Genomic DNA, 446,648 nt, shown 5'->3' on the forward strand with positions numbered 1-446,648 from the left:
TGCTCACCCGCTCCACCCTACTCGCGGCGCGATGAGGCGCGCGCAGCGCTGGGCGTGACGTTCGCGGGGCCGTGGGCGGCGATTCGGCCCGCAAACGTCACGCCCAGCGCTTCGTCGGCGCCCCACGCGCGCGACGGGCGAGGTCGGCCGTGAGAAGGTGGCGCCATGAGAGCAGGGCTGGACAAGGATCCTCGCGACGTCGCGCGCATGTTCGACACGGTGGCGGCGCGGTACGACCTCACGAACGACGTCCTCTCCCTCGGCCAGGACCGTCGCTGGCGCAAGAAGGTCGTCGCCACCGTCGATCCCCAGCGCGGCGAGCGCATCCTCGACCTCGCCGCCGGCACCGGCACCTCCAGCGCCCCGTTCGCCGAGGCGGGCGCTCACGTCGTGCCGTGCGACTTCTCGATCGGCATGCTCGAGGTCGGCAAGCAGCAGTTCCCGGGCCTCGACTTCACCGCGGGCGACGGCATGGCGCTGCCCTTCGCCGACGGTGTGTTCGACGCCGTGACGATCTCCTTCGGCCTGCGCAACATCCACGACCCGCTCCAGGGCCTGCGTGAGCTGCTCCGCGTCACGCGCCCCGGCGGCCGCATCGTCGTGTGCGAGTTCTCCACCCCCACGTGGAAGCCCTTCGAGGCGCTCTACTCCAACTACCTCATGCGGGCGCTGCCGCCGATCGCGCGACGCGTCTCCTCGAACCCGGAGTCCTACGTCTATCTCGCCGAGTCGATCCGCTCGTGGCCCGACCAGCGCGGCCTCGCGGTGCGGATGACCGAGGCCGGATGGGGCCCCGTCACGTGGGAGAACCTCTCGGGCGGCATCGTCGCGGTGCACCGCGCCGAGCGCCCCGCCTGATCCCTCTCCGTGTCCGCGTGACGGACGCCACGCCGCCTAAGTGTTACCTAACTCACATCGTGCCCCCCGGTGTTACTAGAGTGAGGACCACGGAGCCTGTGAAGATCTTCACAAGGTTCGTCCGAGGGTGACTGGAGGTGCCGTGAACGAGTACATCCCGATCTTGGTGCTGGGTGGCATCGCGTTCGCGTTCGCGCTGTTCAGCGTCGGCATCGCGCCGTTCACCGGCCCGGCCCGGTACAACCGGGCCAAGATGGATCGCTACGAGTCCGGCATCGAGCCGAGCCCGCTGCCCGAGGGCGGCGGCAAGGTCTCCATCAAGTACTTCTTCACGGCGATGATGTTCATCGTCTTCGACATCGAGATCGTGTTCCTCTACCCGTTCGCCGTCGCCTTCGACGAGCTGAGCTGGTTCGCGTTCTTCGCCGTCATGCTCTTCCTGCTCAACATCACGATCGCGTACGTCTATGAGTGGCGTCGCGGGGGAATGGACTGGACCTGATGGGCCTCGAGGAAAAACTCCCCAGTGGCGTGCTGCTCTCGACCGTCGAGGGCCTCGCCGGCTACTTCCGCAAGGCGTCGTTCTGGCCGGCCACGTTCGGCCTGGCCTGCTGCGCCATCGAGATGATGACGTTCGGCGCGCCGCGCTACGACTCCGGCCGCTTCGGCATGGAGGTCTTCCGGCCGTCGCCGCGCCAGGCCGACCTCATGATCGTCGCGGGTCGCGTGAGCCAGAAGATGGCTCCCGTCCTGCGCCAGATCTACGACCAGATGCCCGGCCCCAAGTGGGTGCTCGCGATGGGCGTCTGCGCCAGCTCGGGCGGCATGTTCAACAACTACGCGATCGTCCAGGGCGTCGACCACGTCGTCCCGGTCGACATGTACCTGCCCGGCTGCCCGCCGCGTCCCGAGATGCTCATCGACGCGATCTTCAAGCTGCGCGACTCGATCCAGCACACGCAGCTGGGCGCCGACCGCAACGCCGAGATCCGCGAGCAGGAGGCCGCCGCACTGGCCGCCCTGCCCACCTCCGCACAGGCGGGACTCCTCCGATGAGCGATGAGACGCAGGACGCCTCGCACGAGATCAGGGCCGAGCTGCAGAAGAGCGACGCCACCGAGCTCGAGGTCATCGAGGTCCGTGAGGGCGCCTTCGGCGTCCACGGCACCGGCGACACCAGCGGCTTCGGCGGACTGCGCCGGCCCGTGGTCATGCCCGGCGCCTCGCAGCCGCCCTACGGCGGCTGGTTCGACGAGGTCGCCGAGCGGCTCGCCTCGGGCGAGGGCCTGCACGACGCGATCGAGAAGGTCGTCGTCCACCGCGGCGAGATCACGTTCTTCATCCGTCGCGAGTCGCTGCTCCAGGCCGCCTGGCACCTGCGCGACGACGCGGGCCTGCGCTTCGAGCTGTTCAGCGGCGTCAGCGGCGTGCACTACCCGGGCGACACCGGGCGCGAGCTGCACGCGGTCTACCACCTGCTCTCGATGACCCACAACCGCCGGATCCGGCTCGAGGTCACCGCGCCCGAGGAGGACCCCACGGTCCCCAGCGTCGTCGCGGTCTACCCCACGGCCGACTGGCACGAGCGCGAGGTGTGGGACATGTTCGGGATCGTCTTCGACGGTCACCCGCACCTGACCCGGATCCTCATGCCGGACGACTGGCCCGGCCACCCCCAGCGGAAGGACTACCCGCTGGGCGGCATCGACGTCGAGTTCAAGGGCGGGTTCATCCCCGCCCCGGACAACAGGAGGTCGTACAGCTGATGACCGAGACCACCACCGACCCGTACGCGGGCACGTCCGAGTCCACCTCCGGCCCCGTCTTCAACGTCACCGGCGGCGACTGGGACACGATCGAGGCCGACGCCCTGGAGGGCGACCGCCTCGTCATCAACATGGGTCCGCAGCACCCGTCCACGCACGGCGTGCTGCGCCTCATCCTCGAGATCGACGGCGAGCAGGTCCGCGACGCCCGCGCCGGCATCGGCTACCTGCACACCGGCATCGAGAAGAACATGGAGTTCCGCACCTGGACCCAGGGCGTGACCTTCTGCACCCGCATGGACTACGTCGCGCCGTTCTCCACCGAGGCCGCGTACGTCGGCGCGGTCGAGCGGCTGCTCGACATCGAGGACCAGATCCCCGAGCGCGCCACCGTCATCCGGGTGCTCATGCTCGAGCTCAACCGCATCTCCAGCCACCTCGTCGCGATCGCCACGGGCGGCATGGAGATCGGCGCCCTCACCGTCATGACGTGCGGCTTCCGCGACCGCGAGGAGATCCTCAAGGCGTTCGAGCTGATCACGGGCCTGCGCATGAATCACGCGTACTTCCGCCCCGGCGGCGTGGCCCAGGACCTGCCCGACGGCTCGATCCAGCACCTGCGCGACCTCGTCGCCCTGCTGAAGAAGCGCCTGCCCGAGTACGCGGCGCTGTGCAACGCCAACCCGATCTTCAAGGGCCGCCTCCAGAAGGTCGGCCGCCTCGACCTCGCGGGCGTGCTCGCGCTCGGCATCACCGGCCCGATCCTGCGCTCCACCGGCATGGACTGGGACCTGCGCCGCACGCAGCCCTACTGGGGCTACGACACCTACGAGTTCGACGTCGTCACCCGCGACGAGCCCGACGCCTACGGCCGGTTCATGATCCGCCAGCAGGAGATGTGGGAGTCGCTGCGGATCGTCGAGCAGTGCATCGACCGCCTCGCCGGCACCGAGGGCCAGCCCGTCATGGTCGCCGACCGCAAGATCGCGTGGCCGTCTCAGCTGTCGGTGGGCGCCGACGGCCAGGGCAACTCGCCTCAGCACATCCAGCACATCATGGGCGAGTCCATGGAGGCGCTGATCCACCACTTCAAGCTCGTCACCGAGGGCTTCCGGGTGCCGGCCGGGCAGGCCTACTTCCCGATCGAGTCCCCGAAGGGCGAGATCGCGTGCCACGCGGTGTCCGACGGAGGCACCCGGCCGTTCCGGGTCCACTTCCGCGAGCCGTCGTTCGTGAACCTGCAGGGCGTCTCGGCGATGAGCGAGGGCGGCATGCTCTCCGACGTCATCGTCGCGGTCGCCTCGATCGACCCCGTGATGGGAGGCGTTGACCGGTGACCGAGCAGATCTCCGAGACGCTGAGCGAGACCACGCTGGCCGAGCTCCGCGAGCTGGCGGCGCGCTACCCGCAGTCACGCAGCGCGCTGCTGCCGATGCTGCACATCGTGCAGTCGGTGCAGGGCCGCGTGACCGCCGAGGGCATCGAGGCGTGCGGGCAGATCCTGGGCCTCACCGAGGCCGAGGTCAGCGCCGTCGCGACCTTCTACACGATGTACAAGCGCCGCCCGATGGGCACGCACCACGTCGGCGTCTGCACGAACACGCTGTGCGCCGTCATGGGCGGCGACGAGATCTTCGAGCGCCTGTGCGGCCACCTCGACGTCGGCAACGACGAGACCACCGAGGACGGACAGGTCACGCTCGAGCGCGTCGAGTGCAACGCGGCCTGCGACTTCGCCCCGGTGATGATGGTCAATTGGGAGTTCTTCGACAACCAGACCCCCGACTCCGCGATCGACGTCGTCGACCGGCTCCGCGCCGGCGAGACCGTGCAGTCCACGCGCGGTGCCACGATCACGTCCTGGCGCGAGGCCGAGCGGGTCATCGGCGGCTTCGAGGACGGGCTGGTCGACGAGGGTCCCGCCGCGGCGGGGGCGTCGCTCGCGGGCCTTGAGATCGCCGAGCAGCGCGGCTGGGCCGCCCCGCCGCTGGACGCGTCCGGCTCCGAGGCCGCGCCCGAGTCGCCCACCGAGGCGGTCGCCGAGGCCGACACGAGCCGCGCCGAGTCCGAGACCGTGGCCGACCAGACGGACACCGACGTCGAGGGTGGCGCCGACCTGCAGGAGAGCGAGGACACCGAATGACCGACGTGCTGACCCCGGTCCTCACCGCCAACTGGGCCGACGACCGCGCCTGGACGCTCGACGCCTACACGCAGCGCGGCGGCTACCGCGGCCTCGAGAAGGCCCTCACGATGGACCCCGACGCCATCATCGAGGAGGTCAAGGACGCCGGTCTGCGCGGTCGCGGCGGCGCCGGCTTCCCCACCGGCATGAAGTGGGGCTTCATCCCGCAGGACAACCCCAACCCGAAGTACCTCGTGGTCAACGCCGACGAGTCCGAGCCGGGCACCTGCAAGGACATCCCGCTCATGATGGCCAACCCCCACGTGCTCGTGGAGGGCGTCATCATCGCCTCGCGCGCGATCCGCGCCCACACCGCGTTCATCTACGTGCGCGGCGAGGTGCTGCACGTGATCCGCCGCCTGCGCGCCGCGGTGCGCGAGGCCTACGAGGCCGGCCACCTGGGCCGCGACATCCACGGCAGCGGCTACGACCTCGACCTCATCGTCCACGCCGGCGCCGGCGCCTACATCTGCGGCGAGGAGACGGCGCTGCTCGACTCGCTCGAGGGACGCCGCGGCCAGCCCCGCCTGCGCCCGCCGTTCCCCGCGGTGGCGGGCCTCTACGCCTCGCCCACCGTGGTCAACAACGTCGAGTCCGTCGCCTCGGTGCCGGGCATCATCGCCGGCGGCGCCGACTGGTTCGCCTCGATGGGCACCGAGAAGTCCAAGGGTCACGGCATCTTCAGCCTCTCGGGGCACGTCGCGAAGCCGGGCCAGTACGAGGCCCCGCTGGGCATCACGCTGCGCGAGCTGCTCGAGCTCGGCGGCGGCATGCGCCCGGGCTCGGAGCTGAAGTTCTGGACCCCCGGCGGATCGTCCACGCCGCTGCTGACCGCCGAGCACCTCGACGTGCCGCTCGACTTCGAGGGCGTCGGTGCGGCCGGCTCGATGCTGGGCACCCGCGCGCTGCAGATCTTCGACCAGACCACGTCCGTCGTGCGCTGCGTCCTGCGCTGGACCGAGTTCTACAAGCACGAGTCGTGCGGCAAGTGCACCCCGTGCCGCGAGGGCACGTGGTGGCTCGTACAGACCCTGCGCCGCATCGACGAGGGCAAGGGCCAGTCGGGCGACATCGAGCTGCTGCTCGACCTGTGCGACAACATCCTGGGCCGCGCCTTCTGCGCCCTCGGCGACGGCGCCACGAGCCCGATCACCTCGGCGATCCAGTACTTCCGCGAGGAGTTCGAGGCCGGCATGACCACGCCGAGCCGCGAGCTGTTCCCGCCCGCCGCCTCGACCCTGTTCGCGAAGGAGGCCGTCCGATGACCGTCACCGAGCCGAACCCGACCGACACGACGCCCGTCGACCTGGTCACGCTGTCGATCGACGACGTCGAGGTCAGCGTGCCGAAGGGCACGCTGGTGATCCGCGCGGCCGAGCTCATCGGCACCGAGATCCCGCGGTTCTGCGACCACCCGCTGCTCGCGCCCGTCGGCGCCTGCCGCCAGTGCCTCGTCGAGGTGCCCGACGCCGGCAACGGCCGCCCGATGCCGAAGCCGCAGGCCTCGTGCACGCTCGAGGTCGCGCCCGGCATGGTCGTGCGCACGCAGGTCACCTCGCCGGTCGCCGAGAAGGCCCAGGAGGGCATCCTCGAGTTCCTGCTGGCGAACCACCCGCTCGACTGCCCCGTCTGCGACAAGGGCGGCGAGTGCCCCCTGCAGAACCAGTCGCTGTCGCACGGCGCCTCGGAGTCGCGGTTCATCGAGACCAAGCGCCTGTTCCCGAAGCCCCTGCCGCTGTCGAGCAACGTCCTGCTCGACCGTGAGCGCTGCGTGCTCTGCCAGCGCTGCACGCGCTTCCAGTCCGAGATCGCCGGTGACCCGTTCATCGCCTTGCTCGAGCGTGGCGCCCAGCAGCAGATCGGCATCGCCGAGGACGTGCCGTTCGGCTCGTACTTCAGCGGCAACACGATCCAGATCTGCCCCGTGGGCGCGCTCACGAGCGCCGACTACCGCTTCCGCTCGCGCCCGTTCGACCTCATCAGCGTCCCGTCGGTCGCCGAGCACGACGCGTGCGGCTCGGCCATCCGCGTCGACCACCGCCGTGGCAAGGTCATGCGCCGCCTCGCCGGCGACGACCCCGAGGTCAACGAGGAGTGGATCACCGACAAGGACCGCTTCGCGTTCACCTGGTCGCGCCAGGCCGACCGGCTCACCACGCCGCTGGTGCGCAACCCCGAGACCGGCGAGCTCGAGCCCACGTCGTGGCCCGGCGCCCTCGCCGTGGCGGCGCGCGGTCTGGCCGCCGCGGCCGGCAAGGCCGTCCTGACGGGTGGCCGCCTCACGGTTGAGGACGCGTACGCGTACGCCAAGTTCGCGCGCGTCGCGCTCGGCACGAACAACATCGACTTCCGCACGCGGGCGACCGCCAAGGAGGAGACCGAGTTCCTCGCCGCCAAGGTCGCCGGCACGCCGGCGAGCGTGCGCTTCGCCGACCTCGAGAAGGCGTCCACGGTCGTGCTGGTGGGCCTCGAGCCCGAGGACGAGGCCGGCGCGCTGTTCCTGCGCCTGCGCAAGGCCAGCCGCAAGGGCGTGAAGGTCGTCGCCCTCGGCACGCACACCACGCGCGGCCTGTCGAAGATGAGCGGCACGCTCGTCCCGACGATCCCCGGCCAGGAGCCCGCGGCGCTGGCCGAGCTGGCCCTCGAGCCGGGCGCCGTCATCCTCGCGGGCGAGCGCCTCGCCACGGTCCCCGGCGGCCTCTCCGCCGTCGCCGCGAAGGCCACCGAGACCGGCGCCCGCTGGGCCTGGGTCCCGCGTCGCGCGGGCGACCGCTCGGCGCTCGACGCCGGCTGCCTGCCCACTCTGCTGCCCGGCGGTCGTCCCGTCGCCTCGGCCGAGGCGCGTGCCGACGTCGCCGCCGACTGGGGCGTCCCGAGCCTGCCCGACGAGGCCGGCCTCGACACCGACGCGATCATCGCGGCCGCGGCCGCCGGTGAGCTCGGCGCGCTCGTCGTGGGTGGCGTCGACCTCGACGACCTCGCCGATCCCGGAGCGGCCCGCGAGGCGCTGCGGGTCGTCGACTTCGTCGTCAGCCTCGAGGTCCGCGAGTCCGCGGTCACGGCGCTGGCCGACGTGGTCCTGCCCGTCGCGCCGCCGGTCGAGAAGGCCGGCACGTTCGTGAACTGGGAGGGTCGTCCGCGGCCCTTCGCGAAGGTCCTGTTCGAGTCGCCGGCCCTGCCCGACGTGCGCGTGCTCGCCGGCATCGCCGAGGAGCTGGGTCGCCCGATCGGCATCCGCACGGTCGAGGAGGCCGCCGCCGAGTGGCACGAGCTCGGGCCGTGGGACGGCAAGCGCGCCGCCTTCCGCGCCCGCAAGCAGGCCGCCGCCAAGTCCACGGCGCAGAAGGTCGTGCTCGACACCTGGAAGCAGCTCGTCGACGACGGCCGCCTCCAGGACGGCGCCGACCACTATCGCCAGACCGCACGCGTCCCCGTGCTGCGGGCCAGCGAGGCCACGCTGCTCGCGGCCGGCGTCGCCCCGGGCACCGAGGCCACGCTCACCGGGCCCTCCGGCTCGGCCTCGTTCGTCGCGGAGGCCGCGTTCATGCCCGACGGCGTCGTCTGGGCGCCCACGAACTCCGGCGTCCACCTCGGCGCCGCCCTCGGAGCCGGGCACGGCGCCCGCGTCGTCCTCTCGGGAGGCACCGCATGAGCGAGCGCCAGCGAGCGAGCATGGGACACCTCATGCCGTCGCCGACCTATCGTCGTTTCTCTTGGGAGGTGGCGGCATGAGCGAGCTGTTCGGCAACGATCCCTGGTGGGTGGTGGCCCTCAAGGCCCTGCTGATCTTCGTGTTCCTGGTGCTCTACACGCTGTTCAACATCTGGTTCGAGCGCCGCGTCGTGGCCCGCATGCAGCACCGCATCGGCCCCAACGTGAACGGCCCCTTCGGCCTGCTCCAGAGCCTCGCCGACGGCGTGAAGCTGGGCCTCAAGGAGGAGATCTTCCCCAAGGCCGCCGACAAGGTCGTCTACTACGTCGCCCCGATCATCGCGGTGGTGCCGTCGTTCCTGGCGTGGGCGGTCATCCCGTTCGGCCCGGTCGTGAACTTCTTCGGCGAGGAGACGCCGCTCCAGTTGACCGACCTGCCCGTGGCGGTGCTCTACATCCTGGCCGTCACGTCGGTCGGCGTGTACGGCATCGTGCTGGCCGGCTGGTCCTCCGGCTCGATCTACGCCCTGCTGGGCGGCCTGCGCTCGAGCGCCCAGGTGATCAGCTATGAGGTCGCGATGGGCCTGTCGCTCGTCGCCGTGTTCATCTACGCCGGCTCGATGTCCACGTCGGAGATCGTGGCGGCGCAGGAGGACATCTGGTTCTTCATCCCGCTGCTGCCGTCGTTCATCATCTACGTCATCGCGATGGTCGGCGAGACCAACCGCGCCCCCTTCGACCTCCCCGAGGCCGAGGGCGAGCTGGTCGGCGGCTTCCACACCGAGTACTCGTCGTTCAAGTTCGCGATGTTCTTCCTGGCCGAGTACATCAACATGGTCACCGTCGCGGCGCTGGCCACCACGATGTTCCTCGGCGGCTGGCGCGCCCCGTTCGGCATCGCCCAGATCTGGGAGGGTGCGAACGAGGGCTACTGGCCCGTCCTGTGGTTCTTCCTCAAGACGCTCGGCTTCATCTTCATGTACATCTGGCTGCGCGGCACCCTGCCCCGCATGCGCTACGACCAGTTCATGCACTTCGGCTGGAAGTGGCTCATCCCGATCGCGCTGGGCTGGATCGTCGCGCTGGCGTTCATCCGCAAGCTCCAGGTCGAGGACATGCTCGACCAGAACGCCATGCTGATCGCCGCGGCGGTGGCCGGCGCGCTGCTCATCGTCACCTTCTTCCTGCCCTCGCGGGACGACGAGGACGAGGAGCTCGAGCCGGAGCCCGCCGAGTTCGACGCCTTCGCCGGCGGCTACCCGGTGCCGCCGCTGCCCTCGCAGCGCGCCACCGCTTCCTCCGCACCGACCACCTCGCAACCCACCGATGGGGGAGTGTGACCATGACGACGCTCAAGGAGACGCTCTGGGACCCGATCGCCGGCTTCGGCGTGACGTTCCGGACGATGTTCAAGAAGCCCGTCACCGAGCAGTACCCGTTCGAGAAGGTGCCCACGGCGCCGCGCTTCCACGGACGTCACCAGCTCAACCGCTGGCCCGACGGCCTGGAGAAGTGCGTCGGCTGCGAGCTGTGCGCCTGGGCGTGCCCGGCCGACGCGATCTACGTCGAGGGCGCGAGCAACACCGAGGACGAGCGCTTCAGCCCCGGTGAGCGGTACGGCCGCGTCTACCAGATCAACTACCTGCGCTGCATCCTGTGCGGCCTGTGCATCGAGGCCTGCCCCACGCGCGCGCTGACGATGACGAACGAGTACGAGCTGGCCGACGACAACCGCGCCGACCTCATCTACGAGAAGTCCGACCTGCTGGCGCCGCTGCTGCCCGGCATGGTCGAGCCGCCGCACGAGATGCTGATCAGCGACGACCACACGGACTACTACCGCGGGAAGTCGCTGCCGATCGTCGAGACCACGAGCGGCACGGAGGCGACCTCGTGACGGCGTTCTGGATCCTCGCCCCGGTGATGGTGCTGGCGGCGATGGGCCTGATCTTCGCGCGCAAGGCCGTGCACGCGGCGCTGTGCCTCGCGGTCGTCATGATCAGCCTGGCGATGCTCTACGCGGCGCAGGGCGCCCCGTTCCTGTTCGCGGTGCAGATCATCGTCTACACCGGCGCGATCATGATGCTGTTCCTGTTCGTGCTGATGCTCGTGGGCGTCGAGACGGCCGACTCGGTCGTCGAGACGATCAAGGGCCAGCGCGCGGCCGCCGTGGTCGTCGGCATCCTGTTCGCGCTCGTGCTGGCCCTCGCGGTCGCCCAGTCGGTCTCCTCGGCCGTCGTCGGCATCGGCGAGGCCAACGCGAACGGCAACGTGCACGGACTCGCCTCGCTGCTGTTCAGCAAGTACGTCATCGCGTTCGAGTTCACCGCGGCCCTGATGATCGTCGCGGTCCTCGGCGCCATGGTGCTGGCGCACCGCGAGCGCCTCGTCGACCCGCCCACGCAGGCCGAGCTGCAGGAGCGGCGCATGCGCGACTACGCCGAGTCCGGCAAGCACCCCGGCAACGCGCCCACGCCCGGTGTCTTCGCCCGCCACAACGCGGTCGACACCCCGGCCCTGCTGCCCGACGGCACGCCGCTGCCCGAGTCGGTGCCCGGCACGCTCGTGTCGCGCCACCAGTTCGAGGTGCACGGCGCCGAGGACGTCACCCACGTGGTCGGCGAGATCTCGGCCAGCGACATCGATCCCGACGAGCGTCCGCTGACCACCGAGAAGCCCGACACCCGAAAGCCCGACACTGACGACGATGAGGGGGTCACGCCATGACCGAGTACCTCACCCTGTCGATGCTGCTGTTCTCGATCGGCGCGATCGGCGTGCTCGTACGCCGCAACGCGATCGTCGTGTTCATGTGCGTCGAGCTCATGCTGAACGCCACGAACCTCGCGTTCGTCACCTTCGCGCGCCAGCACGGCAACCTCGACGGCCAGGTCGCGGCGTTCTTCGTCATGGTCGTCGCCGCCGCCGAGGTCACCATCGGCCTGGCCATCATCGTGTCCATCTACCGCACGCGTCGGACGACTTCGGTCGACGAGGCGAACCTGCTGAAGGCCTGAGGGAGACGCCGTGCTGGAACTTTCCTGGCTGCTCATCGCCATCCCCCTGGCGGGCGCAGCGCTGCTGCTGACGTGGGGCAAGGAGTCCGACCGCTTCGGTCACCTCATCGCCACCGCGTGCTCGGCCGCGTCGTTCGTGCTGGGCCTCGTGATGTTCATCGAGCTCGCCGGACGCGACTCCGGCGACCGCTCGGTCACCACCACCCTCGGCACGTGGATCGACGCGGGCCGCTTCCACGTGGACTTCTCGTTCACGTTCGACACGCTCTCGAGCCTGTTCGTCCTGCTGATCACCGGCGTCGGCACGCTCATCCACGTGTACTCGATCGGGTACATGGCGCACGACCCGCGCCGCCGCCGCTTCTTCGCCTTCCTGAACCTGTTCATCGCGGCGATGCTGACGCTCGTCCTGGCAGCGGACTACCTCGTGCTGTTCCTCGGCTGGGAGGGCGTCGGCCTGGCGTCCTACCTGCTCATCGGGTTCTGGCAGCACAAGCCGTCGGCCGCAGCCGCCGCGAAGAAGGCCTTCGTGCTCAATCGCGTCGGCGACCTCGGCATGGCCCTGGCGATCATGACGATGTTCGCCTGGTTCGGCACCAGCTCGATCGCCGCGGTGAACGCGCAGGTCCACTCGGTCTCGGGCAACGTCGCCACCGCGCTCGGCCTTCTCCTGCTGCTGGGCGCGTGCGGCAAGTCGGCGCAGTTCCCGCTGCAGGCCTGGCTGCTCGACGCGATGGAGGGCCCCACCCCGGTCTCGGCGCTCATCCACGCCGCCACCATGGTCACCGCCGGCGTCTACCTGGTGGTCCGCTCGCACGACGTCTTCGACGCCTCGGAGACCGCGCGCAGCTTCGTCATCGCGGTCGGCTTCATCACGCTGCTGGCCGGCGCCTGGATCGGCTGTACGAAGGACGACATCAAGAAGGCGCTCGCCGGCTCCACGATGAGCCAGATCGGCTACATGATGCTCGCCGCCGGCCTCGGCCCCGCGGGCTACGCCTTCGCGATCTTCCACCTGCTGACGCACGGCTTCTTCAAGGCCAACATGTTCCTCGGCGCCGGCTCGGTCATGCACGGCATGAACGACGACGTCGACATGCGCCACTACGGCGGCCTGCGCCAGGCCATGCCGATCACGTTCTACACGTTCGGCATCGGCTACCTGGCGATCCTGGGCTTCCCGGGCACCTCGGGCTTCTTCTCCAAGGACAAGATCATCGAGGCGGCCCTGGGCGAGAACATCTGGGTGGGCCTCGCCGCCCTGATCGGCGCCGGCATCACCGCGTTCTACATGACGCGCCTCATGCTGATGACCTTCTTCGGCGAGAAGCGCTGGCGCGAGGACGTGCACCCGCACGAGTCGCCCGCCGTGATGACCGTGCCGCTGATCGTGCTGGCGGCGCTATCGCTGCTGGCCGGCGTGATGGCGTTCGGCGACTGGATCGAGAAGTGGCTCGAGCCGGCCACCGGCCACACCGAGCACCACGAGTTCGGGGTGCCGATCTTCGTCATCACGCTCATCGTGCTGGCGGTCGTGGCGGCCGGCGTGGCGCTCGCGTGGGTCCTCTACGGACGCCGCGAGATCGCCGACACGGCGCCCGCCGACTCCGAGGTCTCGATCTTCACGCGGGCCGGTCGCGCCGAGCTGTACGGCAACAACGTGAACGATGCGCTGGTGGGCCGCCCCGCGACCCACCTCACCCGAGCCCTCGTCTGGGCCGACGCGAAGGTCATCGACGGCCTCGTGTCGGGGTCGGCCGACCGCATCGGTGAAGTCTCCGGCGAGCTGCGCAAGCCGCAGACCGGCTATGTCCGTTCCTATGCACTGATGGTGCTCGGAGGTGCTCTCGTGGTCCTGCTGGGCCTGCTGGCGGTGACGCTCGCATGATGCTGTCCCTGCTGATCGCCGTCCCGCTGCTCGGCGCGCTCGTCGTGGCGCTGCTGCCGCGCACGGTCGACGCCGTCCTGCCGCGGTACGTCGCGGTCGCCGTGTCGCTGCTGACCCTCGTGATGTCGCTCGCGCTGCTCGCGCGGTTCGACATCGAGAGCGGCGGCTACCAGCTGACCGAGGAGTACGAGTGGATCGGCGCGATCGGCGCCCACTGGGCGCTCGGCGTCAACGGCATCGGCCTGACGATGATCTTCCTGGTCACCGTGCTCGTGCCGATCGTGCTGCTGGCCTCGTGGCGCGACAAGGAGGACGACCCGGCCGGGACGAACTCGTACTTCGCGCTGATGCTGGTGCTGGAGGCCCTCGCGATCGGCGTGTTCGCCGCCACCGACGTCTTCACGTTCTACGTCCTGTTCGAGGCCACCCTGATCCCGATCTACTTCCTGATCGGCGGTCACGGCACGGGCCAGCGCAGCTACGCCGCGGTCAAGTTCCTCGTCTACAACCTCGTCGGCGGTCTGCTCATGCTGGCGTCGGTCGTGGGACTGTACGTGCTCTCCACGCAGCAGGGCGGCCCGAGCTTCCTGCACGCCGACCTGATGAGCTTGGAGATGTCGCAGTCCACCGAGCGCCTGCTGTTCCTGGGCTTCTTCATCGCCTTCGCGATCAAGGCGCCGCTGTGGCCGCTGCACACGTGGCTGCCCGACGCGGCCGCCTCGGCGACGCCCGGCACCTCGGTGCTGATGGTCAGCGTGATCGACAAGATCGGCACGTTCGGCATGATCCGCTGGTGCCTCGAGCTGTTCCCGGGCGCCTCGGAGTGGGCCAGCCCGGTCGTGCTCGTCCTCGCGGTCATCAGCATCCTCTACGGCGCGCTGCTCGCGATCGGCCAGGACGACCTGCGCCGCCTCATCGCGCTGACGTCGGTGTCGCACTTCGGCTTCATCATCCTGGGCATCTTCGCCTTCACGTCGGTGTCGATGACCGGCTCGGTGCTCTACATGTTCAACCACGGCCTCTCCACCGCGGTGCTGTTCCTCGTCGCGGGCATGATGATCGCCCGCCGCGGCTCGGCCCGCATCAGCGACTACGGCGGCGTCCAGAAGGTCGCGCCGGTGCTGTCCGGCGTGCTGCTCGTGGGCGGCCTGTCGAGCCTCTCGCTGCCCGGCCTGGCGCCGTTCGTGTCGGAGTTCCTCGTGCTCGTCGGCACCTTCAGCCGCTCGATCCCGATCGCCACGGTGGCGACCCTGGGCATCGTGCTCGCCGCGGTCTACATCCTGCTGATGTACCAGCGCACGATGACCGGCCCGCTCAACGAGGGCACCGCCGGGTTCACCGACCTGTCGCGCCGGGAGGTGGGGGCGCTCGCGCCCGCGCTCGTGCTCATCATCGGCCTGGGCTTCGTGCCCCAGCCGCTGCTCGAGGTGATCGACCCGGCCGTCGAGCCGGTCGTGGCCACCGTGGGGGTCGGCGATCCGCCGCAGCGCGCGCCCATCGACCTCGCAGACCAGACGGAAGGAGCCCACGAATGATCGGCACGCTCGCGTCCGTCCTGCCCGGGTCCCTGGCCGCCGATGGCCCCGACATCCCGGCGGCCGACCTCGACTACGGCCAGCTGTCGCCGCTGATCGCGATCGCCGCGGTCGCCATGATCGGCCTCGTGGTGGAGGTCGTCGCGCCCCGCCGGGTGCGCTTCGTCGCCCAGACCGTCGTCGCGGTGCTCGGCTCGATCATCACGCTCGGCCTCACCGTGTGGGTCTACCTCGGCCTCGAGGAGGTCCCCGAGGGCCGCTGGGCCGCCCTGGGCTCCGTCGGGGGCGAGGGCGCCGTCGCGGTCGACGGTCCCGGCGTCCTCACCTGGGCGATGCTGCTGGTCTTCGGCATCCTGTCGTTCCTGATGTTCGCCGAGCGCAGCCACGAGGGCGGCCTCAGCGACTTCACCGGCCGCGCGGCCGACGCCCCGGGCTCGCCCGGCGAGACCGAGGCCACCACGGCCCGCCTCGAGCACACCGAGGTCTTCCCGCTCGCGGTGTTCGCCCTCGGCGGCATGATGCTGTTCGCGGTCTCGAACGACCTCATCACGATGTTCGTCGCGCTCGAGGTGCTGTCGCTTCCGCTGTACGTGCTGTGCGGCGTGGCGCGCCGTCGTCGCCTGCTCAGCCAGGAAGCGGCGATGAAGTACTTCCTGCTGGGCGCGTTCTCGTCGGCGTTCTTCCTCTACGGCGCGGCGCTGGCCTACGGCTACTCCGGCAGCCTCAACCTGACCGAGATCAACACGGCCGTCTCCGCGCGCGGCGACGAGACCGCGATCTTGCTCGCGGCCATCGGCCTGCTGCTGGTGGGCCTGCTGTTCAAGGTCGGCGCGGTGCCGTTCCACAGCTGGACCCCCGACGTCTACCAGGGCGCGCCGACCCCGGTCACGGCCTTCATGGCCGCGGCCACCAAGGCCGCCGCGTTCATCGCGATGATGCGCGTGCTGTTCGTGGCCTTCGGCGGGGCGTCGTGGGACTGGCGGCCCGTGCTGTGGGTCGTCGCGGTCCTGACGATGATCGTCGGCTCGGTCGTCGCGATCAGCCAGACTGACGTCAAGCGCATGCTGGCGTACTCGTCGATCGCGCACGCCGGCTTCCTCACGGTGGGCCTCTCGGGCGCCTACCTGGGCGACCAGGAGGGCCTGTCCATCACGTCGGTCTCCTCGGTGCTGTTCTACCTGCTGGCGTACGGCGTGGCCACGATCGGCGCGTTCGCGATCGTCACGGTCGTGCGCGACTCCGCGGGCGAGACCACGCACCTGTCGAAGTGGGCCGGACTGGGCAAGGAGTCGCCGTTCCTGGCGGGCTCGTTCGCCGTGTTCATGCTGTCGTTCGCGGGCATCCCGCTCACCGCCGGCTTCATCGGCAAGTGGGCGGTCTTCAGCGCGGCGTGGGGCGGCGGAGCGTGGCTGCTGGTCGTCATCGGCGTGCTGTGCAGCGCCGTCGCGGCCTACTTCTACGTCCGCGTGATCGTCCTGATGTTCTTCACCGACCCCGTCGGTGATGGGCCGACCGTGGCCGTCGCGGGCGTGACGACTACCGTGGTGATTGCCTTGGCCGTGATCACGACGGTCGTGCTCGGCCTCCTGCCGGGTCCGATGCTCGATCTGGCCCAGAACGCCGGCGCCTTCGTGCGCTAGCGGGCATGTCGTCGGCGGTCGTGGGAAGGAAGTGGGACGTGGCCAGCGTCGGGTCGTTCGCGGATGACGCCTTGGAGCAGCGGGTCTCGGCCGGTGTGCAGCAGGTCGAGGACCTGCTCGTCACCTCGGCCCACAGCCCCGAGCCCCTCGTCGCCGAGGCCTCCTCGCACCTGCTGCAGGCCGGGGGCAAGCGCTTCCGTCCCCTGCTCACAGTGCTGTGCGCCGAGTTCGGCGACCCCACCGCCGCGGACATCGTGCCGGCGGCCGTGGTGGTCGAGCTGACGCATCTCGCCACGCTGTACCACGACGACGTCATGGACGAGGCGTCCATGCGCCGCGGTGCTCCCAGCGCGAACGCGCGCTGGAACAACTCGGTCGCGATCCTCGTCGGCGACTTCCTGTTCGCGCGCGCCTCGTCGCTCGTGGCCGACCTCGGCCCCGAGGCCGTCCGCATCCAGGCCGAGACGTTCGCCCGCCTGGTGCACGGCCAGCTGCGCGAGACCCTCGGCCCCGGACCCGAGGACGACCCGCTCGAGCACTACCTCTCGGTGGTGGCCGACAAGACCGGCTCGCTGATCGCCACGGCCGCGCGCTTCGGCGCGATGATGTCCGGCGCCGGCGAGGACGTCGAGGCCACGCTGCTGGAGTTCGGCGAGCGCATCGGCGTCGCCTTCCAGCTGGCCGACGACATCATCGACATCGCCAGCGACGCCGACGACTCGGGCAAGGTGCCCGGCACCGACCTGCGCGAGGGCGTGCCGACGCTGCCCACCCTGCTGGTGCAGTCCGCGCCGGTGGAGGGCGACGAGCGACTGCGCGAGCTGCTCTCGGGCCCGATCGCCGACGAGGACGACGTGCAGTGGGTCATCCGCGCGCTGCGCGAGCACCCCGCGATGGACCGGGCTCGCGCCTACGTCCGGGCCGAGGCCGACGCGGCCCGCGCCCTGCTCGAGAAGCTCCCGGCCGGCCCGGCCCGCGACGCCCTCGACGACATCTGCACCCGCGCCACCGACCGCCTCGGCTGACCCGCCGCAACCGCCCGGAACCGCCGCCGCTCCCGCCCGGAACCGCGAGTGGCGCAAAACTGCCCGCCACTCGCCGAGTGGCGGGCGTTTCTGCGCCACTCGTGACCCCGGTCTGCGCCACTCGCCGTGGCCAGGGGCGTCAGATCGCGGTCGACTCCGCGGCGCACTCGTCGGCGGTGCGCTTCGCGCGCCGCCGCGTGCGCATCGCGTCGTAGGTGAAGATCACGAGCGCCGACCACACCATCACGAAGCCGATCCAGCGTGCCGTGCCCATGTGCTCGCCGAAGATCGTCAGGCCGAAGATGAACTGCAGGATCGGTCCGAGGTATTGCAGGATGCCGATCGTCGTGAGCGAGAGCCGGATCGCGGCGGCGCCGAACATCAGCAGCGGGATCGCGGTGACGATGCCGGTGCCCATCAGCAGCACCGTGTTGAGCGCGCCCTCGTGCCCGAACGTCAGCGTGCCGCGGATGCCGAGGAACACCAGGAACGCGACGGCGAACGGCGTGAGGATCGTCGTCTCCACCGAGAGCGCCTCGATCGTGCCGAGGTTGGCGCGCTTCTTGAGGAAGCCGTACGTCGCGAACGTCGTGGCCAGGACGAGCGCGACCCACGGCGGCCGGCCGTAGTCCACGGTCAGCACGACGACGGCGAGGATGCCCAGCCCGACCGCGACCCACTGCAGGCGGCGCAGGCTCTCGCCCAGCACGAAGACGCCCAGCAGGACGGTCATGAGCGGGTTGATGAAGTAGCCCAGGCTCGTCTCGATGACGTGGCCGTTGGTGACGCCCCAGATGAAGGCGCCCCAGTTGAGCGTGATGACGACCGACGCGAGGGCCAGCGGCACCATGAGGCGGCGCTGGCCGATGATCGCGCGGAACGCGCCCCACTTGCGGGCGATGGTCAGCAGGCCGAGGCAGAAGACGAACGTCCAGACGATGCGGTGCGCGAGCACCTCGTAGGCCGACGCGGGCTCGAGCAGGGGCCAGTAGAGGGGGAAGAATCCCCAGCACAGGTAGGCGGCCGTTCCGTAGATCAGCCCCGCCTTGGAGTCGGTATTGGTCGTCGCCACGTGCTGAGTCAACACCCTTTCCTGCCGCCGTCTTCCCCGTGGGTGGTCCTAGAGTCGGGGCATGGGGGTGAGAGGCCGGTTCCTGCTGCTGCTCGGGCTGCGCTGGCTGGCCACCGGACTGCTCATGCCGGTCTCCCTGCTGCTGCCCCTGGAGCGGGGTCTGACGATCGCCGAGGTGGGCCTCGCGATGGCCGCCCAGGGCGTCGTCGTGCTGGTCATGGAGATCCCCAGTGGGGCGCTCGCGGACTCGTGGGGGCGCCGCCCGGTGTTCATCGCGTCGGGCGTCGCGGCGATCGCGGCCTACGGCCTCACGCTCGTGGCGCAGTCGGTGCTGGCGTTCGCGCTGGCCTGGGCCGTCAGCGGCCTGTTCCGGGCGCTCGACAGCGGAGCGCTCGAGTCGTGGTTCGTCGACGCCGAGAACGCCCGGGGCGCCTCGGACGAGGTGCCCTCCGCGCTGGCCCTGGCCGGTGGTGTCATCAGCGGCGCCATCGCGGTCGGCTCGGTGCTCACCGCGGGGCTGCTCTACGTCGCCCCCTGGTCCGACGGGGTCTCGCTGGCCGTGCCCTACGCCCTGTCGATCGCCATCGTCGTCGTGCAGATCGTGTGCGCGCGGCTGCTGATGGAGTCGGTCCAGCACACCGAGGAGGCGGCGCCGGGCTGGCGCGCGACGCTCGTCTCAGGGGTGCGCGTGGCGTTCGGCCGCCGGCTGCGCCTGCTCACCGCCGCGATGCTGCTGTGCGGCGTCGCCGTGGCGGGACTCGAGCTGCTGATGCCCGTGCGGCTCGCGGAGTTCTCCTCCGACACCTCCAGTGCGGGCACCGTGCTGGGCATCGTGTCGTCGATCGCGTGGGGACTCGCGGCGCTCGGCGCCACGGTGGCCTCGCGGGTGCTGCGCGAGGTCGGGCCCGGGGTCCTGGCGCCGATCCTGGGCGCGGCTGAGGCGCTCGGCCTCGCGGTCATGGCGATCGCCGGTGGGCCGGTCGCGCTGATCGCGGGCTTCTGGCTCTGCTACCTCGTGCACACGTCGTTCGGCGCCGCCTACAACGCGCTCGTGCACGACCGCGTCACCGAGGCGAACCGCGCGACCGCGCTCTCGGTCACCTCGATGGCGTTCCTGGGCTCGGCGTCGGCCGGGGGAGTGGCGCTCGGATTCGTCGCCGACGAGCTCAGCGCCGCCCGGGCCCTCGTCGCCGCTGCTGCGGTCATGCTGCTCGCCGCGGTCCTCGTGGCCGGAGCCGCCCGTCAGCGCGGCGTCACGGCTCAGCGGTAGTTGGTGAACCGGCCCCGCGGGGTCGGCAGTGGTTGGCAATTCGCGGGTATGGCCTCTGACCTGCGGAAACGCGTTGGTGGGTACCGGAGGCCGTCGGAGGTCTTGCGGACTTTCTGCGGACTCTGGAGGATCCCCGAATCGGGCGTAGGGTCGGGGCATGTCGCTGAGCGCATCGGAGTTCTACGAAGCGGGTCTGAACCTGCCGCCTTCCGTGCGCAAGGACGTCGCCCTCCGACTCCTGGAGTCGGTCGAGGTTGACGACGAGTCGATCGCGCAGGCGTGGACGGCGGAGATCTCCGCGCGGGTGGACGAGGTCGGCGGTGGCACCGTCCAGACCGTCCCGCGCGAGCGGGTCTTCGCCGACATCGCCGCTCGGCGAACTGCTCGCGACGCATGACCCTCGCCTTCGCCTTCCACCCGGAGACCTAAGCCGAGGGCGACTGGCCACGACCTCGACCCAGTTGATGCTTTGGCCCTTGCCCGGTGCGATCCTCCTAACGTCCTCCAACTTAGGATGATCAGTTAGGAGGATCGCACATCCTTAAGGGCCTCGATGTCATCCTCGAAAACTCGGCTATCCTCCTAGGTGTTCGTTACCTAGGAGGAGCAATGCCGGCAGGTGTCGACGTCCTTGTCGCCGAACTACGCAAGTTTGGGGCCGAGGCAACCGCAGTCGAGGTCAAGCGCGCGACCGGTGGATTGCCGAAGAGCGCGCGCGAATCGCTCTCCAGCTTTTCGAACACCCCGGGTGGGGGCACATTGGCGCTCGGGCTGGACGAAGCCGCGGGTTTCGCCGCGGTCGGTCTTGAGGACCCTGCGAAGATGATGGCCGACCTGGCGTCAATGTGCCGAGAGGACATGGTTCCTCCCTTGAAGCCCGAGATTGAGATTGCCGAGGTCGACGGCCGTCCGATCCTCGTTGCCAACGTCCCGGAGCTAGCGAGAGAGCAGAAGCCCTGCTACGTCCGGTCCCTGGGCAAGGAACGTGGCAGCTATATCCGCGTTGGGGAGAGCGACAGGCGCCTTACCTCCGAAGAAGTGCAACAAGTCGTCGCCGATCGGGGTCAGCCTCAGTTCGACAGCGAGGTGGTCTCGGAGGCGACCCCCGATGACCTAGATCGCGTCGCGGTCGACGCCTTTGTCGCTCGAATGCGCGAAAACAACCCTCGCATTTTCGCGGAGGAACCGGCAGGGGTGGTTCTGCGTATGACAAAGGTGATTGTGCGCGACGCCAAGGGTGGTGAGCACCCAACGATGGCCGGAGTTCTCGCCCTCGGTCGTTACCCCCAGCAGTTCTTTCCGCAGTTGAACGTCACCTTCGTGCACTATCCGACCGCCACTGGAGAGAGCACACACGCTGGCGTCCGATTCCTGGACAATGTGAGCATCGACGGGCCAATCCCGGCAATGGTGGCCGAGGCGATGAGTGTCATCCGACGGAACATGAGCCGCCGCGCCCTCATTACCGGCGAAGGGCGCCGCGACATGTGGGAGTACCCACCCGAGGCACTTCGCGAGGCTCTCGTCAACGCATTGGTGCACCGAGATTTGAGCCCTGGTTCGCGCGGGAACCAAGTGCAGATCGAGATGTACCCTGATCGACTGCGCCTCATGAATCCGGGCGGACTCTTCGGGGCCGTCGACCTTGAACGGTTGGGCGAGGAAGGGCGATCCTCTGCGCGTAACAGTCTCCTCATGAAGTTGTTGGAGGACGTGCAGGTTCCAGACGAGGACCGGACGGTTTGCGAGAACCGTGGCTCCGGCATTCGCGCGATGATCTCAGCTCTGCGGCATGCGGGAATGAGTCCACCCCGGTTCAAAGACTCCACGACAGCATTCGAGGTGTTGCTGCCGAACCACACTCTGTTGGACGACGAAACGGTCGCGTGGCTGCAACTGCTGGGACGTGAAGGTCTTCGGGATTCCCAATGCACGGGCCTAGCGCTGATGCGTCGGGGCGAGGTCATGGACAACGCAAAGTACCGTGCTGCCACGGGTATCACTGATAGCCGCGCGGCCACGTTCGAGTTGCAAGACTTGGTTGCGCGCGAGTTGGTGACCCAAACCGGAACGCGCGGCGGTGCGCGCTACACGCTTTCTGAGTACGCCGCGACAGTCCACATGCGCGGCAGGCGGCCACGGCCTAACCGGCGCCGACAGGTCCTCGACTTGCTGGGGCTTCGCGGCGAGTTGTCCAAGACCGAGATAAGTGAACTCCTTGGTCTCAACCCGAAGACCGCCGAGCACTGGCTACGAACTCTGAAGGCGGAGGGCAGCGTCGAACCGACCCAACCCGGTCGCGGCAGCAAACACACGAGGTATCGGCTCAGCGCCAAGGCAAGGCAGGAGCCCCTTTTCCCGGGCATGGACCTCTGACTAGCGACTGGGCGCGCGCACCAGCAGGTGCCCGGGCTACTGGAGAACCTGGGCCCCGGCTGACCGGCGCGCGGCCGTCCCGCGCCGGAGGCCCCGCCGTCAAAGGCGGCTCTGAGGACGGTTGGTCTGTTCGGTGAGCCACTGGACGAGATCGGCGCGCCAGTAGCGGACGTGGCGGCCGAGCTTGAAGCTGCGGGGGCCGCAGCCGAGGTGGCGCCAGTAGCGGAGGGTGCCTTCGGGGACCCGGAGTAGTCGGCAGGCTTCTTGGAGGCTGAGCATTTCGTCCCCGAGGTTGTTCCTGGGCCCGTCTTCGGGGTTCATGAGTGCGGTCATGGCTGTCGTCCTTGCTGGTCGTTGAGGCCAAGCGATTCTCGACCTCACCCAGTGGGTGTGTAACCACTTCCTATCGATGTTCAGCGATAAAGTGTGGTGATGCTGACGGACGTGACGGTGATTGAGCAGGCTCGCAGGGCGGCGGGGATCTCCCAGCAGCAAATGGCGCGCTGGTCGGGGACTCAGCAGTCGTCGGTCTCGGAGTATGAGTCGCGCAAGAAGTCCCCGACGTTGGAGGTGGTCGAGCGGCTGTTGGAAGCTGCCGATGCCGAACTCGCGGTGAAGCCGGTCATCGATTTCGACGAACGCCAGGATTCCGAAGGCGGCACGTTTCTCGTGCCGGACCGGCTGTGGTCGGTGCCGATGCCCGACTGCTTCAGCAAGATCCAGGTCGCCGGCATCATGTTCGGGTCGCCTCGCACCCGGGTCTGGGACTTGTCGGTGGAGGCCGAACGGATCGACTACTACGAGTGGGCGATCGTCGGCCTCAGCTCCGATCTGATGCTCGACTCCATCGACGGGATCCTGCTGATGCAGGTGTGGGAACGCCTGAACATTCCCGACGTGGTCCAGGCGGCTTGGCAGCCGGTCATCGATGCCGCGACCGTCTCTCAGGACAGGTCACCGCGCGACCCGGCGGGGTTCAGTGCCTGGATCACCAAGCAGGTCGGTGTCGAGTGGCGCCCGATCCGCAAACGCAAGCCCCGGCCTCAGAAGCCGATCCCGCCGCGGGACCCGAACTCGACGTACAACGTCTGGCGTCGACTCTCCTCATCCAGTGACTGACGTCGCTTCTGACTGCCGTAACGGTCGACGGCGTCGAGGGCCTGCTGCTTCGCGTGCGCTGGCCAAGGTCGGCGCGGTCGCGGCTGAACACGTCGATCCATTGCCGCCGCGCGAGCTCGACCGAGTCGGCGACGAGGTGTGCGGTGTTCGAGGAACGACCTCGCGTCATGGCGACGTAGGCGGCTGCTGCTCCGGTGGTGTCGTCGATGGCGACGTGCGCGGAGTCGACGGTCTCGCCCTGGGCGCCGTGCACGGTGCGGGCGTAGGCGAGTTCGACGAACCGCGCCGCGTAGTCGGCCGGGATCGCGCGATCGCGTCCGCGGCCACGTAGGAGCAGGCTGCCGTCGTTCTCGACCCCGATCACGGTCCAGGTCTGACGGTTCGCGACCTGGAGACTCGGATCGTTGCGGCGAGTGGCGACCCGGTCGCCGAGCCCGATCTGCTCCCCGTGGGCGGTCGTGACACCGGCTGCCGGCGGGGCGGTGTTCCTGCAGTCCCGAATGGCGGCGTTGAGCTGGGCGACCTGCTCGCGGGTGTCGGCGATGACCAGGTCGCCGCAAACCCCAGCTCCGGCGAGGGAAGCGGTCCGTTCCGGTTCAGAGACGTGGACTACGACCTGCCCTCGGCGGTGGAGTGCATCGAAGATCGCGCCCGGGTCCTCTCCGGTGCGCATCCGCAGGCTCAACGCGGCGTAGTCGGGATCGGCGAATCGGTGCACCTTCTCGAGCCTCGTGACGGCTGTCGGGTGCGCCAACGCGACGGCGTGGTCGAGGACGCCGCCGCGACCGACGGCGGGCAGCTGATGGCGGTCACCGACGAAGGCCACCCGAGCCCCGGTCTCGTCGGCGAGGGTGAGGAGCGCGCGAGCCGTGTCCTGGTCGAGCATCCCGGCCTCGTCGATGAGCAGGAGATCACCGGTGCCGAGCCTGGCCGCGCTGCTCGGGGTGGGGTTCGGTTGGCGGGTCCAGACACCGTCCGCCGTCCAGCGCCACCCGTGTTGGTGGATCAGCCAGGCGGCGGAGTGGCCTTCGGCTCCGGTTTCGGTGGCGGCGACCTCGGCGGCCTTCAGCGTCGGCGTCACCACCACCAGTCGGTGGCCTTGCCGCGCCAGCGCGTCCTGGACTGAGCGCAGGGCGGTGGTCTTCCCGGCGCCGGCCGCACCTTCGACCACGACCAGTGGCCCGTCGCCGCCCAGGACGCCGACCACGGCGGCTTGGGTCGGGTCAATCCGCACCAGGCCACGCCCGGCGATGCGAGCCTTGCGGGCTGGCAGAGTCCCACGCCGCGCGATCCGGTCGACGATGTCGTCCTCGATGTCGAGCACTGTCCGCGAGCACAGCGATCGGACGTGTTCGGGCGTCTCCGTGCCGCCGAGCAGCTGCACACACAGGTCGACGGCTCGAGCCGTGATGTCCCCGGCGAGTTCGGCCCTCGCGGCTGGGTCGGAGATGAGTGCGGTATGTGTGAGCAGGACCTCGGTCTTGCCGCGGATGTCGGCGGAGTTCCATGCCGATCGTTTGGCGCCGAGCATCGTGATCACGAGCTCGGCGGCGGCATCGCGGTCGATCCATCCCGGGTGGGTCCCAGTGAGCGGGACAGAGCCGGTCGGGTCCTCGTAGCCGAGGTCGCGCAGTTCGGCGTTCCAGCTCGCCACGAGTTCTCTGCCGTCCTTGGGCACGATCTTGTCGGGGCGGGCTGTTGCCCAAGCGCGCCTGTCCCAGGCCTCGCGCAGTCGAGGACCGGGTTTTTCCCCGTGGTGATCGCTGCGCCAGGCGGCTTCGTACCGGTCGACGTTGCGGCGGATCTGCGCGGTCCGCGCGCTGAACGCGCCGACGTAGGGGAGAAGTTCGCGGATCTCGCTGGTCTTGGCGTCGAGCACGAACCCGTGCGCGGCGAGGACCGACCGGAAGTGCGCGTCGGTGGCGACCGCAGCGTGTCCGATCCCGTTGATGGCTTCGATGCTGTCGCGGATCCCGACCGAGTGGATGCCTCGCCATGCGCCCGCCGCCCGGACCCGGGCATTGATCTGCAGATGGAGATGACGGTGCGGATCACCGGCCCGCGAGGTGTAGTGCCGGATGACGGCTGCTTCGATCGACCCGACGGGTACCTGCACCTGCCGTCCGCGCGGGCCCACTCGTGTGGTCGCGTGTTCGGCGACCCAGCCGACGATCTGGTTGGCCGCCCGATCCTGCGCGGCATCCAGAGCCGCCGAGATGTCCGGGTGGAGTGCAGCGGCCAGTGACCAGGTCTTGGGCCCATTGACGGTGACCTCGACGAAACGGAGCGCGTTCGCGTCGTCGCGGAGCCGGCCCTTCTTGGCGCCTGTGTCGACATCGATACCAGCGACCCACTGCTCGTAAGTCGCACCGTCCATCGGACCGGCCTGGCCGACGCCGTCGCGGGTGGCGCTGAGTCGTTCAGCGACTCCGGTGCCCTCGGCGAGGTAGTAGTCGTCGGCGCGGGAGCGATCACGTTCCACGTAGGCGCGCGCGGCCTTCGCGTCGCCCCGGTAGAACTTCGCGCCGCCATGCACTCGAATCACCGTCCCGACGACGTCCGTCGACAACCAACGGACCCCTATAAATGGCTGAAGGGCCGCCCTTTTCAGGACAACCCCATCTACGTCCTTCGTAGCATGCGTGCCGACACATTGAAAGGCTCTGACAGCAACGCGCAGGCGACAAAGAACGAAAAACCGAGCAGCCAACGACAGTCAACGAGGACACGAGAAGCGGCCTCTGAAGGCGACGACACGGTGACTCCGGGCAGGAAGCGTTGCGAAGTGACAGGAGCCGGTCGTCGGCGCGACGCAGGATCGGGGTGACGGCGTCCATGGGCCTGAGATGCGGCTGACCAGGGCCGCGCGCACGACTTCTTGGTGCGGCGCGTAGGGCGGGTTGCTGAGCAATAGGCTTAAGCCGTGAAAGCGACGGATCTTGCCCAGGTGCGGACCACCCTATGGACGGCGGCGGACAAGCGGCGAGCGAACTCGTCCCTGTCGGTGGGGCAGTTCCGGGCGGCGATTCTTGGGCTCGTGTTCTTGGCGTATGCCGAGAACCGCTTCGACGAGGTCAGCCCCGAGGTCGAGTCGAAGGCAAGCGCCCGCAACCCATCGACTCCCGCCGACTACAAGGCCAGGTCGGTGCTCTACCTGCCCGAGGCCTCGCGGCTGTCATATCTCGTCGACCTGCCTGAAGCCGAAGACCTCGGCAAGGCCGTCGATGAGGCCATCAAGGGAGTCGAGGCGAAGAACCCCGAGCTGAAGGACGTCCTTCCGCGCGGCTACTCCCGTCTCGACCGGGCCACGCTGATCGAGCTGCTGCGGCTCTTCGCGCCCCTGCCTGAGCAGCTCGGCGGCGATGCCTTCGGACTGATCTACGAGGACTTCCTGTCCAATTTCGCAGCGCAGGAAGGTAAGGGCGGTGGCGAGTTCTTCACGCCCTACTCGATCGTCCGGCTAATCGTGGAGATCCTCGAACCGTTCCACGGCCGTGTCCTCGACCCGGCCTGCGGCTCGGGAGGCATGTTCGTCCAATGTGCCAAGTTCGTCGAACGCCATGCGGCGTCCGACGAGAAGGGGGCCGCAACCAAGCAGCTCAGCATCTTCGGCACCGAGAAGACCGAGGAAACGGTGCCGTTGGCCAAGATGAACCTCGCCCTCCACGGGCTCTCCGGGGACATCCGGTTGGCGAACACCTACTACGAGGACCCGCACGACGTGGTCGGAGCATTCGACTTCGTGATGGCCAACCCGCCCTTCAACGTCGACGAGGTCCGCAAGGAGCAGCTCGCCGGCGACAAACGGTTCCCCTTCGGCATCCCCAAGCCCGACAACGCGAACTACCTGTGGATTCAGGAGTTCTACTCCGCGCTCGCACCAAAGGGCCGGGCCGGATTCGTCATGGCCAACAGCGCCGGCGATGCCGGGCATTCCGAGAAGCAGATTCGCAAGCAAATCGTCGAGTCCGGCGCGGTCGACGTCATGGTCGCCATCGGCTCCAACTTCTTCTACACCGTCACCCTGCCGGTGACGTTGTGGTTCTTCGATAAGGCCAAGATCGGCACGACCCGCGAAGACCAGGTCCTCTTCCTCGACGCCCGCCACGTCTACAACCAGATCGACCGCGCCCACCGCGACTTCAATCCCGAGCAGATCGAGTTCCTCGCGAACGTCGTCCGCCTCTACCGAGGCGAGGACGTCGAGTCGAGCGAGGGCAGCGACGTGCTGCTCAAGGAGCACTTCCCCGACGGGAAATACGCCGACGTCGCCGGCCTCTGCAAGATCGCCACCCGCGCCGAGATCGAAGCCCAGGGCTGGAGCCTCAACCCCGGCCGCTACACCGGTTCGGCCGCCGTGGCCGAGGACGACGAGGACTTCGCCGTCAAGATCGAGGAGCTGTATGAGGAGTTCACCCTCCTGAGTAACGAAGCCGACGGGCTGCGCGCCAAAGTGGATGCCGCCATCCAGGGGATTCTCGACGTATGAGCGACTGGCGCGACACCACCCTCGGCGACTTCCTCACGCTCCAACGCGGGTTCGACCTCACGCAGAAGGGCTCGACTCCTGGCGATTTCCCCGTCATCTCCTCCGGTGGCTCCAACTACACCACCGACATTGCGAAGGTCGACGGCCCGGGTGTTGTCACCGGACGAAAGGGTGTCTTGGGGAAGGTTCATTGGAGCGAAGGGCCGTACTGGCCGCATGACACAACACTCTGGGTGAAGGACTTCAAAGGATCGAACCCGCGCTTCGTCTACTACCTGCTTCAGACACTCCGCCTCGCCGATCTCGACGCGGGCGCTGCCAACCCTACGCTGAATCGAAACCATGCCCACCTGTTGCCGATCCGGGTCCCAGGCCCAATCAACCAGGCGGCGATTGCCTCTTCGCTGCGGGCTCTTGACGACCTGATCGAGAACAACCGGAGGCGAGTGGCGGTGCTGGAGGAGATGGCGCGGGCCATCTACCGCGAGTGGTTCGTGAAGTTCTGCTACCCCGGCCACGAGGACGTCCCCCTCGTCGACTCCGCCCTCGGCCCGATCCCGGAGGGGTGGGAGGTCTCGACGTGTGGCGCAGAGTTGAACTTCACCGGCGGTGGCACGCCATCGAAGTCGGACCCCGCGTACTGGGACGGCGGGACCGTTGCTTGGTACACGCCAACCGATCTCACCAAGACGGGCTGGCGATATTCGGCGCCTTCGGAGTTGGCCATTACCGAGCAAGGGCTGGCTAAGAGCTCGGCGAAAATGTTTCCCGCAGGGTCGGTGCTGATGACGAGCCGGGCGACACTCGGAGTCCTCGCCATTGCCACCACCGAGGCGACGACCAACCAAGGGTTCATAGTCATCCTTCCTGATGAGCGGTGGAGCCCGAGCTTCATCTACGAGTGGCTGGAGTCGAAGGCCGGTGAACTCGCGGCACTCGGCACTGGCGCCACCTTCAAGGAGATCACGAAAGGCTCCTTCAAGCGTTTCCCGTTCGTGGTGCCCGACCGGTCGGTGCTTAACGACTACCGAGCGGCGACTGAGCCAGTGGAAGGCCAAGTCCACGTTCTCGAGCAGCAGATTCGCAACCTGTCCTCGCTCCGCGACTTGCTCCTGCCGAAGCTGGTGACCGGCCAGATCGACGTCTCGTCGCTCGACCTGGATGCGTTGGTCGAGGGTCAGGTGGCGTGATGGCGCCGACGGGTCCGGAGTTCGCCTATGTTGAGAGGCCCAGCATGGAGTTGCTGGGGCAGCTCGGCTGGACGCAGGTGGATGCTTTCCACGAGACTCTCGGACCTGCAGGCACGCTGGGCCGCGACTCCCAGCACGACGTGGTGTTGACTCATCGGCTGCGGTTCGCGATGCGCAAACTCAACGCCCCCGAGGTCCCGGACGTCTCGATCAACGAGGCGATCGAGATGCTCACCAAGGACCGCTCGGTCATGGACCGGGTACGGGCCAACCGGGAGGTCTACGACCTGCTGCGCGATGGTCACCGCGCCGAGTGGACCGACGAGAACGGGGAAAAGAGGATCGAGACCTTGCGGTTCCTTGACCTTAGTGACCCGGCCAACAACGACCTGTTGGCCGTGCAGCAGATGTGGGTCAAGGGCAACCTGCACTCGCGTCGCCTCGATGTCGCCCTGTTCGTCAACGGTGTGCCGCTGGTGCTGATGGAGTTCAAGGAGCCGAACGAGGCGATCAAGTCGGCGTACGGCCGGAACCTGACCGACTACCGCGACACCATTCCGCAGCTCTTCATCCCCAACTGCTTCGTGCTGCTGTCCAACGGCAGCCAGGCAAAGGTCGGCGCGACGTACGCGCCGTGGGAGTTTTTCGGCGACTGGAAGGTCATCGACGCGGCGGGCACTCGTGGCGCGATCGCGCTGGAGACCGCGCTGCGCGGTACCTGTGATCCGGAGATCCTGCTGGACCTGTTCGAGAACTTCGTCACCTATCTGGAGCGCCCGGGCGGACTCATCAAGACCGTCGCCCGCTCCCATCAGTACCTCGGCGTCAACGCCGCGATCGACAACCTGCGCCGCGCCCGAGCTGAGCAGGACAAGCGTCTCGGGGTGTTCTGGCACACCCAGGGCTCGGGCAAGAGCCTGTCGATGCTGTGGTTCACCCAGAAGGTGCTGCGCCAGGTCGCCGGCAAGTGGACGTTCGTGATGGTCACCGACCGCACCGAGCTCGACACCCAGCTCCACGGCGAGTTCGCCGATGCCGGGGCGATCCCGCCCGAGGCGAAGGTGCATGCGGAGTCGATCGCCCACCTGCGCGACCTGCTGGCGGCCGACCACCGTTACGTGTTCACGCTGATCCAGAAGTTCCAGCCGTCCAAGGCCGCCGGCGAGCGGGAGATGCCGGTGCTGTCGGACCGCTCTGACGTCATCGTCATCACCGACGAGGCACACCGCAGCCAATACGACACCCTCGCGCTCAACATGCGCCGTGCCCTGCCCAACGCCTCGATGATGGGCTTCACCGGCACGCCGCTGATTGCTGGCGAGGAGCAGGCGACCCGGGAGCAGTTCGGCAAATACGTCAGCATCTACAACTTCCGCGACGCCATCGAGGACGGCGCGACGGTGCCGCTCTACTACGAGAACCGCATCCCCGAGGTGCAGCTGGTCAACGAGAACTTCTCGGACGAGCTCGACGCTCTGTTGGAGGCGGCCGAACTCGACGAGGATGCCGAGGGCGCGCTGGCCCGCGAGTTCGGCACGCAGTACACGCTGCTGACCCGACCCGAGCGTCTGAGGACCATCGCCGCAGACTTGGTGCGGCACTTCGTCGGGCGCGGGTTCTCCGGCAAGGCCATGTATGTCGGCCTCGACAAGGCGGCCGCCGTTCGCATGCACGACCTGGTCAAGGAGGCGTGGGCCGAGCACCTCGCCGAGTTGCGCGAGAAGCACGATGCGCTGCCTGAGTTGGAGCGCCCGTGGTTGGCGTCGCGGATCGAGCTGATGGAGACGACCGACATGGCGGTCGTGGTCTCCCAGAGCCAGAACGAGCTGAAGATGCTCGATGAGCGGGGACTCGACATTCGACCTCACCGCGAGCGCATGAACCGCGAAGACCTCGCCGAGAACTTCAAGGACGCCTCCGATCCGCTGCGGCTCGTCTTCGTCTGTGCGATGTGGATGACCGGTTTCGATGCCCCGAGCGTCTCGACGGTCTACCTCGACCGGCCGATGAAGAACCACACCCTGATGCAGACCATCGCCCGGGCCAACCGCGTCTTCCCCGAGAAGGACAACGGTCTCATCGTCGACTACGTCGGCGTCTTCCGGAATCTGGAGAAGGCCCTGGCCGTTTACGGCGCTACGAGTGCGGGTGAGTCGCCCATCGAGATCATCGACGCGCTCGCCGGCGAGTTGGACGAGGCCCTCGCCGACCTGATCTCGTTCTGCGCAGGCGTCGGCGTCGATCTCGTGGCGATGCGCGACGCTGAAGGGTTCGACCACATCGCCAAACGCGACGCCGCCGTCGAGGCGCTGCTGGTCGACGAGGAGACCCGCAACGACTTCACCGTCAAGGCCCGCCAGGTCCGCAAACTCTTCAAGGCACTACTGCCTAACCCGAAGGCAGCCGCTCAACAGCGCAACGTCGCCGCGATCCGAGTGCTGCACGAGCGCATCGCGGAAGTCACACGTCCTCCCGAGGCTGACATCTCTGCGGTGGCCGACGCGGTCGATGCTCTGCTCGACAGGTCGGTCGGCGCCGAGGAGTACGTGATCCGCGCCGCGACCGAGGGCACCAAACCCGATCCCCTGATCGACCTGTCGCTCATCGACTTCGACGGCCTCACCGCCAAGTTCGCCGGCCGCAAACGGGCGGAGACCGACCGGCTCGCCCAACTGCTCCGACAGCAGGCCATCAGCGCCGCGGTGCGCAACCCGACCCGGTACGAGCTGGTCGAACGGATCGAGCAACTCATCGAGGACTACAACGCGGGCAGCGTCAACATCGACGAGTACCTGCGCCGACTCATCGAGCTCTCTAAAACCCTGACGGTCGAGGAGGGTCGGGCGGTCCGAGAGGGCATGTCCGAGGAAGAGCTGGCGATCTTCGACCTTCTGACCCAACCTGACCCGGTCCTCACCGACGAGGAGCACGAGACGGTCAAGAGCAGCGCGAAGCAACTGCTGGAACACCTGCACGAGAAGCTCGTGCAGGACTGGCGGCGCAAGGTCGCCACCACCAACGACGTCAACAGCACCATTCGCCGGGTCCTGGACCAGAGCCTGCCCGAGACGCCCTACACCGTCGACATCTTCCACACCAAGGTCCAGCTCATCTTCGACCACGTCCTCACCGCCTACGGCGACAACGGCGAGAGCGCCTACGACTCGCGTCCTGACCTTCAGTTCACGCGAAGCGTCGGGGTTGAGTACTCCGGCCCCATGGACGTCAACAAGATCGCCGACGACGTAGTCACCCGTATCCACTCTGACCCCGAGTTCGCGGCACGAGTTGCGCAGGAACTTGGCGCTCCGAGAGCTCGCGATAGCGAGGAGTAAGTCCGCTCCGTTGCGGCAAGAAGTCCGGCGTCTGTTCAGGATCACCGGACCTACATTTCGGTTCGCCGATTCGACGGGTGCACACGCGCGTCACTGATGCGCTCAAGCTCTTCGGCTGACAGGTAGTAGGCCAGTCGATCGAACCGGTCCTCCCGGTTGCGGCTGTCCATGATGCGGCGGTACTCGTTCAACATTCGCGTGTACGTGTCGAGCACCGGGAAGTGCGAGTTGCCTCGGTCGTGGCTCTCGATCTGAGGCCTCAACTCGGACCAGCGGTCATCGTCGCGCATCTGGAACTTGACGTAGTCGGCCATGTGGCCTTCCAAGGAATCGTTGTAGTCAAACCCTTGGAACTCGAGTGCACGGGCCAGTTCGCCGTCGACCGGGGAGCCGCCCTCCTCAAGGTGTCGAATGCTGTAGGTGAGCATCCGAAACATCTGCAAGATGTCAGTGACGCGTCGACAGTCGCGCGGGGATAGCTCTGTGCGGAACCCGGCCACCTCGTAGGAGTACTCCGCCGTGAAACCTTCCTCGAGAATGCGCGCCCGCATCAGTTGGTATTCATAGTCGCCGTCGACGTCATTGGCGTCCTCGGGCAGTACTCGCGCCAGAATCCTGTGGAGCAACGAGAGAATCTGCCGGTCGGCCAGTTTCATGGTCTCGGGTGGCCGTTCCTCGCTGCTACGACGTAGCGATTGGCCCTCGGGGTCTTGCACCGGAACCACCGCCTCCATGAGCAGGTCCCGTACGTACTCGCTGAGCGTGACGCCCTCGTCGTCCGCCATCTCCCTGAGTTCATCTCGGACTCGGTCGTCGACCCTGACGTTCAAGACAGCCATTTTCACCTCCTGTAATACTGTATGACGCTTAGCGTATCACTGTCATACGCACGAGACAACCTCGCCTATCGATTAGGGCCGGCTCGGTACGGCGCGTTTCTCGTACGGGCGCAGGGCGCCGCCGGCATTCATTTCGCAATAACCGAGATCACTCGGTGACTGTCAGCCATTGCCATCCAGAGGCAATGGATGGATGCCCGAGTTGTCGGTCTCCCGGCGCATGCTGGGGTATGGCCAGCATTTCGAAGCGCACGTCCGAACGGGTCGTCGTAGACGACAGGACCGGTATCGAGAAGACCATCACTGTCGAGCGATACCGCGCCCGCTACCGCGATGAGTCCGGTAAGGAGCACGCTCGTCACTTCGTGAAGAAGGCCCAGGCGCAGCGATGGCTCGACGAGGTCACGGCGTCAGTCGTCCGGGGCGATTACGTCGACCCCGCGGCAGGCAAGACGACGTTCCGGCAGTGGTTCACACGGTGGTCCGACGTTCAGGACTGGGTCGACGGAACCGCGGAGACCGCCGCGATGACCCTCGCCTCCGTCACCTTCGCGGACGTCCCGATGAATCGGATCACCGAGCTGCACGTCGAAGCGTGGCTGAAGTCCATGACGAAACCTGGGGCCAAGCGCAACACCGGACTCGCCGCATCGACCAGACGGACGCGCTACAACTACGTCCGCATGGCCTTCCTCGCCGCGGTCAAGGCGCGCGTCATCCGACAGGACCCAACCTCCGGGATCACACCCCCACGGCAGGCGAAGTCGGAGGGGAGGATCAAGATCCCGTCGCCCGAGCAGGTCAATGCGGCGCTGGTCGAATCACCGCCACACTTCCGCGCGTTCGTCGCGGTGTGCGCCTTCGCCGGCCTCCGTCTCGGCGAGGCCGCTGGGCTCCAGTTGGGCGATGTCGACTTCCTTCGACGAACCCTGTCCGTCAGGCGGCAGATCCAAGGCCAGGTGAATGCGAAGACCGTGGAGACCTCGCCGAAGTACGAGTCCGCCAGGACGGTGTACCTGCCCGAAGACCTCGTCAAGGTGATCGCCGCCCACGTCGAGCTCCACCCACCGCTGGGGGATGAGCGCTGGCTCTTCTCGCTCAACGCCTACGTCTACAACCGCAACAGCGCCGGCAACCAGTGGCGACGCCTGCGCGCGAAGGTTGGGATGGAGGAGTTCACGCTCCACGGCCTGCGGCACTTCTTCGCGTCCGGGCTCATCTCAGAAGGATGCGACGTCGTGACCGTGCAGCACGCGCTCGGACACTCGTCGGCATCGATCACACTAAACGTCTACAGCCACCTCTGGCCGAAGGCAGAAGACCGAACGCGAGCCGCCGCAGCCAGCCTGATGGCGAATACGGCCAATCTTGCGGACTCTGTGCGGACTCTCGGCCGTTTTTGAGCGTGACTCAGCGGTAGTTGGTGAACTGCACCGCGAAGTCGAGGTCGGCGCCCTTGACCAGCGCGATGACCTCCTGAAGGTCGTCACGCGACTTGCTCGTGACGCGCAGCTCGTCGCCCTGGATCTGCACCTTGACGCCCTTGGGGCCCTCGTCGCGGATCAGCTTGCTGACCTTCTTGGCCTGCTCGGTGCTGATGCCCTCGCCGAAGGTGCCGTTGATCTTGACGTCCTTGCCGGACTGGCGCGGCTCGTCGGCCTCGAAGGCCTTGAGGCTGATGTTCCGCTTGACCAGCTTGGTCTGGAAGACGTCGAGGATGGCGCGGGCACGCTCCTCGGCGTTCGCGGTGATCTCCACGCCCCACTCGCCCTTCCACTCGATGGAGGCGTTGGTGTTCTTGAAGTCGTAGCGCGTCGAGATCTCCTTGACCGCCTGGTTGAGGGCGTTGTCGGCCTCTTGGCGGTCGATCTTGCTGACGATGTCGAAGGAGGAGTCGGCCATGGGCCCACCCTACGGCCTGCCGCGCCGCACGGGAGCGGTGCTCCGAGGCGGCCCTGATTTCGGGCCCGGCGGGACGCTGGGGTAATCTTGCAGACTGTCGCGGCAGGTTGCCCGAGCGGCCAAAGGGAGCTGACTGTAAATCAGCCGGCATTGCCTTCAGAGGTTCGAATCCTCTACCTGCCACGTGACGCGAGCCCCCGACCGGACACGGTCGGGGGCTCGCCCCTTTCCCGCCCTCCACATCCGTCGGTGCCGGCCCCTATCGTCGATGCCATGAGCGCCACCGACGACCGCCCGGGCGAGGACTGGACGCTGCACGCCCTCTACGACCTCGTGCCCGACGCGTACGAGCTCGACCTGCTCGAGGAGGCTCGTCGTCCCGCCGGGGGCCACACCCGCGCCGAGGTCGCAGCGGGTCTCGAGCGCGCCCGGCGCGAGGCGATCGCCGCGCTCGGGTACGACGCGGAGCCTGCCCCCGAGGACGACGCGCCCGTGCCGTCGCCGGCCCAGGCGCGCTTCACGGTCGAGCGGCTCCTCGGCGGCGTGGTCGTCGACGGCGACCCCCGCTGACCTCACGAGTACGGTGAACGCGTGGCAGACACGTGGTTCGACCGGCGCACGTACCGGCGTCCGTGGGACCTCGACGAGCTGCTCGAGGCCAAGCGCGCGACCGGCACCCGCGTCAGCCTCGTGATCCCCGCGGTCGACGAGGCCGCCACGGTCGGCGACGTCGTCGGCCGGATCCATGCGGCGTTCGTCCGCGACTCCGACCTGGTCGACGAGCTCGTCGTCATCGACGGCGGCTCCGGCGACGACACGGCCCGCATCGCGGCGGAGGCCGGCGCCCGGGTCCACGCCCTCGCCGACATCCGCCCCGACCTCGGCACGCGCGCCGGCAAGGGCGAGTCCATCTGGAAGTCCCAGCTCGTCACCACGGGCGACGTCCTCGCGTTCGTCGACGCCGACCTCACCGAGTGGGACACGCACTTCGTCACCGGCCTCCTCGGCCCGCTGCTGACCGACCCCGGCGTCGCGCTCGTCAAGGGCTTCTACGAGCGGCCGTTCCGCGCCGGTGCCGCCGACGACCCGCAGGGCGGCGGCCGCGCCACCGAGCTCGTCGCACGGCCGCTGCTCGCGCTCGCGCGTCCGCACCTCGGTCGCGTGGTGCAGCCGCTCGCGGGGGAGTGGGCGGTGCGCCGCTCGGTCTACGAGACCCTGCACGTCCCGGTCGGGTACGGCGTCGACCTCGCGGCCCTCATCGACGTCTCCGACCGCCTGGGCCTCGACGCGATCGCGCAGGTCGACCTCGGCCGCCGCGCCCACTCGCACCAGACGCTCCAGGACCTCGGTCCCATGGCGGTGCAGCTCACCGCGGCCGTGATGTCGCGCTCGGACGCCCGGGTGGGGGAGGATCGCGTCGTGCTCCACCAGTTCCGCGGCCTCGAGGAGATCTCGCGCGAAGTCGACCTCTCCGAGCGTCCGCCGGTCGCGGAGGTCGCACGATGACCCTGCGCCTCGGCCGCCACGCCTTCGCCGACGACGCCACGCTGATGATGGCCATCGTCAACCGCACCCCCGACTCGTTCTTCGACAAGGGCGCCACGTGGGCCGAGGACTCCGCCTTCGAGCGCGTGCAGCAGGTCGTCGAGGAGGGCGCCGAGATCGTCGACATCGGCGGCATCAAGGCCGCGCCCGGCGTGGAGATCGACGCCGACGAGGAGAAGCGCCGCGTCGTCGGTTTCGTGGAGCGGGTCCGCTCGGCGTTCCCCGGCGTCGTGATCAGCGTCGACACGTGGCGCGCCGAGGTCGGCCGCGCCGTCTGCGAGGCCGGCGCCGACCTGCTCAACGACGCCTGGGGCGGCGCCGACCCCGGCCTGGCCGAGGTCGCCGCCGAGTTCGACGTCGCGATGGTCTGCACGCACACCGGCGGGGTCACGCCTCGCACGCGACCGCACCGCCTGGAGTACGAGGACGTGGTCGCCGATGCGATCGCCTCGACGGTCGCGCAGGCCGAGCGCGCGGTCGCGCTCGGCGTCTCCCGCGAGAGCCTCCTGATCGACCCCGCGCACGATTTCGGCAAGAACACGTTCCAATCGCTCGAGGTCACCCGCCGGCTCGACGAGATGGTCGACACCGGGTGGCCCGTGCTCGTCTCCCTGTCGAACAAGGACTTCGTCGGCGAGACCCTCGGCGCGCCGGTCGGCGAGCGCCTGCTGGGCACGCTCGCGGCCACCGCCGTCGCCGCCACGGCCGGGGCGCGCGTCTACCGCGTGCACCAGGTGCCCGAGACGCGTCAGGTGGTCGACATGGCGTGGACGATCGCCGGCCGACGCCCGCCCGCACGGGCGATCCGGGGGCTCGCGTGATCCGCCGCCTCGTCGTGGTGCCGCCCGTCCCGGCGCTGCTGCCGCGCTACGCGAGCCTCGAGGACCCGGTGGCCGAGCTTCGTGTCTCGGCGGTCGCGGCGGTGCAGGCGGTCACGCGCGGCGCCGAGGCCGTCTCGGTGGTCGGCGACGATCCCTTCGCCCCCGAGGTGGCGCGGGCGCTGCTCGACGCCGCCGGCTTCGCGGGTCGGGTCGAGGACGGCGCCGACGTCCTCCTCGTCATGGCCAACGGCAGCGCCAAGCGCGGCGAGAAGGCCCCCGGCCACTTCGACGAGCGCGCGCTCGACTTCGACGACACGGTCGACCTCGCGCTGCGCGCCGGCGACGGCTCCCGCCTCGCCGGGCTGGACCCGAAGCTCGGCGCGCAGCTGTGGGCGTCGGGGATCGAGCCTCTGTCGGACCTCGGCGAGCGGCTGGGCGACGGCTGGCAGGTCTCCGTCCCCTACGCCGACGCCCCCTACGGCGTGCTCTGGTGGGTCGCCGCCTGGCTCCGCGGCTGACGCGAGTCCACCAGCGCCACGCCGGCCCACCGGAACGACGGCCCGCGGTGCGTGGGATCGCGGACGATGAGCACCGCCGAGACCACCGCCCACGCGCCGGCCACGAAGGGCGGCACGCCGGCGAGTTCGGACGTCGCCACCGGGGGCAGGGTGCCCACGAGGGTGATGAGCGCCCAGCCGCCGGCTCCCGCGAGCAGGCGCACGACGCGCCGACCCGGGCGCGCGTCCGGATACTCGGGCCGCAGCCACGTGGCGCGCTGGCCCGGCGTCGGCTCACCCAGGAGGACGGGGAGCGCCAGCACGAGGACGAACGCCAGCGTCTCCCACGGCAGCTGGGCCGTCCAGTCGCCCTCGTCCGGCAGGGGGCGCTCGAGCCCGTACAGGACGATCGCCCGGTACACGATCGTGATGACCACGCCCAGGATCGTGACGGTGGCGACGTCGATCAGCGCCGACGCGAGGCGTCGCGAGGTGGTCAGGGGACGCGGCTCGCCGCGGCGGCGGGTGTCGACGTCGGCACGCGGCACCCACGAGAGCAGCAGGGGAGCCAGTGCCGCGCCGAGGAGGGCACCGGTCGTGTTCGTCAGGAGGTCGTCGACGTCGGCCACGCGGTAGGCGCAGTCGTAGAGGCCCCACAGCCCGGTGCCCTGGGTCGACTCGATCAGCAGCGAGACGATGAACCCGCTCAGCACCGTCCGGCCCACGCCCCACCCGGCGTAACGGCGCCAGAACGCGCCCCACGGCACGAAGAGCGCCACGTTGAACACGACCTGCAGCACCGCGAACGCGGTCGCGCTCCCGGCGTTCGCGATGTCGTCGAGCGAGTGGAGCGGGCGCCACTGGACCGGCGGCGAGGGGTGCAGCGAGCACCAGTCCTGCTCCGGCAGGGGCAGCAGCGTGTAGGCGACCAGCGCGACCCCGTACACGGAGAACAGGCCGACGGCGATCGTGCGCGAGAGCGTCAGCCGGCCGAAGCGGCGCGACTGCAGGGCCAGCAGCGGCGCGAACAGGACGGCGAAGAGGACGCCGCCCAGCAGGATCGCCACGTAGGCCGGCCAGGTCCACTCCGAGATCACGAGTCCAGTGTCCCCGGCCCGTGGCCTAGGGTGGCGCCGTGGCCTACGACGCGCTCTTCGACACCGTCTTCGCCCGCATGGATCCCGAGCGGATCCACGAGCGCGCCTTCGCCGCGATCCGCGCCGGGCGCCCGCTGACCTCGCTGGCCTACCGGGTCGAGCCGCGCCCCGTCACCGTGATGGGCGTCGAGTTCCCGCATCGCTTCGGCCTCGCCGCCGGCTTCGACAAGAACGCGCGCGGTGTCCTGGGCCTCCTGGCGCTCGGCTTCGGCCACGTCGAGATCGGCACGGTCACCGCCCGCCCGCAGCCCGGCAACGAGCGCCCGCGCCTGTTCCGCCTCGTCGACGACCACGCGATCGTCAACCGGATGGGCTTCAACAACGACGGCGCCGCCCAGGTCGCCGCACGCCTGCACCGCCTGCGCGTCACCGCCGCCGGGCAGCGCGCCGTCATCGGCGTCAACATCGGCAAGACGAAGGTCGTCCCGGCCGAGCGCGCGGCGCAGGACTACGTCGAGAGCGCGCGGCTGCTGTCCCCCTACGCGGACTACCTCGTCGTCAACGTCTCGAGCCCGAACACGCCCGGCCTGCGCGACCTCCAGGCCGTCGAGTCGCTCGAGCCGATCCTGGCGGCGGTCAAGGCCGTCGCGGACGGCAACCACGGCCGCCGGGTGCCGCTCGTGGTGAAGATCGCGCCCGACCTCGCCGACGAGGACATCGACCAGGTCACCGACCTCGTGCTCGAGCTCGGCCTCGACGGCATCAGCGCCACCAACACGACGATCGCCCGGCCCGACGCACTCCGCACGTCGCGCGAGGTCGTCGACGCCGCGGGAGCCGGCGGACTGTCCGGCCCGATCCTGGCCGAGCGCGCCACCGAGGTGCTGCGCCGGATCCGCGCGCGGGCCGGCGAGGGGCTGACCCTGATCGGGGTCGGCGGCGTCACCGACGAGGCCGACGTGAGGGCTCGGATCGAGGCCGGCGCCGACCTCGTCCAGGCGTACACGGGCTTCATCTACGGGGGCCCGTCGTGGCCCTCCCGACTCGCCCGGGCCGCCCGATAATCCCTGCGATGCCGGGGCCGCGCGAGGACGTGCCCACCCCGATTTGGGAACCCGGCACCTGACCCGGTATCTTTACTTGTCGGCTTGCCCCTTTAGCTCAGTCGGCAGAGCGTTTCCATGGTAAGGAAAAGGTCTACGGTTCGATTCCGTAAAGGGGCTCTGAGGAGCGAGGCGACTCGCAACTCCGTGGCTGGGTAGCTCAGTTGGTCAGAGCGCACGACTCATAATCGTGAGGTCGCGGGTTCGAGCCCCGCCCCAGCTACCAAACCGGCAAGTCAGCATCACATCACCCGCCCGGGAACGGGTGGGGCACCGACCAGAAGAGGCACACCGTGGCCAGCAAGAGCTCCGACGTTCGTCCCAAGATCACCTTGGCCTGCACCGAGTGCAAGGAACGCAACTACATCACGAAGAAGAACCGTCGCAACGATCCCGACCGCCTCGAGGTCAAGAAGTACTGCCCGCGCTGCGACGCCCACCAGGCGCACCGCGAGACGCGCTGAACCCGTCTTCCGACGACCCCCGTGCCCTTGGGCGCGGGGGTCGTCGACGTTTGTCGGGCGTCCCGCAGCCGCCTGCTAGCGTCACCGCCATGCACTTGTCCGAGGTCACCACGCTGCGCCTGGGAGGCCCGGCCCGCTCGGTCGTGGAGGCCACCACCGAGGACGAGCTGATCGCCGCCGTCCGCTCGGCCGACGAGGCCGGCGAGCCCGTCCTGCTGGTCGGCGGCGGCAGCAACCTCGTCGTCGCGGACGACGGCTTCGAGGGCACCGTCGTGCTGATCCGCACGCGCGGGATCGAGGTCTCGGCCGACGCGTGCAGCGGCGCCATGGTCACCGTGGCGGCCGGCGAGAGCTGGGACGAGTTCGTCGCCCATGCCGTCGCGCAGGACTGGGAGGGCGTCGAGGCCCTCGCCGGCATCCCCGGGTCGGTGGGCGCCACCCCGATCCAGAACGTGGGCGCCTACGGCCAGGAGGTCGCCGACACGATCGTCAGCGTTCGCACGTGGGACCGCGTCGAGCAGCGCGTCCGCACGCTCATGTTCACCGACCTCGGCTTCGCCTACCGGCACAGCCGCTTCAAGGACGAGCCCGGCCGCTTCGTCGTGCTGACCGTCGCCTTCCAGCTGCGCTTCGCCGGCGCGCTCAGCGCCCCCGTGCGCTACGCCGAGCTCGCCCGCCACCTCGGCGTCGAGGTCGGCGCGAGGGCGCGTCTGGCGCAGGTCCGCGAGACGGTGCTCGCGCTGCGGCGCGGCAAGGGCATGGTGCTCGACGCCGACGACCACGACACGTGGAGCGCGGGGTCGTTCTTCACCAACCCGATCCTCTCGGCCCAGGAGGCCGCTGCTCTGCCCGAGGGCGCTCCGCGCTTCGAGCAGCCCGACGGCTCGGTCAAGACCAGCGCCGCGTGGCTCATCGACCACGCGGGCTTCGAGAAGGGCTTCGGCCGGGGCCCCGTGGGCCTCTCCGGCAAGCACGTGCTGGCGCTGACCAACCGCGGGGGCGCCACCACGGCCGAGCTGCTCGACCTGGCGCGCGAGGTGCGCGACGGGGTGCAGCGGGAGTTCGGGATCCGGCTCGTGAACGAGCCGGTGCTCGTCGGCGCCGACCTGTAGCCGGCGCCGACGGCACTCAGGAGAACAGCGAGATCAGCGAGAGGTCGGAGTAGTCCGACGTGCTGGTCGAGGACGACGCGATGCCGATCATGAGCAGGACGATCGCGAAGACGAACACGACGATGCCGATGATCAGCAGCACGGTGCCGATGATGCCCAGGATGCGGCCGGCCTGGGCCTCGCCGCGGCCGTCGTAGACGCCCGGGTTCGCGTCGATCTCGGCGACGGCGCGGTTGCCCATGACCCAGGCGAAGGGCGCGAGGACGCCGCACACGATGAGGCCGAGGATGCCCAGGATGAGCACGAGCGTGGCCTTGGGGTGCTTCGGCGGGGGAGCGCCCCACTGCTGCTGGCCGGGCGCGCCCCACTGCTGCTGCCCGGGGTACGGCTGGCCGGGCTGGGCGCCGTAGGGCTGCTGGCCGGGGTACGCGGGCTGGCCGGACTGGCCCGGCTGCTCGGGGCCCGGGGTGGGGTCGTGCGGCTGCTGACCCGAGGAATCGCCGGGGTACGGCGGCTGGTTGTCGCTCATGGCGCCATCGTTCCACGTTCGTCGGTCAGCCAGGCCTCGACACCCGCGAGGGCGGAGGCGCGCAGGTCGTCCGGGGCGTGCGAGGCGCGCAGCGACCTCCGGGCCAGCTCGGCGAGCTCCTCGTCGCTGAAGTCCTGCGCGGCGCGCAGCAGCGCGTACTGGCCCGCGAGACGCGTGCCGAACAGGAGCGGGTCGTCGGCGCCGAGGGCGACCTCGACCCCGGCCGCGAGCAGGTCGCGCACCGGGACCTCGTCGATCGTGGCGTAGACGCCGAGTGCCACGTTGGAGGCCGGACACACCTCCAGGCCGATCCCGGCGTTGGCGATGGTCTCCAGCAGCCGCGGGTCCTCGGCCGCGCGCACGCCGTGGCCCAGCCGGTGGGGCGCGAGGTGGGTGAGGCACTGGCGCACGTGGTCGGGCCCGCGCAGCTCGCCGCCGTGGGGCGCCAGCACCAGGCCGGCGCGGTCGGCGATGCGGAATGCTGGGCCGAACGCGGCCGTGTCGCCGCGTCGCTCGTCGTTGGAGAGCCCGAAGCCGTGCACGCCGCGACCCGCGTACTGCGCCGCGAGGCGGGCCAGGGTGCGCGCATCCATTGGGTGCCGGGTGCGGTTGGCCGCGACGATCACGCTCATGCCCAGGCCGGTCGAGGCCGACGCGTCGCGCACGGCGTCCAGCACGAGGTCGGTGAACGCGGTGATGCCGCCGAAGCGCGCGGCGAAGCCCGACGGGTCGACCTGGATCTCGGTCCACACGCAGCCGTCGGCGAGGTCGTCCTCGGCGGCCTCGCGCACGAGGCGGCGCACGTCGTCCTCCGTGCGCAGGACCGAGCGCGCCACGTCGTAGAGTCGCTGGAAGCGGAACCAGCCCTTCTCGTCGGCGGCGGAGAGCTGCGGTGGCCACTCCTCGACGAGCGCCGAGGGCAGGTGCACGCCGTCGCGCTCGGCCAGCTCGATGAGCGTGCCGTGACGCATCGACCCGGTGAAGTGCAGGTGCAGGTGAGCCTTGGGAAGAGTCGTCAGGGGCCGCACGCGGCCATCGTGTCACGGCCGCGGGAGAGGGGCTCGGGGGACACCGGGGACGCCCGGTTTCGCATTCGCGGCCCGGCCGCGTACACTTGACGAAACCGGCGAAACTCACCCTGTTTCGTCATGCCCGGATCCGGGCGAAAGGGCACTGGCGCAACTGGCAGCGCATCGGTCTCCAAAACCGAAGGTTGGGGGTTCAAGTCCCTCGTGCCCTGCAAGGTCGGCCATGAGCCGACACCGTTCGACGAAGGAGCACCGTGAGCGAGAATCACGAACTGGCCGGGACGCGCACCAAGCGCACGTCCCCGCTCACGTTCTACCGCCAGGTGGTCGCCGAGCTGCGCAAGGTGGTGTGGCCGACCCGTCCGCAGGTCGTCAACTACTTCTTCGTCGTGCTCGTCTTCGTGCTGATCATGATGGCGTTCGTCTCCGCGCTGGACTACGGCTTCGGCAAGGCCGCGTTCGCCATCTTCGCCTAGACCAAGGACTGACATCTTGACCTCCGAATTCGACGAGACCGACGCGCCCGTGGACGAGACGTCCGCGCAGGAGCCGTCGTCCGACGAGACCCCCGACGCCGAGGGCACGGACGAGGCCGACGTCGACACCGACGTCGCGACCGAGACCTCCGAGGCCGATGCGGCCGACGAGGAGTCCGTCGACCCGCTGCAGGAGTTCCGCGACCGCCTCTGGAGCCAGCCCGGCGACTGGTACGTGATCCACACGTACGCCGGCATGGAGAAGCGCGTCCAGCAGAACCTCGAGAACCGCAAGGTCGCGCTCAACGCCGAGGACTACATCCACGAGATCGTCGTGCCGACCGAGGAGGTCGCCGAGATCAAGAACGGCCAGCGCAAGCTCGTCAAGCGCACCGTGCTCCCCGGCTACGTGCTCGTCCGCATGGACCTCACCGACGACTCGTGGGGCGTCGTGCGCCACACGCCGTCGGTCACCGGATTCGTCGGCAACGCGCACCAGCCGGTGCCGCTGAGCCTGTCCGAGGTCGAGAAGATGCTCGCCCCGGCCGTCGAGGCCGAGGTCGCCGCGGAGGCCACCGCCACCGCCGAGCCGCAGCAGACCGCGCCCGCCAAGGTCGAGTTCAGCGACTTCGCCGCCGGCGACTCGGTCCTCGTCATCGACGGGCCGTTCGCCACGCTGCACGCGACGATCACCGAGATCAACCTCGAGGGCCAGAAGGTCAAGGGCCTCGTCGAGATCTTCGGTCGCGAGACCTCGGTCGAGCTGCCGTTCGACTACATCCAGAAGGTTTGATCGCCCCGCGATCAAAGGTCGGTCGCCGAGCCGTTCGAGCGGTGACGGACACAGAACGCACAACCAGTTAGAAGGACCCGAAATGCCTCCCAAGAAGAAGGTCGCAGCTGTCGTCAAGGTGCAGCTGCAGGCCGGCCAGGCCAACCCGGCGCCGCCCGTCGGCACCGCGCTCGGCCCGCACGGCGTCAACATCATGGACTTCTGCAAGGCGTACAACGCCCAGACCGAGTCCATGCGCGGCAACGTCGTCCCCGTCGAGATCACGATCTACGAGGACCGCTCGTTCACCTTCATCACGAAGACGCCGCCGGCCGCCGAGCTGATCAAGAAGGCCGCCGGCCTGTCGAAGGGCTCGTCCGTCCCGAACAAGGACAAGGTCGGCAAGCTCACCAAGGATCAGGTGCGCGAGATCGCCCAGACGAAGATGCCCGACATCAACGCCAACGACATCGACGGCGCGATGAAGATCGTCGAGGGAACCGCCCGCTCCATGGGCGTCACCATCGACGGCTGAACCACCCCGAACATCCCCCGTGGGAGGGCCAGCTGGGCCCGCACCACACCTGGTACAGAAAGAGAAACCAGTCATGACACAGCGCAGCAAGGCGTACCGCGCCGTCGCCGAGAAGATCGACCGCGACGCGCTCTACACGCCGCTCCAGGCCACCACCCTGGCCAAGGAGTCCGGCTCCACCAAGTACGACTCGACCGTCGACGCTGTCGTGCGTCTCGGCGTCGATCCCCGCAAGGCGGACCAGATGGTGCGTGGCACCGTCAACCTGCCGCACGGGACCGGCAAGACCGCCCGGGTCCTGGTCTTCGCCACCGGCGCCAACGCCGATGCCGCTCGTGAGGCCGGTGCCGACTTCGTCGGTGCCGACGAGCTCGTCGACAAGATCAACGAGGGCTGGCTCGACTTCGACGCCGTCGTCGCCACGCCCGACATGATGGGCAAGGTCGGCCGCCTCGGTCGTGTCCTCGGTCCGCGCAACCTGATGCCGAACCCCAAGACCGGCACCGTCACCACCGACGTGGCCAAGGCCGTCGGTGACATCAAGGGCGGCAAGATCGAGTTCCGCGTGGACCGTCACGCCAACGTCCACTTCATCGTGGGCAAGGCGTCCTTCTCGGCCGAGCAGCTCGCCGAGAACTACGGCACCGCGATCGAGGAGATCCTGCGTCTCAAGCCGGCCAGCTCGAAGGGCCGCTACATCAAGCGCGCCACGATCTCCACCACGAACGGCCCCGGCATCCCGGTCGACCCCTCGCGCTCGCGCAACTGGGCGGTCGATGAGGAGGCCTGAGCCTTCACGATCACCCGACGACGCCGTCCTCCTTCGGGAGGGCGGCGTCGTCGCGTTCGCGGGGCCCCGCGGTGGGACTGCCGGGTAGGGTCGTCCGCATGAGGAAGACTCTCGGGATCTCGCTCGCCGCCGGCCTGCTGGCACTCACGTCCGCCTGTGGCGGCTCCGGGGACGGCGACGCCGCCCCGGCCGCGGCCGACGGCTCCAGCGCCTCGGCGGCCGCGAAGGAGCCCGCCGCGGCTCCCGCCGAGGGCGAGCTCACGCAGGACAACTTCGTCGAGCGCCTCAGCGCGGCCCAGCTCGAGGCCGGCAGCGCGCACATGGAGATGACCTCGGGCATGGGCGGCCAGTCCATCACCATGAACGGCGACGTCCAGATGGCCGAGTCGGTCACCGACTCCGCCTCGCACCTCACGATGGACATGGACGCGATGACGATGGACCTGCGCCTCGTCGAGGGCGTCATGTACCTCAAGATGGGCGAGATGACCGGCGGCAAGTACGCCAAGATCGACCTCACCGATCCCGACAGCCCGCTGGCGAAGCAGTACGGCTCGATGGCCGACCAGGCCGACCCCACGGCGCAGCTGGAGACGTTCAAGTCCGCCCTGGTCGAGTTCGACAACCAGGGCGACGGCGGCCAGGTCGACGGCGTCGACACGACGAGGATCGAGGTCGCCGTCGACACCGCCAAGGTGCTCGAGGAGCAGGGCCAGCAGCTGCCGAAGTCGATGCCCAAGGAGCTGCGCTACGTCATGCACGTCGGCGCCGACGACCTCCTGCGGAAGATGACGATGGACCTGGCGGGTACCGAGAGCACGATCACCTGGACCAAGTGGGGCGAGCCCGTCGAGGTCAAGGCCCCGCCGAAGGACGAGATCTCCGACATGAAGGGACTGGGCGCCTTTCCCACCGCGGAGACCCCGCGCGAGGGCTGAGCGACCCCGATTTGGAGGAACCACCGGCGGCCGCCTAGACTGGACGAGCCGAAGACCGCCGGTGGTGTCTCCCACGAGTCACCCGAAGTGCCCGAGAGGGCGACCTGCGCAGGTGCAGATCAGGGTTCGTCCCTGCGTTCACACGAGCGTCCTGTGCCAGTGGCACGGGACGCTCTTCTCGTGCAGGTGGTCTTCGCATGACAGTGAAGGAGACCCATGGCACGCCCGGACAAGGCAGCAGCCGTCGCCGAGCTCGCGGACAGCTTCCGCGAGTCCAACGGCGCGGTGCTCACCGAGTACCGCGGCCTCAACGTCAAGCAGCTGCAGGATCTGCGGCGCGCGCTTGGCGATGCCGCGAGCTATGCCGTCGCCAAGAACACGCTGACCAAGATCGCCGCGAGGGATGCCGGCCTCGAGCTCGACGAGTCGTTGCTCACCGGTCCCACCGCGATCGCCTTCATCACGGGCGATCCGGTCGATGCGGCGAAGGGTCTGCGCGACTTCGCGAAGGCTAACCCCGCTCTCGTCCTGAAGGGTGGCTTCCTCGAGGGGAAGACGCTCTCCGCCGACGAGATCAACAAGCTGGCCGACCTCGAGTCGCGCGAGGTCCTCCTCGCGAAGCTCGCTGGTGGCCTCAAGGCCAACCTGGCCAAGGCCGCGGGGCTGTTCAACGCCCCGCTGTCGCAGGCGGCCCGCACCATCGCGGCGCTGCAGGCGAAGGCCGAAGCCGATCCGTCGGTCCTGGCTGCGGGTGCTCCCGCCGCCGAGACCGCCGAGCAGGCACCCGCCGACGAGGCCCCCGCGGCCGAGTCGGACACCGAGAACGTCGAGACCGACGTCACCGAGGGCTGAACCGCCCGATTCCCATCGGGACCCCCTCGGGGTCTCATTGCAGAAAGGACGCCAATCATGGCGAAGCTGAGCACCGACGAGCTGTTGGATGCCTTCAAGGAGATGACGCTGATCGAGCTCTCGGAGTTCGTGAAGCAGTTCGAGGAGACCTTCGAGGTCACCGCCGCCGCTCCGGTGGCCGTGGCTGCCGCGGGCGCTCCCGCCGCTGGTGGCGGCGACGCCGCCGCCGCTGAGGAGAAGGACGAGTTCGACGTCGTCCTCGAGTCGGCCGGCGACAAGAAGATCCAGGTCATCAAGGAGGTCCGTGGCCTCACGAGCCTGGGCCTGAAGGAGGCCAAGGACCTCGTCGAGGGCGCCCCCAAGGCCGTCCTCGAGGGTGTCAACAAGGAGACCGCCGACAAGGCCAAGGAGGCCCTCGAGGCCGCCGGCGCCACGATCACCCTCAAGTGATCTTCGGCTGACTGCTCACGCGAAGGCGCTCGTTTCCCTCGGGGAACGGGCGTCTTCGCCGTTTCCGGGGGAGTGTCGAATTCGCCGGGAGCAAAGGGGAAACGAATGATCGTTCCCGATCATCGCGCCGATGTCAAGACCCGGGGTTGATATCGGAGTGTCGGCGCGATAGGCTTGAGGTTCGCGCCCACTTTGTCATGCCCCGGTTTCGTTCTGCTCGCTGTGTGCAGGACTTGACGGGGCTCCCGAAGCGTGCGCGCACACGGCACCAGCCGTGTGGTGGAGCGGCACGAGCCGCTCGACGACAACTGAAGAGTACAGAACCGCCACGTTCACCGCATGCGAGTTCCTTCGGAAGGACTTCTCTTGGCCGCCTCGCGTACCGCCGCACCCACGAACACCACCTCGCGCATCTCGTTCGCGAAGATCGCCGAACCGCTCGAGGTTCCTGAGCTTCTCTCCCTGCAGACCGACAGCTTCGACTGGCTGATCGGCAGCGATGCCTGGCGCGAGCGCGTCGAGGCCGATCTGGCCGCCGGGCGCAACGACGTCTCCGGCAAGTCCGGTCTGGAGGAGATCTTCGAGGAGATCAGCCCCATCGAGGACTTCTCCGAGACGATGAGCCTGTCCTTCCGCGACCACCGCTTCGAGCCCGCGAAGTACTCGGTCGAGGACTGCAAGGACCGCGACGTCACGTACGCCGCCCCCCTGTTCGTCACCGCCGAGTTCATGAACAACGAGACCGGCGAGATCAAGAGCCAGACCGTCTTCATGGGCGAGTTCCCGCTCATGACCGACAAGGGCACCTTCATCATCAACGGCACCGAGCGTGTCGTCGTCTCCCAGCTCGTCCGCTCGCCGGGCGTCTACTTCGAGCGCACCCCCGACAAGACGTCCGATAAGGACATCTTCACGGCGCGCGTCATCCCGTCGCGCGGTGCGTGGCTGGAGTTCGAGATCGACAAGCGCGACATCGTCGGCGTCCGTCTCGACCGCAAGCGCAAGCAGTCCGTCACGATGCTGCTCAAGGCCCTGGGCTTCACCGAGGAGCGCATCCTCGAGGAGTTCGGCCAGTACGAGTCGGTCCGCATCACGATGGAGAAGGACTCCGTCCGCAGCGAGATCGTGCGCGAGGAGCTCGAGAAGAAGGCCCGCGACACCGCCGTCACCAACGAGATGGTCGACGCCGAGGTCACGCGCCGCTCGCTCATCGACATCTACCGCAAGCTGCGTCCGGGCGAGCCGCCGAGCGTCGAGGCCGCGCAGACCCTGCTGGAGAACTACTACTTCAACCCGAAGCGGTACGACACGGCCAAGGTCGGTCGCCACAAGATCAACAAGAAGCTCGGCACCGACGCCGCGTTCGACCAGCAGACGCTGATGCTCGACGACATCGTCGCGACGATCCGCTACGTCGTGGCCCTGCACGACGGCGCCACCGAGCTCGAGACCCCGGCCGGCACCGTCCCGGTCGAGGCCGACGACATCGACCACTTCGGCAACCGTCGCATGCGCACGGTCGGCGAGCTGATCCAGAACCAGCTCCGCACCGGCCTGGCCCGCATGGAGCGCGTCGTGCGCGAGCGGATGACGACCCAGGACGTCGAGGCGATCACGCCGCAGACCCTGATCAACATCCGTCCGATCACGGCGGCGCTGAAGGAGTTCTTCGGCACCAGCCAGCTGTCGCAGTTCATGGACCAGAACAACCCGCTCGCGGGCCTGACGCACAAGCGTCGTCTGTCGGCCCTCGGCCCGGGTGGTCTGTCGCGTGAGCGCGCCGGCTACGAGGTCCGCGACGTCCACCCGTCGCACTACGGCCGCATGTGCCCGATCGAGACGCCTGAGGGCCCGAACATCGGCCTGATCGGCTCGCTCGCGTCGTTCGGACGGATCAACCCGTTCGGCTTCGTCGAGACGCCGTACCGCCGGGTCGTCGACGGCAAGGTCAGCGACCAGATCGACTACCTGACCGCCACCGACGAGGACCGCTACATCGTCGCCCAGGCGAACTCGGTCCTCAACGAGGACGGCACGTTCGCCGAGGACGCCGTGCTGGTGCGCCAGCGTGGCGGCGAGGCCGAGCTCCGCCCGGCCGGCGAGGTCGACTACATGGACGTCTCGCCGCGCCAGATGGTGTCGGTCGCGACCGCGCTGATCCCGTTCCTCGAGCACGACGACGCGAACCGCGCGCTCATGGGCGCCAACATGCAGCGTCAGGCCGTGCCGCTGATCCGCAACGACGCGCCCCTGGTCGGCACCGGCATGGAGTTCCGTGCCGCCGTCGACGCCGGCGACGTCACCGTCGCCAAGAAGGCCGGCGTCGTCAAGGAGGTCTCCGCCGATCTCGTCGAGATCATGGAGGACGAGGGCACGTACACCACGTACCGCCTGGCGAAGTTCCGTCGCTCGAACCAGGGCACCTGCACGAACCAGCGTCCGCTGGTGCGCGAGGGCCAGCGGGTCGAGGTCGGCACGCCGCTGGCCGACGGCCCCTGCACCGACGAGGGCGAGATGGCGCTGGGCACCAACCTGCTCGTCGCCTTCATGCCCTGGCAGGGTCACAACTACGAGGACGCGATCATCCTGTCCCAGCGCGTCGTCCAGGACGACCTGCTGACCTCGATCCACATCGAGGAGCACGAGGTCGACGCCCGCGACACCAAGCTGGGCCCCGAGGAGATCACGCGCGACGTCCCGAACGTCAGCGAGGAGACCCTCGCGAACCTCGACGAGCGCGGCATCATCCGCATCGGCGCCGAGGTCGGCAACGGCGACATCCTCGTCGGCAAGGTCACGCCCAAGGGCGAGACCGAGCTGACCCCCGAGGAGCGCCTGCTCCGCGCGATCTTCGGCGAGAAGGCGCGCGAGGTGCGCGACACGTCGCTCAAGGTCCCGCACGGCGAGTCCGGCACCGTCATCGGCGTCCGCGTCTTCGACGCGTCCGAGGGTGACGAGCTGAGCCCCGGCGTGAACCAGCTGGTTCGCGTCTACGTGGCCCAGAAGCGCAAGATCAGCCACGGCGACAAGCTCGCCGGCCGCCACGGCAACAAGGGCGTCATCGCCAAGATCCTGCCCGTCGAGGACATGCCGTTCCTCGAGGACGGATCGCCGGTCGACATCGTCCTGAACCCGCTCGGCGTGCCCGGCCGCATGAACGTCGGCCAGGTCCTGGAGACCCACCTCGGGTGGATCGCCAAGGCCGGCTGGGAGGTCCCCGACTCCACCAAGGAGGAGTGGGCCGACCGCCTGCGCAAGATCGGCGCCGACTCGGCCGACCCGAACACGAACATCGCCACCCCGGTGTTCGACGGTGCTCGCGAGGACGAGATCTCCGGACTGCTGCAGAACACGCGCCCGAACCGCGACGGCGACCGCATGGTCGGCCCCGACGGCAAGGCCCGCCTGTTCGACGGCCGCACCGGCGAGCAGTTCCCCGACCCGATCAGCGTCGGCTACATGTACATGCTGAAGCTGCACCACCTGGTCGACGACAAGATCCACGCGCGCTCGACCGGCCCGTACTCGATGATCACCCAGCAGCCGCTCGGCGGTAAGGCCCAGTTCGGTGGCCAGCGCTTCGGTGAGATGGAGGTCTGGGCCCTCGAGGCCTACGGTGCCGCCTACGCGCTGCAGGAGCTGCTGACGATCAAGTCCGACGACATCGTCGGCCGCGTCAAGGTGTACGAAGCCATCGTGAAGGGCGAGAACGTTCCCGAGCCGGGCATCCCGGAGTCGTTCAAGGTTCTCGTCAAGGAGATGCAGTCGCTGTGTCTCAACGTCGAAGTGCTCTCGGCCGACGGCACCGCCGTCGAGATGAAGGACTCCGAGGAGGAGTTCTTCCGCGCCGCCGAGGAGCTCGGTATCGACCTGTCCCGCCGTGAGCCGTCGTCCGTCGACGAGCTCTGAGTCCGGACTCCACACACCTTTCGAAAGGGAAAGAAGACACCGTGCTCGACGTGAACTTCTTCGATCAGCTCAAGATCGGTCTCGCGACCGCCGACGACATCCGCAACTGGTCGTTCGGCGAGGTCAAGAAGCCGGAGACGATCAACTACCGCACGCTCAAGCCCGAGCGTGACGGACTCTTCTGCGAGAAGATCTTCGGTCCCACCCGGGACTGGGAGTGCTACTGCGGCAAGTACAAGCGCGTGCGCTTCAAGGGCATCATCTGTGAGCGCTGCGGCGTCGAGGTGACCCGCTCCAAGGTGCGCCGCGAGCGGATGGGCCACATCGAGCTCGCCGCCCCGGTCACGCACATCTGGTACTTCAAGGGCGTGCCGAGCCGGCTGGGCTACCTGCTGGACCTCGCCCCGAAGGACCTGGAGAAGGTCATCTACTTCGCGGCCTACATGATCACCTCGGTCGACGAGGACGCTCGTCACCGCGACCTCGACAGCCTCGAGAGTCGGATCCGTCAGGAGATCGACCAGATCGAGAACCGCAAGAACGACGCGATCAACACCCGGGCCGTCAAGCTCGAGGAGGACGTCGCGGCGCTCGAGGCCGAGGACGCCAAGGCGGCCGAGCTGCGCAAGGTCCGCGATGCGGCCGAGCGCGAGATGGGCCAGCTGCGCGACCGTCACGACCGTGAGATCGCGCGCATCCAGGAGGTCTGGGACCGGTTCAAGAACCTCAAGGTCCAGGACCTCGAGGGCGACGAGCTGCTGTTCCGCGAGATGCAGTACCGCTTCGGCAAGTACTTCGAGGGCTTCATGGGCGCCGCGGCGATCCAGAAGCGTCTCCAGGACTTCGACCTCCAGGCCGAGGCCGAGTCGCTGCGCGAGATCATCGCCACCGGCAAGGGTCAGCGCAAGACGCGTGCCCTCAAGCGCCTCAAGGTCGTCTCGGCCTTCATGGGCAGCGAGAACAACCCGGCGGGCATGGTCCTGGACGCCGTCCCGGTGATCCCGCCGGAGCTGCGCCCGATGGTCCAGCTCGACGGTGGCCGCTTCGCGACCTCCGACCTGAACGACCTGTACCGCCGCGTCATCAACCGCAACAACCGCCTCAAGCGACTGCTCGACCTCGGCGCGCCCGAGATCATCGTCAACAACGAGAAGCGGATGCTGCAGGAGGCCGTCGACTCGCTGTTCGACAACGGCCGTCGTGGTCGTCCCGTCACGGGTCCGGGCAATCGCCCGCTGAAGTCGATCTCCGACATGCTCAAGGGCAAGCAGGGTCGCTTCCGTCAGAACCTGCTCGGCAAGCGCGTCGACTACTCGGGCCGTTCGGTCATCGTCGTCGGCCCGCAGCTCAAGCTGCACCAGTGCGGTCTGCCCAAGCAGATGGCGCTCGAGCTGTTCAAGCCGTTCGTGATGAAGCGTCTGGTCGACCTGAACCACGCGCAGAACATCAAGAGCGCCAAGCGCATGGTCGAGCGCGCCCGCCCGGTCGTGTGGGACGTCCTCGAAGAGGTCATCACCGAGCACCCCGTGCTGCTGAACCGCGCGCCCACCCTGCACCGTCTGGGCATCCAGGCGTTCGAGCCGCAGCTCATCGAGGGCAAGGCCATCCAGATCCACCCGCTCGTCTGCTCGGCCTTCAACGCCGACTTCGACGGTGACCAGATGGCCGTGCACCTGCCGCTGAGCGCCGAGGCGCAGGCCGAGGCCCGCGTCCTCATGCTCTCGACGAACAACATCCTCAAGCCGTCGGACGGCCGTCCGGTGACCATGCCCACCCAGGACATGATCATCGGCCTGTACTTCCTGACCCTGGACCGTGACGGTCACGTGGGCGAGGGTCGTGCGTTCAGCTCGCCGGCCGAGGCGACGATGGCGTTCGAGCGTGGCGAGATCACGCTGCAGAGCAAGGTGAAGATCCGCATCGACGGCGAGATCCGCGAGACCACGCTCGGCCGCGCGATCTTCAACGACGCCCTGCCGCAGGACTACCCGTTCGTCAACTTCCAGGTCGGCAAGAAGGAGCTCGGCGTCATCGTCAACGACCTCGCCGAGCGCTACAGCAAGGTCGACGTGGCCGTCGCTCTGGACAACCTGAAGGACGCCGGCTTCCACTGGGCGACCCGCTCGGGCGTGACGATCTCGATGGACGACGTCGTCAGCCCGCAGGAGAAGGGCAAGATCCTCGAGAAGTACGAGGGTCAGGCCGCCAAGGTGCAGCAGCAGTTCGACCGCGGTCTCATCACCGAGGACGAGCGTCGCCAGGAGCTCATCGAGATCTGGACCCAGGCCACGGCCGAGGTCGCGGGCACGATGGAGGAGATGTTCAAGGCCAGCGGGGACAACCCGATCTGGATGATGGTCAACTCCGGTGCTCGAGGCAACATGATGCAGCTGCGTCAGATCGCCGCCATGCGAGGCCTGGTCGCCAACCCGAAGGGCGAGATCATCCCGCGCCCGATCAAGGCGAACTACCGCGAGGGCCTGTCGGTCGTCGAGTACTTCATCGCGACCCACGGCGCCCGCAAGGGCCTGGCCGACACCGCGCTGCGCACGGCCGACTCGGGCTACCTGACCCGTCGTCTGGTCGACGTCAGCCAGGACGTCATCATCCGCGAGGAGGACTGCGGCACCGAGCGCGGTCTGCCCAAGGTGATCGCGACGCGTCTCGACGACGGCACCCTCGTCGCCGCCGAGAACGTCGAGACGTCGGCCTACGCCCGCAACGCGGCGGTCGACATCGTCCACCCGGAGACGGGCGAGGTGCTGGTCGGCGCCGGCGAGGACCTCGGCGACGTCGAGATCAACCACCTCATCGCGTCCGGCGTGGAGTCGATCAAGGTGCGCACGGTCCTGACCTGCGACGCCAAGACCGGCACCTGCGCCAAGTGCTACGGCCGTTCGCTGGCCACCGGCAAGCTCGTCGACATCGGCGAGGCCGTCGGCACCATCGCGGCCCAGTCGATCGGTGAGCCCGGCACCCAGCTGACGATGCGTACCTTCCACACCGGTGGTGTGGCCGGTGACGACATCACGCACGGTCTGCCGCGCGTCGTGGAGCTCTTCGAGGCCCGTCAGCCCAAGGGCAAGGCCCCGATCACCGAGGCCGCGGGTCGCATCACGATCGACGACACCGACAAGGGTCGCAAGATCGTGGTCACGCCCGACGACGGCGCCGAGCCGATGGAGTACCCGGTCACCAAGCGTGCGCGCCTGCTGGTCCAGGACAACGACTCCGTCGAGGTCGGTCAGCAGCTCACGCACGGTACGCCCGATCCGCAGGAGGTCCTGCGCATCCTGGGTGTCCGCAAGGCGCAGGAGCACCTCGTGGACGAGGTCCAGGAGGTCTACCGCAGCCAGGGCGTGGCGATCCACGACAAGCACATCGAGATCATCGTGCGCCAGATGCTCCGTCGCGTGACGGTCATCGAGCAGGGTGACGCCAAGCTCATCCCCGGCGATCTCGCGGACCGCGCGATCTTCGAGGAGGAGAACCGTCGCGTCGTGGCCGAGGGCGGCACCCCCGCCTCGGGCCGTCCGGTCCTGATGGGCATCACGAAGGCCTCGCTGGCCGTCGAGTCCTGGCTGTCGGCCGCCTCCTTCCAGGAGACGACCCGCGTCCTCACCGAGGCCGCGATCCAGGGCAAGTCGGACTCGCTGCGCGGTCTGAAGGAGAACATCATCATCGGCAAGCTGATCCCGGCCGGCACCGGCCTGGAGCGGTACCGCAACATCCGGGTCGAGCCCACCGAGGAGGCGCGTCAGAACGCCTACGCGGTCACGGGCTACGACAGCTTCGACTACCAGTTCGGATCCTCGGACGCGGCGCCGGTGGCGTTGGACGACTACGACTTCAGCTTCGACAACTGAGTCAACGCGAAGGGGCCCTGCCGATCGGCAGGGCCCCTTCGTCATGCCCGGGCGGTGACGCCGGGCTCAGCGGAGGTGGTGGTGACTCGGCGGCCGGTGCGGGCGCCGGGGCAGGGTGCGCTCGACGCCGCGGTCCCACACGTCGGGGTGGTCGCCCGGGAGGTGCTGGGTGTCCTCGCTGGGGTCGCGGAACATCCAGGTCAGGCGCGGCTCGAAGATCGGGCGGAACACCGTGGCGACCGGCTTGGTCATGAGCAGGTTGGCCACGATCGTCGCGGTGACGATGCAGCCCAGCACCGCGGTGGCGCCGTAGGGCTCGATGCGCTGCCAGAGGTCGAAGTGGCGGTCGAGCCACAGGATGACGAAGCCGTGCAGCAGGTAGCAGTAGAAGGTGCGCCCGCCCATCGTCGTGGTCCACGAGCGGCCCCGCGGCACGAGGGAGAGGGCGGCCAGCGTGAGCACGAAGGCGATCACGAGCAGCAGGGCCCGGATCGCGATGCCCTCGAGCGGGCCGGCGCCGAGCTCGTCGTAGCGGGCCTTCCACAGCAGCCACGTCGTGAGGGGCCAGCGGTCGGCCCACGACTGCGCGAACGCCAGGCACACGACGAACGAGCTGCCCAGCAGCACCGCCGCGACGATGCGGTTGCGCGCGTGGCCGAGCCACAGGAAGATCTCGCGGTCGAAGTGCAGGCCGATGACGTAGAACGGCAGGAGGCCGAGCACCTTCGGCAGCGCCAGCACGTTGGGGATCTCGATGAGGCCGGCGAGCAGGGAGATCAGCACGGCGGTGGTGATCGGGTACTTCAGCGCTCGCCAGATCGGGGTGGTCAGGCGCCAGATGAACAGGGCGGCCAAGAACCAGCCGAGCCACTGCGGCGACAGGATCATGAAGTGCTCGGGCTCGCCGTCGTAGTGGCGGGTGATCAGCTGCAGCCCGGTCTCGACGATGAGGTACGGCACGATCAGGGTCGACACGATGCGCCGGATCTGGCGGAAGTCGCCCACGTAGTGCCGTGCCGTGTAGCCCGAGATCAGCACGAAGAACGGCATGTGGAACAGGTAGATCCACGTGTAGACGCCGCGGGCGGAGTCCATCACCACGAGCTCGGTCAGGGAGTGGCCGATGACGACCAGGAGCATGACCCAGTACCGCGCGTTGTCAAGGTAGGCGACGCGCTCCTTGGGTGCGGACGTGCTGACCGGCAGCGGATCGAGACGACTCATCGAGACAACCCTAGAGGCTCAGCCGTCCCTCGACAGCCCGAGCGGACGGGCCTCAGGACGCGGGGTTGAGGAACAGCGAGAGGTAGTTGCCGCGTGCCGAGAGCGTGTGCACGGTGCGCACCTCGCGGCCGTCGGCCCCGGTGCCCCACGTGGAGATGACGACCTCGTTGAGGTCGGCCATCACGTCGCGCTGGACGGGGCCCTCGATGCGCTCGCTGGTGAACCTCTCGGCGACCTCGGTGGCGATGGACGCCCGCAGCGTGGTCATCGTGGCGAAGGGCGGGCGCTGGCCCGACAGCAGGACGGTGGCGCTGGACGGCGGCGAGAAGCCGTCGATGACGGGCTCGTCGGCCGAGGCGTCCTCGTCCATCTTGGGCCAGATCCAGTCGGTCTTCTCGGTCGTGTCCTCGATCTGCGGCGGGTTGTCGAGGTCCTCGGGCGTGCGGTCCTCCTGGCCGGCGCGCGGGTCGCCGACGTAGGCGACGTCGAGTCGCATGACGGGCCGCTCGAGCGAGGCGAAGTTGCCGGTGCGGGTGGACACGTCGCCGGGATCGACGCTCATCCGGACGCGCAGGTCGCGGCCGCCCGGCGTGGTGCCGGAGACGTCGAGGGCGCAGCCGGTGACGCGACGGTCGCGGGCCTTGCAGTAGGCCGAGAGGTCGTCGGTGACGATGCCGGACTCGGGCAGCAGCACCGACAGCTCGGCCAGCAGGCGGCGGACCACGAGCGTGGGGTTGCCGTCGATCCGCATGAGCGAGACGAAGGTGTCGGGCTTCGGCGGGTCCTCGAGATCCTCGAAGAAGTCGCCCTCGGGCCGGTTGTTGATCGTGGGGGTGGGGGTCGGCGTCTCGGTGGCCTCGGTGCCCTGCTCCTCGGCCTCCTCCGCCTCCTCGAGCGCCTGCTCGGCGCGCACGGCGTCGAGCTCGGGCTTGTACGCCGCGATGAGGCGCTCGCTGCGGTAGCGGACGAGCGGGCCGAGCTGGGTCGCGCCCGCGGGCACGCTGAGGCCGTAGGCGATCGGGCTGGCCGGACCGGACTCGTGCGAGTCGATCTCCGGAGGCACCGTCGTTCGGTCGGCGCTGGGCACGCCGGCATCCGTGGTGCAGCTCGACAGCGTCAGGATCGCCGCCGTCGCGGCGATGGCGGCGGTCAGACGGCGCATCGATCCCCTTGCCAGGTAGTAGGAGAAGTCAAGGGTAGCCGGTGCCGTCGTATGGTTCTGTCCATGCTCGACCCCACCCCGGCGCAGCGGGCCCGGGTGTGACCGTGGACACCCGCACCACCGCCACCGACCGCGTGTTCGCCCTGCTGCGCGAGCGGATCGTCGGGGGCGAGCTGGCGGCGGGCTCGCAGCACTCGATCTACCGGCTGTCCGAGCAGCTCGACGTCTCGCGCACCCCGGTCCGCGAGGCGGTGCTGCGGCTGGCCGACCTCGGCCTCGTCGAGATCGAGCGCAACCGCGGGGTCCGCATCCGGGGCGTCACCGTCGCCGACGTGCGCGAGGTCTTCGAGCTGCGCCTGCTGCTGGAGGTCCCGGCCGCGGCGGCCGCCGCGCGGCTGGCCGACCGCGACCTGCGTGACCGGCTCGCCGCCAACGTGGCCGCCACCCGCGACCACGCCGTTGCGGGGCGCGAGTCGGACTTCAGCCGCGTCGACCGCGACTTCCACGCGCTCGTCGCCTCCGCGGCACGCAACCCGCGTCTCGAGGCCGAGGTCACCCGCCTGCGCGACTCGATCCAGGCGCGGGGCGTCTCCACGTTCGGCCGCTCGCGCCCGCTCGCCGAGGTGGCGGCCGAGCACGCGCCCGTCGCGCTCGCGATCGGCGACGGCGATGCGGAGGCGGCCGGACGCGCCATGGCCGCGCACCTCGAGCACACCGGCACCCTGCTCATGCACCAGGTGGCGCGGGTGGGGGACGAGGTCGACGACGGCTGGGCCGGGGACGTCCGCGCCGCCGTCGGGGCGGCGGGCAGTAGCATGCTACTGACGGAACCCGCGGACGAAGGACAGTCATGACCACGCCTCCCCTCGAGCGGCTCGAGACCGGTCGAGACGTGCTGGCCCGGCTCGAGCGGTCCGGCGTGCGCGACGTCGACGCCTCGTCGCTGGCCCGCGCGCTCTACAGCTCCGACGCCTCGCTCTACCGCGTCGAGCCCCAGGTGGTCGTCCGGCCGCACGACCTCGACGAGGTCCACGCGGTCGTCGAGGCCTGCCGCACGTCGGGCACGCCGCTGACCTCACGCGGCGCGGGCACCTCGATCGCGGGCAACGCCATCGGCACCGGCGTCGTGCTCGACTTCTCGCGCCACATGAACCGGATCCTCGCGATCGACGAGGCCACCCGCACCGCCGAGGTCGAGCCGGGCGTCGTCCACGCGACGCTCCAGCGGGCGGCGGCCCCCGCGGGACTGCGCTACGGCCCCGACCCGTCCACCCACACGCGCTGCACCGTCGGCGGCATGATCGGCAACAACGCCTGCGGCAACCGCGCGCTCGGCTACGGCCGCAGCGCCGACAACGTCGCCGCGCTCGACCTGCTGACGATGTCGGGGGAGCGGTTCCAGGTGGGTCGCGACGTCGCCGTCACGTCCGAGCGGCTCGAGGGCCTGCGCTCGCTCGTCGGCGCGAACCTCTCGACCATCCGCACCGAGTTCGGGCGCTTCGGCCGCCAGGTCTCGGGCTACAGCCTCGAGCACCTCCTGCCCGAGAAGGGCTTCGACGTCGCCTCCTTCATGGCCGGCACCGAGGGCACGCTCGCGGTGATGCTGGGCGCCACCGTCGACCTCGTCGCCGACGCGCCGGTGCGTCACCTCGTCGTCCTGTCCTTCCCCTCGATGGCCGAGGCCGCCGACCACGTGCCGGCGATCCTGCCGTTCGAGCCGATCGCGTGCGAGGGACTCGGCGGGCGCATCGTCGAGGTCTACCGCGCCGCCCACGGCGCCTCCGCCGTCCCGGACCTGCCGCCGGGCGACGGCTACCTCTACGTCGAGCTGGCCGGCGACGACGCGGCCGAGCTGCGGGCGCGCGCCGATCGCGTGGTCCGCGAGTCCGGCGCGATCGGTCACCGCCACGTCACCTCGCCGATCGAGCAGTCGGTGCTGTGGCGGATCCGCGAGGAGGGCGCCGGCCTGGCGTCCCGCGCCTGGGACCGACCCGCCCTCGCCGGCTGGGAGGACGCGGCCGTCCCGCCCGATCGGCTGGGGGAGTACCTCCGCGGCTTCGAGGCGCTGCTCGACCAGCACGGGCTGCACGGCACGCTGTTCGGACACTTCGGCGACGGCTGCGTCCACGTCCGCATCGACTTCCCGCTGGACGCGCCCGACGGCCGGCGCGGATTCCGCTCGTTCCTCACCGACGCCGCCACCCTGGCGGCATCGCACGGCGGCTCGTTCTCCGGCGAGCACGGCGACGGCCGGGCGCGGTCCGAGCTGCTGCCGCTCATGTACTCGCCCGAGGCGGTCGGCCTGTTCGAGCAGGTCAAGCAGGTCTTCGACCCCGACGACCTCATGAACCCCGGCGTCCTCGTGCGCCCGCGTCCCCTGGACGAGGACCTGCGGGGGATGGGCGCCGGCTGGCCGGCGGGCCTGCCCGGTCGCCGCCGCAGCCTGCGCCTGCTGCACGACGACGGCGACTTCGGCGCCGCGGTCCACCGCTGCACCGGTGTCGGCAAGTGCCTCGCCGCGCCCGGCGCCGGCGTCATGTGCCCCTCCTTCCAGGCCACCCGCCAGGAGAAGGACTCCACGCGTGGGCGCGCGCGGGTGCTGCAGGAGATGGTGGACGGCCGGCTCGTCGACGGCGGCTGGAGCAGCCCCGAGGTCCACGAGGCTCTCGACCTGTGCCTGTCGTGCAAGGGCTGCGCCGGCGACTGCCCCACGGGCGTCGACATGGCGACCTACAAGGCCGAGGTCCTGCACCAGACGTACAAGGGCAGGATCCGGCCCCGGAGCCACTACGTCCTCGGGCGCCTGCCGATGTGGGCCCGGCTCACCGCGCCCGTCGCCCGACTGGCCAACCTCGCCCTGCGGGTTCCGGGACTGGCCCACGTCGCCCGCTGGGTCGCGGGCATCGACCAGCGCCGCAGCATCCCCACGTTCGCGACCCGCACGCTCTCGAAGGTGCTGTCCCGCCAGGAGCGGGCCACCGGCGGCGACCCCGTGCTGCTGTGGGCGGACTCCTTCACCGAGTACTTCTCCACCGACGCGGGCCGCGACGCCGTGCGGCTGCTGGAGTCGGCGGGCTACGAGATCCGCCTGCTCGAGCGCCAGCAGTGCTGCGGCCTGACGTGGATCTCCACCGGCCAGCTGGACAAGGCGGCCGAGCTGGCGGCGGCCGCCGTCGAGCAGCTGCACCCCTACGTCGAGGCCGGCATCCCGGTCGTGGGCCTCGAGCCCTCGTGCCTGGCCGCGCTGCGCACCGACGCCCCCGAGCTCGTGGACGATCCTCGGGCGGCCGAGGTCGCGAAGGGCGTGTTCACCCTGGCCGAGCTGCTGGCCGACCGCGAGGAGCTCGAGGTGCCCGACCTGTCGGGCCGCACCCTCGTCGTCCAGCCGCACTGCCACCAGGCCTCGGTGATCGGGTTCGACGCCGACCTGCGCCTGCTGTCCCGCACGGGTGCCCACGTGGTGCGCGTCGGTGGCTGCTGCGGCCTCGCCGGCAACTTCGGTGTCGAGAAGGGTCACTACGAGGTCTCGGTGGCGGTCGCGGAGCAGCAGCTCATGCCGGCCGTCCGCGAGGCCGGACCCGACGCGATCGTGGTCGCGGACGGCTTCAGCTGCCGCACCCAGCTCGACGACCTCGCCGACGTGCAGGCAGTCCATCTCGCCCAGCTGCTCCTCGGCGACCGGTAGGAAGGGCACCATGGACGATCCGCTGATCCTGCTCGGCCGCGAGATGGCCGGCGTCGCCTCGCTCGTCGGGCGCATCGAGGGCGACGAGCCCGTGCCCGCCTGCCCGGGCTGGACCACGGCCGACCTCGTGCGGCACCTCGGGTCGATCCACCGCTGGGCCGCGGCCATCGTGCTCTCGGGCCAGCGGATCGTCGACGAGCCCGACGCGCGCGCCACCGAGCCGCTCGACGAGTGGTATGCCGGGACGGCCACGGCGCTGATCGCCGCGCTCCAGGCGGTCGACCCCGACGAGCCCGTCCCCAACTTCGCGCGCATCGACGAGGTCGCCGGCTTCTGGCCGCGCCGCCAGCTGCACGAGACCTGCGTGCACCGCGTCGACCTCGCGCAGGCCCTCGGCCTCCCCGACGTCGCGTGGGACGTCGATCCGCAGGTCGCGGGCGACGGGATCTCCGAGGTCGTGCGCGTCTTCGGCCGCCGGATGACCGAGCGGGGGAGGCGGCCGCGCGTCGACGCGCCCGTCCGCCTCGTCGCCACCGATCTCGACCGCAGCTGGATCGTCGCCCCCGACGAGGACGACCCCGACGGACCCCCGCGACTGGTCCAGCGCGAGATCGACGTGGAGGGCGAGGCCGTGGGCACGGCGACGGAGCTGTACCTCGCGCTGTGGGGCCGGATCCCGGCCGCCGCGGTCGCTCCGACGGGTGCCGCGGTGGCGTGGCTCGACGGTCCTCGCGTCCCCTGACTCCCGGCCGGTGCCGGCGGCCCGAGGCGATTTGTTTCGACGTGGCGGGCTCGGGTAAGATGGGGAGCCGTGCCCGACGTGAGTCGGCGCGACGTTCGAACGGACAAGGGCCCCTGGCCCGATGATCCGTGATCACGGTGGCCGGATGCCGTCGTGGTGGAGATCGAGGAAGACCCGCGAGGCCGCATGCGCGCCCGCGATCGAACGGGAGAATTCCCAGGAAGAGGCATAGTGCCCACCATCAACCAGCTTGTCCGCAAGGGCCGCCAGAGCAAGGTCGTCAAGACCAACACCCCGGCCCTCAAGGGTTCGCCCCAGCGGCGTGGCGTGTGCACCCGCGTGTACACCACGACCCCCAAGAAGCCGAACTCCGCGCTGCGGAAGGTCGCTCGTGTGCGTCTGTCCAGCGGCACCGAGGTGACCGCCTACATCCCCGGCGAGGGCCACAACCTCCAGGAGCACTCGATCGTGCTCGTCCGTGGTGGTCGTGTGAAGGACCTCCCCGGCGTTCGTTACAAGATCATCCGTGGCTCGCTCGACACCCAGGGTGTCAAGGGCCGCAAGCAGGCTCGCAGCCGTTACGGCGCGAAGAAGGAGAAGAGCTGATGCCTCGCAAGGGTCCCGCTCCGAAGCGTGCCATCGAGACCGATCCGGTCTACGGCAGCCAGCTGGTCACCCAGCTGATCAACAAGGTGCTGTTCGACGGCAAGAAGCAGGTCGCACAGCGCATCGTCTACACGGCCCTCGAGGGCACGCGTGAGAAGTCCGGCACCGATCCGGTCATCACCCTCAAGCGCGCGCTCGACAACGTCAAGCCCGCCCTCGAGGTCAAGAGCCGCCGCGTCGGCGGTGCGACCTACCAGGTCCCGGTCGACGTCCGTCCCGGCCGCCAGACCACCCTCGCGCTCCGCTGGCTCGTCAAGTACAGCTCCGAGCGTCGCGAGAAGACCATGGCCGAGCGCCTCATGAACGAGCTGCTCGACGCCAGCAACGGCCTCGGTGCCAGCGTGAAGAAGCGCGAGGACACCCACAAGATGGCCGAAGCCAACAAGGCGTTCGCCCACTACCGCTGGTGATCGTGAGCGCGACGACCTCGCGCTCCCACACCGACCCACACCTCCGTAAAGGCTGATCCTCACGTGGCAACCGACATCACCACCGACCTGACCAAGGTCCGCAACATCGGCATCATGGCGCACATCGATGCCGGCAAGACCACCACCACCGAGCGCATCCTCTTCTACACGGGCATCACCTACAAGATCGGTGAAGTCCACGAGGGCGGCGCCACGATGGACTGGATGGAGCAGGAGCAGGAGCGCGGCATCACGATCACGTCGGCCGCGACGACCTGCTGGTGGAAGAACCACCAGATCAACATCATCGACACCCCCGGTCACGTCGACTTCACCGTCGAGGTCGAGCGCTCGCTGCGCGTCCTCGACGGCGCGGTCGCGGTGTTCGACGGCGTCGCCGGTGTCGAGCCCCAGTCCGAGACGGTGTGGCGTCAGGCCGACAAGTACGGCGTGCCGCGCATGTGCTTCGTCAACAAGCTCGACCGCACGGGCGCGTCGTTCGACTTCTGCGTCAAGACGATCCGCGAGCGCCTCGGCGCGACCGCGCTCGTCCTGCAGCTGCCGATCGGCGCCGAGTCCGACTTCCTGGGCGTCGTCGACCTCATCGGCATGCGTGCCCTGACGTGGCGCGGTGAGACCACGATCGGCGAGGACTACACGGTCGAGGAGATCCCGGCCGACCTGGCCGACGCCGCCGCCGAGGGTCGCGAGAACCTGCTCGAGACCCTGGCCGACGTCGACGACGAGATCGCCATGGCGTACCTCGAGGGCGAGGAGATCTCGGTCGAGGACCTCAAGGCCGCGATCCGTCGCGCCACCCTGGCCGCGAAGCTCAACCCGGTCCTGTGCGGCACGGCGTTCAAGAACAAGGGCGTCCAGCCCCTGCTCGACGCGGTCGTCGACTTCCTCCCCAGCCCGATCGACGTCGGTGACATCGTCGGCCTGGACCCGAAGGACGAGTCCAAGAACGACACGCGTCCCCCGTCGGACGACGCGCCGTTCGCCGGCCTGGCGTTCAAGATCGCCACGGACCCGCACCTGGGCAAGCTGACCTTCGTGCGCGTCTACTCCGGTCGTCTCGAGGCGGGCACCCAGGTGCTCAACGTCACGAAGGGCCGCAAGGAGCGGATCGGCAAGGTCTACCAGATGCACGCCAACAAGCGTGAGGAGATCGCGTCGGTCGGCGCCGGCCAGATCGTGGCGGTCATGGGCCTGAAGGACACCACCACGGGCGAGACGCTGGCCGATGCGGCCAACCCGATCGTCCTGGAGTCGATGACCTTCCCGGATCCGGTGATCCAGGTCGCCATCGAGCCCAAGACGAAGAGCGACCAGGAGAAGCTGGGCGTCGCGATCCAGAAGCTCGCCGAGGAGGACCCGACGTTCCAGGTCCACACGGACGAGGAGACGGGTCAGACGATCATCGCCGGCATGGGCGAGCTCCACCTCGACATCCTCGTCGACCGCATGAAGCGCGAGTTCAAGGTCGAGGCCAACGTGGGCAAGCCCCAGGTCGCGTACCGCGAAACCATCCGCGGCACCATCACCGGTCACAGCTACACGCACAAGAAGCAGACCGGTGGCTCGGGTCAGTTCGCCAAGGTCGTCATCGGCCTGGCTCCCAACAGCCCCGAGGCCGGTGGCGAGGGTGGCTACGAGTTCGTCAACGAGGTCACGGGTGGTCGCGTCCCGCGCGAGTACATCCCCTCGGTCGACGCGGGCGCCCAGAGCGCCATGGAGTTCGGCGTCCTCGCCGGCTACCCCATGGTCGATGTCAAGTTCACCCTCGAGGACGGCGCCTACCACGACGTCGACTCCAGCGAGCTCGCCTTCAAGCTGGCCGGCAACCAGGCCTTCAAGGAGGCCGCTCGCAAGGCCAACCCGGTCCTCCTCGAGCCGATGTTCGCCGTCGAGGTCACGACGCCCGAGGACTACATGGGCGACGTGATCGGCGACCTCAACTCCCGCCGTGGACAGGTTCAGTCCATGGAGGAGGGCTACGGCGGCGCCAAGATGATCAAGGCGCTCGTGCCGTTGTCCGAGATGTTCGGGTACGTGGGCGACCTGCGGTCGAAGACCTCGGGACGCGCGTCGTACTCGATGCAGTTCGACTCCTACGCCGAGGTCCCCAAGGCCGTGGCCGAAGAGATCATCAAGAAGGCCCGGGGCGAGTGAGCTTCGGCCCCATCGCATAGGGTGGCCTGAGGTTCGCTCCACCGCGTTCCACACGGCGTTTCAGTCAACACAAGCTAGAGAAACCAAACCAGGAGGGCCCCAGTGGCTAAGGCGAAGTTCGAGCGGACCAAGCCGCACATGAACATCGGCACCATCGGTCACATCGACCACGGTAAGACGACGCTGACCGCGGCGATCACCAAGGTGCTGCACGACAAGTACCCCGATCTGAACGAGGCCTCGGCCTTCGACATGATCGACAAGGCTCCCGAGGAGCGCCAGCGCGGTATCACGATCTCGATCTCGCACGTCGAGTACCAGACCGAGAACCGTCACTACGCGCACGTCGACTGCCCCGGCCACGCCGACTACGTCAAGAACATGATCACCGGCGCGGCTCAGATGGACGGCGCGATCCTCGTGGTCGCCGCCACCGACGGCCCGATGCCGCAGACGCGTGAGCACGTGCTGCTCGCCCGCCAGGTCGGCGTGCCGGCCATGGTCGTGGCGCTCAACAAGTGCGACATGGTCGACGACGAGGAGATCCTGGAGCTCGTCGAGCTCGAGGTTCGCGAGCTGCTCAACGAGCAGGACTTCGACGGCGACAACGTCCCCGTCGTCAAGGTTGCGGCCCACCCGGCCCTGACCGGCGACGCCAAGTGGGGCGAGTCGATCCTCGAGCTCATGGCCGCGGTCGACGAGTACATCCCGCTGCCCCCGCGTGAGACGGACAAGCCGTTCCTCATGCCGGTCGAGGACGTCTTCACGATCACCGGTCGTGGCACCGTCATCACCGGTCGTATCGAGCGCGGCATCGTGAAGGTCAACGACACGGTCGACATCGTCGGCATCCGTGACGACAAGCAGACCACGACCGTCACCGGCATCGAGATGTTCCGCAAGCTGCTCGACGAGGGCCAGGCTGGCGAGAACGTCGGCCTCCTGCTCCGTGGCACGAAGCGCGAGGACGTCGAGCGCGGCATGGTCGTGATCGCGCCCGGTTCCACGACTCCCCACACGGAGTTCGAGGGCCAGGTCTACATCCTGTCCAAGGAGGAGGGTGGCCGTCACACGCCGTTCTTCAACAACTACCGCCCGCAGTTCTACTTCCGCACCACGGACGTCACCGGCGTCGTCACGCTGCCCGAGGGCACCGAGATGGTCATGCCCGGCGACAACACCGAGATGTCGGTCGTGCTGATCCAGCCGATCGCCATGGAGGAGGGCCTGCGCTTCGCCATCCGCGAGGGCGGCCGCACCGTCGGCGCCGGCCGTGTCACCAAGATCAACAAGTGAGCTGATCTGCTGACACGCACTGCGTGAGGAACCCCCGGGGCTTCGGCCCCGGGGGTTCTGTCATGTCCGAGGGCGTGACGGCCGGGTGGGCGGTGAGTCCTCAACCTCACCTCGCGGGTCGCGGTGGCTCACCAACCGAATCGACCCCCGTTTCGGTTGACCATCCACCGCCAGCCTGGGGAAGAGGTTGACAGCTCACCGCCCTCGGAGTCGTGACGGGTAGCCTCGCGGTGTGGGACACGATCATGCGCACGGCGCCGGGGTGAGGCACCGGGGACGGCTCGTCCTCGTGCTCGTACTGACCCTGTCGGTGCTCGTGGTCCAGGTCGTGGTCGGCTGGCTGACCGGCTCGCTGGCGCTGCTGGCCGACGCCGGCCACATGCTCAGCGACTCGTTCGGCCTCGTGCTCGCGCTGGCCGCGATCGCCGTCGCGCAGCGACCCGGGGGAGCGCGCAGCACCTACGGCTGGCACCGCACCGAGGTGCTCGCGGCGGGAGCCAACGGGCTCATCCTGCTGGTGATCTGCGGGATCATCGTGGTCAGCGCCGTGGGACGGCTGTCCGAGCCGCCCGAGATCGCCGGGCTGCCCGTGCTCGTCGCCGGCGCGATCGGACTGGCCGTGAACGTGGTCGGCCTGCTGGTGCTGCGGGGCGGGGCCGAGGAGAGCCTCAACGTCCGCGGTGCCTACCTCGAGGTGCTCGGCGATGCCCTGGGCTCGGTCGCCGTCATCGCCTCCGCGGTCGTCATCCTGGCGACCGGCTGGGCTCAGGCGGACCCCGTCGCCTCCCTCGTGATCGCGGCACTCGTCGTCCCCCGCGCGATCTCCCTGCTGCGCGACGTGGGGGAGGTGCTGCTGGAGAACAGCCCCCGCGACGTCGACCTGGACCAGGTCCGCGACCACATCCTCGGAGTCCAGGGCGTCGTCGACGTGCACGACCTGCACGTCTGGACGATCACCAGCGGCATGCCCGTGATGAGCGCCCACGTCGTGGTCGACGAGTCGATCGTCGACATGGACGACGCGCACCACGTGCTGGACCATTTGTGCACGTGCCTGAGCCACCACTTCGACGTGGCCCACTCCACCTTCCAGCTGGAGCCCGCGGGACACCTGCAGTCGGAGCGTCACGGCCACCACTAGCGGCCGTGTCCGAGCCCACACGAACGTCGCGAGGACCCGATTTGTGTTCGTCGGGCGGAGTCTGTCAGAATGGTCAGGTTGCCCCGGCATGTTCGCGGTGGCGCCAGCGGTTGGGAACTCACGCCCAGCTCAACGCTCGCGCCGATCCCGAGACCATGTTGTCCGGCCAGTCGCACCGCAGCAGCGGGGCGGAGCCGGTCCAACCACCTAACTCGAGAAGTGTGCGTTTCCTTGTGCGCGTCAGCGCCCGCGACACGCCCGACCTCGGGGTACGGAGACGGGGGGCATGCCTACCCCGAACCCGGGGGCTGGCGAAGACGAACGTAAAGGACGAGCGAGAGCATGGCGGGACAGAAGATCCGTATCCGGCTCAAGGCCTACGACCACGAGGTCATTGACTCCTCGGCGAAGAAGATCGTCGACACCGTGACCCGCACCGGCGCCAAGGTTGCCGGCCCCGTGCCGCTGCCGACGGAGAAGAACGTGTACTGCGTCATCCGTTCGCCGCACAAGTACAAGGACAGCCGCGAGCACTTCGAGATGCGCACCCACAAGCGGCTCATCGACATCATCGACCCGACGCCCAAGACCGTCGACTCGCTCATGCGACTCGACCTGCCGGCCGGCGTCGACATCGAGATCAAGCTCTAAGGGAGGGACGCACACCATGAGCAGCACACTCACCGCGCGCGGCCTCCTCGGTCGCAAGCTCGGGATGACGCAGGTCTGGGACGAGAACAACCGGGTCATCCCGGTGACCGTCCTCGAGGCCTCCACCAACATCGTCACCCAGATCCGCACCCGCGAGAACGACGGCTACAGCGCCGTCCAGCTCGGCTTCGGCGAGACCGACGGCCGCAAGCTGAACAAGCCGCAGGCCGGTCACTTCGCGAAGGCCGGCGTCACGCCGCGCCGCCACGTCGTGGAGATCCGCACCGAGGCCGTCGCCGACTACACCCTCGGCCAGGAGATCTCGCCCGAGATCTTCGCCGCCGGTGACAAGGTCGACGTGACAGCCACCAGCAAGGGCAAGGGCTTCGCCGGCGTCATGAAGCGTCACGGCTTCGCCGGCGTCTCCGCCTCGCACGGCGCGCACCGCAACCACCGCAAGCCCGGGTCCATCGGCGGCTGCGCCACCCCCGGTCGCGTGTTCAAGGGCCTGCGCATGGCCGGCCACATGGGTACCGACACCGTCACCACCCAGAACCTCACCGTCCACGCGATCGACACCGAGCGCGGCCTGATCCTGGTCAAGGGCGCCGTGCCCGGGGCCAAGGGCGCCCTCGTCGTCATCCGCTCCGCCGCGAAGGGAGCCTGACCGACATGGCACAGACCATCGACGTCGACCTGCCCGTCGACATCTTCGACGCCCGCGTCAGCATTCCGCTGATGCACCAGGTCGTCACCGCACAGCTCGCCGCCGCCCGCCAGGGCACGCACGACGTCAAGTCGCGCGGCGAGGTCCGCGGCGGCGGCAAGAAGCCGTACCGCCAGAAGGGCACCGGCCGCGCCCGTCAGGGCTCGATCCGCGCCCCCCAGTACGCCGGTGGTGGCATCGTGCACGGCCCCACGCCGCGCTCGTACGACCAGCGCACGCCCAAGAAGATGAAGGCCGCCGCCCTGCGCGGTGCCCTCACCGACCGGGCCCGCAGCGGTCGCCTGCACGTCATCGAGTCGTTCGTCTCCGGTGACGCGCCGTCCACCAAGGTCGCGTTGGCCGCCGTCCGCGAGCTCACGGGCCGCGCCCGCGTCCTCGTGGTCGTCGATCGCGACGACGCGCTGACGGTCAAGAGCCTGCGCAACGCCGCGTTCATCGCGACGCTGTCCTTCGACCAGCTCAACACGTACGACGTGCTGCTGGCCGACGACGTGATCTTCACGAAGGCCGCGTTCGACGCCTTCGTGGCGGCGCGCTCGGCCGAGGGCACCGACACGGTCAAGCTGAGCCAGGCGGTCGTCGAGGCCGACGCCCCCGCCGCGAAGCCGGCCAAGAAGGCCGCGCCGAAGACCGAGGCCAAGGCCGAGGCTGCCGACGAGGACGTCAAGGCGAACGCCACGAAGACCCAGCCGTACGGCCCGGGCTCGAAGGCTCCGCTCGCCAGCGGCAACGCGCCCAAGGGCCACGAGGTCAAGGCCGTCGAGGCCGACAAGACCTTCGTCGCTCCCGGTGCCGCCGCGTACGACGACACGGAGGCCACGGTCTGGTTCGACAGCGCCGAGAGCGCCGAGGCCGCCGGGTTCACCGCCCAGGAGGAGAACTGATGTCCAACCACGGAACCTTCGCACGGGACGTCCTGATCGCCCCCGTGGTCAGCGAGAAGAGCTACGGCCTGCTCGACGACAACAAGTACACGTTCCTGGTCCACCCGGACGCCAACAAGACCCAGATCAAGATCGCCGTCGAGGAGATCTTCGGGGTCAAGGTCACCGGCGTGAACACGATCAACCGCAAGGGCAAGGCCCGTCGCACCCGCACCGGCACCGGCAAGCGCAAGGACACCAAGCGCGCCGTCGTCAGTGTGGCCGCGGGTCAGAGCATCGACATCTTCTCGAGCCCGAGCTGAAGGACTGACTGAGACATGGCTATTCGCAAGTACAAGCCCACCACGCCGGGCCGTCGCGGCTCGAGCGTGGCGGACTTCGCCGAGATCACGCGTACGACGCCCGAGAAGTCGCTGGTCGAGCCGCTGCCCAAGAAGGGCGGCCGCAACAACCAGGGCCGGATCACCACCCGTCACCAGGGTGGCGGCCACAAGCGCGCCTACCGCGTGATCGACTTCAAGCGCTACGACAAGGACGGCGTGCCGGCCAAGGTCGCTCACATCGAGTACGACCCCAACCGCACCGCCCGCATCGCGCTGCTGCACTACGCCGACGGCGAGAAGCGCTACATCATCGCGCCCGAGGGCCTGAAGCAGGGCATGGCGGTCGAGGCCGGAACCGGCGCCGACATCAAGCCCGGCAACAACCTGCCGCTGCGCAACATCCCGGTCGGCACCACGATCCACGCGATCGAGCTCCGTCCCGGTGGCGGCGCGAAGATGGGCCGCTCGGCCGGCGCCAAGGTGCAGCTCGTCGCCAAGGAGGGCTCGAAGGCGCAGCTGCGTCTGCCCTCCGGCGAGATGCGCTACGTCGACGTCCGCTGCCGCGCCACGATCGGCGAGGTCGGCAACGCCGAGCAGTCGAACATCAACTGGGGCAAGGCCGGCCGCAACCGCTGGAAGGGCAAGCGCCCGACCGTCCGCGGTGTTGCCATGAACCCGATCGACCACCCGCACGGTGGCGGTGAGGGCAAGACCTCCGGTGGCCGTCACCCGGTCAGCCCGTGGGGCAAGCCCGAGGGCCGTACGCGCAAGCGCAAGGCCAGCGACCAGATGATCGTCCGCCGTCGCAAGAGCGGCCGCTGAGAGAGGACCTGGAGAAAAAGATGCCTCGTAGTTTGAAGAAGGGTCCCTTCGTCGACGGCCACCTCGAGAAGAAGGTGGACGCCCAGAACGCAGCCGAGACCCACAACGTGATCAAGACGTGGTCGCGTCGCTCGATGATCCTGCCGTCCTTCATCGGACACACGATCGCCGTGCACGACGGCCGCAAGCACGTTCCCGTGTTCATCACCGACTCGATGGTCGGCCACAAGCTGGGTGAGTTCGCTCCCACCCGCACGTTCAAGGGCCACGAGAAGGACGACCGGAAGGCGAAGCGCCGATGAGTGCCACCACCCGTGACAACACGAGCGAGCGCCGCGAGCGGCTCCTGGGCGATCGCCCCGGTGCCTTCGCCGTCGCCCGCTACGTCCGCGTCACCGCGCAGAAGTCGCGCCGTGTCGCCGACCTGATCCGCGGCGCGCGCGTCGAGGACGCGCTGACCATGCTGAAGTTCCAGCCGCAGGCCGTGGCCGAGAACTTCTACAAGCTGGTCGACTCCGCCGCCGCGAACGCCGAGACCACCGAGGGCCTCGACCGCTCGACCCTGGTCATCACGACCGTCATGGTCGACGAGGGCCCGACGATGAAGCGCTGGCGCCCGCGCGCCAAGGGTGCGGCCAACCGCATCCTCAAGCGCACCAGCCACCTGACGGTGGTCGTCGAACCCGCAACCGACCAGAAGAAGGGTGGCAACTGACATGGGTCAGAAGATCAACCCGCACGGTTTCCGCCTGGGCATCTCCACGGATCACAAGAGCCGTTGGTACGCCGACAAGCTGTACTCCAGCTACGTCGGTGAGGACGTCAAGATCCGCCGCCTGCTCACCAAGGGCATGGACCGCGCCGGCATCAGCCGCGTCGAGATCGAGCGCACCCGCGACCGTGTCCGCGTGGACATCCACACGGCGCGTCCGGGCATCGTCATCGGTCGCCGTGGCGCCGAGGCCGACCGCATCCGCGGCGACCTGGAGAAGCTGACCGGCAAGCAGGTCCAGCTGAACATCCTCGAGGTCAAGCAGCCCGAGATGGACGCGCAGCTCGTCGCGCAGGGCGTGGCCGAGCAGCTGTCCGGCCGTGTCCAGTTCCGACGCGCCATGCGCAAGGCGATGCAGAGCACGATGCGCTCCGGTGCCAAGGGCATCCGGATCCAGTGCTCGGGCCGTCTCGGCGGCGCGGAGATGAGCCGCTCGGAGTTCTACCGCGAGGGTCGCGTCCCGCTGCACACGCTGCGCGCCGACGTCGACTACGGCTTCTACGAGGCCAAGACGACCTTCGGCCGCATCGGCGTGAAGGTCTGGATCTACAAGGGCGAGGTCGCCGGCACCCGGGCCGAGCGCGAGGCCGAGCAGGCCCGTCGCGCGGCCGCTCCGGGCAGCCGTCGTCCCGGCCGTGGTGAGCGTGGCGGTCGCCGCCCCGCTCGTGACGCCGCTCCCGCCGCTGCGCCGGCTGCCGCCGAGGCGGCTCCCGCAGCCGCTCCCGCGGCCACCGAAGGAGTTGAGTCCTGATGTTGATGCCTCGTCGCGTCAAGTACCGCAAGCAGCACCACCCCAAGCGGCGTGGCGTTGCCAAGGGTGGCACCGAGCTGGCCTTCGGCGAGTTCGGCATCCAGGCGGTCGAGGGTCACTACGTGACCAACCGTCAGATCGAGTCCGCCCGTATCGCCATGACCCGTCACATCAAGCGTGGCGGCAAGGTCTGGATCAACATCTACCCGGACCGCCCGCTGACCAAGAAGCCCGCCGAGACCCGCATGGGCTCCGGCAAGGGCTCGCCCGAGTGGTGGGTGGCGAACGTCAAGCCCGGCCGCGTCATGTTCGAGCTCTCCGGTGTGTCCGAAGAGGTCGCCCGTGAGGCGATGCGCCGTGCGATCCACAAGCTGCCGATGAAGGCACGCTTCATCACCCGTGAGACAGGAGACCTGTGATGGCAAGCAACACCGCAGAGCTCCGCGACCTCAACGCCGATGACCTGGCCGCGAAGCTGAAGGAGGCCAAGGAGGAGCTGTTCAACCTGCGCTTCCAGAACGCCACCGGTCAGCTCGACAACACCGCGCGTCTGCGCACGGTCCGCAAGGACATCGCGCGCATCTACACGGTCATCCGTGAGCGCGAGCTCGGCATCATCGAGGAGGTTCAGGCATGAGCACGAAGGACACCACTGTGCCGAATGAAGGTGGGAGCAACTCCCGCTCGTCGCGCAAGACCCGTGAGGGTCTGGTCGTCAGCGACAAGATGGACAAGACCGTCGTCGTCAGCATCGAGGAGCGCTTCAAGCACCCGCTGTACGGCAAGGTGCTCCGCCGCAACATCAAGCTGAAGGCTCACGACGAGGCCAACGAGGCTGGCATCGGCGACCGCGTTCTCCTGTCGGAGACGCGTCCGCTGTCCGCCACCAAGCGCTGGCGCGTCGTCGAGGTCCTCGAGAAGGCGAAGTGAGAGACAGATGATTCAGCAGGAGTCGCGACTCAAGGTCGCCGACAACACGGGTGCCAAGGAGATCCTCTGCATCCGCGTGCTCGGTGGCTCCGGTCGTCGCTACGCCGGTATCGGCGACACGATCGTCGCCACCGTCAAGGACGCGATCCCCGGAGGCAACGTCAAGAAGGGCGATGTCGTCAAGGCGGTCGTCGTGCGCACCACCAAGGAGCGCCGTCGTCCGGACGGCTCGTACATCAAGTTCGACGAGAACGCCGCCGTCATCCTCAAGACCGACGGCGATCCGCGCGGAACCCGCATCTTCGGCCCCGTGGGCCGCGAGCTGCGCGACAAGAAGTTCATGCGCATCATCTCGCTCGCTCCGGAGGTGCTCTGAGATGGCTCGAATTCGCAAGGGTGACCAGGTCAAGGTCATCGCCGGCAAGGACAAGGGCGTCGAGGGCAAGATCATCGGTGTCCTCGAGAACGACCGCGTCCTCGTCGAGGGCGTGAACCGCGTCCAGAAGCACACCCGCGCCGGACAGACCGGGACCGAGGGCGGCATCATCACCGCCGAGGCCCCGATCCACGTCTCGAACGTCATGCTCGTGGTCGACGCCGATGGCGGCAAGACCACGACCAAGGTCGGCTCGGGCGTCGTCGACGGCAAGAAGACCCGTATCAGCCGCAAGACCGGAAAGGAGATCTGAGATGGCCACCACCACCGCGCCCCGCCTCAAGGCGAAGTACCGCGAGGAGATCGTGACCGCGCTGCGCGAGCAGTTCGAGTACGACAACGTCATGCAGGTCCCCGGCCTCACCAAGATCGTCGTCAACATGGGCGTCGGCGAGGCTGCCCGCGACGGCAAGCTCATCGAGGGTGCCATCGCGGACCTCACGGCCATCACCGGCCAGAAGCCGCAGGTCACCAAGGCCCGCAAGTCCATCGCGCAGTTCAAGCTGCGTGAGGGCATGCCGATCGGCGCGCACGTCACGCTGCGCGGCGACCGCATGTGGGAGTTCCTCGATCGTCTGCTGACGCTCGCGCTGCCGCGCATCCGCGACTTCCGCGGACTGTCGGCCAAGCAGTTCGACGGCCGGGGCAACTACACGTTCGGCCTGACCGAGCAGGTCATGTTCCACGAGATCGACCAGGACAAGATCGATCGCAGCCGGGGCATGGACATCACGGTCGTCACCACGGCCACCAACGACGATGAGGGCCGCGCTCTGCTCAAGCTGCTCGGCTTCCCGTACAAGGAGAACTGACATGGCGAAGACCGGTCTGAAGGTCAAGCAGTCCCGCACGCCGAAGTTCGGCGTCCGTGGCTACACGCGCTGCCAGCGCTGCGGCCGTCCCCGCTCCGTCTACCGCAAGTTCGGCCTGTGCCGCATCTGCCTGCGGGAGATGGCGCACCGCGGCGAGCTGCCCGGCGTGACCAAGAGCTCCTGGTAATCACCACCACCAACCCGCAGCAGGTCCCCTCCCACGGCGTCACGCCGGACGAGACGGAAACCGCGGCGAGAAACGGAACACACTGAAATGACGATGACCGATCCGATCGCGGACATGCTCACGCGTGTCCGCAACGGCAACCAGGCGTACCACGACGCCGTCACGATGCCGCACTCCAAGCTGAAGGAGGGCGTCGCCGCCATCCTGAAGCAGGAGGGCTACATCACCGACTACTCCGTGGCCGAGCCGTCCGAGGGTGAGGTCGGCAAGTCGCTGACGATCACGCTCAAGTACGGACCGCACCGTGAGCGCTCGATCGCCGGCATCCGCCGCATCAGCAAGCCGGGCCTGCGCGTGTACGCCAAGTCCAACAACCTTCCGAAGGTCCTCGGCGGCCTGGGCGTGGCGATCATCTCCACGAGCCAGGGTCTGCAGACCGACCGTCAGGCCAACAACAACGGAGTGGGTGGGGAAGTCCTCGCCTACGTCTGGTGACGAGAGGAGACTGAACATGTCGCGCATCGGCAAGCTCCCCGTCGCCGTCCCCTCCGGCGTCGAGGTCAACATCGACGGCCAGACCGTCACCGTCAAGGGCCCCAAGGGCCAGCTCTCGCACACCGTTGCCGAGCCCATCACCGTCCGCAAGGACGATGACGGCGCGCTGGCGGTCGAGCGCCCCAACGACGAGCGTCGCAGCAAGGCCCTCCACGGCCTCTCGCGCACGCTGGTCAACAACATGGTCATCGGTGTCACCGACGGCTACGAGAAGAAGCTCGAGATCGTCGGCGTCGGCTACCGCGTGCTCTCCAAGGGCCCGTCGGAGATCGAGCTGAACCTCGGCTTCAGCCACCCGGTGCCGTTCCTGGCGCCCGAGGGCATCACGTTCACCGTCGAGGGTCCGACCAAGCTGACCGTCTCGGGCATCGACAAGCAGGTCGTGGGCGAGGTCGCCGCCAACATCCGCAAGATCCGCAAGCCGGAGCCCTACAAGGGCAAGGGCGTGCGTTACGCGGGCGAGCGCATCCTGCGCAAGGCCGGAAAGGCTGGTAAGTAAGCCATGGCAATCTCGATCAAGCACGCCAAGCACACCGCGGGCCGGGTCGCGTCGCGTCAGCGCCGCCAGATCCGTGGCCGCAAGAAGATCCAGGGTTCGGCCGAGCGTCCTCGCCTCGTCGTCACCCGTTCGAGCAAGCACATCGTCGCCCAGGTCGTCAACGACCTCGACGGCCACACGCTGGCGTCGGCCTCCACCATGGAGGCGGACCTGCGCTCGTTCGACGGCGACAAGACGGCCAAGGCGAAGAAGGTCGGCGAGCTGCTCGCCGATCGCGCCAAGGCGGCCGGCATCGGCGCCGTGGTCTTCGACCGCGCCGGCAACAAGTACGCCGGTCGCGTCGCGGCTCTGGCCGACGGCGCCCGCGAGGGCGGACTGGAGTTCTGATGACCATCACGACGAACAAGGGGAGTGCCGCATGAGCACGCGCCGACAGGGTGGCGAGCGTCGCGGAGGCCGCGGCGACCGCAACGCCGACAAGTCCAACTACATCGAGAAGGTCGTCACGATCAACCGTGTGGCCAAGGTCGTCAAGGGCGGCCGCCGCTTCTCCTTCACCGCGCTGGTGATCGTCGGTGACGGCGACGGCCAGGTCGGTGTCGGCTACGGCAAGGCCAAGGAAGTTCCCACGGCCATCGCCAAGGGTGTCGAGGAGGCGAAGAAGAGCTTCTTCCGCGTCCCCCGCATCCAGGGCACCATCCCGCACCCGGTGCAGGGTGAGAAGGCGGCCGGTGTCGTCTTCCTGCGCCCCGCGTCCCCCGGTACCGGCGTCATCGCCGGTGGCCCGGTCCGCGCCGTGCTGGAGGCTGCCGGCATCCACGACGTCCTGAGCAAGTCCCTCGGCTCCTCGAACGCGATCAACATCGTCCACGCGACGGTCGAGGCCCTGCGTTCGCTCGAGTCCCCCGAGGACGTGGCCGGCCGTCGTGGCCTGGCCGTCGAGGACGTCGCCCCCGCCGCCCTGCTGAAGGCCGGCAAGGAGAAGGCGCCCAGCGCCGCGGAGGTGACCGTCTGATGGCGAAGCTCGAAGTCACCCAGGTCCGTTCGGGCATCGGTCGTGAGCAGAACCAGCGCAACACGCTGCGTTCGCTCGGGCTCAAGCGCATCGGCGACGTCAAGGTCGTCGAGGATCGTCCCGAAATCCGCGGCATGGTCAACACCATCCCGCACCTCGTCACCGTGAAGGAGGTCGACTGATCATGGCGATCAAGTTGCACCACCTGCGTCCCGCCCCGGGCGCCAAGACCGCCAAGACCCGCGTGGGTCGCGGTGAGGGCTCCAAGGGCAAGACCGCCGGTCGCGGCACCAAGGGCACCAAGGCCCGCTACCAGGTGTCGGCCGGCTTCGAGGGCGGCCAGATCCCGCTCCACATGCGCCTGCCGAAGCTCAAGGGCTTCACGAACCCGTTCCGGGTCGAGTACCAGGTCGTCAACGTGGGCCGGATCGCCGAGCTCTTCGCCGAGGGCGGCACGGTCGACGTGCCCTCGCTCGTCGAGAAGGGCGCGGTCCGCAAGGGCCAGCCCGTCAAGGTGCTCGGCGGCGGCGACATCGACGTGGCGGTCCAGGTGACCGTCGACAAGGTGTCCGCCTCGGCCCAGGCCAAGATCGAGGCCGCCGGCGGGTCCGTCTCCGCGTCCTGACGCGGTCGTTCGGAGTCGTTCAGCGAACATCGGGCGGGTTCTCCCCATCGGGAGGACCCGCCCGTTTCGCTCACTGTTAAAGTCAGACGGCATCGTGCCGTGAAGCTGGAGGAAGTTCGTGCTCAAAGTCTTCGTGAACGCGTTCAGGACACCTGAACTGCGTCGCAAGATCCTCTTCGTGCTGGGGATCGTCGTGCTCTTCCGGCTCGGCTCGATGCTGCCTGCACCCGGCGTCAACGTCGCCAACGTGCGCGAGTGCGTCGACCTGGCGGCGGGCGGCGAGAACGCCGGCCTGTTCGCCCTCATCAACGTCTTCTCCGGCGGTGCGCTGCTGCAGCTGACCGTGTTCGCGCTGGGCATCATGCCCTACATCACCGCGAGCATCATCCTGCAGCTGCTCGTCGTGGTGATCCCGCGTCTGGAGGCCCTCAAGAAGGAGGGCCAGTCCGGTCAGGCGAAGATCACGCAGTACACCCGCTACCTCACGGTCGGCCTCGCGATCCTGCAGGCCGCCGGCATCGTGGCCCTCGCGCGCAGCGGCGACCTCTTCCAGGGCGCCTGCAACCTGCCGCTGCTCTACAGCCCCGACAGCATGCTGTCGTACCTGCTCATCGTCACCGTCATGGTCGCCGGCACCACCGTCATCATGTGGTTCGGCGAGCTCATCACCGACCGCGGCGTCGGCAACGGCATGTCGATCCTGATCTTCACGCAGGTCGTCGCCACGTTCCCCGGCGCGATGTGGAACATCCGCCAGACGAACGGCTGGGCCACCTTCTCGGTCGTCGTGGCCGTCGGCCTCGCGGTCGTCGCGCTGGTCATCTTCATCGAGCAGGCCCAGCGCCGCATCCCGGTCCAGTACGCCAAGCGCATGGTCGGACGCCGCATGTTCGGCGGCTCCTCCACCTACATCCCGCTCAAGGTGAACCAGGCCGGCATCATCCCGGTCATCTTCGCGTCGTCGCTGATGTACCTGCCCGTCCTGTGGGTCAACTTCAACTCCGACTCCGGAGCCGCGAGCTGGATCCAGGACCACTTCGTCCAGGGCGATCACCCGTACTACATGATCACCTTCTTCGCGCTGATCGTGTTCTTCACGTACTTCTACGTGTCGATCACGTTCAACCCCGAGGAGGTCGCCGACAACATGAAGAAGTACGGCGGCTTCATCCCCGGCATCCGCGCCGGCAAGCCCACCCAGGACTACCTGGGCTACGTCCTGTCGCGCATCACCGCGCCGGGCGCCCTGTACCTGGGCCTGATCTCGCTCATCCCGATGCTCGCGATCGCGTTGGTCGGGGCCAACCAGAACTTCCCGTTCGGCGGCACGACGATCCTCATCATCGTGGGCGTCGGCCTGGACACCGTGAAGCAGATCGAAAGCCAGTTGCAGCAGCGCAACTACGAAGGGTTCCTCAAGTGACGCGACTCCTCATCATGGGTCCTCCCGGTGCGGGCAAGGGCACGCAGGCCGTGGCGCTCGCCGAGCGCATCAACGGTGCGCACATCTCCACCGGCGACATCTTCCGCGCCAACGTGGCGCAGCAGACCGAGCTCGGCAAGACGGCGCAGCGCTACATGGACGCCGGCGAGTACGTGCCCGACGAGGTCACCAACGCGATGGTCGCCGACCGTCTCGCGCAGGACGACGCGCGTGAGGCGTTCCTGCTCGACGGCTACCCGCGCACGCTCGACCAGGTCGCGAAGCTCGACCAGATCCTGGCCGACCTCGGCTCCGAGCTCGACGGCGTCGTGGCGCTCACGGTGGTCGAGGACGAGCTGATCGGTCGCCTGCTCGAGCGGGCGAAGGTCAGCGGCCGGTCCGACGACACCGAAGAGGTCATCCGGCACCGCCAGGACGTCTACCGCAACGAGACCGAGCCCCTGCTCGCGGTCTACCGCGACCGTGGCCTGCTCATCGAGGTCGACGGCATGGGCACCCCGGACGAGGTCGGCTCCCGCATCGCCGACGCGCTGTCCACGCTCGCCTGACGGACGGACCCACCATGTTCGGTGAGTCGATCGAGCTGAAGACGCCCGAGCAGCTCGCCTCCATGCGCCAGGCCGGCCTGGTCGTGGGGCGCACCCTGGAGGTGCTGCGCGCGGCCGTCGCCCCCGGCGTCACCACCGACGACCTCGACGCGCTGGCCCGCGAGCGGCTGGCCGCCGAGGGCGCCACCTCGAACTTCTTGGGCTACCACGGGTTCACGGGCGTCATCTGCGCCTCGGTCAACGACGAGATCGTGCACGGCATCCCGGGCGACCGGGTGCTGGCCGACGGCGACCTCATCTCGATCGACTTCGGCGCGGTCGTCGACGGCTGGCACGGCGACGCCGCCATCAGCGTGCCGGTCGGCGAGGTCGCCCCCGAGGTCGCCGAGCTGAACCGGGTCACCGAGGAGTCGCTGTGGCGGGGGATCGCCGCGGCGCGCATCGGCGGCAAGGTCGGTGACATCTCGCACGCGATCGAGTCGTACGTCCGCAGCCAGGGTCGCTACGGGATCACCGAGGGCTTCACCGGGCACGGCATCGGCTCGGAGATGCACATGGCCCCCGACGTGCCCAACAGCGGCCGTCGCGGCAAGGGCCCGAAGCTCCAGCTGGGCATGGCGCTGGCGATCGAGCCGATGATCACGCTCGGCACGTCGCGCGCCGCGATCCTCGAGGACGACTGGACCGCCGTGACCACCGACGGCACCTGGGCCGCGCACCACGAGCACTCGATCACCGTGACCACCGAGGGCGTGTGGGTGCTGACGGCCCTCGACGGCGGCGCGGCGCGCCTCGCCGAGCTCGGCGTGCCCTGCGCCGAGCCCACCGCCTGACGCGTTCGTCGCATCCACGGCCGGGTTGGTCGCCGGGGCAGACTGGGGGCATGCGCACCTCGTGGGTCGTCCCGTTCCTGCTGGTGGCCGCCTTGCTGGGCGGCTGCGGCGCGAGCTCGAACGACACCGGGGACGGCGACGGCTCATCGCCGAGCGAGACCGCGGGACAGGACGCCGAGCGCGTCCTGCGCCAGTACCTGATGGCCGCCGACGAGGGCGACTGCGAGGCCGTGAAGGAGACCGTGCTGGTCCCCGAGGACCTCGAGTGCGGTGATGTCCGCGACCAGGAGGGTCAGTGGACCGCCGACGGCGCCGACCTCGAGGACGTGCCGATGTCCGCCGAGGTCGTCGACGACAGCGCGACCGTCACGGTGCAGTGGCCCGACGGCCTCGAGGACAACTGGGACCTCCAGCGCGAGGGCGACACCTGGTACGTCCTCACCGCCGACACCGCCGACGGCGTCTGACCGCGCCTCCGGCGCGCGAGATGTGTAGCGCTGTCCACCTCTTTCGCGGCGGATCCACCGAAAAAGCGTGGATACCGCTACAGATCTCGCTGACCGGAGGTCAGACGCGGGGCTCGGCGGCGAACTCGCCGGGGGTCAGGCCGGTGACGGTGCGGAAGTCGCGGCCGAAGTGGGCCTGGTCGGCGTAGCCGAGGTCGGCCGCCACGCGGGCGAGGTCGGGGCGTGGCTCGTCGCGCAGCCGCTCGGCGGCCTCGTGCAGCCGGCGCCGCTGGATCAGCCACTTCGGCGAGAGGCCGATCCGGCGTGCGGTGAGCCGCTGCAGCGAGCGCTCCGTGATCGCGAACTTCTCGCACACCTGTGTCACGCGCTGGACCTCGGGATCGCCCTCGACGTACTCCACGATCGCGTTCACCAACAGGCCCTCCTCGTCGACCGGCAGCAGGCCGGCCAGCGACTCCTCCATGAGTGCCACGGCAGCCCGTTGCCGCTCGGGATCGTCAGGAGCGCCGCCGACCGCGGCGCGGATGCGGGCGACGAGGTCCCCCACGGGGAACGACGCCGTCGCGAGCGGTACCGCACGGTCGGTCAGCCCGTCGACCGGTCCGCCAAGCAGCGCGACGCCGGCGGCCGGCTGCAGGATCGTGCCGAGGGCCCAGCCGGTCCCGCCCAGCTCGGTGGTGGACAGACCGCTGCTCGGGCCGACCAGCCGCGCGTACTCGTGCGAGACGACGACCAGGCAGACCGGGTACTGCAGCACGCGCTGGACCGAGACCCGCCCGTCGGGCAGCGACCAGACCGGCATCCAGTAGCGGCGCACCACCGACGCGAGCGCGGGGGAGGGGGCGAAGCGGTGGATGGGCGGCGTGTAGCCCGAGGCGTCGAGCAGGTGGGCCCGCTCGGTCGGGTCGATGCGCCGGACGTCGTCTCCACCGGTCATGTGTCGGATTCTTTCAAGAGTCGAGGCCGTCGGGCGACCACGCTGGAGTCATGAGCATCTACCTCGACGCGGCCGACCGCTTCAGCGACGTCGTCGCCGCCACCACCGACTGGTCCGCGGAGTCCCCCTGCGAGGGCTGGACCGCCGCCGACGTCGTCGACCACGTGATCGACACCGAGCGCGACTTCCTGGCCCGGCACGAGATCGACGCGGGCCCGCGGCCCTCCGGCGATCCCGCGCAGGCGTGGGCCGCGCACCTCGCGGCCGTCCGGCCGCTCGCGACCGACGACGCGATCGCCGCGCGCGAGTTCGACGGCGTCTTCGGCCGCACCACGATCGGTGCGACCCTCGACGCCTTCTACGGCTTCGACCTCGTCGTGCACGGCTGGGACCTCGGCACGTCGAACGGCCGGCCCACGACGTTCACCGAGGCCGACATGGACGCGATGGAGGCCGCCTTCGAGGGCTTCGGCGATCACGCGTACGACGACGGGGTCTTCCGGGGCCCGGTCGAGGTGCCGCCGGACGCCGACCGCCAGACGCGCCTGCTCGCGCGGATGGGCCGCCGCGCGCCCGTCACCGCCTGAGCGTCAGCGGTGCAGCTCGGCGGTGCAGCACTTCACGCTGCCGCCGCCCTTGACGAACTCCGAGAGCTCGACGGGCACCGGCTCGTAGCCACGGTCGCGCAGCGCTGCCGCGAGTCCGGTGGCCTCTGCCGGCAGCACGACGTTCCGGCCGTCGCTGACGAAGTTCAGGCCGAAGGCGAGCGCGTCGGTCTCTGAGCACTCGAGCGCACCCGGGAACAGGCGCCGCAGCGTGCGGCGAGCGGCGGGGCTGAAGGCGGCGGGGAACCAGGCGATGTCGGCCGGGCCGTGGCCGTGTCCGTCGTCGAGCACGCCGAGCGCGACGTCGAGGTGGTAGAACCGCGGGTCCACCAGCTCGAGCGAGACGACCGGGCGCCCCAGGGCGGCCTCGGCCTCGCGGTGCGCGTCGGTGGTGGTGCGGAAGCCGTGGCCGGCGAGCACCACGTCGCGCAGGACGAGGAAGTCGCCCTCGCCCTCGTTCGTGTGGGCCGGGCGCTGGACCTCGCGGCCGGCGGCGCGCAGGAAGTCGACGTGCGCATGCGCCTCGGCCTGACGCTGCGGGAACGCGAACGCGGCCCCGTACGTGCGGTCGGCCACCGAGACGGCGCCGTTGGCCGCGAACACCATGTCGGGCAGTCCGGCCACGGGCTCGAGGAGGTCGATCCGGTGCCCGAGCCCCGCGTACACGTCCTGGAGCGCCTGCCACTGGGCCCGTGCGAGCTCGCGATCGACCGCCGCGGTGGGGTCCATCCACGGGTTGATCGAGTAGACCACGTCGAACTCGGTGGGCGGGCACATCACGTAGTGGCGCGTGCGCGCACTGCGGACGGGGGCGACCAGCGGCGTGGTCAGGATCTGCGTCATGGGGCTCCTCGGGGGACGATGACACGAGCCTAGGGAGCGCGGGACGCCACAACCAGTGGTTTTTCGCGCGCGTTGCAGGCGCTTTCTTGCGCATTCGCGACCCTCGCGTTTGATACGTTGCGCGCATGAGCCTGGACCAGATCGACCGCTCCCTGCTGGACGCCCTGACCGAGGACGGCCGGGCCAGCTATGCCGCCCTCGGCTCGCGCGTGGGCCTGTCCGCACCCGCCGTGAAGCGGCGCGTCGACCGCCTCGTCGAGTCCGGCGTCATCAGCGGCTTCACCGTGGTGGTCGACCCGCACCACCGCGGCTGGACCACCGAGGCCTACGTCGAGGTGCACTGCCAGGGGACGATCTCGCCCCACGTCCTGCGCGAAGCCTTCCTCCAGGTGCCGCAGGTCCACGCGGCGGCCACGGTCTCCGGCGCCGCCGACGCGATCCTGCACCTCGTCGCCGAGGACGTGCGCGACCTCGAGCAGGCGCTCGAGCAGATCCGGATCGGCGCCGCGAGCGTCAGCCAGACCGAGACCTCGATCGTGCTGTCGCGGCTCATCCACGACCGCCACGGCGTCGAGGGCCTGAGCGACCCGCGGGACCACCACCGGCACTGACAGCCCGGCCACAGGCCGGTCACGACCTCCGCCGAGGTCGGGGCGACAGCCTCGTGCCATGACGAGGCGGGTCCGATGGGTGCTGGCGGCGGCGACGACGATGGTGGTCGGTGGCGTCGCGATGTCAACCTCGACGGGCACGGCGGACGCGGACCCGTCCTCGTCGTCCACCGAGGTCGCCGTGGCCGCGGCGCACTCCGCCTCCGCGGCGGCGGACGCCACCACGACCGAGGCGGCGCCCGTCGAGGTGACGGACCTGGACCTCCCCGACGGGGTCGCGGTCGCGGTGCTCGACCTCGACGACGGCGACTCCGTCACGGTGGGTGAGGACGAGCAGTACGACACGGCGAGCATCGTCAAGGTCGACATCATCGCGGCACTGCTGTGGCAGAACGGCGGCGACCTGAACGCGACCCAGCAGCGGTGGGCGGCGGCCGCGATCGAGTACAGCGACAACGCGTCGACGAACAGCCTCTACCGCGAGATCGGCGGCCAGGAGGGTCTCGACGCGTTCAACGCCGAGATCGGGCTGACCGACACCGAGGCCGGAGCGGACGGGAGCTGGGGACTGACGCAGACCACCGTCACGGACCAGCTCCGCCTCCTCGAGGTGGTGTTCGGTGACGACTCCGTGCTCGACGACGCGGCCAGGGACTGGCTGGCGGGTCTGATGGAACAGGTCGTCGACTCGCAGAGCTTCGGCGTCAGCGCTGCCGCCGACGATCCCTCCGCCGCCGAGCTCAAGGTCGGCTACCTCCAGCGGTCGGCGACGGCGCTGTGGGACGTCACGAGCATCGGCCGGATCGAGGCCGACGGCCACACGCTGCTCGTCGCCGTGCTCGCCGAGGACCAGGCCACCTTCGAGTCGGGCCGGACGGCCATCGACACGGCCGCGCAAACCGCCGTCGCCGCCATCGGCTGACTCCTGGGGCACTAGCGTGAGCGCATGACCCGATCCCGCGCGGCCTCGGTCGGAGCCGGACTCGTCGGCGCTCTCGTCTTCGTCGAGTTCGTCAGCGGGTTCCTGCAGGGGTACTACACGCCGCTGGCCAGCGACATCGCGCGCCACCTCGACATCAACGACGCCGACGTCAACTGGTTCGAGGCGGCCCAGCTGCTGCTCTCGGCGCTGTGCGTCCCACCGCTGTCGAAGCTCGGTGACCTGATCGGGCACCAGAAGGTGCTGGTGTGGTCGGCCGTGCTGACCGCGATCGCCACGTGCGGCATCGCCTTCGCGACCACCTTCGAGGCCTACCTCGTGTTCTGGGCGCTGCAGGGCGTGTTCACCGTCTGGCTGCCCCTCGAGGTCGCCCTGATCTACCGCCGCAGCGCCGGGATGGAACAACGGGCCGCGGCCACTCGTCGCGCGACGGGCGTCATCGTCGCCGCCCTCCAGGCCGGGGCCATCGCCGGCGCGCTGTCGGCCGGTGCGACCTCCGCCGCGTTCGACGAGCTGTGGATGGTGCTGGCGGTGCCGGCGCTGCTCACGGTGGGCGTCGTCTTCGTCATCATCGGCTTCGTCCCCGACGTCCACGAGCGCCAGTCCGGATCGCTCGACGGCGTCGGGCTGGTCCTGCTGAGCTCGAGCCTGCTGCTGGTGACCGGAGGCCTGTCGCTCGTGCGGGTGCTCGGCGTCGGCTCGCCGTGGCCCTGGATCGCGATCGCCCTCGGCGCGCTGGTCCTGGTGCCGTTCGTCGCGTACGAGCTCCAGGCCGGTGATCCGATCATCGACCTGCGGGTGATGCGCCGCGCCTCGATGTGGCCCGTGCAGTTCACCGCCCTGCTGTTCGGCGTGAGCGTGCTCGGTGCGCAGATCCCGCTGTCGACCTTCGCCCAGACCGACCCGGACGTGCACGGCTACGGTCTCGGCCTCAACTCCTCGACCGTGGCCCCGATCATCGGCGGCTACGTGCTCTCGATGCTGATCGGCGCCCTCGTCTTCGCCCGGGTGAGCCAGCGGTTCACGCCGCGGGCCTGCCTCATCGGCGCGGCGACCCTCGTGGGCATCGGGTACGCCTCGCTCGTGCCGCTGCACCACTCCGTCGCCCAGATGGCGGCGTGCATGGTGGTGGCGGGCCTCGGCTCCGGTGCTTTGGTCGCCGCGCTGCCCGCCGCCGCGGCCGCCGCGGCACCCGAGGGACGGACCGCCGTCGCGACCGGGCTGACCAACACCACCAAGACCATCGGCGGGTCGTTCGCGTCCTGCGTCTTCGGCGTCGCCCTCGCGACGGGCGCCACGCACGCGACCGCCGCGTCCATGTCCGGCTACTACACCGTCTGGATCGTCTGCTCGGTCACGGCGTTCGTGGCCGCGATCGGACTGACGTTCGTGCCGCGGCTGGCGTTCGCCGACCCGGCCATCATCGAGGAGGAGATCGGACGATGAACGCCGCCGCACGCCTGTCCGAGCTGGTCGCGTGCCGCACCGTGTCGGCGCCCGACGAGCGGGACGAGGCCGAGTTCGTCGCGTTCCGCGAGACGTTCGCCCGGCTCTACCCGAGCCTGCACGCGTCCCTCGAGCTCACGCAGTTCGAGGGAGGCACGCTGCTGTTCCGCTGGCCCGGACGCTCCACCGAGCGGCCGCTCGTGCTGATGGCGCACTACGACGTGGTGCCGGCCCCCGCCGAGCAGTGGGAGCGCGACCCGTTCGCGGGCGTCATCGAGGACGGCTTCGTCCACGGCCGCGGCGCGCTCGACGACAAGGGCCCGCTGGTCTGCATCGCCGAGGCGGTCGAGTCGCTCCTGGCCGAGGGCTTCGAGCCCGCCCGCGACGTCTACCTCTCCTTCGGCTCCGACGAGGAGGTCTTCGGGCACGGCGCGGCCGAGGTCGTCGAGCACCTCGACTCGATGGGCGTGCGCCCGTGGCTCGTCTCCGACGAGGGCGGCGCGATCGTCGACGACGGCCTGCCCGGCGTCTCGGCGACCACCGCGATGGTCGCCATCGTCGAGAAGGGCACCGTCGACGTCGGCCTGCTGGCGCGCGGTGGGGGAGGGCACGCGTCCACCCCGTCGAAGAACGGCGCCACGGCGCGCCTGGCCCGGGCCATCGTGCGGATCGACCGGCACCCGGCGACGCCGCACCTGTCCGAGCCGGTGCTGCAGATGCTCGAGGCCCTCGCCGGCCTGGTGCCGAAGCCCGTCGCGCCCGTGCTCGCTCATGCCCGCCGCGCGAACCGGCCCGTGGCCGAGCTGCTGGCCCGGCTGGGCAAGGAGACCGGCGCGATGGTGCGCACGACGATGGCTGTCACCCAGCTCAGCGGCAGCCCCGCGCGCAACGTGCTCGCCACCGAGGTGCGCGCCAACGTCAACGTGCGGCTCGCCGTGGGGGACACCCGCGAGCAGCTCCGCGCGCGGCTCGAGAGGCTGTTCCGCGGCCTCGACGTCGAGGTCGAGCGGATGGACGGCGAGGACCCGCCGCCGGTGTCGCGCACCGACAACGACGCCTGGCGGGCGCTGGGGGAGGCCGTGAAGGCCCTCGGCCCCGACATCGCCGTCGTCCCGTACGTGCAGACCGGCGGCACCGACTCGCGCCACTTCACCCGGATCAGCGACTCGGTCTACCGGTTCGCGCCGCTGCACATGACCCGGGCGCAGCGCGACTCGATCCACGCGCCGAACGAGAAGGTCGCGATCGACACGCTCGAGCGGGGTGCGGCCTTCCACCGCGCGCTCATCACCGGGATGGACTGAAGCCGCTAGGGTCGCCGCATGGCCGTCGATCCCACCGGTGCCGACCTCAAGCGGTTCCTCGGCGAGGACCCCGGAGGTCCGGTCGTGATGCTCAACCTCCTGCAGTTCCGCGAGGACGGTGTCGCCTCCTATCGCGAGTACACGACGCGCATCGCGCCCTTCCTGGAGAGGGTCGGCGGCGAGGTCGTGTACGTCGGCGACCTGTCCACGGCGCTGGTCGCGCCCGACGGCTGGGCATGGGACGCGGTGCTCCTCGTGCGCTACCCGTCGCGCGCCGCGTTCAGCCAGATGGTGGCCGACCCGGAGTACCAGCAGATCACCGGACTGCGCACCGCGGCGCTCGACGAGGCCGTGCTGCAGGCCGGCCTCCCGTGGCCGATTTGAGTCCGGCACCCCTTTCGACGTAGACTTGTGTGTCGGCCTTGTCGGGCCGTATCCCCATGCCCTCCGGCAGCCCTTGAACGGGTGGGGAGACGTGCGTGCCAGGCCGATCAGTCGATACGAAGAAGTTGAGGTGTATGGCGAAAAAAGAAGGCGTCATCGAGATGGAGGGTGCGGTCGTCGAGGCCCTGCCCAACGCGATGTTCCGAGTCGAGCTGGCCAACGGCCACAAGGTCCTCGCGCACATCAGCGGCAAGATGCGCCAGCACTACATCCGGATCCTCCCCGAGGACCGTGTCGTGGTGGAACTCTCGCCGTACGACCTCAGCCGCGGACGCATCGTCTACCGCTACAAGTGACAACTACACATCCCCCACGTTCAGTTCGTACCGAAGAGAGAGCTTCTCGATGAAGGTCAACCCGAGCGTGAAGAAGATCTGTGACAAGTGCAAGGTGATCCGTCGCCACGGCCGCGTCATGGTGATCTGCGAGAACCCGCGCCACAAGCAGCGCCAGGGCTGAGCAGCAACCTTCTTCAACGCAGCACCCTGAACATCTGACGGCTCACCCGGGCCCCGCCACCAGGCGGAGTCCCGGGTGTCACCTCCGGCGCAGAGGCCGGAGCTCGATCGAGGCGATCGAGATGCCCCAGGTGACGACACCTCTGCTTAACCGAAAGGAACTGCCAGCACATGGCACGCCTCGTCGGAGTGGATCTGCCGCGCGAAAAGCGCGTGGTGATCGGACTCACGTACATCTTCGGGATCGGCCGCACCCGTGCGGTCGAGGCCCTCGCCGCCACCGGCATCGACCCCAACACCCGCGTTCACGAGCTGAACGACGACCAGCTCGTCGCGCTCCGTGACCACATCGAGGCGAACTACCAGGTCGAGGGTGACCTGCGCCGCGAGGTCACCGCGGACATCCGCCGCAAGATGGAGATCGGCTCCTACCAGGGCCGCCGTCACCGTGCGCACCTGCCCGTTCGCGGCCAGCGCACCAAGACCAACGCGCGCACCCGCAAGGGCCCCAAGCGCACCGTCGCCGGAAAGAAGAAGTGAGGTAGCCGATGCCCCCCAAGAACTCCGGTGCCAAGAAGGTGCGCCGCAAGGAGAAGAAGAACGTCGTTCAGGGCGAGGCCCACATCAAGAGCACGTTCAACAACACGCACGTGACGATCACCGACCCCAGCGGTGCGGTGATCGCGTGGGCCTCCGGCGGAACCGTCGGCTTCAAGGGCTCGCGCAAGTCGACTCCGTACGCCGCCGGCATGGCCGCCGAGGCCGCCGGACGTCAGGCGATGGACCACGGCATGAAGAAGGTCGACGTCTTCGTCAAGGGCCCCGGCTCGGGACGCGAGACGGCGATCCGGTCGCTCAGCGGCGTCGGCCTCGAGGTCGGCACCATCTCTGACGTGACCCCCAGCCCGCACAACGGCTGCCGTCCGCCCAAGCACCGTCGTCTCTGACGCGTCGTCGACTTTTTCCTCAAGGAGTAATCAACCATGGCCCGTTACACCGGACCTCTCACCAAGAAGTCGCGCCGCTACGGCGTCGACCTCGTCGGTGGGGACAAGGCCTTCGAGCGCCGTCCGTACGCGCCCGGCCAGCACGGCCGCACCCGCGTCAAGGAGTCGGAGTACCGCACCCAGCTGCAGGAGAAGCAGAAGGCGCGCTACACCTACGGCGTCCTCGAGAAGCAGTTCCGCAAGTACTACGAGCTGGCCTCGCGCCGTCCCGGCAAGACCGGTGACAACCTGCTGAGCCTGCTCGAGAGCCGTCTCGACAACGTCGTCTACCGTGCCGGCCTGGCCCGCACGCGCCGTCACGCCCGCCAGCTGGTGACTCACGGTCACTTCCTGGTCAACGGCGTGAAGACGAACATCCCGTCCTTCCAGGTCAGCAAGCACGACATCATCGATGTCAAGGCCAAGAGCCTGGAGACGACGCCGTTCATCGTGGCGCGCGAGACGCACGACTCCGACACCGTGCCCGGCTGGCTCGACGTGTCGCCCGAGCGTGGCCGCATCCTGGTTCACCAGAACCCGGTCCGCGAGCAGATCACCGTTCCGATCCAGGAGCAGCTGATCGTCGAGTTCTACTCGAAGATCTGATCCTCCACCTCTGTCCACCAACCCGGCCCTCATATAGCGGTGGGTCCGGAAAGGAAGAAACACCATGCTGATCGCCCAGCGCCCCGTCCTGTCCGAAGAGGTCGTCGACGAGTTCCGTTCGCGGTTCGTCATCGAGCCCCTCGAGCCCGGCTTCGGCTACACCCTCGGCAACTCGCTGCGTCGCACGCTGCTGTCGTCGATCCCGGGTGCGGCCGTCACCTCGATCAAGATCGACGGTGTCCTCCACGAGTTCTCGACCATCGAGGGCGTCACCGAGGACGTCACCGAGATCATCCTCAACCTGAAGAACCTCGTGGTCTCCTCGACCATCGACGAGCCCGTCGTGATGTACCTGCGCGCCGATGAGGCCGGTGACGTCACCGCCGCCGCCATCACGCCGCCGGCCGGTGTGGAGGTCCACAACCCGGACCTGCACGTCGCCACCCTGAACGACAAGGGTCGCCTCGAGATCGAGCTGGTCGTCGAGCGTGGCCGCGGCTACGTGTCGGCCGTCCAGAACAAGACCGGCGACGAGGAGATCGGCCGCATGCCGGTCGACTCGATCTACAGCCCGGTCCTGAAGGTCACCTACAAGGTCGAGGCCACCCGAGTCGAGCAGCGCACCGACTTCGACAAGCTGATCATCGACGTCGAGACCAAGGCCTCGATCCTGCCGCGCGACGCGATCGCGTCGGCCGGGTCCACCCTGGTCGAGCTGTTCGGTCTGGCTCGCGAGCTCAACGTCGAGGCCGAGGGCATCGACATCGGCCCGTCGCCGGTCGACGAGCAGCTGGCCGCCGACCTGGCGCTGGCGATCGAGGACCTGGACTTCACGGTTCGCTCGTACAACTGCCTCAAGCGCGAGGGCATCCACACCGTGGGTGAGCTCATCACGCGCAGCGAGCAGGACCTGCTGGACATCCGCAACTTCGGTTCGAAGTCGATCGACGAGGTCAAGGCCAAGCTCGCCGAGCTCGGTCTGTCGCTCAAGGACAGCCCGTCGGGCTTCGATCCCTCCGCCGTCATCGACAACTTCGACGAGGACGCCGGTTTCGCCGAGGACGAGCAGTACTGAGCTGCTCTGACACCACTGATTCAGGAGTAACGACATGCCCACCCCCACCAAGGGTCCTCGCCTCGGCGGCAGCCCCTCGCACCAGCGGCTGATCCTGGCCAACCTGGCCCAGAGCCTGTTCGAGCACGGCCGCATCACGACGACCGAGGCCAAGGCCAAGCGTCTGCGTCCGTACGCCGAGCACCTCATCACGAAGGCCAAGACCGACACGGTGGCCAACCGCCGCCAGGTCGTCAAGGTCATCCGTGACAAGGGCGTCCTGCACACGCTCTTCACGGAGATCGGCCCGGCCATGGCCACCCGCCCGGGCGGCTACACGCGCATCACGAAGATCGGTCCGCGCAAGGGCGACAACGCCCCCATGGCCGTCATCGAGATCGTGGAGACCAAGGAGTTCGACGCCAGCGCGCCGAAGGCCCCGCGTGCCGAGGCCGCCCCGGCGGTCGAGGAGGCTCCCGTCGAGGAGACCGCGACCGACGAGGCAGTGACCGACGAGGCCACCGAGGCTCCGGCCGAGGAGACGACCGAGGCTCCCGCTGACGAGGCCGTCGCCGAGGAGGCCCCCGAGGCCTCCGAGGACGAGACCAAGTAACACCTCCGCACGAAGCGCCCACCCCGCACGGGGTGGGCGCTTCGTCGTTCCCGGGCACCTACGGGGGCGGTGAGCTGTCAACCGAACCTCCGCGGACCCGGTGAGTGGTCAACCGCACCGAGGGTCCATGCGGTTGACAGCTCACCGCCCCCGCGCGGGAAGGGCTGACCACTCACCGCTCTGCCAGCCCCGCCGATGCCGGGAACGCGGGGGTTTCGGGATATGCTCGCGCGTGGCCCCTCGCGCACGAGGTGGCTCTGCTTTCGGGGAAGGTCCATCCATGACGCTGCGTCTGCGCCGTCCACTCTCTCTCGTCGTCCCGGTCGTGACGTCGCTCGCCCTCGCCGGCGGCGCGATGGCCGCGGTCGCCCAGACCGAGCCCGCGCCCGCCGCGCCGCTCAACACCACCGACGCGCCGCAGCCGGCACGCGGCATCATCGTGAAGCTCGCCGACGACGCGGACACCGAGGTCGGTGACCTCACCGACGAGGTCGCTGCCGAGCTGCCCGACGGCGTCGGCGTGGCCAACTCGACCGAGGGCGCGAGCGACCTCGGCGTGCTCGACCTGTCGACCCAGGTGGACGCCACCGACCTCGACGACGCGATCGAGCAGCTGGAGGACAACCCGGACGTCGAGTGGGCCGTCCCCAACGGCGTGCGCCTGCCGTCGGCCACGGCCTCGGACCCTTACTACGTAAATGGGCGCCTGTGGAACCTCAACGGCACGTGGGGCGTCCACGCCAACCGCGCGTGGGACATCACCACCGGCTCCCCGAGCGTGCGCGTCGGCGTGCTGGACACCGGTGTGCTCATGGGGCACCCCGACCTGTCCGGGCAGTTCGTTGCCGGGTACGACTTCGTCGACGACGAGTACGACTGCATGAACTCCTCCTGCTCGCGGTACGCGTACCGCCGCACCTACATCAGCGCCAATGACCGCAGCAGCTGGGACTCGAACCCGTCTGATCCGGGCGACGGCCGCACGAGCAGCGCGCAGTGCGAGTACATGGGTCCCGGTCGAAGCTCGTGGCACGGCACGCACGTCGCCGGCACGATCGCGGCGAAGCGCAACAACGGCGGCGTTGTCGGTGTCGCCCCGACCGTGAAGATCCAGCCCATCCGCGTCCTGGGCCGCTGCGGTGGCACCGACTGGGACATCGCCATGGGCATCCTCTGGGCCTCGGGCGCCAACGTGAACGCCTACGACGGTCGCCGTCATGCGACCGTGCCCGTGAACCGCACCCCGTCGAAGGTCATCAACCTCTCGCTCGGCGGCTACGTTCCCAACACGACGCAGGTCCGTCAGCTCTGCCAGTTCTACGGCCAGATCGCGTCGATCGCCCGCAAGCGTGGCTCGACGATCGTCGCCGCGGCCGGCAACAACGGCGGCAATCACGCCTACAACGTCCCGTCGGTCTGCCCCGGCTTCATCGCCGTTGCGGCCACCACGAAGACCGGAACGCGCGCCGGCTACTCCAACTACGGCGCCGGAATCGATCTGGCGGGTCCCGGTGGTTCGGGAGCGGCTGTCGATGGAGAGAACATCATCTCCACGTACAACAACGGTGATCAGGCGCCCGGCGGCTACACGTACGAGGAGCTTCAAGGCACCAGCATGGCCACGCCCGCCGTGGCCGCGACCGCCGCGCTGGCGTACTCGGTGGGCATCACGAACCCCGACGTCGTGGAGCGGGTCCTCAAGGCCACGGCTCGCCGTTCCGGCAGCTGCACGGCCGCGCAGTGCGGCTCGGGAGTCGTCAGCGCCTACAACGTGCTGATGGCCAAGGCCCCGACGAGCGCCCCGCGCATCAGCGGCGCGGCCCGCCCGGGTCGCACCCTCCGCGCGACCACCGGCTCGTGGCGCAACGGTGCGACCGTGCGCCTGACCTGGTACCGCGGATCGAAGGTGGTCCGCTACGGCACGACCTACCGCGTGACGAAGGCCGACCTCGGCAAGAAGGTCACCGTGCGGGCCACGGCTACCAACGGCTCGCGCGCGATCTTCCACCAGCGCTCGGTCGTGGTGAAGTCGAAGCCGAAGATGGCGTTCTCGATGCCGTCGAAGTTCAGCAAGTCCAAGAAGGTCAAGCTGCGGGTCAAGATCAAGGCTCCGTACGTGCGCGCCACGGGCACGATCCGGGTCTACGACGGCAACAAGCGCATCGCCGTCAAGAAGATCTACTCCAAGAACAAGGGCAAGGTCACGATCACGCTGCCCAAGATCAAGAAGAAGGGCAAGCACCGCATCCGGGTGATCTACTCCGGCAGCGCGAAGGTGAGCGCGACGAAGAAGAGCAAGGTCGTCCGCGTCCGCTGATCCTCGCGTGATGCGAGGGGATGGTGTGACGCGCGGGACCTGCCCTATCCTGCTGAGGTCGTTCCCGTCGGGGGGAACCACCTCGAGACAGGACCTCCTGTGCGTCGCACCCTCGCCCTCACCGCCCTGCCCGTGCTCCTGGTCGCCTCGGCGCTGGTGAGCACGGGCGCTTCTGCCCAGCAGCCCGATCCGGTTGCAGCCGCCGACCCGGCAGCACGACCGACGCCGCAGATCGCGCGCGGCCTGATCGTCAAGGCGTCGACCGCCACGACGGCGCGGCGGTCGTCGCTCGCGCGCTCGGCGGAGTCCGAGCTGCCCGGTGCCGACATCGGCTCGACGCGCGCCGCTCCCGCCGGCCTGTCGGTGCTGGAGCTCGAGCGTCCCGTGGCCGTGGAGGATCTCGAGCCCGCCATCGCCGAGCTGTCGGCCCGGCCGGACGTCGAATGGGTCGTGCCCGACACGCTGCGCACGGTCTCCAGCGCCCCGCCGGTCGCCGTGAACGACCCAGGCTTCCTCACGCAGGGCAACCTCTGGGACGCCACGCGGGACGACGGCGGCTACACGACCAAGGCACCGTCCCTCTGGCGCTCGACCCGCGGCAGCGGCTCGGTGGTCGTCGCGGTCGTCGACACGGGCATCACGGATCACCCCGACCTGGCCGGCCAGACGGTCGCCGGCTACGACTTCGTCGACGACGAGTGCACGCCCGACGAGGCCACGGGCGACTGCGTCCGCGACGGCACGTACGTCAACGCCGGTGACGAGGACGGCTGGGACCCTGACCCGTCCGATCCGGGCGACTGGGTGGACGAGGATCTGGCGGTGAAGTGCTTCGACCTGGGCGAGAACGACGATCCCGCGGACTACGTCACCGACAGCTCGTGGCACGGCACGCACGTCGCCGGCACCGTCGCGGCGACGGCGGACAACGGCATCGGCGTCGCCGGGGTCGCTCCCGCGGTGAAGGTGCAGCCGGTGCGCGTGATCGGGCACTGCGGTGGCTGGGACTCCGACATCGCGGTCGGCATCCTGTGGGCCGCGGGGCTCGACCTGCGCGCGTACGGGGTGCCCCTCAACCGCACGCCGGCCCAGGTGGTCAACCTTTCGCTGGGCTCGGACTACGCCAGCGCCGACGGAGCCCGTGCCGCCTGCCTGCTGTACGACGTGGTCGGCGGACTCGCGCGCTCGCAGGGCGCGACGCTGGTCGCCGGGGCAGGCAACTCGTCGGTCCCGGACATCTTCCCGGTCGCCCAGAGCGTGCCCGCCTCGTGCGACGGCTACGTGAGCGTCGTCGCGACGAGCGAGACCGGTCACCGCGCCTGGTACTCGACGGCGGGCCCCGGATCGGACATCGCGGCTCCCGGTGGCGACATGAACGTCCTGCGGCCCGAGGACCCCACGACCCCCGGCTCGCCGACCTCGTACCCCGAGCGCGGCATCCTCTCGACGGTCAACCTGGGTGTCGAAGGTCCGACGGAGCCCGGCTACGGCCGGTCGCAGGGCACCAGCATGGCGGCCCCGGCGGTCTCCGCGGGCGCGGCGCTGCTGTACTCGCTCGGCGTCACGGACCCGACCGCCGTGGAGGCGCAGCTCAAGGCCGCGACGCAGGGCTTCTCCCCGGACATCAAGGGGGCGCAGGTGATCGGTGGCGGTGCTCTGACGACCGACACGATCGACTGCACGACCTCGGGACGCACGTCCTGCGGCGCGGGCATCCTCGACCTGTCGAAGGTGACGGCCCCGCTCGGCGCGCCGTTGCTCTCGGGCACGCGGGCGCCCGGGGGAGTGCTCCGCGCGACGTCGCGCGGTCTGACGAACTCCGGCGGCACCTCCGCCATCTCGTGGTGGCGTGGGTCCACCCGCGTGGGCACGGGCGCGACCTACCGGATCACGGCGGCGGACCTCGGTCGCACGCTCACGGCGCGCGACACGGTCGCGTCGGGCAGCTTCGCCGGGATCTTCCGGTCGGCCACCGTCTCGGTGCCGGCGACGAAGGCCCGCTCGCGGGTGGCGATGTCGGTGGCGTCGAGCCTCAAGCGCACGAAGCGCGCGCGCCTCGTCGTGCGGGTGTCCGCGCCGCTGGTGCGTCCCACCGGCACGATCCGGGTCTACGACGGCCGCAAGCGGATCGCCACGAAGCGCCTGTACGCCTCGAGCGGCGGCAAGGTCGCGATCCTGCTGCCGCAGATCACGAAGAAGGGCAAGCACCGGATCCGCGTGGTCTACTCCGGCGACGCCCAGGTGAGGTCGGGACAGGTCAGCAAGGTCGTGCGGGTCCGCTGACCCTCAGGCGAAGCGGTCGCCCCGTCCGATGCGGACGGGGCCCTTCGCGGTCGTCGCGGTCACCGGCTCGCCGCGCTGGGTGACCACGACGACGCCGTCCTCGGCGAGGGCATCGGCGAGTCGACGAACCGCGTCCATGCGGTCGCGCCACTGCTCGCCGCCGACCACGCGGGCGACGTCGCTGGGACAGGTCGTCGAGCCGTCGCGCTTGCGCAGCAGGGCGCGCATCGCCGCGGTCGAGCGGGTGGCGATCGAGTGGTCGGTGGGCTCCTCCCACCACGGTCGGCCTCGTTCGCCGAGGGCCACCTTGGCGTCGCCGACCCGGTCGCGGGCGTCGGGCTCGCCGGCCTTGACCGCGCGGCGCGCGCTCATCAGCTCGTCGACGAGCTCCTGACGCAGCCCGTCGGGGACCTGCGGATCGGTGGCGCGCCACTTCCGCCCGCCGATGACCAGGAAGCGGCCGTCGGGGGTGCGCTCCGGCTCGGTGTCCCTCGGCATCGGCGTCCTCCCGTCGCCTCGACGCTAGCCGAGGAGGTGCGGTGCCGCAGGGCGTCGGTCAGCGGACGCCGAGAGGACCGGCGAGGGGGAGCGACCACGGCAGCGCCGCGTGCTCGTCGCGCAGGAACTCCAGCGGCTTGACCATGTCGTCGGGCATGGGCGTGGTGCGACGCGTGCCGAGGTCGACGTGCAGCTCGAGGAACTCGAGCGTGTTGGCCACCGTGCCGCGGGAGCGGTTCGCCAGGATCGTCTGGCCGTGCACCGTCTTGGGGCCGACGCCGAGGATCCGCAGGTGCACCGAGAGCTCGTCGCCGACGAGGGACTCGTCGAGGAACCGAACGTGGTGCTCGACGCTGAAGACGCTGTGCCCGGTGCGGACGCGGTAGTCGTCGTCGAACCCGAGCTCGCGGAACGCCAGGTCCGAGCCCTCCATGTGGAGCCGGTAGTAGTGGCAGACGTTCACGTGCCCGTTGCCGTCCTCGAACTCCGGCGGCGCGACGAGGCGCATCGCGGTGCCGAGGGCGTCGAGGTCGTCCACGGTGGGTCGTGCGGGGGTGGTCATGGCGGTCACTCTAACCAGAGCCGGATTCCAGATCGGACGCTCGCCCCGTGGAACGGGGGTGGCCCGGACGAGGGCCGCCGGGTTATCGTGTTAAATCTGAAACCAAGTTCACCTTGTGATGCAGGACCATGAACCGCGTCACAGCCGAGGCAATCGAAGGACGACGCATGGTCAACATCGTTTCGCGGATCTGGGCCCACGCCGACGCCGAGCCGGACCGGGTCGCGATCCGCTCACCGCGCACCGTGACGTACGCCGAGCTGCGCGAGACGAACCGCCGCGTCGCCGGCGCCGTGCGCGCCGCCGGCCTCTCGCCGCTGGACCGCGTGCTGTTCATCGCGCCGACGATCCCCGAGTTCCCCGAGGTCTACTACGGCCTGCACGCCGCCGGCGTGACGGTGACGACGATGAACGTCATGTCGACGTCGCCCGAGATCGGCTACGTCCTCGACGACTCGGAGGCCTCACTGGTCATCGCGTGGCACGAGTGCGCCGACGCGGCCCGCGAGGCCGCGGCCGACCGGGGCGTGGAGTTCTGGCAGCTCGAGCCCGGCCTGTCGTTCGACGCCGAGCCGCTGCAGGACGCACACGACCACGCGCCCGACGACACCGCGATCATCCTCTACACGTCGGGCACGACCGGCCGTCCGAAGGGCGCCGAGCTGACCGCGCTCAACCTCGACGCCACGGTCGACTCCTTCCTGCCCGTGCTGGAGCTGACCGCCGACGACCGCTTCGGCACGGCACTCCCGCTCTTCCACGTCTTCGGCCAGGCCGTCTGCATGAACACGGCGCTCGCGATCGGCGCCTCGTTCTCGCTGCTGTCGCCGTTCAGCGCCGAGAGGATGCTCGACATGGTCAAGAGCGACCAGCTGACCACCGTCTCGGGCGTCCCGACGATGTGGAACGCGATGCTGCACGCGCAGGGCGACTACACGCCCGAGGACTTCGCGTCGCTGCGGATGGCCTCCTCGGGCGGCGCGTCGCTGCCGGTGGAGATCATCCGCGCGTTCACCGAGCGCTTCGGCTGCACGATCCTCGAGGGCTACGGCCTCACCGAGACCACCGGCGCGGCGACCTTCAACGACATCCACCGCGAGCAGCGCACGGGCACCACCGGCCCGACCCTGCCCGGCACGCAGGTCGAGATCCGCGACTCGGAGGGCTGCGTGCTGTCCCCGGGCGAGGTCGGCGAGGTCTTCATCAAGGGCCCGACGGTCATGAAGGGCTACTGGAACCGCCCCGACGTCAACGCGCAGGAGCTCGTCGACGGCTGGCTGAAGTCCGGCGACCTCGGCTCGGTCGACGCCGACGGCTACCTGACGATCGTCGACCGCGTGAAGGACCTCGTGATCCGTGGCGGCTACAACGTCTACCCGCGCGAGGTCGAGGAGGTGCTGTACGAGCACCCCGGCATCGTCGAGGTGGCCGTGGTCGGCATCCCCGACGACCACTACGGCGAGGAGATCGCCGCCGTGATCGCGTCGGCCCCCGGCCACGAGCTGACCGGCGACGAGATCCGCACGTGGGCCAAGCAGCGCCTCTCGGCGTACAAGGTGCCGCGCATCTACTCCTTCGTCGACGCGCTGCCCAAGGGTGCGACCGGCAAGATCCTCAAGCGCTCGATCGACAAGAGCGCGCTGCGCGAGCTCGCCGAGTCGGCGGCTCGCGCGCGATGAGCGACGTCGAGGTCGTCGCGTCCGCCGAGACGCCGCGCGCCGTGCTGTTCGACTTCGGGGGAGTGCTCACCGCGAGCGTCTTCGCCTCGTTCGAGCGATTCAGCCGTGAGGTGTGCGGCGGCGACCCGAAGGCCGTCGTGAACGCGTTGTCGCACGACGAGGCGGCGAAGGCCGCGCTGGTCGACCACGAGTGCGGCCGCGTCGAGGACGAGGTCTTCGAGGAGGCGCTCGCGCTGGCGCTGGCGGCCCAGGGCCACACGGTCGAGGCCGTAGGTCTGATCGCGCGGATGCAGGAGGACCTGCACCCCGACCACGCGATGACCGGGCTCGTCCGCCGGCTCAAGGAGCAGGGCGTCGCGGTGGCGCTGGTGTCGAACTCGCTCGGTCGCGACTGCTACACCGGCCACGGCCTGGACGAGCTGTTCGAGGTCCAGGCGATCTCGGGCCGCGAGGGTGTGCGCAAGCCGTCGCGCCGGCTCTACGAGGTCGCCTGCGAGCGGCTGGGCGTGCGTCCGGCCGAGGCGATCATGATCGACGACCTGGCCATGAACATTCGTGCGGCCCACGCGCTGGGCATGGGCGGCATCGTCCACAGCGACGCCGAGCGCACGATCCCGGCGCTGGCCGCACTGCTCGGACTGGACCCGGAGACGCTGGGCGCGGAGCCTGCGACGACCGGGACTTGAACTTGAGTCCGAATTCAGATTAGGGTGTGAAGCACGTCACGGTCCCCCTCGCGGACCCGCACCGCGGGCCCCGGACCGTCCCCACTCGGAGGAGCACCATGGACATCCACGGCAAGGTCGCCGTCGTCACCGGAGCCGGTGGCGGCATCGGAGCCGCCCTCGCGGACGCGCTGGTCGCGAACGGCGCGAAGGTCGTCGTCGCGGACCTCAAGTCCGACGGCGTCGAGGCCGTCGCGGCCCGCCTGAACGAGGCCACGCCCGGCTCGGCCGTCGCGGTCGCCGGCGACGTCTCGCAGACCGCTCAGATCGAGCGGCTGATCGCCGCCGCCGAGGAGTCCTTCGGCCCGGTCGACCTCTACTTCGCCAACGCCGGCGTCGGCGGGGGAGTGACCCTCGAGGCCTCCGAGGAGGACTGGGACGTCGCCCACCAGGTCAACGTCATGGCGCACGTGCGCGCCGCCAAGCTGCTGGTGCCCGGCTGGATCGAGCGCGGCCAGGGCTACTTCGTGTCCACCGCCTCGGCCGCCGGCCTGCTGACGCAGATCGGCTCGGCCACCTACTCGGTGAGCAAGCACGGCGCCGTCGCGTTCGCCGAGTGGCTCGCGATCACGTACGGCGACCAGGGCGTGGCCGTCAGCTGCCTGTGCCCCATGGGCGTCAACACCGACATGCTCACCGGCGGCGCCCCGATCACCAACGAGACGCAGCGTCGCGCCGCCCAGGCCGTCACCGACGCCGGTGGCGTGCTCGAGGCCGACGAGGTCGCCGCGATCGTGCTCAAGGCGATGGAGTCCGAGGAGTTCCTGATCCTGCCGCACCCCGAGGTCAAGGTCTTCCAGTCCCGCAAGGCCGGCGACATCGACCGCTGGATCGCCGGCATGCGCCGCTACCAGGCCTCGCTGGCCTGACCCCCGACCCCACCCACAGCCAGCAAGGAGCTGACATGCATTTCGAACTCTCGGAGACCGCCAAGGAGTACCAGGCGAAGCTGCTCGCCTTCATGGACGAGCACGTCTACCCGGCCGAGGCCGTGTACCACCAGCAGATGGCGGAGTCCGGCAACCCGAACTTCCACCCGCCGGTCCTCGAGGAGCTCAAGGCCGAGGCGAAGAGCCGCGGTCTGTGGAACCTGTTCCACCCCCACAAGGACGAGGCCTGGGGATCGCCCGGCCTGAGCAACCTCGACTACGCGCCGCTGGCCGAGATCACGGGCCGCAGCCCGTACATCGCGCCCGAGGCCATCAACTGCAACGCTCCCGACACCGGCAACATGGAGGTCCTCCAGCTGTTCGGCACCGAGGAGCACAAGGAGAAGTACCTCAAGCCGCTGCTCGCGGGTGAGATGGCGTCGGCCTTCTGCATGACCGAGCCCGCGGTCGCCAGCTCGGACGCCACCAATGTCGAGCTCAGCATGACCCCCGACGGCGACGAGTACGTCCTCAACGGCCGCAAGTGGTTCGCCTCGAACGCCCTGCACGCCAACTGCAAGGTGCTCATCGTCATGGGCAAGACCAACTTCGAGGCCGAGACGCACCGCCAGCAGTCGATGATGGTCGTCCCCGTCGACACCCCCGGCGTGACGATCGTCCGCGGCCTGCCGGTCTTCGGCTACATGGACCGCGAGGGTCACGCCGAGATCCTGTTCGAGGACGTCCGCGTCCCCAAGACGGCGCTGCTCGCCGGCGAGGGCGACGGCTTCATGATCAGCCAGGCCCGCCTCGGGCCCGGTCGCATCCACCACTGCATGCGCTCGATCGGCATGGCCGAGCGCGCGCTCGACCTGATGATCGCGCGGGCCCAGAGCCGCACGACGTTCGGCGAGCCCGTCGCGAACCGCTCGAACATCCAGGACTGGATCGCCGAGGCCCGCATCGAGATCGAGATGATCCGCCTGCTGGTGTTCAAGACGGCGTACCTGATGGACACCGTGGGCAACCAGAAGGCCCGCACCGAGATCGCGGCCATCAAGGTGGCGGCCCCGGAGATCGCGCTGAAGATCATCGACCGCGCGATCCAGGTGCACGGTGGCGGCGGCGTCACCGACGACTTCCCGCTCGCGAGCTTCTACGCCCACCAGCGCACGCTGCGCATCGCCGACGGCCCCGACGAGGTGCACAAGCGCACCATCGCGCGGGTCGAGCTGCGCCGCATGGAGCGAGAGCTCTCGCGCGCCTGACGCCGGACCGCACGGGCGGCGGGATACTCCTCTGTCCCGCCGCCCGTGTCCACGGACCGGACCCCGACCTGAACTTGAGTTCGACTATGACTTAGGCTGTGACGAGCAACACAAGCAGCCGCGCGAGCCGCACTCGGCGGTCCGAGAAACCCCCCGAATCCCAGGAAAGATCCGACCTATGCTGATGGAGACGATGTGACATGAAATGGCGTCGGTTCCTGGTGTCCCGGCTCGTCCGGCTCGCCTTCGTGCTGGTGGCGATCACCACCCTCACGTTCCTCATGATGCACCTGGCCCCGGGCGATCCCGCCCGGCTCGTGGCCGGCATGGACGCGGACGAGCAGGCCGTGCAGGTCGCCCGCGAGCGCCTCGGCCTCGACCAGCCCATGTACAAGCAGTTCCTCGACTACATCGGCGGTCTCTTCCGCGGTGACATGGGCACGTCGTTCGCGACGAGCCAGCCCGTCACCGACGAGATCGCCCAGAAGATCGGCCCCACGGCCCAGCTCGCCGTCTTCGGCATGCTGATCATCCTGCTCGTCGGCCTCCCGATGGGCATCATCGGCGCGGTGCTGACCCGCAACGGCCACCGCGCGTTCGAGATCATGTTCAGCAGCTCCACCGGCGCGATGGCCTCGATCCCGCAGTACCTGATCGCGACCTTCCTGGCCTTCTTCTTCGCCGTGACGTGGCAGATCTTCCCCGTGGCCGGCTCCGGCTCGCTCAACGCGGCCGTGCTGCCCGCGATCGCCATCGCGATCCGCCCGGCGGCCTCGATCGCGCGCCTCGTGCGCGTCCGCACCCTCGAGGTGCTCGAGTCGCCCTACGTGCGCACCGCGCGCAGCAAGCGGCTGCCGACGCGCAAGCTCTACCTGGCGCACGTGTTCCCGAACTCGATCACCACCATGCTCGCGATGGGCGGCGTGACCTTCGCCAGCCTCATCGGCGGCGCCGTCATCGTCGAGCAGGTCTTCGCCCGGCTCGGCCTGGGCACCACCCTCGTCCACAGCGTCCTCGTCGGCGACTACCCGGTCGTGCAGGGCATCGTGCTGCTGCTCGGCTTCTCGGTCGTGCTGGTGAACGCCCTCGTGGACATCATCCTCGGGATCGTCGATCCCCGGACCATGGAGGCCGGCCGATGAAGAAGCACGAGCGCCGCAGCAGCGCGCGCCAGATGTTCGGCGCGTTCCTGTCCACGCCCACGGGCATCGTCTCGGGTCTGATCCTGCTGGGCCTGACCGTCCTGGTGATCCTGGGCCCGAACGGCTTCGGCGACCAGGCCGTCGTCAGCGACATGTCCCGCTCGAGCGAGGGCCCGTCCGCCGACTACCGCTTCGGCACCGACGCCCTGGGTCGCGACATCCTCACCCGCACACTCGCCGCGACCCGGCTCTCGATCCTCTACGCGTCGGCCGCCGTGCTGTTCGCGATGGTGGTCGGCGGCCTGATCGGCGGCCTCATCGCCGCCGGCGGTCCCCGCGTCCGCAAGGTCGGCGGCGCCGTCATCGACTCGATGATGGGCTTCGGCGACATCCTGCTCGCCGTCGTGGTCGTCGCGATCGTCGGCGTCGGCGCGAAGGGCGCGGTGCTGGCCATCGGCGTCGCCTTCACGCCGCACTTCGCCCGCTTCACCTACAGCCTCGTGGACTCGGTGATGGTGCGGGACTACATGGCGGCCGCGCGCGTCGTGGGCATCAACAAGTCCGGCATCGGCACGCGGTACGTCGGACGCAACGTCGCCGACAGCCTCGTGATCGTCACGTTCACGACCGTCGCCGAGGGGATCATGGCGATGTCCTCGCTCAGCTTCCTGGGCCTGGGCATCCAGTCGCCGCAGTTCGACTGGGGCCAGATGCTCACCGACGGCGTCAAGAACTTCTACCTCAACCCGTACGCGGCGCTCGTGCCCGCGACGCTCATCCTCATCACCGGTCTCGCGGTCAACCTCTTCGGCGACGCCGTGGCCCGCGCGGTCAACCCGGTGCTGTGGAACGAGCGACCGAGCCTGTTCCGCTCGAGGCTCCGCCGGAACGGCGCCAAGGCGCAGGCGGCCCAGCCCGAGATCACCCTCGACCCCGGCATGGAGACCGAGACCAGGAAGGGACGGCCATGAACGACGACACCCTGCTCGACGTGCGCAACCTCTCGATCAGCATCGAGGGCCGGGACGACGTCCCGCCGCTGGTGCGCGACGTCTCCTTCTCGCTCAAGCGCGGTGAGATCGTCGGCATCGTCGGCGAGTCCGGCAGCGGCAAGACGCTGACCTCGCTGGCCGTGTCGCGACTGCTGCCCAAGGGCCTGTCGATGACCGCCGACCGGATCGACTTCGACGGGCACGACCTGGCGAACGGCTCGGACCGCGAGCTGCGCACCGTGCTCGGCACGAACCTGGCGATGGTGTTCCAGGACCCGATGTCGTCGCTGAACCCCGCGCGCAAGATCGGGGCGCAGATGATCGAGACGGTCCGCGAGCACAAGGGCCTGTCCAAGAAGGAGGCGCGCGACCTCGCGATCCGCAGCCTCGAGGACGTGCACATCACGGAGCCCGCCAAGCGGCTCAAGCAGTACCCGCACGAGCTCTCCGGCGGCATGCGCCAGCGCACGATGATCGCGATGGGCCTCATGGGCGAGCCGAGCCTGATCCTGGCCGACGAGCCCACCACGGCGCTCGACGTCACGGTGCAGGCGCAGGTCATGCAGCTGCTGTGCGACCTCAACGACCGCAAGGGCAGCGCCGTGCTGCTGATCTCGCACAATATCTCGCTGCTGTCGGAGGTCTGCGACCGCGTGATCGTGATGTTCCGCGGTGAGATCGTCGAGGACCTCACCACGGCGAAGCTGCTCTCCGGGCCGGACCACCCGTACACGCGGGGCCTGATCCGCGCGGTCCCGGATCTCAACACGGATCGGAACGAGGACCTCGTGACGATCGAGGACGGACAGTTCGACGTCGAACGGGAGATGAACCATGCTTGAGCTGGAGAACGTCGAGGTCACCTACCCCGGCCCGCCCCCGTTCACGGCGGTCAAGGGGATCAACCTCTCGGTGCCCAAGGGCTCGACCGTCGGCCTCGTCGGCGAATCGGGATCGGGCAAGTCGTCCATCGCGCGCGCGGCCATCGGCCTGACGCCCGTGACGAGCGGGCGGATCACCCTCGAGGGCGTCGACATCACCAACCCCAAGGGCAAGGCGCTGCGCCACCTGCGCAGCCAGGCGCAGCTGGTGTTCCAGGACCCGCACGCGTCGCTGAACCCGCGCATGGAGATCGCCATGGCGGTGCAGGAGGCCGTCAGCGTCGCCACGGGCAAGCGCGTCACGTCGCAGTCGTGCGCCGCGACCGCGCTCGACCTGCTCGACAAGGTGGGCGTGCCGAAGGCGGCCATGCGCCGCTACCCGCACCAGCTGTCGGGTGGTCAGCTCCAGCGCGTCTCGATCGCGCGGGCGCTGGCGCTCTCGCCGTCGCTGATGATCCTCGACGAGGTCACCGCCTCGCTCGACGTCTCGGTGCAGGCGCGCATCCTCAACCTGCTGCGCCAGCTGCAGCGCGAGCTCGACGTCTCGATGCTCTACATCTCGCACGACCTGTCGGTGATCCGCTACCTGGCCGATCACGTGTACGTCATGCGCCACGGCGAGATGGTCGAGGCCGGCACGGCCGACGCCGTCTTCGACGCGCCGCAGCAGGAGTACACGAAGGCGCTGCTCTCCGCGGTGCCGACGCTCGGTGGCAGCCGCTGGCGCTCGCGCCGCGAGCCCGTCACCGTCAGCTGACCCGCATCCCGTCCCGACCCGCTCCGCCCGGAGCGAGAGGAGTCCCGTCATGAACGCCGTCGACCGCCTGTGGGAGCACGCCCGGAACGCCCCCGACAGCATCGCCCTGCGGGTGGGGGAGCAGTCCTGGACCTACGGCCAGGTGCGCGACCTCGTCGCCGCCTGGGCGCAGCGCCTGACCGACGCCGGCATCGAGCCCGGCGACCGCGTCCTGCTCCTCGCCCCGACCTCGCAGGAGTTCGCCGTCGTGCACCAGGCGATCCTCGCCGTGGGCGCGATCGGCGTGACCGTGAACTCGGCCTCGACCGCCGTCGAGCTGGAGTACTTCCTCACGGACGCCGAGTGCTCGCTGGCGATCGCCTGGCACGAGTCGGTCGACGTCGCGCAGCAGGCCGCCATCGCCACCGGCATCGACCTGTGGACCCTCGAGGCCGGCGACATCGAGACCGGTCCCGGTGCCGACCTCGATCTGCCGCGCTCGATGCAGCCCGACGACACCGGCGTGCTGCTCTACACCTCGGGCACCACCGGCAAGCCGAAGGGCGCCGAGCTGACGCACGGCAACATCGTGGCCTGCGCCGAGATCGTGTCCGGGACGCTCGAGAGCGACAGCACCGACCGCGTGGGGACGGCGCTGCCGCTGTTCCACGTGTTCGGCCAGATCTGCGTCATGGTCGCCACCTTCCAGGTGGGCGCGAGCCTGTCGCTGCTGCGCCCGTTCACCGGCGAGGGCCTGCTGCGGATGGCCGCGGCGCACCGGCTCACCGTGCTGGCGGGCGTCCCGACGATGTGGAACGCGATGCTGCACGCCGACGTCGAGGACTCGCGCGACGACCTCGCCGGCCTGACCCACGCCCTGTCCGGCGGCGCGGCCCTGCCGCTGGCCGTGGCGGACGCCTTCCGCGAGCGCTTCGGCTGCCGCGTCCTCGACGGCTACGGCCTCAGCGAGACCACCGGCGCCGGCACCTCGGCGAAGCTGAGCCCGCGTCGCAAGGAGGGCTCGGTCGGCCCCGCGCTGCACCGTCTCGAGGCGAGCGTCGTGGACTCCGAGGGCAACCCCGTGCCGTTCGGCGAGCGCGGCGAGGTCGCCCTGGCCGGCCCGGTCATCATGAAGGGCTACTGGCGCCGTCCCGAGGCCACGGCCGAGGTCATGCGCGGCAAGTGGTTCCTCACCGGCGACATCGGCAAGCAGGACGAGGACGGCGACATCTGGATCCTCGACCGCAAGAAGGACCTGGTCATCCGGGGCGGCTACAACGTCTACCCGCGCGAGATCGAGGAGGTGCTCTACACGCACCCCGACCTGCGCGAGGTCGCCGTGATCGGCGTCCCCGACGACCGCCTCGGCGAGGAGGTCGCCGCCGTGTACGCCCCGCACCCGGGCCGCGTCGTCGAGAGCTCGGCGCTGCGCGCCTGGCTGGAGGAGCGGCTCGCCCAGTACAAGGTGCCGCGGATCTACCACGAGGTCGCCGAGCTGCCCAAGGGCTCGACCGGCAAGATCCTCAAGCGCCAGCTGGACCGCGGCAGCGTGCTCGAGCACGGCACGAAGGTGACGCGGGACAGGAGCGCCTCGTGACGCAGCTGATCGAGACCGGTCCGATCGCGGCCTGGATCGAGTCCCTCGGCATCGACGCCGTGGGCCCGATCGAGTTCACGCGCGTCGGGGCCGGCCAGTCGAACCTCACGTTCCTGGTCACCGACGCCGCCGACCACCGCTGGATCCTGCGCCGCCCGCCGCTGGGCACGCTGCTGGCCTCGGCGCACGACGTCGAGCGCGAGCACCGCATCATGTCCGGCCTCCAGGGCACGGGCGTTCCGGTGCCGACGATCCACGGGTTCACGAAGGACCCCGCCGTCACCGACGCGCCGATCATGCTCATGGACTTCGTCGACGGCCGCGTCCTCGACACGATCGAGGCCGTCGAGTCGGTGCCCGAGGAGACGCGCCGGGAGATCGGCCTCTCGCTGGCCTCGACGCTCGGCGAGGTGCACGCCGTGGACCTCGAGAAGGCGGGTCTGGTCGACCTGGCCAGCCGCAAGCCCTACGCCGAGCGCCAGCTCAAGCGCTGGCACCGTCAGTGGGAGCAGTCGCGCACGCGCGACCTGCCGATCGTGGACGACCTCGCGGCGCGACTGTCCGCGAACGTCCCGCAGCACCAGGACCTGGCCCTCGTGCACGGCGACTTCCACCTCATGAACGTCATCTCCGATCCCTCGGCCGGCCGCGTCACCGCGGTGCTGGACTGGGAGCTGTCGACCCTCGGCGACCCGCTGGCCGACCTGGGCGGGCTGCTGGCGTACTGGCCCCAGGCGGACGACGAGATCATCACGGGATTCCGCGGGCCGACGATGCCCGGGTTCCCGACCCGCGCCGAGCTCGTGGAGGAGTACGCCCGCGCGACCGGACGCGACGTCTCGGCGATCGGCTTCTGGTACGTGCTGGGCCTGTGGAAGATCGCGATCATCGCCGAAGGCGTGCTGCGCCGCTCGATCGACGATCCGCGCAACACCGCCGTGACCGGAGCGATCTCCAGCGAGCTCATCGACGAGCTGATGCAGCGGGCCGATCTCGAGGCACGTGACGCAGGTCTGTGACCCAGGGCACCCCCTGTAGGTAAAGTTGAAATCAAGTTCATATAGAATCGTGGCGAGTGCCGCGACCCCCGCCGGCACGTAGCGAGTCTGTGAGAGGTCGAGCATGAAGTTGAACTACCGAGGAGGCTCCGGTCGTCCGTCCGCGCTGCGTCGTGGACTGGGATCGGCGGCCGTCGTGGCCCTGGCCGCGTCGCTCCTGGCGGCGTGCGGCGGAGGCTCGGACTCGTCCGCCGGCACGTCCGGCGAGGCGCCCGACCAGGCCACGCTGGTGCTCCGCAACGACGTGGACACCTTCGATCCGATGCTGACGGCCGCCGAGCAGGGCGCCGTGCAGATGTACGAGGCGCTGTACGACACGCTCGTGCGCCGCAACTGGAAGACGGGCGAGTACGAGCCCGCGATGGCCACGAAGTGGGAGGCCACGCCCACCAAGATCGACTTCGAGCTCAAGACGGGCCTGAAGTGCAGCGACGGCTCGGACCTCAAGCCGACCGACATCGCCAACTCCCTCAAGCGCCTCGCCGATCCCAAGACGGGCTCGATCTACACGGGTCGCTTCTTCGGCGCCGGTGGCGTGAAGGAGATCGTCGGCGACGACGCCGCGAACACCGTCTCGGTCGAGGTCAACGAGCCGCACTCGGACCTCATCGACAGCATGGCCACCGCCTTCATCGTGTGCCCGAAGGGCCTCGAGGACACCGAGAAGCTGGCCACCGAGCCGCAGGGCTCCGGCCCGTACCGCCTCACCTCGATGAAGCGCGGCGACACGTACGAGCTCGAGGCCTGGGACTCGCCGGCGCTGGAGGATCCCGACAGCGTCCCGGCAAAGCTGACCTACCGCGTCGTGACGTCGGACTCGACCCGCGCGAACCTCGTCGACACGGGCGACGCCGACATCGTCAGCGTCGTGGGCCGTGACTCCAAGCGCCTCGAGTCGGTCGTCGAGCCGATCCAGGGCAAGGCGTTCCAGTCCGACTCGGTCGTGTTCAACCAGCGCGACGGCGCCCCGTTCGCCGACGAGGCGCTGCGCCGCGTGGTGGCCCAGGCCCTCGACGCCGAGAGCTACACGAAGGCCGCGTCCTTCGACGTCGGCGAGGCGATCGACACCCTCGCGACGCCGAACATGGACTGCTACGTCGAGAGCAACGGCGACCTCAAGCCGAAGTTCGACAAGGACCAGGCCAAGGCCGACCTCGAGGCCGCCGGCTACGGCGAGGGCGGCAAGGAGCTGACCGTGCGTCTGCTGGGCTACGACCTGCAGAACTCGGGCCCGGAGTACGTCGCCGACGCCCTGCGCGAGCTGGGCATCAAGGTCGAGATCACCAACGGCACGCTGGCCCAGGCGGCCGGCATCGTCTACGGCGACTCCGGCGAGTGGGACCTGCTGGTCTTCCCGATGAACGCGCCCGCGCCGCACCTGTACCCGGCCGTGACGAAGATGAGCTCGAACCTCGGTGAGGGCGGCTCGTACAACTTCGGTCGCGTGACGAACCCCGAGTTCGACAAGTTCGCCAAGCTGGCGCCCGCGTCGACCGGTGACGAGCGGTGCGAGAACTGGAGCAAGGCCGAGGCGGCCCTCCTCGAGCGCGTCGACGTGGTGCCGATGATGTGGCCGATCGCCAACTACTTCTCGAAGGACCTGACCTTCGAGACGGGCTACCGCACCACGGACCTGCGCACCATCCGCGTCAAGGGCTGAGCCGGCGCGGAGCCGTGCTCCGTGCGTCCGGACGGGCCGGTTCTCCTCGGGTTCCCTCAACCCGACGGGGGACCGGCCCTTCGGTCTAAATGAAACTGAATTCAGTATTGATCTTTGGGGTGACCTCGGTCACACTCTTTGCAGAAACTGAATTCGGTTTCAGAGTTCCCGACGAAGGATTGACCCCCATGACCTCTTCCCGAACCCGTCCCTGGCGGCGCACCGTCGGCCTGGCCGGCGCCCTCGCGCTGTCGACCTCGATCCTCGCGGCGTGCGGCGGCTCGTCCGAGGAGGGCGACCGCGTCGCCGGCGAGGCCCCCGACAGCGTCGTGATGGACCTGCGCAACGACCCGGACACGTTCGACCCGTTCCTCACCGCCGCCGACCAGGGCGCGGTGCAGATGTACGAGGCCATCTACGACACCCCGGTCCGCCGCGACATGAAGACGGGGGAGTACGTGCCGGCGATGGCGACGGACTGGGAGGTCACGACGACGAAGATCGACATGACCTTCAAGGAGGGGCTGACCTGCGCCGACGGCACGAAGCTGACCGCCACCGACATCGCGAACTCGATGAAACGCCTGGCCGACCCGAAGACGGGCTCGATCTACACCGGCCGCCTCTTCGGCGCCGGCGGCGTGAAGGAGATCGTCGCGGACGACGCGGCCAACACCGTCTCGATCGAGGTCAACGACCCGCACTCGGACCTGCTCGACAGCATGTCCACCGCCTTCGTCATCTGCCCCAAGGGCCTGCAGGACACCGAGAAGCTGGCCACCGAGCCGCAGGGCTCGGGTCCCTACAAGATCACCTCGCTCAAGCGCGGCGACACGTACGAGCTCGAGGCCTGGGACTCCCCGGCGCTGGAGGATCCCGACAGCGTCCCGGACAAGATCACGTTCCGCGTCATCACGAACGACGCCACCCGCGCGAACCTGTTCGAGACGGGTGAGACCGACATCGCCGGCATCCTGGGCCGCGACTCCGAGCGCCTCGAGGGCAGCCACGAGTTCATCCAGGGCAAGGCCTTCGAGGCCGACTCCCTGACGTTCAACCAGCGTCCCGAGGCGCCCATGTCCGACGAGCGACTGCGTCGGGTCGTCGCCCAGGCGATCGACGCGGCGGCGTACACGAAGGCCGCGTCCTTCGGCGTCGGCGAGCCGGCGAACACGGTCGTCACGCCGAACATGGACTGCTACACCGAGTCCAACGGCGAGCTGGGCCTCAAGTACGACCCCGACCAGGCCAAGGCCGACCTCGCGGCCGCGGGCTACGGCCCGGACGGCAAGAAGCTGACCGTGCGCCTGCTCGGCTACGACGTGCAGAACTCCGGCCCCGACTACGTGGCCGACGCGCTGCGCAAGATCGGCATCGACGTGAAGGTCACCAACGGCACGCAGGCCCAGGCCGGCGCGATCGTCTACGGCGACGAGGGCGACTGGGACGTCATCGTGTTCCCGTACCTCAGCGCCGCGCCGCACCCGTACCCGCTCGTGACGAAGATGAGCTCGAACCTCGGCGAGGGCGGGTCGTACAACTTCGGCCGCACCCGCAACGACGACTTCGACACGTTCTCGGCCGTCGCGACCAGCTCGCTGGGTGAGGAGCGCTGCGAGAACTGGGGCAAGGCCGAGGCCGCGCTGCTCGAGCAGACGAACCTCGTCCCGCTGCTGTGGCCCATCGCCAACTACTACGCGGACGGACTCACGTTCAACGCCACCTATCGCACGGTCGACCTGCGGACCATCCGCGGGACCGAGTGAGACCCGGTGGGCGCCCCGCACGGCCGGGGCGCCCACCGGCCCCACGCCCCGAACCAGCCCGCCACCGGCGGAACCAGCAAAGGAGAGTCATGTCAGTCGTACTCACGGAGAAGGTCCTGGACGACCGGGCCCTGCTGATCACCCTGAACCGTCCCGACGCCCGCAACGCCGTCAACGGCCAGGTGGCGCGCGAGATGGCCGCGATCCTCGACGAGCTCGACGCCGACCCCTCGCTGGTCGTCGGCATCATCCGTGGCGAGGGCCGCGGCTTCAGTGCCGGCATGGACCTCAAGGCCTTCCTCGAGGGTGACGTCCCGATGTTCGAGGACCGCGGCTTCGGCGGCTTCGCCCAGCGCGGCCCCAAGACCCCGCTGATCGCCGCGATCGAGGGCTTCGCCGTCGCCGGCGGCCTCGAGATGGCGCTGGCCTGCGACCTCATCGTCGCCGCGTCCGACGCCAAGCTCGGCCTGCCCGAGGTCAAGCGCTCGCTCATCGCCGCGGGCGGCGGACTTCTCCGCCTCGCCCAGCGCATCCCGTACCACGTGGCCGCCGAGATCGCCCTGACCGGCGACCACGTCCCCGTCGAGCGGCTGTTCCAGGTCGGCCTGGTCAACCGCGTCGCCGAGCCCGGCCGTGCGCTCGAGGTCGCCCTCGAGCTGGCCGGTCAGCTGGTCGACAACGCCCCGTTGGCCCTCGAGGGCTCCAAGTACGTCCTCGAGAACGCCGCCGACTGGGGCATGGAGGAGGGCTGGAAGCAGCAGGACCCGGTCATGCTGCGCGTCAACCAGTCCGAGGACGCCCGCGAGGGCGCCACCGCGTTCGCCGAGCGTCGCGCGCCCGTGTGGCGCGGACGCTGACCCCGAGATTTCCCACCCACCCACGAAGGACAGAACCTTGACCGACACCACCCAGCTGCCCGTCCGCCCCCAGAACGTCGCCGACCTCGAAGCCCTCGTCGGGAAGGTCATCGGTCCCACCGAGTGGCACGAGGTTACCCAGGAGAAGGTGAACGCGTTCGCCGATGCGACCGGCGACCACCAGTGGATCCACGTCGACCCCGAGCGGGCCGCCGAGAGCCCGCTCGGCACGACGATCGCCCACGGCCTCTACAGCCTCTCGCTGGGCCCGGCGTTCTCGTACTCGCTCATCTCGTTCGAGGCGTTCGCGCACAGCCTGAACTACGGCTACGAGAAGGTGCGCTTCCCCGCGCCGCTGCCGATCGGCTCGCGCGTGCGCATGACGACCGAGGTCATCTCGATCGACCACGTGCCCGGTGGCGTGCAGCTGCGCGCCCGCCAGGTCTTCGAGCGCGAGGGCTCCGAGAAGCCCGTCGCGGTCGCGGAGTCCCTGGGCCGGCTTGTAGAAGCCGGGTAACAACGCGTGCTGCCACGCCGTGCAGAGCCGAACCTGACGTCACCTTCCCTCTAGGATGACGGCATGAGCAGCTCCCCAGAGAACGCGACGCGCCACCGTCGCTCGGCCGGATTCGCCGGCCCGGCGACGGAGCGCGAGCTGCCCACGACGCCTCGTGGGCTGCGCACGCGCGCCAACCTGATCGACGCGGCGCGCGTCGTGTTCGAGCGCGACGGCTTTCTCGATGCCCGCCTCGTGGACATCACCACCGAGGCGGGCATCTCGGCCGGCTCCTTCTACACGTACTTCGACAGCAAAGAGGAGATCTTCTCCGCCGTGCAGGCCGAGGTCGAGGAGGAGATGCTCCACCCAGACGTCCGTGCGGTCGACGCCGTCGGTGACGACCCCATCGCGCAGGTCCGCGCGGCCAACCGGGCCTACCTGGAGTCCTACGAGCGCTACGCGCCGTTCATGCGCCTGCTCGAGCAGGTCGCCAGCATCGACGAGGACTTCCGCGAGCAGCGCCGCAAGCGCGGCGAGGCGTTCGTGCAGCGCAACGCGCGCAGCATCAAGCAGCTCCAGGACCGCGGCGTCGCCGGCGCCGACATCGACCCGCAGCTGGCGTCCTACTTCCTCTCGGGCATGGTCGCCCGCGCCGCCTACTCCCGCTTCGTGCTGGGCGAGGACTGGACGATCGACCAGATGGTCGACTCCCTGACCCAGCTGTGGGTCAACGCGCTGCAGATCTCGCCTTCCGGCGACTGACCCGGTCTCGATACACCCGCTCGTTCCTCGCGGGGCACTCGACCGCCGGGTGCTGACCCGCTCAGCGGTTCGACGGCTCCCGGCTGGGGGCCGGCTCCGCCGCGGCGCTCGCCGAGCGGCGCGGGATGCCGACGAGCGTGATGACGATGCTGAGGGCCATGCTCGCGGCGCCGATCGCGAAGGCGATCGTGAACACCGACTCGCGCGGGTGCTGGTCGGCCATGAGGTGACTCGCGATGAGGGCCACCATCAGGGCGCTGCCGAGCGCGCTGCCCGCCGACCGGGTGATCGAGGCCATGGCGTTCGCGAGAGCGGTCTCCTGCGGTCGAACCACCGAGGTCACCACGGCGGGCACGGCGGCGAAGCCCATGCTGAACGCGCCGTTTGTGATGACGCCGCCGAGGACGACCAGCCACGCGTGCTGGTGGAACGCGAGCAGCTGGAGGTAGCCCAGCAGGCCGATCGCGGAGGCCACGAGCAGCGTGGCGCGGCCGCCGAAGCGACCCACCCACATGCCGCCCAGGGGAGAGGCGACGATGCCGATGCTCGCGGCGGGCAGGAGGTAGACAAGGCTCGTCTCCAGGACGGACGCGGAGAAGCCGTGACCGTGGCTGGACGGCACCTGCACGAGGGCGGTGATGCCCAGGAACACCAGGAACATCCCGAAGCCGATGAAGAAGCCGAGGGCGTTCGCCGAGGCGAGGGTGCGGTCGCGCAGCATCGCGATCGGGACGAGCGGCTCGGTGACCCGCCTCTCCACCGCGAGCCAGATCGCGAACGTGACGATCGACCCGGCGAACGAGGCCGTGGTGGCGACGCTCGTCCAGCCCCACGCGTTGCCCTGCGTCATCGCGAGCAGCAGCAGCACGAGGGCCAGGCCGAGCAGGAAGCCGCCGAGCCAGTCCACGCGGCCCGCGCTGTGGGGCCGGTCCTTGGGGATGACGACCACCGACAGGACGAGCAGGACCAGGGCCACGCAGAGGGTGAACCAGAAGATGTTCCGGTAGTCGCGGTCACCGTGGGTCAGGACGCCGGTCAGGACCAGGCCGGCACCGGCGCCGACGCTGATCGCGCCGGTGAGGAAGGACAGGCCGAGCGGTAGCCGCTTCAGGTCGAGGTGGTCGCGCAGGATGCCGACCGACAGGGGGAAGAGGCAGAACGACGCGCCCTGGATCGTGCGGGCGACGAGCAGCATCCAGTACGACGAGGTGGCGGCCGCGAGCAGCGAGCCCGCGGCGACGGCACCGATGACGATGAGCACCACGCGGCGTCGCCCGTGCAGGTCGCCGGACTTGCTGAAGATCGGGGTCAGGACGGCCGCGGCGAGCAGGTTGATCGTGACGACCCAGCCGATCGCGGCCGTGGAGACGTCGAGGTCGCGGCTCATCTTGCCCAGCACGGGCACGGCCATGGTCTGCAGCAGGGCCGTGACGGTGGACAGCAGCGAGAGGACGATCACGAGGGCGGCACCGGAGGTCTGCCGCGGTCGGGCGCGGCGCCCGGTGCTCCCTGTCATGCGTGTGGATCCTTCCCTGCGTCCGGCGCCTGTTGACATCAGGGGGCGGAGCGGCCAGAGTTGAAACTGAAGTAAGATTCATGTTAGCCGTTCTTCGCCGTCGGCGTAAGGACTTGGAACCCACGACTTTCGAAGGAACGCCCATGAGAGAGGCCGTTGTCGTCTCGACCGCCCGCACCCCGATCGGCAAGGCCTACCGCGGTGCGTTCAACAACACCCAGGCCCAGCAGCTCGCCGGCCACGCCATCTCCGAGGCCGTGAAGCGCGCCGGCATCGAGGGCGCGGAGGTCGACGACGTCGTCTTCGGCGCCGCGATGCAGCAGGGCAGCACGGGCTTCAACGTGGCTCGCCAGGCCGCGCTGCGTGCCGGACTGCCGACCTCGGTGGCCGGCATGTCGGTCGACCGCCAGTGCGCCTCGGGCCTCATGGCCATCGCCACCGCCGCGAAGCAGATCGTCGCCGACGGCATGGACATCACGATCGGCGGCGGCGTCGAGTCCATCTCGCTCGTGCAGAACGAGCACATGAACGGCCACCGCGCCAACGACCCGTGGCTCGAGGAGCACCGCCCCGACCTCTACATGCCGATGCTGCAGACGGCCGAGATCGTCGCGGAGCGCTACAAGGTCCGCCGCGACGCCCAGGACGAGTTCGCCCTGCTCTCGCAGCAGCGCACCGCCGCGGCGCAGGAGGCCGGCCTCTTCGACGACGAGATCGTCCCCTTCGAGTCGGTCCAGCTGGTCCAGGACCGCGAGACCAAGCAGATCAGCGAGCAGCGCGTGACGCTGAGCAAGGACGAGGGCAACCGTCCCTCGACCACGCTCGAGTCGCTCTCGGGCCTGTCGCCCGTGCTGCCCGACGGCCAGGTCGTGACCTCCTCGAGCGTCACCGCCGGCAACGCCTCGCAGCTCTCCGACGGCGCCTCCGCCTCGGTCCTCATGGAGCGCTCGGTCGCCGAGCAGCGCGGCGCGAACGTGCTGGGCGTCTACCGCGGCATGGCCGTCGCGGGCTGCGACCCGGACGAGATGGGCATCGGCCCGGTCTTCGCCATCCCGAAGCTGCTCAAGCAGCACGGCCTCAGCGTCGACGACATCGGCCTGTGGGAGCTCAACGAGGCCTTCGCCTCGCAGGCGCTCTACTGCCGTGAGCGCCTCGAGATCGACCCCGAGCGCTACAACGTCAACGGCGGCGCGATCTCGGTCGGCCACCCGTACGGCATGACCGGCGCCCGCCTCGTCGGCCACTCCCTCATCGAGGGCAAGCGTCGCGGCGTGCAGTACGTCGTGATCTCCATGTGCATCGGCGGCGGCATGGGTGCCGCCGGCCTGTTCGAAGTCGCCTGAGGAGAGTCATGCTGATCAACGGCACGAGCACCGAGGACGACGTCTACGGCGACGTCGAGGACGGCATCGGCACGATCACCCTCAACCGTCCGGATCGCCGCAACGCGCTGTCCGACGCGATGGTCGCGGGCATCGAGTCGCTGGTGGACGCGATGCAGGAGTCCGACGAGGTCGGCGTCATCGTCATCACGGGCGCCGGCAAGGCGTTCTGCTCCGGCGGCGACGTCCAGGACTTCGACGCCAAGGGCGGTGAGGGCGCCGGCGCCGACGAGGTCGACGCCGACGCGGTCGAGGCGCAGCGCAAGGCGCAGCGCGCCACGGTCGGCAAGCTCTACCGCAGCCGCAAGCCCGTGATCGCCGCGATCCCGGGCGCCGCGGCCGGCGCCGGCCTGGGCCTGGCCCTGGCCGCCGACTTCCGCATCGGCAGCGAGCGCGCGGTCTTCGCGACGGCGTTCGGCGCCATCGGCCTGTCGGGCGACTTCGGCGTCGCGTGGCTGCTCAACGACATCGTCGGCCCGGTCAAGGCCCGCGAGCTCATGCTGCTGAACCCGCGCGTCCGCGCGGAGGAGGCGCGCGAGCTGGGCCTGCTCAACGAGGTCGTCCCCGAGGAGCAGTTCGAGGCGCGCGTCCGCGAGCTGGCCGAGCAGCTGGCGAACGGTCCGGCGCAGGCCTACGCGAGCATGCTCGACAACCTCGACCGCGCTCCGCGTGAGAGCCTCGAGGAGAGCATGGACGCCGAGGTTCCGCTGCACAAGGCGACGGGCCTGACCGATGACCACATCGGTGCCGTGCGCGCGTTCGTCGAGAAGCGGACGCCCGTCTTCGGCCGTCGTCGCATCGCCGAGACCGGAGGAGACCGATGATCAACGTGACCGCCGCCGTCACGGTCCGCGAGGACCGCACCGCCGAGTTCGAGGAGGCCGTCGCGGCCGCCCGTCCCGGCATGCTCGCCGACGAGGGCTGCACCCGCTGGGACCTCCAGCGCGTCAGCGGCAGCCAGGTCGACTACGTGCTGCTCGAGACGTACGCCGACGGCGACGCCCTGCGTCGCCACGGCGCATCGCCCGAGTTCGAGGCGTTCGGCGGGGTCCTCAAGGACCTGGTCGCGGGTGCCCCCGTCATCTCGGTCCTCAGGCCCGTCGGTGACCAAGCCCAGTAGTCCCCAGGGTGACGCGGTCCCCGGGTCCCTCATCGACGAGAGCCACCTGCGCTCCCTTCCGGTGACGGCCCGGGGTCTGCGCACCCGCCAGTCCCTCGTCCGCGCCGCCCGCCGGGTCTTCGAGCGCGACGGGTTCATCAACTCCCGGCTGACCGACATCGCCCGCGAGGCGAACACGTCGATCGGCACCTTCTACACGTACTTCGACAGCAAGGACGAGATCTTCACGGCCGTCCTTCAGGTCGCGCAGGACGACATGCTGCACCCGGGCCTGCCGCACGTGGCGGAGGACCCCGAGAACATCGCCGCGGTGCTGGAGGCCAGCAACCGCGCGTACTTCGAGGCGTACGGCCGCAACGCCAAGCTCATGGTGCTGCTCGAGCAGGTCGCCACGATCAACCCCGAGTTCCGCGAGCTGCGCGTGCGCCGCTCGCAGCTGTTCACCGACCGCGTGGCGCGCTGGATCGAGTCGGCGCAGGAGTCCGGCCTGGCCGACCCGACGCTCGACCCGCTGATGACGGCGCGCGCCCTGGCCAGCATGGTGAGCCGGCTGGCGTACTACTCCATCGCGCTGGGGGAGAGCTGGGACGTCGACGCGATGGTGGAGACGTCGACGAAGCTGTGGTTCAACGCGCTGGGCATGACGCTGCCGCAGCCCGCCCGCGCCTGACGGCCCCCGGAGACCATTGCCAGAGCGACCCCTCACGCGCTACTCTGAGTTGAATCTGAATTCAAGTTTGGAGAAATGCCGTGGAATTCGCGTACGACTCGACCACCCAAGACCTCATCGATCGCCTCAACGCGTTCATGGAGGAGTTCGTGTACCCCGCCGAGGCGACGTTCTGGGAGCAGCTCGAGTCCGCTCCGGACGTGTGGTCGCCGCCGCCGGTCATCGAGCCGCTCAAGGCCGAGGCGAGGAAGCGCGGCCTGTGGAACCTCTTCCACCCCGGCGCCGAGGGCGCGGGCCTGACGAACCTCCAGTACGCCCCGCTGTGCGAGATCATGGGCCGCAGCCTCCACATCGCCCCCACGGTGACGAACTGCGCCGCGCCCGACACGGGCAACATGGAGGTGCTGAGCATGTTCGGCACCGAGCAGCAGAAGAAGGAGTGGCTTGAGCCGCTCCTCGAGGGCGAGATCCGCTCCGCCTTCGCGATGACCGAGCCGGCCGTCGCCAGCTCGGACGCCACCAACATCGAGACCCGCATCGAGCGCGACGGTGACGAGTACGTCATCAACGGCCGCAAGTGGTTCATCTCGGGCGCCATGAACCCGAACGCCAAGATCATGATCGTGATGGGCAAGACCGACCCCAACGCGTCGCGTCACCGCCAGCAGTCGCAGATCCTCGTCCCCCGTGACACCCCCGGCATCGAAATCAAGCGCGGCATGCGCGTCTTCGGCTACGACGACCGCGACCACGGCGGCCACGCGGAGGTCATCTTCACCGACGTGCGCGTCCCGGCCTCGAACCTCATCGCCGGCGAGGGCGAGGGCTTCGCCATCGCGCAGGCCCGCCTCGGGCCCGGCCGCATCCACCACTGCATGCGCCTCATCGGCATCGCCGAGCGCAGCCTCGAGCTGATGATCGCCCGCGCCAACGAGCGTGTCGCCTTCGGCAAGCCGCTGAGCGAGCAGGGCGTCGTCCGCGACTGGATCGCCGAGTCGCGCGTGAAGATCGAGCAGATCCGCCTGCTGACCCTCAAGGCCGCCTGGCTGATGGACACCGTCGGCAACAAGGGCGCGCACACGGAGATCCAGGCCATCAAGATCGCCGCTCCCCGCACGGTGGAGTGGATCGTCGACAAGGCCATCCAGGTCCACGGCGGTGGCGGCCTGAGCCAGGACTTCCCGATCGCCGAGTGGTTCGCCCAGGTGCGCACGCTGCGCTTCGCCGACGGCCCGGACGAGGTGCACAAGAACGCCCTCGCGCGTCACGAGCTCCGCAAGCAGGCCCAGCGTGACTGATGTCCGCGCCGCGGTCGCCGAGCTGGTCGGCCGCTTCGACCTCGCCACGGTCGACCCCGTCGAGTTCCTCGGCGCCCGGTTCGACGCCGGCCTGGCCTGGGTGCACTTCCCGGTCGGGCGCGGCGGACTGGACCGTCCGCGCGAGGAGCAGCAGGTCGTCGAGCAGCTGCTGGCCGAGGCGGGCGCCCCGGCGCCCGACCTCGGGCTCAACAGCATCGGTCTGGGCATGGCGGCACCGACGCTCATCGCGTTCGGCACCCCCGAGCAGCAGGACCGCTACCTACGCCCGCTGTTCACGTGCGAGGAGGTCTGGTGCCAGCTCTTCAGTGAGCCCGGCGCCGGCTCCGACCTCGCGGGCGTGACCACCAAGGCCGTCCTTGACGGTGACACCTGGACCGTCAACGGCCAGAAGGTGTGGACCTCGGGCGCGCAGAACGCGCAGCGCGCGATCCTCGTCGCCCGCACCGACCCGACGGTCGTGAAGCACGCGGGCCTGTCGTACTTCGTGGTCGACATGAGCGACCCCGGCGTCGACGTGCGCCCGCTGCGCCAGATCACCGGCGAGGCCGAGTTCAACGAGGTCTTCCTGACCGACGTCCGCGTCCCCGACACCGACCGTGTCGGCGAGGTGGGCCAGGGCTGGCGCGTCGCGACGACCACGCTCAACAACGAGCGCGTCGCGATCGGCAGCGGTGCCGACCGCGAGGCCGGCCAGATCGGCATCGTCACCGAGCGGTGGCGCAGCGATCCGTCGGTCCGCTCGGCCGCCGAGCACGACCGCCTCATGTCGTGGTGGGTCGAGACCGAGGTGACCCGCCTCGCGGGCGAGCGCCTCCGCCAGCAGCTGGCCGTCGGTCAGCCCGGCCCCGAGAGCTCCGCCATGAAGCTGGCCTTCGCCCAGCAGGCACAAAAGATCTCGGGCTTCGCGCTCGAGCTCGATCCCGACGCCGGCCTGCAGTACGACGACTGGACGATGGTGCGCACCGCGTCGGCGAGCTTCCTGGGCCGCGGCCCGGGCTTCCGCTACCTGCGCGCCAAGGGCAACTCGATCGAGGGCGGCACGTCCGAGATCATGCGCAACGTCGTGTCCGAGCGCGTGCTGGGCCTGCCCGCCGACCACCGCCCCGACAAGGGCGTGCCCTTCAACGAGGTGCCCCGATGAGTGACTTGCTGTACTCCGATGTCGAGGAGTCGCTGCGGTCGAGCGTGCGTGGCGCGCTGGGTCGCACGACGGACTCCGATCGCGTGGCGGCGCTCTACGACGCGCCCGACACCGACGTGTCCGGCGTGTGGTCGGCGCTCGCGGGCGACCTCGGCCTGGCCGGCCTGCTGGTCCCCGAGGCGTGGGGTGGCGTCGGCGCGGGTGCGCGCGAGGCCGCCGTGGTCCTGGAGGAGCTGGGGCGCACCGTCGCCCCGGTCCCGTTCCTCGAGAGCGCCGTCGTGGCCACCACCGCGCTGGTCGCCCTCGGAGCCGAGGACGTCCTGCCGCAGCTGGCCGCCGGCGAGCACCGCGCGGTGCTGGTGCTGCCGTGGTCGGCGCGGTCCGGATCCTGGTCGGCGCCCGAGCGTGGTGCGGTCGCCCCTGTGGCGGGGGCGCTGGGCGCCGACCTGTTCCTGGTGCCGACGCTCGTCGACGGCACCGTGCGGCTCGCGCTGCACGAGTCGGCCGAGGTCGAGCCGCTCACGTCGCTCGACATGAGCCGCCCGCTCGCGTCGGTCACGCCGACGGGGGAGGGCCGCGTGCTGGCCGAGGGCGATACTGCCGTGGCGGCGATCGACGCCGCGCTCGCGGCCGGTGCCGCCCTGCTCGCCTCCGAGCAGGTGGGCCTGGCGCAGTGGTGCCTGGAGACGACCGTCGAGTACGCCAAGACGCGGGTCCAGTTCGCCCGGCCGATCGGCTCGTTCCAGGCGATCAAGCACCGGCTCGCCGACCTCTACCTCGAGGTCGCGCAGGCGCAGGCCGCCGCACGCTACGCCGCCGACACGCTCGCGACGGACGACGCCGACGCCCCCGTGGCACAGGCCGTGGCCCAGTCGTACTGCTCCGACGTCGCGGTGCACGCGGCCGAGGAGGCGCTCCAGCTGCACGGCGGCATCGGCATGACGTGGGAGCATGCGATCCACCTGTACCTGAAGCGCGCCAAGTCCGACCAGCTCGCGCTCGGCACGCCCGCGGCGCACCGGACCGACCTGGCCGCACTCGTCGACCTTCCGCAGCACTGACCAACCGTCCAACCACACGGAGGTTTCATCCATGGACACCACCCAGCTGTTCAGCCTCGAGGGCCGCACGGCCCTCGTCACCGGCGGCTCGCGCGGCATCGGCCGCATGATCGCCGAGGGCTTCCTCAAGCAGGGCGCCCGCGTCTACATCTCGGCTCGCAAGGCCGAGGCGTGCGACGCCACCGCGAAGGAGCTCTCGGAGTTCGGCACGTGCGTGTCGCTGCCGGCCGACGTCTCGACGCTCGACGGCATCAACGACCTCGTCGCCCGCTACCGCGAGCACGAGTCGAGCCTGGACATCCTGGTCAACAACGCCGGTGCCGCCTGGGGCGCCCCGTTCGACGAGTTCCCCGAGTCGGGCTGGGACAAGGTCATGGACCTCAACGTGAAGTCCCTGTTCTTCCTGACGCAGGCGCTCAAGTCCGACCTCGTGGCGGCCACGGGCGACCACCTCGCGAAGGTCATCAACATCGCCTCGATCGACGGCATCAGCCTGAACCCGCAGGAGACGTACTCGTACCACGCGAGCAAGGCCGGGGTCATCCAGCTGACGCGTCGCATGGCGATCCGCCTGATCGAGGACGACATCGCGGTCAGCGGCATCGCGCCGGGCGCGTTCGCCTCGAACATGAACAAGGACGCGCGCGATCGTGGCGACGAGATCAAGGCCTCGATCCCGTCGGGCCGCATCGGCACGTCCGAGGACATGGCTGCCGCGGCGATCTACCTGGCCGCTCGTTCGGGCGACTACGTGGTGGGCTCGACCATCACGGTCGACGGAGGCGTGACGCACGCTCGCTGACGGGCGCCGACCGCGGCTGCGACGTGGGCCAAATGTCTCATCTTTGTCTTGGAATGACAGGGAAAAAGGCTGGACATTCGAACAGGTGACCCAATAGGATGGGTGCATGAGTTCGGGGGCCGACGAGGTGCTGACGGTGCTGCGCGACGCCCTGCGCACGCTGCAGTCCGTCACCACCTCGGTGCACGACGAGGCACGCGCCCTCGCCGTGCTGCGGGATGCGGCCGAGGCCGCGTTGGCCGAGCGCCTGGAGGAGATCGACGTCACGCAGGCCTACGTCGCCGAGGACGCCTCGAGTGCGGCCACTTGGGCGCGGCGCGAGCTGCGACAGGACTCCGGCCGGACCAAGCGACTGATCCGGTCGGCCGCCACGATGCGCGACCTGCCCGAGGTGGGCGCGGCCGCGCGGGCGGGGCGGATCTCCGGCGACCACGTCGCACGTTTCGCCTTCGCGCTCCGTCACGTCGACCCGGACGAGGTGCGCCGCATCGAGACGCACCTCGTCTCGGTCGCGGAGCAGCACACCCCGTCGCGGCTGAAGTCACTCGTCGACCGGATGCGCGCCGTGCTGTACCCCGAGCAGCTGGACGCGGCGTGGATCGAGGGCCAGGACAAGGCCCACGTGAGCCTGCGCGCGCTTCCCGACGGGTGGCACCTGACCGGCTTCCTGCCGACCGACGTGGGAGCCAGGCTCGCGGCCGTGCTCGACGCGGTGTCCGTCCCGCGGGAGGCCGGCGACGACCGCACCGGGGCGCAGCGCCGCCTCGACGGCCTCGACCTCCTGCTCACGCGCGTGCTCACGGACGGCCTCCCGTCTGACGGAACCGTGCGGCCGCAGGTCCACGTGGTCGTGGACGCCGGCACCCTGCAGGCCGCCCTGGCGCCGGCCACCGAGTCCGCGTTCGCTCCGGTCGAGCCCGCCGAGCTGGTCGGGTTCGGCCACATCGGCCCGAACCTGCTGGCCCACCTGACCTGCGGTGCCGACCTCGTGCCGGTCCTGGTGGACCGGATCGGCCCCCGCGCCCAAGTCCTCGACGTCGGCCGTCGCCATCGGGACGCGACGCCGAAGCAGCGTCACGCGACGTGGTTCGCGCAGCGCGGACGATGTGCCACCGAGCACTGCACGCACGCCATCGACCACGTGCATCACCGACGGCGATGGTCCGATGGGGGGCCGACGGATCTGGAGAATCTCGTGGGCCTGTGTGCGGCCTGCCACCGGCATGCCCACCGCCACGATGCCGTGACGGTGAAACGCTAACTAAACCTGAATTCAACATTGACTTCGGTCTCCGAGGCCAGCAGGATGGCGGGAACGTGTGAGGACGATCACACGCTCATCGGAGGGAAGGCTGTTCATGTCGAGACGAATTCAGGCATCGGCACTCGTGGCCGTCGCGGCGCTCACGCTCGCGGCGTGCGGCGGTGAGTCCGGAGGTTCCGAGGGCAAGGCGGGGGAGGTCCCCGACAGCATCGTGATGGACCTGCGCAACGACGTCGACACCTTCGATCCCGCGATCTCGGCCTCCGACCAGGGCGCGATGCAGGTCTTCGAGGCCGTCTACGACACCCCCGTCCGCCAGGACCACCAGACCGGCGGCGTCGCCCCGGCGATGGCCGAGAAGTGGGAGGTCACCCCCACGAAGGTCGTCTTCCACCTGCGCCCCGACCTGAAGTGCAGCGACGGCTCCGACCTGCTGCCGTCGGACGTCGCGAAGAACATGGAGCGTCTCGCCGATCCCGAGTCGGGCTCGCCGTTCCGCGGCCGCCTGTTCGGCTCGGGCGGCGCCAAGTCGATCGTCGGCGACGACGAGGCCGACACCCTGACCATCGAGGTCAACGAGCCGCACACCGACATGCTCGAGTCGATGACCAACGCGTTCATCGTGTGCCCGAAGGGCCTCGAGGACGTCGAGGGCCTCGCCACGGCGCCGCAGGGCTCGGGTCCGTACAAGATCACGACGCTCAAGCGCGGCGAGGAGTACGTGCTGGAGGCCTGGGACTCGCCCGGCCTGGGCGACGACGAGGAGCTCCCCGAGAAGGTCACGATGCGCGTGGTCACCGCGGACTCGACCCGCGCCAACCTCTTCGAGACCGGCGCCACCGACATCGCGGCCGTCCTGGGCCGTGACTCCGAGCGCCTCGAGCGCGAGCACGAGCCGATCCAGGGCAAGGCCTTCGGTGCCGACTCGGTGTCGTTCAACGAGCGCGAGGGCCGCCCGTTCGCGGACGAGCGCCTGCGCAAGGTCGTGGCGCACGCGCTGGACCCGGCCGGGTATGCCAAGGCGGCCTCGTTCGGCGTCGCCGAGCCCGCGCGCACGGTGATCACCGACAACATGAACTGCTACACGCCCGAGAACGAGAAGTTCGTGCCCGAGCTGAGCATGGACAAGGCGAAGGCCGAGCTGGAGGCCGCGGGCTACGGCGAGGGCGGCAAGGAGCTGACGGTCGAGCTGCTCGGCTACGACGTGCAGAACTCGGGCCCGGACTACATCGCCGACACGCTGCGCCAGCTGGGCATCAAGGTGGAGGTCACGAACGGCACCCTCGCGCAGGGCGCGGGCATCCTCTACGGCGACGGCTCGGGCTGGGACATCTTCGTCTACCCGTACCAGACCGCGATCCGCACGCCGTACCCGATGGCGACGAAGATGAGCTCGGTGTTCGGCGAGGGCGGCGCCATGAACTGGGGCCGCGTCGACAACGAGGCCTTCGACGATCTCATCAAGAACAGCGTGTCGAGCCTCGAGGGCGACGAGCGCTGCCAGCGCTGGGGCGAGGCCGAGGCCGCGCTGCTCGAGCGGGCCGACTTCGTCCCGCTCATGACCCCCGTGGCCAACTACTTCACGAACGGCCTGACCTTCCAGGCCGGCTACCGCGTCGTGAACCTCCGCAGCATCCGCAACGCCGGCTGAGGTCTCGATACACCGCTCGTTCCTCGCGGCACTCGACCACCGGACCCCGGTGGTCGAGTGCCCGGCGAGCGCAGCGAGACGGGTCTATCGAGACCACGTCACCTTCACCCCGTGACGAGCGACCGCACCGTCTCCATCGCGTCGGCCTCAGCGACTGACTTGTCGTCGCGATAACGAACCACCCGAGCGAACCGCAGCGCCAGCCCACCGGCATACCGGGTAGACCGCTGCAACCCATCGAAGGCGATCTCCACGACCTGCTCAGGCCGCAGGTGAACGACGTGTCCCTCCCGATGCGTCTCCAGCGACAGGAACCGCTCGGTCTGCCAAGCGAGCATCTCGTCGGTCATCCCCTTGAACGTCTTGCCCAGCATCACGAAGCCGGTAGGGGACGACTCGTCCCGCGCGCCAAGGTGGATGTTGGACAACCAGCCCTGCCGCCGGCCCGAGCCCCACTCGACGGCGAGGACGACGAGATCGAGCGTGTGGACAGGCTTGACCTTGACCCAAGCCGCTCCACGCCGGCCCGCCGCATAGGGAGCCGAGAGATCCTTCAGGACGACGCCCTCGTGGCCAGCCGCGATGGTCTCGGCAGCGAAGGCATCCGCGGCTTCTGCGGAGGACGTGACGAGGCGGCGGACGCGATGCCGCTCGGGAACGAGCGCGTCGAGCGCAGCCAGCCGTTCATGCCCGGGAGCGTCGAGCAGGTCGCGCCCGTCGACGTGCAGCACGTCGAAGAAGTGCGGCGTGATCGCGACGCCCTCGACCTGGGCGGTGCGACTGGCGGTGTCCTGGAAGGCCATGGGCCGGCCGTCGTCGGTGAGCGCGAGAGCCTCGCCGTCGAGCACGAACCGCGAGGCGGGCAACGACCGGGCGACCGCGACCACCTCGGGAAGCCGTGTGGTGATGTCGTCGAGGCTGCGGGTGACCACGAGGACGTCGTCGCCGTCGCGGTGGACCTGGATGCGGATGCCGTCGAGCTTCGCGTCGACCGCGACCTCGGTGGTGCCGTCGGGGGAGAGGCCGGTCATGGCAGCGGCCACGTCGGGCGCGCTCGAGGCGAGCATCGGCATGACCGGACGACCGACCTCGAGGCCGATCGCGGCCAGCGCTTCCTCACCCTCGAAGGCGGCGCGCGCCGCGGCGACGGTGCTGCCGGCGAGCATCGCGGCCCGGCGGACGGCGGTGACCGGCACGTCGGCGACCAGTGCGACTGCCTCCTGCGTGACGGCGTCGAGCGCGCCCTGGCGCAGGTTGCCGGTGACGATCGCGCGCAGCCACGCCTGCTCGGCGGCGGTGGCGCGCCCGAACAACTCGAAGACGGCCTCGCGGCGGGCACCCTGCGAGCCCGAGCCGGAGAGCAGCGCCATGGCCGCGAACGCCTCATCGACCTCGAGGACGCTCAGCGAGGGTTCGGTTGCGGGCGGCGCGGGAGCGCTCACGCCCCGCCAGCCGAGGCCGGTGCGGCGCTGGCGCAGCGCACCGCCGAGGTAGGATACGACGACCTCGAGCTCGTCGGGCTCGACGCGGGCGAGCAGGCCGGCGAGCAGCGCGACCTTCGCCTTGCGGGAGCGGGTGGCGGCGACCTCCTCGGAGGTGGCGACGAGCTCGGCGAGCAGCATGAGCCCATCCTGCCGTTCGTCACCGACAGGCGCTCGGGTCCCGAGCGGGCAGGATGGTCACGTGAGGGCCGGACGGATCAGGGAGCGCTTCGAGGGCCGGATCGCCGGCGTCGGCAGCACGAGCGGGGTCCGCGTGGTCGTGGGCTGCTGGGACGCCTCGCCCTGGGGCGCCTTTGCGGACGTGATGATCGAGGACGCCGCGGGTCATCGAGTGCTCCTCGCACCTTCTGAACGGGTGCGGGACTTCGTCGCGGCGACCTACTCGTTCGACGAGGTCGTCATCGAGCCCGTGTCCGTCGTGGACACCGCAGACGGGTGGGAGGTCTCGACGCCGTCCCTGTCGCTGCGGCTGGTGGTGGGCGGCCGCACGCCACTGAGCACGCTGCTCGGCCTCGTGCCCGCGCGCCTCGCGACCGCGCCCGCCTGGTGCGGGGCGATCGACCCGATCGCCCGCGTCGTGATGAAGGGCGTGCGCACCCGCGGCACCGCCGGCAACGACCGCCGCGAGTGGTACGGCGCGACGTCCGTCGTCTCTGTGGACGCGGTCACCGGAACGTGGCGCGGGGAGGACCTCGGAGTCCTTCGCCCGGTGGACCCACCCTGCCGCTTCGGCTTCTCCAGCACCCCGACCCGCCCCTCGGTCACCACCGTCGTCACGACCATCGAGCGGCTCGCTTAACCCTCCAGCGGACGGGACGCCTCGATGCACCGCGCGTTCCGGTGCGCCCTAGCGGGGCTCCAAGAAAGCAGTAATAAGCCGCCATCTCCTCAACAGGACAGCAACATTCCGCGCGGAATGCAGCGTCCCCAGCACCCACGCTCCGCGCGGGACTTCAGCAAGCGGACAGAGCTGAACTACGAACTTGGTCTCGTTGCCGCTGGCTTATTGGCACCGACAAGGGCGAAGGGTCGAAATGTTCGGACAGTAAGGCTCGCGATGGCCTAGGTTCGGAGTTCTTCGACGGCCGGTCAACGGCAGGAAGGTTGGACGAGGAGCGTCTCATGTGGCTTGATTCAGAAACGTCAATTGACTACATCAACTTCGCGACTATCGCAGGATCTGTCGTTGAACTGATCGAGCAGGCCGACGGCAAGCCGCTGTCGATCGGCGTTTCCGGCGCTTGGGGAACCGGTAAGTCATCATTGATCAAGTTGACCCGGGAAGCCTTATCAAAGTCCAGTCATGAAGCCGAGATCAAGTACGAGTTCGTCGAGTTCAACGCCTGGCTCTACCAAGGCTACGACGATGCACGTGCGGCCCTCCTGGAAACCATTGGGACCAAACTCGCCGAAGTAGCGAAGGAGAAGGAGACTGGCTCCGACAAGACCAGAGAGTTCCTCGAGCGAATCGACTGGTTTCGAGCCGCGAGCCTAGTCGGTGGCTCAGCGGTAGCGCTGGCCCTCGGATTGCCCCCAGTTGGCCTGATCGGACAGGTCACTTCGTGGTTCGGTCGCGCGGGCAACGGAGTTGACGGCGAGGTCATCGAAGATGGCCAAGGGCTGATTGAGAAGATGGCGGCTGAAGGCAAGACGCTCATCAAGAACTCGGAAACTGAGGAGAGTCCTAGGCAGAGGATTGAGGCCCTGCGCCGCACCTTCGAGGAAGCGCTCGAGGAACTCGACATAAGGCTCGTGGTCCTAATCGACGACTTGGATCGCTGCCTGCCCGAAACAGCGGTCTCGACTCTTGAAGCGATCCGCCTGTTCCTCTTTCTGGATCGAACGGCGTTCGTCATTGCTGCCGACGACGAGATGATCAAGCACGCGGTCCGCAAGCACTTTGATGACCCATCGACGGCCCTCGTCACCAACTACTTCGACAAGTTGATCCAGATTCCGATCCGAGTGCCGACGCTGGGTACTCAAGAGGTGCGGGCCTACATGTTCCTGCTCTTCGTGCATCAGAGTTCACTCGGCGAAAATGACCAAGAGACGATCCGGATCGCGGTGTGCGAACAACTGAAGGACTCATGGAGAGGCAAGCGCGTCGACCGCGCATTTGTTCAGAGCCTCGGCGTCTCCTTACCCGCACCCCTGGCGGCGCAACTTGATACCGCCGAGCGCCTCACTCCACTCATGGCGACTGCAACTGGGATTGCAGGCAATCCGAGGTTGATCAAACGCTTCATGAACACCCTCTCCATCCGCATGGCTGTGGCTCGTAGTCAGGGCGTGACAGTGGACGAGCAGGTCCTCGCGAAATTGCTACTGTTCGAACGCTTGGCTCCTCCGGAGCTGTATCTGCAGTTGGCGGCCGCGATCACGGATAGCGCGGACGGTAAGCCTGCTTTCCTAAGGCCGCTGGAGCCCGGCGGCGACGGACAGACTGAGGGCCTAAACATGGAGCTCTGGGGTGCCCCCTTCGCAAAGGAGTGGTTGAACTTGGCACCGCCTCTCAGCGACGAAGATATGCGTGGGGCGATCTACGTCAGTCGTGAGCACCTTCCCGTCGTTCACGCAGACGCTGGCCTGTCTGCCCAGGCCGCGGAGGTACTCGAGGCGCTGGTGCATTCGCCGTCGGAGGCCGCAGTCCTTCGCAGCGACATCACGGCACTCAATCAAGCTGACTTGCAGACTGTCTTCGACAAACTGATAGATGTCGCCCGTCGGGAAGACCTCTGGGGAGTTCCAGCAATCTTGGACGCGCTGCTCGAGATTGCTCGCGGAGGTGAACACCTCGGGACTAGCCTGGCTGGCTTTCTAGGTGAACGCCCGCCGACTCAGATCGACCCATCAATCGTGCCGAAGATCCGGCAGGAGAAGTGGGCCCCGAAACTTTTCGACAAGTGGACGAACGACTCAAAGGTGGCAGGCCCCGTCAAGAAGGCGATCAAGCAGCCGGCGAAGGCTCAGGACTGATGGGGACTTCTCAAAGCAGCCCCGGCCCGGGCGCTGGCGTCGCACTGGTCCCACCGTGGGCCGACGATCCGCCTATCGATAACGGTGACCCGAACCAACCCACTCCACCAGAGGGTGACCCAGCTGCGACCCCGACAGAAACAGGGGACGTGGAGCTGCTTGCACCCGGTCGGCGATTCTCAGGCGCCCGGTCGAACCTGACGTCCTTCGCTAGGACCGGAGACGTTCAGCGGATGCGCTCCGGGGTTCGCCACTATGTTTCGACCGGCTACGGCGGAAGCGCGAACCTGAGCCGCCGACTCGCTGGAACGGGGAGGACTGCTCGAAACCTGAGCGGTGTGCTTGATCCGAGTACGGGCGAGTCGCTTCTAGATCGCAAGCTGCTGTCGAGCAGGTCCGCCGAAGAAGTGATGGATGCAGTCGTTGAGGCCGCGCGTCCACATGACGGTACTCAAGATGCAGAGAGCGCGCGCGAGGCGATCCGCGACGCACTGGCAGACGTGCTCGAGCGTTTCAACGATGCGGACCTTCTTGCGCTGACAGATGAGCAGCGTAGGTACGCGATCGAGAGTTTCACGGCCCACGACGTCTACAGACGATTTCAGTTAGACGTGGGGAAGCATCTCCTCGATAAGGCCCCATCCAAGGCAGTCGCGCTTGCGAGGTTCAAGCAGGTTCGCGCGTACATCAAGGAGACAGTCGCGGAAGCATTTCGAAAGGTCACGGACGCTGGAGCGAAACTCTCGACATCGTCGGTTCAGGAAACGGTTCGAATGGCGATGAGTGAGGCGCTTCGCGTCTTTGAGGAGTACGTCGAATGAGGTATGAAGCGAAGCTGTTCAACCCGAAAAATAGGCGCGTCGAAAGAGTCACAAATGGAGAACAGGTCGGACTGTATGCTCCAGCTTCCAGTGCACGCGTGAGCGCCGGATCGGCCCTGCTTGGCCAGGTCCGACGTGCAGGTTTGACGCCCGCTACACAAGCCTGGGACTTCCTCTCGGTTGCGCTAACTGCGCTTGCGGCGGACGCAGACACGCGGAGATCGGCAAGCGCGGACGGGTGGACCCGGGAGTTCGAACTGGTCGTCCCCGTGAGCGACCCGGACCGCTGGGCGGCTCACGCCCCGCGTCTTTCGGAAGCGCTGAGTTTCCTTACGACTGACCGCTGGAGCTTGGAGTTCACGGCAGGGAAGGTGCCGTACTCCTACCCCGTCGGCAAGAAGGCCCACAACCCTGTGTCCGACTGTGTCGCACTTCTCTCAGGCGGGCTGGACAGTCTAATTGGAGGAGTCGATCTGGTTGGTCAGAAGAAGTCCCCATTCTTCGTCTCCCAAAGCGTTAGGGGAGATGAGGCGAAGCAGGTGTCCTTCGCGAGAACTCTCGGAGGTGAGCACCTAGTTCTGAACCACAACGTCGCGACCGGCCGGCAGAAGGAGACCACGCAACGCGCCCGGTCGATGGCATTCATTGCCTACGGAGCACTTGCAGCGACAACGCTGTTCGAATATGCATTCGGAAGTCGTATCCCGCTCTATGTGAGCGAGAATGGCTACATCTGCATCAACCCGCCGCTCACGCCCCTTCGAGTAGGAAGTCTCAGCACCAGAACTGCCCACCCGCGGTTTTTGCGTATGGTCCAGGACGTGTTTGACGGTGTCGGGATCGAAGTCGACATCATCAACCCGTACAGGTTCAAGACCAAAGGCGAGATGATGGCAGAGTGCGCTGATGTCTCCACTCTTGTGAAAGCCGCATCGGCGAGCACAAGCTGCGGACGCTTCCAGCGCTTCAATTACACCCACTGCGGTAGGTGCCTTCCGTGTCAGGTCAGGAGGGCGGCGTTCCTGGCAGCCGACATAGGTGACGCGACGGACTATATCTTTGAGGACCTTGGCCGCGACGATGAAGAGCACGCGCGGTTCGACGACGTTCGATCGGTCGGCTATGCACTATCCACGATCGACGACGTCGGGGTTAATCGATGGCTGGGGTCCTCGCTTTCCGGGGTCGCAGAGTCCGATCGCCCAGCCACTCGCGACATGATTGCAAGAGCAGTCGCGGAGTTGGGTGCGCTCCATGCCACACTTGGAGTCACGTGATCGTCGACTTTCATTGCCACTTAGACCTCTACCCGGAACCTCACTCGGTTGCTCAGGCCATTGAGCATCGACGCATTGCGACACTGTCGGTGACGACTACGCCTTCGGCCTACATTGGCACGGCGGCGCTCGCTGCCGGCAAGCCGATGATCAAGACGGCCCTGGGAATCCATCCCGAACTAGCCGCCGAGCGGTCCTCCGAGCTCGAGATCTTTGACTCTCTGCTTCCTAGGGCCGAGTTCGTCGGCGAGGTGGGCCTCGATGGGTTGTCCCGAAACTCTGCTTCGCGGCCAGTCCAGCGGCTGGTCTTCGACCACATACTTCGATCATGTGCCCGCGAAGGCGGACGGGTGATGTCAGTACACTCTCGGGGAGCGCCAGCGGCGACGCTCGCCGCTCTAGCTTCCCGGCCAGATGCCGGAATTGCTGTTCTGCACTGGTTCACAGGTACGCCAAAGAACCTGCAAACGGCGATTACCTATGGTTGCTGGTTCAGCGTGGGGCTTCCCATGCTCGCGACCGAAAAGGGACGAGAGTTGGTGCGTTCCATGCCCATCGACCGGATCCTGACTGAGACTGACGGTCCGTTCACCGCCACGTCTGCCGGCCCTGCGTACCCATGGCACGTCACAACGACGCTGGAGGCACTCGCACAGGTCGTCGAGCTACCTGAAACTGACGCGAGGCAACTAGTGAGTGAGAATTTCGCGAACTTGGTCGCCGCGGCGAAGTGACATCCCACCGTTGAAACGCAGCTCCTTAGCCGCGCCTGGTAGTCGCCGGCGGACGCGACTCACCGACTGAACGGGTTCGGCCCGACGTAGAGGAGCTTCCGTAGTACCGGGTGCTTAGTTTCGTCCTTTGGCCGGCGTACCGAAGTCCGGTAAACGTGCTTCACCTTGCCTTCTGTGAAGATGACTTCCTCGTCGTGCTCGTTCTCGAGCGCGACAGACTGCCCATCGAGCGGGCCTCCGCTCACCTCGAACTGCTCGTGCATACCGGCATCCTCGCACGCAATGATCGGGTCGGATCGTCAAATTCGATGGCTGCCGACTATCCACGACCGAGATTCCCGGTGCTTCATATAGCGAAGAGCGGCTTGAGAATTCGAGGATCTCGGAGAAGTTCCGTTGCTTCGCCATATGATCCACTGATGCTCGAGTTAGCTGCGCGGGCGCGCAAGCTGCCGGCGCCGCCTCGGATCGTGTGGCGGTCCCTCGTCGAGCCGCACCAAGCGGGCGCGAGGCCGTGGCTTCGATTGCTGGAAGACGAGGCGGAGCCAACGGTCCTCCGGTCCGTCGAGGACCAGAGCCTCGTCTGGTCGTCGCTGTGGCCCAGTCGTCCGCGCGACGAGGTGTGGCTCGACGTCGCGGACGCTGGAGACGGCGAAACCCTGCTCACCTTTCGGCTGCTGACACCCGACGAAGCGCCGGACGAGAGCAAGCTGGGGCACCTGCGGTTCCGGCTGAACCACCTGTTCTTCGCGGACCTCAGGTTCTCCTACGGCCAGTAGCCGCTCGCCTCACCAAGTGTCGACGAAGCGGTGGGAGCCCTCGCCGTGCCAGTCGCCGAGGGTGGCGACGATCCAGCGGCGGGTGTCGGCGGGGTCGATGACCTCGTCGAGCTCGAGCTTCATGGCGCCGTTGATCGCCTTGCCGGCCTCGTAGTGCTGGGCGACGAGCTCCTCGTAGCGCTCGGCGCGGGCCTGCTCGTCCTCGATCGCGGCGAGCTCCTTGGAGAAGCCGAGTCGCACGGCGCCCTCGAGGCCCATGCCGCCGATCTCGCCCGTCGGCCACGAGATGGTGGCGGTGGTCTCGGCGAAGCCGCCCGCGGCCATCGCCTGCGCGCCGAGCCCGTAGGCCTTGCGCAGCACGATCGTCGTCATCGGCACGCTCAGGTGCGCGGCGATCACGAACAGGCGGCTGAAGTGGCGGACCGTGGCGGTCTGCTCGCTCTCGGGGCCGACCATGAAGCCCGGCGTGTCGCACAGCGAGACCACCGGCAGGCCGTGCGAGTCGCACAACTGCAGGAAGCGCGCCATCTTGTCGGCCGCGTCGGCGTCGATCGCGCCGCCCAGGTGGGCCGGGTTGTTCGCGACGAGGCCGTACGGGCGGCCCTCGATCCGGACGAGCGCGGTGATCGCGCCGGTGCCGAACTCGCGGCGCAGCTCCAGCACGCTGTCGGTGTCGACGAGCGACTCGATGACCGTGCGGATGTCGTAGACCTGCTTGCGGTTCTCGCCGATGACGTGGCGCAGGCGGCGCTGGTCGGCGGCGGTCCACTCGGGCTGCGCGCCCTGGAAGTAGGAGAGGTAGCGCTGGGCCACGCTGATCGCCTCGGCGTCGTCGGCCACGACGATGTCCACCACGCCGTTCGGGCCCTGCACCGACATCGGGCCGATCTGCTCGGGCGTGAAGACGCCCAGGCCGCCGCCCTCGATCATCGCGGGGCCGGCCATGCCGAGGTTCGCGTCCTCGGTGCCGATGATGACGTCGCAGCAGCCGAGCAGCGCGGCGTTGCCCGCGAAGCAGCGGCCCGTCACGATGCCGACCGTCGGCACGACGCCGCTGAGCGAGCCCATCGTGGCGAACGTGCGCACGTTGAGGCCCGCGGCGAGCAGGTCGGCGGTGTCGGTGTCGCCGGGACGACCGCCGCCGCCCTCGGCGAACAACACCACCGGCAGCTTCCGGTCGCGCGCCAGCTCGAGCAGGCGGTCGGTCTTCTTGTGGTTGAAGTAGCCCTGCGTGCCGGCGAGCACGGTGTAGTCGTAGGCCAGCACGGCGCAGCGGCTCGACGCCTCGGACGTCGCGCCGTTGATCGTGCCGAGGCCCGTGATGATGCCGTCGGCGGGCGTGTTGGCCATCAGGTCCTCGAGGCTGCGGCGCTGCCGCTGGGCCGCGACCGTCAGCGCGCCGTACTCGGTGAACGTGCCCTCGTCCACGAGCAGGTCGACCCACTCGCGGGCGGTGAGGTGCCCGCGGGCGTGCCGCTTCGCGACGGCCTCGGTGCGGGCGTCGTCACGGGTGCGGGCGATCCGGTCGTGCAGCTCGGCCAGGTCGGGACGGATGTGATCGAGGTCGACGTCCTCGTCCTCGGCATGGTCGTGCTCGATCGAGTCGTCCGGGGCGACGACGGCCACCGTCTGGCCGGCCGCGACCTGGTCGCCCTCGGCCACGAGGACCTCGGTGACCGTGCCGGCGAAGCCCGCCGTGACCGGGTGCTCCATCTTCATCGACTCGAGCGTCGCGAGCGGGGTGCGCGGGCCGACGGTGTCGCCGACCTTCACCGACACCGCCAGGACGGTGCCGTTCATGACCGAGGCCACGGTGCCGGACGCGTCGGTGGAGCGCTCGGACTCGGCACGCTCGGCGAGCAGGCCGTCGAGCCACGCGGTGGTGACGTCGCCGCGGCGGACGACGTCGGAGGTCAGCAGCTCGCGCAGCAACGGGACGTTCGTCCGCACGCCCTCGACCCGCAGCGCGGCGACCGCCTCGGCGGCGTCGGCGCACGCGGCGACGTGGTCGCCCTCGGTGACCGTGATGACCTTCGCGAGCAGGGAGTCGAACGTGCCGTCGACGACGGCGCCGGGCGCGATGCCCGTGTCGACGCGGACGCCCTCGGGCGCGGTGAACTCGGTGACGGTGCCCGTGGTCGCGACGACCGTGCCGCCGACGACCTCCTCGGCGTTGACGCGCGACTGGATCGCGACCACGCCGGGACGCGGGCGGACGTCGCCGGACAGGCCGACCTCGTCCAGGCCCTGTCCGGAGGCGACGAGCAGCTGCGACCGTACGAGGTCGACGCCGGTGACCTCCTCGGTCACGGTGTGCTCGACCTGCAGGCGCGGGTTGACCTCGATGAAGACGGCGTCGAGCGGGCCGCCGCGGTGCAGCAGCTCGGCGTTGACGAGGAACTCCACGGTGGCCAGGCCGCGGTAGCCGAGGGGAGCCGTGAGGTCCTTGGCCCACGCGACCAGGCGCTCGCGGTGGGCGTCGGTGAGCGAGGGGCTCGGCGCGGTCTCGATGACCTTCTGGTGGCGGCGCTGCACCGAGCACTCGCGCTCACCGAGCGTGACGACCGCCGAGCCGTCGCCGAGGACCTGGACCTCGATGTGCTTCGCGCTGGGCAGCAGGCGCTCGGCGTAGACGGCTGAGCTGCCGAAGGCGCGCTCGGCCTCGGAGCGGCAGCGGTCGTAGACCTCGGCGAGATCGGCCGGGTCGGTGACGGGGCGCATGCCGCGCCCGCCGCCGCCGGAGACGGCCTTGATCATGATGCCGCCGGGGTGGCGCTCGAGCAGCGCGGCGACGTCGGCGAGGCTCGCGTCCCGCTCGGTCGCGTCGAGGACGGGGACACCCTGGGCGAGGGCGTGCTCGCGGGCGCGGCCCTTGTCGCCGAAGAGCTCGAGCGTCGACGGCTCGGGGCCGACGAACGTCAGTCCGGAGGCCTCGCAGGCCCGCGCCAGCTCGGCGCTCTCGCTGAGGAAGCCGTAGCCGGGGTGCACGAGGTCCGAGCCGGTCAGCACGGCGGCGGCGACGATCCCCTCGACGTCGAGGTAGCCCGCGACGCCGGCCCGGGGGAGCGGGTGGCTGTCGGGACCGGCGGTGCCGGCCTCCTCGGCGGTGTGGACGTGCTGCGCCGTCCAGCCGAGCGCGAGCACCGCGCGTTCGATCCGCGCGGCGATCTCGCCGCGGTTGGCGATCAGGACCTTCATCGTGTCTCCCGACGTTGACAGGGGTGTCAACGCCTATCCTCGCGACTGTTGACACCTGTGTCAATGGTCACGCTAGGGTTGGGGCCATGACACAGGGCTGGGCGGTCCGCGAGGACCACGACCGCGCCGACGCCAAGCGCCACGGCGAGCTGCTCGACGCGGCGCGCGAGGCGTTCGAGGAGCTGGGCTACGGCGCCACGACGATCGCCGAGATCACGCGCCGCGCGGGCGTCAGCCGGGCCACCTTCTACGTCTACTTCGCCTCGAAGGAGCAGGTGTTCGCGGTGCTCGCCGAGCAGGTCCGCGACCGCTTCCTGCGCGCCCAGGATCTCTCGGGCATCGACCGCGACGACGTCGACGGCGTCCTGCGCCGCACGATCGAGACCACGCTCGAGGCCACGGTGGAGAACCTCGCGCTGATGACGGTGCTCAACCACCAGGCCGTGGCCGACCCCGAGCTGCGGGCGCTGTGGAGCCAGATCCAGGGCGAGGCCGTGCACCGCACCGCCGTCTACGTCGGCCAGCACGCGAAGTCGGGTCGGGTGAATCCCGTCGCCGACCCCGAGGCGCTCGGCCTCATGGGCGCCGGCATGAACGACCGCTACGCGCCCCTCGTCGTCGCCGGCGAGACCACCGTGGCCGCCGCGGTCGAGGAGATGCACCGCATCTGGATGGCCTGCCTCGGCCGCTGAGTCAGGACGGGCGCGAGGTGCCGAGCTGGTGGCTCGACGGCAGCGACCACGGCAGGGCCGCGTGCTCGGCCAAGAGGGCGTCGATGCGCTCGGCGACCTCGGGGGCGAACTCGGTCGCGCGCCGGGTCGTGAGGTCGACGTAGGCCTCGACGAACTCCAGGGTGCTCGCGATCTCGCCGGTGGTGCGGTTGGCCACGACCGTGACGGCGTGGACCGTCTTGGGGGCGCGGCCCAGGATCCGCAGGTACGCCGACACCTCGTGACCGACGAGGATCTCGTGGTGGAACTGCACGTGGTGGGCGATGCTGAACGAGCTCTGCCCGGTGCGGTCGAGGAAGGCCTGGTCGAGGCCCACCTGGCGCTCCCAGGACTCCTCGGCCGCGTCCATGTGCAGGTCGTAGTGCCCCCGCACGTTCACGTGGCCGTTGAGGTCGCGGTAGCGCTCGGGCACCTCGCGGACGAATAGCGGGCCCAGCGCGTCGACCTCGGCGAGCGAGGGCAGTGCGCTCACGACGGGACCCTCGCGTTGAGCGCGGCCGCGTCGTCGGCGAGCTCGTTCTTGCGCACCTTGCCCGTGGCGGTCAGCGGCAGCGAGCCGAGGACCTTCACGAGGGGCACCTTGTAGGTGGCCATGTTGCCGCGGGCCCACGTCACGAGCTCCTCGGACGTGACGTCGCTGTCCGCGCGCGGGACGACGAAGGCAACGGGACGCTGGCCGGTGTCGGGGTCGTCGGTGGGCACGACGGCGACCGAGTCGACCGCGGGGTGCTGCGCCAGCAGCATCTCGACGTCGGCGGGGAAGACGCTCATGCCGTTGACCTTGATCATCTCCTTGCGACGACCGAGGTAGTGCAGGAAGCCCTGCTCGTCGATGCGGCCGTTGTCGCCGGTGTGGATCCAGCCGTCGACCAGCTGGTCGCGGGTGGCCTCCTCGTTGCGCCAGTAGCCGTCGGTGACCGAGGGGCTGCGGACGATGATCTCGCCGACCTCGCCCAGCGGGACGGGGGTCTGGGTGCCCAGCTCGACGATCGCGATGTCGGTGCCAGGAACGGGGATGCCGCAGAACACCGGCTCGGCCAGCAGGTCGAAGTCGTTCTCGGCGAAGCCGTACGGCACGCAGTCGATCGTGTGCGTCTCGGTCATGCCGTACGAGGACTCGCGCAGGGTCGAGCCTGGAACGAGCTCGGCCCAGCGGCGGCGCACCTCGGGGGTCATCTTGCGGATGAACGAGACGGCCTGCGGGTCCTCGAGCGAGCTGAGGTCGCGGGTGGTCAGGTCCTGGGTCTCCATCAGCTCGAGGTAGTTCTCGACCGTGCCGGTCATGAGCGTGACCCGCTCGCGCTCGACCGTGTCGATCACCTCGGCCGCGTTCCAGCGGGCCATGAGGATGCTGGTGCCGCCGAGGACGAACGGGATGAGGATGCCCAGGTCCTCGCCGGCGATCCAGAAGATCGGCAGGTAGCACAGCGAGACGTAGCTGCCGTCCGCCGGCATCGCGGTGGCGGTGGCGGCGCTGGCCACGGTGTAGAGCATGTGGCGCTGGCTGTGCTGGCAGCCCTTCGGCATGCCGGTCGTGCCGCCGGTGTAGTTCAGGGCCGCGAGCGAGTGGAGGTCGCCGTCGTCGCCGGCGTACGGCTCGGCCGCGATCGCGGACTCCCAGCCGAGCTCGCCCGAGCCGTCGGTCAGCAGGACGGGGATCGCCGGCACGCGGTCGGCGCAGGCCTCGAGCGTGGGGGAGAGTGCCTGGTTCGTGACGACGAGGACGGGCTCGCTGTCGAGCAGCTCGTAGGCGAGCTCGGCGGGCTGGAACATCGGGTTCACCGGCACGTGCACGGCGCCCAGGCGCAGCACGGCGAGGAAGGCGATGACGAACTCGGTGGAGTTGCCGAGGTAGATCGCGACGCGGTCCCCGCGGCCGACGCCGTGCTCGGACATCCACGTGGCCACGCGGCGGTGCGCGTCGTCGAGCTCGGCGTACGTGAAGCGGACGTCGCCCAGGGCGAGCGCGACCTGCTCGGGACGCTCGGTGGCCCAGTGCGAGACGTGGGCCGGGATCGTGATCTCCCCGACGGGGTACTGCACCTCGGCCGGGATGCCGGCGGGACGGAGGTCGGCCTGGAGCCGGCGGACGGTCTCCACGTACTGGTCGAGGGTCTGCGGGGTCGTCATGGGACGGCTGCCTCCGGGGGATCGAGGGAGACCACGCAGGAGTGACGGCGGTCTCATTGACGTCGGTGTCAACCGAGTGAAGCGGACTTTGACGTTCGTGTCAACAGGTCCCCGAAGGGGCAGGGTCAGCGAGGCACGTCGGTCGCGCCGACGAGGGTCATCGCCAGGTCCGCGTACTGGAAGCCGATCTCGGCCGGCGTGCGGCGCGAGCCGTGCCGGTACCAGCGCGAGACGTCGATCGCGGCCGAGAAGATCATGATCCGGGCCCACTCGGGATCGGCCACGGTGAATGCGCCCTGCTCCACGCCGGTGGTGATGATGTCCAGCAGGTGCACGTCGACGTTGCGGCGCAGCGTCCAGATGTCGGCGAACTCCGGGTCGCGGTGCAGGCGGATCTCGTACTCGATCGAGCGCGAGAGCAGGTTCATCTCGGCGTTCCACATCGCGAACGAGGCGATGCCGAGCTTGAGCTGGGTGAGCGGGTCGCTGGCCCGGCGGGCCGGCTCGCTGAAGGCGCCGGTCGAGGCCTGGTGGCCGTCCAGCGCGATGCGGTGGAAGAGCTCCTGCTTGGACTCGAAGTGGATGTACACCGCGGCCGGACTCATGCCCGCGCGGTTGGCGATCTCGCGGGTCGAGGCGCCGTGGTAGCCGAGGTCGGCGAAGGCGAGGGTGGCGCCGCGCAGGATGCGGCGGGAGGCGCCGGTGGCGCGCTCGTCCCAGAACTCCTCGATGCGGCGCTCGGCCCGCTCGCGGTCGATCAGGTAGGCCGGGGACACGCCCTGCTCCCGACTCTGGCTGGTCGTCTCGGTCACCGTCGCGCTCCGTCCGTCGGGAGGCGTGATGCGTCAGGCCTCTTCCCGAAACTCAGCATAAGCGTATGCTTAGTTCCCATCCAAGCCCTGACGACTGTCGAAAGGTACTTTCATGACCGATGTGCGAGCCGAGCTGACGGCTTCGGTGTTCAAGGTGGAGGTCGCCGTCGGCGATGAGGTCGAGGAGGGCCAGCCCCTGGTGATCCTCGAGTCGATGAAGATGGAGATCCCGGTGATCTCCTCGCGTGCTGGACGTGTCGAAGAAGTCCTGTTCTCCGAGGGAGATATCGTCGAGGAAGGTGCCGTCGTGGCCCGCCTGGCCGACTGATCCTCCCGCCCTTCCCCTCTGCCCGAGCCGGTTCGTCCGGCTCGGGCAGCGTCGTTTCGCGATGTGAAACTGAATTCAAGTTACCCATTGCCTTTGTGACCTCGATCACCTACGTTGGCATTCTGCACGACCTAAGCGAGTGCTTAGGTCTGGCGTGAACCAAGGCGGCAGGAGCCGCCACCGACGACGTGAGGGGCACCAGTGAGCCACGTGTGGTCCGACGAGATCGACGAGATCTCGCGCCGGCAGCAGCTGGCCGAATTGCTCGGCGGCGAGGACAAGATCCGTCGCCAGCACGAGGCCGGGCGCAGCACCGTGCGCGAGCGGATCACCGATCTGCTCGACGCCGACTCCTTCGAGGAGATCGGCGGCATGGCCGGCTTCGCGACGTACGCCGAGGACGGCTCGACCGTCGCGGTGATGCCCGCGAACTTCCTCTTCGGCCTGGGTGAGATCGATGGCCGGCGCGTGGCGCTCGGCGCCGACGACTTCACGATCCGCGGCGGCGCCGCCGACGCGTCGATCATGGCCAAGCAGGTCGACTCCGAGCGGCTCGCGGGCGCGTTGCGCGTGCCGCTGGTCCGGCTCGTCGAGGGCACCGGCGGCGGTGGCAGCGTCCGGATGATCGAGGACGCCGGCTACACCTACGTGCCCGCGAACCCCGGCTGGGACGCGCTCGTCGACAACCTCTCGCTGGTCCCCGTCGTGGCCGCCTGCATGGGCCCCGTCGCGGGCCTCGGCGCCGGTCGCGTGGCGATGAGCCACTTCAGCGTCCTCATCGAGGGCATCTCGCAGATGTTCGTGGCGGGCCCGCCGGTCGTGAAGCACGCCACCGGCGAGAACCTCACGAAGGAGGAGCTCGGCGGCGCCGACGTGCACCGCCGCAGCGGCGCGATCGACCGGATCGTCCCCGACGAGAAGGCCGCTCTCCAGGCCGTCCGCGACTTCCTGTCCTACCTGCCGTCGAGCGTGCACGGACTGCCGCCGGTCGTCGAGGCCGTCGCCCCCGCGACGGGTGCCGAGGGCCTGGCCGACGTGGTGCCGCGCAACCGCCGCCAGCCCTACCGCCTGCGCACGATCCTCGACGCGATCTTCGACGGCGGCTCGAACTTCGAGTACGCCGGGTACGGCGCCTCGGTCTACACGGGCCTGGCCCGCCTCGACGGCCACCCGGTGGGCGTCGTCGCGACCGACCCGTACAAGGGCGCGACCATGACGCCGAACGGCGCCGACGCGCTGACCCGCCTCATCGACCTGTGCGAGACGTTCCACCTGCCGATCGTCAGCCTCACCGACCAGGCCGGGATGATGATCGGCCTCCAGGCCGAGAAGACGGCGTCGATCCGTCGCGGAGCCCGCGCCGTGGTCGCGGCCTACCAGGCCCGCGTGCCGATGGCCGAGATCATCGTGCGCCGGGTCTTCGGCGTCGGCGGCGCCGGCCAGATCAACCGTCACCGCTACAACCGCCAGTGGGCGTGGCCCTCGGGCGACTGGGGCTCGCTGCCCGTCGAGGGCGGTGTCGAGGCCGCCTACCGCGCCGACCTCGAGGCCTCGGAGGACCCCGAGGCGCTCATGGCCGACATCCACCAGCGGCTCGAGGCCGCCCGGTCGCCGTTCCGCACGGCCGAGCGCTACGGCGTCGCCGACCTCATCGACCCGCGCCGCTCGCGCGAGGTGCTCACCCGCTGGGTGCGCGACGCCTACCGCGTGATCCCCGAGCAGGTCGGTCCGCCGTCCTTCGGAACGAGGCCCTGACATGGCTCCGTACCAGTCCGCCGCCGAGCTGGAGTCGCGGCTGGAGTTCGACTTCGCCACGGCCGTCGACGCGCTCGACCACCACGCCGAGCACGACGCCGACCGCCTCGCCGTCCTGTACGGCGAGACGGGCGAGCGCTTCACCTACGCCGAGTTCGCCGAGATCACCGACCACGTCGCGGGCAACCTCGCCGCGCTCGGCGTGCAGCCGGGGGAGCGCGTCAGCATCCTGACCACCCAGCCCCTGGTGTCGGCCGTGCTGATGTACGCGCTGTGGAAGGCCGGAGCGGTCTACGCGCCGGTGAACTTCCAGTACACGGGCGACCTGCTGGCCTACCAGCTGAACGACACCGCGCCGGTCGTGCTGTTCGTCGACCGCGCGATGCACGAGCGCGTCACCGCGCTCGGCGACCGGCTGGGCTGCGCGCCGAAGGTCGTCGTGATCGACGGCCTTCGAGACGGCGAGCTGGGCGAGCTGGTCAAGCCGGCCGAGCGCCCGGCCGTCCACGTCGAGTTCGACGACCCGGCCAACGTCATCTACACGTCGGGCACGACGGGACCCTCGAAGGGCGTCGTCCAGTCGCACCGCTGGGTCAACCAGTACTGCTGGGTCGGCCGCCGGACGCTGACGCGCGACGACGTCGTCTACAACGACCTGCCGATGTACCACGTCGGCGGCGCGCACTTCAACGTCGTGCGGGCGCTGTGGACCGGCGCCTCGGTCAGCCTGTGGGACCGCTTCAGCCCCAACGACTTCTGGCGCCGCGTCAAGGAGACGGGCTGCACCACCGCGGTGCTGCTCGACGTCATGACGCCCTGGCTGCTCAACGCCGAGCCGCGCGACGACGACCGTCGCAACCCGCTCAACAAGGTGCACATGCAGCCGCTGCCGGCGAACCACCACGACTTCGCGCTGCGCTTCGGCATCGACTTCGTGACGTCCGGCTTCGGCCAGTCGGAGTCGGGCAACCCGCTCGTGACCCTGACCGAGCAGACCGAGCAGGGCGAGGGCACCCCGGACGACCTCTACCGGGGCCTGACCCACGCCGAGCTCCGACAGGTCTTCGAGGACGACGGCCTGCTCGTCCTCCAGGGCACCGACCCGATGCCGAAGGGGATCATGGGCAAGCCCACCCCCTTCCTCGAGGTCGCGATCCTCGACGAGCGCGACCGCATCTGCGCCGACGGCGTGGTCGGCCAGCTGGCGATGCGCCCGCGGCTGTCGTCGCTCATCCACGAGGAATACCTGGCCAAGCCCGAGGCGACCGTCAAGGCCTGGCGGAACCTGTGGTTCCACACCGGCGACGCGGCCGTGCGCGACCAGGACGGCGTCTTCACGTACATCGACCGCATGGGCGACCGCATCCGCGTCCGCGGCGAGAACATCTCGGGATTCCACATCGAGGAGATGCTCGTGAAGCACCCCTCGCTCGCCCTGGCCGCGGTCATCGCCGTGCCCAGCGGCGAGGGCGACGAGGACGACGTCGTCGCCTTCGTGGAGGTGGCCGACGGCCACACGTTCGATCGCGCCGCGATCGAGCAGCACTGTCTCGACACGATGCCGAAGTTCATGCGGCCGCGTGACGTGATCCCGGTGGAACAGATCCCCCGGACCCCCACCAACAAGATCGAGAAGTACAAGCTGCGCAAGCAGTGGACGGAAGGACAGGCATCATGAAGATTCGATCCCTCGGAGGAGCCGTCGTCGCGACGCTGCTCCTCTCCTTCGTCGCCGCCTGCGGTGGCGGAGGCGACGACTCCGGCGACTCCGACCGCGCGCTGCGCGTGGCGGCGGTGTCCGACGCCTCGTCGCTCGACCCGATCCGCGGCAACGCGGGCACGGACCACGTGCTGATCTACCCCCTCTACGACACGCTCATCTCGTACGACAAGGGCCTCGAGGCCCAGCCCGGCCTGGCCGAGTCGTGGGAGCAGAAGTCCCCGACCGAGCTGACGCTGAAGCTGCGCGAGGGCGTCACGTTCCACGACGGCGAGCCGTTCAACGCCGAGGCCGTCGTCTACAACTTCGAGCGCGCGAAGGGCGAGGGCTCCAACATTCAGGCCGACCTCGCCTCGGTCGACACGGTCACCGCGGACGACGAGTACACGGTCACCTACAAGCTCAACGGACCCGACGCCTCGCTGCTGCTCGTGCTGGCCGACCGCGCCGGCATGATGGTCTCCCCGAAGGCGGCTGAGGCTGCCGGTGGCGACCTGAGCACCAAGCCCGTCGGCGCCGGCGGCTGGGAGTTCGTCGAGTGGAAGCGCGGCTCCGTCATCAAGGTGAAGCGCTACGAGGACTACTGGGACAAGGACGCCGAGCGCGTCTCGGCGATCAACTTCAACATCATGCCGGACCCGAAGACCCGCGTGACCTCGCTGCGCTCGGGCCAGCAGGACGTCGTCATGGACGTCTCGCCCTCGGACGCCGACAGCCTCGAGAAGGCCAACAACGTCGAGGTCAGCGACACCCCGCGCGTCAACGTCAACCAGGTGTACCTGAACCGCGACTCCGAGGAGCTCGGCGACCCGAACGTCCGCAAGGCCCTCTCGCTGGCCATCGACCGTGAGGCCCTCCTCAAGAGCGCCTACTTCGGCCGTGGCTCGGTCGCCAACGGCGCCCTGCCGAGCGACTACTGGGCGGCTCCGCCGGAGTCGGTGAAGTCCGAGTACGACCCGGACGAGGCCAAGAAGCTGCTCGCCGCGGCCGGCAAGACCGACCTGTCGTTCCCGATGATCGTCAACGCCGACTCCGCCACCGTGCGCGTCGCCGAGATCCTCAAGCAGCAGTGGTCCGAGGTCGGCGTCAACGTCGACATCCAGCCGCTCGAGGTCGTCCAGGGCACGAGCGACTACTTCAACGACCGCAAGACGCCCGCCTACCTGTCGCAGTGGACGGGTCGCCCCGACCCGGCCATGACGTACCGCCTGCTGTTCTCGGCCGACGGCTACTTCAACACGTCGGACCAGTGGACCCCAGGTCTCGAGGCCGCGCTGGAGAAGGCCGACGAGTCGACCGAGCCCGACGAGCGCAAGCCGGGTCTGGACGAGGCCGCCGAGGCGGTCTTCGCCGACACGTCGTTCTTCCCGCTCGTGTTCGGCAACTCCATCGTCGGTCTGAGCGACGACGTCAAGGGCTTCGAGGGCAACCTGCTCGGCAAGCCGAAGTTCATCGGGGTCACCCTCGGCTGAGCCGAGGACACAAGGAGGTGACGGTCATGCCCTTGCTCGAGGTCGAAGGACTCCAGGTCCATTTCGGTCGTGACGACATCCGCGTCCAAGCCCTGCACGACGTCGATCTGACGATCGAACAGGGAGAGATCGTGGGACTGGTCGGCGAGAGCGGAAGTGGCAAGACCGTCACCTCCTTGGCCCTGATGGGCCTGCTCGACCCCAAGACCGCCCACATCACGGGGCGGGCGGTCCTGGACGGCAAGCCGCTGTGGGACGACGACGGCAAGCGGCGCACGCCGCGCAGCGACGTCCCCATGGCGATGGTGTTCCAGGAGCCCATGACGGCGCTCGACCCGGTCTTCACGGTCGGGAGCCAGCTCATGGAGACCCTGCGGATCCGCCGCGGGATGGCCAAGTCGGCCGCTCGGGCCGAGGCGCTCTCACTGCTCGACGCGGTGGGCATCTCGGACCCGAAGGCGCGCCTGCGCGCCTACCCGCACGAGCTGTCCGGCGGCATGCGCCAGCGCGTGATGATCGCGATCGCGCTGGCGTGCGACCCGAAGCTGCTCATCGCCGACGAGCCCACGACGGCCGTCGACGTCACGATCCAGGCCCAGCTGCTGGACCTGATCAAGTCGCTCGCGAAGGAGCGCGGCATGTCCGTGCTCTTCGTGACGCACGACCTCGGCGTCGTCTCCGAGACGTGCGACCGGATGATCACGATGTACGCCGGCCGGATCGTCGAGCGCGGTCCGGTCGAGCAGGTGCTGAAGTCGCCCGGCCACCCCTACACGGCGGGCCTGCTCGCCGCGCTGCCCTCCACGGAGTCGCGCGGCGGGCGCCTGGCCACGATTCCCGGACGTGTCCCTCCGCCCGGGGAGCGCGTCGAGGGCTGCGTGTTCCGGCCGCGGTGCCCGTTCGCCCGCGCGGAGTGCGAGCAGCCGCAGGAGCTCATTCCCCTGACCGACCTGCGCGAGGTGCGCTGCATCCGTTCCCCCGAGCTCGACTTCGAAGGAGTCGCCTCATGACCACACCACTGCTGTCCCTCGAGGACGTCTCGGTCCGGTTCCCCGTGGGCCGCCGGCGTCAAGTCACCGCCGTCGACGGCGTGACGCTGGAGCTGCGGGAGGGCGAGACGCTCGGCCTCATCGGCGAGTCCGGCTCGGGCAAGTCCACCGTGGCGCGTGCCGCGATGGGCCTCGTGCCGATCAGCGGCGGCACAGTCCGTTGGCGCGGCGAGGACGTCTCCACCTACAACGCCAAGCAGCGCCGGGCGTTCTCCGAGTCGGTGCAGATGGTCTTCCAGGACCCGCACAGCGCGCTCGACCCGCGGCGCACGATCCTGCAGAGCGTGCGCGAGCCGCTCGACGTCATGGGCCGCGGCGACAAGAAGGACCGCGAGCAGGTCGCCGCCAAGGCGCTCGAGGACGTGGGCCTGCCGTCGCAGATGCTCAAGCGCTACCCGCACCAGCTCAGCGGTGGTCAGAAGCAGCGCGCGAACATCGCGCGCGCCCTGGTCACCGATCCCAAGGTGCTCGTGTGCGACGAGTCCGTCGCCGCGCTCGACGTGGCCCTGCAGGCCGAGATCCTCAACCTCCTCCAGGACCTCAAGGCCGAGTACGAGCTGACCGTCCTGTTCATCAGCCATGACCTCTCGGTGGTCAGCTACCTGGCCGACCGCATCAACGTCATGTACCTGGGCAACATCGTCGAGAACGCCTCGACCGAGTCGCTCGTCGGCCAGGCGCTGCACCCCTACAGCGAGGCGCTGCTCTCGGCCCAGCCGCTCGTGCACGACTCGTCGGTCGGGCGCCGCATCACGCTCCAGGGCGACATCCCCAGCCCGCTCAACCCGCCGCCGGGCTGCCGCTTCAACACGCGCTGCCAGTTCGCGCAGGACCGCTGCCGCGAGACCAAGCCCGACCTCCTGCCGGTGCTGCCCGGACACTCGTCGGCCTGCCTGCGCGTGGACGAGCTCTACGGCGAGCGCATCGGGAAGACGGTGTCGGCATGAGGATCCTGCGCGTGGTGGGCACCTGTCTCCTCTCGGCGATCCCCACCCTCATCCTGGCGACCCTGATCGTCTTCATGCTCCAGCGGCTCATCCCCGGCGACCCCGCCGTGGCGATCGCCGGCGAGTACGCGACCCCCGAGAACCTCGAGCGCATCCGCCAGGACCTCGGCCTCGACCAGTCGCTCATCACGCAGTACCTGTCGTGGATCGGCGGCGCCTTCACGGGCGACCTCGGCACGTCCTACCAGACGGGCGAGTCGATCTCGGCGCTCGTGATGCAGCGACTGCCGCTGACCCTGATCCTCACGACGATGGCGCTCTTCGTGGCCGTCGCGGTGGGCCTGCCGTCGGGCGTCTGGGCCGCGCAGAAGGTCGACACGACCTTCGACCGCTTCCTCACCACCGGCGCCACGTTCGGCATCGCGATCCCGAACTTCTGGCTCGGCATGATGCTCATCATCGTCTTCGCGCTCAACCTGGGGTGGTTCCCCGGCCCGGGCGGCGTGAGTCTGCAGGACGACCCCGCCCAGGCGCTCAAGGGGCTCGTGCTCCCGGCCCTCGCCCTGGGCCTCGTCGGTGGCGCCGAGATCTGTCGCCAGGTGCGCAGCGCGATGGTCGAGAGCCTCTCGACCGACTACGTGCGCACCCACCGTGCGAAGGGCCTGTCGAACCGCAGCATCGTGTGGAAGCACGCGCTGAAGAACTCGAGCCTGCCGTTCGCCACGATCATCGGCCTGCAGGTGTCGCGACTCATCGGTGGCGCCGTCGTGGTCGAGGCGGTGTTCGGCCTGTCCGGCATCGGCTCGCTCGCGGTGGAGGCGACCAACCAGCGTGACTACGGCGTGATCCAGGCGGTCGTCTTCGTGGCCGCCGTGATCGTCCTGTTGACGAACCTCATCGTCGACGTCTCGTACCGTCTGCTCGACCCGAGGATCTCCTGATGACCGCTGTCGACACCACCGCCAACCTGGCCGCGGGCAACCCGACGCCCACGCGCCGGGCCCGCAAGGCCGGCCGCCTCTCGGTCGGCGTGAGCTACGCGATCCTGCTGCTCGTCCTGATCATCGTGCTGTTCGCCAACTTCCTGGCGCCCTACGACCCGAACAAGCAGGACCTCAACTCGATCCTGCTGCCGATGAGCGGCGACCACTGGCTCGGCACCGACGACCTCGGTCGCGACGTGTTCAGCCGCATGCTCTACGGCACCCGCGTCTCGGTGCTGGCCGCGCTGCTCGCCGTCGCGATCTCGGTCGTGATCGGCCTGCCGCTCGGCATCGCCGCCGGCTGGCTCAGCGGGACCACCGACCTCCTCGTCATGCGCGTCGTCGACGCGGTCATGTCCTTCCCGGCGATCGTGCTGGCGATCGGCATCACCGCGACGATGGGGCCCGACATCACCACGGCGATGATCTCGGTCGGCATCGTGATGTCACCGGCGATCCTCAGGCTGGCGAGAGCCCAGACCATGGCGATCCGGTCCGAGACCTACATCGAGGCCGCGAAGTCGTTCGGTGCGCGCGGACTGCGGCGGATGGTGCTGCCGCACGTGCTGCCCAACATCATCCAGCCGATCCTCGTCCAGGTCGCGGTGCTCATGGGCTTCGCCCTGATCGCCGAGGCCAGCCTGAGCTTCCTGCAGCTGGGCGTGCAGCCGCCGACCGCCTCGTGGGGCGCCGTGCTGTCGCGGGCCTACACCTTCCTGGACCAGGCGCCGATGCAGATCTTCATCCCCGGCATCGCCATCGCCGCCACGGTGTTCGCGTTCAACATCATCGGCGACGAGATCCAGCGACTCCTCGACCCGAAGCGGAAGTGAGCACCATGTCGGTCGTCTTCATCGCCAACCGCGGCGAGATCGCCGCGCGCATCCTGCGGACGGTCCGCGAGCAGGGCCACCGGGGCGCCGTGGCGTTCCCCGAGGTCGACGCCGACCTGCCCTACGTGGGCGCCGCCGACGTCACGGTGGAGCTGTCCGGGCCCCGCGACTTCGGCGACGTCGAGGCGATGGTCGCGGCGGCGCGATCGGCCGGGGCCGACCTCGTGCACCCGGGCTACGGGTTCCTGTCGGAGAACGCGGCGTTCGCGCGGGCCGTGGAGGCCGCGGGCATGGTCTTCGTCGGCCCGTCGCCCGACGTCATCGAGCTGATGGGGGACAAGGCCGGAGCCCGCGCCGCCGCGGTGCGCGCCGGACTCTCGGTCGCCCCCGGCTCGGACGGCGCGGTCGAGACCGTCGAGGAGGCCCGGGCGGCCGCCGGCGCCGCCGGCTACCCCGTGATGCTCAAGGCCGTCGCGGGCGGTGGCGGCATCGGCATGGCCGTCGTGCCCGACGCGTCCGCGCTCGACGCGGCCTTCGAGACCGTGACCAGCCGCGCCGGCTCCGTCTTCGGCGACCGGCGCGTCATCGTCGAGCGCTACCTCGAGCGCTCGCGCCACATCGAGGTGCAGGTCATGGGCCTGCCCGACGGGCGCGCCGTCGCCCTGTCCGAGCGCGACTGCTCGGTGCAGCGCCGCCACCAGAAGGTCGTCGAGGAGGCGCCCTCCCCGGCGCTCGACGCGGCGTCCCGCGCGAGCCTGCTGGAGCGCGCGGCCGCGCTGACCGAGGCCGTCGGCTACGTCGGCGCCGGCACGATCGAGTTCATCCACGACCTCGACTCGGGCGAGTCCTACTTCCTCGAGATGAACACGCGTCTGCAGGTGGAGCACCCCGTGACCGAGGCTGTCCACGACGTCGACCTCGTGGCCTGGCAGCTGCGCATCGCCGCGGGCGACTCCTCGGTGCCCGCGCTCCACGCCGAGCCTCGCGGTCACGCGATCGAGCTGCGGCTGTACGCGGAGGACTCCGAGCGCTTCCTGCCGCGCCCCGGCGCGATCGAGACGTGGGAGATGCCGTCGGGCGAGGGGGTCCGCGTGGACTCCGGCTACGCCCCCGGCACCAAGGTGACGCCGTTCTTCGACCCGCTGCTGGCGAAGGTCATCGTCTGGGGTCGCGACCGCGACGAGGCGCTCGAGCGGGCCCGCGACGCGATGGACCGCACGACGATCGTCGGTCCCGGCTCGAACGTGGAGTTCCTGCGCCGGGTCCTGGCCGAGCCCGAGTTCGTCGAGGCGACCCACGACACCGGCATCGTCGGGCGGATGACCTCGGCCGCCGTGCGCTGAGGCTCGGTCGGCACCGTCAACCGCGCACGGACAGGACGCGGAAGCCCTTGCTGCTGGCGACGCGCTCGGTGGGGTGACCCTGGTCGGTCAGCCAGCGCTGGAGCGAGTCGGCGCCGAGGTTCCTGCCGACGACGAGGCGCGCCTCGCCGCCGGGCCGCAGCCGCGGCAGCCACGTGAGCAGCAGCTCGTGCAGGGCCTCCTTGCCGATGCGGATCGGCGGGTTCGACCAGATCGCGTCGAACGTGAGGTCGGCCGGCACGTCCTCGGGCAGGGCCGGGTGCACCTCGAGGCCGCGCGCGTTCTCGGCCGTGAGCGCGAGCGCCCGCTCGTTCACGTCGACGGCCCACACGGTGCTGCCCTCGGCCGCCAGCGAGCAGGCGATCGGGCCCCAGCCGCAGCCGAGGTCGAGCACCGTGGAGCCCGTCGGCGGCGGATCGCTCTCGGCCAGCAGGATCGCGGTGGCCTTGTCGAGGGAGTCGCCCGAGAAGACGCCCGTGGAGGTCACGAAGTCACGGCGGCGACCCCAGACCTCGACCGAGATCGTGCGCCGCTCGTCGTCGGTGACGGGAGCGCGGTCGAAGTAATGGCTCATGCTTCCCCTCGCTCGGCGAGCCAGGCCTTGAGCACGGTGGGCTTCGCGGTGGCGCGCCACGCCTCGGTGAGCAGCTCGCGCAGCTCGGCCGGGTCGGCCTCGCCGGGGCGCACCAGCACGGCGTTCGTGTCGAACTTCCGGAAGTGCTCGATCGTGAAGTAGGGGGTGGACTCGTCCTCGACGAGGGCCTCGAGCTCGTCGCGGTCGACCTTGAACGCGAGGGCGCCGGGGGAGTCGTCGCGGTCGCGCCACCACGCCACCAGCTTGCCGCCGGTCTTCACCCCGGGCATGCCCCACGACAGGCTCGCCTCGGTGTCGGGGAACTCCAGCAGGAACGCCTCGACCTCGTCCCAGTCCATGAGGCCACGGTACGCCCGCGGGCGGACAGGAGAGTCGGTGATCTCGATACGTCGTCTCGCTGCGCTCGCCGCCACTCGATCGCCGGTGTGATGATCACCCCGGCAGGCGGTCGAGGAAGGCGGCCTGGGCGGCGACGACGAGCTCGGCCGCCTCCTCGAGGCCGAACCACTGGACGCGGTCGAGCTCGGGGAAGGCCTGCATCGTGCCGGAGCCGGGCGGCCACTCGAGGTCGAACGTGCCGGGCACGATCGTCGAGGGGTCGAGGTCGGCCTCGACCGCCCACACGAGGACGTCCTTGCGGGACTGGCGCACGCTGCCGAGGTCCGTCCACGGACCGTCGGGCACGGGCACGCCGAGCTCCTCGAGGAACTCGCGACGAGCGGCGTCCTCGGGCGTCTCGCCCTCCTCGAGAACGCCCTTCGGGATCGACCAGGCGCGCTCGTGGCGCTTCGCCCAGAACGGTCCGCCGAGGTGTCCGAGCAGGACCTCGCGGCGGCCGTCGCGCACGCGGTGCAGCAGCACCCCGGCGCTGGTCAGGCGGGCCATCACTCGTCCCGGCGGCGGCGCGACTCCTCGACGCGGGCCGCGAGCTGGTCGTCGGCGGGGTAGACGACCTCCTCCAGCACCAGGCCGTGAGCCGGCATGACCTTCACGCGGGGGTCGCGCTCCTGCGCGGCGAGGATCTCGGCCGCGAACTCCGGGGCGTACCGACGCTCGCCGACGGCCACGAGGCAGCCCATGAGCGAGCGCACCATCGAGTGGCAGAAGGCGTCGGCGCGCACGGTGGTGGCGATCGTCTCGCCGCCGCGGACGGTGCGCAGCGTGAGCAGGTTGCGGATCGTCGTGGCGCCCTCGCGCTGCTTGCAGAACGAGGCGAAGTCGTGCTCGCCGAGCAGGTGCTGGGCGGCCTGGTTCATGAGGTCGACGTCGAGCGGGCGCGGCGCCGCGGCGACCATGCGTCGCTGCATCGGGTCGGGTCCGGCGGGGTGGTCGGTCATCCGGTAGACGTAGCGGCGCTCGATCGCGGCGAACCGCGCGTCGAAGTGCTCGGGGGCCTCGGTGACGCGCAGGATGCGGATGTCGTCGGGCACGACGCGGCGCAGCCGGCGCTCGAGGACGCCCGGGTGGCTGTCGACGTCGACGTGGGCCACCTGGCCGCGCGCGTGGACTCCGGCGTCGGTGCGGCCCGCGACGGTCAGCCGCGGCGGCTCGGCCAGTCGCAGGACCGTGCCGAGCGCGGACTCGAGCTCGCCCTGCACCGTGCGCAGCCCCGGCTGGGTCGCCCAGCCCCTGAACTCGGTTCCGTCGTAGGCCAGGTCGATCCGCATGCGCACCCCACCACGGTAGCGGGGTGCCGTCCGCCGCCCGGGGCCGCGGCGGGCCGACCCCTGACGAGGACAGATCTTTCGACCTTGGGGTCGCCCCAGCGACATCTTGGTACCAAGATCCGTCCCCACCGGCGCCCGCACCCACCACCGGCCCGGCTGTCGCCCCGGCGGAAACCGCCTACGGTGGAGGAGTGCGCATCGTGCCCGCGATCGTCGCGGCCGCACTGGCGACGTTGGTGCTGCCGGCGATCCCCGTGGCCTCCGCCGCGAGCCCGGGGATCCATCGCCTCCTGCTCACTCCCACCGCCGACCCGTCGCGCTCGCAGTACGTGTCGTGGAGCCGCCCGGTCGCCGCGAGCGGCCAGCGGGTCGTCGCGGTCGGGCCCGACGGGATCACCCGCACCGTGCCCGCCCGGCGCAAGCTCGGCACGACCGAGCGCACGGCCGGCAGTCGCCAGTACCGCTACGTCGCGTCGCTCTCGGGCCTCGAGCCGTCCACGCGCTACCGCTACCGGGTGGTCGGCCGCGGCGTCGCCACGCGCTGGCGGGCATTCACCACGGCGGGCCCGGCCAACCGCGCGTTCCGGCTGCTCCAGTTCGGCGACACCCAGGTCGACAACGACGGCCCGCCCGACCGCATCATCGAGGCCGCCACCGAGCGCTTTCCCGACGCGCGGCTGCTGCTGCAAGCCGGGGACGTCGTCAACAAGCCGTGGGTCGGGCGCGAGTGGAGCGAGCTGCACGAGGCCCTCTCCCCGGCAGGGCAGTGGCGCAACTGGGTCTCCTCGATCGGCAACCACGAGCAGTGCCGGGTGAAGTCTCCGTGCCGGTCCGGAGAGGGTCGCGGGTTCCGCTCCTACTTCCAGTTCCCGTCGAACGGCTTCACCGACCAGCGCCGCACGTGGTTCTACCTCGACCAGGGGCCGGCCCGGATCATCGTCCTGGACACGTTCGGCCCGGACCTGCGGCGCCAGCGGTCGTTCCTGGCCCACGCGCTGCGCACGAACGACCGGCCGTGGTCGATCGTCCTCATGCACTCGGGCCCGTTCGCGTCGGTGGGCGACCGGAGGAACACCGAGATGCGGAAGTGGTTCCTGCCGACGCTGGAGCGGTACGACGCAGACCTCGTGCTCTCGGGCCACGACCACTCCTACGCGAGGGGCCGGAAGGCCGGGGTCACCTACCTCGCGTCGGTCAGCGGACCGAAGTACTACGACTCCTCGATCCGGGACTGGCGGGCCGGCGGCGCCACGCGCGTGAAGGCGGCGTACCGGACCTCGACCTACCAGGTGATCAGCGTGTCGCCGACGCAGCTGAAGGTGCGCGCGGTGGTGGGCCACCGCGGGAAGGGTGCCCGGCCCGCGATCAAGGTCGGGAAGACCCTCGACGGGTTCACCCTGACCCGCTGACTCAGGAGGCGACGAACTTCAGCGCGAGAGCGGAGTACTGCAGGCCGATCGAGGACGGCGACCGCTCGCCACCCACGACGTACCAGCGGCACACGTCGATGCACGCGGACATCAGCAGCCGCCGCGTGCCGGGGAGGTCGGCGATGGAGAAGACGCCCTGCTCGATCCCGGCCTCGAGGATCTCGTCGAGCACCGCGATCGTGGCGCGCCGGACGTCGACGACCTTCTGGAAGTGGTCGTCCGTCAGCACCTGGAGGTCGTTGTGGACCGGGCGCGCGATGACGCTCCACTCGGCGTGCCAGGACGCGTAGGCGGCCATGAAGAGGCGGAGTCGCTCGGCCGGGTCGGAGCCGAGGGCGACCGCCTGCGTCAGCGACTCCAGCGACGCGGCGTGGCTGTCCAGGACGATCCGGAAGAACAGGTCCTCCTTGTTCGCGAAGTGCGTGTAGATGGTGCCGGGGCTCAGCTCCGCCCGCTGGGCGATCGCGCGCGTGGACGCGCCGTGGTAGCCCAGCTCGTGGAACGACAGGCACGCGCCGACGAGGATCCGGTGCGTCGCTCCCTGCGCCCGCGGCTGCCAGAAGGCCGCCACCCGCATCGCGTCGTGGGTGGGGTCGCCGGTGGCTCGCGTGGTCAATCGTCACTCCGTCTCGGTCGCGTCACGGGGACCGAGGACGCGTGCAGGAATGCTAGGCGTCCGCTCGGCGGGGTGACAAACGACGTGCGGCTCAGGAGGACGTCGTGTCGGCGCGGAGCTCGGCCAGGACCTCCTCGTCGTGCTCGCCCACGCGCGGCACGCGAAGCCGGCGGGGTCCGTCGGCGAGGCCGACGGTCGTGAGCGGCCCCGGCACGGCGACCGTCCGGCCCGCGGGGGAGGTCACCCGCACGACGCTCTCGTCCCCGCGCTCGTCGAGGTGGCGCACCGCCTCGGTCAGTCCGCGCACCGGTCCGCAGGGGATCCCGAGATCGCGCATCTGCGCCAGGATCTCGTCGCGATCACGGTCGCGGCACCACGCGCCCACGACCTCGTCCACCTCGTCGCGTGCGACGAGCACGGCGTCCTCGTAGGAGAGCGACTCGGCCCAGTCCTCGCGGCCGATGGCGCGGCAGAACCGCGACCACTTCTCGTCGCCGACGGGCGACAGGTGGACGTGCCCGCCACGGGCCGCCCACGTGTTGGAGATCGAGACGGGCACGCGGTTGCCGTCGCGCTGGTAGGGGCGGCCCTCGAGCGACTCGTCCACGTCGTGCGCGAGAAGGCCCATGTAGGAGGTGAGCATGTTGACGTCGACGAACTGCGCCTCGGGGCGGACGTCGCGCATCCGCAGCGCCATGAGGATCGACATCGTGGACCGGTAGGCGGCCAGGTGGTCGGCGACGAACGGCGCCACGAAGGTGGGTTCGCCGTCGGCCGGGCCCGTCATCTGCGGGATGCCGCTCATGCCCTGGATGATGCCGTCGAAGGCGAGCAGGGCCCGGTCGGCGCTCGTCGTCCCGAAGCCGGTGATGTGCACCATGATGATCGACGGGTTGACGGCCCTGAGGGCCTCGAAGCCCCAGCCGAGCCGCTCGGGGACGCCTGCGCTGTAGTTCGTCAGCACGACGTCGGACGTCGCGACGAGCCGGAGGAAGGTCGCGAGGCCGTCCGGGTCCTTCAGGTCCAGCACGACACTGCGCTTCCCGCGGTTCTGGGCGGCGAAGTACGTGCTGTCCCCGTCGACCGCCGGCATCGCGTCGCGTGCCAGCTCGCCGCCGGGCGGCTCGACCTTGATGACGTCGGCGCCGTGGTCGGCGAGGATCTGGCCGGTCTGCGGGCCGGCGATGGCGTGCGTGAGCTCGAGGACGCGGATCCCCGACAGCGCGGCGGGCGAGGTCATCGCGCTCAGTGGGCCGGGACCGCGGCGGCCAGCTTCTCCAGCCCGACCTTCGAGACCTTGCCCGTCGGCGCGAGCGGCATCTGGTCGATGATCTCCACGCGCGGGATCTTGTAGGTGGCCATGTGGTCGCGGCACCACGCCAGCATCTCGTCGGCCGTCGCCTCGGCGCCCGGCACGAGCTGGAGGTAGGCGACGGGCACCTGGCCCTTCCTCGCGTCGGGCACGCCGATCACGCCGGCGGCCGCGACCTGCGGGTGCCGGCTGAAGAGGTGCTCGAGCTCGGACGGGAAGACGCTCATGCCGTTGACCTTCAGCATCTCCTTCGTGCGGCCGAGGTAGTGCAGCGCGCCGGTCTCGTCGATCGTGCCGATGTCGCCGGTGTGCAGCCAGCCGTCACGCAGCGTGGTCGCCGTCGCCTCCGGCCGCTGGTGGTAGCCGCGCATCATGCTGGGCGACCGGACGATGATCTGGCCCTCCTCGCCCACGGGCAGCAGCTCGCCGGTGTCGAAGCCGACGATCGCGACGTCGGTGCCGGGCATCGGCAGGCCGGTGAAGCCCGGGCGGCCGGTGAGGTCGGCGTCGTCCTTCTGCAGGCCGAGCGTGAAGGTGTCGAGGGTGTGGTCCTCGGTCATGCCGTAGGAGCTCTCGCGGATGACGCCGGGCGCGCCGGTCTCGCGGGCCCAGCGCTCGCGGATCTCGACCGTGAGCTTCGTGACGAACGACATCGTGACCGGCGCGCGGAACGAGGACAGCGAGTACTCCGAGTCCTTCGCCCGGTCGAGCAGCTCGAGGTAGCTGTCGACGGTGCCCGCCATCGCGGTGACGCGGTGCTCGTGGATCGACCGCAGCACCTCGTCGGCGTCCCACCGGTAGTGCAGCACGCACGTGCCGCCGGTCATCAGCGAGACGAGGAAGGCGTCCTCGCCGGCGATCCAGAACACGGGGACGAAGACCAGGCTCACGGTGTCGGGGCCGCCGCCGAACCCGAGCTGGCCGCCGCTCATCGCGGTGTAGAGCATGTCGAACTGGGTGTGCTCGCAGCCCTTCGGCATGCCGGTGGTGCCGCCGGTGTAGTTCAGCGCGGCGAGCGCGTGCGGGTCGTCGGGATCCGTCGGCACCGGGAGGTCGTCCCGCTCGAGGATCGCGGTGAACCGCGTCGTCCCCTCGGCCACGGGCACGTCCGCGGCCATGCCGCGGGGGAGGGTGGCGCCGTCGGGGAGGAAGTCGGTGTGCGCCGACGCGATGGTCTCGCCGACGTGGCTGCCCTCGGCGCCGGCCCGGAACTCGTCGGCGACCTCGTCGAGGACGAACGCGACCGTGGCGCCCGAGTCGAGCAGCTCGTAGTTGATCTCCTCGCGCCGGAACATCGGGTTGACCGGCACGTGGACGCCGCCGGACTTGAGGATCGCGAAGAAGGCGATGAGGAACTGCGGGCAGTTCGGCATCATCACGGCGGCGCGGTCGCCGGGGGCGAAGCCGCGGTGGGCGAGGTAGGCGGCGACCCGGTCGCTCGCGGCGTCCAGCTCGGCGTACGTGACGGTGCGGCCGTGGTAGACGATCGCGGCGCGGTCGGGCTGGCGCTCCGCCCACGAGCGCAGGTAGTGCGTGACGGTCGACTCGCCGAACGGGTAGTCGATGGTCGGCTCGCCGACCTCGGGCCAGGCCTCGCGCCGGCGCCGCCGCAGGGCGTCCAGGTAGTCGTCGATCTCCCGGTGGAACTGCTCCGACATCGTCACGGGACATGCACCTCTCGTCGTGCGGCTCACTTGAACTTGACGCAAGTTTCATGTCGAAGATATGACGTAGATCACGTCGGGTCAACCGCTGGGCCAGCCCTTGGAATCACCGGGCGAATGCGGTGAACGCTCGTTCAGTCGATGAGCGGTTGGGCGGGTCGCCGGAGACGGTTGACGCGGAAATCCGCCCTTGCTCAATGTGATTTCCGTCTCTAGGGTCATCGGCACGAAGCCTGAACGCGCGATCAGAAGGAGCCAGCTCATGAGGATGTCGACCCGGATCGGGGTGGGCCTGGCGGCCGCCATGCTCGTCGCGGTCAGTGCGTGCGGAGGCGGAGGATCGGACGGGGGAGACGGCGGGACGCTGCGCGTGGCGACCCAGGCCGACATCTCCTCGATGGACCCGATCCGCGGCAACTCCGGCGGCGACCACCAGATGCTCTACCCGCTGTACGACACCCTCGTCTCGTTCGACAAGGACCTGCAGCCGCAGCCCGGCCTGGCGGAGTCGTGGGAGTACGAGACGCCCACGGCGCTGGTCCTGAAGCTGCGCGAGGGCGTGACCTTCCACGACGGCGAGCCGCTCGACGCCGAGGCGGTCAAGTACAACCTCGAGCGAGCCGCGGCGGAGGGCTCCAACATCGCCGCCGACGTCGAGTCGATCGAGTCCGTGGAGGTCGTCGACGACCTGACGGTCAAGCTCAACCTGACCGCGCCGAACTCCGCGCTCGTCATGACGCTGGCCGACCGCGCCGGCATGATGGTCTCGCCCAAGGCGGCGGAGGCCGCCGGCGGCGACCTCAGCACGAACCCCGTGGGCGCGGGCGGCTGGAAGTTCGTCGACTGGAAGCGCGGCACGTCGATGACCTACGAGAAGTTCGACGACTACTGGGACGAGGACGTGGAGCGCGTCGACAAGGTCGTCATCCGGGTGATGCCCGAGCCCAAGACCCGCGCGACCTCGCTGCGCTCCGGCCAGCAGGACATCGCCTGGGACATCGTGCCGGCGGACGCCGAGTCGATCCAGGACGACGACAAGCTCACGCTGCACGAGCAGCCGCGGATGTGGACCTGGATGATCTACACGAACCGCGCGTCCGAGGAGCTCGGCGACCCGCGCGTGCGACGCGCGCTGAGCCTCGCGATGGACCGCGACACGCTGCTCAAGAGCGCGTACTTCGGCCTCGGCACCAAGCCCCGCGGCTTCCTGCCCGACGGCTACTGGGCCGAGCCCTCGGAGAAGGCCCAGCTGGACTACGACGTCGACGAGGCGAAGCGGCTGATCGCCGAGGCCGGCGCCGACGGACTGACGTTCGACCTGCTGCTCTACGCCGACTCCACGTCGACGCGCGTCGGGGAGATCCTCAAGCAGCAGTGGTCCGAGATCGGCGTGACCGCCAACCTGGTCCCGCGCGAGGTCAACCAGGCCAACAGCGACTACTTCAACGACGTCAAGACACCGGCGTTCTTCGCGGCGTGGACGGGCCGCCCCGACCCGGCGCTGACGTACCGGCTGATGTTCACGAAGGAGGCCTACTTCAACACCTCGAAGCAGTCGACGCCCGGCATCGAGGAGGCGCTCGCCGAGGACGCCGTGGCCACGACGCAGGAGGACCGCAAGAAGGCGCTCGACAAGGCGTCGGAGGCGGTCGTCGAGGACATGCCGATCATCCCGATCGTGTTCCAGCACTCCCTGACGGGCCTGGGCGAGAACGTCGAGGGCTTCGAGAGCAACCTCCTGGGCAAGCCGAAGCTGCTCGGCGTCACGTTGAAGTGAGGGCGGGGCGCCGCCGGGGAGTCACTCCCCGGCGGCGACCTCGGCCAGGTCGATGCTGGTGCCGCGCAGGTCCTCGCCGCAGTGGTCGCACACGAGGACGCCGTGGAAGACCGAGCCGCACGCGCGGTGGGTCTGCACGAGCGCCGGGCCCTCGCCGGTGTCGAACCAGCGCTCGGCCCAGCCGATCGTCATCGCGATGACGGGGAAGAACGCCAGTCCCTTCTTCGTCAGGCGGTACTCGGGACGCTCGGCGGAGTCGCCCGTGACCTGCTCGAGGATGCCGTGCTCGCGCAGGGTGCTGAGGCGGCCCGACAGCAGCGACGGCGGCAGCCCCAGGGCGGACTCGAACTCGCCGAAGCGGTGGACGCCGAGCAGGGCCGCGCCCATCAGCGCCCACGACCAGCGGTTGCCGAAGATCGCCATCGTGTCGGGGTAGAACGTGTGGCCCACGGCGGTGCCGCGGGTGGACGAGCGGCGCCGCGTGGCGACCTCGGGCACCGAGCTGCGCCAGCCGCCCGAGGGTCCCCAGGCCGTGTCGAGGTCCTGCACCGTGACGGGCTCGTGGCACTCGCGGCAGGCCAGGACCGGCGTGATCTCGTTCCCGCACGTGACGTGGCGCATCGGCGGGGTCTCGTAGGAGTGCTGGTCGACCCACGTGCGCTCCCAGCCCCAGATCGCCGCGAGGATCGGCCACGTCGCGCGCCCCGAGTCGGTCAGCACGTACTCGGCCCGCGGCGGGCGCTGCTGGTACTCGTGCCGCTCCATCAGCCCGGCCCGGACGAGCGCGTCGAGGCGACCGCTCAGCACGGCGTGCGAGATCGGCATGCGACTCGAGAACTCGGTGTACCGGCGACAGCCCAGGAGGGCGAAGCGCAGCAGGAAGAGGGTCCACTCGTCCCCGAGCACGCCGAAGCCGCGGGACAGGGCGTTGGGCGCACCGGTCCCCTCGGGCTCGGCGGGGGAGTAGCCACGAATGGTCACCCGGGCATCCTAGGCGCGCTCGGGCGAGATGGCGCACCTTCGTGGCTTGAGTCACTCTGGTTAATGGAGTAACGTCCCGAGCGTGCTCGCGCCGGGCGGCACGATCAGGGACAGGTGGGTGCGATGACCGAGGCCTTCGTCTACGAGGCGGTGAGGACGCCGCGCGGCCGCGTGCGTCGTGACGGCGGGACGCTCGCCGGCGTGCCCGCCCACGAGCTGGCCGCCCAGCTGCTGCGCGAGATCGAGTCCCGCGGCGTGCCCGCCGACGCGGTGCAGGACGTCGTCCTCGGCGTCAGCACGGCCCACGGCGAGCAGGCGGCCGACCTCGCCCGCGTCGCCGTGATGGCGGCCGGCTGGCCCGACTCCACCCCCGCCGGCGTCGTCTCGCGGATGTGCTGCTCGGGCCTCGACGCGCTCGCGACGGCCTCCGCCCAGGTCCGCTCGGGGATGCTCGACGTCGTCGTGGCCGGCGGCGCCGAGTCGATGTCGCGCGTGCCCATGATGAGCGACAGGCCCGCCTTCGCCTTCGATCCCGGCGTCGGCGCGACCACCGGCTTCGTCACGATCGGCGTCTCGGCCGACCTCACCGCCGCGAAGCACGGCTTCTCGCGCGCGGATCTCGACGCGTGGGCGGTCCGCTCGCACCAGCGCTCGGCCGCGGCCACGTGGGACTCGGTCGTCCCCGTCGCCCTGGACGGCGAGACGATCCTCAAGGCCGACGAGGGCGCGCGGGCCGACACCACCGCGGAGTCCCTCGGCGCGCTCGCGCCGCTGTTCGGCGAGGACCCGCTGTGGTCGCGCGTCGAGGAGCGGTTCCCCGGCTTCACCCGCCCCGCCGAGGGCCTGCACACCGTCGGCACCGCGCCGCAGCTGTGCGACGGCGCCTCCGCCGCGGTGATCGGCTCGGCCGCCGCTCAGGACGTGCTGGGTCGCGCGCCGCGCGGCCGCATCGCCTCGTGGGCGCACACGGCCGTGCGCTCGCCCGGCCTCGACGGCACCGTGGCCGCCGCGCGCCTCGCCCTCGAGCGGGCCGGCATCGGCGTCGAGGACGTCGCGGTCGCGGAGTTCAACGAGTCCTTCTCGGTCACCCCGCTGCTGCTGACGCGCGAGCTCGGCATCGACCCCGAGCGGGTCAACGTCCAGGGCGGCGCCGTCTCGGTGGGCCACCCGCTAGCCGCGAGCGGCGGCATCCTGCTGGCCAACGCGCTCGACCTGCTCGAGCGCCGCGGCGGCGGGTACGCGCTGCTCGTCATCCCGGCCGCCCTCGGCGTCTCGATGGCGCTCGTCGTGGAGGGTCTGGCATGACGTACCGCGTGGTGCAGTGGGCGACCGGCGCCATGGGCACGGCGATCCTGCGGACGATGCTCGACCACCCGGGCATCGACGTCGTGGGCACCTACGTCTACGGCGAGTCGAAGGCCGGACGCGACGTGGGCGACCTCGCCCGCCGTGACGCGACCGGCGTGCTGGCGACCTCCGACGTCGACGAGATCCTCGCGCTCGACGCCGACGTCGTGGTCCATGCCGGCCGGATCGGTCCGTACGGCTCGCACGACGACGACATCGTCGCGCTGCTCGAGTCGGGCAAGAACGTGCTCAGCATCAACGGCTACACCGACCCGCTGGTCCACGCGGGCGAGCGGCTCGACCGGCTGCGCAAGGCGGCCGAGCGCGGCGGCGCGACGCTCATGGGCGTCGGCCTGAATCCGGGCTTCATCGGCGAGCAGGTCGCGGTCCTGGCCACGGGCGTGTGCGCACGGGTGGACCACGTCGAGGTCGTCGAGATGGCCGACGCGCGACTCGTGCAGGACCCCGAGTACCTGTTCGGCTCGCTCGGCTTCGGCGCCGAGCTCGGCGCGCACGACCCGAACGACCCGTCGTGGGGGCCGGTCGGCTCGCTCAACGGGATGTTCGAGGAGGTCGTCGGGGCGATGGCCCACCATCTCGGCCTTCAGCTGGACGAGATCGTCAGCGACCACGTGTGCCACCCGGCGCTGTCCGACCTCGAGGTCGCCGCCGGCGTGATCCCGCAGGGGACCGTCGGGCACACGAACTGGCGCTGGCACGGGATCGTCGCCGGCGAGCGACGGCTCACGATGTCGATCCACTGGTTCGTCGAGACCGCGGCGCTGCCAGAGCCCGAGCCGCCGCTGTGGCGGGTGACCGTCACGGGCCACCCCGGCGTGAGGATCGCGATGGAGCTGGAGAAGCACCCCGACGACCGCAGCCGCATGGGCGCCGAGCAGTACGCCGTCGCCGGTCAGGTGATCAACGCGGTGCCGCACGTCGTGGCCGCCGAGCCGGGCGTGACGATCCGCCCCGTCGCCACGCCGTGGCGCGCCGACTACGGGACGGTCGCGCCGCACTGAGCTCCGGGACGGGGGATTTCTCCCGCTTCCCCAGCAACTCTGATAAGTGTAGTATCGTCAGCGACGCGTGAGCGCGCGTGGAAGAAGAGGTGGATCATGTCCAAGCCGTCGAACGTCTGGATCCTCGGTGGGTACCAGACCGACTTCGCCCGCAACCTGACCCGCGAGGGCAAGGACTTCGCCGATCTCGCGACCGAGGTCGTCGACGGCACCCTGGCCGCCTCCGGCGTCGATGCCGAGGAGATCGGCGTCGTCCACGTGGGCAACGCCTTCGGCCAGCTGTTCGCCGGCCAGGGCCAGCTCGGTGCCATGCCGGCCACCGTCAACGACGGCCTGTGGGGCGTCCCCTCCTCGCGTCATGAGGCCGCGTGCGCCTCGGGCTCCATCGCCGTCCTGGCCGCGATGGCCGACCTGCGCGCCGGCAACTACGACTCGGCGCTCGTCGTGGGCGTCGAGCTGGAGAAGACGGTCAGCGGCGACCAGGCCGCGCACCACCTCGGCGCCGCCGCCTGGGCCGGCCACGAGGGCGACGACGCCACCTTCATGTGGCCCTACATGTTCAGCAAGGTCGCCGACGAGTACGACCGCCGCTACGGCATCGACCAGCAGCACCTGAGCCGCATCGCCGAGATCAACTTCGCGAACGCCAAGCTCAACCCGAACGCGCAGACGCGCGGCTGGGACGTGCCCGACCTCGGTCCGGCGGGCGACCCCGCGCTCAACCCGCCGGTCGACGGCCGCGTGCGCCGCTTCGACTGCAGCCAGATCACCGACGGCGGCTCGGGCATCGTGCTCGTCTCCGACGCGTTCCTCGTGCGCCACCCCGACCTGCGCCCGCTGGCGCGGATGGCCGGCTGGGGTCACCAGACCGTGGGCCTGGGCCTGCAGCAGAAGCTCGACCGTGCGGCCGACCAGCCGTACGTCATGCCGCACCTGCGCCGCGCCGTGCACGACGCGTTCGACCGCGCCCAGATCGGCCTCGACGACCTCGACGCGCTCGAGACGCACGACTGCTTCACGCCGAGCGAGTACATCGCGATCGACCACATCGGCCTGACCGAGCCGGGCGAGTCCTGGAAGGCGATCGAGAACGGCGACATCGAGATCGGCGGCCGGCTGCCGATCAACCCCAGCGGCGGCCTCATCGGCGGCGGCCACCCCGTGGGCGCCTCGGGCATCCGCATGGTGCTCGACGCGACCAAGCAGGTCTCCGGCACGGCCGGCGACTACCAGGTCGAGGGCGCCGACACCGTCGGCACGCTCAACTTCGGCGGCAGCACCGCCACCACCGTCAGCTTCGTCGTGACGGCCAGCTGACCCACGCAGGACTGAGAGGACTCTTCATGGATCTGGAGCTCGTGGGCAAGCTGCTCTCCACGCTGCCCGAGGACGACGACCACCCCTACCGCACCGGCCCCTGGCGCCCGCAGACGAACGAGTGGGTCGCCGACGACCTGCAGGTCGTCGAGGGCGAGGTCCCCGCCGACCTCGACGGCGTCTACCTGCGCAACACCGAGAACCCGGTGCACGCCTCGCTGAAGAACTACCACCCGTTCGACGGCGACGGCATGATCCACGTGGTCGGCTTCCGCGACGGCAAGGCCTTCTACCGCAACCGGATGATCCGCACCGACGGCTACCTCGCCGAGCAGGAGGCCGGACACGCGCTGTGGGCCGGCCTGGCCGAGCGTCCGCAGATCGCGCTGCGCGAGGACGGCTGGGGCGCTCGCCGCCAGATGAAGGACGCGTCCAGCACCGACGTCGTGGTCCACCGCGGCGTCGCGCTGACCAGCTTCTACCAGTGCGGCGACCTGTACCGGGTCGACCCGTTCTCCGCCCAGACGCTGGGCAAGGAGAGCTGGAACGGTCACTTCCCGTTCGACTGGGGCGTCTCGGCGCACCCGAAGGTCGACGACCGCACCGGCGAGATGATGTTCTTCAACTACAGCAAGGAGGCGCCGTACATGAAGTACGGCGTCGTCGACGAGAACAACGACCTCGTCCACTACGTCGACATCCCGCTGCCCGGCCCGCGCCTGCCGCACGACATGGCGTTCACCGAGAACTACGCGATCCTCAACGACATGCCGCTGTTCTGGGACCCCGAGGCGCTCAAGCAGAACGCGCACGTGGCCCGCTGGCACCGCGACATGCCCGCGCGCTTCGCGGTCATCCCGCGGCGCGGCCAGACCTCGGACATCAAGTGGTTCGAGGCCGAGTCGACCTACGTCCTGCACTTCACGAACGCGTTCGAGGAGGGTGACGAGGTCGTCCTGGAGGGCTACTTCCAGACCGATCCCGAGCCGGCCGACAACGGCACCGGCACGCAGTGGGAGCGGGCGTTCCGCTTCCTCGCGCAGGACCGGATGGAGACGCGCCTGCACCGCTGGCGCTTCAACCTCAAGACCGGCCAGACGAAGGAGGAGCGGCTCACCGACACCGTCTCCGAGTTCGGCATGATCAACGGCTCGTTCGGCGGCGTGAAGCACCGCTACTCGTACTCGGCCACCAACAAGCCGGGCTGGTTCCTGTTCAACGGCCTGGTCAAGCACGACTCGTGGACCGGCGCCGAGGAGACGTTCGCGTTCGGTGACGGCGTCTACGGCAGCGAGACCGCGATGGCGCCCCGCGTGGGCTCCTCCTCGGAGGACGACGGCTACCTGGTCACGCTGATCTCGGACATGAACGACGACGCGTCGTACGCCGTGGTCTTCGACGCCGCACGGCTCTCGGACGGCCCGGTGTGCAAGCTCAAGCTGCCCGAGCGCATCTCGAGCGGCACCCACTCCACGTGGTGCGCCGGCGAGGAGCTGCGCCGCTGGCGCACGGAGGAGTCCGCCGCGACGGCCGTCGGGCTCTGAGCCAGACTGGACCCAGGAAGCCCGCCACCTTGCGAGAGGGTGGCGGGCTTCCGTCCGTCCGGGCTCGGGTCGCCCAGCCCGGCCCCCGACACCACTTTTGGAACGGGATGCACCGTTCTCGGGGGTGGAACGGTGCATCCCGTTCCAAAAGTGGAGGGGGCGGGAGGCGGGGTCAGCGGGCCGCGAGCGCGAGGCGGGTGAAGCGCTCGCTCGCGGCGCGGTACTCCTGCTCGAGGCGCTCGACGACGGTCGCGGTCGGCTCGACGGCGTGGATCGTCTGCAGCCCCTGGCCCGCGGCCCACAGGTCCTTCCAGCGGCGACCGGCGCCCCCGGTGGAGTCGTAGTCGCGCTCGGCCGGGCCCGTCATCGCGTCGGGGTCGTAGCCGTTCGCGACGAGGCTCGGCCGCAGCCACGAGGCCGGAGTGCCGGTGACGCCGGCGGTGACGACGAGGTCGTCCGGGCCGTGGTCGACGACCATCTGCTTGTACTCGTCCTGCGCCATGCTCTCCGCCGTCGCCAGGAAGCGCGTGCCCATGTAGACGAGGTCGGCGCCCGCGGCGACCGCCCCGGCCACGCCGGCGCCGTCGGTGATGCCGCCGCCGACCGTGACGATGCCGTCGAACTCCTCGCGCACGGCCGAGATGAACGCGAACGGCGAGAGGTGGCCCGTGTGGCCGCCCGCGCCGGCCGAGACGCAGGCCAGACCGTCGACGCCGGCGGCGATCGCCTTGCGGGCGAGCTTCATGCTGACGACGTCGGCGATGACGAGGCCGCCGTACGACTTCACGACGTCCATGACGGGCAGCGGCGAGCCGAGGGCCGTGATGACGATGTCGGGCTGGTGCTCGGCGACGAGCGCGAGGTCCTCGGGCAGCCGGGCGTTGCTGCGGTGCGTCACGAGGTTGAGCGCCCACGGCGCAGCGCCGGGCGAGCCCGCGAGCCGGTCGCGGATCGTGCCCATCCACGTGTCGAGCTCGGCCGCCGTGCGGCAGTTCGGGCTGGGGAAGGAGCCCACGACCCCGGCCTCGCAGGCCGCGACCACGAGGTCGGGACCGGAGATCAGGAACATGGGCGCCGCCACCACGGGCAGGCGGAGGCGGTCGAGCACGGTGTCGGACATGGAGGTCACTCTTCTCGCGTTGCGGGGAACCAGTCCCGGGTCAGAGGGGGGAATCGTGGGGGTCGCCGCTCGAGCAGGCTCGTCAGGCCCTCGCGGAAGTCGGGCGAGGACAGCACGTCGTCGAGCGTCGCGTCGACGCTCTCGACGTCCTCGCGCACCCGGTCGAGCCACGGTGCGACGAGACGGCGCTTGATGGCGGCGAGGGAGGAGGGCGCGCACGTCGCGGCGATCTGCTCGGCGAGGTCGAGCGCGCGCCCGAGCGGGTCGGGATCGGTCTCGTTCACCACGCCGAGGCGCTGGGCCTCGGAGCCGTCGAAGGTGCGGGCGGTGAGGAGGAGGTCGGACGCGGCCGCGTCGCCGGCGGCGCGGGCCAGCAGCGGCCCCATGCCGTGCATCGGCGGCAGGGCCCGCTTCGCGAAGGCCGTGGTGAGCCGGGTGTCGGGCGCGGCGATCCGCAGGTCGCACATCAGCGCCTGCGCCAGCCCGACGCCGGCGCACATCCCCGCGATCGCGGCGACGACCGGCTTCGGGACGAGCAGCGGGAACCACTCGGGCTGCTCGATCGTCGCCATCTCGGGGTTCGTCGTGCCGGTGTCGCTGTACGTCCGCAGGGCCTCGGTGTCGGCTCCGGGGCAGAACGTGCCGCCCGCTCCGGTCACCACGATCGCCCGCACGTCGGGGTCGGCGACGAGGTCCTCGAGGGCGCGGAAGTACGCCCGTTGCAGCGGAACGGTCCAGGCGTTCCGGCGCGCGGGACGGTTGAGGGTGACCGTGGCCGTGCCGGGCCGATCGCGCGTCACGACGACGATGTCGGTCGTCTCCGTCATCGATCCCTCCTCCCGAGTCGTGGCTTTCGCAATTGACCTTACAGCCAAACGATGCCTGCAAGTCCAGCGCATAGGCGATTCAACGTGACTTCCTATCTAGTAGTTTCTCGGGGCCTCGTCTAGGATCACGGCCATGGAACTGTTCGACGAGGAGCAGCGCGCCGCCTTCGCGGCCGGTGGCTGGTGGACCGGGCGCACGTGGTCCGGACTGCTCGACGAGGCCGTGGCGGCCCGGCCCGACGGGCTCGCGCTCGTCGACCCGCTCGACCGCGCGACGGTCATGGGCGGGCCGGTCCGGTCGCTCACGTGGCGCGACGCCGCCGACGAGGTCCGTCGCACGAGCGCCGCCCTGCACGCCCTCGGCGTCCGGCGCGGCGACGTGGTCGGCGTGCAGCTGCCCAACGTGGTCGAGCTGCCGCTGACGCTCGTCGCGATCGCGCGCCTCGGGGCGGTCGCCTGCCCCTTCCCGATCCAGTACCGCAGCCACGAGCTGGTCCGCATGAGCGAGCTGGCCGGCCTCGGCGTCTTCGTCACCACGACCTCGGCCCTCGGGCGCGACCTCGCCGCCGAGGCCGCCGACTTCCGCGAGCGCGTCCCGGGACTGCGTGCGGTCGCCGCGTTCGGCGATCCCGCCGCCGACCCGCGTCTCGCCTCCCTCGACGCCACGGACGAGCAGCTCGCGGAGGCCGACGCCTACGCCGCGACCCTCGACCTCGGCTCGGCCGACCCCGTCACGATCGTGTGGACCTCGGGCACCGAGGGCTTCCCCAAGGGGGTGCCCCGCGCCTACGGCGAGTGGGAGGTGCTCGGCACGGCGTGCACCGAGTCCCCGCGGCTGACCGCCGACGACGTCCTGCTCAACCCGTTCCCCATGGTCAACGGCGGCGGCCTGGCGGGCATGTTCGTGCCTTGGCTGCTGAACGGCTGCACCCTCGTCCAGCACCACCCGTTCGACCTCGAGCTGTTCTGCGAGCAGATCGAGCGTCACCGGGTGACCTACACGTGCGCGCCGCCGCCGGTGCTCAACGCCGTCGTCTCGGGCCGTGGTCCCGACCGCGACCTGTCGTCGCTGCGCGCGGTGTCGTCCGGGTCGGCCCCGCTGGCCGGCTGGATGATCGACGCATGGGAGAGCGGTCGCGGCGTCGAGGTGCTCAACCTCTTCGGCTCGAACGAGGGCGGCATGCTGTTCGCCGAGCCCGAGACCGTGCCCGATCCCGCCCAGCGCGGCCGGCTGTTCCCGCGCTACGGCCGCCCCGGTCTGGCCTACCGCACGCGCGTCGCGTCGGCGATGTCCGCGCGTCTCGTGGACCTGTCCGACGGCACCGAGATCGACGCGCCGGGCCGCCCCGGCGAGCTGCGCCTCAAGGGCCCGGCGATCTTCTCGGGCTATCTCGGCCGCGGCCGCGAGGGCTTCGACGAGGACGGCTGGTTCTGCACGGGCGACGTCTTCGAGATCAGCGCCGAGAACGAGGACCTGCTGGTCCACGTCGACCGCGCGAAGGACCTCATCGTGCGCGGCGGCTACAAGATCTCGGCCGCCGAGATCGAGGCCATCGTCACGGCCGACCCGCGGGTGGCCGAGGCCGCCGCGGTGGCCATGCCCGACCCCGACCTGGGGGAGCGGCTGTGCCTGTTCGTGGTCCCGGCCTCGGCGGACGAGCCCGTCGGTCTCGCCGAGGTCGTCGAGATCGTGAAGGCCGCCGACGTCGCCAAGTTCAAGTGGCCCGAGCGGCTCGAAGTGGTCCCCGCCCTGCCCCGCAACCCCGTGGGGAAGGTGCTCAAGCGCGAGCTGCGCGAACAGCTGCGCGCGTCCGACTCGACTGGAGGTCGATGATGTCCCTGCCCCGGATCCGCCAGGTCGTGCTGATCACCGACGACCTCGCCGCCGCCTCCGCGCAGGCGCGCGAGCTCTTCGGCTTCACCGGCGGCGTGAGCCTCGACGAGGAGATGGCGAAGCTCGGCTTCGAGCACGTCATCTTCAGCTTCGCCGACACGTTCGTCGAGGTCGTCTCGCCGCTGGACCCCGCGTCGCCGCACGGCCGGATGCTGGAGAGGAACGGCCCGGGCGGCTACATGGTGGTCGTGCAGGTCGACGACGTGCCGGCGCTCGTCGACCGCGCCGCGGGCCTGGGCTTCGCGCCGATCATGAACGAGGACTACCACGGTGCCCCGCTGACGCAGTGGCACCCGAAGCACCTCGGCACGCTCGCCGAGATCGACCAGGTGAGCCCGCCGGAGAGCTGGCACTTCGCCCCCGCCGTGTTCGAGCAGTGCTCGCCGGACGTGGCCCGCGACATCGTCGCCGCGTCCCTCGTCGCCGACGACCCGTCCGGGCTCGCGTCGACGTGGGCCGACCTGCTGGTCCGTGAGGCGCCGCAGGACGGCGTCGTGCGCCTGGCCCGTGGCGAGACCCTGACGATCCTGCCCGCCGACGGCGGACCCCGTGGGCTACGGTCCGTGGACGTGGTCGCCGCCGATCCCGCGCGGGTCGGCGACGCGGTCGAGCTGTGCGGCGTGACCTTCCGGTTCGTCGCCCCGAGCCCCCAGGAGCAGTCATGACCAGCCCTCACGTCCACTACGAGGTCGAGGACGGCGTCGCGACGATCACGATCGACCGCCCGGAGAAGCGCAACGCGCTGAACTACGCGATGTACGACGCGATCCGCGACCACACGCTGGAGGCGGACGCCGATCCCGCCGTGCGGGCGATCATCCTGACGGGCGTCCCCGGTCAGTTCTGCGCCGGCACCGACCTGACCGAGCTGCGTCCGGTGGAGGAGGGCACGAGCGCCCACGACCGCGACGGGCACACCGACGGCCGCCACTGGTACTTCTGGGAGGCCACGACTCCGGTCATCGTCGCCGTCGACGGCCCCGCGGCGGGCCTGGGCGTCGAGCTGTCCACCCAGGCCGACTTCCGGATCGCGTCCACGCGGGCGAGGTTCTCGTGGATCTTCGTCCAGCGCGGACTGATCCCGGACACCGGCGCCGGCACCTGGCTGCTGCCCGACCTCGTGGGACCGCAGCAGGCCAAGCGCCTGGTGTTCTCCGGCGAGTTCATCGACGCCGAGGAGGCGCAGCGGATCGGCTTCGTCATGGACGTGGTCGAGCCCGAGAACCTCCTGGCCGCCGCGCGCGAGCTCGCCGCGAAGGTCTCCACGGGCTCGCCCTTCGCGATCGCCCGGGCCAAGTCGCTGCTGAACTGGTCGACCTCGCGGACGCGCGACGAGCACCTCGAGCACCACATCGAGGCGCTCACGCAGTGCCAGCTGTCGCAGGACCACCAGGAGGGCGTCGCGGCCTTCCTCGAGCGCCGTCCCGCGCACTTCACTGGCAGGTAGAGCACGGGCACGTAGAGCACCGGCAGGCAGAGGAGCGCGCCGGTCGCCGGGTCACAGCTCGGCGATCGGCCCCTCGAAGCGGATGTTCGTGCGCGTGAGCACGGCGTTGCACGCGTTGCACGTGAACTGCGGGACGAGGTCGGACTCGCACGGGATGTGCGTGAGGTTGAGTCCCGAGCGACCGTCCTGCGTGAGCCAGCGCTGCGCCCAGCCGTTGATCGTCGTGGTGACGTCGAAGAAGTCGAGCGCCTTCGAGGTCAGGCGGTACTCCTGACGCTTGCCGCCGGCGACCTCCTCGCGCGACATCAGGCCGGCCTCGACGAACAGGTGCAGGCGCTGCGTCAGGGTGACCGGCGAGATGCCCAGGTTCTCCTGGAAGTCGTTGAAGCGGCGGGTACCGGTGAACGCGTCGGAGAGCAGGAACGTCGACCAGCGGTCGCCCAGCACGCCCGAGGCGTCGATCGGCGTGGTCATGGTGGGGGAGCGCCGCGAGCGGCGCTGGACGCTGTCGAGCAGCAGGCGGTCGTCGACCGAGCCGGTCACGTCGCGCGCGCCGACGCCGATGGCGCCGCACGCCCCGCAGCCGAAGACGGGTCGGGTCAGGTGGCCGCAGTCGAGGTGGCGCAGGCGGGTCTGCGCGTCGCGGTGCAGGTGGCCGGCCCAGCGGCGGTCCCACACCCACATCGCCACGAGGACCTGCCAAAGGTCGAGGCCGGCGTCGGTGAGCACGTACTCGCGTCGTGGGGGATTGGTCTGGTACTCGCGGGCGGCGAGGATGCCGTCGTCCACGAGCGAGCTCAGCCGGCGGGACAGCACGGGGTCGGAGATCGCGAGCGCGTTGCGCAGGTCCTGGAAGCGGCGCTTGCCGTTGAACACCCACATGACGATCCGCAGGGTCCACATGTCGCCCAGCAGGATCAGGGCGCGGCCGAGGGGCGACGCACCGTTCTCGTCGGTCTCCGCGGCAGTCATCCCCGAGCCTTTCGACGTCATAGTTTCTGATCGGTAACCAGCGTGGGACCTGCCGAGTGCCGAGTCAAGCACCGACGGATCGCGCCCTCCGTCGTTGACAGGTCACTACGTTAGATGTAGTAAAAGACCAGTCGACCCCGGAGGAGAACCATGAGGCTGCACCCGCTCGCACGCGTGGCCGAGTACGAGGCGCTGGGCGTCTGGGGCGTCCCCACGTGGCCCGCACGCGTGCGCGAGCACGCCGCGCAGGCCCCTGATCGTACGGCCCTCGTGGACGCGCCGAACCTCGCCTCGCTCATGGGCCTGGAGCCGCAGCGGTACACGTGGCACCAGGTGCAGGAGCGCGCCCACGACCTCGCCGCGCTCCTGCTCGCCGCGGGTGTCGGCCCGGGCGACGTCGTCGGCCTGCAGCTGCCCAACTGTGCGGACCTGGCCGTCTCCTACGTCGCGCTCTCGTCGATCGGCGCGATCGCGACGCCGTTCCCGATGCAGTACCGCGAGTACGAGCTGACCCAGATGTGCGAGCTGGCCGGCGCGACCGCGTTCGTCAGCGCCGTCGAGTTCCAGGGCGCCCCGCTCGACGAGCGGCTGGCCGCGCTCGCCGCGCTGCCCGCGGTGCACACCGTGCTGACCTTCGGCCCGCGCGCCGTGGCCGGTCACGTCGACCTCACCGCGGCGCTCGCGGCACCGGTGGACCGCACGCCGTTCGAGCGTCTCGAGGTCGACCTCGACCCGAACGACGCCGTGACGATCTGCTGGACCTCGGGGACCGAGGCCACCCCGAAGGGCGTGCCGCGCTGCGCCAACGACTGGGAGCCGATGGGCCTGACCAGCGTCGACGCGATGAGCCTGACGGGGGAGGACGTCGTCCTCAACCCCTTCCCGATGGTCAACATGGCCGGGATCGGCGGGATGCTCGTGCCGTGGCTGCTGACGGGCGCCACCCTCGTGCTGCACCACCCGTTCGACGCGCCGGTGTTCTTCGGCCAGATCCGCGAGGAGCAGGTGACCTACACGGTCGTCCCGCCGGCGCTGCTCGTGCGCGCGCTCGACCTGCCGTTCATGACGCCCGAGGGGATGCGCAGCCTGCGCCACATCGGCTCGGGGTCGGCGCCGCTGCCGCCCTCGATGATCCGTGCCTACCGCGAGCGGTTCGGCATCGACATCGTGAACTGCTTCGGCTCGAACGAGGGGCTGAACCTGGTCGGCGACCCCGAGACGGTGCCCGACCCCGAGCACCGCTCGCACCTGTTCCCGCGGTTCGGCTCGCCGGACCACGCCTGGTCGAACCGTGGCCCGCGTGGCTACGAGACGCGACTGGTCGACCCGGGCAGCGGCGCGGAGATCACCGAGGAGGGCCTGCCCGGCGAGCTGCTCGTGAAGGGTCCCGGCGTCATCGCGGGCTACCTGCCCGGCACCACCACCTCGGACCCGTTCACCGAGGACGGCTTCTACCGCAGTGGTGACCTGTTCATGTACGTCGCTGACCCCGACGGCGACCTGCGCTACCTCCAGTACGTCGACCGGGCGAAGGACATGATCGTGCGCGGCGGGATGAACATCTCGCCGGCCGAGCTCGAGACGCTGCTCGCCGGGCACGACGACGTCGAGGAGGTCGCGGTCGTCGGCGTGCCCGACCCCGCGCTGGGGGAGCGCACCCGGGCCGTGGTCGTCCCGCGGGCCGGCGCCGAGGTGACGCTGTCGTCCCTGGTCGACTTCCTGCGCGAGCGGCACATCGCCAGCTACAAGCTCCCCGAGAGCCTGCTGGTGGTGGACGAGCTGCCGCGCAACCCCGTCGGCAAGGTCCTCAAGCGCTCGCTGAGGCGCGTGGACGCCTCCTGATCGACCCCTCCGCAGACCACGGCGCGCCGGCTCCCGGCGCGCCGTTCTGCTTTGTCTAGAGCAGTCTCGATGCATCAATGAGAAAAGACACTTCAAAACACAGAGTTTCTCTTGACCTGCCCCTTTTCAGGCCGTTATAAAGTGACGAGGGCCCCGGTACCGTGACTCGGGTCACAGGATATGCTCCTCCGGTCAGTCATTGAACTTCGCTAGCGAAAGGCTCCTGATGCTTCAGGTCTCGGACGTTGTTCTCCGCTTCGGCGGAGTGACCGCGCTCGACCGGGTGGGATTCGAGGTCGCCGACGGTGAGATCTGCGGACTCATCGGGCCGAACGGCGCGGGCAAGACCTCGCTGTTCAACTGCGTCACCCGCGTCTACCAGCCCGACGAGGGCACGATCCGCTACGGCGAGATCGACGTGCTCGGTCTGCGCCGCCACCAGGTCATCCGCTCCGGTGTCGCGCGCACCTTCCAGAACCTCGCGCTGTGGCCCGAGATGACGGTCCTGCAGAACACCGTCGTCGGCGCCCACGGCGTGCAGACGCCGCGCCTGCTGCCGTCGCTCGTCGGCTGGCCCGGGTCGCGGAAGGCGACCAAGCAGGTCGAGCGCGATGCCTGGGCGCTGCTCGAGCGCCTCGACCTCGCCGAGGTCGCCCACCAGCCCGCCGCGGGCCTGCCCTTCGGCACGCTCAAGCGCGTCGAGCTCGCCCGGGCGCTGATCAGCCGCCCGTCGCTGCTGCTGCTCGACGAGCCCGCCGGCGGCCTGACCCACTCCGAGGTCGCCGAGCTCGGCGACCTCATCCGCTCGCTGCGCGACGAGTTCGGCTTCAGCGTGCTGCTCGTCGAGCACCACATGGGCCTCGTCATGGGCGTGTGCGACCACGTCGTCGCGATGGACTTCGGCCGCACGATCGCCGACGGCCTGCCCGCCGACGTCCAGCGCCACCCCGAGGTCGTCGCCGCCTACCTGGGGAGGTCCGCATGACCGCGCTGCTCGAGGCCACGGGCCTCACCGCCGGCTACGGCGGCGCCACCGTCCTGCGCGACGTCTCGGTGCACGTCGACGAGCACGAGGCCGTCGTCGTCCTGGGCGCGAACGGCGCCGGCAAGTCCACGCTGCTGAGCGTGCTGTCGGGCCAGCTGCCCTACCAGGGCTCGCTGAAGATCGACGGTCGCGAGATCACCAAGGCCCGCCCCGACACGATCCTGGCGCAGGGCGTCAGCCTCGTGCCCCAGGGCCGCGGCACGCTGACCGCGATGTCCGTGCTGGACAACCTGCGCGTCGGCGCGGTCACCCGCAAGGACCGCATCGCCGTGGACGAGGACATCGAGCGCTGGTTCTCGGTCTTCCCGCGCCTGGCCGAGCGCAGCGACCAGGTGGCCGGCACGCTGTCCGGCGGCGAGCAGCAGATGCTCGCGATCGCCCGGGCGCTGATGAGCCGTCCCCGCCTGCTGATGTGCGACGAGGTCAGCCTCGGTCTCGCACCCGTGATCGTGCAGGGCCTGTTCGACACGCTGCGCGACATCAACCACGAGTCGGGCACCGCCCTGCTGATGGTCGAGCAGAACGCCGAGCTGGCGATGGACATCGCCTCGCGCGTGTACCTGCTCGAGGTCGGCGAGGTCTCCGCCAGCGGGTCCGCGGAGGCGTTCCGCGCCGACGACAGCATCCGAGCCGCCTACCTGGGCTACTGAGGAGCACTCCATGGACATCCTGCTTTCCCGCGTGTTCGCGGGCGCCACGAGCGGCTCGGTCTACATCCTGATCGCGCTGTGCCTCGTCATCGTCTTCCGCAGCTCGTCGACGATCAACTTCGCCCAGGGCGAGTTCGCGCTGTTCACCGCCTACATCACGTGGTGGCTGACCGAGCGCGGACTCAACCCGTGGGTCGCCATCATCCCGGCCATCCTCATCGGCTTCGCGATGGGCGCCCTGGCCGAGCGCTGGCTCGTCAGGCCGGTGGCCAAACGGGACGAGACAGCCGTCCTGATCGTGGCCCTGGCCCTGTTCACCGGGTTGAACGGTCTCGACGGCTGGATCTGGGGATCGGACGACAAGGTCTTCCCGCGGATGCTGCCCAGCGGCGAGAACGACTTCGTCGAGATCGCCGGCGCCCGCCTCTACTACGACTCGATGGCGATCTGGGCCATCACGGCCGCCATCGTCTTCGGCCTCTACCTGTTCTTCACGTACACGAGCATGGGCCTGCAGATGCGGGCCGTGGCCACCAACCGGCAGTCGGCGGCGCTCTCGGGCGTCCGCGTCGGCCGGGTGCTGACCCTCTCGTGGGGCCTGTCGAGCGCGATCTCCGCCTTCGCCGGCGCGCTGCTCATCCCGATGGTCCCGCCGGGACAGCTCGGCCTGACCGGCATGTTCCACGTCCTGATCTTCGCGACGGCCGCCGCCCTGCTGGGCGGACTGGACAGCGTGAAGGGCGCGGTCGTGGGCGGTCTGGGGCTGGGCATCGGCCTGGCGCTGGTGAACGGGTACGCGACGTTCCTGGGCGGCTCGATGTCGCTCACCGTCGCCCTCGTCGTGATCGTGGTCATCCTGCTGGTTCGCCCCACCGGACTGTTCGGGGCCCGACGTCTGGAGCGCGTGTGAGCACCCAAGTCAAGAAGCCCCGCGTCATCGAGCGCGGGACGCCCGTCCACCGCGCGCTCGTCGGCGCCGGGCTGGTCCTGCTGGTCGCGTCGACCCTGTGGCTCGGCGGCCTCGCGCCGTTCGAGATCGGCCAGGTCACCCGCGTCATGATCTTCGCGATCGCGATCGCCGGCCTGAACCTCGCGACCGGTTACGTCGGCCTGCTGTCGGTGGGTCACTCGGCCTTCTTCGGCATCGGCGCCTACACGACCGGCATCCTCATGGTGAAGGAGGGCTGGGAGGGCTGGGCGACCATCCCCGTGGCCTTCGCGATCAGCCTCGTCGTCGGCCTTCTGGTCGGCCTGCCGGCCCTGCGGATCCGCGGCCTGTACCTGGCGATGGTCACGCTGGCCTTCGCCGTCGCGTTCCCCGAGCTCGTGGCCCGCTTCTCCGGGCTGACCGGCGGCGCGGGCGGCTTGACGATCCCGCGCACCGCGATGCGGCCGCCCGAGTGGACCGGGCTCGGCCTGGGCGAGAAGTACGTCTGGCTCTTCTGGCTCTCGGTCGTGGTCATGGCCATCACCTTCTACGTGTGCTGGTGCCTGACGCGCAGTCGCTACGGCATGGCGATGTCGGCCGTGCGCCAGAACGAGATCGCGGCGTCGGCCTCCGGCGTCAACATCGCCGTCGTCAAGGTCGCCAGCTTCGGTCTGTCGGGCGCGATCACCGGCGCCGCCGGCTCGCTGTTCGCCCTCTACATGGGCAGCCTCTACGCCGAGGGATCCTTCACCCTCATGGCGGGCATCACGCTGCTGATCGGCCTGGTCATCGGCGGTGAGCGGACCGTCCTCGGGCCGATCGCCGGCGGCCTCGCCGTGGTCTACGTGCCGTACTACACGGCCGACATCGGCAGCGGGCAGTCGTCGGCGGTGCTCTTCGCCCTCGTCCTGCTGTTCGTCATCTTCGTGGCCCCCGCCGGCATCGTCGGCTCGCTGGCCCAACTGATTCGACGCCGTGTCGTCGTCCGGGACCCGCGCCCGGTCGTCGCCACCGACGCGGCGTCCGCGGTGCCGGAAACGACCCCGCAGCCCGAGCACCAGCTCGACCGCACCTCCACCACCATCGAAAGGTCCCGAACATGACCGCATCCACCACCATGCGCCGGCTCCGCCGGACGGCGGTGCTCCCGGCCGCGCTGCTGGCGAGCTTCACCCTCGTCGCCTGCGGCTCCTCCAGCGACGACGGCGACTCGAGCTCCTCGGGCGGCTTCGAGCTGAGCCTCGACGACTGCGAGGATCCCGACGCGGCGGCCAAGGAGATCACGGGCACGATCAAGGTGGGCTACAGCGCCCCCCTGTCCGGTCCGATCGCCGGTGCGGCCGAGCTCGCCATCCAGGGCTACGACGCGCGCCTCAAGGCGGCCAACGACGCCGGCGGCATCGACGGCAAGAAGATCGAGGTCAGCTACAAGGACGACGCCTTCGCGCCGGACAAGGCCAAGGCGAACGCCACCGAGTTCCTCCAGAAGGACAAGGTCGACCTCATCACGACGTTCGGCGCCGGCCAGGTCGCGGCGATCGCCGACGACCAGAACGCCGCCTGCGTCCCGATGCTGTACCCCAGCTCGAGCGACGTCCGGTTCACCGACATCGAGGCGTACCCGTGGACGCTGCAGTTCCTGCCCTCGGCCGACATCGAGACGAAGTTCATCGTCGACTTCATGAAGTCGAAGGTCGATGACATCACGCTCGGCATCGCCGAGAACGCCACCGGCAGTGGCGTGGCGATGGCCGAGGCGTTCAAGAAGTCGGCCGAGGCCGGCGGGCTGGAGATCGCGGCCGAGACCGAGGACACCGACCCCGCGGCCGCCGCGACCAAGCTGAAGGCCGCCGGCGTCAACGTGCTCTACCACGGTGGCGTCACGGGCACCTGCGGTGTCCTGGACACCGCGATGGCCCGCGTCGACTTCAAGCCCGAGCTCGTGGTCAAGGCCAGCAACTGCGCCAACGCGGCGGAGTACCTCGCGGCCGGCCAGGCCGCCGACGGCGCGGTCGTGCCGAAGTACCTCAAGGAGCCGGCCGACCCGGAGGTCGCCGACGACCAGGGCATCAAGGACTACCTGGCGCAGGTTCCCGACGTCACCGACCCGAACAACACGATCACCGTGAGTGGCTGGATGGCCGCCGACCTGCTGGTCAACACCCTCCAGCAGGCCGCCGAGTCCGAGGACGGCCTGACCCGCGAGAGCATCATGAAGGCCTCGCGCGACCAGGACTACGCGTCCCCGGTGCTGCTCGACGGCGTGACGTGGAAGAGCTCGGCGGATCGCTCCGGCGGCGTCAGCGGCTTCGGCCCGTTCGCCTGGTCCGCCAAGGACAAGCGGTTCGTCTCGGCGGGCGACGTGATCAGCGTCGACTGATCTCGCACCCCCAGCGCAGCGGGCCCGGTTCCCTCGACCGGGCCCGCTGTCGTGCGTGAGGTCAGAGGCCGAGGACGCCCGAGGCGACGATGCCGCGCTGGATCTCGCTCGACCCGCCGTAGATCGAGACCTTGCGCAGGTTGAGGTGGGCGGCCGCGGCGCGGCGGGCCCAGCGGGCCACGCCCGGAGCGGTGCCACCGGCCAGGAGCGCGTCGGCGCCGGCCAGGTCGAGGACGAGCTCGGCGACACGCTGCTGCAGCTCGGTGCCGCGCAGCTTCAGGACGGACGAGGCCGGATCGGGGCGCCCGTCGGCGGACTCCGCGGCCACCCGCAGCGACGTCAGCTCCAGCGCCAGCAGCTCGCTCTCGAGCGTCACGAAACGCGTCCGGACCGCGGGGTCGTCCCACCGGTCGTGCTCGCGGGCGTAGCGCTTCGCCTGCGCGAGGCGCAGCTTCGTCTGCCCGACCTGGGCCACCCCGACGCGCTCGTTGCCGAGCAGGAACCGCGCGTACTCCCAGCCGCGGTTCACCTCGCCGACGAGCTGGTCGGCGGGCACGCGCACGTCCTCGAGGAAGACCTCGTTGACCTCCGCCTCGCCGTCGATCATCTCGATCGGGCGGATCGTCACGCCGGGGGAGTCGAGGTCGATCAGCAGCATCGAGATCCCGGCCTGGCGGCGCGGCGCGTCCGGGTCGGTGCGCACGAGGCAGAACATCCAGTCGGCCCAGTGCGCCAGGCTCGTCCACGTCTTCTGCCCGTTGACCACCCACGTGTCGCCGTCGCGCACCGCCGTGGTGCGCAGCGAGGCCAGGTCGGACCCGGCCTCGGGCTCGGAGAAGCCCTGGCACCAGAACAGGTCCAGCGCGGCGGTCGGCGGCAGGAAGCGGCGCTTCAGCTCGGGGCTGCCGAACGCGGCCAGCACCGGGCCGACGAGGCCCACGTTCGGGCTCAGCGGCGGGAACACGCCTGCGAGGTGCAGCTCCTCGCCCCACAGGTGGCGCTGCAGTGGCGACCAGTCCCGGCCGCCCCACTCCACCGGCCAGCCCGGCACGGCGAGGCCGGCGCGGTGCAGGATCCGGTGGGTGTCGACGATGACGTCGCGGTCCAGCGGGGCTGCCTCGATCACGGGCTCGCGCAGGTGCCACGGGACCTCGGTGGTGAAGAACTCGCGCAGGCGCAGGCGGAACTCGGTGAGCTCGGGACTGAGGGCCAGCCGCACGGTCAGCCGATCCGCTCGACCAGCATGGCCATGCCCATGCCGCCGCCGATGCACATCGTCGCGATGCCGTGCTGCTGGTCGCGGTCCTGCAGGCCGTGCAGCAGCGTCGTCATCATCCGGGCGCCCGTCATGCCGAACGGGTGGCCGAGCGCGATCGCCCCGCCGTAGGGGTTGAGCTGCTCCGCGACGTCGATCCCCAGCGCGTCCGTGACGGCCAGCACCTGGGCCGCGAAGGCCTCGTTCAGCTCGACGACGTCGATGTCACCGATCGTCATCCCGGCGCGGTCGAGCACCGTGCGGACCGCCTCGATGGGGCCGACGCCCATGTACTCGGGCTCCAGGCCCGAGACGGCGGAGGCCACGATGCGGGCGAGCGGCCGGTGGCCCAGCTCGCGGGCGCGCTGCTCGGACATGACGACCACCGCGGCGGCGCCGTCGTTGAGCGGGCACGCGTTGCCGGCCGTGACCCGACCCTCGGGCCCGAGGACGGCCGGCAGGGAGGCGAGGGACTCGGCCGTGGTGCCGGGGCGAGGACCGTCGTCGCGCGTGACGACCGTGCCGTCGGCGAGCGTCACGGGCACGATCTCGGCGTCGAAGAAGCCGGACTGCTGCGCGGCCACGGCGCGCGACTGCGACAGTGCCGCGAACTCGTCCATGCGGGCCCGGGAGACGTCGTATCGCCGGGCCACGTTCTCGGCGGTCTGCAGCATCGACTGGAAGAGGTCGGCGACGTAGTCCTCGCGGGACGGGTCGGTGAACCGGGGATTGAGGTCGTCGTACCCGCTCGGCGCGGGGACCTGCGAGACGCTCTCGACGCCGCCCGCCACGAAGACGTCGCCCTCGCCGGCGGACACGGCGTGTGCGGCCGAGCGGATCGCCTGCAGCGACGAGGCGCACGCGCGGCTCACGGTGAGGCCGGGCACAGTGTTCGGCAGCCCGGCGAGCAGTCCCACGGTGCGTGCGATGCCGAAGCCCTGCTGCCCCTCGGGGACCGCGCAGCCCAGGACGAGGTCCTCGACGGCCTCGGGCGCCAGGCCCGGGACGGCCTCCAGCGCGGCCCGCACGGCGACGGCGCCGAGGTCGTCCGCGCGCACCGAGGACAGGGACCCCTTCCGGGCGCGCCCGATGGGGGTGCGGGCAGTGGAGACGATGACCGCCTCGGGCATGGTGACCTCCTGGGATAGTGACTTGTCACAACGTATCGAAAGCGAAGCATCCAGAACAGGCCGAGACGCGAAACGTGGACGATCAGCGCCTTAAATCAGCGCATTCAAGGGACGAGACGAAGCCTGTCGTCGCGCGTCGAGTCACTGTTACAGTGAAAGCATGAGCGATGCAGACGTGATCGACGCCGAGGTGGCGGCCGACGACACCATCAGTTTCAGCCGGATCGGCTACGAGCGGCGCCGGCCCACGTGGGACGACGCCGACATGGAGGACGTCACGGGCCGCACCGTGGTCGTGTCCGGCGGCACCGCCGGGGTCGGCCTGGGCGCCTCGACGAGCCTCGCGGCCCTCGGCGCGCACGTCGTGATGCTGGGTCGCAGCGCCGACCGCGGTGAGGCCGCCGTGAAGGAGGTCGTGGCGGCGACGGGCAACCAGCGCGTGGAGTGGGTGCGCCTCGACCTCTCGTCGCTGGAGTCGGTGCGCGCCACCGCGGCCGAGCTGCTCGAGCGGCTGCCGCGGATCCACGTGCTGATCAACAACGCGGGCGGCATGTGGGACGAGTGGGAGACCTCGGTCGACGGCATCGAGATGAGCTGGGCGACGAACGTCGTGGGTCCGTACCTGCTCACCGAGCTGCTGCTCGACCGTCTCGCCGAGTCCGCGCCCGCGCGCATCGTCGAGATGACCTCGGGCGGCGCCTACAGCCAGCGCCTCACGCTCGGCGAGCTGCGGGGCGAGGCCGACGCGTTCGACCCGAAGGCGACCTACTCGCGCACGAAGCGCGCCCAGATCGTGCTGACCGAGCTGCGCGCCGCCGAGCTGGCCGACCGCGGGATCGTCGCCCACGTGACGCACCCGGGCTGGACCGACTCGCCCGGCCTGCGCGGGTCCGGTGCCATGCAGGGCTTCATCCGGCGCTTCGAGTCGGACTTCCGCACGCCCGAGCAGGGCGCCGACACGGCCGTCTGGCTGTCCTCGGCCCGCGAGCCCGGCACGACCTCGGGCCTGTTCTGGCACGACCGTCGCCCGCGCGAGACGCACCGCATCGACGCCACTCGCGAGACCGAGCAGGACCGCCGCGAGCTCGTCGAGCTGCTGCGCCGCGCCACCGGCCTGGCCTGACCGCCGCCGAGCACACGACCGCCCCGGACCCCTCAGGGTCCGGGGCGGTCGTCCGTCCGGGGGGACTCAGCCGCTGAAGCGGGCGGCCTCGGCCGAGTCGATGTACTCGTCGAGACGGGTGATCAGCCCGTCCTCGTTGACGGTGACGACGACGCAGGCGTGCAGCTCGACGGGCTCGCCCGAGCGCACGTTCGTGCCGCGCAGGACGTGCTGCTGCACGACGCCGCCGTCGAACAGCTGGATCCGGCGGTCGGTGTACTCACGATCGGTGACGCGCTCGGAGATCCGGCGCAGCACCTTCGCGTTCTGCTCGACGGTCTGCTCGACGCCGTCGTTGTTGTGCCAGATCACGGCGCCGGGCGCGTAGACGTTGAACAGGTCGGCGGGGTCGCCGGCCTGGGCGGCCACGATGATGCGGTCGAGCAGCTGGACGTGGGGATGACGGTCGTTCATGGCTCTCCTCAGAGGGTGACGGGACGGCGGAGCTCGCGCTTGAGCACCTTGCCGACGGGGTTGCGCGGGAGCTCGTCACGGACCTCGAGACGCTCCGGCAGCTTGTAGGACGCGATCTTGGCCTCGCGCAGGAAGGTGACGAGCTCCTCGAGCGTCAGCGTGGCGCCGGGGTTGAGGGTGACGACCGCGGCCACGCGCTCGCCCATCTGCTCGTCGGGGTCGCCCACCACGGCCACGTCGGCCACCGCGGGGTGCTCGCCGACGAGGGCCTCCATCTCGGCCGGCGCGATGTTCATGCCGCCGCGGATGACGAGGTCCTTCGCCCGGTCGAGGTAGTGCAGGAACTGGTTCCGGTCGCCCGCGATCTCGAAGATGTCGCCGGTCATCAGCAGGCCGTCGTCGTCGAACGGGTTCGCCCGGGTCTCGGGGTTGAGGTAGCCGGCGAAGATCGTCGGGCCGCCGATGCGCAGCTCGCCGGGGGTGCCCGGCTCGGTGACCTCCTCGCCCGTGACGGGGTCGACGAGCTTGATCTGCACCCACTCGGAAACCTCGGAGGACCACGTGACGCCCGGCGCGCCGTAGCGCGGGAAGTACTGCGCGCGGTCGTCGGGGTCGGGGAAGTCCTCGAGGCTCGACAGCAGCGCGATGCCCTCGTTCGAGCCGAAGAAGTTGATGACGCCGATGCCCAGCTTCTCCTGCCAGCCGCGCACCATGACGGGCTGCAGCGGCGCCGAGCCCGAGCCGATGCGGGTCAGGCTCGACAGGTCGATCTGGCCCAGCAGGTCGTCGTTGTGCAGCAGCATCCACAGCAGCGCCGGGGGAGCGACGGTGTACGTGGCGCGCTCGACGGCGATCTGGCCGAGGAAGGTCTTGAGGTCGAAGGGGTGGTGCTGCACGAGCACGCCGCCGGTGCGCAGCCACGGCAGGAACATGCCGTTGATGCCGGCCATGTTGACCATCGGGAACGGGTTGAGCAGGACGTCGTCGGCCGTGACGCGCGGGGCGTCCACGGTGGCGGTGCTGATCGCGGCCCACTCGAGGTGCGCGCGGGGGACGCCCTTCGGCTCGCTCTCGGTGCCCGAGGTCCAGCAGATCGTCGCGCAGTCGTTCGCGTCGTTCGGGTCGGCGGCGCGGCGGGCCTCGATGCGGGCGCGCTGGTCGCTCGTCGCGACGGTGGGCGTCCAGGGGTCGATGCCGTCGGGCAGGCCCTCCAGCTCGGTCGCGTCGCCGAACGCGACGACGTGCTCGAGGGTCGGCACCCGGTCGCGCAGCGCGGCGGCCTCCTCGGTGGGACGGCGACCCGCGAAGGCGGCCGCGGTGACGAAGGCGCGGAAGCCGGCCTGGTTCGCCATGCCGACGATCTCGTGCTCTCGGTACTGCATGGGAAGTGGCGAGACGACGATGCCGAGCAGCCAGGCGGCGAGGTAGACCTCGGCCAGCTCGATGGTGTTGGGCAGCTGCACGCCGAGCACGTCGCCGCGCTCCAGGCCGAGGTCGTCGAGGCGCGCGGCGACGGCGAGGACCTCGTCGTCGAGCTCGCCCCACGTGAGCCGGCGCGGGGCCGATCCCAGCAGGTCAGCGCGGTTCGCGGGGTCGACGATGGCCAGGTGTGCGCCGCGCTCGGCCACCTGCTGGAGGTAGAACCCGTCGAGGGTCTCCTCGGTCCACCATCCCTTCGACTGGTACGCGCTGACCTTGGCCTGCGGATGCAAGCCCCGTGCGATCGCCATGGCTCTCCTCGTGACACTTCAGTTGACGGTGTGATACAGATTACTACATTAAACGTAGTGAGTAGCGCGAGGGAAGGGGTTGCCATGACATCGATGTCGGGACGTCCGGGAGCGACGCAGGAGAGCGGCCGATGAGCCGCGGTCGCAGGACGCCGATCGCGGGCAGCACGCTCGTGGTGACCGGCGCCAACCGCGGCATCGGCCTGGCGTTCGTCCAGGAGGCGCTCGCCGCCGGGGCCGCGAAGGTCTACGCCGGCGTGCGCGACGTGGACGACGTGACGCCCGAGCTCGCGGCCACGGGCGCCGAGCCCGTCGCGCTCGAGGTCACCGACCGCGAGCAGGTCGCCGCGGCCGCACGCCACTGCGCCGACGCCACCGTGCTGATCAACAACGCGGGCCTCCACGCCGGCGACCGGCTCGTGCAGGCGACCGATCCCGACGCCGCGCGGCGCGAGATGGAGGTCAACTACTTCGGCCCGCTCGAGACGACCCGCGCGTTCGCGCCGGTGATCGCCGGCAACGGCGGCGGCGCGATCGTCAACGTCCTCTCGGTCGCGGCCATCGCGCCCACCGCCTTCATGGGCGGCTACTCGCCGTCGAAGGCCGCCGCGCTCTACCTCGGCGGCATCGCGCGGGCCGAGCTCGAGCCGCTCGACGTCGGCGTCACGTCGCTCATCGTCGGCTCGGTCGACACCCGCATGGCCGCGCACGTCGACGGCCAGAAGGAGGACCCGCGCGACGTCGCGCGCGTCGGTCTGAAGGCCATGGCGCGCGGCGACTGGACGTGCGACACCGACCGCATGGCGATCGAGTCGCGCGCCCGCATGGCCCTCGACCCGATCCGCTACGAGCGGGGCCTGGGCAGGCTGCTGTTCGTCGACCAGCTGGTGACGAAGCCGTGAGCACCCGCACCGTCGAGCTCGAGACCCACGGCGACGGCACCACGTTCCGTCGCCTCGAGGACGTGATCCGTCGCAGCGCGGCCCACGACCCGCAGGGCATCGCGCTCCTCCAGCCCGGGCGGCAGGTGACGTTCGCCGAGCTCGACGCGTCCACCAGCCGGTTCGCCCGGGCGCTCGTCGCCGAGGGCGTCCAGCCGGGCGACCGGGTGTGCCACGTCGGCGAGAACAGCGTCGCGTTCTTCGACGCGCTCTACGGCAGCGGCAAGGCCGGCGCGATCCCCGTGCCGATCAACTTCCGGCTGGCGCCCGCCGAGGTGCTGCAGATCGTCGAGGACGTCGAGCCGCGCGTGGTCGTCCTGGGCGCCGGGATGGAGCACCATGCCGAGGCGGTCGCCGCGGTGCCGGGCGTGGGCCGGGTCGTCACGGTCGAGCCCGTCGACGGCCTGACCGACCTCGCCACCTGGGCGGGCGCCCACTCCGGCGTGGACCCGGGCATCGCCCGCGATCCCGAGGACACGGCCGTCATGTTCTACACGTCCGGCACGACGGGCCGCCCGAAGGGGATCGAGCTCGCCGGGAGGAACCTCAGCTCGGCGCTCGCCGGCCCCCTCAAGGTGGTGCGCTTCGACGCCGGCTCGGTGGCGCTGGCGCCCGTGCCGTTCTTCCACGTGACGGGCTTCGGCCTGGCGCTGATGACGCACCTCAAGGGCGCGGCCGTGCTCATGATCAGCCCCCAGGGCCCGGCCGAGCTGCTGGACGTGCTCCAGCAGTACCGCGTCAGCCACTCCGTCATGGTGCCGACGGTCATCCAGTTCCTGCTCGGCCTGCCCGAGACGCGCTCCGGCGACTGGTCCGCGCTCCGCTGGATGATGTACGGCGGCGCCCCGATGCCCGAGCCCGTCCTGCGCGAGGCCACCGAGGTGTTCGGCTGCGACTTCTACCAGGGCTACGGCCTCACCGAGTCCACCGGAGGCGTCTCGTTCCTGGGTCCCGAGGACCACCGCGTCACACCGGAGACCGTGCACCGGCTGCGCTCGGTCGGCCAGGTGCGCGGGAACAACGAGGTCCGGATCGTCGATCCCGTGACGGGCGAGGACGTGCCCGCCGGCGAGCGCGGCGAGGTGCTCATCCGCGGCGGCAACGTCATGAAGGGCTACTGGCGTCGCCCCGACGAGACGGCGGCCACGATCGACGCCGGCGGCTGGCTGCACACCGGCGACGGCGGCCGCCTCGACGAGGAGGGCTACCTCTACCTCGGCGACCGGCTCAAGGACATGATCGTCTCGGGCGGGGAGAACGTGTATCCCGCCGAGGTCGAGAGCGTGCTGACGGGCCACCCGGGCGTCGCGCAGGTCGCCGTCATCGGCGTCCCGTCCGACCGGTGGGGCGAGTCGCCCATGGCCGTCGTGGTCCGCGCCGCGGGCGACGCCGGCGAGCAGCTGACCGCCGAGGACCTGATCGGCTGGGCGCGCGAGCACCTGGCCCACTACAAGTGCCCCGTGGACGTGGCCTTCGTGAGCGAGCTGCCGCTGAACGCCAGCGGCAAGCTGCTGAAGGTCCGGCTGCGCGAGGAGTTCGCCCGGCGGTGAGGGCGACAGTCGCCGGATCCCTCCTCCCCGGCGACGCGACAGGGGCGGGACCGCGTCGGTCCCGCCCCTGTCGTTCGTCCCGGCTCAGTCCTTGAGGACGCGCAGCGTGACCTGGCCGAGGTCGATCTCCTCGGGCAGGCCGGCGCCGGCGGGCGTGGCGTGCACGTCGATGGCGCTCATCCGGGGCCGCTCGTCCTGGACGAAGCGCACGGTCCGCGAGCCGAGCTCGACGTTCGGGACGCCGTCCTTCTCCAGCACGGGCACGCGGAACACCGCGGCCCACCGCTCCGCCCGCGCGTGCGGGTCGGGCGTGGCCAGGTCGACCGCGACCACGTCGTCGATGTACGGGTCGGGCGACGGCGGGTGCTCGAGGTGGTCCCAGAACCACTCGTCGGCGTTCGGGATCTCGTCCAGCTCGACGAGCAGGCCCATGTCGCCCGGGTGCAGCTGGACGATGCGACGACCGTAGGCCTCGGCCTGGATGGCCAGGCGGACGCCGGCGGCCTCGATGGCCTCGAGGTGCGGGTCGAGGTCGGGGACCTGCACCGAGACGCAGTAGCCCGCGGTGCCGCCCACGCGGTCGAGCCACGCGTTGATGGAGGCCTGCTCGTTCAGCGGGCCGACCAGCTCGAGGTGGGCCTGCGGCCCGACCGGGATGGTCTCGTCGGCCAGGTGCATCTCCTCCAGCAGCGGGTCGGGGAACCCGGGCTCGAGGTGGAACGCCTCGCGCAGCTCGCGGCTCGTCGCCTCGAGGTCGCGGGCGCCGATGACGACCTGGCGCAGGATCGGGAAGGGGTGGGTCATCCGATGGTCCTTTCGGCCGCGGCCCAGTGCGGGGCGCGCAGCTCTCGCTTGAGGATCTTCCCCGACGGGTTGCGGGGGAGCATGTCGATGACCTCCACGGAGGTCGGGCACTTGTAGTGGGCGAGGTGCTCGCGGCAGAACGCGACGATCTCGTCGCGCGTCACCGTCTGGCCCTGCTTGGTGACGACGACCGCGTGCGGGGTCTCGCCCCAGCGCTCGGAGGGCACGCCGATGACGGCGACCTCCTGCACGGCCGGGTGCGCCATGAGGACGTTCTCGACCTCGGCCGGGTACACGTTCTCGCCGCCGGACACGATCATGTCCTTGAGCCGGTCCTTGAGGAACAGGTAGCCGTCCTCGTCGAGGTAGCCGGCATCGCCCGAGCGGAACCAGCCGCCGTCGAAGAAGGCGCCCTCGGTGGCGTCGGGTCGGCGCCAGTAGGAGCGCGTGACGTTCGCGCCGCGGACGACGACCTCGCCGACCTCGCCGGTGGGGACGTCCTTGCCCTCCTCGTCGACGACGCGGACCTCGGTCCCGGGCACGGCGCGGCCGGCCGACTGCAGCTTGCTGTCGGCGCCCGTGACGTGGTCCTCGGGACGCAGGATCGTCGTGACGCCGATCGTCTCGGTCAGGCCGTAGCTCTGCGAGAGCTTGGCCTCGAAGATCTCCTGCGAGCGCAGCATGACGGTCTCGGAGATCGGCGAGCCGCCGTAGACGAGGTGCTCGACGCTGGAGTAGTCCGCCGCGGCGGCCGCGGGGTTGGAGATGACCATCTGCATCACGGTCGGGACCATGATCACGTGGGTGGCGCGGTGCCCGACGAGCAGCCCGAGCATGCTCTGCGGGGTCACCTCCACGAACTGGATGATCTGGCCGCCGTGGGCCAGCGAGATGAGCGACCAGCCGCCCGCCGCGATGTGGTAGTACGGCGTCGGCACGAGGCTGACGGTGTCGGGGCCCACCTCGAACTGCGCGGAGAACGCCTCGACGGCGGCCAGCATCGCGTCGGACGTCGTCGTGACGCCCTTGGGCTTGCCGGTGGTGCCGGACGAGTACATGAGGGAGAGCAGGTCGTCTCCCGCCACGTCCTGGTGCGGGTCCTCGGTGGACTGCGCCGCGAGCCACGCCTCGTAGGCCTGCCAGCCCTCGGGCACGGTCGGCTCGCCCTCCTGGGAGAACACCAGGCGCAGCCCGTCGAAGTCCGCGGGGACGAGCGACGTCAGGTGGTCCTCGACCACGAGGACGGTGGGCTCGGCGTCCGACAGGATCCACGCGATCTCGTCCGCGGCGAGGCGGAAGTTCAGCGGGACCACCGCGGGCCCGGCCTTCGCCGTCCCGAAGAAGAGCTCCCAGAACTCGGTGCCGTTGCGGGCGAGGTAGGCGACGCGGTCGCCGCGCTCCAGGCCGTGGGCCAGGAGCCCCGCGGCGACCTGGTTGGTGCGGGTGTCGAGTTCGCCGTAGGTGACGGTCCGTCCCTCACCGACGATCGCGGACGAGTCGCGGTGCGACCGGCTGCTCGCGCGGAGGAGGTCCGCGACGGTGCGTGCTCCGTTCATGCTGTTCCTTCTTCGGGTGTGGTCCGGTCCTCGGTGACCGGGACGATCGTGATGGTGCCCGTGACCAGCGGCTGACGGCACTGGTCGCACGCGAGGTGCGCGACGAAGTCCTCGCCGCACGCCGTGTGGGTCTGGACGAGCGCGGGTCCCTCGGGCGAGACGAACCACTTCTCGGCCCAGTGCAGGGAGAGCGCGGTGACGGGGAAGAACGCGCGGCCCTTGTCCGTCAGGTGGTACTCGGGCCGGCCCGGGTGTCGGGCGTGCTGGCGCGACTCCAGCACCCCGAGGCCGACGAAGGCGCGCAGGCGCTCGGCGATGAGGGTCGGGGGAGCGCCGAGCGCGGACTCGAACTGGCTGAACCGGACCATGCCGCGGAACGCCGCGCCGATCAGCGCCGACGACCAGCGGTTCCCGAACAGCTCCAGGGTCTGGGGGTACTGCAGCGAGTCCTGGACCGAGTCGGGTCGCCGGCGCGTGGCCGACGCCGGGACCGAGCGCTCCCAGCTGCCGCTGGGTCCCCAGGCGGCTCGGATGTCCCGGGCCTCGACCGGGACCCCGCACGCCCGGCACGTCAGCAGGGGTGCGAACTCGGCGCCGCACGTGTCGTGGCGCCGGCGGGGGAGGGCCTCCCCGGCGGGGCCGGTCCAGCGGCGCTCCCACTCCCAGATGGCCAGCATCATCGGCCACAGGGTGCGGCTGCGCGCGGTCGGCAGGTACTCGGCCCGCAGCGGGTTGGTCCGGTAGATGCGCCGCTCGAGCAGGCCGTGCTCGCTCAGCTGCGTGAGGCGGTGGGTCAGCACGGAGTTCGAGATCGGCATGGCCCGGCGGAACTCGCCGTAGCGCGTCAGCCCCCGGGAGGACTGGCCGAGGATGAGCAGCGACCACTCGTCGCCGAGCAGGCCGAGCATCCTCCCCACGGAGTTCGTGCCGCCCGGCTCGAGCAGCGTGGGTCCCCCGTCGGTCATCGGCCATCCCTCGAAGTCGTCCGGCTCCCCGCGTGGGGACTTGTCATCTGCGTCACACCGTACTACAACTAACGGAGTATCTCTATCAATCGAAGTGAGGATTCATGAGTCGAGCCCTGGACGGCCGCGTCGCTGTCGTCACCGGAGGCGGCAAGGGCCTGGGACGCGCGTTCGCGCTGCGCCTGGCCGAGGCGGGAGCCGCCGTCGTCGTCAACAACCGCAACCGTCAGGTCGACGAGAACGGGCTCGGCCCGGCCGACCACGTGGTCGCGGAGATCGTCGCCGCGGGAGGGCGCGCCGTGGCCAACCACGACGACGTCGCCGACCCGGCGATCGGCGAGAGGCTGGTCGCCGACGCCCTCGAGCACTTCGGCCGGCTCGACGTCCTCGTCACGAGCGCCGCGGTCAGCGCACCGCAGATGGCGCACAAGACCAGTGCCGAGAACTTCGGGCAGGTCATGGCGATCAACGTCACCGGCACCGTGCTGCCCGCGGCCGCCGCGATGGCCCACATGCGCCAGGCCGGCTTCGGCCGCGTCGTCCTGATCGCGTCCACCGCCGGACTGCACGGCGAGACCACCGTCTCGGCCTACGCCGCGAGCAAGGGCGCCGTCATCGCGTTCGGCCGCACCGCCGCCGTCGAGGGTGCGGGCAAGAACGTGCTCACGAACGTCGTGCTGCCGTACGCCACGACGCAGATGACCGAGGCGGGCATGGACCCCCGTCACGCCGACCGCATGCGCTCCGACCTCGTCGCGCCGCTCGTCACCGCGCTGTCCTCGCCCGACAGCACGATCAACGGCCAGGTCGTCGTCGCCGCCGGCTCGGCCCTGCGCGCCGCCGACGCCGTCGAGTGGGGCACGGTCGGCTACGACGCCGACGAGCCGCTGGATCCCGCCGCCCTCGAGCAGCTGCTCGCGCGGTCGCGTGAGGGCGAGCCGCACACGTTCACCCACGCCCAGGACGCCTTCCAGAGCCTCGCCGCGGACCTCGCCGCGAGCCCGACCCCGTAAGAAGAGGACGCATGTTCGACTACCCGTGGGGCGACTTCGCCCTCAACCTGCTCGTCACCGCCGGCGCGGTGGTGGTGTTCTTCGCGATCGTCATGGCGATCGCCCAGCTGGTGAACGACCACTCCATCATCGACATCACGTGGGGCCCGTCCTTCGTGGTCATCGCGGCCGTGTCGTGGCTGATGTCCGCCGGCTCCGACGGCGACGACACCCGACGCCTCATCGTGTTCGCGCTCACCGCGATCTGGGGCCTGCGACTGGGCCTCTACATCGGCAAGCGGAACATCGGCAAGGGGGAGGACCCGCGCTACACGGCGCTGCTCCGCTCGCGCAAGGGTCGCCCCCTGATCCCGTTCCTCGTCAAGAAGATCTACGGGATGCAGGCCGTCCTCGCGTGGGTCGTCTCGATCCCCGTGCAGTTCGCCGTCTACGTCTCCCGCGGCGTCGACGCCCTCGTGATCGTCGCGATCGCGATCTGGACGATCGGCTTCCTCTTCGAGGCCGTCGGCGACTGGCAGCTCTCGCGCTTCAAGGCCGACCCGGCCAACGCCGGCAAGATCATGGATCGCGGCCTGTGGGCCTGGACCCGCCACCCGAACTACTTCGGCGACGCCTGCGTCTGGTTCGGCCTGTTCCTGCTGACGCTGGGCTCGGCGTGGGGCGTCCTCACGGTCTTCTCGCCGATCCTCATGACGTGGCTGCTGACCACGTTCAGCGGCGGCAAGCTCACCGAGAAGGGCATGCGCCGCAAGCGCGGCCCCGAGTTCGAGGCGTACGTCGCGCGCACGAGCTTCTTCTTCCCGCGGCCGCCCCGCAAGGTGGCCTCGGAGCCGAAGGCGTGACCACGTCGGTGGCCTCGCTCGGGTCGATCCTCGACCTGAGCGAGGCCGGCGACGGCGCCTGGATCGGTCACGGCGACGGCGTCGCGCTGCCGCAGCTCTACGGCGGCCAGCTCGTGGCGCAGTCGATCATGGCGGCCGGCCACACGGTGACGGGGCGCCTCGTCGACTCGCTGCACACGACGTTCCTGCGGCCCGGCCGGTCCGACCTGCCGATCCGCTTCGAGGTCGAGCGCCTGCGCGACGGGCGCCAGTTCTCGACCCGCGTCGTCGACGCGGTCCAGGACGACCGGCTGATCTGCCGCTCCACGATCTCGCTCGTCGAGCCGCGCGAGGGCCTGTCGCACTCGCGGCGTCGGCCCGAGAGCCTCACCTCCGAGGCCAGCACCGAGCTGCGCGAGCTGGCCGCCGCCGACGGCGGTCTGGGGGAGTACTGGGAGGGGTTCAGCGCCGTCGAGGTGCGGATCTCGCCCGAGACCGACGAGACCCCGCCGCACTCGGCCGCGCCCGTGCAGAACATCTGGATGCGCGTCGCCGAGGACCTCGGGGACGACCCGCTCGTCCACCAGGCGGCCATCGGCTACGTCAGCGACCTCATGCTGATGTCGATGGCGGTCGCACCGCACGGCCACCGGGCCGGGCGCGAGCGGTCGCTGGCCGAGCGCTGGAACGCGGTGTCCCTCGACCACGGGCTGTGGTTCCACCACCCGGCGCGCGCCGACGACTGGCTGCTGTTCGAGCACGCCACGCCGACGGCCCACGCCGGCCGCTCGCTCATCGAGGCCGCCGTGTTCGGCGAGGCCGACGCCCAGGCGTGCCACGTCGTGCAGGAGGCTTTGGTGCGTGAGAACTGAGCCCAGCACGCCCACCGGCTGCTACCGCCTGGTCGACCGCGGGTCGGACGGGCAGGACGGCGTGCGCGAGGCCTTCGAGCCGACCTCCGCCGCCGGCAGCCCGTGGAGCGACGACCTCCAGCACGGCGGACCGGTCGGCGCGGTGCTGACCCGCGCGATGCGCCTGCTGCCGCAGGCGGCGCCCGGGCGCATCGCGCGCACGACCGTCGAGATCCTCGGCCCGGTGGCGATGACCCCGATCGAGGTCACGGCGTCGGTCGCGCGGCCGGGGCGAAAGATCGCGCTGCTGTCGGCCGTGGCGTCCCAGCGCGGGCCGTCGGGCCTGCGGCCGGTGGCGCAGGCGTCGGCGTGGTGGCTGCGCACGCAGGACTCCTTCGACGTCGTGCACACACCGGACCCGCAGCCGCCCGCCCCGACGCGGGCCGAGCTCGACCGCGGCGAGCTCGGCGTCCCCGCCAGCTGGCGGCGCGGCTTCGTCGGCTCGCTGGAGTGGGCCGTGCGCACCGGCATCGGCCGCATCGACGGCCCGGCGATGGCCTGGGCGTCGATGCCCTACCCGCTCGTCGAGGGCGACACCGGCGACGAGCTCGAGCGCGCGATCGCGATCGCGGACGCCGCCAGCGGCGTCGGCTCGCGGCTCGACCCGGCGGACTGGGTGTTCATGAACACCGAGCTCACGGTGCACCTCGCCGACGCCCCCACGGGCGTCTGGACGGGACTGGTGGCGGAGAGCTGGATCGGCCAGGACGGCGTGGGCCTCAGCCAGGCCGTCCTGCACGACCTCACCCGCCCCGTGGGCCGCGTCGCCCAGACCCTCCTGCTCGAGCGCCGCTGACCCTTCCCCCGCCCCCCGGGCCGCGCTAGCCCCCTTCTCAACTTTTGGAACGCGTTGCACCGTTCTCGTCCACGGAACGGTGCAACGCGTTCCAAAAGTGGACCCCGGAGGTCGGACGGAGGCGCTGACCACTCCCCGGAAGCGGCGAAGGCCGCGAGCCCCTCTCGGGACTCGCGGCCTTCGCGGCGTGAGGACTCAGCTCACTTCCAGCGCTCGCTGGCCGGGGTGAAGTCCAGCTGGCGGGCACCGGTGTAGATCTGCTTCGGACGGGCGATCTTCTGCTCCGGGTCGTCGACGAGCTCGAGCCACTGCGCCAGCCAGCCCGACGTGCGGGGGATGGCGAACAGGACCGTGAACATCTCCGGCGGGAACTGCAGGGCCTCGTAGATCAGGCCCGAGTAGAAGTCCACGTTGGGGTAGAGCTTGCGCTTGACGAAGTACTCGTCCTCGAGCGCGATCTTCTCCAGCTCCTGGGCGACCTCGAGCAGCGGGTTGACGCCGGTGACCTCGAAGACGTCGTCGCAGGCCTTCTTGATGATCGTGGCGCGCGGGTCGTAGTTCTTGTAGACGCGGTGACCGAAGCCCATGAGGCGCTCGTCGCCGTTCTTGACGCCCTCGATGAACGCCGGGACGTTCTCCTTGGTCTTGATGCGCTTGAGCATCTTCAGGACGGCCTCGTTGGCGCCACCGTGCAGCGGGCCGTAGAGGGCCGCGATGCCGGCGCTGACGGCCGAGTAGGGGTCGACCTGGCTGGAGCCGACCGAGCGCACCGCGTTCGTCGACGCGTTCTGCTCGTGGTCGGCGTGCAGGATGAACAGCACCTCGAGGGCCTTGGCCAGGCGCGGGTCCGGGTCGTACTTCGGCTCGCTCATCCGGAACAGCATCGAGAGGAAGTTCTCGGTGTAGGACAGCTCGTTGTCGGGGTAGACGTACGGCTTGCCCTGCGCGTGGCGGAAGGACCAGGCGCCGAGGGTCGGCATCTTCGCGATCATGCGCACGATCTGCTCGTGGCGGATCTGCGGGTCCTTGATGTTGCGGGCCTCGGGGTAGAACGTCGACAGGGCGCCGACGCTCGACAGCAGCATGCCCATGGGGTGCGCGTCGTAGCGGAAGCCCTGCAGCTGGCTCTTGAGGTTCTCGTGCACGAACGTGTGGAAGGTGATCTCGTGCACCCACTGGTCGTGCTGCTCCTTCGTGGGCAGCTCGCCGTGGATGAGGAGGTAGGCCACCTCGAGGTAGGTCGAGGACTCGGCCAGCTGCTCGATGGGGTAGCCGCGGTACTCCAGGATGCCCTTCTCGCCGTCGATGTAGGTGACGGCGGAGCGGGTGGAGGCGGTGTTCGTGAAGCCCGGGTCGTAGACGGACAGGCCGGGGTCGTCGTCGGACTTGCCGATCTTGCCCAGGTCCGCGGCGCGGATGCTGCCGTCGGTGATCTCGACCTCGTACTCCTCGCCGGAGCGGTTGTCACGAATGGTCAGCGTCTGCTTGTCGGTCACGATGCGGGTCTCCTGTGACGTCAGAGAAGTAACGGTCGCGGGGGTGAGCGACCCACTCCAACCTAGTGTCCCCTTCGGCGCTGCGCGAGAGCAGGGTCACGTTCGGCCGACCCGTTTTGACCAGCGCAGGGGTCGCCGGGTAATCTGGGGAGTCGTTGTGTTGCGGCACGTCCTGCGTGCTCACCAACGCGAGTCCCGACTTCACAGATTTCGATTTGCAGCGAGAAGGTCATCCGTGCGTACGTACAGCCCGAAGCCTGCTGACATCACCCGTCAGTGGCACGTCATCGATGCCGAGGACGTCGTCCTCGGCCGTCTCTCGGTTGCCGCGGCGACCCTCCTGCGTGGCAAGCACAAGCCCACGTACGCGCCCCACGTGGACGGTGGCGACTTCGTCATCATCGTCAACGCCGACAAGGTCGCGCTGTCGGGCAACAAGCGCACCGACAAGAACGTCTACCGCCACAGCGGTTACCCCGGCGGCCTGAAGCAGATCGCCTACGGCGACCTGCTCGACAAGGACGCCCGCAAGGCGATCGAGAAGTCCGTGCGCGGCATGCTGCCGAAGAACCGCCTCGGCCGTCAGCTCATCACGAAGCTGAAGGTCTACGCCGGCCCGGATCACCCGCACGCCGCCCAGAAGCCCCAGCCGTTCGAGATCACGCAGATCTCCCAGTAAGCGAGAAGAGCAGGTTCATCGTGGCTGAGACCACCACCGAAGAGACCGAGTACACCACCAACGCCGAGGGTGTCGCCTACACGTCGGAGTCCGCCGGCGCGACCGCGACCGGAGAGATCAACTCGATCATCGCTCCCGGCTCCGCGACCGGCCGCCGCAAGGAGGCCGTCGCCCGTGTGCGCATCGTCCCCGGCACCGGCGTCTGGACCGTCAACGGCAAGCCGCTCGAGGAGCACCTGCCCAACAAGCTGCACCAGCAGATCGCCAAGGAGGCACTGGCCGTCACCGGTCTCGTCGACTCCTTCGACGTGATCGCTCGCGTCAGCGGTGGCGGCATGACCGGCCAGGCCGGCGCGCTGCGCCTCGGCGTGGCCCGTGCGCTCAACAACGTCGATGTCGACGTCAACCGTCCGACCCTCAAGAAGGCCGGCCTGCTGACGCGCGACTCGCGCATCAAGGAGCGCAAGAAGGCTGGTCTGAAGAAGGCCCGCAAGGCGCCGCAGTACAGCAAGCGCTGATCTGCCGGCGCGCATGGGCCGGATCTTCGGTACCGACGGCGTTCGCGGTCTGGCCAATCGGGACCTGACCGCCGAACTCGCGGTCGACCTCTCGGTGGCCGCCGCCCACGTCCTGGGCGAGGCCGGTGCCTTCGCCGATCAGCGCCCCACGGCAGTCGTCGCCCGCGACACCCGCGCCTCCGGAGAATTCCTGGAGGCCGCGGTGGTCGCGGGTTTGGCGTCTGCGGGGGTCGACGTCCACCGCCTCGGCGTGGTCCCCACGCCGGGTGCGGCGTACCTGACCTCGTTCCTCGAGGCCGACATGGGCGTCATGATCTCCGCCAGCCACAACCCGATGCCCGACAACGGCATCAAGTTCCTGGCGCGCGGCGGGGTCAAGCTCGACGACGACATCGAGGCAGCGATCGAGCAGCGGCTCGAGGAGCCGTGGGACCGTCCGACCGGCGCCGACGTCGGTCGCGTCGGTGACAGCCACGCAGGCCTGGGCGCCTACGTGCGCCACCTGCTCGACACGCTGCCCGCGCGGCTCGACGGCCTGAAGGTCGTGCTCGACTGCGCCAACGGCGCCACGCACGAGGCCGCACCCGACGCGTTCGCGCGCGCCGGCGCCGAGGTCATCGCGATCCACGCCGAGCCCGACGGCCTCAACATCAACCGCGACTGCGGCTCCACCCACCTGGACGACCTGCGTCGCATCGTGGTCGAGCAGGGAGCCCACGTCGGCTTCGCGTTCGACGGCGACGCCGACCGCTGCCTGGCCGTCGACCAGAACGGCGAGGTCGTCGACGGCGACCAGATCCTCGCGATCCTGGCCCTGCGCGGCCAGTGTGAGGGCACGCTCGCCGACGACACCGTCGTCGCCACCGTCATGAGCAACGTCGGCTTCACCCGGGCCATGGAGGCCGCCGGCATCACGGTGCTGCGCACCGCCGTCGGCGACCGCTACGTGCTCGAGGCGATGCGCGAGGGCGGCTACACGCTCGGCGGCGAGCAGTCCGGCCACGTCATCATGAGCCGACACGCCACCACCGGCGACGGCACCCTCACGGCGCTCCAGCTGGCCGCCGAGATGGCCGAGTCCGGCCGCACGATGTCAGAGCTCGCCTCGGTCATGCAGCGGCTGCCGCAGGTGCTGGTCAACGTCGGCGGGGTCGACCGCGCCGGCGCCGCGAGCCACGAGGTCGTGCTGGCCGAGGTCAAGGCCGCCGAGGCCAGGCTGGGCGACTCCGGCCGCGTGCTGCTGCGCCCCTCGGGCACCGAGCCGCTCGTCCGGGTGATGGTCGAGGCGCCCACCTCGCAGGAGGCGCAGGACATCGCCGACCACCTCGCCGAGGTCGTCCGCACGAATCTCGCCATCTGACCGTGGTCACCGTCGAGGCCGGAGGGCTCGAGCGCGACGACGTGCACGCACTGCTGGCCGAGCACCTGGCCGACATGTTCGCCACGAGTCCGGCCGAGAGCGTGCACGCGCTCGACCTCGGTGCGCTCCGGCACGAGGGGATCAGCTTCTTCACGGTGCGGGAGGACGGCCGGCTGCTGGGCTGCGGCGCGCTGAAGGACCTCGGCGGCGGTCACGGCGAGATCAAGTCGATGCGCACCACCGCCGCGGCTCGAGGCCGGGGCGTGGCCACCACGATGCTCCAGCACCTGCTGGACACCGCGCGCTCCCGCGGCCTCGAGCGGCTCAGCCTCGAGACGGGCTCCGAGCCCTACTTCGCCGCGGCCCGTCGCCTCTACGTGCGGCACGGCTTCGAGGAGTGCGAGCCGTTCGCGGACTACGTGCCCGACCCGAACAGCGTCTTCCTCACGCGCGTCGTCTGACCTGTCGCCCGGCGGCGGTCCGGTGCGAGAATGCGCGCATGGGCGCGACCATCGAAGTCCTCGACCCCACCGACCACGGCAGCTTCGTGGAGTTCCACGACGTCTACCAGCGCTCGAACGAGCGCGACATCGACCAGCCGTGGTCGGCCGACGAGCTGCGGGTGATGCTCGTCGGCGACGCCTACGAGCGGTGCGACTCGCTGCTGCTGCGCGACGGCGAGACCGTCGTCGCGGTGGCGCTGGCGGTGCTGCCCGAGCGCGACAACGCCTCCACCGCGTTCGTCGAGGTCTGGGTGCCGCCGGAGCTGCGTCGTCGAGGCCACGGCACGGCGCTGCTCGAGCGCATCGAGCTGCGGGTGACCGAGGACGGGCGCGACCAGATCCTCACCGAGACCCTGCGGCCCATCGACGCGGAGACCGGATCGGGACGCGAGTTCATGCTGGCCCGGGGCTACGCGCCCGACACGACGATCGTGCAGCGCGAGCTGCGGCTGCCGGCCGACGTGCCGCCCGCCGACCCGCGCGACGGCTACACGCTCGCCGGCTGGCGCGGGGTCCCGCCGCGGGAGTGGCTCGACCAGTACGCGCGGCTGCGCTCGCTGCTCAACCAGGAGGCGCCGTCCGGCGAGGTCACGCTGGAGAACGAGTTCTGGGACGCCGACCGGCTGCTGCACGAGGTCGAGCAGTGGAAGCGTCAGCGCCGTGTCGCCCACACGGTCGTCGCCGTCGCGCCCGACGGCTCCCTCGCGGGCCACACGCAGCTGCTGTTCCCGCACGAGACCCCCGAGGTCTACCAGTGGGACACGCTCGTCCTGCCCGAGCACCGCGGCCACGGCCTCGGCCTCTCCCTCAAGCGCCAGGCCATGCGCGACGCGAGCGACCTGCTCGCCGGCCGGAGCCGCATCGTCACGTGGAACGACGCGCAGAACGTCAACATGATCGCGGTCAACGAGGCGCTCGGCTACCGCGCCACCGCCTGGGCCGACCAGTGGGTCAAGCACCTCGCCTGACCCGAGATGTGCTCCCTTTTCTACCTTTCAGCAGTCCTGAGAGGTAGAAATTGGAGCACATCTCGGCAGCAGCGGTCAGAGCTTGCGGAGCCGGACCCACTGGACGCTGTGGTCGGCGGACTTGCGCAGCACGAGGTCGGCGCGGCCGCGCGTGGTGGCCACGTTCTCGCGCAGGTTGGGCCAGTTGATGGTGTCCCACAGCTCCTCGGCACGCGTGACGGCCTCGGCGTCGGTCAGCGTGCTGTAGCGGTGGAAGTACGACGCGGGATCGGCGAACGCGGTCTCGCGCAGGCGCAGGAAGCGGCTGATGTACCAGCGACGGATGTCACGGCTGTTCGCGTCGACGTAGATCGAGAAGTCGAAGAAGTCGCTGATCGCCAGGCCCGGGGAGCCGTCGCCGCGCAGGCGCGGGGGAGCGAGCACGTTGAGGCCCTCGACGATGAGGATGTCGGGGCGCTTGAGCGAGACGGTCGCGTCGGTGCGGTCGTAGGTCAGGTGGTCGTAGACCGGAGCCTCGATGTGCTCGGCGCCGCTCTTGGCCTGCATGACGAAGCGCAGCAGGGCCTTGCGGTCGTACGACTCGGGGAAGCCCTTGCGGTGCATGATGCCGCGACGCTCGAGCTCGGCGTTCGGCAGCAGGAAGCCGTCGGTGGTCACGAGGGCGACGTGCGCGTGGTCGTCGTGCTGGGCCAGCAGGTCGCGCAGCAGGCGGGCGGTCGTGGACTTGCCCACGGCCACCGAGCCGGCCAGGCCGATGATGAACGGCACCCGGTCGGGCTGCGGGTCGCCGAGGAAGCGCTCGGTCGCCCGGTAGAGCGCCTCGGCCAGCCGCACGCGCAGGCTGATCAGCTGCGTGAGGGGCACGTAGACCTGCTGCACCTCGTCGAGGTCGAGCTCCTCGCCGAGGCCGCGAACGCGCTCGATCTCCTCGCCGGACATCGGCTGCACGGCGTCGCGCGCCAGCTCGGCCCACGCCTTGCGTTCCAGCTCCACGTACGGGGAGGAGTCGCGTGACATACCGACCATTGTTGCCAGCGGTGCCGCCAACCGCGCAGTCGGTACCCTGAACCCATGTGTGGAATCGTCGGATACGTGGGCCATCGCCAGGCGCTGGACGTCGTCATGGGTGGGCTGCGACGCCTCGAATACCGCGGCTACGACTCCACCGGAGTGGGCGTCGTCGACGGTGAGCGGATCGCCTGGGCGAAGAAGGCCGGCAAGCTCGCCAACCTCGACGCCGTGCTCGCCGAGCAGGCGCTGCCCGCCTCCACCACCGGCATCGGCCACACCCGCTGGGCCACCCACGGTGGACCCACCGACGCCAACGCGCACCCGCACCTCGCGCCCGACGAGCGTGTCGCGGTCGTGCACAACGGCATCATCGAGAACTTCATGGAGCTGCGCTCCGAGCTCGAGGACGCCGGCTACGAGTTCTCCTCCGAGACCGACACCGAGGTCGTCGTGCACCTCGTCCACCGCGAGCTGCAGCAGCAGGACGACCTCTCCGAGGCCGTGCGCGCGGTGTGCCGCCGCCTCGAGGGAGCCTTCACGCTGGTCTTCTCCGACGCGCTGAACCCCGACGTCGTCGTCGGCGCGCGCCGCAACTCCCCGCTGGTCGTCGGCCGGGGTGAGGGCGAGAACTTCCTCGGCTCCGACGTGGCCGCGTTCATCGACTACACGGCGCAGGCGATCGAGCTGGGCCAGGACCAGGTCGTCACGATCACGAAGGACGCCATTGAGGTCACCGACTTCGACGGCAACCCCGCGCCCACCACCGAGTACACCGTGGACTGGGACGTCACCGCCGCCGAGAAGGGTGGCTACGACTGGTTCATGACCAAGGAGATCGAGGAGCAGCCGAAGGCCGTGGCCGACACGCTCCTCGGCCGCATGACCGCCGACGGCCGCCTCCAGCTCGACGAGATGCGCCTGTCGGACGACGAGCTGCGCGAGATCGACAAGATCATCGTCATCGCGTGCGGCACGGCCTCCTACGCGGGCCTCGTCGCGAAGTACGCGATCGAGCACTGGACCCGCATTCCCTGCGAGGTCGAGCTCGCGTCGGAGTTCCGCTACCGCGACCCCATCATCGACCGCTCCACGCTCGTCGTGGCGATCAGCCAGTCCGGCGAGACTATGGACACCCTGATGGCCATCAGGTACGCGCGCCAGCAGCGCGCCCGCGTGCTGTCGATCTGCAACACCAACGGGTCCACGATCCCGCGCGAGTCCGACGCCGTGATCTACACGCACGCCGGTCCCGAGGTCGCCGTCGCGTCCACGAAGGGCTTCCTGTCCCAGGTCGTGGCCTGCTACCTCCTCGGCCTCTACCTCGCGCAGGTCAAGGGCGCGAAGTACGGCGACGAGATCACGCACATCATCGACGAGCTCCACGAGATCCCCGCGAAGGTGCAGCGGATGCTCGACGAGGCCGAGCAGGTGAAGAAGCTCGCGGCCGAGCTCGTCGACCGCCGGTCCTTCCTGTTCCTGGGCCGCCACGTCGGCTTCCCCGTCGCGCTCGAGGGCGCGCTCAAGCTCAAGGAGCTGGCCTACGTCCACGCCGAGGGCTTCGCCGCGGGCGAGCTGAAGCACGGCCCCATCGCGCTGGTCGAGGAGGGCCTGCCGATGTTCGTCGTCGTGCCGCCCCGGGCCCGCGACCAGCTGCAGGAGAAGATCGTCAGCAACATCCAGGAGGTCCGGGCGCGCGGCGCCTACACGATCGTCCTGGTGGAGGACGGCGACGACGCCGTCGTGCCGTTCGCCGACGTGATGATCCGGCTGCCGAAGGTGCCCACGCTGCTCCAGCCGCTCGTGGCCACCGTGCCGCTCCAGATCTTCGCGTGCGAGCTGGCCGAGCTGCTCGGCCACGACGTCGACCAGCCGCGCAACCTGGCCAAGTCCGTCACGGTCGAGTGACCTGATGCTGACCGCCCACACCGTCGCGCAGGTGCGCGCGGCGGAGGAGGTCGCCGCGGCCGAGGCCGGGTGGGACGCGCTCATGCAGCGCGCCGCCGCCGGGCTCGCGCAGCACGTCGCGCGGGCCGTGCCCGCCACCGAGACGCTCGTCGTGCTCGTCGGGCCCGGCAACAACGGCGGCGACGCCCTGTTCGCGGCCGCCCACCTGTGCCGTGAGGGCCGGCGGGTGAACCTGTGCCTGCTCGACGAGTCGAAGGCGCACCCCGCCGGGCTCGCCGCCGCCCGCGAGGCCGGCGCGCAGGTGGTCGACGGGCCCGAGGGTCACCGCCACGTCGTCGACGCGATCTTCGGCATCGGCGCGCGTCCCGGGCTCGAGGGCACCGCCGCGGCGTGGGCCGAGTGGATCGAGCGCGAGCGCCCCTTCGTCGTCGCCGTGGACGTGCCCTCGGGGATCGGTGTCGACGACGGCCGGCTCGACGGGCCCGCGATCCGCGCCGACCACACCGTCACCTTCGCCACCGCGAAGCACGGCCTGCTGCTCGGTCCCGCGTCCGCGCTCGCCGGACGGGTGGAGGTGGTCGACATCGGCCTCGACCTCGCCGGGGAGCCCGCGCTGGAGGCGCTCGACGCGGGCGACGGCGCCCGGTTCCGCGACGCGATCGTCCCCGGCCACGACGCCCACAAGTACACGCGCGGCGTGCTCGGGGTCCGCGCCGGCTCGCCGCAGTACGCCGGTGCCGCGCACCTCTGCGTCGCCGGCGCCCAGGCCGGTCCGGCCGGGATGATCCGGTTCGTCGGCGCCCAGGACCTCGCCCGCCGCGTCGTCGACCGCGCGCCCGAGATCGTGGCGCGCCGCGGCCGGGTGCAGGCGTGGGTGGTCGGCTCGGGTGGCGAGGACTCGCCGGTCCCGCTGGCCTCGGCCCTGCGCGACGAGGTGCCGATCGTGGTCGATGCCACCGCGCTGCACCACCTGCCGCAGTCCTTCGAGGTCGACGCGCTGCTGACCCCGCACGCGGGCGAGCTCGCCGCGGTGCTCGGAGTCGAGCGCGAGGCGGTCGAGGCCGATCCGCTCCGCCACGCGCGCGAGGCGGCCGAGCGCCACAGCGCGACGGTGCTGCTCAAGGGACCGCGCACGCTCGTCGTGGCGCCCGACGGCCGCACCCGGGTGAACCTCTCGGGCACGCCCTGGCTCGGCACGGCCGGCGCCGGCGACGTGCTGGCGGGCTTCATCGGCTCGCTGCTCGCGACGGGCCTCGACGCGTTCGACGCCGGCTCGGTCGGCGCGCTGCTCCACGGTCTCGCGGCCGAGCGCCTCCGCGGCCCGCTCGTGGCCTCCGACGTCGCCCGTGAGCTCGGGTCGGTCCTGCACGACTTCTGCGAGCCGCGTCGCCCCGGCGGCCGGGAGGGGGAGCGCGAGTGAACGCCAACGCCGAGCTCGTCGTCGACCTCGACCGGTACCGCGCCAACCTGGCCGCGCTGCGGGCGTCCGCGCCCGACGCCCTCCAGATGGCCGTGGTGAAGGCGAACGCGTACGGCCACGGGATGCTCCCCATGGCCCGGGCGGCGCGCGAGTCGGTCGACTGGCTGGGCGTCGCCACGCCCGCCGAGGCCCTCGGGCTGCGCGCCGCGGGCGACCGTGGCCCGCTGCTGTGCTGGCTCACCGTGCCGGGCGCGCCGTTCGCCGAGCTCGTCGCGGCCGACGTCGAGGTCACCGTCTCCGGCGTCGACCAGCTCGAGGCGATCGCCGCCGCGGGTGACCGGCCGCGCGTGCAGCTCAAGGTCGACACCGGCCTGTCGCGCAACGGCGCCTTCGGCCCGCAGTGGGACGAGCTCGTCGTCGCGGCCGCGCGCCTCCAGGCCGCCGGGAGCATCGAGGTCACGGGCGTCTGGTCGCACTTCGCGAGCGCCGACGAGCCCGATCACCCGGCCAACGACCAGCAGGAGGCCGTGTTCCGCGCCGCGGTCGACCAGCTGGCCGCGGCGGGTGTCGAGCCGGGCCTGCGCCACCTGGCGAACTCGGCCGCGGGGCTGACCCGCCCCTCCGCCCACTTCGACCTCGTCCGCTGGGGCATCGCCTCGTACGGCATCGACCCCGACCCGGCCGTGCGGGCCGTCGGGGTGACTCCGGTGCTCACCGCGCGCACCGTCCTGGCGAACGTCAAGCGGGTGCCGGCCGGCGCCTCGGTGTCCTACGGCTGGCGCTGGACGGCCGACCACGAGACCACCCTCGGCCTCGTCCCGGTGGGGTACGGCGAGGGCATCCACCGCACCGCCTCCAACCGTGCCGAGGTGGGGTTCGCCGGGAGCCGCGCGCCCGTCCGTGGGACGATCTGCATGGACCAGTTGGTCGTCGACCTGGGCGACCGACCCGCCCGGATCGGCGATCCGGTCACGCTGTTCGGGTCCGGCGACGACGGCGAGCCGACAGCGCAGGACTGGGCGGACGCGGCGGGCACGATCGCCTACGAGATCGTCACGCGACTCGCCGGGCGCTGGTCCCGGACCTACCGAGGAGAGCGATGACATCGGTCGCAGGACGCGTCGCCGCCACCGCGGGCGCCTTCGCCGCGGCGGGAGTCGCCGGCGCCGCCGCCACGGTGCTGAAGAAGCGCCAGACCGAGAAGCGGCGCCTCCAGCGCGGCGAGGAGGTCGAGTTCGGGTCGGTCCGCGGCGACTCGTACTACGTCACGGCGGCCGACGACGTCCCGATCCACGTCGAGGTCGACGAGGGTCCCGGGCCCACGATCGTCTTCCTGCACGGCTGGATGTGCGACCTCGACACGTGGCACTTCCAGCGCCTCGCGCTGCGCGGCCACGCCCGCCTCGTGTTCATGGAGCACCGCTCGCACGGCCGCTCGGGTCGCAGCGGCCCGCGCAACTCGTCGCTGCACGACATGGCCGACGACGTCCGTCGCGTGCTCGACGCCCACGCGCCCGAGGGACCCGTCGTGATCGTCGGCCACTCGATGGGCGGCATGGCCCTCATGCAGCTCGCGCAGCTCCAGCCCGACCTGTTCGACGACCGCGTCCGCGGCGTCGTCCTCATCAGCACCAGCGCCGGCAAGCTCATGAGGCGCAGCCCAGCGCTGCGCTTCGTGATGCCGCTGGCCAAGGCCGCCACCCCGGTGCTCGACTGGGGGCGCGAGTTCAACAGCTACTCGATCATCCGCCGCTGGGCGTTCGGGCCGCACGCGCAGCCCGCCGTGGTCGACATGGCCGACGAGATGATCCTGCGCGCGCCGACCACCGTGGTGCTGAACTTCTACGACAACTTCGTCGAGCTCGACCTCGGCGCCGGGCTGGAGACGATCTCGCGCTGCCGCACCTCGGTCGTGTGCGGCACGAAGGACGTCATGACGCCGTTCGGCCACAGCCGCTGGCTCGCCCGCCACATCGCCGGCGCCGAGCTCGTGCCCGTCAACGACGCCGGCCACATGGTGATGCTGGAGGAGCACGAGCAGGTGACGGAGGCGATCGAGCGAGTCCTGAAGGACATCGCATGAGCGGGCGTCGAGAATGAGCTCCGAGCTCGACGTCGCGCTGGTCGGCCCCGACCGCGCGGCCGAGGTCCTCGGGGTCATCCACCGCGCGTTCGCGGCGCGCCCCGTGCTCGACCCGCCGGCCACGGCCGGCGACGAGACGCTCGAGACCGTCGCCGCCGCACTCGAGCGCGACGGCGGGCTGCTCGCCACGCGCCGCGGTCATCCGATGGGCGCGATCCTGTTCGACCGCTCCCGCCCCGGCCGCCTCGGCCTGCTGCGCGTCAGCGTCGACCCGCTCGGCCGCGACCGCGGCGTCGCCTCCGCGATGGTCGGCGTCGCCGAGGACGTCGCCGAGGAGCAGGGCATGGACGGCATCTGGCTGCACGTGCGCGAGGAGCTGCCCGCGAACTTCCGCTTCTGGAACCACCGCCTCTACCTGCCGGTGCGCCAGGAGGGGCCCACGATCGAGATGGCCAAGACGCTGTGGCTCGCGCGTGAGGTGCCCGACGCCGACGCGATGCGTGACCTCGCCGCACGCGTGGCCACGCTGCTGGGCGCGGGCGACCTGCTCGTGCTCACCGGCGGTCTCGGCGCCGGCAAGACCACGTTCACGCAGGGCCTGGGCGACGCGCTCGGCGTCCGGGGCCCGGTCACCTCGCCCACGTTCGTCATCGCGCGCACGCACCCCAGCGAGGTCGGCGGTCCGCCGCTCGTGCACGTCGACGCCTACCGGCTCGGCGACGCGGCGGAGATCGACGACATCGACCTCGACGCCACCACAGAGGAGTCGGTGACCGTCGTCGAGTGGGGCGAGGGGATGGCCGAGCAGCTCTCGGACAGCTGGCTCGCGATCACGATCGAGACCCGCGGCGCGAGCCCCGGCGACCCCCTCGGCACCGCCTGCGGGGTCCCGTCCGACGAGATGCGCGTCGTCACGATCCGCCCGCACGGACCGCGCTGGCTCGAGGTGCCGCTGCGGTCGGTCCTGCTCGGCTGAGCGGCGGCCGCTCGATCTCCGGTCCGGGGCGGAACTAGGCTGGGCCCGTGCTGCTGCTCGCGTTCGACACCGCCACCCCGGCGATCTCCGTCGCCGTCCACGACGGCTCGTCCGTCGTCGCCGAGGCGACGGGGGAGGGTGCGATGGCGCACGGCGAGCTCCTGGCGCCCGCGATCCGCACGGCGCTGCAGCGCGCCGGAGCCACCCCCGCCGACCTCACCGACGTCGCCGTCGGCGTGGGTCCGGGCCCGTTCACGGGCCTGCGGGTCGGCGTCGTCACGGCGCTCTCGCTGGGCCAGACGCTGGGCCTGACCACGCACGGCGTGTGCTCGCTCGACATCCTCGCCGCCGAGGCCGCCGCCGACTTCGACGAGGAGTTCGTCGTGGCCACCGACGCCCGGCGCAAGGAGGTCTACTGGGGCCGCTTCACGCCCGACGGCGTGCGCGTCACGGGACCCGACGTCGACTACCCCGACACGGTCGCCGCCCTGGGCATGCCCGTGGTCGGCCGTGGCGGCACGCTCTACGCCGACCGCTTCGCGACGGTGCACGACGGTCCGCTCGACCCGTCGGCCGGCGCCCTGGCTCGACTGGTCGCCGGCGGCACGGCCGTCGAGGTCCCGCTCGAGCCGCTCTACCTGCGCCGACCCGACGCGACACCGCAGGTCGCGACCAAGCGAGCATGATCCGCACGGCGGGCCTGCGCGATCTCGACACGCTGGAGTCCATCGAGAACGCCAGCTTCGGCCCCGACGCGTGGTCGTCCGCCCAGGTCCGCGACGAGCTCGTCGGCGACCGCATCGTCCTGGCCCTCGTGGACGAGTTCGGCGTGCGCGGCTACGCCTCGATCCGGATGTTCGCGCCCGAGGCCGAGCTGATGCGGATCGCCGTGGGCCTGGGCTCGCGTCGCCAGGGTGTCGGCTCCCAGCTGCTCGAGGCCGCCCAGGACGCGGCCCGCGCCCGCGGCGCCGAGCGGCTGCTGCTCGAGGTCGCCGACGACAACGAGCCGGCCCTCGCGCTCTACCGCCGTGCCGGCTACCGCGAGACCGGGCGCCGCCGCGGCTACTACCGCTCCGGCGCCGACGCCGTGCTCATGGAGCGCGACCTGTCCTCGCCGGACGCACCGAGGTCCTCGTGAGCGAGGTCCTCGACGCGATCCGGTCCTGGCCGTGGTTCTGGGCGTGGCTGACGTTCTTCGTGATCGTCCTGCTGCGCGCCGGAGGCACGTACGGCATCGGCCGTGCGATCGCGGCCGGCGTGCTGCGCGAGCGCGAGCCCGGTCCCCGTGTGCGGGCCGCGATGACGCAGGTCGAGCGCTGGGGTCCGCCCGCCGTCACCGTGAGCTTCTTCACGGTCGGCGCGCAGACCGCCGTGAACCTCGGCGCGGGCCTCGCGCGCATGTCCTTCCCGCGCTATCTCACCGGCCTCGTGCCCGGCGCGGTCATCTGGGCGTCGATCTGGTCGACCATCGGGATGAGTGCCTTCCTGGCCGTGTTCTCGGGCGGATCCGAGCGTCTCGCGTGGCTCTTCGTGCTGCTCGTGGTGGTCGTCGTGGCGGTGCTGCTGACCCGCTCGTTCCGCCAGTCCGCGCCCGCCCGGGACCCCCGCGCGGACTGAGATCCGCCGCCCGGCGAGTGCGCCCGGTGCGTGGCAAGGTGGAGGCATGAGCGATCCCCGCAACCAGCCCCCGGCCCCTTCCCAGTACCTGAGCCAGGACCAGGACCAGGACACGCTGCTCGGTCGCGAGACCCATGATCCGCTGGACGAGGGCCTGACGGCCCCGGAGCGGTGGTCCGCGGGCGAGGGCTACGGCACCACCGCCGACGAGCAGCGCGACGGCGAGTCGTTCGAGCAGCGCCTGCGCCAGGAGGAGCCCGACGTCGACCCCGAGGCCGAGTGGAGCGAGGACGACCTCGACGACGGCGAGGTGGGTGCCAGCCGCTCGGGTCGTCTCGTCGATCCCGAGGGCGGGAACGGCGTCGACCACGTCTCCGAGCTGGTCGGCGACGACGTCGGCATCGACGGTGCCGGAGCCAGTGCCGAGGAGGCCGCCGTCCACGTCGTCGAGGACGAGTGAGACGCCCTTCGGGTGAACGCGCGTGCACTAGGGTGCTCGCATGCGCGACCTGACGTACCCGCCGATCATCGGCACGGCCAAGACGCTGTTCAAGGTGCTGGGCATGAGCTTCCAGACGTCCGGCACCGAGCACGTCCCGCGTGAGGGCGGGGCGATCCTGGCCTCCAACCACGTCAGCTACGTCGACTTCGTCTTCAACGGACTCGCGGCCCAGCCGGCCGGCCGGCTCGTGCGGTTCATGGCGAAGAAGGAGGCGTTTGACCACAAGGTCTCGGGCCCGATCATGCGCTCGATGCACCACATCCCGGTCGACCGCGCGCAGGGCGAGGCGTCGCTGCACGAGGCCGCCGAGTACGCGCGGCGCGGCGAGATCGTCGGCATCTTCCCCGAGGCCACCATCAGCCGCTCGATGGAGGTCAAGGAGATCAAGACCGGCGCCGTCCGCGCCGCCGCCGAGGCCGGCGTGCCGCTCGTCCCGATGGTCGTGTGGGGCACCCAGCTGCTCAAGACCAAGGATCACGACGCCGACCTGTGGGGCCGCGGCAAGACGATCGCGCTGCACGTCGGCGCGCCGATCCCGGTCACGGGCGAGGACCCGGTGGCCGAGACCGCCCTCCTGCACGAGTCGCTCACGGCGCTGCTCGACAAGGCCATTCGCGAGTACCCGATCTCGCCCGAGGGCCAGTGGTGGGCCCCCGCGCGCTACGGCGGCACCGCTCCCACGCCCGACGAGGCGCGCCGGATGGACCTCGACGAGAAGGCGGCCCGCGAGGCCAAGCGCGCCCAGCGCGACTGACCGCCCCGGTCCGGTGACGGGCCCGGTGTTCCCTCCACGGCACAATGGACCGGTGAGCGAACCGCTGGTCCTGGGCATCGAGTCCTCCTGCGACGAGACGGGAGTGGGCATCGTGCGGGGCACCACCCTGCTGGCCCATGCCGTGGCGTCGAGCGTGGAGGAGCACGTCCGCTTCGGTGGCGTCGTCCCCGAGGTCGCCAGCCGCGCGCACCTCGAGGCGATGGTGCCCACGCTCGAGCAGGCCTACGAGCAGGCCGGCGTCGACGTCCGCGACGTCGACGCGATCGCGGTCACCAGCGGGCCGGGCCTCACCGGGGCGCTGCTCGTCGGCGTGGCCGCGGCGAAGGCCCTGGCGCTCGCGCACGACAAGCCGCTCTACGGCGTCAACCACCTCGCCGCCCACGTGGCGGTCGACCAGCTCGAGCACGGCCGGTACACCGAGCCGTCGATCGCGCTGCTGGTGAGCGGCGGCCACACCGAGCTGCTGCTCGTCAACGACATCGCCACCGACATCACGCTGCTCGGCGGCACGATCGACGACGCCGCCGGCGAGGCCTTCGACAAGGTCGCCCGGCTGCTCGGTCTGCCCTACCCCGGCGGCCCGGAGATCGACAAGGTCGCCCGCGACGGCGACCCGAAGGCGATCGACTTCCCGCGTGGACTCACCACCGGCCGCGATCTCGAGCGCTACCGCTGGGACTTCTCGTTCTCGGGCCTGAAGAGCGCCGTCGCCCGCCACGTGCAGCACGAGGAGCGGATGGGCCGCGAGGTCGCCGTGGCCGACGTGGCCGCCTCGTTCCAGGACTCGGTGTGCGACGTGCTGAGCCGCAAGGCGATCAAGGCGTGCCTCGAGCACGACGTGCCCCGGCTGATCCTCGGCGGCGGCGTCGCGGCGAACGGCCGGCTGCGCCACTACGTCCTGGAGCGGGCGGAGCAGGCGGGCGTCGAGGTCCGCATCCCGAAGCCGTCGCTGTGCACCGACAACGGCGCGATGGTCGCCGCCCTCGGCGCCGAGGTCGTCCGCCGCGGCATCGCGCCCTCCTCGCTCGACCTCGCCGTCGACTCGAGCCTCCCCGTCACCCGCATCGTCGCCGCCTGACCCCCGCCCCGCCCTCGGCCGTCGCCCCCTGAACCGCGAGTGGCGCAAAAGTGCCCGCCACTCGCCGAGTGGCGGGCACTTCCGCGCCACTCGCGACCCCCGTATGCGCCACTCGGCGGGACGGGGGGAAGGGCGTCAGGCGCGGTGGCGCCGGAAGCGGACCACGTCGCCGGGGCGCACCTGCGCCAGCAGGTCGGTGTCCGCGTCCGCCACGACGCCGATGACCGGGTAGCCGCCGGTGACGGGATGGTCGGGACCCAGCACGACAGGCCTACCCGAGGTCGTCACCTGGATGCTGCCGCGCAGGACCGGCTCGCTCTCCAGCTCGCCGTCGCGGGCGCGCTCCAGCGCCGGACCGTCGAGGCGCACCCCGATCCGATCCGACACGGGGTCGACCCGCCACGGGCTCGACAGCAGGTCCGCGACGGCGGCCGGTGTGAACCAGTCGTCCCGCGGTCCCAGCACGACGCGCACCGTGACCTCGCCCGACGCGAGCACCGCCGGGTAGGCCTCGAGCGAGACGCCCTCAGCGGGCACCCCGACGGTCAACTCGGCCCCCGCGGAGAGCGGCGCCGGCCCCAGCGCGGCGAGCGTGTCGGTGCTGCGGCTGCCGAGCACCGGAGGCACGGTGATCCCGCCGGCGACTGCCACGGTCCACCGCAGGCCCAGTGCCGGAGCACCCAGGCGCAGCACCTGGCCGCGACGCAGCGCGAGCACCCGCCCGGAGTCCACGGGAACGCCGTCCACGGCCAGCGGCCCGGCGGCCCCCGTGACCGCGACGACGTGCGCCGTGGTCGCGACGAGGGCGAGCCCGCCGCCGAGCGCCTCGACGACCGCCGCGTCCGCCGGATTGCCCACGAGGTGGTTGGCCTCACGCAGCGCGCGACGGTCGAAGGCACCGGACGGCCCCACACCCAGGTCGCCGAGCCCGGGCCTCCTGAGGTCCTGCACCAGGCTCAGGGCCCCCGGCTCCATCACCCGCAGGCTCATCGCGCCACCACCTCCACGAACCGCACGACGTCGCCGGGATGCAGCAGGGCCGGGTCGTCGCGGTCGAGGTCCCACAGGGGCGCGTCGGTGCGGCCGATCAGCCGCCAGCCGCCGGGGGAGGGGCGCGGGTAGACCCCGCTGAACCGGCCGGCGAGCCCCACCGATCCGGCCTCAACCCGCGGCCGCGGCCGCTCCAGCCGCGGCACCTCGAGTCGCGGGTCGCCGCCCGACAGGTAGGCGAAGCCGGGCGCGAAGCCCGCGAACGCCACGGTCCACCGCGTCCCGACGTGGCGGCGCACCACCTCGTCCGGCTCGAGGCCGCAGTGCCGCGCCACCGCGTCGAGGTCCGGACCGTCGTAGACGACGGGGACCTCGACCTCGCGTCCCGCGACGGCGGACAGGTCGGCCGGCTCGGTCGCGCCGACGAGCGAACGGAGATCGGCCGGACGGCCGCGCAGCAGCACCGTGGTGGCGCCGAGGGTCGCGCCGTGCTCGTGCAGGGCGGCGTGCCAGCGCCGGGCCTCGTCGGCGTCGGCGCAGTCGAGCAGCACGGCGCGATCGCCGCAGGGCAGGATCCTCATCTCAGCCGAAGGCCTCGACCGCCACGTCGTGCGCCGCCAGCACCTCGCGCACGCGGCGCAGCAGAGCCTCCGCGCCGGGGCTGTCGCTGTGCACGCACAGCGAGTCCACCGACTCCGCGAGCGACAGCGCCTGGCGAGCCGCGTCGTCCGGGTCGGTCAGCACGGCACCCGGCTGGTCGCGCGGCACGAGGCCGCCCTCGGCGGTGTAGGCGCGGTCGGCGAACCCCTCGTGCACGACGCGGATCCCGGCGTCCTCGGCCATCTCGAGCGCGATCGAGCCGCGCATCCCGACGAGCGGCAGTGGGTTGCCGTCGGCGAGGAGCGCCTCGATGACCGCCTCCGCCTGGTGCGGGTCTCGGGAGATCCGGTGGTAGAGCGCGCCGTGGGGCTTGAGGTAGGTGACGACCCCGCCGACCGTGTCGGCCAGCTCGGCGAGGTGGTCCAGCTGGTGCCGGATCTCGTCGACGAGGTCGCGAGGAGCCAGGTCGATCTCGCGCCGGCCGAAGCCCTCGCGGTCGCGGTAGCCGACCTGCGCGCCGACCGCGACGTCGTGCGCGACGGCCGCCTCGCACGTCGCGCGGATCAGGTCGTCGTCGCCGGCGTAGGCCCCGCAGCAGACGTTGGCGCTGGTGACCAGATCCAGCAGCCGGACGTCCTCGCCGGACTCCCACCGACCGCGGTCCTCGCCGAGGTCCACGTTGAGGTCAACTCGGCGCGCCATGGCCCGACGCTACCGTGCCGAGCGGCCCGCTGGCAGTGACGTTCCGGGGGTCGAATCGGCGATTTCACCCCCGAAACGTCACGCTCAGGGCTGGCGCTCGACCAGGAAGGCCCGCGCCTCGCCGGCGACGCGGGTGAGGACCACGGTCGCCGGGCGGCTCCCCGACAGCTTGAGGCGGGCGACGAGGCGCTCGGGCACGACGTCGACGCCGCGCTTCTTCACCGTGAGGGTGCCGATGTCGCGCTCGCGCAGGGCCGCGCGCAGCTGCTTCTCGCGGTAGGGCAGCTCCTCGAGAACCCGGAAGGCGCGGCCGAGCGGCGCGGCGGCGGGGGAGTCGGTGGTGATCCAGGCGATGTGGGGATCCAGCAGGTGCCCGCCGAGGTCCTCGGCCAGCTCCGCCACCAGGCCGGCCCGGATCACGGCGTCGTCCGGCTCGACGAGGTACGTGAGCAGCGGCCCGACCGTGGCCGGCGTCGCCCGCGCGACCAGGGGCGCCCCGGCCGGCAGCACCGTGGCGACCCGGCCCTCGGGCGCCCCGAGTCCGGCACCCCACAGGCACGCCTCGACGAGGTCGCCGCCGTCGGACACCCACTCGGCCTGCACGCCCGGCGGGACCGCGTCGTGCGCGAGGCCCGGCATCACCTTCGCCACCGCCCGTCCGGCGAGCAGGCCCGTGACGAAGTCCCACGACGGCACGAGGGCGTCGAGACGGAAGGTGCGTCCGGCGCCGTCACGCCGGGCTGGGTCGACGAAGGCCACCTCGTCGGGCGCGACCGCGGTGGTCGTCGCGTCGCCGACCTCGACCGAGCCCTCCAGTCCCAGCGCGGCGAGGTTCGCGCGGGCGATCGCGGCGCGCACCTCGTCCTGCTCGACGCCGCGCACGGCCAGTCCGGCGCGGGCGCAGGCGATGAGGTCGCCGCCGATGCCGCATCCGAGGTCGACGACCCGTGTGGCGCCGAGGGCGACCAGCCGCGCGGCCCGGTGCTCGGCGACGGCCCGGCGCGTGGACTGCTCGAGCGCGTCGTGCGTGTAGTAGAGACGGGCGGCGTCCTCGCCGAACTTCGCGACGGCCCGGCCGCGCAGGTGGTTCTGGGTGACGGCAGCGGCGACGAGCTCCACCGGGTGGTCGCGGCGCAGGCGCGTGCCCAGGGCGAGGTCGGACTCGCGTCCGGCGCGGGCGGCCACCTCGGCCAGCAGGGCCTGCCCGGCCGGCGTGGTCAGGGTGGCGAAGGTCTGGGCGTCCACCCGCTCGAGTCTGCCACCGGGCGCCCGCGGGCCGCGGCCTAGCACTCTGTTGGGACGAGTGCCAGCCGGTGCTACGCTGACGACTGGCACTCCCAATGAGTGAGTGCCAACCGAACGTCTCTCATCGAAAGGGGAGGTCGACCAGTGTCGGTCACCATCAAGCCGCTCGAAGATCGCATCGTCATCAAGGCCGGAGAGGCCGAGCAGACCACCGCGTCGGGTCTCGTCATCCCCGACACCGCCAAGGAGAAGCCGCAGGAGGGCGAGGTCGTGGCCGTGGGCCCCGGTCGCGTCAGCGACAGCGGCGAGCGCATCCCCGTCGACGTGGCCGTCGGCGACAAGGTGCTCTTCAGCAAGTACGGCGGCACCGAGGTCAAGCACGGCGGTGAGGAGTTCCTCATCCTCAACGCGCGTGACGTCCTCGCCGTCATCGCCTGAGTCCACCCAAGCCAACCGTTAGGGAGCACTCGTGCCCAAGATTCTGGAATTCGACGAGGACGCACGCCGCGCCCTCGAACGCGGTGTCGACAAGCTCGCCGACACCGTCAAGGTGACCCTCGGCCCCAAGGGCCGCTACGTCGTCCTCGACAAGAAGTGGGGCGCCCCCACGATCACGAACGACGGCGTGTCCGTCGCGCGTGAGGTCGAGCTCGACGACCCCTTCGAGAACCTCGGCGCCCAGCTCGCCAAGGAGGTCGCCACCAAGACCAACGACGTCGCCGGTGACGGCACCACGACCGCCACGGTCCTGGCCCAGGCGATGGTCCACGAGGGCCTGCGCGCCGTCGCGGCCGGCGCCAACCCGGTCGGCCTCAAGAAGGGCATCGAGGCGGCCGTCGAGGCCGTCACGAACGAGCTGCACTCGCGTGCTCGCGCCGTCGACTCGGTCTCGGACATGTCCGCCGTCGCCACGGTCTCCAGCCGTGACGCGGTCATCGGCGAGCTCATCGCCGAGGCGTTCGACAAGGTCGGCAAGGACGGTGTCATCACCGTCGAGGAGTCCAACACCATGGGCACCGACCTCGAGTTCACCGAGGGCATGCAGTTCGACAAGGGCTACCTGTCGCCGTACATGGTCACCGACACCGAGCGCATGGAGGCCGTCCTCGACGATCCCTACATCCTCGTCAACCAGGGCAAGATCTCGGCCGTGTCCGACCTCCTGCCGCTGCTGGAGAAGGTCGTCCAGTCCGGCAAGGCGCTGTTCATCATCGCCGAGGACATCGAGGGCGAGGCCCTGTCCACGATCGTGGTGAACAAGATCCGTGGCACGTTCACGTCCGTGGCCGTCAAGGCGCCCGCGTTCGGCGATCGCCGCAAGGCCATGCTGCAGGACATCGCGACCCTCACCGGCGCGACCGTCGTGACGCCCGACGTCGGCCTCAAGCTCGACCAGGTCGGCCTCGAGGTCCTCGGCACCGCCCGTCGCGTCGTCGTCACGAAGGACGACACGACGATCATCGACGGCGGCGGCGAGCAGGCCGAGGTCGAGGGCCGCGTGGCCCAGATCAAGGCCGAGTTCGAGCAGACCGACTCCGAGTGGGACCGCGAGAAGCTCCAGGAGCGTCTCGCCAAGCTGGCCGGTGGCGTCTGCGTCATCCGCGTCGGCGCGGCCACCGAGGTCGAGCTCAAGGAGAAGAAGCACCGCATCGAGGACGCCGTGTCGGCGACCCGCGCGGCCATCGAGGAGGGCATCGTCCCCGGCGGTGGCTCGGCGCTGGTCCACGCGGTCGGCGTGCTCGACAACGACCTCGAGCTCTCGGGCGACGAGGCCATCGGTGCTCGCATCGTCCGCAAGGGCGCCGACGCCCCGCTGGAGTGGATCGCCCGCAACGGTGGCGTCTCCGGCGAGGTCGTCGTGGCCAAGGTCCGCGAGTCGGGCGAGGGCTACAACGCGGCCACGGGCGAGTACGGCGACCTGCTCGCGCAGGGCATCCTCGACCCGGTCAAGGTCACGCGCTCGGCGCTCGCCAACGCGGCCTCGATCGCGGCCATGCTGCTCACCACCGAGACCCTCGTGGTGGACAAGCCGGCCGACGAGGACGACGCGCACGCCGGTCACAACCACTGACCGACACCGTCACGACGCAGGCCCCGGGCATCCGCCCGGGGCCTTCGTCGTGCGGTGGCGGCGCGGCGCCGGAGCCGCCCGTGAGACGAGGGACGACAGCGTCCGTCGGGCCCAATAACCTAGGGGTCGACCCGGTGTCCGCACCCGTTGATAGGACTGCCCCATGACGACGCCATCGACCACCTGCCCGTGGTGGTGCACCGACCACCGCTCCGGCGAGACGGCAGAGGACGAGCAGCACGCCCGCGTGTTCCCGGTGCCCGGAGGCGCCTGGGTGGCCATCCTGCACGGCGCGCTGCCCGGCGACCGGGTCGAGCTCGCCTACGAGGCCGAGGCCTACGCGGCGTCGGCGGGGGAGGGACGCGCGTTCGCCGCGGCGCTGCAGCACGCGGCCGACGTGTTCGACCGGATCGTGTCCGAGGTCGAGCGCGTGCGGGTCAGCGGTCGGGCGACTCCATGAACCGGCGCACGTCCACCAGCAGGTCGCCCAGCTCCAGCCCGAACGCCGCCTCGAGGGCCAGGATCGTGTCCAGGCTCGGGTCGGCCGACGAGCGGCCGGTGGCGTTGTTGTTGCGGTTGTTCTCCAGGTTCTGCACCTGGTTGCGGCTCAGGCCCGCGCGGTGCGCGAGCTCCTCCTGCGTCATGCCGGCCTGCTCGCGGCGGCGGCGCAGCCACTGGGCGAACGAGCTGGCGACCTCGGCGGTGTGAGCGGTCGGCGTCCGTTTGGGCATGCACAACAGCATGGGCCCAACCGTCGCCCCCGCGCAGCCCAATACGGTGTGGCGCGGCACCTCGCCGCGGTCGCCCGGACCGGGGGTCCGGGACGGCGGCGAAAAGGTGGTGACGTGTCTCACAGTCTATGTTACATTCACAATGTCACATACCGATGACCGAGGAGATCGCATGACCGTCACCGACGATCGCGCCGCCGTCGAGTTCCGCCAGTCCATCGACATGGACTCCGAGCTGGAGCGACTGCTGGAGTCCGCCGCCGTCCTGTCGTACGACCCCGACCAGGAGATCGACTGGGACAAGCCGCTCGACCCGCACAAGTACGGCCTCAACCCCGAGTGGTCCACGCTCTACGGCACGCCGCTGTGGGACCGGATGACCGAGCAGCAGCGCATCGACCTCACCCGCCACGAGGTCGGCTCGATCATGAGCACCGGCATCTGGTTCGAGACGATGCTCCAGTCGATGGTGCTGCGCTCGCAGTACTCCGCCGACTACGGCGACCCCGAGTTCCGCTTCGCCCTCACCGAGATCGCCGACGAGTGCCGCCACTCGCTGATGTTCAGCAAGACCTGCAGCAAGATGGGCGTCCCGCACTACCGCCCCCGCCGGCTCTTCCACGAGCTCGCCCGCGTCTTCCGCACCACCGCCACCGGCGAGATGGCCTACTCCTCGATCCTCGTGGCCGAGGAGGTCCTCGACATCATGCAGCGCGACTGGATGCGCGGCGAGGACGTCCTCGAGGAGGTGCGCACCACGAGCAAGATCCACGTGGTCGAGGAGGCGCGTCACATGAAGTTCGCGCGCATGGAGATCAAGGAGTACCTCGAGGGGATCTCCAAGCCACGCCGGCACCTGGCCGCGTTCGTCATCTCGATCGTCGCCGCGATCATCGTCGACTCGCTGGTCAACGACGACGTCTACGCCAACGCCGGCCTGGACCCCGAGGAGGCGAAGGCGGCGGCGAGGTCCAACACCCACCACCAGAACCTCATGCGGATGAGCTGCGTGCACCTCATGGACTTCCTGTCCGAGGTGGGCCTGCTGACCCCGTCCGCGATGCGGATGTACCGCACCGTCCACATGCTCTGACGGCCACGCCGACCCGAACCGAAAGCACCCCGCCGTGGCCTACGCGATCACCCAGTCCTGCTGCAAGGACGCCTCGTGCGTCTCGGTCTGCCCCGTGGACTGCATCCATCCCACTCCCGACGAGCGCGACTTCGCGACGACCGACATCGTCTACGTCGACCCGAAGGCCTGCATCGACTGCGGCGCCTGCGCCGACGCCTGCCCGGTCGCCGCACCGAAGCCGATCGACCTGCTGCGCGGGCCCGAGACGGTCTTCGCCGAGATCAACGCGGCGTACTTCGAACGGCGCCCGGTGCGCGAGGATCCGAAGACCCACACGTGGGAGGAGATGGGCGGCGACCTCGAGCGCTCGCTGTCGATCGCGATCGTCGGCACCGGCCCGGCCGCGGCCTACACGGCGCGCCAGCTGCTGCTGTCCACGGACGCACGGATCACGATGATCGACCGGCTCCCCGTGCCGGGAGGCCTCGTGCGCGGCGGGGTGGCTCCCGACCACGTCGACACCAAGAAGTTCGCCGACCTCTTCCAATGGGCGTACAAGCACCCCCGCACCTCGATGGTGATGAACGTCGAGGTCGGTCGCGACATCTCCCACCAGGACGTGCTGCGTCACCACGACGTCGTGATCTACGGCGTCGGCGCGCGTCGCGACCGCGAGCTCGGAGTGCCGGGTGAGGACCTGCCGGGCGTCTACGCCGCGCCCGAGGTGGTCGGCTGGTACAACGGCGCGCTCGACATCGAGCCCACGGGCGTGGTGCTCCAGGGCGACCGCGTGGTGATCGTCGGCAACGGCAACGTGGCGCTCGACCTGGCCCGCCTGCTGCTGCACGACCCCGAGGTGCTGGCGCGCACCGACATGCCCGACCACGCCGTGCAGGCGTTCCGCGGGCTCGACGTCCGCGAGGTCGTCCTCCTCGGCCGGCGCGGGCCGTCGGCCGCGGCGTTCACGCGCCCCGAGCTGCTGATGATGCCGCCGGGCATCGACGTCGTGGTCGCCCGGGACGAGTTCACCGCGGCCGAGCTGGAGGAGGCCGAGCCCGAGACCAACGCCGCGGTCCTGGCCGCGCTGCCGCTGGTGGACGTCGACCTCACCACGCCCCCGGGCGAGCGTCGCCGTCTCGTGTTCGCGTTCGGCCGCCAGGTCGTCTCGGTCGAGGGCGACGACCGCGTCGAGGCCGTGCAGGTGGCGCCGTCGGGCGTCCCCGAGCAGGCCGTGAAGGTGCCGTGCGGCACCCTGATCCGCGCCACCGGTCACCGCGGCACCCCCGTGCCCGACCTGCCGTTCGACGAGGAGACCGCCACGGTCCCGAACGAGCACGGACGCGTGATCGACCCCGACACGGGCCGGCCCGTTCCCGGCACCTACGTCGTGGGCTGGATCAAGCGCGGCGCCACCGGCGGCATCGGCACCAACCGCACGTGCGCCCACGAGACGATCCAGTCGATCATCGCCGACGCGAACGCCGGGCTCATCCCGCCGGCGCCGCGCCGCAAGCTCACCTTCGGGCCGTTCGTGCGCAGCCGCGTCGACGGCGTCGTGGGCCGCCGCCGCATGCTCGCGATCGAGAAGGCCGAGGAGAAGGCGGGCCGGCGCGAGGGCCGCCCGCGCGTGAAGTTCTCGTCCGTCGACGAGATGCTCAAGGTCAGCCCCGCGACGAGCCTGCACTGACGACGGGGATCACATCCCGCGGCCTCGGGACGGCGTCGGTGCGCGGGTAGACTCGGGCCATGGTGGGCATCCCCGACAAGTTCGCTCCTCTCGGCCTCACGTACGACGACGTCCTGCTGCTTCCCGGCGAGACCGACGTCATCCCCAGCGAGGTCGACACCACGACCCGGCTGACGCGTGACATCTCGCTGCGGATCCCGCTGCTGTCGAGCGCGATGGACACGGTCACCGAGTCGCGCATGGCGATCGCCATGGCGCGCGAGGGCGGCATCGGCATCCTGCACCGCAACCTCTCGATCGAGGACCAGGCCTACCAGGTCGACCTCGTCAAGCGCACCCAGACGGGCATCATCCCCAACCCCGTCACGATCGGCCCGAAGGCCACCCTCGAGGAGCTCGACGAGCGCTGCGGCGAGTACCGCGTCTCGGGCCTGCCGGTCGTCGATGAGGACAACACGCTGCTGGGCATCGTCACCAACCGCGACCTGCGCTTCACGCCCGTCGCCGAGTGGGCCAGCACGCTCGTCCACGACGTCATGACCCACATGCCGCTGATCACCGGCCCCGTCGGCATCAGCCGCGAGGACGCCTCGGCGCTGCTGCGCCAGCACAAGCGCGAGCGTCTGCCGATCGTCGACGAGCAGGGCAAGCTCGCCGGCCTCATCACCGTCAAGGACTTCGTGAAGTCCGAGCAGTTCCCGATGGCCAGCAAGGACGCCGAGGGCCGCCTGCTCGTCGGTGCCGCGGTCGGCTTCTTCGGCGACTCCTACGACCGCGCGAGCCGGCTCATGGAGGCCGGCGTCGACGTGCTCGTCGTCGACACCGCGCACGGCCACGCCCGCGCCCTGCTCGACATGGTGCGCAAGCTCAAGGCCGACTCCGCGTTCGACGGCGTCCAGATCATCGGCGGCAACGTCGCCACCCGGGAGGGCGCCCAGGCGCTCGTCGACGCGGGCGTCGACGCCGTCAAGGTGGGCGTCGGACCCGGCTCGATCTGCACCACGCGCGTCGTCGCGGGCGTCGGCGTGCCCCAGATCTCGGCCGTCTACGAGGCCACGCTCGCGGCGGCCCCGGCCGGCGTCCCGGTCATCGCCGACGGCGGCCTGCAGTACTCCGGCGACATCGCCAAGGCGCTCGTCGCGGGCGCCGAGAGCGTCATGGTCGGCTCCCTCCTGGCCGGCTGCGAGGAGAGCCCCGGCGAGCTGATCTTCGTCGCGGGCAAGCAGTACAAGACCTACCGCGGCATGGGCTCGGTCGGGGCGATGGCCTCGCGCGGCAAGAAGTCCTACTCCAAGGACCGCTACTTCCAGGCCGACGTCACGAGCGACGACAAGATCGTGCCCGAGGGCATCGAGGGACGCGTCGCCTACCGCGGCCCGCTGTCCACCGTGGCGCACCAGCTGGTCGGCGGCCTGCACCAGTCGATGTTCTACGTCGGCTCGCGCACGATCCCCGAGCTGCGCGACCGCGGGCGCTTCGTCCGGATCACCGCGGCCGGCCTCAAGGAGAGCCACCCGCACGACATCCAGATGACCGTCGAGGCGCCCAACTACACGATCCTCTGACGTCAGCGCGGCCCGATAGGCTGGGCGCGTGAGCATCGACATCGGACTGGCCAAGCGCGGCCGGCAGGGGTACCACTTCGACGACATCGCCATCGTGCCGAGTCGCCGCACGCGCGACCCGCAGGAGGTGTCGACGCACTGGCAGATCGACGCGTACCGCTTCGACCTGCCGATCGTCGCCGCTCCGATGGACTCGGTGATGAGCCCCGAGACCGCGATCGCGCTGGGCAAGTTCGGCGGCCTCGGCGTGCTGAACCTCGAGGGCCTGTGGACCCGCTACGAGGACCCGCGCCCGCTGCTGGACGAGATCGCGCGCATCGAGCCCGCGCAGGTCACCCCGCGGCTCCAGCAGATCTACAGCGAGCCGATCAAGGCCGAGCTGATCACCGCGCGCCTCCAGGAGATCCGCGACGCCGGCGTCACCGTCGCGGGCTCGCTCTCGCCGGGCCACACGAAGCAGTTCGCCGACGCGGTCGTGAAGGCCGGCGTCGACCTGTTCGTCATCCGTGGCACCACCGTCTCGGCCGAGCACGTCTCGGGCAACGCCGAGCCGCTGAACCTCAAGGAGTTCATCTACGAGCTCGACGTGCCGGTGATCGTGGGCGGCTGCGCCACGCACCAGGCCGCCCTGCACCTCATGCGCACCGGCGCGGCCGGCGTGCTGGTCGGCTTCGGCGGCGGAGCCACCCACACCACGCGCAGCGTGCTGGGCGTCGCAGTGCCGATGGCCTCGGCCGTCTCCGACGTCGCCGCGGCCCGCCGCGACTACCTCGACGAGTCGGGCGGCCGCTACGTGCACGTCATCGCCGACGGCTCGATCGGCCGCAGCGGCGACCTGGCGAAGGCCTTCGCCTGCGGCGCCGACGCCGTGATGATCGGCTCGCCGTTCGCGCGCGCCACCGACGCCCCCGGCAGCGGCTTCCACTGGGGCGCCGAGGCCTGGCACGGCGACCTGCCGCGCGGCGAGCGCGTCGAGATCGGCACCGTCGGCTCGCTCGAGCAGGTGCTCTTCGGCCCCTCGCACGTGCCCGACGGCACGATGAACCTCGTCGGCGCCCTGCGCCGCGCGATGGCCACCACCGGCTACACGGACCTCAAGGAGTTCCAGCGCATCGAGGTCGTCCTCGGGTGACGCTCACCGTCGCGGCCGGCCAGTTCGCCTCGGCCGGCGACGTCGAGACCGACATCGCCACCGTCGTCCGCGCGGTCCAGCAGGCCGGCGGTGCCGATCTGCTGGTGATGCCCGAGCTGTTCCTCGGTGGCTATCGCCTGCCGCCGGTCGTGGTCGGCGAGTCGGATCCGCGCCTGCAGCCGATCGCCGACGTGGCCGCCGCAGCGGGCACGGTCGTGCTCGTCGGTGCGTGCCTCGACGGGCCTGACGGGTTCACGATCTCCACGCTCGCGTTCGGTCTCGGCGACGATCCGTCGGCACGCCGGGTCTACGACAAGCAGAACCCGTGCGGCGACGAGAGCCGGCACGTCGTCCCAGGCGCCGAGAGCGTCATCATCGACGTCCGGGGCTGGGCCGTCGGCCTGTCGATCTGCTACGACGGCTGCTTCCCCGAGCACGCCCGCGCCGTGGCCCTGGCCGGCGCCGAGGTCTACGCCGCCTCGGTGGCGTACTTCGCCGGCAGCGCCCACCGGCGCGAGGTCTACTACCGCGCCCGCGCCGTCGAGAACGGGATGTACGCGGTCGTCAGCGGACTGGCCGGCTCGGTCGCTGGCGCGGACTTCGACGGAGGCAGCGCGGTCTACGACCCCGAGGGCCGCGTCCTCGCCTCGGTCGAGGAGTCCGAGGGCCTCGCGATCGCCACGCTCGACCGCCCGCTGCTCAAGGCCACGCGCGCGGCTCACACGATGCTGGCCGACGTGCGCGAGCCCGGCCCGGTGGTGCGGCGGTGACCGCCGAGATCGTCGAGGTCGACTTCATGGATCCGCGCGTCTTCGACCTGCGCGCCCGCATGGGCACGGAGATGAGCGACCTCTACGGCCGGGTGCGCCACGGCGTCAGCGCGGAGGAGATCACCGCAGACTCGGTGCTCGCGTGCCTGCTCGCCCTCGACGGCGACCGGCCGGTCGGCACGGTGAGCCTGCGCCGGCTGCGCGACCTCGTCGAGATCAAGCGGATGTTCCTGCTGCCCGAGACGCGCGGCACCGGCCTCGCGGCGCGCCTGCTCGCGGCGATCGAGGACCGCGCCCGCGAGGTCACCGACCGCGTCGTGCTGCACACGGGGGAGCGGCAGCGGGCCGCGATCGCCCTCTACGCGCGCTCGGGCTACGAGCCCATCGACATCTACCCGCCGTACGACCAGGTGCCCGAGTCGCTCTGCTTCGCCAAGCGACTGGACGATCCCGCGTCCGTGTAACCCGCGGTGACGTGATGTGACAGTCGTGGTGTCACATGTCTGGTTTCTTCGGTATCGTCCTGTCCATGCCTGATGTCGCCCAGATCACAGTCGCGCCCGAGCGCATCGCCCAGCTCACCGGCCTGATCCGGGCCACGGGCACCGAGACGCGCACCACCGTGTCGCCCCTGAACGGGGCCGATGTCGCCACGGTCCCGGTCTCCACCGACCAGGACGTCCTCGACGCGTTCGCCGCCGCGCGGGTCGCGCAGCTGACCTGGGCGCGCACCCCGCTGCGTCGCCGGAAGAAGGCGCTGCTGCGGCTGCACGACCTCGTCCTGAAGCACCAGGCCGAGCTGCTCGACCTCGTCCAGCTGGAGTCGGGCAAGGCGCGCGCGCACGCGTTCGACGAGGTGCTGCACACCGCGCTGACCGGCCGCTACTACGGCCGTCGCCTGTCGCGCATCCTCGGCCCGCACCGCCGGGGCGGCGTCTACCCCGTGCTCACCAGCGTGCGTCAGCACCAGCAGCCGAAGGGCGTCGTCGGGCTCATCACGCCCTGGAACTACCCGTTGTCCATGGCGCTCGTCGACGGTCTCGCCGCCGTCGCCGCCGGCAACGCCGTGGTGCACAAGCCCGACAGCCAGGCGCCGCTCACCGCCCTGGCGATCATCGAGCTCATGCACCGCGCGGGCTTCCCGAAGGACCTGTGGCAGGTCGTCAGCGGCGCCGGCTCGGTGATCGGCTCGGCGATCATCGCGAACGCCGACTACATCTGTTTCACCGGCTCCACCGCCACGGGCAAGCGGATCGCCGCCCAGTGCTCCGAGCGGCTCATCGGCTGCTCGCTCGAGCTCGGCGGCAAGAACCCGATGATCGTGCTGCCCGGTGCCGACGTCGACCGCGCCGTCGAGGGCACGGTCACGGCGGCCTTCAGCTCGGCGGGCCAGCTGTGCGTCTCGATCGAGCGCGTCTACGTGCACGAGTCGATCTACGGCCGCTACCGCGACGCGCTGGCCGAGCGCCTGTCGCACCTGGCCTACGGCGCGAACGCCGACTGGGAGGTCGAGATGGGCACGCTCGTCTCGCCCGCCCAGCTGGCCACGATCGAGAAGCACGTCGCCGACGCCCTCGACCACGGCGCCACGCTCGTGTCCGGCGGCCGGGCACGCCCCGACATCGCCCCGTGGTTCCACGAGCCCACGGTCCTGGAGGACGTGCCCCCGGAGGCGCTGTGCTTCGCCGAGGAGACGTTCGGCCCGCTCGTCTCGCTCTACCCGTACCGCAGCGTGGGCGAGGCGGTGCAGGCCGCGAACAGCACGGTCTACGGCCTCAACGCCAGCGTGTGGGGACCCACGCGCCGCGCCCGCAAGGTGGCCGAGCGGCTGCGCGCCGGCACGGTCAACGTCAACGAGGGCTTCGCCGCCACGTTCGGCAGCATCGGCGCGCCCATGGGCGGCATGAAGGAGTCCGGCACGGGCCGCCGCCAGGGCGCCGAGGGCCTGCTGCGCTTCACCGAGACCCAGTCGATCGGCGTGCAGCGGGTGATGCCCGTCGGCGGGCCCGCCTTCCTGTCCAAGCGCACGTTCGGCTCCCTGCTGACCGTCGGCCTCGGCCTGCTGCGCCGACTCACCACCCGAGCCTGAGAGGAACGACCATGACCGAGCAGGACTACGACGTCGTCATCATCGGATCGGGATTCGGCGGCAGCGTCTCGGCGCTGCGGCTGACCGAGAAGGGCTACAAGGTGCTCGTGCTCGAGGCCGGCCGCCGCTTCGCCGACCACGAGTTCGCGAAGAACTCCTGGCACCTGCGCGAGTACCTCTGGGCGCCGCGGCTGGGCTGCTACGGCATCCAGCGGATCAACCTGCTGCGCAACTCGCTCGTGCTCGCCGGCGCGGGCGTCGGCGGTGGCTCGCTGGTCTACGCGAACACGCTCTACGAGCCGCTCGACCCGTTCTACGAGGACCCGGCCTGGAGCCACATCACCGACTGGAAGAGCGAGCTCGCGCCGTACTACGACCAGGCCAAGCGCATGCTCGGCGTCAACCCGGTCACCGAGATGAGCCCCGCCGACACGGTCGTGAAGACCACCGCCGAGCGGCTGGGCTACGGCGACAGCTTCCACTTCGCGCCCGTCGGCGTGCTGTTCGGCGAGGAGGAGGGCCGCGACGTCGGCGACCCGTACTTCGGCGGCGTCGGACCCGACCGCCGCACCTGCATCAACTGCGGCGAGTGCATGTCGGGCTGCCGGCACAACGCCAAGAACACGCTCGTCAAGAACTACCTCTACCTGGCCGAGCAGGCCGGGGCCGAGGTGCGCGACCTGACCACCGTGGTCGACGTGCGCCCGGCCGAGGGCGGCTACGAGGTGCACTCGCGCTCCACCCGGAAGTGGCGCGGGAAGAACCCCGTGATCCGGGCCGAGCAGGTCATCTTCTCGGCGGCCTCGCTGGGCACGCAGCGGCTGCTGCACCAGCTGCGCGACGGCGGCAGCCTGCCGCACGTCTCGCAGCGACTCGGCCTGCTGACGCGCACCAACTCCGAGGCCCTCATGGGCTCGGTCGCGATGAACCGCGACGTCGACTACACGCGCGGCGTGGCGATCACGTCGTCGATCCACCCCAACGACACCACCCACATCGAGCCCGTCCGGTACGGCAAGGGCTCCAACGTGATGATGTTCGTCCAGATGGTGCTGTCCACTGACGGCAGCGGCCATGGCAAGCCGAGCGTGCTCACGGTGCTGAAGAACATCGTGAGGATCGCGCCGCGGCTGCCGAAGCTCTACGACGCGTTCCACTGGTCCGAGCGCACGGTCATCGCGCTCGTGATGCAGGCACGCGACAACTCGATCACCACCTACACGAAGCGGCGGCTGTTCGGCGGCCGCAAGATGACGACGAAGCAGGGGTCGGGCGAGCCGAACCCCACCTACATCCCGGAGGCGCACCGCGCGGTGACCGAGATGGCCGACTACATGGACGGCGTGCCCGGCGGCATCGTCACCGAGCCGATCGGCATCCCCATGACGGCGCACTTCCTCGGCGGCTGCGCGATCGGCGACTCGCCCGAGACCGGGGTCATCGACCCCTACCAGCGCCTCTACGGTCACGAGGGCCTGCACGTCATCGACGGCTCGGCGATCAGCGCCAACCTCGGCGTGAACCCCTCGCTCACGATCACGGCCCAGGCCGAGCGCGCCGTGGCGATGTGGCCGAACAAGGGCGAGGCCGACCAGCGACCCGCGCTGGGCGCGGCCTATCGCCGCATCGAGCCGATCCTGCCGAAGAACCCGGTCGTCCCCGATCAAGCCCCCGCGGCCTACCGCCTCCCGATCGTCGCCGTGTCCTGACCGCTCCCGCCTCCGGCGGGCCAGATCCGTAGCGGTATCCACCCTTTCTCGGCCTCAACCGCCCGAGAACGGTGGAGACCGCTACAGATCTCGGTCCCGGGAGGGACGGAAGACGCCTGCGGGCGTGAGGACGAGGTCGACGGGGTGGTCGTGCGCCTCGTGCGGCACGTGCTCGACGAGCTCGTCGTCGAACACCACGGCGCAGACGACGCCGGGGAAGCCGGCGAGGGCGCGGTCGTAGTAGCCCGCGCCCCGGCCGAGCCGGTTGCCGGCGTGGTCGACGGCGAGTCCGGGCACGAGCGCGACGTCGCACGTGGCCAGCGCTCCGGCCCCCAGCGGGGGACCGGTCGGCTCGGGCACCCCGAGCGCCCCCACGCTCACCGCGCCGGGCTCGTGGACGACCCAGTCCATCGACCGGTCGGGCCGGCCGAGCGGCACCAGCACCTCCACACCGCGTCCCGTGAGCAGGTCGATCAGCGGCTCCGTGCCCGGCTCGCTGGGCAGCGAGAGGTACGCGGCGACCCGGCGCGCGCGCACCAGGGCGGGCAGCGCGGCGGCGTGCAGGGCGATCGCCTCGGCGGCGCCGGCCCGGTCGGCGGTCGTCCGATCGCGCCGCCGCGCGGCCAGGAGCCGACGGAGGTTCGTCTTCTCACCCGTCACGGACGCCGACATGGCGCTAGCCTAGGGCCGATGAACGCACTGGCTGCCGCACAGGACAAGATGCGCTCGGTCGGGCTGCCCGAGCAGGCGATCGACGTCTTCACGGCGTTCTACCACCAGCTCGAGGAGGGTGCGTCCGGCCTCATCGCCGAGTCCGAGGTCGAGCCGCTCAAGGACGTCGCGAGCATCCACTCCCTCGACTACGACACCGAGACCCTGCGCCGCGCCGCCGCCGAGACGGTGGTCATCAAGCTCAACGGCGGCCTCGGCACCACGATGGGCATGCAGCAGGCCAAGTCGCTGCTGCCGATCAAGCACCGGCTGAGCTTCCTCGACCTCATCGTCGACCAGGTCTGGCACGTGCGCGCCACGCTCGGCGTCGACCTGCCGCTGCTGTTCATGAACAGCTTCCGCACCCGCGACGACACCCTCGAGGCGCTGTCGCGCTACCCCGAGCTGAAGGTGGGCGACCTCCCGCTCGACTTCCTCCAGAACCGCGAGCCGCGCCTCGACGCCGAGACCCTCGAGCCCATCGAGTGGCCCGACGACCCGTCGCTCGAGTGGTGCCCGCCCGGCCACGCCGACCTCTACACCGCCCTCGACGCCTCGGGCGTGCTCGACCAGCTGATCGAGGCCGGCTACCGCTACGCCTCGATCTCCAACGCCGACAACCTCGGCGCCGTGCCCGACCCCGCGATGATGGCGTGGTTCGCCGAGACCGGGGCCCCGTACGCCGCCGAGGTCTGCCGCCGCACGCCGGCCGACGTCAAGGGCGGTCACCTCGTGGTGCGCCGGTCCGACGGCCGGCTCATCCTGCGCGAGACCGCGCAGATCGCCCCCGAGGACCGCGAGGCCGCGGCCGACCTGTCGGTGCACCGCTACTTCCACACGAACAACCTCTGGTTCGACCTCCACGCGCTGCGCGCCGAGCTCGACCGCGCGAAGGGCGTCCTCGACCTGCCGCTCATCCGCAACCAGAAGAACGTCGACCCCACCGATCCCGACAGCCCCGAGGTGATCCAGATCGAGTCCGCGATGGGCGCGGCGATCTCGGTGTTCGAGGGCGCCACGGCGATCGAGGTCGACCGCGCGCGCTTCCTGCCGGTCAAGACCACCGACGACCTGTTGCTGCTGCGCTCCGACGTCTACGACGTGGGACCCGACTACCAGATGCGCGCCCGCGTGGACGACGTCCCGGCCGTCGACCTCGACAAGCGCTACTTCAAGGCGATCGGCGAGTTCGACAAGCGGCTGCCGTTCTCGGTCGGCCTGCTGTACGCCTCGTCGCTCACGGTGCGCGGCGACTGGAGCTTCGGCGAGGGCGTCGTGGTGCGCGGCGACGTGGTCCTCGAGGACGAGGGCCGACCGCGCCACGTGGCGTCCGGAACGGTGCTGTCCGGGATCTAGGGCGGAACGGCCGTTAGGCTGGCACGCATGTCGTCAGGACAACTGCCTCCGCGGACGCGTCCCGTCAGCGTCGCCCCCGGCCGCCTGACGGTCGAGGACCACCTCGAGACCATCCTGCGGGGCGTCGGACCCCTCGCGGCCTATGACCAGCCCGTCGTCGAGTCACTGGGCCTCACCCTCCACGAGGACGTCCTCAGCGACGACGACCTGCCCCGGTTCTCCGCCGCCGCGGTCGACGGCTATGCGGTCAACGCCACCGACGTGGTCGGGGCCCGCCCGGGCGAGCCCGTCGAGCTGCCGGTCGTCGCCGAGATCGTCCCCGGCCTCGGCAAGCCCTTCGCCATCAGCGGCGGCTCGTGCGTGCGGATCATGGCCGGTGCGCCACTGCCGCGCGGCGCCGACGCCGTCGTCCCCGCCGACTCCACCGACGGCGGCCGCACGAAGGTGGCCATCGGCCGCGCCGTCCTGGCCGGGTCGGGCGTGCGGCACGCCGCCGGCGATCTCTCCCGCGGCGCCGTCGCGCTGCCCGAGGGCGCGGTGCTCGGCCCCCGCGAGATCGGGCTGCTGGCCGCGATCGGCCGCGACCGCGTGCGCGCCCGCCCGCGTCCGCGCGTCGTCATCATGTCCACGGGCCGCGAGCTGCGCGAGCCCGGGGCCCACCTCGACGCCGACTCCGTCCACGACGCGAACTCCTCGATGCTGGCCGCCGCGGTGCGCGACCTCGGCGCGATCGCCTACCGCGTCGGCGTCGTCGACGACGACCCCGCGCACTTCAAGCGCGTGCTGTCCGACCAGCTCGTGCGCGCCGACCTCGTCGTCACCACCGGCGGCATCACCGGCGACGAGCGCGCGCTGGTGAAGCGCACGCTCACCGAGGTCGGCGAGGTCACCTTCTCCGACGTCGCGCTGCACCCGGGCCGCACCCACGGCTTCGGCCGCGTCTTCGACGAGCAGACCCCGGTCATCACGCTGCCGGGCGACCCGGTCTCGGCGTACGTCGGCTTCGAGGTCTTCGTGGTGCCGGCGATCCGTCGCATGCTGGGCCGCACGCCCTACCGCCGCCCGCAGGTCCACGCGGTGCTGGCCGAGGACCTCACGTCCGACACCGGCGTGCGCGAGTACCGGCCGGCGTTCTTCGAGGTCACGCACCGTGGTGCGAAGGTCACCCCGCTGCCGCACGCCGGCCCCCACCTTGTCGGCACGCTCGCGAAGGCCAACGCCCTGATCGTGGTGGGCGAGGACGAGAGCGCGCTGCACCTGGGCGACACCGTCCGCACCCTCGTGCTGGACCGCAACTTCTGATGGCACGCGGGTGGCCGGCCACGCTGTCGGACGGTCTCGTCGGCGTCCGTCCGCTCGTGCGCCGCGACGCCTCCACGTGGGCGCGGCTGCGCTCCGAGAACGCCGACTGGCTCGGCCAGTGGGAGGCCACGCTGCCGCGCGGCGAGGGCAACGCGCCCGAGTCGTACGGCGCCACGATCGCCACCCTGCGGCGCCGCGCGCGCGAGGGCTCCGCGATGCCCTTCGCGGTCACGTGGGCCGGCGACATGGTCGGGCAGGTCACCGTCAGCGGCATCACGCGCGGCTCGGCGCTGTGGGCCAGCATCGGCTATTGGGTGGCGCGCAGCCACGCGGGACGCGGCGTCACCCCCACGGCGGTCGCGCTCGTGTGCGACCACCTGTTCGCGAAGGCCGGCCTGCACCGCATCGAGATCTCCATTCGTCCCGAGAACGCCGCCAGCCTGCGGGTGGTGGAGAAGCTCGGCTTCGAGGAGTTCGGCCTCGCGCCGCGCTACCTGCACATCGCGGGGGAGTGGCGCGACCACCGGATGTTCCAGCTGCTCAAGGAGGACGTGCCGCACGGCGTCCTCGCGCGGCTCCGCGGGGACCGTCCCGCCCACTGAGTCCGACGGGGCCTGCGTGAACTCTGGTGCGACACACCCGGCAGGCTCCCACGGATCGAGCGCGTCACGACCTACGGTTTCAAGCGTGGGTTCCAGCGGATTGATCGTCGCGTTCGTCGTCGCCTTGTGGGCGGCGTACTTCGTGCCGCTCGTCCTGCGTCGCTACGACGAGGCGGGCAAGAACTCCTCCCTCGACCAGGACGGCCCCACGCGCCGCGTGGTCGAGCCGCGCCGCACCGCGGTGGCCGCCGAGGAGCGCCCCGCCCCGACCGTCACGAAGAAGGTGGCCCCGACCGTGACGAAGCGCGCCGAGCCCGCCACCCCCTCGACTTCCCCTCGCGTCGACCGGACTTCTCCGGCGGTCGACGCGCAACGTCCGCGCGTCACGCGCGAGGCCGCCAGGATCGCCGCCCGCCGTCGCCGCACCGTGCTGCTGACGCTCGTGGCCGTGCTCGCGGTGCTGACCGGCGTCACCGTCGCCAGCCTCGTCCCCGTGTGGACGCCGGCGATCGGTGTCGGCCTGATCGTCGCGTGGCTGGTGCTGTGCCGTGTCATGGTGCGTCAGGAGCGCGGCATCGCCCGTCGCTCCTCGCAGGGCCGGATCGTGCGTGGCCTGCGGGCCGTGCCGTCGTCCGTCGTCCGCGTCGTCGGCTGGGCCTCGGGCCGGGTCACGTCCGACCGCTCCACCGCCGTCGGGGGCACCGCCGCCGACGAGGAGATGACCATCGTCGTCTCCGACCAGGTGGAGGATCTCGCGCCCGAGCGCCGCAACGTCATGGAGACCGACGCGCCGCTGGCCGCCGACGCCCTCGACGAGCAGCTGCAGATCGCGGTGCCCAGCGTCTCGGCCACGAGCGGCGAGCCGCTGTGGGACCCGCTGCCGATCACGGTGCCCACCTACGTGAGCAAGCCGCGCGCGGGCCGCACCGTGCGCACGATCGAGTTCGGCCAGCCCGGCGCGTGGACCTCGGGTCACGTCGAGGGCGAGCAGACCGAGCTGCCCGGCATGGACGAGGGCGACGCGGGCTCCGACCAGCGCGCCGTCGGCCACTGAGCCGCTCACCCACCCCCGCAGGAGTGACACCGGGGACCGTGTTGCTATCCTGATGTACGACCTTGGGGCATTGGCGCAGTTGGTAGCGCGCTTCGTTCGCATCGAAGAGGTCAGGAGTTCGAATCTCCTATGCTCCACGTCATCGACGCCCCCGGACCCGGTCCGGGGGCGTCGCTCACTTCCCGGCCTCGGGCGCCTCATCCGAACGTCCTACACGCCATGGTTCCTTGGGCCCAGCTTGGCGGAAAAGGACGACGCACCCGCACCACGCGCCCCTAGGCTCACGCGCATGATCCCGCAGAAGTCCCAGTACCGAGTCCTGCCCGGACTCCTCGGCGGAGCCCTCGTCACGGGCGCTCTCGCCTTCGCCGCACCCGTCGCCACGGCCGCTCCGGCCGCCGCGCCCGGCGCCAAGGTCGTCGTGCTCAACGACCCCAACTTCGTCGACACCATCGCCCTGTCCGAGGTGCCCACCAACGAGGGCCACGAGGCCGCGAACATGATCGTGGGCCTGCGCGCCGACGGCCACACGGTCACCGAGCTCACCACCAGCACGCCCGCCGCCATCACCGCGGCGCTGAAGGGCAAGGACACGCTCGTCGTGCCCGAGCTCGAGCGTGACGCGTGGGCGCAGAAGATCGGCTCCGCGAGCCGCAGCGCCGTCAAGTCCTTCGTCCGCAACGGCGGCACCATCGTGGTCGCGTCGGACTACGAGTACACGCTCAACACGCTGTTCGGCTACGAGATCGAGACCTCGGGCGACAGCGAGTGGACCAAGCGCGCCCCCGTCGGCAGCCCGTTCCGTGGCGGCCCGGCCGTCCTGCCGGACAACAACGGCTCGAACTCGGCCCAGATCTCCACGCTCCCGGCCGGCGCGGTCGTCGAGTACGCCGACTCCGACAACGACAACGCCGGCGTCTTCACCAAGCGTGAGGGCAAGGGCCTGGTCGTCTCCCTCGCCTGGGACTGGTACTGGGCGGCCCCCGCCCAGGCCGACGGCCAGGACGGCGGCTGGCGCAGCATCCTGGACACCTCGGTCCGCACCGGCATCAAGCCCGCCGTCGCTCCGAGCAACGTGTTCAAGCTGCCCAAGCCCTCCGGCTACTCCCGCGCCGCCGCGGTCAAGCTGAAGCTCGACCTGCCCGGCGCCGGCAAGGTCAAGGTCGGCCCGTCGAAGAAGGGCACGCTGAAGACCGTCACGAAGAAGGTCGGCTCCTCGGGCGACACGTCCGTCTGGGTCAAGCCGTCGGGCTCGACGATCAAGAAGCTGAAGAAGAAGCTCAAGGCGAGCGGCAAGTCCGCCGTCTCGACGAAGCTGCGCGTCAAGGCCACGTACACCCCGACCGGCGGCAAGCCGCGCACGGTCACCCGGGTCTACGTGTTCAAGCTCCAGCGGTAGCTCGAACCCCCACCGGCGCGGTGGATCGTGGCCTCGGCCACGGTCCACCGCGCTGTCGTTCGCGGGGGCGTAGGCTCGGCGCGCACCCGCCGTCGCCGAGAGGAGCCCCGTGCGCGCTGATGACGCCTCGTCGCAGGCACGGCCGCTGTACGCGAGTCCGGTGGCCCTCGTCCTCGTCCTGATCGGCGGCGCGCTCGGCACGGCGGTGCGCGCGTCGCTCGCCGAGGCCTTCCCGCCGGCCGACGGCGCCTGGCCGTGGGCCACGTTCACGGTGAACGTCGTCGGGTCGTTCCTGCTCGGTGCGCTGGTCGCCGCTGTCTCGGGGCGCGAGGTCGGACGGCTCCGGTACGTCCGCCCGGCGCTCGGCGCGGGCGTCCTGGGCGGCTTCACGACCTACAGCACGTTCGCGGTGGAGGTCGACCGGCTGGTGTCCGGTGGTGCGCTCGGTCTCGGGCTGGCCTACGCCGTGCTGAGCGTGGTGCTGGGCGTCCTGGCGGCTGCTGCCGGCGTCCTCGTGGGCGGCGGCATGCGGCCTCCTGCCCAAGAGGGGGAGCGGTGATCGCGCTCGTCGCGCTCGCGGGCGGTGTCGGGGCCGTGCTGCGGTTCGTCGCGGAGGCGCTCGTCACGCGGTCGGTGCGCGCGCCCGTGCCGTTGGGGACGTTCGCGGTGAACGTCACGGGTGCGTTCGCGCTCGGGCTGCTGGTGGCCGCCACGGCCGCCGACTCCGACCTGCGCCTCGTCCTCGGCACCGGCCTGCTCGGCGGCTACACGACCTTCTCGGCCGCCAGCGTCGAGGCCGTCCTGCTCGCGCGCAGCCGCGGCCCGCGTGCGCTTGTCCTGGCCGCCGCCCACGCCGCGGCGATGCTCGCCTGCGGCGTCGGCGCCGCCGCCCTCGGGCTCCGGCTGGGTTGACGGTTTCCCCGGTTAACCGGGGAAACCGTCACTTCGCGAGGTTTGCGAACCTCGCGAAGTGACAGGAAACCTCGTTCAGTCTGCGAGAGGGAGAGTCAGAGGACGAGCTCGGCCATCATCCGAAGCGTGTCGGCGTTGCCGCCGATCGTGAGGGTCGTGACGACGGACTCGCGCCAGGCGGCGAGGTCGTCGCGGATCTTCTCCTTCGGGCCGATCAGCGCGATCTTCTCGACGAGGTCGAGCGGGACGGCGGCGGTGGCCTCCTCCTTGCGACCCTCGAGGTAGAGGTCCTGGATCTTCGAGCAGACCTCCTCGTAGCCCAGGCGCGCGACCGCGTCGAAGTGGAAGTTCGCGCCCTTCGCGCCCATGCCGCCCACGTAGAGCGCGATGAACGGGCGGATGAAGTCGGCCGCGGCCTCGAGGTCGTCCGACACGATCACCTGGACGGGGCAGGCGATCTCGAACTGCTCGCGCGGAAGCCGCTCGGGGGCGCGCTTCGCGAAGCCCTCCTCGAGCGCGGTGTGCGCGAACTCGGCGTCCCAGGGGGAGTAGAAGAACGGGATCCAGCCGTCGGCGATCTCGGCAGACAGCGCGATGTTCTTCGGGCCCTCGGCCGCGAGCAGCAGCGGGATCTGCTCGCGCAAGGGGTGCAGCGTCGAGCGCAGCGACTTGCCCAGGCCGGTGGACTTCAGGCCGTAGACGTCGCGGTAGGGGATCTGGATCTGCGGGCCGTCGTGGGCGACCCGCTCGCGCGCGATCGTCTGGCGCAGCACGTCGAAGTACTCGCGCGTGCGCGCCAGCGGGCGCGGGTAGGGCTGGCCGTACCAGCCCTCGACGACCTGCGGGCCCGAGACGCCGAGTCCCAGCATCATGCGGCCGTTCGAGAGGTGGTCGAGGGTCATCGCGGCCATCGCCGTGGCGGTGGGCGTGCGGGCGGACATCTGCACGATGCCGGTGCCGAGCTTGATGCGCGAGGTCGAGGCGCCGAGCCACGCGAGCGGGGTCAGCGCGTCGGACCCGTAGGCCTCGGCGGTCCACACCGAGTCGTAGCCGAGCTCCTCGGCCAGCGCCAGCTGTTCGGCCTGGCCCGGCGGCTGTCCTTGGCCCCAGTAGCCGAGGCTGAGTCCGAGCTTCATCGCGTACCTCCGTCGTCCCGGGCGCCGCTCGCCCGTGTCGTGGCTCACGCTGCCACATCAGGGGTGGCGTCGTCCCGGGGGTCGGACGAACGATGAGGCATTCGGGTACCCCCAGCGGGGCCGAATGCCTCATCGTTCGTCAGAAACGGGCCCTGCGGCGGAGCCACAGCACGACCGCGGCGACGAAGCCCACCGGGACCAGCCAGGGCGTGACCAGGCCGGCGAAGGCCACGATCGCGTCGACGGTGGCGACGAGGCCGTTCCAGCCGCGCGTGAGGCCGCCGACGAAGCCCTCGCCGGGCTCGACCGAGCGTGCGGTGTCCCGCGGCGTCACCAGCACCTCGATCGTGGCGAGCGAGGTCTGGTCGCGCAGCACCCGCCGCTGGGCCTGCAGGGCCTCGAGGTCGCTCTGGCGCTGGGTCAGCTGGGCCTCCGCGTCGAGCAGGTCCCGTGTCGACGAGGACTCCGCGATGATCGCGCGCAGCCGCCGGATCGAGGTCTCGAGCGACGCGATCCGCGCGTCGACGTCGGCGATCGTCGCCGCCTCGTCGGTGCGCTCCAGGAGCACCGAGGTGGGTCCGCCGATCTCGTCCAGCTCGCGCCGCAGCGCCTCGACGGCCCCGGCGGGGACGCGCACGGTCAGCGTGGCCGAGCCCTCCGCGCCGCTCTCGAGGCTCTCGCCGTCGATCCGACCCTCGCGCTGGGCGACGAAGACGCGGATGGCCGTGACGGCCTCGCGCACGTCGTCGACCTCCACCGACATCGATCCCGTGGTGACGACCGTGCTGCTCGTCGGCAGCTCGGCGTCGGGGGCGACGTCCTCGTCGGACTCCGCCCCGCCTGCATCGGAACGCGAGGTCGGCCCCTCCGCCGCGCCCGAGTCGCTCGAGGTCATCGAGTCCGAGCCCCCGGTGCTTCCGGCGAGCCCACCCAGCCCCACGCCGACCCCACCGACGACCACGACCGCCGCGGCCGCGGCACCGGCGAACGCCGTCCGCACGCGGCGACGCCGCCGCCGCACCTCCTCCGCGTCCGCGGTGACCGCCGCCATGACGCTCGCCCGCATCCGCTCGATCCGCTCCGGCTCCAGCACCGGCAGCTCCGTCCCGGTCATCGGGCACGCTCCTCTCGCAGGTCGCCGCGCAGGCGGGCCCGCAGTCGCGACACGCGGTTGCGGACGGCCCCGTGGGTCACGCCCAGCTCCGCGGCCGCCTGCTCGTAGGTCAGGTCGCCGTCGACGCACAGCTCGAACAGCCGCCGGTCGACGGGGGAGAGGCGCGCGACGGCCGCGTCGATGGCCGCCGCGACCGCTGCCTCCTCCACGTGGCCGGACGGATCCGCACCGGGGTCGGCCGGCTCGTGCTCCAGGTCGACGGCGCGCAGCCGGGCGCGCTTCCGTCCGGCGTTCAGTGCGGTGTAGCGCGCCGTGACCATGAGCCACGGCAGGATCGAGCGGTCGACGATCGTGATGTCGCCGATGCGACGCCACGCCGTGACGAAGGTGTCCTGGCAGACGTCCTCGGCCTCACTCGCGTCACCGACGACGCGGTGCGCCTGCCAGTAGACGGCGCTGACGTGCCGGTCGAACAGCGTGCCGAACGCGAACGCGTCGCCCGCCTGCGCACGCGCCAGCAGCGCCGTGTCGCTCAGCGGTGGGTCGTACCCCTCGCCCTGGGCCGGTCCGGCCATCGTCTCGATCCTTGCCTCCACGACCTCTCATGTCGCGGTGCAGCGCATCGTCTCAGATCCAGCGGTCCCACCACATGCGCTCGCGCCACTGGTCGTACGTGATGATCCGGTTGGCCAGGATCGGGAAGAAGTACCAGAACGTGACGGCGACGACGCCGAGGTAGGCCGCGAGGCCCGGCCACCAGTAGCGGTCGGGGATGCGGCGGCGGATCGCGTTGAACACCAGGCACAGCGCGATGATCATGAACGGCACGATCGCGATGGCGTAGAACGTGAAGATCGGGCGCCCCGACGTGATCCACCAGGGCGCCCACGTGGCCAGGACGCCCACGAGCGGCAGGCTCCAGCGCCACGTGGGGTTGCGGATCCACGCCACGAGCGCGGTGACCAGGCCGAGGGTGCCGACCCACCAGATCGCGGGGTTGCCCAGCGTGAGCACCTGGCGCACGCACTTGGAGTCGGCGGAGGCACCGCACACGTCGGCGGCGATGTCGAAGTTCGACGAGACGTTCGTGGGCCGCCACTGGATCAGCCAGCCGAACGCGTTGGACTGGTAGGGGTGGGACTTCGAGGCGAGGTAGTCGCCGGTGTGGAAGTTCCAGGTCATCACGTGGAACGACCAGAGGGAGCGGAACGCGTCGATGAGGCCGCCGAGGGGACCGCGTGTGGGGTCGGAGACGCTGCCCCAGACGGGCTCGTCGCCGTAGCCGTTGCCGAAGCGGGCCTCGAAGACGTCGTGGTGCAGCAGCCAGCCGGTCCAGGTGAACAGGTAGACCACGAGGGCGACGCCGACGAGCCAGCCGAACGCGGGCAGGCCCACGCGGAACACCCGGACGACGGCGTCCTGCACCGACTCGACCCGGCCCCGGGCCCAGACCTCCCAGATCACGACCGTGAGGCCGAACGCGGCCAGGACGTAGAGGCCACTCCACTTCGTGGCGACGGCCATGCCGAAGCACGCGCCGGCGGCGAGCTGCCACGGCCGCCACGCGTAGTAGCGCTTGTCGAGCGCCAGCCGCTCACCCAGCCAGTCGCGGTCGACTGCGAGGCACGCGACCGCGCACAGGATCCAGAACGCCAGGAAGATGTCGAGCAGGGCGATGCGCGACATCGTGTAGTGCAGGCCGTCGAGGGTCAGCAGCAGCCCGGCCACGCAACCCAGTGCGAGCGAGCCGGTGAGTCGCAGCACGAGCCGCGCGAGCACGAGCACCATGAGCGAGCCCACGACGACGGCCGCGAAGCGCCAGCCCAGCGGCGTGAGGCCGTAGATCCTCTCGCCGAACGCGATGAGCCACTTGCCGCCGTCGGGGTGGACGATCCACGTGGGGTCCTGCGTGAAGACGTCGGTCTCGCCGTTGATGATGCGGCCGTTCGCGTCCTCGACGGCGTCGCGCGCGTAGCCGCCGTGGATCAGCCCCCACGCGTCCTTGGCGTAGTACGTCTCGTCGAAGGTGAGCGAGTTCGGGCTGCCGACCTTCCAGATCCGCAGGGCGAACGCGACGAGCGCGATGGCGATCGGGCCGATCCACTCCCACGCGCGCAGGCTGATCCGGTCGAGCAGGGTCACCCGCACACCCTAGCCAGACGGGGCGCCCGGCGGGAGAGTGTTCTGAACTCGCAGTTACATTCCGGCGGCGACGGCCGACCGGCGCGGGCGCGCGTCCGTGGCAGGATCGAGGGGTGCTGATCCTCGCCGCGACGCCCATCGGGACGGTGGCCGACGCGTCGGGCCGGCTGGCCGACGCCCTCGCCACGGCCGACGTGGTCGCCGCCGAGGACACCCGCCGCTTCCGTCGCCTGGCGGCCGACCTCGGCGTCGAGGTCCCGGGCCGGGTCGTCTCCTACTTCGAGGGCAACGAGCAGCAGCGCACCGCCGAGCTGCTCGACCACCTGCGCGACGGGTCCACGGTCGTCCTGGTCACCGACGCGGGCATGCCCAGCGTGTCCGACCCCGGCTACCGGATCGTGGCCGCCGCGGTCGCGGAGGACCTCCCGGTCACCGCGATCCCCGGCCCGTCGGCCGTGCTGACGGCGCTCGCGGTCTCGGGCCTGCCGGTCGACCGCTTCTGCTTCGAGGGCTTCCCGCCGCGCAAGCCGGGCGAGCGCGCCCGCGTGCTGGGCGCCCTCGCCGGCGAGCAGCGCACGATGGTGTTCTTCGAGTCCCCGCACCGCACCGCCGCCACCCTCGAGTCGATGGCCGAGGCGTTCGGCGCCGACCGGCCCGCCGCGGTCTGCCGCGAGCTGACCAAGACCCACGAGGAGGTCGTGCGCGGCCCCCTGTCCGAGCTCGCCGCGTGGGCGGGCGACGGTGAGCGGGTCCGCGGCGAGATCACGATCGTGGTGAGCGGCAGCGAGCCGCCCGCCCCCGCCGACCTCGACGAGACCGACCTCGCCGCGCTGGTGGCCGAGGCCCGCGCCGAGGGACTGAGCACGAAGGACGCCGTCGCGGACGTCGCGCGGCGCACCGGGATCTCCCGCAAGGTGGTCTATGCCGCCGCCCACGCCACGAAGGAGTCATGACATGCCGCAGCCGCTGAAGCTGGGATACAAGGCGTCCGCCGAGCAGTTCGGCCCGCGCGACCTCGTCGAGTACGCCGTCGCCGCCGAGGCGCACGGGATGGAGTCCGTCTGGACGAGCGACCACTTCCAGCCGTGGCGGCACACGGGCGGTCACGCGCCGTTCTCGCTGGCGTGGATGACCGCGGTGGGGGAGCGGACCAACTCGGTCGTCATCGGCACCTCGGTGATGACGCCGACCTTCCGCTACAACCCGGCCGTCATCGCGCAGGCCTTCGCCACGATGGGCTGCCTCTACCCGGGGCGGATCGTGCTGGGCGTCGGCACGGGCGAGGCCCTCAACGAGATCGCCACGGGCTTCCGCGGCGCCGGCGAGCAGGACTGGCCCGAGTTCAAGGAGCGCTTCGCACGGCTGCGAGAGTCGGTGCGCCTCATGCGCGAGCTGTGGTCGGACGAGCGCGTCTCGTTCGAGGGCGAGTACTACTCCACGCACGACGCCTCGATCTACGACCGTCCCGACGAGCCCATCCCGGTCTACGTCGCGGCGGGCGGTCCGGTCGTGGCTCGGTACGCCGGGCGGATGGGCGACGGCTCGATCTGCACGTCGGGCAAGGGTCCCGAGCTCTACACCGAGAAGCTGCTGCCGGCGTTCCGCGAGGGCGCCGAGAAGGCCGGTCGCGACCCCGAGGCCGCCGACCGCATGATCGAGATCAAGCTGTCCTACGACACCGACCTCGACGCCGCGCTGGAGAACACGCGCTTCTGGTCGCCTCTGTCGCTGACGCCCGAGCAGAAGCACTCCATCACCGACCCGGTCGAGATGGAGAAGGCGGCGGACGCGCTCCCGATCGAGCAGATCGCGAAGCGCTGGATCGTCGGCTCGGACCCGGACGAGGTCGCCGAGATGATCGGCCAGTACGTGGACTGGGGCTTCAACCACCTCGTATTCCACGCGCCCGGCCACGACCAGACGCGCTTCCTCGAGCTGTTCGAGCGCGACCTCGCGCCGCGCCTGCGCGACCGCTGAGGCTCAGAGCGCGATCTCGGGCTTGATCTGCGAGACGCGCCAGATCCGGCGCCGGTAGGCCGCGGCCGCGGAGACCGCGACGCCTCCCACGACGTAGGCCGCCAGTACCGTGATGTCGCGCGGCAGCGAGTCCAGGCTCGCGCCGTACATGAGGTGCCGGATGCCGTCGATCGCGTAGGTCATCGGCAGCACGTGGTGGATCGACTGCAGCGTGGGCGGCAGCGTCTGCCACGGGAACGTGCCGCCCGCGCTGGCCAGCTGGAGCACCAGCAGCACCAGTCCGAGCAGCTGTCCCACCGGCCCGAGCCAGGCGTTGAGCGCGTGGACGATCGCCACGAAGGCGGCCGCGACGAGCAGTAGGAAGAGCGCCACCTGGGTGGACCTCAGCACGTCGATGCCGACGACCGACATCACCACCGTGAGCATGATGAGCACCTGGGCCGCGGCCAGCACGGCCGGCGTGAGCCAGCCGCCGAGGGCCGTGCGCCATGGGGACTGGCGGGCCGCGATCGCGCGGTTCGACAGCGGCCGCACCAGCAGGAACATCACGTAGCCGCCCACCCAGGCGCCGATCGCCAGGAAGAACGGGGCCAGGCCGGCGCCGTAGCTGTCGGCCGACGCCTGCGCGACGTCCTCGGTGCGGATCGGCGAGGCGATCGTCCGGGCGGTCTCGTCGCGGCGCTGCTCGGAGAGGTCGGGGATCGACCGCACGCCGTCGGCGAGTCCGTCGGCCAGCTCGCGCGAGCCGTCGCGGGCGCTCTCGAGGCCGGACGCCAGGGTGCCGGCCCCGTCGGCCAGCTGCTCGGCTCCCGCCTGGGCGTCGCGCTGGCCGGCGAGCAGCTCGGCGCTGCCTCTCTGCGCGGTCCGGAGGCCGTCGCGGAGCGTGCCGGCGCCCGCGGAGAGGCGGTTCGCGCCCGTGCGCAGCTCGCCCGCGCCCGAGGCCACTTGATCGGCCCCGTCGGCCAGCTGGTCGATCTGGCCGGTGGTCGTCTGCACCCGCTCGCCCAGCTCGTCGAGCGGCTGGCGCAGGTCGTCGAGGGTGGCGAGCACGGCCGCCTGCTCCTCGGGCGTGAGGCCGGACCCGGCGAGGCGCTCGGCGATGTCCTCGCGGGCCCGGTCGAGGTCGCCACTGGCCTGCGAGGCGGCGTCGGCGACGCGGTCGGCCACGGTGGCCAGCTGCTCGGTGCCGTCGGCCACCCGGCGGGCGCCGGACGCCAGCTCGGAGGCGCCGTCGGCGAGATCGCCGGAGCCGTCGGCCAGCCGGCCGGCACCGGTCGCCGCGTCGTCCAGACCGCTGCTCAGCCGCTGCTGGCCGTCGACGAGACGCGCCTCGCCGTCGGCCAGGTCGCTCGCGCCGTCGGTCAGTCGCAGGGCCCCGTCGTGAGCGTCGACGAGCCCGTCGGCCAGGGTCTCGGCGCCCTCGCCGGCCTTCTTCAGCTGGTCGTGCAGGGTCGAGAAGCCGAGCAGGAACGACGACGCGGCGCGCTCGCTGACGTTCGCGGCGATCGAGGAGCTGACCTTCGTCAGGACCTGCTCGGCGATCGTCGAGGAGAGGTAGTTGTTGGCCTCGTTGGTCGTGAGGATCAGCGTGCCCTGCGCGGGGTCGAAGTCCGCGGTCGAGGCGAGCGCGGTGGAGAACCCGCGCGGGATGGTGAGCGCGAACAGGTAGGTGCCGTCCTCGACGCCCGCGGCGGCCGCGTCGGCGTCGACCTCCTGCCAGTCGAACGAGCCGTCCTCGACGAGGTCGTGGGCGACGTCGCGACCGGCGTGCACCGTGCCGCTCTGGTCGCTCTCGGCGGGCACGTCCTCCACGACGAGCGCGGCCTGGACGGTCGCGAGCTTGCCGTAGGGGTCGTGGTTGGCCCACAGGTAGAGCGAGGCGTACATGGTCGGGATCAGCACGATCGCGAGCACGGCCAGTCGCGGCATGCGACCGGCGGTGAGGCGGCGGAGCTCGCTCAGCGCGAGCCGCAGCGCGGTCACCGGACGGCTCCGAGCGTCGTGTGCGAGGCCCTGACGTTGCGCAGGGAGTTGGTGGTCAGCTGGAGGCAGACCGCGAGGCCGCGGTCGGCGAGCTCGTGGGCCACGCCGAGCGCCGCGTGCGGGTCGGCCCCGTAGCGGTCGGGGCAGCACAGGACGAGTGCCTCCACGCCCGGCCGTCGGGCGGCGACGTCGGCCAGGAGCGCGAGGCGCACGTCGGCCGGAACGTCCTCCACGCGCGTGCGTCGCCACTGCGCCGCCCCACGCTCGTCGAGCCACTCCTTCACGTCGGCACGGCCGGCGGGGCGCCGCGCCATCGCCAGCTCCTCGCCCATCGTGGTCGCGAGGGAGACGACGTCGTCCGGCTCGGAGACGTCGGGCACGTCGACCAGCGCGACCACGTCGCGCAGCCGCTGCCCGTCGGCCTCGCCGTCGATCAGGACCCGCCCCGACGAGGGGACCAGGCGGCCGCCCACCAGCAGGCTGAACGCGGTGTGGCCCGTGCCGGGCGGTCCGTCGACGATGGTCACCGTGCCGGTCTCGATGGTGGCCGACGTCGGCTCCAGCACCGCGGAGTGCGGGCCGTCGACGGACGTGGCGATGGCTTCGATTCTCATGCTTCTCGCTCCCGGGCCGTGGAGGTGGCCCAACTCTCCAGTCTCCAGCGTCACCCGGGGTTGCCCCAGAGTCGAGTGGGGTGATTCCCGTTACCCGCGCCGGGCGGTCCGAGGCGTGTCGGCGCGCTCACTAGACTCGGACTCGTGCCCGAGCCGACCTTCTACGCCACGACGCCGATCTACTACGTCAACGACGCGCCCCACATCGGGCACGGCTACACGACCACGATCGGCGACGTCATCACGCGCTGGCACCGCCAGCGCGGCGAGCGCGTCCAGTACCTCACCGGCGTCGACGAGCACGGCCAGAAGGTGCTGCGCAAGGCCGACGCCAACGGCGTCTCCCCGCAGGAGTGGGTCGACCGCCTCGTCGAGAACGAGTGGCTGCCGATGCTGCGCACGATCGACGCGGCCAACGACGACTTCATCCGCACCACCGAGGCGCGCCACGAGAAGGGCGCCCAGGCGTTCTGGCAGGACCTGCACGACCGCGGCGAGGTCTACCAGGGCGAGTTCTCCGGCTGGTACAGCGTCGGCTCCGAGGAGTTCGTCGCCGACGAGTACGTCGCCGACGGCGAGGGCGAGGACGAGGGCTTCAAGGTCTCCACGCTCGACGGCAGCCGGCTCGAGCACGTCACCGAGGAGAACTACTTCTTCCCGCTGAGCCAGTACGCCGAGAGGCTGCTCGCGCTCTACGAGGAGCGTCCCGACTTCGTGCAGCCCGAGTCGGCGCGCAACGAGGTGCTGGCGTTCGTGCGCGGCGGTCTCAAGGACCTGTCGATCTCGCGCTCCACGTTCGACTGGGGCATCCCGCTGCCGTGGGACGACTCGCACGTCATGTACGTGTGGATCGAGGCGCTGCTGAACTACGTCACGGCGGCCGGCTACGGCGTCGACGACGAGCGGTTCGAGGACCTGTGGCCCGCGAACGTGCACTTCGTCGGCAAGGACATCGTCCGCTTCCACGCCGTCATCTGGCCCGCGCTGCTGATGGCCGCCGGGCTGCCCGTCCCGCACCGCGTGTTCGCGCACGGCTGGTTGCTCGTCGGCGGCCAGAAGATGAGCAAGAGCAAGGCCAACGGCATCCACCCCACCGAGATCGTCGGCACGTTCGGCTCGGACGCCTACCGGTACTACTTCACCCGCGCGCTCACGTTCGGCAGCGACGGCTCGATCTCCTGGGAGGACATCGGCGCGCGCTACCACGCCGAGCTCGCCAACGGCTTCGGCAACCTGGCCTCGCGCGTGGCCGCCATGATCGGCAAGTACTTCGACGGCATCCTGCCCGCGGCCGGCCCGCTGGGCGACGCCGAGCAGCGGATCGTCGACACCGTCGCCACCGCGGTCGCCGAGGCCGACGAGGCGATGGAGCGCATCGCGCCGCAGGACGCCCTCGCCGCGATCTGGCGCATCGTCGACGCGCTGAACCTCTACATCACCGAGACCCAGCCGTGGGCCGTCGCGAAGGACGAGTCGCAGCGCGAGCGCCTCGGCACGATCCTCCACACGGCCGCCGAGGGCCTGCGGGTCCTCGCCGTCACGCTGCACCCGGTCATGCCGAAGGCCACCACCTCGCTGTGGGAGTCCCTCGGCGCGGAGCCCGCACTGGGAGCGCTGGCCGACCAGCGGATCGACGAGGTCGCGCAGTGGGGCCGGCTGCCCGAGGGTGCGACGATCACGAAGGTGCCGTCGCTGTTCCCGCGCATCGACCTCGCCGAGGCCTGAGCCGGTGTCGCTCACCGAGGGCTGGCCCGAGGCGCCCGCGCCGCTGCCGCGTCCCGTGGTGGACAACCACTGCCACCTCGACACCCGCATCCGCGGCGGGGCGCTGATCCCCGTCGACGAGGCACTCGACCGGGCCGCGGCCGTGGGCGTCACCCGCACGGTCCAGGTCGGCTGCGACCTCGAGGGCTCGCGGTGGGCGGTCGAGGTCGCCCGCGCGCAGCCGAGCGTGGTGGCCGCCGTGGCGATGCACCCCAACGACGCCGCGCGGAGCCAGACCCTCGAGGCCGACCTCGCCGAGATCGACCGGCTCGCCGCCGATCCGGTCGCCCGGGCCGTGGGGGAGACCGGGCTCGACTACTTCCGCACCGGCGCCGACCTGCGCCCCCTCCAGCACCACAGCTTCCGCGAGCACATCCGCATCGCGAAGCGTCACGACCGTACGCTCGTGATCCACGACCGCGACGCCCACGACGACGTCCTGGCGATCCTCGACGACGAGGGCGTCCCCGAGCGCGTCGTCATGCACTGCTTCAGCGGCGACGCCGACTTCGCGCAGCGGTGCGTCGAGCGAGGCGCGTACCTCTCGTTCGCCGGCACGGTGACGTTCAAGAACGCCGAGTACCTGCGCGAGGCACTGCGGATCACGCCGCGCGACCGCATCCTCGTCGAGACCGACGCGCCCTTCCTCACGCCGATGCCGCACCGCGGCGAGCCGAACGCCTCGTTCCTCATCCCGCACACCGTCCGCTTCATGGCGGAGGTGCTCGAGGCCCCCGTGGAGGAGCTCTGCGAGGCCATCGACGCGAACACGGATCGGGCGTTCGGGGGACACTGGCCCGAGCGTGTCGCTACAGTCACATGAGTCACAGGATTTGAAATCCCGGCCGCCAGCACGCATGGTGGAAAGGTTGTATCTCCAACCCTGAGGTAGTTTGTGCCCCGTTTGTTGCCTGAAATCACGCCCCGGAACACCGTCACCATGGGCCTGGTCGCCCTCGGTCTGGCGGTCGCCGTCGGAGGCGTCGTCCACGCATCGACCTACGACGACCTCGTGCGCTTCGACGTCGACGGCGTCGTCACCGAGGTCCGCACCGAGAGCGAGACCGTCGGCGATCTGCTCGCCGAGAGGAACGTCACGCTCGCGGCCGCCGACCAGGTCAGCCCCGCCGCGGGCACCGACATCGACGACGGCGACGTCGTGAAGGTCCGCCGCGAGAAGGCCGTCACGCTCGTCGTCGACGGCAAGATCACCCAGAACACCGTGCACGACGTCGACGTCGCCAGCGCGCTCGACACCCTCGGCGTGCAGCCGAAGGAGGGTGCCACGTTCTCGATGGCCCCCGACGAGCGCCTCGGCCTCGACGGCAACAGCGTCGTGGTGAGCAACCCCAAGCCCGTCACCCTCAAGGTCGACGGCAAGAAGCAGCGCTTCGTCACCGCCGCCCCCACCGTGCAGGCACTCCTGCAGCAGCGTGGCGTGAAGGTCGGCGAGCTCGACGAGGTCAAGCCCGGCCTGGGCTCCTACCTCAAGCCGAAGCAGCGCCTGCGCGTCGTGCGGATCGAGAAGGTCACGCGCACCGAGAAGATCGAGGTCGACCACAAGGTCACCTACACCGACGACTCGTCGCTGTTCACCGGCGACACCGAGGTCCTCAAGGAGGGCCGCGACGGCGTCGACCGCGCCAAGGTCGAGCTGATCCTGGCCGACGGCGAGATCCGTGAGCGTCGCGTCATCTCGCGCAGCACGGTCCGCCCGCCGATCGCCGAGGTGCAGAAGCGCGGCACGAAGAACCCGGACACGGTCGACGGTGGCGTCTGGGACCGCATCGCCAAGTGCGAGTCGGGTGGCAACTGGAGCATCAACACCGGCAACGGCTACTACGGAGGCCTGCAGTTCTCGGCTGCCACGTGGCACAGCGTCGGCGGCCCCGGGCTCCCGCACCAGCACAGCAAGGCCACCCAGATCAAGTACGCCAAGATCCTGCAGGCGCGCTCCGGCTGGGGCCAGTGGTCCTGCGCAGCCAAGGTCGGCGTCAGCTGAGCGAGTCCGGAGCCGACCGCTCCGTCCGTCTCCTCGGGGCGGCCGACATCCGTCGGCTGGCCGCTGAGGCCGGCGTCCGCCCCACGAAGCAGAAGGGGCAGAACTTCGTCATCGACGCGAACACGGTGCGCCGCATCGTCGACGTGTCGGGCGTTGGTCCTGACGACGCCGTGGTCGAGATCGGGCCGGGCCTGGGGTCGCTGACCCTGGCCCTGCTCGACCGGTCGCGGCACGTCACGGCCGTCGAGATCGACGAGGTCCTCGCGGGCCGCCTGCCCGCCACGATCGCCGAGTTCGCTCCCGGTGCCGCCGACCGGTTCGACCTCGTGCTCGCCGACGCGATGCACGTGCGCGAGCTCCCCGGCCCCGAGCCGACCGCCCTCGTGGCGAACCTGCCGTACAACGTCTCGGTGCCGGTGCTGCTGCACTTCCTCGAGCAGTTCCCGTCGCTGCGGTCGGTGCTGGTGATGGTGCAGGCGGAGGTCGCGCACCGTCTCGCCGCGGGCCCCGGCTCGCGCACCTACGGCATCCCCAGCGTGAAGGCCGCCTGGTACGCCGATGTGCGGCTGGCCGGCAACATCGGCCGCAACGTCTTCTGGCCCGCGCCCAACGTGGACTCCGCGCTGGTCTCGCTCGTGCGCCGCGAGCCTCCGGCGGCCGACCGCAAGGCCGTCTTCGCCGTGGTCGACGCCGCGTTCGCCCAGCGCCGCAAGACCCTCCGCGCGGCCCTGTCCGGCTACGCCGGCAGCGGCGGGGCCGCCGAGCGCGCGCTGCTCGCCGCCGGCATCGACCCCCGCACCCGCGGCGAGCAGCTCACGGTCGAGCAGTTCGCCACCATCGCCGACGCCCTCGGCGCCCGAGATCTGTAGCGGTATGCACCGTTTTTCGAGGGTTGAGGCCGAAAAAGGGTGGACGGCGCTACACATCTGGTGGACGCGGGCGGCCAGCTGTCGGTGAGCGGGGTCGGTGCTCCTGGTCCATGCCTTCTGTAGCGGCAACCACCGTTCTCGGACGGCTGAGGCGAAAGACGCATGGACAGCGCCAGGCATCCGCTCGCGAGGCGGCCGAGCGCCTGGAGGCCTCCCTCGGACCTCCGGTCCGCGAGATCTGTAGCGGTATCCACCGTTTTCGCGGGCTTGAGGCCGAAAAAGGGTGGACAGCGCTACACATCTGGTGGACGCGGGCGGCCAGCTGTCGGTGAGCGGGGGGCCGGTGCTCCTGTCCTTGCCTTCTGTAGCGGCAACCACCGTTATCGGACCGCTGAGGCCGAAAAAGGGTGGACAGCGCTACACATCTCGTGGCCGGGACGGCCAGCCGCCGTCACCGGGGAAGCCGAGCCCGCCGGCGCCCGTTAGGTTGGTGGGCGTGGTGACGAGGGTGACCGTGCGAGTGCCGGCCAAGATCAATCTGTGCCTGGGCGTGGGTCGGGTGCGCGCCGACGGGTTCCACCCGCTCGCCACCGTCTACCAGGCCGTCGACCTGCACGACGAGCTGCGCATCTCCTCGCGCGAGGACGGCGAACTCACGGTTGCGGTGCACACGGAGCTCGACCTCCCCGAGGGGTCGCAGGTGCCCGAGGGCGACGACAACATCGCGGTCCGCGCGGCGAGGCTGCTGCGCAAGCGGCTCGGCGACGAGTCCCTCGGCGCGGACATCGCGATCCGCAAGCTGATCCCCGTGGCGGGCGGCATGGCCGGCGGCTCGGCCGACGCGGCCGCGGCGCTCGTCGGCTGCAACGAGCTGTGGGGCGGCGGGCTCGGCCGCGCCGACCTCGAGCCCCTCGCGGCCGAGCTGGGCAGCGACGTCCCGTTCCTCCTCCACGGCGGCAACGCGATCGGCGGCGGCCGCGGCGAGACGGTGAGCCCCGTGCTGGCGCGCGGCAGCTACCACTGGGTCTTCGCGACGGCGCCCGAAGGACTCTCGACCGCGGCGGTCTACGCCGAGTTCGACCGCATCACGCCCGACGCCCCGGAGGAGCCCGAGGTCCCCGACGCGCTGCTCAACGCGCTGCGCGCCGGCGACGCCCACGCCCTCGGCCAGGCCCTCTCGAACGACCTGACCGACGCGTCCCTGTCGCTGCGTCCCGAGCTCGCCGGCACCCTCGAGGTCGGCCTGCAGGCCGGCGCCCTCGGCGCGATCATCTCCGGCTCGGGCCCCACCACCGCCTTCCTGGCCGCCTCCGAGCAGCACGGGCTCGATCTCGCGATGGCGCTCGCCAGCACGGGCGCGGCGGCCGACGTCCTGCAGTCCCGCGGCCCCGTGTCCGGCGCGCGGCTCGTCTGATGCCGCCCCTCGTCGTCGCCGAGCGCATCGGCCAGTCCTTCCCGTCCGGCACGGTCCTGTCCGACGTCACCGTGGGCGTCGGTGACGGCGACCGCATCGGCGTCGTCGGCCGCAACGGCGACGGCAAGTCCACGCTGCTGCGGATCCTGGCCAAGCGCTTCGAGCCCGACTCCGGTCGCGTCACGTGGCGGCGCGACCTGCGCGTCGGCGTCGTCGAGCAGGACGACGTCCTCGACCCGACCCTCACGGCGATCACCGCGGTCGTCGGCGACCGAGCCGAGCACGAGTGGGCCTCCGACGCCGGGGTCCGCGACGTGCTCGCCGGCCTCATGGGCGACGTCGACCACCACGCGGTCGTCGGCACTCTGAGTGGCGGTCAGCGGCGCCGCGTCGCGCTGGCCCGCACGCTCGTGCAGCGCTGGGACCTGCTGGTGCTCGACGAGCCCACCAACCACCTCGACCTCGAGGGCGTCACGTGGCTCGCGGAGCACGTGAGGCGGCGCACCGAGGCCCTTCTCGTGGTCACCCACGACCGCTGGTTCCTCGACGAGGTCTGCACGCTCACGTGGGAGGTCCACGACGCCCGCGTCGACGCGTACGAGGGCGGCTACGCGGCCTACGTGCTGCAGCGCGTGGAACGTGACCGGCAGGCCGCGGCCTCGGAGGAGCGGCGCCAGAACCTCATGCGCAAGGAGCTGGCGTGGCTGCGACGCGGCGCCCCGGCGCGCACGTCCAAGCCCAAGTTCCGCATCGACGCCGCGAACGAGCTGATCGCGCGCGAGCCTCCCGTGCGCGACTCGGTCTCGCTGGCGAAGCTGGCGACGGCGCGCCTGGGCAAGGACGTCGTCGACATCCTCGACGTCTCGGTCGCCTACGACGGGCAGCCGGTGCTGCGCGACGTCGAGTGGCGGATCGGTCCGGGTGAGCGAGCCGGCATCCTCGGCCCGAACGGCGCGGGCAAGAGCACCCTGCTCGGCCTCGTGACCGGCGCGGTTCTGCCCACCACGGGCCGGGTCAAGCGCGGCAAGACCGTGAAGATCGCGGCGCTCACCCAGCATCTCGCCGACCTCGACGCCGTGGCGAACGACCGGGTCAGCGAGGTCGTCGCGCGCAAGCGGACCTCGTACGTGACCGAGGGCAAGGAGATGACGCCGGGCCAGCTGCTCGAGCGACTCGGCTTCACTTCGGCGCAGCTGTCCACGCCGGTCCGCGACCTGTCGGGCGGCCAGCGGCGCCGGCTCCAGCTCATGCTGATCCTGCTCGACGAGCCGAACGTGCTGATCCTCGACGAGCCGACGAACGACATGGACACCGACATGCTGGCGGCGATCGAGGACCTCCTCGACACGTGGCCGGGCACGCTGCTGGTCGTGTCGCACGACCGGTACTTGCTCGAGCGCGTCACCGACCACCAGTTCGCGGTGCTCGACTCGCACCTGCGTCACCTGCCGGGCGGGGTCGACGAGTACCTCCGGCTGCGGGCCGCCGCGGAGGCGGAGCCGGTGGCCGCCGCTCCCGCGCCGCGCGCGCAGGGCTCGCGCGGTGGGCAGGACGAGCGTCAGCTGAAGAAGGACGTGGCGCGGATGGAGCGCCAGATCGAGCGCCTCACCGAGAGGATCGCCGACCTCGACCGCGCGATGGTCGACGCCGCGACGCAGCCCTCGCGCCTCATGGAGCTCGACGCCGAGCGCCGCCCGCTGGCCGAGGAGCTCGAGGCCACCGAGGAGGCCTGGCTCGAGGCTTCCGCCGCCCTCGAGTCCTGACGCCGCCCGCCTTCACCCTCCCACTTCTGGAGCGCGTTGAACGCTTTCGCGCGCCGGAACGGTGCAACGCGTTCCACAAGTGGAGAGGGGGCGGCGGGCGGGTCAGCCGTTGAAGTGGCTCGTGAGGGTCCGCAGGGCCTGGGCGACGTGGTCGCGCTCGTTCGCGGGGAGGTCCTCGAGGATTGCCGACTCCAGCCCGATGAGGGTGTCGAGGGCGCCGTCGACGCGCTGGCGGCCCTCGGGCGTGAGGCGCACGAGCACGCCCCGACGGTCCGACGGGGCGGGGCGGCGCTGCACGAGGCCGCGCTCGACGAGCCGGTCGACGCGGTTGGTCATGGTGCCGCTGGTGACCATCGTGGCGGCGACGAGGTGGCCGGGGGAGAGCTCGTAGGGCTCGCCCGAGCGCCGCAGTGCCGACAGCACGTCCCACTCCCACACGTCGAGCTCGTGCGCGGTGAACGCCTGCTTGCGGAGTCGCTCGAGGTGCTTGGCCAGTCGCATCAGGCGGCTGAAGACCTCGAGCGGGGACACCTCGACGTCGGGGCGCTCACGGCGCCACGCCGCGACGATCTCGTCGACCTCGTCCATACCGCCACGGTAGTCCATCAAGAATCTTGACGTAGAGACAGTTCGCCCCCTGCCGCGGCGGCCGGACGCGGGAGTCTGCTCCGGTAGCCTGAGGCCACCGATCCCCGGTTGGTCTGCCGGCAGGGCCCGCCTGACTTTGAATCAGGACAAGCGACGTAGGTTCGACTCCTACCCGGGGAGCCAGCTCAGCGGTAGAAGCCCTCGCGCAGGTTGATCCCGTGCTCGACCCACGCCTTGAGCGCGGCCAGCATCCCGGTCCAGCCCTCGCAGTTCCCGAACGCGCTCTTCGCGCCCTCGGGAGTCACCGTCCACGACTCCTCGGTGATCGTCACGAGCGTGCGGCCCTCGTCGCCCTCGACGGGCTCGAGCTCGAAGGTCGTGCGGGTGGAGCCGGTGTCGCCGGCGGTCGCCTCGCCGTCCCACTCGATGACGATGCGCCGCGGCGGGTCGGCCTCGACCGCCGTGACGGGAAAGCGGCCGGGGAAGTCGGCGAAGTCCCACGTGACGGCGGCGCCGGGCTCGAGGCGCCCGCGGGCGCCACCCGTCGTGAAGTAGTGGGAGAGCTGCTCGGGGTCGGCGATGGCCTCGTAGACCTCGGCGCAGGGTCGCGCGATGCGACCGGAGACGGTGAACGACAGCGTGTCGAGACGATCGGGCGGGCTCATGTTGTAAAGTTACAACATGTCAGCCGAGGAGAACAGGTCCGACGACGACCTCGTCTTCAAGGCCCTCGCCAACCCCGTCCGCCGCCGGATGCTCGACGCGCTGCGCGAGGCGCCGCTGACCACGGGCGCCCTGTGCGCCGCCTTCGACGACCTCGACCGCACCACCGTGCTCCAGCACCTGCGCGTGCTCGAGCGGGCCGAGCTCGTCACGGGCCGCAAGGTGGGCCGCGAGCGGCACCTGGCGCTCGCGCCGCTGCCCATCAAGCGCATCCACGACCGCTGGATCAGCGAGTACGCCCGCGCCGCCGTCGACCTCATGGAGCGCCTCGGCGACGGCTGACCCGGCGCGTGTTCCCGGGGGACACCTACACTCGGAAGGTCGTCGAACCGAGGAGTGATGTGAGCGAGCAGGTCACCGCGATCGTCCTGGCAGCTGGTGCCGGGACCCGGATGAAGTCGCGCCGAGCGAAGGTGCTGCACGAGATCGCCGGGCGCCCCATGCTGGGCCACGCGCTCGACGCCGTGCGGGCCGCCGGGATCGATCACGTCGTCACCGTCGTGGGCCACGACCGCGAGCAGGTCGAGGCGGCCGTCACGCGGCTCGACCCCTCCGCCACGATCGCCGTCCAGACCGAGCAGCGCGGCACCGGCGACGCCGTCCGCGTCGCCCTCGACGCCGCCGGGTCGTCCTCCGCGACCTACCTGGTCACCTACGCCGACGTCCCGCTGCTGTCCGCCGAGACGCTGCGCGGCCTCGTGGACGAGCACCGTGCACACGGCCACGCCGTCACGATCCTGACCTCGGAGCCCGACGACCCCACGGGCTACGGCCGCATCCTGCGCGACGCGTCCGGCGCGGTCACCGCGATCCGCGAGCACAAGGACGCCACCGACGAGGAGCGCGCCACCCGCGAGGTCAACAGCGGCATCCTCGTCGTCGACGGCCCGTTCCTCGACCGCGCCGTGCGGGCCCTGAGCACCGACAACGCGCAGGCCGAGCTCTACCTCACCGACATCGTCGGCCAGGCGGTCACCGAGGGGCTGCCCGTCGGCGCTCACGTCCTCGAGGACGTCTGGCAGACCGAGGGCGTCAACGACCGCCGCCAGCTGGTCCGCCTCGGCCGCGAGCTCAACCGCCGCACGGTGAACCGCTGGCTCGCCGAGGGCGTCACGATCGTCGACCCCGAGACCACGTGGATCGACAGCGCCGTCTCGATCGGCCGCGACACCACTGTCCTGCCGGGCACCCAGCTGCTGGGCGCCACCACGATCGGCGAGGGCGTCACGATCGGCCCCGACACCACCCTGCGCGACGTCGAGGTCGGCGACGACGCCTCGGTCGTGCGCACCCACGGCTCGGGTGCGGTGGTCGGCCCCGGCGCCACCGTCGGCCCGTTCGCCTACCTGCGTCCCGGCGCGGTCCTCGACACCGGCTCGAAGGTCGGCACGTTCGTCGAGGTCAAGAACAGCCACATCGGCCCCGGCGCGAAGGTGCCGCACCTGTCCTACATCGGCGACGCCGAGGTGGGGGAGGGCACCAACCTCGGCGCCGGCGCGATCACCGCCAACTACGACGGGGTGAACAAGCACCGCACCACGATCGGCACCCACGTCAAGACCGGGTGCCACAACGTGTTCGTCGCCCCCGTGAGCCTCGGTGACGGCGCCCACACGGGCGCGGGAACGGTCGTGCGCGAGGACGTGGCGCCGGGGGCGCTTTCCGTCCCCGCGTCGGGACAGAGGACAATCGAGGGGTGGGTCGCGAGCCGGCGACCGGGTACGCCTTCCGCGCATGCCGCGGACCAGACCACGCAGGAGACCAGCGGTGGCCAGCAACAAGAGCCTCAGTAAGCGCACGCCCACGAGCAACCTCATGTTGTTCTCGGGCCGCGCGCACCCGACCCTCGCCCAGGAGGTCGCCGAGCTGCTCGAGGTGGACTGCGTGCCCACCACGGCCTACGACTTCGCCAACGGCGAGATCTACGTGCGCTTCGAGGAGTCGGTGCGCGGCTGCGACGCCTTCGTGATCCAGAGCCACGCCGCGCCCATCAACGAGGCGATCATGGAGCAGCTCATCATGATCGACGCGCTCAAGCGCGCCTCGGCCAAGCGCATCACAGTCGTCCTGCCGTTCTACGGCTACGCCCGCCAGGACAAGAAGCACCTCGGTCGCGAGCCCATCAGCGCCCGCCTCATGGCCGACCTGTTCCTGGCCGCCGGCGCCGACCGCCTCATGACGGTCGACCTGCACACCGCGCAGATCCAGGGCTTCTTCGACGGCCCGGTCGACCACCTGCTGGCGATGCCGATCCTGACCCGCCAGGTGCGCAAGCGCTACGGCAACAAGCCCCTCGCGGTGGTCTCGCCCGACGCCGGTCGCATCAAGGTCGCCGAGCAGTGGGCCCGCCAGTTCGACAACGCCCCGCTGGCGTTCATCCACAAGACCCGCGACATCTCGCAGGCCAACGTCACCAAGGCCAACCGCGTCGTCGGCGAGGTCGCCGGCCGCACGTGCATCCTGGTCGACGACCTCATCGACACCGGCGGCACGATCTGCCAGGCCGCCGAGGCCCTCATGAACGACGGAGCGGCCGAGGTCGTCATCGCCGCCACGCACGCGGTGTTCTCGGGCGAGGCCGTCGACAAGCTGAAGAACTCGGTCGCCACCGAGGTCATCGTCACCAACACGCTGCCGCTGGCCGAGGACCGTCAGTTCGACAAGCTCACCGTCCTGTCGATCGCGCCGCTGCTGGCGCAGGCCGTGTCGGCGGTGTTCGAGGACGGATCGGTCACGAGCCTCTTCTCGGAGTGAGGACGAGGGCGTGACCACCGGGTCGGTCGTGCGTGCCGCGGCGCAGCTGGCGCTGCTGTACGCGGCGATCGGCGTCGCGGGCACGCTGCTGCTGGCCCTCCTGGCCGGCGACCTGACCGCCGACCTGCTGCTGCCGCTCGCGGTGCTGGTCGTGGCGCTCGCCCTGGCCGCGGCGGTGATCGTCGTGCTGGCCCGGCTGGCCGTGAGCTGGCTCGAGGGCCGCGTGCGCGAGCCCGTGGTCGTCGCGATCATGGTCGCCTCGGGCGTGGTCCTGCTCAGCGGCGTCCTCACCGTGAGCTCGCTGGGCGTCCTGTCGGTGGCCGTCTCGGCGCTGATGGCGCTCGCCACGCACGTCGTGCTGACCCGCTGCTGGGCCTGAGCCGGTCCTCGCAGCCGATTTCGGCTCGCCCGCACGGGTGGGTTAGACTCGTGGGGTTGCCTCGGCGAGGGTCCACCGGACCGTGATCGACAGGGCGCTCCACAGGAGTGCTGTGTCGAGCGCCGAGACCCAGACTTCAGACTGAACCCTCCAAGGAGAGAATCCCCGTGGCCGAGATCAAGCTTTCCGCCGAGCAGCGCACCGAGTTCGGCAAGGGTGCCGCGCGCCGCATCCGACGTGACGACAAGATCCCTGCCGTCCTCTACGGACACGGCACCGACCCCATCCACGTGACCCTGCCCGGCCACGACACGATGCTCGCGCTCAAGACCCCGAACGCGCTGCTCGCGATCGACCTGGGCTCGGACAACCACCTCGCCATCCCCAAGCAGGTCCAGCGCGACCCGCTCAAGGGCTTCATCGAGCACGTCGACCTGCTCATCGTCAAGCGTGGCGAGAAGGTCACCGTCGACGTCGCGATCACCGTCGTGGGCGAGCCCGAGGCCGGCGTCCTGCTGGTCACGGAGAACGCCACGGTCGCCCTCGAGGTCGAGGCCACCCACATCCCGTCCGAGATCGAGGTCTCGGTCGAGGGCCTGCAGGTCGGCGCGCAGGTGCTCGCCTCCGACCTCGAGCTGCCCCAGGGCGCGGCCCTGGCCGTCGAGGAGGACCTGCTGATCCTCAACCTGACCCACGCGCCCACCGCGGCCGAGGTCGAGGCCGAGCTCGAGGACGCCGAGGCCGAGGCCGGCATCGAGCACGACCAGCCCGAGGCGCCCGCCGAGGAGCAGGCCGCCGAGCCGGAGTCCACCGAGAGCTGATGACCTGGCTGGTCGTCGGGCTGGGGAACCCCGGCCCGTCCTATGCCGCCACCCGGCACAACGTCGGGTACCACGTGACCGATGAGCTGGCCGCCCGCATGGGCGGCCGGTTCTCGTCTCTGAAGGCGGCGCGCGCCGACATCGTCTCGGGCCTGCTCGCGAGCGAGCGCACGGTCCTGGGCCGCTCGCGCTCCTACATGAACGAGAGCGGCGGGGCCGTGTCCGCGCTGATGAAGTACTACGACGTCACGCCCGACCGGCTCATCGTCATCCACGACGAGCTCGACCTGCCCCTGGGCTCGCTGCGCTGCAAGTCCGGCGGCGGCGACAACGGGCACAACGGCCTGAAGTCGATCCGCCAGTCGATCGGCACGGGCGACTTCCTGCGCGTGCGGTTCGGCATCGGGCGGCCGCCGGGCCAGCAGCCCGTGCACGACTTCGTGCTGAAGCCGTTCGCGAAGGTCGAGCGCACCGAGGCCGACATCGTCACGCAGGAGGCCGCCGACGCGGTCGAGAGCCTGATCTCCGTCGGCCTGGAGAAGACGCAGAGCGCCTTCAACTCCTGACGCCGGGCGTCAGATGGTCTTGAGCTGGACCAGCTCGCCGTCGGCGAAGACCCCCACGAAGCGGGTCGCGATGCCGCAGGCCGCGAACTCGCGCTCCTGCACCGAGGTCACGCCCTTCGCCGCGAGCCGCCGCAGCGGGCCGAGCTCGGCGTTCGCCTGGGCCATGATGTTCGGGTCGGAGTAGAGCCGCGACAGCCGCGCCGAGTGCTGCAGCACCTGCGAGACGTTGACACGCTCGAGGGTGCCGGGGGAGCGCATCAGCCGCTGGGTTTGCGTGAGCGACGTGCCCCGGACCGAGGGCGAGAACGCCGAGTCGACCTTCAGCGCGCGGATGTCGGGCGCGGTCGCGCAGGCGTTCTGGCGCACCACGAGGCGCATCGCGCGGCGCGTCGTGGCGGTGCGTCCCTTCGACCGGGACTTCACCGTGATGACGGCGCGGTAGGTGCCGGGGCGCAGGCGCACCGCGCTGCGGTTCGTGTGGAGGCGCTTGCCCGCGCGGGACACGGTGATGCGCTTCGAGAGCACCTTGACGCCCTTCGCGCGCTTGACCTGCGGGACGACGCGGACCGATCCGGCCCACCCCACCACGCGCTGCGTCGGGTTGACGATCTTCACCTTCGCGGTGGAGGCGACCGCGGCCGCGCGCGGAGCGGGCGCGCTGGCGCGGGCGGACGTGATCGCACCGGCCGTGACGACGGCCGTCGCCACGAGCGCCACCAACGAGCCGAGGCCCAGCGTCTTCGTGTTCACCCTTGAAGTATGGGGCACGTGTGACTCGCGTGACCACTGATATGCCAGATATGCGAGGTGACTCGTGATACGGCCGGGGCTGGCTGGACGTATCAGGATCCTCTCTCGAGGCTCTCCAGGGTCGATGACGACTACGTCACACACCACATCAGTCGCACTGGTCACAACATTGCGAAAGCCGACAGAACCCCGGCGTTCCGGTCGTTAGGCTCCGAATCACGGGGGGTGCTCGCGGTCTCGACGGTTCACGAACGCACCGCGACATCAGTGGAGATTCGGGTCTCATGCGTCGCAACGGGCGGGAGTGCAGAGGCCATCTGTGAAGGACGGCGTGATGCTTCATCTCAACCCCCCGGGCCGGCGGACCGCGACGATCCTCGCGACGCTGGCCGTGCTGGCCTCGGCCCTGGGCGCTCCGGCGTCCGCCGAGACCACCGACCCCACGCCGACGCCGAGCGCCTCCGAGCCCGCGCCGACGAGCGAGCCGTCCCCGGCTCCCACGAGCGCCCCGACCAGCGCGCCCACCTCCGCACCCACGAGTGCCCCGACCACCTCGCCCACCACCAGTGCCCCCACGGCCCAGGCCGCGACGCAGCCCGACTACAGCCGGTCGGTGCTGGACGCCTCGCCGTCGCAGATCGCCTTCGGCACGCGCGCCGGTCGCCAGTGCACCGGGGGACAGGCCGTCTCGGTCGTCACCTGGACCGGTGACGACCTGCCGTGGACCGCCTCCGCCGACGCGCCGTGGATCTCGCTCTCGGCCACGTCGGGACCGAGCCCCGCCCAGCTCACCGTCACGGCCGACTGCGACGAGCTGTCGGCCGGCGTCCACTCCGCCCAGGTCACGATCCGCGACGACGCGCCCGGCGTCGACCAGAGCCAGACCGTCGACGTGCGCGTCGTGGTGAACCCGTCCGGCCCGGTGGGCATCTCCACCTGGAAGGACGGCCATCGTGGCGCGTTCAGCTCCTCCACCGACGACTCGTACGCCTCGGGCTACGCCGAGCTGAAGGCCGCCGGGACCAAGGGCACCTTCGTCATGAACGGCAGCACGCCGCCCGCGAGCTACCCGCAGATGTACGCCGACGGGATGGAGCTGGGCTCGCACCTGCTCTACCACCTGTGCACGCTGGTGAGCCGCACGAGCCTCATCTCGCACATGACCGGCAGCATCTCGGCGGTCGCTCAGGCCACCGGCTCGGCCGACGAGGTGCAGAGCCTCGTGTGGCCGTGCGGCTTCCGCAACATCGAGTACGGGGTCACCGCCGCCGACTACTTCCTGTCGGCCCGCGGCTACAACTGGAACGCCCTCGAGGACACGACCCCGGTCGACTTCATGGACCTCAAGAGCTTCAACTCCCACGAGCACACGCCCGTGCCGCCCACCGACCTGAAGACGATCGTCGACGACGCCCAGAGCCAGGGCAAGTGGGCCAACCTCGTGCTGCACGACATGACCAACGACGACGGCGCGATCGCCTACGCCGCCACGAAGGACGTCTGGTCGGCGCCGATCGGCACGGTCGTGAAGTACATCCACCAGCGCAACCGCACCGTGATCGACGACGTCGTCGATGGGCAGGACGCCCTCGACTTCACGATCCGCCGGCTGCCCCTGCCTGCCGTGCCGCAGCGTGACGCCGAGGCGTTCGTGAAGTCGCGCGACGCCCTCACGTTCACGGTCGACGTCACCGGCGTGCCGCACGTCTCGGGCGTCCGGGTGGGCGGCGCGTCGGTGCCGTTCCGCATCCGCACCGAGGGCGACACCTCCACCCTCTACTTCTCCTCGGCGGTCACCACGTCGAGGCAGGCCGTCAAGATCCTCAAGTCCGAGACCGTCCCGCCGATCCTCGAGGTCGACGACACCCCGCTGTCCTTCACGTCGGCCCAGGACGGGGCGGCGAAGGAGAAGACGCTCGCCGTCACGAACTCCGGCGAGGGCACGCTGAGCTGGGGTGCCGAGGTCGTCTCGGGCTCCTCGTGGCTGTCGGTCACGCCCGAGGCGGGCACCGACGACGGCAGCGTCACGGTGCGCGCCAACCCGGGCTCCCTGGCCGCGGGCGCATACTCGGGCTCGGTCAAGCTGCACGCGTCCGGCGCGGCGGGCAGTCCCGTCATCGTCCCTGTGTCGCTCACCATCACGCCGAAGGGCGAGAAGAGCTACTTCCTCAACTACCCCGACCGGGCGGCGCTGCTGGCCGACGGCTGGGACTTCAAGGCCAAGACGGCCGCGGGCGCGGTGCGCGACACCGAGCGCACGTCCGGCGCTCTGGTCTCGTACTCGGCGGCCGGCCTGCGGGTGCCCGTGGACACCGGCGACATCTGGTCGTCGATGAACAACTCGCGGAACTCGCTGCTGCGCGACCTGCCCTCGGGCTGGAGCCGTGTCGAGCTGTCGATCCCGTCGTTCGCGCCCACCAGGAACTACCAGTCCGCGGGCATCGGCGTCTACGTCGACGACGACAACTACGTGCTCCTGACGCGCAGCTTCAACGTGGGCCAGCGGGTCTCGCTCGTCAACGAGGTCGGCGGCACGGCGCAGATCGTCCAGGCGCAGACGGCCACGGCGACGAGCCTGCGGCTGCGGCTGACCCGCTCGGGCAACACCATCACGGCGGCGTACTCCACGACCGGCGGGTCCTCGTGGACTCCGGCCGGCTCCGTGAGCTCGACGCGGGCGTTCTCGCGGCTCGCGCTGCTGACGGGCGCCGACGCGCAGTCGACCTCCCAGCCCACCGCGCTGTACGACGAGGTCGTCGTCGCGGCGGACGAGTCGACCCAGCCGACGACTGCACCCACCACGGCCCCGACGACCACGCCGACGACGCAGCCGACGACCACGCCGACGACGCAGCCCACGACCACGCCGACCACGACGCCGCCGACCGGCGGGACGTTCTCGCTCGGCTACGCCGACCGCGCCGCGATGATCGCCGACGGCTGGGACTTCCGCGCCCGCACGGGCGCCGGGATCGTGCGCGACACCGAGCGCACCAGCGGCGCCACGGCGACGTACTCGGCGCAGGGCCTCGGCCTGCCCACCACGTCGGGCGACCTGTGGTCGACGTCGAACAACTCCGACAACACGGTCCTGCGCGACCTGCCCAGCAACTGGACCTCGGTGCGGGTGCGGCTGACCCACACGCCGTCGGCGAACTACCAGCACGCGGGGATCGTGCTGTACGACAACGACGACAACTACCTCGAGCTGGCGCGGTCGTACCACTCCACCGCGGGCGGGCAGATCGTCATGGCGATCAACGAGACCTCGGGCACCCCGGCGGCCCAGGCCGTCTCGGGCGTGACGGCGACGGACCTCGTGCTGCGCTTCGAGCGCAACGCCTCGACCAACCAGATCGTGTCGTCGTTCTCGACCGACGCCGGAGCCACGTGGCGCACGGTCAGCACGGTCACGCGCGGCTTCACCGCTCCGAGGCTCGCGCTGAACGCCGGCGGCGCGACGGGTGCTCAGGTCACCGCGACCTTCCGCGAGGCGACGATCCAGGTGCCCGCCACGGTCGCGCCGACCGAGCCGGCCCCGTCGCCGACGCCGACCACGCCGACTCCGACGCCGACGCCGACGCCGACCACGCCGACTCCGACTCCGACCACGCCGACGCCGACTCCCACGCCCACCGCGCCGACGCCGACCGAGACGACCGACACGCACGTCCTCGACCAGACGTCCCGCGCCGGCCTGCTGGCCGCGGGCTGGGACTTCGCCGCCCGCACGGCGGCGGGCGCGTCCCGCAACACCGAGAGCGCCACGGCCGCACCGAGCTACGCCGCGAACGGGCTGGGCCTGGCCACGGGCCAGGGCGACCTGTGGCAGGCGATGAACAACACGACCAACACCGTGTTCCGTGACCTGCCGTCCACGTGGACGAGCGTGACCACCACGATGAGCTACGCGCCGACGGCGAACTACCAGCACGGCGGGATCGTGCTCTACGTCGACGACGACAACTACGTCGAGCTGACCCGCGCCTACAACTCCGCGGCGGGCGCCCACACGGTGGCCCTGATCGACGAGCGGTCGGGCACCCCGGTCGTGCAGCGCGTGGCCACCACCGCCACGTCGCTGCAGCTGCGCTTCACCCGCAATGCCGCCACCGGGGTGATCACGGGCTCCTTCTCCACGGATGCTGGTCAAAACTGGCGCGAGGTGGGCACCGTCAGCCGTACGCTGACGAACGTGAGGATCGGACTCAACGCCGGAGGAGCCGTCTCGGGCTCGCCCGTGGCGCGGTTCGAGCGCGTCGTCGTCGGCCGGGCCACGGCGGGCTGAGCGATGCGCGTCGGGATCATCGGGGGTGGATTCTTCGGATTCCACATCGCGCAGCAGATCGAGCGCCGGTTCGGCGACGTCCGGGTCGAGATCTTCGAGCGGGAGCCCACGCCGCTCGTCGGCGCCGGCACCACCAACCAGTGCCGGCTGCACATGGGCTTCCACTACCCGCGCTCGGGCTACACGATCTACCAGTCGATCATGGGCTTCGACCGCTTCACCGCCGAGTACTCCGAGTTCCTCAGCGACGTCGACGAGAACCTCTACGCGGTGCACCACGACGGCCTGGTGTCGGTGGAGGAGTACCTCGCCGTGATGAACTCGTTCCACCTGAAGTACGAGGTCCTGCCGATCACGGGCGACCTGCTGCGCCGGCCTGACGACTACGGGCTGCTGGTCAAGGTCCTGGAGAAGTCGATCGACGTGAAGGCGCTGCGCGAGCGGCTGGTGCACCGGTTCGACGGCGTGCTGCACGTGGACACCCCGATCGACGAGGTCGACGCCGCCGCGGGCGTCCTGCGCAGCGGCACCCGCGAGTTCGGCCCGTTCGACCACGTCATCAACGCCAGCTACACCGACCCCAACATGGGCCTGCCCGCCGACAAGCACTTCCGCATCAAGTGGGAGCTGGCGGCGCTCGTGCTGGCGAAGACCTCGCTGCCGCCCGCCAGGGCCGTCACGATCATGGACGGCGACTACGTCTCGGTCTACCCGGCGTACGAGGGGCTCCACACGCTGTCGTCCGTGGCCTACACGCCGATGCGCCGGTACGACTCGCACGACGAGCTCCGGGCCGACTACCCCCACCGCTACGAGATCGCCGAGCGCGAGCACGTCGCCTCGCGCATCGCCCAGGACGTGGGGGAGTACCTGCACGTCGAGCACGACCAGAAGGAGCTGTGGGTCACGGCGAAGACGAAGCTGGCCACCGACATGGGCGACTCCCGGGTCACCGAGGTGCGCCAGCACGACCGCCTGTTCTCCGTGCTCTGCGGCAAGATCGACGCCGTCTTCGAGGCCTCCGACGCGATCCTGCGAGAGATGAGGTGAGTGAGCCGCGGCGGCTGTCCGTCGGCATCCGCGACTCCACGTTCGGCGACGACTGCGTCGTGGCCGAGCAGGTCAACATCTACGAGGCCACGTTCGGCGACCGCTGCTTCGTCGGTCCGTTCGTCGAGGTCCAGAACGACGTCGTGTGCGGCTCCAACGTGCGCATCCAGTCCCACACGCTGGTGTGCGAGGGGATGCGGGTCGGCGACGACGTGTTCATCGGGCACGGGGTGATGACCGCGAACTCGCGCTACCCGCGGGCCGGGGCCGCGGAGTGGACGTGCGAGCCTCCCGTGATCGGCGACCGCGTCGCGATCGGCTCCAACGCCTCGATCCTGCCGGGGGTGGTCATCGGCGACGACGCCGTGATCGGCTCCGGAGCCGTCGTCTCGCGCGACGTCGCGCCGGGCACCGTCGTGGTCGGCGCCAACCGCGTCCTGCAGAAGCCGGAGCAGCCATGAGAGTGCCCTTCCTCGACCTCGCCGCCCAGCAGGCCGAGATCGCCGACGAGGTCCTGCCCCGGTGGCAGGAGCTGTTCGCCTCGTCGGAGTTCATCGGCGGGCCCGACGTCGAGGCGTTCGAGCGCGAGTACGCGGCCTACGTCGGCGTCGACCACTGCGTCGCCGTGGCCAACGGCACGGACGCGATCGAGCTCGCCCTGCGCGCCGTGGGCGTCGCCGCGGGCGACGAGGTCGTGCTGCCGGCCAACACGTTCGTCGCCACGGCGGGCGCCGTCGCGCGGATCGGCGCGGTGCCGGTGCTGGTCGACGCGGACCCCGAGTTCCTGCTGATCGACCCCGACCTCGTCGAGGCCGCGGTCACCGAGCGCACGCGCACCCTCGTGCCGGTGCACCTGTTCGGCCAGACCGCGCCGGTCGAGCTGCTGCGGCCGATCGCCGAGCGCCACGGCCTCGCGATCGTCGAGGACACCGCGCAGGCGCAGGGCGCGCGCTCGTCCGCCGGCGTCGCGGGGGCCCTGGGCGACGCCTCCTCCACCAGCTTCTACCCGGGCAAGAACCTCGGCGCCGCGGGCGACGCCGGAGCCGTGCTCACCCACGACGCGGCCCTCGCCGAGGTCGTCCGCAGCACCGCGAACCACGGCAGCACGGTCAAGTACGTGCACGACCGGGTCGGCATCAACTCGCGCCTCGACGCCGTGCACGCGGTCGTCCTGAGCGCGAAGCTCCGCCGGCTCGAGCGGTGGAACGAGGCCCGCCGGGCCGTCGCCGCCCGCTACGCCGAGCTGCTGGCCGACGTGCCCGGCGTTCGCACGCCGCGCGTGCGTCCCGGCAATGAGGACGTCTGGCACCTCTACGTGGTGCAGGTCGACGATCGCGACCGCGTGCTGGCGCGCCTGCACGAGGAGGGCATCGGGGCGGCGATCCACTACCCGACGCCCGTCCACCTCACCGACGCCTACGCCCATCTGGGGTACGGACCCGGCTCGTTCCCGGTCGCCGAGGAGGCCGCCGGACGGATACTCTCGCTGCCCATGCACCCGCACCTGACCTCTTCCGACCAGGACGAGGTCGTCACGACCCTCGCCAAGGTCGTGGGGGAGGACGCTTCGTGAAGCTGCGCTGGCCCACCCGTCCCACCACCGGACGGCTGCCCCACGTCGAGGTCGTCGTGCCGTGCTACAACTACGGCCACTACCTGCCGGCCGCCGTCGAGGCGATCGTGCGGCAGCCTCACGTCACCACCCAGGTCACGATCCTCGACGACAAGTCCACCGACGACTCCGCCGAGGTGGCCGAGCGACTCGCGGCCGAGCACGACAACGTGCGGCTGATCCGCAACGAGGTCAACCTCGGGGCCGTGCCCACGTTCAACAAGGGCGTCTCGCAGGCCGACTCGGACTACGTCGTCCTGATCTCGTCCGACGATCAGCTGGCGCCCGGCGCGCTGGGCCGGGCGACGGCGCTGATGGAGGCCAACCCGAGCATCGGCCTGGTCTATGGCAAGACGCAGAAGTTCCTCACCGACCCCGTGCGCCGCCCCACCCGGCCGGCCGTCACGTGGACCACGTGGGACGGCGACGACTGGATCCGGATGCAGCTGCGCCGGTCGTGGAGCAACATCGCCTCGCCCGAGGCCGTGGTGCGCACCTCGGTGCAGCACGAGGTGGGTCCCTACGACGAGGACCTGCCGTTCACCCACGACGCGCTCATGTGGCTCAAGATCGCGGCGGTCGCCGACGTCGGGCACGTCAACGGCGTCGACCAGGCCTACTACCGCCGCCACCCGAGCAGCATGTCGATGCAGGTCGGCCTCGCCCGCGACGCGTGGGAGCGCTGGCGCGCCTACGACCGCTTCCTGTCCTCGTGGGGCGACCGCGACGCGGCCGAGCGGCTGCACCCGCACGTCCGTCGCCGTCTGGCCGACGAGGTGCTGCTCACCGCACTGCTGCTCGCGCAGGAGTCGCCGCTGTCCGACGAGGCGTTCGAGGAGGCCTTCGACACCGCGCGCCGGATCGACCGCCACGTCGTCGAGCGGGCCCAGTGGGCCGACCTCGAGGCGCTGCGCGCGGGTCACTCGCCCGAGGGCCTGTCCGCCCACGCCCGCACGGCCGTGCGCACCGCGGCCCTCCGCTCGCGGTGGCCGCGCTGGCACCGCTACCGCTACTTCGGGTAGAAAGCGTGAGCACCCCGCGCTCGCGCCCCTCGCGGCGCACCGTCCTGCTGGTCCTCCTCCTGCTCACGCTCGTGGGCACGATCGCCGTCGTGGGCCTGTGGTCCCTGCGCGACGACCCGGACGCGCCCCAGCGCACCGACGGACCCCTGCCGCAGGAGCCCGGGACGGTGCTCGAGGTCGAGCCGGTCGCGGAGTCGCCGCTCGCGGGCAGCCGGGCCTGGCGGATTCTCTACACGACGACCGACCGCGACGGTGAGCCCCTCGAGGCGACGGCGGCCGTGTACGCCCCGGAGGACTCCACGCTGACCGACCTCCCCGTCCTGGTGTGGGGGCACGGGACGTCGGGATTCGCCCGCGACTGCTCGCCGAGCCTGCAGCAGGACCCCATGGCCGCGGGATCGATGTACGTCGGCGACGAGGTGCTGCGGCGCGGGTGGGTCCTCGTCGCGCCCGACTTCCCGGGCGTGGGCGCCGACGGCGAGCAGCCCTACCTGATCGGCGAGGGCGCCGGTCGCACGATGCTCGACGCCGCGCGGGCCGCGCGGAAGATCGAGGGGTTGAGCACGTCGCCGCAGACCGCCGTCTGGGGGTTCTCCCAGGGTGGGCACGCCGCCCTCTGGGCCGGAGGGCTCCAGCCGACCTACGCGCCCGAGCTCGAGCTGGCCGGCGTCGCCGCCCTCGCCCCGGCCACGTTCCTGCGCGAGACGTTCGACCGGCTGCCGGCGCAGGACCGCATCTTCGCCGCCTACACGATGGCGTCCTACGACGCGGCGTACGAGGACGTCAGCTGGGGCGACTACGCGAGCGACGAGGCCGAGTCCTTCGGCCGTGAGCTGGCCGCCGAGTGCCTGCCCGACCCCCAGGCCTACGCCGATCTCGCGGCGGAGGTGATGTCGTTCCAGGACGGCGCGATCTTCGACCGGTACTTCGCCGACGGCGCGATGGGCCGCAGGCTCGAGGAGAACGAGCCCGAGCTCCCGGTGCCGGCGCCCCTGCTCCTGGCGCAGGGCTCGGCCGACACGGTGATCCCGGCCGAGCGACAGATGGAGTTCGCCACCCGGGCGTGCACGCGCGACCAGGTCATGGAGTACCTGACCGTCGAGGGACGCGACCACCTCGGGCTCGTGCTGGAGGACTCGCCGCTGTACCCCGACCTGTTCGCCTGGACCGACGCCCGCCTCGCGGGCGAGCCGGGCCCGACCCAATGCGTCCGTGGCACGGCCGGGCGCGGATAGGCTCGACGCGATGCTCGACTACGCGATCGTGGTGGCCACGCGGAACCGCCTCGACATGCTGCGCATCTCCCTGCCGCTCTTCGTGGCGCAGACCCGTCCGGCCGCCCGGATCGTCGTGGTCGACCGCAGCGACGACCACGAGGCCGTGCGCGCCTACTGCGAGTCGGTCGCGCGCGACACCGACATCCCCGTCATCGTCCGCTACGGCGACCACGCCAACCTGCCGGCGCAGCGCAACCAGGGTCTCGACCTCGTCGAGGAGCCGGTCACGATGTACCCGGATGACGACTCGCTGTGGTTCCGCGACACGGCCGAGCACCTCATGGGCGTCTACGAGCAGGACCGCAACGCACGCTACGGCGCCGTCTCGGCGACCCCCGTGGCCTTCGCGCCGCCCGGCGTCGACGTGCCCATCGCGCCCACCCGGAGGCTGACGAACGTGCCCGCCGTGATGGCGGTCCGCAACCGCGTCGAGCGGCTGCTGGTACCCGCTCCCTTCGTGCTCTACGGCGCCGAGCGCACGCGTGCCCTGCGCCCCGGGGCGGTCGCCGACGGGCTCGACCACCCGCTCGTGCCCACGATCGGCGGCTACCGGATGACCTTCCGCACCGACGTGCTGCGGGCCGTGCGGTTCGACGCCACGCTCGGCTCGCGGGTCGGCTACGCCACGCACGAGGACATCGACATCGGCCTGCGCGTGCTGGCGGCGGGCTCGCTCGTCGCCGCGGCGCCGCGCTCGCTCGTGTTCCACTGCGTCGCCCCGGGCGCCCGGGCCGCCGGCTTCGACTACGGCTTCTTCCACGTCCTCAACTACGTGTACATCTGCGCCAAGGTGATGCCCGAGCGCTCGCTCGCTCGGCGCCGGCTGCGCCGGTACCTGCGCTACAAGCTGTTCCTCTACGCTCTCAAGCGCCGCGACGACTACGGCCGCCAGGTGTACGCCGGTGCGAGGGCGGCCCACGCCCGGCTCGACGAGGTGCTGGCGGCCGATCCCGCCGAGCTGCCCGCGCTCTACGGCCGGGTCGCCGACGCCGAGCGCGCCGCGTACACGTCTCTCACAGACAGCTGAGTACTCATCGACGGCTGAGTGCTCACCGACAGCTGAGTGCGCCGACGCTCGCGACCGCGCCGTCCTTCGACACCGTCACGAGCTCGTTCCCGGCGCCCCAGCGCGTGGCGTCGCACGACGTGATCGTGGTCGGTCCGTACTCCCACGAGTCGGCGACGACCTTGAGGCCCGAGACCTCGCCCGGGGTGCCGAGCCGGAACGGGAACCCGCCACCGGCGACCAGCACGCTCTCCACCGTGAGGCGCTCGTTGCCGGCGTCGTTCGGGTGAAAGATCGCGCCGTTGCCCAGGCACCCCTCGTCGTGGTTGAGCAGGATCGTGGTGTCGCGGATCGTGACGGGCTCGGCGTCGTGCGCCTGGAAGCCGTCGCCGTGCCAGTCGACGTCGGGGCACCCGTCCGCGGGCGCGATGCTGACGTAGGAGTCCTCGATGACCACCGGGCCGCATCCGTTCTGGCGTGCCCCGGCCCGCAGTCCCTCGGAGAGGCCGATGACCTTGACGCGTGTGGCGCGGTAGCCGCCGAACTGGACGGCGGGCTGGAACAGCTCGGTGTCGCCGCGGACGAAGCTCGAGTCCTCGATCACGAGGTCGTTGTTGCAGGAGTTCGCGTGCAGGTTGTCGATGCGCGAGCCCACGAACTCGACCCGCCGGATCGTGACGTCGGGCGCGCGCACGTGGAGCACGCCGTTGACGATCCGCACGTCCTCCAGCACCGCTCCGGGCTCGTCGATGTCGACGTCGCCGGTGAAGGTCTGCTGCGGCTCCCAGTCCTTCGGCACGCCGGTGTCCGCCGAGGTCGGGAAGCCCTCGGCACGGAAGTCGTCGGTGTCGACGATCTCGGGCAGGGCCGGTGCGTCCGCCTCGGGCACCTCGCCGCGCGGCACGAAGAGCGGGTCGACCCAGTACTGGCTGGACTCCCACGACTTCGTCGGGAACGCGCTCTCGCCGTCGGCGTAGACGCCGCTCTCGCCCGGCTCCACCGCGAGGGCGCCGGTGTACGACTGGCCCGAGAAGCCCACGGTCTGGGCGAAGTGGCCGCGTGGCGCGTGGTACGACACGACGTACCTCTCGCCCTCGGAGATCTCGACGGGCGCGTCGAACCACGCGGTGCGCCAGCCCTCCTGGCCGCCGGCCTGCTCGAAGTCGACGGTGGCGAGGCGCTCCCCGTCGGGAGACCAGAGGCTGGCGGTGTGCGGACCCTCGTTGCGGGGAGTCCACCAGAACCGCACGCCGGCCACGTCGCCCTCGACCTTGCTGGTGAAGGCGGTGCCGAGCTCGACCGGGTCCGCGTCGCTCACCACGTCGACGTGCGCGGGCGGGACGTCGGGCCACAGCGACACGACGTCGCCCGACGGCGCACCGTCGTCGAAAGGGTCGAGGACGAAGAACGCGGCAGCGGCGAGCGCGACGAGACCGACGCCGAGCGCCAGACCGATGAGGACGAGTCGGCGCATCAGCGTCCCGCCTCGGTGCCGACGACCCCGCGCGAGGTCTCGTCACGGTTCCAGCCATGGTCGCCGCGGCGGGCACGCAGGCGCGCGTGCGCCCGGGCCGTCACGGTGACCGCGACGTAGACGACGGCGGCGGGCAGCAGGCGCGGCTCGGAGCGGACGACGTCGCGCCACGTGGGACGCGGCGCCTCGACCCGGTGTCCGAGCGCGGCCAGCTGCTGGTTGCCCGCGACGATCCGGACCTGGCGCCGGTAGAGCGACCGCAGTGTGCGGGGCGGGTGCACGGTGAACGTGGCGCCGGGCGGGTTGACGCGCTCGGCGTGGTCGAAGTGGGCGTAGACCCAGCCGTCGTCGGCGATGACGTCGGGGAAGGCGCCGAACCGCTTGCGGCCCTCGGCCGACACGGCGTAGACGCCGGCCCCGACGACGTGGTGATTGACGTACCCGAGCCGCGAGCGGATCGCGTAGTACGCGCGGCAGGACAGGGACAGGCCCGTCGTGTCGAAGACGGGGCGCGGGGCCGCGGCCGGGTGGCCCGACTCGAGCGCCGCGACCACGGCGTCCAGCGCGCCGGGGCCGAGCACGACGTCGGCGTCGAGGTAGACCCGCGGGAACGCCGACACGGCGGCGTCACCGGCGTTGAGCGCGGCGGTCTTCGAGGGCGTCGCGATCTCGACCACCCGGACGCCGTCGAACGCCGCGGCGATCTCCGCCGTGGCGTCGGTGGTGCCGTTGCAGACCACGACGGTCTCGTACTCGTGCGGCGCGGTGCCGGCGAGCGCGGCGGTCAGCGTGCGCCCGATGACGCGCTCCTCGTCGTGGGCGGGGATGACGATGCTGGCCCGGGCCGCGCCGCTCATCGTCCGCTGCCCTCGGGGAAGCCGTCCCACCACTCGGCGCGGCGCTGCCAGGTGGCGAGCCACTTCGCGCCCCTGCCCGTGAGGCGGGCGCCGAGCGCGCGCAGGCCGACGCCGGCGCGCAGCAGCCAGACGCCGAGCGGTCCCAGCCGGCCGTGGTGCGTGCGGGCGTAGGTGATCTTGCCGGCCAGCAGCAGCGGCTTGCTGCCGGCGGTGCCGGGGGAGGAGGTGCCGATCGCGTGGACGACCTCGACCGCGGGGTCGATGACGGGACGCGCGCCGAGCGCCCGGGCCCGGGCGCTGAGGTCGGCGTCCTCGCCGTAGACGAAGTAGCGCTCGTCGAAGCCGCCGAGCCGGTTCCACAGCTCGCGCTCGACGAGCAGCAGGCAGCCCGTGATCATGCCGACCTCGCGCACGGAGTCGCGCTGCCAGCCGCCGATGGCCTCGGGGTCGAACACCCGCGAGTGGCGGAAGACGGTGGACAGGCCCGAGGCGAAGCAGAACGTGCTCCACAGGCTGGGCAGGCCCCAGCAGGAGGACGGCTCCAGCTCGCCCTCGGTGGTCAGGGTGCGGCCGCCGTACATGCCGTGGCCGGGGTGGCGGTGCGCGAACGCGACCAGCTCGGCGAGCGAGCCCGGACGCGCCTCCATGTCGGGGTTGAGCAGCAGCACCCACGGCGCCGCGCTGGCCGCGGCGCCCTGGTTGACCGCGCGGGCGAAGCCCACGTTGACGTCGTTGTGCAGCAGCCGCGCGTCGGGCGCGTGGCGCGCCACGACCTTCGCGCTGTCGTCGGCCGAGGCGTTGTCGACCACGACGACCTCGGCCTCGAGGTCGCCGAGGGCCGCGGGCAGGGAGTCGAGGCAGCGCCCCACCCAGTCGGCGCTGTTGTACGTGACCATGACGATCGCGAGCTCGGTCGTCATGAGGTCGCACCGCGTCGGCGGACGACGGTGGCCGGCACGCCGGCCGCCACCGAGTCGGGCGGCAGGTCGCGGGTGACCACGGCGCCCGCCGCGACGATCGTGCCGTCGCCGATCGTGACGCCGGGCAGCACCACGACGCGGGTGCCCAGCCACGTGTTCGCGCCGATCACGACGTCGGCCTCGCGCTTGGGCAGGTCCATGACCGGTCCGGGGCCGGCGTCGAAGTCGTAGTTCGAGGCCGTGATGAACACGTCGGGGCCCAGCAGCGCGTGGTCGCCGAGCGTGATGCGGCCGCTCGAGTCGCCGGCCCACAGGCAGCTGCCCTGGCCGATGTGGGAGCCCGCGCCGATCGTGACGCGACTGCCGTTGCGCACCGAGACGGTGGGGGAGAGGCGCACGCCCGGGCCGATCGTGGCGTCGTCGAGCTCCGCGCCGTCGTAGCCGGCGAAGTTCGCCAGGCGGGCCCAGCGTCGCCACGTGCGGGGCCGCAGGACGCGGCGGGCCGCGCTCGAAGCCTGTCGACCGTCGCTCATGAATCGGTCCTCTCGACGTCGTCCACGCACGGTGGCCGGTCTGGCGGATTCGCCCACTGGGAGCAGTGCTGCGCAGTACAGTGTAAAGCGGTCGGCCGGTGCCTTTCGGCGGTTTGCGGCAGACGCCCGGGACCTGAGCTGCGGCCTCCCCGGCGTCCGACCCACGAGGGTGATGGGGTGAGCATGAGCGACGACACGGGCCTCGCACGCCACACCTCGATCAGCGTGCTGTGGATGACCGCGCAGCGGTGGGTCACGCGCCTCGGCGGCTTCCTGACGATCATCATCCTGACCCGGATCCTGTCCCCGGAGGACTTCGGCGTCGCGGCCACGGCCACCACGCTGCTGCCGCTGATCTACGTGCTCGCCGACGCGGGCTTCTCCGCGTACCTCGTCCAGGCCGACGACGTCGACGAGCGCACCCTGGCCACGGCGTTCTGGTTCTCGCTCGGCTCGGGCCTGCTGCTGGCCGGAGCGATCGCCGTGGCGGCGCCGTTCATCGGCTCGGCGCTGGGCGTGCCCGAGGCCGCGCCGCTGCTGCAGGTCATGGGCCTGTCCGTGCTGGCCGTCGCCCTCGGCTCGGTCCCGGTGGCCCTGCTGCGCCGGGCGATGGAGTTCCGCAAGCTCGCCCTCCTCGAGGCCAACGCCGCCCTGATCGCCCAGATCGTCGCGATCGCGGTCGCGCTCACCGGCGGCGGCGCCTGGGCGCTCGTCCTGCAGGTCCTGTGCGGCCAGCTGATCGTGCTCGTGTCGGTGTGGATCGTCGCGCGCTGGCGACCGCACCCGGGCTTCTCCTTCGCACGCTTCAAGGTCATGGTCGACTTCGGCCTGCACGTCGTGGGCAGCGGCCTGGTCTACGCGCTGCGCGTGTGGGCCGAGACCGCGATCGTCGTGGCCGGGCTGGGCGTGCGCGAGATGGGCTACCTCTCGATCGCGCAGCGGCTGGTCCAGACCGCGCAGGACCTGTCGATCTCGGCGCTGCTGCCGGTCTCGATGGCCGCGTTCGCCAAGATCCGCGACTCCGTCGACCGGCTGCGCGGGGCGTACCTGCGGGCCTCGTCGGTGGCCTACGCGGTCATCACGCCGCTCATGGTGTTCCTCGCGGTCGCCGCGCCCGAGGTGGTGCAGCTGCTGTTCGGCGCGGACAAGGCCGAGAGCGCCCACGTCGTCCCGGCGCTGGCCGTGATGGCGATCGCGGGCGTCGGCTGGGCCGTCGACCAGGCGCTCCTGGTGGGCACCGGACACCCGGGTCGCTGGTTCGCCTTCATCGCCACGATCTACAGCCTGGCGCTGCTGGTGTCGCTGTACCTCGTGCAGTTCGGCCTGATGGCGGTCGTCATCGGCTGGGCCACGATCGCCACGGTGGAGGCGCTGCTGCGCTCGATCCCGGTCGCGCCCGTCATCGGCGCGACCCGGTGGCAGGTGATCCTGCCGTTCGTCGGCGTCGTGCCCACCGCGGTCATCGCGGGCGCGGTCGGCTGGGGCGTGCTGTACCTCGCCGACCCGCTGCCGCTCGTCGTCGAGATCTTCCTCGGTGGGGTGGCCGTCGGCGTCACGTACCTGCTCGCCCTCGCGGTGCTGCGCCCGCAGACCACCGCCACCGTGCTCTCGGTGCTCCCCGGCCGGATCGCGGGGCCCGCCCGCGCCGTGCTCGGCCGCCGGGTCCGCAGCGCCTGAGTCAGTCCCCGAGGACCTGCGCGTAGAGCTCCTCCACGTGCTCGACGCGGCGGTCCCACAGCGAGACTTCCGCGCTCTGCCGCCGGGCTCCCTCGGCGAGCCGAGCGCGCAGCGCGGGGTCGGCGCACAGCCGGCCGAGGGCGTCGGCCAGGTCGCGGGCCAGCTGCTCGGGATCAGTCACGGGCACCCGGATGCCGCACGCGTCGGTGACGGTGCTCGACGGTCCGCCGCGGTCGCACGCGACGACGGGCAGGCCGTGCGAGAGCGCCTCGATGACGACGATGCCGCCGGCCTCGCGGTAGCTGGGGAACACGAACACGTCGGCCTGCTCGTAGAAGGAGTCCACCTGCTCGTGGGGGACCCGGCCGTGGAACCGGACGAGGTCTGCCACGCCCAGCTCGGCGGCGAGCGCCTCGCAGGCCGCGCGGTCGTAGCCGTCGCCCACGACGTCGAACGTCGCGGTGCCGCGAGGCAGCAGCGCGAGGGCCCGCACGGCGTCGCGCACGCCCTTGGTGCGGATGACGCGGCCGACGAACAGCAGGCGCACGCCCTGCGTGCGGTCGCTCCCTGGCGCGGGGGCCGGCAGCTCCTCGATGCCGGTGTCGCTCATCGTGGTGAACGCGCGCAGATGGATGTCGCCCAGCTGCTCGCGGACGTAGTCGGCGATGCCCACCACGAGCGCGGCGTTCGCGAACGTGGCCCGCAGGCCACGGCTGTGGCGGAGCCGGAACGCGTCGAGCCGGCGCAGGCCCGTGAACCACGGCGCGCCGCCCTCCTCGTCGGCGAACGCCGGCGGCGAGTCGAGGCTGCCGCCGACGGGACCGATCACGTACGGGACGCCCGAGCGGGCCAGCGGCGAGGCGAACCGCAGCGAGACAGGGGTGAGCTGGTGGGCGAGGTCGAACCGCTCGCCCCGCGCGAGGGCCCGCCGGATCCAGCGCCGCGCCTGCCACGCGAACGGGTAGTAGCCCGGGTTCAGCATCGCCTTGAAGCGCTCGTGCCGGCCGATCAGCGGGGGCTCGGTCCACTCGACGACGCGCGCGTGCGGCACGGTCCCGGTGAGCGGCAGCCCGGCACGCTGGCGGTAGCAGAGCACGGTGACGTCGTGGCGCTCCGCGAGCCGGTGGATCCACTGATACGCGATCCAGGCCTCGCCGACGGACTCGGGGTGCGCGGTGGAGACGACCAGCAGGAGGCGCAGCCGACGCGACTCGGGGACGGGCGCGCCGGGATCGGGGCGGTCGGTCATCGCAGCGCTCACCTCGGCCTCGGGGACGGTCGCCACATCGTATCCGCGAGACGCCCTCGGGCGGGCGAATCCGGCACTACGCTCGTGTCATGGCAGACGGTTCACGGCTCGTGCCGATCGCCGGGATCGACCGGCTCCTGGGCGGGTCGATCATCCATCAGACCTTCAGCCCCCTCGACCTCCCCTCGGTCGAGGCGCTGCGCGACGCGTTCGTGCGGCTGGCCGACCACGGCCCCGAGACCCGCGTGGGGTTCGAGCGGGCCGACGCGGACCACTGGCGGTATCGCGGCCCCGCGATCGCCGACCGCGTCGAGGAGATCGTCCGCGAGGTGCCGCAGGAGGCGCCCGAGTCGGCGCAGGAGTGGCTGCTGGCCCACCTCGTCCCGGACCTGCCGCTGCAGTTCGCCGTCAAGGGCGACGAGCTCGCCGCCGTGTTCGACCACGTGCTGTTCGACGCCCCGCTGGCGGCGGCGCTGCCCGCCGTCCTGGTCGCCATGGCTGGCGGTGCGCCCGTGCCCGCACTGTTCGACGGCGTGACGGATCGTCCCGTCTCGACGGCGCTGTGGCACACCTTCGGGCGGCATCCGCGACGGGTCCTCGATCTCGTGCGCGACCGGCAGGACGGCCCGGTCACGTCGGGAGACGTGCCGCGCGAGGACGACCGCGTCCCGCTGGTCGACCCCGGAGGTCTGGGCCTGCGCCGGCACCGCAACTGCGACGCCGCGCAGATGGCCGGCGTGCGGGAGTGGGGCGCGGCGCGCGGCCTCGGGCTGAGCTCGACGCTGCTGCTGCTGACCTCCGCGGCGGTCGAGCAGGCCGGCATCCCGGTCGAGCCCCAGGGCGACCTCGTCGTGGACCTCCGTCGCTACCTGCCGGAGGGCGTGGCCACGGGCGGCAACTTCATCACGGGTGTGTCCGTCCCGGTGTGGTCGGACGGCTTCGAGCCCCGGATGCTCGGCGAGCGGCTCGATGCGCTGCTGCGGTCCGGGCGTCCGCTGGCGTCCGTCGCGATCCGGCTGCTGCGCGCGCGTCGGCGTCCGCCCCAGGTCCCGACCGCGGCCGACACCGTGGCTCGTCCCGTCCGGGCCCGGGTCTCGCTGAGCAATCCCGGCCGGCTGAGGCTCTACGAGCAGATGCCGTGGACGGCGCCGCCGGCCGAGCGACGGGCCGTGCCCGGCACCGAGGGCATCGCCCCCAACGCGATCGGCTTCATCAGCACGTCGGACGCCGGTCGGTTCCGGCTGGCCGTGTCCTTCCGCGGTGACGTGTTCGACGCCGCGACCGTGGACGCGGCGCTCGACCTGATCTTCACGGACCCGGTGGCGGTCCTGGACGCGATGCTCTGACCTGGCGCGCCCAGCGCCGGCGCAGCCGACGCCCGACGGCGCGTCGCACCACGCGGAACGGGTGCGGGACGGTGGAGCCGGTGGGCACCAGCGAGGGGTCGGGACGGCGTGGCTCGAGCACGACGATGCGGTGGACCGCTCCCGCCATGCCCAGCAGCAGGAAGTACGTGCCCATGGTCATCGGGAACGCGAAGGAGTCGAACAGCGCCATGCCCGTGGCGCCGGCGGCGATCGCGGCGAGCAGGGACAATCCGAGGTCGCGGGTGTCCTCGTCCTCGGCGAGCAGGCGCACGCGCAGGGAGACCCACAGCCCCGCGAGCGCGAGCAGCAGGAACGCCGCGGTGCCCACGAGTCCGATGCTGACCATCAGCAGCAGGTACTGGTTGTCGAAGATGCGGTACTTCGGCAGGAACGAGCCGAGGCCGCGCCCGAACGCCGGGGACTGCGTGATGAACGCCCACGCGATCTCGTAGCTGTCGGTGCGCGAGGTGATGCTGGGGTCGGTGCCGACGTTGCGGAACAGCGACTGGATCGTGCCGAACAGCCGGGGCACGGCGGCGAACAGCACCACGGCCATCGCCAGCGCGCCGGCCAGGAACAGTCGCCGCCGCTGGCGCGGCCAGCCGATCACCAGCACGGCGGCGGCCACCGCGGCGCTCACGTACGCCGATCGCGAGAACGTCAGCGCGATCGTCACGCCCACCATGAGCGTGGGGACCCACTGCAGCAGCCGGCGGTCGTGCGTGGTGTGGAACGCCGCATGCAGCGTGAACGGCAGCAGCATCGCCATGATCACGCCGTACTCGATGGGGTGCGTGGCCGTGCCCGACGGGCGGATCGTCTCGCCGCGGGTGAAGATCTGGAACTCGGCGGCCGACAGGCCGGGGATCGAGATGCGGTTGATGATCGGGTCGCTCGTGACGACCTGCATGAGTCCGAGGAACGCCATCAGCCCGCCGGCCCAGGCCAGCGCCGTGGCCAGCGTCCGGGCCCGCTCCATCGTCGAGATGCCGTCGTGGGCCACCAGCAGCGTGCCCGACCACGACAGCGTCACGGCCATCGCCACGTTCACGGGACTGATCTCGTCGAAGTCGATCGGCCGCGACATCGCGACGACGTAGGTGATCGCGACACAGCCGACGAAGCCGAAGAGGGCCCGGCGCACGGGCAGCACCTCGCGCGGGTTGCTCTGGCTGGTGGTGCGGCCCACCTGGTAGAGCGCCCAGCCGCCCAGGCTCACGAGGCCGACGAGCATCGAGGGCGAGCCGGCGCTGCCGAGCGCGGGGACGACCAGCCGGGACGGGATCGCGTAGAGGATGGTCAGGTAGAGCAGCAGCCACGTGACCGAGTCCATCCGCGCGGGGGTCCGGACGGTCGAGCTCATGGCGGGGTGAGGCTCCGCGTGGTCTCGGCGGGGCGCTCGTCCTCGGGCTCCCACTCCCGGGCGGGCTCGGCCGCGTCGTCGGACGCGGTGGGCTCGGTGCCCTCCTGCTCGGTCTCGGCCTCCGCGGCGGCCTCGGCCTCGCGGCGGCGCTTGGCCGCACCGAGGCGACGGGCCAGCGCGTCGATGCCGGCCGTGGCGCCGGCGGTGATCGCCAGGCCCACGGCCACGGCCGCGACGAGGGCGCGCGTCGTGGCCCGGGTGACCGGGGTGGCGTCGAGGTCGGCGGCCAGCTGCATCGAGGTGATGGAGTCGCCCTTCGGCACGTCCTGCTGGCGCTGGAGATCGGCCAGGGCCTGCGGAGCCGCGGCCAGGACCAGCTCGAGGGTGTCGATCGTGGCCTTGGCGGACTGGGCCGAGACCTGCACCAGCACGACCGGGCCGCGCATCGTCGGGTCGGTGGAGACCTCGTAGAGCGCGTTCGGCTGCTCGGCGACGATCTGCTCGCGGACCTCGTCGCCGTTGAGGCGCGCGACCACGAGCGACGTCGGGACGTCGAGGTTGTTCAGCTGCAGGAACGGGTTCTCGATGCCCTCGCCGCTGACCTGGTCCTCGGGCGGGAGCAGCAGCACCGTGCCGCTGGCCTCGTAGACGGGCGGAGTGGACGTGTACGCGACGTAGCCCAGCACTCCGGTGAGGAGCAGGCCCGCCACGACGACGTACCAGCGCCTCAGCACCGTCCTGACGACTTCTACCAGCATGGATTCCCCAACGGTCTCGTTCCCCGACTGCCGCACGAAGACCCCGTGCCGGCCGTCGTCCCCCCATCGTAACGAGGCATGCGTCACGTGGGGCGCTTTCTCATCCGGGGGACGGAGGCCGTCGTTCCGGGCGGTTCGGGCCGTGCCCCGTGTCAGACTGGGCGGACACGCGGACGGTCGGGCCGCGGACGAGGAGTGACGTGGTCTTCTGGGACGTGCTGGTGGCGGCGGCTCGCCGCTGGTACGTCGTGTTCCTGGGACTGATGGTCACCTACGTCGCGATCGCGGCCGTCGAGGCGCGCCAGGACGTCTACTACCTGCGCGGCCAGGCCGTGTTCGTCGCGCCGGCCAGCCAGGTCTACCCCAACAAGCTGCGCGTCAACGCCGCCGACCTCATCACGGTCGCCGGCATCGTGGGCAAGCGGATCAACGGCATGGAGGCGCTGCCCAAGACGGCGTCGTCGGCGGCCACCATGGTGGGTCGCGGCGTGCGCGACGGCGTGCTCATCACGCTGCCCGACAACGGGGTCCAGTGGGCGCCCTACTACGACACGCGCGCCCTCTACATCGAGGTCGCGGCGCCCGATCCCGACACCGCCCGTGAGCGCCACCGCGCGGCCCTGGCCGAGATCGACGCGGAGCTCAGGGAGCTGCAGGACGAGCAGGACGTCGCGGCCAACGAGCGGGTCACGATCGCCCCGTCGCCGGAGTCCCCGGCCGTCTACCGCCTCGGCGGGCAGCCGATGTTCGCCAAGATCATGACCCTCGCGATCGGCGGCGGCATCACGCTGACGATCGTGGCCGCCCTCGAGCGCCGCGCCCAGCGCCGGCGCAGCCCGCAGACGACCGCGCCCGCCGAGCGCGAGCTCGTCAGCAGCAGCTGAGGCTCGGCGCGGCGGGCGCGGTCGGTCCTGCTTCGGGTCAGCCCCGGAAGCCCAGGCACGAGAGCGGACGCTTGGACGCCCAGGCGCCGGTGCCCTCGTTGTAGCTCACGTACTCGTTGCCCGCGCCCCACGTGATCCCGCCGCTGCAGGACTGGTTGTGGCTCGGCCCGTAGTACCAGGAGTCGTCGACGACCTTGAGGTTCCGGACGGTGCCGGGGGTGTCGAGCCGGAAGACGAAGCCGCCTCCGGACACCAGCACCTTGTCGATGTCGGCGCTGGTGTTGCCCTGGGTCGGGTAGAAGAACGCCGAGTTGCCGATGCAGTACGGCGTCGGGTTCAGCTTGAGCACCGAGTTGCGCACGGTGACCTTCGGGCCGTTGTAGCCCTGCAGGGCGTCGCCGTGCCAGTCGATGCCGCTCCCGGCGCGCTCGCAGCCCGCGTAGGCGTTGACGTTGACGAACGTGTCCTCGACGCGGACCTCGCCGCAGCCGTAGTCCTTGCCGCCGACGCGCAGGCCCTCGGACGGACCGTCGATCTTGACCCGGCGAGCGGTGTAGCCGCCGAACTGGATCGCGGGCTGGCCGATGTCGGTGCTGCCGCGCAGGATCGTCGTGTCCTCGATGACCAGGCCGTTGGAGCACTGGCGGCTGAAGACGTTGTTGACCTGACCGCTGCTGATCTCGACCCGACGGACCGTGACGTTGTTGGCCCGGATGTTCAGGTTGCCGTTCACGATGCGCAGGTCCTGCACCACGGCGCCCGCGGTGGTGACGTTGTAGTCACCGTTCACGGTGGTCCGCGGCGACCAGCCCGACGGCGTGCCGGTGGAGGCGCGGGTCGGGAAGTTGGCGCCACCGGGTGCCGTGGTCGGCGCCGTCGTCGGCTCCGTGGTGGGGCTCGTCGTGGGCGACGTCGTGGTCGGCTCGCTCGTCGGCTCCGTGGTGGGGCCGGTCGTGGGAGCCGTGGTCGGTGCCGTGGTGGGCTGGCTCGTGGGTGCCGTGGTCGGGCCCGAGGTGGGGCTCGTGGTCGGCGGGGGCGTGGTCGGCCCCTCGCCGCCGGTCGAGACCACCACGTCGACGTGGTAGTTCGAGGCCCGGTAGGTGCGGGTCGGGAAGTTGCCGAGCCGGCCGCTGTAGACGCCGGCGTTGGGCTCGGCCTTCAGGACGCCGTTGCTGATCGACCGGGTGAACTGGCGCTGGTCCTGGGGCTGGCGGCCCTGGGGCGCGGAGTACGACACGATGTAGTCGTCGCCCGGCTCGAGCTGCACGGGGGAGTCCAGCTGCACGGTGTCGAGGCCCGTCTGGCTCGACGGCTCGAACGTCACGGTCGACAGGGCGCGGCCGGTGGACGACCAGAGCGTCGCGATCGTGCCCGCGTTGAGCGTGTGGTTGCGGTACACCTGGATCGCCTCGGCGTACGCCGGGCTGGTGACCTGGAACTTGAGTCCGACCTCCCACGGTCGGGAGTCGCCCAGGGCGCGTGGGCGCAGGTCGTCGGGCAGCAGACTCTGGGTCTGCTCCGCCGCGGACGTGCGCTCCGTCGCTGCGAAGAGGGCTGGGGTGGTGAGGGTGACGGCGAGCAGTGCCATGACGAGACTGCGTCGCGAGAGGGTGAGGTTCCGCTTGGCCGAGATCCTGCGGTGCTTTCTGGGGGAACGATGGGTCAACGGCATGAAGTTAAGCCTTGTGAATAGGGGCTTGGTCGCGCCAACCCTTGCATGGTGCGACACGGCGATGCAAGCGGAATGACGGGGAGAACGGGCCGTTCCGTGTTACCCGAGTGCTTCAGGATGCAGGAGGGATCGGGCCGCGCGAGAGCACGAAGCGCTCCAACTCCTCCCGTGTGACCAAGTCCACATAGTTCGTTCTGACGGGTCCGGTATGGTGCGTGCTACCCAGTAGGGCCTCCCAGACTCCGACGTAAGCCTCCGACTGTGGTTTCCAGTCCAAGTGGGTCGCGACCCGATCGCGGGCCTCTCGGGCCAGCCTGACGCGCAGTTCGGGGTCGTCGAGCAGTCGCTCGACGGCATCGGCGAAGGCGCCCAGATCGCCCGATTCCACGAACAGACAGGTCTCACCTGCCGAGACGCGGGTCTCCACGAGGTCGAACGAGACGGTGGGCAGCGCGTACGCCATGTACTCCATCGTCTTGTTCATCGTGGAGACGTCGTTGAGGGGCGTCTTGAGGTCGGGACACAGGCCCACGCTGGCGGCGCTGAGCTGGCGCGCGATCTCGGGCGGACCGACCCGGCCGGTGAACGTCACGACGTCGTCGAGCCCCAGCTCGGTGCTGCGCCGGCGCAGGTCCTCGTAGCAGTCGCCGAAGCCCATGAGGACGGCGTCGACGTCGGTGCGGCCGCGGCGGTGCACGAGCTCGTCCATCACGTCGAGGACGGTCTCGACGCCGTCCTGCGGGCCCATGATCCCCAGGTACGCCAGGGTGTGCCGGGTCCGGTCGGCGTCCTCGGGCAGGTGGATCGGGCGCATCGTGGAGGTGTCGGGGCCGCTGCGCACGACGGTGACGTCGGCGGGATCGAACCCCCCGCGCTCGATCGCGATCCGCTTGTACGACTCGTTCGTGGAGATGACGTGGGTGGCCGTGGCGTACGTGCGGCGCTCGAGCCAGCGCAGGAAGCCCAGCTGGAGGCGGCCCATGAGGGAGGTCGGCTCGCCGAAGCGCGAGAGGAACAGCTCGGGGTTGAGGTCGTGCTGGTCGAAGACGAAGGTCACGCCGCGACGCCGCCACAGCCGCGCCAGCGCCCAGTACGTGTCCGGCGGGTTGCAGGCTTGGATCGCCTGGAAGGGGCGCTCGCGCCACACCTTGAGCGACAGCCGCGCGGTGCGCAGCCACGAGTAGACGAACTCGACGAGGTAGCCCAGCGCGCCCGAGGCCTGCGGCGCCGGCCGGTACTTGTGGATGCGGACGCCGTCGAGGGTCTCCGCGGACGGGTCGCCCGGGCCCTTCGGGCAGATCACGCTGACGTCGAAGCCGGCGGCGATCAGCGCCCGGCACTCCAGCCACACCCGGCGGTCCAGCGGGACGGGCAGGTTCTGGACGATCACGAGGACGTGAGGCCGGGGCGCGGACGCGTGCGACATGGGCACCAGCCTAGGGAGTCCGGGACCCCGTCGTGGGGAAACCGCGGCGGTCGTCGGGCCCGCTCCGAGGCGGTACCGGAGGCCCCGCGCCGGTGCCATACTCCTGCCATGACGACAGAGCAGGCACCTCGGCGGACCCCACCGGTCGTCGTCACGCCGCCCACCGGGTGGGACCTGTCCTCGTGGCAGGGCCTGGTCGACATCGTCCGCGAGGACATGGCGTCGCACGCCCGCGGCTGGCTCGTCCCGGCCAAGCACATGCTCGCGGTGCACCGCTTCGGCGAGTGGGTCCACGCCCCGCAGCGCGGGCTGCTCGTGGGCCGGCTCGGCCGCATCGCCTACAAGCTCGTCAACGCGGCCTACGTCCGGAACGTCCTCGGGTTCGAGGTCAGCCACGACACCGCGATCGGGCGCCACGTCGTCTTCGTCCACCAGAACGGCGTCGTGCTCCAGCCCGGCGCGGTCATCGGCGACGACTGCATGATCTACCACGGCGTCACCCTCGGGCGGCGCTGGGAGCCCGACCACGCCGAGGCCTACTACCAGCCTCCGCGCATCGGCCGCGGCGTCCACCTGGGCGTCGGCTGCGTGGTGATCGGAGCGGTCAGCGTGGGCGACGGGGCGAAGGTCGGACCCAACGCCGTCGTCGTCACCGACGTCCCGGAGGGCGGCAGCGTCGTGTCGCCCCCCGCCCGGTCGCTGAGGCTGCGATGACGGCTGCGTCGTTCGCCGACCTCCTGCGGCTGGCGGACGACCCGGAGCGCGTCGCGGTGGTCGACGGCGACGTCACGCTGACCCGCGGCGAGCTGTACGACCGCGCCCGCGAGCGGGCGGCGCTGATCGAGCGCTCGGTCCCCGAGGACGAGCGCGTGGCGCTGTCGGGCACCGGGCACGAGGCCGTGGTCGACCTCGTCGCGGTGCTGCTGGCGGGGCGTTCGCTCGTGATGCTGCCGCGCCCCACGCCCGAGCGCACGCGCGAGCTCGCCGCCCGCTCGCGCTGCCGCCTCGACCTCGCCGCCGGCGTGCTGGAGCCGTTCGGCGTCGAGCCGTCCACCGACCCGCGCCACCTCCCCGGCGACGGCATCGCCGACACGGGGTCGCCCGAGGCGCTGCTGCTGTTCACGTCGGGCACCACCAGCGAGCCGAAGGGCGTGCGCCTGTCCGCGCGGAACGTGGCCTGCAACGTCACGGCGGTCGACCAGGTCGTCGAGCCGTGGGACCCCGACGCGGACGTGCTCGGCTTCGTTCTCGACCCCACGCACTCCTACGGCTTCTCGATGGTGCTGCTGGCGCTCATGCGCTCGGTGCCGCTGCTGATGACCGCGGGCACGCTGCCGTCGCGACCGCTGGCCGAGCTGCTCGACCGGCACCGCGTCACCGTGCTGCCGTGCGTCCCCTACTACCTGCGCCTCGTCGCGCGGCGGTTCACGCTCGGCCAGGACTTCGCGCCGCACCTGCGCACGCTGCTGCTGGCCGGGGGAGGGGTCTCCGACGCCGCACTCGCCGAGCTGACCTCGGGCTTCGACGGCGGCACGCACCTCATGTACGGGCTGACCGAGGCCACCGCGCGGGTCGCGGTGCGCCCGCCCGCGAGCGCCGCCCCGGCCGACTCGGTGGGGCTGCCGCTCCCGGGCACCACGGTCGACCTCGTCGACGAGGACGGCCACGTGGTCACGGGGCGCGAGGGGCGGATCCGGGTCACGGGCCCCTCGGTCTTCCTGGGCTACCTCGGCGACCCGGTGCGCGAGCCGGGCACGCCGCTGGTCACGACCGACCTCGGACGGATGGACGCGCGCGGCCACCTCACGGTGACGGGCCGGCTCGCCGAGATGATCAACTTCCGCGGCAACCGCGTCTCGGCCGTGGCGGTCGAGGCCGACGTGGCTCGGGTCGACGGCGTCGCCGGCGCGCTGCTGCTGGCCGACGACACAGTGGAGGACGCCCAGTGCTCGCTGTTCGTCGAGCTCGCGCCGGGCGTGGAGCGCGACGGCCTCACCCGCCGGATCCTGGCCGCGGTCGAGCCGCGTGGACTCGTGCGCGAGGTGACCGTGGTCGAGCGGCTCGAGACCACCCGCACCGGCAAGCTCGTGCGGCGCCGGCCCGTGCCGGCGCCCGAGGCCTGACTCAGAGCGACGTCAGCAGGTACTCCGCGTAGAGCGCGCGGCGCGTGTAGAGCTCGAAGAACTTCTCCACGTCCGACGTCGACAGCCCGAGCCGCTCGGCCGTGGCGCCGGCGTCCTCCTTCTGGTCCCACGCGAGCCACAGCTCGTCGTTCGTGCGCACCGAGGTGCCGTAGAAGTACTCCTCCTGGCTCTGCGGCGCGCTGAAGGTGTCGGTCGTGGGCGGGCGCTGCTGGACGGACTCGGGCACGCCGATGTGCGCGGCCACCTCGTACACGTGCGACTTCAGCAGGTGGCGCAGCGGGAAGACCTCACCGCAGCCGTCGCCGTGCTTGACGTAGAAGCCCTGGTCGAGCTCGAGCCGGTTGGAGGTGCCCACGACGATCTGGTTGCGCTCGTCGGCGATCCGGTAGGTCGAGAGCATCCGGATGCGCTGCTTCTGGTTCGTCGCGGCCATGATCGTCAGGAAGTCGCGGCCGCCCAGGCGGTGCATCGTCTGCTCGCCGCCGCGGATCACGTTGAGGCGGAACGACTGGAGCTGCTCGTCGTTGCCGAGGGCGGGGTCGAACTCGACGGAGTAGCGGTCGCCCGCGTCGGCGTCGAACTCCGGCACGATCCGGCGCACCACCGCGAGCCGGTCGTCGTAGCAGCCGAGCGCGTCGAGCGGGGCCGTGATGTCACGGTGCAGCAGCTCCACGCCGAACGCGTCGGCGACCTCCTGGGCGTAGCCGACGGTCTCGCCCGAGCTCTCCTTGTCGGGCAGCGTCAGCGCCACGACGCGCTTCGGCCCGAGCGCCCGGACCGCGAGGCCGAGGCACGCCGAGGAGTCGATGCCGCCGCTGAGCGCGACGATCGCCCCGGTGCGGCGGAAGTGCCGGGCCGTGTCGCGGATCGACGAGACCAGCAGGTCGGTGGTGGCGGCCACGTCCTCGAGGTCGATCCGGCGGCTCAGTTCCTGGATGTCGGTCATGCGGTTCCCCTTCGAAGGTCGGCGCTCGCGTCCGCGAAGCCGTAGGTCTGGACGAGCATCTGCGTGCTGAGGATCCACACGAGCGCGAGGTCGTCGTGGAAGCTCGTGCGGCTGCGCTGCGTCTTGTCGATGAGCCACGCGACGCGGCGCGGGTCGAGCACCTCGGTGTCGGCCACCGCGTCGGGGGACAGGTACCGCTCCAGCAGGGCGCGTCCGGTGGGGGAGCGGAAGACGCCGCCCTCGGGCGCGGTGTACGGCTGCTTGACCCGCTCGGTGACGGCGGGTGGCAGCTGGTCGCGCACGGCCTCCTTCAGCACGAGCTTCTCGTTCAGCTCGTGCAGCTTCGACGCCTCGGGCAGCGTCAGCGCGAAGTCGATGACGTCCTCGTCGAGGAAGGGGTAGCGGCACTCGACGCTCTGTGCCATGAACGGGCGGTCACACTGCGTGGCCAGCAGGGAGGTGCCCAGGAAGTAGGTGGCCTCGAGGTACTGGGCGCGCTCCACCGTGGACCAGCCGTGGAACGCCTCGGGCAGTCGCTCGCGGACGCGCTCGAGCGTGCCCTCCAGCGAGACCTGCTCGCGCAGCGGCTCCGCGAGGTACTGGGTGATGCGGAACGCCGCGCTCCAGCGGTGCAGGTGGGAGAACACGGGGTCGTCGTGCTGCTCGAGGCCGCGCTCGTAGAAGGCGCGTCCCGCGCCGCGGCCCAGCTGCTCCTGGTGCGCGAGCGCCTTCTCCAGCAGCCGCGCGAAGGCGGGGGAGTCGGGGTCGGCGCTCCACTGGTCGCGGATCGAGGCCACCTTGAACACGTCGTAGCCGCAGAACAGCTCGTCGGCTCCCTCGCCGCTGAGCACGGCCCGCGAGCCGCTGTGCTTGATCCGCTCGGCGAGTGCGATGGAGGAGCCCGGGGCCGTGCGCATGAGCGGCAGCTCGGCGTGCCGGGTGATGAGCTCGAGGGCGCGGGCCACGGCCTCGTCGTCGCACACGATCGCGTCGTGGTGGGTGCCGAAGTGCTCCGAGACCATCGCCTGGAAGGGCGCCTCGTTGAGTCCGTCCTGCGTGAACTGGATGGAGAAGCTGTCGATCCGCTGCTCGGGCCGGATCGCCCGCAGCGCCGCCAGGACGGCACTGGAGTCGAGGCCGCCCGACAGCAGCACCGCGGGGTCGCCGTACTGGGGCACGCGGCGCTCGACCGCGGCGGTGAGCAGGCCGAGCAGCTCCTTGGCCTGGTCGTCCACGGGACGGTCGTCGCGCTGGTCGGCGAAGGCGAAGCTCCAGTAGCGGGTCACCGTCTCGCGGCCCTCGTGCGACGCGACGAACGAGCCCGCCGGGACCGAGGACACGCCGTGGAAGGCGGTGCGTCCGGGGTGCAGGCCCCACAGGACGCCGGCATCGACGATGTCGGGCAGGGACATCGGGGTGCGCAGGCCCGCGTCGGCGAAGGCCTTCACCTCGGAGGCGAAGACCAGCTCGTCGGCGGCCGTGCGGGTCCAGAACAGCGGCACGATGCCCAGCCGGTCACGTCCCAGCAGCAGCCGGCGCCGCTCGTCGTCCCAGAACGCGATCGCGAACTGGCCGCGGAAGCGCGCGAACGCGTCGGTGCCCCACTCCATGAGGGAGTGCAGGACGACCTCGGTGTCGCCCGCGGTGCGGAACGAGTGACCGAGCGCCGAGAGCTGCGCGCGCAGGTCGGCGAAGTTGTAGACCTCGCCGTTGAACGACAGCAGGTAGCGGCCGGCGTCGTCGGCCATCGGCTGGCGCGAGGTGGGCTTGTCGACCAGGGCCAGCCGGACCGTGCCGAAGTGCGCCGGCCCCGAGCTGGTCGAGAGGCTCTCGTCGGGGCCGCGGTGCGCGATGCTGGCGAGCATCCGCTCGACCGACCGCAGTCGGTGGGCGTCGTCGTGGGCCGCCGGTGCGACGATCCCCGCAATTCCGCACATGGAGGGTCCCGGTGCGGATCAGCTGTGCTGCACGATGAAGTCGACGACGGAGTCGACGGACGCGAAGGTGGCGCGCGTCTCCTCCTCCGCGGCGAGCGGGCGACCGATGCGGTCCTCGACGAAGACGGCGACCTCGGCGATGCCCAGGGAGTCCAGGACGTCGTCGACCAGCGGCGAGTCGTCCTTCAGCTCCTCGGGATCGAGAGGGATGAGCTCCCCCAGGATCAGGTCGCGCAACTCCTGCACCAACTCGTCTCGCGTGGCCATGGGTACTCCTCATCTCCGCAACCGCTGGTGTTCCACCGAGTGTCCCCCGACCTCGGTGTCACCGGACAGTACCAGTCGAATAACGCTGAATTCTCGGGTTCTGGGCAACCGTGGGACGGTACGATCTGGGGTACCGGACCACGTATTTTCACAGGAGTCACACGGCTCTCCGCTGATACCCGCCGACGGGAGGAGATTCCATGGCGAGGAGATGGATCGCGGCCGTCGCGGCGGTCGCAGCCGTGGCGCTCGCGGCCGGCGTCGGCATCGCGGTGGCGGCCGACGTCGAGGACGTGGCCGGCGAACCCTTCACCCCTGCCGAGGCGAGCGAGGCCGACGTGAGAGCTCTGGAATCGACCAAGGTCTTCTTCGCCCACCAGTCCGTGGGCGACGACGTGCTGCGGGGGCTCGCCCTCGTGCACGACCGCGAGGGGCTGCCGCAGCCGGCGGTCGCCGAGGCCACGAGCGTGGCCGGCCCGGGCGTCACCCACATGCACGTGGGCACCAACGGCGACCCGATGGGCAAGATCGAGGAGTTCGACTCCGTCGTCCGCTCCGGGGTCGGCGACGAGGCCGACGTCGTCGTCTTCAAGCTCTGCTACGTCGACCTGTGGGCGACCACCGACCACGAGAAGGTGTTCGCGGCCTACCGCGACACCCTCCGCTCCCTGCAGGAGGCGTACCCCGACACCGCGTTCGTGGCCACCACCGAGCCGCTCACCACCCGCCGCAGCTGGAAGGGCTGGGTCAAGAAGGCGATCGGCCGCGACGACGGCCTGGCCAACCAGCACAACATCGCCCGCGAGCAGTACAACCAGCTCGTGCGCGCCGAGTTCACCGAGCCGGGCGAGCTGTGGGACATCGCCGCGATGCAGTCCACCACCCCGTCGGGCGACCGCGTGGCCGCCGTCGAGGACGGCCAGACCTTCTACTCCCTCTACGACGGCTACGCCCGCGACCCGGGCCACCTCAACGAGGAGGGCAGCGTCGTCGCCGCCGAGAGCTTCCTCGCCGCGGTCTCGGCCGCCACCGCCCGGTGACCGACGCCGTGGCCGTGACGTGCGGCGTCGACATCGTGTCCGTCGCGCGGATCGCCGCCGCGGTCGAGCGGTCGGGCCAGCCGTTCCTGCACAAGTACTGGACCGAGGACGAGCTCCGGTACTGCGACGGCCGGCCCGAGCGGCTCGCCGCGCGCTGGGCCGCGAAGGAGGCGGTGATGAAGGCCCTCGAGGGCGGCTTCGACCGCTTCGACCCGCTGACGATCGAGGTGCGGCGCGACGACGGGGGAGTCCCACGGCTGCACCTCAGCGGTGCCGCCGCCGAGCACGCACGCGACTCCGGCCTCGCGTCGTGGTCCCTCTCGCTGTCGCACGAGCGCGAGCACGCGATCGCGATGGTCACCGCCGTCCGGCGGGCGCCGGGTCCGGCCCCGTCCTGAGGATCGCCCGGCGGGTCCCGCGCGGGTCCTGCCCGTAGGCTTGACAGGCCATGGCACAACCTGAACTGACGGCGGCGGTCGCCGCTGAGCCCCACCTCGTCGAGTTCGCCTCGGCCCTGCGATCCGGGGCCGGCACCGCGCAGCTCACCGCCCCTCCCGCCTTCCATCCCTTCGTCGCCTCGGCACTCGCCGGCGACGAGGCCGTCGTCGTCGCCGTCACCGCCACCGAGCGCGAGGCCGACGACCTCGCCGCCGCCGTGAGCTCGCTGATCGGCCGCGAGAAGGTCGCCACGTTCCCCGCCTGGGAGACCCTGCCGCACGAGCGGCTCTCGCCGCGCTCGGACACCGTCGGCCGCCGCCTCGCCGTGCTCCGCCGCGTCGTCCACGGCGGCGCCGAGCGCCCGAGGGTCGTCGTGGCCCCGATCCGCTCGATCCTCCAGCCGCAGGTCAAGGGCCTGGCCGACCTCGAGCCCGTCGAGCTGCGGGCCGGCCAGGACGTCGAGCTCGACGACGTCGTCGGGCGCCTCGCGGCCGCCGCGTACAGCCGCGTCGACCTCGTGGAGCGCCGCGGCGAGTTCGCCGTCCGCGGCGGCATCGTCGACGTCTTCCCGCCCACCGAGGACCACCCGCTGCGCGTGGAGTTCTGGGGCGACACGGTCGACGAGATCCGCCGCTTCGCCGTCGCCGACCAGCGCACCCTCGAGCCCGTCGAGCGGCTGTGGGCCCCGCCGTGCCGCGAGCTGCTGCTCACCGACGAGGTCCGCGCCACCGCCGCGCGCTACGCCGAGAGCCACCCGTCGCTGGGTGAGCTGTTCACCAAGCTGTCCGAGGGTCACGCCGTCGAGGGCATGGAGTCGCTCGCGCCCGTGCTGGCCGGCGAGATGGAGCTGTTCGTCGACCTGCTGCCGCCGGGGTCGACGATCATCGCCTCCGAGCCCGAGCGCATCAAGGCACGCGCCGCCGACCTCTTCGCCACGAGCGAGGAGTTCCTCGCCGCGTCCTGGGCCACCGCCGCCGGCGGTGGCGAGAGCCCGATCGACCTCGGCTCGGCGGGCTTCCACGAGCTCGGCGACGTCCGCGACCACGTGGCCGAGCTCGGCCTGGGCTGGGGCGAGGTCTCCTCGTTCGCGCTCGACGCGTCGCACGTCGTCGAGGCCGAGCCCGCGCCGCAGTACCGCGGCGACACCGAGGCCGCCGTCGCCGACATCGTGAAGTGGCGCGCCGACGGACGCCACCTCGTGCTGGTCGCGCCGGCGCACGGCCAGGCCCAGCGCAGCGTCGAGTGGCTCGCCGAGCACGACATCCCCGGCTCGATCGTCGACCGCGCGTCCGGCAGCGACGGCGTCGAGCAGGGCGTCGTCCAGGTGATCTGCGCCGACATCGGTCACGGCTTCGTCTCGGAGTCCCTCGGCCTCGTCGTGCTGACCCGCGACGACCTCGTCGGCCAGCGCGCGCCCGAGCGCTCCGAGAAGTCGATGCCCGTGCGTCGCCGGCGTCAGATCGACCCGCTCGAGCTCAAGCCCGGCGACCCGGTGGTGCACGAGCAGCACGGCGTCGCCCGCTACGTGGAGCTGGTCAACCGCGTCGTCCACGGCGCGGCGCGCGAGTACCTCGTGCTGGAGTACGCGCCCAGCAAGCGCGGCCAGCCCGCCGACCGCCTCTTCGTGCCGATGGACCAGCTCGACCAGGTCAGCCGGTACGTCGGCGGCGAGTCGCCCACGCTCGACCGCCTCGGCGGCGGCGACTGGACGAACCGCAAGAACCGCGCCCGCCGCGCCGTGCGCCAGATCGCCGACGAGCTCATCAAGCTCTACGCCGCGCGCCAGTCCACCAAGGGTCACGCCTTCGGGCCCGACACGCCGTGGCAGGCCGAGCTCGAGGACGCCTTCGCCCACGTCGAGACGCCCGACCAGCTCGCCACGATCGACGAGGTCAAGCGCGACATGGAGCGCACCGTGCCGATGGACCGCCTCGTGTGCGGCGACGTCGGCTACGGCAAGACCGAGATCGCCGTGCGCGCCGCGTTCAAGGCCATCCAGGACGGCAAGCAGGTCATCCTGCTCGTGCCCACCACGCTGCTCGTGCAGCAGCACTACGCCACGTTCGCCGAGCGCTTCGGCCAGTTCCCGGTCACGATCAAGCCGCTCTCGCGCTTCCAGACCGAGAAGGAGTCCAAGGCGACGCTGGAGGGCCTGGCCGACGGCTCGGTCGACCTCGTCATCGGCACCCACCGGCTGCTGCAGCCGGGCGTGAGGATCAAGGACCTCGGCCTCGTGATCGTCGACGAGGAGCAGCGCTTCGGCGTCGAGCACAAGGAGGCGCTCAAGCACCTGCGCGCGGCCGTCGACGTGCTGAGCATGTCCGCCACGCCGATCCCGCGCACGCTCGAGATGGCCGTCACCGGCATCCGCGAGATGAGCACGATCGCCACGCCCCCGGAGGAGCGCCACCCCGTGCTCTCGTTCGTCGGCGCCTACGACGACAAGCAGGTCACCGCCGCGATCCGGCGCGAGCTGCTGCGCGAGGGTCAGGTCTTCTACCTGCACAACCGCGTGCAGAGCATGGACAAGGCCGCCGCCCGCATCCGCGAGCTCGTGCCCGAGGCCCGCGTCGCGGTGGCGCATGGCAAGATGGGCGAGCACCAGCTCGAGGAGGTCATGGTCGACTTCTGGGAGAAGCGCTTCGACGTACTGGTGTGCACCACGATCGTGGAGTCGGGCCTCGACGTCTCGAACGCCAACACCATGCTCATCGAACGCGCCGACACCCTCGGCCTCTCGCAGCTGCACCAGCTGCGCGGCCGCGTGGGCCGTGGTCGCGAGCGCGCCTACGCCTACTTCCTCTACCCGCCGGACAAGCCGCTCACCGAGACCGCGCACGACCGCCTCGTCACGATCGCGCAGCACTCCGAGCTCGGCGGCGGCATGGCCGTGGCGATGAAGGACCTCGAGATCCGCGGCGCCGGCAACCTGCTCGGCGGCGAGCAGTCGGGCCACATCGCCGATGTCGGCTTCGACCTCTACATCCGACTCGTCGGCGAGGCGGTCGCGGAGTTCCGCGGCGACGCCGCGCCCGAGAAGGAGGTCAAGCTCGAGCTGCCGGTCGAGGCGCACCTGCCCCACGACTACGTGCCCAGCGAGCGCCTGCGCCTCGAGATGTACAAGCGGCTCGCCGACGTGCGCGCCACGTCCGACATCGACGAGCTGCGCACCGAGCTCGAGGACCGGTACGGCCGGATGCCCGACTCGGTGGAGGCGCTGCTCGACGTGGCGAGGCTGAGGGTCAAGGTCCGGGCGGCGGGCTTGTCCGAGGTCACCTCGGCCGGCTCGAACATCCGCTTCACCCCGGTCCAGCTGTCGGAGTCGGCGAAGCTGCGGATGAACCGGATCTACCCCAAGAGCCTGTACAAGGAGGCCGTGAAGGTGCTCCTCGTGCCGGCTCCGCGCGAGCCCGGGATCGGCGGCAAGCCGCTGCGCGGGCGGGCGCTGCTGGAGTGGGTCGGCACGGTCGTCGACACCATCACCGGCTGATCGCCTGAGAGGGTCCCAAGAGGTTCGGAAACCGCCAGAATCACGGGCGGATCCGGGTTACTGTCAGGCGTGACCGACGCCCAGACCACCGAGGCGACGCCCGCGGAGAAGCCGCGCTGGCGGCGCGTGCTGCGCAGCCTGACGATCGTCACCTCGATCGTCGTGGCGGTCGCCGTGGTGGCCGCGCTCGGCACGGGCCTGTGGCTGCAGGACAAGCTCGGCGGCCAGGTCGACCACCTGCCGTCGGCGATGCCGGCGGGCGAGCGTCCCGCGGAGTCGGCCGGCGACTCGATGAACATCCTGCTCATGGGCAGTGACAAGCGCGTCGACGGCTCGGTCGCGGGTCAGCGCAGCGACACGATGATGGTCGTGCACGTCCCGTCGAACCGCGAGGGCATCGGCGTCATCGGCATCCCGCGCGACTCGTGGGTGCAGGTGCCGGGACACGGCCCCGCCAAGATCAACGCGGCGTTCGCGTGGGGCGGTCCCGCCCTCGCGGTCGAGACGGTGGAGAACCTCACCGATGTCCGGATCGACCACGTCGCGGTCATCGACTGGGAGGGCTTCAAGGCGCTCACGGATGCCCTCGGCGGCGTCGAGATCACGGTGCCGAACACCGTCACCGACGGCTACTCCGGCCGCACGTGGCGCGCCGGCACCCAGCGCATGGACGGCGCGACGGCGCTCGACTACGTGCGCCAGCGGGCCGGCCTCGCGGGCGGCGACTTCGACCGCATCAAGCGTCAGCAGAACTTCCTGCGGGCCCTCATGGCGCAGACCCTCTCGACCGGGACCTTCGCCAACCCGGTGCGGCTCTACGGTGCGCTGGACGCGGTGACGAAGAACCTCTCCGTGGACGAGGACTGGACCACCGGGGACCTGCGGAACTTCGCGTGGTCCCTGCGCTCGATCCGCGGCTCCGACGTCGCGTTCACCACCGTCCCGGTGAAGGGCACGGGCATGGAGGGGGAGCAGAGCGTCGTCTACCTCGACCGCCAGGCGGGCGAGGACCTGTGGCAGGCCGTGCGCGAGGACACGGTCGCCGACTGGGTCGCCGCGACCGGCGCGGGCCTGCCGTCCGACGTGAACTGAGTCACGCTCGGTAGTCTGACGCCATGTCGAAGACCCGCCTGGCCGTCCTCGGGATCGCCGCGCTGCTGATGGCGGGCTGTGGCCCGGTCAACCCCGGTGCCGCAGCCGTCGTCGACGGCACCCGGATCCCCATGTCCGACGTCGACGACGTCGCCGACGTGTACTGCACCGCCTCCCTCTCGGGGCAGGGTGGCAGCGCCGCCGGCATCGACTCCTCCGCGCTGCGTCGCCAGTCGGTGGCCGACCTCGTGTCCGGCGCCGTCGCCGACCGCGTCGCGAAGGAGCGGGGCTACCAGGTCACGGTCCCGGCGCTCGCCGCCGCCGACCGCCAGCAGCTGGAGCAGATGTTCGGCGACGACCTCGACGCGGCGCTCGAGCTCATCGAGCGGAACCAGCGCACTGGCGTGATCGCCCAGGAGATGGCGCGCGAGGCCGGCGCCTCCGCCCAGGACGGCGAGGCGCTCGCGCAGGCCGGCCAGCAGCTGCTCGCGCAGGCCACCGCCGAGAGCGACATCGACATCGATCCGCGCTTCGGCCTCGACGACACGATCCAGCAGATCGCCGACAGCGGATCGCTGTCGGTCGCCGGCGGCGAGCTCGACGCCACCGCCACCGAGGACCGTCCGGCCGCGCTGCAGTGCTCCTGACGTGAGCGACGAGTTCGACCGCCTCGTCGAGGTCATGCGGCGGCTGCGGGCCGAGTGCCCGTGGACCCGTGAGCAGACCCACGCCTCCTTGCGCCACTACGTGATCGAGGAGGCGTACGAGACGGCCGAGGCGATCGACCTGGCCGACTCGGGCCACCTCCGCGAGGAGCTGGGCGACCTGCTGATGCAGGTGGTCATTCACGCCGCGATCGCCGAGTCCGACGACGAGGGCTGGACGACCGACGACGTCGTGCGCGAGATCGCCGACAAGCTCGTGCACCGGAACCCGCACGTGTTCGGCGACGTCACGGTGTCCTCGGCGGCCGAGGTGGACGCGAACTGGCAGCGCCTCAAGGCCGAGCGCAAGCAGCGCACGCACCCGACCGAGGGCATCCCGAAGGACCTGCCGGCCCTCATGGCCGCCGACAAGGTCCTGGGCCGCGTCGACCGCCCGGTCGAGGGCGACGACCTGGGCGCCCGCCTCCTGAGGCTCGTGGCAGAGGCCAGGGACCAAGGCCTCGACCCCGAGGCCGAGCTCAAGCGCGCCACCCGCCGCCACGCCGACGGCTGACCCTCGCTCCGCCTCCGGCGGACCAGATGTGTAGCGCTGTCCACCCTTTTTCGGTGGGACTGGCCGAATAAGGGTGGATACCGCTACAGATCTCGGGCGCCTAGGCGATCTCGATCTGCGGGGCGTAGAGCGCCATGAGGTCGAGGGCCTTGGCGTGGTTCTCCGGCGTCGAGCCGGCGCAGGCCTCGGCCACGACCTTCACGGTCGCGCCGGCGTCGGCCGCGGCCAGGGCCGTGGAGATCACACAGCAGTCGGTGGCCACGCCCGCGAGCACGAGCTCGGGCGCCGGGCCCGTGACCGCCTCCAGCGCGGGCCACTTGCCGAACGTGGTCGCGTCGACCGTGCCGCCGGAGGCGAGGTCGGCCACCTCGGGCACGAGGTCGAACAGCGCGTCGTCCGCCGGCCGGTCCGCGAACGGCCACGCCGCGAAGTAGGCGTTCCAGCCGCCCACGCGCTCCTCGCCCGACGCGGGCACCCACCGCGTGACGATCGTGCGGTGCCGGGCGGCCAGCTCGCGCACGGGCTCGACGATCGACCCGAACATCGGCGACCCCCACGGCGAGTCTGGCGCCGCGAAGACCCGCTGCGGGTCGATCACGACGAGCCAGGGCTCGCTCACGCGCGGCCCTCCTGCCGGGCGACGCGGGACCGCTGGAACACCAGCGTGACGAGGAACCCGATGGCGAAGGCCAGCAGCACGCCGAGGTTGGCGTAGGCCCAGTTGCCGGTCCAGAACCACGTGCCGTCGTCGCCCTGAGTCCACTCGCCGAGTCCGAGCGGATCGATCAGGTAACCCTGCCAGTTGTTCCAGCTGGCGTCCTCGGCGAAGTTGTTGACCACGAGGCCCCAGCCGACGACCGAGGCGACCGCCATCGTGATCACCGGCACCCAGTTCACGGCGCCGTAGCGCCCCGAGGAGTCGAACAGCGCCTCCTCGTCGTAGTCCCGCTTCCGCAGCGCGATGTCGGCGATCATGATGCCGGCCCACGCCGCGATCGGGACGCCGAGCGTGATGAGGAAGCTCTGGAACGGCGACAGGAAGCTCTCGGCGAAGAACACCACGTAGATCGTGCCGAGCGTCAGGATGACGCCGTCGACGAACGCGGCGGTCGGGCGCGGGATCCGCACGCCGAGGCTCAGCAGCGTCAGTCCGGACGAGTAGATGCCGAGCACCGCGCCGCTGACCAGCGCGAGCACCGACGCGATCAGGAACGGCACGAGGTACCAGGTGGGCAGCACCGTGGCGAGGGTGCCGATCGGGTCGTTGACGATGCCGGCGCTGAGCTCCTCGGAGGAGCCGGCCAGCAGGATGCCGTAGAGGACGAGCACGACCGGGGCGAGCGCTCCGGCGAACGTGTTCCACAGGACGATCTGGGCGCCGCTGGTCTCGCGGCGCTGGTAGCGCGACCAGTCGGCGGCGATGTTGATCCAGCCGAACCCGAAGCCGGTCATCACCATGACGAACGCGCCGACGACCGCCTGGCCCGAGCCGTTCGGCAGCGAGGTGACGGCGTCCATGTCGATCTCGTCGACGGTGAGGACGATGTAGCCGATCGTGGCGATGCCCGTCAGCCACGTCAGGACCGACTGCATGGCCATGATGATGTGGTAGCCGGCGACCGACGCGGCCACGATGAGCGCGGCCACGACGACCATCGCGATCACCTTGACGGCGTCGCCGCTGCTCCAGCCGAGCTCTCGGAAGACCGTGGCGGTGGCGAGCGTGGCCATGATCGCCAGGAACGTCTCCCAGCCGATCGAGATGAGCCAGCTGAAGACGCCGGGCACCTTCTGCCCGACCACGCCGAAGGGCGCGCGCGACAGGATCATGGTCGGCGCGGAGCCGCGCTTGCCCGCGATCGCCACGAGGCCGCACGCGGCGAAGGACACCACGATGCCGAGGACGGCCACGATCGTCGCCTGCCACAGGGAGAGGCCGAAGCCCAGCACGTAGCTGCCGTAGGAGATGCCGAAGACCGACACGTTCGCGGCGAACCAGGGCCAGAAGAGGTCGGAGGGCCGCGCGACGCGCTCGCTCTCGTCGATGATCTCGATGCCCGAGGTCTCGATGCCCGCGCGGCGGACCTGGTCGAGCCCGCTGCCGGGGCCCTCGCTGTGAATCGTCATGTCAGACCTCCCTCGTACCTTCGCTCACTGTCCCACGCGCGGGACGCAGGATGAGGCATGGCGCCCCGCTGCGGGACCCGAATGCCTCATCGTGCGTCCGCCCGCCGCGGGGCCTCCTCGATCCGGGTCCTCGCGGCGCTAGGCTGGCTCTGCTGAACCCCCTCACCCCGAACCCCACTCGAGGAGCCTGCCGTGGCCATCATCGACGACGTCGCCGCCCGCGAAATCCTGGACTCCCGGGGCAACCCGACCGTCGAGGTCGAGGTCGTCCTGGACGACGGCACGCTGGGTCGCGCCGCGGTGCCCTCGGGCGCCTCCACCGGCCAGTTCGAGGCCGTCGAGCTGCGCGACGGTGGCGACCGCTACCTCGGCAAGGGCGTGCTGAAGGCCGTCGAGGCCGTCAACACCACGCTGTGCGAGGCCCTCGTGGGCTTCGACGCCGACGACCAGCGCGCGATCGACGAGGCCATGCTCGACCTCGACGGCACGCCCAACAAGGGCAACCTCGGCGCCAACGCGATCCTCGGCGTCTCCCTGGCCGTCGCGCACGCCGCCGCCGAGTCGGCCGGCCTGCCGCTGTTCCGCTACGTCGGCGGCCCCAACGCCCACGTGCTGCCCGTGCCGATGATGAACATCCTCAACGGCGGCGCCCACGCCGACTCCAACGTCGACGTGCAGGAGTTCATGATCGCGCCGATCGGCGCCGAGACCTTCGCCGAGTCGCTGCGCTGGGGCGCCGAGGTCTACCACGCGCTCAAGGGCGTGCTGCACGACCGCGGTCTGTCCACCGGCCTGGGCGACGAGGGCGGCTTCGCGCCGAACCTCGAGAGCAACCGAGCCGCGCTCGACCTCATCGCGATCGCCGTCGAGAAGGCCGGCCTCACGCTCGGCTCCGACATCGCGCTCGCGATGGACGTCGCCGCGAGCGAGTTCCACGGCGAGGCCGGATACACGTTCGAGGGCGTCGCGAAGTCGTCCGACGAGATGATCACGTACTACAGCGAGCTCGTCTCCTCCTACCCGATCGTGTCGATCGAGGATCCGCTGGACGAGGAGGACTGGGCCGGCTGGACCGCGATCACCGCGGCCCTGGGCGACAAGACCCAGCTCGTCGGCGACGACCTGTTCGTCACGAACGTCGAGCGCCTGAGCCGCGGCATCGCCGAGAAGGCCGGCAACGCCATGCTCGTCAAGGTCAACCAGATCGGCTCGCTGTCGGAGACCCTCGACGCCGTCGACCTGGCCCACCGTGCCGGCTTCCACAACATGATGAGCCACCGCTCGGGCGAGACCGAGGACGTCACGATCGCCGACCTCGCCGTCGCCACGAACTGCGGTCAGATCAAGACCGGCGCGCCGGCCCGCTCCGACCGCGTCGCCAAGTACAACCAGCTGCTGCGCATCGAGGAGCTGCTCGGCCCCGCCGCCAGCTACGCGGGCGCCGGCGCCTTCCCGCGGTTCGCCTGAGCCATGGCCGGACGCGGATCGTCCCCGTCGTCGCGTCGACCCACGGGTCGGCGCGACGGCCGGTCGACCCCGCGCACCACGGCCCGCCCGCAGGCGGCGCCCGTCGCCTCGTCCGGCGGCTCGGGCACCCGGTTCACCACGCGCGCGCTGATCCTGCTGGGCGTCGCCGTCATGCTGATCGCCTCGTACACCACGTCGGTGCACGCCTGGTGGCAGCAGCGGTCCGAGATCGCCGCGCTCGAGGCGCAGAACCGCCAGACCCAGCAGGACATCGCGCAGCTGGAGGACCAGGAGCGCCGCTGGAGCGACCCGGCCTACATCCGCCAGCAGGCCCGCGAGCGCTTCGGCTGGGTCATGCCCGGTGAGATCGGCTACCGCGTGATCGGGGTCAACGGCGAGCTGAAGGGCCAGTCGTCCACCCTCGAGGAGCCCGAGGTCGCCCCGCGCCGCCCGTGGGTCGAGCGGCTATGGGGCTCGGTCGAGGCCGCCGGCACCCCCGACCAGGCCGCCAGTCCCACCGACGCCGACCCCGAGCTGGAGACCGACGAATGATCGACCCCGCGGACATCGCCGCGATCACCGAGCAGCTGGGCCGCCCGCCCCGGGGCATGATCGAGGTCTCCTCGCGCTGCCCCTCGGGTCACCCGAACGGCGTGAAGACCGAGCCGCGGCTGCCCGACGGCACGCCGTTCCCCACGCTCTACTACCTCACCTGCCCGCGGCTGACCGGCGCGATCGGCACGCTCGAGGCGTCGGGCCTGATGGCCGAGATGACCCAGCGGCTGGGGGAGGACGCCGAGCTCGCCGCGGCCTACCGCGCCGCGCACGAGTCCTACCTGGCCGAGCGCGAGGCGATCGGCCACGTCGACGAGATCGACGGCATCAGCGCCGGCGGCATGCCCGACCGCGTCAAGTGCCTGCACGTGCTGGTGGGCCACTCGCTGGCCAAGGGCCCGGGCGTCAACCCCCTCGGCGACGAGGCCGTCGCCCTCCTCGGCGAGTACTGGGGCCACTCCGCCTGCGCCCCCGCCGCCGACCAGGCCCCGCCCTCCGCCTGAGCCGCGCGTCCCGCGCGCCAGATGTGTAGCCGTATCCACCCTTTCTCCTCGGATCCGAGGGTTTTTCGGTGGAGGTTGCTACACATCTGGGGCACGCCCGTGCCACGGTGAGAGGCGACCCCGATAGCCTGACGGCATGGCTCGAAGCACGGTGGCGGCGATCGACTGCGGGACCAACTCCATCCGACTGCTGATCGCCGAGATCGACGGCGACGCCAAGACCGACCTCCTGCGCGAGATGCGCGTGGTCCGTCTGGGACAGGGCGTCGACGAGACCGGCACCCTCGCCCCGGAGGCCGTGGAGCGCACGCTCGAGGCCTGCCGCGAGTACGGCGGGGTGATCGACGCGATGGGCGTCGACGTGGTCTCGTTCGCCGCGACCTCGGCGATGCGCGACGCCGACAACGCCGCGGACTTCTCCGACCGGGTCGAGGAGATCCTCGGCGTCCGGCCGCGCGTGCTGACCGGCGAGGAGGAGGCGCGCGCCTCCTTCGAGGGTGCCACGGGCGACGTCGCGGAGGCCCTCACCGCCGTCATCGACCTCGGCGGCGGCTCCACCGAGGTCGTCCAGGGCCTCGGCGCCCCGACCTTCTCGCACTCGTTCGACCTCGGCTCGGTGCGGATGACCGAGCGCTTCCTGCTGACCGACCCGCCGTCCGTGGCCGAGGTGACCGCCTGCATGACCCACCTCGACGCGGTCCTCGCGCCGATCCTGTCCAGGCTGGAGCCGTCCGACGAGATCGTCGGCGTCGCGGGCACCATCACCACGATCGCCGCGCACTCGCTGGCACTGCCCTCCTACGACAGCGAGGTGATCCACCAGGCGCGCATCCACGTCGACGACGTCCGCGCCGCCTGCGGCTCCCTCATGCAGATGCCCGTCGCCGACCGCCGCGCCCTGCCGTACATGCACCCCGGCCGCGCCGACGTGATCGCGGGCGGCGCGCTCATCCTCGACCGCGTGCTGGAGCACCTGCCGCGCACCACCGAGGAGCTCGTCGTGAGCGAGCAGGACATCCTCGACGGCATCGCCCGGGCCGCCGCGAGGGAGGTCGCCTGATGCGCATCTCGGTGCCTGATTCCTCTTGGCAGGGCGTCCTCGACGACCTCCGCGTCGAGGTCGTCGAGTGGGACGGCAAGGCCCCGCAGCCCGAGGGCCGGCTCGACCTCGCCGTGTGGCCGTACACGCTCGACCCCTCCGACATGGCGGCCGTCGACGCCTCCCGCATCGGCCTGATCCAGGGCCAGTCGCTCGGCTACGACGGCGTCGCCGACGTGCTGTCGGCCGGCGGCCGCTACGCCAACGCCGTCGACGTGCACGAGGACTCCACGGCCGAGCTCGCGATGGCCTTGCTGCTCGCCGCCGTCCGCAAGCTCGACGTGTTCGCCGCCCAGCAGGCCGAGGGCCGCTGGCGCAAGAGCTGGACCACCAGCCTGCTCGACCGGCGCGTGCTGCTTCTCGGCGTCGGCGGCATCGGCCGGAGGATGGCCACCCGGCTCGACGGCTTCGGCTGCGAGATCGTCCGGGTCGGCACCCGGGCCCGCGACGACGAGCACGGCCACGTGCACGGCACCGACGAGCTCGCCGACCTGCTGCCCACGGTGGACGCCGTGGTCGTGGCGGTCCCGCTGACACCCGACACCGAGCGGATCGTCGACGCGGACTTCCTCGCCGCCCTGCCCGACGGCGCGATCGTCGTCAACGTGGCCCGGGGCCGCACCGCGGACACCGACGCCGTCCTCGCCGAGGCCGGCCGGATCCGCTACGCCTCCGACGTCTTCGACCCCGAGCCGCTGCCGGCGGACCACCCGCTGTGGTCGGCGCCCGGCGTCATCATCACGCCGCACGTCGGCGGCATGACCTCGGCGATGGCGCCGCGGATCCAGGCCGTCGTGCGTGGCCAGGTGGAGCGGCTGCTCGCGGGGGAGGAGCCGGCGGACGTCGTCGTGGACCACCGCGAGTCCTCGGACTCGTAGGCTGGGCCAGGCTCCCGTAGCCCAACGGCAGAGGCAGACGGCTTAAACCCGTTTCAGTGCGGGTTCGAATCCCGCCGGGAGCACGCGCTCAGGACTGCTTGAGCTCGATGGCCGACCAGGTCTCGTCGAGCTCGAGCGGCGCGGCGGTGTCCCAGCCGTACTCGTCGACGCCCGCGCGCAGGATCGACAGCGGAAGCGCGTCGGCGGGGTAGAGCACCCAGACGCGACCGATCGAGCCCAGCCGCGGCAGGACGTCGTCGAGCCGCATGTGGAACTCCTGGCTGTTCGACACGGCGATCACCGCGGTGTCGATGCCGGAGGGCCGCACGGGGTCGGTGGGCTCGGGCTGGTTCTCGGCGCCCGTCCACGTGTCGTCGAACCAGCTCTCGGTCTGCTCGGGCTCCTCGTCGGCGTAGGTCTCCACGCCCTCGGGCAGGGGATCGAGCACGGCCGTCTCCTCGACGGTGTCGCCCACGATCCACAGCAGCGATCCGGGCTCGATGCCGAGCAGCTCGGCGGTGGTCCGCTCCTCGCTCATGGGGTCATCCTAAGGGCCGAGACGTCGCGGATCGTGCGTCCCTTGGCGATGCCCTTCGCCTCGAACTTCGTGACCGGCCGGCCCGCGAAGCGCTCGGCCCAGTCGCCCGAGGTCGTGAAGCCCTCGGCCCGGCCGACGACCTCCAGCATCTGGTCGGCGTAGTCCTGCCAGTCGGTGGCCAGGCGCCACACGCCGCCCGGCTTGAGGACGCGGTGGACGAGCGGGACGACCTCGTCGGTGACGAGACGGCGCTTGTGGTGGCGCTTCTTGTGCCACGGGTCGGGGAACCAGACGCGCACCTCGTCGACGCTCTCGGCGGGCAGCATGCGCGTGAGGGCGGGCACGGCGTCGACGACGGCGAGCCGGACGTTCTCGACTCCCTCGTGGCGCAGCTGGACGAGGGTCTGGGCGACGCCGGGCACGTAGACCTCGAGGCCGAGGAAGTCGGTGTCGGGGTGCTGCTGCGCCGCGTGGACGAGGGACTCGCCGCGGCCGCTGCCGATCTCGAGCACGAGGGGAGCGTCGCGGCCGAAGAGCTCGGCCGGGTCGATCGTGAACCCGTCGGCCACCGAGGTGCTGGTGCGCCCCCGCGGCACGTCGACGACGAAGCGGTGGGCGACGTCGTCCCACGCGTCCTGCTGGCGCTCGGTGAGCCGTCCGCCGCGCCGGGTGAACGAGACGACCTCGCGTCGGAACGGGTCTTCGTCGTGATCCGTGCGATCTTCGGCGGTTTCGGGCATGGTCCGAACCTATCGAGCGTGTCATCGTGACCGGCATGGCGATCATCCCCGACACCAAGGACTGGACCTGGGTCCTGCAGGAGACCTGTGAGGAGTGCGGCTTCGACGCGGACGCGGCGGAGCCCACGCGGGCGGGGGAGGAGGTCCGCGCGATGGTGCCGCGGTGGGGCGAGGCGCTGGCCCGGCCCGACGCCGCGCAGCGGCCGGACGACGCCACGTGGTCGGTGCTGGAGTACGCGTGCCACGTGCGCGACGTGCTGCACCTGTTCGCCGACCGGCTCGCGCTGATCCGCGAGCAGGACGGGCCGGAGTTCGCGAACTGGGACCAGGACGCCACGGCGGCCGAGTCCCGCTACGCCGACCAGGACCCCGCCGCCGTCGCGGCCGAGCTCTCCCCGGCCGCCGACGCGTTCGCCGCCGAGATCGACGCCGTGCGCGACTGGTCCCGCCCCGGCCTCCGCTCCAACGGCTCGGCCTTCACCGCCGACACCCTCACCCGCTACGCGCTGCACGACCTCGTGCACCACCTGCACGACGTCCGGGCCTGACGGTTTCCCCGGTTAAGCGGGGAAACCGTCACTTCACGGGGTTCGCGAACCACGTGAAGTGACAGGAAACCTCGTTCAGTGGGGCGACACGACCGGCCGGTGTCACGTTTCGCACACTAATGCGGATTGCGTGGTACTGTCCGACGCATGGATGCAACCCAACTGCTCAAGGGAGTGCTCGACGTGGCCGTCCTGGCCGTCGTCGAGGGCGAGGACGGCTACGGCTACGACGTCGTCCGCCGCCTGCGGGCCGCCGGGCTCGAGGAGGTGGGCGACGCGTCGGTGTACGGCACGCTGCGCCGCCTCTACTCGGCCGGCGCGCTCACGTCGTACGTGGTCCCGAGCGAGGAGGGTCCGCACCGCAAGTACTACGGCATCACCGAGCAGGGCCGGACCATGCTCGCCGCGCAACGCAAGACCTGGGCCGAGTTCGCCCGCACCATGGACCGCATGCTCGAAGGGACCGCCGCATGAACGCCACCACCCTCCCCGCCGAGATCGTCGCGTTCGCGGCCGCCGTCCGCGCCGCGCTGGCCGACCTCCCCGCCGACGAGGTCGAGGAGCTCACCGACGGCCTCGAGGCCGACCTCGCCGAGGCGTACGCCGAGGACCTGGCGCGCGAGCTGCCCGATCCCACGGCCTACGCCCACGAGCTGCGCGGCGCCGCCGGACTGCCCACGCCCCAGGCCGGGAAGGGCCGCCTCCACGCGATCGGGACCTCCTTCGCCGAGATGGGGCGCGACGTCGAGCGCAGCCTGCGTCGCAGCCCGGCGGTCTCCGCGACCCTCGACTTCCTGGTCACCCTGCGTCCCGCGTGGTGGATCGTGCGCGGCTGGGTGGCCTACCAGGTGTTCTGCCTGACGATCCTCGGGATGTGGAAGACCGACGTCCTTCCCGGCGACCTCCCGAGATGGCTGCTCCTGATCCTCCTCGTGGTCGGCAGCGTCTTCCTGGGCCTGAGGTCGTGGCCGCGCCCCGTGCGCGTGCTGATCGTGCTCGGCAACGCGTTCGCAGCGTTCGCGCTGATCCCGGTGCTGGCGAACGACGCCACGGGGGCCGAGCTGGAGATGGCCTACGACAACCCGACGGCGTACGACTACGAGGGCAGCTACGGAGCCGGCGACGGCACCGGGGTCTGGCTCAACGGCTCCGAGGTAACGAACATCTTCGCCTACAACGCCCGCGGCGAGCAGCTCAACGGCGTCCAGCTGTTCGACCAGGACGGCAAGCCCCTCACGACCTCGGTCCCCGGGGGCAACGGCTGCCTGGAGAAGGACGAGTGGGACGAGTGCACCAAGCCCGGCGCGTGGATGCCCGTCCAGCTCGAGACCGGCGCGACGGCGTGGAATGTCTTCCCGATGAAGATGGCCGAGTCCACGTTCGAGGACCCGACCCGTCCGGTCACGGGAGCGGTCGCGCAGGACCGTCCGGCGCCGTTCCTCAAGGTCCCGGCGCTGCTCGTCGCGAGCCCCGCGGCCGACGCGCAGGGCTCCGCGGCGACGACCGAGGAGAAGGACGGGACGAAGAAGCCCTGAGCGGGAAGCCTGACGGTGGTGGGGGCGTTGTATAGGGTGAGTACACCGACCCCGCCACCGCCGGCGCGCGGGGCCACATTCTCCCGGAGGAGACCATGAGGAGCAGCAACCCCGTCTTTGCGAACAACGCGGAGTTCAACGGCCGCAACACGACTCAGTACGCAGACCCGTCGCAGTGGAAGATCGACCTGTCCGGCTCGGGTGACGGAACGCAGGCTCCCGGCCTGCAGGCTCCCACGTCCCCCGGACGCATGACCCTGGACACCGTGGTGGAGAAGACCGCCATCACGCTCGGCCTCGTGGTGCTCGGCGCCGCAGTCGCCTGGTTCATGATCGGCGACATCAACTCCGACGCCGCCCTGGCCACCGCGTGGACGTTCTCCATGGGTGGCGCGCTGATCGGCTTCGTCCTGGCGATGGTGAACTCCTTCAAGAAGGTCATCAGCCCCGCGCTGGTCATGGCGTACGCGCTCGTCGAGGGTGTCTTCGTCGGCGCCTTCTCCAAGATCATCTCCACCTGGGTGGGCGACGCCGGCATCGTGTTCCAGGCCGTCCTGGCCACGTTCGTCGCCGCTGCCGCCACCCTGGCCGCCTACAAGTTCTTCAACATCCAGGTCACCGCGAAGTTCCGCCGGGTCGTCATGATCTCGCTGTTCGCCTTCATGGGCGTCATGGTGCTGAACCTGGTGCTGAGCCTGTTCGGCGTGTTCCCCAACGGCGGCCTGCGCAGCATGGACAACCCGATGCTGGCGATCCTCGTCGGGGGCGTCGCGATCGTGCTCGGCGTCCTGTGCCTGATCATGGACTTCGACTTCGTCGAGCGCGGCGTCGAGGCCGGCCTGCCCGAGCGTGAGTCCTGGCGCGCGGCGTTCGGCCTGACCGTCACGCTGGTCTGGCTGTACCTCGAGATCCTGCGCCTCCTCGCGATCCTGCGCGGAGACAACTGATCCACGGCGTCCCTGAGGCGCTCAGCACGAAGGCCCGTCGCCGCGAGGTGGCGGGCCTTCGTCATGTCCGGGACCCTGCGTGAGCGGTGAGCTGTCAACCCTTCCTCGCGGTGGCCGGTGAGGGATCAACCGCATGAGTGCCTCGTAGGGTTGACCATCCACCGCTCGGCAACCGAGGGCGGCATGAAGGGTTGAGGACTCACCGCCCGGGCAGCTCAGCGGCGGCGCAGCACGGCCACCCAGCGGCGTCCGCGGGGAGCCGGCGCGACCTCGGTGCCGCCGTGCTCGGACGCCCACTCCGCAGCCTCACCGAGCGGCATCTGCTCCACGGCGCCCACCTCGGCCTGCTCGTCGCGCGAGCGCCACTGGGCCACGGCGGCCGCGACGAGGAACCCGCACACCGTGGCGTAGCCGTCGGCGCTGGGGTGGAAGCGGTCGTCGCCGAAGAGGGCGTCGCCCTTGACCAGCAGCAGCGGCTCGAGCACGTCGGCGAGCGAGACCACGCGGGCGCCGGCCTCGACGGCGGCCACGGTCTGGCGCCGGGCCAGGTGGCGGCTCCAGTAGCGGCAGACGGTGCGCAGGGGGACGGGCAGCGGCTTGATCGTGCCGAAGTCCGGCACCGAGCCGACGACGACCTCGGTGCCGAGGCCGCGCAGGCGCGCGACGGCGGCCGCGAGGCGGCGGGCCGAGCGCTTCGCGGGCACCTGGTGGGTGATGTCGTTGGCGCCGATGAGGATGATCGCCAGCTGTGGGTCGTCGAGGTCGGACGCGGTGATCTGGTGCTGGAGGTCGCGCGAGCGCGCCCCCACGGTGGACTCGTTGCGGATCTGCACGGGCTGGCCCAGCAGGTGCGACAGACCGGTGCCGATGAGGGCCGACGGCGTGTGCTCGAGGTCCTTCACCCCGTAGCCCACCATCGTCGAGTCGCCGAGCAGCAGGCAGCGGAGCGTCTCGCCCGGCAGGTCCTCGCCGTAGACGCCGTTGCCCGAGGGCGGACGGTCGGTGGTGGTGCCGATCCGCTTGCGCGCCAGGAGGGCCTGCCCGACGAGGATCGCGTAGGTGCCGAGGCTGAATCCAGCCGTCCTCGCGGCGGCCTTGGCAGTGGTCCTCGCGGGGCTGGGCACGCATCCAGTGTAGGAAGTCGGGCCAGACGGTCGGACGCGGTTCCTAGGATGGAGGGGTGAACGAGACCGTCCCGAACCTGCGCGACCTCGGCGGCACCGCCGTCGAGGGCGGCGTCATCCGCCCCGGCCGCCTGCTGCGCAGCGCCCTGCCCCTGGGCGACGACGTCGCGCCCGCCGACATCACCTGGCCGCCCACGGTCATCATCGACCTGCGCTCCTCGATGGAGACCGAGACCCAGCACCCGCTCGCCGGGCCGGGGGTCACGGTGCTCAACTTCCCGCTCCTCAGCGCGCTGCGGCCGGGCGTCGCGCCACCGGAGTCGCTGGCCGAGCTCTACCAGCTGATGCTGCAGACCACGTCCGAGCACCTCGTCGAGGTGATCGACGCGGTCGCGCAGGCCGAGGACGCCACCACCCTCGTCCACTGCGCCGCGGGCAAGGACCGTACGGGCGTCTCGATCGCGATGGTGCTCGCGCTGCTGGGCGCGAAGCGCGACGACATCGTCGAGGACTACCTCGTCACGGCGCAGCACGAGGAGCAGATCCAGGCCCGCTTCAACCGTCTCTTCGGCGAGCGTCGCGCCATGCTGCCGGCGGGCTACATCGCCACGCCCGTCGAGGCGATCAGCGGCGTGCTCGACACGTGGGACCAGCACCCCGGCGGCGCCGTCGGCTGGTTCCAGCGCGCGGGCGGCACGCCCCAGACCATCGACCGGCTCCGCACTACGCTGGTGCGATGAGTCCGGATCGGACGATCGAGCCGCGCGAGGTCCCGCTGGGCGGGCTGCGCGGACTCAAGGTCCATCGCACGCTGCCCAGCAAGGAGATCCCGCTCATCGGAGCGTGGTGCTTCATCGACCACTTCGGTCCCACCGAGCACCGCATGGAGGTCCTGCCGCACCCGCACATCGGGCTGCAGACCGTCACCTGGCCGATCGAGGGCCGCATCCGACACCGCGACAGCCTCGGCAGCAACGTCGTGCTGGAGCCGGGCGAGCTCAACCTCATGACCTCGGGCGACGGGGTGTCGCACTCGGAGTTCACCGAGGGCCCGCCGGGCGAGATGCACGGCGTGCAGCTGTGGGTGGCCCTGCCCGACGCCACGCGGCGTGGGCCCGCGGCCTTCGAGCACCACCCCGACCTGCCGCGCGTCGAGGGCGAGGGCTGGGCCGGCGTCGTGCTGGTCGGCAGCTTCGCCGGCGAGACGTCGAAGGCCACGGTGCACACGCCGCTCGTCGGCGTCGAGCTGCGGCTCCAGCCCGGGCGCCACGAGTTCGACCTCGATCCCGACTTCGAGCACGGCGTCCTCGCCGTCGACGGCGACGTCACGGTCGGCGGACGAGCCGTCCCGCACCGCTCGCTGGAGCACCTGGCACCCGGCCGCGCGCGTCTCGCGCTCGAGGTCGACCGCCCCACGATCGCGATGCTGCTCGGCGGCGAGCCGTTCGGCGAGGAGATCGTCATGTGGTGGAACTTCATCGGCCGCTCGCACGAGGAGATCGTCGAGGCGCGCGAGGCCTGGGAGGCGCTCGCGCCCCGCTACGGGCACGTCGAGGGCCACGGCGACCAGGTCATCCCGGCCCCGCCGATGCCCCACGTGAGACTTCGTCCGCGCGTTCGTCGCGCCTGAGGCCCACTTTCGGATACTGTCGGTATCCGGAGGTGGGTATGACGTACTTCACGGGCAAGGTCGCCGTCGTCACCGGCGCGGGATCGGGCATCGGACGGGCCCTCGCGGTCGGTCTCGCACAGCGGGGCGCCCGCGTGGCCATCAGTGACGTGGACGCCGCGGGACTGGCCGAGACGCGAGCGACCCTCGAGGCCGCGGGCGCCGACGTCCGTGCCGATCACCTCGACGTCTCCGAGCGCGAGCGGGTGCTCGCGTACGCCGACGAGGTCGCCGCGCACTTCGGCGTGATCCATCAGGTCTACAACAACGCGGGCATCGCGTTCACCGGCGACATCGAGGCGATGGACTTCAAGCACCTCGAGCGCATCATGGACGTGGACTACTGGGGTGTCGTGAACGGCTCGAAGGCCTTCCTGCCGCATCTCATCGCGTCGGGCGACGGTCACGTCGTCAACATCTCCAGCGTCTTCGGCATCATCTCGGTGCCCACGCAGGGCGCTTACAACGCCGCCAAGTTCGCCGTCCGCGGCTTCACCGAGGCGCTGCGGATGGAGATGGTGGCGCGCGGCCGGCCGGTCAAGGTCACGTGCGTGCACCCCGGCGGCATCCGGACCAACGTCGCCCGCAACGCCGGTCAGGTGGACGGGCTCGACCACGACGACCTGGCCTCGTCGTTCGACCGGGTCGCGCGCACCTCGCCCGAGCGCGCCGCCGAGGTGATCCTGCGGGGTGTCGAGAAGGGCAAGGCGCGGGTGCTCATCGGCGCGGACGCCCGCGTGATCGACCTCGTGTCGAGGGTGACGGGTCCGCACTACCAGCGGCTCGTCGCACGCTTCGCGGGGAAGGCGGGACTGTGAGCGTCTTCACCGTCAAGAACGCCTGGGGCGGCCAGCGTCTGCCGCACCCGCCCGGCCGTCGGCCGGTCGCCTACGACGCGCTGACGATGCGCACGGGCACGCCCCTGGCCAACGTGATGCGCGTCGGCAAGGACCTCGGCCCGCTGTTCGAGGTGCGAGTGTTCAGCCAGAAGTTCGTCTTCGTCACGGGTGCCGAGCTGGCCGCCGAGATGTGCGACGAGACCCGCTTCCACAAGAACCTGCCGCCGGCCCTGGTGGCGCTGCGCGAGTTCGTCGGCGACGCGCTGTTCACCGCGTTCGACCACGAGCCCAACTGGGACACGGCGCACGGCGTGCTGATGCCCGCGTTCTCCAAGGCGGCGATGCGCGGCTACCACGACACGATGCTCGAGACCGCCGCCGAGATGCTCGCGGTGTGGGACGGGATCGACGGCCCGATCGACGTCACCGCAGACATGACCAAGCTGACGATGGAGACGATCAGCCGCTGCGCGTTCAGCCGCGACTTCGGCTCGTTCACATCGCGCGAGCGACACCCGTTCGTCGACGCCATGATCGCCGCACTGATGACCGGCATGCAGAAGTCGTCGCTCGACTCGATCCCCGGCGGCAAGCGCATCGCGAAGCGGATCGACGAGGCCAACGCCGAGCACCGCGCCTACGTGGACGACCTCGTCGACGAGATGGTGCGCGACCGTCGGGCGACGGGGGAGCGGCGCGACGACCTGCTCGACCGCATGCTCTACGAGGCGCACCCGGAGACCGGCGTGCGGCTCGACGACCAGAACATCCGCGAGCAGATCCTGACCTTCCTCGTGGCGGGCCACGAGACCACCTCGGGGGCGCTGAGCTTCGTCCTCTACTACCTCTCGCGCCACCCCGACATGCTGGCGAAGGCGCAGTCCGAGACCGACGCGCTGCTCGGCGACGACCCGGATGCCGAGCCGACGTTCGAGCAGGTGCCGCGGTTCCGCTACCTGCGCCGCTGCCTCGACGAGGGCCTGCGGCTGTGGCCCACGGCGCCCGCGTTCGCGCGCTCGCCGCGCGAGACCACCACGATCGCGGCCGGCACCGATCACGAGGCCGTGATGACGCCCGACGACTGGGCGATCATCGTGCTCCCGATGATGCACCGCGACCCCGTGGCTTGGGGGCCGACGGCCGACGAGTTCGATCCCGACCGCTTCCTGCCCGAGAACTCCAAGGGCCGGATGAAGAACGTCTACAAGCCGTTCGGCACCGGCGACCGGGCGTGCATCGGCCGCCAGTTCGCGCTGCACGAGGCGATCCTCGTCCTCGCGCGGCTGCTGCACCGCTACGACATCACGGCCGACCCCGACTACGACCTGCGGATCGACGAGCGTCTCACGATCGTGCCGAAGGGCTTCGAAGTGACGCTGACCCGTCGGACACCGTCGCGCGGGCCCGAGGAGCTGGCCGGCGACGACGGCCCGGCCGAGGTGCCCACGGGCTGCCCGGTGGCGCACTGAGGCCTCACCTCAAGGTGGTGCGGCCGTCGGCGTGCACGGTCCAGTACGGGTTGTGCGCGATCTCCCACGGATGGCCGTCGGGGTCGGCGACGTAGCCGGAGTAGCCGCCCCACTCGGTGGCCTCGGCCGGTTTGAGCACCGTGGCGCCAGCCGTGCGCGCCTGCTCGATCACGGTGTCGACCTCGGCGGGTGATCCGACGTTCTGGGCCAGCGCGATGCCGCTGAAGGTGGCGCCGGTGTCCTCGACGCGGGCGTCCTTCGCCAGCCCGGCGCGGGTCCACAGCGCCAGGATCATGCCCGGCAGCTGGTAGAACGCGATGCCGTCCTCGTCGTTGTCCTTCGTGAATCCGAGGCCGCCCTCGTAGAAGGCGCGCGCCCGGTCGAGGTCGGCGACACCGAGGGTGATGAGGCTGAGTCGTTGGTCCATGCCGGTCACGCTAGACCCCGCCGCGGACAAGCCCGGGCGCTGACGATCGACCATGTCACACGACCAACATCCGTAACTCGGCTCGCGAGCGACACATCGTCGGTAACGTCCGTTCGGGCCCCGAACGGATCGGGTGAGCTGTGCCCGGACGAGCGAGTGGAGGGCGAGGATGCTGAGCTCCTTGCGGTTGGTGTTGGCCTGCGGAGCGGCGTCGGCGGTGGTCGGGGCGGGCTCGGCCCTCGTCGTGACGACGGCGACGAGCGACGACGCGGTGCCGGTGAGCTCGCCGATGTACGGCTGCATGGACGTCACGGCGGGCTCGCTCTACCTCTCGGACTCCGGCACCTGCGCCGACGACCTCGTGCCGGTCACGTGGCAGGGCGAGCCCGAGGCGGCCGAGGGTGCTGCCGGGGCCGACGGCGAGGACGGCTCGAACGCCCAGGACGGCGAGGACGGTCTCGACGGCGCCGCCGGCTCTTCGGGTGCGGCGGGCGCGCAGGGCGTAGCCGGAGCGAACGGCGAGGACGGTGCCGACGGCCAGGACGGTGCTGACGGCGCGACCGGCGACAAGGGCGCCAAGGGCGACACGGGCGCGACCGGCGCCAAGGGCGACCAGGGCGCCGACGGCGCGACCGGCGCCAAGGGCGATGACGGTGCGACCGGCGCAACCGGTGCGACCGGCGAGAAGGGCGCCGACGGGGCCAAGGGCGAGAAGGGCGACGACGGTGCCGACGGCGCGACGGGTGCGACCGGCGAGAAGGGCGCCGACGGGGCCAAGGGCGAGAAGGGCGACGACGGCGCCGCGGGCGCAACCGGCGCGAAGGGCGACCAGGGCGACCGAGGCGACGACGGCGTCGTCCCGTGGAGCGCCGTGTCGTCCTGGAGCGGCGCGACGACCTACAGCGCCGGTCCTCCGGCGGCGGTGGTGACCCGCGGCGGCAGCACGTACGTGGCCGCGCGCTCCTCGATCGCCGCGGACCCGGCGTCCTCGCCGGCGGACTGGATCCTCGTCGCGGCCGCAGGCGCGAAGGGCGACAAGGGCGACAAGGGCGACAAGGGCGAGACGGGCGAGCAGGGCGCGCAAGGCGAGACGGGGGCCGCGGGCGCGGCCGGTGTCGCAGGCGCGTCCGGCGCTGACGGTGAGGACGGCGCCACGGGCGCCGCCGGCGCCGCGGGTCCGGCGGGCCCCGCCGGGCCGACGGGTCCGGCGGGCCCGCAGGGTCCTCAGGGCATCCAGGGCCCGGCCGGCAACTCCCTGCTGTCGAGCGAGTTCAACCAGTGGCAGGGCTCCGCCCGCGCGTTCCGCGACGACTACGACTGCACGGTCGGCACGGTCGTGCTGGGCGTGGGCTGGCGGGGCGTGCCCGCCGACGGCCGGATCCTGCCGATCCAGCAGTACCAGGCGCTGTTCTCGCTCCTCGGCACCTACTTCGGCGGGAACGGGTCCACGACGTTCGCGGTCCCGGACCTGCGAGCGGTCACCCCGAACGGGCTGCGCTACAGCATCTGCAACAACGGGATCTACCCGTCGTCCGAGTGAGGACGGGCGCTCAGTCGTCGAGGAGTCCTGCCGCCCGCGCCACCTCGCGGTAGGCGCGGGCCAGGGACTCGACGGTCTCGTGGGCGTTGAGGCCGCTCGGGTTGGGGACCACCCAGACCTCGGCCCCGGCGAGGTCGCCGGGCTGGCGACCGGGACGGGCAGCGCGGTGCCCGAACGCGGTGCGGTACGACGTGATGCCCGCGACCGCCACCACGCGCGGCCGGCGCTCGCGCACGAGCGACACCAGACGCTCGCGGCCCTCGACGAGCTCCGCGGGGTCCAGCTCGTCGGCGCGGGCGGAGGCGCGCGCGACGAGGTTGGTGATGCCGACGCCCCGCGCACGCAGCTGGTCGGCCGCCTCGGCGGGGTCGTCGGAGTCCACGAGCCCGGCTCGCACGAGCGCCGGGTAGAAGCGGTTCCCGCGCCGCGCGAAGTGCAGACCCGTGGCGGCGCTGACGAGCCCGGGGTTGATGCCGACGAACAGCAGGCGCAGCTCATCGGGCATCAGGTCCGGGATCGTGCTCCCGGCGAACGACTCCAGCTCGGCGCGGCTCCAGCCCACGTCAGCCCGCGAACCGGCCGAGCAGGCCGGCGTCCAGCTCGGCCTCGGTGACCTCGTGGTGGTCGACGTGGGCGTCCTTCTCGACGAGCAGGTCGTCGTCGCCGGGGTAGAAGACGGCAACCCCGGGGTCGTCGCCCGCGAAGCTCCGCACGTCGTCCATCGACTCCCACAGCGAGAGCGTGACGACCTCGACGAGGTCGCCGACGTGCCGGCGCAGGACGAGGACGCCGAGGTTCCCGGGGGTGGCGCGGTAGGCGCGCACCCCCGTGGCGCTCTGGTGCGCCAGGTAGGCCTCGACGTCCTCGGGGCGCACGGCGCCCCGCCAGCGACGCAGGATCACCGGCCCGGCCTCAGGCGTACGAGACGCCGGTGGCGTGCAGCGGGCAGTAGCCGTACGGGTTCTTCACGAGGTACTGCTGGTGGCCCTCCTCGGCGTACCAGTAGTCCTCGAGCGGACGGATCTGCGTGGTGATCTGTCCGTACCCGTGGGCGGTCATCTGCTTCTGGTAGGCGTCGCGGGACGCCTCCGCCTCGGCCTGCTGCTCGGGCGTGGTGGTCAGCAGGATCGAGCGGTACTGCGAGCCGCGGTCGTTGCCCTGGCGCATGCCCTGCGTGGGGTCGTGGTTCTCCCAGAACACCTTGAGCAGGTCGGCGTAGCTGGTGACCGAGGGGTCGAAGACCACCTTCACGACCTCGGCGTGACCGGTGCGACCGGTGCACACCTCCTCGTAGGTGGGGTTGGGGGTGTGGCCGCCGGCGTAGCCGACCGAGGTGGACCAGACGCCGGGCTGCTCCCAGAACGTCTTCTCCTCACCCCAGAAGCAGCCGAGGCCGAAGACCGCGACGCCGAAGCCCTCGGGGCCGTCGGTCTCGATGGGGTTGCCCGTGACGAGGTGGCGGTCGCCGACCTCGAAGGGGCGGGTGTCGCGGCCGGGCAGAGCGGTGTCCGCCGTGGGCAGCGTCGTCTTGTCGAATCCGAATCGCATGGGACCTCCTGTGTCGTCATCAACACCGTGCGGTGTCGGCATGTTCCCGTAGCCTCGATGCGTGAGCAACGAGACGCCGCGCGGTGCCGGGCGGTACGAGGTTCCCATCGGCATCGAGATCGCCGCAGCCTGGGCCTGGCGCATCGTCGTCATCGGCGCCGCGCTCTACGTCCTGGCCCTGGGTCTGGGGCACTTCTCCGAGGTCACGATCCCGATCGCCGTCGCGATCCTGCTGGCCGCGCTGACGATCGGCGGCGTCGACTGGCTCGTCCGGCACCGGGTGCCGCGGCTGGTGGCGTCGCTCGCGGTCGTGCTGGGGCTGGTGCTCGCGCTGGTGGGCATGCTCGGCCTCGTGGGCCAGCAGCTGTCCACGCAGTTCGACGACCTGCGCGACAGCGTGGTCGAGGGCATCGCCCAGCTGCAGGACTGGGCGCGCACCGGGCCGCTCGGCCTCTCCGACCGCCAGCTGGCCGACTGGGTCGACCGCGTGCAGGCCGCGATCTCCTCCAGCGACTCATCGGTGGTCAACCAGGCCACCGAGGTCGGCACCCAGATCGGCCACTTCGTCACCGGATTCTTCATCGCGCTCTTCGCGCTGTTCTTCTTCCTCTACGAGGGCGGGCGGATCTGGTCGTGGGTCGTCGCGCTGTTCCCGCGCGCCGCGCGGCCTCGCGTGGCGTCCTCCGGCCGTGCCGCATGGGGCTCGCTCACCGCGTTCGTCCGGGCCACGGTCCTCGTCGCGCTCGTCGACGCGATCGGCATCGCCGGCGTCGCGTTGATCCTCCAGGTCCCGCTCGCGGCGGCCATCGGCGTCCTGGTGTTCCTCGGCGCGTTCGTGCCCATCGTCGGCGCGCTCGTGTCGGGCATGGTCGCCGTCCTCGTGGCCCTCGTCGCGCAGGGGCCGGTCACCGCGCTGCTCATGCTGGCGGGCGTGATCGCGGTCCAGCAGCTCGAGTCGCACGTGCTCCAGCCGTTCCTCATGGGCGCGATCGTCGCCCTCCACCCGCTGGCCATCCTGCTGGCGATCGCCACGGGCCTCGTCGTCGCCGGCGTGGTCGGTGCGCTGCTCTCGGTGCCCTTCGCGGCCTGCCTCAACAGCGTGGTCCGGCACCTCGCGAACGGCGAGCCACCCGACACCGACGGCGTGCTGGGGGAGGAGTCCCGCGACCTCGGCGACCCACCTCCCGCCACGGCCTAGGGTGGACGTGTGGATCTCGACGATGCGCGCGCCGCGCGGGACCTGCTCGACGGAGTCAGCGAGGTCACGCCGCTGACGCACTCCCGCTGGCTGCACGCCCTCACCGGGCGCGACGTCCGCTTCAAGTGCGAGAACCTCCAGCGCGCGGGGTCGTTCAAGATCCGCGGTGCCTACACGCGCATCGCCCGGCTGTCCGACGAGGAGCGCTCCCGCGGCGTCGTCGCCGCCAGCGCCGGCAACCACGCGCAGGGCGTCGCGCTCGCGGCGGCCCAGCTCGGCGCCGACGCCACGATCTTCATGCCGCACGGCGCGGCGCTGCCCAAGGTCGCGGCCACCCGCGGCTACGGCGCCGAGGTCCGCTTCCACGGCTCGGGCGTCACCGAGGCGCTCGTCGCGGCCTCGGAGTTCGCCGAGAAGACCGGCGCCACCCTGATCCACCCGTTCGACCACGCGGACATCGTCGCGGGCCAGGCCACGGTGGGCCTCGAGATCATCGAGCAGCTGCCCGAGGTCGCCACGATCCTCGTGCCGCTGGGCGGGGGTGGACTCGCGGCCGGCATCGGGCTGGTCAAGACCGAGCGTCCCGACATCACGGTCGTCGGCGTCCAGGCCGAGGCCGCCGCGGCCTACCCCGACTCGCTCGCCGAGGGCATGCCGGTCGAGGCCGACCTCGGCGCCACGATGGCCGACGGCATCGCCGTGGCCCGCCCCGGCGAGGTGCCGTTCGGGCTGATCCGCGACCACGTCGACGAGGTCGTCACGGTCTCGGAGGAGTCGATGAGCCAGGCCCTGATCGGCCTGCTCGAGCGCGCGAAGCTGCTCGTCGAGCCCGCCGGCGCGGTCGGCGTCGCGGCGCTGCTCGAGCACCCCGACCGGTTCGAGGGGCCCGTCGTGCCCGTGCTGTCCGGCGGCAACATCGACGCGCTGCTGCTGCTCGAGGTGATCCGCCACGGCCTCGCGTCCGGCGGCCGCTTCCTCATGTTCCGCGTGCGCATCTCCGACCGCCCCGGCGAGCTGATGCGCCTGCTCACGGCGCTGGCCGAGATGGACGTCAACATCCTCAACGTGCACCACGACCGCGGCTCCGAGGCCCTCGGCGTGCGCGAGGTGGAGGTCGCCCTCCAGGTGGCCACCCGCGGACCCGAGCACCGCGCCGACGTCTGGCGCCGCCTCGTCGAGCTCGGCTACGACCCGATCTGACACCGAACGCACGAGCGCCCGCCACCTGAGGTGACGGGCGCTCGCAGCCACCGGGCGGTGGCACGCGGGATCAGTAGGGCTTGGCCTCGAGGATCTCCACGGTGATGGTCTTGCCGTTCGGGGCCTCGTAGGAGACCGTGTCGCCGGCGAACTTGTCCACGATCGCCGAGCCGAGCGGCGACGTGGGCGAGTAGATGTCCAGGTCGACGCTGGAGTCCAGGCTGAGCAGCTCGCGCGAGCCCAGCAGGAACGTCTCGGTGTCGGTGTCGCCCTGGAAGCGGATGGTGACCTTCATGCCCGCCTCGACCTTGCCGTCGTCGGCCGGCGCCTCGCCGACCTCGGCGCGACGGAGGCGGTCCTCCAGCTGGCGGATCTGCGCATCGGTCTTGCCCTGCTCCTCGCGAGCGGCGTGGTACCCGCCGTTCTCGCGCAGGTCGCCCTCCTCGCGGGCGTTGGCGATCTTCTGCGTGATGTCGGGCAGGACCTCGTTCTTGAGGCGGTTGAGCTCGGCGACGAGTCGGTCGTAGGCCTCCTGGGTGACCCAGATGGTCTCGGTCTCAGTCGACATGGCGTGCTCCTCACTACGTACGACACCCCGGGACCTCCCGGGGTGAAATTCCGAGTCTACAGCATCAGGCCGCGTCGCAGGAGTCCAAGACGGCCGTGACGGCACGGCGCTCGGTGCGGATCTCCGCGACGACCCGGGTCTGCGACGTGGATGACGCCGGGACCTCGATCGTGCGCTCGCCGACGACGACCTTGTCCTGGCTCTGGGCGAAGACGCGGCACGTCAGCGCCACGGGCTCGTCGTAGAAGATCTCGAGATCGACCTTGGTGGTGCGGTCGTCGAGGACCTCGTAGGAGTGGACGCGCGCCTGGTGCGCGGGGACGTCGGACCACGAGGCCCAGGCCGCCCAGGCGACGCCGATCGAGATGCCGATGGTGGCGACGACGGGCCACAGCCAGCGGGGGGTCGTGCGGCGGTGGCGTCCGTATCGCGCTTCCAGGTCGGTCACGACTACCAGTGTCTCAGGGGCGTGAAAGACTGGGGCACGTGGTCGAGAACGCCGAAGCCGGCACCCTGCGTCTGATGCACGTGCACGCCCATCCCGACGACGAGTCGAGCAAGGGCGCCGCGTCCACCGCCAAGTACGTGGCCGAGGGGGTCGACGTCCACGTGGCCACCTGCACCGGTGGCGAGCGCGGGTCGATCCTCAACCCGGCGTTCGAGCACCCGGGGATCCTCGAGAACCCCGACCTCATCGCCGAGATCCGCCGCGAGGAGATGGACAAGGCGCGCGAGATCCTCGGCATCGCCCAGGACTGGCTCGGCTTCGTCGACTCCGGCTGGCCCGAGGGCAACCCCAAGCCTCCGCTCGAGGAGGGCTGCTTCGCGCTCGTCCCGATCGAGGAGGCGGCCGCGCCGCTCGTGCGGCTCATCCGCTCGTTCCGCCCGCACGTGCTCACCACGTACGACGAGAACGGCGGCTACCCGCACCCCGACCACATCAAGTGCCACGAGGTCAGCGTCTACGCCTTCGAGGCCGCGGCCGACCCCGAGCGCTACCCCGACCTCGGCGAGCCGTGGCAGGTGCAGAAGCTCTACTACCACCACGGCTGGTCGCGGGCGCGCATCGAGGCGATCAACGCCGCGATGGAGCGTCACGGCCTCGAGTCGCCGTACAAGGACTGGCTCGAGACGCGCGAGATCGACCCCGAGCACGAGAAGCGCCTCACCACGCGCGTGCCCTGCTCGGAGTACTTCGAGGTGCGCGACCGGGCGCTCATCGCGCACGCCACCCAGATCGACCCGAACGGCTTCTGGTTCGCGGTCCCGCGCGAGGTCCAGGCCGAGGCCTGGCCCACCGAGGACTACGAGCTCGTGAAGTCGTTCGTCGACACGCAGCTGCCCGAGGACGACCTCTTCGCCGGTCTGCGCTGAGTCAGCGGCGCAGCGCCCGGCGGGCCACGCCGCGCACGGGCTCGAGCACGCCGTCCACCCGGCTGTGGGCCAGGGCGGCGCGCGCCGCGTTCATGCCGGGCGCGCCGTGCACGCCGCCGCCGGGGTGGGCCGAGGCCGACCCGAGGTAGAGGCCGCGGACGGGCGTCTCCGACCGGCCGAGCCCCGGGATGGGGCGGAAGAACAGCTCCTGTTGCAGCTGTGACGTGCCGCCGTTGATGGCGCCGCCGACGAGGTTGGCGTTGCGAGCCTCGAGCTCGCGCGGTCCCAGCACGCGGCGGGCGATCACGCGCGAGCCGAACCCGGGGGCCAGTCGCTCGATCCGCGCCTGCATGCGGTCGGCGAAGCGCTCGGCGTCGGCGGCGTCCCACGTGCCGCGCACCGAGCCGTCGCCCGCGTCGGCGACGGTCTTCTGCGGGACGTGCGTGTAGGCCCATACCGACTCGGTGCCGGCGGGGGAGCGGGTGGGGTCGGTCGTGCTCATCTGGCCGGCCAGCATGAACGGGTGCGCGGGCACGTGGCCCGCGTGCACCTGCTGGAGCGCCACGTTCATCTCGAGCCGCGAGTCGGCCACGTGGAACGTGCCGGGGTCGTGCGGGGTCCGGCTGGCCCACGGAATGGGACCGTCGAGCGCCCAGTCCACCTTCACGGTGCCGGGGTCGAGGCGGAAGCCCTGCATCCGCTCGTGGATCTTGGCAGGGACGTCGGATGGGGCGAGCAGGTCGCCGTAGAGCTGGGTGGCGATGACGTCGGCGATCACCGCGCGGCGGGCCTCGTGGCGCTCGCCGTCGGCGGTGCGGACGCCCACGGCGCGCCCGTCGACGACCTCGACGTGGGCGACCCGGGTGGAGGTCTCGATCTGGCCGCCCAGCGACTCGAGCCGGCTGGCCATCGCGCGGGTGAGCATCCCGGCGCCGCCCTCGGGAACGGGGAAGCCCACGGTCTGACCGAGCATCGTCATCATGAGGCCCATCAGTCCCGAGCCCGGCGCGTCGAGTGGGATGTCCGCGTGTCCCGCGTTGCCCGCGAGGAGCAGGCCGGGGGAGGAGCCCGTGAACCGGACGTCGGCCAGGTCGACGACCGGGCTGAGCAGCGTCTTGACGAAGTCGAGGCCGCCGACGCGACGCAGCTTCGCGAGCGTCGAGACACCACCTCGGACGGGCGGGAACGGCGTCAGCAGGGAGGTGATGAGGGCGTCCCCGATCTCGTCCCACGCGGCGCAGAGCTCGAGCCAGGCCTCGCCGTCTCCGGGCTGCTGCTCGTCCATGAGAGCGGCGGTGATGTTGCGGTCGCGGTGCAACAGCGCCCAGGCGCCGTCGGGCGTGGGGTGGCCGAGCACGGCGGGGGCATGGGTCCAGCGGAGCCCGTGCTCCTCCAGGCGGAAGCCCTGGATCGTGCGCGAGGCGGCGGCGAGCGGATAGAAGGTGCTGAACGTGTCGTGGACGAAGTCCGGGTGCACGGCGCGGTCGCTGCGCACGGCTCCGCCGATCTCGGGCTGCTCCTCCAGGACCAGCACCGACCAGCCGGCGTCGATCAGGTGGTTGGCGGCGACCAGGCCGTTCGGCCCGGCGCCGATGACGATCGCGTCGTGGGTCACCGGTGGTCCACCTTCTGCAGGGATGACAGGACGTTGCCGGCCGTGGCGCCGACCGTGCGACTCGCGTCGGACGCGAGGCGCGCGAACAGCGGGCCGACCATCGCATCGTAGACGCGCGGCGCGGCCACGAAGCCGAGGCGAAGCAGGTGGTTGAGCGCGGGGACCTGGCTCTGACGCCGAGGACGCTCGAGGCGACGGACCACGACGCGAGCGACGGTGTCGGGCTGCAGCACCGGTGGCGGGGGCGTGCCGGGATGGCCGTGGACGTTGGCGGCGTGGGGGTAGATCGGCGTGTCGACGCCGCCTGGGGCGACGTGCGAGATGCCCACGCCGACGTCGCGGTTCTCCACCTGCAGCTGGCGGCACAGCGATCGCAGCGCCCACTTGCTGATGACGTAGGGGGTCATGGTCGGCACGGCGAGATGGCCGACGACCGAGCCGACCACGACGATCGAGCCCTCGTCGCGGGCCCGCATCGACGGCAGCACGTGCCGGACGACGTTCACGACGCCGATCACGTTGGTGTGCAGGACGGCCTCGAAGATCTCGGGCGGGACCTCCTCGGCGCGACCGTACGCGGCGACGCCGGCGCTGCACACGACGTCGTCGATCCGGCCGTGGCGGGCCAGGACCTCGCGGACACGCTCGCCGATCGCCTCGTCGTCGCCGACGTCGGCGGGTGCGACGTGCACGGAGGCGGCGCCGCGCGCTCGCGCCTCCTCGGCGGTCTCCTCGAGCACCTCGACGCCGCGCGCGACGAGGGCCAGGCGGTCGCCCCGCTCGGCGAGTCGCAGCACGACTGCGCGGCCGATGCCGCTGGACGCGCCGGTGACGAGCGAGACCCGGGGGCTCATGAGGTCGACAGGTCGCGTCGCTCTGCGATGTAGGCGAGCCGTCGCAGCGTCTCGGAGTTCCGCCACTTGAGGGAGGGACCGCGGACGGGGCGGGGGATCAGGGTGGCCGGTCCGCTCGCGGGTTCCTCGGAGATGGTCACGAGGGTGCCGGCGCCCTGCGGCGCGAGGGTGATGACGACCTCGGCCGTGCCGGCGGGCCAGGCGCGGGCGAGCAGCTTGAGGCGGTGGCCGGGGTTGACCTCGAGCACGCTCGTGCTGTCGTCGATGAGGGCGGGCCAGACGCCGACGGAGTGGTGCAGCTTCGAGCCGACGAGCGGCCACGACGGGTCGACGTCGCGCATGCGCGAGGCACCGACGACCCACAGCGGGTAGAGCCAGCCGTCGGACAGGACCTCCCACACCCGCTCGGGCGTGGTCTCGATGAGGCGAGTGTTCGTCGTCATGTCGGGGACGTACCCACGGCACGCACGGCCACACGTGCGCGCAGGCGGGTTGAGGGCGTCGCCTACGCTGCGGTGGAACACCGATTCGACAGTGAGGAACGAGCAGATGTGCTCTCCGGTCCCGTGCAGGCAGTGCGGCAAGACGACGTGGCGTGGATGTGGCGAGCACGTCGACCAGGTCAAGGCGGCCGTCCCGGCCGATCAGTGGTGCGGTCACGAGCAGGACTAGGCTGATCCGGTGACCATGCTGGATTTCGCGGTGCTCGCGACGCAGGAGATCGATCCCGAGGGCAACCAGCCGATCGGCTGGCTGGCCGGCCTCTACACGCTGGCCCTGTTCATCGTGATCGGCCTGCTGCTGTGGTCGTTCACGAAGATGGCCAAGAAGGCGCGCCAGCCGTGGGAGGGCGAGGACGACGCTCCCGCGGACGAGGATCCACCGAAGCCGTGACCGAGCTGCCCCGTCTCTGGCACGAGTTCGTCGAGGCGAACCCGCAGTTCGCCGACGAGGTGCCGGAGGTCGAGCCGTTCGGCGACACCCCCGAGATGGCCGACGACCTGGCTCGCCTCGTGTTGGCGGGGACGAAGCGCGCCACGGCCTCGCCTGTCGAGGAGGGCGTGGCTCCCGAGGACGCCCACTGGGTGCTGCTCGACGGTCGAGGCGAGGCCGTGGCCGTGCTGCACACGCACGAGATCCGCATGGGTCGCCTCGACTCCGTGGACGACGCGTTCGCCTGGGACGAGGGCGAGGGCGACCGCACGCGCGACTGGTGGCTCGACGCCCACCGCGGCTTCTTCCGTCGTCGGCTTCCGCACGTGACCGACTTCGACGCGCTCCCCACCGTCTTCGAGCGGTTCACCGTCGTCTGGCCCCCGGCGCTCGCCGACTGACCTCGTGCCCACGCTGACAACCGAGCGGCTGACGCTGCGTACCTGGACGCAGGCGGACCGCGAGCCGTTCGCCGCGCTCAACGCCGACCCCGAGGTCATGGAGCACTTCCCGGCTGTTCTTGACCGGGCCGCGAGCGACGCCCTCGCCGACCGCTTCGAGACGCGCATGGCGCACCAGGGCTGGGGCCTGTGGGTCGTCGAGGCGCAGGGTCGCTTCGCCGGCATGGCCGGGCTGAACCCCGTGCCGGCCGAGGTCCGCGCCCTCCTGCGCGGCTCGCCGCCGGTCGAGGTCGGCTGGCGCTTCGCCCGCTGGGCCTGGGGCCACGGCTGGGCCACCGAGGCCGCTCAGGCTGCGGTCCGCCACGGGTTCGACATGCTCGGTCTGAAGGAGATCGTCTCCTTCACCGCCGCAGGCAACCTCCGCTCCCGCGCGGTCATGGAGCGCCTCGGCATGACCCACGACTCGGCCGACGACTTCGACCACCCGGCGCTGGCGCTCGACAGTCCCCTGCGCCACCACGTCCTCTACCGCCTGGCGCGGTAAGAGCGAGCCGCACCCTCTACTCGGCGGAGAGGTACAACGCCACGATCCCTGCGAGCACGGCTCGCAGCTCGTCCCAGTGCGCGACTGCGTCCTCGGTGGGCATCGTGGGAAGCTTGCGGGTGAGACGCTTGGCTGTCATCCGGCTCAGAGCGTCGTAGGCAGCGTCTGATTCGGCGATCCAACCCCGGTCCTGGAGGGACCGCAGTGAGACCTCGAAGCTGTCCCAGTCGGCGAGGTAGACGGCAGCAATGGACTGCCGGTTGGGCGTCCTGAGGATGGCGCCACCGCCGGTCTCATCGACGATCAGATCCAGGTCGGACGCGAAGGCATTCAAGAGCTCGATGGCCTCGAGAGTGGATGGCTTGGACGCCGCAAACGCGGCTTGGCGGTCGACCGATCGTCTGGGTGCTGTCTTGGCGCTCGCGGCGGCAGTCCGGCCGTAGACAGCCGGCACGATCACTGTTCCGTCGTACCCCTGGGCGCGGTACTGCTTGACCTCGACGGCAAAGACCTCAGCCGGAGTCAGCTGCTCGTTGAGGAACTCGACGATGCGTCTCAGCTCGTCGGGGATGTGGTCGGCGACGAACACCATCCGGATACGGCCGCCGCGAAGGTTGTCCCCGATGCGGGTGAAGAACTCATCGATCGTCACTTCCGGGTCGCCGTGCAGCTCGTAGACGCTCTCCCTCGGGTCGCTGCCGAGTTCCGCTTGGGTGGTCTCGAATGCGATTCTCAGAGCATCCGGCGGCCAGTAACGGACGCCGTTGGCTGCGTAGTCGAGCATCTGGCCGACGACCTCGCGTCGGATTCGAGTGTCCGTCGATCGCTTGACTTCGACGAGCGTTGGCACCGCGTCCTGATCCACGAAGAGGTGGTCGACGCTCCAGCGTGATCCCGACCCATCACGATCGGGGACACCTTGCTCGCGCTTGACGAGAGCCCAACGCCTCGGCTCCTCGGGGGTCATCTGACCGCCGGCGAGCAGGTCTGGATGCGTCTCCAAGAGAGTTTGGAGCACGTCCTCGGCTTCATACGGAGCCGCCGTCATCGACGTCAGGTCCCCGTTCGCGCCGATGTGGAAGAGGCCGTCCTCGCTCACGATCGTTCCTCGCCGTAGATCATGCCGGCATCCTCCCTCAAATGTGGCGCAGGCGTGCGAGGTCGGATCAAGCGCGAGCTAGGCCGTGACGACCGGAGTCGATGCCAACGATTCGTCGGCGTGGTCGGGAGTCACGCGACCTCGTCGGGCAGAGCCCTCCGCTTGATGCCGATCAGCGTCTCCACGATGGACTCGACGTCGTCGTCAGGGAAGAAGAAGTCAGGTCCGGTGGGGGCGTGGTCCGTGTAGGGCGACTCGAAGAGCCGCTTGGGTTCCATGACGCCGTTGCGCGTGAGCTCTTCGACGATGAGGTTGACGAAGCGCACCTGGGCGGCCGTGAAGCTGGTTCCGTCGAGGTACTTCTCGAATGCCTCCGTCGCAGCCGATCTGTCGAGTCCCACGAGACCGCGCACGAAGATCCCCAGACCTTCGGCTTGCTCAATGGCCCAGACGATGTCGGCTCGGTGCGCGCCGGCGGCGACGAGCAGCTGTTCGAGCTCGGTGAGGTCATCGGGGGTGAGCTGCTTGTTGCGCCGCAGCCGCTGAAGAACGAGGTTGTCCAGATGCTCGCGCAGGTAGGCCTCGGCCTTCGCCCTGAAGCGCTCGAAGTTGGTGCCGGGAGTGCCGCCGGCGAGGGTGACCTCGACGCCGTCGCTGAGAACGTCCCCGAAGTCGGTGTAGACCGGGTTGCGTGAGGTCTTCTCGATGAACCGCACCAGACTCCTGATCCGAAGCCGCGCGACTTCCAGCATTGGGAGGGTGACGTCGACCCACCACTCGTCACCGGCGACGGACTCCAGCAGCACGGCTTGCTCGGCCACCGAAGGGATGGCCATCTTGCCGAGGAGCGCTGAGGCGATGTTCTGGATGGTCTCGCGCAAGCGCTCGGCGAGCACCGCGTCTCCGTCGAGCTGCGCGAGTTGCCTCCGCAAGACCAGCAGGTCGAAGCGCTTGGCGTCCTCGTCCTCGTCGCGGACCGACGACGGCAGACCCGCCAACGGCAGGGCAGTGGCGGCGTCGTCGGGGGTCAGCTTCTCCCAAGCGTCAGCGTCACCGAAGCGCTCGACTGCCCGGCGGTGCTTGCGGACGACGAAGTTGTCGAGGTTCATGCCCGCGACGATCTCGTGCAGAGTGGCGACGGTGGTTCGCCGCAGATCGGGCTCATCGTGATCGAGCGCTGCGACGAACCCGAGACGAGCCTCGAAGATCAGTTGGGAGAGTGACTTCTGGGTCTGGCCTACGGAGCCGGGGAGGTCCTGACTGAAGTACTCGAGGTTGCCGCAGAAGTCGAAGACGAGGAAGTCGGTCTTGTCCTTGCCCGGGCCGAACAGATCCGGGCGCAGCCGGGTTCCGCGGCCGATCATCTGCCAGAACTTCGTCTTGGAACGGACCATCTTGAAGAACACCAGGTTCACGACCTCAGGGACGTCGATGCCGGTGTCGAGCATGTCCACGCTGATCGCGATGTGTGGGGCCTTGTCCATGATGGAAAAGTCGTCGATCAGTGATTGCGCGTAGGGAGTGCCGTGGGTGATGACGCGGGCAAAGTGCCCGGCGTGCTCCGGGTAGGCCAGGTTGAATCGCTTCTCGATGAACTCCGCGTGCTTCTGCGACTTGGCGAAGATGATCGTCTTGCCGAGTCTGTCGTTGCCGGCGACCTTGTAGCCCTGCGTCATCAGGGTCTCGAGCACCTTGTCGACGGTGTCCTCGTTGAAGAGGAATCGATTCAGCTCCTCCGCCCCGACCTCGTCCGGCGGGCCGTCCTCACCCCAGTCGAGCGTGTCCCACTGATCCTTCTCCTCCTCGGTGAGGTCGGAGTACTTGATGCCCGAGCGCAGGAACTGGGTGCCGACGCTGATGCCCTTCGGCGGGACCAAGTAGCCGGCCTCGACGGCCTCTTCGAGGCTGTAGGCGTCGGTGGGCACGCCATCTTCGAGGTGGAAGAGCCGGTAGGTGTTGTGATCGACCGCGTCCTTCGGGGTCGCGGTCAGGCCGACGAGCAGGGCGTCGAAGTACTCGAAGATCGCGCCGTACTTCGCGTAGACCGAACGGTGGGCCTCGTCAATCACGATCAGGTCGAAATAGCCGGGTCCGAAACGCCGATTCCCTTCGTCGATCTCGTCGATGACGTTCATCATCGTCGGGTACGTCGACACGTAGACCCGGCCGTCGATGGCCTTCTCAGTGACGAGATTGACCGTGGTCGATCCGGGCAAGTGGGTCTTGAACGCATTGCCCGCCTGATTGACCAAGGCGGTGCGGTCGGCCAGGAAGAGAACGCGCTTGACCCAGTTCGCCCTCTGCAGCAGATCGACGAGCGCGATCGTGGTGCGGGTCTTACCCGCACCGGTCGCCATCACCAGCAAGGCTTCGCGTTGTTTTCGATCGAATGCATCGGCGACGGCCTTGATGGCCCGCACCTGGTACGGCCGGCCGGCGACGTCCGTGTTGACCTGCTGTGTTGACAGCGGCAGCGCGGTACGACGTCGCTGGATCAACAGCTCCAATTCGTCGCGGGTGTAGAAACCCTGGGTCTCGCGTGGCGGGTACCCGCCCGCGTCGTCCCAGATCCGGTGCTCGTAGCCGTTCGTGTAGAAGATGACCGGGCGTCGTCCGAACTGCGCTTCCAAGCAATCTGCATAGAGCTTGGCCTGCTGCTGACCGAGCTCGGGGGACTTCGAGGTCCGCTTGGCCTCCACCACCGCCAGGGGCAACCCGTCGGCGCCCCACAGCACGTAGTCGACGAAACCCTTGCCCTCCGCGTTCGGCATGCCGGTGACCTCGAACTCGCGGTCCCGCGGCTGGTCCAGCGCCCACCCGGCCTCGTGGAGCAGGACGTCGATGAACAGGTCGCGCGCGTCGGACTCGTCGTAGTCGCGGTCGTCGGGTCCGACGGCAGCCTTCGCCTCGGCGATCTGAGCCTTGAGGCGCTCGATCTCCGCCTCGTGCGCTGCCAGCAGGTCATCCCGCTCTGCCAGCGCCTTGGCATGGGCCTCGTCCTGCGCCGTGAACCTGGCCGCGAGTCGGCCCACTTCTTGGCGTGTGAGAGGAGCAGCCTTCGCTGCGAGGGAGGGGTCGAACTGCGCCCGGAGCGGCACCACGTCCGGTCGGGGGGAGTGGTGGTAGGACGTCCACACCACGACGTGGAACAATTCGCGCAGCACGGCCAGCGACACGTCGGGGCGGATCTGCCGGTTCTCGTGCACGGCGGTGTTGGCGATCCTGCGGATCGCCGTCAGCTTTTGGGTGATGCCCTGCGGCACCTTCGCCTTGAATCCCGCATCACCGATCTTTGCCGCCAGGTCGTTGCGGTACGGCGCGCGCAGCGCCAGCACGTCGTAGAGATAGGCGACGACCTCCTCGATGACCCGCCGGGCGTAGAAGCAGGCCGACCGAGGATCGGAGGCCAAGTAGGACTCAGCACGCGCGCAGTCGTCGTGGATCGAGGGCAACGTCTGGCGGACGAAGGCGAAGTTGGTCACGACAGGGCTCCCAGCACCACGGTGGCGAGGTAGCTGCGCAGCTCTGCGACGTCCACGGTGGCGGTACGCCAGACCCGTCGGGGTTCCAGGTCGTCGTACTGGTGCGCAGCGAAGTTGCGCATGGCCACGATCTGTCGCCACGGCTGTCCGTCAAACTCCGCGAGCACTGCGGCGGGGATCCGGTTGACGCCCTCACCGATGCGGATCAGCCCCATCTCCACCGCCCACTGACTGCGGGTGTCGGTGACGAAGTCGTCGATGTCCATGCGAGTCAGGTCCGCGATCGTGTCGCACACATGGATGATCAACTCCACCGCGTCCCGAGCTTTGCCGCTGGGGTCGCTGATGTGGGAGGCGCTCACACCGCGACTGCTTCACTCAGGACGCGGTGGGCGAGCTTCCCGCGCAGGGTGTCGGCTGCCACCACGTCGACCTCGACGCCGAGGAGGTCGGTCAGCGCCAGCCTCAGGCCGACCTCGTCGAGCAGGCTGGCCTCGTCGCTGAAGGAGACCAGCAGGTCCAGGTCGGACCCGGGCTGATCGTCGCCGCGCGCCACGGATCCAAAGACCCGGGGATCTGACGCGTGGTGCTCACGCACCAGGGTCAGAACCTCGTCGCGATGCTCTCGCAATCGGGTGGAAGGCCGCCCCTGAAGGGCCTGGGCGATGCGGTCGAGGACCTCACGGCTGGGGTGGCGTCGGCCGTTCTCGTACGCCGACAGGTTGGGCTGCGGCACCCGCGCTGCGCGCGCCAACTCCGACTGGCTCATGCCAGCCGCGAGTCGTGCTGCGCGGATGTCCATGCTCCCCACCGTAGCGAAGGGTTATCGATGGCGATATGAAAACGCGGATCTTGCCGGATCTACTCGAAGAAGTCCTCGTCTACCTCGACGATCTGGATGGTTCTCTTCACTTGGACACCGACGCCGTAGCGGATCATCAGTCGCGTCAGTCGATCGCCGTCGATGAGCACGATCCGGGTCGGAACCTGATCGGCGTACGCCGCAGCCTCCGCACTGAATCGGCTGGTGGTGATGAAGACGCCTTGGTTCGCCTGGTTGCCGGCGAGCGCACCGACGAAGGCCTGAATGGAGGGGCGGCCCACACTGTTGTCCGCCGCGTAGCGCTTCGCCTGGACGTAGATGCGGCTCAGGCCGAGCGCGTCCTGGTCGACCGTGCCGTCGATGCCGCCGTCCCTCGACAGTTGGGTCCGGGTCGCGGAGCCCTCGGCTCCGCCGTAGCCCATGGCGATCAGGAGGTCGAGGACCGCCTGCTCGAAGAAGACGGGTTCCTGCGCCATGATCCGAGTCAGGAGGTGGTCAGCAATGTCGGCATTGATGCGCTCGAGTCCCGATGCGATCTGCTCTTCGGGATCGAGTGACGACTCCTCGAGCGGCGCGGTGGGCACGCTCGCGGGGGTCGACGGGAAGGCCTTCCACGTGTGAGGGGCGTTCGGATCGCCGGACAGAGCCCGGAGGTGCTTCTCCGTGATGCCTTCGGGATGGTCAGCCAGAAGCTGCCGTCCGACCCCGGTGATCTGGTAGCGCCCACGACTCGGCCGCTCGGTCGCGCCCACGCGAGACAGGTAGGACAGCGCCCAGTTCCCTCGGTTGCGATACTGCTCCTGCCCGGACGGAATCAGGATCGCGCGCTGCTCCGGGGTGACTCCCAGTAGATCAGCTGCGGCTTCGACGATGTCGCGGCTGCGGTGAACCTCTCCGTCCGACAGCACGCGCAACGATGGCGCCATGTACTGGTCCCAGGTGGGGACGGTCATCACAACTCCCCTCTGAAGGCGCGGGACTGGAGCGAAGCGAAGAGTTCGTTTTCGCGTGTTGCAGCGAGGTCGACGTCGCGACGACTTGCCGAAACCCGATCGACCCGACTCGCGAACATCCGCTGAGCCTCCATTGGAGGCACGGGGATGGGCATCGCCTTGATGATGCCCATGTTCAAGCCGTCCATGATGGACCCCTTCGTCTGGCGACGAAGGTGCGCCAGCGCCTCGGGGTGCCAGAGGAACGCTGCCCTAAGGAACGCCGAGTCGATCCGTGAAGTGTCCGGTGTGATTGCGCAGATGTGCTTGGTGTTGATGGCTGCGGGAATGTCCGCTGGCACCACTACGCAGCGGCCCGTCGTGCCCATGATGCTGATGAGCACGTCTCTGGGCTTCACCGTGTACCGCTTCAACTGCTCGTACTTGGCTGGCGTGATGAACCGACGCTCGCCCCAGCGGAATTCGTTACCCACGACGTTGTCCAGGCCCAGGACTGCGATGCCGTCGTCTACGAACTCGCTGTGCAGCAACTGGCTTCCGAATGGACCGGTTCGGATGAGCGTGGCCTCTGCCTTCACCGTGGACGTCGCAGGGACGCCGCCGAACATGTCGTTGAAGATTGACTGGGTGAGCGAGTCGAGATGGGCGAGGGCTTGGCGGCGCTTCGCGCGGAGGGCGTCGGCGTGGTCGAGGATCGCGGCGATGCGGCGCTGCTCGGCGAGGGGTGGGAGGGCGAGTTCCAAAGCTGCCACGTCATCGCGGGTAACGCCCTTGATCGTTGCGCCCCGGAGATGCTTCAGCAGCCTCGCTTTGCTAGATCTTAGGAAGTGCACCAAGTAGCGACGGTCGAGCCGGCTAGACGGCGTTATGGCCGTGATGTCCTGGTTGATCGCCATGGGCTCGGACAGCAGTCCGACCTTGCCGACCGAGGTCCGTGTCAGCAGTAGGACAGTGCCTGCGGGGAGCACGCTGGTCGAGGACCCCTTGACGGCGGCATCTGAGATGAACGACCGTGGTGAGATTGTGCCGTCTTCCGCGATGTCTGCGCCGGTGATCCAAGGCGTAGACCCGTCCCAGAACTCTGGTTTGGAGCGCGAAGGAGTCCCGCCGTTCGTGAAATCGACGACCTGGCCGAGAGCGACGCGGTTCACCTGAGCATCCCCTTCAGCTCAGCGAGGCCCTTGGCGATCTCGTCCTCAAGTGTCTCGATGTCGGCGATGATGTCGAGCGGGTCGCGGTGCTCGATCTCGTCGTGGGCGATCTCCTTGTAGCGGTTAAGGGACAGGTCGTAGCCCTGGATGACGATATCGGCCTTGGGGACGAGAAACGACTGATCGGTGCGAGCCCGCTCGCCCTCGGTCGCACGATCCTGCCAGCGCGTGAGCACGTCGGGGAGGTCGTTCGCCTCGACCGGGTTGCGCTTGTCGTCAAGGCTGAAGCCGTCGGCGCGGACGTCGTAGAACCAGACGTCGTCGGTGCCGCCGGAGTCGGTCTTGGTGAAGAACAGGATCGCGGTCGAGACCCCGGCGTAGGGCCGGAAGACACCGGACGGCAGCTTCACGACCGCGTCGAGCTTCTGGTCCTCGACGAGCATCTGGCGCAGCGTCTTGTGGGCCTTGGACGATCCGAAAAGCACTCCGTCGGGGACGATGACCGCGGCCCTGCCGCCAGGCTTAAGGAGCTTGAGGAACAGCGCGAGGAAGAGCAACTCTGTCTTCTTCGTCTTCACGACCCGTTGCAGGTCCTTCGACGTGGACTCATAGTCCAGCGACCCAGCGAACGGGGGATTCGCGAGGATGAGCGTGTACTTCTCGGCATCCTCGCTGGCTCCTTCGGAGAGCGAGTCGCGGTAACGAATGTCGGGAGACTCGATGCCATGCAGCAACATGTTCATGCTGCCGATGCGCAGCATGGTCGAGTCGAAGTCGTAGCCGTGAAACATCGAGCGGTGGAAGTGCTGGCGCTGCTTGCTGTCGAGCAGGGACTCCGCGTGGGTGTCGCGGACGTACTCACTGGCCGCGACCAGGAAGCCCGCGGTGCCGCAGGCCGGGTCGCAGATCTCGTCGCCCGGCTTGGGTGCGGTCATCTGCACCATCAGGTCGATGATGTGGCGCGGGGTCCGGAACTGGCCGTTGACTCCGGCAGCGGCGATCTTTGACAGCAGGTACTCGTACAGGTCGCCGTTGGTGTCCCGGTCGGCCATCGGAATGTCGTCGAGCATGTCAACGACCCGCGAGAGCAGTGCCGGGGTGGGGATGGTGAAGCGAGCGTCTTTCATATGCGCGCTGTACGTCGAGTCGTCCCCACCGATCTGTGTGCCGAGCTCGCGCAGGAACGGGAAAACCTCGTCGGCGATCGTCTGGTGCATCACCTCGGGGGAGGCATTCTTGAACTGGCTCCACCGGAGGTTGGTCTGGCCAGGCAGGAAGACCGGGTCCTCAACCGGGCCGCCAGTCACGCGAGCCTTCTTCTCGGCCAGAGTCTGGAGGTCATCGAGGCGGCGGATGAAGAGCAAGTAGGTAATCTGCTCGATCACTTCCAACGGGTTGCTGATGCCACCGGACCAGAAGGCGTCCCAAACGCGGTCAATCTTGGACTTCAACTCACCGGTGATCACTGACGACACCTTAGTGATGGGTGAGGCCGCTGTTGACGGCATGCCATGATCCCCTGCTCGGTTCGGGCATCTTCTTTGCAACGGAGAAGGATCGAACGCGGAGGGCTGTCGTCAAGTGATCTCGATACACCGCTCGCTGCGCTCGCGAGTTACTCGATCGGCGGATGGTGCGATCGGCAGTCGGTGGCCGGCGCAGGTAGCGTGACGAGGTGGCCAACCGACTCGCTCAGTCCCAGTCGCCGTACCTGCGCCAGCACGCGGAGAACCCCGTGGACTGGTGGGAGTGGGGCGCGGAGGCGCTCGCGGAGGCGGAGCGGCGCGACCTGCCGATCCTGCTGAGCGTCGGGTACGCGGCGTGCCACTGGTGTCACGTCATGGCGCACGAGTCGTTCGAGGATCCCGCGACGGCGGCGTACATGAACGAGCACTTCGTCAACGTCAAGGTCGACCGCGAGGAGCGGCCCGACATCGACGCGGTCTACATGCGCGCGACGCAGGCGATGACCGGGCAGGGCGGCTGGCCGATGACGTGCGTGCTCACCCCGAGCGGCGAGCCGTTCTTCGCCGGGACCTACTTCCCGCCCGAGCCCACCGCCGGGCATCCCGCGTTCAGCCAGGTGCTGCAGGCCCTCGCCGACGCGTGGCAGAACCGGCGCGACGAGGTGCTCGACTCCGCGAGCCAGGTGCGCAGCTTCCTCGGCGAGAACGACGACTTCGGCGGCGACCCGCTCACCGCCGAGGACCTCGACGCAGCCGCCGCCGCGTTGCTGGGACAGGCCGACGAGGAGGCCGGCGGGTTCGGGGCCGCGCCCAAGTTCCCGCCATCGATGGTGCTCGAGTTCCTGCTGCGCCAGCACGCCCGCACCGGCGACGAGAAGGTCTGGACCACCCTCAGCCGCACCTTCGAGGCGATGGCCCGCGGCGGCATGTACGACCAGCTCGGCGGCGGCTTCGCGCGCTACAGCGTCGACCGCTTCTGGCGCGTGCCGCACTTCGAGAAGATGCTCTACGACAACGCCCAGCTGCTGCGCGCCTACCTCCACTGGCTGCGCGCTCTCAAGGCCCGCAGCGAGCAGGGCGCGAACACCGCCCTGGCCGAGCGCGTCTGCCACGAGACCGCTGACTTCATGCTGCGCGAGCTGCGCACCGACGAGGGCGGACTCGCCTCGGCCCTCGACGCCGACAGCGACGGCCACGAGGGCACCTACTACGTCTGGAACCCGCACCAGCTCATGAAGGCGCTCGGCACGGCCGACGCCGCGTGGGCCGTGCAGCTGCTCGGCGTCACCGGCGGCGGCACGTTCGAGCGCGGCCTCTCCACCCTCCAGCTGCAGCAGTACCCCGACGACCCCGAGCGCTGGGAGCGAGTCAAGCAGCGCCTCCTCGAGGTCCGCGCCGAGCGCACGCGCCCCGCCCGCGACGACAAGGTCGTCTCCGCCTGGAACGCCTACGCGATCACCGCGCTCGCCGAGACCGGCATTGCCCTCGAGCGGCCCGAGCTCGTCGACGCCGCCACCCAGGCCGCCTCGCTGCTCTGGGACCTGCACGTCGAGCCCGGCTTCGTCCGCACCTCCCTCGGCGGGGTGCGGTCCGAGCATGCAGCAGTGCTGGAGGACCACGGGGCCACCATCGAGGCCTTCGTCGCGGTCCTCGGCGCCACCGGCGACGACCGCTGGCTCGACCGCGCGCGCCACGTCGCCGACCGCGCGGTCACCCACTTCCGCGCCGAGGACGGCGGCTGGTTCGACACCGCCGACGACACCGAGGCACTCCTCGTCCGACCGCGCGACGCCGCCGACAACGCCCACCCGTCCGGCGCCTCGGCGCTCGCGCACGGCCTGCTCGCGCTGGCCGCGGTCACCGGCGACCACGACGTCAGGGCTGCCGCGGTGGCCTCCGTCGAGTCGGCCGCGGCACTGGCCACGGGCGCCCCGCGCTTCGCGGGCTGGACCCTCGCGGCCGCGGAGGCGCTGCTCGACGGACCCGCCGAGGTCGCCGTGGTGGGCGAGGTCGGGGGACCGATGCACCGCGCCGCGCTCGCGCTCCTCTCGCCGGGCGCCGTCGTCGCAGCCACCGAGACGGGATCGTCGGTCCCGCTGTTCGAGGGCCGCGAGGCGATCGACGGCAAGCCGACGGCCTACGTGTGCCGCGACTTCGTGTGCGCGCTCCCGGTCACCGACCCGGAGGCGCTGGTCCGTCGGTAGGACGTGCTGCCGCGCCCCGTCAACTTTTGTGACGCGTTTCGCCCACTGGCGACCGTCTGCGCCGCGAAGCGTCACAAAAGTGAGCGAGGGCGTCACAAAAGTCGACTCGGACGCGTGGGAGTCGACAGTCGGGTGCCGAAGGCTGGCGAGGCCCGGGAGCGGGTGCCGCGACCTCAGGAGCTGTAGACGAGGAAGCTGACGCCGATGTAGTGCACGATGAACGCCGCGATCGTGAAGACGTGGAAGACCTCGTGGTATCCGAACCAATGAGGGCTCGGGTTCGGCCACTGGAACGCATAGACCAGCGCGCCGAGGGTGTACAGCGCGCCGCCCACGCAGAGCATCACGAACACGACGGTGGACGCCGCCGCGTAGAAGTCCGGGAGGTAGAGGAGCGCGGCCCACCCCAACGCCAGGTACAGCGGCACGTAGACCCAGCGCGGCGCCGTCATCCAGAAGACCTTGAACAGCACGCCGAGCAGCGCACCTCCCCACACCAGCGTGAGCAGCGTGAGCATGTCCCTCTTGTCCAGCAGCAGCAGGGAGAAGGGGGTGTACGACCCGGCGATCATCACGAAGATGTTCGAGTGGTCGAGCCGGCGCAGCACTCGCTTGGCCCGCTCGCGCCACGGCACCGTGTGGTACACGGCGCTGACCCCGAAGAGCAGCAGGGCACTGACCATGAAGACCGCGGCGCCGGCACGCGCCACCTGGCTGTCGGCCAGCACCAGCATCACGAGGAACGAGATCAGCGCGAGGGGAGCGGTGGCGGCGTGCAGCCAGCCCCGGAGCTTGGGCTTGATCTCGTCGACGGTCTCGCGCAGACGGTCGCCGACGTCCTCGGCAAGGGTCTCGTGCTTGGGGGCCGCCATGCTCTCGATTCTAGTGGGGCGCCGGTCAGGGGCGAATCGGACGACCACGTGACGGTCGTCCCACGCGGGCGGCGCGTACGCTGGCGGCATGCCGGTCAGTGACCTCATCTACGGGGCGTACGAGCGACGCCTCGCCAAGGGGCTCGATCCCGCGCAGCTGCCGCGCCACGTGGGCGCGATCGTCGACGGCAACCGCCGCTGGGCCAAGGGCGCGGGCGCCGGCGTCGACCTGGGCTACCAGGCCGGTGCCGACAAGATCACCGAGTTCCTCGGCTGGTGCGACGAGCTCGGCGTCGAGATCGTCACCCTGTGGCTGCTGTCGACGGACAACCTGCGCCGCCCCGCCGACGAGCTGTCGGCCCTGCTGGTCGTCATCGAGCGGCTCGTGGAGGACCTCGCGTCGCTCGGCTACCGGCTGCGCCTCATCGGCAACCTCGACATGCTCCCCGCCGAGTCCGCCGCGCGGATGAAGCGGGCCGCCGACCTGACCGTCGACCACGAGGGCGCGCTCTCGGTCAACGTGTGCGTCGGCTACGGCGGCCGCCAGGAGCTCACCGACGCGATGCGCTCGCTGCTGCTGGAGCAGGCCGCCGCCGGCCGCACCCTCGAGGACGTCGCCTCCACGCTCGAGGTCGACCACATCGCCGAGCACCTGTACACGAAGGGCCAGCCCGACCCCGACCTCGTCATCCGCACGTCGGGCGAGCAGCGGCTGAGCGGCTTCCTGCTGTGGCAGAGCGTCCACTCCGAGTTCTACTTCTGCGACGCGATGTGGCCCGCGTTCCGCCGCGTCGACTTCCTGCGCGCGATGCGGTCGTACGCCGCGCGCGAGCGCCGCTTCGGCGGCTGAGCGCAGTTCCGATCGTTCACGCGATCGTCATGAAGACACGCCGCTGACGTTTCCCGGATCCGGCCACTCACGGTCGTACTTTCGGGGTGTGCCCATGCTCGAACCCGAGCCCTTCCCCCGGAAGGCTCAGGCCCCCACCCACTAGTGAGGGCTGGGCGCCGGGCGCGCGCGTGGCTCTCGAGGAGATTGCCGTGGCTGCTTCGAAGAGCGTGACTCCGCCCCGCCCCGATCACCGGACCTACGTCCTCGACACGAGCGTCCTGCTGGCCGACCCGGCCGCCATGCAGCGCTTCGGCGAGCACGAGGTCGTGATCCCGGTCGTCGTCATCACGGAGCTGGAGGCCAAGCGCCACCATCCCGAGCTCGGGTACTTCGCCCGCAACGCCCTGCGTTTCCTCGACGACCTGCGGGTCCAGCACGGCACGATCGACGTCCCGATGCCGGTCGGCGACGAGGGCGGCACCCTGCGGGTCGAGCTCAACCACACGGACGCCACGTCGCTGCCGTCGGGCTTCCGCCTCGGCGACAACGACACCCGGATCCTGTCGGTCGCGCGCAACCTCGCCAACGAGGGCCACGACGTCGTGCTGGTCTCGAAGGACCTGCCGATGCGCGTGAAGGCCTCGGCCGTCGGCCTCACCGCCGAGGAGTACCGTGCCGAGTGGGCGCTGGAGACCGGCTGGACCGGCATGACCGAGATCGAGGTCGACTCGGTCGACCTCGACGAGCTCTACGAGGACGGCACGATCGACCTCGAGGCCGCCCGCGAGCTGCCGTGCCACACCGGCCTGGTGCTGCTGTCGGACAAGGGGAGCGCGCTGGGCCGCGTCACGCCGGACAAGCAGGTGCGGCTGGTCCGCGGCGACCGCGACGCGTTCGGCATCCACGGCCGTTCGGCCGAGCAGCGGGTCGCGCTCGACCTCCTGCTCGATCCCGACGTCGGCATCGTCTCGCTCGGTGGTCGCGCCGGCACCGGCAAGTCGGCGCTCGCCATCTGCGCCGGCCTCGAGGCCGTCATGGAGCGCCGCCAGCACCAGAAGGTGATCGTGTTCCGGCCGCTGTACGCCGTGGGCGGCCAGGAGCTCGGCTACCTGCCCGGCAGCTCCGACGAGAAGATGGGGCCGTGGGCGCAGGCCGTGTTCGACACGCTCGGCGCCGTCGCCTCACCGCACGTCGTGGAGGAGATCGTCGACCGCCAGATGCTCGAGGTGCTGCCGCTCACGCACATCCGTGGCCGCTCGCTGCACGACGCGTTCGTCATCGTCGACGAGGCGCAGTCGCTGGAGCGCAACGTCCTGCTGACCGTGCTGTCGCGCATCGGCGCAAACTCCAAGGTGGTGCTGACGCACGACGTCGCGCAGCGCGACAACCTGCGCGTGGGTCGCTACGACGGCATCGTCGCGGTGGTCGAGAAGCTCAAGGGCCACCCGTTGTTCTCCCACGTCACGCTCACGCGGTCCGAGCGCTCGCCCGTGGCGGCGCTGGTGACCGAGATGCTGGAGGACGTGACGCTCTGAGCGCATGATCTCGATACACCGCTCGCTCCGCTCGCGTGCTACTCGATCACCGGCTTCGGCGATCGAGTAGCACGGCGAGGAACGAGCCGGCGTATCGAGATCAGTTGACGGCGCGGGCCGCGAGGGCGCGGCGCAGGTCGTCGCGGCCCTCGAGCACGTAGCGTCGCGCGGCGGCGGGGGCCGAGGTGGACTCGAGCCACGCGTCGACCTTGGCCAGCGCGTCGGCCGACGGGTTCGCCAGCGGGAACAGGTGGATCAGCGCGTTCTGGCCGATCCACACGCCCATCTGGTCGATGACCGTGTCGGCCATCTCGAGGTAGCGGTCCACGTAGGGCGCGAGCAGCTCGGCCTGGCCGGGCACCTGGAAGCCCTCCGCGATCTGGCGCCGGGTCTCGTTGGGGGTGGACGCGTCCTCGACGACCTTGCGCCAGGCCTCGGCCTTGGCCTCGGGCACGGGACGACGCGCCCGCGCGCCGGCCGCGTTCTCGCGACCCTGGTTGGTGTCGTCGCGCGCCAGCTCGGCGTCGATCTCGGCCTCGTCCACGTCGCCCAGACGGGCGAGTCCGCGGATCAGGGTCCAGCGCAGGTCGGCGTCGACCTCCAGGCCCTTGACCGAGCCGCCCAGCACGTCGCGCACGCGGTCGGGGGTGGTGGCCGCGGCCGACAGCGCGCGGGCGAACGCGAGCTGGTGGTCGCTGCCGGGCTCGGCCGCGGCGAGCAGCTCGGCCACGCCCTGCTCCCAGCGGCGCGCCAGCTCGACGCGCTGCTCGTCGGACGTGAACAGGCTGATCGCCGACTGCGCCTGACGCAGCAGCGACGACACGGCCGTGAGGTCGGACTCGGTGCCGACGCCCGCCAGCACGAGGTCGACGAACGAGGCCGACGGCAGCTCGGCGTCGCGGGTCATGTCCCACGCCGAGCCCCAGCACAGCGCCCGCGGGAGCGAGTCAGCGAACGTGGCGATGCCCGCCAGCAGGGTCTCGAACGAGCCCTCGTCGAGACGGATCTTCGCGTAGGTGAGGTCGTCGTCGTTGAGCAGGATCAGGTCCGGACGACGCTGGTCGATGAGCTCGGTGATCGAGGTGCTCTCGCCACGGACGTCGGTCTCGATGCGCTCGGTGCGCACGAGGCGGCCGTCCTCGCCGCGGTCGTACAGGCCGATCGCGATGCGGTGGCGGCGCAGCGTGGGGTACTCCTCGGTGGCGGTCTGCACCACGTCGAAGCGCGTGAACCGGCCGTCGGCGTCCACGTCGAAGTCGGCGCGCAGCGTGTTGACGCCCGAGGTCTGCAGCCACTCGGCGGCCCAGCTGTCGAGCTCGCGGCCCGAGGCCTCGGACAGCTCGGCCAGCAGATCGGTCAGCTCGGTGTTCCCGTAGGCGTACTTCGTGAAGTAGGCCCGCAGTCCGGCGAAGAAGTCGTCCTCGCCGACCCACGCCACCAGCTGCTTGAGCGCCGAGGCGCCCTTCGCGTAGGTGATGCCGTCGAAGTTCGCCTCGACCGCGTGCAGGTCGTAGTTGTCCGCGGCGATCGGGTGCGTGGTGGGCAGCTGGTCCTGGCGGTAGGCCCAGTTCTTGCGGCTGTTGGTGAAGCCGGTCCACGCCTCGGTGAAGCGGGTGGCCTTGACCGAGGAGTGGTGCGCCGCGAACTCGGCGAACGACTCGTTGAGCCACAGGTCGTCCCACCACTTCATGGTCACGAGGTCGCCGAACCACATGTGGGCCATCTCGTGCAGGATCGTGTTCGCGCGCTGCTCGTAGGCCGAGACCGTCTGGCGGCTGCGGAAGATCATCTCGTCGCGGAAGGTCACGCAGCCCGCGTTCTCCATCGCGCCCATGTTGTACTCCGGCACGAAGAGCTGGTCGTACTTGCCGAAGGGGTAGCCCATCTGGAACGCGCCCTCGAAGAACTCGAAGCCCTGCTTCGTGATGAGCAGGATGTCGTCGGCGTCGAGGTACGGCACGAGCGACTGGCGGCAGAACACGCCGAGCGGGATCTGGCCGTACTCGCCGGCGTAGGTGTCGCGCACCTCGTGGTAGTCGCCGGCGACGAGCGCGGTGATGTAGGTGCTCATCGTCTTCGTGGGCTCGAAGTGCCACACGGCGCTGCCCCCGTCGAGCACGACCGGCTCGGGCGTGGGGGAGTTGGAGACGACCTTCCAGTGCGCCGGCGCGGTGACGTGGAACGTGAACTGCGCCTTGAGGTCGGGCTGCTCGAACGTGGCGAACACGCGGCGGGCGTCCGGCACCTCGAACTGCGTGTAGAGGTACACCTTGTCGTCGGTGGGGTCGACGAAGCGGTGCAGGCCCTCGCCGGAGTGCGAGTACAGGCACGTGCCCGTGACGACGAGCTCGTTCTGCGCCTCGAGCCCGTCGATCGCGATGCGGCTGTCGACGTAGGTCGACAGGCCGAGCTCGCGTCCGTTGAGCGTGATCGAGGTCAGCTCGCCGTCGACGAGGTCGACGAACGTGGAGGAACCGGGCTGGGCGGCGAAGGTCAGGGTGGTGACCGAGCCGAAGCGCTCGCCGTCCAGGGTGAGGTCGAGCTGCACGTCGTACTGGGGGTCGGAGACGACGGTCGCGCGCTGGCGGGCTTCTTCGCGGGTGAGGTCGGTACCGGGCATGGTGCCCACTCTTGCACTGGGCACCCCCACTGTCACAGTCAGGCCGCGGCACGATCTGGGTCACACGGCGCGCTTTCGTCGCGGCATGGTCCGACGAGTCGTGCAGGATGGGGGAATGCACATCCCGTTCGCCGCCTCCGAGCGCTCGACGATCGGCATCGAGTGGGAGCTGGCGCTGGTCGACCAGGACTCCGGCGACCTGCGCCAGGTGGCCCAGACGGTCCTCGACGCCGTCGCGCCCGCGTACGGCGAGGAGCACCCGCACATCAAGCAGGAGCTGCTCCTCAACACGGTCGAGGTCGTCACCGGGGTGTGCCACACCGTCCGCGAGGCCGCCGACGACCTCAGCCGCAACATCGGGCGCCTGCGCGAGGTCACCGACCCGCTGCGCGTCGAGCTGATGTGCGCCGGCACGCACCCCTTCGCCCGCTGGACCCAGCAGAAGGTCACCGACAAGGAGCGCTACGCCACCCTCATCGACCGCACGCAGTGGTGGGGCCGCCAGATGCTGATCTACGGCGTCCACGTGCACGTCGGCATCGAGGACCGCGACAAGGTGCTGCCGATCAGCCGCGCGATGCTCACGCACTACGGGCACTTCCTGGCGCTCAGCGCCTCCAGTCCGTTCTGGGGCGGCCAGGACACCGGCTACGCCTCGAACCGCGCACTCATGTTCCAGCAGCTGCCCACCGCGGGCCTGCCGTTCCAGTTCGACCACTGGCACGAGCTCGAGCAGTACGTCGACGACATGATGCACACCGGCGTGATCGACCACTTCGACGAGATCCGCTGGGACATCCGGCCGTCGCCGAAGTTCGGCACCCTCGAGATGCGCATCTGCGACGGCATCCCCACGATGTCCGAGCTCGCCAGCATCGCCGCCCTGACGCACTGCCTCGTCGAGTTCCACTCGCGCGAGCTCGACGCCGGCCGCGAGCTGCCGTCGATCCCGTCGTGGTTCGTGCAGGAGAACAAGTGGCGCGCCGCGCGGTACGGCATGGACGCGATCCTCATCCTCGACCGCGACGCCCGCGAGGAGCTCGTCACCGACGACCTCGAGCGCCTGCTGGTGCAGCTCGAGCCCGTCGCGGCCGACCTCGACTGCACCGAGGAGCTGCAGGGGATCCGCGACATCATGCGCGCCGGCGGCGCCTCCTACCAGCGCCAGCGTGCCGTGGCCGCCCAGAACCGCGGCGAGCTCGATGCCGTGGTCGCCTCGCTCGTGGAGGAAATGCGCGAGGGTCATCCGGTGTTGGACCGGACATGACCACCACCGAGACCGTCGACCTCTGGTTCGACCCGCTCTGCCCTTGGGCCTGGATGACCTCCCGCTGGATGCTCGAGGTCGAGAAGGTCCGCCCCGTCCGCACCTCCTTCCACGTCATGAGCCTGTCCGTGCTCAACGAGGACAAGGACGTGCCGCAGGAGTACAAGGACATGATCGAGCGCGGGTGGGGCCCGGTGCGCCTGGCGATCGCCGCCGAGCAGCAGCACGGCAACGAGGTGCTGCGCGACCTCTACACGGCGCTCGGCACCCGCCGTCACAACGATGGTCGTGAGTTCGACCGCGCGATGTACGAGGAGGCGCTGGCCGAGGCCGGACTGCCCGTCGAGCTCGCCGACGCCGCCGACGACAGCTCGCTCGACGACGCCGTGCGCGCCTCGCACAACGACGGCATCGACCGCGTCGGCCAGGAGGTGGGCACGCCCGTCATCGCGATCGGCGACACCGCCTTCTTCGGCCCGGTCGTCTCGCCGGCGCCCAAGGGTGAGCAGGCCGGCACCGTGTTCGACGGCGCCCGCGCCCTCGCGTCCTACGACGGCTTCTTCGAGCTCAAGCGCACGCGCACGCGGGAGCCGATCTTCGACTGAGGCCCTCGCGCATGTGAGGAGCGTGATCTCGATACCACCGTCTCGCTCCGCTCGCCGGTCACTCGATCGCCGGGCCGTCCTCCGGTGATCGAGTGGCAGCGAGCGAAGCGAGACGCCGTATCGAGATCACGTCACGCTGCGCAGGCCTGCGGGACCCAGGCGCTAGGTTGGGTGCGATGTCGACATTGCTGGAGCGGGTGCGCCGACGCCGCGACCGCTGGCTCGACGACGTACGCCACCGCTTCCGCACCGACGTCCCCACGCGGGACCGCTGGTTCGCCGGCTCCACGGCCGTGATCGTCTTGACCGCCGTGGTCGCCGTCCTGGTCCGCGTTGCGCTCGACGGATCGCCCCTCGCAGGCATGGTCGGTGCGGTGCTCGGCGCCCTGCTGGTGCGCGCCGCGATGCTGCGCCCGGCCGCGCCGCCGCACGTCCACGGGCTGCCCGGGGTGCCGGAGCCCGAGACCTGCCCGGCCCCGGAGCCGCCCGACCGCGGCCCCTTCGTGATCGCCGTCCGCTGGCTCGGCGCGGTGCTGGCCCTCGCCGTCGCGTTCGCGCCGACCGCGGTGGTCCTCCTGCTGCTCGTGCTGCTGGCCGCAGCCGCGGCGCCGGTGCTCGCCGACAAGCTCGTCCTGTGGCGGGCCCGCCGCACCCTCCGCCGAGCCCTCGCGGACTTCGAGCCGCGCTTCGCCCTCGGCTACGGCGGCTACGGCGGCGGCCCCATCCACGTCGGGATGTGGGAGTCGCACCTGCTCGCCTCGGGCGACCGCGGCGTCATCGTCGGCCTGCGCAGCCACTACTGCGCCGAACTGCGGGCGGCGATCCAGCCGCGGATGCCGTGGATCTCGGCCGGCTCGGACGTCCTCGGCGACATGCGGGTCCTCACGGTGCCGAGCCTCACGACCTTCTTCTACGTGCACAACGCGCCCGGCCACCTCAAGCTCATCGGCATCCGGTCGGTGCGCCACGTGTGGCTCGGGCACGGCGACTCCGACAAGTCCGGCAGCCACCACTCGCGCCACCAGCGCTTCGACGTGCTGGTCGCGTCGGGCGAGGCCGCCGTCGATCGCTACGCCCGCCACGGCGTCGAGATCCCGCGCGAGCGCTTCGTGCTGCTGGGCCGGCCGCAGTCGGGCGACGTCCTGCCCGCGACGACGCCGGTCACCGAGGTCGCGCGCCCGACGGTGCTCTACGCGCCCACGTGGATCGGCAACGGCAGCATGACCGACTTCTCCTCGATGAAGGTGGCCGACCGGATCCTGCGCGCCCTCCTCGACGCCGGCGCCGACGTCGTGTTCCGGCCGCACCCCGTGTTCCTGCGCGACCCGTACTGGTCGAAGCGACTCGTCGAGCTCGACGCGATCCTCGAGGCCGACCACGACGACCCCGCCACGCCGGGGCGCCACGTCTGGGGTGAGCAGGCGGTCCGCGAGTGGTCGATCGCCGAGTGCATGAACAGCGTCGACGCGCTCGTCTCCGACGTGTCCAGCGTCGTCTCGGACTGGCTCGCCTCGGCCAAGCCGTACCTGATGGTCAGCATGGTCCACGACCTCGACGAGTTCGTCGACGCCGTCCCCGTGGCCGCCGGCGCCTACGTGGTCGACCGCGACCTCACGGACCTGCCCGCGGTGCTCGACGAGATGCTGCACCGCGACCCGCTGGCGGAGCGCCGGCGCGAGCTGAAGGTTCACGTGCTGGGCGAGTTCGAGGGCGACGAGTCCGCCCGGGCCTTCGCCGCGTGGGTGCACGAGATGGCCCACACGCCGATGGTCCGCGGCTGACCCCACCTGCGAGAATGGCCGCATGCGCGTCCACCTCGGTGCCGATCACGCCGGCTACGAACTCAAGAACCACCTCGTCTCCTGGCTGAAGGAGCACGGGTACGAGCCCGTCGACCACGGCGCCCACGCCTACGACGAGCTCGACGACTACCCGCCGTTCTGCATCGACGCCGCCCAGGGCGTCGTCGACGACCCGGGCTCGCTCGGCATCGTCATCGGTGGCTCGGGCAACGGCGAGCAGATCGCCGCGAACAAGGTCCCCGGCATCCGCTGCGCGCTGACCTGGAGCGTCGAGACCGCCCAGCTCGCCCGTCAGCACAACAACGCCCAGGTCATGGGCATCGGCGCGCGCATGCACACGGTCGAGCAGGCCGAGCAGATCGTCGAGGCCTTCCTCACCACCGAGTGGAGCCAGGCCGACCGCCACCAGCGCCGGATCGACCTGCTCGCGGAGTACGAGGAGAAGGGCAGCCTGTGAGCAGCGGGCACGGGCGGGTCGAGCCCCGTGCCTGAGGGGCACACCCTCCACCGGCTTGCGCTCGACCTGACCGGCACGTTCGGCGGCAAGAGCGTGCGCTCGTCCAGCCCGCAGGGCCGGTTCGAGGCGGCGGCCGGGCTCGACGGGCGTGAGCTCGTCGAGGCCACAGCCCACGGCAAGCATCTCTTCGTGGCGTTCGCGGGCACCGAGCAGCAGGTGCACGTCCACCTCGGCCTCTACGGGTCGTTCGCGTTCGTCGAGGACCCCGAGCCGCCCGTCGTCGGCCAGATCCGCTGGCGGCTCGCCTCCGACCGCGTCACGGCCGACCTGCGCGGGCCCACGGCCTGCGAGCTACTCGCGCCGGGCGAGGTCGAGGCCGTGCTGGCCCGCCTCGGCGAGGACCCGCTCGACCCGGACGCCGACGTCGAGCGCGCCGCTGCGCTGGTGGCCCGGTCACGAGCGCCGATCGCCACGCTGCTGATGGACCAGCGCGTCATCGCCGGCGTCGGCAATGTCTACCGCGCCGAGGTCCTGTTCCGGCACCGCCTCGACCCGAAGACGCCCGGTCGCGACCTGCGGCCCAGCACGTTCCTCACGATCTGGTCCGACCTCGTCGACCTGATGGGGGAGGGCGTGCGCACGGGCCGCATCGACACGGTGCGTCCCGAGCACGAGCCCGAGGCCATGGGACGGCCCCCGCGCGAGGACGACCACGGCGGCGAGGTCTACGTCTACCGGCGCGACGGCCGGCCCTGTCACGTCTGCGGAACCAAGGTCCGGACCGAGGTTCTGGCCGCCAGAAACCTGTTCTGGTGTCCGCGTTGTCAGCGGCGCCGATAAGGTCGGTCCGTGAGCACCGTGCGAGGCCTCAGACGCGACCCGGTCGGTCGCTATCTGTCCTCGAACGCCCGCGAATGGCGCTCGGGCTCCAAGGACGGCCAGATGGCGGTCCTGGCGGCACTGCTGCTGGTCACCGTCGTCATGTTCATCGTGAGCCTGACCTGGTACGCGATCATCCCCGTCACGATGTTCATCCTGCCGATCATCGTCGGCGGCATGCTGTTGCAGTGGTGGCCCCAGGCGTCGCTGACGTTCATCGTGCTGTTCGCCGCCACCGTCTCGTCGCTCGTCTACACGCTCGACAGCGGGTGGAACGCCGCACGTCCCGCGTCGCTGCTGGCCATCTACATCGGCGCCGGCATCCTGCTCTACAGCGCCTCGCGCACCCGCTCGGGTCTGCCGGCGGCGCTCGGCGAGGCGATGCTGATGGAGCTGCGCGACCGCCTGCAGGCGCAGGGCACCGTGCCGAAGCTGCCCGAGGGGTGGGTCAGCGAGTCGGCGATGGAGTCGGCCGGCTCGGCCAAGTTCGCCGGTGACTTCCTCGTCGCCAACCTGTCCAAGGACGAGAAGTACCTCGAGATGGTGCTGGTCGACGTGTGCGGCAAGGGCGTCTCGGCCGGCACCCAGTCGCTGCAGCTGGCCGGTGCGCTCGGCGGTCTGATCGGCTCGCTGCCGCCCATCGGCCTGTTCGCCGCAGGCAACGACTACCTGCTGCGCCAGTCGTGGGACGAGGGGTTCGCCACCGCCGTCCACGTGCTCGTCAACCTCGAGACCGGCGGCTACGAGCTCCTCAACGCGGGCCACCCGCCGGCGATGCAGTGGAAGCCCGACCAGCAGGAGTGGACCGTCACCGGCGCCCGCGGCCTGGCGCTCGGCATCATCGACCGGCCCGAGTTCCGCGGGTCCACCGGCGTCCTCCAGCCGGGGGAGGCGCTGATGTTCTACACCGACGGCGTCGTCGAGACCCGCACGCTCGACCTCGCGGTGGGCATCGAGTGGCTCCGCGGCGCGGCGAGGATCGCGATCAGCCAGGGAATGGACGGCGCCCCCGCCCGCATCCTCGGCCAGACCGAGCCCGGCGAGGACGACCGCGCCGTGCTGATCCTGCATCGGCTGCCCGACTGATCCGCGCGTCGCGCCGGTCGTAGGGTGCTGGCATGGACGACACCCCGCGCGCGCCGCTGTCCTCGTGGGCGCTGCTGGTCACGTGCGTGGCCGTGCTGCTGATGGGCGTGTTCATCCTGACCAGCACGAGCGACCCCGAGAAGGGCTGGGTGTTCGTGGTGTTCGGCGGCGCCTGGATCGTGTTCCTGGCGGTGCGGGCCGTCGTGGCCCTCGTGCGGCGGCCGCGGGACTGATCCCGCGGCGGCGGTGGAGCGGACGACGAGATTCGAACTCGCAACATCCTGCTTGGAAGGCAGGGACTCTAGCCATTGAGTTACGTCCGCGCGGCGCCGGAGCGCCACGTCCATGATGCCACAGACCTCGGCGGCGTCAGGCACCCGTCGACACGATGAGGTCCGCGACCTCGCGGGTGTGGTCGGACGCGAGGTACTCCTCCTCCTGCGCGGCCCACACGTCCCACCACGGCTCGTAGGTCGCACCGTCGCGGGCGAGGGCGCGCTCGCGACGCTGGTCCTCGGGTGCGTCGAGCCAGACGAGATGGCTGAGGAACGGACGCAGCACGGTGGCGCCCGCGCCGACGCCCTCGATGATGAGCTCGGGGGTGGGCCGCAGCGTGAGCCACTTGCCCGGCTCGTCCCGCTCCCAGTTCCACAGCCGCGCGCGCCCGACCTCGCCGATGGCCAGGTCCGCGAGCAGCGCACGCACCATCGCGGGCGTGCGAGCGAGGCCGTGCCAGCCGGGATAGAGCCGCTCGAGATGGAGGATCGGCGCGCCGGTGAGGTCGGCCACGTCGAGGGCCAGCGCCGTCTTGCCCGAGCCGCTGCGTCCGTCGATCGCGATGACGCGGGTGACGCCGCACACCGGGGCTCGCCCACGGGCCCGCTCGACCAGGAGCTCGGGAAGGCTGGAACGGCTCACCGAGTCGACGCTACCCGCTCGCCGGATCGTGGCCAGCCTTCGTGGAGGTTAGTTTGGCTGTATGCAACCGGTCCGAGTGCGCCTGTTCGCCGCTGCCCGCGAGGCCGCGGGACTCTCCGAGACGACCTCGGAGGCCACCACGATCGGCGAGCTGCTCGACGACCTCGCGCGGCGCTTCGCCGACCTCGGGCCGGTGCTGACGCGCTGCTCGGTGCTGCTGGAGGGCACGCGCACGACCGAGCGCTCCACGCCGATCCCTGAGGGCGGCACGGTGGACGTCCTCCCGCCCTACGCCGGGGGCTGACCGCTCCCGGGGGACGAAGGATGAGGCATGGCACCCCGCTGAGGTACCCGAATGCCTCATCGTTCGTCGAGCGCGAGCCGGTCAGCCGCCGATGGCGCTCATCGGGCGGTCGGGCTGCACGAAGGTGGGCGAGTCGATGCCGTGGCCCGCGCGCTTGGCCGCGATCGACGCGGTGACGATCCGCTCGAGGTCCTCGTCGCTGCCGCCGCCGCGCAGGACGGGCACCAGGTCGGACTCGTCGCGCGCGAAGAGGCAGTTCCGCACGTGACCGTCGGCGGTGATCCGGATGCGGTCGCAGGCCGCGCAGAACGGAGCGGTCACCGAGGCGATCACGCCGACCGTGCCCGGGCCGCCGTCGAGCGTCCAGGTGTCGGCGGGGGAGGAGCCGCGGCCCGGCACGGGGTCGAGGCGCCAGCGCGTGCGCAGCTGTTCGAGGATCTCCTCGCCGCTGAGCATCGCCGCGCGGTCCCACGTGTGGCCGGCGTCGAGCGGCATCTGCTCGATGAACCGCAGCTGAGCGCCCTTCCCGACCGCGAACTCCACGAGGTCGACGAGCTCGTCCTCGTTGACCCCGCGCATCGCGACGGCGTTGAGCTTGAGGGGCGTGAACCCGGCGGCGCGTGCGGCGTCGATGCCCGCCAGCACGTCATCGAGCCGGTCGCGCCGGGTGAGCTGGGCGAACCGCTCGCGGTCGAGCGTGTCGATCGAGATGTTGAGGCGCGAGAGCCCGGCCTCCTTCAACGGCTCCGCCAGCTCGGCGAGGCGCAGCCCGTTGGTGGTCATCGAGACCTCGGGGCCCAGGGCCGCCAGCCGGCGCACGACCTCGACGGCGTCCTTGCGCACGAGCGGCTCGCCGCCGGTGAGCCGGATCGACGTGACGCCGAGCCCGACGCACACGCGTGCGACGCGCTCGAGCTCGTCGGTGGTGAGGATGCTGTCCCGCTCGATCCACGGCACGCCCTCGGCGGGCATGCAGTAGGTGCACCGCAGCGAGCACTTGTCGGTGAGCGAGATCCGCAGGTCGCGGTGGACGCGGCCGAAGCCGTCGACGAGGGTCACAGGCCCACCCAGTCCGACCGGCCGTCGGCGTCGGTCTGGCGCTTCCAGATCGGCACCTCGGTCTTGATCAGCTCGATGAGGGCGCGCGTGGCCTCGAGGGCCTCGCGGCGGTGGGGTGCGGCGCTGGCGATCACGACGGCGACGTCGCCGACCTCGAGGGTGCCGTAGCGGTGCGAGATCGCGACGGTCACGCCCGTGTTGAGCGCGACCTGTCCCGCGAGCGCGGTCATCATGCCCTCGGCGTCGGGGTGGGCCTCGTACTCGAGGCGCACGACGGCGCCGTCGGCATCGGGGTCGTGGTCGCGGATCGTGCCGACGAAGACGTCGATCGCCCCGTGGGCGGGCCCGGCGACGGCGGCGAGGTGCTCGGCCACGTCGAGGGGCTCGTCGACCACGCGGGCGTGGACCACCCGTCCGGTCGCCGAGTCGGTCGTCATGCAGACAGCCTAGGCGGGGAGGTCGAGTGAGGCTCGCCCTCGACCCGGGCGTGGACCGTGGTCGGGATGACAGGATTCGAACCTGCGGCCCCCTGCTCCCAAAGCAGGTGCGCTACCAAGCTGCGCCACATCCCGGAGGCACCGATCAGTGTAGGCCCGCGCGCGGCAGCCCGTTTGACCCGCCACCACGGGCGCCCCGTAGACTGGACGCTGGCCTGCGTGAGGACTCCGTGGGCTGTCCGAGAGCCCACCGACGCAGGAGTCAACACGTGAAGAGCAGCACCGAATCGCTGAGCCCCACCCGGGTCAAGCTGACCATCGAGGTGCCGTTCGAGGAGTTCAAGCCGAACCTCGACAAGGCCTACAAGACCATCGGTGCGCAGATCCAGGTCCCCGGCTTCCGCAAGGGCAAGGTCCCCGCGGCGATCATCGACCAGCGCGTCGGCCGTGGCGCCGTCCTGGACGAGGCTCTCAACTCCGCGCTCCAGGGCTGGTACACCGCCGCCCTGCAGGAGACCAACACGACGCCGCTCGGCCAGCCCGAGATCGACCTGACGAAGTTCGAGGACGGCGAGACCATCGAGGTCACCGCCGAGCTCGACGTGCGACCCACCCTCGAGATCCCCGACGCCTCCCAGATCGAGGTCACGGTCCAGGACATCGAGGTCGCCGAGGCCGACGTCGACGAGCAGTTCGACCAGCTGCGCGAGCGCTTCGCCACCTTCAGCGAGGTCGACCGCCCGGCCGCCGAGGGCGACTCGATCACGATCGACCTGTCGGCCGCCAACAAGGACGGCTCGCTGATCGACGAGGCCCAGGCCGAGGGCCTGCCCTACGTCATCGGCAAGGCCACGATGCTCGACGGCCTCGACGAGGCCGTGACCGGCCTGTCGAAGGGCGAGTCGAAGACCTTCTCCACCACCCTGGTCGGTGGCGACCTGAAGGGCGACGAGGTCGACGTCACCGTCACGCTGCAGGACGTGCGCCAGACCGAGCTGCCCGAGCTCGACGACGAGTTCGCCCAGATGGCGTCGGACTTCGACACCATCGAGGAGTTCCGCGCCGACCTCGTCGAGCGCCTCACGCGCGGCAAGCGCATGGAGCAGGCCGCCGAGGCCCGCGACCTCGTCCTCGAGGAGCTCGTCTCCAAGATCGAGGCGCCGATGCCCGAGGGTCTCGCCGAGGGCGAGCTGGCCAACCGTCGTCAGCAGATGGACCAGCAGCTCGCGATGGCCGGCCTGACGCTCGAGGACTACCTGAACGACCAGGAGGACGGCAAGACCGTCGAGGAGTTCGAGGCCGAGCTCGAGCGCGACGTCCGCGAGTCGATCGTGGCGCAGTTCGTCCTGGACCAGCTGGTCGAGGAGAACGAGTACCCGCTCGACAACGACGAGCTGAGCCAGCACATCATGCGCCGCGCCCAGCAGTCCGGCGAGGACCCGAACTCGTACATCCAGCACATCATGGAGCACAACCACGTGCCCGAGATGATCAGCGAGGTGCTGCGCGGCAAGGCGCTCGCCGCGCTGGTCGAGTCCGCGAAGGTCACCGACAAGTCCGGCAACGCCGTCGACCTGAAGAACCTGCGCGCCGACGGCACGATCGGCAGCGACGAGGACGAGGCGTCCGAGGAGCAGTGATCGGTGGTGGGCGCGTCCCACCCTGCCGAGAGAGCCGGTACCCCTCGGGGTGCCGGCTCTCTCGCATCTCCGCACGTTCGTGGGACGGGGTCTTGACGTGATCCACTTCACACGAGAATGTAACTCCTCGTTACTGTAACTATCGGTTACAGGTCGTTCTCCCACCACCGACGCTCAGGAGTGAATGTGAACCCACGTCCCTTCGCCGCGACCTTCGCGGCCGCAGCCGTCGCCGCGCTCGCGGTGACCTCCCTGTCCTCGTCGGCGCAGGCCGCCGAGGACGTCTACACGCCGCCGGCGACCATCTCGGGAAGTCCCGGCACGATCCTGAAGCAGGCGCCCGGCACGTACGCCCTCGACGCGCTCGGGGGCAAGGCCGACGCCACGGTCACGAAGGTCCAGTACGTCTCGACCGGCGCGAAGGGCAACAGGACCGCCGTCACGGGCACGGTCATCGTCCCCAAGGCGGCCTGGACGAAGGGCGGCGAGCGGCCGATCATCTCGCTGAGCCCCGGCACCCAGGGACTCAACGACCGCTGCGCACCGAGCAAGCTCGTGGCGACGGCGCAGCTCTACGACGGCAACTGGCTCAAGCAGTTCTACGACGCGGGCTACGCCGTCGCCATGACGGACTACGAGGGCCTGGGCACGCCCGGCACCCACCCCTACGCCAACAACATCGCGCTCGGCCAGAACGCGCTCGACGTGGTGCGCGCGGCGCAGAACCTGGGCTACTCGAGGACCGCTCCGGTGTTCCTCCAGGGCTTCTCCGAGGGCGGCGGGGCCACGGCCGGCGCGCTCGAGCTGGCGCCGACCTACGCTCCCGAGCTGAGGATCAAGGGCGGTCACGCCACGGCGCCCACGGCCGACCTGGGCGCGATCGCGAGGAACATCGAGCACGGTCCGTACCAGACGTTCATGCTCTTCGCGGTCAAGATGCTCGACGTCACCTACCCCGAGCTGGGCATCCGCGACCTCACCAACGCGGCGGGCCAGAAGCTGCTCGACGGCGCCGACACCGACTACGGCTGCCTGCCCGAGAGCCTGCCCAGCGGGTGGCTCGACACGAAGACGCTGACCAAGGAGGGCAAGACGATCACGTCCTACCTCTCGCGGGCGGACATCGCGAGCCGGCTGGGCCAGCTGAAGCTGGGCTCGAAGCGGATCGACGTGCCGTTCAAGGTCACCTCCTCGTGGGCCGACGACGTCATCCCGAACGCCACGGTCAAGCAGGCCGCCAAGGACTGGTGCGCGAAGGGATCGAAGATCTCGTACAGCACGCTGTTCGCGCCCACCCACGTCGCGTCCGGCTACGAGGGCAGCGGCCAGGCGGTCGGGTTCTTCAACGACCTCGTCGCGGGCAAGGCGTTCGGCTCGAACTGCGGCTGGATCTTCTGAGGTCCTCGAGCACAGCGTGATCGCGCCCCCGCGAGCCTCGGCTCGCGGGGGCGTCCGCGGCTCACGAGCCGAGATCTCGTCGCGTCGGCGCGGGGGAGTGGGGCACCATGGGGCCATGTCCCCGACGGCGCGCACGACCGACGTCGCCGCACTCGCGCTCGAGTACGGCGACCGCCTCGTGCTCGGCACCGTGCGCGACGTCCACGCCGCCGTCGCGCGTCGGGCGTTCGGCGCGACGCGCATCGTCGGCAGTCGGGTCCCCGAGGCCGTGCACGACGCGATCGCGGGCTCGGTCTACGGCTCGCTCTCGGCGGTCCTGCGTCATTCGGGCGGCGCGGCCCGGTCGCTGGCCGCGCGCGGCGTGGGGGCTCCGGTCGACGGCACGCGCCTCGGGCGGCAGGTCCGCTCGGCGGTGAACGGCCTGATCGGCGACGAGCTGCGGCTCCTCGGCGACCCCCAGGCGATCACGATGTCGCTGCGGCACGCCGGCGCCGACATCCCGGCCACGCCGTGGAAGCTGCGGCAGGCGTACCCCGACGCCACGAGTCACCTCGTCGTCCTCGTCCACGGGCTGTGCGAGAACGAGGAGTCCTGGGGGCGCGGACGCGACCGGCCCACGTATGCCGACCGGCTGGCCGCCGACACCGACGCGACCCCGGTCCTGCTGCGCTACAACACCGGCCTGCACGTCTCCGAGAACGGCCAGCACCTCGACGAGCTGCTGGAGCAGCTGGTGGGCGCGTGGCCCGTGGCGGTCGAGCGCATCACTCTGGTCGGTCACTCGATGGGAGGGCTCGTGGTGCGCGCCGCCACGAACCGCGCCACGGTCGCGGGTCACGGCTGGGCGCACCGCGTCAGCGACGTCGTCTGCCTGGGCACGCCGCACGCGGGTGCCAACCTGGAGAAGGCGGCCCACCTGGGATCGCGGATCCTGCGCATCTGGCCGCAGTCCACACCTTTCGGCGCGATCCTCGACGTACGGTCGGCCGGGATCGTCGACCTGCGGCACGGCTACATCACCGCCGACGAGTGGGAGGGCCAGGACCTCACGGCGCGCTGGGGGCTCGACCGGATCGCGGCGGCCCCGCTGGCGCACGCGGAGTACCACTTCGTCGCCGCCACGGTGGGCGCGACGCAGCGCCATCCGTTCAGTGCCGTGCTGGGCGACCTCATCGTGCACTTCTCGTCGTCGGCCGGCATCGGCCGCCGCGGGCCCGTCGTGCCGCACGCGCGACTCGAGTACCTGCCGTCGGCGCACCACCTCGCGCTGCTGAACCATCCTCGCATCGCCGACTGGCTGGTCTCCTGGGTCAACGCGAGACCCCGCCGGGTGCGCCAGATCGAGTCCTGAGCGCCCACACTGTGAGCGGCGTCACCCCCATGTGACAGTTCTGCTGTCACGATCCACTAGGCTCCCGTGGCAACGACCGCACGACGAGGGGAGACCACCATGGCCAACCGCGAGGAGATCTCGGCGACCATCGACATCGAGGCTCCGCCCGAGGTCGTGTGGCACCTGGTCAGCGACCCGGCCCAGATGCCGCGCTGGAGCCCGCAGTGCCGCAAGATGATCGTCCGCGGCAAGGGACCCGTCGGCGTCGGCACCACCACGATCAACGTCAACCGCCGCGGCCCGCTGTTCTGGCCCACGCGATCGAAGGTCAAGGAGTTCGTGCCCGGGAAGCGGTTCGCGTTCAAGATCGCCGAGAACGGCACGGTGTGGTCTTACGACCTCGAGCCCACGGCCACCGGCGGCACGCGCCTCACCGAGAGCCGGCACGCCCCGCACGGCGTCTCGAACCTGTCGAACTTCCTCACCCAGCGGGTGCTGGGCGGCACCGACAACTTCGAGGTCGAGCTCGAGGAGGGCATGCGCCAGACCCTCGAGCGCATCAAGGCCGCGGCCGAGAGCGGTGACCTCGCGGGAAAAGCCTGAGCGGGGGAGTCCCGCCGCTCGAGACCTCCACCCTCGTCGCGGCCCCGCCCGAGAAGGTGTGGGAGGTCCTGAAGGACCAGCGCCGCATGCGTCGCTGGAGTCCCGAGACGTGGGCGCAGCTGTTCTACCCGCGCCGGCTGAGCCACAACCAGGTCTCGCTCAACCTCAACAAGCGCAAGGGCTTCGTGTGGCCCACGGTGAGCCGCTACGTCGACGTCGTGCGGCCGCACCGGCTGGCGTTCCACGTCTACGGGCCCGCGGCGCGCTGGAGCTACCGCCTCGACCCCGAGGCCGGCGGTACCCGGCTCACGCTGCGCCGTGACCTCGCCGGTGGGCGCCGGAGCCTGCTGAGCCGGATCGTGGCCACGCTGGCCCTCGGCGGCATCGAGAGCCACGACGACGAGCTGCTCGACGGCATGGACCGCACCCTCGCGGCGATCTCGGCCGAGGTCGACGCGCACGTCGCCTGAGAGGAGCCTGTACGCCGATGGCGAACACGGGTGCCGGGCGCGTGTCTGCGTCGGCTCAGCGGTCTAGGGTCAAAGACGTGAACGCACCCATGAGCCCCCAGATGGCCGTCGAGGCGGGTCCCTCCGACCTCGACGGACACATCTACAACCGTCTGCTGAAGGAACGCATCGTGTTCCTCGGCTCGGAGGTCCGCGACCAGAACGCGAACGCGATCTGCGCGCAGCTGCTGCTGCTCAACGCCGAGGACCCCGAGGCCGACATCTTCTTCTACATCAACAGCCCCGGCGGCTCCGTCGACGCGGGCATGGCGATGTACGACACGATGCAGTTCATCTCGAACGACATCGTCACCGTCGGCATGGGCCTGGCCGCCTCGATGGGCCAGTTCCTGCTCGCCGCCGGCACCGCGGGCAAGCGCTACGCGCTGCCGCACACGCGCATCATGATGCACCAGCCCTCGGGCGGCATCGGTGGCTCGGCGTCGGACGTCAAGATCCAGGCCGAGCAGTCCATCCTGCTGAAGAAGCAGCTCAACGAGCTGCAGGCCCAGCACACCGGCCAGAGCGTCGAGCAGATCGAGGCGGACGCCGACCGCGACCGCTGGTTCACGCCCGCGCAGGCCAAGGAGTACGGCCTGATCGACGAGATCGTCAACACGGCAGGAGACGTCCGATGAGCTACTACATTCCCCAGTGGGAAGAGCGGACCTCGTACGGCTTCCGTCGCATCGACCCGTACGCGAAGCTCTTCGAGGACCGCATCATCTTCCTCGGCACCCCGATCAGCGACGACGTCGCCAACGCCGTCACGGCACAGCTGCTGTGCCTGCAGTCGATGGACCCCGACCGCGACATCAGCATCTACATCAACAGCCCCGGCGGCTCGTTCACCGCGCTGACGGCGATCTACGACACGATGCGCTACGTCAAGCCCGACGTGCAGACCTTCTGCCTGGGCCAGGCCGCCTCGGCCGCCGCGGTGCTGCTCGCCGCCGGCACGCCGGGCAAGCGCTTCGCGCTGCCGAACAGCCGCATCCTGATCCACCAGCCCTACACCGAGGGCACGGGCGGCCAGATCTCCGACCTGGAGATTCAGGCCAACGAGATCATCCGCATGCGCGAGCTGCTGGAGAAGATGATCGCCGAGGCGTCGAACAAGACGCCCGAGGAGGTCAGCCGCGACGTCGAGCGCGACAAGATCCTCACGGCCCCGGCCGCCGTCGAGTACGGGATCATCGACCAGGTCCTCGAGACGCTCAAGACCCCGGTCTGAGCGACACGTCCGGACGCAAACGCCGTTGACGGGTCCCCCACGATGCCTGCATGTGGCATCGTGGGGGGACCGCCAGAGAACGACAGGAAACACGCATGGCACGCATTGGTGAGACCGCCGACCTGCTCAAGTGCTCCTTCTGCGGGAAGAGCCAGAAGCAGGTCAAGAAGCTGATCGCCGGCCCCGGCGTCTACATCTGCGACGAGTGCATCGACCTGTGCAACGAGATCATCGAGGAAGAGCTCGCGGAGGGCGCCGAGGTCAGCCTCGGCGAGCTGCCCAAGCCCGCTGAGATCTACGAGTTCCTCAACACCTACGTGGTGGGCCAGGAGGGCGCGAAGAAGTCGCTCGCCGTCGCGGTCTACAACCACTACAAGCGGGTGCAGGCCCAGGCGTCCGGCCGGATCAACAAGGACGAGAACGTCGAGCTGGCCAAGTCGAACATCCTCATGGTCGGCCCCACCGGCTGTGGCAAGACCTACCTCGCGCAGACCCTCGCGCGGATGCTGAACGTCCCGTTCGCGATCGCCGACGCCACGGCGCTCACCGAGGCCGGCTACGTCGGCGAGGACGTCGAGAACATCCTGCTCAAGCTCATCCAGGCCGCCGACTACGACGTCAAGAAGGCCGAGACGGGCATCATCTACATCGACGAGATCGACAAGATCAGCCGCAAGAGCGAGAACCCCTCGATCACCCGCGACGTGTCGGGCGAGGGCGTGCAGCAGGCGCTGCTGAAGATCCTCGAGGGCACCACGGCCTCGGTGCCGCCGCAGGGTGGTCGCAAGCACCCGCACCAGGAGTTCATCCAGATCGACACCACGAACGTGCTGTTCATCGTCGGTGGCGCGTTTGCGGGCCTCGACCAGATCATCGAGCAGCGCAGCGGCAAGAAGACGCTCGGCTTCAACTCCGACCTCGCGCCCGTCGTCGACGAGAACGACGCGCAGAAGCTGTCGAAGGTCGTGCCGACCGACCTGCTGAAGTTCGGCCTCATCCCCGAGTTCATCGGCCGCCTGCCCGTCATCGCGGCGGTCAACAAGCTCGACAAGCCGGCGCTCGTCTCGATCCTCACCGAGCCGCGCAACGCGCTCACCAAGCAGTACATCCGGCTGTTCGCGATCGACGACGTCGAGCTCGAGTTCACCGACGAGGCGTGCGAGGCCATGGCGGACCTGGCCCTCGAGCGCGACACCGGCGCCCGCGGCCTGCGCTCGATCGTCGAGGACGCCCTGCAGGACGTCATGTACGAGATCCCCAGCCGCGAGGACGTCGCCAAGGTGATCGTCACGGCCGAGACCGTGCGTGGTCAGGCGGGCCCCACCGTGCTCACGCACGACGAGGCCGACAAGAAGGCGAGCTGACCGCGGTATAGCGTCGACCCATGGTCGATCTCACCCTCTTCGGGGCCACCGGATTCACCGGTGGGCTCACCGCCGACTACCTCGCGGTGCACCTGCCCGCCCACGCCACGTGGGCGATCGCGGGACGCTCCCGTGCCAAGCTGGAGCAGGTCGCCCAGCGGATCGCGGCCACCGGCCGCACCGCCCCCGAGATCGTCGTCGCCGACCTGGCGGACGAGTCCTCGATGGCCGCGATGGCCAAGGGGACGCGCGTCCTCATCAGCACGGTCGGCCCCTACCTCGAGCACGGCGAGCCCGCGGTGAAGGCCGCGGCCGAGGCGGGCATCGACTACGTCGACCTCACGGGCGAGCCGCAGTTCGTCGACGAGATGTGGCTGAAGTACCACGAGACCGCCGAGGCCACGGGCGCCCGGCTCGTGCACGCCTGCGGCTTCGACTCCATCCCGTACGACCTCGGCGTCCTCTACACGGTCCAGCAGCTGCCCGCGGGCACGCCGATCACGATCAAGGGCTACATCCGCGCGAAGGCGAGCTTCTCGGCCGGGACCTACCACTCGGCGCTCGGCCAGATCGGTCAGTTCCGCGGCTCGCGGGCCGCGGCGAAGCAGCGCCGGGCGCGCGAGGGACGACCCACCAACCGTCGCGTGCGCGGCGGGGGAGGCGTCGGCCGGGCCGAGCCGCCCGCCAAGGGCTTCGGCGTGCCGCTGCCCACGATCGACCCGCAGATCGTGCTGCGCTCGGCGCGCGCCCTCGACCGCTACGGGCCCGACTTCACGTACGAGCACCACGCGCACTTCCGCACGCGGCGCATGATGGCGCTGGCCGCGCCCGTGCTGGGCGCCGTCGCCGTCGGTGCGCAGATCCCGCCCGTGCGGGCGCTGCTGGTCAAGCTCAAGTCGGCCGGCGACGGTCCGAGCGAGGAGGAGCGCGCGAAGTCGTGGTTCACCCTCACGCTCCAGGGCACCAGCGGGGACACCAAGGTCGTCACCACGGTGCGCGGCGGCGACCCCGGCTACACCGAGACCGCCAAGATGCTGGCCGAGTCCGCGATGTGCCTGGCCTACGACGACCTGCCCGCCGTGTCCGGCCAGACCACCACGGCCGTCGCGATGGGCTCGGCCCTCATCAACCGGCTGCAGAACTCCGGCATCGACTTCGCCACCCAGCCCGCCGAGTAGCCTCCGCCCGTCCCGAGATGTGCTCCTTTTTCGACGTCTCAACGCGGTTGAAACGTCGAAAATGGAGCAAATCTCGTGCCCGGGGGCGGTCAGGCGACGACGACCTCGACGCCGAGCTCCTCGAGCATCGCGCGGCCGCGATCGCTGACGCCGTCGTCGGTGACGACGGCCGTGGCGTCGGTGAGCGCCGCGAAGGAGAACACCTGGTGGGGGCCGAACTTGGTCGAGTCCGCCAGCACCACGCGCGTGCGCGCCGAGCCGACCAGGGCGCGCTTCACCGCGGCCTCCTCGGAGTCGGGCGTGCTGAAGCCGTGGTCGGGCGCGATGCCGTTCGTGCCGATGAACGCGACGTCCGCGCGGGTGGCCCGCAGCGCCTCCACGGTGGCCTGGCCGACGGCCACGCCGGTCACCTCGCGCACGCGTCCGCCGAGGGTGTGCAGGGCGATGCCCTCGTGCCCCAGCAGCTGGTGCGCGATGGCGACGCTGTGCGTCAGCACCGTGAGGCGGCGGTCGTCGGGCAGCACCTCGGCGAGGTGGGCCACGGTGCTGCCGCCGTCGAGCAGCACGCTGCCGCCGGTCTCGGGGAGGAACTTCAGCGCGGCGGCCGCGATGCGCGCCTTGAGGTCGGGACGCTCGCCCGTGCGCTGCGACAGGCTGGCCTCGAGCCGCGAGTAGGACGAGGAGAGCACCGCGCCGCCGTGCACCCGGCGCGCGGCCCCTGCGCGCTCGAGGACCGCGAGGTCGCGCCGGATCGTCTCGGTGGACACCTCCAGCTCGGCGGCCAGCTCGTTGACGGAGACCCGACCCTGGCTGGCCAGCCGTTCGGCCAACAGCACCTGGCGCTCAGCGGCGTACACGCGACCTCCCCCGACGTCCCTGTGGGACTGTGTGACTTTCCGTGGAAGTCTACGCGGCGTGGCGGACGCCCGACCAGTGTTCGACCGGACGGGCGTCCGACGGCTCAGGCCTCGGCGAGCGTGGCGTCGACGACGAGGGCGCCCTCGCCGGCGGTGGTGACGACCTCGCCCACGACACGACCGGCGGCGCGCACGTCGGGCAGCGCGGCGTCGAGCAGCTCAAGAGCGGCGGCGTCACCCGTGATCGACACGGCCGTGACCTCGGTGCGCTGGCTGACCTTCGCCGTGGACTTGGCGCCGCGGATGCCCGCGAGGGCCTCGCCCGCGATGGCCAGCAGGCGCGCGTCGAAGGTCTCGACCGCGAGGTCGGCGTCGGGGGTGGGCCAGGCGGCGCGGTGGATCGAGCCCTCCTGCCACCACGACCAGACCTCCTCGGTCACGTACGGCAGGAACGGCGCCAGCAGGCGCAGCTGCACCGAGAGCGCCAGCACGAACGTGGCCTTGGCGGAGGTGCCGGCGGTGTCCTCGCCGCGGGCGCGCTCCTTGACCAGCTCGAGGTAGTCGTCGCAGAAGTCCCAGAAGAACTTCTCGGTGACCTCGAGAGCCGACGTGTAGTCGTAGGCCTCGAAGTGGGCGGTGGCCGTCTCGACGACGTCGCGCAGGCCGGTGAGCAGCGCGCGGTCGAGCGGCTCGGTGACGAGCGCGGGGTCCAGCAGCGAGGCGTCGGCGCCCAGGCCGTACTGCTCGACCGGCGCGACGACGAACTTGCTCGCGTTGAGCACCTTCATCGCGAGACGGCGGCCGACCTTCATCTGCGTCTCGTCGAAGGGCGAGTCGGCGCCCGGGCGGGCACCGGCGGCGCGCCAGCGGACGGCGTCGGCGCCGAACTTGTCGAGGATCTCGTCGGGGACGACGACGTTGCCCTTGGACTTGCTCATCTTCTTGCGGTCGGGGTCGACCACGAAGCCCGAGAGCGCGGTGTGCTTCCACGGCGCCGTGCCGAACTCCTGGTTGGAGCGCACGACGGTGGAGAACAGCCACGTGCGGATGATGTCGTGGCCCTGGGGACGCAGGTCCATCGGGAACGTGCGCTCGAACAGGTCGAGGTCGCGCTCCCAGCCGCAGATCAGCTGCGGGGTCAGCGACGAGGTGGCCCAGGTGTCGAGGACGTCGGGGTCGGCGATGAAGCCGCCCGGCTGGCCGCGCTGCGCCTCGTCGAAGCCCGCCGGTGCCTGCGAGGCCGGGTCGACCGGCAGGTCGAACTCGGGCGCGAGGATCGGGTTGTCGTAGTCCGGCTCGCCGTCGGCGTCGAGCAGGTACCACACCGGGAACGGGATGCCGAAGAACCGCTGACGGCTGACCAGCCAGTCGCCGTTGAGGCCCTCGATCCAGTTCGTGTACCGCGACTGCATGTAGCCCGGGTGCCAGTCGATGTCGTCGCCGAGGCCGACGAGGTGCTGTCGCAGCTCGGCGTCGCGGCCGCCGTTCTTGATGTACCACTGGCGCGTGGAGACGATCTCGAGCGGCTTGTCGCCGCGCTCGTAGAAGTTCGCCATGCGCTGGGTGGCGCTGGGCTCGCCGTCGAGGTCGCCGGAGTCCTTGAGGGCGGCGGCCATCGCCTCGCGCGCGCTGAACGCGGTCTTGCCGGCCAGCTCGGCGTAGACGGCCTCGCCGGGGCCGCCCGCGATCCACTCGGGCATCTCGCGCAGGATGCGGCCGTCGCGGCCGATCACGGTGCGGTTGGGCAGGTCGAACTCGCGCCACCACTGCACGTCGGTGAGGTCGCCGAAGGTGCAGCAGTGGACGATGCCCGAGCCCTTCTCGGGATCGGCGAGGGTGTGGGCGAGCACCGGCACCTCGACGCCGAAGATCGGCGAGTGGGCGGTGGTGCCGAAGAGGTGCTGGTAGCGCTCGTCGTCGGGGTGCGCGATCAGCGCGACGGCGGCGGGCGTCAGCTCGGGCCGCGTGGTCTCGATGTGCACCTTCCGGCCGTCGGCCAGGTGGTAGGCCACCCGGTAGTAGTGGCCGGGGTAGTCGCGCGCCTCGAGCTCGGCCTGGGCGACCGCGGTCTGGTACGTGACGTCCCACATCGTGGGGGCGTCCTGGCTGTAGGCCTCGCCGCGCGACAGGTTGCGCAGGAACGCGCGCTGGCTCGTGGCCTGCGCGTCGTGGCCGATCGTCGTGTAGGTCTGCGACCAGTCCACCGAGAGGCCGAGCGTGCGCCACAGCTTCTCGAAGACCTGCTCGTCACGGACCACGAGCTCGTTGCACAGCTCGATGAAGTTGCGACGGCTGATCGGGATCTGCTTCTTCGGGTCGGGCTTCGCCGGCGGCGTGAAGTCGGGGTCGTACGGCAGCGAGGGGTCGCAGCGGACGCCGTAGTAGTTCTGCACACGACGCTCGGTGGGCAGGCCGTTGTCGTCCCAGCCCATCGGGTAGAAGACCTCGAGGCCGCGCATGCGCTTGTACCGAGCGATGAGGTCGGTGTGCGTGTAGCTGAAGACGTGACCGACGTGCAGCGAGCCCGAGACGGTGGGCGGCGGGGTGTCGATCGAGTACACCTGGTCGCGGGTCTTGCTCCGGTCGAACGCGTAGGTGCCCTGATCGGCCCATACGCCGACCCACTTCTCCTCGAGGCCTTCGAGGACGGGCTTCTCCGGGACGCGGCTCTGTGGGGTGGTCACGAGCGTCGATTCTACGTGGCGCCCCGGGGGTGCGGCACCGCGCGGCCGTCCGTCCAGCAGGATGGTGCACGGAGGCGATCAGATGAGCGACGGCGACCGGCCCACGATCCACGTGGTGGCCGCATTCACGACGGACGCGCAGGGCCGGATCCTCATGGTCCGCAAGCACGGGTCCGAGGTCTTCATGCAGCCCGGCGGCAAGCCCGAGCCGGGGGAGGAGGCGGTCGACGCGCTCGTGCGCGAGCTCGAGGAGGAGCTCCAGGTCCGCGTCGATCCCGACGAGCTCGCGTCGTGGGGCCGCTTCGAGGCCGACGCCGCCAACGAGCCCGACCACCACCTCGTCGCCGACGTGTTCGCGCTGCGCCTCGACCGCGAGGTCGTCGCCGCCGCCGAGATCGCCGAGGCGCGCTGGTTCACCCGCGCGGAGGCCGCGCAACTCGGCGACCGCCTCGCCCCGCTCGCCGGGCGGATGCTCGAGCTGCCCGAGGTCCGCGCCCACTTCCGTCCCGCGAGGTTCGCCCCGATCGAGACCGAGCGGCTGCGGCTGCGCCTCATGACGACGGCCGACGTCGACGCCGTGCACTCGTACCAGTCACGCGAGGACGTCTGCGAGTACATGCTGTTCGAGCCGCGCACCCGCGAGGAGGTCGCCGACCGCGTCGAGCACTGGTCGCGGGCCGACCGCATCGGCAGCGAGAGCGACTACCTCCAGCTCGCCCTCGAGCGTCGCGAGGACGGCGCGATGCTCGGCCACCTCTACCTGCGGGTGAAGTCCCTCGACTCGCTGACGGCCGAGCTCGGCTGGACCCTGCACCCCGACTTCCAGGGCGCCGGCTACGCCACCGAGGGCGCGACCGCGCTCATCCGCTGGGTGTTCGACCGGCTCGGGCTGCGCCGCGTGATCGCCGATCTCGACCCGCGCAACGAGGCCTCGATCGCGCTGTGCCGCCGGCTGGGCATGCGCCAGGAGGCGCACTTCCGTCAGGACGTCTGGTTCCGCGGCGCCTGGGCCGACACCGGCATCTTCGCGGTGCTCTCCGACGAGTTCACCGGCTGATCCGGCGGTGCGCCGTCGTCGCGCCCCAGCCGGCTCGGCCACCAGATGTGGCGCCCGATGTCGAGGTTCAGTGCGGTCACCAGCACCGAGCGCACGATGATCGTGTCGAGCAGGACGCCGATCGCCACGGCGAACCCCAGCTCGGCCAGGAACACGATCGGCAGCGTCGCGAGCGCGGCGAACGTGCCCGCCAGGACGAAGCCGGCCGACGTGATCACGCCGCCCGTGGCCGCGAGGCCGATGAGGGCGCCCCGGCGGGTGCCGTGCAGCAGCGACTCCTCGCGGACGCGGGTCATCAGGAAGATGTTGTAGTCGATGCCCAGGGCCACGAGGAAGACGAACGCGAACAGCGGGAACGAGGAGTCGGCGCCGGCGAAGTCGAACACGTAGTGGAACACCAGCGCGCTGATGCCCATCGCCGCGGCGAACGACAGCACGACCGTCGCCAGCAGGATCAGCGGCGCGGCCACCGACCGCAGCAGCAGCATGAGGACCAGCAGCACGACCGTCAGGATGATCGGGATGATCAGCCGGTTGTCGGCTGCCGACGCCTCCTGGACGTCGAGGTTGAGCGCGGTGTTGCCGCCCACGAGGGCGTCGGCGCCCTCGACGTCGTCGAGGTCGGCACGGGCTGTCTCGACGATCTCGCGCGCCTCCGTCGAGTCGCTGGGGACGGTCATCGTCGCCTCGATGTAGGCGACGTCGCCCGAGACCTGCGGCTGCGTCACCGAGGCGGCGTCCACGCCGTCGATCCCGGCGACGACGCTGCGCACCTCGGCCGCCTGCGGGGCGTTCGAGATGATCTGCAGCGGGTCGCCCGCGCCGGCGGGGAAGTGCTCGGCGATCCGCTCCTCGGCCGCGAGCGAGGGCTGGTCGGTGGTGAAGGCCTCCGCGTTGCTCAGACCGGTGGCATCGAGCTTCACGATGCCGAACGACAGCGCGATCAGGACCAGTGAGGTCACGACCCACACGGCGCGGGGCGCGCGATCGATCCACGTGCCCACCCGGGCCCAGAAGCCCTTCGAGGTCCGCTGGGGATCGCCGAAGTGGGGGATGAACGGCCAGAACACCCAGCGGCCGAAGATCACCAGCAGCGCCGGCAGCAGCACGAGCATCGCGAGCAGGGCCACGGCGATGCCCGCCGCGCCGACCGGGCCGAGGCCGGCCGTGGAGTTCATCTGCGCGAACAGCAGGCACAGCAGGCCGATGATGACGGTGCTGCCGCTGGCGAACACGGCGGGCGCGGCGCGGTGCAGCGCGTGCGCCATCGCCTCGTGCCGGTCCTCGTAGTTGCGCAGCTCCTCGCGGTAGCGGGCCACGATCAGCAGCGCGTAGTCGATGCCGGCGCCCAGCACCAGGACGCTGAGGATGCCGGCGCTCTGTCCGTTGACGGTGAGGCCGCCGTACTTCGCCAGCAGGTACACCAGACCCTGCGAGGCGAAGACGCTCATGAGGCCGCAGAACAGCGGGATCAGCCACAGGATCGGGCTGCGGTAGGTCAGCAGCAGCATCACGACGACGACGCCCACGGCGGCCGCGAGCAGGATGCCGTCGATCCCGGCGAACGCCTCGGCCTGGTCGGCGCCCAGGGCGGCGGGACCACCGACGTCGACCCGCAGGCTCGTGCCCTCGACGGCGTCCTCCGCGGCGTCGGTGACCTCGTCGATGAAGTCGGGCAGGTCCTCCCAGCCCTCGTCGTCCAGCGTGATCGGCACGACGAGCTGTGCCGCGAGGCCGTCCTCGCTCGGGATCGGGCCGACGACCTCACCGACCGGGACGTCCTCGAGCGCGCCGATGGCCTGTGCCGCCTGCTGGCCGGCCGCGAGGTCGGCCGGGGTCAGCGGGGCGTCGGAGGTCAGCAGCACGATCGCCGGGGCGGTGTTCTCGTCGTAGAACGAGCCCGCCTTCTCGATGACCTGCGTCGACTCGGCCTCCGAGGGCAGCCAGGAGGCAATGTCGTTGTCCTGGACGCTCGTCAGCTTGGCCCCGAACGAGCCGAGCCCGCCCAGGACCACCAGCATGAGGGCCAGTACGACCCACTTGACCCACCGATGGGTGATCCACCCCGCGACCTGACGGTTCATGCGTTCAGTCTGTTCCCGCTCCGCGGCCCTGAGAATGGGTGAAAACCCCGAGATTGGAATCATTCGCACCAGGGGTCACAGAGGGCTCCGGTGTCTCAGGGAAGGGAGTGCCCCTGCCGGGAGCCCCCTGCGGCACCGGCTGGGATACTGGCAGGGATGAGGCCCACCTACCCCGACGTCGAGCTCGCCCTGCTGTCCCGCTGGCCGGAGACCAGGCTCGAGCCGTCCCTCGACCGCATCCGCGCGATCTGCGAGCTGATGGGCGATCCGCAGGACGCGCAGCCGCTGGTCCACCTGACCGGCACGAACGGCAAGACCTCCACGAGCCGGATGATCGACGCGCTGCTGCGGGCCCTCGACCTGCGCACGGGTCGCTTCACGAGCCCGCACCTGCAGCGGATCAACGAGCGCATCTGCATCGACGGCGAGCCGCTGTCGGACGAGCTGTTCGTCGACGCGTACGCGGACGTCGCGGTCTACGCCGACCTCGTCGACCAGAGCCAGTCGCACCCCCTCAGCTTCTTCGAGATGCTCGTCGCGATGGGGTACGCGGCGTTCGCCGACGCCCCGGTCGACGTGGCCGTGGTCGAGGTCGGGATGGGCGGCGCATGGGACGCCACGAGCGTCGCCGACGCCGCCGTCGCCGTGATCACGCCGATCGACGTCGACCACGCCTCCTACCTCGGCGACACGCCCGCCGACATCGCCGTGGAGAAGTCGGGGATCATCAAGCGCGGCTCGCGCACGGTGCTGGCCTCGCAGTCCGAGGAGGTGCTCGAGGTCATGCTGACCCGGGCCGCCGAGATGGGCTCGCCGGTCGTGCTGGAGGGCGTGGACTTCCGCGTCGAGTCGCGCACGCCCGCCGTGGGCGGGCAGATGTTCACGATCCAGGGCGTCAAGGGCCGGTACGAGGACATCCTGCTGCCCCTGCACGGCGCCTTCCAGGCGCGCAATGCGGCGCTCGCGCTCGCCGCCGTGGAGGTCTTCACCGGTGACGCCGAGCTGGACCCCGACCTCGTCCGCGCGGGCTTCGGCGCCGTCACGTCGCCCGGTCGCCTCGAGGTGGTCCGCCGCAGCCCCACGATCGTGCTCGACGCCGCGCACAACCCGCACGGGGTGCGCGCGATGGTCGAGTCGATCGGCGAGGAGTTCACCTTCAACCCGCTGATCGGCGTCGTCGGCGTCATGGCGGACAAGGACGCCGAGGAGATCCTCCGCGAGCTCGAGACCTCCGTCGCCCACCTGATCTGCACCCAGAACAGCACCGAGCGCTCGCTGCCCGCCGCCGACCTCGGCGAGCTCGCGACGGGCATCTTCGGACCCGAGCGGGTCACCGTGGTGCCCCGCCTCGACGACGCGCTCGAGCGGGCGATCGCCTTCGCCGACGCGTCGGGCGACGAGTTCGGCGACGCGATCGGCTCCGGCGGCGTCATCGTCACGGGCTCGGTCGTGACGGTCGGCGAGGCGCGCACCCTGCTGCGCGGCGCCGGGGAGGAGTCGCAGTGAGGCACATGTGCGCGGCCATGCTGTCGCTCCAGGCGATCATCCTGGGCCTGTCGGTGCCGGTCATGATCGCGGTCGAGGACGTCGACCCGGCGGTGGCCGGCGTGATCGGCGGCGGACTCGCCATCCTGTGCCTGCTGACGGCTGGGATGCTGCGACGCCCGTGGGCCTACTGGGTGGGTCACGGGATCCAGGTGGCCACGTTCCTCACCGGCTTCCTCGTGCCGATCATGTTCTTCATCGGCCTGATGTTCGCGTCGCTGTGGCTCGGCGCGTTCTTCCTGGGTCGCCGGATCGAGGCCGACAAGGCCCGTTGGGCCGCCGCCGAGGAGTAGGCCGGTTCTCGCCGGCACAGCGAGAGGTTTAGGAAAAGGTCTCGTTACCGCTATGGTTTCCTCAAGGTGGTGAACGAATGGACATCGCGGTGCAGGAGGCGGCGCAGCGGCTCGGTGTGAGCGAGTCGCGCATCCGGCAGTTCCTCGCGGCCGGTGACCTCCGCGGACGCCGGGTCGGTCGAGCGTGGCTGGTCGACAGCGACGATGTCGCCCGGCTCCAGGGACGGCGCCGGCGGGCCGGGCGTCCAGCGGGGCCCAAGCGTGCCTGGGCGATCATCGACATCCTGAGCGGCGGACGTGCCCCGTGGCTGTCGCCCTCCGAGCGCAGTCAGGTTCGTTCGTACGTAGCCCAGCTCAACGAACCTGACTCAGACGAGTGGCGCAGTATCCTGCGGGGTCGCAGCGAGCTGCGGCCCGTTCGTGCCCATCCTGCTGCCGTGGCCCGACTCCGCGAGGTGGACCACGTGCTGCCCGCCGGCCCTGCGGAAGCTGCCCGGCGCGGCTTCGACCTGGTTGTCGTCAGTGAGTTGGTCCCAGAGTTCTACCTGCCGTTGAGTGCGTGGGACCACGTGTCGCGCCAGCTCGCCTTGGCGCCGAGCCACGACGCCGACATCATCCTTCGGCATCCCATGATCGTCTGGCCCTTCGACGATCGGGATGCGATCCCCGATGCTGCCCTTGCCGCCGACCTGCTCTACCAGGCTGAGCCTCGAGCCATCCGCGCCGGGCAGGTGCGTCTGAATCAGCTGCTCAAGGAAACGCTCGGATGACCCCACGGATCGAACTGCCTCCGCTTTTCGCGCCTGTCGACAAGCTCTGGCATGTCCTCTTGGACCTCGGGGAGCGGTTGACTGTTCCCTGGTCGGTGATCGGTGGCCAGATGGTTCTCCTGCATGTCCTTGAGCACGGGCTCGAGCCGCCGCAGATCAGCCAGGACGGCGACGTAATCGCCGACATTCGGGCTGATCCCGCAGCGCTCATGGCCATCAGCGCCGAGCTCGAGGACATGGGATTCGCGCCCGAGATCAGCACCGACGGCATCGCACACCGCTACACCCGTGTGAGCGAACCCAGCCCCTTGGTCATCGACGTGCTGGCCCCGGAGGGCGTCGGCGACCGAGCGAACCTGGTCACGAGTCCGCCAGGTCGAACGATTGAAGTCCCCGGTGGCACCCAAGCCCTGAAGCGCACTGAGCTGGTGACGATCAGGCACGAGACGCGTGATGGAAGCCTGCCTCGTCCCACACTGCTTGCGGCGATAGTCGGCAAGGCCGCGGCCACGCAGCTCCCTCGCCCAGAGCGTCACTATCGCGACCTGGCCCTACTTCTCTGCCTCGTTGATGACCCCTTCGGCATGGTGGACGAACTCACGACGAAGGACCGGCGGCGTCTCCGCTCTGCGAAACTTCTGGACGACGAGGCGCACCCGGCCTGGGCGCTGGTTCCCTCGGAGATCCGCTCGAGAGGTCAGATCGCCTACGGCATCCTGTCGCCTGAGATGTGACGTGGCTCACCCGGTTCCCCGGTACGGTGGAGGCATGGTGCGCGTGCTCGTGGTCGCTGACGAGATCTCGCCGGTGATCCACGATGCCGGCGTGCGCCGCATGGAGCCCGATCTCGTCCTCGGCGCGGGAGATCTGCCCTGGGACTACCTCGAGTTCCTGTCCTCCATGCTCGACGTCCCGGTGGTCTTCGTCCCGGGCAATCACGACCCCGAGGTCGAGGCGCCGCTCTCGGGCTTCCGCGGCTGGCTGGCCAGCAACGGCCTGCCGCCGGAGGACCCCCGGCCGCTCGGCGGGACCAACGCCGACGAGTCCATCGTCGACGTCGCGGGGCTGCGCATCGCGGGCCTCGGTGGCAGCATCCGCTACAACGAGGGCCCCAACCAGTACACCCAGGACGAGTTCGCCAAGCGCGCCAAGCGGCTGATGAAGGTGGCGGCCAAGCGCGGCGGCGGCGTCGACATCCTGCTGACGCACTCCCCGCCACGCGGCCTCGGCGACGGCGACGACCCGCCGCACCACGGCTTCGAGGCGCTGCACGAGGTCATCGAGACCCTGCAGCCCGCGTGGCACCTGCACGGCCACATCCACCCCTTCGGCCAGCCGCAGCCCGACCGTGTCGTGGGTGACACCACGATCCGCAACGTCGTGCCCTACAAGCTGCTCGAGATCACTCCCGCACTCGACCCGGTCGGCGGTCATGGCTGACTCCGGCTCGCCCCGGATCGACGCCGAGAGCGACTTCATGCGGTCGCGGCGCCTGCAGACCCTGTCGGCGCTGGCGGCCCGCCTGCGCGGCGAGGGCGGCGAGGCCACGCGGGCCCTGTCGTTCGACGAGGTCGTCGACGCGCTCGGTCGCCGCGGCGAGCGCCGCATCGGACTTCACCTGATCCCGCTCGACGCGATCATCGGCTCGGTCGACAAGGTCAAGGACTTCGACCGCCGCTTCCGGCCCACCTCCGACAAGAGCCGCGCGCGGTGGGAGCGCATCGCCCGTGCCAGCCGCGTCGGCGAGGAGATCCCGCCGATCGACGTCTACAAGCTGGGCGACTACTACTTCGTCCGCGACGGGCACCACCGCGTCTCCGTCGCGCGCGCCCTGCGGCTGCGCCTCATCGAGGCCGAGGTCACCGAGGTGCAGACGCTGCTGGAGCCGCGCGACATCGGCCGGCGCGACAGCCTCGAGCTCAAGCACTGGCGCAAGCTCTTCATCCAGCGCGTCCCGCTGCCGACCACGGTCCGCGACCGCGTCCGCGTGACCAAGCCCCACGGCTACGGCGTGCTCGCCGAGATGGTCGAGGCCTGGGCGGCCCGCACGATGATGGCCGAGGCTCAGCTGATGGACAAGAAGACGATGGCGCAGCGCTGGATGGACGAGGAGTTCGTCCCCGTGCTCGCGCTCATCGAGGAGGCCGGCCTCCGGGGCGAGGACGAGACCGAGGGCGACGCCTACATGCGCGTCGCGGGGGAGCGGTACCGGCTGATCCGCGAGCATGCGTGGGACCGCGAGATCATGAAGCAGGTGGCAGCGGGAAAGAAGCGCGGCCGCAAGTCTCGATGACTCACGGCCGCGGCTCCTGCTGATCCGTCGGTCAGGACCCGTGCGCCAGGTTCTCGCCGGACTGGGCGTCGAACACCTGGATCTTGCTGGTGTCGACGTAGAGCTCGGCGCCCTCGCGCGCCCCGACCTTCGACTCGGCGCTCAGGCGGGCGTTGATCTGCGTGCCCTCGCCGGCCATGTCCTGGCCGGTGTCCTTCGCGAGGTCGTCGAGGTCGGCGTTCGCCGCGCCGCCCTGCACCGTGAAGTACGCGTACACGTCCGAGCCCATCTGCTCGACGAGGTCGACGTCCACGTTGACCCGGGCGCCGGGGGCGTCCGCGGCGACGAGCGAGGCGTCCTCGAAGTGCTCGGGGCGGATGCCGACGATGACGTCGCGGCTGGCGCTGCCCGAGCGGAGGGCCTCGCGGTACGCGTCGGGGACCGGCAGCTCGCCGATCGCCGTCGAGAGCGACTCGCCCTCGATCGTCGCGGGCAGGAAGTTCATCGACGGGCTGCCGATGAAGCCGGCCACGAACAGGTTGTTCGGGTGGTCGTACAGCTCGGTGGGGGAGCCCACCTGCTGGATCTTGCCGGCGCGCATCACCACGACGCGGTCGCCCAGCGTCATGGCCTCGGTCTGGTCGTGGGTGACGTAGACCGTGGTGGTGCCGAGCGTCTTCTGGATGCGGGCCACCTGCGTGCGCATCTGCACGCGCAGCTTCGCGTCGAGGTTCGACAGCGGCTCGTCCATGAGGAACGCCTTCGGGCTGCGCACGATCGCGCGACCCATCGCCACGCGCTGACGCTGGCCGCCGGAGAGGTTCGAGGGCTTGCGGTCGAGGTGCTGCTCGAGCTCGAGCATCTTCGCCGCCTCGTCGACCTTCTGCTTGATCGTGGATTTGTCCACGCCGGCCAGGGTCAGCGGGAACGCCATGTTCTCGTAGACCGTCATGTGCGGGTAGAGCGCGTAGGACTGGAACACCATCGCGATGTCGCGGTCCTTCGGCGCCTTGTCGTTCACCACAGTGCCGTCGATCTTGAGATCGCCGGTGGTGATGTCCTCCAGCCCCGCGATCATGTTCAGGGTCGTCGACTTCCCGCAGCCCGAGGGGCCGACCAGGATGATGAACTCGCCGTCGGCGATCTCGAGGTTGAAGTCCTCCACCGCGAGGGCTCCGTCGGGGTACCGCTTGACCACGTGGTCCAGGACGATTTCAGCCATGATGTTTCCTTTCAGCCCTTGACGGCGCCGCTGGTGAGGCCGGCAACGATCCGGCGCTGGAAGAAGAGGACGAAGATGACGATCGGGATGGTGATGACCACCGCGGCCGCGGCGATCGACTGCGTGGGCTTCTCGAACGTCGTGGCGCCGGTGAAGTAGCTCAGGGCCGCCGGCACGGTGCGGGAGCGCTCGCTCGAGGTCAGCGAGATCGCGAAGAGGAAGTCGTTCCAGCACGAGATGAACACCAGGATCGCGGTCGTGAAGACCCCGGGCATCGCGAGCGGGGCGATGACCTTGCGGAACGCCTGGTAGGGCGTCGCGCCGTCCATCTTGGCGGCCTTCTCCAGCTCCCAGGGGATCTCGCGGAAGAAGGCGCTCAGCGTGTAGATCGCCAGCGGGAGGGCGAACGTGATGTACGGGATGATCAGGCCGAGCCACGTGTCGAACAGCCCGATCCCGGTGAGGATCTTGAACAGCGGCGTGACCAGGGCGATCTGCGGGAACATCGCGATCATCAGCGAGGCGCCCACCACGAACTTCTTGCCCGGGAAGTCCAGCCGCGCCACCGCGTAGGCGGCCATTGTGCCCACCACGATCGCGACGAACGTGGAGATCAGGCAGATGCCGATCGAGTTGATCAGGGCCCGGGTGAAGCTGTCGTTCTGGAAGATCGCCTCGTAGTGCTCGCCCGTGATCTGGCTGGGCAGGAAGTTGCCGTCGTTGAGGGTCGCGTCGGGCTTGAGCGACAGCGAGATGATCCAGATGACCGGGATGAACGCGTAGAGCAGGACGATCGCGTTGACGCCCCACCAGATCGCCTTGCGCTTCGGCGTCTCGACTGCGGTGCTCATGACGTCACCTCTTCCCTTCGTCGGAGCCTGGTGCCGCTGCTCCGAAGAGCTTCACGAAGACGATCGCGATGATGGCGATCGTGATGAAGATCAGCACCGACATCGTCGAGCCGATGCCGAGGTTGAGCCCTCGGATCAGGTTGTTGTAGGCCACGATCGAGACGCTCGACGTGTCGTTCGCGCCGCTGGTGAGGATGTAGATGTTGTCGAACACGCGGAAGGCGTCGAGGGTGCGGAACAGCACCGCCACCAGGATCGACGGCTTGATCAGCGGGACCGTGACCTTCCAGAAGCGCTGCCACGGCGAGGCGCCGTCCATCGACGCGGCCTTCATGAGGTCCTCGGGGACGAGCGCCAGGCCGGCCATCAGCAGCAGGGCCATGAACGGCACGGTCTTCCAGACCTCGGCCAGGACGATGATCCAGAACGAGCTCCACTGGCCGGTCAGCGGTGCGCTGTCGCCGGCGAGCCAACCGATGTCCTGGCTCCAGGCGAAGCGCCAGCTGAACGCGGCGACGACCGTGACGATCGCGTACGGCACCAGGGCCGAGGTCCGCACCAGGCCGCGGCCGACGATCGTGCGGTGCATGACGATCGCCAGGCCCATGCCGAGAGCCAGCTCGAACGCCACGCTGACGACGGTCAGCAGGAGGGTGAAGCCGAACGCCTGCCACCAGATGTCGCTGGTCAGCACGGTGACGTAGTTGTCGAGGCCGACGAACTCGTTGTCGTCCGGCGTGCGCAGGTCGGCGCGGAACAGCGACAGGTAGATCGCGTAGGCGATCGGGTAGGCCGTGACCGCGATCATGAGGATCACGGCGGGCGCCACCAGCATCAGGCCCAGGCGGCGCTCGGCCTTCTTGCCCTCGCTGAACCGCCGCCGCGCGATCTCCGCGCTGTCATCCTCCACCTTGTCCATGACGCTCATGGCAGGATCCCCTTCCCTTCGATGGCGTCCGTGATCGAGGAGTCGAGCTCCTTCGTCGTCTCCTCGGGCTTGATGCTCGAGGGCGGCGAGAGCGTGGACGAGATGATCGTCGAGATGTTCTGGTAGACCGGCGAGATCGGTCGAGAGCTGGCGGTGTTCAGGGCGTCGAGGAGGACCTGGCCCTGCGGGTAGGCCTCCTTGAACTCCGGGTCCTCGAACACCGTCTCGTCGACCGGGGGCTCACCGGCGGTCAGCGAGTGCTTGAGCTGGTTCTCCGGCGACCGCAGGCACATCGCGGCGTCGAAGGACTCCTTCGGGTGCTCGCTGAACTTGCTGATCGCGAAGTTCATGCCACCGACCGTGACCTTGGAGGGCTCGCCCTCGACCGTGGACGGGAACGTCGTGAAGGCCAGGTCCTTGGCGATGTCCGGGTTGGCCTCGCGCATCGCGCTCAGCACGTACGGCCAGTTGAGGCTGAACGCCGACTGGCCGTTCTGCAGCTGCGCGAAGACCTCGGGCTCCTGCGAGTTCGACAGCGACCGGTTCGCCAGGCCCGACGTGGCCAGCTTGTTCAGCAGCTCGAGCGACTGGGTGGTCTTGTCGTCGATGGTGGTCTCGGTGCTGTCCTCGTTGACGATCGTGCCGCCGTACGACGACAGGATCGTGTTGAAGCCGACCACGAGACCCTCGTAGCGGGCTCCGGTGAAGCCGATCTCGTACGGATCGCCGGCGTCCTTGAGCTCCTGGGCCATCTCGAACATCTCGTCCCACGTCTCCGGCGGCTTGCCGTCGCCGACCTTGTCGACGAGGGACTTGCGGTACCACATGAGCTGGGCGTTGGTGTGCTTCGGAATCGCGTACAGCTTGTCCTTCCAGGTGGCCGTCTCCAGCGGCACCTCGAGGGTGTTCTCCGAGGCCTCGGCGGCCTGCTCGTCGGTGAGCGGCAGGATCCAGCCGGCCTCGGCGAACTCGGCGGTCCAGACCACGTCCATGCCGATGAGGTCCATGCCGGTGTCGCCGGCGGCGAGGCGCCGGACCATCTGCTCGCGCTGTCCGTCGGCGTCGCTGGGGACGAGGTTGCCGACGATCTCGTACGCGCCGTCGGCCTGCTCGTTGCAGCCGTCGATCAGATCCTGGAACCCCGTGGCGGACGCGCCACCGAAGAGGTTGATGGTGGGGACCCCGCCGTCGTCACTGCCGGCGCAGGCGGCCAGTGACGCGATGAGCGTCGCAGCCGCGGCCAGGCCGACGGATCGGCGGGTCTTCCTCGATCGCCTTGTCACGTGCACCACCCGACCTTCCCCCGAGACCATGCGGCGTGCGACTCGAAGAAATGTGACGCCGCTCACACGAAACTACGGCGGGCGGACGAACGCCGCAAGTCAGGCGGCGCCGGGTGGCTCAGCCGGGTGCGATCCAGGCGGTGGTGTCGCCGGGCAGGCGGTGACCGTCGAGCGGACCGCTGACCGACAGCAGCTCACCGTGCGGGAGGTCCAGCGGCGCGGCACCGAAGTTCGTGACGACCTGCACCCGGCGCCCGCCGGAGCCCGTCACGGTGAACGCCAGCACGTCGTCGCCGGCCTCCTGCCAGTGCAGCTCGCCCCGGCCCAGGCCGTACTTGCGCCGCACGGCCAGCAGTCGCCTGTAGAGCTCGAGCGTGCTGCCGGCGACGCCGTCCTGGCGGTTGGGCGCGAGGTCGCCGTAGACCTCGGGCTGGGGCAGCCAGCTCTTGCCCGTGGGGCTGAACCCGAAGGCGGGCTGGTCGGCGTGCCACGGCACCGGCACGCGGCAGCCGTCGCGGCCCACGTCCTCGCCGTTCGTGCGAACGAAGGTGGGGTCCTGGCGGACCTCGGGGGGCAGGGTGGTCGCCTCGGGCAGGCCGAGCTCCTCGCCCTGGTACAGGTACGCCGAGCCCGGCAGCGCGAGCATCACCGAGGTGGCTGCGCGGGCGCGGCGCAGGCCCAGCTCGTTGTCGGGCTGCGGGTGGTCGGGACCGATGCCGAGCACGCGGGTGGCGCGCTCGATGTCGTAGGACAGGCGCGAGGCGTGCCGCGGGACGTCGTGGTTGGACAGCACCCACGTCTGCGGCGCGCCCACGGCGGCGGTGGCCTCGAGGCCGCGGGTGATGGCCTCGCGCTGCTCGCGCGCCCGCCACGGGGTCATGAGGTAGCCGAAGTTGAACGACTGGTGCAGCTCGTCCGGACGGACGTAGCGCGCCAGCGCCTCGTCGGGGATGACCCACGCCTCGGCGACGAGGATGCGGTCGGCGTCCTGGCCCTCGACGCGGTACTCGTCCACGACGCGTCGCCAGTCGCGGTAGACCTCGTGCACGGCCGGCTTGTCCCACATCGGCTGGTGGCCCGTGGGGTGGATCGCGAGGTCGTAGTCCTCGGGGGAGTCGGGCAGGCCCTCCTCCTTGTGCAGGCCGTGGGCCACGTCGATGCGGAAGCCGTCGACGCCCCGGTCGAGCCAGAAGCGCAGGATCGAGCGGAACTCCTCCTGGACCTCGGGGTTGTTCCACTCGAAGTCGGGCTGGCTGGGGTCGAACAGGTGCAGGTACCACTGGCCGGGGGTGCCGTCGGGGTTCGTGGTGCGGGTCCACGCCGAGCCGCCGAAGTTGCTCTGCCAGTTGTTCGGCGGGAGCTCGCCGTTCTCGCCCGCGCCGTCGCGGAAGATGTAGCGGCCGCGCTCGGGGCTGCCGGGCTCGGCGGCCAGCGCCGCCTGGAACCACACGTGCTGGTCCGACGAGTGGTTGGGCACGAGGTCGACGATGACGCGCAGGCCGAGCTCGTGGGCACGCGCCGCGAGGGCGTCGAAGTCCTCGAGCGTGCCGAAGAGCGGATCGACGTCGCGGTAGTCGGCGACGTCGTAGCCCGCGTCGTTCTGCGGGCTGGTGTAGAACGGCGACAGCCACACGGCGTCCACCCCCAGCGCGACCAGGTGGTCCAGGTGCGCGGTGATGCCCGGCAGGTCGCCGATGCCGTCGCCGTCCGCGTCCGCCCAGGACCGCGGGTACACCTGGTAGATCACGGCGTCCCGCCACCAGGCGGGGGTGGTGGTGTGCGTGCTGTCGACCATGGGAACTCCTTGGCGCGCGCGGAGGATAGGTTGGGCACATGACGCAGCGCACGCTTGTTCTCATCAAACCCGATGCCGTGGCCCGGGGCCTCGTGGGGGCCGTGCTCTCGCGGTACGAGACCAAGGGACTGCGCATCGTCGCGATGGAGCACCGCTCGATCGACGCCGACATGGCAGACGCCCATTACGCCGAGCACACCGAGCAGCCTTGGTACCCGCCGCTGCGGGCCTTCGCCACCTCCGGACCGCTCGTGTCGCTGGTCCTCGAGGGCGACGAGGCGATCGAGGTCGTGCGCGCCCTGAACGGCGCCACCGACGGCCGCAAGGCCGCGCCCGGCACCGTGCGCGGCGACTTCTCGCTGTCCAACCGCGAGAACCTCGTGCACGCGTCCGACTCCCCGGAGTCGGCCGAGCGCGAGATCTCCCTCTGGTTCCCGGAGCTGTGACTCCGTGGGCGGGCGCTCGTTGATCCAGGCCTGTCTCAACGGCGCGCGCCCTCCGGCCGCGCACCCCGCCCTGCCCGTCACCCCCGTCCAGCTCGCCTCCGACATCGTCCGTGCGGTCGAGGCGGGCGCCGACTGCATCCACCTGCACCCGAAGGACGTCGACGGACTCGACACCCTCGACGCCGACGCGGTCGACGCGGTGATGACCGCGGTGCGCTTCGTGTCCCCGTCGGTGCCGATCGGCGTCACCACGGGCGCCTGGGCGCTGCCCGACCCCGCCGCCCGCGTCGAGGCGATCCGCCGCTGGACCGTCCTGCCCGACCTCGCCTCGGTGAACTGGCACGAGACCGGCTCCGAGGCCGTGGCCGCCGCCGTGCTCGAGCACGGCATCGGCATCGAGGCCGGACTGTGGAGCCTCGACGCCGTCGAGGCGTGGGCGCAGTCCCCGTTGCGTGGCGACGTGGCGCGCGTGCTGATCGAGCTGCCCGAGGGGATCGGCGAGACCGAGCTGGTGATCCTCGCCCAGGACATGCTCGAGGCGGTGCGGGCCGTAGACCCGCGGGTGCCGGTGCTGCTGCACGGCGAGGCCCGCTCCGCGTGGCCGGCCCTGCGTCACGCGGTCGCGCTCGGGCTGGAGACCCGCATCGGACTCGAGGACACCCTGCGGCTGCCCGACGGCAGCACGACACCCGACAACGCCGCGCTCGTGCGCGCGGCCCGCGAGCTGGCCGACCGGCACACGATCCCCGTGGGACTGCCCGAGGAGGACGTCCCGCTGGCCTGAGGGTCAGCCCTGCTCGAGCAGCTCTCCGTCGAGCCACGCGACGCGGCGCTCCAGCCACCGGCGCAGGAGGTCGACCTCGTTCCGCCAGCCCTCGCCGGGCTCCACCGCGGGGTCCTCGTTGGCGAAGACGAACGTCTCGGGGTCGCTGTCGAGGGGGCTCGCCGCGATCGGCAGTCCGGGACCGTCGACCTCGGGTGGGCTGAAGTTGTCCACCGCGTCGTCCTCGATCACGGCGGCCCGCTCGTCGACGAAGTCGCCGATCGTGCCGAGATCCTCCGAGACCTCGCTCCACCGCTGCGCCACACGCTCCGCGAACGCCGGATCGGCCATCAGCACGTTGAAGTAGTGGCCCTGCCGCTGGTTCCACACCTGCGTGGGAGAGAAGGCGCGTCGCCACGCGGGGTCGTCGCTGATCCCGTACCAGGAGCGCTGGAGCCACCAGCCCTTCGGATGGTCGAGGCGCCACGAGCCGTTCTTGCGGTTGCCCTGCGAGGCGGTGAAGTCCCATGGCGGTCCCATCGCGAGGGTGTCGTCGCCGCGCAGGACGAAGTGGACGTCGTTCTGCAGGGGGCTGCCGAGGTTCTTGGTCAGCTCGTTGACGAGGTACCAGTCGACGAACGAGTCTAGGTCGAGCCGGTCGCGGTAGCCGTTGTCGGGGAACGCCGGGTCGTACAGGAGGTCCTCGATCTCCTGGAAGCGCGCGGCGACCTCCCGGCGGTCGGCCGCGGTGTCCTCGTCGAGGTAGACCTGCAGGCCGCGCTCGGTCCGGAACCGGGGCCGGTCGGCGAGGTCGCGCGCGTCGGCCAGCAGCAGCTCGTCGTCGTCGGCGATCTCGACGCGACCGTCCTGGACCGTGGGACGCTCGCCGAGCAGGTACAGGCCGCACGCCGTGCCGTTGATCTCGAGGTTCGCCGGGACGAGCCGCGGCACCCAGTCGAGTCCGGTCCGGCGGGCGATCTCCATCGCCGTGGCGCTGCGCAGCAGCGACCGGTCGGCGAACTCGTCCAGGAGCACCCAGTCGCGCGAAGCGGGCAGGCCCAGCACGGAGGCGACCTCGGAGAGCTCGACGTCGTAGGGGCGCTTGAGGCTGTTGAAGGGGTTCGCCGTCTCGGTCACGGAGACGGCGGCGGAGAGCTCCTGCCGCTCGTGTCCGGGCGCCGTGATCGCCAGCTCGACGTCGGCGGGGTCCGTGACGCTCGTGACGAGGTCGTGGCAGGGCGCGGCGGGCTCGGTCGCGAAGTCGTCGGTGGGCACCGTGAGCCGCACGGTGGCGACGCCGTCGACCTCGACCTCGGGCTGGACGGCGGTGGACGCGGAGGGCTCGGACGCGCTGTCGGAGTCGGGAGCGGAGCGCAGGTTGACCCCGATCACGAGCGCCATCAGCCCCAGCAGCGCGAGGAACACCACTGCCACCGAGACCGCCCGAGTCCTGCTCATGGACGAAACCCTACGTCCCACCACCCCCACGAGTCCGGCCCGGCACCGCCACGGCGAGACGACGCGCCGACGAGCCGCAACCGACGGTTACCGCCCGGTACGGTGGCGAGCGTGAACCGATGGATGCCTTGGGTCTGGGGTGCGGTCGTCGGACTGCTCTACAGCCTCGTCTCCGTGCTGTCGTGGCGGCGACTGACCGTGAACTCGTGGGACAACGCGATCTTCGAGCAGGCCGTCAAGGCGTACTCGCGGTTCGAGGCGCCGATCGTGCCCGTGAAGGGTCCGGGCTACAACATCCTCGGCGACCACTTCTCGCCGATCGACGCCCTGCTGGCCCCGGTCTACTGGCTGTTCCCCTACGGACAGACGCTGCTGGTCGCCCAGGGCCTGCTCATCGGCCTGTCGGTCGTGCCGGTGACCCGACTGGCCGTGGAGCGTCTCGGCGTGCGCGTCGGCTGGACGATCGCGGTGATGTACGGCCTCGCGTTCGGCTTCGGCAACGCCGTCGTGGCCGACTTCCACGAGGTCGCGTTCGCGGTCCCGATCCTGGCGATGGCGGGCGTGGCGTTCGTCGAGCAGCGGTACGCCGCGGTCGTGTGGTGGTCGCTGCCGCTGCTGCTGGTCAAGGAGGACATGGGCGTCACGGTCGCCGCGATCGGCGTGGCCCTGTGGCTCGTGGGCGAGCGCCGTCGCGGCCTGATCCTCGCGATCGTCGGCGCCGTCGCGCTGGTCCTCGTCGTGTGGGTCATCATCCCGGCGTTCAACACCGGCGGCGGCTACGACTACACCGGCAACCTCGGCGGCGAGGTCGGCCTGTGGGAGACGCTCACCACCGAGGCCGACCGCAAGCTGCTCACGCTGCTGCTGACCTTCGGGGTCACGGGCTTCGCCGCGCTCTGGTCGCCGTGGGCCGTGGTGGCCGTGCCCACCTTCCTGTGGCGGTTCCTCGGCGACGTCGAGTACTACTGGGGCACCGACTGGCACTACTCGATCGTCATCATGCCGATCGTCTTCGTGGCGATGATCGACGCGATCGGCAGGCGGCCACGGCTCGAGTGGCCGGGCGTCGTGCTGGGCGCCGCCGTGGGCGGCTACCTGCTGGCCGGGGGGCCGGTGGTGAAGCTGCTCGAGCCCGAGACGTGGGAGGCGTCGCCGCGGCGCGAGGCGATGCAGGAGGCGATCGAGACCATCCCCGCGGACGCCGTCGTCGAGACCGACATCGCGGTGCTCAAGTACCTCACCGGCAGCCACGACGACGCCTACTGGATCGGCACGATCGGCGACGTCGTGCCCGACTACATCATCTTCGACCGCCAGCTGACGCAGACCGACCCGATCCAGCACGGGGCCGAGCACGGCGCCTCGTACGAGATCGTCTTCGACCGCGACAACTACGTGGTCGCCCGCAAGGTCGACTGAACGACGGACGCCGCCCGCCCCGAGGGGGCGAGCGGCGTCCGCGCGAGGACCCGAGGTCAGGGGTGGGTCATGCTCATGACGTCGAGGGCGGCGTCGAGGTCGGCCTCGCTGATGTCGCCCCGCTCGACGTAGCCCTCCTCGATGACGACCTGGCGGATGGTCTTGCGCTCCTTGACCGACTTCTTCGCGATCGCGGCGGCGTTCTCGTAGCCGATGTGGCGGTTGAGCGGCGTCACGACCGACGGGCTCGACTCGGCCAGCTCGAGGCAGCGCTCCACGTCGGCGGTGATCCCGTCGATGCAGCGGTCGGCCAGCGTGGTGGAGGCGTTCGCCAGCAGGCGCATCGACTCGAGGATGTTGCGGCCGATGACCGGCAGCATGACGTTGAGCTCGAACGAGCCCGAGGCGCCGGCGAAGGCGATCGCGGCGTCGTTGCCGATGACCTGGGCGCACACCATGAGCGTGGCCTCGGGCAGCACCGGGTTGACCTTGCCGGGCATGATGCTCGAGCCGGGCTGCAGGTCGGGCAGGTGGATCTCGCCCAGGCCGGTGCGCGGGCCCGAGCCCATCCAGCGCAGGTCGTTGTTGATCTTGACCAGGCTCACCGCGATCGTCCGCAGCTGACCCGACATCTCGACCAGGCCGTCGCGGGCGCCCTGCGCCTCGAAGTGGTCGCGCGCCTCGGTCAGCGGCAGGCCGGTGCGCTCGGCGAGGATCTCGATGACGCGCTGCGGGAAGCCCTTCGGCGTGTTGATGCCGGTGCCCACGGCGGTGCCGCCCAGGGGGACCTCGGCGGTGCGGGGGAGCGAGGCCTCGACGCGCTCGATGCCGCGGCGGATCTGCGCGGCGTAGCCGGCGAACTCCTGGCCGAGGGTGACGGGCGTGGCGTCCATGAGGTGGGTGCGGCCCGACTTCACGACCTCGGCGAACTCGGTGGCCTTGGCCTCGAGGCTCTTCGCGAGGTGGTCGAGCGCCGGGATCAACACGGTGGTGGCCGACTCGGTGGCGGCGACGTGGATCGAGGTGGGGAACACGTCGTTGCTCGACTGCGAGGCGTTGACGTGGTCGTTCGGGTGCACCTCGATGCCCGAGGCCTTCGTCGCGAGCGTCGCGAGGACCTCGTTCGTGTTCATGTTGCTCGACGTGCCCGAGCCGGTCTGGAAGACGTCGATCGGGAAGTGCTCGTCGTAGGCGCCGGAGGCGACCTCGTCCGCGGCGGCGACGATCGCGTCGGCCATCGCCTGGTCGAGGATGCCGAGCTCGGCGTTGGCGGTCGCGCACGCGGCCTTGATCTGCGCGAGGGCCCGGATCTGGGCCGACTCGATGGGCGTGCCGGAGATCGGGAAGTTCTCGACGGCGCGCTGCGTCTGGGCGCGGTAGAGGGCGTCGGCGGGGACCTTGACCTCGCCCATGGTGTCGTGCTCGATGCGCCACTGAGTGTTGTCGGTCATGCTTCGCACCCTAATGGGCCCAGGTCGCGGGGCCGGTGCGAGGTCGGCTCAGCGGGCGCGGGCCGCGGTGGCCGCGATCGCGTCGACGAACGTGTCGTACAGCTGCGCCGGCAGGTCGTGCCCCATCCCGGCGATCTCGAGCAGGGTGGCGCCGCGGATCGCGTCGGCGGTGGCGCGCCCGCCCGAGCGGTGCACGAGCAGGTCCTTCGTCCCGTGGATCACCTGCGTGGGCACCGTGACGGCGCCGAGTCGCTCGGTGCGGTCGGGCTGCGTCAGCACGGCCATCATGTGGCGCGAGACGCCGCTGGCGATCCAGCCGCGGTCGTAGGTCTCCAGGGCGCGGGCGTAGGCGACGTCGTCGGGTGTCGGGAACGCCGGCGAGGCGACGGCCTTGCCGTTCTTGACCGAGAGCTCGGCGTACTCCGGGCGGGTGCGGCCGGCGGAGGAGAGCATCGTGCGCATCACCAAGGGGTGGATCCAGCCGACCCGGCGGCGGCCCGTGGTGGACATGATCGAGGTCAGCGAGCGGACCCGGTCGGCGTGATCGACCGCGAGCGTCTGCGCGATCATGCCGCCCATCGACACCCCGACCACGTGGGCCGACTCGACGCCGAGGTGGTCGAGCAGCGCCGCCGCGTCGTCGGCGAGGTCGTCGAGCCCGTAGGGCGCCGTGCCGCGGCCGAGGTACGCCTTCACGACGTCGGCCTTCGTGACCGGGTGGTGCCGCAGCTTCGTCGAGCGGCCCGTGTCGCGGTTGTCGAATCGGATCACGTGGAAGCCGCGCCGCGCCAGGCGCACACAGAAGTCCTCGGGCCACCAGGTCATGGGGCCGCCGAGACCCATCACCAGCAGGACGGGCTCGTCACGCGGGTCGCCGAACGTCTGGTGGCACAGGTCGAGCCCGTTGGGCAGGTGCGCGAACAGCTCGTCGGAGACCGCGACGGTCTCCTCGCCGGCCTGCCCGGGACCCATCGGCTCAGTGCTCGTAGTCGATGGAGGAGAACGCCGCGAGCTTGTGCAGGCGGTGCTCGCTGCGGATGGTGCGGATCGTGCCGGAGCGCGAGCGCATGACGATCGACTCGGTGGTGGCGCTGCCGGCGCCGTAGCGGACGCCGCGCAGCAGGTTGCCCGAGGTGATGCCGGTGGCGACGAAGAAGCAGTCGTCGGAGGTGACCAGGTCCTCGGTGGTGAGGATCCGGTCGAGGTCGTGACCGGCGTCGATGGCGCGCTGGCGCTCGTCGTCGTCGGTGGGGGTGAGACGGCCCTGGATGACGCCGCCCAGGCACTTCATCGCGACGGCGGTGATGATGCCCTCGGGCGTGCCGCCGATGCCCAGCAGCAGGTCGACGCCGGAGTCGGGACGGGCCGCGGTGATGCCGCCCGCGATGTCGCCGTCGGCGATGAACTTGATGCGGGCGCCGGTCTCGCGGATCTCCTGGACCAGCGCGTCGTGGCGGGGGCGGTCGAGCACGCACACGGTGACGTCCTCGACGTCGAGGCCCTTCGCCTTGGCGACGATCGCGATGTTCTCCGAGGCGGGGAGGCGGATGTCGACCTTGTCGGCGGCCTCCGGACCGGCGATGAGCTTCTCCATGTAGAACACCGCCGACGGGTCGTACATCGAGCCGCGCGGCGCGACCGCCATGACCGAGATCGCGTTGGCCAGGCTCTTGGCCGTGAGGGTGGTGCCGTCGATCGGGTCGACCGCGACGTCGCACTCGGGACCGGTGCCGTCGCCGACCCGCTCGCCGTTGTAGAGCATGGGGGCGTCGTCCTTCTCGCCCTCGCCGATGACCACGACGCCGTCCATCGAGACGGTGTTGATCATCGAGCGCATCGCGTTGACCGCGACGCCGTCGGCGCCGTTCTTGTCGCCCCGTCCGACCCAGCGTCCGGCGGCCATGGCCCCGGCTTCGGTCACCCGGACGAGGTCCAGGGCGAGGTTGCGATCAGGGGCGGCCTCGGCGGGCTTCAGTGCGTCCACGCGCACAGCCTATCGGGCCGGAAGGCTAGGCTGGCCGGGGCGACCGAACGGTCGCCGCAGGCACGGACAGGAGCAGGATGAGCGGGTACTCACGGGGCGTTCCGGCGATGGGCGACGTGCTGCGCTCGGTCCTGGTGCTGGGCGGCGTCGTGCTGGCGATCTTCCTGTTCGGCAAGCTGTTCACGCAGACGCCCGACCAGCCCACGTCCGACGTCGACTGGCGCACCGCCGCGAGCGGCGTGGAGGTGCGCGCCGGCTTCGTGCCCCTCGTGCCCACCGAGCTGCCCGAGGGCTGGCGCGCCACGCGGGCCGAGCTCATCGACGACCGCTGGCAGATGAACGTGGTCACCGACGTCAACCAGTACGTCGGCCTCACGCAGCGCACCGCGGCGGCCGACGAGCTGCCGAAGCTCGTCCGCGACCGCGCCGAGGGCAGCGAGCCCGACGGCGAGGTCGAGATCAACGGCGCCACGTGGCAGGTGTTCAAGGGACCCGACGGCGACACCACGCTCGGTCGCGCCGTGGAGACCGAGATCGTCGTGGTCACCAGCAGCGCGCAGCGCGCCGTGGTCGAGGACTACGTCGCGTCGCTGGAGCCCTTCACGTCCTGAGCGGGATCCACCCGCGCCCGCGCCCCGTCGAGCCACCGCTGGCACGCCTCGGCGAGGGCCTCGCCGCGCTCCCACAGCGCGAGCGACTCCTCGAGCGTGGTGCCGCCGGTCTCGAGGCGCTGCACGATCGAGACGAGCTCGTCGCGCGCCTGCTCGTAGGAGAGCTCGGACGGGTCGGGCAGTTCACTCATGGGGATGCTCCTGCAGGTCGGTGACGCGGACGGTGGCGAGACCGTCGGTGAGGTGGAGGACGAGGTCGTCGCCCGTGGCGATCGCGCCGACGGACGTGACCGCGCGGCCCTCGGGATCGAGGGCGACGGCGTAGCCGCGCTGCATCGTGGCCAGCGGCGACAGGGCGCGCACGCGCGCCAGGTGGTGGCCGACCTCGTCGTGGGCGCGCGCCAGTCGCGCTCGCATCGCCAGTCGAGCACGCTCGCGCTGGCCCGAGACGACCTCCTGCTGGGTGTCGACGAAGGCGGCGGGGGAGCGCAGGACGGGGCGGCTGCGCAGGGCGTCGAGGCCCGCCTGCTCGCGGTGCAGCTGGGCGGCGATGGCCTGGCGCGCGCGCTCGCGGGCGCCGGCGAGCCCGGCGAGCTCGTCGCCCACGTGGGGCACGACGCGCTTGGCCGCGTCGGTGGGCGTGGAGGCGCGCAGGTCGGCGACGAGGTCGAGCAGCGGCACGTCGGGCTCGTGGCCGATCGCGCTGACGACCGGCGTGGTGGCGCCGTGGACGGCGCGCACGAGCGCCTCGTCGGAGAACGGCAGGAGGTCCTCCATCGAGCCGCCGCCGCGGGCGATCACGATGACGTCGACGTGGGCCTCGGCGTCGAGCTCGCGCAGCGCGGCGATGACGGCCATGGCCGTCTGCGACCCCTGCATCAGCGCGTGGCGGACCTCGATCGCGGCGTCCGGCCAGCGGTCGCGCACGTTCTCGAGGACGTCGCGCTCGGCCGCCGACCCCTTGCCGGTGATGAGGCCGATCGAGGTGGGCAGCAGCGGCAGCGGACGCTTCCAGCGCGCCTCGAACAGCCCTTCGGCGGCGAGCAGCTGGCGGCGGCGCTCGAGCTGGGCCAGCAGCTCGCCCTCGCCCGTGGGACGGATCTCGAGCAGCCGCAGCGAGAGCCGGCCGTTGGGGGAGTAGAACTCGGGCTTCGCGTGCACGATCACGCGGGTGCCGTCGGTGATGGGGCTGGCGCTGGACTCGACCACCCCGCGGAACGCGGTGGCGCTGACGCTCATCGTGGCGGTGAGGTCGCGCAGGGTCAGGTAGTACGTGTTGCCGCTCAGCTTGGGCTGGACGACCTCGGCCTCGACCCACACCGCGCCGAGGCGCGCGATCCATCCCTGGAGCGCGAGCGAGACGGAGCGCAGGGGCGCGGGCTTGTCCGCGCTCGTCTCCAGGGCCATGCGCCCACCCTATGAGGCGGCGCCGACGCTGCGGTCCTCATCGCCGGGTCGGTAGGCTGGTGCCATGTCCACTCAGGTCGATCTCGGCATGCCCGGAACCTCGGGCCAGGTCCTCCTGGCCGACCCGCGCGGCTACTGCGCCGGCGTCGACCGGGCCGTCATCACCGTCGAGAAGGCGCTCGACCTCTACGGCGCCCCCGTCTACGTCCGCAAGCAGATCGTGCACAACAAGCACGTGGTCAACGACCTCGCGGCGCGCGGTGCGATCTTCGTGGAGGAGCTCGACGAGGTCCCGCACGGTGCCACCGTCGTGTTCAGCGCCCACGGCGTCTCGCCCGCGGTGCACGCCGAGGCCGCCGAGCGCAGCCTGAAGACCATCGACGCGACGTGCCCGCTGGTGACCAAGGTGCACCACGAGGCGCGCCGGTTCGCCGCCGAGGACTACCGCATCCTGCTGATCGGCCACGCCGGTCACGAGGAGGTCGAGGGCACGGCGGGCGAGGCCCCCGAGCACATCACCCTCGTGGAGCACCCCGACGACGTCGCGGCCCTGGAGTTCCCCGAGGGCACCCGGCTGAGCTGGCTGAGCCAGACCACCCTGAGCGTCGACGAGACGATGGAGACGGTGCGCCGGCTGCGCGAGAAGTTCCCGCAGCTGGAGGATCCGCCCAGCGACGACATCTGCTACGCCACCCAGAACCGCCAGGTCGCGGTCAAGGAGATCGCCAAGGACGCCGACCTCGTGATCGTCGTCGGCTCGGCGAACTCGTCCAACTCGGTGCGCCTCGTCGAGGTCGCGCTCGAGGCCGGCGCCAAGGCGTCGTACCGCATCGACGACATCAGCGAGATCGACGAGGCCTGGCTCGAGGGCGTCAGCACCGTGGGCGTCACCTCCGGCGCCTCCGTCCCCGACGACCTCGTCCAGGACGTGCTGCTCTACCTCGGCGAGCGCGGCATCGGCGACGCCAAGGCCGTCCGCACGGCCGACGAGTCGCTCATCTTCGCCCTTCCGCCCGAGCTGCGCCGCGACATCAAGGCCGCCGCGAACGCCTGACGGCCCGCTGCCCGCTGTCCGGTGATCGAGTGCGGGCGAGCGAAGCGAGACCGTGTATCGAGATCCCGCCGCCCTCAGCGGCGGGCGGGCTTCACCACCAGCGCGGTGCCGCCGCCGCGGCGCTTCGGCTCGGACGCGGCAGTGATGAGGCCGCGCCGGTCGACCTCGATCGTGGCCGCGGCCCCGATCTCGGCGGCCGACGTGAACGTGTCGCCCGAGGGCACCAGCACCTGGCCGAACGGGCGCAGCGCGTCCTCGTACTGGGCGATGAACTCGGGCTCGGCCGGCGTCGTCGCCGCGTTGCGCTGCGAGGCGCGCGGCGCCGCCACGGCCTCGGGCAGGGTCATGCCGAGGTCGATCCGGTTGATGAGGATCTGGAGCACGGTGGTGATGATCGTGGCGCCGCCGGGCGAGCCCACGACGTAGCGGACCTTCCCGTCCTTCGTGACGATCGTCGGCGACATCGACGAGCGCGGACGCTTGCCGGGCTCGATCCGGTTCGGATCGTTCGCGTCGTAGGCGGTGCTGAAGTCGGTCAGCTCGTTGTTGAGCAGGAAGCCACGGCCGGGCACGGTGATGCCCGAGCCCCCGGTCTGCTCGATCGTGAGCGTGTAGGCGACGGCGTTGCCCCACTTGTCCACGACCGACAGGTGCGTGGTCGAGATGTTCTCGGTGTCGGCCTTCTCGTCGAAGGCCGCCGTGGCGCAGCCGCTGCCGTCGAGGGCGCCGGCCGGGACCGGACGCGTGGACGCACGGTTCGGGTCGATCGTGCAGTCGCGCGAGTCGGCGAACCGCTGGCTCAGCAGCGTGCGGGTGGGGACGTCGACGAACGCGGGGTCCCCCAGGTAGGCGGCGCGATCGGCGAACGCCCGGGCCCAAGCCTCGAGGTAGAGGTGCAGGCTCTGGGCCGTGCGGGCGCCACCGCCCAGGCGGTGGTTCTCCAGGATGTTGAGCGCCTCGCCGACGGCGATGCCGCCCGACGAGGACGGCGCCATGCCGTAGACGTCGTGGCCGCGGTAGCTGACCTTCGTGGGCTTCTGGAGGCGCACCTGGTAGCCCTTGAGGTCACGCGTGGTCATCGATCCGGGCGGCACCGGAAGCGTGGTGGTCGGGCTCTTCGGTGGGTCCTGCACCGTGCGGGCGATGTCCTCGGCGAGCGCGCCACGGTAGAACGCCTCGGCGCCGCGCCGGGCGATCAGCGCGTAGGTGCGTGCGAGCTCGGGGTTGCGGAAGCGCGATCCCACGACGGGCGCGTCGCCGTTCGGCAGGAACAGCTCCGCCGTGTCGGGGAAGGCCGAGAAGCGGGTCTTGTTGTCGAGCGTCTGGTTGCGGAACGTCTGGTCGACCGTGAAGCCGCGCGCGGCGAGCCTCGTCGCGGGAGCCAGGTTGCGCGCCAGCGAGCGCTTGCCGAACAGGCGCGAGGCCTTGTCCCACGTGGCGACCGTGCCGGGCACGCCCACCGAGACACCGGAGGAGACGAGGTCGGCGAACGGGCGCGGCTGGCCGGTGGCCTCGTCGTAGAAGGTGCGGGGCGTGACCCCCGCCGGGGCGGTCTCGCGACCGTCGATCGTGGTCACGCGTCCGCTGCGGCCGTCGCGGAACATGAAGTAGCCGCCTCCGCCGACGCCCGCGCTGTAGGGCTCGGTGACGCCCAGCGCGGCCGCGGTGGCCACGGCGGCATCGGCCGCGTTGCCGCCGGACTTGAGCACGGCGAGGCCGACCTCGCTGGCGTCGCGGTCGACCGAGCTGACCGCTCCGCCGTAGCCGTAGGCGGTGGGGCTGGCGGCGACCGGTCGGTCGTGACCGCCCCCGCGTGCCTGCGCGGGAGACTGCAGGGCCATCGCGCCCGCGGCCAGGGTCAGAGCGGACAGGGCGGCGACGGAACGTCGGACGATCATGGTTTCCCCCCGGAAGAGTCGTCGTCCTGTCACGGTAGGTCGGCGATCGGCGCCCGGCAACCGGGTCGAGCTCGGCACTCCCCGACGACGAGGTCCGGCGTCGGCTAGTCTGAGGCGTCGCCTCCGCCGGGGGAGTCGCTTCGTCCGCACCACCCCCCAGAGGACCCCATGCGCCGCGACAAGGCCCTGCTCATGACCTCGGTCGTCTCCTCGATCCTGGCCGCCGGCGTGCTGCTCTACGTCCCCCTGCTGGTGGGCTCCCAGGACGACTTCTCGGCCGGCCTGATGTTCCTGACGCTGCTGGTGACGGGCCTGATGGCAGGACTCCCGGTGCTGGCCAGCGCGGTGGCGCACGGCTGGTTCGGCCTGCGCGACCGCTGGACGCCGGCCGTCGCCTCGGTCGCCGCGGTGGTGGCGAGCGTGCTGCTCATCGACGCGGGCGGGCGCACGGGAACCCTCGTCACGACGGCGATCGTGCTGGTCGTGGTGTTCGTGGGCCTGTCGCTGGCGGGCTCGTGGGTGGCGTCGAAGGCCTCGGGACCCGGCTCGGCCCCGGGGGTCAGCGGCGGACGCTGACGATCCGCGCCACGATCACGGCCAGTGCGAGCGCGTGACCGATCAGCAGGGGCACGCCGTGAGCGATCGTGGCGGTGAGGGTGCGGCCGAACAGGCCGGTGTCGGCGGGCAGGCCCTCGACGACGATCGCCTCGGGCACCTGCCACGCCAGCAGCAGCAGCGAGGCGACGAGCAGCACGGGCGGCATGACGCCGACGGTGAACAGGCCGCGCTCCTGGACCGCGGTGGCGGCGGTGAGCACGACGAGCACGAAGCCGACCGCGAAGGCCACGCCCACGCGGCCGTCGAGGAGGTCCAGCCCGATGACGGCGGCCAGGGTGAGGGCGGAGCACGCCACGGTCGCACGTGGCGTCAGGTCGTACCTGGACGCCACGGCCGGGGTCCTGGCCAGGGCCATGACGGCGCCGGCTGCCGGCGAGCTCATGCTCATGACGTTAGTTCATCGAGCAGCTCGGGCGCGGTCATGACGCGGGGTGTCGCCTCGATCACACGCGGATGGAACGGCGGCTGGTCGTCGACCTTGAGGTCGTGCAGCCGGCGGGCGCTCACGAGCAGGCGCGACTCCACCGACGCGACCGTGTCGTTGTACGACCGGACCGCCCGCTCGAGCGAGGAGCCGAGCTTGTCGACGTGCCCGGCCACAGTGCCGAGCCGCTCGTAGAGCTCGCTCGCGACGCGGTGGATCTCGCGGGCGTTGTCGGCGATCGACTCCTGCGTCCACGCCAGCGCGACGGTGCGCAGCAGGGCCACGAGCGTGGTGGGGGAGGCCAGGACGACCTGCCGCTCGGCGGCGTGCTCGAGCAGGCCGGTGTCGGCCTCGAGCGCCGCGGACAGGAAGGACTCGCCGGGTACGAACAGCACGACGAACTGCGGTGCGGCGTCGAACTGGCGCCAGTACGACTTCGCAGCGAGCTGGTCGACGTGGCCGCGCAGCTGGCGGGCGTGCCGGTCGAGGTGGGCCTCGCGCGCGTCGGCGTCGTCGGTCGCGGTGGCGTCGAGGAACGCGTCGAGCGGCACCTTCGCGTCGACGACGATGTCGCGGCCGCCGACCAGCCGGACGACCATGTCGGGGCGCAGCCGTCCGTCGTCGGTGGTGACCTGCAGGTCGAAGTCGCAGTGCTCGCTCATGCCGGCGAGCTCGGCCGTGCGGCGCAGGTGCATCTCGCCCCAGCGGCCCCGCACCTCGGGCCGGCGGAGCGCGGTGGACAGCGAGGCCGTCTCGCGGCGCAGCGCCTCGCCCGTGAGGCGCACCGACTCGACCTGCTCGCGCAGCTGGGCGTGCCACTCGATGCGGCTGGACTCGAGGTCGCGCAGGCGGGTGTCGAAGCGGTCGAGGCTCTCGCGGACCGGCGCGACGGCGCGCGAGGTGGCGGCGGTGGCGACCTCGACGTCGTGGACCGACGCGGGGCGCGCGCGGGTGCCGAGCAGGTAGCCGAGTGCGCCGGCCAGGCCGGCGACGAGCAGGAGCAGCAGCAGGACGGTCAGGCTGGGGAAGGTGGCCATGCGGCCATGGTGGCGTCGGGGTCGGACAGTTCTGGTCCGCGGCGGCGCCCGCCGGAGGTGCACGGATCCTTCGACCTCGTGGTCGCCCCAGCGACACCTTGGTACCAAGATCCGTCCGTCAGGGTGGACAGGGGGCGACGGCGGCGGAACGATCGGGACACGCACACCCAGGAGGCACCATGCCGAAGATGACCCTCGCGATCAGCACGACGCTCGAGCCGCGCGGCCCGGCGGCGGCCGTGGTCCTTACCGACGAGCAGGTCGCGTCGTTCGGCGCCGGCCGCTCGTTCCCCGTGCGGATCACGATCGGCTCGGTCATCGAGCCCGCCCGCCTGGCGCGGATGGGCGACGAGAACCTGATCGGCCTCAGCAAGGCGAAGCGCGAGGCGCTCGGCGTGGAGATCGGCGACGAGGTCGACGTGCGGATCGAGCTCGACGACGCGCCGCGCGAGGTCGACGTCCCCGACGCCCTCGCCGAGGCGCTCGAGGCGGCCGGCCTGCGGGAGGCGTTCGACGCACTGGCCTACTCGCACCGCAAGGAGCACGCCCGCTCGGTGGCCGAGGCGAAGAAGGACGACACGCGCGAGCGCCGGGTCCAGAAGGTCCTCGACGCCCTGCGCGGGTCGTGAGTGGTCAGTCGCGCGTGAGGTCGGCGACCTCGTAGCTCCAGACCTCGCTGTGCGTGGAGACGGGCTTGGGCGCCTCGCCTCCGGCGCGCTCGGACTCCGAGCGGTGGCCGTGCCCGAACGCGGGCGAGCTCAGCCACGCCTGGAACGACTCCTCGTCGCGCCAGCGGGTGACGACGAGCCACTGCTCGCGGTCGTCGGTGGGCTTGAGGAGCTCGAATCCCTCGAATCCCTCCTGCCCATCGACGGCGCCGGCGCGCTTGGCGAAGCGGTGGGCCAGCTCGTCGCCGGCCTCCTGGGGGACGGTGATGGCGTTGATCTTGATGACGGTCACGACAGCCATGCTGCCACTGCGGCCTGGTCGAGGACGACGACGGCGTCGTCGTCGTCCTGCCAGGCGATGCGGGCCGGGACGTGGGCGGCCTGCTCGGCCGAGAGGAGCGTGACGAAGGCGCCGCCGGGCGCCAGCCACTCGGCCATCGGGTCGACGACGGCGCGGAGGTGGTCGAGACCGTCGCTGCCGCCGTCGACGCTGGAGCGCGGCTCGTGGGCGCGGAAGTCGGCGTGGATGCCGTCGATCCGGGCGCTCGGCACGTGGGGGAGGTAGCCGACCGCGAGGTCGACGCGTCCGCGCAGCGCCGGCGGCAGGGCGTCCCACCACGAGCCGTGATGGGCGGCGAAGCCGAACCGGCGGCCGTTGGCGCGAGCGACCACGACCGAGGCGGGATCCAGGTCGACCGCATGGATCCGCGCGGCCGGGAGCCGGCGCGTCATGACTGCGGCGATCGCGCCGCTGCCGCAGCCGAGGTCGACGACGACCTTCGCGTCGGGTCGCAGGACGGCGGCGACCTCGGGGATCGCCTCCGCGCGTCGGCGGGGGACGAACACGCCCTCCGCCACGGCGACCGTGACGCCGCCGAACTCCGCCACGCCGACCGCCTGCTCGAGGGGCACGCCCGCGGCCCGCGCGGTCACGGCGCGCTCGACGTCGCCGGGGTCGATCAGGTGACGTCGCACGAACGCGGCCTCGCGCTCGGCGAACACGCACCCGGCAGCACGCAGCCGGGCGACGATCGGGTCGCTCTCCACGACTCGATCATCGCCCGGCCACGACATCAGGCGCCCGTCAGGGCAGCAGCCACAGTGAGCTGCAGTTCGACTTCACGGCCTTGCCCGTGAGGCGGTCGGCCAGCCAGTCGTGGGTCTGGCCGAGGCGCGTGATCGCCGGGCCGAGGTGGTTCAGCGCGGTGCCGCCGGTGCCGACCAGCTGGACGACGGGCGTGTAGGTGACGTTGACGCCCTTGTCGCACCAGTCCTTGGCCAGCTGCTTGGCCTGGGCGTGGTCGACGATGTCGTCCTTCGTGCCGGTGAGCACCTGGACGGGCACGTTCGGCTTGAGCCGGCCGATGCGCTGGGCGTCGACGGGGGCGCGCAGGGCGGCGTCGCTCTTGACGATGTCGTAGAGCGACTTGCCGGTGGTGGTCCACTTTGACGTCTTCTGGAAGCCGTACGAGAACAGCGTGCCGCCGATGCACTGCGTCTTGACCTTCTCCAGCGCCTCCTTGCCGGCGGGCGTGGCGAGCGTGTCGAGAGCGCTCTGCAGCTCGGGGAAGTACGGCGTGATGCCGTTGATCGCGTAGGCGATGACGCCGGTGAGGTCGGTGCCGTCGGCCGACTTCAGCACCTCGACCAGGTTGGCCGGGGGAGCGCCGGCGTAGGCGCCCTTGAGGTTCAGCTCGGGGGCGTAGGTGGGCGCCAGCTCGGCCGCCGAGCCCGCCGCGCCGCCGCCCTGGGAGTAGCCGTAGAGGCCGATGGGCGACGAGGTGGTGACCGAGGTGTCGGGCAGCTTCAAGGCGGCACGCGCGGCGTCGAGCAACGCCTGGCCCATGTCGAGGCGGTTCGTGTAGGTGTGGACGCGATCGGTGGTGCCCAGGCCGATGTAGTCGGTGAGCACGACGGCCATGCCGCGGTTGAGGAAGTCGTGAATGCTCGGGATCTCGTAGCCGATGCCGAACTCGTCGCCCTCGACGTTGAGGAAGGTCTCGAGGGACTTCGAGGGGGCGCACGCGTCGCCCTGGCCCTGGGTGCCGGCGGCGACCGCGACCAGCGGGCGCGGACCCGATCCGGTCCACTTCTTCGTCGGCTCGATGTAGGCGCCGCTGACGGCGGCGGGAGCGCCGGCCGCGTCGGTGGACGTGTACATGATGCGGGTGGCCTTGCCGGGCAGGTAGAGGCCGTTGAGCGTCAGCGCGAGCTTCATGGGCTCGGTGCGGATCACCGTGCCCTTGCCGGACGGGAGGTCGGCGGGCGGGTCGTAGAACGTGGGCGCGGCGTTGGCCGCCTGCGGGGCCGCGACGAGGCCGGCGAGCAGGGCGCCGGCGGCCGCGGTGACGAGGAATCGAGCGGATCGGAACACGGGGTACTCCCAAGTAATGTGACGCTGGTCACGGCAAGGTATCACGGAGTTACACCTGCGCGACATGGGGATTCTCTGGTCGTGGGCACGCGGCAGTAGGCTGGTTCCCCGTGGCCCTCACCATCGGAATCGTCGGACTTCCCAACGCCGGCAAGTCGACGCTCTTCAACGCCCTGACCAAGAACGACGTCCTCGCGGCGAACTACCCGTTCGCGACGATCGAGCCGAACGTCGGTGTCGTCGGCGTGCCCGATCCGCGGCTCGAGAAGCTGGCCCAGATCTTCGGCTCCGAGCGCATCCTGCCCGCCACCGTCGAGTTCGTGGACATCGCCGGCATCGTGCGTGGCGCGTCCGAGGGCGAGGGCATGGGCAACAAGTTCCTCTCCCACATCCGCGACTCCGACGCGATCTGCCAGGTGACCCGCGTGTTCCGCGACGAGGACGTCACGCACGTCGACGGCGACGTGAACCCCGCCAGCGACATCGAGACGATCTCGATCGAGCTCGTCCTCGCCGACCTGCAGACCGTCGAGAAGGCGCTGCCGCGTCTGGAGAAGGAGTCGCGCAAGGACAAGTCGCTCGTCTCGCAGTTCGAGGAGGCGAAGAAGGCCAAGGAGGCGCTCGAGGCCGGCACCGGCGTGCTGAACGCGGGCCTCGACCTGGCCGAACTGCGCGACCTGCACCTGCTCACCGCGAAGCGCTTCCTGTTCGTCTTCAACTGCGACAGCGACGAGCTGAACGACGAGGACCTCAAGGCCAGGATGCGCGAGATCGTCGCGCCCGCCGAGGCCGTCTTCCTCGACGCCAAGAGCGAGGCCGAGCTGGTCGAGCTGGGCGACGACGAGGAGGCCGAGCAGATGCGCGCGGAGATGCTCGCCGACCTCGGCATCGAGGAGCCGGGCCTGGACCAGCTGGCCCGAGTCGGCTTCGACACCCTCGGCTTGCAGACGTACCTGACGGCGGGCCCGAAGGAGGCGCGCGCCTGGACGATCAAGAAGGGCGCCACCGCCCCCGAGGCCGCCGGCGTCATCCACACGGACTTCCAGAAGGGCTTCATCAAGGCCGAGATCGTGTCGTTCGACGACCTGATCGCCGCCGGCTCGATGAACGACGCCAAGGCCGCCGGCAAGGTCCGCATGGAGGGCAAGGACTACGTCATGGCCGACGGCGACGTCGTGGAGTTCCGCTTCAACGTCTGAGCGCGGTGGCGGTTCGATCTTGTGACGCTGAGGCCCGTATGTGGGCCGAACCGCCTCAAGATCGAGGGCGGCGGGCGACGAGGAGGGCCGCGGTGGCGGCCATGAGGACCACGAGGGCCGCGTAGGCGTCGACGACGTGCTCGAGCCCGATCACGGGGATGAGGGCGCCGCCGACGAGGGTCGGGATGCCGAGGGCTGCGTAGCTGGCGAGGTAGAGCGCCGACAGGGTGCCGCCGCGCTCGTGGGGCGCAAGGCCCGTGCCGATCGTGCGCATCCCGCTCTGGAACGAGGCGCCGAAGCCGACGCCCGCCACCACCGACGCGCCGAAGAAGATCGCCGGGTCGACCAGGTGGACCGCCACCACGATGCCGACACAGGCCAGCGCCAGCAGGAGTGAGCCCGCGAGCATGACGCGCGGGGTGTCGCGGCGGAACGTCAGCGCGGCCGTGATCCCGCCGGTCGTGTTGACGGCGAGGATCGCCAGGCCGGCCATGACGGGCGAGTCGAGCTCCAGCAGCGACCGCATGAACGACGGGCCGATGCCGAGGTACAGGCCCGCCATGGCCCAGCTCGAGCAGACCGCGCCACTCGCCACCAGGAACTGCCACCGGGCGTGCCGCGGCAGGGCCACGGACGGGACGAGTGACCACAGTGCGCCGGGCCGTCGCGGGTGCTTGTCCTCGAGGCTCAGGGCCGCCAGCATCGCCGCGACCAGGAGCGTGCCGGCGACCAGGTAGGACACCTGGAACGGGTGCGGCAGCCACTGGATGAGGACACCGGTGAGGAGTGCGCCGAGTCCTTGGCAGAAGGGTCCGACTCCGCTGTTGACCATCGCGACGAGGTCGTGGCGACGTACGGGCGCATAGTCCAGAAGCGCCGCCCCGAGCGCCCCGAAGCCGAGTCCGGCGGCGACTCCCTGCGCGGTGCGGCCGACGATCACCGAGGCGAATCCGCTGGCCAGCGCCAGCACCACCATCGCCGCGGCGGCCGTGAGCAGCGAGAGGACGATGACGCGGCGCCGGCCGATGTGGTCGCTGAGCGAGCCGAAGGTCAGCAGCGTGACGAGCAGGCCGAGGACGTACGCCGCGAAGACGCAGCTGACTTGGAGCGGCGAGAAGCCCCAGTGCTCCGCGTACAGCGGGAACAGCGGCGACGGCATCGTCGACTGCGCCGCGAGGATCGCCAGGGCGGCCGCCGTCACGGAGAAGTGCCGGCGGTCGGGGCTGCGCCGGGGACGGCTGATGCGCGGGGGCCGCGTCGAGGTGCTCGCCGTCGCGGCCGACGGCGTCATGCGAGGTTCTCCATCGAGCGGTCAGTCTCGCAGCAGCAGCTGCCGAGCCCGGTCGCGGGCCTCCGCAACGGCCCAGGGTCGGACACGACCCGACGATTCCCGACCGGTGACGATCAGGATTGCCGGCGATCGGAGTCCGTCCCCGCGGCCTCGGCGCGCGCTGCGAGGAGGCGGAACGCGGCGGCCAGCTCGGACGGCTCCACGGCCTCGACCTCGGCGTCGAAGCGCAGGAGCGCGGCCGCGAGCGCGGGCCACGACCAGGAGCCCTCCACGACCCGGGTGCGGTCGTCCGTGATCGGTTCGACGAGGCCGTCACGGACGAACGGGCGCACCCGATCGATCGGCAGGTGCACCACCGCCTCGCCGCGGCACGGCCACTCGGTGTCCTCGGACCCGCGGAACCTGGCGGTGACGAAGGTGGCGGGGTCGCCACCGGGCAGGGTGCGCGGGACGAACCGAGGTCCGTTCGGGACACGCGGGCTGATGCGGTCGGCACGGAAGACGCGCCAGTCCTCGCGGTCGAGGTCCCAGCCGACGAGGTACCAGCGGCCGTGCCGGTGGACGAGGTGATGGGGCTCGACCCGGCGCCGAACGCCGGAGTGATCGAACCGCAGGACCTCGCGCGCATGCACGGCGGCGCCGATCGTCAGGAGGACGTCGCGGTCCACTGCCGGGCCTGATCGCGCCTCGACCACGTCGACGGGCAGCGCGTCCAGTCGATGCCGCAGCCGTGACGGCATGACCTGCCGCAGGACGGTGAGCGCCCGCAGGCCCGCCTCGCCGATGCGATCGTCGAGGCCGAGCCCGGTGGTGGTGGTGACCTGCAGCGAGAGCGCCAGCGCCAGCGCCTGGTCGTCGTCGAGGAGCAGCGGAGGCAGCTCGGCCCCGGCATCGAGACGGTAGCCGCCGGACGGACCCGTGAAGGCCTCGATCCGGTAGCCGAGCTCGCGCAGCCGGTCGACGTCGCGGCGCACCGTGCGGGTGCTGACGTCGAGACGTGACGCCAGCACCTCGCCCGTCCAGTCGCGGCGGGTCTGCAGGAGGGACAGCAGGGCGAGGAGCCGTCCCGAGGTCGTCGTCATGTCCCCGATTCTGTCGTGCGTTGCGGACAGAACCTGACCGCAATCCTCGGGAGTCTGCTTCGAGAGCGGCCACCGTGGCCGCCGGAAGTGAGGATCTCCATGTTCAACGTCCTGGGCGACATCAGCTGGATCGGCTTCTCGATCGCCGCCATCGCATCGATCGTGCTGGCGGGCGTGTGGTTCGCGGTCGTCGTGCCGCGTCCCTACGCGCTCGCCCTCGGCCGGGTGGGGGAGGAGGCGCCGCCGGCGAGCGCCGTGTCCGCGGCGGGGCCGGTCGTCTGTCAGCTGGTCACCCTGCTCGCCACCGCGGTGCTGGTCGAGGCGCTCGGCGTCACCGCCACGGGCGACGCTGTGGTCTTCGGCCTCGTCGTCGGCGTGGGCTACCTGACAGCGATGGCCTTCCAGATCGCGATCAACCCGAACGTGCCGCGGCCGGTGCTGTACGGCCTCGTGAACGCGCCGTACTTCGTGGGCACGAGCGTGCTCGCCGCGGTGCTCCTCGTCGCCGTCGGATGACGTGCACAGGGGCCGAAGGGCGGGGTCAGCTCGTGCCCTTCGGCCCTGCCGGCGCGGTCGCCGCGGCGGGACGATCGAGGTGGAGGAGGCGAGGGCCATGTGGACGATCCGGACCATGGGCGGCATCGCCCTCCTGCTCGCCGGCAGCACGTGGCTGTGGCTGACGCCGGGGTTCGCGGGGCGCGACGTCGCGACCTCCGGAGCGCTGTGGTGGACCACACGGCTGCTCTGCTTCGTGACGATCGCGGGATTCTGCGTGGCGACCTACGGGCTGTTCGCACGGCACCCCTGGTGGGAGACGGCGGCGCTGGCGTCGTCGGCCATCGGGCTCGTCGCTCTCGTCACCTACGCCGTGGCGGCCGCACGCGGTGGTGAGCCCACCGGCACCTGGCTGTGGAACGTCTTCGTCCACGTGCTGATGCTCGCCGGGATCGCCGTCCTGCTGCTCGTCCCGGCGCTGGAGCGCTGGGTGGACTCCCACGTGATGAGCCCCTAGGAGGAGGAGATCCCATGAGCTGGCTGTTCGGTGCGTTCCTCGTCGCCCACGGTCTGGTGCACGCCGCCATCTGGCTGGCGCCGGCGTCGGACGAGGTGCCCTTCGACGTGCGGCACTCGTGGCTGCTGGGCGAGCTCGGCTCGTCGTCCACCGTCGTGGCCCTCGTGACGGCAGCGGTGTTCGTCGTCGCGGGCGTCGCGTTCCTCGCGGGTGCACCCTGGTGGCCCGGCGTGCTGCTGGCCGCGTCGGTGATCTCGCTCGCGCTCCTGGTCGTGACCTTCACCCCGTGGTGGCTGCTCGGCGTCGGCATCGACGTGGTGCTCGCGGCCGTGGCGCTGCGGGAGCTGTGGTCCTGACGCTCAGCGCTGGTCCGGCAGCGTCCCGAAGCTGTTGCGGTACCGCGACGACCGAAGGAGCACGCGAAGCATCGAGTCCGGGACCGCGTCACCCGCCGCGGACGATGGATGAGGGTGGGACGGCTGCGATCCTGACTTCCACGAGGCGCGCGCCTCAGTCGTGACAGCGGGGGGGGGGACATGGCCGTAGTCGTCGTGATGGGGCTGGGCTACGTCGGGATGCCGCTGGCGCTGACGATGGCCAAGGCCGGTCACCACGTCACCGGCGTCGACATCGACGCGGAGCGTGTGGGCACGGTCCTTGCCGGCATCTCGCCGGTCGACGGCGTCCGGGACGAGGACGTCCAGGACGCCCTCGCCGCGTCGTTCACCGCCACCACGCAGCCCGATGCGCTCGCGAACTGCGAGGTCGTCCTGATCTGCGTCCCGACCGGTCTCGGCCGGGACGGGCTCCCGGACCTGAACGCCGTGGAGGGCGCGGCCCGCGCCGTGGGCGAGTGGATCACCGCGGGGACCTTGGTGGTCCTGGTCAGCACGAGCTGGCCCGGGACGACCCGGGAGGTGATCCTCCCTGCGGTCGTCGGTCGGGGGCTCACAGTGGGCGAGGACGTCTGGGTCGCTGTCTCGCCCGAGCGAGGGTCGCCCGGTGAGCCGACGCTCGCGATCGCCCGAACGCCCCGCGTCGTCGGTGGCATCACTCCTTCGTGCGCAGGGCGCGCCTCGGCCTTCCTGGAGACCTTCTCGGACCGCGTCGTCGTGGCGGCCGGCGCGGCCGAGGCCGAGATGAGCAAGCTGCTCGAGAACACGTTCCGGCTGGTCAATGTCGCTCTCGTCAACGAGCTGCTGCCCGCCTGCCACGATCTCGGGATCGACCTGTGGGACGCCGTCGACTGCGCGTCCTCGAAGCCCCGCGGGTTCATGGAGTTCCGGCCGGGCCCGGGTGCCGGCGGTCACTGCATCCCCGTCGACCCGGTCTACCTGTCCGAACACGTGCGGGGGACTCTGGGCGTTCCCCTGCGCATGGTCGAGACCGCGCTCGAGGCGAACCGCCAGGCCCCGCAGTACGTCGCGCGTCGCGCGCGGGACGCCCTCGCGGGCGAGGGCCGGCCGGTGGACGGCGCTCGCGTCCTCCTGCTCGGAGCGTCCTACAAGCCCGGGGTGGGGGACACGCGATGCAGTGCCGCGGAACCGGTCGCGCGGACCCTCGGGGCCTGGGGCGCCTGCGTGTCCTTCCATGACCCCCACGTTCACGACTGGCGTCCCGATGTCGACGCCCCGGCTCCCGCACGCGTGGACGACCCTTACGGGGCGGCCCGCGAGGCGGACCTGACGATCCTGCTGCAGGACCATCGTGAATACGACCTGGAGCGTCTCCGCGTCGCTGCGGGACTCCTGCTGGACACCCGCGGGGCGCTGCGGGGCAGACCCGGCGTCGACGTCATCTGACGTCGGACCTGCGTGGTCACGTGCCCGTCGCCGGGGTGACGCCGGTGACCTCCACGGTGCTGCGCGTGCCCCACTGGTTGCGCCAGCAGGTGGCCATCCCGTACCACCGGACCACCGAGAGCACCGTGTACGACCACGTCACCGAGACGGGAACGAGCAGCGCGTACCCCGCCAGGCGCTGGCCCGGCGGGAGGTTGCTCGTCTGCACGCAGAAGTACCGGAGTCCTTGGATGTAGCCCATGAGCACCGGGATCAGCAGCATCCAGGGAAAGAGGGCACCGCGCGTCTGGGGGTTGGCGATCAGTGCCACCAGCAGGAGCGGCGCCAGGACGATCCGTGCCCACAGCAGCACCTGGAACCAGAACGCCACCGCCGTCATCGGGAGGTACCGGACGCGCCACACCGAGCGGATTGCCGAGCCGCGCATCCACCGCAGCTGCTGTCGGAGGTGATGGTGGACGCGCTCGGGCACCAGCGTGAAGCAGAAGGCCGTGGACTGCTGCACCGTGCGGCCGCCGACGAGCGCGTAGAGCGTCAGCTGGGAGTCGTCGGAGTACCTCACCGGGCGGCCGAGGAACGTCTCGTTGAGGTAGCTCTCGAGATTCTCGCGCACCACGTCGGCGCGGTACAGCGCGAATCCACCGGAGTTGATGATCACCGAGCCCAAGGAGGACAGTGCGGACCGCTCGGAGCACTGCCACGTGGTCCACGTGAGATCGAGCATCCGGGTCAGCAGGTTCGTCCGCGCGTTCGCCGCGACGAGAATTCCGGCGACCGCGTGCACGTCCTCGTCCTTGAGCGGCTTGAGCGCCTCCTCGATCGCGCGGCGGTCGCACACGCTGTCGGAGTCGACCGTCACGAAGACGTCTGCCTCGGGGCAGAAGGTGATGGCCGCAGCCTGTGCGTGGCGCTTCCCGGCGTTGTCCTGTTTGATCCACCGGTGCTCGATGCCCATTCGTTCGGCGAGGATCTCGAATCGCCGCCGCGCCTCGGCGTAGTCGACGCTCGACCCGTCGTCGACGACGCAGATCGTCTGGGGTGGACGGCTCTGGTGCAGCAGTCCGGCCAGACACGCCTCCAGGGCGACGGGGTCCTCGTTGTAGGCGGGAACGAGCACGGCGACCGACATCGCGTCGAGCCGCGACTGCTCCTCGGAGGTCGTCCGGGCCGGCCGATCCAGAGACGCCAGGACGAGCTGCAGGGTCAGCAGCGCGAACAGGCCCGCGAAGATCGGCCAGTAGGTGGCGCTGTCGGACTCGATCCAGCCGGTGGCATGGGCGAGGTGCTGGAGCAGCCGAACCAGCAGCGCCGTGAGGATGAGCGCGGTCAGCAACGGGAGGAGCCGCCCCGACCGGATCGCCCTCAGCTCATGCTGAGCCGACATCCTTGCCGCGTCGCCAGCTGTAACGCACCAGGAGGACCCCCATCAGCACGAGAACGGCGGCCACGGCGAGCAGGCGCGTCGAGTCGAAGAGGAGTCCCGCCGCCGGCAACGTGGCACCGGTCGCCGACAAGCTCTGATATCCGTTCATCTCCGTGACCTCCGGCCCCGATCGCGAGTCGTCGGCCGGGCTTGGACGGCGCCGCGGCAGCTCGCGTTGCCACCATCATGCGCCCGGGACTCGGCGGTGACAAGGGAGACGTGGGGGACACGACGGCACCGGAGATGACCGGGCGACCTTCACCGAACGGGCCGAACCTCGCGGGATGCCGAGGTCTTCGGCCCTGCGCGTGACCTTCACCCCGTGGTGGCTGGTCGGCGTCGGCATCGACGTCGTGCAGGCGGCCGTGGCGCTGCGGGAGCTGTGGACCTGACGCTCAGCTCTGGCTCGGCAGGGTGCCGAAGCTGTTGCGGTAGCGCGTCCCTTCCTTCGGGCGCGTGAACCGCAGCCCGCTCCACGTGGCGTCGACCGACAGGCACGTGCTCTCCACGAGGCCGCAGTCGTAGCCGATCTCGATGACCTTCGGGAGGGTCAGGTCGGAGCCCAGGCCACGCCCCTTCGGCCACGAGAGCCAGAGCTTGCCCTGCGGTGCGACGTGCGGCACGAGGCGGGGGAACTCGGCCCGCATCTGGTCCTGCGTGACGACGAAGAGGTGGAGGTAGTCGATCTCGCCTCGCAGCGGCACCATGCGGAGGTCGGGGAGCCCCATGGACTCCGGGACGCCGTCGGGCGCGTGCACGAAGTGCGCGGTCCAGTCGGGCCGCACGCCCATCTTCTCGGCGACGCTCCGGGTGCCCACGAGCTCAGTTCTCTTCCCGGACGGGCTGTCGCGCGGGCCGACCGGTCACGACGACGGCCACGGCGAAGGGGATCAGGACGACGCACCCGGCCGCGCTCGCGTGCGCGAGCGCCTCGTGGACCGGATAGAGCTCGTTCGGGACGGGGTCGCCGGACATCGGAAAGTCATGGGCGTTGGCCCACACGACGTACTGCGCGAGCCACAGCAGCCAGGTGACGAGGGCGATGACCTCCGTGGTCCTCCGGAGTCGACGGCTCGGTCTGAGCAGCCCCGCCAGGGCGGCGATGGTCGGGGCGATGAGGGCTGCGAGCCCCCAGCCCAGGATGATCCACCACTCCGCAAGGCTCTCCATGGCTAGGACCGTACGAGCTGTCGCGCGGGTCGACCGGTCGCCACGACGGCCACGGCGAGGGGGATCAGGACTGCGCACGCGGCCGCGCTCGCGTGTGTGAGTGCATCGTGGACCGGGAAGAGCTCGTTGGGCACGGTCTCGCCGGGGATCGGCATGTCGAAGGCCTTGGTCCAGACCACGAACTGCGCGAGCCACAGCAGGAAGGTGACGAGCCCGACCGCGACCGTGGCGCTCCGGAGCCTGCGGCTGGGCTTCAGGGCGAGCGCCAGCGTGATCGCCCCCGGGGCGATGAGGGCTGCGAGCGCCCAGCCCAGGATGATCCACCACTCCGCAAGGCTCTCCATGGCGCAAGGCTAGAGCCGGTCGCCGACGCGCGGGGGTGTTTCCGACGGTGTCCGGTGGCATGCTGCGAGCCATGGAGTCCCGTCACGTGAGCCGCGTCATCGCCGCTTCGCCCCAGGAGGTCTACGACTTCGCCGCCGACCCCGCGCACCTGCCGCGCTGGGCCGCGGGTCTCGCGCAGGCCGAGGACATCGAGGTGCAGGGCGACGTCCTGCGGGTGCAGTCGCCGATGGGCGAGGTGTCGGTGCGCTTCGTCCCGCGCAACGACTTGGGCGTGCTCGACCACGACGTCACGCTGCCGAACGGCGACGTCGTCACCAACCCGTTCCGCGTGTTCGCGCACCCGGAGGGCGCCGAGATCCTCATGACCGTGCGGCAGCTCGACTTGTCCGACGAGGACTTCGAGCGCGACTGCCGCCAGGTGGAGGCGGACCTCGCCACGCTGGCCGGCCAGCTCGAGGGCTGACTCAGGGCGAGACGGCGCGCGCCTCGGCCGGGTGCCCGGGCTCGAGGTCGTCCGCGTCCGAGACGCGCAGCGGCGTGAAGGGCCCACCGCTGTGCGCCGAGAGCACGCGCATGGTCAGGCAGACATGGTCGCCGCCGTCGTCGAGCACCGCGATCCGCTCGAGCAGCAGCCGGTTCGGGCAGTCGCGCAGCAGCGGCGTCCCGTGCGTGTCGGTGTCGACGTCGAGGCCGGCGAACTTGTCGGTCTCGGCGCTGCACGTGGTGCCGAACCGCTCGGCGAGGCCGTGGTCCCGGTCGGTCAGGAAGTGCACGGCGAAGTGCGTGGCTCGCAGGCCCGTGCGGTACGTGTGGTTCGCCTTCGACAGCCAGACGCTGTAGTGCCCGCTGTCGATGCTCGACTGGGAGTGGAAGCCGACGAGGCAGCCCGCGCGCTCGTCCTCCGCCGCGGTCGTCACCACCACGAGGGGCGGATCGACGGACGTCATCAGGGACTCGAAGGTCTCGTCGCTCACGCCAGCACCCTACGTCCGTCGGCCGTGCTCCGCAGGGGACGAATGATGAGGCGTTCGGGTACCCGAGCGGGGCGAAGGGCCTCATCGTTCGTCCCCTACGGTGGACGGGTGTCCGAGCTGCTGATCGCGCGCCTCGTGCTGTTCGTCGTCATGGCGGGCGCGGGGGTCCTGCTGATCTGGATGGCGCGCGCCGCGGCATCGGGCCGCCTGCGTCGCAACGCGCTCGCGGGCATCCGCACGCCCAGCACGATGGCCAGCGACGAGGCCTGGCTCGCCGCCCACCAGCGCGCCGAGCGCCCCACGCAGGCCGCCGGTGCCGCATCGCTCCTGGTCGCCGTCGTGATGCTCACGCCGGTCTCCGAGACCGCCATGTTCGTCGCCGTCATGCTCGGCGCCGCCGCCATGCTCGTCCTGGTCATTCACGGCGCCGTCGTCGGTGGACGGGCCGCCCGCGCCCTCGACGACTGAGGTCACACGTCGGCGAGGTCCGTCCCCTCCGGCGCCCAGTTGCCGTGGAAGCCCGCGGGCACCCGCCCCGGCAGGTGCACCGTCGCGACGTCCTCGAGCGTCGCCGCGTCGAGCAGCCGCAGCTGGCTCCGGCCCTCGGCGCGGTCGTGGACGTAGCCCATCAGCACGCCGTCGTCCTCGGCCGTGCCGTCGGGGTCGGGCACGAAGCAGAACTCGCTCGCCTCCATCCCGGCGCCCAGCCGGCGCGCGTCGGTGGAGCCGGTGTCGAGGTCGTGGCGCAGGACCGTGTCGCCCGGGACGCCGTCCTCGAAGCCCACCGCCCAGCCGTAGCGGTGCCGACGCCCCGTCAGGCGCTCGTCGTGCCGCGGGAACTCCTGCGAGCGCTGGTCGATGCCGCTCTCCTGGGCGCGTCCCGTCCGGAGGTCGAGCGTGAACCGCGTCAGGACCGCCGGGCCCTCGTCGGGACCGTTCAGCACGGTCGCGAACATCCGCGGGTGCCGGATCACGTCCACGACCACGGTGTCGCCGTCGTCGTAGGCGTTGTGGGTGTGGAAGACGTAGCAGGGCGCGATCTCGAACCAGCGGACTGAACCGCCGTCGCCGTCGCGCGGCATGATCCCGATCCGCGCCGGGTAGTCAGGATTCCAGCGGTAGGGGAGCGAGGGCTCGTCGCTCCCGCCGCGCGCGATGCGGGCGATCACGGGCTCCGGCAGCGGATTGCGCCCGATCACGCGGTTGAGGACGCCGCGGACGAGCGGCCTCATGAGGCGCGGCACGTCGGCGGTGGCCATCGAGATGTCGAACGTGACGGGCAGGTCGAGGATCACGACGTGCCGCTCGGTGAGGGCGAAGTCGTGCATCATCGGGCTGCCGTGCACCTCGATGTCGACGCTGCGCCGGATCCGGCCGTCGTTGCCGAGCACCGAGTAGGCCACGCGGTTGCCGCGCATCCAGCTGTAGGACAGGGCGTGCAGCTCTCCGGTGTCGGGGTCGCGGTGCGGGTGCGCCGCGTAGCCGGGTCGACCGGGCAGGCTCGGCAGGGTGCCGCCGAAGTCGCACGGTCCGACCGTGTCGAGGTCGTGGGTCAGCTCGTAGGGCGGCGCGCCCGCCTCGACGAGGGCGAGGGTGCGGCCGTGGTGCTCCAGCACGTTGGTGTTGGCGGCGAAGTCGAGCTCGCCGGGGGTGCCGCGCTGCGGCTCGCCGAGGGCGTCCGCGACGTCGGCCGAGCGCACCCAGCGGTTCCGGTACCACTCGGCGTGCCCGTCGCGGATCCGCACGCCGTGCACCATGCCCTCGCCGAGGAACCAGTGGTGCTGGTCGCCCGGGTCGTCGAGCGGGTTGGGGCCGATGCGCAGGTAGCGGCCGTCGAGGTGGTCGGGCAGTCGCCCGGTGACGGCCAGGTCGGTCGCCGTGAGCTCTTCGCGGACCAGCGCGAAGTTGTCGCGCAGGTACCGGTTCGTCGAGCTGGTGATGGGGTCGATGGTGTGGGTCATGGCGTCTCCTCAGACATGCGCCCGAGCCGCATAACGCTGTTATCGCTCGACCATAACGCCGTTATGGCAGGCTGTCCAGCATGAGCTCGGAGATCACCGCCGACGGACCCGACGTCCGCCGCCAGCTGCTGGAGGAGGCGGCGCGCATCCTCGACGAGCAGGGCCCGTTGGCACTCTCAGCGCGGCGGCTCGCCACGGGCGCCGGCACCTCGACGATGGCGGTCTACACGCACTTCGGCAGCATGGGAAAGGTCGTCGACGCCGTCGCCACCGAGGGTTTCCGTCGCCTGATCGACCGGGTGGACGCCGTCGAGAGGACGGACGACCCGGCAGCCGACCTGCTGGCGACCGCGGCCGCCTACCGCGAGAACGCCCTCCAGAACCCCCACCTGTACGCCGTGATGTTCGGGGCGACCAGCGTGCGAGGTCTGGGTGCCCAGGGGGCCGACCCCGACGTCGCCTACGCGGCCTTCCGGCAGCTGGTGACCCTGGTGGAGCGGGCCATGGACGCCGGGAGGCTCCGTCGGGACGACCCGAAGGCGGTGGCGGCGCAGTGGTGGAGTGCGCTCCACGGCTACATGATGCTGGAGCTCGCGGGGATGGACCAGGTGGTGAGGGACCCCGAGTACGACGTGCTGTGGCAGCTCATGGCGAACCTGCTCCGCTCGCTCGCAGCCTGACCGACGAACGATGAGGCATTCGGGTACCGGAGCGGGGCGAAAGGCCTCATCGTTCGTCCCCGGAGGCGGGCCTCAGGCGCTGCGCGGGGCGTACATGATGACGGCGACGCCGACGAGGCAGATCGCCGCGCCGGCGACGTCCCAGCGGTCGGGGCGGAAGCCGTCGAGGAGCATGCCCCAGGCCAGCGAGCCGGCCACGAACACGCCGCCGTAGGCCGCCAGGATGCGCCCGAAGTTCGCGTCGGGCTGGAGCGTGGCGACGAACCCGTAGAGGCCGAGCGCGACGACGCCCAGGCCCATCCACATCACGCCGCGGTGCTCGCGCACGCCCTGCCAGATCAGCCACGCGCCGCCGATCTCGGCGACGGCGGCCACGGCGAACAGGGCGATCGAGCGCATGACGTCCATGGCGCGATCATGCCGTGTCAGGCTGGACCCGTGACCGACCAGCCCCAGACCGCCGAGGCACTCATGCGCTCGCGCTTCGACGCGTTCCGGCGCGGCGACCGCGACTGGCTGCTCGCGACGTGGCACGACTCGACCCGCCCGGGCGACCTCGACCTCGCGGACAACCCGCGCTGGCGCGGCCTGCAGATCGTCGACACGCAGGCCGGCGGACCCGACGACACGACGGGCGTGGTCGAGTTCCGCGCCACCTACCTGGTCGACGGCGAGCTCGGCATCCTGCACGAGCGGTCGCACTTCGTCCGCGAGGGTGGGCGTTGGTACTACGTGGACGGAGACGTGCGATGAGCCCCGCCGGAGACCTCCCGACGTCGATCGGCAGACCGGCGACGGGGGCGCTCCACGCCGTCGGCATCACGACGCTCGCGCAGGTGGCCGAGCGCTCCGAGCGGGAGGTCCTCGCGCTTCACGGCGTGGGCCCCAAGGCCGTCCGGCTGCTCCGCGAGGCGCTGTCCGACCGAGGCCTGCGCTTCCGTCCGGGGGACTGACTACGCTCGCACCATGACGGAGAGCGTGAAGGGCCCCGCCTCGTACTTCCCGGCGATCGAGAAGAAGTACGGCGAGCCGATCGAGCACTGGATGAGCGAGCTGGAGTCGGTCGCGACCGCGAAGCACATGGAGCAGGTCGCGTTCCTCAAGGACCAGCACGGCTTCGGCCACGGACACGCCAATGCGCTCGTCGCGGTGTTCCGCCAGCGGAAGGGACTCTGAATGGCTCGCATCGCCTTCGCCACCTGCACCAAGCTCGCCGACGGCTTCGAGGACGACCACGCCGCCGCCCGCCTGCTCGGCGCGGACTTCGTCGTCTGGAACGACCCCGAGGTCGACTGGTCGGTGTACGACCACGTCGTGATCCGCTCGGCGTGGGACTACACGATCCAGCGCGAGGCGTTCGTGGCGTGGGTGCGGTCGCTGGGGGAGCGGGTCTCCAACGCGCCCGACCTCATCGCCTTCAACTCCGACAAGGCCTACCTGGGCGCGCTCGGCGTGCCCACGGTTCCCACCGCGTACGTCGTGCCCGGCGCCGAGGCGCCCCAGCTGCGCGGCGAGGTCGTCGTGAAGCCCACGGTCTCCGCCGGTGGCCGCGACACCGGCCGGTTCGACCCCGACCACCACGACGAGGCGCGCGCGCTGATCGCCCAGATCAACGCCTCGGGTCGCGTCGCGATGGTGCAGCCCTACGTCGAGGGCGTCGACGCCGCGGGCGAGACCGCGGTGGTCTTCCTCGACGGCGAGGTCTCGCACGTCCTGCACAAGAAGCCGGTCCTGCGCGAGCAGGGCACGCCCGAGCTGCTCGACCCCGATGACCCGGCCTCCGAGGCCGCGATCATGCACGACGAGGACCTGGTCACCTCGGGCGAGGCGTCCCCGGAGTTCCTCGACCTCGCGCACGCCGCCCACGGCGAGCTGGCCGCGCGCTTCGGCGTGCCGCTCTACGTGCGCGTCGACATGGTGCCCGGCCCGTCGGGCCCGGTCGTCATGGAGATCGAGGCCGTCGAGCCGTGCCTGTACCTCGACCTCGCCGAGGGCGCGGCCGAGCGCCTCGCCGACGCGGTCAGAGCGCGCGCGACCCGGTGACGACGTCCTCGGGACGCAGCCTCTCGGGGGCCAGCCACACCGCGATCGCGGTCGTGATCGGCACGGCCAGCACGAGGCCGATCGCGCCCACGAGCGTCCGCACGATCTCCTGCGCGATGCCCTCGGTGACGGCCACCTCCAGCAGGGGTCGCTGGTAGGCCGAGATCAGCAGCAGCGTCGTCATCGCCGTGCCCGCGTAGGCGAACACGAGGGTGTAGACGCTCGAGGCGATGTGGTCGCGGCCGATCCGCATCGCCGAGCCGAACAGCTCGGCACGGCCCGCGGTGGGCTTGAGGGCGCGCATCTCCCAGACCGCGCTGGCCTGGGTGACGGTGACGTCGTTCAGGACGCCGAGGCCGGCGATGACCATCGACGCCGCCACCACGCCCGCCAGGCTCATCGCCGGGGCGGTGGCCAGCAGCAGGTGGTCGTCCTCGGAGCCCACGCCCGTCAGGTGCGCCCAGTCGGTGGACATCGCCCCCACGAGGGCCGTGAACCCGATGCCGAACAGGGTGCCGAACAGGGCGGCGGTGGTGCGGATCGAGACGCCGTGCGCGAGGTAGAGCACGGCCAGCATGATCACGGTCGACCCCGCCACCGCGACCGCGATCGGTGGCTGGTCGGCCAGCAGGGCGGGCAGGACGAAGCGCAGCAGCACGAGCAGCGTGATGCCGATGCCCAGCAGTGCGAACAGGCCGCGCCAGCGCCCCACCACGGCGACGAGGATCGCGAACACGACGGCGAGGATCAGCAGCTGCGGCCCGCGCTGGTGGTCGTAGAACTCGTAGGAGGCCGGCTGGCCCTTGGGCTGGACCTCGATCAGGCGGATGTTGTCGCCGACCTCGACGGCGCCGCCGACGTAGCGCGTGGGGTCGAGGGTGAACACCGCGGACGTGCCGCGCTCGGTCTCGGCGGTGACGTTCGCGCACGAGCCCTCGACCATCGGGATGTTGTCGGGCCCGGTGCCGGTGCTGCGGCAGTCGAACGGGTTCACCTCGGTGACGGTCGCGTCCAGGATCGCGACCGAGCCGTAGGGGTCGGCGCCCTGCGGGACGTCGGCCTTGTCGGGCCACAGCGCAGCGACCGCGCCGAACGCGACGAGCGCGACGACGAGGACGACGGCGGTCAGCGACCACGCGAGGCGGGGTCGGGGCGGTCCCTCGGGAGGCTGGATCGCGTGGTGGTGTGTCACGATGCCAGCGTGTCAGAAGGCGAAGAGATCCCCGAACACCTCCCCGGTGGATCCGGCGGTGTCTGGCGGGTGGGCCGCACGGTCCGCCGCCCGACCGGCGCCTGGACCCCCGCCGTCCACGAGCTGCTGCAGTGGCTGGAGCACGAGGGCCTGGGCGGCATCCCGCACGTCTCGGGGCTCGACGACGACGGACGCGAGATCGTCTCGTACGTCGAGGGCCGCGGCGTGCCGGTCGACGACGAGGTCGTGCTGGACTCCGTGCTGGTCGAGGCGGTCGGCTGGCTGCGCGACTTCCACGACATCGTCGAGGACTTCCGTCCCGAGGGCCCGCGCGTGTGGCGCCAGACGGGCGAGGTCGAGCTGACCGGCGACCAGATCATCTGCCACAACGACCCCGGCGCCTACAACTGGATCATCCAGAGCGGGCACTTCGTCGCGATGATCGACTGGGACCTCGCCGGCCCGGGGGAGCGGATCGACGATCTCGCGTTCCTGTGCTGGACCGCGATCCCCCTCTACCGCGAGATCCCGCTCGAGGACGTCGTGCGCCGGCTCGACCTGGTCGTGGACGCGTACGCCGAGTGGGGGCCGATGGCGCTGCTCGACGCCGTGGTGGCCCGTATGACCACCGCCACCGAGCGGATCGCGGCGGGGATCGAGCGTGGCGACCCCGGCATGCTCAACCTCGCGCGCAAGGGCGAGCCGCAGCGCACGCGCGACCGGCTGGCGGCCTTCGAGGCCCGTCTGCCGGAGATCCGCGCCGCGCTCTGATCCCACCGGGACCGACCTCGTCGGACCGCCCCGGAATGTGACACGTGTCACGTAGGGTGTCGGCCATGGATTCGATGCTGTCGACCGTGGGACTGCCCATCGCCCTCGGGGTCATCATGTTCGGACTGGGGCTGTCGCTGACCGTCGCGGACTTCGCGCGGGTGCGCAAGTCGCCGAAGGCGGTCGCGATCGCGCTGCTGTGCCAGCTCGTGCTGCTGCCGGTGGTGTGCTTCGGGCTCGTGCTCGCGCTCGACCTTCCGCCGCTGCTGGCCGTCGGCATGATGCTGCTGGCCGCGTCGCCCGGCGGCAGCACCGCGAACCTCTTCAGCCATCTGTTCCGCGGCGATGTCGCGCTGAACATCACGCTGACGGCGATCAACTCCGTCATCGCGATCATCTCGCTGCCGATCGTCACCAACCTCGCGATGGCCTACTTCGACCTCGGCGACGAGGTGTCGCTCCAGTACGGCAAGGTCATCGAGGTCTTCGCCGTCGTCCTCGTGCCCGTGGGCCTGGGCATGCTCGTGCGCGCCAAGCGGCCCGACTTCGCCGACGCGATGGACAAGCCCGTCCGGATCGGCTCGGCCGTGCTGCTGTTCGTCATCATCGCCGGCATCGTCGTGGACCAGCGGTCCAACGTGGGCGACTACGCCGCCTCGGTGGGCCTCGCGGTCACGATCTTCTGCATCGCCAGCCTGGTCATCGGGTTCGTCGTGCCCTCGTGGGCGGGCGTCACCAACCGGCAGGCGGTGGCGTGCTCGTTCGAGATCGGCGTCCACAACGCCACGCTCGCGATCTACGTCGCGGTCGAGGTCCTCGACAGCGTGGAGCTCTCGGTGCCCGCCGCGGTCTACGGCCTGGTGATGTTCGTGCTGGCGGCGCTGTGGGGCCTGGTCCTCACCCGGTGGATCCTGCCGAGGTCGAAGGCGCGGGCGCTATCGTCGCACCATGGCTGACGTGCACTTCGACGAGCGCGACGACGCGATCGCGTTCGTCGCCTCCCTCGGGGCGCAGGACGTCCCGTGCCGCCTCCACCGCGACGAGTTCGCCGGCGAGGACGACTTCGAGGACGCCGCCTGGCTGGTCGAGGTCGACGCGTCGCTCCCGGGACTCGCGCAGCGCGCCGAGGAGGCCGGGGGCTGGCTCGTCGAGGCGCCCGAGGGGCCGGCATCGGTCCCGCCGCCGCTGCCGGAGGCGCCGAGGCGGCTCAAGCGCGCCTGAGGCTCAGGCGGTCTGCGTGGCCTCGTCCTCGGGCAGCTCGATGATGCCGTTGAAGACGGTCACCATCATCTGGTCGAGGACGGTCTCGCGGTCGAACGGCCGGCCCGTCCAGCGCGCCATCTCGGCCGAGAACCACAGCGCGCCAAAGACCTCCTCCAGTCCCAGCCGAACGTCGATCTCGTCGCGCATGAGGTCGGGGATGCCGTTGACGGTGATGGCGGTAGCCACCTCGAAGAGCGCGTCGAGGCGCTCGATGAGCTTGGTGCGCACGGGGGAGTTCGGCCCGAAGCCGGTCGCGCCGATGAGCGGACCGAGGTCGACCGCGAGGTCGGCCAGGTCGGTGAAGAACTTGCGGATGCCGTCCTCGACGTCGCTCGCGGAGCCGGCCAGGTCGCGGCTGATGCCCCGGGCGTTCTCGGTGGCGCGGACCATCGCCGCGTCGATCGACTCGAGCACCGAGGCCTCGAAGAGCTCCTCCTTGGAGGGGAAGTGCCGGTACAGCATCGCCTCGTTGACACCGGCCTCCGCGGCGATCTCCCGCGTGCGCGTGGCGGCATAGCCGCTCTCCGCGAAGACGCGACGGGCCGACTCGATGATCTGGGCCCGTCGACGCTCCGCGGACATCCGCCGCTTGGGTGTGCGTTCTCCGGTCACGGAAGAGACGGTAGGACACACCTCGGCAACATGCAGGAAAAGTCCTGAAACTCATGGGGTTTGTGTGACTCATGTGACTGGATGGGCGTCCGAATGTAACGCGAATCACAAATTCTAAGAATTCGATTGCAGATCCCGTCACGGCGGCCCTAATCTGGCGTCACTCGCTTGAAGTCAATACCTACTTACTTAGGTCGGGATGCTGCCCCGGCCTTCGCGAAGGAGAAGAAATGAGCGTTCCGAAGCCGCTCGTGCGAACCAGGCTGTTGATGGCCCGGCCCGTGATGCACTCCACCCGCGTGAGCCTGGGCGCCAAGCGCACCATGGCCGACTCGATGGCCGGAGCTGCCCGCGCCCCCGAGGGCGCGATCTACGACTTCGACGTGATCGCCGGACTGCCCGTGCAGTTCGTCACCGTCGAGAACACCGGCCCGGCCACCGGCCGCGCCACGATGATCTACCTGCACGGCGGCGGTCACGTCGTCGGCAGCTCCCGCGCCTACCGCGCCTTCGCGGCGCACGTCGCGATGCACGCGGGCATGGACGTCCTGCTGCCCGAGTACCCGCTGGCCCCCGAGAGCCCCTACCCGGCGGCGCTCGACTCCCTGATCGCGCTCTACCGGGCGCTCCCGGCCTACGGCGTCGACCCCAGCACCGTCGTGCTGGCCGGCGACGACGCCGGTGCCGGCCTGGCCCTGGCCATGGCGCTGGAGATCCGCGACCTCGGCCTGCCGATGCCGGGCGCGATCGGCATGATCAGCCCCTGGCTCGACCTCAACGCCGACATCGAGCGGGCCCGTCCCTCGGCCTCGGACCCCTGGTTCACCCCCGCGCTGGCCACCCGCTGGGCACGCACCTACCTCGGCGGCGCCGACCCGCTCGACCCGAGCGTCTCGCCGCTGCACGGCGAGTTCGACGGCCTGCCGCCGATCGTGGTCCACTACAGCGGCCTCGACCCGCTGCGCACCGATGCCGAGGCGTTCCTGCAGAAGGTGACGCTGCGCACCGACAGCCCGCGGGTCATCGCCCGCGAGTACCCCGACATGTGGCAGTCGTTCCACCTCCAGGCCGGACGCCTCGAGGCGGCCGACCAGGCCACCGAGGAGTTCGGCAAGGCGATGGCCTCGCTCGTCGAGGCCCCGCGCGGCCACGGCGACGTGGTGCCGATCAACCGCCCGGTCGCCGGACTCGGCGGTCGCCGGCTGCGGCTGGTCAGGCCAGTTGCTGCCGCAGGAACTCCATCTGTATGAGCTCGAGGTTCTCGGCGACCTCCTCCTGAGGCGTCATGTGCGTGACCCCCGACAACGGCAGGACCGTGTGGGGGCGTCCCGCCGCGAGGAGGGCCGACGAGAGCCGCAGCGTGTGCGCGGCGACCACGTTGTCGTCCGCGAGCCCGTGGATGAGCATGAGGGGTCGCTCGAGCCGGGGCGCCAGCGGCAGCAGTGAGTTGGCGTCGTAGACCTCGGGCACCTCGGCGGGGTGGCCGAGGTAGCGCTCGGTGTAGCAGGTGTCGTAGAGACGCCACTCCGTGACGGGCGCGCCGGCGACGGCCGCGTGGAACACGTCGGGACGCTGCAGCACCGCGAGCGCCGCGAGGTAGCCGCCGTACGACCAGCCCGTGATGCCGACGCGACCGGTGTCGACGTCGTCGGGGTAGCGCTCGGCGATCGCGGCGACCGTGTCGACCTGGTCCTGCAGCGTCACCTCGGCGAACCGGTGGTGGATCGCGCGGTCCCACTCCGACCCGCGACCGGGCGTGCCGCGGCCGTCGGACACGACGACGCAGAAGCCCTGGTCGGCCATCCACTGCGACTTGAGGAACATCCGGCCCGACGCCAGCACGCGCTGGGCGCCCGGGCCGCCGTACGGGTCGAGCAGCAAGGGGAGCCGCTGCGAGCCGGGCACGTGGTCGCGCGGGAAGAGCACCGCGGCGCGCAGCTCGCGCTCGCCCAGGCGCACCAGCTCGACGGACGGCGAGAGCGGCGCCGGCTCGGACAGCACGCGGATCGAGCCGGTGGCGTCGCCGCGGCGGACGGTGAAGGTGCTGGCGGTGGAGTCGAGGTCGGTGCGCACGACGACCGTGGTGCCGCCGCCAACCACCGCGCCGTGCACGGCGGTGCCCTCGGTGAGGACCTCGGCGTCGCGGCCGGCGGCGAAGCGCACGAGGTGGACCTCGGTGGGCTCGTCGGACGCCGTGGCGAGCACGCCGTCCTCGTCGACCGCGACGATCGAGCGCACCTGCCACGCGTCGCCGCTGACGGGAGCGCCGTCGACGCACACGCAACGGCGGCCGTCGACGTCCTCCACCGTGACGAGGCGGCCCTGCGGGTCGCGTCGCGGTCCGGCCGACAGCTCGACCCAGGCGTCGTCGGCGAGCTCGCGCAGGGTGCGGGTGGCGCCGGTGGCCGGGTCGGCCTCGAGCACGAGGCTGCGCTGCTGGTCGCGGCTGAGCACCTGCAGGAGCGGGTCGGAGCCCTGCGACCAGTCGACGCGGGCGAGGTACTCGAAGGTGTCGTGGTCCCACGCGATCTCGACCGGCTCGCCGCCCTCGAGCGGCACGTGCCAGAGCGTGACCACGCTGTTCGCGGTGCCCGCGGCGGGGTAGCGCTGCTCGACGGCGGGGCGGTCGGGGTGCGCGGGGTCGGCCACGTGCCACACCTCGACGTCGGCGTCGTCGTAGCGCTCGACCAGCAGCGAGCGGCCATCCGGCGCCCACCAGAAGCCGCGGTGACGGTCCATCTCCTCGGCGGCCGTGAACTCGGCGCGGCCCCACACCTCGGTGGGCGTCGCGGGCGTGACCAGCGCGCGGTCCTCGCGCCCGGCCACGTCGACCACGCGCAGCTCGCCGGCGGAGTTCGCGTAGGCGACGTGGCGGCCGGTGGGATCGAGGCGCGGGTCGATCACGGCACCCTCGGCGGGCAGCTCGCGCACGGCGTCGGCGCCCAGGTGCACGGCGAAGAGCCGTCCGGACAGCGCGAAGCAGGCCCAGCGACCGGTCTCGTCGACGTCGTAGGACACCAGGCCGCCGGCGCCCTCGCGGCTGCGCTCGCGGCGCGCGCGCTCCTCGGGGGAGAGGTCCTCGTCGGCGCCGCCCAGCACGGCGACCGGGTCGACCAGGAGCGACTCCTCGCCCGTGGCGACGTCGTACTCCCACAGCCCGCCCGAGCGGGAGACGCCGTCGGGGGTGCGGATGAAGCGCACCGTGCCGCCGTCGGGCGAGACGGTGAGGTTGCGAGGGACGCCGAGCGTGAAGCGCAGGGTGCGTGCGGCCAGCCGGGGGTAGGACTCCGTCATGCCCCCATCCTGTCAGGGCGGTCTGTCACCGTCGGCCCCTACATTGGGACCCATGTCCGACCGCCGACTGCTCCTCGTGCACGCCCACCCCGACGACGAGTCGATCCAATCGGGACTCACGATGGCGAAGTACGTCGCCGAGGGCGCCCACGTCACGCTCGTCAACTGCACGCTGGGCGAGCACGGCGAGGTGCTGGTCCCCGAGCTCGCGCACCTGGCGGCCGAGCACGAGGATCGTCTCGGTCCCCAGCGGCTCCTCGAGCTCACCGACGCGATGGCCCACTTGGGCGTCACCGACTTCCGCCGGCTCGGCGGCGACGGTGCCTACCGCGACTCCGGCATGGTCTGGGACGAGAACGGCAACGCCGCCGCGATGGAGGAGATCGATCCGCGGGCGTTCTGGCGCGCCGACCTGCTCGAGGCCGCGAACCACCTCGTCGCGATCATCCGTGAGGTCCGCCCGCAGGTGCTCGTGACGTACGACGAGTTCGGCAACTACGGCCACCCCGACCACATCCAGGCCCACCGCGTCTCGACCTATGCGGCCGCGCTGGCCGCGGTCGAGTCGCACCGCCGCGACCTCGGTCCCGCGTGGGACGTGCCGAAGATCTACTGGACCGCCGAGTCCGCCTCGCGGCTGCGCGAGGGCGCGGCGATGATGGCCGAGGCCGGCCAGGAGATGCCGTTCCAGTTCGACCTCGACCACCTCCCGCCGATGTTCTCCGAGGACGAGGACCTCAGCACCGCCGTCTCGTCGACGCCCGAGCACGTCGCGGCCAAGCTCGACGCGATGCGAGCCCACGCCACCCAGATCACCCCCGACGGCGAGTTCTTCGCGATGGGGATGGACCTCGCGGCGATCACGTGGGGCACCGAGTACTACCGCCTCGCGAAGGGCGAGCGCGGGCCGGTGGGGGAGTCCGGGCTCGAGGACGACCTGTTCGCCGGACTGGACTGATCGGGCTGCTTGGGCCGGAGCCCGTAGGCTTGACGGGTGGAGAAGTCCGTCGATCAAGCCGCATTCCGGGGTGCGCTGTCGCGATTCGCCAGTGGCGTGACCGTCGTGTCCACCCAGCACGAGGGTGTCGACCACGCGATGACCGCGAGCGCGTTCACCTCCGTCTCGCTCATCCCGCCGCTCGTGCTGGTGTGCTCCAACCGGGGCAGTCGCTTCCACGACGCCGTCCGTGAGTCGCGTCGCTGGGGCGTGTCGATCCTGTCCGAGCACGGCCGTGAGGCCTCCGCCTGGTTCGCCCACCGCGGACGCCCGCTGGACACGCAGTTCGCCGACATCCCGCACCACCGCAGCCCCGGCGGGCTCGCGCTGCTCGACGACGCGCTGTCCTGGCTCGAGTGCGAGACCGAGGCCGAGCACGACGGTGGCGACCACCTGATCCTCGTCGGCCGCGTGACCTGGGCGCAGTACCAGGACGAGACCGACGATCCGCTGCTCTACTACCGCTCGCACTACGGCACGATCATCCGCCAGCCCGAGTCCGAGAAGACGGCCTACCGAGGGGGCGCATGAGCCGCCGTCGCCTGCTGATTCTCGTGGGCGCCGTCGTGTCCGTGCTCGCCCTCGCCTACGTCGCGGGGTACGTCCTCACCGGTCAGCGCCTGCCCGCCGACACCTCGATCGCCGGCGTCGACGTCGGCGGACAGAGCCCCGACGAGGCCGAGGAGACCCTGGAGCAGGGCCTCGCCGAGCGGTCGAAGGAGCCGATCCACGCCACGTTCGACGGTCGCGACTTCGAGATCGAGCCCACGCAGGCCGGGCTCGCGGTCGACGTGCCCGCCAGCGTGCGGGCCGCGGGCGGCCGCTCGTGGGACCCGCGCGACATGATCGCCCTGGTCGCCGGTGGCTCCGACCACGACCCCGTGCTCGACGTCGACGAGACGAAGCTGGCCGCCGCGGTGGCCTCCGTCGCGGAGACCGTGGACGAGCCGGTCGTCGAGGCCCAGATCACCTTCCCCGACGCGAAGCCGAAGGCGCGCGCCCCGAAGGCCGGCAACGAGGTCCCGCAGGACGAGTTCGCCGGGGCGATCCAGGACGCGTGGCTCACGCAGGACGAGCCCGTCGAGGTCCCGGTCGAGGCCGTGGCGCCCGCCGTCGACCGCGCCGGCCTGCGCCAGGCCATCCGCGACATCGCGCGGCCCGCGGTGGCGGCACCGGTCACGCTCCAGGTCGGCGACGCCACGATCGACCTCCCGGTCACGGCGTACGCCCCGGCCCTCTCGGTCGTCGTGAAGGACGGGGCGATGACCCCGGTCATCGACGCCAAGGACCTCGCGAAGCCGCTCACCAGCTCCACCACCGGCATCGGCCGCAGCGCCGTGGACGCCTCGTTCCGCTTCGAGGGAGGCAAGGCGGTCGTCGTGCCCAGCAAGGCCGGCGTGGGCCTCGACCCGAAGACGATGGCGACGCAGCTGGTCCCGGTGCTGACCAAGACGGGCGACGCCCGCTCGATCACGGTCGAGGCCAGCGCGGTCCAGCCCGAGTTCACGACGAAGGACGCCGAGGCGCTCGGCATCAAGGAGCGCATCAGCTCCTTCACCACCGAGTACCCGCACGCGGACTACCGCAACACCAACCAGGCGGAGGCCGCGCGCCGCATCGACGGCGTCATCCTCGAGCCGGGCGAGACGTTCAGCTTCAACGACATCGTGGGCGAGCGGACGGCGGCCAACGGCTTCGTGTCGGGCTTCGTCATCAACGGCGGCGTGTTCCGCGAGGAGCTCGGCGGCGGCGTCTCGCAGGTGGCCACCACCGCCTACAACGCGGCCTTCTTCGGCGGCCTCGACGACGTCGAGCACCACCCGCACGCGTTCTACATCGACCGCTACCCGGTGGGCCGCGAGGCGACGATCTACTACGGCAGCCTCGACCTGCGCTTCCGCAACCCCTACAAGACGGGCGTCGTCATCCGGGCCTGGGTCGACAAGAGCTCGCCCGGCACCTCGGGTCGCATGAACGTCGAGATGTACGGCACGAAGGTCTACGACGTGAAGTCGCGCTCGAGCGACCGCTACAACTTCCGCAACCCGGGCACGCAGTACGACGACACCGACCGCTGCGTCTCCCAGGCTCCGGTCACGGGCTTCGACATCGACATCCACCGCGACTTCTACCAGGGCGGCAAGCGGGTCAAGACCGAGAAGGACACGGCCTACTACCAGGCCGCCGACCGCGTCATCTGCGGCAAGAAGCCCGAGAAGGACGACTGACGGCAGACCGCGCCGGACCCCCTTCCCACTTCTGGAACGGTTTGCACGTTCCTGAGCCCGAAAAGCGTGCAACTCGTTCCAAGAGTCGGACGGGAGCGCAGGGTGGTCAGGGGGCGGTGAGGTACCGGTACGCGTGGTGCGTGCGGAAGCCGAAGGGCGCGTAGAGCGCGATCGCCGCGTGGTTGTCGCGCATCGTCTGCAGGTAGGCCTTGTCGGCGCCGTGCTCCGCGGCCCAGGCCAGCGAGGTCTCGACGATCCGCCGGGCCAGCCCCTGACGGCGGTGTGCGGGATCGACCTCGACGGCCGCGAGGCCGGCCCACTCGCCGGTGACCACGACGCGCCCGATCGCGGCGTCGCCGATCGACACGAAGCCCACGGTCGCCGGGCCCTCGAGCACGGCGCGTGCGGTGGAGGCGTCGCGCACGCGCCCGTAGTGCCGCAGCCAGCCGTCGGTCGCGTGGTCGGCGACGACCGCCTCGGGATCGGCCGCGGGGACCTCGCGCAGGTCGGCGACCTGGACGATCGCGCCCGGGGGCTGGTCGGTGACGCCGACCCAGCCGGCAGCGACGAACCGCCGGTGCCAGTCGGAGTCCTCGACGACCTGGACGAGCGGGCGCAGGTCGCGGGCGCGGTAGAAGTCGACGACCGCGCCGAACGGGTCGTCGGTGCCCGGGTCGCCGTGCACGGCCGCGGAGTTCGCGCGGCCCGTGAAGCCGCTCGCCGCGCGCAGCTCCCAGTCGCCCAGCGGCACCGACTCGGTGGCGGGCCAGCCGCGCGACGTGACGCGGGTCAGGTCCTCGGGCGAGATCGCGGCGGCGGGGCGCGTCCGGACGGGCCGGTCGGGCACGACGCGCATCGCCAGGACCGTGCCCGCCGGCACGAAGGCGAGCTCGCCGTCGCGCCGCTCGATGCGCAGTCCCTCGGGCTCGGCGCTCAGCACGCGGCCCACCACGTCGCGCGCGCCGTCACCGCTGCGATGACGCACGGAGACGCGACGACCGACCAGATCCACGGCGACACGATCTCATGAGACGAACCCGGCCAGCGAAGCCCGGGTCCTCCGGGAGATACTGGGGACCGACCCCGAAGGAGCAAGCCCGTGACGTATGTGATCGCCCAGCCGTGTGTCGACATCAAGGACCGTGCCTGTGTGGACGAGTGTCCGGTCGACTGCATCTACGAGGGCAACCGCATGCTCTACATCCACCCGGACGAGTGCGTGGACTGCGGCGCCTGCGAGCCGGTCTGCCCGGTCGAGGCCATCTTCTACGAGGACGACACCCCGGACGAGTGGAAGGACTACTACGACGCGAACGTCCACTTCTTCGACGACCTCGGCTCGCCCGGTGGTGCCGCGAAGATGGGCGTGATCGACGCCGACCACCCGTTCGTCAAGGCCCTGCCTCCCCAGAACCAGGAGTGACGGGCCATGGCCGAGGCCAGGGTGTCGGGACGCTTCCCCGACTTCCCGTGGGACACGATCGCCGCCGCCAAGGCACGGGCCGCCGAGCATCCTGACGGCCTCGTCGACCTGTCGATCGGCACGCCGGTCGATCCCACGCCCGAGGTCGCGCGCCAGGCGCTGATCGCCGCCGCCGACTCGCCCGGGTACCCCACGGTCCTCGGCCCCGCGTCGCTGCGGCAGGCCGTCGTCGACTGGCTCGAGCGCCGCTTCTCGATCACCGGCGTCGGCACCGACAACGTGCTCGCCACGATCGGCAGCAAGGAGCTCATCGCCAACCTGTGCGTGCAGCTGGGCCTCGGCCCGGGCGACGTCGTCGGCCTGCCCGAGACGGCCTACCCGACCTACGCCGTCAGCGCGGCCTACGCGGGCGCCACCGCGATCGCCACCGACTCGCGCGTCGCGTTCGGCCCCCAGCGGCCGAAGCTCGTGTTCATCAACTTCCCGGCCAACCCGCACGGTCGCGTCGTGGGGCGCGAGCACCTCAAGGCCTGGGTCGACTTCTGCCGCGAGTCGGGTGCGCTGCTCGTCAGCGACGAGTGCTACCTCGAGTTCGTCTGGGAGGGCGAGCCGGTCTCGGTGCTCGACCCCGAGGTCAACGGCGGCTCGCTCGACGGCATCCTCGCGCTGCACTCGCTGTCGAAGCGCTCGAACATGGCGGGCTACCGCGACGCGTTCCTCGTCGGCGACCGCGCGGTCGTGGCCGAGCTGCTCGAGGTCCGCAAGCACCTGGGCTTCATGCTGCCCACGCCCGTCGCGGCCGCGATGGAGGCCGCCCTGGCCGACGACGCGCACGTCGACGAGCAGCGCGAGCGCTACCTCGCCCGGCGCGCCACGCTGCGCACCGCGCTGGAGCAGGCGGGCTTCCGCATCGACCACTCGCAGGGCTCGCTGTACCTGTGGGCCACGCGCGGCGAGCCGTGCCGCGACACCGTGGAGTGGCTGGCCGACCGCGGCATCCTCGCCGCGCCGGGCGACTTCTACGGCGCCACCGGCTCGCACCACGTGCGGTTCGCGGTCACGGCCACCGACGAGCGCATCGCCGCCGCGGCCAAGCGCCTCTCGTCCTGACGAGCGCTGCCTGATCAGCCGGGCAGCTCGACGGCCTCGAGGGCCATCAGCACGCTGCCCACGCACGACGGGCGGTCGTCCAGCTCGGAGCCGGTGACCCGCACCTCGCGGGCCACGGGCGTCAGCGCGTGACGGCGCATCGACGCGCGCACCTCGTCGAGCAGCAGGTCGCCTGCCGCGGCGAGTTCGCCACCGATCACGACGACCTCGGGACCGAGCAGGTTCGCGACGGCCGCGACGGCCTCGCCCAGGTGGCGGCCGGCGTCCTCGATGAGGCGCCGGGCGCCCTGGTCGCCGCGCAGGGCGCGCTCGACGAAGCCGGGGACGTCCAGCTCGCCGCCGGTGGGCGCGTACTGGGCGATGAGCGCGGCGCCGCCGACGTAGGCCTCGAGGCAGCCGCGGCTGCCGCAGCGGCACAGGGGGCCCGACTCGTCCATCGTGAGGTGGCCGAGCTCGCCGGCGGTGCCCAGGCCGCCGTGGTGGACCCGGCCGTCGAGCACGAGCCCGCAGCCGACGCCCGAGGCGATCTTGATGTAGACGAGGTCCTGGTGGCCGCGGCCGGCGCCGCGCATCCACTCGGCCAGCGCGCTGAGGTTGGCGTCGTTGTCCACCACGGTGGTGCGCTCGAAGACCTTCTCGGCGGCGGAGCGGGCGTCGACGCCCACCCAGCCGGGCAGGATCGAGCCCGAGTCGATGATGCCGTCGCGACCGATCGGGGCGGGGATCGCCATGCCGATGGCGCGCAGGCCGTCGTGGTCGAGGCCGCCGGACTCCAGCAGCTCGTCGACCATCGAGCGCGCGAGGTCGAGCGCCTCGTCGCTGGGGGCGTCGGGAGCGAGCGGGACAACGCGCGAGTCGCGGATGTCGCCGGCGAGGTCGGCCAGCGCGACCTGCAGGTGCGAGTGGCCGAAGTCGACGCCGGCCACGACGCCGGCCTCGGGGGAGACGGTGACGGTGGCGCCGCGACGTCCCGCCCCGGCCTCGGAGTGCAGGAAGCCCGCCGTGACCAGCTCGCGGATGATCCCCGAGACGGTGGCAGGAGCCAGCTGCGTGCGGCGTGCGATCTGCGCCTGGCTGAGTCCACCGGCCTCGCGCACGACCCGGACCACGCGGCTCTGGTTGGAGACACGCAGGGCAGCGGTCGAGCCAGGGCTGGAGGACATGGCGTCCACTGTGACTCAGGTCGCAGTTGTCGTCAAGTGTTGAAGACAAACACCTTGGCTACTGTTGCGTAACCAGATTTGCGTTCATCTCTTGACGCTTAAGTTGTGACGTAGTTCACTGGTCATGCTCCACGCCGACGTGGGGTCGACATTTCTTGGAGGAACTGTGAACACCATCTCGCGCCTCGCCATGCTCACGGCGACCCTGACGATCGGCCTCGGCGGCCTGGCCGCGTGCGGCTCCAACGACGACGGCGACAGCGGCTCGGACGAGGGCAAGACCATCGCCCTGCTGCTCCCGGAGACCAAGACCACCCGCTACGAGAGCTTCGACAAGCCGCTCTTCGAGGCCAAGGTCAAGGAGCTGTGCGACAGCTGCAAGGTCGACTACCTCAACGCCGACCAGGACGCCTCGAAGCAGCAGCAGCAGGCCCAGTCGGCCATCACCAACGGCGCCTCCGTCCTCGTGCTCGACCCGGTCGACGGCAAGGCCGCCACCACGATCGTGAAGTCGGCCCAGAGCTCCGACGTCCCCGTCGTCGCGTACGACCGCTTCATCGAGGGTGCGGACTACTACATCTCGTTCGACAACGAGCGCGTCGGCCAGATGCAGGGCGAGGCCCTCGTCGAGGCCACGGGCGACAAGGGCGACATCCTCATGCTCAACGGCTCGCCGACCGACCCGAACGCCGCGCAGTTCAAGAAGGGCGCGCACTCGGTCCTCGACACGAGCGGCCTGAACATCGTGGCCGAGTACGACAACCCGGACTGGAGCCCCGACAACGCGCAGAAGTTCACCAGCTCGCAGTTCAACAAGGTCGATCCCGGTGACCTCGCCGGCGTCTACGCCGCCAACGACGGTCAGGCCGGCGGCGTGTTCGCCGCGTTCAAGGCCGCCGGCGCCACCGACGTCCCGCCGATCACCGGCCAGGACGCCGAACTCGCCGCGATCCAGCGCATCGTGGCCGGTCAGCAGTACATGACCGTCTACAAGCCGATCAAGGCCGAGGCCGAGCAGGCCGCCGAGCTCGCCGTCGACCTCGTCAACGGCGAGGACATCAGCGGCACCGAGGACTTCCAGGGCGTGCCGTCGTTCATCCTGGACCCGATCTCGGTGAAGCAGGACAACGTGGGCGACACGGTCGTGAAGGACGAGTTCTACACCGTCGACCAGATCTGCACCGCCGAGTACGCCGACGCCTGCCAGAAGGCCGGCCTGTCCTGAGTGGCACACGGTGGGGCCGGCCGCCGCCGGCCCCACCGTGCTTCCCTTCTCCCGTCGCTCGACCCCAGGAACACTCATGACCACACCCGTGCTGTCCATGCGCGGCATCGGCAAGCGATTCGGTGCCGTCCAGGCGCTCACCGACGTCGACTTCGACGTCCGACCCGGCGAGGTGGTCGCCCTCGTCGGTGACAACGGCGCCGGCAAGTCGACCCTCGTCAAGATCATCTCGGGCGTCTACGGCTCGGACTCCGGAACGATCGAGGTGGAGGGCCGCGAGGTCCACATCCACGGTCCGAAGTCCGCCCAGGCGCTCGGCATCGCCACCGTCTTCCAGGACCTCGCCCTGGCCGACAATCTCGACGTCGTGGCGAACCTCTTCCTCGGCCAGGAGGCCACCGCCGGCGGCGTCCTCGACGAGGAGACGATGGAGTCGCGCAGCTGGGAGCTGCTGCGCCAGCTCTCCGCCAAGATCCCGTCGGTGCGCATCCCGATCGCCGCCCTGTCCGGCGGCCAGCGCCAGACCGTCGCCATCGCCCGCAGCCTCGTGGGCGAGCCGAAGATCGTGATGCTCGACGAGCCCACCGCGGCCCTCGGCGTCGCACAGACCGCGGAGGTGCTGAACCTCATCGAGCGGCTGCGCGAGTCGGGCCTGGGCGTCGTCGTCATCTCTCACAACATGGCCGACGTGCAGGCCGTCGCCGACCGGATCTACGTGCTGCGGCTCGGCCGCAATGCGGCGGAGTTCCACATCGACGACGTCACCACCGACCAGCTGGTGGCCGCGATCACCGGCGCCTCGGACAACGTGGTGGCGGCCCGCCGCGCCCGCGCCGAGGGCGCCGACGTGGCCCCCAACCCGCAGGCCGACCTGCTGGCCGAGGACGAGGAGGGGAAAGTATGAGCACCTTCGCGGACCGCTCGGACGAGCGCCTCGTCCAGGACTCCTCGCCCAGGGCGCTGCTGGGCAACCTCAAGCGGCGGCTGCGCTCGGGCGACCTCGGGATGATCCCCGTGGTCGTGGGCCTGGTCGTCATCTGGATCGTCTTCTACGCGATGAACCCGCGGTTCCTCTCGTCGCGCAACCTCGTCGAGCTGAGCTTGGACTCGGCCACGATCGGCATGATCTCGGTCGGCATCGTGCTGGTGCTGCTGCTGGGCGAGATCGACCTGTCGGTGGGCTCGGTCTCGGGCCTGTCGGGCTCGATCCTGGCCGTGCTGCTGGTCTACCAGGGCTGGCCGCTGCTGGGCTCGATCCTGGCCGCGCTGTGCGCCGGCCTGCTGATCGGCGTGTTCTACGGCGTCCTCTACACGCGCTTCGGCGTGCCGAGCTTCGTCATCACGCTGGCCGGCCTGCTGGCGTTCCTGGGCGCGCAGCTGCAGGTGCTCGGGTCGAACGGCACGGTGAACCTGCCGGGCGAGTCGGCGCTGATCGACTTCGCGAACTTCACGTTCCTGCCCCCGTGGCTCTCGTACGTGCTCGCGGTGGCGGTGGGCGTGGCCTACCTGCTGGCGCGGCTGCGCACGCTGCGCCGACGGGCGGCGGCCAACCTGTCGAACCCGAGCGTGCAGTCGGTCCTCGTCCGCGCGGTGCTCATCACCGCGGCGGTCGCCGGCGTGGCCTGGTACCTCAACATCGACCGCGGCATCGGTGCGATGCCGCTGCTGTGGGTCGGCGTCATCATCGGCATGGACTTCCTGCTGCGCCGCACGACGTGGGGCCGTCACGTGTTCTCCGTCGGCGGCAACGAGGAGGCCTCGCGGCGCGCCGGCATCGGCGTGGACCGGGTCTACATCTCGGTGTTCGCGCTGTGCTCGATGTTCGCGGCGCTCGGCGGCGTGCTGGCCGCCGGTCGTCTCCAGGCCGTGAGCCAGACCTCGGGCGGCACCGACACGAACCTGATGGCGATCGCCGCGGCGGTCATCGGCGGCACCAGCCTCTTCGGCGGGCGCGGCTCGGTGTACTCGGCGCTGTTCGGCATGCTCGTGCTGCAGTCCATCACCAGCGGCCTCAACCTCGTCGGCGTCGACGCCTACGTGCGGTACATGGTCACCGGCGCGGTCCTGCTGCTCGCGGTCACGATCGACTCCCTGTCGCGCCAGGCTCGCAAGAGCAGCGGCAGCGGCTGAGCCGCCCTTGGTCGCCCTCGCTCGGTCCCCCCGGCGAGTGGCGCAGAAGCGCCCGCCACTCGCCGAGTGGCGGGCGTTTCCGCGCCACCGGGCGTCCCGTCGCTGGCACCCCGGCTTGCGCCACCCGCGGACCAAGGTGGGCCGGACGTTAGGGTCGAGGCATGCGAACCGAGACCGACATCGTCGTCGATCACCTGTCCAAGCAGTTCGGTTCCGTCAAGGCCGTCGATGACCTGAGCTTCACCGTCCGCCCCGGCGCGGTGACCGGATTCCTCGGCCCGAACGGTGCCGGCAAGACCACCACGCTGCGGATGCTGCTGGGCCTCGTGCGTCCCACCGGGGGCCACGCGCTCATCGGCGGGAAGCGCTACGAGGACCTCGTCCGCCCCGGCTCCACGGTCGGCGCCGCGCTGGAGGCCTCGAGCTTCCACCCCGGCCGCACCGGTCTCGACCACCTCCGCGTCTTCGCGCCCCAGGTCGGCGCCACCGACGCCCGCTGCCACGAGCTGCTCGAGCTGGTCGGCATGACCGATGCGGCCAAGCGCCGGGTCGGCGGCTACTCGATGGGCATGCGCCAGCGCCTCGGCCTGGCCTACGCGCTGCTCGGTGACCCCGAGGTGATCCTGCTCGATGAGCCCGCCAACGGCCTCGACCCGCAGGGCATCGTGTGGCTGCGCCACCTGCTGCGCGCCTTCGCCGACGAGGGACGCACCGTGCTGGTCTCGAGCCACGTGCTCAGCGAGGTCCAGCACACCGTGGATGACGTCGTCATCATCGCCGGCGGCCGTCTCGTGCACGCCTCGCCGCTGCAGGGCCTGCACGCGCTGGTCGAGTCGCGCGTGCGCCTCGCCGGCCCCACGCCCGACAAGATCGTCGCGCTCGCGTCCGAGAAGGGCTGGCGCACCGAGCCCGTCGCGGGCGGCGTCGACATCATCGACGTCCCGGCGGCCGAGGTCGGCTCCGCCGCCTTCGCCTCGGGCATCGAGGTGCACCAGCTGGCCGACGTGGGCGTCGGCCTCGAGGACGTCTTCCTGCGCCTGACCTCCAGTCCCGACGCCCCGGCGTCGCGTGGGGGTGTCGCCGCATGAGCGCCGCGATCAAGGCGGAGCTCAGGAAGCTCTTCAGCACGCGTCTGTGGTGGCTGCTGGCGCTCGTGCTGGTGGCGTACCTGGTGTTCATCGGCGCCGTCATGGCGTTCTCGTTCACGGCCGCCTCCGGGGCCGACATGACCGGCGGCGGCGCGCTGGCCGAGGGGGAGGAGCTGGCGAAGCAGATCTACTCGCTGACCAGCCCGATCGGCTACGTGTTCCCGCTCATCATCGGCAGCCTGCTGTTCACGGGCGAGTTCCGGCACAAGACGATCACCGCGTCGCTGCTGGCCCAGCCCAACCGCTCGATCCTGATGGCGGCGAAGCTCGTGGCGGGCATCGCCGTGGGTGTCGTCTACGGCGTGATCGGCACGGCCTCGACGGTCCTGGGCGCGGCACCGATCCTCGCGTGGCGCGGCGACGGCGCCTACCTCGGCTCGAGCGCCGTGCTCGAGCTGCTGGGCATGTCGGTCCTCGTGATGACGATCTGGGCCCTGCTGGGCACCGCGATCGGCAGCGTCCTGACCAACCAGGTCGCAGCGATCATCGTGATCCTGGCGTTCACCCAGTTCGTCGAGCCGATCGCCCGGGTGGCGCTCGGCGCGTGGGACGCGACGTCCGAGGTGGCGAAGTTCATGCCCGGTGCCGCGGCGGACGCCGTGATGGGCTCGAGCTTCTTCGCCACCGACGCGAGCTCCGACCTGCTGACGCGCGGCGCCGGTGCGGCCGTGCTGCTGGCCTACGTGCTGGTGTTCGTGCTGATCGGCCGCCTCGTCACGCTGCGGCGCGACATCGGCTGACGCTCCTCGCCCCGCCCCGCCCCGCCCCGCCTCCACTTTTGGAACGGGATGCACCTTCTCAGCGCGAGAAGACGTTCATCCCGTTCCAAAAGTGGCAAGGGGGGCGAGGGAGGCGGGGCGTTCGCGTTCCAGGCGGTCAGCGGCGCACGAAGCGGACCTCGGTCCGGCTGGCATCCTCGGTGGGGCTCCAGCCGGGCTCGTCCTGGTCGGCCTCCCAGCGCATGTCGTCGAAGGTGACCTCGGCGATGCGGAAATCGGTGGAGTTCGCGACGAGGAACTGCGCGAGCGCCCAGCCGCGCGCGTCCACGTCGTCGCCGGTCAGCGCGATCGCGCTCTGGCCCGAGGACGGATCGGTGTCCACGCGGACCCGCCCGAACGCCTCGTCGAGGTACTCCTCGAGGTCGGACGAGACCGAGCCCGCCTTCGGGTCGGTGGCGCAGGCTAACGCGGCGGGGGAGTAGCCGCGCAGGGCCGAGGCCAGCACGCGCGCGTCGGCCTCGTGGTCGGCGTACGCCTCGGGGAAGCCCGAGCGCTGCACGGCCTGCGCGGCGTCGGTGATCTCCATCGACTCGTAGCCGTCGATCCGGACCAGCCCGTCGTAGAACTTCCCGATCGAGTACGACGGGTCGAGGATCTGCTCGACCGAGCCCCAGCCCTGCGACGGGCGCTGCTGGAACAGGCCGACGGAGTCGCGGTCGCCGTAGTCGATGTTGCGGATCTTCGACTCCTGGTAGGCGGTCGCGATCGCGATCGTGGTGGCGCGCGGCGGCAGCCCGCGCTCCTGCGCCTTCGCCGCGATGAGCGCCGACCACTTCGCCTGCTCGAGGTCGACCTCCACCGTGCGGTCGCCCACCGTGGCCACGCAGTAGTCGCGCGCCTGCGCCTCGGTCTCGTAGATCTTGAAGATGACCAGGACGAGCGCCACCGTCGCGACGACGGTGGCGACGATCCAGCGCATCAGTTGGCGTGCAGGTCGGCGTTCAGCTCGACGCCGGTGCGGCCGCCGCGGGGGCGCGCCTCGATGGCACCGGTCTGGCTGTTCGTGAGGAAGAGGATGCCGTCGGAGCCGGACAGCTCGGCGGCCTTCACGACCGCGCCGTCGGGCAGCGTGACCTTGGTGCCCGCCGTGACGTAGGTGCCGGCGGCCACGACGCAGTCGTCGCCCAGCGAGATGCCGATGCCGGCGTTGGCGCCGATCAGGCAGCCCTCGCCCACGCGGATGACCGCCTTGCCACCGCCCGACAGGGTGCCCATGATCGAGGCGCCGCCGCCGACGTCGGAGCCGTTGCCGACGACGACGCCGGCCGAGATGCGGCCCTCCACCATCGCGTGGCCGAGCGTGCCGGCGTTGAAGTTCACGAAGCCCTCGTGCATGACCGTGGTGCCCTCGGCCAGGTGGGCGCCGAGGCGCACGCGGTCGGCGTCGCCGATGCGCACGCCCGAGGGGACGACGTAGTCGGTCATGCGCGGGAACTTGTCGATGCTGGTGACGGAGACGACGGATCCGGCGGCGCGGGCGCGGGCGCGCACGTCCTCGAAGCCCTCGACGGGGCACGGTCCGATCGACGTCCACACGACGTTGCTGAGCAGGCCGAAGACGCCGTCCAGGCTCTGACCATGGGGCTGGACGAGGCGGTGCGAGAGCAGGTGCAGGCGCAGGTACACGTCGTACGCGTCGGTGGGCGCGGCGTCCAGGTCGGCGATCTCGGTGTGGATCACGCGGGTCTCGACTCCCCGCACCTCGTCGTGGCGCGAGGCGGCCACGAGCTCGGCGGGCTCGACGGTGCTCTCCGGCGCCGGACCGAGGGCCGGGGCGGGGTACCAGACGTCGAGGACGGTGCCTTCGGGCGTGACCGTGGCCAGGCCCCAGGCGTGGGCGGATCGCGGGGAGTCGCTCATGCCCCCAAGGCTATCGAGGGGTCACACCCCGCCGGCGAACCCGTGCTGCCGCCAGGCCTCGTAGACCGCGATGGACGCGCAGTTGGCGAGGTTCATCGACCGGCGCGACGGCTGCATCGGCAGACGGAGGCGGTCGGTGACGCGCGCGTCGGCCATGACCTCCTCGGGCAGGCCGGTGGGCTCGGGGCCGAAGAGCAGCACGTCGCCCGGCTCGTACGCGACGTCGCTGTACCGCGTGGTGGCCGCGGTCGTGTACGCGAAGACCCGCGCCGGGAGCAGGGCCTCGTAGGCCTCCTCGAGCGTGCGGTGCACCGTGACGACGGCGAGGTCGTGGTAGTCCAGGCCCGCCCGGCGCAGCTTGGCGTCCTCGAAGTCGAAGAGGGGGTCGACGAGGTGCAGGTGCGATCCCGTGGCAGCGGCCAGGCGGATGGCGTTGCCGGTGTTCCCGGCGATGCGCGGCTCGAAGAACAGGATCCGGAACACGCCCCCACAGTAGGCGCTAACACTTCTCGGACGTCCGCGACGCCAGTTCTTGGAGTGTGAGACGTGGTCGGAGGGGCTCGGGGGACCTGCCTACGGTCGTTGCTGCCCCTCCCACGAGGACCGGGGCGCACCGCACTTTGAAAGGAACCACCGTGTCCGACAACTCCCCCCTCATCGAGGCACCCAAGCGCCGCGGACCCGCGATCGCGCTGGCTGTCGTCGTGGTCGCCGTCGTGGCGGCCCTCATCGCCTTCGCCCTCACCCGGGGCGGCGACAGCGCCGGCGGCGACCTGACCAAGGTCAAGCTCGGCACCGTGGGCGCCAGCGACCCCTACTGGAAGACGCTCCAGGACGAGGCCGAGAAGGAGGGCATCGATCTCGAGGTCGTCGACTTCGCCGACTACGCGCAGCCCAACCCGGCGCTCACCGAGGGTGAGATCGACATCAACCAGTTCCAGCACATCGTCTACCTGGCGGACTACAACGTCTCCAACAAGCAGGACCTCGTGCCGGTCGGCGCCACCGCGATCTACCCGCTGGGCCTGTACTCGCAGAAGGTCGACTCGGTCGAGGAGCTCAAGCAGGGCGACACCGTGGTCGTGCCCGACGACGACAGCAACCAGGCCCGTGGCCTGCTGATCCTGCAGTCGGCCGGCCTGATCAAGCTCAAGGACGGCGGCTCGATCTTCTCGACCCTCGCCGACATCGACAAGGACGCCTCGAAGGTCAAGGTCAAGGCCATCAAGGCCGACCTGACGCCCACCTCGCTGCCCGACGTCGACGCCGCGATCGTCAACAACGACTTCGTCGAGAAGGCCGGCCTGAAGTTCTCCGACGCGATCGCCCAGGACGACCCGTCCGACCCGAACGCGCTGCCGTACGTCAACATCTTCGCCGTCCGCGCCGAGGACAAGGACAACAAGACGTACCAGAAGCTGATCGAGATCTACCAGAACAGCAAGCCCGTCCTCGACGGCGTGCAGGAGGTCTCGGGCAACACGGCGCAGCTGCTGAAGACGCCGGCGGCCGACCTGCAGGCGTCGCTCGCCGACGTCGAGGCGGACACCGCCGCGCAGGGCTGACATGGCACTGGTCGAGCTGCGCGACGTCCACAAGACGTTCGCGCCCACGAAGCGGGGAGCGGCCCCCGTCGAGGCGATCCGCGGGGTCGACCTCGACGTGGAGGCCGGCGAGATCCACGCGATCGTCGGCTACTCCGGAGCGGGCAAGTCCACCCTGGTGCGACTCGTCAACGCGCTGGAGCAGCCGACCTCGGGCAGCGTCACGGTGGACGGGACGCGGCTCGACCAGCTGCGCGAGCGCGACCTGCGTCGCGTCCGTCAGGGCATCGGGATGATCTTCCAGCAGTTCAACCTCATGCGGTCGCGCACCGTGTGGGGGAACCTGGAGTTCCCGCTGCGCCTGGCGGGCGTCGACCAGGCCGAGCGCCAGCGCCGGATCTCCGAGCTGCTGCACTTCGTCGGCCTGGCCGACAAGGCGCACGCCTACCCCGAGCAGCTCTCGGGCGGGCAGAAGCAGCGCGTGGGCATCGCCCGGGCGCTCGCGACGAACCCGTCGATCCTGCTGGCGGACGAGTCCACCAGCGCCCTCGACCCCGACACCACGCGTGAGGTGCTGGGGCTGCTCCGCAAGGTCAACGAGGAGCTGGGCATCACGATCATCGTCATCACCCACGAGATGGACGTGGTCCGCACGCTCGCCCACAAGGTGAGCGTCATGGAGCACGGCCGGATCGTCGAGAGCGGACGCGTGGCCGAGATCTTCGCCCGCCCGCGCGAGAACGTGACGCGGCGCTTCGTCAGCACGCTGGTCGAGGAGGTCCCGCAGGGGGCCGAGCTCACGGCGCTGCGCGAGCGGTTCGGCGGACGCCTCGTCGTCGTCGACGTCGAGGGCCGCACGAGCCAGTCCGACGTCTTCGCGGCGCTCGTCGCACGGGGACTGAAGGTGGAGATCGTGCAGGGCGGCGTGAACCGCGTCGGCGGCTCGGTCTTCGGGCACGTCACGCTGTCGGTGCACGGTGACGGCGTCGACGAGGCGGTGGCCCAGGTGGGTCGCCTCGAGGGCGTGGAGGTGCTCGCATGATCGCCCGTGACACCAACCTCCCCGAGCTGTGGCCGCTCATCGGCACGGCCACGTGGGAGACCTTCTACATGGTCGCGATCACGGTCGCGATTGGTGGCTTCCTGGGCCTCGTCGTGGGCCTGGCGCTGTACGCCACGCGCGCGGGCGGCCTGTTCGCGAACCGCGTCGCCTTCACGGTGCTCAACGTGGTGGTGAACTTCTTCCGCCCGATCCCGTTCGTGATCTTCATCGCGGCGGTGCAGCCGTTCGCGCGGCTCGTGGTGGGCATCGGCATCGGCAACCGGGCGATCATCTTCGCGATGACGCTCGCGGCGATGTTCGGCATCGCGCGCATCGTCGAGCAGAACCTCGTGACCGTCGAGCCCGGCGTGATCGAGGCGGCTCGGTCGATGGGCGCCAGCCGGCTGCGGATCCTCGCGACCGTCGTGGTGCCCGAGGCCCTCGGCCCGCTGATCCTGGGCTACACGTTCGCGTTCGTCGCGATCGTCGACATGAGCGCGATCGCGGGCGTCATCGGCGCCGGCGGCCTGGGCGCCTTCGCCCAGCAGTACGGCTACCGCCAGTTCGACACCGTCGTCACGTGGACGGTCGTGCTGATCATCGTCGCCTTCGTCCAGGTGGGCCAGTTCTTCGGCAACACCCTGGCCCGCAAGGTCCTCCGCCGCTGATCCACGCCTCCGGCGCGCCAGATGTGTAGCGGCATCCACCCTTTTTCCCGCTTGACCGAGGAAAAAGGGTGGATGCCGCTACACATCTCGCGCGCCCGGGGGCGTGGGCGAGGTCAGCCGCGGGTCGGGCGGGTCTCGCCGGCGTCGACCGGAACGGGGAGACGGTTCGCCGTCGGCGGCAGCGGGCACAGGTAGTGGTCGCTGAACGCGCACGGCGGCAGGTGGGCGCGGTTGAAGTCCAGATCGACCGAGCCGTCCGCCGCCGGCGGGGCGGTCTCGAGGAACCGGAACTGCTGGGTCCGGGTGCCGTTGGTGGCGTCCGCGAACACGATCTGCAGACCGCCCGGCCGGGCTGCCGACGGAAAGGCGACGAGGTCCGCCTCGTGGCCGCCGATCCGCACGCGCACCGTGCCGGCGAGCGGGTCCTCGGTCGTCGCGCCGTCGACGTGCTCGACCTCGAGGCCCGTCCCGGCCACGGCGGGCGTGAAGCTCCCCGTGACGACCCATTCCGGGCGATGGTCGAAGGCGTCGATGTCGCGCAGGCTCGTCCGGGTCGGGGCCGCGGGATCGAACACCCGCAGCCCCACGTGCCCGCCACGCAGGATCGCCCGGAGCTCGACGTCCCCGAAGGGGGCCGAGCCGCCGACGGGGACGACGACCTCGTCGTCGTCGAGCCCCCGCACGACGTCACCGGACGCGTACCACGTGCCCGGGAGGCCCGGCACGGTCGCCGGGTCCTCGCCGAGCCACGTCGTCGTGGTGAGCGCGGCGACGCCGTGCGGGGCCGTGACGGCGACGAGCCGCTGCGCGCGCCAGTCCTGCCACGACCTCCGGGCGGTGTCGTCCAGCGTGGCCGTCACCGAGCACCCACGAGCTCGCGGTCGGCCAGCTTCGCCCGCACGAGCGGCAGGACGTAGCGGCCGTAGTCGATCGCGTCGTTGAGGTTGTCGTAGCCGCGGATCGAGATGAGGTCGGCTCCGAGCTCGACGTAGTCGACGATCGAGTCGGCGATCGTCTCGGGCGAGCCGACCAGTGAGGTCGAGGCCCCGCGTGCCCCCGTGGCCGTGACGGTCGGGTACCAGAGGGCGCGGTCGTGGACCTCGCCCCGGGCGGCGATGTCGAGCAGCCGCTGCGAGCCGACGTTCTCCGGTGCCGGGCCGCCGGGTCCCTTCACGAGGTCGCCGCGCGAGGTGTTCCCCTGGAGCGCGTCGAGGATCCGGTGGGCCTTCTGCCAGGCGAGCTCGTCGGTCTCGGCCACGATCGGGCGGAACGTGACCCAGATGCGCGGCCGGTCCGTCCGGCCCGCCGCGGCGGCCTCGGCGTGCACGCGGTCGATCTGCTCCTTGGTCTCCTTCAGCGGCTCTCCCCAGAGCCCGAAGATGTCGCCGAGCGAGCCGCCGACCCGGTAGGCGGCGTCCGACGACCCGCCGACCGAGACCGGGATCGTCCCGTTGACGGGTCGGACGGCGTTGCTGAACCCCTCGAAGCGGTAGTGGCGGCCCTCGAAGTCGAACGGCTCGGGGGACTCCCAGGCCCGCTTGAGGATGCGGATGTACTCCTCGGCGCGGTCGTAGCGCTCGTCCTTGTCGAGGAAGTCGCCCTCGCGGGCCTGCTCGGCGGTGTCGCCGCCCGCGATGATGTGCACCACCGCGCGGCCGCCGCTGAGCTGGTCGAGGGTGGCCAGCGCCTTGGCCGCCACGGTCGGGTAGACCGTGTTCGGTCGCAGCGCGACGATCGTGCGCAGGTGCGACGTGTGCTGCGAGATCGCCGCGGCCTGGACGAACGGGTCGAAGGACGACGAGTGGTACGGCAGCAGCGTGTAGTCGAAGCCGCCCTCGTCGAGGGCGCGGCTGTAGCGGCGCAGGAAGGCCGGGTCGAGCGCGGCGCCGGGCCGTGGGCTCAGCTCGGTCGCGTCGTTCGGGTAGGTGAGGCTGATGAACTCGGTGGTCATGGGGTCTCCCGGCGCGATCAGGCGACCGGCGCGGCGGCGCGGTCGAGCAGTGCGCGGATCTCGTCGTCGCCCTTGGCGCCCGGCGGCAGGTCCTGCTCGACCGCCTCGGCCGTGAGGACCTGCATGGCCTCGTTCAGGGGCGTGGGCACGCCGTGGAGGCGACCCAGCAGCACGATCTCGCCGTTGAGGTAGTCGGTCTCGAGCGGCGCGTGGCGCAGGTAGCTCTGGAGCGTCGAGTTGCCCGGACGGGTCCGCCCGGCGATGTCGCCCTCCAGCACAGAGTGCGGCCACAGGGAGATGCCGGACTCGATGGGGCTCAGCGGCGTGATGCCGATCGCGGCGAAGACGCGCAGCGCCTCCTGGCGCAGTCCCTCCTTCACCTCGTCGCGCAGGTCGCTGGGTGCGAAGACCGGCTCGAGACCGTTGATCGTGTTGTAGCTGAGCTTCGAGGCCTTGATGGCGGTGATGTCCTCGACCGCCTGGAACCCCAGGGTGGGGGCCACGGAGAGGGCGTCGACGAGCTCGCGCAGCTCGTCGTCGATGCCCCGGGTCAGGTAGTGGCCGAGCCACAGCAGGACGCGCTTCTCGCCGCCGTAGTTCTCGATCTCGCCGACCTTCTCCTTGCCTCCGGGGCAGTAGATGGATCCCGCGACGATGTGCGAGAACCAGCGCAGGGCCGAGCGGTCGGTGTTGAGGCCGTTCTGCACGGTCACCAGCGGCAGGTCGGTGCCCGCGCGTCCGCGGCTGCCGTCGGCGCGCTGCACCGGGGCCCAGGCCCAGTCGCGCAGCGCAGCCTCGGCGTCCTGGGACTTCGTCGCGAGCAGCAGCACGTCGCGGTCGGTCAGGGTCAGCTCGGCGGGACCGCCCACGACGTCGAGCGGGACGGTGCGGGTGCCGTCCGAGGTGTGGTAGATCAGCCCGCGGCTGCGGAGGGACTCGAGCTCGGCGCCGCGCGCGACGGCCACCACGCGGGCGCCGTGGAGGTGGAGCTCGGCGGCGATCGTGCCGCCCGTGGCACCGGGGCCGATGACGATGATGCGGCGGTCCGGCGCGGTGGGTGTCGGGTTCGACATGGGGTGGGGCCTTTCGTGGCAGGGGTGCGGAGGTGACCCCATCGTGTGCGGGTCGCACGACACGCGTCCAATCACGATCGACGATCGTCACCGATCACGGATCGGCCTTGGACCGCAGTGAATTTCCTTCCTAACGTCGTGGTGTCGAATCGTCCGCCCCAGGCCTTCTGGCCCGACCGTCCGGAGCACCCATGACCACCATCACCACGCAGCCGCCGGCCGCGGCGGCGCCCTCGCCGGGCGCCACCGTGCTCGAGCGGCTGTCCGTCGGTGCCGAGACCTCCGCCCGCCGGCGCCGCTGGTTCTCGCCGCGGAACCTGCTGCGCGCGGCCCTGCCGCTCGGGGCGCTGCTGACCTGGCACGTGCTCAGCGAGACCGGCGTCATCCCGGCGCTCTACTTCCCCTCGCCGGTCACCGTCTTCGAGGCCCTGGGCGAGCTCGTCCGCACCGGCGAGCTGCAGGCCGCGGTGCCGACCTCGCTGGCCCGCGCCGTGACGGGCCTGGGCATCGGCCTGGCGATCGGGCTGGTGTTCGGCGTCGCGAACGGGCTCGTGCGGATCTCCGAGGAGATCTTCGACTCCAGCTTCCAGATCGTGCGCCAGGTGCCGTTCATCGCGATGGTGCCGCTGTTCATCATCTGGTTCGGCATCGGCGAGTCGTTCAAGGTCATCGTGATCTCGCTGGCGTGCGTCTTCCCGATCTACATCAACACGTACCACGGCGTGCGGCACGTCGATCCCCGCCTGGTGGAGGCGGCACAGGTCTTCGGGCTCTCGCGGCTGCGCACGATCGTCACCGTGGTCCTTCCGGCCGCCCTGCCGCAGATCCTCGTGGGCCTGCGGATGTCGATGGGGGTGTCCCTGCTGGCGCTGATCGTGGCCGAGCAGGTGAACAGCCGCAACGGCATCGGCCACATCATCTTCGTCGCCACCGGCGCCCTCCGGATCGACATCATCGCCGGCGCGATCCTCATCTACGCACTGCTGGGAGTGGTGGTCGACATGATCATGCGCTTCCTCGAGCGACGACTCCTCCCGTGGAAGTGACGGCCATGACGACTCTCGACCTGACCCCCGACGCCCAGCCCACGACGGACGAGCCCGCGGTTCGCCTCAGCGGGGTCGACAAGCGCTTCGGCGACCGCGTCATCCTCGACGGCGTCGACCTGACCATCCGGCGGGGCGAGTTCGTGGCCCTCCTCGGCGCCTCCGGCTCGGGCAAGACCACGCTGCTGCGCATCCTGGCCTCGCTCGACCGGGCCACCGAGGGGGAGCTCGAGGTCTCGCCGCAGCGCTCCGTGGTGTTCCAGGACGCCCGGCTGCTGCCGTTCCACAAGGTCTGGCGGAACGTCCGACTGGGACTGCGGCGCGACCGGGCGCCGCGCGAGCGGATCCTCGACGCGCTCGCCGAGGTGGGCCTGCAGGACCACGCCGACGCCTGGCCCAAGACCCTCTCCGGCGGCGAGGCCCAGCGCGTGGCGCTGGCGCGGGCCCTGATCCGCGACCCCCACCTGCTGCTCCTCGATGAGCCGTTCGCTGCACTCGACGCGCTGACCCGGCTCCGGATGCACGATCTCGTCCTGGGCCTGTGGCGCCGCCACCGTCCCGCGGTGCTCTTCATCACCCACGACGTCGACGAGGCGATCCTGCTGGCCGATCGGATCCTCGTGCTCGACCAGGGACGGTTCGCGGAGGACCTGACGATCGACGTGCCGCGCGAGGAGCGTCGCGAGTGGTCCGGCTTCCTCGACACCCGGGCCCGCCTCCTGCGCCACCTCGGCGTCACCCCCTGATCCCTGCGGCGCTCGTCGCAGTCCATCCCCCCGCACGAAAACGAACAAAGGAACCGTCATGTCCCTCAGTCCCCCTCGCCGACGTCGTACCGTCGGAGCCGCCGTGGCCCTCATCGCTGCGTTGGGGCTCGCGGCCTGCGGCGCCGACGCAGCGTCGGACGGGTCCGGGAAGACGTCCTCGGTGACGCTCACCCTGGGCCAGAACGACCCGTCGGTGAAGGTCCTGCTCCCCGCCTCGGGTGTCTTCGACGACGCGCCGTACGACCTCGAGTTCGTCGACTTCACCAACCAGGTGGACGCCTCCACGGCGCTGACCACCGGTGAGATCGACGGCTCCTTCCTCGCGCAGTACACCGTCGTCCAGGCCGCCGCCAACGCCAAGCCGACGTGGACGCAGAAGACGGCGCCCTACCGCACGATCGGCGTCCCGGCCTTCATCGACGTGGAGAGCCACGACCCGTTCGGGACGGTCTCCTCGGCGAAGTCGGGCATCACCGAGCTGACGGCCGAGTCGGTCCGGGGCAAGAAGTGGACCGCCTCGCCGGGAGCCACGAACTACCTGACGATGCTGCAGACGCTGAACCACCTCGGGCTGGGCATCGACGACATCGAGTACGTCCAGCTGGACAACGCCGCCGGCGCGATCGCGCTGCTGAACAACGAGGTCGACCTCGCGTCCGGTGCGTACTCGGCCTACATCGAGACGGTGAACGCCGGCGGTCACAACCTGGACTCGTCGCACGACGTCGGCCCCGGCAGCCCGAGCGCGCTCGTCGCGACGACGAAGTCGCTGGGCGACCCCGACAAGGAGGCCGCCTGGGAGGACTTCACCCGTCGCTACGCGGCCTACCGGGTGTGGGTCCTGGAGAACAAGGACGAGTACGTCAAGGCGCTGGTCCAGGCGAACAAGGTGACCGAGGAGGCCGCCGCCGCGCAGTGGCTGCAGTTCGGCCGCGGCGGCTTCGGTCCCGTCACGCCGGAGAACGTCGCCGCCGGCCAGGACATCGCCGACCTCGCCTTCGGGGAGGGCGTCATCCCGGCCGAGATCGACGCGTCGATCGGCTACGACGACCGCTTCACGGCCGCGATCGAGAAGGGCGTGGAGGAGAGCGGACTGGACGCCGCGATCGCCGCCTCGATCGAGGAGAACCCGGCCCAGTGATCCCCGCGCGGGCGGCCGGCACGGACACGTGCCGGCCGCCCGTGCCTCGTCCCAGGAGGACCCGATGAAGCTGTCCGTCTTCGATCTCAACCCCGTCTCCGACGGCACGACCGGCGCGGAGGCGCTGCGTGCCGTGGTCGACCTCGCCCGCAACGCCGAGGACTGGGGCTTCCACGGCTACTGGTTCGGTGAGCACCACCTCGGTCGCGGTCGCGTGGGGTCTGCCCCGGTGGTCCTGACGTCGCTCGTGGCGTCGCGGACCCGCACCCTGCACGTCGGGACCGCGGTCGCGGTCCTGCCGCACTACCGGCCCCTGTCCCTGGTCGAGCAGGTCGGCACGATCGCCGAGCTGTTCCCGGGCCGCATCCACCTCGGCCTCGGCAAGGGGCTGACGCACGCCGTCGAGCCGACACCCGCACGGGTGACCGCCGCCATCGCGGCCCTCGCCGACCCCGATCGCGAGCCGCCCGAGCTCGAACGGGGTGACCACCCCACGCTGCTGCGCGAGCTGCTCGTCTCGAGTCCGTCCGACGCCGAGGGCTACGACACCTCGGTGCGCCAGGTCCTGAGCCTGCTGCGGAGGCCGATCGCGACGGTGGACGGGCAGCCCGTCCAGGCGTCGCCCGGGCTCGGTGCTCCCGTGCGCCCCTGGCTCTTCGGGTCGTCGGGCGTGCCCAGCGCGCTGAGGTCGGCGGCGCTCGGACTGCCGTTCGTCGTCAACCACCACGTCATCGACGAGTCGCTCACCGAGGCCGTCACCGCCTACCGCGACGCGTTCACGCCCTCGGTGCACCTCGACCGGCCCCACGTGGCGGTGTCGGTGCACGCCGTGGCCGCGGACACCGACCGGCAGGCGCAGGAGGCGGCGCGGAGCTACCGGGCCTGGATCTCCGGTGTCCTGACGCGCGGCTTCTCCGACGTCGTGCACGCGCCCGACCACTCGATCCACGACGACCCGTCGGCCCGGCACGAGAAGTCGGACGGACCCGTCGGGACCCGCATCGTGGGCACCGGCGAGGAGGTGGCCGACCGGATCGCGGAGTTCTCCACGGCGCTCGGCGCCGACGAGGTCCTCGTCAACACGATCGTCCACGGCGACAAGGTGAAGGCCCGCTCGTTCGAGCTGATCGCCGAGCACTGGGCCGCCCGCACCTGAGCCCGTGCGCGGGCCCGGCCGTCAGGCCGGGTCCGCGACCACGAGGTGGGAGTGCCGGCCGACGCCGTCGATCTCGATCTCCACGCGGGCGCCCGCGCGCACGGGCGTGAGCGGAGCCTGGTCGAGCTGGCCGGGGCTGCCCACGAGGATGACGTCGCCCGGCAGCAGCGGGACCCGGTGCGACAGGCGCGAGACGATCTGCGCGGCCGAGAAGACGTAGTCGGCGGTCGTCCCGTCCTGGACCAGCTCGCCGTCGATCCAGAGCCGGATCCGCAGGGAGTCCAGCGGACCGACGTCCTCGAGGGCGACGACGTGCGGCCCGATCGGCGCGAAGCCGGGCAGGGACTTGGCCGGGTTATAGTAGGTGGTGCCGGGCCGGTCGGGGTCTGCGGCGGGGATCGTCACGAAGGCCTTGGCGTCCGCGATGTCGGCGGCGGCGGTGACGCCGGCGACGTGCTCGAGCGCCGTGTCCTCGTCGACGCGCCACGCCCGGCGGCCGACGACGAGTGCGAGCTCGGCCTCGACGTACACCGCGTCGCTCGTCCGCGTGATCGCGTCGTCCGGGCCGGCAAGGGCGGACCGCAGCTTGGAGATGAACCCGACGTCGCCGGGCTCGCCGAGACCGAACTGGCGCAGCTTGATCCGCGAGTTGATGCCGACCGCGATGATCTGGCGGGGCTCGGGACTCGGGGGCAGCCACGCGGCGTCGTCGGCCACGGGAGCGGCACCGGCGGAGTCGACGGTTCGCGACCAGGCGACGAGCTCGTCCCAGCGCTCGAGCAGCTCGTGGGGGTCGCTCGGCAGGTCGCCGTCGCTGGCCTGCGCCACGTCGATCACGCCGCCGTCCGTGACCAGGACGCCGCGGCCGTCGAGGTTCCCCAGCCGTGTCATCGGGCGCCCGCCCCGGTCGCGACGGGCAGGTCGTGGTGGCTCCACTGCGACCACGAGCCCGGGAACAGCGCCGCGTCGAAGCCGGCGACGGCCAGAGCGGCGATCTCGTGGGCCGCGGTGACGCCCGAGCCGCAGTAGGCCGCGACCGGCTCGCCCTCACGGACGCCGAGGGCCTCGAAGCGCTCGCGCAGCTCGGCCGCCGGCAGGAAGCGCCCGTCGTCGGCGAGGTTGTCCCCGGTGGGGGCGCTGACGGCCCCGGGGACGTGCCCGGCCTTGGGGTCGATCGGCTCGGTCTCGCCGCGGTAGCGCTCAGTGGCACGCGCGTCGAGGAGCACGCCGGAGGACGCGAAGTCCGCGACGTCGGACAGCTCCAGCACGGGCACCGAGCCGGGCCGCAGCGTCACGTCGCCCTCGGTCGCGGTGACGTCGTCGGTGGAGAGCGGGAGGCCGGCGGCCGTCCAGGCCGGCAGCGCGCCGTCGAGGAGCCGGACGTCGGCGAGGCCGGCCCAGCGCAGCAGCCACCACGCCCGCGCCGCGGCGAGATTGCCTCCGCCGTCGTAGGCGACCACGGCGGCACCCTCGGTGACGCCCCATCGGCGTGCCGCGGCCTGCAGCGTCTCGACGCTCGGCAGGGGATGGCGACCGTCCGTGGGCGCGCCGTGCGACGCGAGCTCGGTGTCGAGGTCGACGTACACGGCGCCGGGCACGTGGCCGGTCAGGTAGGTCGCCTGGCCCGGGGGCCCGCCCAGCGCCCAGCGCACGTCCAGCACGACGGGTGGCCGGTCGGAGGCGAGGGCGGTGGCAAGGGCATCGGCAGAGATCAGGACCATGTCACCACGCTAGGAACGGCGTCGCGGAGGGTCCAATACGGATCCCGCATGCGTGCCCATCACGCCTCGCGATCGGTCAGACCGCGATGTCGAGCAGGTGGTCCGAGCTGAGCCGGGCGAAGAACGCCTCGCCCGCCTCGATCGCGGTCAGCTCGACCTCGGGGTCCAGCCCCCGGCGCGTGAGCATGTTGAGGCCGGCCGACCCGACGTCGGGCAGGTCGTCGCGCACCACGAGGCCCACGGGAGTGCGACCGACGTTCGGCAGCAGGGCGACGCCCAGGCCCGCCCGCACGCCGGCGATGACGCCCTCGAGCGTGGACGACTGGCCGGCGACCGCGACGCGGTGGCCGTCGCTGCCGAGCGCGGTCAGGGCGCGCTCGCGCAGCGCGCACGGCTCCTCGAACGCGACGAGCGGGAAGGGCGCGTCGTCGGCGGGCGGCGTCCAGCCGGGGGCCGCGTACCAGTGCAGGGGCAGGCGCCCGATCTCGCGCCCGCCCTCGTTGCCGCGCGACGCGAGAACGAACGCGAAGTCGACGGTTCCCTTGTCCACCGAGTCGGCCAGCTGGGTCGAGCGTCCGATCTCGAAGCGCGTGGTGACCTCGGGGAACGCGGCGTGCAGCGCGCGGATCATCTCGGGCAGCACTTGCTCGGCCGAGTGCTCGCTCGAGCCCACCACGACGACGCGCTCCGATCGGACCTGGAGGCGCTCCAGCGCCTGGTCGTGGGCGGCCAGGACGGCGCGTGCCTCGCCCAGCACCTGCTCGCCGTCCGCCGTCAGCTTCATGCCGCGCCCGTCCTTGACGAAGAGCTTGCGCTTGAGGCTCCGCTCCAGGAGCCTGACGTGCTGGCTCAGGGCGGGCTGGCTGATGTGGAGCACGACGGCGGCCTTGTTGAACCCGCCGCACTCGGAGATGGCGACGAGGGTCCGGAGATGATCGAGGTCGAGCGTGGTGGCCATGGGCTCGACCGTAGGCGGGCGCGACGGCGGCGAGCCCCGCGTCCACGATGCGGTACCACGTGGATGGCACTGCCTCTCTGGGGGCAGGCACGACCGATCACGCCGGGCGGGGTGGACCGATCAGCGATCGTTGTTGGACGGCGGCGTGCGGGTCGGGCACGGTGGACCGGTGACCGCGCTTCCCCCCGGTGCCCTGACCGACCCTGCGTCCCTCGCGGCCGCGACCACCGACCGCAGCGGCTGGCCCGGGGCCGAGCCCCTCGCGGTCGTGCGCGCCGTCGACGTCGACCACGTCGTGGAGGTGCTGCGCTGGGCCACGTCCACACGGACGCCGGTGGTGACCCGTGGCGGCGGCTCCGGCCTCGCCGGGGGAGCGGTCGCGACGCAGGGCGCCGTGGTCCTCGACGTCGCAGGCCTCGACCGGATCGTCTCGCTGGACCCGGTGGACGAGATCGCCGTCGTGGAGCCGGGCGTGATCACCGCCGACCTCGACGCGGCGGCGCGCGAGCACGGCGTGTTCTACGCCCCCGATCCGGCCAGCGCGCACCTCTCGACCATCGGCGGCAACGTCGCCACCAACGCCGGCGGCATGCGCTGCGTGAAGTACGGCGTCACGCGCGACGCGGTGCTCGGGCTGGAGGTCGTGCTCGCCGACGGACGCCGGCTCAGCACCGGCCGCGGCACGCTGAAGGGCGTGACGGGCTACGACCTGACCTCGCTGCTCGTCGGCTCCGAGGGCACCCTCGGCGTCATCGTCGGCGCCACGCTGCGGCTGCGCCCCGTGCCGGTCGCCGAGGCCACGGTCGCAGCCAGCTTCGCCGACGTGGAGGCCGCGGCCGCCGCGACCTCGGCCCTGGCCGCGGCCCGACTCGTGCCATCGGTGCTCGAGCTGCTCGACGCCCGGACCCTGGCGACCATCGACGCGGCGCAGGGCACCTCCCTGAGCGAGCGCGGGGGAGCGCTGGTGCTCGCCCGCACGGACGGCCCCGACGCCGCGACCCAGGCCGCCGCCGTGGTCGCCGTGCTCGGGGCGACCGCCACGTGGATCGAGCACACCGAGGACGCCGCCCGCGCGGACGAGCTGCTCGCCGCACGCCGGCTGGCGCTGCCCTCGATCGAGCGCTTCGGTCGCGCCCTGATCGAGGACGTCTGCGTGCCGCGCTCCAGGCTCGCCGAGGCCGTGCGCGGCATCGAGGCGATCAGCGCGGAGACCGGCGTCACCGTGCACACGTTCGCCCACGCGGGTGACGGCAACCTGCACCCGATCGTGTCGTGGGACCCGGCCCTCGGCGACGAGGTGCCCGAGGACGTCCAGCTGGCCGCCGACCGGATCTTCGACCTGGCGCTGGCGCTCGGCGGCACGCTCACCGGCGAGCACGGCGTGGGCCTGCTCAAGCGCGAGCACGCGCGCCGCGAGCTCGGCGACACCGGCCTCGACGTCCATCGCGTGATCAAGCACGCCCTCGACCCCCTGGGTCTCCTCAACCCCGGCAAGGCCTTCTGACCCTCGCGACCGCGCCTCCGGCGCGCGAGATGTGTAGCGCTGACCACCCTTTTCGCGGCGGATCCGCCGGAGAGCGGTGGATACCGCTACACATCTGGCGTGCCCGGAGGGCACGGCTGTTCGGCTGCGGCTGTCACGCGAACGGCCGCATGCTGAGACGGCTGGAAACTGTCCGAGGCGCATGGCTGACTGGGAGCTCGAGCCCACGAGCACACGCATGGAGGTGACCGTCATGACCGAGCCGATAGCCAGGCCCGTCTCGCAGCTGCGAGCCGGCGACCTGATCGTGCCCGACGACGAGGGGACCGTCTACGTCGTGTGTGCGGTCTCCCAGCCCGTCGGCACCAGCCGTAGGGCCGAGCTCGTCGACGCCCGCACGGGGGAAGCCGGGCGCTGCGTCCGGCTCGAGCTGCACGACGCCGTGCTCACCGTCCCGGGCCGCGCGCAGTGGGTCGTCGTCACGGGCGGAGAGGCCTCCGAGACGCTGCTCGTCGGGCCCGACTTCCGCGCCGGCGACGACGAGCGTCATCGCCACACGTCGTGGGACATCGAGATCGACCTGCTCGGCCGGCCCGGCTGGGAGCAGCTGCGCCGCGGACCGCGGCTGGAGGCCGCGCGCGCCGCCTGATCAGAGGAAGTCGCGCGGGTCGAACTCGTCGATCGGGATGACCTTGATGCGCGGCAACGCCACGGTGAACGCGTCGACGTCGTGCTCGAGGTCGTAGCACTCCAGGCCGCGCGGCACGAGCGCGCTGAAGCGGGAGTTGCGGAACTCGTCGAAGCCCAGCACGGCCACGCGACGCGAGCCGCTGACGAGCGCCTCGACCTGCGGGACGAAGTCGCCGTCGTTGCTCG

Annotated in this window: 445 protein-coding genes, 9 tRNA genes and 1 pseudogene (2 of these 455 cut by a window edge); 313 read left to right on the top strand and 142 right to left on the bottom strand. The window is 70.8% G+C overall.

Annotation, left to right across the window (positions count from 1 at the left end; all coding sequences use genetic code 11):
- A protein-coding gene (locus ACK99Q_RS06390; RefSeq protein ID WP_410185353.1) for an isochorismate synthase MenF crosses the window boundary here: on the bottom strand, positions 1–7 show its 5' end (the start). The gene continues 1,241 nt to the left of window position 1, outside the view; 7 of the gene's 1,248 nt are visible here — the first part of the coding sequence; it begins with the start codon at positions 5–7; its stop codon lies off the left edge, out of view.
- A gap of 158 nt (positions 8–165) precedes the next feature.
- Between ACK99Q_RS06390 and ACK99Q_RS06395 the strand changes: the two genes are divergently transcribed.
- From ACK99Q_RS06395 to ACK99Q_RS06470, 16 genes are all read left to right on the top strand, one after another.
- Positions 166–858, top strand: coding sequence for a demethylmenaquinone methyltransferase (locus tag ACK99Q_RS06395; RefSeq protein WP_410185354.1), 693 nt, complete (start codon positions 166–168; stop codon positions 856–858).
- Positions 859–1,000: 142 nt separating this feature from the next.
- Positions 1,001–1,360: an NADH-quinone oxidoreductase subunit A gene (locus tag ACK99Q_RS06400; protein WP_179422640.1), complete on the top strand. Its 360-nt coding sequence runs from the start codon at positions 1,001–1,003 to the stop codon at positions 1,358–1,360.
- Positions 1,360–1,914, top strand: a complete 555-nt coding sequence (locus ACK99Q_RS06405) for a NuoB/complex I 20 kDa subunit family protein (protein WP_410185355.1) — start codon at positions 1,360–1,362, stop codon at positions 1,912–1,914. The genes ACK99Q_RS06400 and ACK99Q_RS06405 overlap by 1 nt, the downstream gene beginning before the upstream one ends.
- A complete protein-coding gene (locus tag ACK99Q_RS06410; protein ID WP_410185356.1) occupies positions 1,911–2,624 on the top strand; it encodes an NADH-quinone oxidoreductase subunit C in 714 nt (237 codons plus the stop codon). The genes ACK99Q_RS06405 and ACK99Q_RS06410 overlap by 4 nt, the downstream gene beginning before the upstream one ends.
- Positions 2,624–3,961: an NADH-quinone oxidoreductase subunit D gene (locus ACK99Q_RS06415; protein WP_269303795.1), complete on the top strand. Its 1,338-nt coding sequence runs from the start codon at positions 2,624–2,626 to the stop codon at positions 3,959–3,961. Before ACK99Q_RS06410 ends, ACK99Q_RS06415 begins: the two co-directional genes overlap by 1 nt.
- A complete protein-coding gene (nuoE, locus tag ACK99Q_RS06420) occupies positions 3,958–4,767 on the top strand; it encodes an NADH-quinone oxidoreductase subunit NuoE (protein WP_410185357.1) in 810 nt (269 codons plus the stop codon). Before ACK99Q_RS06415 ends, nuoE begins: the two co-directional genes overlap by 4 nt.
- Positions 4,764–6,074: an NADH-quinone oxidoreductase subunit NuoF gene (nuoF, locus tag ACK99Q_RS06425; RefSeq protein ID WP_410185358.1), complete on the top strand. Its 1,311-nt coding sequence runs from the start codon at positions 4,764–4,766 to the stop codon at positions 6,072–6,074. The genes nuoE and nuoF overlap by 4 nt, the downstream gene beginning before the upstream one ends.
- The gene (locus tag ACK99Q_RS06430; RefSeq protein WP_410185359.1) at positions 6,071–8,461 is read left to right on the top strand and encodes an NADH-quinone oxidoreductase subunit G; all 2,391 of its coding nucleotides are present in this window, start codon (positions 6,071–6,073) and stop codon (positions 8,459–8,461) included. Before nuoF ends, ACK99Q_RS06430 begins: the two co-directional genes overlap by 4 nt.
- A gap of 76 nt (positions 8,462–8,537) precedes the next feature.
- Complete coding sequence (gene nuoH / locus ACK99Q_RS06435; protein WP_410185360.1) at positions 8,538–9,800, top strand: NADH-quinone oxidoreductase subunit NuoH; 1,263 nt, start codon at positions 8,538–8,540, stop codon at positions 9,798–9,800.
- 2 nt (positions 9,801–9,802) lie between these two features.
- The gene (gene nuoI, locus ACK99Q_RS06440) at positions 9,803–10,357 is read left to right on the top strand and encodes an NADH-quinone oxidoreductase subunit NuoI (protein ID WP_410185361.1); all 555 of its coding nucleotides are present in this window, start codon (positions 9,803–9,805) and stop codon (positions 10,355–10,357) included.
- Entirely contained in the window at positions 10,354–11,187 is an 834-nt protein-coding gene (locus ACK99Q_RS06445) for an NADH-quinone oxidoreductase subunit J (RefSeq protein WP_331283449.1), read from the top strand. The genes nuoI and ACK99Q_RS06445 overlap by 4 nt, the downstream gene beginning before the upstream one ends.
- Positions 11,184–11,477, top strand: coding sequence for an NADH-quinone oxidoreductase subunit NuoK (nuoK, locus tag ACK99Q_RS06450; RefSeq protein ID WP_179422660.1), 294 nt, complete (start codon positions 11,184–11,186; stop codon positions 11,475–11,477). Before ACK99Q_RS06445 ends, nuoK begins: the two co-directional genes overlap by 4 nt.
- A 10-nt stretch (positions 11,478–11,487) precedes the next feature.
- Positions 11,488–13,365, top strand: coding sequence for an NADH-quinone oxidoreductase subunit L (gene nuoL, locus ACK99Q_RS06455; RefSeq protein WP_179422662.1), 1,878 nt, complete (start codon positions 11,488–11,490; stop codon positions 13,363–13,365).
- Positions 13,362–14,900: an NADH-quinone oxidoreductase subunit M gene (locus tag ACK99Q_RS06460; protein WP_410185362.1), complete on the top strand. Its 1,539-nt coding sequence runs from the start codon at positions 13,362–13,364 to the stop codon at positions 14,898–14,900. Before nuoL ends, ACK99Q_RS06460 begins: the two co-directional genes overlap by 4 nt.
- A complete protein-coding gene (gene nuoN / locus ACK99Q_RS06465) occupies positions 14,897–16,540 on the top strand; it encodes an NADH-quinone oxidoreductase subunit NuoN (RefSeq protein WP_410185363.1) in 1,644 nt (547 codons plus the stop codon). Before ACK99Q_RS06460 ends, nuoN begins: the two co-directional genes overlap by 4 nt.
- Before the next feature lie 38 nt (positions 16,541–16,578).
- Positions 16,579–17,565 (top strand): polyprenyl synthetase family protein, encoded by a 987-nt coding sequence (locus ACK99Q_RS06470; RefSeq protein ID WP_410185364.1) that lies wholly within the window; start codon positions 16,579–16,581, stop codon positions 17,563–17,565.
- Between the two features lie 139 nt (positions 17,566–17,704).
- Here the strand turns inward: ACK99Q_RS06470 and rarD are convergent, their stop codons facing one another.
- Positions 17,705–18,637: an EamA family transporter RarD gene (gene rarD / locus ACK99Q_RS06475; RefSeq protein ID WP_410185365.1), complete on the bottom strand. Its 933-nt coding sequence runs from the start codon at positions 18,635–18,637 to the stop codon at positions 17,705–17,707.
- 61 nt (positions 18,638–18,698) lie between these two features.
- On the opposite strand from rarD, the gene ACK99Q_RS06480 reads away from it, so the two are divergent.
- The 3 genes from ACK99Q_RS06480 (at position 18,699) to ACK99Q_RS06490 (ending at position 22,283) form a co-directional block, all read left to right on the top strand.
- Positions 18,699–19,907, top strand: a complete 1,209-nt coding sequence (locus tag ACK99Q_RS06480; RefSeq protein ID WP_410185366.1) for an MFS transporter — start codon at positions 18,699–18,701, stop codon at positions 19,905–19,907.
- A 157-nt stretch (positions 19,908–20,064) separates the two neighbouring features.
- Positions 20,065–20,304 carry an addiction module protein gene (locus tag ACK99Q_RS06485; RefSeq protein WP_410185367.1) on the top strand — a complete coding sequence of 80 codons (240 nt, stop codon included), beginning with the start codon at positions 20,065–20,067 and terminating at the stop codon, positions 20,302–20,304.
- Between the two features lie 212 nt (positions 20,305–20,516).
- On the top strand, positions 20,517–22,283 hold the full coding sequence (locus ACK99Q_RS06490) for an ATP-binding protein (protein ID WP_410185368.1): 1,767 nt from the start codon (positions 20,517–20,519) through the stop codon (positions 22,281–22,283).
- 99 nt (positions 22,284–22,382) lie between these two features.
- Here the strand turns inward: ACK99Q_RS06490 and ACK99Q_RS06495 are convergent, their stop codons facing one another.
- Positions 22,383–22,616 (bottom strand): helix-turn-helix transcriptional regulator, encoded by a 234-nt coding sequence (locus tag ACK99Q_RS06495; RefSeq protein WP_410185369.1) that lies wholly within the window; start codon positions 22,614–22,616, stop codon positions 22,383–22,385.
- A gap of 99 nt (positions 22,617–22,715) precedes the next feature.
- Between ACK99Q_RS06495 and ACK99Q_RS06500 the strand changes: the two genes are divergently transcribed.
- Positions 22,716–23,402: a helix-turn-helix domain-containing protein gene (locus ACK99Q_RS06500; protein WP_410185370.1), complete on the top strand. Its 687-nt coding sequence runs from the start codon at positions 22,716–22,718 to the stop codon at positions 23,400–23,402.
- Between the two features lie 670 nt (positions 23,403–24,072).
- Here the strand turns inward: ACK99Q_RS06500 and mobF are convergent.
- Positions 24,073–25,947 (bottom strand): annotated as a pseudogene (gene mobF, locus ACK99Q_RS06505) (MobF family relaxase); the annotation flags it as partial.
- Positions 25,948–26,325: 378 nt separating this feature from the next.
- Between mobF and ACK99Q_RS06510 the strand changes: the two are divergent.
- Genes ACK99Q_RS06510 through ACK99Q_RS06520 form a run of 3 tightly spaced genes read left to right on the top strand, consistent with a single transcriptional unit; the run spans position 26,326 to position 32,416 of the window.
- The gene (locus ACK99Q_RS06510) at positions 26,326–27,891 is read left to right on the top strand and encodes an N-6 DNA methylase (protein WP_410185371.1); all 1,566 of its coding nucleotides are present in this window, start codon (positions 26,326–26,328) and stop codon (positions 27,889–27,891) included.
- On the top strand, positions 27,888–29,081 hold the full coding sequence (locus ACK99Q_RS06515) for a restriction endonuclease subunit S (RefSeq protein ID WP_410185372.1): 1,194 nt from the start codon (positions 27,888–27,890) through the stop codon (positions 29,079–29,081). Before ACK99Q_RS06510 ends, ACK99Q_RS06515 begins: the two co-directional genes overlap by 4 nt.
- Positions 29,081–32,416, top strand: coding sequence for a type I restriction endonuclease subunit R (locus ACK99Q_RS06520; protein ID WP_410186069.1), 3,336 nt, complete (start codon positions 29,081–29,083; stop codon positions 32,414–32,416). Before ACK99Q_RS06515 ends, ACK99Q_RS06520 begins: the two co-directional genes overlap by 1 nt.
- Positions 32,417–32,466: 50 nt before the next feature.
- Here ACK99Q_RS06520 and ACK99Q_RS06525 read toward each other — a convergent pair whose 3' ends face one another.
- Positions 32,467–33,255: a YfbU family protein gene (locus ACK99Q_RS06525; protein ID WP_410185373.1), complete on the bottom strand. Its 789-nt coding sequence runs from the start codon at positions 33,253–33,255 to the stop codon at positions 32,467–32,469.
- A gap of 230 nt (positions 33,256–33,485) precedes the next feature.
- On the opposite strand from ACK99Q_RS06525, the gene ACK99Q_RS06530 reads away from it, so the two are divergent.
- Positions 33,486–34,658 carry a tyrosine-type recombinase/integrase gene (locus ACK99Q_RS06530; RefSeq protein WP_410185374.1) on the top strand — a complete coding sequence of 391 codons (1,173 nt, stop codon included), beginning with the start codon at positions 33,486–33,488 and terminating at the stop codon, positions 34,656–34,658.
- Positions 34,659–34,665: 7 nt separating this feature from the next.
- Here ACK99Q_RS06530 and ACK99Q_RS06535 read toward each other — a convergent pair whose 3' ends face one another.
- Complete coding sequence (locus ACK99Q_RS06535) at positions 34,666–35,157, bottom strand: YajQ family cyclic di-GMP-binding protein (protein ID WP_410185375.1); 492 nt, start codon at positions 35,155–35,157, stop codon at positions 34,666–34,668.
- A gap of 101 nt (positions 35,158–35,258) precedes the next feature.
- Here ACK99Q_RS06535 and ACK99Q_RS06540 point away from each other — a divergent pair.
- The 5 genes from ACK99Q_RS06540 to ACK99Q_RS06560 all read left to right on the top strand — a co-directional run bounded on the left by ACK99Q_RS06540 (position 35,259) and on the right by ACK99Q_RS06560 (position 38,041).
- Positions 35,259–35,340, top strand: a tRNA-Tyr gene (locus tag ACK99Q_RS06540).
- A 90-nt stretch (positions 35,341–35,430) separates the two neighbouring features.
- Complete coding sequence (locus ACK99Q_RS06545) at positions 35,431–35,727, top strand: hypothetical protein (protein ID WP_410185376.1); 297 nt, start codon at positions 35,431–35,433, stop codon at positions 35,725–35,727.
- 21 nt (positions 35,728–35,748) lie between these two features.
- On the top strand, positions 35,749–36,663 hold the full coding sequence (locus ACK99Q_RS06550; protein ID WP_410185377.1) for a glucosyl-3-phosphoglycerate synthase: 915 nt from the start codon (positions 35,749–35,751) through the stop codon (positions 36,661–36,663).
- Positions 36,660–37,523: a dihydropteroate synthase gene (folP, locus tag ACK99Q_RS06555; RefSeq protein WP_410185378.1), complete on the top strand. Its 864-nt coding sequence runs from the start codon at positions 36,660–36,662 to the stop codon at positions 37,521–37,523. Before ACK99Q_RS06550 ends, folP begins: the two co-directional genes overlap by 4 nt.
- The gene (locus tag ACK99Q_RS06560; RefSeq protein WP_410185379.1) at positions 37,520–38,041 is read left to right on the top strand and encodes a hypothetical protein; all 522 of its coding nucleotides are present in this window, start codon (positions 37,520–37,522) and stop codon (positions 38,039–38,041) included. Before folP ends, ACK99Q_RS06560 begins: the two co-directional genes overlap by 4 nt.
- On the opposite strand, the gene ACK99Q_RS06565 is transcribed toward ACK99Q_RS06560, so the two are convergent.
- Complete coding sequence (locus ACK99Q_RS06565) at positions 37,999–39,117, bottom strand: VanZ family protein (protein ID WP_410185380.1); 1,119 nt, start codon at positions 39,115–39,117, stop codon at positions 37,999–38,001. The genes ACK99Q_RS06560 and ACK99Q_RS06565 overlap by 43 nt on opposite strands.
- Positions 39,118–39,155: 38 nt before the next feature.
- Between ACK99Q_RS06565 and ACK99Q_RS06570 the strand changes: the two genes are divergently transcribed.
- From ACK99Q_RS06570 to ACK99Q_RS06590, 5 genes are all read left to right on the top strand, one after another.
- Positions 39,156–40,181 (top strand): quinone-dependent dihydroorotate dehydrogenase, encoded by a 1,026-nt coding sequence (locus ACK99Q_RS06570; RefSeq protein ID WP_410185381.1) that lies wholly within the window; start codon positions 39,156–39,158, stop codon positions 40,179–40,181.
- An 86-nt stretch (positions 40,182–40,267) separates the two neighbouring features.
- Positions 40,268–40,340, top strand: a tRNA-Thr gene (locus tag ACK99Q_RS06575).
- Positions 40,341–40,369: 29 nt separating this feature from the next.
- Positions 40,370–40,446: transfer RNA gene (locus ACK99Q_RS06580), tRNA-Met, on the top strand.
- A gap of 67 nt (positions 40,447–40,513) precedes the next feature.
- Entirely contained in the window at positions 40,514–40,684 is a 171-nt protein-coding gene (gene rpmG / locus ACK99Q_RS06585; RefSeq protein ID WP_179422685.1) for a 50S ribosomal protein L33, read from the top strand.
- A gap of 89 nt (positions 40,685–40,773) precedes the next feature.
- Entirely contained in the window at positions 40,774–41,796 is a 1,023-nt protein-coding gene (locus ACK99Q_RS06590; RefSeq protein WP_410185382.1) for a UDP-N-acetylmuramate dehydrogenase, read from the top strand.
- A 16-nt stretch (positions 41,797–41,812) separates the two neighbouring features.
- Here ACK99Q_RS06590 and ACK99Q_RS06595 read toward each other — a convergent pair whose 3' ends face one another.
- Positions 41,813–42,325: a hypothetical protein gene (locus tag ACK99Q_RS06595; RefSeq protein ID WP_410185383.1), complete on the bottom strand. Its 513-nt coding sequence runs from the start codon at positions 42,323–42,325 to the stop codon at positions 41,813–41,815.
- Positions 42,322–43,353, bottom strand: coding sequence for an adenosine deaminase (locus tag ACK99Q_RS06600; protein ID WP_410185384.1), 1,032 nt, complete (start codon positions 43,351–43,353; stop codon positions 42,322–42,324). Before ACK99Q_RS06600 ends, ACK99Q_RS06595 begins: the two co-directional genes overlap by 4 nt.
- Before the next feature lie 139 nt (positions 43,354–43,492).
- Here ACK99Q_RS06600 and ACK99Q_RS06605 point away from each other — a divergent pair.
- The 10 genes from ACK99Q_RS06605 (at position 43,493) to ACK99Q_RS06650 (ending at position 55,941) form a co-directional block, all read left to right on the top strand.
- Positions 43,493–43,565, top strand: a tRNA-Trp gene (locus ACK99Q_RS06605).
- A 42-nt stretch (positions 43,566–43,607) separates the two neighbouring features.
- Positions 43,608–43,829 (top strand): preprotein translocase subunit SecE, encoded by a 222-nt coding sequence (gene secE / locus ACK99Q_RS06610; protein ID WP_410185385.1) that lies wholly within the window; start codon positions 43,608–43,610, stop codon positions 43,827–43,829.
- A 16-nt stretch (positions 43,830–43,845) separates the two neighbouring features.
- Positions 43,846–44,622: a transcription termination/antitermination protein NusG gene (nusG, locus tag ACK99Q_RS06615; RefSeq protein ID WP_410185386.1), complete on the top strand. Its 777-nt coding sequence runs from the start codon at positions 43,846–43,848 to the stop codon at positions 44,620–44,622.
- Positions 44,623–44,704: 82 nt separating this feature from the next.
- The gene (gene rplK / locus ACK99Q_RS06620) at positions 44,705–45,136 is read left to right on the top strand and encodes a 50S ribosomal protein L11 (protein WP_179422695.1); all 432 of its coding nucleotides are present in this window, start codon (positions 44,705–44,707) and stop codon (positions 45,134–45,136) included.
- A 73-nt stretch (positions 45,137–45,209) separates the two neighbouring features.
- Positions 45,210–45,926, top strand: a complete 717-nt coding sequence (rplA, locus tag ACK99Q_RS06625) for a 50S ribosomal protein L1 (RefSeq protein WP_179422697.1) — start codon at positions 45,210–45,212, stop codon at positions 45,924–45,926.
- 98 nt (positions 45,927–46,024) lie between these two features.
- A complete protein-coding gene (locus ACK99Q_RS06630) occupies positions 46,025–46,864 on the top strand; it encodes a hypothetical protein (protein ID WP_410185387.1) in 840 nt (279 codons plus the stop codon).
- Positions 46,865–47,080: 216 nt separating this feature from the next.
- The gene (rplJ, locus tag ACK99Q_RS06635) at positions 47,081–47,716 is read left to right on the top strand and encodes a 50S ribosomal protein L10 (RefSeq protein WP_179422701.1); all 636 of its coding nucleotides are present in this window, start codon (positions 47,081–47,083) and stop codon (positions 47,714–47,716) included.
- A 57-nt stretch (positions 47,717–47,773) separates the two neighbouring features.
- Positions 47,774–48,166, top strand: a complete 393-nt coding sequence (gene rplL / locus ACK99Q_RS06640; protein ID WP_179422703.1) for a 50S ribosomal protein L7/L12 — start codon at positions 47,774–47,776, stop codon at positions 48,164–48,166.
- A gap of 366 nt (positions 48,167–48,532) precedes the next feature.
- The gene (locus ACK99Q_RS06645) at positions 48,533–52,075 is read left to right on the top strand and encodes a DNA-directed RNA polymerase subunit beta (RefSeq protein WP_410185388.1); all 3,543 of its coding nucleotides are present in this window, start codon (positions 48,533–48,535) and stop codon (positions 52,073–52,075) included.
- Positions 52,076–52,116: 41 nt separating this feature from the next.
- Positions 52,117–55,941, top strand: a complete 3,825-nt coding sequence (locus tag ACK99Q_RS06650) for a DNA-directed RNA polymerase subunit beta' (RefSeq protein WP_410185389.1) — start codon at positions 52,117–52,119, stop codon at positions 55,939–55,941.
- Positions 55,942–56,007: 66 nt separating this feature from the next.
- On the opposite strand, the gene ACK99Q_RS06655 is transcribed toward ACK99Q_RS06650, so the two are convergent.
- Positions 56,008–57,165 (bottom strand): acyltransferase family protein, encoded by a 1,158-nt coding sequence (locus ACK99Q_RS06655; protein ID WP_410185390.1) that lies wholly within the window; start codon positions 57,163–57,165, stop codon positions 56,008–56,010.
- A gap of 52 nt (positions 57,166–57,217) precedes the next feature.
- Positions 57,218–58,327 (bottom strand): hypothetical protein, encoded by a 1,110-nt coding sequence (locus ACK99Q_RS06660; protein ID WP_410185391.1) that lies wholly within the window; start codon positions 58,325–58,327, stop codon positions 57,218–57,220.
- A gap of 104 nt (positions 58,328–58,431) precedes the next feature.
- On the opposite strand from ACK99Q_RS06660, the gene ACK99Q_RS06665 reads away from it, so the two are divergent.
- From ACK99Q_RS06665 to ACK99Q_RS06825, 33 genes are all read left to right on the top strand, one after another.
- The gene (locus tag ACK99Q_RS06665) at positions 58,432–59,181 is read left to right on the top strand and encodes a GntR family transcriptional regulator (RefSeq protein WP_410185392.1); all 750 of its coding nucleotides are present in this window, start codon (positions 58,432–58,434) and stop codon (positions 59,179–59,181) included.
- Positions 59,178–62,012 carry an FAD-binding and (Fe-S)-binding domain-containing protein gene (locus ACK99Q_RS06670; RefSeq protein ID WP_410185393.1) on the top strand — a complete coding sequence of 945 codons (2,835 nt, stop codon included), beginning with the start codon at positions 59,178–59,180 and terminating at the stop codon, positions 62,010–62,012. The genes ACK99Q_RS06665 and ACK99Q_RS06670 overlap by 4 nt, the downstream gene beginning before the upstream one ends.
- A gap of 10 nt (positions 62,013–62,022) precedes the next feature.
- Positions 62,023–62,754, top strand: a complete 732-nt coding sequence (locus ACK99Q_RS06675) for a maleylpyruvate isomerase family mycothiol-dependent enzyme (RefSeq protein ID WP_410185394.1) — start codon at positions 62,023–62,025, stop codon at positions 62,752–62,754.
- A 231-nt stretch (positions 62,755–62,985) separates the two neighbouring features.
- Entirely contained in the window at positions 62,986–63,360 is a 375-nt protein-coding gene (gene rpsL, locus ACK99Q_RS06680) for a 30S ribosomal protein S12 (RefSeq protein ID WP_019143662.1), read from the top strand.
- Positions 63,360–63,830 (top strand): 30S ribosomal protein S7, encoded by a 471-nt coding sequence (gene rpsG, locus ACK99Q_RS06685; RefSeq protein WP_179422719.1) that lies wholly within the window; start codon positions 63,360–63,362, stop codon positions 63,828–63,830. Before rpsL ends, rpsG begins: the two co-directional genes overlap by 1 nt.
- A 63-nt stretch (positions 63,831–63,893) precedes the next feature.
- On the top strand, positions 63,894–66,005 hold the full coding sequence (fusA, locus tag ACK99Q_RS06690) for an elongation factor G (protein WP_410185395.1): 2,112 nt from the start codon (positions 63,894–63,896) through the stop codon (positions 66,003–66,005).
- A gap of 102 nt (positions 66,006–66,107) precedes the next feature.
- Positions 66,108–67,301: an elongation factor Tu gene (gene tuf, locus ACK99Q_RS06695; RefSeq protein WP_179422723.1), complete on the top strand. Its 1,194-nt coding sequence runs from the start codon at positions 66,108–66,110 to the stop codon at positions 67,299–67,301.
- A gap of 232 nt (positions 67,302–67,533) precedes the next feature.
- Positions 67,534–68,442 carry a cation diffusion facilitator family transporter gene (locus tag ACK99Q_RS06700; protein WP_410185396.1) on the top strand — a complete coding sequence of 303 codons (909 nt, stop codon included), beginning with the start codon at positions 67,534–67,536 and terminating at the stop codon, positions 68,440–68,442.
- A gap of 342 nt (positions 68,443–68,784) precedes the next feature.
- The gene (gene rpsJ / locus ACK99Q_RS06705; protein WP_078699131.1) at positions 68,785–69,093 is read left to right on the top strand and encodes a 30S ribosomal protein S10; all 309 of its coding nucleotides are present in this window, start codon (positions 68,785–68,787) and stop codon (positions 69,091–69,093) included.
- A gap of 16 nt (positions 69,094–69,109) precedes the next feature.
- Positions 69,110–69,760 (top strand): 50S ribosomal protein L3, encoded by a 651-nt coding sequence (gene rplC, locus ACK99Q_RS06710; protein ID WP_179422727.1) that lies wholly within the window; start codon positions 69,110–69,112, stop codon positions 69,758–69,760.
- Positions 69,761–69,765: 5 nt separating this feature from the next.
- Positions 69,766–70,704 carry a 50S ribosomal protein L4 gene (gene rplD, locus ACK99Q_RS06715; protein WP_410185397.1) on the top strand — a complete coding sequence of 313 codons (939 nt, stop codon included), beginning with the start codon at positions 69,766–69,768 and terminating at the stop codon, positions 70,702–70,704.
- Entirely contained in the window at positions 70,704–71,006 is a 303-nt protein-coding gene (gene rplW / locus ACK99Q_RS06720) for a 50S ribosomal protein L23 (RefSeq protein ID WP_179422731.1), read from the top strand. The genes rplD and rplW overlap by 1 nt, the downstream gene beginning before the upstream one ends.
- 15 nt (positions 71,007–71,021) lie before the next feature.
- A complete protein-coding gene (gene rplB, locus ACK99Q_RS06725) occupies positions 71,022–71,849 on the top strand; it encodes a 50S ribosomal protein L2 (RefSeq protein WP_179422733.1) in 828 nt (275 codons plus the stop codon).
- 20 nt (positions 71,850–71,869) lie between these two features.
- Positions 71,870–72,151 carry a 30S ribosomal protein S19 gene (gene rpsS, locus ACK99Q_RS06730; protein ID WP_078699126.1) on the top strand — a complete coding sequence of 94 codons (282 nt, stop codon included), beginning with the start codon at positions 71,870–71,872 and terminating at the stop codon, positions 72,149–72,151.
- Entirely contained in the window at positions 72,148–72,564 is a 417-nt protein-coding gene (rplV, locus tag ACK99Q_RS06735; RefSeq protein ID WP_179422735.1) for a 50S ribosomal protein L22, read from the top strand. Before rpsS ends, rplV begins: the two co-directional genes overlap by 4 nt.
- A gap of 1 nt (position 72,565) precedes the next feature.
- Positions 72,566–73,372: a 30S ribosomal protein S3 gene (gene rpsC, locus ACK99Q_RS06740; protein WP_179422737.1), complete on the top strand. Its 807-nt coding sequence runs from the start codon at positions 72,566–72,568 to the stop codon at positions 73,370–73,372.
- On the top strand, positions 73,372–73,791 hold the full coding sequence (gene rplP / locus ACK99Q_RS06745) for a 50S ribosomal protein L16 (protein WP_179422739.1): 420 nt from the start codon (positions 73,372–73,374) through the stop codon (positions 73,789–73,791). Before rpsC ends, rplP begins: the two co-directional genes overlap by 1 nt.
- Positions 73,791–74,009 (top strand): 50S ribosomal protein L29, encoded by a 219-nt coding sequence (rpmC, locus tag ACK99Q_RS06750; RefSeq protein ID WP_179422741.1) that lies wholly within the window; start codon positions 73,791–73,793, stop codon positions 74,007–74,009. Before rplP ends, rpmC begins: the two co-directional genes overlap by 1 nt.
- Positions 74,006–74,302, top strand: coding sequence for a 30S ribosomal protein S17 (gene rpsQ / locus ACK99Q_RS06755; protein ID WP_410185398.1), 297 nt, complete (start codon positions 74,006–74,008; stop codon positions 74,300–74,302). The genes rpmC and rpsQ overlap by 4 nt, the downstream gene beginning before the upstream one ends.
- A gap of 7 nt (positions 74,303–74,309) precedes the next feature.
- Positions 74,310–74,678, top strand: a complete 369-nt coding sequence (rplN, locus tag ACK99Q_RS06760) for a 50S ribosomal protein L14 (protein WP_179422745.1) — start codon at positions 74,310–74,312, stop codon at positions 74,676–74,678.
- A 1-nt stretch (position 74,679) separates the two neighbouring features.
- Positions 74,680–74,991: a 50S ribosomal protein L24 gene (gene rplX, locus ACK99Q_RS06765; protein ID WP_179422747.1), complete on the top strand. Its 312-nt coding sequence runs from the start codon at positions 74,680–74,682 to the stop codon at positions 74,989–74,991.
- A gap of 1 nt (position 74,992) precedes the next feature.
- Complete coding sequence (gene rplE / locus ACK99Q_RS06770) at positions 74,993–75,550, top strand: 50S ribosomal protein L5 (protein WP_410185399.1); 558 nt, start codon at positions 74,993–74,995, stop codon at positions 75,548–75,550.
- A 1-nt stretch (position 75,551) separates the two neighbouring features.
- Entirely contained in the window at positions 75,552–75,737 is a 186-nt protein-coding gene (locus ACK99Q_RS06775) for a type Z 30S ribosomal protein S14 (protein ID WP_078699117.1), read from the top strand.
- Positions 75,738–75,824: 87 nt separating this feature from the next.
- Entirely contained in the window at positions 75,825–76,232 is a 408-nt protein-coding gene (gene rpsH, locus ACK99Q_RS06780; RefSeq protein ID WP_179422751.1) for a 30S ribosomal protein S8, read from the top strand.
- A 16-nt stretch (positions 76,233–76,248) separates the two neighbouring features.
- Positions 76,249–76,791 carry a 50S ribosomal protein L6 gene (rplF, locus tag ACK99Q_RS06785; RefSeq protein ID WP_179422753.1) on the top strand — a complete coding sequence of 181 codons (543 nt, stop codon included), beginning with the start codon at positions 76,249–76,251 and terminating at the stop codon, positions 76,789–76,791.
- A 3-nt stretch (positions 76,792–76,794) separates the two neighbouring features.
- Entirely contained in the window at positions 76,795–77,178 is a 384-nt protein-coding gene (gene rplR / locus ACK99Q_RS06790) for a 50S ribosomal protein L18 (RefSeq protein ID WP_410185400.1), read from the top strand.
- A 31-nt stretch (positions 77,179–77,209) separates the two neighbouring features.
- Positions 77,210–77,806 carry a 30S ribosomal protein S5 gene (gene rpsE, locus ACK99Q_RS06795; RefSeq protein ID WP_179422757.1) on the top strand — a complete coding sequence of 199 codons (597 nt, stop codon included), beginning with the start codon at positions 77,210–77,212 and terminating at the stop codon, positions 77,804–77,806.
- Positions 77,806–77,988 (top strand): 50S ribosomal protein L30, encoded by a 183-nt coding sequence (gene rpmD / locus ACK99Q_RS06800; RefSeq protein ID WP_179422759.1) that lies wholly within the window; start codon positions 77,806–77,808, stop codon positions 77,986–77,988. Before rpsE ends, rpmD begins: the two co-directional genes overlap by 1 nt.
- Positions 77,989–77,990: 2 nt before the next feature.
- Positions 77,991–78,431, top strand: coding sequence for a 50S ribosomal protein L15 (gene rplO, locus ACK99Q_RS06805; protein ID WP_179422761.1), 441 nt, complete (start codon positions 77,991–77,993; stop codon positions 78,429–78,431).
- Between the two features lie 118 nt (positions 78,432–78,549).
- Positions 78,550–79,854: a preprotein translocase subunit SecY gene (gene secY / locus ACK99Q_RS06810; RefSeq protein WP_179422763.1), complete on the top strand. Its 1,305-nt coding sequence runs from the start codon at positions 78,550–78,552 to the stop codon at positions 79,852–79,854.
- Positions 79,851–80,423, top strand: a complete 573-nt coding sequence (locus ACK99Q_RS06815; RefSeq protein WP_410185401.1) for an adenylate kinase — start codon at positions 79,851–79,853, stop codon at positions 80,421–80,423. The genes secY and ACK99Q_RS06815 overlap by 4 nt, the downstream gene beginning before the upstream one ends.
- A gap of 14 nt (positions 80,424–80,437) precedes the next feature.
- Positions 80,438–81,256, top strand: a complete 819-nt coding sequence (map, locus tag ACK99Q_RS06820) for a type I methionyl aminopeptidase (protein WP_410185402.1) — start codon at positions 80,438–80,440, stop codon at positions 81,254–81,256.
- Between the two features lie 50 nt (positions 81,257–81,306).
- A complete protein-coding gene (locus ACK99Q_RS06825; protein WP_410185403.1) occupies positions 81,307–81,723 on the top strand; it encodes a hypothetical protein in 417 nt (138 codons plus the stop codon).
- Positions 81,724–81,823: 100 nt separating this feature from the next.
- Here ACK99Q_RS06825 and ACK99Q_RS06830 read toward each other — a convergent pair whose 3' ends face one another.
- A complete protein-coding gene (locus ACK99Q_RS06830) occupies positions 81,824–82,660 on the bottom strand; it encodes a helix-turn-helix domain-containing protein (RefSeq protein WP_410185404.1) in 837 nt (278 codons plus the stop codon).
- A 50-nt stretch (positions 82,661–82,710) separates the two neighbouring features.
- On the opposite strand from ACK99Q_RS06830, the gene ACK99Q_RS06835 reads away from it, so the two are divergent.
- Complete coding sequence (locus ACK99Q_RS06835; RefSeq protein WP_410185405.1) at positions 82,711–83,247, top strand: maleylpyruvate isomerase family mycothiol-dependent enzyme; 537 nt, start codon at positions 82,711–82,713, stop codon at positions 83,245–83,247.
- A gap of 3 nt (positions 83,248–83,250) precedes the next feature.
- On the opposite strand, the gene ddaH is transcribed toward ACK99Q_RS06835, so the two are convergent.
- Positions 83,251–84,108 (bottom strand): dimethylargininase, encoded by an 858-nt coding sequence (gene ddaH, locus ACK99Q_RS06840; RefSeq protein WP_410185406.1) that lies wholly within the window; start codon positions 84,106–84,108, stop codon positions 83,251–83,253.
- Between the two features lie 125 nt (positions 84,109–84,233).
- Between ddaH and ACK99Q_RS06845 the strand changes: the two genes are divergently transcribed.
- From ACK99Q_RS06845 to ACK99Q_RS06910, 14 genes are all read left to right on the top strand, one after another.
- Positions 84,234–84,719: an Lrp/AsnC family transcriptional regulator gene (locus ACK99Q_RS06845; protein ID WP_410185407.1), complete on the top strand. Its 486-nt coding sequence runs from the start codon at positions 84,234–84,236 to the stop codon at positions 84,717–84,719.
- Positions 84,720–84,777: 58 nt separating this feature from the next.
- Positions 84,778–85,641, top strand: coding sequence for a serine hydrolase (locus tag ACK99Q_RS06850; RefSeq protein ID WP_410185408.1), 864 nt, complete (start codon positions 84,778–84,780; stop codon positions 85,639–85,641).
- 24 nt (positions 85,642–85,665) lie between these two features.
- Positions 85,666–87,105, top strand: coding sequence for an MFS transporter (locus tag ACK99Q_RS06855; protein WP_410185409.1), 1,440 nt, complete (start codon positions 85,666–85,668; stop codon positions 87,103–87,105).
- Positions 87,102–88,409 (top strand): M20/M25/M40 family metallo-hydrolase, encoded by a 1,308-nt coding sequence (locus ACK99Q_RS06860; protein WP_410185410.1) that lies wholly within the window; start codon positions 87,102–87,104, stop codon positions 88,407–88,409. The genes ACK99Q_RS06855 and ACK99Q_RS06860 overlap by 4 nt, the downstream gene beginning before the upstream one ends.
- Positions 88,410–88,427: 18 nt before the next feature.
- Entirely contained in the window at positions 88,428–88,793 is a 366-nt protein-coding gene (locus tag ACK99Q_RS06865) for a DUF1330 domain-containing protein (RefSeq protein WP_410185411.1), read from the top strand.
- Between the two features lie 134 nt (positions 88,794–88,927).
- Entirely contained in the window at positions 88,928–89,149 is a 222-nt protein-coding gene (infA, locus tag ACK99Q_RS06870) for a translation initiation factor IF-1 (RefSeq protein WP_007078610.1), read from the top strand.
- A gap of 49 nt (positions 89,150–89,198) precedes the next feature.
- Entirely contained in the window at positions 89,199–89,312 is a 114-nt protein-coding gene (gene rpmJ, locus ACK99Q_RS06875; RefSeq protein WP_008361054.1) for a 50S ribosomal protein L36, read from the top strand.
- 170 nt (positions 89,313–89,482) lie between these two features.
- The gene (rpsM, locus tag ACK99Q_RS06880) at positions 89,483–89,851 is read left to right on the top strand and encodes a 30S ribosomal protein S13 (RefSeq protein ID WP_179422782.1); all 369 of its coding nucleotides are present in this window, start codon (positions 89,483–89,485) and stop codon (positions 89,849–89,851) included.
- A gap of 8 nt (positions 89,852–89,859) precedes the next feature.
- The gene (rpsK, locus tag ACK99Q_RS06885; RefSeq protein ID WP_078699099.1) at positions 89,860–90,258 is read left to right on the top strand and encodes a 30S ribosomal protein S11; all 399 of its coding nucleotides are present in this window, start codon (positions 89,860–89,862) and stop codon (positions 90,256–90,258) included.
- A gap of 36 nt (positions 90,259–90,294) precedes the next feature.
- On the top strand, positions 90,295–90,903 hold the full coding sequence (gene rpsD, locus ACK99Q_RS06890; protein WP_179422784.1) for a 30S ribosomal protein S4: 609 nt from the start codon (positions 90,295–90,297) through the stop codon (positions 90,901–90,903).
- A 64-nt stretch (positions 90,904–90,967) separates the two neighbouring features.
- A complete protein-coding gene (locus ACK99Q_RS06895; RefSeq protein WP_179422786.1) occupies positions 90,968–91,978 on the top strand; it encodes a DNA-directed RNA polymerase subunit alpha in 1,011 nt (336 codons plus the stop codon).
- A gap of 34 nt (positions 91,979–92,012) precedes the next feature.
- Positions 92,013–92,570, top strand: a complete 558-nt coding sequence (gene rplQ, locus ACK99Q_RS06900) for a 50S ribosomal protein L17 (protein ID WP_410185412.1) — start codon at positions 92,013–92,015, stop codon at positions 92,568–92,570.
- 280 nt (positions 92,571–92,850) lie between these two features.
- Positions 92,851–94,887, top strand: a complete 2,037-nt coding sequence (locus tag ACK99Q_RS06905; RefSeq protein WP_410185413.1) for a S8 family serine peptidase — start codon at positions 92,851–92,853, stop codon at positions 94,885–94,887.
- Positions 94,888–94,986: 99 nt separating this feature from the next.
- Positions 94,987–97,170: a S8 family serine peptidase gene (locus tag ACK99Q_RS06910; protein ID WP_410185414.1), complete on the top strand. Its 2,184-nt coding sequence runs from the start codon at positions 94,987–94,989 to the stop codon at positions 97,168–97,170.
- 3 nt (positions 97,171–97,173) lie between these two features.
- On the opposite strand, the gene ACK99Q_RS06915 is transcribed toward ACK99Q_RS06910, so the two are convergent.
- Together ACK99Q_RS06915 and ACK99Q_RS06920 are read right to left on the bottom strand one after the other, a co-directional pair.
- Positions 97,174–97,668: a DUF3253 domain-containing protein gene (locus ACK99Q_RS06915; protein WP_410185415.1), complete on the bottom strand. Its 495-nt coding sequence runs from the start codon at positions 97,666–97,668 to the stop codon at positions 97,174–97,176.
- Between the two features lie 58 nt (positions 97,669–97,726).
- Positions 97,727–98,230, bottom strand: coding sequence for a thioesterase family protein (locus tag ACK99Q_RS06920; protein WP_410185416.1), 504 nt, complete (start codon positions 98,228–98,230; stop codon positions 97,727–97,729).
- 167 nt (positions 98,231–98,397) lie between these two features.
- Between ACK99Q_RS06920 and ACK99Q_RS06925 the strand changes: the two genes are divergently transcribed.
- The 15 genes from ACK99Q_RS06925 (at position 98,398) to ACK99Q_RS06995 (ending at position 114,721) form a co-directional block, all read left to right on the top strand.
- Entirely contained in the window at positions 98,398–99,909 is a 1,512-nt protein-coding gene (locus tag ACK99Q_RS06925) for a class I adenylate-forming enzyme family protein (protein WP_410185417.1), read from the top strand.
- Positions 99,906–100,595: an HAD-IA family hydrolase gene (locus ACK99Q_RS06930; RefSeq protein WP_410185418.1), complete on the top strand. Its 690-nt coding sequence runs from the start codon at positions 99,906–99,908 to the stop codon at positions 100,593–100,595. The genes ACK99Q_RS06925 and ACK99Q_RS06930 overlap by 4 nt, the downstream gene beginning before the upstream one ends.
- Before the next feature lie 98 nt (positions 100,596–100,693).
- Positions 100,694–101,503, top strand: coding sequence for an SDR family oxidoreductase (locus ACK99Q_RS06935; protein WP_410185419.1), 810 nt, complete (start codon positions 100,694–100,696; stop codon positions 101,501–101,503).
- A 35-nt stretch (positions 101,504–101,538) separates the two neighbouring features.
- A complete protein-coding gene (locus tag ACK99Q_RS06940) occupies positions 101,539–102,771 on the top strand; it encodes an acyl-CoA dehydrogenase family protein (RefSeq protein WP_410185420.1) in 1,233 nt (410 codons plus the stop codon).
- A 200-nt stretch (positions 102,772–102,971) separates the two neighbouring features.
- A complete protein-coding gene (locus tag ACK99Q_RS06945; RefSeq protein WP_179422806.1) occupies positions 102,972–103,913 on the top strand; it encodes an ABC transporter permease in 942 nt (313 codons plus the stop codon).
- Entirely contained in the window at positions 103,910–104,884 is a 975-nt protein-coding gene (locus ACK99Q_RS06950; RefSeq protein ID WP_410185421.1) for an ABC transporter permease, read from the top strand. The genes ACK99Q_RS06945 and ACK99Q_RS06950 overlap by 4 nt, the downstream gene beginning before the upstream one ends.
- Complete coding sequence (locus tag ACK99Q_RS06955; RefSeq protein ID WP_410185422.1) at positions 104,881–105,747, top strand: ABC transporter ATP-binding protein; 867 nt, start codon at positions 104,881–104,883, stop codon at positions 105,745–105,747. Before ACK99Q_RS06950 ends, ACK99Q_RS06955 begins: the two co-directional genes overlap by 4 nt.
- Positions 105,740–106,543 (top strand): ABC transporter ATP-binding protein, encoded by an 804-nt coding sequence (locus ACK99Q_RS06960; RefSeq protein WP_410185423.1) that lies wholly within the window; start codon positions 105,740–105,742, stop codon positions 106,541–106,543. The genes ACK99Q_RS06955 and ACK99Q_RS06960 overlap by 8 nt, the downstream gene beginning before the upstream one ends.
- A gap of 49 nt (positions 106,544–106,592) precedes the next feature.
- Positions 106,593–108,119 (top strand): class I adenylate-forming enzyme family protein, encoded by a 1,527-nt coding sequence (locus ACK99Q_RS06965; RefSeq protein ID WP_410185424.1) that lies wholly within the window; start codon positions 106,593–106,595, stop codon positions 108,117–108,119.
- Complete coding sequence (locus ACK99Q_RS06970; RefSeq protein ID WP_410185425.1) at positions 108,116–109,138, top strand: phosphotransferase family protein; 1,023 nt, start codon at positions 108,116–108,118, stop codon at positions 109,136–109,138. The genes ACK99Q_RS06965 and ACK99Q_RS06970 overlap by 4 nt, the downstream gene beginning before the upstream one ends.
- Positions 109,139–109,241: 103 nt before the next feature.
- Positions 109,242–110,837 carry an ABC transporter substrate-binding protein gene (locus ACK99Q_RS06975; protein WP_410185426.1) on the top strand — a complete coding sequence of 532 codons (1,596 nt, stop codon included), beginning with the start codon at positions 109,242–109,244 and terminating at the stop codon, positions 110,835–110,837.
- A 188-nt stretch (positions 110,838–111,025) separates the two neighbouring features.
- The gene (locus tag ACK99Q_RS06980; RefSeq protein WP_410185427.1) at positions 111,026–112,603 is read left to right on the top strand and encodes an ABC transporter substrate-binding protein; all 1,578 of its coding nucleotides are present in this window, start codon (positions 111,026–111,028) and stop codon (positions 112,601–112,603) included.
- 89 nt (positions 112,604–112,692) lie between these two features.
- A complete protein-coding gene (locus ACK99Q_RS06985) occupies positions 112,693–113,460 on the top strand; it encodes a crotonase/enoyl-CoA hydratase family protein (protein WP_410185428.1) in 768 nt (255 codons plus the stop codon).
- 37 nt (positions 113,461–113,497) lie between these two features.
- Complete coding sequence (locus tag ACK99Q_RS06990) at positions 113,498–113,977, top strand: MaoC family dehydratase (RefSeq protein WP_410185429.1); 480 nt, start codon at positions 113,498–113,500, stop codon at positions 113,975–113,977.
- Between the two features lie 63 nt (positions 113,978–114,040).
- The gene (locus tag ACK99Q_RS06995) at positions 114,041–114,721 is read left to right on the top strand and encodes a TetR/AcrR family transcriptional regulator (RefSeq protein ID WP_410185430.1); all 681 of its coding nucleotides are present in this window, start codon (positions 114,041–114,043) and stop codon (positions 114,719–114,721) included.
- Between the two features lie 61 nt (positions 114,722–114,782).
- Here the strand turns inward: ACK99Q_RS06995 and ACK99Q_RS07000 are convergent, their stop codons facing one another.
- Positions 114,783–116,237 carry an MFS transporter gene (locus ACK99Q_RS07000; RefSeq protein ID WP_410185431.1) on the bottom strand — a complete coding sequence of 485 codons (1,455 nt, stop codon included), beginning with the start codon at positions 116,235–116,237 and terminating at the stop codon, positions 114,783–114,785.
- Positions 116,238–116,380: 143 nt separating this feature from the next.
- Between ACK99Q_RS07000 and ACK99Q_RS07005 the strand changes: the two genes are divergently transcribed.
- The 10 genes from ACK99Q_RS07005 to ACK99Q_RS07050 all read left to right on the top strand — a co-directional run bounded on the left by ACK99Q_RS07005 (position 116,381) and on the right by ACK99Q_RS07050 (position 126,647).
- Positions 116,381–117,580, top strand: coding sequence for an acetyl-CoA C-acyltransferase (locus ACK99Q_RS07005; RefSeq protein WP_410185432.1), 1,200 nt, complete (start codon positions 116,381–116,383; stop codon positions 117,578–117,580).
- 8 nt (positions 117,581–117,588) lie between these two features.
- On the top strand, positions 117,589–118,443 hold the full coding sequence (locus ACK99Q_RS07010; protein ID WP_410185433.1) for an enoyl-CoA hydratase-related protein: 855 nt from the start codon (positions 117,589–117,591) through the stop codon (positions 118,441–118,443).
- Complete coding sequence (locus ACK99Q_RS07015) at positions 118,440–118,739, top strand: putative quinol monooxygenase (RefSeq protein WP_410185434.1); 300 nt, start codon at positions 118,440–118,442, stop codon at positions 118,737–118,739. The genes ACK99Q_RS07010 and ACK99Q_RS07015 overlap by 4 nt, the downstream gene beginning before the upstream one ends.
- Positions 118,723–119,409, top strand: a complete 687-nt coding sequence (locus tag ACK99Q_RS07020; protein WP_410185435.1) for a TetR/AcrR family transcriptional regulator — start codon at positions 118,723–118,725, stop codon at positions 119,407–119,409. The genes ACK99Q_RS07015 and ACK99Q_RS07020 overlap by 17 nt, the downstream gene beginning before the upstream one ends.
- Positions 119,410–119,489: 80 nt before the next feature.
- Positions 119,490–120,707 (top strand): acyl-CoA dehydrogenase family protein, encoded by a 1,218-nt coding sequence (locus tag ACK99Q_RS07025; RefSeq protein WP_410185436.1) that lies wholly within the window; start codon positions 119,490–119,492, stop codon positions 120,705–120,707.
- Positions 120,700–121,869 (top strand): acyl-CoA dehydrogenase family protein, encoded by a 1,170-nt coding sequence (locus tag ACK99Q_RS07030; protein WP_410185437.1) that lies wholly within the window; start codon positions 120,700–120,702, stop codon positions 121,867–121,869. Before ACK99Q_RS07025 ends, ACK99Q_RS07030 begins: the two co-directional genes overlap by 8 nt.
- Positions 121,866–122,930: an acyl-CoA dehydrogenase family protein gene (locus ACK99Q_RS07035; RefSeq protein ID WP_410185438.1), complete on the top strand. Its 1,065-nt coding sequence runs from the start codon at positions 121,866–121,868 to the stop codon at positions 122,928–122,930. The genes ACK99Q_RS07030 and ACK99Q_RS07035 overlap by 4 nt, the downstream gene beginning before the upstream one ends.
- Before the next feature lie 31 nt (positions 122,931–122,961).
- A complete protein-coding gene (locus ACK99Q_RS07040) occupies positions 122,962–123,732 on the top strand; it encodes an SDR family oxidoreductase (protein WP_410185439.1) in 771 nt (256 codons plus the stop codon).
- A 106-nt stretch (positions 123,733–123,838) separates the two neighbouring features.
- Positions 123,839–124,993, top strand: a complete 1,155-nt coding sequence (locus ACK99Q_RS07045; RefSeq protein ID WP_410185440.1) for a DUF222 domain-containing protein — start codon at positions 123,839–123,841, stop codon at positions 124,991–124,993.
- Between the two features lie 97 nt (positions 124,994–125,090).
- Positions 125,091–126,647 carry an ABC transporter substrate-binding protein gene (locus ACK99Q_RS07050; RefSeq protein ID WP_410185441.1) on the top strand — a complete coding sequence of 519 codons (1,557 nt, stop codon included), beginning with the start codon at positions 125,091–125,093 and terminating at the stop codon, positions 126,645–126,647.
- Between the two features lie 104 nt (positions 126,648–126,751).
- On the opposite strand, the gene ACK99Q_RS07055 is transcribed toward ACK99Q_RS07050, so the two are convergent.
- Positions 126,752–128,269: an ATP-dependent DNA ligase gene (locus ACK99Q_RS07055; RefSeq protein WP_410185442.1), complete on the bottom strand. Its 1,518-nt coding sequence runs from the start codon at positions 128,267–128,269 to the stop codon at positions 126,752–126,754.
- Positions 128,270–128,330: 61 nt separating this feature from the next.
- Here ACK99Q_RS07055 and ACK99Q_RS07060 point away from each other — a divergent pair, with 61 nt between their 5' ends.
- The 5 genes from ACK99Q_RS07060 to qatD all read left to right on the top strand — a co-directional run bounded on the left by ACK99Q_RS07060 (position 128,331) and on the right by qatD (position 133,960).
- A complete protein-coding gene (locus ACK99Q_RS07060) occupies positions 128,331–128,948 on the top strand; it encodes a hypothetical protein (protein WP_410185443.1) in 618 nt (205 codons plus the stop codon).
- A 323-nt stretch (positions 128,949–129,271) separates the two neighbouring features.
- Positions 129,272–131,128 carry a P-loop NTPase fold protein gene (locus ACK99Q_RS07065; RefSeq protein WP_410185444.1) on the top strand — a complete coding sequence of 619 codons (1,857 nt, stop codon included), beginning with the start codon at positions 129,272–129,274 and terminating at the stop codon, positions 131,126–131,128.
- 149 nt (positions 131,129–131,277) lie between these two features.
- The gene (gene qatB, locus ACK99Q_RS07070; RefSeq protein WP_410185445.1) at positions 131,278–131,949 is read left to right on the top strand and encodes a Qat anti-phage system associated protein QatB; all 672 of its coding nucleotides are present in this window, start codon (positions 131,278–131,280) and stop codon (positions 131,947–131,949) included.
- A complete protein-coding gene (qatC, locus tag ACK99Q_RS07075) occupies positions 131,946–133,226 on the top strand; it encodes a Qat anti-phage system QueC-like protein QatC (protein WP_410185446.1) in 1,281 nt (426 codons plus the stop codon). The genes qatB and qatC overlap by 4 nt, the downstream gene beginning before the upstream one ends.
- Positions 133,223–133,960, top strand: coding sequence for a Qat anti-phage system TatD family nuclease QatD (qatD, locus tag ACK99Q_RS07080; protein WP_410185447.1), 738 nt, complete (start codon positions 133,223–133,225; stop codon positions 133,958–133,960). Before qatC ends, qatD begins: the two co-directional genes overlap by 4 nt.
- A gap of 59 nt (positions 133,961–134,019) precedes the next feature.
- On the opposite strand, the gene ACK99Q_RS07085 is transcribed toward qatD, so the two are convergent.
- The gene (locus ACK99Q_RS07085) at positions 134,020–134,223 is read right to left on the bottom strand and encodes a hypothetical protein (protein ID WP_410185448.1); all 204 of its coding nucleotides are present in this window, start codon (positions 134,221–134,223) and stop codon (positions 134,020–134,022) included.
- A 156-nt stretch (positions 134,224–134,379) separates the two neighbouring features.
- On the opposite strand from ACK99Q_RS07085, the gene ACK99Q_RS07090 reads away from it, so the two are divergent.
- On the top strand, positions 134,380–134,739 hold the full coding sequence (locus ACK99Q_RS07090; RefSeq protein WP_410185449.1) for a hypothetical protein: 360 nt from the start codon (positions 134,380–134,382) through the stop codon (positions 134,737–134,739).
- A gap of 9 nt (positions 134,740–134,748) precedes the next feature.
- Here the strand turns inward: ACK99Q_RS07090 and ACK99Q_RS07095 are convergent, their stop codons facing one another.
- Positions 134,749–137,937 (bottom strand): carboxyl transferase domain-containing protein, encoded by a 3,189-nt coding sequence (locus ACK99Q_RS07095; RefSeq protein WP_410185450.1) that lies wholly within the window; start codon positions 137,935–137,937, stop codon positions 134,749–134,751.
- A gap of 86 nt (positions 137,938–138,023) precedes the next feature.
- Here ACK99Q_RS07095 and ACK99Q_RS07100 point away from each other — a divergent pair, with 86 nt between their 5' ends.
- Positions 138,024–138,629, top strand: a complete 606-nt coding sequence (locus ACK99Q_RS07100; RefSeq protein ID WP_410185451.1) for a TetR/AcrR family transcriptional regulator — start codon at positions 138,024–138,026, stop codon at positions 138,627–138,629.
- 1 nt (position 138,630) lies between these two features.
- On the opposite strand, the gene ACK99Q_RS07105 is transcribed toward ACK99Q_RS07100, so the two are convergent.
- The 3 genes from ACK99Q_RS07105 to ACK99Q_RS07115 form a co-directional block, all read right to left on the bottom strand.
- Positions 138,631–139,140 (bottom strand): acyl-CoA thioesterase, encoded by a 510-nt coding sequence (locus tag ACK99Q_RS07105; RefSeq protein WP_410185452.1) that lies wholly within the window; start codon positions 139,138–139,140, stop codon positions 138,631–138,633.
- Positions 139,137–140,798: an AMP-binding protein gene (locus ACK99Q_RS07110; protein WP_410185453.1), complete on the bottom strand. Its 1,662-nt coding sequence runs from the start codon at positions 140,796–140,798 to the stop codon at positions 139,137–139,139. The genes ACK99Q_RS07105 and ACK99Q_RS07110 overlap by 4 nt, the downstream gene beginning before the upstream one ends.
- Before the next feature lie 125 nt (positions 140,799–140,923).
- Positions 140,924–141,610: a TetR/AcrR family transcriptional regulator gene (locus ACK99Q_RS07115; RefSeq protein WP_410185454.1), complete on the bottom strand. Its 687-nt coding sequence runs from the start codon at positions 141,608–141,610 to the stop codon at positions 140,924–140,926.
- A 112-nt stretch (positions 141,611–141,722) separates the two neighbouring features.
- On the opposite strand from ACK99Q_RS07115, the gene ACK99Q_RS07120 reads away from it, so the two are divergent.
- The 9 genes from ACK99Q_RS07120 to ACK99Q_RS07160 all read left to right on the top strand — a co-directional run bounded on the left by ACK99Q_RS07120 (position 141,723) and on the right by ACK99Q_RS07160 (position 152,040).
- Positions 141,723–141,938 carry a biotin/lipoyl-binding carrier protein gene (locus ACK99Q_RS07120; RefSeq protein WP_410185455.1) on the top strand — a complete coding sequence of 72 codons (216 nt, stop codon included), beginning with the start codon at positions 141,723–141,725 and terminating at the stop codon, positions 141,936–141,938.
- A gap of 201 nt (positions 141,939–142,139) precedes the next feature.
- Positions 142,140–143,693: an acyl-CoA carboxylase subunit beta gene (locus ACK99Q_RS07125; RefSeq protein ID WP_410185456.1), complete on the top strand. Its 1,554-nt coding sequence runs from the start codon at positions 142,140–142,142 to the stop codon at positions 143,691–143,693.
- 1 nt (position 143,694) lies between these two features.
- A complete protein-coding gene (locus ACK99Q_RS07130; RefSeq protein ID WP_410185457.1) occupies positions 143,695–145,371 on the top strand; it encodes a class I adenylate-forming enzyme family protein in 1,677 nt (558 codons plus the stop codon).
- Positions 145,368–146,885 carry an ABC transporter substrate-binding protein gene (locus ACK99Q_RS07135; RefSeq protein ID WP_410185458.1) on the top strand — a complete coding sequence of 506 codons (1,518 nt, stop codon included), beginning with the start codon at positions 145,368–145,370 and terminating at the stop codon, positions 146,883–146,885. Before ACK99Q_RS07130 ends, ACK99Q_RS07135 begins: the two co-directional genes overlap by 4 nt.
- A gap of 26 nt (positions 146,886–146,911) precedes the next feature.
- Positions 146,912–147,895, top strand: coding sequence for an ABC transporter ATP-binding protein (locus tag ACK99Q_RS07140; RefSeq protein WP_410185459.1), 984 nt, complete (start codon positions 146,912–146,914; stop codon positions 147,893–147,895).
- Positions 147,892–148,881, top strand: coding sequence for an ABC transporter ATP-binding protein (locus ACK99Q_RS07145; protein ID WP_410185460.1), 990 nt, complete (start codon positions 147,892–147,894; stop codon positions 148,879–148,881). Before ACK99Q_RS07140 ends, ACK99Q_RS07145 begins: the two co-directional genes overlap by 4 nt.
- Entirely contained in the window at positions 148,878–149,822 is a 945-nt protein-coding gene (locus ACK99Q_RS07150) for an ABC transporter permease (protein WP_410185461.1), read from the top strand. Before ACK99Q_RS07145 ends, ACK99Q_RS07150 begins: the two co-directional genes overlap by 4 nt.
- Positions 149,822–150,697 carry an ABC transporter permease gene (locus ACK99Q_RS07155; protein ID WP_410185462.1) on the top strand — a complete coding sequence of 292 codons (876 nt, stop codon included), beginning with the start codon at positions 149,822–149,824 and terminating at the stop codon, positions 150,695–150,697. Before ACK99Q_RS07150 ends, ACK99Q_RS07155 begins: the two co-directional genes overlap by 1 nt.
- Before the next feature lie 5 nt (positions 150,698–150,702).
- Positions 150,703–152,040, top strand: a complete 1,338-nt coding sequence (locus ACK99Q_RS07160; RefSeq protein WP_410185463.1) for an acetyl/propionyl/methylcrotonyl-CoA carboxylase subunit alpha — start codon at positions 150,703–150,705, stop codon at positions 152,038–152,040.
- 16 nt (positions 152,041–152,056) lie between these two features.
- Here ACK99Q_RS07160 and ACK99Q_RS07165 read toward each other — a convergent pair whose 3' ends face one another.
- From ACK99Q_RS07165 to truA, 4 genes are all read right to left on the bottom strand, one after another.
- Positions 152,057–152,632, bottom strand: a complete 576-nt coding sequence (locus tag ACK99Q_RS07165; RefSeq protein ID WP_410185464.1) for a class I SAM-dependent methyltransferase — start codon at positions 152,630–152,632, stop codon at positions 152,057–152,059.
- Entirely contained in the window at positions 152,629–152,991 is a 363-nt protein-coding gene (locus tag ACK99Q_RS07170; RefSeq protein WP_410185465.1) for an MmcQ/YjbR family DNA-binding protein, read from the bottom strand. The genes ACK99Q_RS07165 and ACK99Q_RS07170 overlap by 4 nt, the downstream gene beginning before the upstream one ends.
- A gap of 94 nt (positions 152,992–153,085) precedes the next feature.
- Complete coding sequence (locus ACK99Q_RS07175; protein WP_410185466.1) at positions 153,086–153,538, bottom strand: NUDIX domain-containing protein; 453 nt, start codon at positions 153,536–153,538, stop codon at positions 153,086–153,088.
- The gene (gene truA / locus ACK99Q_RS07180; protein WP_410186070.1) at positions 153,538–154,320 is read right to left on the bottom strand and encodes a tRNA pseudouridine(38-40) synthase TruA; all 783 of its coding nucleotides are present in this window, start codon (positions 154,318–154,320) and stop codon (positions 153,538–153,540) included. The genes ACK99Q_RS07175 and truA overlap by 1 nt, the downstream gene beginning before the upstream one ends.
- Before the next feature lie 191 nt (positions 154,321–154,511).
- On the opposite strand from truA, the gene ACK99Q_RS07185 reads away from it, so the two are divergent.
- On the top strand, positions 154,512–155,729 hold the full coding sequence (locus tag ACK99Q_RS07185) for a metallophosphoesterase (RefSeq protein ID WP_410185467.1): 1,218 nt from the start codon (positions 154,512–154,514) through the stop codon (positions 155,727–155,729).
- A gap of 1 nt (position 155,730) precedes the next feature.
- Here ACK99Q_RS07185 and ACK99Q_RS07190 read toward each other — a convergent pair whose 3' ends face one another.
- The 3 genes from ACK99Q_RS07190 to ACK99Q_RS07200 all read right to left on the bottom strand — a co-directional run bounded on the left by ACK99Q_RS07190 (position 155,731) and on the right by ACK99Q_RS07200 (position 159,336).
- A complete protein-coding gene (locus tag ACK99Q_RS07190) occupies positions 155,731–156,366 on the bottom strand; it encodes a TetR/AcrR family transcriptional regulator (RefSeq protein WP_410185468.1) in 636 nt (211 codons plus the stop codon).
- A 91-nt stretch (positions 156,367–156,457) separates the two neighbouring features.
- Positions 156,458–157,606 (bottom strand): CaiB/BaiF CoA transferase family protein, encoded by a 1,149-nt coding sequence (locus tag ACK99Q_RS07195; RefSeq protein WP_410185469.1) that lies wholly within the window; start codon positions 157,604–157,606, stop codon positions 156,458–156,460.
- Between the two features lie 5 nt (positions 157,607–157,611).
- Positions 157,612–159,336 (bottom strand): AMP-binding protein, encoded by a 1,725-nt coding sequence (locus ACK99Q_RS07200; RefSeq protein ID WP_410186071.1) that lies wholly within the window; start codon positions 159,334–159,336, stop codon positions 157,612–157,614.
- A 268-nt stretch (positions 159,337–159,604) separates the two neighbouring features.
- Between ACK99Q_RS07200 and ACK99Q_RS07205 the strand changes: the two genes are divergently transcribed.
- Entirely contained in the window at positions 159,605–161,119 is a 1,515-nt protein-coding gene (locus ACK99Q_RS07205) for an ABC transporter substrate-binding protein (RefSeq protein ID WP_410185470.1), read from the top strand.
- 21 nt (positions 161,120–161,140) lie between these two features.
- Here ACK99Q_RS07205 and ACK99Q_RS07210 read toward each other — a convergent pair whose 3' ends face one another.
- Positions 161,141–162,100: a winged helix-turn-helix transcriptional regulator gene (locus ACK99Q_RS07210; RefSeq protein WP_410185471.1), complete on the bottom strand. Its 960-nt coding sequence runs from the start codon at positions 162,098–162,100 to the stop codon at positions 161,141–161,143.
- A gap of 123 nt (positions 162,101–162,223) precedes the next feature.
- Here ACK99Q_RS07210 and ACK99Q_RS07215 point away from each other — a divergent pair, with 123 nt between their 5' ends.
- The 4 genes from ACK99Q_RS07215 to ACK99Q_RS07230 all read left to right on the top strand — a co-directional run bounded on the left by ACK99Q_RS07215 (position 162,224) and on the right by ACK99Q_RS07230 (position 167,330).
- Positions 162,224–163,405, top strand: a complete 1,182-nt coding sequence (locus tag ACK99Q_RS07215) for a thiolase family protein (RefSeq protein WP_410185472.1) — start codon at positions 162,224–162,226, stop codon at positions 163,403–163,405.
- Positions 163,402–164,469, top strand: a complete 1,068-nt coding sequence (locus tag ACK99Q_RS07220; protein ID WP_410185473.1) for a dihydrodipicolinate reductase — start codon at positions 163,402–163,404, stop codon at positions 164,467–164,469. Before ACK99Q_RS07215 ends, ACK99Q_RS07220 begins: the two co-directional genes overlap by 4 nt.
- A gap of 96 nt (positions 164,470–164,565) precedes the next feature.
- Positions 164,566–165,786 carry an acetyl-CoA acetyltransferase gene (locus ACK99Q_RS07225; protein ID WP_179422911.1) on the top strand — a complete coding sequence of 407 codons (1,221 nt, stop codon included), beginning with the start codon at positions 164,566–164,568 and terminating at the stop codon, positions 165,784–165,786.
- A gap of 26 nt (positions 165,787–165,812) precedes the next feature.
- The gene (locus tag ACK99Q_RS07230) at positions 165,813–167,330 is read left to right on the top strand and encodes a carotenoid oxygenase family protein (protein WP_410185474.1); all 1,518 of its coding nucleotides are present in this window, start codon (positions 165,813–165,815) and stop codon (positions 167,328–167,330) included.
- A 172-nt stretch (positions 167,331–167,502) separates the two neighbouring features.
- Here the strand turns inward: ACK99Q_RS07230 and ACK99Q_RS07235 are convergent, their stop codons facing one another.
- Entirely contained in the window at positions 167,503–168,450 is a 948-nt protein-coding gene (locus tag ACK99Q_RS07235) for an NAD(P)H-dependent flavin oxidoreductase (RefSeq protein WP_410185475.1), read from the bottom strand.
- Between the two features lie 5 nt (positions 168,451–168,455).
- Complete coding sequence (locus tag ACK99Q_RS07240; protein WP_410185476.1) at positions 168,456–169,277, bottom strand: enoyl-CoA hydratase-related protein; 822 nt, start codon at positions 169,275–169,277, stop codon at positions 168,456–168,458.
- Between the two features lie 133 nt (positions 169,278–169,410).
- Here ACK99Q_RS07240 and ACK99Q_RS07245 point away from each other — a divergent pair, with 133 nt between their 5' ends.
- From ACK99Q_RS07245 to ACK99Q_RS07255, 3 genes are read left to right on the top strand one after another with little or no spacing between them, the layout of a single operon-like run.
- Positions 169,411–171,111 carry a class I adenylate-forming enzyme family protein gene (locus ACK99Q_RS07245; protein WP_410185477.1) on the top strand — a complete coding sequence of 567 codons (1,701 nt, stop codon included), beginning with the start codon at positions 169,411–169,413 and terminating at the stop codon, positions 171,109–171,111.
- Positions 171,108–171,836, top strand: a complete 729-nt coding sequence (locus tag ACK99Q_RS07250) for a VOC family protein (RefSeq protein ID WP_410185478.1) — start codon at positions 171,108–171,110, stop codon at positions 171,834–171,836. Before ACK99Q_RS07245 ends, ACK99Q_RS07250 begins: the two co-directional genes overlap by 4 nt.
- The gene (locus tag ACK99Q_RS07255; RefSeq protein ID WP_410185479.1) at positions 171,833–172,618 is read left to right on the top strand and encodes an enoyl-CoA hydratase/isomerase family protein; all 786 of its coding nucleotides are present in this window, start codon (positions 171,833–171,835) and stop codon (positions 172,616–172,618) included. Before ACK99Q_RS07250 ends, ACK99Q_RS07255 begins: the two co-directional genes overlap by 4 nt.
- Positions 172,619–172,669: 51 nt before the next feature.
- Here the strand turns inward: ACK99Q_RS07255 and ACK99Q_RS07260 are convergent, their stop codons facing one another.
- On the bottom strand, positions 172,670–173,590 hold the full coding sequence (locus ACK99Q_RS07260; protein WP_410185480.1) for a winged helix-turn-helix transcriptional regulator: 921 nt from the start codon (positions 173,588–173,590) through the stop codon (positions 172,670–172,672).
- A gap of 150 nt (positions 173,591–173,740) precedes the next feature.
- Here ACK99Q_RS07260 and ACK99Q_RS07265 point away from each other — a divergent pair, with 150 nt between their 5' ends.
- The 6 genes from ACK99Q_RS07265 to ACK99Q_RS07290 all read left to right on the top strand — a co-directional run bounded on the left by ACK99Q_RS07265 (position 173,741) and on the right by ACK99Q_RS07290 (position 180,435).
- The gene (locus tag ACK99Q_RS07265) at positions 173,741–175,432 is read left to right on the top strand and encodes a class I adenylate-forming enzyme family protein (protein ID WP_410185481.1); all 1,692 of its coding nucleotides are present in this window, start codon (positions 173,741–173,743) and stop codon (positions 175,430–175,432) included.
- 226 nt (positions 175,433–175,658) lie between these two features.
- Positions 175,659–176,417, top strand: a complete 759-nt coding sequence (locus tag ACK99Q_RS07270; RefSeq protein ID WP_410185482.1) for an ABC transporter ATP-binding protein — start codon at positions 175,659–175,661, stop codon at positions 176,415–176,417.
- A complete protein-coding gene (locus ACK99Q_RS07275) occupies positions 176,414–177,127 on the top strand; it encodes an ABC transporter ATP-binding protein (protein WP_410185483.1) in 714 nt (237 codons plus the stop codon). The genes ACK99Q_RS07270 and ACK99Q_RS07275 overlap by 4 nt, the downstream gene beginning before the upstream one ends.
- Positions 177,128–177,137: 10 nt before the next feature.
- Positions 177,138–178,037: a branched-chain amino acid ABC transporter permease gene (locus ACK99Q_RS07280; RefSeq protein ID WP_410185484.1), complete on the top strand. Its 900-nt coding sequence runs from the start codon at positions 177,138–177,140 to the stop codon at positions 178,035–178,037.
- Positions 178,034–179,158, top strand: a complete 1,125-nt coding sequence (locus ACK99Q_RS07285) for a branched-chain amino acid ABC transporter permease (protein WP_410185485.1) — start codon at positions 178,034–178,036, stop codon at positions 179,156–179,158. The genes ACK99Q_RS07280 and ACK99Q_RS07285 overlap by 4 nt, the downstream gene beginning before the upstream one ends.
- Complete coding sequence (locus ACK99Q_RS07290; protein ID WP_410185486.1) at positions 179,155–180,435, top strand: ABC transporter substrate-binding protein; 1,281 nt, start codon at positions 179,155–179,157, stop codon at positions 180,433–180,435. The genes ACK99Q_RS07285 and ACK99Q_RS07290 overlap by 4 nt, the downstream gene beginning before the upstream one ends.
- Before the next feature lie 61 nt (positions 180,436–180,496).
- On the opposite strand, the gene ACK99Q_RS07295 is transcribed toward ACK99Q_RS07290, so the two are convergent.
- Complete coding sequence (locus tag ACK99Q_RS07295; RefSeq protein ID WP_410185487.1) at positions 180,497–181,654, bottom strand: acyl-CoA dehydrogenase family protein; 1,158 nt, start codon at positions 181,652–181,654, stop codon at positions 180,497–180,499.
- Positions 181,655–181,656: 2 nt separating this feature from the next.
- Positions 181,657–182,820 (bottom strand): acetyl-CoA C-acyltransferase, encoded by a 1,164-nt coding sequence (locus ACK99Q_RS07300; protein ID WP_410185488.1) that lies wholly within the window; start codon positions 182,818–182,820, stop codon positions 181,657–181,659.
- Between the two features lie 160 nt (positions 182,821–182,980).
- Here ACK99Q_RS07300 and ACK99Q_RS07305 point away from each other — a divergent pair, with 160 nt between their 5' ends.
- Complete coding sequence (locus ACK99Q_RS07305; protein WP_410185489.1) at positions 182,981–183,943, top strand: SDR family NAD(P)-dependent oxidoreductase; 963 nt, start codon at positions 182,981–182,983, stop codon at positions 183,941–183,943.
- A gap of 66 nt (positions 183,944–184,009) precedes the next feature.
- Here the strand turns inward: ACK99Q_RS07305 and ACK99Q_RS07310 are convergent, their stop codons facing one another.
- The gene (locus ACK99Q_RS07310; protein WP_410185490.1) at positions 184,010–184,396 is read right to left on the bottom strand and encodes a nuclear transport factor 2 family protein; all 387 of its coding nucleotides are present in this window, start codon (positions 184,394–184,396) and stop codon (positions 184,010–184,012) included.
- A gap of 8 nt (positions 184,397–184,404) precedes the next feature.
- Entirely contained in the window at positions 184,405–186,126 is a 1,722-nt protein-coding gene (locus ACK99Q_RS07315; RefSeq protein ID WP_410185491.1) for a class I adenylate-forming enzyme family protein, read from the bottom strand.
- A gap of 131 nt (positions 186,127–186,257) precedes the next feature.
- On the opposite strand from ACK99Q_RS07315, the gene ACK99Q_RS07320 reads away from it, so the two are divergent.
- Together ACK99Q_RS07320 and ACK99Q_RS07325 are read left to right on the top strand one after the other, a co-directional pair.
- Positions 186,258–187,028 (top strand): SDR family oxidoreductase, encoded by a 771-nt coding sequence (locus ACK99Q_RS07320; RefSeq protein ID WP_410185492.1) that lies wholly within the window; start codon positions 186,258–186,260, stop codon positions 187,026–187,028.
- On the top strand, positions 187,025–188,617 hold the full coding sequence (locus ACK99Q_RS07325) for a long-chain-fatty-acid--CoA ligase (RefSeq protein WP_410185493.1): 1,593 nt from the start codon (positions 187,025–187,027) through the stop codon (positions 188,615–188,617). The genes ACK99Q_RS07320 and ACK99Q_RS07325 overlap by 4 nt, the downstream gene beginning before the upstream one ends.
- An 84-nt stretch (positions 188,618–188,701) precedes the next feature.
- On the opposite strand, the gene ACK99Q_RS07330 is transcribed toward ACK99Q_RS07325, so the two are convergent.
- Genes ACK99Q_RS07330 through ACK99Q_RS07340 form a run of 3 tightly spaced genes read right to left on the bottom strand, consistent with a single transcriptional unit; the run spans position 188,702 to position 191,942 of the window.
- On the bottom strand, positions 188,702–189,421 hold the full coding sequence (locus ACK99Q_RS07330) for a hypothetical protein (protein ID WP_410185494.1): 720 nt from the start codon (positions 189,419–189,421) through the stop codon (positions 188,702–188,704).
- Positions 189,418–190,977, bottom strand: coding sequence for a long-chain-fatty-acid--CoA ligase (locus ACK99Q_RS07335; RefSeq protein WP_410185495.1), 1,560 nt, complete (start codon positions 190,975–190,977; stop codon positions 189,418–189,420). Before ACK99Q_RS07335 ends, ACK99Q_RS07330 begins: the two co-directional genes overlap by 4 nt.
- Positions 190,974–191,942: a winged helix-turn-helix transcriptional regulator gene (locus tag ACK99Q_RS07340; RefSeq protein WP_410185496.1), complete on the bottom strand. Its 969-nt coding sequence runs from the start codon at positions 191,940–191,942 to the stop codon at positions 190,974–190,976. Before ACK99Q_RS07340 ends, ACK99Q_RS07335 begins: the two co-directional genes overlap by 4 nt.
- Positions 191,943–192,046: 104 nt before the next feature.
- Between ACK99Q_RS07340 and ACK99Q_RS07345 the strand changes: the two genes are divergently transcribed.
- Genes ACK99Q_RS07345 through ACK99Q_RS07360 form a run of 4 tightly spaced genes read left to right on the top strand, consistent with a single transcriptional unit; the run spans position 192,047 to position 195,483 of the window.
- Positions 192,047–192,955, top strand: a complete 909-nt coding sequence (locus tag ACK99Q_RS07345; RefSeq protein WP_410185497.1) for an SDR family NAD(P)-dependent oxidoreductase — start codon at positions 192,047–192,049, stop codon at positions 192,953–192,955.
- Positions 192,956–192,966: 11 nt separating this feature from the next.
- The gene (locus tag ACK99Q_RS07350) at positions 192,967–193,797 is read left to right on the top strand and encodes a DUF1295 domain-containing protein (RefSeq protein WP_410185498.1); all 831 of its coding nucleotides are present in this window, start codon (positions 192,967–192,969) and stop codon (positions 193,795–193,797) included.
- The gene (locus tag ACK99Q_RS07355) at positions 193,794–194,648 is read left to right on the top strand and encodes an acyl-CoA thioesterase (protein ID WP_410185499.1); all 855 of its coding nucleotides are present in this window, start codon (positions 193,794–193,796) and stop codon (positions 194,646–194,648) included. Before ACK99Q_RS07350 ends, ACK99Q_RS07355 begins: the two co-directional genes overlap by 4 nt.
- The gene (locus tag ACK99Q_RS07360) at positions 194,638–195,483 is read left to right on the top strand and encodes a thioesterase family protein (RefSeq protein WP_410185500.1); all 846 of its coding nucleotides are present in this window, start codon (positions 194,638–194,640) and stop codon (positions 195,481–195,483) included. The genes ACK99Q_RS07355 and ACK99Q_RS07360 overlap by 11 nt, the downstream gene beginning before the upstream one ends.
- A gap of 200 nt (positions 195,484–195,683) precedes the next feature.
- Here the strand turns inward: ACK99Q_RS07360 and ACK99Q_RS07365 are convergent, their stop codons facing one another.
- Positions 195,684–196,979, bottom strand: a complete 1,296-nt coding sequence (locus tag ACK99Q_RS07365; protein WP_179422967.1) for a citrate synthase — start codon at positions 196,977–196,979, stop codon at positions 195,684–195,686.
- 235 nt (positions 196,980–197,214) lie between these two features.
- Between ACK99Q_RS07365 and rplM the strand changes: the two genes are divergently transcribed.
- The 5 genes from rplM to ACK99Q_RS07390 are packed head-to-tail and all read left to right on the top strand — an operon-like array spanning position 197,215 to position 201,007.
- The gene (gene rplM, locus ACK99Q_RS07370; protein ID WP_269303563.1) at positions 197,215–197,658 is read left to right on the top strand and encodes a 50S ribosomal protein L13; all 444 of its coding nucleotides are present in this window, start codon (positions 197,215–197,217) and stop codon (positions 197,656–197,658) included.
- A 20-nt stretch (positions 197,659–197,678) separates the two neighbouring features.
- Entirely contained in the window at positions 197,679–198,176 is a 498-nt protein-coding gene (gene rpsI, locus ACK99Q_RS07375; RefSeq protein WP_410185501.1) for a 30S ribosomal protein S9, read from the top strand.
- 13 nt (positions 198,177–198,189) lie between these two features.
- Complete coding sequence (gene glmM / locus ACK99Q_RS07380) at positions 198,190–199,536, top strand: phosphoglucosamine mutase (RefSeq protein ID WP_410185502.1); 1,347 nt, start codon at positions 198,190–198,192, stop codon at positions 199,534–199,536.
- A 2-nt stretch (positions 199,537–199,538) separates the two neighbouring features.
- Complete coding sequence (locus tag ACK99Q_RS07385) at positions 199,539–199,997, top strand: GNAT family N-acetyltransferase (protein ID WP_410185503.1); 459 nt, start codon at positions 199,539–199,541, stop codon at positions 199,995–199,997.
- Positions 199,998–200,035: 38 nt separating this feature from the next.
- The gene (locus ACK99Q_RS07390) at positions 200,036–201,007 is read left to right on the top strand and encodes a GNAT family N-acetyltransferase (protein ID WP_410185504.1); all 972 of its coding nucleotides are present in this window, start codon (positions 200,036–200,038) and stop codon (positions 201,005–201,007) included.
- A gap of 75 nt (positions 201,008–201,082) precedes the next feature.
- Here ACK99Q_RS07390 and coaA read toward each other — a convergent pair whose 3' ends face one another.
- A complete protein-coding gene (coaA, locus tag ACK99Q_RS07395) occupies positions 201,083–202,033 on the bottom strand; it encodes a type I pantothenate kinase (RefSeq protein ID WP_179422977.1) in 951 nt (316 codons plus the stop codon).
- Between the two features lie 45 nt (positions 202,034–202,078).
- Here coaA and glmS point away from each other — a divergent pair, with 45 nt between their 5' ends.
- Genes glmS through tsaD form a run of 11 tightly spaced genes read left to right on the top strand, consistent with a single transcriptional unit; the run spans position 202,079 to position 212,374 of the window.
- Positions 202,079–203,923 carry a glutamine--fructose-6-phosphate transaminase (isomerizing) gene (glmS, locus tag ACK99Q_RS07400; RefSeq protein WP_410185505.1) on the top strand — a complete coding sequence of 615 codons (1,845 nt, stop codon included), beginning with the start codon at positions 202,079–202,081 and terminating at the stop codon, positions 203,921–203,923.
- A 4-nt stretch (positions 203,924–203,927) separates the two neighbouring features.
- Positions 203,928–205,343 carry an NAD(P)H-hydrate epimerase gene (locus tag ACK99Q_RS07405; protein WP_410185506.1) on the top strand — a complete coding sequence of 472 codons (1,416 nt, stop codon included), beginning with the start codon at positions 203,928–203,930 and terminating at the stop codon, positions 205,341–205,343.
- Entirely contained in the window at positions 205,340–206,446 is a 1,107-nt protein-coding gene (gene alr, locus ACK99Q_RS07410; RefSeq protein WP_410185507.1) for an alanine racemase, read from the top strand. Before ACK99Q_RS07405 ends, alr begins: the two co-directional genes overlap by 4 nt.
- The gene (locus ACK99Q_RS07415) at positions 206,443–207,426 is read left to right on the top strand and encodes an alpha/beta fold hydrolase (RefSeq protein WP_410185508.1); all 984 of its coding nucleotides are present in this window, start codon (positions 206,443–206,445) and stop codon (positions 207,424–207,426) included. Before alr ends, ACK99Q_RS07415 begins: the two co-directional genes overlap by 4 nt.
- Positions 207,427–207,439: 13 nt before the next feature.
- A complete protein-coding gene (tsaE, locus tag ACK99Q_RS07420) occupies positions 207,440–208,402 on the top strand; it encodes a tRNA (adenosine(37)-N6)-threonylcarbamoyltransferase complex ATPase subunit type 1 TsaE (RefSeq protein ID WP_410185509.1) in 963 nt (320 codons plus the stop codon).
- Positions 208,403–208,449: 47 nt separating this feature from the next.
- Complete coding sequence (tsaB, locus tag ACK99Q_RS07425) at positions 208,450–209,088, top strand: tRNA (adenosine(37)-N6)-threonylcarbamoyltransferase complex dimerization subunit type 1 TsaB (RefSeq protein WP_410185510.1); 639 nt, start codon at positions 208,450–208,452, stop codon at positions 209,086–209,088.
- Complete coding sequence (gene rimI, locus ACK99Q_RS07430) at positions 209,085–209,540, top strand: ribosomal protein S18-alanine N-acetyltransferase (RefSeq protein ID WP_410185511.1); 456 nt, start codon at positions 209,085–209,087, stop codon at positions 209,538–209,540. Before tsaB ends, rimI begins: the two co-directional genes overlap by 4 nt.
- Entirely contained in the window at positions 209,537–210,019 is a 483-nt protein-coding gene (locus ACK99Q_RS07435; RefSeq protein ID WP_410185512.1) for a DedA family protein, read from the top strand. The genes rimI and ACK99Q_RS07435 overlap by 4 nt, the downstream gene beginning before the upstream one ends.
- Before the next feature lie 46 nt (positions 210,020–210,065).
- Entirely contained in the window at positions 210,066–210,479 is a 414-nt protein-coding gene (locus ACK99Q_RS07440) for a DUF5709 domain-containing protein (protein ID WP_410185513.1), read from the top strand.
- A 40-nt stretch (positions 210,480–210,519) separates the two neighbouring features.
- A complete protein-coding gene (locus ACK99Q_RS07445; RefSeq protein WP_410185514.1) occupies positions 210,520–211,275 on the top strand; it encodes a lysophospholipid acyltransferase family protein in 756 nt (251 codons plus the stop codon).
- 52 nt (positions 211,276–211,327) lie between these two features.
- On the top strand, positions 211,328–212,374 hold the full coding sequence (gene tsaD, locus ACK99Q_RS07450; protein ID WP_410185515.1) for a tRNA (adenosine(37)-N6)-threonylcarbamoyltransferase complex transferase subunit TsaD: 1,047 nt from the start codon (positions 211,328–211,330) through the stop codon (positions 212,372–212,374).
- A 135-nt stretch (positions 212,375–212,509) separates the two neighbouring features.
- Here tsaD and ACK99Q_RS07455 read toward each other — a convergent pair whose 3' ends face one another.
- The 4 genes from ACK99Q_RS07455 to ACK99Q_RS07470 all read right to left on the bottom strand — a co-directional run bounded on the left by ACK99Q_RS07455 (position 212,510) and on the right by ACK99Q_RS07470 (position 215,911).
- A complete protein-coding gene (locus ACK99Q_RS07455) occupies positions 212,510–213,364 on the bottom strand; it encodes a biotin-dependent carboxyltransferase family protein (RefSeq protein WP_410185516.1) in 855 nt (284 codons plus the stop codon).
- Positions 213,361–213,945, bottom strand: a complete 585-nt coding sequence (locus tag ACK99Q_RS07460; protein WP_410185517.1) for a 5-oxoprolinase subunit B family protein — start codon at positions 213,943–213,945, stop codon at positions 213,361–213,363. Before ACK99Q_RS07460 ends, ACK99Q_RS07455 begins: the two co-directional genes overlap by 4 nt.
- A 1-nt stretch (position 213,946) precedes the next feature.
- Positions 213,947–214,666, bottom strand: a complete 720-nt coding sequence (locus ACK99Q_RS07465) for a LamB/YcsF family protein (protein WP_410185518.1) — start codon at positions 214,664–214,666, stop codon at positions 213,947–213,949.
- A gap of 84 nt (positions 214,667–214,750) precedes the next feature.
- Positions 214,751–215,911 (bottom strand): class I SAM-dependent methyltransferase, encoded by a 1,161-nt coding sequence (locus ACK99Q_RS07470; protein ID WP_410185519.1) that lies wholly within the window; start codon positions 215,909–215,911, stop codon positions 214,751–214,753.
- A gap of 144 nt (positions 215,912–216,055) precedes the next feature.
- On the opposite strand from ACK99Q_RS07470, the gene groES reads away from it, so the two are divergent.
- From groES to ACK99Q_RS07485, 3 genes are all read left to right on the top strand, one after another.
- Positions 216,056–216,349: a co-chaperone GroES gene (gene groES, locus ACK99Q_RS07475; protein ID WP_078698994.1), complete on the top strand. Its 294-nt coding sequence runs from the start codon at positions 216,056–216,058 to the stop codon at positions 216,347–216,349.
- A gap of 31 nt (positions 216,350–216,380) precedes the next feature.
- Positions 216,381–217,982 (top strand): chaperonin GroEL, encoded by a 1,602-nt coding sequence (gene groL, locus ACK99Q_RS07480; RefSeq protein WP_410185520.1) that lies wholly within the window; start codon positions 216,381–216,383, stop codon positions 217,980–217,982.
- Positions 217,983–218,145: 163 nt separating this feature from the next.
- Positions 218,146–218,442, top strand: a complete 297-nt coding sequence (locus tag ACK99Q_RS07485; protein WP_410185521.1) for a hypothetical protein — start codon at positions 218,146–218,148, stop codon at positions 218,440–218,442.
- Here ACK99Q_RS07485 and ACK99Q_RS07490 read toward each other — a convergent pair.
- On the bottom strand, positions 218,420–218,713 hold the full coding sequence (locus ACK99Q_RS07490) for a helix-turn-helix transcriptional regulator (protein WP_410185522.1): 294 nt from the start codon (positions 218,711–218,713) through the stop codon (positions 218,420–218,422). The two genes, ACK99Q_RS07485 and ACK99Q_RS07490, sit on opposite strands and share 23 nt — an antisense overlap.
- Positions 218,714–218,885: 172 nt before the next feature.
- Here ACK99Q_RS07490 and ACK99Q_RS07495 point away from each other — a divergent pair, with 172 nt between their 5' ends.
- The 8 genes from ACK99Q_RS07495 (at position 218,886) to ACK99Q_RS07530 (ending at position 228,740) form a co-directional block, all read left to right on the top strand.
- On the top strand, positions 218,886–219,806 hold the full coding sequence (locus ACK99Q_RS07495; RefSeq protein ID WP_410185523.1) for an AurF N-oxygenase family protein: 921 nt from the start codon (positions 218,886–218,888) through the stop codon (positions 219,804–219,806).
- A 34-nt stretch (positions 219,807–219,840) separates the two neighbouring features.
- Positions 219,841–221,475 carry a 4Fe-4S binding protein gene (locus tag ACK99Q_RS07500; protein ID WP_410185524.1) on the top strand — a complete coding sequence of 545 codons (1,635 nt, stop codon included), beginning with the start codon at positions 219,841–219,843 and terminating at the stop codon, positions 221,473–221,475.
- Positions 221,476–221,534: 59 nt separating this feature from the next.
- Positions 221,535–223,040 (top strand): IMP dehydrogenase, encoded by a 1,506-nt coding sequence (gene guaB, locus ACK99Q_RS07505; protein ID WP_410185525.1) that lies wholly within the window; start codon positions 221,535–221,537, stop codon positions 223,038–223,040.
- Between the two features lie 34 nt (positions 223,041–223,074).
- The gene (locus ACK99Q_RS07510) at positions 223,075–224,172 is read left to right on the top strand and encodes a GuaB3 family IMP dehydrogenase-related protein (RefSeq protein WP_410186072.1); all 1,098 of its coding nucleotides are present in this window, start codon (positions 223,075–223,077) and stop codon (positions 224,170–224,172) included.
- Entirely contained in the window at positions 224,169–224,942 is a 774-nt protein-coding gene (locus tag ACK99Q_RS07515; protein WP_410185526.1) for a carbon-nitrogen hydrolase family protein, read from the top strand. The genes ACK99Q_RS07510 and ACK99Q_RS07515 overlap by 4 nt, the downstream gene beginning before the upstream one ends.
- Positions 224,939–225,406 (top strand): GNAT family N-acetyltransferase, encoded by a 468-nt coding sequence (locus ACK99Q_RS07520; RefSeq protein ID WP_410185527.1) that lies wholly within the window; start codon positions 224,939–224,941, stop codon positions 225,404–225,406. Before ACK99Q_RS07515 ends, ACK99Q_RS07520 begins: the two co-directional genes overlap by 4 nt.
- 65 nt (positions 225,407–225,471) lie before the next feature.
- The gene (locus ACK99Q_RS07525) at positions 225,472–227,031 is read left to right on the top strand and encodes a succinic semialdehyde dehydrogenase (RefSeq protein ID WP_410185528.1); all 1,560 of its coding nucleotides are present in this window, start codon (positions 225,472–225,474) and stop codon (positions 227,029–227,031) included.
- 11 nt (positions 227,032–227,042) lie between these two features.
- The gene (locus tag ACK99Q_RS07530; protein ID WP_410185529.1) at positions 227,043–228,740 is read left to right on the top strand and encodes an FAD-dependent oxidoreductase; all 1,698 of its coding nucleotides are present in this window, start codon (positions 227,043–227,045) and stop codon (positions 228,738–228,740) included.
- 81 nt (positions 228,741–228,821) lie between these two features.
- On the opposite strand, the gene ACK99Q_RS07535 is transcribed toward ACK99Q_RS07530, so the two are convergent.
- A complete protein-coding gene (locus ACK99Q_RS07535) occupies positions 228,822–229,412 on the bottom strand; it encodes a 5-formyltetrahydrofolate cyclo-ligase (protein ID WP_410185530.1) in 591 nt (196 codons plus the stop codon).
- 18 nt (positions 229,413–229,430) lie between these two features.
- Here ACK99Q_RS07535 and ACK99Q_RS07540 point away from each other — a divergent pair, with 18 nt between their 5' ends.
- The 8 genes from ACK99Q_RS07540 to ACK99Q_RS07575 all read left to right on the top strand — a co-directional run bounded on the left by ACK99Q_RS07540 (position 229,431) and on the right by ACK99Q_RS07575 (position 236,076).
- Positions 229,431–230,807 carry a UTP--glucose-1-phosphate uridylyltransferase gene (locus tag ACK99Q_RS07540; RefSeq protein ID WP_410185531.1) on the top strand — a complete coding sequence of 459 codons (1,377 nt, stop codon included), beginning with the start codon at positions 229,431–229,433 and terminating at the stop codon, positions 230,805–230,807.
- A 27-nt stretch (positions 230,808–230,834) separates the two neighbouring features.
- Complete coding sequence (gene glp, locus ACK99Q_RS07545) at positions 230,835–232,109, top strand: gephyrin-like molybdotransferase Glp (RefSeq protein ID WP_410185532.1); 1,275 nt, start codon at positions 230,835–230,837, stop codon at positions 232,107–232,109.
- On the top strand, positions 232,109–232,711 hold the full coding sequence (locus ACK99Q_RS07550) for a GNAT family N-acetyltransferase (protein ID WP_410185533.1): 603 nt from the start codon (positions 232,109–232,111) through the stop codon (positions 232,709–232,711). The genes glp and ACK99Q_RS07550 overlap by 1 nt, the downstream gene beginning before the upstream one ends.
- Before the next feature lie 85 nt (positions 232,712–232,796).
- Positions 232,797–233,765, top strand: coding sequence for a hypothetical protein (locus tag ACK99Q_RS07555; protein ID WP_410185534.1), 969 nt, complete (start codon positions 232,797–232,799; stop codon positions 233,763–233,765).
- Positions 233,766–233,829: 64 nt separating this feature from the next.
- Positions 233,830–233,902 (top strand) — tRNA-Ala (locus ACK99Q_RS07560).
- Positions 233,903–234,054: 152 nt separating this feature from the next.
- Positions 234,055–235,164 (top strand): hypothetical protein, encoded by a 1,110-nt coding sequence (locus ACK99Q_RS07565; RefSeq protein WP_410185535.1) that lies wholly within the window; start codon positions 234,055–234,057, stop codon positions 235,162–235,164.
- Between the two features lie 109 nt (positions 235,165–235,273).
- Positions 235,274–235,723 carry a fluoride efflux transporter FluC gene (locus tag ACK99Q_RS07570; RefSeq protein ID WP_410185536.1) on the top strand — a complete coding sequence of 150 codons (450 nt, stop codon included), beginning with the start codon at positions 235,274–235,276 and terminating at the stop codon, positions 235,721–235,723.
- Positions 235,720–236,076 carry a fluoride efflux transporter FluC gene (locus ACK99Q_RS07575; RefSeq protein ID WP_410185537.1) on the top strand — a complete coding sequence of 119 codons (357 nt, stop codon included), beginning with the start codon at positions 235,720–235,722 and terminating at the stop codon, positions 236,074–236,076. The genes ACK99Q_RS07570 and ACK99Q_RS07575 overlap by 4 nt, the downstream gene beginning before the upstream one ends.
- 95 nt (positions 236,077–236,171) lie before the next feature.
- Here the strand turns inward: ACK99Q_RS07575 and ACK99Q_RS07580 are convergent, their stop codons facing one another.
- The 4 genes from ACK99Q_RS07580 to ACK99Q_RS07595 form a co-directional block, all read right to left on the bottom strand.
- Positions 236,172–237,212 (bottom strand): LLM class F420-dependent oxidoreductase, encoded by a 1,041-nt coding sequence (locus ACK99Q_RS07580; protein ID WP_410185538.1) that lies wholly within the window; start codon positions 237,210–237,212, stop codon positions 236,172–236,174.
- A 139-nt stretch (positions 237,213–237,351) separates the two neighbouring features.
- Positions 237,352–238,326, bottom strand: coding sequence for a DUF4349 domain-containing protein (locus ACK99Q_RS07585; RefSeq protein ID WP_410185539.1), 975 nt, complete (start codon positions 238,324–238,326; stop codon positions 237,352–237,354).
- Positions 238,323–238,901: an RNA polymerase sigma factor gene (locus ACK99Q_RS07590; protein WP_410185540.1), complete on the bottom strand. Its 579-nt coding sequence runs from the start codon at positions 238,899–238,901 to the stop codon at positions 238,323–238,325. Before ACK99Q_RS07590 ends, ACK99Q_RS07585 begins: the two co-directional genes overlap by 4 nt.
- Positions 238,902–238,953: 52 nt before the next feature.
- Positions 238,954–240,468, bottom strand: coding sequence for a dolichyl-phosphate-mannose--protein mannosyltransferase (locus tag ACK99Q_RS07595; protein ID WP_410185541.1), 1,515 nt, complete (start codon positions 240,466–240,468; stop codon positions 238,954–238,956).
- A 113-nt stretch (positions 240,469–240,581) separates the two neighbouring features.
- On the opposite strand from ACK99Q_RS07595, the gene rsmI reads away from it, so the two are divergent.
- Positions 240,582–241,421, top strand: a complete 840-nt coding sequence (gene rsmI / locus ACK99Q_RS07600; RefSeq protein WP_410185542.1) for a 16S rRNA (cytidine(1402)-2'-O)-methyltransferase — start codon at positions 240,582–240,584, stop codon at positions 241,419–241,421.
- Between the two features lies 1 nt (position 241,422).
- Positions 241,423–242,445, top strand: coding sequence for a glucose-6-phosphate dehydrogenase (coenzyme-F420) (fgd, locus tag ACK99Q_RS07605; RefSeq protein WP_410185543.1), 1,023 nt, complete (start codon positions 241,423–241,425; stop codon positions 242,443–242,445).
- 3 nt (positions 242,446–242,448) lie between these two features.
- Here the strand turns inward: fgd and ACK99Q_RS07610 are convergent, their stop codons facing one another.
- Positions 242,449–244,428 carry a YhgE/Pip family protein gene (locus tag ACK99Q_RS07610; RefSeq protein ID WP_410185544.1) on the bottom strand — a complete coding sequence of 660 codons (1,980 nt, stop codon included), beginning with the start codon at positions 244,426–244,428 and terminating at the stop codon, positions 242,449–242,451.
- Positions 244,425–245,042, bottom strand: a complete 618-nt coding sequence (locus ACK99Q_RS07615) for a hypothetical protein (protein WP_410185545.1) — start codon at positions 245,040–245,042, stop codon at positions 244,425–244,427. Before ACK99Q_RS07615 ends, ACK99Q_RS07610 begins: the two co-directional genes overlap by 4 nt.
- 144 nt (positions 245,043–245,186) lie before the next feature.
- On the opposite strand from ACK99Q_RS07615, the gene metG reads away from it, so the two are divergent.
- From metG to ACK99Q_RS07645, 6 genes are all read left to right on the top strand, one after another.
- Complete coding sequence (gene metG, locus ACK99Q_RS07620; protein ID WP_410185546.1) at positions 245,187–246,767, top strand: methionine--tRNA ligase; 1,581 nt, start codon at positions 245,187–245,189, stop codon at positions 246,765–246,767.
- Between the two features lie 4 nt (positions 246,768–246,771).
- Positions 246,772–247,629: a TatD family hydrolase gene (locus ACK99Q_RS07625; RefSeq protein WP_410185547.1), complete on the top strand. Its 858-nt coding sequence runs from the start codon at positions 246,772–246,774 to the stop codon at positions 247,627–247,629.
- A 117-nt stretch (positions 247,630–247,746) separates the two neighbouring features.
- The gene (locus tag ACK99Q_RS07630) at positions 247,747–248,808 is read left to right on the top strand and encodes a ubiquitin-like domain-containing protein (protein ID WP_410185548.1); all 1,062 of its coding nucleotides are present in this window, start codon (positions 247,747–247,749) and stop codon (positions 248,806–248,808) included.
- The gene (gene rsmA, locus ACK99Q_RS07635) at positions 248,781–249,677 is read left to right on the top strand and encodes a 16S rRNA (adenine(1518)-N(6)/adenine(1519)-N(6))-dimethyltransferase RsmA (RefSeq protein WP_410186073.1); all 897 of its coding nucleotides are present in this window, start codon (positions 248,781–248,783) and stop codon (positions 249,675–249,677) included. The genes ACK99Q_RS07630 and rsmA overlap by 28 nt, the downstream gene beginning before the upstream one ends.
- Before the next feature lie 496 nt (positions 249,678–250,173).
- Positions 250,174–251,091, top strand: coding sequence for a 4-(cytidine 5'-diphospho)-2-C-methyl-D-erythritol kinase (locus ACK99Q_RS07640; protein WP_410185549.1), 918 nt, complete (start codon positions 250,174–250,176; stop codon positions 251,089–251,091).
- Positions 251,091–252,854 (top strand): ABC-F family ATP-binding cassette domain-containing protein, encoded by a 1,764-nt coding sequence (locus ACK99Q_RS07645; RefSeq protein ID WP_410185550.1) that lies wholly within the window; start codon positions 251,091–251,093, stop codon positions 252,852–252,854. The genes ACK99Q_RS07640 and ACK99Q_RS07645 overlap by 1 nt, the downstream gene beginning before the upstream one ends.
- Before the next feature lie 102 nt (positions 252,855–252,956).
- Here ACK99Q_RS07645 and ACK99Q_RS07650 read toward each other — a convergent pair whose 3' ends face one another.
- On the bottom strand, positions 252,957–253,442 hold the full coding sequence (locus ACK99Q_RS07650) for a MarR family winged helix-turn-helix transcriptional regulator (RefSeq protein WP_410185551.1): 486 nt from the start codon (positions 253,440–253,442) through the stop codon (positions 252,957–252,959).
- Positions 253,443–253,543: 101 nt separating this feature from the next.
- Between ACK99Q_RS07650 and ACK99Q_RS07655 the strand changes: the two genes are divergently transcribed.
- Positions 253,544–253,625: transfer RNA gene (locus ACK99Q_RS07655), tRNA-Gln, on the top strand.
- A gap of 2 nt (positions 253,626–253,627) precedes the next feature.
- Here the strand turns inward: ACK99Q_RS07655 and ACK99Q_RS07660 are convergent.
- Positions 253,628–254,107, bottom strand: a complete 480-nt coding sequence (locus ACK99Q_RS07660; RefSeq protein WP_410185552.1) for an SRPBCC domain-containing protein — start codon at positions 254,105–254,107, stop codon at positions 253,628–253,630.
- Between the two features lie 16 nt (positions 254,108–254,123).
- On the opposite strand from ACK99Q_RS07660, the gene ACK99Q_RS07665 reads away from it, so the two are divergent.
- From ACK99Q_RS07665 to pth, 6 genes are all read left to right on the top strand, one after another.
- Positions 254,124–254,447 (top strand): ArsR/SmtB family transcription factor, encoded by a 324-nt coding sequence (locus ACK99Q_RS07665; RefSeq protein ID WP_410185553.1) that lies wholly within the window; start codon positions 254,124–254,126, stop codon positions 254,445–254,447.
- Positions 254,448–254,506: 59 nt separating this feature from the next.
- Entirely contained in the window at positions 254,507–255,958 is a 1,452-nt protein-coding gene (glmU, locus tag ACK99Q_RS07670; protein WP_410185554.1) for a bifunctional UDP-N-acetylglucosamine diphosphorylase/glucosamine-1-phosphate N-acetyltransferase GlmU, read from the top strand.
- Positions 255,959–255,980: 22 nt separating this feature from the next.
- Positions 255,981–256,919 carry a ribose-phosphate diphosphokinase gene (locus tag ACK99Q_RS07675; protein ID WP_410186074.1) on the top strand — a complete coding sequence of 313 codons (939 nt, stop codon included), beginning with the start codon at positions 255,981–255,983 and terminating at the stop codon, positions 256,917–256,919.
- Between the two features lie 10 nt (positions 256,920–256,929).
- The gene (locus ACK99Q_RS07680; RefSeq protein ID WP_410185555.1) at positions 256,930–257,298 is read left to right on the top strand and encodes a hypothetical protein; all 369 of its coding nucleotides are present in this window, start codon (positions 256,930–256,932) and stop codon (positions 257,296–257,298) included.
- A 167-nt stretch (positions 257,299–257,465) separates the two neighbouring features.
- Positions 257,466–258,119 carry a 50S ribosomal protein L25/general stress protein Ctc gene (locus ACK99Q_RS07685; protein WP_410185556.1) on the top strand — a complete coding sequence of 218 codons (654 nt, stop codon included), beginning with the start codon at positions 257,466–257,468 and terminating at the stop codon, positions 258,117–258,119.
- Positions 258,119–258,685 (top strand): aminoacyl-tRNA hydrolase, encoded by a 567-nt coding sequence (gene pth / locus ACK99Q_RS07690; RefSeq protein ID WP_410185557.1) that lies wholly within the window; start codon positions 258,119–258,121, stop codon positions 258,683–258,685. Before ACK99Q_RS07685 ends, pth begins: the two co-directional genes overlap by 1 nt.
- 9 nt (positions 258,686–258,694) lie before the next feature.
- Here the strand turns inward: pth and ACK99Q_RS07695 are convergent, their stop codons facing one another.
- Positions 258,695–259,435, bottom strand: a complete 741-nt coding sequence (locus tag ACK99Q_RS07695; protein WP_410185558.1) for a hypothetical protein — start codon at positions 259,433–259,435, stop codon at positions 258,695–258,697.
- A gap of 334 nt (positions 259,436–259,769) precedes the next feature.
- Between ACK99Q_RS07695 and ACK99Q_RS07700 the strand changes: the two genes are divergently transcribed.
- The 7 genes from ACK99Q_RS07700 to ACK99Q_RS07730 are packed head-to-tail and all read left to right on the top strand — an operon-like array spanning position 259,770 to position 269,711.
- The gene (locus tag ACK99Q_RS07700) at positions 259,770–263,723 is read left to right on the top strand and encodes a BACON domain-containing protein (protein WP_410185559.1); all 3,954 of its coding nucleotides are present in this window, start codon (positions 259,770–259,772) and stop codon (positions 263,721–263,723) included.
- Between the two features lie 3 nt (positions 263,724–263,726).
- Positions 263,727–264,773 carry a hypothetical protein gene (locus tag ACK99Q_RS07705; protein ID WP_410185560.1) on the top strand — a complete coding sequence of 349 codons (1,047 nt, stop codon included), beginning with the start codon at positions 263,727–263,729 and terminating at the stop codon, positions 264,771–264,773.
- Complete coding sequence (locus tag ACK99Q_RS07710) at positions 264,770–265,234, top strand: acyltransferase (protein WP_410185561.1); 465 nt, start codon at positions 264,770–264,772, stop codon at positions 265,232–265,234. The genes ACK99Q_RS07705 and ACK99Q_RS07710 overlap by 4 nt, the downstream gene beginning before the upstream one ends.
- Positions 265,231–266,346 carry a DegT/DnrJ/EryC1/StrS family aminotransferase gene (locus tag ACK99Q_RS07715; RefSeq protein WP_410185562.1) on the top strand — a complete coding sequence of 372 codons (1,116 nt, stop codon included), beginning with the start codon at positions 265,231–265,233 and terminating at the stop codon, positions 266,344–266,346. The genes ACK99Q_RS07710 and ACK99Q_RS07715 overlap by 4 nt, the downstream gene beginning before the upstream one ends.
- On the top strand, positions 266,343–267,407 hold the full coding sequence (locus ACK99Q_RS07720; protein ID WP_410185563.1) for a glycosyltransferase family 2 protein: 1,065 nt from the start codon (positions 266,343–266,345) through the stop codon (positions 267,405–267,407). Before ACK99Q_RS07715 ends, ACK99Q_RS07720 begins: the two co-directional genes overlap by 4 nt.
- Before the next feature lie 5 nt (positions 267,408–267,412).
- The gene (locus ACK99Q_RS07725) at positions 267,413–268,642 is read left to right on the top strand and encodes a lipase family protein (protein ID WP_410185564.1); all 1,230 of its coding nucleotides are present in this window, start codon (positions 267,413–267,415) and stop codon (positions 268,640–268,642) included.
- A 10-nt stretch (positions 268,643–268,652) separates the two neighbouring features.
- Positions 268,653–269,711 (top strand): glycosyltransferase family A protein, encoded by a 1,059-nt coding sequence (locus ACK99Q_RS07730; protein WP_410185565.1) that lies wholly within the window; start codon positions 268,653–268,655, stop codon positions 269,709–269,711.
- A 22-nt stretch (positions 269,712–269,733) separates the two neighbouring features.
- Here the strand turns inward: ACK99Q_RS07730 and ACK99Q_RS07735 are convergent, their stop codons facing one another.
- The 4 genes from ACK99Q_RS07735 to ACK99Q_RS07750 are packed head-to-tail and all read right to left on the bottom strand — an operon-like array spanning position 269,734 to position 273,474.
- Positions 269,734–271,164, bottom strand: coding sequence for a DUF4082 domain-containing protein (locus ACK99Q_RS07735; protein WP_410185566.1), 1,431 nt, complete (start codon positions 271,162–271,164; stop codon positions 269,734–269,736).
- A complete protein-coding gene (locus ACK99Q_RS07740; RefSeq protein WP_410185567.1) occupies positions 271,164–272,021 on the bottom strand; it encodes a glycosyltransferase in 858 nt (285 codons plus the stop codon). Before ACK99Q_RS07740 ends, ACK99Q_RS07735 begins: the two co-directional genes overlap by 1 nt.
- Positions 272,018–272,941 (bottom strand): glycosyltransferase family 2 protein, encoded by a 924-nt coding sequence (locus ACK99Q_RS07745; protein WP_410185568.1) that lies wholly within the window; start codon positions 272,939–272,941, stop codon positions 272,018–272,020. The genes ACK99Q_RS07740 and ACK99Q_RS07745 overlap by 4 nt, the downstream gene beginning before the upstream one ends.
- Positions 272,938–273,474 (bottom strand): acyltransferase, encoded by a 537-nt coding sequence (locus ACK99Q_RS07750; protein ID WP_410185569.1) that lies wholly within the window; start codon positions 273,472–273,474, stop codon positions 272,938–272,940. The genes ACK99Q_RS07745 and ACK99Q_RS07750 overlap by 4 nt, the downstream gene beginning before the upstream one ends.
- Positions 273,475–273,657: 183 nt before the next feature.
- Here ACK99Q_RS07750 and ACK99Q_RS07755 point away from each other — a divergent pair, with 183 nt between their 5' ends.
- On the top strand, positions 273,658–275,151 hold the full coding sequence (locus tag ACK99Q_RS07755) for a lipopolysaccharide biosynthesis protein (protein WP_410185570.1): 1,494 nt from the start codon (positions 273,658–273,660) through the stop codon (positions 275,149–275,151).
- 1 nt (position 275,152) lies between these two features.
- Here the strand turns inward: ACK99Q_RS07755 and ACK99Q_RS07760 are convergent, their stop codons facing one another.
- Positions 275,153–276,436, bottom strand: coding sequence for a glycosyltransferase family 4 protein (locus ACK99Q_RS07760; RefSeq protein ID WP_410185571.1), 1,284 nt, complete (start codon positions 276,434–276,436; stop codon positions 275,153–275,155).
- Between the two features lie 53 nt (positions 276,437–276,489).
- Here ACK99Q_RS07760 and ACK99Q_RS07765 point away from each other — a divergent pair, with 53 nt between their 5' ends.
- A complete protein-coding gene (locus tag ACK99Q_RS07765) occupies positions 276,490–277,746 on the top strand; it encodes a hypothetical protein (RefSeq protein WP_410185572.1) in 1,257 nt (418 codons plus the stop codon).
- Here the strand turns inward: ACK99Q_RS07765 and ACK99Q_RS07770 are convergent.
- Positions 277,709–279,130 (bottom strand): O-antigen ligase family protein, encoded by a 1,422-nt coding sequence (locus ACK99Q_RS07770; RefSeq protein WP_410185573.1) that lies wholly within the window; start codon positions 279,128–279,130, stop codon positions 277,709–277,711. The two genes, ACK99Q_RS07765 and ACK99Q_RS07770, sit on opposite strands and share 38 nt — an antisense overlap.
- Positions 279,127–279,888 (bottom strand): hypothetical protein, encoded by a 762-nt coding sequence (locus ACK99Q_RS07775; RefSeq protein ID WP_410185574.1) that lies wholly within the window; start codon positions 279,886–279,888, stop codon positions 279,127–279,129. The genes ACK99Q_RS07770 and ACK99Q_RS07775 overlap by 4 nt, the downstream gene beginning before the upstream one ends.
- 200 nt (positions 279,889–280,088) lie before the next feature.
- On the opposite strand from ACK99Q_RS07775, the gene ACK99Q_RS07780 reads away from it, so the two are divergent.
- Positions 280,089–280,772: a hypothetical protein gene (locus ACK99Q_RS07780; RefSeq protein WP_410185575.1), complete on the top strand. Its 684-nt coding sequence runs from the start codon at positions 280,089–280,091 to the stop codon at positions 280,770–280,772.
- Between the two features lie 37 nt (positions 280,773–280,809).
- On the opposite strand, the gene ACK99Q_RS07785 is transcribed toward ACK99Q_RS07780, so the two are convergent.
- Together ACK99Q_RS07785 and ACK99Q_RS07790 are read right to left on the bottom strand one after the other, a co-directional pair.
- Positions 280,810–282,360, bottom strand: a complete 1,551-nt coding sequence (locus ACK99Q_RS07785; RefSeq protein WP_410185576.1) for a DUF4082 domain-containing protein — start codon at positions 282,358–282,360, stop codon at positions 280,810–280,812.
- Between the two features lie 196 nt (positions 282,361–282,556).
- Entirely contained in the window at positions 282,557–283,870 is a 1,314-nt protein-coding gene (locus tag ACK99Q_RS07790; protein WP_410185577.1) for a glycosyltransferase family 4 protein, read from the bottom strand.
- A 108-nt stretch (positions 283,871–283,978) separates the two neighbouring features.
- On the opposite strand from ACK99Q_RS07790, the gene ACK99Q_RS07795 reads away from it, so the two are divergent.
- Together ACK99Q_RS07795 and ACK99Q_RS07800 are read left to right on the top strand one after the other, a co-directional pair.
- Positions 283,979–284,584 carry a serine O-acetyltransferase gene (locus tag ACK99Q_RS07795; RefSeq protein ID WP_410185578.1) on the top strand — a complete coding sequence of 202 codons (606 nt, stop codon included), beginning with the start codon at positions 283,979–283,981 and terminating at the stop codon, positions 284,582–284,584.
- Positions 284,581–285,993: a class I adenylate-forming enzyme family protein gene (locus ACK99Q_RS07800; protein ID WP_410185579.1), complete on the top strand. Its 1,413-nt coding sequence runs from the start codon at positions 284,581–284,583 to the stop codon at positions 285,991–285,993. The genes ACK99Q_RS07795 and ACK99Q_RS07800 overlap by 4 nt, the downstream gene beginning before the upstream one ends.
- A gap of 1 nt (position 285,994) precedes the next feature.
- On the opposite strand, the gene nadE is transcribed toward ACK99Q_RS07800, so the two are convergent.
- The 3 genes from nadE to ACK99Q_RS07815 are packed head-to-tail and all read right to left on the bottom strand — an operon-like array spanning position 285,995 to position 289,164.
- Complete coding sequence (gene nadE, locus ACK99Q_RS07805; protein ID WP_410185580.1) at positions 285,995–286,960, bottom strand: NAD(+) synthase; 966 nt, start codon at positions 286,958–286,960, stop codon at positions 285,995–285,997.
- A complete protein-coding gene (gene asnB, locus ACK99Q_RS07810) occupies positions 286,957–288,897 on the bottom strand; it encodes an asparagine synthase (glutamine-hydrolyzing) (protein ID WP_410185581.1) in 1,941 nt (646 codons plus the stop codon). The genes nadE and asnB overlap by 4 nt, the downstream gene beginning before the upstream one ends.
- 18 nt (positions 288,898–288,915) lie before the next feature.
- The gene (locus tag ACK99Q_RS07815) at positions 288,916–289,164 is read right to left on the bottom strand and encodes a hypothetical protein (protein WP_179423128.1); all 249 of its coding nucleotides are present in this window, start codon (positions 289,162–289,164) and stop codon (positions 288,916–288,918) included.
- A 200-nt stretch (positions 289,165–289,364) separates the two neighbouring features.
- Between ACK99Q_RS07815 and ACK99Q_RS07820 the strand changes: the two genes are divergently transcribed.
- From ACK99Q_RS07820 to ACK99Q_RS07845, 6 genes are all read left to right on the top strand, one after another.
- The gene (locus ACK99Q_RS07820) at positions 289,365–290,204 is read left to right on the top strand and encodes a hypothetical protein (protein WP_410185582.1); all 840 of its coding nucleotides are present in this window, start codon (positions 289,365–289,367) and stop codon (positions 290,202–290,204) included.
- A complete protein-coding gene (gene acpS / locus ACK99Q_RS07825; RefSeq protein ID WP_410185583.1) occupies positions 290,201–290,602 on the top strand; it encodes a holo-ACP synthase in 402 nt (133 codons plus the stop codon). Before ACK99Q_RS07820 ends, acpS begins: the two co-directional genes overlap by 4 nt.
- 50 nt (positions 290,603–290,652) lie before the next feature.
- Entirely contained in the window at positions 290,653–294,132 is a 3,480-nt protein-coding gene (gene mfd, locus ACK99Q_RS07830) for a transcription-repair coupling factor (RefSeq protein WP_410185584.1), read from the top strand.
- A gap of 69 nt (positions 294,133–294,201) precedes the next feature.
- Complete coding sequence (locus ACK99Q_RS07835; protein ID WP_410185585.1) at positions 294,202–295,224, top strand: LCP family protein; 1,023 nt, start codon at positions 294,202–294,204, stop codon at positions 295,222–295,224.
- Between the two features lie 23 nt (positions 295,225–295,247).
- Positions 295,248–295,871, top strand: a complete 624-nt coding sequence (locus ACK99Q_RS07840) for a hypothetical protein (protein ID WP_410185586.1) — start codon at positions 295,248–295,250, stop codon at positions 295,869–295,871.
- Between the two features lies 1 nt (position 295,872).
- Complete coding sequence (locus tag ACK99Q_RS07845) at positions 295,873–296,442, top strand: MazG family protein (RefSeq protein ID WP_410185587.1); 570 nt, start codon at positions 295,873–295,875, stop codon at positions 296,440–296,442.
- 100 nt (positions 296,443–296,542) lie between these two features.
- Here ACK99Q_RS07845 and ACK99Q_RS07850 read toward each other — a convergent pair whose 3' ends face one another.
- Together ACK99Q_RS07850 and ACK99Q_RS07855 are read right to left on the bottom strand one after the other, a co-directional pair.
- Positions 296,543–297,061, bottom strand: coding sequence for a cysteine hydrolase family protein (locus ACK99Q_RS07850; protein ID WP_410185588.1), 519 nt, complete (start codon positions 297,059–297,061; stop codon positions 296,543–296,545).
- Complete coding sequence (locus ACK99Q_RS07855; RefSeq protein WP_410185589.1) at positions 297,058–298,569, bottom strand: purine-cytosine permease family protein; 1,512 nt, start codon at positions 298,567–298,569, stop codon at positions 297,058–297,060. The genes ACK99Q_RS07850 and ACK99Q_RS07855 overlap by 4 nt, the downstream gene beginning before the upstream one ends.
- Before the next feature lie 192 nt (positions 298,570–298,761).
- On the opposite strand from ACK99Q_RS07855, the gene eno reads away from it, so the two are divergent.
- The 6 genes from eno to ACK99Q_RS07885 all read left to right on the top strand — a co-directional run bounded on the left by eno (position 298,762) and on the right by ACK99Q_RS07885 (position 303,154).
- Positions 298,762–300,036 carry a phosphopyruvate hydratase gene (eno, locus tag ACK99Q_RS07860; RefSeq protein WP_410185590.1) on the top strand — a complete coding sequence of 425 codons (1,275 nt, stop codon included), beginning with the start codon at positions 298,762–298,764 and terminating at the stop codon, positions 300,034–300,036.
- A gap of 3 nt (positions 300,037–300,039) precedes the next feature.
- The gene (locus tag ACK99Q_RS07865) at positions 300,040–300,588 is read left to right on the top strand and encodes an FtsB family cell division protein (RefSeq protein WP_410185591.1); all 549 of its coding nucleotides are present in this window, start codon (positions 300,040–300,042) and stop codon (positions 300,586–300,588) included.
- On the top strand, positions 300,585–301,094 hold the full coding sequence (locus ACK99Q_RS07870; RefSeq protein ID WP_410185592.1) for a DUF501 domain-containing protein: 510 nt from the start codon (positions 300,585–300,587) through the stop codon (positions 301,092–301,094). The genes ACK99Q_RS07865 and ACK99Q_RS07870 overlap by 4 nt, the downstream gene beginning before the upstream one ends.
- A gap of 136 nt (positions 301,095–301,230) precedes the next feature.
- On the top strand, positions 301,231–302,154 hold the full coding sequence (locus ACK99Q_RS07875) for an exopolyphosphatase (protein WP_410185593.1): 924 nt from the start codon (positions 301,231–301,233) through the stop codon (positions 302,152–302,154).
- A gap of 11 nt (positions 302,155–302,165) precedes the next feature.
- A complete protein-coding gene (locus ACK99Q_RS07880; RefSeq protein ID WP_410185594.1) occupies positions 302,166–303,071 on the top strand; it encodes an NAD(P)-dependent oxidoreductase in 906 nt (301 codons plus the stop codon).
- 10 nt (positions 303,072–303,081) lie between these two features.
- Positions 303,082–303,154 (top strand) — tRNA-Leu (locus tag ACK99Q_RS07885).
- A gap of 5 nt (positions 303,155–303,159) precedes the next feature.
- Here ACK99Q_RS07885 and ACK99Q_RS07890 read toward each other — a convergent pair.
- Both ACK99Q_RS07890 and trmB read right to left on the bottom strand, forming a co-directional pair.
- Complete coding sequence (locus tag ACK99Q_RS07890; protein WP_410185595.1) at positions 303,160–303,609, bottom strand: hypothetical protein; 450 nt, start codon at positions 303,607–303,609, stop codon at positions 303,160–303,162.
- Positions 303,606–304,349, bottom strand: coding sequence for a tRNA (guanosine(46)-N7)-methyltransferase TrmB (gene trmB, locus ACK99Q_RS07895; RefSeq protein ID WP_410185596.1), 744 nt, complete (start codon positions 304,347–304,349; stop codon positions 303,606–303,608). Before trmB ends, ACK99Q_RS07890 begins: the two co-directional genes overlap by 4 nt.
- Positions 304,350–304,384: 35 nt before the next feature.
- On the opposite strand from trmB, the gene ACK99Q_RS07900 reads away from it, so the two are divergent.
- The 4 genes from ACK99Q_RS07900 to ACK99Q_RS07915 all read left to right on the top strand — a co-directional run bounded on the left by ACK99Q_RS07900 (position 304,385) and on the right by ACK99Q_RS07915 (position 307,379).
- Complete coding sequence (locus ACK99Q_RS07900) at positions 304,385–304,897, top strand: DinB family protein (protein ID WP_410185597.1); 513 nt, start codon at positions 304,385–304,387, stop codon at positions 304,895–304,897.
- A 147-nt stretch (positions 304,898–305,044) separates the two neighbouring features.
- Positions 305,045–305,371, top strand: coding sequence for a PadR family transcriptional regulator (locus ACK99Q_RS07905; protein ID WP_179423156.1), 327 nt, complete (start codon positions 305,045–305,047; stop codon positions 305,369–305,371).
- Positions 305,368–306,432, top strand: a complete 1,065-nt coding sequence (locus ACK99Q_RS07910; RefSeq protein ID WP_410185598.1) for a hypothetical protein — start codon at positions 305,368–305,370, stop codon at positions 306,430–306,432. The genes ACK99Q_RS07905 and ACK99Q_RS07910 overlap by 4 nt, the downstream gene beginning before the upstream one ends.
- A 95-nt stretch (positions 306,433–306,527) precedes the next feature.
- Positions 306,528–307,379: a Bax inhibitor-1/YccA family membrane protein gene (locus ACK99Q_RS07915; RefSeq protein ID WP_410185599.1), complete on the top strand. Its 852-nt coding sequence runs from the start codon at positions 306,528–306,530 to the stop codon at positions 307,377–307,379.
- Between the two features lie 215 nt (positions 307,380–307,594).
- Here ACK99Q_RS07915 and ACK99Q_RS07920 read toward each other — a convergent pair whose 3' ends face one another.
- A complete protein-coding gene (locus ACK99Q_RS07920) occupies positions 307,595–308,503 on the bottom strand; it encodes an SGNH/GDSL hydrolase family protein (protein ID WP_410185600.1) in 909 nt (302 codons plus the stop codon).
- 56 nt (positions 308,504–308,559) lie between these two features.
- On the opposite strand from ACK99Q_RS07920, the gene ACK99Q_RS07925 reads away from it, so the two are divergent.
- From ACK99Q_RS07925 to ACK99Q_RS07940, 4 genes are read left to right on the top strand one after another with little or no spacing between them, the layout of a single operon-like run.
- Positions 308,560–309,243: a tyrosine-protein phosphatase gene (locus ACK99Q_RS07925; protein WP_410185601.1), complete on the top strand. Its 684-nt coding sequence runs from the start codon at positions 308,560–308,562 to the stop codon at positions 309,241–309,243.
- Complete coding sequence (locus tag ACK99Q_RS07930) at positions 309,240–310,133, top strand: pirin family protein (protein WP_410185602.1); 894 nt, start codon at positions 309,240–309,242, stop codon at positions 310,131–310,133. The genes ACK99Q_RS07925 and ACK99Q_RS07930 overlap by 4 nt, the downstream gene beginning before the upstream one ends.
- A 38-nt stretch (positions 310,134–310,171) precedes the next feature.
- Positions 310,172–310,990 carry an SDR family NAD(P)-dependent oxidoreductase gene (locus tag ACK99Q_RS07935; protein WP_410185603.1) on the top strand — a complete coding sequence of 273 codons (819 nt, stop codon included), beginning with the start codon at positions 310,172–310,174 and terminating at the stop codon, positions 310,988–310,990.
- Positions 310,987–312,480: a cytochrome P450 gene (locus ACK99Q_RS07940; protein ID WP_410185604.1), complete on the top strand. Its 1,494-nt coding sequence runs from the start codon at positions 310,987–310,989 to the stop codon at positions 312,478–312,480. Before ACK99Q_RS07935 ends, ACK99Q_RS07940 begins: the two co-directional genes overlap by 4 nt.
- A gap of 4 nt (positions 312,481–312,484) precedes the next feature.
- Here the strand turns inward: ACK99Q_RS07940 and ACK99Q_RS07945 are convergent, their stop codons facing one another.
- Positions 312,485–312,907, bottom strand: a complete 423-nt coding sequence (locus ACK99Q_RS07945) for a VOC family protein (protein ID WP_410185605.1) — start codon at positions 312,905–312,907, stop codon at positions 312,485–312,487.
- A 169-nt stretch (positions 312,908–313,076) separates the two neighbouring features.
- On the opposite strand from ACK99Q_RS07945, the gene ACK99Q_RS07950 reads away from it, so the two are divergent.
- Positions 313,077–314,447: a tail fiber protein gene (locus ACK99Q_RS07950; RefSeq protein ID WP_410185606.1), complete on the top strand. Its 1,371-nt coding sequence runs from the start codon at positions 313,077–313,079 to the stop codon at positions 314,445–314,447.
- A 10-nt stretch (positions 314,448–314,457) separates the two neighbouring features.
- On the opposite strand, the gene ACK99Q_RS07955 is transcribed toward ACK99Q_RS07950, so the two are convergent.
- From ACK99Q_RS07955 to msrA, 3 genes are read right to left on the bottom strand one after another with little or no spacing between them, the layout of a single operon-like run.
- On the bottom strand, positions 314,458–315,009 hold the full coding sequence (locus tag ACK99Q_RS07955) for a mismatch-specific DNA-glycosylase (protein WP_410185607.1): 552 nt from the start codon (positions 315,007–315,009) through the stop codon (positions 314,458–314,460).
- Between the two features lies 1 nt (position 315,010).
- Positions 315,011–315,349: a hypothetical protein gene (locus tag ACK99Q_RS07960; RefSeq protein WP_410185608.1), complete on the bottom strand. Its 339-nt coding sequence runs from the start codon at positions 315,347–315,349 to the stop codon at positions 315,011–315,013.
- Between the two features lie 10 nt (positions 315,350–315,359).
- On the bottom strand, positions 315,360–315,995 hold the full coding sequence (gene msrA / locus ACK99Q_RS07965; RefSeq protein WP_410185609.1) for a peptide-methionine (S)-S-oxide reductase MsrA: 636 nt from the start codon (positions 315,993–315,995) through the stop codon (positions 315,360–315,362).
- Positions 315,996–316,056: 61 nt separating this feature from the next.
- Here msrA and ACK99Q_RS07970 point away from each other — a divergent pair, with 61 nt between their 5' ends.
- Both ACK99Q_RS07970 and ilvA read left to right on the top strand, forming a co-directional pair.
- The gene (locus tag ACK99Q_RS07970; RefSeq protein ID WP_410185610.1) at positions 316,057–317,193 is read left to right on the top strand and encodes an AI-2E family transporter; all 1,137 of its coding nucleotides are present in this window, start codon (positions 316,057–316,059) and stop codon (positions 317,191–317,193) included.
- 9 nt (positions 317,194–317,202) lie between these two features.
- Entirely contained in the window at positions 317,203–318,393 is a 1,191-nt protein-coding gene (ilvA, locus tag ACK99Q_RS07975; RefSeq protein WP_410185611.1) for a threonine ammonia-lyase, read from the top strand.
- Between the two features lie 70 nt (positions 318,394–318,463).
- Here the strand turns inward: ilvA and greA are convergent, their stop codons facing one another.
- Together greA and ACK99Q_RS07985 are read right to left on the bottom strand one after the other, a co-directional pair.
- On the bottom strand, positions 318,464–318,961 hold the full coding sequence (gene greA, locus ACK99Q_RS07980) for a transcription elongation factor GreA (protein WP_410185612.1): 498 nt from the start codon (positions 318,959–318,961) through the stop codon (positions 318,464–318,466).
- Positions 318,962–319,025: 64 nt separating this feature from the next.
- Complete coding sequence (locus ACK99Q_RS07985) at positions 319,026–319,409, bottom strand: DUF4307 domain-containing protein (protein WP_410185613.1); 384 nt, start codon at positions 319,407–319,409, stop codon at positions 319,026–319,028.
- A gap of 74 nt (positions 319,410–319,483) precedes the next feature.
- Here ACK99Q_RS07985 and mca point away from each other — a divergent pair, with 74 nt between their 5' ends.
- On the top strand, positions 319,484–320,335 hold the full coding sequence (mca, locus tag ACK99Q_RS07990; RefSeq protein ID WP_410186075.1) for a mycothiol conjugate amidase Mca: 852 nt from the start codon (positions 319,484–319,486) through the stop codon (positions 320,333–320,335).
- 1 nt (position 320,336) lies between these two features.
- On the opposite strand, the gene ACK99Q_RS07995 is transcribed toward mca, so the two are convergent.
- From ACK99Q_RS07995 to ACK99Q_RS08005, 3 genes are read right to left on the bottom strand one after another with little or no spacing between them, the layout of a single operon-like run.
- Positions 320,337–321,950, bottom strand: coding sequence for a phytoene desaturase family protein (locus ACK99Q_RS07995; RefSeq protein ID WP_410185614.1), 1,614 nt, complete (start codon positions 321,948–321,950; stop codon positions 320,337–320,339).
- The gene (locus ACK99Q_RS08000) at positions 321,947–322,804 is read right to left on the bottom strand and encodes an SDR family NAD(P)-dependent oxidoreductase (protein ID WP_410185615.1); all 858 of its coding nucleotides are present in this window, start codon (positions 322,802–322,804) and stop codon (positions 321,947–321,949) included. The genes ACK99Q_RS07995 and ACK99Q_RS08000 overlap by 4 nt, the downstream gene beginning before the upstream one ends.
- Complete coding sequence (locus tag ACK99Q_RS08005; RefSeq protein ID WP_410185616.1) at positions 322,801–323,247, bottom strand: SRPBCC family protein; 447 nt, start codon at positions 323,245–323,247, stop codon at positions 322,801–322,803. The genes ACK99Q_RS08000 and ACK99Q_RS08005 overlap by 4 nt, the downstream gene beginning before the upstream one ends.
- Positions 323,248–323,485: 238 nt before the next feature.
- Here ACK99Q_RS08005 and ACK99Q_RS08010 point away from each other — a divergent pair, with 238 nt between their 5' ends.
- From ACK99Q_RS08010 to ACK99Q_RS08020, 3 genes are read left to right on the top strand one after another with little or no spacing between them, the layout of a single operon-like run.
- Positions 323,486–323,698 (top strand): hypothetical protein, encoded by a 213-nt coding sequence (locus ACK99Q_RS08010; RefSeq protein WP_410185617.1) that lies wholly within the window; start codon positions 323,486–323,488, stop codon positions 323,696–323,698.
- The gene (locus ACK99Q_RS08015) at positions 323,695–324,138 is read left to right on the top strand and encodes an ASCH domain-containing protein (protein ID WP_410185618.1); all 444 of its coding nucleotides are present in this window, start codon (positions 323,695–323,697) and stop codon (positions 324,136–324,138) included. The genes ACK99Q_RS08010 and ACK99Q_RS08015 overlap by 4 nt, the downstream gene beginning before the upstream one ends.
- 4 nt (positions 324,139–324,142) lie before the next feature.
- The gene (locus ACK99Q_RS08020; protein WP_410185619.1) at positions 324,143–324,682 is read left to right on the top strand and encodes a GNAT family N-acetyltransferase; all 540 of its coding nucleotides are present in this window, start codon (positions 324,143–324,145) and stop codon (positions 324,680–324,682) included.
- A gap of 16 nt (positions 324,683–324,698) precedes the next feature.
- On the opposite strand, the gene ACK99Q_RS08025 is transcribed toward ACK99Q_RS08020, so the two are convergent.
- The 7 genes from ACK99Q_RS08025 to ACK99Q_RS08055 all read right to left on the bottom strand — a co-directional run bounded on the left by ACK99Q_RS08025 (position 324,699) and on the right by ACK99Q_RS08055 (position 333,656).
- Positions 324,699–325,781, bottom strand: a complete 1,083-nt coding sequence (locus ACK99Q_RS08025) for a hypothetical protein (RefSeq protein ID WP_410185620.1) — start codon at positions 325,779–325,781, stop codon at positions 324,699–324,701.
- Between the two features lie 131 nt (positions 325,782–325,912).
- Positions 325,913–329,263 carry a DEAD/DEAH box helicase family protein gene (locus tag ACK99Q_RS08030; protein ID WP_410185621.1) on the bottom strand — a complete coding sequence of 1,117 codons (3,351 nt, stop codon included), beginning with the start codon at positions 329,261–329,263 and terminating at the stop codon, positions 325,913–325,915.
- Positions 329,260–329,625: a DUF86 domain-containing protein gene (locus ACK99Q_RS08035; protein ID WP_410185622.1), complete on the bottom strand. Its 366-nt coding sequence runs from the start codon at positions 329,623–329,625 to the stop codon at positions 329,260–329,262. The genes ACK99Q_RS08030 and ACK99Q_RS08035 overlap by 4 nt, the downstream gene beginning before the upstream one ends.
- Entirely contained in the window at positions 329,622–330,065 is a 444-nt protein-coding gene (locus ACK99Q_RS08040) for a helix-turn-helix domain-containing protein (RefSeq protein WP_410185623.1), read from the bottom strand. The genes ACK99Q_RS08035 and ACK99Q_RS08040 overlap by 4 nt, the downstream gene beginning before the upstream one ends.
- Positions 330,066–330,124: 59 nt before the next feature.
- Positions 330,125–331,039, bottom strand: a complete 915-nt coding sequence (locus ACK99Q_RS08045; protein WP_410185624.1) for a restriction endonuclease — start codon at positions 331,037–331,039, stop codon at positions 330,125–330,127.
- Positions 331,039–332,190, bottom strand: a complete 1,152-nt coding sequence (locus ACK99Q_RS08050) for a restriction endonuclease subunit S (RefSeq protein ID WP_410185625.1) — start codon at positions 332,188–332,190, stop codon at positions 331,039–331,041. Before ACK99Q_RS08050 ends, ACK99Q_RS08045 begins: the two co-directional genes overlap by 1 nt.
- A complete protein-coding gene (locus ACK99Q_RS08055; RefSeq protein WP_410185626.1) occupies positions 332,187–333,656 on the bottom strand; it encodes an N-6 DNA methylase in 1,470 nt (489 codons plus the stop codon). The genes ACK99Q_RS08050 and ACK99Q_RS08055 overlap by 4 nt, the downstream gene beginning before the upstream one ends.
- A 209-nt stretch (positions 333,657–333,865) precedes the next feature.
- On the opposite strand from ACK99Q_RS08055, the gene ACK99Q_RS08060 reads away from it, so the two are divergent.
- On the top strand, positions 333,866–335,860 hold the full coding sequence (locus tag ACK99Q_RS08060) for a thioredoxin domain-containing protein (RefSeq protein ID WP_410185627.1): 1,995 nt from the start codon (positions 333,866–333,868) through the stop codon (positions 335,858–335,860).
- A 173-nt stretch (positions 335,861–336,033) separates the two neighbouring features.
- On the opposite strand, the gene trhA is transcribed toward ACK99Q_RS08060, so the two are convergent.
- A complete protein-coding gene (gene trhA / locus ACK99Q_RS08065; RefSeq protein ID WP_410185628.1) occupies positions 336,034–336,732 on the bottom strand; it encodes a PAQR family membrane homeostasis protein TrhA in 699 nt (232 codons plus the stop codon).
- A gap of 88 nt (positions 336,733–336,820) precedes the next feature.
- Between trhA and ACK99Q_RS08070 the strand changes: the two genes are divergently transcribed.
- On the top strand, positions 336,821–337,582 hold the full coding sequence (locus ACK99Q_RS08070; protein ID WP_179423204.1) for an isoprenyl transferase: 762 nt from the start codon (positions 336,821–336,823) through the stop codon (positions 337,580–337,582).
- Positions 337,583–337,863: 281 nt separating this feature from the next.
- A complete protein-coding gene (locus ACK99Q_RS08075) occupies positions 337,864–339,099 on the top strand; it encodes a PhoH family protein (protein ID WP_410186076.1) in 1,236 nt (411 codons plus the stop codon).
- 100 nt (positions 339,100–339,199) lie between these two features.
- Here the strand turns inward: ACK99Q_RS08075 and pepN are convergent, their stop codons facing one another.
- A complete protein-coding gene (gene pepN, locus ACK99Q_RS08080) occupies positions 339,200–341,719 on the bottom strand; it encodes an aminopeptidase N (RefSeq protein ID WP_410185629.1) in 2,520 nt (839 codons plus the stop codon).
- Positions 341,720–341,834: 115 nt separating this feature from the next.
- On the opposite strand from pepN, the gene ACK99Q_RS08085 reads away from it, so the two are divergent.
- The 7 genes from ACK99Q_RS08085 to ACK99Q_RS08115 all read left to right on the top strand — a co-directional run bounded on the left by ACK99Q_RS08085 (position 341,835) and on the right by ACK99Q_RS08115 (position 348,048).
- Positions 341,835–342,986, top strand: coding sequence for a glutamate--cysteine ligase (locus tag ACK99Q_RS08085; protein WP_410185630.1), 1,152 nt, complete (start codon positions 341,835–341,837; stop codon positions 342,984–342,986).
- Entirely contained in the window at positions 342,983–343,591 is a 609-nt protein-coding gene (locus ACK99Q_RS08090) for a disulfide bond formation protein DsbA (RefSeq protein ID WP_410185631.1), read from the top strand. The genes ACK99Q_RS08085 and ACK99Q_RS08090 overlap by 4 nt, the downstream gene beginning before the upstream one ends.
- Before the next feature lie 176 nt (positions 343,592–343,767).
- Positions 343,768–345,372 carry a CDP-glycerol glycerophosphotransferase family protein gene (locus tag ACK99Q_RS08095; protein ID WP_410185632.1) on the top strand — a complete coding sequence of 535 codons (1,605 nt, stop codon included), beginning with the start codon at positions 343,768–343,770 and terminating at the stop codon, positions 345,370–345,372.
- 22 nt (positions 345,373–345,394) lie between these two features.
- Complete coding sequence (locus tag ACK99Q_RS08100) at positions 345,395–345,850, top strand: ribose-5-phosphate isomerase (RefSeq protein ID WP_410185633.1); 456 nt, start codon at positions 345,395–345,397, stop codon at positions 345,848–345,850.
- A 27-nt stretch (positions 345,851–345,877) separates the two neighbouring features.
- A complete protein-coding gene (locus ACK99Q_RS08105) occupies positions 345,878–346,690 on the top strand; it encodes an Fpg/Nei family DNA glycosylase (RefSeq protein ID WP_410185634.1) in 813 nt (270 codons plus the stop codon).
- A 9-nt stretch (positions 346,691–346,699) separates the two neighbouring features.
- A complete protein-coding gene (locus ACK99Q_RS08110) occupies positions 346,700–347,815 on the top strand; it encodes a PP2C family protein-serine/threonine phosphatase (RefSeq protein ID WP_410185635.1) in 1,116 nt (371 codons plus the stop codon).
- Between the two features lie 32 nt (positions 347,816–347,847).
- Entirely contained in the window at positions 347,848–348,048 is a 201-nt protein-coding gene (locus ACK99Q_RS08115) for a hypothetical protein (RefSeq protein ID WP_410185636.1), read from the top strand.
- 14 nt (positions 348,049–348,062) lie between these two features.
- On the opposite strand, the gene ACK99Q_RS08120 is transcribed toward ACK99Q_RS08115, so the two are convergent.
- Positions 348,063–348,138 (bottom strand) — tRNA-Gly (locus ACK99Q_RS08120).
- A gap of 46 nt (positions 348,139–348,184) precedes the next feature.
- Positions 348,185–348,733, bottom strand: coding sequence for a 4-amino-4-deoxy-L-arabinose transferase (locus tag ACK99Q_RS08125; RefSeq protein WP_410185637.1), 549 nt, complete (start codon positions 348,731–348,733; stop codon positions 348,185–348,187).
- Positions 348,734–348,794: 61 nt separating this feature from the next.
- Here ACK99Q_RS08125 and ACK99Q_RS08130 point away from each other — a divergent pair, with 61 nt between their 5' ends.
- The gene (locus ACK99Q_RS08130; RefSeq protein ID WP_410185638.1) at positions 348,795–349,037 is read left to right on the top strand and encodes a MoaD/ThiS family protein; all 243 of its coding nucleotides are present in this window, start codon (positions 348,795–348,797) and stop codon (positions 349,035–349,037) included.
- Between the two features lie 81 nt (positions 349,038–349,118).
- Here the strand turns inward: ACK99Q_RS08130 and moaA are convergent, their stop codons facing one another.
- The 3 genes from moaA to ACK99Q_RS08145 form a co-directional block, all read right to left on the bottom strand.
- Positions 349,119–350,096, bottom strand: coding sequence for a GTP 3',8-cyclase MoaA (gene moaA, locus ACK99Q_RS08135; RefSeq protein ID WP_410185639.1), 978 nt, complete (start codon positions 350,094–350,096; stop codon positions 349,119–349,121).
- Complete coding sequence (locus ACK99Q_RS08140; protein ID WP_410185640.1) at positions 350,093–350,533, bottom strand: molybdenum cofactor biosynthesis protein MoaE; 441 nt, start codon at positions 350,531–350,533, stop codon at positions 350,093–350,095. The genes moaA and ACK99Q_RS08140 overlap by 4 nt, the downstream gene beginning before the upstream one ends.
- 58 nt (positions 350,534–350,591) lie before the next feature.
- Positions 350,592–350,668: transfer RNA gene (locus tag ACK99Q_RS08145), tRNA-Pro, on the bottom strand.
- 134 nt (positions 350,669–350,802) lie between these two features.
- On the opposite strand from ACK99Q_RS08145, the gene tig reads away from it, so the two are divergent.
- From tig to ACK99Q_RS08190, 9 genes are all read left to right on the top strand, one after another.
- The gene (gene tig / locus ACK99Q_RS08150; protein ID WP_410185641.1) at positions 350,803–352,173 is read left to right on the top strand and encodes a trigger factor; all 1,371 of its coding nucleotides are present in this window, start codon (positions 350,803–350,805) and stop codon (positions 352,171–352,173) included.
- 186 nt (positions 352,174–352,359) lie between these two features.
- On the top strand, positions 352,360–353,571 hold the full coding sequence (locus ACK99Q_RS08155) for a lipase family protein (protein WP_410185642.1): 1,212 nt from the start codon (positions 352,360–352,362) through the stop codon (positions 353,569–353,571).
- A gap of 115 nt (positions 353,572–353,686) precedes the next feature.
- On the top strand, positions 353,687–354,922 hold the full coding sequence (locus tag ACK99Q_RS08160; RefSeq protein WP_410185643.1) for a lipase family alpha/beta hydrolase: 1,236 nt from the start codon (positions 353,687–353,689) through the stop codon (positions 354,920–354,922).
- A 99-nt stretch (positions 354,923–355,021) separates the two neighbouring features.
- Complete coding sequence (locus ACK99Q_RS08165) at positions 355,022–355,507, top strand: SRPBCC family protein (RefSeq protein WP_410185644.1); 486 nt, start codon at positions 355,022–355,024, stop codon at positions 355,505–355,507.
- Positions 355,504–355,977 (top strand): SRPBCC domain-containing protein, encoded by a 474-nt coding sequence (locus tag ACK99Q_RS08170; protein ID WP_410186077.1) that lies wholly within the window; start codon positions 355,504–355,506, stop codon positions 355,975–355,977. The genes ACK99Q_RS08165 and ACK99Q_RS08170 overlap by 4 nt, the downstream gene beginning before the upstream one ends.
- A gap of 101 nt (positions 355,978–356,078) precedes the next feature.
- Entirely contained in the window at positions 356,079–356,654 is a 576-nt protein-coding gene (locus ACK99Q_RS08175; protein WP_179427960.1) for an ATP-dependent Clp protease proteolytic subunit, read from the top strand.
- On the top strand, positions 356,651–357,250 hold the full coding sequence (locus tag ACK99Q_RS08180; protein WP_179423237.1) for an ATP-dependent Clp protease proteolytic subunit: 600 nt from the start codon (positions 356,651–356,653) through the stop codon (positions 357,248–357,250). Before ACK99Q_RS08175 ends, ACK99Q_RS08180 begins: the two co-directional genes overlap by 4 nt.
- Before the next feature lie 95 nt (positions 357,251–357,345).
- Positions 357,346–358,614: an ATP-dependent Clp protease ATP-binding subunit ClpX gene (gene clpX, locus ACK99Q_RS08185; RefSeq protein ID WP_410185645.1), complete on the top strand. Its 1,269-nt coding sequence runs from the start codon at positions 357,346–357,348 to the stop codon at positions 358,612–358,614.
- 20 nt (positions 358,615–358,634) lie between these two features.
- Positions 358,635–359,792: a saccharopine dehydrogenase family protein gene (locus ACK99Q_RS08190; protein WP_410185646.1), complete on the top strand. Its 1,158-nt coding sequence runs from the start codon at positions 358,635–358,637 to the stop codon at positions 359,790–359,792.
- Positions 359,793–359,881: 89 nt separating this feature from the next.
- Here the strand turns inward: ACK99Q_RS08190 and ACK99Q_RS08195 are convergent, their stop codons facing one another.
- Together ACK99Q_RS08195 and valS are read right to left on the bottom strand one after the other, a co-directional pair.
- Positions 359,882–360,649 (bottom strand): DeoR/GlpR family DNA-binding transcription regulator, encoded by a 768-nt coding sequence (locus ACK99Q_RS08195; protein ID WP_410185647.1) that lies wholly within the window; start codon positions 360,647–360,649, stop codon positions 359,882–359,884.
- Between the two features lie 104 nt (positions 360,650–360,753).
- A complete protein-coding gene (valS, locus tag ACK99Q_RS08200; RefSeq protein ID WP_410185648.1) occupies positions 360,754–363,333 on the bottom strand; it encodes a valine--tRNA ligase in 2,580 nt (859 codons plus the stop codon).
- An 82-nt stretch (positions 363,334–363,415) separates the two neighbouring features.
- On the opposite strand from valS, the gene ACK99Q_RS08205 reads away from it, so the two are divergent.
- On the top strand, positions 363,416–364,390 hold the full coding sequence (locus ACK99Q_RS08205; protein ID WP_410185649.1) for a GNAT family N-acetyltransferase: 975 nt from the start codon (positions 363,416–363,418) through the stop codon (positions 364,388–364,390).
- Here ACK99Q_RS08205 and ACK99Q_RS08210 read toward each other — a convergent pair.
- Positions 364,315–366,474, bottom strand: a complete 2,160-nt coding sequence (locus ACK99Q_RS08210; RefSeq protein ID WP_410185650.1) for an MMPL family transporter — start codon at positions 366,472–366,474, stop codon at positions 364,315–364,317. The genes ACK99Q_RS08205 and ACK99Q_RS08210 overlap by 76 nt on opposite strands.
- A 156-nt stretch (positions 366,475–366,630) precedes the next feature.
- On the opposite strand from ACK99Q_RS08210, the gene ACK99Q_RS08215 reads away from it, so the two are divergent.
- From ACK99Q_RS08215 to ACK99Q_RS08240, 6 genes are all read left to right on the top strand, one after another.
- Positions 366,631–367,980, top strand: coding sequence for a bifunctional folylpolyglutamate synthase/dihydrofolate synthase (locus ACK99Q_RS08215; RefSeq protein WP_410185651.1), 1,350 nt, complete (start codon positions 366,631–366,633; stop codon positions 367,978–367,980).
- Positions 367,981–367,985: 5 nt separating this feature from the next.
- Positions 367,986–368,312, top strand: coding sequence for a DUF4233 domain-containing protein (locus ACK99Q_RS08220; protein WP_410186078.1), 327 nt, complete (start codon positions 367,986–367,988; stop codon positions 368,310–368,312).
- Between the two features lie 77 nt (positions 368,313–368,389).
- Positions 368,390–369,082: a helix-turn-helix domain-containing protein gene (locus tag ACK99Q_RS08225; protein ID WP_410185652.1), complete on the top strand. Its 693-nt coding sequence runs from the start codon at positions 368,390–368,392 to the stop codon at positions 369,080–369,082.
- Positions 369,079–369,816: a hypothetical protein gene (locus ACK99Q_RS08230; protein WP_410185653.1), complete on the top strand. Its 738-nt coding sequence runs from the start codon at positions 369,079–369,081 to the stop codon at positions 369,814–369,816. Before ACK99Q_RS08225 ends, ACK99Q_RS08230 begins: the two co-directional genes overlap by 4 nt.
- A 34-nt stretch (positions 369,817–369,850) precedes the next feature.
- Positions 369,851–370,522 (top strand): metallophosphoesterase, encoded by a 672-nt coding sequence (locus tag ACK99Q_RS08235; protein ID WP_410185654.1) that lies wholly within the window; start codon positions 369,851–369,853, stop codon positions 370,520–370,522.
- Positions 370,515–371,375, top strand: a complete 861-nt coding sequence (locus tag ACK99Q_RS08240) for a chromosome partitioning protein ParB (RefSeq protein WP_410185655.1) — start codon at positions 370,515–370,517, stop codon at positions 371,373–371,375. Before ACK99Q_RS08235 ends, ACK99Q_RS08240 begins: the two co-directional genes overlap by 8 nt.
- A gap of 31 nt (positions 371,376–371,406) precedes the next feature.
- Here the strand turns inward: ACK99Q_RS08240 and ACK99Q_RS08245 are convergent, their stop codons facing one another.
- The 5 genes from ACK99Q_RS08245 to ACK99Q_RS08265 all read right to left on the bottom strand — a co-directional run bounded on the left by ACK99Q_RS08245 (position 371,407) and on the right by ACK99Q_RS08265 (position 377,433).
- Entirely contained in the window at positions 371,407–372,576 is a 1,170-nt protein-coding gene (locus tag ACK99Q_RS08245; RefSeq protein ID WP_410185656.1) for an ABC transporter ATP-binding protein, read from the bottom strand.
- A gap of 11 nt (positions 372,577–372,587) precedes the next feature.
- Positions 372,588–373,427, bottom strand: a complete 840-nt coding sequence (locus tag ACK99Q_RS08250; RefSeq protein WP_410185657.1) for a carbohydrate ABC transporter permease — start codon at positions 373,425–373,427, stop codon at positions 372,588–372,590.
- Positions 373,428–373,431: 4 nt separating this feature from the next.
- A complete protein-coding gene (locus ACK99Q_RS08255) occupies positions 373,432–374,355 on the bottom strand; it encodes a carbohydrate ABC transporter permease (protein WP_410185658.1) in 924 nt (307 codons plus the stop codon).
- Positions 374,352–375,638, bottom strand: a complete 1,287-nt coding sequence (locus ACK99Q_RS08260; RefSeq protein WP_410185659.1) for an ABC transporter substrate-binding protein — start codon at positions 375,636–375,638, stop codon at positions 374,352–374,354. Before ACK99Q_RS08260 ends, ACK99Q_RS08255 begins: the two co-directional genes overlap by 4 nt.
- A gap of 118 nt (positions 375,639–375,756) precedes the next feature.
- A complete protein-coding gene (locus tag ACK99Q_RS08265; RefSeq protein ID WP_410185660.1) occupies positions 375,757–377,433 on the bottom strand; it encodes a glycoside hydrolase family 13 protein in 1,677 nt (558 codons plus the stop codon).
- Between the two features lie 38 nt (positions 377,434–377,471).
- Here ACK99Q_RS08265 and ndk point away from each other — a divergent pair, with 38 nt between their 5' ends.
- Positions 377,472–377,879: a nucleoside-diphosphate kinase gene (ndk, locus tag ACK99Q_RS08270; RefSeq protein WP_179423267.1), complete on the top strand. Its 408-nt coding sequence runs from the start codon at positions 377,472–377,474 to the stop codon at positions 377,877–377,879.
- 4 nt (positions 377,880–377,883) lie between these two features.
- Positions 377,884–378,663, top strand: a complete 780-nt coding sequence (locus ACK99Q_RS08275; protein WP_179423269.1) for a 3-keto-5-aminohexanoate cleavage protein — start codon at positions 377,884–377,886, stop codon at positions 378,661–378,663.
- A 3-nt stretch (positions 378,664–378,666) separates the two neighbouring features.
- Here ACK99Q_RS08275 and ACK99Q_RS08280 read toward each other — a convergent pair whose 3' ends face one another.
- Positions 378,667–380,100 (bottom strand): CotH kinase family protein, encoded by a 1,434-nt coding sequence (locus tag ACK99Q_RS08280; protein WP_410185661.1) that lies wholly within the window; start codon positions 380,098–380,100, stop codon positions 378,667–378,669.
- A gap of 111 nt (positions 380,101–380,211) precedes the next feature.
- Here ACK99Q_RS08280 and ACK99Q_RS08285 point away from each other — a divergent pair, with 111 nt between their 5' ends.
- A complete protein-coding gene (locus ACK99Q_RS08285; protein WP_410185662.1) occupies positions 380,212–381,519 on the top strand; it encodes a DUF2079 domain-containing protein in 1,308 nt (435 codons plus the stop codon).
- A 56-nt stretch (positions 381,520–381,575) separates the two neighbouring features.
- Here the strand turns inward: ACK99Q_RS08285 and ACK99Q_RS08290 are convergent, their stop codons facing one another.
- Genes ACK99Q_RS08290 through glpX form a run of 3 tightly spaced genes read right to left on the bottom strand, consistent with a single transcriptional unit; the run spans position 381,576 to position 384,954 of the window.
- Complete coding sequence (locus ACK99Q_RS08290) at positions 381,576–382,970, bottom strand: class II fumarate hydratase (protein ID WP_410185663.1); 1,395 nt, start codon at positions 382,968–382,970, stop codon at positions 381,576–381,578.
- A 48-nt stretch (positions 382,971–383,018) separates the two neighbouring features.
- Positions 383,019–383,942 carry an alpha/beta fold hydrolase gene (locus ACK99Q_RS08295; protein ID WP_410185664.1) on the bottom strand — a complete coding sequence of 308 codons (924 nt, stop codon included), beginning with the start codon at positions 383,940–383,942 and terminating at the stop codon, positions 383,019–383,021.
- 4 nt (positions 383,943–383,946) lie between these two features.
- On the bottom strand, positions 383,947–384,954 hold the full coding sequence (gene glpX / locus ACK99Q_RS08300) for a class II fructose-bisphosphatase (RefSeq protein WP_410185665.1): 1,008 nt from the start codon (positions 384,952–384,954) through the stop codon (positions 383,947–383,949).
- Between the two features lie 77 nt (positions 384,955–385,031).
- Here glpX and ACK99Q_RS08305 point away from each other — a divergent pair, with 77 nt between their 5' ends.
- Positions 385,032–385,565 (top strand): DUF4245 domain-containing protein, encoded by a 534-nt coding sequence (locus ACK99Q_RS08305; RefSeq protein ID WP_410185666.1) that lies wholly within the window; start codon positions 385,032–385,034, stop codon positions 385,563–385,565.
- Here the strand turns inward: ACK99Q_RS08305 and ACK99Q_RS08310 are convergent.
- Positions 385,532–385,756 carry an exodeoxyribonuclease VII small subunit gene (locus tag ACK99Q_RS08310; RefSeq protein ID WP_179423283.1) on the bottom strand — a complete coding sequence of 75 codons (225 nt, stop codon included), beginning with the start codon at positions 385,754–385,756 and terminating at the stop codon, positions 385,532–385,534. The two genes, ACK99Q_RS08305 and ACK99Q_RS08310, sit on opposite strands and share 34 nt — an antisense overlap.
- Complete coding sequence (gene xseA / locus ACK99Q_RS08315) at positions 385,749–386,972, bottom strand: exodeoxyribonuclease VII large subunit (protein WP_410185667.1); 1,224 nt, start codon at positions 386,970–386,972, stop codon at positions 385,749–385,751. The genes ACK99Q_RS08310 and xseA overlap by 8 nt, the downstream gene beginning before the upstream one ends.
- Positions 386,973–387,036: 64 nt before the next feature.
- Here xseA and ACK99Q_RS08320 point away from each other — a divergent pair, with 64 nt between their 5' ends.
- Entirely contained in the window at positions 387,037–388,026 is a 990-nt protein-coding gene (locus tag ACK99Q_RS08320; RefSeq protein WP_410185668.1) for a 4-hydroxy-3-methylbut-2-enyl diphosphate reductase, read from the top strand.
- Between the two features lie 74 nt (positions 388,027–388,100).
- Here the strand turns inward: ACK99Q_RS08320 and ggt are convergent, their stop codons facing one another.
- Positions 388,101–389,924 carry a gamma-glutamyltransferase gene (ggt, locus tag ACK99Q_RS08325; RefSeq protein ID WP_410185669.1) on the bottom strand — a complete coding sequence of 608 codons (1,824 nt, stop codon included), beginning with the start codon at positions 389,922–389,924 and terminating at the stop codon, positions 388,101–388,103.
- 168 nt (positions 389,925–390,092) lie between these two features.
- On the opposite strand from ggt, the gene ACK99Q_RS08330 reads away from it, so the two are divergent.
- Complete coding sequence (locus ACK99Q_RS08330; RefSeq protein ID WP_410185670.1) at positions 390,093–390,500, top strand: hypothetical protein; 408 nt, start codon at positions 390,093–390,095, stop codon at positions 390,498–390,500.
- On the opposite strand, the gene ACK99Q_RS08335 is transcribed toward ACK99Q_RS08330, so the two are convergent.
- The gene (locus ACK99Q_RS08335; protein WP_410185671.1) at positions 390,484–390,924 is read right to left on the bottom strand and encodes a DUF6542 domain-containing protein; all 441 of its coding nucleotides are present in this window, start codon (positions 390,922–390,924) and stop codon (positions 390,484–390,486) included. The genes ACK99Q_RS08330 and ACK99Q_RS08335 overlap by 17 nt on opposite strands.
- A 2-nt stretch (positions 390,925–390,926) precedes the next feature.
- Positions 390,927–392,003: a DNA recombination protein RmuC gene (locus tag ACK99Q_RS08340; protein WP_410185672.1), complete on the bottom strand. Its 1,077-nt coding sequence runs from the start codon at positions 392,001–392,003 to the stop codon at positions 390,927–390,929.
- Positions 392,004–392,182: 179 nt separating this feature from the next.
- Between ACK99Q_RS08340 and ACK99Q_RS08345 the strand changes: the two genes are divergently transcribed.
- Positions 392,183–392,632: a YdeI/OmpD-associated family protein gene (locus ACK99Q_RS08345; RefSeq protein WP_410185673.1), complete on the top strand. Its 450-nt coding sequence runs from the start codon at positions 392,183–392,185 to the stop codon at positions 392,630–392,632.
- A gap of 4 nt (positions 392,633–392,636) precedes the next feature.
- Here the strand turns inward: ACK99Q_RS08345 and ACK99Q_RS08350 are convergent, their stop codons facing one another.
- Genes ACK99Q_RS08350 through ACK99Q_RS08360 form a run of 3 tightly spaced genes read right to left on the bottom strand, consistent with a single transcriptional unit; the run spans position 392,637 to position 395,045 of the window.
- Positions 392,637–392,963 carry an antibiotic biosynthesis monooxygenase family protein gene (locus tag ACK99Q_RS08350; protein ID WP_410185674.1) on the bottom strand — a complete coding sequence of 109 codons (327 nt, stop codon included), beginning with the start codon at positions 392,961–392,963 and terminating at the stop codon, positions 392,637–392,639.
- Positions 392,960–393,718 (bottom strand): methyltransferase domain-containing protein, encoded by a 759-nt coding sequence (locus ACK99Q_RS08355; RefSeq protein WP_410185675.1) that lies wholly within the window; start codon positions 393,716–393,718, stop codon positions 392,960–392,962. The genes ACK99Q_RS08350 and ACK99Q_RS08355 overlap by 4 nt, the downstream gene beginning before the upstream one ends.
- A 37-nt stretch (positions 393,719–393,755) precedes the next feature.
- Entirely contained in the window at positions 393,756–395,045 is a 1,290-nt protein-coding gene (locus tag ACK99Q_RS08360; protein ID WP_410185676.1) for a lipase family protein, read from the bottom strand.
- Positions 395,046–395,155: 110 nt separating this feature from the next.
- Here ACK99Q_RS08360 and ychF point away from each other — a divergent pair, with 110 nt between their 5' ends.
- Positions 395,156–396,244: a redox-regulated ATPase YchF gene (gene ychF, locus ACK99Q_RS08365; RefSeq protein WP_410185677.1), complete on the top strand. Its 1,089-nt coding sequence runs from the start codon at positions 395,156–395,158 to the stop codon at positions 396,242–396,244.
- A 55-nt stretch (positions 396,245–396,299) separates the two neighbouring features.
- Here the strand turns inward: ychF and ACK99Q_RS08370 are convergent, their stop codons facing one another.
- Together ACK99Q_RS08370 and ACK99Q_RS08375 are read right to left on the bottom strand one after the other, a co-directional pair.
- Positions 396,300–397,535 carry an MFS transporter gene (locus ACK99Q_RS08370; protein WP_410185678.1) on the bottom strand — a complete coding sequence of 412 codons (1,236 nt, stop codon included), beginning with the start codon at positions 397,533–397,535 and terminating at the stop codon, positions 396,300–396,302.
- A gap of 113 nt (positions 397,536–397,648) precedes the next feature.
- The gene (locus tag ACK99Q_RS08375; protein WP_410185679.1) at positions 397,649–398,617 is read right to left on the bottom strand and encodes a helix-turn-helix transcriptional regulator; all 969 of its coding nucleotides are present in this window, start codon (positions 398,615–398,617) and stop codon (positions 397,649–397,651) included.
- A 99-nt stretch (positions 398,618–398,716) separates the two neighbouring features.
- Here ACK99Q_RS08375 and ACK99Q_RS08380 point away from each other — a divergent pair, with 99 nt between their 5' ends.
- The 4 genes from ACK99Q_RS08380 to ACK99Q_RS08395 all read left to right on the top strand — a co-directional run bounded on the left by ACK99Q_RS08380 (position 398,717) and on the right by ACK99Q_RS08395 (position 401,431).
- On the top strand, positions 398,717–399,133 hold the full coding sequence (locus ACK99Q_RS08380; protein ID WP_410185680.1) for a DUF1761 family protein: 417 nt from the start codon (positions 398,717–398,719) through the stop codon (positions 399,131–399,133).
- A 97-nt stretch (positions 399,134–399,230) separates the two neighbouring features.
- The gene (locus tag ACK99Q_RS08385; protein WP_410185681.1) at positions 399,231–399,629 is read left to right on the top strand and encodes a hypothetical protein; all 399 of its coding nucleotides are present in this window, start codon (positions 399,231–399,233) and stop codon (positions 399,627–399,629) included.
- 14 nt (positions 399,630–399,643) lie between these two features.
- Positions 399,644–399,985: a hypothetical protein gene (locus ACK99Q_RS08390; RefSeq protein ID WP_410185682.1), complete on the top strand. Its 342-nt coding sequence runs from the start codon at positions 399,644–399,646 to the stop codon at positions 399,983–399,985.
- A 180-nt stretch (positions 399,986–400,165) separates the two neighbouring features.
- Positions 400,166–401,431 carry a nucleotide sugar dehydrogenase gene (locus ACK99Q_RS08395; RefSeq protein ID WP_410185683.1) on the top strand — a complete coding sequence of 422 codons (1,266 nt, stop codon included), beginning with the start codon at positions 400,166–400,168 and terminating at the stop codon, positions 401,429–401,431.
- Between the two features lie 16 nt (positions 401,432–401,447).
- On the opposite strand, the gene ACK99Q_RS08400 is transcribed toward ACK99Q_RS08395, so the two are convergent.
- The 5 genes from ACK99Q_RS08400 to ACK99Q_RS08420 all read right to left on the bottom strand — a co-directional run bounded on the left by ACK99Q_RS08400 (position 401,448) and on the right by ACK99Q_RS08420 (position 404,368).
- Positions 401,448–402,815, bottom strand: a complete 1,368-nt coding sequence (locus tag ACK99Q_RS08400; protein WP_410185684.1) for a glycosyltransferase family 2 protein — start codon at positions 402,813–402,815, stop codon at positions 401,448–401,450.
- The gene (locus tag ACK99Q_RS08405) at positions 402,799–402,963 is read right to left on the bottom strand and encodes a hypothetical protein (RefSeq protein WP_410185685.1); all 165 of its coding nucleotides are present in this window, start codon (positions 402,961–402,963) and stop codon (positions 402,799–402,801) included. Before ACK99Q_RS08405 ends, ACK99Q_RS08400 begins: the two co-directional genes overlap by 17 nt.
- A 286-nt stretch (positions 402,964–403,249) precedes the next feature.
- Positions 403,250–403,672 (bottom strand): hypothetical protein, encoded by a 423-nt coding sequence (locus ACK99Q_RS08410; protein WP_410185686.1) that lies wholly within the window; start codon positions 403,670–403,672, stop codon positions 403,250–403,252.
- Between the two features lie 4 nt (positions 403,673–403,676).
- Positions 403,677–404,024: a hypothetical protein gene (locus ACK99Q_RS08415; RefSeq protein ID WP_410185687.1), complete on the bottom strand. Its 348-nt coding sequence runs from the start codon at positions 404,022–404,024 to the stop codon at positions 403,677–403,679.
- Between the two features lie 2 nt (positions 404,025–404,026).
- Positions 404,027–404,368, bottom strand: a complete 342-nt coding sequence (locus ACK99Q_RS08420; protein WP_410185688.1) for a hypothetical protein — start codon at positions 404,366–404,368, stop codon at positions 404,027–404,029.
- A gap of 71 nt (positions 404,369–404,439) precedes the next feature.
- Here ACK99Q_RS08420 and ACK99Q_RS08425 point away from each other — a divergent pair, with 71 nt between their 5' ends.
- Positions 404,440–404,832, top strand: coding sequence for an SRPBCC family protein (locus tag ACK99Q_RS08425; RefSeq protein ID WP_410185689.1), 393 nt, complete (start codon positions 404,440–404,442; stop codon positions 404,830–404,832).
- Position 404,833: 1 nt separating this feature from the next.
- Here ACK99Q_RS08425 and ACK99Q_RS08430 read toward each other — a convergent pair whose 3' ends face one another.
- Positions 404,834–405,343: a flavin reductase family protein gene (locus tag ACK99Q_RS08430; protein ID WP_410185690.1), complete on the bottom strand. Its 510-nt coding sequence runs from the start codon at positions 405,341–405,343 to the stop codon at positions 404,834–404,836.
- 108 nt (positions 405,344–405,451) lie between these two features.
- Between ACK99Q_RS08430 and ACK99Q_RS08435 the strand changes: the two genes are divergently transcribed.
- On the top strand, positions 405,452–405,811 hold the full coding sequence (locus tag ACK99Q_RS08435) for an SdpI family protein (RefSeq protein ID WP_410185691.1): 360 nt from the start codon (positions 405,452–405,454) through the stop codon (positions 405,809–405,811).
- 2 nt (positions 405,812–405,813) lie between these two features.
- Here the strand turns inward: ACK99Q_RS08435 and ACK99Q_RS08440 are convergent, their stop codons facing one another.
- On the bottom strand, positions 405,814–407,304 hold the full coding sequence (locus ACK99Q_RS08440) for a carotenoid oxygenase family protein (protein ID WP_410185692.1): 1,491 nt from the start codon (positions 407,302–407,304) through the stop codon (positions 405,814–405,816).
- Between the two features lie 80 nt (positions 407,305–407,384).
- Here ACK99Q_RS08440 and ACK99Q_RS08445 point away from each other — a divergent pair, with 80 nt between their 5' ends.
- Positions 407,385–407,984 carry a TetR/AcrR family transcriptional regulator gene (locus tag ACK99Q_RS08445; RefSeq protein WP_410185693.1) on the top strand — a complete coding sequence of 200 codons (600 nt, stop codon included), beginning with the start codon at positions 407,385–407,387 and terminating at the stop codon, positions 407,982–407,984.
- Between the two features lie 72 nt (positions 407,985–408,056).
- Here the strand turns inward: ACK99Q_RS08445 and ACK99Q_RS08450 are convergent, their stop codons facing one another.
- Positions 408,057–408,392 (bottom strand): YnfA family protein, encoded by a 336-nt coding sequence (locus ACK99Q_RS08450; protein ID WP_410185694.1) that lies wholly within the window; start codon positions 408,390–408,392, stop codon positions 408,057–408,059.
- A 30-nt stretch (positions 408,393–408,422) separates the two neighbouring features.
- On the opposite strand from ACK99Q_RS08450, the gene ACK99Q_RS08455 reads away from it, so the two are divergent.
- From ACK99Q_RS08455 to ACK99Q_RS08470, 4 genes are read left to right on the top strand one after another with little or no spacing between them, the layout of a single operon-like run.
- Positions 408,423–408,737: a YchJ family protein gene (locus ACK99Q_RS08455; protein ID WP_410185695.1), complete on the top strand. Its 315-nt coding sequence runs from the start codon at positions 408,423–408,425 to the stop codon at positions 408,735–408,737.
- Positions 408,734–408,937: a hypothetical protein gene (locus ACK99Q_RS08460; protein WP_410185696.1), complete on the top strand. Its 204-nt coding sequence runs from the start codon at positions 408,734–408,736 to the stop codon at positions 408,935–408,937. The genes ACK99Q_RS08455 and ACK99Q_RS08460 overlap by 4 nt, the downstream gene beginning before the upstream one ends.
- A gap of 13 nt (positions 408,938–408,950) precedes the next feature.
- On the top strand, positions 408,951–409,160 hold the full coding sequence (locus tag ACK99Q_RS08465) for a DUF4287 domain-containing protein (protein ID WP_179423350.1): 210 nt from the start codon (positions 408,951–408,953) through the stop codon (positions 409,158–409,160).
- Entirely contained in the window at positions 409,161–410,027 is an 867-nt protein-coding gene (locus tag ACK99Q_RS08470) for a RimK family alpha-L-glutamate ligase (protein ID WP_410185697.1), read from the top strand.
- On the opposite strand, the gene ACK99Q_RS08475 is transcribed toward ACK99Q_RS08470, so the two are convergent.
- A complete protein-coding gene (locus ACK99Q_RS08475) occupies positions 410,005–411,219 on the bottom strand; it encodes a YibE/F family protein (protein WP_410185698.1) in 1,215 nt (404 codons plus the stop codon). The genes ACK99Q_RS08470 and ACK99Q_RS08475 overlap by 23 nt on opposite strands.
- Before the next feature lie 9 nt (positions 411,220–411,228).
- On the opposite strand from ACK99Q_RS08475, the gene ACK99Q_RS08480 reads away from it, so the two are divergent.
- The 3 genes from ACK99Q_RS08480 to ACK99Q_RS08490 all read left to right on the top strand — a co-directional run bounded on the left by ACK99Q_RS08480 (position 411,229) and on the right by ACK99Q_RS08490 (position 413,211).
- Positions 411,229–411,990, top strand: coding sequence for a phosphotransferase (locus ACK99Q_RS08480; protein WP_410185699.1), 762 nt, complete (start codon positions 411,229–411,231; stop codon positions 411,988–411,990).
- A gap of 65 nt (positions 411,991–412,055) precedes the next feature.
- Positions 412,056–412,946 carry a bile acid:sodium symporter family protein gene (locus tag ACK99Q_RS08485; protein WP_410185700.1) on the top strand — a complete coding sequence of 297 codons (891 nt, stop codon included), beginning with the start codon at positions 412,056–412,058 and terminating at the stop codon, positions 412,944–412,946.
- Positions 412,939–413,211, top strand: a complete 273-nt coding sequence (locus ACK99Q_RS08490; RefSeq protein ID WP_410185701.1) for a hypothetical protein — start codon at positions 412,939–412,941, stop codon at positions 413,209–413,211. The genes ACK99Q_RS08485 and ACK99Q_RS08490 overlap by 8 nt, the downstream gene beginning before the upstream one ends.
- Positions 413,212–413,214: 3 nt before the next feature.
- Here the strand turns inward: ACK99Q_RS08490 and ACK99Q_RS08495 are convergent, their stop codons facing one another.
- The gene (locus tag ACK99Q_RS08495) at positions 413,215–413,865 is read right to left on the bottom strand and encodes a TetR/AcrR family transcriptional regulator (RefSeq protein ID WP_410185702.1); all 651 of its coding nucleotides are present in this window, start codon (positions 413,863–413,865) and stop codon (positions 413,215–413,217) included.
- A 230-nt stretch (positions 413,866–414,095) separates the two neighbouring features.
- Between ACK99Q_RS08495 and ACK99Q_RS08500 the strand changes: the two genes are divergently transcribed.
- Positions 414,096–415,115 (top strand): alpha/beta hydrolase fold domain-containing protein, encoded by a 1,020-nt coding sequence (locus tag ACK99Q_RS08500; RefSeq protein ID WP_410185703.1) that lies wholly within the window; start codon positions 414,096–414,098, stop codon positions 415,113–415,115.
- Here the strand turns inward: ACK99Q_RS08500 and ACK99Q_RS08505 are convergent.
- On the bottom strand, positions 415,078–417,159 hold the full coding sequence (locus ACK99Q_RS08505) for a prolyl oligopeptidase family serine peptidase (protein WP_410185704.1): 2,082 nt from the start codon (positions 417,157–417,159) through the stop codon (positions 415,078–415,080). The genes ACK99Q_RS08500 and ACK99Q_RS08505 overlap by 38 nt on opposite strands.
- A gap of 52 nt (positions 417,160–417,211) precedes the next feature.
- Between ACK99Q_RS08505 and mshB the strand changes: the two genes are divergently transcribed.
- Genes mshB through ACK99Q_RS08520 form a run of 3 tightly spaced genes read left to right on the top strand, consistent with a single transcriptional unit; the run spans position 417,212 to position 420,384 of the window.
- A complete protein-coding gene (gene mshB / locus ACK99Q_RS08510; protein WP_410185705.1) occupies positions 417,212–418,117 on the top strand; it encodes an N-acetyl-1-D-myo-inositol-2-amino-2-deoxy-alpha-D-glucopyranoside deacetylase in 906 nt (301 codons plus the stop codon).
- 36 nt (positions 418,118–418,153) lie between these two features.
- Complete coding sequence (locus tag ACK99Q_RS08515) at positions 418,154–418,687, top strand: flavin reductase family protein (RefSeq protein WP_410185706.1); 534 nt, start codon at positions 418,154–418,156, stop codon at positions 418,685–418,687.
- Positions 418,684–420,384 carry a VanW family protein gene (locus ACK99Q_RS08520; protein WP_410185707.1) on the top strand — a complete coding sequence of 567 codons (1,701 nt, stop codon included), beginning with the start codon at positions 418,684–418,686 and terminating at the stop codon, positions 420,382–420,384. The genes ACK99Q_RS08515 and ACK99Q_RS08520 overlap by 4 nt, the downstream gene beginning before the upstream one ends.
- A 106-nt stretch (positions 420,385–420,490) precedes the next feature.
- Here ACK99Q_RS08520 and ACK99Q_RS08525 read toward each other — a convergent pair whose 3' ends face one another.
- Positions 420,491–421,396, bottom strand: a complete 906-nt coding sequence (locus ACK99Q_RS08525) for a GNAT family N-acetyltransferase (RefSeq protein WP_410185708.1) — start codon at positions 421,394–421,396, stop codon at positions 420,491–420,493.
- 87 nt (positions 421,397–421,483) lie between these two features.
- Between ACK99Q_RS08525 and fdxA the strand changes: the two genes are divergently transcribed.
- The gene (gene fdxA / locus ACK99Q_RS08530; protein WP_179423377.1) at positions 421,484–421,807 is read left to right on the top strand and encodes a ferredoxin; all 324 of its coding nucleotides are present in this window, start codon (positions 421,484–421,486) and stop codon (positions 421,805–421,807) included.
- Between the two features lie 6 nt (positions 421,808–421,813).
- Positions 421,814–422,917: a succinyldiaminopimelate transaminase gene (gene dapC, locus ACK99Q_RS08535; protein ID WP_410185709.1), complete on the top strand. Its 1,104-nt coding sequence runs from the start codon at positions 421,814–421,816 to the stop codon at positions 422,915–422,917.
- Between the two features lie 14 nt (positions 422,918–422,931).
- On the opposite strand, the gene ACK99Q_RS08540 is transcribed toward dapC, so the two are convergent.
- On the bottom strand, positions 422,932–424,080 hold the full coding sequence (locus tag ACK99Q_RS08540) for an ROK family protein (protein WP_410185710.1): 1,149 nt from the start codon (positions 424,078–424,080) through the stop codon (positions 422,932–422,934).
- 166 nt (positions 424,081–424,246) lie between these two features.
- Between ACK99Q_RS08540 and ACK99Q_RS08545 the strand changes: the two genes are divergently transcribed.
- From ACK99Q_RS08545 to ACK99Q_RS08565, 5 genes are all read left to right on the top strand, one after another.
- Positions 424,247–425,305, top strand: coding sequence for a substrate-binding domain-containing protein (locus tag ACK99Q_RS08545; RefSeq protein WP_410185711.1), 1,059 nt, complete (start codon positions 424,247–424,249; stop codon positions 425,303–425,305).
- Between the two features lie 76 nt (positions 425,306–425,381).
- On the top strand, positions 425,382–426,209 hold the full coding sequence (locus tag ACK99Q_RS08550; protein ID WP_410185712.1) for an ATP-binding cassette domain-containing protein: 828 nt from the start codon (positions 425,382–425,384) through the stop codon (positions 426,207–426,209).
- Positions 426,206–427,435 carry a sugar ABC transporter permease gene (locus tag ACK99Q_RS08555; RefSeq protein ID WP_410185713.1) on the top strand — a complete coding sequence of 410 codons (1,230 nt, stop codon included), beginning with the start codon at positions 426,206–426,208 and terminating at the stop codon, positions 427,433–427,435. Before ACK99Q_RS08550 ends, ACK99Q_RS08555 begins: the two co-directional genes overlap by 4 nt.
- 161 nt (positions 427,436–427,596) lie before the next feature.
- On the top strand, positions 427,597–428,523 hold the full coding sequence (locus ACK99Q_RS08560) for an ATP-binding cassette domain-containing protein (RefSeq protein WP_269303207.1): 927 nt from the start codon (positions 427,597–427,599) through the stop codon (positions 428,521–428,523).
- Positions 428,520–429,323, top strand: a complete 804-nt coding sequence (locus ACK99Q_RS08565) for an ABC transporter permease subunit (protein ID WP_410185714.1) — start codon at positions 428,520–428,522, stop codon at positions 429,321–429,323. Before ACK99Q_RS08560 ends, ACK99Q_RS08565 begins: the two co-directional genes overlap by 4 nt.
- Positions 429,324–429,459: 136 nt before the next feature.
- On the opposite strand, the gene ACK99Q_RS08570 is transcribed toward ACK99Q_RS08565, so the two are convergent.
- The 3 genes from ACK99Q_RS08570 to ACK99Q_RS08580 are packed head-to-tail and all read right to left on the bottom strand — an operon-like array spanning position 429,460 to position 431,705.
- A complete protein-coding gene (locus ACK99Q_RS08570) occupies positions 429,460–430,281 on the bottom strand; it encodes a hypothetical protein (RefSeq protein WP_410185715.1) in 822 nt (273 codons plus the stop codon).
- Complete coding sequence (dapD, locus tag ACK99Q_RS08575; protein ID WP_410185716.1) at positions 430,281–431,222, bottom strand: 2,3,4,5-tetrahydropyridine-2,6-dicarboxylate N-succinyltransferase; 942 nt, start codon at positions 431,220–431,222, stop codon at positions 430,281–430,283. Before dapD ends, ACK99Q_RS08570 begins: the two co-directional genes overlap by 1 nt.
- A gap of 21 nt (positions 431,223–431,243) precedes the next feature.
- Positions 431,244–431,705 carry a tRNA (cytidine(34)-2'-O)-methyltransferase gene (locus tag ACK99Q_RS08580; RefSeq protein ID WP_410185717.1) on the bottom strand — a complete coding sequence of 154 codons (462 nt, stop codon included), beginning with the start codon at positions 431,703–431,705 and terminating at the stop codon, positions 431,244–431,246.
- Positions 431,706–431,857: 152 nt separating this feature from the next.
- On the opposite strand from ACK99Q_RS08580, the gene ACK99Q_RS08585 reads away from it, so the two are divergent.
- The 3 genes from ACK99Q_RS08585 to ACK99Q_RS08595 are packed head-to-tail and all read left to right on the top strand — an operon-like array spanning position 431,858 to position 434,476.
- Entirely contained in the window at positions 431,858–432,787 is a 930-nt protein-coding gene (locus ACK99Q_RS08585; protein WP_410185718.1) for a MetQ/NlpA family ABC transporter substrate-binding protein, read from the top strand.
- A gap of 1 nt (position 432,788) precedes the next feature.
- Positions 432,789–433,808, top strand: coding sequence for a methionine ABC transporter ATP-binding protein (locus tag ACK99Q_RS08590; RefSeq protein WP_410185719.1), 1,020 nt, complete (start codon positions 432,789–432,791; stop codon positions 433,806–433,808).
- The gene (locus tag ACK99Q_RS08595) at positions 433,805–434,476 is read left to right on the top strand and encodes a methionine ABC transporter permease (RefSeq protein ID WP_179423401.1); all 672 of its coding nucleotides are present in this window, start codon (positions 433,805–433,807) and stop codon (positions 434,474–434,476) included. The genes ACK99Q_RS08590 and ACK99Q_RS08595 overlap by 4 nt, the downstream gene beginning before the upstream one ends.
- A gap of 113 nt (positions 434,477–434,589) precedes the next feature.
- Here ACK99Q_RS08595 and ACK99Q_RS08600 read toward each other — a convergent pair whose 3' ends face one another.
- The 3 genes from ACK99Q_RS08600 to ACK99Q_RS08610 are packed head-to-tail and all read right to left on the bottom strand — an operon-like array spanning position 434,590 to position 437,500.
- Positions 434,590–435,336 (bottom strand): DUF1684 domain-containing protein, encoded by a 747-nt coding sequence (locus ACK99Q_RS08600; RefSeq protein WP_410185720.1) that lies wholly within the window; start codon positions 435,334–435,336, stop codon positions 434,590–434,592.
- Entirely contained in the window at positions 435,333–436,427 is a 1,095-nt protein-coding gene (locus ACK99Q_RS08605) for an LLM class flavin-dependent oxidoreductase (RefSeq protein WP_410185721.1), read from the bottom strand. The genes ACK99Q_RS08600 and ACK99Q_RS08605 overlap by 4 nt, the downstream gene beginning before the upstream one ends.
- 17 nt (positions 436,428–436,444) lie before the next feature.
- Complete coding sequence (locus ACK99Q_RS08610) at positions 436,445–437,500, bottom strand: ketopantoate reductase family protein (RefSeq protein ID WP_410185722.1); 1,056 nt, start codon at positions 437,498–437,500, stop codon at positions 436,445–436,447.
- Between the two features lie 191 nt (positions 437,501–437,691).
- Here ACK99Q_RS08610 and ACK99Q_RS08615 point away from each other — a divergent pair, with 191 nt between their 5' ends.
- From ACK99Q_RS08615 to ACK99Q_RS08630, 4 genes are all read left to right on the top strand, one after another.
- Positions 437,692–438,546 (top strand): ABC transporter permease, encoded by an 855-nt coding sequence (locus ACK99Q_RS08615; RefSeq protein ID WP_410185723.1) that lies wholly within the window; start codon positions 437,692–437,694, stop codon positions 438,544–438,546.
- A gap of 5 nt (positions 438,547–438,551) precedes the next feature.
- Positions 438,552–439,292, top strand: coding sequence for an ABC transporter ATP-binding protein (locus tag ACK99Q_RS08620; RefSeq protein ID WP_410185724.1), 741 nt, complete (start codon positions 438,552–438,554; stop codon positions 439,290–439,292).
- Positions 439,293–439,395: 103 nt separating this feature from the next.
- On the top strand, positions 439,396–440,454 hold the full coding sequence (locus tag ACK99Q_RS08625) for an ABC transporter substrate-binding protein (RefSeq protein ID WP_410185725.1): 1,059 nt from the start codon (positions 439,396–439,398) through the stop codon (positions 440,452–440,454).
- A 64-nt stretch (positions 440,455–440,518) separates the two neighbouring features.
- Positions 440,519–441,610, top strand: a complete 1,092-nt coding sequence (locus ACK99Q_RS08630; RefSeq protein WP_410185726.1) for an LLM class flavin-dependent oxidoreductase — start codon at positions 440,519–440,521, stop codon at positions 441,608–441,610.
- 21 nt (positions 441,611–441,631) lie between these two features.
- On the opposite strand, the gene ACK99Q_RS08635 is transcribed toward ACK99Q_RS08630, so the two are convergent.
- From ACK99Q_RS08635 to ACK99Q_RS08645, 3 genes are all read right to left on the bottom strand, one after another.
- Positions 441,632–442,501: a fumarylacetoacetate hydrolase family protein gene (locus ACK99Q_RS08635; protein WP_410185727.1), complete on the bottom strand. Its 870-nt coding sequence runs from the start codon at positions 442,499–442,501 to the stop codon at positions 441,632–441,634.
- On the bottom strand, positions 442,498–443,331 hold the full coding sequence (locus tag ACK99Q_RS08640; RefSeq protein ID WP_410185728.1) for a sulfurtransferase: 834 nt from the start codon (positions 443,329–443,331) through the stop codon (positions 442,498–442,500). Before ACK99Q_RS08640 ends, ACK99Q_RS08635 begins: the two co-directional genes overlap by 4 nt.
- A gap of 76 nt (positions 443,332–443,407) precedes the next feature.
- A complete protein-coding gene (locus ACK99Q_RS08645; protein ID WP_179423422.1) occupies positions 443,408–444,289 on the bottom strand; it encodes a LysR family transcriptional regulator in 882 nt (293 codons plus the stop codon).
- Between the two features lie 169 nt (positions 444,290–444,458).
- Between ACK99Q_RS08645 and ACK99Q_RS08650 the strand changes: the two genes are divergently transcribed.
- Positions 444,459–445,793: an FAD-binding oxidoreductase gene (locus ACK99Q_RS08650; RefSeq protein ID WP_410185729.1), complete on the top strand. Its 1,335-nt coding sequence runs from the start codon at positions 444,459–444,461 to the stop codon at positions 445,791–445,793.
- 232 nt (positions 445,794–446,025) lie between these two features.
- Positions 446,026–446,421: a hypothetical protein gene (locus ACK99Q_RS08655; RefSeq protein WP_410185730.1), complete on the top strand. Its 396-nt coding sequence runs from the start codon at positions 446,026–446,028 to the stop codon at positions 446,419–446,421.
- On the opposite strand, the gene ACK99Q_RS08660 is transcribed toward ACK99Q_RS08655, so the two are convergent.
- Positions 446,422–446,648, bottom strand: the end of a protein-coding gene (locus ACK99Q_RS08660) for an NYN domain-containing protein (protein ID WP_269303192.1). 340 nt of this gene lie beyond the right edge of the window; 227 of the gene's 567 nt are visible here — the last part of the coding sequence; its start codon lies off the right edge, out of view; it ends in the stop codon at positions 446,422–446,424.

The sequence above is a fragment of the Aeromicrobium sp. MLTX1 genome, from assembly GCF_046452335.1.
Classification (GTDB): Bacteria; Actinomycetota; Actinomycetes; order Propionibacteriales; family Nocardioidaceae; genus Aeromicrobium.

Bases quoted from the DNA above. Each gene is read 5' to 3' on its own strand.
- ACK99Q_RS06395 (WP_410185354.1), top strand. From the start codon at position 166: ATGAGAGCAGGGCTGGACAAGGATCCTCGCGACGTCGCGCGCATGTTC.
- ACK99Q_RS06405 (WP_410185355.1), top strand. From the start codon at position 1,360: ATGGGCCTCGAGGAAAAACTCCCCAGTGGCGTGCTGCTCTCGACCGTC.
- ACK99Q_RS06410 (WP_410185356.1), top strand. From the start codon at position 1,911: ATGAGCGATGAGACGCAGGACGCCTCGCACGAGATCAGGGCCGAGCTG.
- ACK99Q_RS06415 (WP_269303795.1), top strand. From the start codon at position 2,624: ATGACCGAGACCACCACCGACCCGTACGCGGGCACGTCCGAGTCCACC.
- nuoF (WP_410185358.1), top strand. From the start codon at position 4,764: ATGACCGACGTGCTGACCCCGGTCCTCACCGCCAACTGGGCCGACGAC.
- ACK99Q_RS06430 (WP_410185359.1), top strand. From the start codon at position 6,071: ATGACCGTCACCGAGCCGAACCCGACCGACACGACGCCCGTCGACCTG.
- nuoH (WP_410185360.1), top strand. From the start codon at position 8,538: ATGAGCGAGCTGTTCGGCAACGATCCCTGGTGGGTGGTGGCCCTCAAG.
- nuoI (WP_410185361.1), top strand. From the start codon at position 9,803: ATGACGACGCTCAAGGAGACGCTCTGGGACCCGATCGCCGGCTTCGGC.
- nuoK (WP_179422660.1), top strand. From the start codon at position 11,184: ATGACCGAGTACCTCACCCTGTCGATGCTGCTGTTCTCGATCGGCGCG.
- ACK99Q_RS06460 (WP_410185362.1), top strand. From the start codon at position 13,362: ATGATGCTGTCCCTGCTGATCGCCGTCCCGCTGCTCGGCGCGCTCGTC.
- nuoN (WP_410185363.1), top strand. From the start codon at position 14,897: ATGATCGGCACGCTCGCGTCCGTCCTGCCCGGGTCCCTGGCCGCCGAT.
- ACK99Q_RS06480 (WP_410185366.1), top strand. From the start codon at position 18,699: ATGGGGGTGAGAGGCCGGTTCCTGCTGCTGCTCGGGCTGCGCTGGCTG.
- ACK99Q_RS06485 (WP_410185367.1), top strand. From the start codon at position 20,065: ATGTCGCTGAGCGCATCGGAGTTCTACGAAGCGGGTCTGAACCTGCCG.
- ACK99Q_RS06490 (WP_410185368.1), top strand. From the start codon at position 20,517: ATGCCGGCAGGTGTCGACGTCCTTGTCGCCGAACTACGCAAGTTTGGG.
- ACK99Q_RS06495 (WP_410185369.1), bottom strand. From the start codon at position 22,616: ATGACCGCACTCATGAACCCCGAAGACGGGCCCAGGAACAACCTCGGG.
- ACK99Q_RS06500 (WP_410185370.1), top strand. From the start codon at position 22,716: ATGCTGACGGACGTGACGGTGATTGAGCAGGCTCGCAGGGCGGCGGGG.
- ACK99Q_RS06515 (WP_410185372.1), top strand. From the start codon at position 27,888: ATGAGCGACTGGCGCGACACCACCCTCGGCGACTTCCTCACGCTCCAA.
- ACK99Q_RS06520 (WP_410186069.1), top strand. From the start codon at position 29,081: ATGGCGCCGACGGGTCCGGAGTTCGCCTATGTTGAGAGGCCCAGCATG.
- ACK99Q_RS06525 (WP_410185373.1), bottom strand. From the start codon at position 33,255: ATGGCTGTCTTGAACGTCAGGGTCGACGACCGAGTCCGAGATGAACTC.
- ACK99Q_RS06530 (WP_410185374.1), top strand. From the start codon at position 33,486: ATGGCCAGCATTTCGAAGCGCACGTCCGAACGGGTCGTCGTAGACGAC.
- ACK99Q_RS06535 (WP_410185375.1), bottom strand. From the start codon at position 35,157: ATGGCCGACTCCTCCTTCGACATCGTCAGCAAGATCGACCGCCAAGAG.
- ACK99Q_RS06545 (WP_410185376.1), top strand. From the start codon at position 35,431: ATGAGCGCCACCGACGACCGCCCGGGCGAGGACTGGACGCTGCACGCC.
- folP (WP_410185378.1), top strand. From the start codon at position 36,660: ATGACCCTGCGCCTCGGCCGCCACGCCTTCGCCGACGACGCCACGCTG.
- ACK99Q_RS06590 (WP_410185382.1), top strand. From the start codon at position 40,774: ATGCACTTGTCCGAGGTCACCACGCTGCGCCTGGGAGGCCCGGCCCGC.
- ACK99Q_RS06595 (WP_410185383.1), bottom strand. From the start codon at position 42,325: ATGAGCGACAACCAGCCGCCGTACCCCGGCGATTCCTCGGGTCAGCAG.
- rplK (WP_179422695.1), top strand. From the start codon at position 44,705: ATGCCTCCCAAGAAGAAGGTCGCAGCTGTCGTCAAGGTGCAGCTGCAG.
- rplA (WP_179422697.1), top strand. From the start codon at position 45,210: ATGACACAGCGCAGCAAGGCGTACCGCGCCGTCGCCGAGAAGATCGAC.
- ACK99Q_RS06630 (WP_410185387.1), top strand. From the start codon at position 46,025: ATGAGGAAGACTCTCGGGATCTCGCTCGCCGCCGGCCTGCTGGCACTC.
- rplJ (WP_179422701.1), top strand. From the start codon at position 47,081: ATGGCACGCCCGGACAAGGCAGCAGCCGTCGCCGAGCTCGCGGACAGC.
- rplL (WP_179422703.1), top strand. From the start codon at position 47,774: ATGGCGAAGCTGAGCACCGACGAGCTGTTGGATGCCTTCAAGGAGATG.
- ACK99Q_RS06655 (WP_410185390.1), bottom strand. From the start codon at position 57,165: ATGAGTCGTCTCGATCCGCTGCCGGTCAGCACGTCCGCACCCAAGGAG.
- ACK99Q_RS06660 (WP_410185391.1), bottom strand. From the start codon at position 58,327: ATGCGCCGTCTGACCGCCGCCATCGCCGCGACGGCGGCGATCCTGACG.
- ACK99Q_RS06670 (WP_410185393.1), top strand. From the start codon at position 59,178: ATGACCACGCCTCCCCTCGAGCGGCTCGAGACCGGTCGAGACGTGCTG.
- ACK99Q_RS06675 (WP_410185394.1), top strand. From the start codon at position 62,023: ATGGACGATCCGCTGATCCTGCTCGGCCGCGAGATGGCCGGCGTCGCC.
- rpsG (WP_179422719.1), top strand. From the start codon at position 63,360: ATGCCTCGCAAGGGTCCCGCTCCGAAGCGTGCCATCGAGACCGATCCG.
- rpsJ (WP_078699131.1), top strand. From the start codon at position 68,785: ATGGCGGGACAGAAGATCCGTATCCGGCTCAAGGCCTACGACCACGAG.
- rplC (WP_179422727.1), top strand. From the start codon at position 69,110: ATGAGCAGCACACTCACCGCGCGCGGCCTCCTCGGTCGCAAGCTCGGG.
- rplD (WP_410185397.1), top strand. From the start codon at position 69,766: ATGGCACAGACCATCGACGTCGACCTGCCCGTCGACATCTTCGACGCC.
- rplW (WP_179422731.1), top strand. From the start codon at position 70,704: ATGTCCAACCACGGAACCTTCGCACGGGACGTCCTGATCGCCCCCGTG.
- rplB (WP_179422733.1), top strand. From the start codon at position 71,022: ATGGCTATTCGCAAGTACAAGCCCACCACGCCGGGCCGTCGCGGCTCG.
- rpsS (WP_078699126.1), top strand. From the start codon at position 71,870: ATGCCTCGTAGTTTGAAGAAGGGTCCCTTCGTCGACGGCCACCTCGAG.
- rplV (WP_179422735.1), top strand. From the start codon at position 72,148: ATGAGTGCCACCACCCGTGACAACACGAGCGAGCGCCGCGAGCGGCTC.
- rpsC (WP_179422737.1), top strand. From the start codon at position 72,566: ATGGGTCAGAAGATCAACCCGCACGGTTTCCGCCTGGGCATCTCCACG.
- rplP (WP_179422739.1), top strand. From the start codon at position 73,372: ATGTTGATGCCTCGTCGCGTCAAGTACCGCAAGCAGCACCACCCCAAG.
- rpmC (WP_179422741.1), top strand. From the start codon at position 73,791: ATGGCAAGCAACACCGCAGAGCTCCGCGACCTCAACGCCGATGACCTG.
- rpsQ (WP_410185398.1), top strand. From the start codon at position 74,006: ATGAGCACGAAGGACACCACTGTGCCGAATGAAGGTGGGAGCAACTCC.
- rplN (WP_179422745.1), top strand. From the start codon at position 74,310: ATGATTCAGCAGGAGTCGCGACTCAAGGTCGCCGACAACACGGGTGCC.
- rplX (WP_179422747.1), top strand. From the start codon at position 74,680: ATGGCTCGAATTCGCAAGGGTGACCAGGTCAAGGTCATCGCCGGCAAG.
- rplE (WP_410185399.1), top strand. From the start codon at position 74,993: ATGGCCACCACCACCGCGCCCCGCCTCAAGGCGAAGTACCGCGAGGAG.
- ACK99Q_RS06775 (WP_078699117.1), top strand. From the start codon at position 75,552: ATGGCGAAGACCGGTCTGAAGGTCAAGCAGTCCCGCACGCCGAAGTTC.
- rpsH (WP_179422751.1), top strand. From the start codon at position 75,825: ATGACGATGACCGATCCGATCGCGGACATGCTCACGCGTGTCCGCAAC.
- rplF (WP_179422753.1), top strand. From the start codon at position 76,249: ATGTCGCGCATCGGCAAGCTCCCCGTCGCCGTCCCCTCCGGCGTCGAG.
- rplR (WP_410185400.1), top strand. From the start codon at position 76,795: ATGGCAATCTCGATCAAGCACGCCAAGCACACCGCGGGCCGGGTCGCG.
- rpsE (WP_179422757.1), top strand. From the start codon at position 77,210: ATGAGCACGCGCCGACAGGGTGGCGAGCGTCGCGGAGGCCGCGGCGAC.
- rpmD (WP_179422759.1), top strand. From the start codon at position 77,806: ATGGCGAAGCTCGAAGTCACCCAGGTCCGTTCGGGCATCGGTCGTGAG.
- rplO (WP_179422761.1), top strand. From the start codon at position 77,991: ATGGCGATCAAGTTGCACCACCTGCGTCCCGCCCCGGGCGCCAAGACC.
- map (WP_410185402.1), top strand. From the start codon at position 80,438: ATGTTCGGTGAGTCGATCGAGCTGAAGACGCCCGAGCAGCTCGCCTCC.
- ACK99Q_RS06825 (WP_410185403.1), top strand. From the start codon at position 81,307: ATGCGCACCTCGTGGGTCGTCCCGTTCCTGCTGGTGGCCGCCTTGCTG.
- ACK99Q_RS06830 (WP_410185404.1), bottom strand. From the start codon at position 82,660: ATGACCGGTGGAGACGACGTCCGGCGCATCGACCCGACCGAGCGGGCC.
- ACK99Q_RS06835 (WP_410185405.1), top strand. From the start codon at position 82,711: ATGAGCATCTACCTCGACGCGGCCGACCGCTTCAGCGACGTCGTCGCC.
- ddaH (WP_410185406.1), bottom strand. From the start codon at position 84,108: ATGACGCAGATCCTGACCACGCCGCTGGTCGCCCCCGTCCGCAGTGCG.
- ACK99Q_RS06845 (WP_410185407.1), top strand. From the start codon at position 84,234: ATGAGCCTGGACCAGATCGACCGCTCCCTGCTGGACGCCCTGACCGAG.
- ACK99Q_RS06850 (WP_410185408.1), top strand. From the start codon at position 84,778: ATGACGAGGCGGGTCCGATGGGTGCTGGCGGCGGCGACGACGATGGTG.
- ACK99Q_RS06855 (WP_410185409.1), top strand. From the start codon at position 85,666: ATGACCCGATCCCGCGCGGCCTCGGTCGGAGCCGGACTCGTCGGCGCT.
- ACK99Q_RS06860 (WP_410185410.1), top strand. From the start codon at position 87,102: ATGAACGCCGCCGCACGCCTGTCCGAGCTGGTCGCGTGCCGCACCGTG.
- ACK99Q_RS06865 (WP_410185411.1), top strand. From the start codon at position 88,428: ATGGCCGTCGATCCCACCGGTGCCGACCTCAAGCGGTTCCTCGGCGAG.
- infA (WP_007078610.1), top strand. From the start codon at position 88,928: ATGGCGAAAAAAGAAGGCGTCATCGAGATGGAGGGTGCGGTCGTCGAG.
- rpmJ (WP_008361054.1), top strand. From the start codon at position 89,199: ATGAAGGTCAACCCGAGCGTGAAGAAGATCTGTGACAAGTGCAAGGTG.
- rpsM (WP_179422782.1), top strand. From the start codon at position 89,483: ATGGCACGCCTCGTCGGAGTGGATCTGCCGCGCGAAAAGCGCGTGGTG.
- rpsK (WP_078699099.1), top strand. From the start codon at position 89,860: ATGCCCCCCAAGAACTCCGGTGCCAAGAAGGTGCGCCGCAAGGAGAAG.
- rpsD (WP_179422784.1), top strand. From the start codon at position 90,295: ATGGCCCGTTACACCGGACCTCTCACCAAGAAGTCGCGCCGCTACGGC.
- ACK99Q_RS06895 (WP_179422786.1), top strand. From the start codon at position 90,968: ATGCTGATCGCCCAGCGCCCCGTCCTGTCCGAAGAGGTCGTCGACGAG.
- rplQ (WP_410185412.1), top strand. From the start codon at position 92,013: ATGCCCACCCCCACCAAGGGTCCTCGCCTCGGCGGCAGCCCCTCGCAC.
- ACK99Q_RS06905 (WP_410185413.1), top strand. From the start codon at position 92,851: ATGACGCTGCGTCTGCGCCGTCCACTCTCTCTCGTCGTCCCGGTCGTG.
- ACK99Q_RS06915 (WP_410185415.1), bottom strand. From the start codon at position 97,668: ATGCCGAGGGACACCGAGCCGGAGCGCACCCCCGACGGCCGCTTCCTG.
- ACK99Q_RS06920 (WP_410185416.1), bottom strand. From the start codon at position 98,230: ATGACCACCCCCGCACGACCCACCGTGGACGACCTCGACGCCCTCGGC.
- ACK99Q_RS06925 (WP_410185417.1), top strand. From the start codon at position 98,398: ATGGTCAACATCGTTTCGCGGATCTGGGCCCACGCCGACGCCGAGCCG.
- ACK99Q_RS06930 (WP_410185418.1), top strand. From the start codon at position 99,906: ATGAGCGACGTCGAGGTCGTCGCGTCCGCCGAGACGCCGCGCGCCGTG.
- ACK99Q_RS06935 (WP_410185419.1), top strand. From the start codon at position 100,694: ATGGACATCCACGGCAAGGTCGCCGTCGTCACCGGAGCCGGTGGCGGC.
- ACK99Q_RS06940 (WP_410185420.1), top strand. From the start codon at position 101,539: ATGCATTTCGAACTCTCGGAGACCGCCAAGGAGTACCAGGCGAAGCTG.
- ACK99Q_RS06945 (WP_179422806.1), top strand. From the start codon at position 102,972: ATGAAATGGCGTCGGTTCCTGGTGTCCCGGCTCGTCCGGCTCGCCTTC.
- ACK99Q_RS06950 (WP_410185421.1), top strand. From the start codon at position 103,910: ATGAAGAAGCACGAGCGCCGCAGCAGCGCGCGCCAGATGTTCGGCGCG.
- ACK99Q_RS06955 (WP_410185422.1), top strand. From the start codon at position 104,881: ATGAACGACGACACCCTGCTCGACGTGCGCAACCTCTCGATCAGCATC.
- ACK99Q_RS06960 (WP_410185423.1), top strand. From the start codon at position 105,740: ATGCTTGAGCTGGAGAACGTCGAGGTCACCTACCCCGGCCCGCCCCCG.
- ACK99Q_RS06965 (WP_410185424.1), top strand. From the start codon at position 106,593: ATGAACGCCGTCGACCGCCTGTGGGAGCACGCCCGGAACGCCCCCGAC.
- ACK99Q_RS06975 (WP_410185426.1), top strand. From the start codon at position 109,242: ATGAAGTTGAACTACCGAGGAGGCTCCGGTCGTCCGTCCGCGCTGCGT.
- ACK99Q_RS06980 (WP_410185427.1), top strand. From the start codon at position 111,026: ATGACCTCTTCCCGAACCCGTCCCTGGCGGCGCACCGTCGGCCTGGCC.
- ACK99Q_RS06985 (WP_410185428.1), top strand. From the start codon at position 112,693: ATGTCAGTCGTACTCACGGAGAAGGTCCTGGACGACCGGGCCCTGCTG.
- ACK99Q_RS06995 (WP_410185430.1), top strand. From the start codon at position 114,041: ATGAGCAGCTCCCCAGAGAACGCGACGCGCCACCGTCGCTCGGCCGGA.
- ACK99Q_RS07000 (WP_410185431.1), bottom strand. From the start codon at position 116,237: ATGACAGGGAGCACCGGGCGCCGCGCCCGACCGCGGCAGACCTCCGGT.
- ACK99Q_RS07005 (WP_410185432.1), top strand. From the start codon at position 116,381: ATGAGAGAGGCCGTTGTCGTCTCGACCGCCCGCACCCCGATCGGCAAG.
- ACK99Q_RS07010 (WP_410185433.1), top strand. From the start codon at position 117,589: ATGCTGATCAACGGCACGAGCACCGAGGACGACGTCTACGGCGACGTC.
- ACK99Q_RS07015 (WP_410185434.1), top strand. From the start codon at position 118,440: ATGATCAACGTGACCGCCGCCGTCACGGTCCGCGAGGACCGCACCGCC.
- ACK99Q_RS07035 (WP_410185438.1), top strand. From the start codon at position 121,866: ATGAGTGACTTGCTGTACTCCGATGTCGAGGAGTCGCTGCGGTCGAGC.
- ACK99Q_RS07040 (WP_410185439.1), top strand. From the start codon at position 122,962: ATGGACACCACCCAGCTGTTCAGCCTCGAGGGCCGCACGGCCCTCGTC.
- ACK99Q_RS07045 (WP_410185440.1), top strand. From the start codon at position 123,839: ATGAGTTCGGGGGCCGACGAGGTGCTGACGGTGCTGCGCGACGCCCTG.
- ACK99Q_RS07050 (WP_410185441.1), top strand. From the start codon at position 125,091: ATGTCGAGACGAATTCAGGCATCGGCACTCGTGGCCGTCGCGGCGCTC.
- ACK99Q_RS07055 (WP_410185442.1), bottom strand. From the start codon at position 128,269: ATGCTGCTCGCCGAGCTCGTCGCCACCTCCGAGGAGGTCGCCGCCACC.
- ACK99Q_RS07065 (WP_410185444.1), top strand. From the start codon at position 129,272: ATGTGGCTTGATTCAGAAACGTCAATTGACTACATCAACTTCGCGACT.
- qatC (WP_410185446.1), top strand. From the start codon at position 131,946: ATGAGGTATGAAGCGAAGCTGTTCAACCCGAAAAATAGGCGCGTCGAA.
- ACK99Q_RS07085 (WP_410185448.1), bottom strand. From the start codon at position 134,223: ATGCACGAGCAGTTCGAGGTGAGCGGAGGCCCGCTCGATGGGCAGTCT.
- ACK99Q_RS07090 (WP_410185449.1), top strand. From the start codon at position 134,380: ATGCTCGAGTTAGCTGCGCGGGCGCGCAAGCTGCCGGCGCCGCCTCGG.
- ACK99Q_RS07095 (WP_410185450.1), bottom strand. From the start codon at position 137,937: ATGAAGGTCCTGATCGCCAACCGCGGCGAGATCGCCGCGCGGATCGAA.
- ACK99Q_RS07100 (WP_410185451.1), top strand. From the start codon at position 138,024: ATGACACAGGGCTGGGCGGTCCGCGAGGACCACGACCGCGCCGACGCC.
- ACK99Q_RS07110 (WP_410185453.1), bottom strand. From the start codon at position 140,798: ATGACGACCCCGCAGACCCTCGACCAGTACGTGGAGACCGTCCGCCGG.
- ACK99Q_RS07120 (WP_410185455.1), top strand. From the start codon at position 141,723: ATGACCGATGTGCGAGCCGAGCTGACGGCTTCGGTGTTCAAGGTGGAG.
- ACK99Q_RS07130 (WP_410185457.1), top strand. From the start codon at position 143,695: ATGGCTCCGTACCAGTCCGCCGCCGAGCTGGAGTCGCGGCTGGAGTTC.
- ACK99Q_RS07135 (WP_410185458.1), top strand. From the start codon at position 145,368: ATGAAGATTCGATCCCTCGGAGGAGCCGTCGTCGCGACGCTGCTCCTC.
- ACK99Q_RS07140 (WP_410185459.1), top strand. From the start codon at position 146,912: ATGCCCTTGCTCGAGGTCGAAGGACTCCAGGTCCATTTCGGTCGTGAC.
- ACK99Q_RS07145 (WP_410185460.1), top strand. From the start codon at position 147,892: ATGACCACACCACTGCTGTCCCTCGAGGACGTCTCGGTCCGGTTCCCC.
- ACK99Q_RS07150 (WP_410185461.1), top strand. From the start codon at position 148,878: ATGAGGATCCTGCGCGTGGTGGGCACCTGTCTCCTCTCGGCGATCCCC.
- ACK99Q_RS07155 (WP_410185462.1), top strand. From the start codon at position 149,822: ATGACCGCTGTCGACACCACCGCCAACCTGGCCGCGGGCAACCCGACG.
- ACK99Q_RS07160 (WP_410185463.1), top strand. From the start codon at position 150,703: ATGTCGGTCGTCTTCATCGCCAACCGCGGCGAGATCGCCGCGCGCATC.
- ACK99Q_RS07165 (WP_410185464.1), bottom strand. From the start codon at position 152,632: ATGAGCCATTACTTCGACCGCGCTCCCGTCACCGACGACGAGCGGCGC.
- ACK99Q_RS07170 (WP_410185465.1), bottom strand. From the start codon at position 152,991: ATGGACTGGGACGAGGTCGAGGCGTTCCTGCTGGAGTTCCCCGACACC.
- ACK99Q_RS07175 (WP_410185466.1), bottom strand. From the start codon at position 153,538: ATGGCCCGCCTGACCAGCGCCGGGGTGCTGCTGCACCGCGTGCGCGAC.
- truA (WP_410186070.1), bottom strand. From the start codon at position 154,320: ATGCGGATCGACCTGGCCTACGACGGAACCGAGTTCAGGGGCTGGGCG.
- ACK99Q_RS07195 (WP_410185469.1), bottom strand. From the start codon at position 157,606: ATGACCTCGCCCGCCGCGCTGTCGGGGATCCGCGTCCTCGAGCTCACG.
- ACK99Q_RS07200 (WP_410186071.1), bottom strand. From the start codon at position 159,336: ATGTCGGAGCAGTTCCACCGGGAGATCGACGACTACCTGGACGCCCTG.
- ACK99Q_RS07205 (WP_410185470.1), top strand. From the start codon at position 159,605: ATGAGGATGTCGACCCGGATCGGGGTGGGCCTGGCGGCCGCCATGCTC.
- ACK99Q_RS07215 (WP_410185472.1), top strand. From the start codon at position 162,224: ATGACCGAGGCCTTCGTCTACGAGGCGGTGAGGACGCCGCGCGGCCGC.
- ACK99Q_RS07220 (WP_410185473.1), top strand. From the start codon at position 163,402: ATGACGTACCGCGTGGTGCAGTGGGCGACCGGCGCCATGGGCACGGCG.
- ACK99Q_RS07225 (WP_179422911.1), top strand. From the start codon at position 164,566: ATGTCCAAGCCGTCGAACGTCTGGATCCTCGGTGGGTACCAGACCGAC.
- ACK99Q_RS07230 (WP_410185474.1), top strand. From the start codon at position 165,813: ATGGATCTGGAGCTCGTGGGCAAGCTGCTCTCCACGCTGCCCGAGGAC.
- ACK99Q_RS07235 (WP_410185475.1), bottom strand. From the start codon at position 168,450: ATGTCCGACACCGTGCTCGACCGCCTCCGCCTGCCCGTGGTGGCGGCG.
- ACK99Q_RS07240 (WP_410185476.1), bottom strand. From the start codon at position 169,277: ATGACGGAGACGACCGACATCGTCGTCGTGACGCGCGATCGGCCCGGC.
- ACK99Q_RS07245 (WP_410185477.1), top strand. From the start codon at position 169,411: ATGGAACTGTTCGACGAGGAGCAGCGCGCCGCCTTCGCGGCCGGTGGC.
- ACK99Q_RS07250 (WP_410185478.1), top strand. From the start codon at position 171,108: ATGATGTCCCTGCCCCGGATCCGCCAGGTCGTGCTGATCACCGACGAC.
- ACK99Q_RS07255 (WP_410185479.1), top strand. From the start codon at position 171,833: ATGACCAGCCCTCACGTCCACTACGAGGTCGAGGACGGCGTCGCGACG.
- ACK99Q_RS07260 (WP_410185480.1), bottom strand. From the start codon at position 173,590: ATGACTGCCGCGGAGACCGACGAGAACGGTGCGTCGCCCCTCGGCCGC.
- ACK99Q_RS07265 (WP_410185481.1), top strand. From the start codon at position 173,741: ATGAGGCTGCACCCGCTCGCACGCGTGGCCGAGTACGAGGCGCTGGGC.
- ACK99Q_RS07270 (WP_410185482.1), top strand. From the start codon at position 175,659: ATGCTTCAGGTCTCGGACGTTGTTCTCCGCTTCGGCGGAGTGACCGCG.
- ACK99Q_RS07275 (WP_410185483.1), top strand. From the start codon at position 176,414: ATGACCGCGCTGCTCGAGGCCACGGGCCTCACCGCCGGCTACGGCGGC.
- ACK99Q_RS07280 (WP_410185484.1), top strand. From the start codon at position 177,138: ATGGACATCCTGCTTTCCCGCGTGTTCGCGGGCGCCACGAGCGGCTCG.
- ACK99Q_RS07290 (WP_410185486.1), top strand. From the start codon at position 179,155: ATGACCGCATCCACCACCATGCGCCGGCTCCGCCGGACGGCGGTGCTC.
- ACK99Q_RS07300 (WP_410185488.1), bottom strand. From the start codon at position 182,820: ATGCCCGAGGCGGTCATCGTCTCCACTGCCCGCACCCCCATCGGGCGC.
- ACK99Q_RS07305 (WP_410185489.1), top strand. From the start codon at position 182,981: ATGAGCGATGCAGACGTGATCGACGCCGAGGTGGCGGCCGACGACACC.
- ACK99Q_RS07310 (WP_410185490.1), bottom strand. From the start codon at position 184,396: ATGAACGACCGTCATCCCCACGTCCAGCTGCTCGACCGCATCATCGTG.
- ACK99Q_RS07315 (WP_410185491.1), bottom strand. From the start codon at position 186,126: ATGGCGATCGCACGGGGCTTGCATCCGCAGGCCAAGGTCAGCGCGTAC.
- ACK99Q_RS07320 (WP_410185492.1), top strand. From the start codon at position 186,258: ATGAGCCGCGGTCGCAGGACGCCGATCGCGGGCAGCACGCTCGTGGTG.
- ACK99Q_RS07330 (WP_410185494.1), bottom strand. From the start codon at position 189,421: ATGACCCACCCCTTCCCGATCCTGCGCCAGGTCGTCATCGGCGCCCGC.
- ACK99Q_RS07335 (WP_410185495.1), bottom strand. From the start codon at position 190,977: ATGAACGGAGCACGCACCGTCGCGGACCTCCTCCGCGCGAGCAGCCGG.
- ACK99Q_RS07340 (WP_410185496.1), bottom strand. From the start codon at position 191,942: ATGACCGACGGGGGACCCACGCTGCTCGAGCCGGGCGGCACGAACTCC.
- ACK99Q_RS07345 (WP_410185497.1), top strand. From the start codon at position 192,047: ATGAGTCGAGCCCTGGACGGCCGCGTCGCTGTCGTCACCGGAGGCGGC.
- ACK99Q_RS07350 (WP_410185498.1), top strand. From the start codon at position 192,967: ATGTTCGACTACCCGTGGGGCGACTTCGCCCTCAACCTGCTCGTCACC.
- glmM (WP_410185502.1), top strand. From the start codon at position 198,190: ATGGGCCGGATCTTCGGTACCGACGGCGTTCGCGGTCTGGCCAATCGG.
- ACK99Q_RS07390 (WP_410185504.1), top strand. From the start codon at position 200,036: ATGGGCGCGACCATCGAAGTCCTCGACCCCACCGACCACGGCAGCTTC.
- coaA (WP_179422977.1), bottom strand. From the start codon at position 202,033: ATGGTCGGTATGTCACGCGACTCCTCCCCGTACGTGGAGCTGGAACGC.
- glmS (WP_410185505.1), top strand. From the start codon at position 202,079: ATGTGTGGAATCGTCGGATACGTGGGCCATCGCCAGGCGCTGGACGTC.
- ACK99Q_RS07405 (WP_410185506.1), top strand. From the start codon at position 203,928: ATGCTGACCGCCCACACCGTCGCGCAGGTGCGCGCGGCGGAGGAGGTC.
- ACK99Q_RS07415 (WP_410185508.1), top strand. From the start codon at position 206,443: ATGACATCGGTCGCAGGACGCGTCGCCGCCACCGCGGGCGCCTTCGCC.
- tsaE (WP_410185509.1), top strand. From the start codon at position 207,440: ATGAGCTCCGAGCTCGACGTCGCGCTGGTCGGCCCCGACCGCGCGGCC.
- rimI (WP_410185511.1), top strand. From the start codon at position 209,085: ATGATCCGCACGGCGGGCCTGCGCGATCTCGACACGCTGGAGTCCATC.
- ACK99Q_RS07440 (WP_410185513.1), top strand. From the start codon at position 210,066: ATGAGCGATCCCCGCAACCAGCCCCCGGCCCCTTCCCAGTACCTGAGC.
- ACK99Q_RS07445 (WP_410185514.1), top strand. From the start codon at position 210,520: ATGCGCGACCTGACGTACCCGCCGATCATCGGCACGGCCAAGACGCTG.
- ACK99Q_RS07455 (WP_410185516.1), bottom strand. From the start codon at position 213,364: ATGAGCCTGCGGGTGATGGAGCCGGGGGCCCTGAGCCTGGTGCAGGAC.
- ACK99Q_RS07460 (WP_410185517.1), bottom strand. From the start codon at position 213,945: ATGAGGATCCTGCCCTGCGGCGATCGCGCCGTGCTGCTCGACTGCGCC.
- ACK99Q_RS07465 (WP_410185518.1), bottom strand. From the start codon at position 214,666: ATGGCGCGCCGAGTTGACCTCAACGTGGACCTCGGCGAGGACCGCGGT.
- ACK99Q_RS07485 (WP_410185521.1), top strand. From the start codon at position 218,146: ATGACGACGCCATCGACCACCTGCCCGTGGTGGTGCACCGACCACCGC.
- ACK99Q_RS07490 (WP_410185522.1), bottom strand. From the start codon at position 218,713: ATGCCCAAACGGACGCCGACCGCTCACACCGCCGAGGTCGCCAGCTCG.
- ACK99Q_RS07495 (WP_410185523.1), top strand. From the start codon at position 218,886: ATGACCGTCACCGACGATCGCGCCGCCGTCGAGTTCCGCCAGTCCATC.
- guaB (WP_410185525.1), top strand. From the start codon at position 221,535: ATGGTGGGCATCCCCGACAAGTTCGCTCCTCTCGGCCTCACGTACGAC.
- ACK99Q_RS07525 (WP_410185528.1), top strand. From the start codon at position 225,472: ATGCCTGATGTCGCCCAGATCACAGTCGCGCCCGAGCGCATCGCCCAG.
- ACK99Q_RS07530 (WP_410185529.1), top strand. From the start codon at position 227,043: ATGACCGAGCAGGACTACGACGTCGTCATCATCGGATCGGGATTCGGC.
- ACK99Q_RS07535 (WP_410185530.1), bottom strand. From the start codon at position 229,412: ATGTCGGCGTCCGTGACGGGTGAGAAGACGAACCTCCGTCGGCTCCTG.
- ACK99Q_RS07540 (WP_410185531.1), top strand. From the start codon at position 229,431: ATGAACGCACTGGCTGCCGCACAGGACAAGATGCGCTCGGTCGGGCTG.
- glp (WP_410185532.1), top strand. From the start codon at position 230,835: ATGTCGTCAGGACAACTGCCTCCGCGGACGCGTCCCGTCAGCGTCGCC.
- ACK99Q_RS07550 (WP_410185533.1), top strand. From the start codon at position 232,109: ATGGCACGCGGGTGGCCGGCCACGCTGTCGGACGGTCTCGTCGGCGTC.
- ACK99Q_RS07565 (WP_410185535.1), top strand. From the start codon at position 234,055: ATGATCCCGCAGAAGTCCCAGTACCGAGTCCTGCCCGGACTCCTCGGC.
- ACK99Q_RS07580 (WP_410185538.1), bottom strand. From the start codon at position 237,212: ATGAAGCTCGGACTCAGCCTCGGCTACTGGGGCCAAGGACAGCCGCCG.
- ACK99Q_RS07585 (WP_410185539.1), bottom strand. From the start codon at position 238,326: ATGACCGGGACGGAGCTGCCGGTGCTGGAGCCGGAGCGGATCGAGCGG.
- ACK99Q_RS07590 (WP_410185540.1), bottom strand. From the start codon at position 238,901: ATGGCCGGACCGGCCCAGGGCGAGGGGTACGACCCACCGCTGAGCGAC.
- fgd (WP_410185543.1), top strand. From the start codon at position 241,423: ATGCCGCAGCCGCTGAAGCTGGGATACAAGGCGTCCGCCGAGCAGTTC.
- ACK99Q_RS07615 (WP_410185545.1), bottom strand. From the start codon at position 245,042: ATGAGAATCGAAGCCATCGCCACGTCCGTCGACGGCCCGCACTCCGCG.
- ACK99Q_RS07630 (WP_410185548.1), top strand. From the start codon at position 247,747: ATGGGCCTGGTCGCCCTCGGTCTGGCGGTCGCCGTCGGAGGCGTCGTC.
- ACK99Q_RS07645 (WP_410185550.1), top strand. From the start codon at position 251,091: ATGCCGCCCCTCGTCGTCGCCGAGCGCATCGGCCAGTCCTTCCCGTCC.
- ACK99Q_RS07650 (WP_410185551.1), bottom strand. From the start codon at position 253,442: ATGGACGAGGTCGACGAGATCGTCGCGGCGTGGCGCCGTGAGCGCCCC.
- ACK99Q_RS07660 (WP_410185552.1), bottom strand. From the start codon at position 254,107: ATGAGCCCGCCCGATCGTCTCGACACGCTGTCGTTCACCGTCTCCGGT.
- ACK99Q_RS07665 (WP_410185553.1), top strand. From the start codon at position 254,124: ATGTCAGCCGAGGAGAACAGGTCCGACGACGACCTCGTCTTCAAGGCC.
- ACK99Q_RS07675 (WP_410186074.1), top strand. From the start codon at position 255,981: ATGTTGTTCTCGGGCCGCGCGCACCCGACCCTCGCCCAGGAGGTCGCC.
- pth (WP_410185557.1), top strand. From the start codon at position 258,119: ATGACCTGGCTGGTCGTCGGGCTGGGGAACCCCGGCCCGTCCTATGCC.
- ACK99Q_RS07700 (WP_410185559.1), top strand. From the start codon at position 259,770: ATGCTTCATCTCAACCCCCCGGGCCGGCGGACCGCGACGATCCTCGCG.
- ACK99Q_RS07705 (WP_410185560.1), top strand. From the start codon at position 263,727: ATGCGCGTCGGGATCATCGGGGGTGGATTCTTCGGATTCCACATCGCG.
- ACK99Q_RS07715 (WP_410185562.1), top strand. From the start codon at position 265,231: ATGAGAGTGCCCTTCCTCGACCTCGCCGCCCAGCAGGCCGAGATCGCC.
- ACK99Q_RS07730 (WP_410185565.1), top strand. From the start codon at position 268,653: ATGCTCGACTACGCGATCGTGGTGGCCACGCGGAACCGCCTCGACATG.
- ACK99Q_RS07735 (WP_410185566.1), bottom strand. From the start codon at position 271,164: ATGCGCCGACTCGTCCTCATCGGTCTGGCGCTCGGCGTCGGTCTCGTC.
- ACK99Q_RS07740 (WP_410185567.1), bottom strand. From the start codon at position 272,021: ATGAGCGGCGCGGCCCGGGCCAGCATCGTCATCCCCGCCCACGACGAG.
- ACK99Q_RS07745 (WP_410185568.1), bottom strand. From the start codon at position 272,941: ATGACGACCGAGCTCGCGATCGTCATGGTCACGTACAACAGCGCCGAC.
- ACK99Q_RS07750 (WP_410185569.1), bottom strand. From the start codon at position 273,474: ATGAGCGACGGTCGACAGGCTTCGAGCGCGGCCCGCCGCGTCCTGCGG.
- ACK99Q_RS07755 (WP_410185570.1), top strand. From the start codon at position 273,658: ATGAGCGACGACACGGGCCTCGCACGCCACACCTCGATCAGCGTGCTG.
- ACK99Q_RS07765 (WP_410185572.1), top strand. From the start codon at position 276,490: ATGGCAGACGGTTCACGGCTCGTGCCGATCGCCGGGATCGACCGGCTC.
- ACK99Q_RS07770 (WP_410185573.1), bottom strand. From the start codon at position 279,130: ATGAGCTCGACCGTCCGGACCCCCGCGCGGATGGACTCGGTCACGTGG.
- ACK99Q_RS07775 (WP_410185574.1), bottom strand. From the start codon at position 279,888: ATGCTGGTAGAAGTCGTCAGGACGGTGCTGAGGCGCTGGTACGTCGTC.
- ACK99Q_RS07785 (WP_410185576.1), bottom strand. From the start codon at position 282,360: ATGGCACTGCTCGCCGTCACCCTCACCACCCCAGCCCTCTTCGCAGCG.
- ACK99Q_RS07790 (WP_410185577.1), bottom strand. From the start codon at position 283,870: ATGTCGCACGCGTCCGCGCCCCGGCCTCACGTCCTCGTGATCGTCCAG.
- ACK99Q_RS07795 (WP_410185578.1), top strand. From the start codon at position 283,979: ATGACGACAGAGCAGGCACCTCGGCGGACCCCACCGGTCGTCGTCACG.
- ACK99Q_RS07800 (WP_410185579.1), top strand. From the start codon at position 284,581: ATGACGGCTGCGTCGTTCGCCGACCTCCTGCGGCTGGCGGACGACCCG.
- nadE (WP_410185580.1), bottom strand. From the start codon at position 286,960: ATGACCGACATCCAGGAACTGAGCCGCCGGATCGACCTCGAGGACGTG.
- asnB (WP_410185581.1), bottom strand. From the start codon at position 288,897: ATGTGCGGAATTGCGGGGATCGTCGCACCGGCGGCCCACGACGACGCC.
- ACK99Q_RS07815 (WP_179423128.1), bottom strand. From the start codon at position 289,164: ATGGCCACGCGAGACGAGTTGGTGCAGGAGTTGCGCGACCTGATCCTG.
- ACK99Q_RS07820 (WP_410185582.1), top strand. From the start codon at position 289,365: ATGGCGAGGAGATGGATCGCGGCCGTCGCGGCGGTCGCAGCCGTGGCG.
- mfd (WP_410185584.1), top strand. From the start codon at position 290,653: ATGGCACAACCTGAACTGACGGCGGCGGTCGCCGCTGAGCCCCACCTC.
- ACK99Q_RS07840 (WP_410185586.1), top strand. From the start codon at position 295,248: ATGTCGAAGACCCGCCTGGCCGTCCTCGGGATCGCCGCGCTGCTGATG.
- ACK99Q_RS07855 (WP_410185589.1), bottom strand. From the start codon at position 298,569: ATGACGATTCACAGCGAGGGCCCCGGCAGCGGGCTCGACCAGGTCCGC.
- ACK99Q_RS07865 (WP_410185591.1), top strand. From the start codon at position 300,040: ATGGCCGGACGCGGATCGTCCCCGTCGTCGCGTCGACCCACGGGTCGG.
- ACK99Q_RS07870 (WP_410185592.1), top strand. From the start codon at position 300,585: ATGATCGACCCCGCGGACATCGCCGCGATCACCGAGCAGCTGGGCCGC.
- ACK99Q_RS07875 (WP_410185593.1), top strand. From the start codon at position 301,231: ATGGCTCGAAGCACGGTGGCGGCGATCGACTGCGGGACCAACTCCATC.
- ACK99Q_RS07890 (WP_410185595.1), bottom strand. From the start codon at position 303,609: ATGAGCGAGGAGCGGACCACCGCCGAGCTGCTCGGCATCGAGCCCGGA.
- trmB (WP_410185596.1), bottom strand. From the start codon at position 304,349: ATGCCCGAAACCGCCGAAGATCGCACGGATCACGACGAAGACCCGTTC.
- ACK99Q_RS07900 (WP_410185597.1), top strand. From the start codon at position 304,385: ATGGCGATCATCCCCGACACCAAGGACTGGACCTGGGTCCTGCAGGAG.
- ACK99Q_RS07905 (WP_179423156.1), top strand. From the start codon at position 305,045: ATGGATGCAACCCAACTGCTCAAGGGAGTGCTCGACGTGGCCGTCCTG.
- ACK99Q_RS07910 (WP_410185598.1), top strand. From the start codon at position 305,368: ATGAACGCCACCACCCTCCCCGCCGAGATCGTCGCGTTCGCGGCCGCC.
- ACK99Q_RS07915 (WP_410185599.1), top strand. From the start codon at position 306,528: ATGAGGAGCAGCAACCCCGTCTTTGCGAACAACGCGGAGTTCAACGGC.
- ACK99Q_RS07930 (WP_410185602.1), top strand. From the start codon at position 309,240: ATGAGTCCGGATCGGACGATCGAGCCGCGCGAGGTCCCGCTGGGCGGG.
- ACK99Q_RS07935 (WP_410185603.1), top strand. From the start codon at position 310,172: ATGACGTACTTCACGGGCAAGGTCGCCGTCGTCACCGGCGCGGGATCG.
- ACK99Q_RS07945 (WP_410185605.1), bottom strand. From the start codon at position 312,907: ATGGACCAACGACTCAGCCTCATCACCCTCGGTGTCGCCGACCTCGAC.
- ACK99Q_RS07950 (WP_410185606.1), top strand. From the start codon at position 313,077: ATGCTGAGCTCCTTGCGGTTGGTGTTGGCCTGCGGAGCGGCGTCGGCG.
- msrA (WP_410185609.1), bottom strand. From the start codon at position 315,995: ATGCGATTCGGATTCGACAAGACGACGCTGCCCACGGCGGACACCGCT.
- greA (WP_410185612.1), bottom strand. From the start codon at position 318,961: ATGTCGACTGAGACCGAGACCATCTGGGTCACCCAGGAGGCCTACGAC.
- mca (WP_410186075.1), top strand. From the start codon at position 319,484: ATGCACGTGCACGCCCATCCCGACGACGAGTCGAGCAAGGGCGCCGCG.
- ACK99Q_RS08000 (WP_410185615.1), bottom strand. From the start codon at position 322,804: ATGAGCCCCCGGGTCTCGCTCGTCACCGGCGCGTCCAGCGGCATCGGC.
- ACK99Q_RS08005 (WP_410185616.1), bottom strand. From the start codon at position 323,247: ATGACGACGAACACTCGCCTCATCGAGACCACGCCCGAGCGGGTGTGG.
- ACK99Q_RS08040 (WP_410185623.1), bottom strand. From the start codon at position 330,065: ATGGACATCCGCGCAGCACGACTCGCGGCTGGCATGAGCCAGTCGGAG.
- ACK99Q_RS08045 (WP_410185624.1), bottom strand. From the start codon at position 331,039: ATGACCGTCCCCACCTGGGACCAGTACATGGCGCCATCGTTGCGCGTG.
- trhA (WP_410185628.1), bottom strand. From the start codon at position 336,732: ATGGCGGCCCCCAAGCACGAGACCCTTGCCGAGGACGTCGGCGACCGT.
- ACK99Q_RS08070 (WP_179423204.1), top strand. From the start codon at position 336,821: ATGCCGGTCAGTGACCTCATCTACGGGGCGTACGAGCGACGCCTCGCC.
- ACK99Q_RS08075 (WP_410186076.1), top strand. From the start codon at position 337,864: ATGCAGCGCTTCGGCGAGCACGAGGTCGTGATCCCGGTCGTCGTCATC.
- pepN (WP_410185629.1), bottom strand. From the start codon at position 341,719: ATGCCCGGTACCGACCTCACCCGCGAAGAAGCCCGCCAGCGCGCGACC.
- ACK99Q_RS08085 (WP_410185630.1), top strand. From the start codon at position 341,835: ATGCACATCCCGTTCGCCGCCTCCGAGCGCTCGACGATCGGCATCGAG.
- ACK99Q_RS08090 (WP_410185631.1), top strand. From the start codon at position 342,983: ATGACCACCACCGAGACCGTCGACCTCTGGTTCGACCCGCTCTGCCCT.
- ACK99Q_RS08095 (WP_410185632.1), top strand. From the start codon at position 343,768: ATGTCGACATTGCTGGAGCGGGTGCGCCGACGCCGCGACCGCTGGCTC.
- ACK99Q_RS08100 (WP_410185633.1), top strand. From the start codon at position 345,395: ATGCGCGTCCACCTCGGTGCCGATCACGCCGGCTACGAACTCAAGAAC.
- ACK99Q_RS08115 (WP_410185636.1), top strand. From the start codon at position 347,848: ATGGACGACACCCCGCGCGCGCCGCTGTCCTCGTGGGCGCTGCTGGTC.
- ACK99Q_RS08130 (WP_410185638.1), top strand. From the start codon at position 348,795: ATGCAACCGGTCCGAGTGCGCCTGTTCGCCGCTGCCCGCGAGGCCGCG.
- ACK99Q_RS08140 (WP_410185640.1), bottom strand. From the start codon at position 350,533: ATGACGACCGACTCGGCGACCGGACGGGTGGTCCACGCCCGCGTGGTC.
- ACK99Q_RS08160 (WP_410185643.1), top strand. From the start codon at position 353,687: ATGTCCCCGACGGCGCGCACGACCGACGTCGCCGCACTCGCGCTCGAG.
- ACK99Q_RS08165 (WP_410185644.1), top strand. From the start codon at position 355,022: ATGGCCAACCGCGAGGAGATCTCGGCGACCATCGACATCGAGGCTCCG.
- ACK99Q_RS08175 (WP_179427960.1), top strand. From the start codon at position 356,079: ATGGCCGTCGAGGCGGGTCCCTCCGACCTCGACGGACACATCTACAAC.
- ACK99Q_RS08180 (WP_179423237.1), top strand. From the start codon at position 356,651: ATGAGCTACTACATTCCCCAGTGGGAAGAGCGGACCTCGTACGGCTTC.
- clpX (WP_410185645.1), top strand. From the start codon at position 357,346: ATGGCACGCATTGGTGAGACCGCCGACCTGCTCAAGTGCTCCTTCTGC.
- ACK99Q_RS08190 (WP_410185646.1), top strand. From the start codon at position 358,635: ATGGTCGATCTCACCCTCTTCGGGGCCACCGGATTCACCGGTGGGCTC.
- ACK99Q_RS08205 (WP_410185649.1), top strand. From the start codon at position 363,416: ATGAGCGACGGCGACCGGCCCACGATCCACGTGGTGGCCGCATTCACG.
- ACK99Q_RS08210 (WP_410185650.1), bottom strand. From the start codon at position 366,474: ATGAACCGTCAGGTCGCGGGGTGGATCACCCATCGGTGGGTCAAGTGG.
- ACK99Q_RS08215 (WP_410185651.1), top strand. From the start codon at position 366,631: ATGAGGCCCACCTACCCCGACGTCGAGCTCGCCCTGCTGTCCCGCTGG.
- ACK99Q_RS08220 (WP_410186078.1), top strand. From the start codon at position 367,986: ATGTGCGCGGCCATGCTGTCGCTCCAGGCGATCATCCTGGGCCTGTCG.
- ACK99Q_RS08225 (WP_410185652.1), top strand. From the start codon at position 368,390: ATGGACATCGCGGTGCAGGAGGCGGCGCAGCGGCTCGGTGTGAGCGAG.
- ACK99Q_RS08230 (WP_410185653.1), top strand. From the start codon at position 369,079: ATGACCCCACGGATCGAACTGCCTCCGCTTTTCGCGCCTGTCGACAAG.
- ACK99Q_RS08235 (WP_410185654.1), top strand. From the start codon at position 369,851: ATGGTGCGCGTGCTCGTGGTCGCTGACGAGATCTCGCCGGTGATCCAC.
- ACK99Q_RS08240 (WP_410185655.1), top strand. From the start codon at position 370,515: ATGGCTGACTCCGGCTCGCCCCGGATCGACGCCGAGAGCGACTTCATG.
- ACK99Q_RS08245 (WP_410185656.1), bottom strand. From the start codon at position 372,576: ATGGCTGAAATCGTCCTGGACCACGTGGTCAAGCGGTACCCCGACGGA.
- ACK99Q_RS08250 (WP_410185657.1), bottom strand. From the start codon at position 373,427: ATGAGCACCGCAGTCGAGACGCCGAAGCGCAAGGCGATCTGGTGGGGC.
- ACK99Q_RS08255 (WP_410185658.1), bottom strand. From the start codon at position 374,355: ATGAGCGTCATGGACAAGGTGGAGGATGACAGCGCGGAGATCGCGCGG.
- ACK99Q_RS08265 (WP_410185660.1), bottom strand. From the start codon at position 377,433: ATGGTCGACAGCACGCACACCACCACCCCCGCCTGGTGGCGGGACGCC.
- ndk (WP_179423267.1), top strand. From the start codon at position 377,472: ATGACGCAGCGCACGCTTGTTCTCATCAAACCCGATGCCGTGGCCCGG.
- ACK99Q_RS08280 (WP_410185661.1), bottom strand. From the start codon at position 380,100: ATGAGCAGGACTCGGGCGGTCTCGGTGGCAGTGGTGTTCCTCGCGCTG.
- ACK99Q_RS08290 (WP_410185663.1), bottom strand. From the start codon at position 382,970: ATGACCGACAACACTCAGTGGCGCATCGAGCACGACACCATGGGCGAG.
- ACK99Q_RS08295 (WP_410185664.1), bottom strand. From the start codon at position 383,942: ATGGGTCCCGGGCAGGCCGGCGAGGAGACCGTCGCGGTCTCCGACGAG.
- ACK99Q_RS08305 (WP_410185666.1), top strand. From the start codon at position 385,032: ATGAGCGGGTACTCACGGGGCGTTCCGGCGATGGGCGACGTGCTGCGC.
- ACK99Q_RS08310 (WP_179423283.1), bottom strand. From the start codon at position 385,756: ATGAGTGAACTGCCCGACCCGTCCGAGCTCTCCTACGAGCAGGCGCGC.
- xseA (WP_410185667.1), bottom strand. From the start codon at position 386,972: ATGGCCCTGGAGACGAGCGCGGACAAGCCCGCGCCCCTGCGCTCCGTC.
- ACK99Q_RS08320 (WP_410185668.1), top strand. From the start codon at position 387,037: ATGTCCACTCAGGTCGATCTCGGCATGCCCGGAACCTCGGGCCAGGTC.
- ggt (WP_410185669.1), bottom strand. From the start codon at position 389,924: ATGATCGTCCGACGTTCCGTCGCCGCCCTGTCCGCTCTGACCCTGGCC.
- ACK99Q_RS08330 (WP_410185670.1), top strand. From the start codon at position 390,093: ATGCGCCGCGACAAGGCCCTGCTCATGACCTCGGTCGTCTCCTCGATC.
- ACK99Q_RS08335 (WP_410185671.1), bottom strand. From the start codon at position 390,924: ATGAGCTCGCCGGCAGCCGGCGCCGTCATGGCCCTGGCCAGGACCCCG.
- ACK99Q_RS08340 (WP_410185672.1), bottom strand. From the start codon at position 392,003: ATGGCCACCTTCCCCAGCCTGACCGTCCTGCTGCTGCTCCTGCTCGTC.
- ACK99Q_RS08345 (WP_410185673.1), top strand. From the start codon at position 392,183: ATGCCGAAGATGACCCTCGCGATCAGCACGACGCTCGAGCCGCGCGGC.
- ACK99Q_RS08370 (WP_410185678.1), bottom strand. From the start codon at position 397,535: ATGACGCCGTCGGCCGCGACGGCGAGCACCTCGACGCGGCCCCCGCGC.
- ACK99Q_RS08375 (WP_410185679.1), bottom strand. From the start codon at position 398,617: ATGACGACGACCTCGGGACGGCTCCTCGCCCTGCTGTCCCTCCTGCAG.
- ACK99Q_RS08380 (WP_410185680.1), top strand. From the start codon at position 398,717: ATGTTCAACGTCCTGGGCGACATCAGCTGGATCGGCTTCTCGATCGCC.
- ACK99Q_RS08385 (WP_410185681.1), top strand. From the start codon at position 399,231: ATGTGGACGATCCGGACCATGGGCGGCATCGCCCTCCTGCTCGCCGGC.
- ACK99Q_RS08390 (WP_410185682.1), top strand. From the start codon at position 399,644: ATGAGCTGGCTGTTCGGTGCGTTCCTCGTCGCCCACGGTCTGGTGCAC.
- ACK99Q_RS08395 (WP_410185683.1), top strand. From the start codon at position 400,166: ATGGCCGTAGTCGTCGTGATGGGGCTGGGCTACGTCGGGATGCCGCTG.
- ACK99Q_RS08400 (WP_410185684.1), bottom strand. From the start codon at position 402,815: ATGTCGGCTCAGCATGAGCTGAGGGCGATCCGGTCGGGGCGGCTCCTC.
- ACK99Q_RS08405 (WP_410185685.1), bottom strand. From the start codon at position 402,963: ATGAACGGATATCAGAGCTTGTCGGCGACCGGTGCCACGTTGCCGGCG.
- ACK99Q_RS08415 (WP_410185687.1), bottom strand. From the start codon at position 404,024: ATGGAGAGCCTTGCGGAGTGGTGGATCATCCTGGGCTGGGGGCTCGCA.
- ACK99Q_RS08420 (WP_410185688.1), bottom strand. From the start codon at position 404,368: ATGGAGAGCCTTGCGGAGTGGTGGATCATCCTGGGCTGGGCGCTCGCA.
- ACK99Q_RS08425 (WP_410185689.1), top strand. From the start codon at position 404,440: ATGGAGTCCCGTCACGTGAGCCGCGTCATCGCCGCTTCGCCCCAGGAG.
- ACK99Q_RS08440 (WP_410185692.1), bottom strand. From the start codon at position 407,304: ATGACCCACACCATCGACCCCATCACCAGCTCGACGAACCGGTACCTG.
- ACK99Q_RS08445 (WP_410185693.1), top strand. From the start codon at position 407,385: ATGAGCTCGGAGATCACCGCCGACGGACCCGACGTCCGCCGCCAGCTG.
- ACK99Q_RS08450 (WP_410185694.1), bottom strand. From the start codon at position 408,392: ATGGACGTCATGCGCTCGATCGCCCTGTTCGCCGTGGCCGCCGTCGCC.
- ACK99Q_RS08460 (WP_410185696.1), top strand. From the start codon at position 408,734: ATGAGCCCCGCCGGAGACCTCCCGACGTCGATCGGCAGACCGGCGACG.
- ACK99Q_RS08465 (WP_179423350.1), top strand. From the start codon at position 408,951: ATGACGGAGAGCGTGAAGGGCCCCGCCTCGTACTTCCCGGCGATCGAG.
- ACK99Q_RS08470 (WP_410185697.1), top strand. From the start codon at position 409,161: ATGGCTCGCATCGCCTTCGCCACCTGCACCAAGCTCGCCGACGGCTTC.
- ACK99Q_RS08485 (WP_410185700.1), top strand. From the start codon at position 412,056: ATGGATTCGATGCTGTCGACCGTGGGACTGCCCATCGCCCTCGGGGTC.
- ACK99Q_RS08490 (WP_410185701.1), top strand. From the start codon at position 412,939: ATGGCTGACGTGCACTTCGACGAGCGCGACGACGCGATCGCGTTCGTC.
- ACK99Q_RS08500 (WP_410185703.1), top strand. From the start codon at position 414,096: ATGAGCGTTCCGAAGCCGCTCGTGCGAACCAGGCTGTTGATGGCCCGG.
- ACK99Q_RS08505 (WP_410185704.1), bottom strand. From the start codon at position 417,159: ATGACGGAGTCCTACCCCCGGCTGGCCGCACGCACCCTGCGCTTCACG.
- mshB (WP_410185705.1), top strand. From the start codon at position 417,212: ATGTCCGACCGCCGACTGCTCCTCGTGCACGCCCACCCCGACGACGAG.
- ACK99Q_RS08520 (WP_410185707.1), top strand. From the start codon at position 418,684: ATGAGCCGCCGTCGCCTGCTGATTCTCGTGGGCGCCGTCGTGTCCGTG.
- dapC (WP_410185709.1), top strand. From the start codon at position 421,814: ATGGCCGAGGCCAGGGTGTCGGGACGCTTCCCCGACTTCCCGTGGGAC.
- ACK99Q_RS08540 (WP_410185710.1), bottom strand. From the start codon at position 424,080: ATGTCCTCCAGCCCTGGCTCGACCGCTGCCCTGCGTGTCTCCAACCAG.
- ACK99Q_RS08550 (WP_410185712.1), top strand. From the start codon at position 425,382: ATGACCACACCCGTGCTGTCCATGCGCGGCATCGGCAAGCGATTCGGT.
- ACK99Q_RS08555 (WP_410185713.1), top strand. From the start codon at position 426,206: ATGAGCACCTTCGCGGACCGCTCGGACGAGCGCCTCGTCCAGGACTCC.
- ACK99Q_RS08560 (WP_269303207.1), top strand. From the start codon at position 427,597: ATGCGAACCGAGACCGACATCGTCGTCGATCACCTGTCCAAGCAGTTC.
- ACK99Q_RS08565 (WP_410185714.1), top strand. From the start codon at position 428,520: ATGAGCGCCGCGATCAAGGCGGAGCTCAGGAAGCTCTTCAGCACGCGT.
- ACK99Q_RS08570 (WP_410185715.1), bottom strand. From the start codon at position 430,281: ATGCGCTGGATCGTCGCCACCGTCGTCGCGACGGTGGCGCTCGTCCTG.
- dapD (WP_410185716.1), bottom strand. From the start codon at position 431,222: ATGAGCGACTCCCCGCGATCCGCCCACGCCTGGGGCCTGGCCACGGTC.
- ACK99Q_RS08590 (WP_410185719.1), top strand. From the start codon at position 432,789: ATGGCACTGGTCGAGCTGCGCGACGTCCACAAGACGTTCGCGCCCACG.
- ACK99Q_RS08595 (WP_179423401.1), top strand. From the start codon at position 433,805: ATGATCGCCCGTGACACCAACCTCCCCGAGCTGTGGCCGCTCATCGGC.
- ACK99Q_RS08605 (WP_410185721.1), bottom strand. From the start codon at position 436,427: ATGACCACCGAGTTCATCAGCCTCACCTACCCGAACGACGCGACCGAG.
- ACK99Q_RS08610 (WP_410185722.1), bottom strand. From the start codon at position 437,500: ATGTCGAACCCGACACCCACCGCGCCGGACCGCCGCATCATCGTCATC.
- ACK99Q_RS08615 (WP_410185723.1), top strand. From the start codon at position 437,692: ATGACCACCATCACCACGCAGCCGCCGGCCGCGGCGGCGCCCTCGCCG.
- ACK99Q_RS08620 (WP_410185724.1), top strand. From the start codon at position 438,552: ATGACGACTCTCGACCTGACCCCCGACGCCCAGCCCACGACGGACGAG.
- ACK99Q_RS08630 (WP_410185726.1), top strand. From the start codon at position 440,519: ATGAAGCTGTCCGTCTTCGATCTCAACCCCGTCTCCGACGGCACGACC.
- ACK99Q_RS08635 (WP_410185727.1), bottom strand. From the start codon at position 442,501: ATGACACGGCTGGGGAACCTCGACGGCCGCGGCGTCCTGGTCACGGAC.
- ACK99Q_RS08640 (WP_410185728.1), bottom strand. From the start codon at position 443,331: ATGGTCCTGATCTCTGCCGATGCCCTTGCCACCGCCCTCGCCTCCGAC.
- ACK99Q_RS08645 (WP_179423422.1), bottom strand. From the start codon at position 444,289: ATGGCCACCACGCTCGACCTCGATCATCTCCGGACCCTCGTCGCCATC.
- ACK99Q_RS08655 (WP_410185730.1), top strand. From the start codon at position 446,026: ATGACCGAGCCGATAGCCAGGCCCGTCTCGCAGCTGCGAGCCGGCGAC.